General features: G+C 54.5%; 385 protein-coding genes, 2 tRNA genes, 18 pseudogenes and 1 other annotated feature (2 of these 406 only partly in view). Of the genes and pseudogenes, 215 read left to right on the top strand and 190 right to left on the bottom strand.

Annotated elements, in window-relative coordinates; all coding sequences use genetic code 11:
• The 3 genes from AAGR22_RS12335 to AAGR22_RS12325 all read left to right on the top strand — a co-directional run.
• Positions 1-400: the 3' portion of a hypothetical protein gene (locus AAGR22_RS12335; RefSeq protein ID WP_345827763.1), read on the top strand. It extends 41 nt beyond the left edge of the window; only the last 400 of its 441 coding nucleotides appear in the window; the start codon falls outside the window, past its left edge; its stop codon occupies positions 398-400.
• Between the two features lie 404 nt (positions 401-804).
• Positions 805-1,104 carry a hypothetical protein gene (locus AAGR22_RS12330; protein WP_067701214.1) on the top strand — a complete coding sequence of 100 codons (300 nt, stop codon included), beginning with the start codon at positions 805-807 and terminating at the stop codon, positions 1,102-1,104.
• Positions 1,105-1,371: 267 nt separating this feature from the next.
• Entirely contained in the window at positions 1,372-2,019 is a 648-nt protein-coding gene (locus tag AAGR22_RS12325; protein ID WP_345827761.1) for a metallophosphoesterase, read from the top strand.
• A 4-nt stretch (positions 2,020-2,023) separates the two neighbouring features.
• On the opposite strand, the gene rsmF is transcribed toward AAGR22_RS12325, so the two are convergent.
• The 3 genes from rsmF to yebS all read right to left on the bottom strand — a co-directional run bounded on the left by rsmF (position 2,024) and on the right by yebS (position 7,400).
• Positions 2,024-3,415, bottom strand: a complete 1,392-nt coding sequence (gene rsmF, locus AAGR22_RS12320; protein WP_345831590.1) for a 16S rRNA (cytosine(1407)-C(5))-methyltransferase RsmF — start codon at positions 3,413-3,415, stop codon at positions 2,024-2,026.
• Positions 3,416-3,550: 135 nt separating this feature from the next.
• Positions 3,551-6,187 (bottom strand): MlaD family protein, encoded by a 2,637-nt coding sequence (locus tag AAGR22_RS12315; RefSeq protein WP_345827759.1) that lies wholly within the window; start codon positions 6,185-6,187, stop codon positions 3,551-3,553.
• On the bottom strand, positions 6,156-7,400 hold the full coding sequence (gene yebS / locus AAGR22_RS12310) for a membrane integrity lipid transport subunit YebS (RefSeq protein ID WP_067701221.1): 1,245 nt from the start codon (positions 7,398-7,400) through the stop codon (positions 6,156-6,158). Before yebS ends, AAGR22_RS12315 begins: the two co-directional genes overlap by 32 nt.
• A 227-nt stretch (positions 7,401-7,627) precedes the next feature.
• Between yebS and AAGR22_RS12305 the strand changes: the two genes are divergently transcribed.
• From AAGR22_RS12305 to htpX, 4 genes are all read left to right on the top strand, one after another.
• Positions 7,628-8,128 carry a GAF domain-containing protein gene (locus tag AAGR22_RS12305; RefSeq protein WP_067701224.1) on the top strand — a complete coding sequence of 167 codons (501 nt, stop codon included), beginning with the start codon at positions 7,628-7,630 and terminating at the stop codon, positions 8,126-8,128.
• Between the two features lie 96 nt (positions 8,129-8,224).
• Positions 8,225-8,899: an RNA chaperone ProQ gene (gene proQ, locus AAGR22_RS12300; protein WP_067701228.1), complete on the top strand. Its 675-nt coding sequence runs from the start codon at positions 8,225-8,227 to the stop codon at positions 8,897-8,899.
• A 19-nt stretch (positions 8,900-8,918) separates the two neighbouring features.
• Positions 8,919-10,958, top strand: coding sequence for a carboxy terminal-processing peptidase (gene prc / locus AAGR22_RS12295; protein ID WP_067701232.1), 2,040 nt, complete (start codon positions 8,919-8,921; stop codon positions 10,956-10,958).
• Between the two features lie 241 nt (positions 10,959-11,199).
• Positions 11,200-12,081, top strand: coding sequence for a protease HtpX (gene htpX / locus AAGR22_RS12290; RefSeq protein ID WP_067701234.1), 882 nt, complete (start codon positions 11,200-11,202; stop codon positions 12,079-12,081).
• A gap of 98 nt (positions 12,082-12,179) precedes the next feature.
• Here htpX and AAGR22_RS12285 read toward each other — a convergent pair whose 3' ends face one another.
• Positions 12,180-13,553, bottom strand: coding sequence for an MFS transporter (locus AAGR22_RS12285; RefSeq protein WP_345827753.1), 1,374 nt, complete (start codon positions 13,551-13,553; stop codon positions 12,180-12,182).
• A gap of 103 nt (positions 13,554-13,656) precedes the next feature.
• Positions 13,657-13,893, bottom strand: a complete 237-nt coding sequence (locus AAGR22_RS12280; protein WP_067701240.1) for a YobH family protein — start codon at positions 13,891-13,893, stop codon at positions 13,657-13,659.
• Positions 13,894-14,138: 245 nt separating this feature from the next.
• On the opposite strand from AAGR22_RS12280, the gene AAGR22_RS12275 reads away from it, so the two are divergent.
• The 5 genes from AAGR22_RS12275 to rlmA all read left to right on the top strand — a co-directional run bounded on the left by AAGR22_RS12275 (position 14,139) and on the right by rlmA (position 17,356).
• Positions 14,139-14,411 carry a YebO family protein gene (locus tag AAGR22_RS12275; RefSeq protein ID WP_067701243.1) on the top strand — a complete coding sequence of 91 codons (273 nt, stop codon included), beginning with the start codon at positions 14,139-14,141 and terminating at the stop codon, positions 14,409-14,411.
• Positions 14,412-14,429: 18 nt separating this feature from the next.
• Positions 14,430-15,440 carry an MBL fold metallo-hydrolase gene (locus tag AAGR22_RS12270; protein ID WP_345827752.1) on the top strand — a complete coding sequence of 337 codons (1,011 nt, stop codon included), beginning with the start codon at positions 14,430-14,432 and terminating at the stop codon, positions 15,438-15,440.
• A gap of 553 nt (positions 15,441-15,993) precedes the next feature.
• Complete coding sequence (locus tag AAGR22_RS12265; RefSeq protein WP_231877563.1) at positions 15,994-16,062, top strand: DUF2627 domain-containing protein; 69 nt, start codon at positions 15,994-15,996, stop codon at positions 16,060-16,062.
• An 81-nt stretch (positions 16,063-16,143) separates the two neighbouring features.
• A complete protein-coding gene (gene cspE / locus AAGR22_RS12260) occupies positions 16,144-16,353 on the top strand; it encodes a transcription antiterminator/RNA stability regulator CspE (RefSeq protein ID WP_001062678.1) in 210 nt (69 codons plus the stop codon).
• 169 nt (positions 16,354-16,522) lie between these two features.
• Entirely contained in the window at positions 16,523-17,356 is an 834-nt protein-coding gene (gene rlmA, locus AAGR22_RS12255) for a 23S rRNA (guanine(745)-N(1))-methyltransferase (RefSeq protein WP_345827750.1), read from the top strand.
• A gap of 16 nt (positions 17,357-17,372) precedes the next feature.
• Here rlmA and AAGR22_RS12250 read toward each other — a convergent pair whose 3' ends face one another.
• The 4 genes from AAGR22_RS12250 to manX all read right to left on the bottom strand — a co-directional run bounded on the left by AAGR22_RS12250 (position 17,373) and on the right by manX (position 20,650).
• The gene (locus tag AAGR22_RS12250; protein ID WP_067701252.1) at positions 17,373-17,843 is read right to left on the bottom strand and encodes a DUF986 family protein; all 471 of its coding nucleotides are present in this window, start codon (positions 17,841-17,843) and stop codon (positions 17,373-17,375) included.
• 89 nt (positions 17,844-17,932) lie between these two features.
• A complete protein-coding gene (locus AAGR22_RS12245) occupies positions 17,933-18,796 on the bottom strand; it encodes a PTS mannose transporter subunit IID (protein ID WP_067701255.1) in 864 nt (287 codons plus the stop codon).
• 16 nt (positions 18,797-18,812) lie between these two features.
• The gene (locus AAGR22_RS12240; protein ID WP_067701258.1) at positions 18,813-19,613 is read right to left on the bottom strand and encodes a PTS mannose/fructose/sorbose transporter subunit IIC; all 801 of its coding nucleotides are present in this window, start codon (positions 19,611-19,613) and stop codon (positions 18,813-18,815) included.
• A 68-nt stretch (positions 19,614-19,681) separates the two neighbouring features.
• Positions 19,682-20,650: a PTS mannose transporter subunit IIAB gene (gene manX, locus AAGR22_RS12235; RefSeq protein WP_345827747.1), complete on the bottom strand. Its 969-nt coding sequence runs from the start codon at positions 20,648-20,650 to the stop codon at positions 19,682-19,684.
• 537 nt (positions 20,651-21,187) lie between these two features.
• Between manX and AAGR22_RS12230 the strand changes: the two genes are divergently transcribed.
• Positions 21,188-22,750: a TerC family protein gene (locus AAGR22_RS12230; RefSeq protein ID WP_067701263.1), complete on the top strand. Its 1,563-nt coding sequence runs from the start codon at positions 21,188-21,190 to the stop codon at positions 22,748-22,750.
• A 160-nt stretch (positions 22,751-22,910) separates the two neighbouring features.
• Here the strand turns inward: AAGR22_RS12230 and AAGR22_RS12225 are convergent, their stop codons facing one another.
• The 4 genes from AAGR22_RS12225 to pabB form a co-directional block, all read right to left on the bottom strand.
• The gene (locus AAGR22_RS12225; protein ID WP_067701266.1) at positions 22,911-24,473 is read right to left on the bottom strand and encodes an EAL domain-containing protein; all 1,563 of its coding nucleotides are present in this window, start codon (positions 24,471-24,473) and stop codon (positions 22,911-22,913) included.
• Between the two features lie 245 nt (positions 24,474-24,718).
• Positions 24,719-26,083: an L-serine ammonia-lyase gene (gene sdaA, locus AAGR22_RS12220; protein ID WP_345827743.1), complete on the bottom strand. Its 1,365-nt coding sequence runs from the start codon at positions 26,081-26,083 to the stop codon at positions 24,719-24,721.
• Positions 26,084-26,217: 134 nt separating this feature from the next.
• Positions 26,218-26,850 (bottom strand): CoA pyrophosphatase, encoded by a 633-nt coding sequence (locus AAGR22_RS12215; protein WP_345827742.1) that lies wholly within the window; start codon positions 26,848-26,850, stop codon positions 26,218-26,220.
• Entirely contained in the window at positions 26,843-28,204 is a 1,362-nt protein-coding gene (gene pabB / locus AAGR22_RS12210; protein WP_345827740.1) for an aminodeoxychorismate synthase component 1, read from the bottom strand. The genes AAGR22_RS12215 and pabB overlap by 8 nt, the downstream gene beginning before the upstream one ends.
• Positions 28,205-28,315: 111 nt before the next feature.
• On the opposite strand from pabB, the gene AAGR22_RS12205 reads away from it, so the two are divergent.
• Entirely contained in the window at positions 28,316-28,573 is a 258-nt protein-coding gene (locus AAGR22_RS12205) for a YoaH family protein (RefSeq protein ID WP_067701278.1), read from the top strand.
• Between the two features lie 128 nt (positions 28,574-28,701).
• Here AAGR22_RS12205 and AAGR22_RS12200 read toward each other — a convergent pair whose 3' ends face one another.
• Positions 28,702-29,046: a RidA family protein gene (locus tag AAGR22_RS12200; protein ID WP_067701281.1), complete on the bottom strand. Its 345-nt coding sequence runs from the start codon at positions 29,044-29,046 to the stop codon at positions 28,702-28,704.
• A gap of 134 nt (positions 29,047-29,180) precedes the next feature.
• Between AAGR22_RS12200 and AAGR22_RS12195 the strand changes: the two genes are divergently transcribed.
• The 5 genes from AAGR22_RS12195 (at position 29,181) to rnd (ending at position 35,695) form a co-directional block, all read left to right on the top strand.
• Positions 29,181-31,085, top strand: a complete 1,905-nt coding sequence (locus tag AAGR22_RS12195; protein WP_345827736.1) for an ATP-dependent DNA helicase — start codon at positions 29,181-29,183, stop codon at positions 31,083-31,085.
• Positions 31,086-31,216: 131 nt separating this feature from the next.
• On the top strand, positions 31,217-31,918 hold the full coding sequence (tsaB, locus tag AAGR22_RS12190; RefSeq protein ID WP_067701283.1) for a tRNA (adenosine(37)-N6)-threonylcarbamoyltransferase complex dimerization subunit type 1 TsaB: 702 nt from the start codon (positions 31,217-31,219) through the stop codon (positions 31,916-31,918).
• 56 nt (positions 31,919-31,974) lie between these two features.
• Complete coding sequence (locus AAGR22_RS12185; protein ID WP_345827733.1) at positions 31,975-32,571, top strand: Slp family lipoprotein; 597 nt, start codon at positions 31,975-31,977, stop codon at positions 32,569-32,571.
• A 214-nt stretch (positions 32,572-32,785) separates the two neighbouring features.
• The gene (fadD, locus tag AAGR22_RS12180) at positions 32,786-34,468 is read left to right on the top strand and encodes a long-chain-fatty-acid--CoA ligase FadD (protein WP_345827731.1); all 1,683 of its coding nucleotides are present in this window, start codon (positions 32,786-32,788) and stop codon (positions 34,466-34,468) included.
• A gap of 111 nt (positions 34,469-34,579) precedes the next feature.
• Positions 34,580-35,695: a ribonuclease D gene (gene rnd, locus AAGR22_RS12175; RefSeq protein WP_345831589.1), complete on the top strand. Its 1,116-nt coding sequence runs from the start codon at positions 34,580-34,582 to the stop codon at positions 35,693-35,695.
• A gap of 46 nt (positions 35,696-35,741) precedes the next feature.
• Here the strand turns inward: rnd and minE are convergent, their stop codons facing one another.
• From minE to minC, 3 genes are read right to left on the bottom strand one after another with little or no spacing between them, the layout of a single operon-like run.
• Positions 35,742-36,011: a cell division topological specificity factor MinE gene (gene minE, locus AAGR22_RS12170; RefSeq protein ID WP_067701294.1), complete on the bottom strand. Its 270-nt coding sequence runs from the start codon at positions 36,009-36,011 to the stop codon at positions 35,742-35,744.
• Between the two features lie 3 nt (positions 36,012-36,014).
• Complete coding sequence (gene minD / locus AAGR22_RS12165) at positions 36,015-36,827, bottom strand: septum site-determining protein MinD (protein WP_067701297.1); 813 nt, start codon at positions 36,825-36,827, stop codon at positions 36,015-36,017.
• A 42-nt stretch (positions 36,828-36,869) separates the two neighbouring features.
• Positions 36,870-37,571, bottom strand: coding sequence for a septum site-determining protein MinC (gene minC / locus AAGR22_RS12160; RefSeq protein WP_067701299.1), 702 nt, complete (start codon positions 37,569-37,571; stop codon positions 36,870-36,872).
• Between the two features lie 155 nt (positions 37,572-37,726).
• Here minC and AAGR22_RS12155 point away from each other — a divergent pair, with 155 nt between their 5' ends.
• The 5 genes from AAGR22_RS12155 to aroD all read left to right on the top strand — a co-directional run bounded on the left by AAGR22_RS12155 (position 37,727) and on the right by aroD (position 41,376).
• Entirely contained in the window at positions 37,727-38,005 is a 279-nt protein-coding gene (locus tag AAGR22_RS12155; protein WP_067701302.1) for a YcgL domain-containing protein, read from the top strand.
• Positions 38,006-38,088: 83 nt separating this feature from the next.
• The gene (locus AAGR22_RS12150; RefSeq protein ID WP_345827728.1) at positions 38,089-39,189 is read left to right on the top strand and encodes a lytic murein transglycosylase; all 1,101 of its coding nucleotides are present in this window, start codon (positions 38,089-38,091) and stop codon (positions 39,187-39,189) included.
• A 54-nt stretch (positions 39,190-39,243) separates the two neighbouring features.
• The gene (locus AAGR22_RS12145; RefSeq protein ID WP_067701308.1) at positions 39,244-39,903 is read left to right on the top strand and encodes a fumarylacetoacetate hydrolase family protein; all 660 of its coding nucleotides are present in this window, start codon (positions 39,244-39,246) and stop codon (positions 39,901-39,903) included.
• A 63-nt stretch (positions 39,904-39,966) separates the two neighbouring features.
• Complete coding sequence (locus AAGR22_RS12140) at positions 39,967-40,410, top strand: YcgN family cysteine cluster protein (RefSeq protein WP_067701311.1); 444 nt, start codon at positions 39,967-39,969, stop codon at positions 40,408-40,410.
• A 75-nt stretch (positions 40,411-40,485) separates the two neighbouring features.
• Entirely contained in the window at positions 40,486-41,376 is an 891-nt protein-coding gene (gene aroD / locus AAGR22_RS12135; protein WP_345827727.1) for a type I 3-dehydroquinate dehydratase, read from the top strand.
• Between the two features lie 60 nt (positions 41,377-41,436).
• On the opposite strand, the gene AAGR22_RS12130 is transcribed toward aroD, so the two are convergent.
• Together AAGR22_RS12130 and dsbB are read right to left on the bottom strand one after the other, a co-directional pair.
• Positions 41,437-41,607, bottom strand: a complete 171-nt coding sequence (locus AAGR22_RS12130) for a hypothetical protein (RefSeq protein WP_156484920.1) — start codon at positions 41,605-41,607, stop codon at positions 41,437-41,439.
• A 135-nt stretch (positions 41,608-41,742) separates the two neighbouring features.
• Complete coding sequence (dsbB, locus tag AAGR22_RS12125) at positions 41,743-42,273, bottom strand: disulfide bond formation protein DsbB (RefSeq protein ID WP_345827726.1); 531 nt, start codon at positions 42,271-42,273, stop codon at positions 41,743-41,745.
• A 309-nt stretch (positions 42,274-42,582) separates the two neighbouring features.
• Here dsbB and fadR point away from each other — a divergent pair, with 309 nt between their 5' ends.
• Entirely contained in the window at positions 42,583-43,302 is a 720-nt protein-coding gene (fadR, locus tag AAGR22_RS12120) for a fatty acid metabolism transcriptional regulator FadR (protein WP_345827725.1), read from the top strand.
• Positions 43,303-43,400: 98 nt separating this feature from the next.
• Here the strand turns inward: fadR and AAGR22_RS12115 are convergent, their stop codons facing one another.
• Positions 43,401-44,936, bottom strand: coding sequence for a SpoVR family protein (locus tag AAGR22_RS12115; RefSeq protein ID WP_345827724.1), 1,536 nt, complete (start codon positions 44,934-44,936; stop codon positions 43,401-43,403).
• Between the two features lie 524 nt (positions 44,937-45,460).
• Here AAGR22_RS12115 and AAGR22_RS12110 point away from each other — a divergent pair.
• On the top strand, positions 45,461-46,759 hold the full coding sequence (locus tag AAGR22_RS12110) for a D-amino acid dehydrogenase (RefSeq protein ID WP_345827723.1): 1,299 nt from the start codon (positions 45,461-45,463) through the stop codon (positions 46,757-46,759).
• A gap of 29 nt (positions 46,760-46,788) precedes the next feature.
• The gene (gene dadX, locus AAGR22_RS12105) at positions 46,789-47,859 is read left to right on the top strand and encodes a catabolic alanine racemase DadX (protein WP_345827722.1); all 1,071 of its coding nucleotides are present in this window, start codon (positions 46,789-46,791) and stop codon (positions 47,857-47,859) included.
• A 2-nt stretch (positions 47,860-47,861) separates the two neighbouring features.
• On the opposite strand, the gene AAGR22_RS12100 is transcribed toward dadX, so the two are convergent.
• The 6 genes from AAGR22_RS12100 to yeaG form a co-directional block, all read right to left on the bottom strand.
• Positions 47,862-49,052, bottom strand: coding sequence for a multidrug effflux MFS transporter (locus AAGR22_RS12100; RefSeq protein ID WP_067701328.1), 1,191 nt, complete (start codon positions 49,050-49,052; stop codon positions 47,862-47,864).
• A 202-nt stretch (positions 49,053-49,254) separates the two neighbouring features.
• On the bottom strand, positions 49,255-50,721 hold the full coding sequence (wbaP, locus tag AAGR22_RS12095) for an undecaprenyl-phosphate galactose phosphotransferase WbaP (RefSeq protein ID WP_067701331.1): 1,467 nt from the start codon (positions 50,719-50,721) through the stop codon (positions 49,255-49,257).
• 398 nt (positions 50,722-51,119) lie between these two features.
• A complete protein-coding gene (locus tag AAGR22_RS12090) occupies positions 51,120-51,353 on the bottom strand; it encodes a DUF1480 family protein (RefSeq protein ID WP_067701334.1) in 234 nt (77 codons plus the stop codon).
• Positions 51,354-51,426: 73 nt separating this feature from the next.
• Positions 51,427-53,154, bottom strand: a complete 1,728-nt coding sequence (locus tag AAGR22_RS12085) for a potassium/proton antiporter (protein ID WP_067701337.1) — start codon at positions 53,152-53,154, stop codon at positions 51,427-51,429.
• Positions 53,155-53,446: 292 nt separating this feature from the next.
• A complete protein-coding gene (locus AAGR22_RS12080; RefSeq protein ID WP_345827721.1) occupies positions 53,447-54,724 on the bottom strand; it encodes a YeaH/YhbH family protein in 1,278 nt (425 codons plus the stop codon).
• 67 nt (positions 54,725-54,791) lie between these two features.
• Positions 54,792-56,726: a protein kinase YeaG gene (gene yeaG, locus AAGR22_RS12075; protein ID WP_067701343.1), complete on the bottom strand. Its 1,935-nt coding sequence runs from the start codon at positions 56,724-56,726 to the stop codon at positions 54,792-54,794.
• 436 nt (positions 56,727-57,162) lie between these two features.
• Here yeaG and AAGR22_RS12070 point away from each other — a divergent pair, with 436 nt between their 5' ends.
• Both AAGR22_RS12070 and AAGR22_RS12065 read left to right on the top strand, forming a co-directional pair.
• On the top strand, positions 57,163-57,912 hold the full coding sequence (locus AAGR22_RS12070; protein WP_067701347.1) for a MipA/OmpV family protein: 750 nt from the start codon (positions 57,163-57,165) through the stop codon (positions 57,910-57,912).
• An 80-nt stretch (positions 57,913-57,992) separates the two neighbouring features.
• Positions 57,993-58,844, top strand: a complete 852-nt coding sequence (locus AAGR22_RS12065; protein ID WP_345827718.1) for an aldo/keto reductase — start codon at positions 57,993-57,995, stop codon at positions 58,842-58,844.
• A gap of 118 nt (positions 58,845-58,962) precedes the next feature.
• Here the strand turns inward: AAGR22_RS12065 and AAGR22_RS12060 are convergent, their stop codons facing one another.
• Both AAGR22_RS12060 and gapA read right to left on the bottom strand, forming a co-directional pair.
• Entirely contained in the window at positions 58,963-59,841 is an 879-nt protein-coding gene (locus tag AAGR22_RS12060; protein ID WP_067701353.1) for a D-hexose-6-phosphate mutarotase, read from the bottom strand.
• Between the two features lie 67 nt (positions 59,842-59,908).
• The gene (gapA, locus tag AAGR22_RS12055; RefSeq protein WP_345827716.1) at positions 59,909-60,904 is read right to left on the bottom strand and encodes a glyceraldehyde-3-phosphate dehydrogenase; all 996 of its coding nucleotides are present in this window, start codon (positions 60,902-60,904) and stop codon (positions 59,909-59,911) included.
• A gap of 338 nt (positions 60,905-61,242) precedes the next feature.
• On the opposite strand from gapA, the gene msrB reads away from it, so the two are divergent.
• Positions 61,243-61,647 (top strand): peptide-methionine (R)-S-oxide reductase MsrB, encoded by a 405-nt coding sequence (gene msrB / locus AAGR22_RS12050; RefSeq protein WP_067701359.1) that lies wholly within the window; start codon positions 61,243-61,245, stop codon positions 61,645-61,647.
• 5 nt (positions 61,648-61,652) lie between these two features.
• On the top strand, positions 61,653-61,931 hold the full coding sequence (locus tag AAGR22_RS12045) for a DUF1315 family protein (RefSeq protein ID WP_067701362.1): 279 nt from the start codon (positions 61,653-61,655) through the stop codon (positions 61,929-61,931).
• Between the two features lie 68 nt (positions 61,932-61,999).
• On the opposite strand, the gene pncA is transcribed toward AAGR22_RS12045, so the two are convergent.
• The 3 genes from pncA to sppA form a co-directional block, all read right to left on the bottom strand.
• Positions 62,000-62,644 carry a bifunctional nicotinamidase/pyrazinamidase gene (pncA, locus tag AAGR22_RS12040; protein WP_345827712.1) on the bottom strand — a complete coding sequence of 215 codons (645 nt, stop codon included), beginning with the start codon at positions 62,642-62,644 and terminating at the stop codon, positions 62,000-62,002.
• 9 nt (positions 62,645-62,653) lie between these two features.
• The gene (gene ansA, locus AAGR22_RS12035) at positions 62,654-63,673 is read right to left on the bottom strand and encodes an asparaginase (RefSeq protein ID WP_345827710.1); all 1,020 of its coding nucleotides are present in this window, start codon (positions 63,671-63,673) and stop codon (positions 62,654-62,656) included.
• Positions 63,674-63,755: 82 nt separating this feature from the next.
• Complete coding sequence (gene sppA / locus AAGR22_RS12030; protein ID WP_345827708.1) at positions 63,756-65,612, bottom strand: signal peptide peptidase SppA; 1,857 nt, start codon at positions 65,610-65,612, stop codon at positions 63,756-63,758.
• A 192-nt stretch (positions 65,613-65,804) separates the two neighbouring features.
• On the opposite strand from sppA, the gene AAGR22_RS12025 reads away from it, so the two are divergent.
• From AAGR22_RS12025 to AAGR22_RS12015, 3 genes are all read left to right on the top strand, one after another.
• Complete coding sequence (locus AAGR22_RS12025) at positions 65,805-66,356, top strand: NAD(P)H nitroreductase (protein ID WP_067701374.1); 552 nt, start codon at positions 65,805-65,807, stop codon at positions 66,354-66,356.
• A 257-nt stretch (positions 66,357-66,613) separates the two neighbouring features.
• The gene (locus AAGR22_RS12020; protein WP_345827705.1) at positions 66,614-68,533 is read left to right on the top strand and encodes a DNA topoisomerase III; all 1,920 of its coding nucleotides are present in this window, start codon (positions 66,614-66,616) and stop codon (positions 68,531-68,533) included.
• The gene (locus AAGR22_RS12015; RefSeq protein ID WP_345827703.1) at positions 68,533-68,901 is read left to right on the top strand and encodes a DUF1496 domain-containing protein; all 369 of its coding nucleotides are present in this window, start codon (positions 68,533-68,535) and stop codon (positions 68,899-68,901) included. Before AAGR22_RS12020 ends, AAGR22_RS12015 begins: the two co-directional genes overlap by 1 nt.
• Positions 68,902-68,937: 36 nt before the next feature.
• Here the strand turns inward: AAGR22_RS12015 and xthA are convergent, their stop codons facing one another.
• The 5 genes from xthA to AAGR22_RS11990 form a co-directional block, all read right to left on the bottom strand.
• On the bottom strand, positions 68,938-69,747 hold the full coding sequence (gene xthA / locus AAGR22_RS12010; RefSeq protein WP_345827701.1) for an exodeoxyribonuclease III: 810 nt from the start codon (positions 69,745-69,747) through the stop codon (positions 68,938-68,940).
• Positions 69,748-69,991: 244 nt separating this feature from the next.
• Positions 69,992-70,076, bottom strand: a tRNA-Tyr gene (locus AAGR22_RS12005).
• A 98-nt stretch (positions 70,077-70,174) separates the two neighbouring features.
• Positions 70,175-70,259: transfer RNA gene (locus AAGR22_RS12000), tRNA-Tyr, on the bottom strand.
• 162 nt (positions 70,260-70,421) lie between these two features.
• Positions 70,422-71,270 carry a formyltetrahydrofolate deformylase gene (gene purU, locus AAGR22_RS11995; protein WP_067701387.1) on the bottom strand — a complete coding sequence of 283 codons (849 nt, stop codon included), beginning with the start codon at positions 71,268-71,270 and terminating at the stop codon, positions 70,422-70,424.
• 46 nt (positions 71,271-71,316) lie between these two features.
• Positions 71,317-71,775 carry a YchJ family protein gene (locus AAGR22_RS11990; RefSeq protein WP_345827697.1) on the bottom strand — a complete coding sequence of 153 codons (459 nt, stop codon included), beginning with the start codon at positions 71,773-71,775 and terminating at the stop codon, positions 71,317-71,319.
• 107 nt (positions 71,776-71,882) lie between these two features.
• On the opposite strand from AAGR22_RS11990, the gene rssA reads away from it, so the two are divergent.
• From rssA to AAGR22_RS11965, 5 genes are all read left to right on the top strand, one after another.
• Entirely contained in the window at positions 71,883-72,800 is a 918-nt protein-coding gene (gene rssA / locus AAGR22_RS11985; RefSeq protein WP_067701392.1) for a patatin-like phospholipase RssA, read from the top strand.
• A gap of 83 nt (positions 72,801-72,883) precedes the next feature.
• On the top strand, positions 72,884-73,897 hold the full coding sequence (rssB, locus tag AAGR22_RS11980) for a two-component system response regulator RssB (RefSeq protein WP_067701395.1): 1,014 nt from the start codon (positions 72,884-72,886) through the stop codon (positions 73,895-73,897).
• A gap of 195 nt (positions 73,898-74,092) precedes the next feature.
• Positions 74,093-75,001 carry a UTP--glucose-1-phosphate uridylyltransferase GalU gene (gene galU / locus AAGR22_RS11975; RefSeq protein WP_067701398.1) on the top strand — a complete coding sequence of 303 codons (909 nt, stop codon included), beginning with the start codon at positions 74,093-74,095 and terminating at the stop codon, positions 74,999-75,001.
• A gap of 26 nt (positions 75,002-75,027) precedes the next feature.
• Positions 75,028-76,368, top strand: coding sequence for a UDP-glucose/GDP-mannose dehydrogenase family protein (locus AAGR22_RS11970; protein WP_345827694.1), 1,341 nt, complete (start codon positions 75,028-75,030; stop codon positions 76,366-76,368).
• A gap of 14 nt (positions 76,369-76,382) precedes the next feature.
• Positions 76,383-77,387 (top strand): NAD-dependent epimerase, encoded by a 1,005-nt coding sequence (locus AAGR22_RS11965; protein ID WP_345827692.1) that lies wholly within the window; start codon positions 76,383-76,385, stop codon positions 77,385-77,387.
• 138 nt (positions 77,388-77,525) lie between these two features.
• On the opposite strand, the gene hns is transcribed toward AAGR22_RS11965, so the two are convergent.
• Positions 77,526-77,930, bottom strand: a complete 405-nt coding sequence (hns, locus tag AAGR22_RS11960; RefSeq protein ID WP_067701407.1) for a histone-like nucleoid-structuring protein H-NS — start codon at positions 77,928-77,930, stop codon at positions 77,526-77,528.
• Between the two features lie 523 nt (positions 77,931-78,453).
• On the opposite strand from hns, the gene tdk reads away from it, so the two are divergent.
• Positions 78,454-79,080 carry a thymidine kinase gene (tdk, locus tag AAGR22_RS11955; protein WP_067701410.1) on the top strand — a complete coding sequence of 209 codons (627 nt, stop codon included), beginning with the start codon at positions 78,454-78,456 and terminating at the stop codon, positions 79,078-79,080.
• A 123-nt stretch (positions 79,081-79,203) separates the two neighbouring features.
• Here the strand turns inward: tdk and adhE are convergent, their stop codons facing one another.
• Positions 79,204-81,894: a bifunctional acetaldehyde-CoA/alcohol dehydrogenase gene (gene adhE, locus AAGR22_RS11950; RefSeq protein ID WP_067701413.1), complete on the bottom strand. Its 2,691-nt coding sequence runs from the start codon at positions 81,892-81,894 to the stop codon at positions 79,204-79,206.
• A gap of 518 nt (positions 81,895-82,412) precedes the next feature.
• Here adhE and AAGR22_RS11945 point away from each other — a divergent pair.
• The 7 genes from AAGR22_RS11945 (at position 82,413) to oppF (ending at position 91,046) form a co-directional block, all read left to right on the top strand.
• Positions 82,413-83,060, top strand: coding sequence for a YchE family NAAT transporter (locus tag AAGR22_RS11945; protein ID WP_067701416.1), 648 nt, complete (start codon positions 82,413-82,415; stop codon positions 83,058-83,060).
• Between the two features lie 655 nt (positions 83,061-83,715).
• Positions 83,716-85,308 (top strand): ABC transporter substrate-binding protein, encoded by a 1,593-nt coding sequence (locus AAGR22_RS11940; RefSeq protein WP_345831588.1) that lies wholly within the window; start codon positions 83,716-83,718, stop codon positions 85,306-85,308.
• Positions 85,309-85,468: 160 nt separating this feature from the next.
• A complete protein-coding gene (gene oppA / locus AAGR22_RS11935) occupies positions 85,469-87,100 on the top strand; it encodes an oligopeptide ABC transporter substrate-binding protein OppA (protein WP_345827689.1) in 1,632 nt (543 codons plus the stop codon).
• Between the two features lie 82 nt (positions 87,101-87,182).
• Positions 87,183-88,103, top strand: a complete 921-nt coding sequence (oppB, locus tag AAGR22_RS11930) for an oligopeptide ABC transporter permease OppB (protein ID WP_067701429.1) — start codon at positions 87,183-87,185, stop codon at positions 88,101-88,103.
• A gap of 14 nt (positions 88,104-88,117) precedes the next feature.
• The gene (gene oppC, locus AAGR22_RS11925; RefSeq protein ID WP_067701432.1) at positions 88,118-89,026 is read left to right on the top strand and encodes an oligopeptide ABC transporter permease OppC; all 909 of its coding nucleotides are present in this window, start codon (positions 88,118-88,120) and stop codon (positions 89,024-89,026) included.
• Between the two features lie 11 nt (positions 89,027-89,037).
• A complete protein-coding gene (locus AAGR22_RS11920; protein ID WP_345827686.1) occupies positions 89,038-90,048 on the top strand; it encodes an ABC transporter ATP-binding protein in 1,011 nt (336 codons plus the stop codon).
• A complete protein-coding gene (gene oppF, locus AAGR22_RS11915; protein ID WP_067701438.1) occupies positions 90,045-91,046 on the top strand; it encodes a murein tripeptide/oligopeptide ABC transporter ATP binding protein OppF in 1,002 nt (333 codons plus the stop codon). The genes AAGR22_RS11920 and oppF overlap by 4 nt, the downstream gene beginning before the upstream one ends.
• Before the next feature lie 132 nt (positions 91,047-91,178).
• On the opposite strand, the gene AAGR22_RS11910 is transcribed toward oppF, so the two are convergent.
• Complete coding sequence (locus tag AAGR22_RS11910) at positions 91,179-91,502, bottom strand: HI1450 family dsDNA-mimic protein (protein WP_067701441.1); 324 nt, start codon at positions 91,500-91,502, stop codon at positions 91,179-91,181.
• A gap of 46 nt (positions 91,503-91,548) precedes the next feature.
• Positions 91,549-93,009, bottom strand: a complete 1,461-nt coding sequence (gene cls, locus AAGR22_RS11905; RefSeq protein ID WP_067701444.1) for a cardiolipin synthase — start codon at positions 93,007-93,009, stop codon at positions 91,549-91,551.
• A gap of 147 nt (positions 93,010-93,156) precedes the next feature.
• On the opposite strand from cls, the gene AAGR22_RS11900 reads away from it, so the two are divergent.
• Positions 93,157-93,333: a YciY family protein gene (locus AAGR22_RS11900; protein ID WP_156484922.1), complete on the top strand. Its 177-nt coding sequence runs from the start codon at positions 93,157-93,159 to the stop codon at positions 93,331-93,333.
• Positions 93,334-93,370: 37 nt separating this feature from the next.
• Here the strand turns inward: AAGR22_RS11900 and AAGR22_RS11895 are convergent, their stop codons facing one another.
• Positions 93,371-93,667: a YciI family protein gene (locus tag AAGR22_RS11895; protein WP_067701447.1), complete on the bottom strand. Its 297-nt coding sequence runs from the start codon at positions 93,665-93,667 to the stop codon at positions 93,371-93,373.
• Between the two features lie 206 nt (positions 93,668-93,873).
• Between AAGR22_RS11895 and tonB the strand changes: the two genes are divergently transcribed.
• On the top strand, positions 93,874-94,620 hold the full coding sequence (gene tonB / locus AAGR22_RS11890) for a TonB system transport protein TonB (protein WP_345827683.1): 747 nt from the start codon (positions 93,874-93,876) through the stop codon (positions 94,618-94,620).
• A 95-nt stretch (positions 94,621-94,715) separates the two neighbouring features.
• On the opposite strand, the gene yciA is transcribed toward tonB, so the two are convergent.
• From yciA to AAGR22_RS11870, 4 genes are all read right to left on the bottom strand, one after another.
• Positions 94,716-95,147, bottom strand: a complete 432-nt coding sequence (gene yciA, locus AAGR22_RS11885; protein ID WP_345827682.1) for an acyl-CoA thioester hydrolase YciA — start codon at positions 95,145-95,147, stop codon at positions 94,716-94,718.
• Positions 95,148-95,207: 60 nt separating this feature from the next.
• The gene (locus tag AAGR22_RS11880; RefSeq protein ID WP_067701453.1) at positions 95,208-95,744 is read right to left on the bottom strand and encodes a septation protein A; all 537 of its coding nucleotides are present in this window, start codon (positions 95,742-95,744) and stop codon (positions 95,208-95,210) included.
• Positions 95,745-95,820: 76 nt separating this feature from the next.
• Entirely contained in the window at positions 95,821-96,558 is a 738-nt protein-coding gene (locus tag AAGR22_RS11875; protein WP_067701456.1) for a YciC family protein, read from the bottom strand.
• 22 nt (positions 96,559-96,580) lie between these two features.
• Positions 96,581-97,000, bottom strand: a complete 420-nt coding sequence (locus AAGR22_RS11870; protein ID WP_345827681.1) for a YkgJ family cysteine cluster protein — start codon at positions 96,998-97,000, stop codon at positions 96,581-96,583.
• 254 nt (positions 97,001-97,254) lie between these two features.
• On the opposite strand from AAGR22_RS11870, the gene ompW reads away from it, so the two are divergent.
• A complete protein-coding gene (ompW, locus tag AAGR22_RS11865) occupies positions 97,255-97,887 on the top strand; it encodes an outer membrane protein OmpW (RefSeq protein WP_067701461.1) in 633 nt (210 codons plus the stop codon).
• Positions 97,888-97,943: 56 nt separating this feature from the next.
• Here the strand turns inward: ompW and AAGR22_RS11860 are convergent, their stop codons facing one another.
• The 6 genes and pseudogenes from AAGR22_RS11860 to AAGR22_RS11835 all read right to left on the bottom strand — a co-directional run bounded on the left by AAGR22_RS11860 (position 97,944) and on the right by AAGR22_RS11835 (position 104,982).
• Positions 97,944-98,258 (bottom strand): BON domain-containing protein, encoded by a 315-nt coding sequence (locus tag AAGR22_RS11860; RefSeq protein WP_067701463.1) that lies wholly within the window; start codon positions 98,256-98,258, stop codon positions 97,944-97,946.
• 161 nt (positions 98,259-98,419) lie between these two features.
• Positions 98,420-99,223, bottom strand: a complete 804-nt coding sequence (trpA, locus tag AAGR22_RS11855) for a tryptophan synthase subunit alpha (RefSeq protein WP_345827679.1) — start codon at positions 99,221-99,223, stop codon at positions 98,420-98,422.
• On the bottom strand, positions 99,223-100,413 hold the full coding sequence (gene trpB, locus AAGR22_RS11850; RefSeq protein WP_345827677.1) for a tryptophan synthase subunit beta: 1,191 nt from the start codon (positions 100,411-100,413) through the stop codon (positions 99,223-99,225). The genes trpA and trpB overlap by 1 nt, the downstream gene beginning before the upstream one ends.
• A gap of 50 nt (positions 100,414-100,463) precedes the next feature.
• A complete protein-coding gene (trpCF, locus tag AAGR22_RS11845) occupies positions 100,464-101,825 on the bottom strand; it encodes a bifunctional indole-3-glycerol-phosphate synthase TrpC/phosphoribosylanthranilate isomerase TrpF (RefSeq protein ID WP_345827675.1) in 1,362 nt (453 codons plus the stop codon).
• A 2-nt stretch (positions 101,826-101,827) separates the two neighbouring features.
• A pseudogene (gene trpD, locus AAGR22_RS11840) lies at positions 101,828-103,420 on the bottom strand (bifunctional anthranilate synthase glutamate amidotransferase component TrpG/anthranilate phosphoribosyltransferase TrpD).
• A complete protein-coding gene (locus AAGR22_RS11835; RefSeq protein WP_345827674.1) occupies positions 103,420-104,982 on the bottom strand; it encodes an anthranilate synthase component 1 in 1,563 nt (520 codons plus the stop codon). The pseudogene trpD and the gene AAGR22_RS11835 overlap by 1 nt, the downstream one beginning before the upstream one ends.
• 24 nt (positions 104,983-105,006) lie before the next feature.
• Positions 105,007-105,106, bottom strand: a sequence feature (Trp leader region).
• 159 nt (positions 105,107-105,265) lie between these two features.
• On the opposite strand from AAGR22_RS11835, the gene AAGR22_RS11830 reads away from it, so the two are divergent.
• Positions 105,266-106,135 carry a PHP domain-containing protein gene (locus tag AAGR22_RS11830; protein WP_156484923.1) on the top strand — a complete coding sequence of 290 codons (870 nt, stop codon included), beginning with the start codon at positions 105,266-105,268 and terminating at the stop codon, positions 106,133-106,135.
• 41 nt (positions 106,136-106,176) lie between these two features.
• Entirely contained in the window at positions 106,177-106,797 is a 621-nt protein-coding gene (locus AAGR22_RS11825) for an L-threonylcarbamoyladenylate synthase (RefSeq protein WP_067701474.1), read from the top strand.
• A gap of 93 nt (positions 106,798-106,890) precedes the next feature.
• Here the strand turns inward: AAGR22_RS11825 and AAGR22_RS11820 are convergent, their stop codons facing one another.
• Positions 106,891-107,517 carry a serine protease gene (locus AAGR22_RS11820; protein ID WP_345827671.1) on the bottom strand — a complete coding sequence of 209 codons (627 nt, stop codon included), beginning with the start codon at positions 107,515-107,517 and terminating at the stop codon, positions 106,891-106,893.
• 1,026 nt (positions 107,518-108,543) lie between these two features.
• On the opposite strand from AAGR22_RS11820, the gene rluB reads away from it, so the two are divergent.
• Positions 108,544-109,440 carry a 23S rRNA pseudouridine(2605) synthase RluB gene (gene rluB, locus AAGR22_RS11815; protein ID WP_067701480.1) on the top strand — a complete coding sequence of 299 codons (897 nt, stop codon included), beginning with the start codon at positions 108,544-108,546 and terminating at the stop codon, positions 109,438-109,440.
• A gap of 69 nt (positions 109,441-109,509) precedes the next feature.
• Here rluB and AAGR22_RS11810 read toward each other — a convergent pair whose 3' ends face one another.
• The 3 genes from AAGR22_RS11810 to AAGR22_RS11800 all read right to left on the bottom strand — a co-directional run bounded on the left by AAGR22_RS11810 (position 109,510) and on the right by AAGR22_RS11800 (position 111,804).
• Positions 109,510-109,869 carry a hypothetical protein gene (locus AAGR22_RS11810; protein WP_345827668.1) on the bottom strand — a complete coding sequence of 120 codons (360 nt, stop codon included), beginning with the start codon at positions 109,867-109,869 and terminating at the stop codon, positions 109,510-109,512.
• A gap of 583 nt (positions 109,870-110,452) precedes the next feature.
• The gene (cobO, locus tag AAGR22_RS11805; protein WP_345827666.1) at positions 110,453-111,043 is read right to left on the bottom strand and encodes a cob(I)yrinic acid a,c-diamide adenosyltransferase; all 591 of its coding nucleotides are present in this window, start codon (positions 111,041-111,043) and stop codon (positions 110,453-110,455) included.
• On the bottom strand, positions 111,043-111,804 hold the full coding sequence (locus tag AAGR22_RS11800) for a YciK family oxidoreductase (protein WP_067701489.1): 762 nt from the start codon (positions 111,802-111,804) through the stop codon (positions 111,043-111,045). The genes cobO and AAGR22_RS11800 overlap by 1 nt, the downstream gene beginning before the upstream one ends.
• Positions 111,805-112,012: 208 nt before the next feature.
• On the opposite strand from AAGR22_RS11800, the gene sohB reads away from it, so the two are divergent.
• On the top strand, positions 112,013-113,062 hold the full coding sequence (gene sohB, locus AAGR22_RS11795; RefSeq protein ID WP_345827664.1) for a protease SohB: 1,050 nt from the start codon (positions 112,013-112,015) through the stop codon (positions 113,060-113,062).
• Positions 113,063-113,088: 26 nt separating this feature from the next.
• Here the strand turns inward: sohB and AAGR22_RS11790 are convergent, their stop codons facing one another.
• The gene (locus tag AAGR22_RS11790) at positions 113,089-113,337 is read right to left on the bottom strand and encodes a DUF2498 family protein (RefSeq protein WP_067701494.1); all 249 of its coding nucleotides are present in this window, start codon (positions 113,335-113,337) and stop codon (positions 113,089-113,091) included.
• Positions 113,338-113,739: 402 nt separating this feature from the next.
• Here AAGR22_RS11790 and topA point away from each other — a divergent pair.
• The 5 genes and pseudogenes from topA to acnA all read left to right on the top strand — a co-directional run.
• Positions 113,740-116,334, top strand: a pseudogene (gene topA / locus AAGR22_RS11785) (type I DNA topoisomerase); the annotation flags it as partial.
• A 387-nt stretch (positions 116,335-116,721) separates the two neighbouring features.
• On the top strand, positions 116,722-117,696 hold the full coding sequence (cysB, locus tag AAGR22_RS11780; RefSeq protein WP_067701497.1) for an HTH-type transcriptional regulator CysB: 975 nt from the start codon (positions 116,722-116,724) through the stop codon (positions 117,694-117,696).
• A 502-nt stretch (positions 117,697-118,198) separates the two neighbouring features.
• On the top strand, positions 118,199-118,357 hold the full coding sequence (locus AAGR22_RS11775; protein WP_073980938.1) for a YmiA family putative membrane protein: 159 nt from the start codon (positions 118,199-118,201) through the stop codon (positions 118,355-118,357).
• 2 nt (positions 118,358-118,359) lie between these two features.
• Positions 118,360-118,524, top strand: coding sequence for a hypothetical protein (locus AAGR22_RS11770; protein WP_156484925.1), 165 nt, complete (start codon positions 118,360-118,362; stop codon positions 118,522-118,524).
• A 485-nt stretch (positions 118,525-119,009) separates the two neighbouring features.
• Complete coding sequence (gene acnA / locus AAGR22_RS11765; RefSeq protein ID WP_345827659.1) at positions 119,010-121,691, top strand: aconitate hydratase AcnA; 2,682 nt, start codon at positions 119,010-119,012, stop codon at positions 121,689-121,691.
• A gap of 213 nt (positions 121,692-121,904) precedes the next feature.
• Here the strand turns inward: acnA and ribA are convergent, their stop codons facing one another.
• Positions 121,905-122,498, bottom strand: coding sequence for a GTP cyclohydrolase II (gene ribA, locus AAGR22_RS11760; RefSeq protein WP_067701502.1), 594 nt, complete (start codon positions 122,496-122,498; stop codon positions 121,905-121,907).
• A gap of 230 nt (positions 122,499-122,728) precedes the next feature.
• Here ribA and pgpB point away from each other — a divergent pair, with 230 nt between their 5' ends.
• The 5 genes from pgpB (at position 122,729) to yciH (ending at position 126,387) form a co-directional block, all read left to right on the top strand.
• On the top strand, positions 122,729-123,490 hold the full coding sequence (pgpB, locus tag AAGR22_RS11755; protein WP_345827657.1) for a phosphatidylglycerophosphatase B: 762 nt from the start codon (positions 122,729-122,731) through the stop codon (positions 123,488-123,490).
• Positions 123,491-123,642: 152 nt separating this feature from the next.
• A complete protein-coding gene (locus AAGR22_RS11750; RefSeq protein ID WP_345827656.1) occupies positions 123,643-123,951 on the top strand; it encodes a LapA family protein in 309 nt (102 codons plus the stop codon).
• A gap of 6 nt (positions 123,952-123,957) precedes the next feature.
• On the top strand, positions 123,958-125,127 hold the full coding sequence (lapB, locus tag AAGR22_RS11745; protein ID WP_067701512.1) for a lipopolysaccharide assembly protein LapB: 1,170 nt from the start codon (positions 123,958-123,960) through the stop codon (positions 125,125-125,127).
• A 217-nt stretch (positions 125,128-125,344) separates the two neighbouring features.
• Positions 125,345-126,061 carry an orotidine-5'-phosphate decarboxylase gene (pyrF, locus tag AAGR22_RS11740; protein WP_345827655.1) on the top strand — a complete coding sequence of 239 codons (717 nt, stop codon included), beginning with the start codon at positions 125,345-125,347 and terminating at the stop codon, positions 126,059-126,061.
• Positions 126,061-126,387, top strand: a complete 327-nt coding sequence (yciH, locus tag AAGR22_RS11735; RefSeq protein WP_345827653.1) for a stress response translation initiation inhibitor YciH — start codon at positions 126,061-126,063, stop codon at positions 126,385-126,387. The genes pyrF and yciH overlap by 1 nt, the downstream gene beginning before the upstream one ends.
• A gap of 77 nt (positions 126,388-126,464) precedes the next feature.
• On the opposite strand, the gene osmB is transcribed toward yciH, so the two are convergent.
• Complete coding sequence (gene osmB, locus AAGR22_RS11730; RefSeq protein ID WP_067701521.1) at positions 126,465-126,683, bottom strand: osmotically-inducible lipoprotein OsmB; 219 nt, start codon at positions 126,681-126,683, stop codon at positions 126,465-126,467.
• Between the two features lie 435 nt (positions 126,684-127,118).
• Here osmB and araD point away from each other — a divergent pair, with 435 nt between their 5' ends.
• Complete coding sequence (gene araD / locus AAGR22_RS11725; RefSeq protein WP_345827652.1) at positions 127,119-127,820, top strand: L-ribulose-5-phosphate 4-epimerase; 702 nt, start codon at positions 127,119-127,121, stop codon at positions 127,818-127,820.
• A 199-nt stretch (positions 127,821-128,019) separates the two neighbouring features.
• A complete protein-coding gene (locus AAGR22_RS11720) occupies positions 128,020-128,889 on the top strand; it encodes a crotonase/enoyl-CoA hydratase family protein (RefSeq protein WP_067701534.1) in 870 nt (289 codons plus the stop codon).
• Here AAGR22_RS11720 and pdeR read toward each other — a convergent pair.
• From pdeR to AAGR22_RS11695, 5 genes and pseudogenes are all read right to left on the bottom strand, one after another.
• Positions 128,886-130,868 (bottom strand): cyclic di-GMP phosphodiesterase, encoded by a 1,983-nt coding sequence (gene pdeR, locus AAGR22_RS11715; RefSeq protein WP_345827649.1) that lies wholly within the window; start codon positions 130,866-130,868, stop codon positions 128,886-128,888. The genes AAGR22_RS11720 and pdeR overlap by 4 nt on opposite strands.
• A gap of 273 nt (positions 130,869-131,141) precedes the next feature.
• A pseudogene (locus AAGR22_RS11710) lies at positions 131,142-131,318 on the bottom strand (CstA-like transporter-associated (seleno)protein); the annotation flags it as partial.
• A gap of 37 nt (positions 131,319-131,355) precedes the next feature.
• On the bottom strand, positions 131,356-133,422 hold the full coding sequence (locus AAGR22_RS11705; protein WP_345827647.1) for a carbon starvation CstA family protein: 2,067 nt from the start codon (positions 133,420-133,422) through the stop codon (positions 131,356-131,358).
• 161 nt (positions 133,423-133,583) lie between these two features.
• A complete protein-coding gene (locus AAGR22_RS11700) occupies positions 133,584-135,518 on the bottom strand; it encodes an exoribonuclease II (protein WP_345827646.1) in 1,935 nt (644 codons plus the stop codon).
• Positions 135,519-135,633: 115 nt separating this feature from the next.
• On the bottom strand, positions 135,634-137,943 hold the full coding sequence (locus tag AAGR22_RS11695) for an FdhF/YdeP family oxidoreductase (RefSeq protein WP_345827644.1): 2,310 nt from the start codon (positions 137,941-137,943) through the stop codon (positions 135,634-135,636).
• Between the two features lie 241 nt (positions 137,944-138,184).
• Between AAGR22_RS11695 and AAGR22_RS11690 the strand changes: the two genes are divergently transcribed.
• Both AAGR22_RS11690 and AAGR22_RS11685 read left to right on the top strand, forming a co-directional pair.
• Entirely contained in the window at positions 138,185-139,777 is a 1,593-nt protein-coding gene (locus AAGR22_RS11690) for a PTS transporter subunit EIIC (RefSeq protein ID WP_345827642.1), read from the top strand.
• 144 nt (positions 139,778-139,921) lie between these two features.
• Positions 139,922-140,827 (top strand): LysR family transcriptional regulator, encoded by a 906-nt coding sequence (locus tag AAGR22_RS11685; RefSeq protein WP_345827641.1) that lies wholly within the window; start codon positions 139,922-139,924, stop codon positions 140,825-140,827.
• On the opposite strand, the gene AAGR22_RS11680 is transcribed toward AAGR22_RS11685, so the two are convergent.
• The 8 genes from AAGR22_RS11680 to pspF form a co-directional block, all read right to left on the bottom strand.
• Positions 140,807-141,943 carry an oxidoreductase gene (locus AAGR22_RS11680; protein WP_345827640.1) on the bottom strand — a complete coding sequence of 379 codons (1,137 nt, stop codon included), beginning with the start codon at positions 141,941-141,943 and terminating at the stop codon, positions 140,807-140,809. The genes AAGR22_RS11685 and AAGR22_RS11680 overlap by 21 nt on opposite strands.
• 153 nt (positions 141,944-142,096) lie before the next feature.
• Complete coding sequence (sapF, locus tag AAGR22_RS11675; RefSeq protein WP_345827639.1) at positions 142,097-142,903, bottom strand: putrescine export ABC transporter ATP-binding protein SapF; 807 nt, start codon at positions 142,901-142,903, stop codon at positions 142,097-142,099.
• Positions 142,903-143,895 (bottom strand): putrescine export ABC transporter ATP-binding protein SapD, encoded by a 993-nt coding sequence (gene sapD / locus AAGR22_RS11670; protein ID WP_345827638.1) that lies wholly within the window; start codon positions 143,893-143,895, stop codon positions 142,903-142,905. The genes sapF and sapD overlap by 1 nt, the downstream gene beginning before the upstream one ends.
• Complete coding sequence (gene sapC, locus AAGR22_RS11665) at positions 143,896-144,786, bottom strand: putrescine export ABC transporter permease SapC (protein WP_345827637.1); 891 nt, start codon at positions 144,784-144,786, stop codon at positions 143,896-143,898.
• Positions 144,773-145,738, bottom strand: coding sequence for a putrescine export ABC transporter permease SapB (gene sapB, locus AAGR22_RS11660; RefSeq protein ID WP_345827636.1), 966 nt, complete (start codon positions 145,736-145,738; stop codon positions 144,773-144,775). Before sapB ends, sapC begins: the two co-directional genes overlap by 14 nt.
• 1 nt (position 145,739) lies before the next feature.
• Positions 145,740-147,365 carry an ABC transporter substrate-binding protein SapA gene (sapA, locus tag AAGR22_RS11655; RefSeq protein WP_345827635.1) on the bottom strand — a complete coding sequence of 542 codons (1,626 nt, stop codon included), beginning with the start codon at positions 147,363-147,365 and terminating at the stop codon, positions 145,740-145,742.
• 616 nt (positions 147,366-147,981) lie between these two features.
• A complete protein-coding gene (locus AAGR22_RS11650) occupies positions 147,982-148,080 on the bottom strand; it encodes a YoaK family small membrane protein (protein ID WP_156484926.1) in 99 nt (32 codons plus the stop codon).
• 15 nt (positions 148,081-148,095) lie between these two features.
• Complete coding sequence (pspF, locus tag AAGR22_RS11645) at positions 148,096-149,115, bottom strand: phage shock protein operon transcriptional activator (RefSeq protein ID WP_345827634.1); 1,020 nt, start codon at positions 149,113-149,115, stop codon at positions 148,096-148,098.
• Positions 149,116-149,278: 163 nt separating this feature from the next.
• Here pspF and pspA point away from each other — a divergent pair, with 163 nt between their 5' ends.
• The 8 genes from pspA (at position 149,279) to ycjG (ending at position 156,240) form a co-directional block, all read left to right on the top strand.
• Entirely contained in the window at positions 149,279-149,944 is a 666-nt protein-coding gene (gene pspA, locus AAGR22_RS11640; protein ID WP_067701585.1) for a phage shock protein PspA, read from the top strand.
• Positions 149,945-150,009: 65 nt separating this feature from the next.
• Entirely contained in the window at positions 150,010-150,237 is a 228-nt protein-coding gene (pspB, locus tag AAGR22_RS11635; RefSeq protein ID WP_067701587.1) for an envelope stress response membrane protein PspB, read from the top strand.
• Positions 150,234-150,599, top strand: coding sequence for an envelope stress response membrane protein PspC (gene pspC, locus AAGR22_RS11630; protein WP_067701592.1), 366 nt, complete (start codon positions 150,234-150,236; stop codon positions 150,597-150,599). The genes pspB and pspC overlap by 4 nt, the downstream gene beginning before the upstream one ends.
• Positions 150,600-150,720: 121 nt before the next feature.
• Positions 150,721-150,879, top strand: coding sequence for a phage shock protein PspD (gene pspD, locus AAGR22_RS11625; protein ID WP_067702208.1), 159 nt, complete (start codon positions 150,721-150,723; stop codon positions 150,877-150,879).
• 81 nt (positions 150,880-150,960) lie between these two features.
• On the top strand, positions 150,961-152,358 hold the full coding sequence (locus AAGR22_RS11620) for a YcjX family protein (protein WP_345827629.1): 1,398 nt from the start codon (positions 150,961-150,963) through the stop codon (positions 152,356-152,358).
• Positions 152,355-153,449: a TIGR01620 family protein gene (locus AAGR22_RS11615; protein WP_345827627.1), complete on the top strand. Its 1,095-nt coding sequence runs from the start codon at positions 152,355-152,357 to the stop codon at positions 153,447-153,449. The genes AAGR22_RS11620 and AAGR22_RS11615 overlap by 4 nt, the downstream gene beginning before the upstream one ends.
• 110 nt (positions 153,450-153,559) lie before the next feature.
• Positions 153,560-155,170 carry a transcriptional regulator TyrR gene (tyrR, locus tag AAGR22_RS11610; protein WP_345827625.1) on the top strand — a complete coding sequence of 537 codons (1,611 nt, stop codon included), beginning with the start codon at positions 153,560-153,562 and terminating at the stop codon, positions 155,168-155,170.
• An 89-nt stretch (positions 155,171-155,259) separates the two neighbouring features.
• Complete coding sequence (ycjG, locus tag AAGR22_RS11605) at positions 155,260-156,240, top strand: L-Ala-D/L-Glu epimerase (RefSeq protein WP_345827623.1); 981 nt, start codon at positions 155,260-155,262, stop codon at positions 156,238-156,240.
• Here the strand turns inward: ycjG and mpaA are convergent.
• On the bottom strand, positions 156,223-156,930 hold the full coding sequence (gene mpaA / locus AAGR22_RS11600; protein WP_345827622.1) for a murein tripeptide amidase MpaA: 708 nt from the start codon (positions 156,928-156,930) through the stop codon (positions 156,223-156,225). The two genes, ycjG and mpaA, sit on opposite strands and share 18 nt — an antisense overlap.
• A gap of 189 nt (positions 156,931-157,119) precedes the next feature.
• Between mpaA and AAGR22_RS11595 the strand changes: the two genes are divergently transcribed.
• The 5 genes and pseudogenes from AAGR22_RS11595 (at position 157,120) to AAGR22_RS11575 (ending at position 161,587) form a co-directional block, all read left to right on the top strand.
• Positions 157,120-158,736, top strand: coding sequence for a peptide ABC transporter substrate-binding protein (locus AAGR22_RS11595; protein ID WP_067701608.1), 1,617 nt, complete (start codon positions 157,120-157,122; stop codon positions 158,734-158,736).
• A 211-nt stretch (positions 158,737-158,947) separates the two neighbouring features.
• Positions 158,948-159,259, top strand: a complete 312-nt coding sequence (locus AAGR22_RS11590) for a hypothetical protein (RefSeq protein ID WP_345827620.1) — start codon at positions 158,948-158,950, stop codon at positions 159,257-159,259.
• Positions 159,260-159,339: 80 nt separating this feature from the next.
• A pseudogene (locus AAGR22_RS11585) lies at positions 159,340-160,459 on the top strand (IS3 family transposase).
• A gap of 294 nt (positions 160,460-160,753) precedes the next feature.
• A complete protein-coding gene (locus AAGR22_RS11580; RefSeq protein WP_345827619.1) occupies positions 160,754-161,296 on the top strand; it encodes a DUF2778 domain-containing protein in 543 nt (180 codons plus the stop codon).
• The gene (locus AAGR22_RS11575; RefSeq protein WP_345827617.1) at positions 161,297-161,587 is read left to right on the top strand and encodes a hypothetical protein; all 291 of its coding nucleotides are present in this window, start codon (positions 161,297-161,299) and stop codon (positions 161,585-161,587) included.
• A gap of 22 nt (positions 161,588-161,609) precedes the next feature.
• On the opposite strand, the pseudogene tssD (AAGR22_RS11570) reads toward AAGR22_RS11575, so the two are convergent.
• Together tssD (AAGR22_RS11570) and AAGR22_RS11565 are read right to left on the bottom strand one after the other, a co-directional pair.
• Positions 161,610-161,900 (bottom strand): annotated as a pseudogene (gene tssD / locus AAGR22_RS11570) (type VI secretion system tube protein TssD); the annotation flags it as partial.
• Positions 161,901-161,948: 48 nt separating this feature from the next.
• Positions 161,949-163,057, bottom strand: a pseudogene (locus AAGR22_RS11565) (IS3 family transposase).
• Positions 163,058-163,110: 53 nt separating this feature from the next.
• On the opposite strand from AAGR22_RS11565, the gene AAGR22_RS11560 reads away from it, so the two are divergent.
• Positions 163,111-163,515: a hypothetical protein gene (locus AAGR22_RS11560; RefSeq protein ID WP_345827615.1), complete on the top strand. Its 405-nt coding sequence runs from the start codon at positions 163,111-163,113 to the stop codon at positions 163,513-163,515.
• Positions 163,516-163,868: 353 nt separating this feature from the next.
• Here AAGR22_RS11560 and AAGR22_RS11555 read toward each other — a convergent pair whose 3' ends face one another.
• A complete protein-coding gene (locus AAGR22_RS11555; protein ID WP_345827613.1) occupies positions 163,869-164,189 on the bottom strand; it encodes a hypothetical protein in 321 nt (106 codons plus the stop codon).
• Between the two features lie 311 nt (positions 164,190-164,500).
• Positions 164,501-164,848 (bottom strand): annotated as a pseudogene (locus AAGR22_RS11550) (Tn3 family transposase); the annotation flags it as partial.
• Between AAGR22_RS11550 and AAGR22_RS11545 the strand changes: the two are divergent.
• The 3 genes and pseudogenes from AAGR22_RS11545 to AAGR22_RS11535 all read left to right on the top strand — a co-directional run bounded on the left by AAGR22_RS11545 (position 164,818) and on the right by AAGR22_RS11535 (position 173,482).
• Positions 164,818-165,441: pseudogene (locus AAGR22_RS11545) on the top strand (recombinase family protein). The pseudogenes AAGR22_RS11550 and AAGR22_RS11545 overlap by 31 nt on opposite strands.
• 74 nt (positions 165,442-165,515) lie before the next feature.
• Entirely contained in the window at positions 165,516-172,097 is a 6,582-nt protein-coding gene (locus tag AAGR22_RS11540; RefSeq protein ID WP_345827611.1) for an anthrax toxin-like adenylyl cyclase domain-containing protein, read from the top strand.
• Between the two features lie 176 nt (positions 172,098-172,273).
• Positions 172,274-173,482 carry an IS256 family transposase gene (locus AAGR22_RS11535; RefSeq protein ID WP_345827609.1) on the top strand — a complete coding sequence of 403 codons (1,209 nt, stop codon included), beginning with the start codon at positions 172,274-172,276 and terminating at the stop codon, positions 173,480-173,482.
• 47 nt (positions 173,483-173,529) lie between these two features.
• Here AAGR22_RS11535 and AAGR22_RS11530 read toward each other — a convergent pair.
• From AAGR22_RS11530 to AAGR22_RS11520, 3 genes and pseudogenes are all read right to left on the bottom strand, one after another.
• A pseudogene (locus AAGR22_RS11530) lies at positions 173,530-173,847 on the bottom strand (integrase core domain-containing protein); the annotation flags it as partial.
• A 64-nt stretch (positions 173,848-173,911) separates the two neighbouring features.
• On the bottom strand, positions 173,912-174,346 hold the full coding sequence (locus tag AAGR22_RS11525; RefSeq protein WP_345827607.1) for a substrate-binding domain-containing protein: 435 nt from the start codon (positions 174,344-174,346) through the stop codon (positions 173,912-173,914).
• A 17-nt stretch (positions 174,347-174,363) separates the two neighbouring features.
• Positions 174,364-174,729, bottom strand: coding sequence for a LysR family transcriptional regulator (locus AAGR22_RS11520; RefSeq protein ID WP_345827605.1), 366 nt, complete (start codon positions 174,727-174,729; stop codon positions 174,364-174,366).
• A 123-nt stretch (positions 174,730-174,852) separates the two neighbouring features.
• On the opposite strand from AAGR22_RS11520, the gene AAGR22_RS11515 reads away from it, so the two are divergent.
• From AAGR22_RS11515 to zntB, 3 genes are all read left to right on the top strand, one after another.
• The gene (locus AAGR22_RS11515; RefSeq protein WP_345827603.1) at positions 174,853-175,143 is read left to right on the top strand and encodes a putative quinol monooxygenase; all 291 of its coding nucleotides are present in this window, start codon (positions 174,853-174,855) and stop codon (positions 175,141-175,143) included.
• Positions 175,144-175,386: 243 nt separating this feature from the next.
• Positions 175,387-175,827, top strand: a complete 441-nt coding sequence (locus AAGR22_RS11510; protein ID WP_345827601.1) for a heme-binding protein — start codon at positions 175,387-175,389, stop codon at positions 175,825-175,827.
• Positions 175,828-175,951: 124 nt separating this feature from the next.
• Positions 175,952-176,935, top strand: a complete 984-nt coding sequence (zntB, locus tag AAGR22_RS11505; protein ID WP_067701634.1) for a zinc transporter ZntB — start codon at positions 175,952-175,954, stop codon at positions 176,933-176,935.
• Between the two features lie 494 nt (positions 176,936-177,429).
• Here zntB and ttcA read toward each other — a convergent pair whose 3' ends face one another.
• Positions 177,430-178,359, bottom strand: coding sequence for a tRNA 2-thiocytidine(32) synthetase TtcA (gene ttcA / locus AAGR22_RS11500; RefSeq protein ID WP_067701642.1), 930 nt, complete (start codon positions 178,357-178,359; stop codon positions 177,430-177,432).
• 306 nt (positions 178,360-178,665) lie between these two features.
• Between ttcA and dbpA the strand changes: the two genes are divergently transcribed.
• Positions 178,666-180,054 carry an ATP-dependent RNA helicase DbpA gene (gene dbpA / locus AAGR22_RS11495; protein ID WP_067701644.1) on the top strand — a complete coding sequence of 463 codons (1,389 nt, stop codon included), beginning with the start codon at positions 178,666-178,668 and terminating at the stop codon, positions 180,052-180,054.
• Between the two features lie 50 nt (positions 180,055-180,104).
• On the opposite strand, the gene AAGR22_RS11490 is transcribed toward dbpA, so the two are convergent.
• Entirely contained in the window at positions 180,105-180,392 is a 288-nt protein-coding gene (locus tag AAGR22_RS11490) for a putative quinol monooxygenase (RefSeq protein WP_067701646.1), read from the bottom strand.
• Positions 180,393-180,463: 71 nt separating this feature from the next.
• Positions 180,464-181,120 (bottom strand): MgtC/SapB family protein, encoded by a 657-nt coding sequence (locus tag AAGR22_RS11485; protein ID WP_067701648.1) that lies wholly within the window; start codon positions 181,118-181,120, stop codon positions 180,464-180,466.
• Between the two features lie 180 nt (positions 181,121-181,300).
• On the opposite strand from AAGR22_RS11485, the gene AAGR22_RS11480 reads away from it, so the two are divergent.
• The gene (locus AAGR22_RS11480) at positions 181,301-181,573 is read left to right on the top strand and encodes a DUF333 domain-containing protein (protein ID WP_067701651.1); all 273 of its coding nucleotides are present in this window, start codon (positions 181,301-181,303) and stop codon (positions 181,571-181,573) included.
• 64 nt (positions 181,574-181,637) lie between these two features.
• Here AAGR22_RS11480 and AAGR22_RS11475 read toward each other — a convergent pair whose 3' ends face one another.
• Positions 181,638-182,630, bottom strand: coding sequence for a 2-hydroxyacid dehydrogenase (locus AAGR22_RS11475; protein WP_345827594.1), 993 nt, complete (start codon positions 182,628-182,630; stop codon positions 181,638-181,640).
• A 200-nt stretch (positions 182,631-182,830) separates the two neighbouring features.
• Between AAGR22_RS11475 and AAGR22_RS11470 the strand changes: the two genes are divergently transcribed.
• From AAGR22_RS11470 to AAGR22_RS11460, 3 genes are read left to right on the top strand one after another with little or no spacing between them, the layout of a single operon-like run.
• Entirely contained in the window at positions 182,831-185,452 is a 2,622-nt protein-coding gene (locus AAGR22_RS11470; protein WP_345827592.1) for a YdbH family protein, read from the top strand.
• Positions 185,439-185,627: a YnbE family lipoprotein gene (locus AAGR22_RS11465; protein ID WP_067701663.1), complete on the top strand. Its 189-nt coding sequence runs from the start codon at positions 185,439-185,441 to the stop codon at positions 185,625-185,627. The genes AAGR22_RS11470 and AAGR22_RS11465 overlap by 14 nt, the downstream gene beginning before the upstream one ends.
• Before the next feature lie 7 nt (positions 185,628-185,634).
• Positions 185,635-185,964 (top strand): YdbL family protein, encoded by a 330-nt coding sequence (locus AAGR22_RS11460; RefSeq protein ID WP_345827591.1) that lies wholly within the window; start codon positions 185,635-185,637, stop codon positions 185,962-185,964.
• Here the strand turns inward: AAGR22_RS11460 and AAGR22_RS11455 are convergent.
• From AAGR22_RS11455 to AAGR22_RS11445, 3 genes are all read right to left on the bottom strand, one after another.
• Positions 185,961-186,122 (bottom strand): hypothetical protein, encoded by a 162-nt coding sequence (locus AAGR22_RS11455; RefSeq protein WP_345827590.1) that lies wholly within the window; start codon positions 186,120-186,122, stop codon positions 185,961-185,963. The two genes, AAGR22_RS11460 and AAGR22_RS11455, sit on opposite strands and share 4 nt — an antisense overlap.
• A 1,020-nt stretch (positions 186,123-187,142) precedes the next feature.
• A complete protein-coding gene (locus tag AAGR22_RS11450) occupies positions 187,143-187,376 on the bottom strand; it encodes a hypothetical protein (protein ID WP_345827588.1) in 234 nt (77 codons plus the stop codon).
• Between the two features lie 529 nt (positions 187,377-187,905).
• Positions 187,906-188,511: an FMN-dependent NADH-azoreductase gene (locus tag AAGR22_RS11445; protein ID WP_345827586.1), complete on the bottom strand. Its 606-nt coding sequence runs from the start codon at positions 188,509-188,511 to the stop codon at positions 187,906-187,908.
• Positions 188,512-188,745: 234 nt separating this feature from the next.
• On the opposite strand from AAGR22_RS11445, the gene hrpA reads away from it, so the two are divergent.
• Together hrpA and AAGR22_RS11435 are read left to right on the top strand one after the other, a co-directional pair.
• Complete coding sequence (gene hrpA / locus AAGR22_RS11440; RefSeq protein ID WP_345827584.1) at positions 188,746-192,645, top strand: ATP-dependent RNA helicase HrpA; 3,900 nt, start codon at positions 188,746-188,748, stop codon at positions 192,643-192,645.
• A gap of 140 nt (positions 192,646-192,785) precedes the next feature.
• Positions 192,786-193,721 carry a pectate lyase gene (locus AAGR22_RS11435; RefSeq protein ID WP_067701677.1) on the top strand — a complete coding sequence of 312 codons (936 nt, stop codon included), beginning with the start codon at positions 192,786-192,788 and terminating at the stop codon, positions 193,719-193,721.
• Between the two features lie 123 nt (positions 193,722-193,844).
• Here AAGR22_RS11435 and AAGR22_RS11430 read toward each other — a convergent pair whose 3' ends face one another.
• The 3 genes from AAGR22_RS11430 to AAGR22_RS11420 all read right to left on the bottom strand — a co-directional run bounded on the left by AAGR22_RS11430 (position 193,845) and on the right by AAGR22_RS11420 (position 196,642).
• Complete coding sequence (locus AAGR22_RS11430; RefSeq protein ID WP_345827582.1) at positions 193,845-194,654, bottom strand: serine protease; 810 nt, start codon at positions 194,652-194,654, stop codon at positions 193,845-193,847.
• A 282-nt stretch (positions 194,655-194,936) separates the two neighbouring features.
• A complete protein-coding gene (gene asr / locus AAGR22_RS11425) occupies positions 194,937-195,500 on the bottom strand; it encodes an acid resistance repetitive basic protein Asr (protein ID WP_345827580.1) in 564 nt (187 codons plus the stop codon).
• Between the two features lie 242 nt (positions 195,501-195,742).
• Positions 195,743-196,642: an NmrA family NAD(P)-binding protein gene (locus AAGR22_RS11420; RefSeq protein ID WP_345827578.1), complete on the bottom strand. Its 900-nt coding sequence runs from the start codon at positions 196,640-196,642 to the stop codon at positions 195,743-195,745.
• A 145-nt stretch (positions 196,643-196,787) separates the two neighbouring features.
• Between AAGR22_RS11420 and AAGR22_RS11415 the strand changes: the two genes are divergently transcribed.
• On the top strand, positions 196,788-197,369 hold the full coding sequence (locus tag AAGR22_RS11415) for a TetR/AcrR family transcriptional regulator (protein WP_345827577.1): 582 nt from the start codon (positions 196,788-196,790) through the stop codon (positions 197,367-197,369).
• 48 nt (positions 197,370-197,417) lie between these two features.
• On the opposite strand, the gene AAGR22_RS11410 is transcribed toward AAGR22_RS11415, so the two are convergent.
• From AAGR22_RS11410 to rstA, 3 genes are read right to left on the bottom strand one after another with little or no spacing between them, the layout of a single operon-like run.
• Entirely contained in the window at positions 197,418-198,908 is a 1,491-nt protein-coding gene (locus AAGR22_RS11410; RefSeq protein ID WP_345827575.1) for a carboxypeptidase M32, read from the bottom strand.
• A gap of 27 nt (positions 198,909-198,935) precedes the next feature.
• The gene (gene rstB, locus AAGR22_RS11405) at positions 198,936-200,237 is read right to left on the bottom strand and encodes a two-component system sensor histidine kinase RstB (RefSeq protein ID WP_067701703.1); all 1,302 of its coding nucleotides are present in this window, start codon (positions 200,235-200,237) and stop codon (positions 198,936-198,938) included.
• Positions 200,234-200,962, bottom strand: coding sequence for a two-component system response regulator RstA (gene rstA / locus AAGR22_RS11400; protein WP_067701706.1), 729 nt, complete (start codon positions 200,960-200,962; stop codon positions 200,234-200,236). Before rstA ends, rstB begins: the two co-directional genes overlap by 4 nt.
• Before the next feature lie 177 nt (positions 200,963-201,139).
• Here rstA and AAGR22_RS11395 point away from each other — a divergent pair, with 177 nt between their 5' ends.
• The gene (locus AAGR22_RS11395; RefSeq protein ID WP_067701709.1) at positions 201,140-201,553 is read left to right on the top strand and encodes a hypothetical protein; all 414 of its coding nucleotides are present in this window, start codon (positions 201,140-201,142) and stop codon (positions 201,551-201,553) included.
• Here the strand turns inward: AAGR22_RS11395 and AAGR22_RS11390 are convergent.
• The gene (locus tag AAGR22_RS11390) at positions 201,550-202,941 is read right to left on the bottom strand and encodes an amino acid permease (RefSeq protein WP_067702217.1); all 1,392 of its coding nucleotides are present in this window, start codon (positions 202,939-202,941) and stop codon (positions 201,550-201,552) included. The genes AAGR22_RS11395 and AAGR22_RS11390 overlap by 4 nt on opposite strands.
• A 234-nt stretch (positions 202,942-203,175) precedes the next feature.
• Positions 203,176-204,126: a DUF1471 family protein YdgH gene (gene ydgH / locus AAGR22_RS11385; RefSeq protein ID WP_345827571.1), complete on the bottom strand. Its 951-nt coding sequence runs from the start codon at positions 204,124-204,126 to the stop codon at positions 203,176-203,178.
• A gap of 519 nt (positions 204,127-204,645) precedes the next feature.
• Between ydgH and pntA the strand changes: the two genes are divergently transcribed.
• Positions 204,646-206,178: a Re/Si-specific NAD(P)(+) transhydrogenase subunit alpha gene (gene pntA, locus AAGR22_RS11380; RefSeq protein ID WP_345827570.1), complete on the top strand. Its 1,533-nt coding sequence runs from the start codon at positions 204,646-204,648 to the stop codon at positions 206,176-206,178.
• 10 nt (positions 206,179-206,188) lie between these two features.
• Positions 206,189-207,577, top strand: a complete 1,389-nt coding sequence (gene pntB, locus AAGR22_RS11375; RefSeq protein ID WP_067701716.1) for a Re/Si-specific NAD(P)(+) transhydrogenase subunit beta — start codon at positions 206,189-206,191, stop codon at positions 207,575-207,577.
• Positions 207,578-207,780: 203 nt separating this feature from the next.
• Here the strand turns inward: pntB and uspE are convergent, their stop codons facing one another.
• The 5 genes from uspE to dalD all read right to left on the bottom strand — a co-directional run bounded on the left by uspE (position 207,781) and on the right by dalD (position 214,024).
• Positions 207,781-208,731 carry a universal stress protein UspE gene (gene uspE / locus AAGR22_RS11370; RefSeq protein ID WP_345827569.1) on the bottom strand — a complete coding sequence of 317 codons (951 nt, stop codon included), beginning with the start codon at positions 208,729-208,731 and terminating at the stop codon, positions 207,781-207,783.
• Positions 208,732-208,896: 165 nt separating this feature from the next.
• Positions 208,897-209,652, bottom strand: coding sequence for an FNR family transcription factor (locus tag AAGR22_RS11365; protein ID WP_067701719.1), 756 nt, complete (start codon positions 209,650-209,652; stop codon positions 208,897-208,899).
• Positions 209,653-209,805: 153 nt separating this feature from the next.
• Positions 209,806-211,095 (bottom strand): MFS transporter, encoded by a 1,290-nt coding sequence (locus AAGR22_RS11360; RefSeq protein WP_067701721.1) that lies wholly within the window; start codon positions 211,093-211,095, stop codon positions 209,806-209,808.
• A 54-nt stretch (positions 211,096-211,149) separates the two neighbouring features.
• Positions 211,150-212,619: a xylulokinase gene (gene xylB / locus AAGR22_RS11355; RefSeq protein WP_345827568.1), complete on the bottom strand. Its 1,470-nt coding sequence runs from the start codon at positions 212,617-212,619 to the stop codon at positions 211,150-211,152.
• The gene (gene dalD / locus AAGR22_RS11350) at positions 212,603-214,024 is read right to left on the bottom strand and encodes a D-arabinitol 4-dehydrogenase (protein WP_345831587.1); all 1,422 of its coding nucleotides are present in this window, start codon (positions 214,022-214,024) and stop codon (positions 212,603-212,605) included. The genes xylB and dalD overlap by 17 nt, the downstream gene beginning before the upstream one ends.
• Before the next feature lie 172 nt (positions 214,025-214,196).
• Here dalD and AAGR22_RS11345 point away from each other — a divergent pair, with 172 nt between their 5' ends.
• The 6 genes from AAGR22_RS11345 to AAGR22_RS11320 all read left to right on the top strand — a co-directional run bounded on the left by AAGR22_RS11345 (position 214,197) and on the right by AAGR22_RS11320 (position 222,332).
• The gene (locus AAGR22_RS11345) at positions 214,197-215,150 is read left to right on the top strand and encodes a sugar-binding transcriptional regulator (protein ID WP_345827567.1); all 954 of its coding nucleotides are present in this window, start codon (positions 214,197-214,199) and stop codon (positions 215,148-215,150) included.
• Between the two features lie 97 nt (positions 215,151-215,247).
• Positions 215,248-215,814, top strand: coding sequence for a DNA endonuclease SmrA (gene smrA / locus AAGR22_RS11340; RefSeq protein WP_345827565.1), 567 nt, complete (start codon positions 215,248-215,250; stop codon positions 215,812-215,814).
• A 193-nt stretch (positions 215,815-216,007) separates the two neighbouring features.
• Complete coding sequence (locus AAGR22_RS11335) at positions 216,008-217,330, top strand: aromatic acid/H+ symport family MFS transporter (protein ID WP_345827563.1); 1,323 nt, start codon at positions 216,008-216,010, stop codon at positions 217,328-217,330.
• A gap of 91 nt (positions 217,331-217,421) precedes the next feature.
• Positions 217,422-218,795 (top strand): VOC family protein, encoded by a 1,374-nt coding sequence (locus tag AAGR22_RS11330; protein WP_345827561.1) that lies wholly within the window; start codon positions 217,422-217,424, stop codon positions 218,793-218,795.
• A gap of 113 nt (positions 218,796-218,908) precedes the next feature.
• The gene (locus tag AAGR22_RS11325; protein WP_345827559.1) at positions 218,909-220,441 is read left to right on the top strand and encodes a carboxylesterase/lipase family protein; all 1,533 of its coding nucleotides are present in this window, start codon (positions 218,909-218,911) and stop codon (positions 220,439-220,441) included.
• A 229-nt stretch (positions 220,442-220,670) separates the two neighbouring features.
• A complete protein-coding gene (locus tag AAGR22_RS11320) occupies positions 220,671-222,332 on the top strand; it encodes a methyl-accepting chemotaxis protein (RefSeq protein ID WP_345827558.1) in 1,662 nt (553 codons plus the stop codon).
• Here AAGR22_RS11320 and AAGR22_RS11315 read toward each other — a convergent pair.
• Positions 222,329-223,180 carry a LysR substrate-binding domain-containing protein gene (locus AAGR22_RS11315; protein WP_345827556.1) on the bottom strand — a complete coding sequence of 284 codons (852 nt, stop codon included), beginning with the start codon at positions 223,178-223,180 and terminating at the stop codon, positions 222,329-222,331. The two genes, AAGR22_RS11320 and AAGR22_RS11315, sit on opposite strands and share 4 nt — an antisense overlap.
• Positions 223,181-223,297: 117 nt before the next feature.
• Here AAGR22_RS11315 and AAGR22_RS11310 point away from each other — a divergent pair, with 117 nt between their 5' ends.
• The gene (locus AAGR22_RS11310; RefSeq protein ID WP_345827554.1) at positions 223,298-224,467 is read left to right on the top strand and encodes a methionine aminotransferase; all 1,170 of its coding nucleotides are present in this window, start codon (positions 223,298-223,300) and stop codon (positions 224,465-224,467) included.
• Positions 224,468-224,492: 25 nt separating this feature from the next.
• Positions 224,493-225,266: a transporter substrate-binding domain-containing protein gene (locus tag AAGR22_RS11305; RefSeq protein WP_345827552.1), complete on the top strand. Its 774-nt coding sequence runs from the start codon at positions 224,493-224,495 to the stop codon at positions 225,264-225,266.
• A gap of 48 nt (positions 225,267-225,314) precedes the next feature.
• On the opposite strand, the gene pepT is transcribed toward AAGR22_RS11305, so the two are convergent.
• On the bottom strand, positions 225,315-226,553 hold the full coding sequence (gene pepT / locus AAGR22_RS11300; RefSeq protein WP_345827551.1) for a peptidase T: 1,239 nt from the start codon (positions 226,551-226,553) through the stop codon (positions 225,315-225,317).
• 50 nt (positions 226,554-226,603) lie between these two features.
• Positions 226,604-226,783: a DUF2158 domain-containing protein gene (locus AAGR22_RS11295; protein WP_345827549.1), complete on the bottom strand. Its 180-nt coding sequence runs from the start codon at positions 226,781-226,783 to the stop codon at positions 226,604-226,606.
• 144 nt (positions 226,784-226,927) lie between these two features.
• Between AAGR22_RS11295 and AAGR22_RS11290 the strand changes: the two genes are divergently transcribed.
• The 3 genes from AAGR22_RS11290 to AAGR22_RS11280 all read left to right on the top strand — a co-directional run bounded on the left by AAGR22_RS11290 (position 226,928) and on the right by AAGR22_RS11280 (position 230,510).
• The gene (locus AAGR22_RS11290) at positions 226,928-227,356 is read left to right on the top strand and encodes an OsmC family protein (protein WP_345827548.1); all 429 of its coding nucleotides are present in this window, start codon (positions 226,928-226,930) and stop codon (positions 227,354-227,356) included.
• Positions 227,357-227,607: 251 nt separating this feature from the next.
• A complete protein-coding gene (locus AAGR22_RS11285; RefSeq protein ID WP_067701775.1) occupies positions 227,608-228,852 on the top strand; it encodes an aromatic amino acid transporter in 1,245 nt (414 codons plus the stop codon).
• 65 nt (positions 228,853-228,917) lie between these two features.
• Positions 228,918-230,510 carry an ABC transporter substrate-binding protein gene (locus tag AAGR22_RS11280; RefSeq protein ID WP_067701778.1) on the top strand — a complete coding sequence of 531 codons (1,593 nt, stop codon included), beginning with the start codon at positions 228,918-228,920 and terminating at the stop codon, positions 230,508-230,510.
• Between the two features lie 13 nt (positions 230,511-230,523).
• Here AAGR22_RS11280 and AAGR22_RS11275 read toward each other — a convergent pair whose 3' ends face one another.
• Positions 230,524-231,447, bottom strand: coding sequence for a LysR family transcriptional regulator (locus AAGR22_RS11275; protein WP_067701781.1), 924 nt, complete (start codon positions 231,445-231,447; stop codon positions 230,524-230,526).
• Positions 231,448-231,605: 158 nt separating this feature from the next.
• Here AAGR22_RS11275 and AAGR22_RS11270 point away from each other — a divergent pair, with 158 nt between their 5' ends.
• Both AAGR22_RS11270 and AAGR22_RS11265 read left to right on the top strand, forming a co-directional pair.
• The gene (locus AAGR22_RS11270; protein ID WP_345827546.1) at positions 231,606-233,036 is read left to right on the top strand and encodes a M20 family metallopeptidase; all 1,431 of its coding nucleotides are present in this window, start codon (positions 231,606-231,608) and stop codon (positions 233,034-233,036) included.
• Positions 233,033-234,310 (top strand): MFS transporter, encoded by a 1,278-nt coding sequence (locus AAGR22_RS11265; protein WP_345827544.1) that lies wholly within the window; start codon positions 233,033-233,035, stop codon positions 234,308-234,310. Before AAGR22_RS11270 ends, AAGR22_RS11265 begins: the two co-directional genes overlap by 4 nt.
• Positions 234,311-234,406: 96 nt before the next feature.
• Here the strand turns inward: AAGR22_RS11265 and AAGR22_RS11260 are convergent, their stop codons facing one another.
• Together AAGR22_RS11260 and AAGR22_RS11255 are read right to left on the bottom strand one after the other, a co-directional pair.
• Complete coding sequence (locus AAGR22_RS11260; RefSeq protein ID WP_345827543.1) at positions 234,407-235,591, bottom strand: sugar transporter; 1,185 nt, start codon at positions 235,589-235,591, stop codon at positions 234,407-234,409.
• A gap of 389 nt (positions 235,592-235,980) precedes the next feature.
• Positions 235,981-236,916 (bottom strand): VirK/YbjX family protein, encoded by a 936-nt coding sequence (locus tag AAGR22_RS11255; RefSeq protein WP_345827541.1) that lies wholly within the window; start codon positions 236,914-236,916, stop codon positions 235,981-235,983.
• 269 nt (positions 236,917-237,185) lie between these two features.
• Between AAGR22_RS11255 and AAGR22_RS11250 the strand changes: the two genes are divergently transcribed.
• The 3 genes from AAGR22_RS11250 (at position 237,186) to AAGR22_RS11240 (ending at position 239,390) form a co-directional block, all read left to right on the top strand.
• The gene (locus AAGR22_RS11250; RefSeq protein ID WP_345827540.1) at positions 237,186-238,067 is read left to right on the top strand and encodes an NAD(P)-dependent oxidoreductase; all 882 of its coding nucleotides are present in this window, start codon (positions 237,186-237,188) and stop codon (positions 238,065-238,067) included.
• Between the two features lie 178 nt (positions 238,068-238,245).
• A complete protein-coding gene (locus tag AAGR22_RS11245) occupies positions 238,246-238,728 on the top strand; it encodes an Rrf2 family transcriptional regulator (protein ID WP_067701798.1) in 483 nt (160 codons plus the stop codon).
• A 326-nt stretch (positions 238,729-239,054) separates the two neighbouring features.
• Positions 239,055-239,390 (top strand): helix-turn-helix domain-containing protein, encoded by a 336-nt coding sequence (locus tag AAGR22_RS11240; protein ID WP_067701801.1) that lies wholly within the window; start codon positions 239,055-239,057, stop codon positions 239,388-239,390.
• On the opposite strand, the gene AAGR22_RS11235 is transcribed toward AAGR22_RS11240, so the two are convergent.
• Entirely contained in the window at positions 239,375-240,598 is a 1,224-nt protein-coding gene (locus tag AAGR22_RS11235; protein WP_345827539.1) for an FAD-dependent monooxygenase, read from the bottom strand. The two genes, AAGR22_RS11240 and AAGR22_RS11235, sit on opposite strands and share 16 nt — an antisense overlap.
• Positions 240,595-241,104 carry a MarR family transcriptional regulator gene (locus AAGR22_RS11230; RefSeq protein ID WP_345827538.1) on the bottom strand — a complete coding sequence of 170 codons (510 nt, stop codon included), beginning with the start codon at positions 241,102-241,104 and terminating at the stop codon, positions 240,595-240,597. The genes AAGR22_RS11235 and AAGR22_RS11230 overlap by 4 nt, the downstream gene beginning before the upstream one ends.
• Before the next feature lie 250 nt (positions 241,105-241,354).
• Here AAGR22_RS11230 and AAGR22_RS11225 point away from each other — a divergent pair, with 250 nt between their 5' ends.
• The 5 genes from AAGR22_RS11225 to AAGR22_RS11205 all read left to right on the top strand — a co-directional run bounded on the left by AAGR22_RS11225 (position 241,355) and on the right by AAGR22_RS11205 (position 245,807).
• Positions 241,355-242,428: an isopenicillin N synthase family oxygenase gene (locus AAGR22_RS11225; protein ID WP_345827537.1), complete on the top strand. Its 1,074-nt coding sequence runs from the start codon at positions 241,355-241,357 to the stop codon at positions 242,426-242,428.
• Positions 242,425-243,237, top strand: coding sequence for a MetQ/NlpA family ABC transporter substrate-binding protein (locus AAGR22_RS11220; protein ID WP_345827536.1), 813 nt, complete (start codon positions 242,425-242,427; stop codon positions 243,235-243,237). The genes AAGR22_RS11225 and AAGR22_RS11220 overlap by 4 nt, the downstream gene beginning before the upstream one ends.
• Positions 243,234-244,049, top strand: a complete 816-nt coding sequence (locus tag AAGR22_RS11215) for a methionine ABC transporter ATP-binding protein (protein WP_345827535.1) — start codon at positions 243,234-243,236, stop codon at positions 244,047-244,049. Before AAGR22_RS11220 ends, AAGR22_RS11215 begins: the two co-directional genes overlap by 4 nt.
• On the top strand, positions 244,039-244,710 hold the full coding sequence (locus AAGR22_RS11210) for a methionine ABC transporter permease (protein WP_345827534.1): 672 nt from the start codon (positions 244,039-244,041) through the stop codon (positions 244,708-244,710). The genes AAGR22_RS11215 and AAGR22_RS11210 overlap by 11 nt, the downstream gene beginning before the upstream one ends.
• 77 nt (positions 244,711-244,787) lie before the next feature.
• Positions 244,788-245,807 carry an AI-2E family transporter gene (locus tag AAGR22_RS11205; RefSeq protein ID WP_082804071.1) on the top strand — a complete coding sequence of 340 codons (1,020 nt, stop codon included), beginning with the start codon at positions 244,788-244,790 and terminating at the stop codon, positions 245,805-245,807.
• 57 nt (positions 245,808-245,864) lie between these two features.
• Here the strand turns inward: AAGR22_RS11205 and AAGR22_RS11200 are convergent, their stop codons facing one another.
• Complete coding sequence (locus AAGR22_RS11200; RefSeq protein WP_345827531.1) at positions 245,865-246,602, bottom strand: CDP-diacylglycerol diphosphatase; 738 nt, start codon at positions 246,600-246,602, stop codon at positions 245,865-245,867.
• A 550-nt stretch (positions 246,603-247,152) separates the two neighbouring features.
• On the opposite strand from AAGR22_RS11200, the gene AAGR22_RS11195 reads away from it, so the two are divergent.
• The 3 genes from AAGR22_RS11195 to bla all read left to right on the top strand — a co-directional run bounded on the left by AAGR22_RS11195 (position 247,153) and on the right by bla (position 248,897).
• Positions 247,153-247,647 (top strand): ribonuclease domain-containing protein, encoded by a 495-nt coding sequence (locus AAGR22_RS11195; protein ID WP_345827529.1) that lies wholly within the window; start codon positions 247,153-247,155, stop codon positions 247,645-247,647.
• A 1-nt stretch (position 247,648) separates the two neighbouring features.
• Entirely contained in the window at positions 247,649-247,924 is a 276-nt protein-coding gene (locus tag AAGR22_RS11190; protein ID WP_345827527.1) for a barstar family protein, read from the top strand.
• 88 nt (positions 247,925-248,012) lie between these two features.
• Complete coding sequence (bla, locus tag AAGR22_RS11185) at positions 248,013-248,897, top strand: class A beta-lactamase (protein WP_345827525.1); 885 nt, start codon at positions 248,013-248,015, stop codon at positions 248,895-248,897.
• Positions 248,898-249,093: 196 nt separating this feature from the next.
• On the opposite strand, the gene AAGR22_RS11180 is transcribed toward bla, so the two are convergent.
• The 3 genes from AAGR22_RS11180 to AAGR22_RS11170 are packed head-to-tail and all read right to left on the bottom strand — an operon-like array spanning position 249,094 to position 256,024.
• Positions 249,094-251,484 carry a virulence factor SrfC family protein gene (locus AAGR22_RS11180; protein WP_345827523.1) on the bottom strand — a complete coding sequence of 797 codons (2,391 nt, stop codon included), beginning with the start codon at positions 251,482-251,484 and terminating at the stop codon, positions 249,094-249,096.
• Entirely contained in the window at positions 251,481-254,465 is a 2,985-nt protein-coding gene (locus tag AAGR22_RS11175) for a virulence factor SrfB (protein ID WP_345831586.1), read from the bottom strand. Before AAGR22_RS11175 ends, AAGR22_RS11180 begins: the two co-directional genes overlap by 4 nt.
• Before the next feature lie 2 nt (positions 254,466-254,467).
• Entirely contained in the window at positions 254,468-256,024 is a 1,557-nt protein-coding gene (locus tag AAGR22_RS11170; RefSeq protein WP_345827521.1) for an SrfA family protein, read from the bottom strand.
• Positions 256,025-256,317: 293 nt separating this feature from the next.
• Between AAGR22_RS11170 and AAGR22_RS11165 the strand changes: the two genes are divergently transcribed.
• From AAGR22_RS11165 to AAGR22_RS11110, 12 genes and pseudogenes are all read left to right on the top strand, one after another.
• Entirely contained in the window at positions 256,318-257,643 is a 1,326-nt protein-coding gene (locus tag AAGR22_RS11165; protein WP_345827519.1) for a PAS domain-containing methyl-accepting chemotaxis protein, read from the top strand.
• 349 nt (positions 257,644-257,992) lie between these two features.
• Positions 257,993-258,082 (top strand): annotated as a pseudogene (locus AAGR22_RS11160) (recombinase family protein); the annotation flags it as partial.
• Positions 258,083-258,175: 93 nt separating this feature from the next.
• A complete protein-coding gene (locus AAGR22_RS11155; protein ID WP_345827517.1) occupies positions 258,176-260,407 on the top strand; it encodes a hypothetical protein in 2,232 nt (743 codons plus the stop codon).
• Between the two features lie 641 nt (positions 260,408-261,048).
• Positions 261,049-262,695, top strand: coding sequence for a BBE domain-containing protein (locus AAGR22_RS11150; protein WP_345827515.1), 1,647 nt, complete (start codon positions 261,049-261,051; stop codon positions 262,693-262,695).
• Between the two features lie 244 nt (positions 262,696-262,939).
• Positions 262,940-263,956, top strand: coding sequence for an NAD(P)-dependent alcohol dehydrogenase (locus tag AAGR22_RS11145; protein WP_067701846.1), 1,017 nt, complete (start codon positions 262,940-262,942; stop codon positions 263,954-263,956).
• Positions 263,957-264,088: 132 nt separating this feature from the next.
• Complete coding sequence (locus AAGR22_RS11140; RefSeq protein ID WP_345827513.1) at positions 264,089-264,382, top strand: VF530 family protein; 294 nt, start codon at positions 264,089-264,091, stop codon at positions 264,380-264,382.
• Positions 264,372-265,292, top strand: coding sequence for an alpha/beta hydrolase (locus AAGR22_RS11135; RefSeq protein ID WP_345827512.1), 921 nt, complete (start codon positions 264,372-264,374; stop codon positions 265,290-265,292). The genes AAGR22_RS11140 and AAGR22_RS11135 overlap by 11 nt, the downstream gene beginning before the upstream one ends.
• A gap of 342 nt (positions 265,293-265,634) precedes the next feature.
• Positions 265,635-266,768, top strand: a complete 1,134-nt coding sequence (locus AAGR22_RS11130; RefSeq protein ID WP_067701855.1) for a glutathione-independent formaldehyde dehydrogenase — start codon at positions 265,635-265,637, stop codon at positions 266,766-266,768.
• A 182-nt stretch (positions 266,769-266,950) separates the two neighbouring features.
• Positions 266,951-267,424: pseudogene (locus tag AAGR22_RS11125) on the top strand (Rpn family recombination-promoting nuclease/putative transposase); the annotation flags it as partial.
• Positions 267,425-267,723: 299 nt separating this feature from the next.
• Positions 267,724-269,277 carry a methyl-accepting chemotaxis protein gene (locus tag AAGR22_RS11120; RefSeq protein ID WP_345827511.1) on the top strand — a complete coding sequence of 518 codons (1,554 nt, stop codon included), beginning with the start codon at positions 267,724-267,726 and terminating at the stop codon, positions 269,275-269,277.
• A 125-nt stretch (positions 269,278-269,402) separates the two neighbouring features.
• Positions 269,403-271,058 carry a malate dehydrogenase (quinone) gene (mqo, locus tag AAGR22_RS11115; RefSeq protein WP_067701860.1) on the top strand — a complete coding sequence of 552 codons (1,656 nt, stop codon included), beginning with the start codon at positions 269,403-269,405 and terminating at the stop codon, positions 271,056-271,058.
• Positions 271,059-271,184: 126 nt separating this feature from the next.
• Positions 271,185-272,021 carry a hypothetical protein gene (locus AAGR22_RS11110; protein WP_345827509.1) on the top strand — a complete coding sequence of 279 codons (837 nt, stop codon included), beginning with the start codon at positions 271,185-271,187 and terminating at the stop codon, positions 272,019-272,021.
• 151 nt (positions 272,022-272,172) lie between these two features.
• Here AAGR22_RS11110 and AAGR22_RS11105 read toward each other — a convergent pair whose 3' ends face one another.
• Together AAGR22_RS11105 and AAGR22_RS11100 are read right to left on the bottom strand one after the other, a co-directional pair.
• The gene (locus AAGR22_RS11105; RefSeq protein WP_345827507.1) at positions 272,173-273,648 is read right to left on the bottom strand and encodes an aspartate aminotransferase family protein; all 1,476 of its coding nucleotides are present in this window, start codon (positions 273,646-273,648) and stop codon (positions 272,173-272,175) included.
• Between the two features lie 13 nt (positions 273,649-273,661).
• Positions 273,662-275,044 carry a diaminobutyrate--2-oxoglutarate transaminase gene (locus AAGR22_RS11100; RefSeq protein ID WP_067701866.1) on the bottom strand — a complete coding sequence of 461 codons (1,383 nt, stop codon included), beginning with the start codon at positions 275,042-275,044 and terminating at the stop codon, positions 273,662-273,664.
• 391 nt (positions 275,045-275,435) lie between these two features.
• On the opposite strand from AAGR22_RS11100, the gene treZ reads away from it, so the two are divergent.
• The 3 genes from treZ to glgX are packed head-to-tail and all read left to right on the top strand — an operon-like array spanning position 275,436 to position 281,837.
• Positions 275,436-277,223: a malto-oligosyltrehalose trehalohydrolase gene (gene treZ / locus AAGR22_RS11095; RefSeq protein WP_345827505.1), complete on the top strand. Its 1,788-nt coding sequence runs from the start codon at positions 275,436-275,438 to the stop codon at positions 277,221-277,223.
• Positions 277,220-279,769, top strand: coding sequence for a malto-oligosyltrehalose synthase (gene treY, locus AAGR22_RS11090; protein ID WP_345827503.1), 2,550 nt, complete (start codon positions 277,220-277,222; stop codon positions 279,767-279,769). The genes treZ and treY overlap by 4 nt, the downstream gene beginning before the upstream one ends.
• Positions 279,762-281,837 carry a glycogen debranching protein GlgX gene (gene glgX / locus AAGR22_RS11085; RefSeq protein WP_345827501.1) on the top strand — a complete coding sequence of 692 codons (2,076 nt, stop codon included), beginning with the start codon at positions 279,762-279,764 and terminating at the stop codon, positions 281,835-281,837. The genes treY and glgX overlap by 8 nt, the downstream gene beginning before the upstream one ends.
• 340 nt (positions 281,838-282,177) lie before the next feature.
• On the opposite strand, the gene AAGR22_RS11080 is transcribed toward glgX, so the two are convergent.
• The 3 genes from AAGR22_RS11080 to tssD (AAGR22_RS11070) are packed head-to-tail and all read right to left on the bottom strand — an operon-like array spanning position 282,178 to position 283,603.
• Positions 282,178-282,756, bottom strand: coding sequence for a hypothetical protein (locus AAGR22_RS11080; RefSeq protein ID WP_345827499.1), 579 nt, complete (start codon positions 282,754-282,756; stop codon positions 282,178-282,180).
• Positions 282,753-283,115 (bottom strand): tlde1 domain-containing protein, encoded by a 363-nt coding sequence (locus AAGR22_RS11075; RefSeq protein ID WP_073980949.1) that lies wholly within the window; start codon positions 283,113-283,115, stop codon positions 282,753-282,755. Before AAGR22_RS11075 ends, AAGR22_RS11080 begins: the two co-directional genes overlap by 4 nt.
• Positions 283,115-283,603 carry a type VI secretion system tube protein TssD gene (gene tssD, locus AAGR22_RS11070; protein WP_345827496.1) on the bottom strand — a complete coding sequence of 163 codons (489 nt, stop codon included), beginning with the start codon at positions 283,601-283,603 and terminating at the stop codon, positions 283,115-283,117. The genes AAGR22_RS11075 and tssD (AAGR22_RS11070) overlap by 1 nt, the downstream gene beginning before the upstream one ends.
• A gap of 172 nt (positions 283,604-283,775) precedes the next feature.
• Between tssD (AAGR22_RS11070) and AAGR22_RS11065 the strand changes: the two genes are divergently transcribed.
• The 4 genes from AAGR22_RS11065 (at position 283,776) to AAGR22_RS11050 (ending at position 287,096) form a co-directional block, all read left to right on the top strand.
• Positions 283,776-283,973, top strand: a complete 198-nt coding sequence (locus tag AAGR22_RS11065; protein ID WP_345827494.1) for a hypothetical protein — start codon at positions 283,776-283,778, stop codon at positions 283,971-283,973.
• Positions 283,974-284,010: 37 nt separating this feature from the next.
• Entirely contained in the window at positions 284,011-284,796 is a 786-nt protein-coding gene (gene thiM / locus AAGR22_RS11060) for a hydroxyethylthiazole kinase (protein ID WP_345827492.1), read from the top strand.
• Between the two features lie 287 nt (positions 284,797-285,083).
• Positions 285,084-286,292: an aldose 1-epimerase family protein gene (locus AAGR22_RS11055; protein WP_345827490.1), complete on the top strand. Its 1,209-nt coding sequence runs from the start codon at positions 285,084-285,086 to the stop codon at positions 286,290-286,292.
• A gap of 354 nt (positions 286,293-286,646) precedes the next feature.
• Positions 286,647-287,096 (top strand): putative T6SS immunity periplasmic lipoprotein, encoded by a 450-nt coding sequence (locus AAGR22_RS11050; protein WP_345827489.1) that lies wholly within the window; start codon positions 286,647-286,649, stop codon positions 287,094-287,096.
• 274 nt (positions 287,097-287,370) lie between these two features.
• Here the strand turns inward: AAGR22_RS11050 and AAGR22_RS11045 are convergent, their stop codons facing one another.
• A complete protein-coding gene (locus tag AAGR22_RS11045; protein ID WP_345827488.1) occupies positions 287,371-288,963 on the bottom strand; it encodes an alkaline phosphatase in 1,593 nt (530 codons plus the stop codon).
• A gap of 267 nt (positions 288,964-289,230) precedes the next feature.
• On the opposite strand from AAGR22_RS11045, the gene AAGR22_RS11040 reads away from it, so the two are divergent.
• The 5 genes from AAGR22_RS11040 (at position 289,231) to AAGR22_RS11020 (ending at position 298,144) form a co-directional block, all read left to right on the top strand.
• Positions 289,231-290,133 carry an alpha/beta hydrolase gene (locus AAGR22_RS11040; protein WP_345827486.1) on the top strand — a complete coding sequence of 301 codons (903 nt, stop codon included), beginning with the start codon at positions 289,231-289,233 and terminating at the stop codon, positions 290,131-290,133.
• A gap of 9 nt (positions 290,134-290,142) precedes the next feature.
• Positions 290,143-294,801 carry an ATP-dependent helicase gene (locus AAGR22_RS11035; protein ID WP_345827485.1) on the top strand — a complete coding sequence of 1,553 codons (4,659 nt, stop codon included), beginning with the start codon at positions 290,143-290,145 and terminating at the stop codon, positions 294,799-294,801.
• 239 nt (positions 294,802-295,040) lie between these two features.
• Complete coding sequence (locus AAGR22_RS11030; protein WP_345827484.1) at positions 295,041-296,546, top strand: MFS transporter; 1,506 nt, start codon at positions 295,041-295,043, stop codon at positions 296,544-296,546.
• 140 nt (positions 296,547-296,686) lie between these two features.
• Complete coding sequence (locus AAGR22_RS11025) at positions 296,687-297,511, top strand: hypothetical protein (RefSeq protein ID WP_345827482.1); 825 nt, start codon at positions 296,687-296,689, stop codon at positions 297,509-297,511.
• A gap of 60 nt (positions 297,512-297,571) precedes the next feature.
• The gene (locus AAGR22_RS11020) at positions 297,572-298,144 is read left to right on the top strand and encodes a TetR/AcrR family transcriptional regulator (protein ID WP_345827480.1); all 573 of its coding nucleotides are present in this window, start codon (positions 297,572-297,574) and stop codon (positions 298,142-298,144) included.
• A gap of 161 nt (positions 298,145-298,305) precedes the next feature.
• Here AAGR22_RS11020 and AAGR22_RS11015 read toward each other — a convergent pair whose 3' ends face one another.
• Both AAGR22_RS11015 and AAGR22_RS11010 read right to left on the bottom strand, forming a co-directional pair.
• Positions 298,306-298,701 (bottom strand): hypothetical protein, encoded by a 396-nt coding sequence (locus AAGR22_RS11015; protein WP_067701905.1) that lies wholly within the window; start codon positions 298,699-298,701, stop codon positions 298,306-298,308.
• Positions 298,679-298,942: a polymorphic toxin type 44 domain-containing protein gene (locus tag AAGR22_RS11010; RefSeq protein ID WP_345827478.1), complete on the bottom strand. Its 264-nt coding sequence runs from the start codon at positions 298,940-298,942 to the stop codon at positions 298,679-298,681. The genes AAGR22_RS11015 and AAGR22_RS11010 overlap by 23 nt, the downstream gene beginning before the upstream one ends.
• Before the next feature lie 487 nt (positions 298,943-299,429).
• Here AAGR22_RS11010 and AAGR22_RS11005 point away from each other — a divergent pair, with 487 nt between their 5' ends.
• Positions 299,430-300,305, top strand: a complete 876-nt coding sequence (locus tag AAGR22_RS11005) for an OBAP family protein (protein WP_345827477.1) — start codon at positions 299,430-299,432, stop codon at positions 300,303-300,305.
• A gap of 58 nt (positions 300,306-300,363) precedes the next feature.
• On the opposite strand, the gene AAGR22_RS11000 is transcribed toward AAGR22_RS11005, so the two are convergent.
• Entirely contained in the window at positions 300,364-301,389 is a 1,026-nt protein-coding gene (locus tag AAGR22_RS11000; protein ID WP_345827476.1) for an LLM class flavin-dependent oxidoreductase, read from the bottom strand.
• A gap of 113 nt (positions 301,390-301,502) precedes the next feature.
• Between AAGR22_RS11000 and AAGR22_RS10995 the strand changes: the two are divergent.
• The 4 genes and pseudogenes from AAGR22_RS10995 to AAGR22_RS10980 all read left to right on the top strand — a co-directional run.
• Positions 301,503-301,812 (top strand): annotated as a pseudogene (locus AAGR22_RS10995) (recombinase family protein); the annotation flags it as partial.
• 40 nt (positions 301,813-301,852) lie between these two features.
• A complete protein-coding gene (locus AAGR22_RS10990) occupies positions 301,853-302,338 on the top strand; it encodes an Hcp family type VI secretion system effector (protein WP_345827475.1) in 486 nt (161 codons plus the stop codon).
• Positions 302,339-302,340: 2 nt separating this feature from the next.
• A complete protein-coding gene (locus AAGR22_RS10985) occupies positions 302,341-302,757 on the top strand; it encodes a polymorphic toxin type 44 domain-containing protein (RefSeq protein WP_345827473.1) in 417 nt (138 codons plus the stop codon).
• On the top strand, positions 302,735-303,160 hold the full coding sequence (locus tag AAGR22_RS10980) for a hypothetical protein (RefSeq protein ID WP_345827472.1): 426 nt from the start codon (positions 302,735-302,737) through the stop codon (positions 303,158-303,160). The genes AAGR22_RS10985 and AAGR22_RS10980 overlap by 23 nt, the downstream gene beginning before the upstream one ends.
• A gap of 177 nt (positions 303,161-303,337) precedes the next feature.
• Here the strand turns inward: AAGR22_RS10980 and AAGR22_RS10975 are convergent, their stop codons facing one another.
• The gene (locus AAGR22_RS10975; RefSeq protein ID WP_067701920.1) at positions 303,338-304,246 is read right to left on the bottom strand and encodes an SDR family oxidoreductase; all 909 of its coding nucleotides are present in this window, start codon (positions 304,244-304,246) and stop codon (positions 303,338-303,340) included.
• A gap of 246 nt (positions 304,247-304,492) precedes the next feature.
• On the opposite strand from AAGR22_RS10975, the gene AAGR22_RS10970 reads away from it, so the two are divergent.
• A complete protein-coding gene (locus tag AAGR22_RS10970; protein ID WP_345831517.1) occupies positions 304,493-306,334 on the top strand; it encodes a glycoside hydrolase family 15 protein in 1,842 nt (613 codons plus the stop codon).
• A 154-nt stretch (positions 306,335-306,488) separates the two neighbouring features.
• Here AAGR22_RS10970 and AAGR22_RS10965 read toward each other — a convergent pair whose 3' ends face one another.
• The 11 genes from AAGR22_RS10965 to ssuD all read right to left on the bottom strand — a co-directional run bounded on the left by AAGR22_RS10965 (position 306,489) and on the right by ssuD (position 318,089).
• Positions 306,489-306,752 carry a hypothetical protein gene (locus AAGR22_RS10965; protein WP_345831516.1) on the bottom strand — a complete coding sequence of 88 codons (264 nt, stop codon included), beginning with the start codon at positions 306,750-306,752 and terminating at the stop codon, positions 306,489-306,491.
• Between the two features lie 75 nt (positions 306,753-306,827).
• A complete protein-coding gene (locus AAGR22_RS10960; RefSeq protein WP_345831515.1) occupies positions 306,828-307,532 on the bottom strand; it encodes a hypothetical protein in 705 nt (234 codons plus the stop codon).
• A gap of 363 nt (positions 307,533-307,895) precedes the next feature.
• Positions 307,896-308,219, bottom strand: a complete 324-nt coding sequence (locus tag AAGR22_RS10955) for a DUF4158 domain-containing protein (RefSeq protein ID WP_345831514.1) — start codon at positions 308,217-308,219, stop codon at positions 307,896-307,898.
• A gap of 27 nt (positions 308,220-308,246) precedes the next feature.
• A complete protein-coding gene (locus AAGR22_RS10950) occupies positions 308,247-308,873 on the bottom strand; it encodes a recombinase family protein (RefSeq protein WP_345831513.1) in 627 nt (208 codons plus the stop codon).
• A gap of 211 nt (positions 308,874-309,084) precedes the next feature.
• Complete coding sequence (locus AAGR22_RS10945; protein ID WP_345831512.1) at positions 309,085-310,062, bottom strand: hypothetical protein; 978 nt, start codon at positions 310,060-310,062, stop codon at positions 309,085-309,087.
• Between the two features lie 183 nt (positions 310,063-310,245).
• On the bottom strand, positions 310,246-311,457 hold the full coding sequence (locus tag AAGR22_RS10940; protein ID WP_345831511.1) for a monooxygenase: 1,212 nt from the start codon (positions 311,455-311,457) through the stop codon (positions 310,246-310,248).
• Positions 311,450-312,907, bottom strand: coding sequence for an MFS transporter (locus AAGR22_RS10935; RefSeq protein WP_345831510.1), 1,458 nt, complete (start codon positions 312,905-312,907; stop codon positions 311,450-311,452). Before AAGR22_RS10935 ends, AAGR22_RS10940 begins: the two co-directional genes overlap by 8 nt.
• Positions 312,908-312,922: 15 nt before the next feature.
• Positions 312,923-314,347: an LLM class flavin-dependent oxidoreductase gene (locus tag AAGR22_RS10930; protein WP_345831509.1), complete on the bottom strand. Its 1,425-nt coding sequence runs from the start codon at positions 314,345-314,347 to the stop codon at positions 312,923-312,925.
• 69 nt (positions 314,348-314,416) lie between these two features.
• On the bottom strand, positions 314,417-315,829 hold the full coding sequence (locus AAGR22_RS10925) for an FAD-dependent oxidoreductase (protein ID WP_345831508.1): 1,413 nt from the start codon (positions 315,827-315,829) through the stop codon (positions 314,417-314,419).
• On the bottom strand, positions 315,822-316,913 hold the full coding sequence (sfnG, locus tag AAGR22_RS10920; protein ID WP_345831507.1) for a dimethylsulfone monooxygenase SfnG: 1,092 nt from the start codon (positions 316,911-316,913) through the stop codon (positions 315,822-315,824). Before sfnG ends, AAGR22_RS10925 begins: the two co-directional genes overlap by 8 nt.
• Positions 316,914-316,922: 9 nt before the next feature.
• Positions 316,923-318,089 (bottom strand): FMNH2-dependent alkanesulfonate monooxygenase, encoded by a 1,167-nt coding sequence (gene ssuD / locus AAGR22_RS10915; protein ID WP_067701947.1) that lies wholly within the window; start codon positions 318,087-318,089, stop codon positions 316,923-316,925.
• Between the two features lie 273 nt (positions 318,090-318,362).
• On the opposite strand from ssuD, the gene AAGR22_RS10910 reads away from it, so the two are divergent.
• From AAGR22_RS10910 to AAGR22_RS10890, 5 genes are all read left to right on the top strand, one after another.
• A complete protein-coding gene (locus tag AAGR22_RS10910; RefSeq protein WP_345831506.1) occupies positions 318,363-320,252 on the top strand; it encodes an aliphatic sulfonate ABC transporter substrate-binding protein in 1,890 nt (629 codons plus the stop codon).
• 59 nt (positions 320,253-320,311) lie between these two features.
• A complete protein-coding gene (locus AAGR22_RS10905) occupies positions 320,312-320,977 on the top strand; it encodes a TetR/AcrR family transcriptional regulator (protein ID WP_345831505.1) in 666 nt (221 codons plus the stop codon).
• A gap of 161 nt (positions 320,978-321,138) precedes the next feature.
• On the top strand, positions 321,139-322,233 hold the full coding sequence (locus AAGR22_RS10900; RefSeq protein ID WP_345831504.1) for an amidohydrolase family protein: 1,095 nt from the start codon (positions 321,139-321,141) through the stop codon (positions 322,231-322,233).
• 68 nt (positions 322,234-322,301) lie between these two features.
• Entirely contained in the window at positions 322,302-323,426 is a 1,125-nt protein-coding gene (locus tag AAGR22_RS10895) for an MFS transporter (protein WP_067701956.1), read from the top strand.
• Positions 323,427-323,600: 174 nt separating this feature from the next.
• Positions 323,601-324,548, top strand: a complete 948-nt coding sequence (locus AAGR22_RS10890) for a sulfonate ABC transporter substrate-binding protein (RefSeq protein WP_345831503.1) — start codon at positions 323,601-323,603, stop codon at positions 324,546-324,548.
• A gap of 63 nt (positions 324,549-324,611) precedes the next feature.
• On the opposite strand, the gene AAGR22_RS10885 is transcribed toward AAGR22_RS10890, so the two are convergent.
• Positions 324,612-325,955, bottom strand: a complete 1,344-nt coding sequence (locus AAGR22_RS10885) for an LLM class flavin-dependent oxidoreductase (protein ID WP_345831502.1) — start codon at positions 325,953-325,955, stop codon at positions 324,612-324,614.
• A gap of 9 nt (positions 325,956-325,964) precedes the next feature.
• A complete protein-coding gene (locus tag AAGR22_RS10880) occupies positions 325,965-326,948 on the bottom strand; it encodes an MsnO8 family LLM class oxidoreductase (RefSeq protein ID WP_067701965.1) in 984 nt (327 codons plus the stop codon).
• Positions 326,949-327,188: 240 nt separating this feature from the next.
• Between AAGR22_RS10880 and AAGR22_RS10875 the strand changes: the two genes are divergently transcribed.
• From AAGR22_RS10875 to AAGR22_RS10845, 7 genes and pseudogenes are all read left to right on the top strand, one after another.
• Positions 327,189-328,109, top strand: a complete 921-nt coding sequence (locus AAGR22_RS10875; protein ID WP_345831501.1) for an ABC transporter substrate-binding protein — start codon at positions 327,189-327,191, stop codon at positions 328,107-328,109.
• A 14-nt stretch (positions 328,110-328,123) separates the two neighbouring features.
• Positions 328,124-328,642, top strand: coding sequence for a GNAT family N-acetyltransferase (locus AAGR22_RS10870; protein ID WP_067701968.1), 519 nt, complete (start codon positions 328,124-328,126; stop codon positions 328,640-328,642).
• A gap of 9 nt (positions 328,643-328,651) precedes the next feature.
• Positions 328,652-329,575 (top strand): amino acid ABC transporter permease, encoded by a 924-nt coding sequence (locus AAGR22_RS10865; protein WP_345831500.1) that lies wholly within the window; start codon positions 328,652-328,654, stop codon positions 329,573-329,575.
• Between the two features lie 92 nt (positions 329,576-329,667).
• A complete protein-coding gene (locus AAGR22_RS10860) occupies positions 329,668-330,441 on the top strand; it encodes an amino acid ABC transporter ATP-binding protein (protein WP_345831585.1) in 774 nt (257 codons plus the stop codon).
• Positions 330,442-330,768: 327 nt separating this feature from the next.
• A pseudogene (locus tag AAGR22_RS10855) lies at positions 330,769-330,972 on the top strand (hypothetical protein); the annotation flags it as partial.
• Between the two features lie 279 nt (positions 330,973-331,251).
• Positions 331,252-331,410: pseudogene (locus AAGR22_RS10850) on the top strand (arylsulfatase regulator); the annotation flags it as partial.
• A 282-nt stretch (positions 331,411-331,692) separates the two neighbouring features.
• Positions 331,693-332,946: an MAP7 domain-containing protein gene (locus tag AAGR22_RS10845; protein WP_345831499.1), complete on the top strand. Its 1,254-nt coding sequence runs from the start codon at positions 331,693-331,695 to the stop codon at positions 332,944-332,946.
• A gap of 16 nt (positions 332,947-332,962) precedes the next feature.
• Here AAGR22_RS10845 and cui read toward each other — a convergent pair whose 3' ends face one another.
• The 3 genes from cui to AAGR22_RS10830 form a co-directional block, all read right to left on the bottom strand.
• A complete protein-coding gene (gene cui / locus AAGR22_RS10840) occupies positions 332,963-333,493 on the bottom strand; it encodes a colicin immunity protein Cui (protein WP_345831498.1) in 531 nt (176 codons plus the stop codon).
• 95 nt (positions 333,494-333,588) lie between these two features.
• Positions 333,589-334,707, bottom strand: coding sequence for an ABC transporter permease subunit (locus AAGR22_RS10835; RefSeq protein ID WP_345831497.1), 1,119 nt, complete (start codon positions 334,705-334,707; stop codon positions 333,589-333,591).
• A gap of 10 nt (positions 334,708-334,717) precedes the next feature.
• Entirely contained in the window at positions 334,718-335,764 is a 1,047-nt protein-coding gene (locus AAGR22_RS10830; protein WP_345831496.1) for an ABC transporter substrate-binding protein, read from the bottom strand.
• A 214-nt stretch (positions 335,765-335,978) separates the two neighbouring features.
• Here AAGR22_RS10830 and AAGR22_RS10825 point away from each other — a divergent pair, with 214 nt between their 5' ends.
• Together AAGR22_RS10825 and AAGR22_RS10820 are read left to right on the top strand one after the other, a co-directional pair.
• Positions 335,979-336,770, top strand: a complete 792-nt coding sequence (locus AAGR22_RS10825; RefSeq protein WP_067701979.1) for an ABC transporter ATP-binding protein — start codon at positions 335,979-335,981, stop codon at positions 336,768-336,770.
• A 19-nt stretch (positions 336,771-336,789) separates the two neighbouring features.
• Positions 336,790-337,830, top strand: a complete 1,041-nt coding sequence (locus AAGR22_RS10820; RefSeq protein ID WP_345831495.1) for a cysteine synthase family protein — start codon at positions 336,790-336,792, stop codon at positions 337,828-337,830.
• Between the two features lie 732 nt (positions 337,831-338,562).
• On the opposite strand, the gene AAGR22_RS10815 is transcribed toward AAGR22_RS10820, so the two are convergent.
• From AAGR22_RS10815 to AAGR22_RS10795, 5 genes are all read right to left on the bottom strand, one after another.
• Positions 338,563-339,375: a MetQ/NlpA family ABC transporter substrate-binding protein gene (locus tag AAGR22_RS10815; RefSeq protein ID WP_067701985.1), complete on the bottom strand. Its 813-nt coding sequence runs from the start codon at positions 339,373-339,375 to the stop codon at positions 338,563-338,565.
• 16 nt (positions 339,376-339,391) lie between these two features.
• Entirely contained in the window at positions 339,392-340,060 is a 669-nt protein-coding gene (locus tag AAGR22_RS10810) for a methionine ABC transporter permease (protein WP_345831494.1), read from the bottom strand.
• Positions 340,053-341,078 carry a methionine ABC transporter ATP-binding protein gene (locus AAGR22_RS10805; RefSeq protein WP_067701990.1) on the bottom strand — a complete coding sequence of 342 codons (1,026 nt, stop codon included), beginning with the start codon at positions 341,076-341,078 and terminating at the stop codon, positions 340,053-340,055. The genes AAGR22_RS10810 and AAGR22_RS10805 overlap by 8 nt, the downstream gene beginning before the upstream one ends.
• A 710-nt stretch (positions 341,079-341,788) precedes the next feature.
• Positions 341,789-341,932, bottom strand: a complete 144-nt coding sequence (locus AAGR22_RS10800) for a KGG domain-containing protein (protein ID WP_067701999.1) — start codon at positions 341,930-341,932, stop codon at positions 341,789-341,791.
• Positions 341,933-342,349: 417 nt separating this feature from the next.
• Positions 342,350-342,742: a NirD/YgiW/YdeI family stress tolerance protein gene (locus AAGR22_RS10795; RefSeq protein WP_067702002.1), complete on the bottom strand. Its 393-nt coding sequence runs from the start codon at positions 342,740-342,742 to the stop codon at positions 342,350-342,352.
• Between the two features lie 248 nt (positions 342,743-342,990).
• On the opposite strand from AAGR22_RS10795, the gene AAGR22_RS10790 reads away from it, so the two are divergent.
• Entirely contained in the window at positions 342,991-343,803 is an 813-nt protein-coding gene (locus AAGR22_RS10790) for a hypothetical protein (RefSeq protein WP_345831493.1), read from the top strand.
• A 174-nt stretch (positions 343,804-343,977) separates the two neighbouring features.
• Here the strand turns inward: AAGR22_RS10790 and AAGR22_RS10785 are convergent, their stop codons facing one another.
• The 3 genes from AAGR22_RS10785 to AAGR22_RS10775 form a co-directional block, all read right to left on the bottom strand.
• Positions 343,978-344,868 carry an oxidoreductase gene (locus AAGR22_RS10785; RefSeq protein WP_345831492.1) on the bottom strand — a complete coding sequence of 297 codons (891 nt, stop codon included), beginning with the start codon at positions 344,866-344,868 and terminating at the stop codon, positions 343,978-343,980.
• 84 nt (positions 344,869-344,952) lie between these two features.
• Positions 344,953-345,972, bottom strand: a complete 1,020-nt coding sequence (locus AAGR22_RS10780; RefSeq protein WP_067702259.1) for a LacI family DNA-binding transcriptional regulator — start codon at positions 345,970-345,972, stop codon at positions 344,953-344,955.
• A gap of 43 nt (positions 345,973-346,015) precedes the next feature.
• On the bottom strand, positions 346,016-347,056 hold the full coding sequence (locus AAGR22_RS10775; RefSeq protein WP_067702011.1) for a Gfo/Idh/MocA family oxidoreductase: 1,041 nt from the start codon (positions 347,054-347,056) through the stop codon (positions 346,016-346,018).
• A gap of 317 nt (positions 347,057-347,373) precedes the next feature.
• On the opposite strand from AAGR22_RS10775, the gene AAGR22_RS10770 reads away from it, so the two are divergent.
• The 4 genes from AAGR22_RS10770 to AAGR22_RS10755 all read left to right on the top strand — a co-directional run bounded on the left by AAGR22_RS10770 (position 347,374) and on the right by AAGR22_RS10755 (position 352,729).
• Positions 347,374-348,090, top strand: a complete 717-nt coding sequence (locus tag AAGR22_RS10770; protein ID WP_067702014.1) for a gluconate 2-dehydrogenase subunit 3 family protein — start codon at positions 347,374-347,376, stop codon at positions 348,088-348,090.
• A 40-nt stretch (positions 348,091-348,130) separates the two neighbouring features.
• Positions 348,131-349,903: a GMC family oxidoreductase gene (locus tag AAGR22_RS10765; protein WP_067702017.1), complete on the top strand. Its 1,773-nt coding sequence runs from the start codon at positions 348,131-348,133 to the stop codon at positions 349,901-349,903.
• A 1-nt stretch (position 349,904) separates the two neighbouring features.
• On the top strand, positions 349,905-351,230 hold the full coding sequence (locus tag AAGR22_RS10760; protein ID WP_345831491.1) for a cytochrome c: 1,326 nt from the start codon (positions 349,905-349,907) through the stop codon (positions 351,228-351,230).
• Between the two features lie 140 nt (positions 351,231-351,370).
• Positions 351,371-352,729 carry an amidohydrolase family protein gene (locus AAGR22_RS10755; RefSeq protein ID WP_345831490.1) on the top strand — a complete coding sequence of 453 codons (1,359 nt, stop codon included), beginning with the start codon at positions 351,371-351,373 and terminating at the stop codon, positions 352,727-352,729.
• A gap of 97 nt (positions 352,730-352,826) precedes the next feature.
• Here the strand turns inward: AAGR22_RS10755 and AAGR22_RS10750 are convergent.
• The 4 genes and pseudogenes from AAGR22_RS10750 to AAGR22_RS10735 form a co-directional block, all read right to left on the bottom strand.
• Positions 352,827-353,539, bottom strand: a pseudogene (locus tag AAGR22_RS10750) (N-acetylmuramoyl-L-alanine amidase-like domain-containing protein).
• A 491-nt stretch (positions 353,540-354,030) separates the two neighbouring features.
• Positions 354,031-355,041 carry a glycosyltransferase gene (locus AAGR22_RS10745; RefSeq protein WP_345831489.1) on the bottom strand — a complete coding sequence of 337 codons (1,011 nt, stop codon included), beginning with the start codon at positions 355,039-355,041 and terminating at the stop codon, positions 354,031-354,033.
• Positions 355,038-356,567 carry an oligosaccharide flippase family protein gene (locus AAGR22_RS10740; RefSeq protein ID WP_067702032.1) on the bottom strand — a complete coding sequence of 510 codons (1,530 nt, stop codon included), beginning with the start codon at positions 356,565-356,567 and terminating at the stop codon, positions 355,038-355,040. The genes AAGR22_RS10745 and AAGR22_RS10740 overlap by 4 nt, the downstream gene beginning before the upstream one ends.
• Before the next feature lie 249 nt (positions 356,568-356,816).
• Entirely contained in the window at positions 356,817-357,788 is a 972-nt protein-coding gene (locus AAGR22_RS10735; RefSeq protein WP_067702035.1) for a glycosyltransferase family 2 protein, read from the bottom strand.
• Positions 357,789-358,715: 927 nt separating this feature from the next.
• Here AAGR22_RS10735 and idnD point away from each other — a divergent pair.
• Complete coding sequence (gene idnD / locus AAGR22_RS10730) at positions 358,716-359,759, top strand: L-idonate 5-dehydrogenase (RefSeq protein ID WP_345831488.1); 1,044 nt, start codon at positions 358,716-358,718, stop codon at positions 359,757-359,759.
• Between the two features lie 131 nt (positions 359,760-359,890).
• On the opposite strand, the gene AAGR22_RS10725 is transcribed toward idnD, so the two are convergent.
• Positions 359,891-363,679, bottom strand: a complete 3,789-nt coding sequence (locus tag AAGR22_RS10725; RefSeq protein WP_345831487.1) for an NAD(P)-binding protein — start codon at positions 363,677-363,679, stop codon at positions 359,891-359,893.
• Positions 363,680-364,175: 496 nt separating this feature from the next.
• Between AAGR22_RS10725 and AAGR22_RS10720 the strand changes: the two genes are divergently transcribed.
• Entirely contained in the window at positions 364,176-365,720 is a 1,545-nt protein-coding gene (locus tag AAGR22_RS10720; protein ID WP_345831486.1) for a methyl-accepting chemotaxis protein, read from the top strand.
• A gap of 335 nt (positions 365,721-366,055) precedes the next feature.
• Positions 366,056-368,014 (top strand): methyl-accepting chemotaxis protein, encoded by a 1,959-nt coding sequence (locus AAGR22_RS10715; RefSeq protein ID WP_345831485.1) that lies wholly within the window; start codon positions 366,056-366,058, stop codon positions 368,012-368,014.
• Positions 368,015-368,132: 118 nt separating this feature from the next.
• Here the strand turns inward: AAGR22_RS10715 and otnK are convergent, their stop codons facing one another.
• Positions 368,133-369,461, bottom strand: a complete 1,329-nt coding sequence (otnK, locus tag AAGR22_RS10710) for a 3-oxo-tetronate kinase (protein ID WP_345831484.1) — start codon at positions 369,459-369,461, stop codon at positions 368,133-368,135.
• Between the two features lie 3 nt (positions 369,462-369,464).
• Complete coding sequence (locus AAGR22_RS10705; protein WP_345831584.1) at positions 369,465-370,154, bottom strand: aspartate/glutamate racemase family protein; 690 nt, start codon at positions 370,152-370,154, stop codon at positions 369,465-369,467.
• A 269-nt stretch (positions 370,155-370,423) separates the two neighbouring features.
• Between AAGR22_RS10705 and AAGR22_RS10700 the strand changes: the two genes are divergently transcribed.
• The 3 genes from AAGR22_RS10700 to AAGR22_RS10690 all read left to right on the top strand — a co-directional run bounded on the left by AAGR22_RS10700 (position 370,424) and on the right by AAGR22_RS10690 (position 373,976).
• A complete protein-coding gene (locus tag AAGR22_RS10700; protein WP_345831483.1) occupies positions 370,424-371,662 on the top strand; it encodes an alpha-hydroxy acid oxidase in 1,239 nt (412 codons plus the stop codon).
• A gap of 93 nt (positions 371,663-371,755) precedes the next feature.
• Positions 371,756-372,457: a substrate-binding domain-containing protein gene (locus AAGR22_RS10695; RefSeq protein WP_345831482.1), complete on the top strand. Its 702-nt coding sequence runs from the start codon at positions 371,756-371,758 to the stop codon at positions 372,455-372,457.
• Between the two features lie 658 nt (positions 372,458-373,115).
• On the top strand, positions 373,116-373,976 hold the full coding sequence (locus AAGR22_RS10690) for a hypothetical protein (protein WP_345831481.1): 861 nt from the start codon (positions 373,116-373,118) through the stop codon (positions 373,974-373,976).
• A gap of 57 nt (positions 373,977-374,033) precedes the next feature.
• Here AAGR22_RS10690 and AAGR22_RS10685 read toward each other — a convergent pair whose 3' ends face one another.
• Positions 374,034-375,059 carry a LacI family DNA-binding transcriptional regulator gene (locus AAGR22_RS10685; protein WP_345831480.1) on the bottom strand — a complete coding sequence of 342 codons (1,026 nt, stop codon included), beginning with the start codon at positions 375,057-375,059 and terminating at the stop codon, positions 374,034-374,036.
• Between the two features lie 237 nt (positions 375,060-375,296).
• Here AAGR22_RS10685 and AAGR22_RS10680 point away from each other — a divergent pair, with 237 nt between their 5' ends.
• From AAGR22_RS10680 to AAGR22_RS10650, 7 genes are all read left to right on the top strand, one after another.
• Positions 375,297-376,604, top strand: a complete 1,308-nt coding sequence (locus AAGR22_RS10680; protein WP_067702063.1) for an MFS transporter — start codon at positions 375,297-375,299, stop codon at positions 376,602-376,604.
• 65 nt (positions 376,605-376,669) lie between these two features.
• The gene (locus AAGR22_RS10675; RefSeq protein WP_345831479.1) at positions 376,670-377,311 is read left to right on the top strand and encodes an aldolase; all 642 of its coding nucleotides are present in this window, start codon (positions 376,670-376,672) and stop codon (positions 377,309-377,311) included.
• A gap of 25 nt (positions 377,312-377,336) precedes the next feature.
• Positions 377,337-378,488 (top strand): beta-propeller fold lactonase family protein, encoded by a 1,152-nt coding sequence (locus AAGR22_RS10670; RefSeq protein WP_345831478.1) that lies wholly within the window; start codon positions 377,337-377,339, stop codon positions 378,486-378,488.
• A gap of 61 nt (positions 378,489-378,549) precedes the next feature.
• Positions 378,550-379,263 carry a hypothetical protein gene (locus AAGR22_RS10665; protein WP_345831477.1) on the top strand — a complete coding sequence of 238 codons (714 nt, stop codon included), beginning with the start codon at positions 378,550-378,552 and terminating at the stop codon, positions 379,261-379,263.
• 10 nt (positions 379,264-379,273) lie between these two features.
• The gene (locus AAGR22_RS10660; RefSeq protein WP_345831476.1) at positions 379,274-380,689 is read left to right on the top strand and encodes a cytochrome c; all 1,416 of its coding nucleotides are present in this window, start codon (positions 379,274-379,276) and stop codon (positions 380,687-380,689) included.
• Positions 380,682-381,212 (top strand): sugar dehydrogenase complex small subunit, encoded by a 531-nt coding sequence (locus AAGR22_RS10655; protein ID WP_345831475.1) that lies wholly within the window; start codon positions 380,682-380,684, stop codon positions 381,210-381,212. The genes AAGR22_RS10660 and AAGR22_RS10655 overlap by 8 nt, the downstream gene beginning before the upstream one ends.
• Positions 381,212-382,849, top strand: a complete 1,638-nt coding sequence (locus tag AAGR22_RS10650) for a GMC family oxidoreductase (protein ID WP_345831474.1) — start codon at positions 381,212-381,214, stop codon at positions 382,847-382,849. Before AAGR22_RS10655 ends, AAGR22_RS10650 begins: the two co-directional genes overlap by 1 nt.
• A 131-nt stretch (positions 382,850-382,980) precedes the next feature.
• On the opposite strand, the gene AAGR22_RS10645 is transcribed toward AAGR22_RS10650, so the two are convergent.
• Entirely contained in the window at positions 382,981-385,383 is a 2,403-nt protein-coding gene (locus tag AAGR22_RS10645) for a membrane-bound PQQ-dependent dehydrogenase, glucose/quinate/shikimate family (RefSeq protein ID WP_345831473.1), read from the bottom strand.
• 367 nt (positions 385,384-385,750) lie between these two features.
• Here AAGR22_RS10645 and AAGR22_RS10640 point away from each other — a divergent pair, with 367 nt between their 5' ends.
• Complete coding sequence (locus tag AAGR22_RS10640; RefSeq protein WP_345831472.1) at positions 385,751-386,491, top strand: hypothetical protein; 741 nt, start codon at positions 385,751-385,753, stop codon at positions 386,489-386,491.
• 189 nt (positions 386,492-386,680) lie between these two features.
• Here the strand turns inward: AAGR22_RS10640 and AAGR22_RS10635 are convergent, their stop codons facing one another.
• The 5 genes from AAGR22_RS10635 to AAGR22_RS10615 all read right to left on the bottom strand — a co-directional run bounded on the left by AAGR22_RS10635 (position 386,681) and on the right by AAGR22_RS10615 (position 391,871).
• A complete protein-coding gene (locus tag AAGR22_RS10635; protein ID WP_067702081.1) occupies positions 386,681-387,220 on the bottom strand; it encodes a PadR family transcriptional regulator in 540 nt (179 codons plus the stop codon).
• A 72-nt stretch (positions 387,221-387,292) separates the two neighbouring features.
• On the bottom strand, positions 387,293-388,081 hold the full coding sequence (locus tag AAGR22_RS10630; protein WP_345831471.1) for a siderophore-interacting protein: 789 nt from the start codon (positions 388,079-388,081) through the stop codon (positions 387,293-387,295).
• A gap of 161 nt (positions 388,082-388,242) precedes the next feature.
• A complete protein-coding gene (locus tag AAGR22_RS10625; protein WP_067702087.1) occupies positions 388,243-389,565 on the bottom strand; it encodes a sorbosone dehydrogenase family protein in 1,323 nt (440 codons plus the stop codon).
• Between the two features lie 2 nt (positions 389,566-389,567).
• Positions 389,568-390,002 carry a DUF2231 domain-containing protein gene (locus AAGR22_RS10620; RefSeq protein ID WP_345831470.1) on the bottom strand — a complete coding sequence of 145 codons (435 nt, stop codon included), beginning with the start codon at positions 390,000-390,002 and terminating at the stop codon, positions 389,568-389,570.
• A 477-nt stretch (positions 390,003-390,479) separates the two neighbouring features.
• Positions 390,480-391,871, bottom strand: coding sequence for an NAD-dependent succinate-semialdehyde dehydrogenase (locus AAGR22_RS10615; RefSeq protein WP_345831469.1), 1,392 nt, complete (start codon positions 391,869-391,871; stop codon positions 390,480-390,482).
• A gap of 135 nt (positions 391,872-392,006) precedes the next feature.
• Here AAGR22_RS10615 and AAGR22_RS10610 point away from each other — a divergent pair, with 135 nt between their 5' ends.
• Positions 392,007-392,870: a LysR substrate-binding domain-containing protein gene (locus tag AAGR22_RS10610; protein ID WP_345831468.1), complete on the top strand. Its 864-nt coding sequence runs from the start codon at positions 392,007-392,009 to the stop codon at positions 392,868-392,870.
• A gap of 186 nt (positions 392,871-393,056) precedes the next feature.
• On the opposite strand, the gene AAGR22_RS10605 is transcribed toward AAGR22_RS10610, so the two are convergent.
• On the bottom strand, positions 393,057-393,944 hold the full coding sequence (locus AAGR22_RS10605) for a LysR substrate-binding domain-containing protein (protein ID WP_345831467.1): 888 nt from the start codon (positions 393,942-393,944) through the stop codon (positions 393,057-393,059).
• A 113-nt stretch (positions 393,945-394,057) separates the two neighbouring features.
• Here AAGR22_RS10605 and AAGR22_RS10600 point away from each other — a divergent pair, with 113 nt between their 5' ends.
• The 3 genes and pseudogenes from AAGR22_RS10600 to AAGR22_RS10590 form a co-directional block, all read left to right on the top strand.
• Positions 394,058-394,717 (top strand): glutathione S-transferase family protein, encoded by a 660-nt coding sequence (locus AAGR22_RS10600; protein WP_345831466.1) that lies wholly within the window; start codon positions 394,058-394,060, stop codon positions 394,715-394,717.
• 436 nt (positions 394,718-395,153) lie between these two features.
• Positions 395,154-396,053 carry a GGDEF domain-containing protein gene (locus tag AAGR22_RS10595; RefSeq protein WP_345831465.1) on the top strand — a complete coding sequence of 300 codons (900 nt, stop codon included), beginning with the start codon at positions 395,154-395,156 and terminating at the stop codon, positions 396,051-396,053.
• Between the two features lie 218 nt (positions 396,054-396,271).
• Positions 396,272-396,400 (top strand): annotated as a pseudogene (locus AAGR22_RS10590) (peptidase); the annotation flags it as partial.
• Between the two features lie 265 nt (positions 396,401-396,665).
• Here the strand turns inward: AAGR22_RS10590 and AAGR22_RS10585 are convergent.
• Together AAGR22_RS10585 and AAGR22_RS10580 are read right to left on the bottom strand one after the other, a co-directional pair.
• Entirely contained in the window at positions 396,666-397,613 is a 948-nt protein-coding gene (locus AAGR22_RS10585; RefSeq protein WP_345831464.1) for a helix-turn-helix domain-containing GNAT family N-acetyltransferase, read from the bottom strand.
• A 197-nt stretch (positions 397,614-397,810) separates the two neighbouring features.
• A pseudogene (locus AAGR22_RS10580) lies at positions 397,811-399,049 on the bottom strand (IS110 family transposase).
• A gap of 495 nt (positions 399,050-399,544) precedes the next feature.
• Between AAGR22_RS10580 and AAGR22_RS10575 the strand changes: the two are divergent.
• Positions 399,545-400,414 (top strand): hypothetical protein, encoded by an 870-nt coding sequence (locus AAGR22_RS10575; protein WP_345831463.1) that lies wholly within the window; start codon positions 399,545-399,547, stop codon positions 400,412-400,414.
• A gap of 194 nt (positions 400,415-400,608) precedes the next feature.
• Here AAGR22_RS10575 and AAGR22_RS10570 read toward each other — a convergent pair whose 3' ends face one another.
• Genes AAGR22_RS10570 through AAGR22_RS10545 form a run of 6 tightly spaced genes read right to left on the bottom strand, consistent with a single transcriptional unit; the run spans position 400,609 to position 405,821 of the window.
• A complete protein-coding gene (locus AAGR22_RS10570) occupies positions 400,609-401,187 on the bottom strand; it encodes an FMN-binding negative transcriptional regulator (protein ID WP_345831462.1) in 579 nt (192 codons plus the stop codon).
• Positions 401,188-401,197: 10 nt separating this feature from the next.
• The gene (locus tag AAGR22_RS10565) at positions 401,198-402,076 is read right to left on the bottom strand and encodes a diiron oxygenase (RefSeq protein WP_345831461.1); all 879 of its coding nucleotides are present in this window, start codon (positions 402,074-402,076) and stop codon (positions 401,198-401,200) included.
• The gene (locus AAGR22_RS10560) at positions 402,073-402,963 is read right to left on the bottom strand and encodes a hypothetical protein (RefSeq protein ID WP_345831460.1); all 891 of its coding nucleotides are present in this window, start codon (positions 402,961-402,963) and stop codon (positions 402,073-402,075) included. The genes AAGR22_RS10565 and AAGR22_RS10560 overlap by 4 nt, the downstream gene beginning before the upstream one ends.
• A 2-nt stretch (positions 402,964-402,965) precedes the next feature.
• Entirely contained in the window at positions 402,966-403,460 is a 495-nt protein-coding gene (locus AAGR22_RS10555) for an N-acetyltransferase family protein (protein WP_345831459.1), read from the bottom strand.
• Positions 403,454-404,653 carry an ATP-grasp domain-containing protein gene (locus AAGR22_RS10550; RefSeq protein WP_345831458.1) on the bottom strand — a complete coding sequence of 400 codons (1,200 nt, stop codon included), beginning with the start codon at positions 404,651-404,653 and terminating at the stop codon, positions 403,454-403,456. The genes AAGR22_RS10555 and AAGR22_RS10550 overlap by 7 nt, the downstream gene beginning before the upstream one ends.
• On the bottom strand, positions 404,643-405,821 hold the full coding sequence (locus AAGR22_RS10545) for a hypothetical protein (RefSeq protein WP_345831457.1): 1,179 nt from the start codon (positions 405,819-405,821) through the stop codon (positions 404,643-404,645). Before AAGR22_RS10545 ends, AAGR22_RS10550 begins: the two co-directional genes overlap by 11 nt.
• A gap of 698 nt (positions 405,822-406,519) precedes the next feature.
• On the opposite strand from AAGR22_RS10545, the gene AAGR22_RS10540 reads away from it, so the two are divergent.
• The 3 genes from AAGR22_RS10540 to AAGR22_RS10530 are packed head-to-tail and all read left to right on the top strand — an operon-like array spanning position 406,520 to position 407,935.
• The gene (locus AAGR22_RS10540) at positions 406,520-406,843 is read left to right on the top strand and encodes an antibiotic biosynthesis monooxygenase (RefSeq protein ID WP_345831456.1); all 324 of its coding nucleotides are present in this window, start codon (positions 406,520-406,522) and stop codon (positions 406,841-406,843) included.
• On the top strand, positions 406,836-407,228 hold the full coding sequence (locus AAGR22_RS10535) for an amino acid-binding protein (protein ID WP_345831455.1): 393 nt from the start codon (positions 406,836-406,838) through the stop codon (positions 407,226-407,228). The genes AAGR22_RS10540 and AAGR22_RS10535 overlap by 8 nt, the downstream gene beginning before the upstream one ends.
• A complete protein-coding gene (locus tag AAGR22_RS10530) occupies positions 407,225-407,935 on the top strand; it encodes a winged helix-turn-helix domain-containing protein (protein ID WP_345831583.1) in 711 nt (236 codons plus the stop codon). The genes AAGR22_RS10535 and AAGR22_RS10530 overlap by 4 nt, the downstream gene beginning before the upstream one ends.
• A 76-nt stretch (positions 407,936-408,011) precedes the next feature.
• Here AAGR22_RS10530 and AAGR22_RS10525 read toward each other — a convergent pair whose 3' ends face one another.
• Complete coding sequence (locus AAGR22_RS10525; protein ID WP_345831454.1) at positions 408,012-408,464, bottom strand: GNAT family N-acetyltransferase; 453 nt, start codon at positions 408,462-408,464, stop codon at positions 408,012-408,014.
• Positions 408,465-408,655: 191 nt separating this feature from the next.
• Positions 408,656-409,327: a class I SAM-dependent methyltransferase gene (locus tag AAGR22_RS10520; protein WP_345831453.1), complete on the bottom strand. Its 672-nt coding sequence runs from the start codon at positions 409,325-409,327 to the stop codon at positions 408,656-408,658.
• 301 nt (positions 409,328-409,628) lie between these two features.
• Here AAGR22_RS10520 and AAGR22_RS10515 point away from each other — a divergent pair, with 301 nt between their 5' ends.
• Positions 409,629-410,042: a hypothetical protein gene (locus tag AAGR22_RS10515; RefSeq protein WP_345831452.1), complete on the top strand. Its 414-nt coding sequence runs from the start codon at positions 409,629-409,631 to the stop codon at positions 410,040-410,042.
• A gap of 220 nt (positions 410,043-410,262) precedes the next feature.
• Here the strand turns inward: AAGR22_RS10515 and AAGR22_RS10510 are convergent, their stop codons facing one another.
• Positions 410,263-411,267 (bottom strand): hypothetical protein, encoded by a 1,005-nt coding sequence (locus AAGR22_RS10510; RefSeq protein WP_345831451.1) that lies wholly within the window; start codon positions 411,265-411,267, stop codon positions 410,263-410,265.
• Positions 411,268-411,440: 173 nt separating this feature from the next.
• Here AAGR22_RS10510 and AAGR22_RS10505 point away from each other — a divergent pair, with 173 nt between their 5' ends.
• From AAGR22_RS10505 to AAGR22_RS10490, 4 genes are all read left to right on the top strand, one after another.
• On the top strand, positions 411,441-411,638 hold the full coding sequence (locus AAGR22_RS10505; protein ID WP_345831450.1) for a hypothetical protein: 198 nt from the start codon (positions 411,441-411,443) through the stop codon (positions 411,636-411,638).
• 299 nt (positions 411,639-411,937) lie between these two features.
• Positions 411,938-412,165 (top strand): hypothetical protein, encoded by a 228-nt coding sequence (locus AAGR22_RS10500; RefSeq protein ID WP_345831449.1) that lies wholly within the window; start codon positions 411,938-411,940, stop codon positions 412,163-412,165.
• 42 nt (positions 412,166-412,207) lie between these two features.
• A complete protein-coding gene (locus tag AAGR22_RS10495) occupies positions 412,208-414,415 on the top strand; it encodes a DUF4401 domain-containing protein (protein ID WP_345831448.1) in 2,208 nt (735 codons plus the stop codon).
• A complete protein-coding gene (locus tag AAGR22_RS10490; RefSeq protein WP_345831582.1) occupies positions 414,408-414,938 on the top strand; it encodes a GDYXXLXY domain-containing protein in 531 nt (176 codons plus the stop codon). The genes AAGR22_RS10495 and AAGR22_RS10490 overlap by 8 nt, the downstream gene beginning before the upstream one ends.
• Positions 414,939-415,105: 167 nt before the next feature.
• On the opposite strand, the pseudogene AAGR22_RS10485 reads toward AAGR22_RS10490, so the two are convergent.
• Positions 415,106-415,413, bottom strand: a pseudogene (locus AAGR22_RS10485) (Rid family hydrolase).
• A 157-nt stretch (positions 415,414-415,570) separates the two neighbouring features.
• On the opposite strand from AAGR22_RS10485, the gene AAGR22_RS10480 reads away from it, so the two are divergent.
• Entirely contained in the window at positions 415,571-416,047 is a 477-nt protein-coding gene (locus tag AAGR22_RS10480; RefSeq protein WP_345831447.1) for a GNAT family N-acetyltransferase, read from the top strand.
• 55 nt (positions 416,048-416,102) lie between these two features.
• On the opposite strand, the gene AAGR22_RS10475 is transcribed toward AAGR22_RS10480, so the two are convergent.
• The 3 genes from AAGR22_RS10475 to eptB form a co-directional block, all read right to left on the bottom strand.
• Complete coding sequence (locus tag AAGR22_RS10475; protein ID WP_345831446.1) at positions 416,103-417,263, bottom strand: IS30 family transposase; 1,161 nt, start codon at positions 417,261-417,263, stop codon at positions 416,103-416,105.
• A gap of 330 nt (positions 417,264-417,593) precedes the next feature.
• On the bottom strand, positions 417,594-418,790 hold the full coding sequence (fabV, locus tag AAGR22_RS10470; protein WP_345831445.1) for an enoyl-ACP reductase FabV: 1,197 nt from the start codon (positions 418,788-418,790) through the stop codon (positions 417,594-417,596).
• A 74-nt stretch (positions 418,791-418,864) separates the two neighbouring features.
• Entirely contained in the window at positions 418,865-420,535 is a 1,671-nt protein-coding gene (gene eptB, locus AAGR22_RS10465; RefSeq protein ID WP_345831444.1) for a kdo(2)-lipid A phosphoethanolamine 7''-transferase, read from the bottom strand.
• A 466-nt stretch (positions 420,536-421,001) separates the two neighbouring features.
• On the opposite strand from eptB, the gene AAGR22_RS10460 reads away from it, so the two are divergent.
• Positions 421,002-422,276 carry a Glu/Leu/Phe/Val dehydrogenase gene (locus AAGR22_RS10460; RefSeq protein WP_345831443.1) on the top strand — a complete coding sequence of 425 codons (1,275 nt, stop codon included), beginning with the start codon at positions 421,002-421,004 and terminating at the stop codon, positions 422,274-422,276.
• A gap of 37 nt (positions 422,277-422,313) precedes the next feature.
• Here the strand turns inward: AAGR22_RS10460 and AAGR22_RS10455 are convergent, their stop codons facing one another.
• The 3 genes from AAGR22_RS10455 to AAGR22_RS10445 form a co-directional block, all read right to left on the bottom strand.
• Positions 422,314-422,724 carry a hypothetical protein gene (locus AAGR22_RS10455; RefSeq protein WP_345831442.1) on the bottom strand — a complete coding sequence of 137 codons (411 nt, stop codon included), beginning with the start codon at positions 422,722-422,724 and terminating at the stop codon, positions 422,314-422,316.
• A gap of 60 nt (positions 422,725-422,784) precedes the next feature.
• Complete coding sequence (locus AAGR22_RS10450; protein ID WP_345831441.1) at positions 422,785-423,231, bottom strand: DUF441 domain-containing protein; 447 nt, start codon at positions 423,229-423,231, stop codon at positions 422,785-422,787.
• A 96-nt stretch (positions 423,232-423,327) separates the two neighbouring features.
• Complete coding sequence (locus AAGR22_RS10445; RefSeq protein WP_067702136.1) at positions 423,328-423,963, bottom strand: hypothetical protein; 636 nt, start codon at positions 423,961-423,963, stop codon at positions 423,328-423,330.
• 241 nt (positions 423,964-424,204) lie between these two features.
• On the opposite strand from AAGR22_RS10445, the gene hpxO reads away from it, so the two are divergent.
• The gene (gene hpxO, locus AAGR22_RS10440) at positions 424,205-425,362 is read left to right on the top strand and encodes an FAD-dependent urate hydroxylase HpxO (RefSeq protein ID WP_345831440.1); all 1,158 of its coding nucleotides are present in this window, start codon (positions 424,205-424,207) and stop codon (positions 425,360-425,362) included.
• A 98-nt stretch (positions 425,363-425,460) separates the two neighbouring features.
• On the opposite strand, the gene dcp is transcribed toward hpxO, so the two are convergent.
• A complete protein-coding gene (dcp, locus tag AAGR22_RS10435) occupies positions 425,461-427,515 on the bottom strand; it encodes a peptidyl-dipeptidase Dcp (RefSeq protein ID WP_345831439.1) in 2,055 nt (684 codons plus the stop codon).
• A 108-nt stretch (positions 427,516-427,623) separates the two neighbouring features.
• Complete coding sequence (guaD, locus tag AAGR22_RS10430) at positions 427,624-428,970, bottom strand: guanine deaminase (RefSeq protein ID WP_345831438.1); 1,347 nt, start codon at positions 428,968-428,970, stop codon at positions 427,624-427,626.
• A gap of 396 nt (positions 428,971-429,366) precedes the next feature.
• Between guaD and ydfG the strand changes: the two genes are divergently transcribed.
• Entirely contained in the window at positions 429,367-430,113 is a 747-nt protein-coding gene (gene ydfG, locus AAGR22_RS10425; protein ID WP_067702148.1) for a bifunctional NADP-dependent 3-hydroxy acid dehydrogenase/3-hydroxypropionate dehydrogenase YdfG, read from the top strand.
• 5,135 nt (positions 430,114-435,248) lie between these two features.
• Here ydfG and AAGR22_RS10420 read toward each other — a convergent pair.
• Both AAGR22_RS10420 and AAGR22_RS10415 read right to left on the bottom strand, forming a co-directional pair.
• On the bottom strand, positions 435,249-437,288 hold the full coding sequence (locus AAGR22_RS10420; RefSeq protein WP_345831437.1) for a prolyl oligopeptidase family serine peptidase: 2,040 nt from the start codon (positions 437,286-437,288) through the stop codon (positions 435,249-435,251).
• Positions 437,289-440,233: 2,945 nt separating this feature from the next.
• On the bottom strand, positions 440,234-440,563 hold the full coding sequence (locus AAGR22_RS10415; protein WP_197473283.1) for a YnfA family protein: 330 nt from the start codon (positions 440,561-440,563) through the stop codon (positions 440,234-440,236).
• A 135-nt stretch (positions 440,564-440,698) separates the two neighbouring features.
• On the opposite strand from AAGR22_RS10415, the gene AAGR22_RS10410 reads away from it, so the two are divergent.
• Together AAGR22_RS10410 and AAGR22_RS10405 are read left to right on the top strand one after the other, a co-directional pair.
• Complete coding sequence (locus AAGR22_RS10410) at positions 440,699-441,052, top strand: DUF1283 family protein (protein ID WP_231877568.1); 354 nt, start codon at positions 440,699-440,701, stop codon at positions 441,050-441,052.
• 51 nt (positions 441,053-441,103) lie between these two features.
• Positions 441,104-441,400, top strand: a complete 297-nt coding sequence (locus tag AAGR22_RS10405; protein ID WP_067702154.1) for a DUF1161 domain-containing protein — start codon at positions 441,104-441,106, stop codon at positions 441,398-441,400.
• A 30-nt stretch (positions 441,401-441,430) separates the two neighbouring features.
• Here the strand turns inward: AAGR22_RS10405 and AAGR22_RS10400 are convergent, their stop codons facing one another.
• Positions 441,431-442,894: an MDR family MFS transporter gene (locus AAGR22_RS10400; protein WP_345831436.1), complete on the bottom strand. Its 1,464-nt coding sequence runs from the start codon at positions 442,892-442,894 to the stop codon at positions 441,431-441,433.
• Between the two features lie 294 nt (positions 442,895-443,188).
• Here AAGR22_RS10400 and AAGR22_RS10395 point away from each other — a divergent pair, with 294 nt between their 5' ends.
• From AAGR22_RS10395 to osmV, 4 genes are all read left to right on the top strand, one after another.
• Positions 443,189-443,905 carry an ABC transporter permease gene (locus AAGR22_RS10395; protein ID WP_067702160.1) on the top strand — a complete coding sequence of 239 codons (717 nt, stop codon included), beginning with the start codon at positions 443,189-443,191 and terminating at the stop codon, positions 443,903-443,905.
• A gap of 66 nt (positions 443,906-443,971) precedes the next feature.
• On the top strand, positions 443,972-444,853 hold the full coding sequence (locus tag AAGR22_RS10390) for a glycine betaine ABC transporter substrate-binding protein (protein WP_345831581.1): 882 nt from the start codon (positions 443,972-443,974) through the stop codon (positions 444,851-444,853).
• A gap of 9 nt (positions 444,854-444,862) precedes the next feature.
• Positions 444,863-445,510: an osmoprotectant ABC transporter permease OsmW gene (gene osmW / locus AAGR22_RS10385; RefSeq protein WP_067702166.1), complete on the top strand. Its 648-nt coding sequence runs from the start codon at positions 444,863-444,865 to the stop codon at positions 445,508-445,510.
• The gene (gene osmV / locus AAGR22_RS10380) at positions 445,510-446,646 is read left to right on the top strand and encodes an osmoprotectant ABC transporter ATP-binding protein OsmV (RefSeq protein ID WP_067702169.1); all 1,137 of its coding nucleotides are present in this window, start codon (positions 445,510-445,512) and stop codon (positions 446,644-446,646) included. Before osmW ends, osmV begins: the two co-directional genes overlap by 1 nt.
• Before the next feature lie 1,519 nt (positions 446,647-448,165).
• On the opposite strand, the gene bioD is transcribed toward osmV, so the two are convergent.
• The 3 genes from bioD to AAGR22_RS10365 form a co-directional block, all read right to left on the bottom strand.
• A complete protein-coding gene (gene bioD, locus AAGR22_RS10375) occupies positions 448,166-448,831 on the bottom strand; it encodes a dethiobiotin synthase (RefSeq protein WP_067710389.1) in 666 nt (221 codons plus the stop codon).
• Positions 448,832-448,995: 164 nt separating this feature from the next.
• Positions 448,996-450,213: an ROK family transcriptional regulator gene (locus AAGR22_RS10370; protein ID WP_345831435.1), complete on the bottom strand. Its 1,218-nt coding sequence runs from the start codon at positions 450,211-450,213 to the stop codon at positions 448,996-448,998.
• A gap of 134 nt (positions 450,214-450,347) precedes the next feature.
• Entirely contained in the window at positions 450,348-451,241 is an 894-nt protein-coding gene (locus AAGR22_RS10365; protein ID WP_067710386.1) for a LysR family transcriptional regulator, read from the bottom strand.
• Positions 451,242-451,478: 237 nt separating this feature from the next.
• Here AAGR22_RS10365 and AAGR22_RS10360 point away from each other — a divergent pair, with 237 nt between their 5' ends.
• Positions 451,479-452,705: an MFS transporter gene (locus AAGR22_RS10360; protein ID WP_345831580.1), complete on the top strand. Its 1,227-nt coding sequence runs from the start codon at positions 451,479-451,481 to the stop codon at positions 452,703-452,705.
• 49 nt (positions 452,706-452,754) lie between these two features.
• Here AAGR22_RS10360 and msrA read toward each other — a convergent pair whose 3' ends face one another.
• Both msrA and AAGR22_RS10350 read right to left on the bottom strand, forming a co-directional pair.
• Entirely contained in the window at positions 452,755-453,285 is a 531-nt protein-coding gene (gene msrA / locus AAGR22_RS10355; protein WP_067710384.1) for a peptide-methionine (S)-S-oxide reductase MsrA, read from the bottom strand.
• Positions 453,286-453,298: 13 nt separating this feature from the next.
• Positions 453,299-453,958 carry a TetR/AcrR family transcriptional regulator gene (locus tag AAGR22_RS10350; protein ID WP_345831434.1) on the bottom strand — a complete coding sequence of 220 codons (660 nt, stop codon included), beginning with the start codon at positions 453,956-453,958 and terminating at the stop codon, positions 453,299-453,301.
• 306 nt (positions 453,959-454,264) lie between these two features.
• Between AAGR22_RS10350 and AAGR22_RS10345 the strand changes: the two genes are divergently transcribed.
• The 5 genes from AAGR22_RS10345 (at position 454,265) to tus (ending at position 459,639) form a co-directional block, all read left to right on the top strand.
• The gene (locus AAGR22_RS10345) at positions 454,265-454,519 is read left to right on the top strand and encodes a YdgH/BhsA/McbA-like domain containing protein (RefSeq protein ID WP_345831433.1); all 255 of its coding nucleotides are present in this window, start codon (positions 454,265-454,267) and stop codon (positions 454,517-454,519) included.
• A 63-nt stretch (positions 454,520-454,582) separates the two neighbouring features.
• The gene (locus tag AAGR22_RS10340; RefSeq protein ID WP_345831432.1) at positions 454,583-454,756 is read left to right on the top strand and encodes a hypothetical protein; all 174 of its coding nucleotides are present in this window, start codon (positions 454,583-454,585) and stop codon (positions 454,754-454,756) included.
• A gap of 508 nt (positions 454,757-455,264) precedes the next feature.
• Entirely contained in the window at positions 455,265-457,304 is a 2,040-nt protein-coding gene (locus AAGR22_RS10335; protein ID WP_067710375.1) for a choline transporter, read from the top strand.
• An 825-nt stretch (positions 457,305-458,129) separates the two neighbouring features.
• Positions 458,130-458,531: an H-NS family nucleoid-associated regulatory protein gene (locus tag AAGR22_RS10330; RefSeq protein WP_067710373.1), complete on the top strand. Its 402-nt coding sequence runs from the start codon at positions 458,130-458,132 to the stop codon at positions 458,529-458,531.
• Between the two features lie 175 nt (positions 458,532-458,706).
• Entirely contained in the window at positions 458,707-459,639 is a 933-nt protein-coding gene (gene tus / locus AAGR22_RS10325) for a DNA replication terminus site-binding protein (RefSeq protein ID WP_345831431.1), read from the top strand.
• Positions 459,640-459,802: 163 nt separating this feature from the next.
• On the opposite strand, the gene AAGR22_RS10320 is transcribed toward tus, so the two are convergent.
• Positions 459,803-460,462 carry a DUF1345 domain-containing protein gene (locus AAGR22_RS10320; RefSeq protein ID WP_067710369.1) on the bottom strand — a complete coding sequence of 220 codons (660 nt, stop codon included), beginning with the start codon at positions 460,460-460,462 and terminating at the stop codon, positions 459,803-459,805.
• A gap of 151 nt (positions 460,463-460,613) precedes the next feature.
• Positions 460,614-461,373, bottom strand: partial view of a class II fumarate hydratase gene (fumC, locus tag AAGR22_RS10315; RefSeq protein ID WP_345831430.1) — the 3' portion only. 638 nt of this gene lie beyond the right edge of the window; the window shows 760 of its 1,398 coding nt (coding positions 639-1,398); its start codon lies off the right edge, out of view — the gene reads right to left on this strand; the stop codon is at positions 460,614-460,616.

Raw genomic sequence — 461,373 nt, 5'->3', positions numbered from 1 at the left:
TCCCTTTGAACGCATAGTGGATAACGAAGCCGATCCAGTTAACCATCACTGGGACTGGATACAGTCATGGGTCGAATTTTCGGTTAGCGGCCTGAAGGTAGCGTTCAAGACAGAGTTTACCGTCGGTGAACTTAAAATGCTCAAAAAGGAATTCTCAGCTTTTCATCAGGCGATAATCAATCAGCAGAAACTCAAGCCGTTTAACTATCGGAGTGATATCAATCAGCTCGACATGATACTGACCAATGAAAATACTATTGATAGCGTAACTATCAATTTTATTCTTCGCCCAGAGCCCCATGCTGACAGCGTTCAGGTTAAAGGCAGTTTTGGTCTTAATGAGAGCTTTTTCCCTGACATATTGAAAAGGCTGGATGAAATGATTGATTGGGAGAATTAAACATTCCATTTTAATCAATTGATCTTAAGTCCACGCTTCGTCTGCTATGTGTTCTGGTATTTTTGAGGGATGAACTGACGCCGTTGCAGTAAAGGATGAAGAAGGTTAATGAGGGGATGGGAGAATATTCGATCGCGTTCCAGCCATACACGCTGGAAACATCAGCGACAAATTGAACCCATAATGCCTGCTTTTGCAGGCGATGATCATTTACCCAGCCAGCTAACATGTCAGCACAATCGGCCGCGTTTACCTCAGATTTAAGACTATAGTCAACGAATTTCCGATTATTCCGCACGAAATATGCGCTTTCTCTTGTTAATCGTGCGTCAAGGCTCTACCCTCAGGAGGCAAGACCGATACACGACAATTGCGTCCGTACGTAATGGCCTGGAGCCAACCTGATGAAAAGTGACAAAGAAATTTCGATTGACCAGTTTACCGATGCCGAGAAAGAGCTGGTTCAAGCCAAAGTGAAGCATCTGACGCTTAAACTGGCGCATATCGCCAGCAAGAAAGAGGAAAAAGAGATCCTGAAGGAAGCTAAGCGTTTGGTGATGAAAGATCGCGTAGTGAAGGAGACGACTAAAGCGGTTATCGCCAGCAAGCCTCGCAAGCCTGCCTCTGCGAAAGAGAGTGAGATTAAAGAGTATAACTGGTCGGCGTCGCTGCGCAAAAACCCGCGGGCCCTGAAAGCCAGGTAATCCCGTTATCGTTGCGTCAGGCGTGAATCACTCTGATTCACCGCTGACGCTGCCCCTGGCTTTATCCCACAATAATCAGGTGCACCAGTCTCGCCAGCCCCTCAATCACCAGCACGCTCCCCACGGTAATGACCGCCAGCAGGCAATAAAACTGTTTACGGCTGCTCATAAGCTCATACTACCCTCGTCGGTAAACTGCCTACACTGTAGGAGGTTAATCTTAAACATACAGTCAATAATTTCCGGAAATGTTTGGGCGGTCTCATTATGATCTATCAGTCTCTTAACGGTGAAAGCTGGCGACATATCTATATCGTCGGCGACCTGCACGGCTGTCGGCAACTGCTGGATGAAAGGTTGCGTGAGGTGAATTTTGATTATTCTCAGGACCTGCTGGTCGCCGTCGGCGATCTGATCGACCGGGGGCCGGACAGTCTCGGCTGCCTGACGCTGTTGACTGAGCCGTGGTTTCGCAGTGTAAGGGGTAATCATGAAGAAATGGCGATCGCTGCGCTGACCGTTGGACAGCACAGTTCGTGGATTCGAAACGGTGGCGACTGGTTTTATGAGCTGAGCGGGCCGGGCATGATCGAGGCAAAGCATGCGCTGAGCCAGTGCCGCCTGCTGCCGCTGATCCTGCATATCGTGCAGGGCAGCCGCATTGTCGTGGTCGCTCATGCCGATTACCCCGCCGCCGTTTACGCCTGGGGGGCCGCGGTGGATGCCACCGACGTGGTCTGGAGCAGGACCCGTCTTGAACGCCTGCAAAACGGAACGGGTGCGGAGATCCGTGGGGCGGATGCCTTTTATTTTGGTCATACGCCCCTTGATACGCCGCTTCACGCTTTCAATCAGCACTATATAGATACCGGTGCTGTTTTTGGTCACTCGCTGACGCTGGCGCAGATACAGTAAGCCATCAGGATGAGAAAAGTTTTCCGTCGCGCACCAGATCGCGCGGATAATTATTTTTTATCCGGCTTCCCACCTTTTTAGCTATGCCGACAGGCTGATGCTGGCAGGTGACCAAAATTTCACTTCCCGGCAGGTCCCGTTCCGGGTAGATATCCCGTCCTCTGTACCACTCTTCGGCTTCGGCAAGCGTCAGTTCGAAGCGGTTGGTGGCGTGCGGGTTCGCCAGCGCAATCACGGCTTCATGCTGCCAGCGCCAGCCTTTAGGGAAGGTTTCTGCCAGCCTGATGCCGATACGTGAAAACCGCACTTTACCCAGCAGGGATTCTATCGCCTGCGGAAAGAGCCACAGCTCCTTATCGCGCTGCCACAGGCTGTGTGTCGCACTGTTCCATACCAGTCCCGCTTTTGCTGCTGCCGCGCTGATCTCCTGCTGCTCCCGGTTTTTGACCGGGGAGAAGGGGAGTTTGCCGACTTTATAGCCCGGCGCGGGCATCGGCGGAACGCTTTGCAGCTTGCGCAGGCGCGCCACAAAAAAGCCCTCACTGTCGAAAATCTGCGGGAACACGTGCAGAAAACCCTCCGGCGTAGCGGCGCGCTCTGCGCCCGCGAACAGCCCGTTAAGCGGCTCAATCGCCACCGCGTCGGGATATTTGGCCATCAGCCAGGCGATGACCTGCTGGTTTTCACTCTGATTCAATGTGCAGGTGGAATAGACCAGCGTGCCGCCCGGACGCAGCGTATGGAAAGCGCTGTCGATTAAATCGTACTGGGTGGCAGCAATGTCAGCCGTGCTTTCGGGCGACCAGTTGCGCAGTGCATCCGCATCCTTACGGATAACGCCTTCACCCGAGCAGGGCGCGTCCAGCAGTACCGCGTCGAAGCTTTCAGGCAGGGCCGGGCCGTATACGCGACCGTCGAAATGGGCAATCGCGGTATTGCTGACGCCGCAGCGGCTGAGGTTGGCATGCAGCACCTTCACCCGGCTGGCAGAGTACTCGTTGGCCAGCACGGCGCCCCGGTTACCCATGCGGGCGGCAATCTGCGTGGTTTTGGAGCCGGGCGCAGCGGCAACGTCCATCACCCGCTCGGGCTCTGGCATGCCGTCAAACAGCGCGGTGACCGGCAACATTGAGCTGGCTTCCTGAATGTAAAACAGGCCAGCGAGATGTTCCGCCGTGCTGCCCAGCGGCAGGGCATCGGCGTCTTCCCGTGCGATCCAAAAACCTTCTTTACACCAGGGAATGGGCGTCAGTGCCCAGCGGTACGGTTCAACCAGCAGCAGAAATGCCTCGACGGTGATTTTTAACGTATTGACGCGAATGCTGCGACGCAGCGGCTGCTGGCTGATAGCGATAAAGCGCTCATAATCCGCTGCATCGGGCAGCAGGGTGCGCATCTGGTCGAGAAATGACTCGGGGAAATAGACTCGGGAAGATTGGGACACTGAAAAATTCCGCTGGGATAAAGTGCAGGGAGTTTACCACAGGCGGGGGACGTAAAAAAAACGGGCAGCCTGGCTGCCCGTTATGACTTATTTAGCGGGAACCGCGGTCCCCCATTTACGCCAGTCTTTCGGCTCTTCGTCCTCCAGCAGATAGTGCTTGCCAGAGGTGGCCTGCGGCGCCAGCGGGATCGTTGGCGGCGTGGCAAACGCAATGCCGCCCTGAATGAACTGCTGGAAGGTGCCGGTTTTCACCACCCCGCCGATCAGACCGAATTTCAGGTTATAGCCCGAGGCCAGCCAGAAGACCGAGTTATTACGCACCAGATGCTGGTACTTTTTACTGATCCGCAGGGTTATCTGCACCCGGTCAGCCATTGCGCCCAGAGAGGTGCCGGTCACGGTACCCACTTCAATTCCGCGGAACAGCACCGGTGTACCCACGGAAAGCGAGCCGCCCTCAGGCGCATCCATTACCACGTTCAGGCCATCAAGATAGCGCGCGTCGGTGATGGTGGACTCCTGAAGTTCAAAGGTGCGCTGCGCCTGGCCTTTACCCGGATCGACATTGATATAGGGCTGCAGCAGCGTATCAAGATGATTAACCCCGGCCGCGGAGATAACCGGCGAGACCACCGAGAAGCGGCTGCCATAGCGCGCAAAATCATTCACGTATTCAGGGTAAAGCACGGCTTTTGCGATCACCTGGTTTTTATCCTGATTCAGCGCCAGCGATTCAAGCTGCCCAATGGTTATGCCAAGGTAGCGAATCGGCATACCGGGTGAAAGCTTACTGGCATCAAAGGTGTGCAGCATAATCTGGCTGCCTACCGCACGCGCCATCGTCTCAGAGGCGTAGAGCACGCGTTTGTCTTTACTGGTCAGGCCGATGCCCGCGCCGGTCAGGTTATCAAAGCTGATCGCTCCTTTTATCGCACGGTTAAGCGGTGAAGCCTGGACCGTCAGTCCGCCGCCGTTAAGCTGTACGCGCGCGCCGCCCTCAGCCCAGAACACGCTGTTCGCCGTGAGCAGATTGCGATACTCCGGCTTGATATGCACGCGCACGTCAAACTGGCTGGCTTTCGGAATGACATCTACGATCTCGCCCACCTGGAACTTGCGGTAGAGCACCACGGAACCGGCCTGAATATCGGGCAGGCTGTTGGCTGTCAGGGTGAGGGTGGTGGGCAGCTGATTGGTGGTAATACCCTCCGCCGCCTTCTCCGCATTGGCATAGAGCGGGTAGCTGGATTTCACTTCACCCTTGTTACCAGGCTCCAGCCGTATGCCGCCGTTGACCCATTCACTGGCGCTGGCACCCAGCACTTCCATCCCGTCCAGTCCCAGCTTCACGTCCAGCCGGCTGTTGATGATAAACTTACTGTCACCGTGTACCAGATGGCGGTATTTAGCCGCGATGGCCACGCTGAAATTAACCCCTTTGTCGGTAAGATCGCGGCTGACAACCTGGCCAATCTGCATACCGTGCAGCATCAGGGGTTGCCCTGCATCAATGCCGTAGCTTTCGGGGGCGGTCAGCTTCACCGCAATGGCGTCCGGCTGCTGGAGTAGCGCAGCGTTGCTTTGCAAGACGGTAAAGCGATCCTGCGGCTCACCGTCGCCGGGGATCAGCTCCAGCGTATTGCCGGTCAGCAGGCTGCTGAGGCTGCTGTCGGTCAGGCTGATTTTAGGGCTGCGCATTTCAATACGCGTGCCGGTACGCATCAGCCCGGTAACGGACGGATCCAGCGTCAGTTCACCGGTTACCTTGCCGCCCGGCTGCAAATTGAGTGCGGTCAGGGTGCCTACTTCCAACCCCTGATACATCAGCGGCGTACTGTTGGCTCGCAGATTTTTACCGTCAGGCAGATCCAGCGCAATCACCACCCCACGATGGCTGTGCGCCAGGTCGGGATAGAGATCGTAGTTATCATCCGTTTTTGCCTGGGGTGAGGCATCCGGCGAGTCAAAGGCGATGGCACCGTTCACCAGCGCCGCCAGACTCTCCAGCTGCACTTTCGCCCCGCTTAACCCAACATCTGCCTTAAGCCCGGAGACATTCCAGAAGCGGCTGTCCTTTTTCACCAGATTAGTGAAGCGTCGCTCAATCAGCACATCGACAGTAACGCCCCGATTACCCGCATTAATGCTGTAGTCGTAAACGCGGCCAACGGGAATTTTACGGAAATAGACCAGCGAGCCGCTGTTCAGCGATCCCAGATCGGCCGTATGCAGATGAATGAGCATTTCGCCGGTGTTAACGCGGTATTTAGGCTGCGTATCCAGCGCGACGAAATTCTCACGCGGTTTGCCCTTGCCCGGCATCATACCGATGTAGTTGCCGCCCACCAGCGCATCCAGACCCGATACGCCTGCCAGTGATGCTTTGGGCGTCACCAGCCAGAACTGCGTTTCGTCGCGCAGCGCATCGCGCATATCGCTCTTGATACTGGCCTTGATTTTGATGGTGCGCAGATCGTCAGTCATGCTGATGCCCTGCACAAGCCCGACCTCTACGCCCTGATAGCGCACCGGCGTACGGCCTGGGACGATGCCGTCAGCCGTGGCAAAATCAATGGTGACCGTGGTGCCGCGCTCCTGGTAATTCGTCCAGACGAGCCAGCCCGCGATAAGCAGCGCAATAAAAGGCAGCAGCCAGAACGGTGAAATTCTGCGCCGTCTCTTTATACGTGCGTCAGTCGGTGTAGTCGGCGTTTCCTGTTGCATGAGCATCCCAAAGTAAACGGCTATCCAGCCACTCAACGGCAAGGATAGTAAGTATGACCGATGAGCCAAAATAGAAGGCCGCCGGTCCCATAGTAAAAGCCAGAAGCTGATCGCGATTGACCAGCGACATGGTTAACGAGATGACAAACAGGTCCAGCATAGACCAGCGCCCAACCCAGGTAACCACTCGCAGTAGCCGGATACGGGTTTTAAGACCCTGTTCACAGTTAAAATGTATGCTGATCAACAACGTCAGCAGGACAATCACTTTAGTAAAGGGTACTAAAATACTGGCAATAAAAACCACTGCCGCGACGGGCACATTCCCCGATCCCAGCGAGAGTATCCCTGACAGTATGGTGTCCTCTTTACGGGCACCATTCAGATAGATAACAGAAATGGGCAGCAGGTTGGCCGGAATGAGCAGAACTATCGCCGCTATTAGCGCCGCCCAGGATTTTTGCAGGCTAAAGCGGCGACGGTGGCGCAGCGGAGTATGACAGCGGGGACAGCGTCCGCGTTCGTCAGGTAGCCCGGTATGGTGGCAGCTCAGGCATACCCTGAGCTTATCGGGTGAAACCTGCGGCTGCGGCTGTGGATAAAAACGGTGCCACAGCTGCTCAATGTTCATATGAATCAGGGTGACCAGGCTGAGCACTGCCAGCGAGATAAAGGCCACCAGTCCGGGGCCGGGTGTGATGCTGGCGTAGTCCTGCACTTTAATTGAGGCGACGGCAATACCCACCAGGTAGATATCCAGCATGACCCACTCTTTCAGCCGTTCGAGCATTAAGAGTACCGGGCGAAGATTCATCCCCAGCTTTTTGCCGAAATAGAGGTAAGCAATTGACGCCACCAGCGTCGCCGGCGCACCAATGGTGCAGAACGCCACCATAGAGGCGGTGATCACGTTGCCCTGCTGGGCCATCTGATAAATGCCCCCAATCAGGGTTGCGCTGATATTGGTGCCGAGCAGCCGAATAGAAACCAGCGACTCACTAAAGGCGAACGGCATAAGCAAGAGCATGGTGACGGCCATGGCGGTCAGACGGGTCATTGACCAGTCGCGACCGTTCAGGATGCGTGCATTGCAGCGCGGGCAGTGCGCAGACTCGTTTGATTTCACATCCGGCAAGGAAAAAAGGGTATCGCATTGTGGACAACGCTGATAACGTGCCTGAGGCAGAGCATGACTAATGGTGAGTATTTTCATAATCCTGACTATGCTGATTGACCCGGCAGTGCGTATGCAGGGCAGGGTTAGGCCTGGTCGTACACCATGATGTCAGATAACACATCGGGTCATGCTTAAGGTCCAGACGGTACTAAGGGTATATTAACTCTTGAGATGATTCACCTTATCGATCTGAACATATCATGCTTATTTTATCAGGTGCGGTCATCATCCACCGCGCGACAAGTTTCCACAATGGTTAAAAAATGACAAAAACAGAATTTTATTCGGACCTCAACCGCGATTTGCGCGCGCTTATCGCCGGTGAAACCAGCTTCCTGGCCGCAATGGGTAATTGTAGCGCGCTTTTATTCGAGCGTCTTGAAGGCGTCAACTGGGCAGGGTTTTATCTTCTGACCGAGCCAGACACGCTGGTATTAGGGCCGTTTCAGGGCAAAATTGCCTGCGTACGTATTCCTGTGGGTAAAGGGGTGTGCGGTACGGCGGTAGCCGAATGCACGATCCAGCGCGTTGCGGACGTTCACGCCTTCCCGGGCCATATAGCCTGTGATGCGGCCAGCAATGCTGAAATCGTCCTGCCGCTGGTGGTGAATGGCCAGACAATCGGCGTTCTGGATATCGACAGCGTGGAATATAACCGCTTCGACAATGATGATGAAGTCGGACTGAAAACATTGACCGACGGGCTGTGTGAAGTGCTGGCCGGATCGGATGTGGAAAAATTTATTCACATCAAACGCAGCTAAAGCGCTGGATCACGTAGCATTTGCTGACGGTGTCATTATAATGACGCCTGTTCATGCCTGCGCTGATTGGCAAACCCGTTGTAATCAGGAAATTTCATGGAAAATCAACCTAAGTTGAATAGCAGTAAAGAAGTTATCGCCTTTCTGGCAGAGCGTTTTCCCGAATGCTTTAGCGCTGAAGGTGAAGCAAAACCCCTTAAGATCGGCATCTTTCAGGATTTAGTTGATCGTGTTCAGGGCGAAATGAACCTGAGTAAAACTCAGCTTCGTTCTGCTTTGCGTCTTTACACGTCAAGCTGGCGTTATTTGTACGGCATCAAGGCAGGCGCAACGCGCGTTGATCTTGACGGCAATGCGTGTGGCGTCCTTGAAGAGCAGCATGTTGAGCATGCCCGTAAGCAGCTCGAAGAGGCGAAAGCCCGCGTACAGGCCCAGCGCGAACAGCAGCAGGCAAAAAAACGCGAAGCGGGTGAAGAAGGTGCTCCACGCCGTCCCCGTAAGCCGGTGCGTAAACCTGGCGCTGAAGGTGAGCAGCCGCGTAAAGTCCGCAGCAAACCTGCCGCCGAGCGCGCACCTTCCGCAGAGCGTCAACCACCGCGCAGCAAACCCGTTACCGATACCACAGCACTGCAAGTCGGCCAGAACATCAAAGTCACCGCAGGCAAAAGTGCGATGGATGCCACCATTCTTGAAATTACCAAAGATGGCGTCCGTGTACAGTTAGCTTCCGGCATGGCAATGATAGTACGCGCAGAACACTTGCAGTTCTGATACGGAGGCCAATCAGGGCATGAACAACTTTTTTAAAACGACCGCACTTGCGGGACTGCTTCTGGCAGGGCAGGTCTTTGCCGCCGATACCATCGTGCGCGCAGACCAGATCCCTCAGCTTCATCAGGAGCCGCAGCATGCCACAGTGAGTGAGCGCGTAGCTTCTCGCTTTACGCGATCTCATTATCGCCAGTTTGATCTTAATAAAGATTTTTCGGTTAAGATTTTTGAACGCTATCTTAATCTGCTCGACTACAGCCATAACGTGCTGCTGACCTCTGATATCCAGCAGTACGACAGCAAGAAGAGCACCCTGGGTGACGAGCTAAAATCCGGTCAGCTGGACGTGTTTTACGATTTATACAATCTGGCGCAGAAGCGTCGTTTTGAGCGCTATCAATATGCGCTGTCGGTACTCAATAAGCCGATGAATTTTAATGGTCATGACACCGTTGATATCGACCGCAGCAAAGCGCCGTGGCCGAAAACGACGGACGAACTGAACCAGCTGTGGGATGCGAAAGTCAAATATGACGAACTCAGCCTCAAGCTGGCCGGTAAAACGGATAAAGAGATCCGCGATGTCCTGACCAAACGCTACCAGTTTGCCATTCGTCGTCTGGCCCAGAGCAACAGCGAAGATGTGTTCCAGCTGGCGATGACCGCGTTTGCTCACGAGATCGACCCCCATACCAACTACCTTTCTCCACGCAACACCGAGCAGTTCAATACCGAAATGAGCCTGTCGCTTGAAGGGATCGGTGCGGTGCTGCAAATGGATGACGATTACACCGTCATCAACTCTATGGTGGCAGGCGGACCGGCGGCGAAAAGTAAATCAATCACCGTCGGCGACAGAATTGTCGGCGTAGGCCAGCCGGGCAAGCCAATCGTGGATGTGATTGGCTGGCGACTTGATGACGTTGTTGCGCAGATCAAAGGCCCTAAAGGTAGCAAGGTGCGCCTTGAAGTGCTGCCGGCAGGTAAGGGCACCAAAACCCGCCTGGTTACGCTGACGCGTGAAAAGATCCGTCTTGAGGATCGCGCGGTGAAAATGACCGTGCATAACGTGGGCAAGCAGAAAGTCGGCGTACTGGATATTCCCGGCTTTTACGTTGGGTTGACCGACGATGTTAAGGTTCAGTTGCAGAAGCTGCAAAAGCAAAACGTTGACAGTATTGTCATCGATCTGCGCACCAACGGCGGCGGGGCACTGACCGAGGCGGTTTCGCTCTCTGGCCTGTTTATTCCAGGCGGTCCCGTGGTTCAGGTGCGTGACAACATCGGCAAGGTGCGTCAGGACAGCGACAACGACGGGATCGTTTATTATAAAGGTCCGCTGGTGGTACTGGTCGATCGCTTCAGCGCCTCAGCCTCGGAAATCTTTGCCGCTGCCATGCAGGATTATGGCCGGGCACTGATTGTGGGTGAGCCGACCTTCGGGAAAGGGACGGTGCAGCAGTATCGCTCGCTGAACCGCATTTACGATCAGATGCTGCGTCCTGAATGGCCTGCGCTGGGCTCCGTCCAGTACACCATTCAGAAGTTCTACCGCATCAACGGCGGCAGTACGCAGCGTAAAGGCGTGACGCCGGATCTGATGATGCCTACCGGGGTGGAAGCGATTGAAACCGGTGAGAAGTTTGAGGATAACGCGCTGCCATGGGATAGCGTGACGGCCGCGAACTATACCAAAACCGGCGACGTTAAAGCGCTGGTACCGCAGCTGCTGAAGGATCATCAGGAACGTATTGCGAAGGATCAGGAGTTCCAGTACATCCTCAAGGATATCGCGCGGTTCAACGCGATGAAGGAGAAGCGCAACATTATCTCTCTCAATCTGGCCGAGCGCGAGAAAGAGAATCATGAAGATGATGCACTGCGTCTGGAGCGCATTAACGCGCGTCTGAAGCAGGAGGGCAAGAAGCCGCTGGCTAAGCTTGACGATCTGCCTAAGGACTATAAGGAACCCGATCCTTATCTGGATGAGACGGTGAATATTGCCAATGACATGGCGCAGCTTGAGAAAGCTCAACCGTCAGATTCCGCAGCAAAATAACGTCCCAGGGCACAGCACAGTCTGTGCCCTTGTTTTTACTGCCAGCCCCCTCCAGCGTATTCCAACCCTCCTCAGCACCACCAAAGTGCATCTCTTACCGATCCGCTATCGGGTTCATTCACAGTGTAAAGTTATGTTTTTTTAGGTACTTAACGATTAAGAGCGCTTGAAATGTTTTCCGGAACCCATACGATAGCTATCCGCGTTGTGCGAATCCGTTAACTGAGGAAGATGAAATTATATGATGCGTATTGCGCTTTTCCTGCTGACCAACCTGGGTGTAATGTTGGTTTTCGGGCTGATACTCAGCCTGACGGGGATCCAGTCGAGCAGTGTTTATGGCCTGATGATTATGGCGGGTCTGTTTGGCTTCGGCGGTGCGTTCGTTTCACTGCTGATGTCGAAATGGATGGCCCTGAAATCCGTTGGTGGCGAAGTGATAGAGCAGCCGCGTAATGAAACTGAGCGCTGGCTGATGCAGACCATATCGCAACAGGCTCAGCGTGCGGGCATCGCCATGCCGCAGGTGGCCATTTATCACGCACCGGATATTAACGCGTTCGCCACCGGCGCGCGTCGTGACGCGTCACTGGTCGCGGTATCTACCGGGCTGCTCCAGAATATGAGCCGGGATGAAGCTGAAGCGGTGCTGGCACATGAAATCAGCCATATTGCTAACGGTGACATGGTCACCATGACGCTTATCCAGGGTATCGTGAACACCTTTGTTATCTTTATTTCACGCATACTGGCCCAGCTGGCCGCAGGTTTCCTCTCCGGCGATCGGGATGAAGGGGAGAGCAACAACGGCAACCCAATGGTCTACTTTGTCGTTTCGATGGTGCTGGAACTGGTCTTTGGTATTGCTGCCAGCATTATTACCATGTGGTTTTCGCGTCACCGCGAATTTCACGCCGATGCCGGATCGGCTAAGCTGGTGGGGCGTGAGAAGATGATTGCCGCGCTACAGCGTCTGAAGACCAGCTATGAGCCGCAGGAGGCCAGCACCATGCAGGCGTTCTGCATCAACGGTAAGTCGAAATCGCTCAGCGAGCTGTTTATGTCCCACCCACCTCTGGATAAGCGCATCGAGGCGCTGCGCAGCGGTCAATATCTGAAATAGCGGTAGGTTTGAGTCAAAACCGGGCCTGTGCCTGATGCTGAGCACCTTTGAGTGACAGGCATCAGCACAGGCCCGGTTTTTTTATGCCGCAGAAGGCATCAATCGGGGTCGGGCTGGCGGATGCGCATTGCGCTGACCACCGCCGCCGCGACGGCGAAACTGCCTGCCAGCACCAGCGAGGCGTGCGTGCCACGATCGCCAAACAGATTGAACATCAGCGCCACTAGCGCCGCACCGCTGGTCTGGCCCAGCAGGCGCGCGGTTCCCAGCATACCGCTGGCCCCGCCGCTTCGCTGACGCGGAGCCGATGAGATGATCGTATGGTTATTTGGCGACTGAAACAGCCCGAAACCCGCGCCGCACAGCGCCATGCGCCAGATAATATCCATATCACCCGGCGAGGCGGGCAGCAGCGCCAGCGCAAACAGGCCGGAGGCAAACAGGGCAAGCCCAATAGCGCCCAGCAGACCGGCGTGGTAGCGCTCAATCAGTCTGCCTGCGATGGGTGCCACGATCATTGTTGCCAGCGGCCACGGCGTCAGCAGCAGGCCTGTGGCGACCTCATCCCGCATCAGTACCGATTGCAGAAAGAACGGCAGTGAAACCATGGCCAGCATTTGGGCACAGAAAGAGCAGACCGACGTCCCAATGGAGAGGGAAAAGATCGGTATACGGAAGAGATCAACCGGCAGCAGTGGGAAGGGTAAACGCAGCTGGCGACGGATAAAGAAAAAGCCGATAACCACCAGCGCAGCCACTTCAGCCAGAATCAGCCGGGTGTTCTGCCCCTGTGCAAAGCCGCTTAGGGCCGAGATGAGCAGGCCGAAGGTCAGCGCATTCATCATCGCACTGATAACGTCAAAGCGCTGCCCCTGGGCTTTCTGCGCGTTGTCCGGCAAAAAACGCAGGGCCAGAGCCAGCGCCGCAATTCCTATTGGCACATTAATCAGAAACAGCCATTTCCATGAGGCGACCGAAAGCACAGCCGCCGCGACGGTTGGACCGGCGGCGGTGGACACGGCGACGATAAGAGAATTGATGCCCATTCCGCGCCCGAGAAACCGCTGCGGATAGATAATCCTGATCAGCGCCGTATTCACGCTCATCAGCGCCGCGCCGCCGAAGCCCTGTAGCACGCGCGCCAGGGTAAGCATGCCCAGCGTACTGGAGAAGGCGCAAAACAGCGAAGTACAGGTGAAAATGACCAGTCCTGCCTGATAAATGCGCCGGTAGCCGATAATATCGCCGAGGAAGGAGAGGGAGAGTAGCGAGACGATTATCGCCATCTGATAGGCGTTAACAATCCAGATAGATTCAGCCGGACTGGCCAGCAAATCGCGGGCGATGGTCGGCAGGGCGACGTTGGCGATAGCCCCGTCCATCACCGCAACGGTAAGGCCGAGCGCAATGGCCAGGATAGCGCCATAGCGCTGGGGAACGGGCAGTCCGTCCATTGGGGGAGTTTTCGGCATCGACCTTACTGTGCAGGAGGGGTGAATATCACCATGCTAATGATTTTTTGGCGATCAATCCAACTTAACCGCGCGGATCTGCATGGCGCAGACCCGCTTTGTATCAGTTATCAACCACTTCGGCGCTTTTTTTCAGTAGCGGACAGTCGGTTACGCCCACAATACCGCTATCGGTGTGCAGGTACTGAGCCGTTATCATCCCCCTTGCGGTGAGGTACTGACACTGAAGGCCCATGCCCGCAACATTTTTCGTGCTGCCAGCCAGTACGCCATAGCCGGTCACCAGCAGGGCCAGCCAAATGATGATTAACAGCGCAACGAGTCGAACTAAAAATCTCATGTTTTCTCCTTAAGATTGTTTTAACAGCAATCCTGACGTTACCGCCTCGCTGCTGGCACTCATCATAGCAGCATACTGCGGCGCGGCCCGCATTTCGTAATGAAGCATACACAAAGGGTCGTCACACGCCTTCGCGAAGGTTCTTAAATAACAGTGATGACGCTATCATTTCCAGGCGGAGCGGGTAGAATTCGGCTAAGTCTGCATTGGCAGATAATGTATTACATTAGCTTTTAGAGGCCTTTATGAATGAATTAGCAAATGGCGCGGCAGGGCTCGCTTCCACAGGCTTTATGCTCGCGCTGGTTATCCTCGGGCTGATAGTCTGGTTTTTTGTCAATCGGGCCAGCGTGAAGGCCAGTCAGCATATCCGCCTGCTGGAGTCGCTGCTGGAGGAGCAAAAACGGCAAACCCTGCTGCTTCGCCGCCTGAATGACGCATTGGCCGGTAATGAGAAGGGCGATCCCGCCTCCGACAGCCAGAACAAAGAATTTATTCGCCTCATTCCTGAACGTTAATTATTCCAAAGGAAACGCATGGCCTGGAAAAATCCCTGGTACGATCCTGCCAAGGCGCATCATACGCCTGAAGGTTTTCGCAATCCCGAACCTGACCTGCGCCAGAATGGCGATCTCAGGCGCTGGCGAAAAGAGCGCAAAGCCGCCGGACTACCCTTTCCGCCCGCGCAGGGTTACGACGGATTTATCGGGCAGTGGTGGCGCCGGGCCGAGCTGGGCGGCAGTGAAGATGCCGTCTGGTGGCTGGGCCATGCCTGTCTGCTGCTGCGGCTGGAGGGGAAATACATCCTTATCGATCCCGTTCTCTCGCCGCGCGCGTCACCCCTCAGCTTTTATGGGCCGAAACGTAAGACCCCGGCCGCGTTGAGCATCGAGGACCTACCCGCGCTGGACGCTGTGCTGATCTCTCACAGCCACTATGATCATCTTGACCGCAAGACCATCAGACAGATCCTGCGACGCTTCCCCGACGTGGAATTTGTTGTTCCGCTTGGGCTTGAACCCTGGTTCCGCAAGCGCGGGGCGGTGAAGGTAACCCAGCTTGACTGGTGGGAAAGCACCCAGACCATGGGTATCACGGTGCATGCGGTTCCGGCACGCCACTGGAGCATGCGCACGCCCTTTGATCGGAATCGTGCGCTCTGGTGCGGCTGGACCGTTAAATCATCGGCGGTGAATTTCTGGTTTACCGGCGACAGCGGGTACAGCGATAACCTGCTGGAGATTAATCGTCGGCTGGGCCCCTTTAATCTGGCGGCGCTGCCGGTGGGTGCCTATGCACCAACGTGGTTCATGCGCGGGCAGCATATGGATCCCGAACAGGCGGTTTCACTGCATGCTGCGCTGGGAGAGCCGCTAAGCATTCCTATTCACTGGGGCGTATTTGAACTGGCAGATGAATCACTGGACGAGCCGCCAGCCGTGCTGGCAGCGGCTATGCAGGCTGCTGGCCTGGATGCCGCACGCTTTCAGGCGTGGAAAATAGGCGTAAAAAGGTCACTGAATAATATCAGCCAGGAAAATTCTTAAAACGCTGTGTGGGCTAACAGGCAGGGAAAGCCTGATATTCCAAATAAAACAAAATCACTGATGGTACGACCATTATTAATTGTTGTCTCTCACTGCCTGCTAATGGGGCAGTGAGAAATATAGTCTCCTGATTTTGGTGCAATTTAAATTGCTACTTTTAAATGTGACTTTTTTTTGTACCAGACGGGCAGCGGGGTAATCACTTACTCACCCCAATTTAAATGAATTTTTTTGAGTAAGCTTTGCCATAAAAGTGCAATATCAATGATTAGTATTCACTTAATGTTTTAACAGGTAATAGACTTAAGCACGACGGCAGGATAAGCTTGGTTTCAGGATACGGAAATCAGTAACAGGCTGTCTGTACAGGCGTTAATCCCTCATCCGGCGTAAAACCTGTCTGACATGGCGTGCGCACTTCGCAGAAATGTGCATTCGCTCCTTGTTCTGTTTCAATCCTGAGCGATATCTCATATACCGTTTAAAAATGACTTGCCATTAATAAACGAATATGTGATAACGCTTTTAGTTAAAACGAGGTACAGTTCTGTTTATGTATGGCATCTTCAGTAAAGAAGTTTCGAGTAAAGACGTTGAATACCGCTTCCTTGCCGAGCCTTAATCCGTGCCTCATGCAGTAATGTCTCTGGTTTTTCTGTACGTTAAGCCCTCGGGCGAATAAACACTCTAAGGAATTTGCAAAATGGCAAAGATTAAAGGTCAGGTTAAGTGGTTCAACGAGTCTAAAGGTTTTGGTTTCATCACCCCTGCAGACGGCAGCAAAGACGTGTTCGTTCACTTCTCTGCAATCCAGGGCAATGGCTTCAAAACTCTGGCTGAAGGCCAGAACGTTGAGTTCGAAATTCAGGACGGCCAGAAAGGCCCTGCTGCTGTGAACGTCACCGCTATCTAATTTCGATCTTAGCCTCTGACTCGCCGTGCGCGGTGAGTCTTTCAGGCCAAAATCTTAATGCTAAAGCCCTGCCAGCACCGGCAGGGCTTTTTCATGCACGCCAATAAATTCTGCCCTCGCTTCCCGTTTCCGGTAAACTGCCGCCGTCAATACTATCCGGAGAGTCGTTATGTCCTACCAATGCCCACTTTGCCACCAGCTTCTGCTGCCTGATGCGTCTGGCTGGCGCTGCGAGAACAGGCACCAGTTTGATCGGGCAAAAGAGGGCTACGTTAACCTGCTGCCCGTGCAGCATAAGCGCTCGAAGCAGCCCGGGGACAGCGCAGAGATGATGCAGGCAAGACGCGAATTCCTTGATGCCGGACATTATCACCCGCTCCAGCAGAAGGTCTGTGACATGATTGCGCGTGTTCTGCCTGAAGGGCCGGTCAGGGTTCTGGATATCGGCTGCGGAGAGGGGTATTACACCCACGCCGTGGCGCTTCGTCTGGCGGTCCAGGGCGAGGCGGACATACACGGCCTTGATGTTTCCCGGGTGGCGGTAAGGATCGGTGCTAAGCGCTACCGTGACGTCTCATTCTGCGTGGCATCCAGCCATCGTCTGCCCTTTGCCGAAGGTACCTTTGATGCCGTATTACGTATCTATGCGCCCTGTAAAGCCCAGGAGCTGGCCCGGGTGGTGAAAGAGCAGGGATACGTGCTGACGGTCACGCCCGGTCCGCGTCACTTGATTCAGTTTAAGGCGCTGATCTACCAGGATGTGCGGCTGCATGACGACACCCCGGAGCAGATGGAAGGGTTCGAACTGGTGGAGCAACACTCTCTTAACTACCCGATGCGGCTTAACAGCGAAGAGTCCGCCGCCCTGCTGCAAATGACGCCGCTTGCATGGCGCGCGCGTCCGGAAGTGTGGGGCGTACTGGCGACCACGCCTGAGTTTGAGTGTGAAACCGACTTTACGCTGCGCCTGTGGCAGCGTAATAGCCACTCTGCCGTAGTCTGACGGATAGCGGCGTCGTTCAGGTATCAGCCAGGTGCTGCCGGACCATAAAATGGTAAATGCTCTCCAGGTCGTCGAGCTTACTGACGTGGACGTGGAGTGGGCGCTGCTCAAGCTGGATAACCAACACCCCGTCCTCTGAAAGATTCATGCTCTGAATGCGCTGATATTCAATAAATACCGGGCCATAGAAAAAACCTTCTGCCTTAAACAGCAGTTTAGGCTGGCGCAGCCAGAACAGATAGACAGAAAAAAAGGCCAGCACCATCAGTAAAGTGGTGGTGACCTGCGTCCCCTGGCTGGTGATATTCCTGTAGATGAGGATGGCAATCAGCCCGGTAAAAATAGCGCTGTCCAGTCCATTGCGACGCTTGAGGGGAACCCTCAGCCGGGTGTCACCCCGTCTTCGAGCCGTAATCAGCTCATCATAAATCGCATACATCATAAACAGTGCGATAAAAAGCACGATGAAATAATCAGTCAGTGACATCTTTTAATATCCCCACAAAAGGCCGACCGGAATGATAAACCCGCGTTCCGGCCGACCTTTTAAGTTCGCCGGGTTACCCCGGCGACGCGTTACACGCCAAGCAGGCCAATCCAGTAGCCAAAAATACCAATGACAAAGAAGCCCATGATAATCCACAGCGCATTGACTTTACGACGGAGCAGCCACATACAGCCGAAGGTCAGCAGCAGCGGTATCATGCCTGGCATAAGCTGATCCAGGATCGACTGGACGGTGGTTACCGTGGTTTTTCCGGTATGGTCGGTAATACGGGATACCACCAGCGGCACATCCACGTGCGTCCACTTATTGACCAGCGCCCCCATCACAAAGAGGCCAAGAATCGACGCCCCCTCGGTCAGCTTTTGCAGGAAGCCGCCGCCCATATCCCCTACGATATCGACGCCCTTACGGTAACCATAGGCTACGCCGTAGTAGCGCACCAGCAGACGGACAAGGTTAAACAGGACAAAGAACAGAACTGGCCCCAGCAGGCTGCCGGTCATGGCGATGCCCGCACCCAGTGCAGCAAAAACCGGGCGAACGGTGCCCCAGAATATCGGGTCGCCCACGCCAGCCAGCGGACCCATCAGGCCGACTTTGATGCCGTTAATGGCCGCATCGTCGATTGCTGCGCCGTTCGCACGCTGCTCCTCCATGGCCATGGTGACGCCGAGTACCGGTGCCGCGACATAAGGGTGGGTATTAAAAAACTCCAGATGGCGTTTAATGGCCTGCTTGCGGGCGTCATTATTTTCAGGATAGAGCCGACGGATAACCGGCACCATAGAGAAACAGAAGCCCAGGGCCTGCATGCGTTCGAAGTTCCATGACCCCTGAAACAGGTTTGACCGCAGGAACACGCCACGCACGTCACCCGGCGTCAGTTTCTTTTGCACAGTCGTTGCTGTGGTAGTAGAAGTGGTATCAACCATTTTGCTCACCTTTTCCCTAATCTAATTCGTTATCGAGGTCATTAGCGGCTGGCCCTGAAGCCTGCGCACCTGCCACGCGATTATATTTTGGCGCCAGCTGGATATAGAGCACCGCCATCACCACGCCGATGACGCCCAGGGCAACCAGGTTGAAGCTGGTAAAGGCCGCCGTGACGAAACCCAGATAAAAGAAAGGCATCAGATACCCGGCGCGCATCATGTTGATGACCATGGCGTAACCGACAACGACAATCATGCCGCCCGCGATGTTAAGACCGTTGGTCACCACCTCAGGGATGGAATCCAGCAGCCCCTGGACAACGTTGGTTCCCACGGAGACGGCGACGATGGCTGCCGGGATCGCGATACGCATTGCCTGCAAAATCAGTGCGGAAACATGGAGCCACGAAATTGCGGTCAGGTTGCCCTTTTCTGCGGCCTTATCGGCTGCATGCTGGAAGGCGACGGTAATGGTTCGAACAATGATGGTCAGCACCTGACCGGCGGCCGCCAGCGGAATAGCCAGAGCGATACCGGCCCCAACGCTTTGCCCACCGGCGATAACCAGGATAGTTGAAATGATGGAGGCGAGGGCGGCATCAGGTGCCACGGCGGCACCAATGTTCATCCAGCCAAGGGCGATCATTTCCAGCGTACCACCGATAATGACGCCGGTTTTAACATCACCGAGGACAAAACCAATCAGGGTACAGGCCACCAGCGGCCGGTGGAACTGGAATTCATCAAGAATTGATCCCATGCCTGCAATACAGGCAACGATAAATATTAGTACAATTTGAAGAGTGGTAATCTCCATTGCACTTCTCCTCTAAAAGTCATGAACTGAGTTAAGCCTGTGCGTTCAGGCAATAATGCGAACTTTTGCTATTTATTCATTTTGGTGATCAGGTCCATCATTTTTAACCGCTGGTCGGAGGAGACCTTACGCACCTCCAGTTCGATACCGCGCTCGTTAAGCTTTTTGAATGCCGCAATATCTTTGTCATCAACGGACACGGCGTTATTAACCTGAATTTTTCCCTGACGAAATGCCATGCCGCCAATGTTCACGCTGGTTATTTTCACCCCTTCCTGAACCAAACGTTCGACGTCGGTAGGATTGGTAAACAGCAGCATGACGCGGTCCCGGGCATATTTTGGGTTATTCCATACCCGTATCATTTTCGCGACGTCGACGACGTGCGCCGTTACACCCGGCGGGGCCACCTGGGTAAGCAGCGTTTTACGCACGGTATCGGCGGCGACTTCATCGCTGACGACGATAATACGGTTCACATTGGTTTCTTTCGTCCAGCGAGTGGCAACCTGACCATGGATTAACCGGTCATCAATACGCGCCAGCCCGATTTTCATATGATCCTCAGGTCCCAGAGGTTTCTGAGGGGCGGCAGGGGCGTTGACCGCTGCGGGGGCAGGTGCAGGGGCAGGTTCAGGCGCTTTGGCTTTGAGTGCCTTAACCCCTTCACGCCCCGTTTCCACGGCAACGGCCACCAGCTCAGCAAAGCTGGGGTCGTCATCGCGCGCCATCAGCGTTTCCACCAGCATGGGAATATTGACCCCGGCGATGACCTCATGATTTTCTTTATCAACCACAATACGACTGGCGGCATTAAAGGGACTGCCTCCCCAGGTGTCAACCAGAAACAGGACACCCTGGTGGGTATCTAAATTGGTCAGCCGCGCCTGATATTTCTCGATCAGAGTTTCTGCATTTTCACCCGGGACAAAATCTATCCACGCGATATTTTGCTGTTCTCCGAGAAGCATTTCGGCCGTTTTAATGAGCTGCTCAGCAGCCCAACCGTGCGTGCCGATCACAATAGCAATGGTCACTTGCTACCTCCGTTTACTCTATCCAGCGGCCCACAAACACTTTTGAGCCGCGCGTGTAGTCATCAAAGGGTCTTAGCCTTTATGATGCTGTGTATAAAACATGACGTGGCAGGGGACGAATAATTATTTCATCAAGCGGTGTAAACGTTTCCCCTTAAGACGCGATTTATTTTAATGTGCGAAAAAATAAATTATGTGACCGTGCTCAGCTATTTAGACCCTTGTTTCACTCATTAGGGTCTGTTGTAAGAATGATTAGCATTTAAGCCAGGTTCGAGTGTAAGTGTAAGAAAATATTTTTGACGTAATGGTCACGGCTGTTTACAGTAGGGATCCTTTTTTAACACAGGAGTAACGGGCCTCAGCCCACCCTATGGACTGTCATCGACGTCGCTTCACTCAGCCCCTGGTACCTTCGACCAGTTTTATCTTCGTCACCTCTTCAGACGACCCGCTTCAACCCCTTTGCGATTATTCAGCCCGCGCGAGTTTCTCGTCGCCCGCTGCGTTTTCACCTTCACGTATCTGGAGTCTGTAATGGAATTTATTTTAGACCCCTCGATCTGGGCCGGTCTGCTGACGCTTATCGTTCTTGAAATCGTGCTGGGGATTGATAACCTGGTTTTTATTGCCATTCTTGCCGATAAGCTTCCACCAAAGCAGCGCGATAAAGCCAGACTCATTGGCCTTTCTCTGGCGCTGGTGATGCGTCTGGGGCTGCTGTCTTTGATCTCCTGGATGGTGACGCTCACGCGGCCGCTGTTCAGCGTGGGCGAATTCAGCTTTTCCGGCCGCGACCTGATCCTGCTGGTGGGGGGGCTGTTTCTGCTGTTCAAAGCCACCATGGAGCTGCACGAACGGCTGGAAAACCGCGATCACAACGGCGAGGGCAACAAGGGCTATGCCAGCTTCTGGGCGGTCGTTATTCAGATTGTGGTGCTGGATGCGGTATTTTCACTCGATGCCGTGATTACCGCCGTGGGCATGGTGAACAACCTGGCGATAATGATGACTGCCGTGGTCATTGCGATGGGCATTATGCTGCTGGCCTCGAAGCCGCTGACCCGATTCGTCAATGCGCATCCGACCGTTGTCGTACTCTGTCTGAGCTTCCTGCTGATGATTGGCCTGAGTCTGGTTGCCGAAGGTTTTGGCTTCCATATTCCTAAGGGATACCTGTATGCCGCCATCGGCTTCTCAATCCTGATTGAGCTGTTTAATCAGATTGCACGGGTGAACTTTATGCGCCATCAGGCCAGAAGGCCGATGCGCGAGCGAACCGCCGAAGCGATTGTCCGTCTGATGGGGGGCCGCCGTGGCCCGGCGACCGGCAGCAGTGAACAGAGTGAGATGAATGACAGGCCGCGCGAAACCTTCAAGGATGAGGAACGCTATATGATCAATGGCGTGCTGACGCTGGCCTCGCGCTCGGTGCGCAGTATTATGACGCCGCGCGGTGAAATCTCCTGGGTCAATGCAGAGCGTCCGGCTGATGAGGTTCGCCTCCAGCTGCTGGATACGCCTCACAGCCTGTTCCCGGTGTGTCGTGGCGAGCTGGATGAAGTTATTGGGGTGGTGCGGGCGAAAGAGCTGCTGGTTGCGCTGGACCACGGCATCGATGTGGCAACCTTTGCCTCTGCCACTCCGCCGATAATTGTACCCGATACGCTGGAACCGCTTAACCTGCTTGGCGTGCTGCGTCGTGCCAGAGGAAGCTTTGTGGTGGTCACCAATGAGTTTGGCGTAGTGCAGGGGCTGATTACCCCGCTGGACGTGCTGGAAGCGATTGCCGGTGAGTTCCCGGATGAAGATGAAACCCCGGATATCATCGCCGACGGCGAAGGATGGCGGGTTAAGGGCGGCACCGACCTGCACTCGCTACAGCAGTTGCTGGACACGCAGGTGCTGGTCACGGCGGACAGGGACCATGCTTCGCTGGCCGGGCTGCTGATCGCCCAGAAGGGGCAGCTGCCCCAGGTGGGTGAGATCATTGAGCTGCCGCCGCTAACGTTCCAGATCCTCGAAGCGACCGAATACCGTATTGACCTGGTTCGCGTCACGCGCCAGCGCCAGGATAATGAGGAAGAAGAAGAAGGTTAATTCCAGCGCCGAAAAGCCTTTACCGCAGCTGGCGGCGGACAGCGAAAAGTCTGCCGCCATGCGTGGGTGTTGAACTGAGGGCGATTGTCTCTTACTCGTGGGCAAGCGTTTGTCTCTCAGCGGACAGCGGGTAACTTCACTCCCTGCCCGCTGAGACGTCTCAGGCAAACAGCAGGCTTTTATGGCTACTCAGCCAGTCTGGAAAATCCCCCAGCGGCATGGGCCGCGCATAGAAGTAACCCTGTAATACATCCACGCCTTTATCCCGCAGGTAGGTAGCCTGCTCTTCCGTTTCCACGCCTTCCGCCACCAGGCTGATATTCAGACGCTGGGCCAGGGAAATCACCATATCCGTTACCGTAGCATTAATGGCATCTGTCCCGATGGCCGCCGTAAAGACCTTATCAATTTTCAGCACGTCCGGGCTGAGCGTTTTGAGGTACGAGAGGGAACTGTGGCCCGTACCAAAATCATCAATGGCCAGCTTTACCCCTAAAGTGTGCAGATAAGCCACCACGCGCTGATCGACCTCCGGCAGCGAGTCGCGTTCGGTAAGCTCGACAATCAGCTGAGGAACCGGATTTGCCGGCCACCACAGGCGCTGGAGATCGTCGATAATCTGGTGCTGATGGAAATGGCTGGCCGCGACGTTAATCGCAATATGAAACCTTGGGCAGCTGGGCAGCAGAGGCAGATGGCGCACGACTTCGCTTAAAACAAAACGCGTGAGCGGCGCAATCAGATCCTGGCGCTCGGCCAGGGGGATAAAGACATCCGGCGGTATCCAGCCCTGTCGCGGGGTATGCCAGCGCAGCAGCAGTTCGATACCGTCGCAGTCGCCGCTGCGTGAATTAATCAGCGGCTGGCAGTAGACCATAAATTCGCGGGCATTAATGCCATAGCTGATTTGCCAGGAGAGACTCATGCGATTGGCGGTTGCCAGCCAGACGATATAGCCCATCAGCAGGCTCAACAATAGCGCTAACGGCAGCTGCGAGGGCATGGTCATCAGCGCCAGCCGGGTCGGGGCCGGACCAAACAATGTGATAGAGAAAGGATAACGCAGTGAAGCCTCCTGCCAGGTGACTTCATCTTCTGAGGGCAGAGCCTTTTCCACCATCGGATTACCGTATTCCAGGCTTTTATCACCCACGTTGAAAATGGCGCGCTCAACCCATGGCAGGGTCGGTTCCAGCAGATAGTTACTCATCATTTCGATATTAATGACCTGCAAAATACCGGAGTGATTATCGGTATCCTGCGGCGTCCAGAACAGCAGAACAGGCGAGCCCTTAAGGAGCTGCTGGTCCGAACTGAGCATCATGCGCTGGTTATTCACTGCCAGTTCAGGGTAGTTGTTACTGAAACTGAGATCACCGGCACCGGACAGGCTGGAACAGTACAGGGTGTCGTTATTTACCAGAATAATGGTTCGCACGGTCTGCAATGACGCCAGCTTTTCAATCAGCGGAAAACGCACCTGCTCGCAGGAGAGCCCTACCAGCCCCAGCGTATTATTGGCCGCAACGTCAAGGGGGGAAAACAAACGGTCGAAGCGCTGAATGGCGTTATTGGCGAAAATATGGGACTGCTGTTCAATGCGATTTTTCTCTTCCATAAAGCGGAAGGCTAACGTAAGGATGAGCACTAACGCGGCGACAATAATGGCGATAAATAATCGCTTGCGCCGAAACTGTCCGAATACTTCCTGGGACATTTGCATCAGTAACCACCCTAAATCAAGACGCCTATACAGAGACTGAGCACCTGTTATCGGCCTGCCAGTCATTAAGTTTAGCCATGCAGAAGAGAAAAGCATGATTAACTAAAACAGTGGGTTATCTGGCTCTGCCGCGACGTAATTCTCGTTCAGGGTGAGGGCAGGCCAGTGCTGTGTTACCCAAACAGGTATCTGCACTGGCACACCTTAAGCGAGGGGATGAGGAAAGACAATAGTAACCCGCAGGGCTAGTCGCACTGAACCTTAATGGCCAGGCCGCCACGTGAGGTTTCCCGGTACTTGGCGTTCATGTCTTTTCCGGTTTCGTACATGGTTTCAATGACCTTATCGAGAGAAACCCGGGCTGCGCTGGTGCGTCGCATTGCCATTCGGGCAGCATTGATGGCCTTAACCGAGGCGATAGCATTGCGCTCAATGCAGGGCACCTGTACCTGACCGGCGACCGGGTCGCAGGTGAGCCCCAGATTGTGTTCCATGCCGATCTCCGCCGCTACGCATACCTGCTCCGGGCTGGCACCCAGCAGTTCGGCCAGCCCGGCCGCCGCCATGGAGCAGGCAACGCCGACTTCGCCCTGACACCCCACCTCTGCGCCGGAAATTGAGGCATTCATTTTATAGAGAATGCCCACCGCACCGCAGGCCAGAAAATAGCGGATAAAAATGTCCGGGCTGACCGACTCGATAAAGTGGTCGTAATAGGCCAGAACGGCGGGAACGATGCCGCAGGCGCCGTTGGTGGGGGCGGTAACCACCCGTCCACCGGCTGCGTTCTCTTCGTTTACCGCCAGGGCAAACATATTGACCCAGTCGATGACGTTCATCGGATCGCTGGAGAGCTTATCAGAGGAAACCAGCAGGCGGCGAAGCGCGGAGGCGCGACGGGGAACGCGCAGTGGGCCGGGCAGTACGCCCTCGGTATTCAACCCGCGATCGATACAGTCGCGCATACTCTGCCAGATATCAGAGAAGTACTTCTCAATCTCCTGCTTATCATGCAGCGCCAGCTCATTTTTCATGATCATCCCGGAGAGCGACAGGCCCGTCTGATGACAGTGGTCCAGCATCTCCGTTGCCGAGTTGAACGGATAGGGGACCTCGACCTCTTCCAGCGTGGTCTGGCCGAAATGCTCTTCATCGACAATAAATCCGCCGCCGACGGAATAATAGGTCTTGCTGTAAATCACCGTATCGCCCGCGAAGGCGTGAATGCGCATGCCATTCTCATGCAGAGAGAGGGTGTCGCTGCGGAAAACCATCCCACCCTCGCGCGGGAAATCTACCTCATGCGCGCCGTTCGCCAGCAGCAGGCGCTGCCGCTGTTCGACATCGCGAATAAAGCCGGGAATGGCATCAATATCTACGCTATCCGGAGCGGCGCCCGACAGGCCCATTACGATGGCAATATCGGTATGATGGCCTTTGCCGGTCAGGGAGAGCGAGCCGTAAACGTCAACGGCAATACGGGTCACGTCATTCAGCCTGCCGCTGCTCACCAGATCGTCGACAAACTGTTTCCCGGCTTTCATTGGACCGACGGTGTGCGAACTGGAAGGGCCAATGCCGATTTTAAACATATCGAAAACGCTAATCACAAAAACTCCTTGAGGGCCGCAGGCCGTCGGAACGGAATGCTGATGAGGCTGACTACTGCTGTCTGGCGCTGCAATATAAATGATTCAGGGCATTTGTGAAGTGATTTGACCGGAAGAAACGGTAAAAAGTTGGTTTAAAATAGTGGCAGTCGTACGCCAGGCAGGTTTTCTGTCGGTGAAGCCGTGAGTGGCCGCTCTGCCGATACCTGCAGGCTGAGCTGGCGTAAAATCCCTGCGGTCATTCCCCAGATAAAATACTCATCAAACCAGGAGAGCCATACGCGGTGCTGCACACCCCGACGATGGATATCCAGCGGCGTATAGCGCCCTAAACGCAGGGCCTCCTGTAGCGGCATTTCAAATACCGATTCAACCTCATCCTCATTCGGACACCACTTTAGCGTATCGGGCAGGATCCCCACCACCGGCGTGACCTGAAAGCCCGTACTGCTGGTCACGGCGGGGAGAACGCCCACTACCCGCACGGCAGCGGGGGGGATCGCCACTTCTTCGTATGCTTCACGCAGCGCGGTAAAAATAAGGGAGCTATCCGCCTCATCCACCATGCCGCCGGGAAAGGCTACCTGACCCGCATGTTTACGCAATGTCGCGGCCCGCCGCGTCAGGAGTAACGAGGGGCGGGGACGCGCAATAATCGGCACCAGCACCGCCGCCCGGCGCAGTGGCAGCGGGCCCGCATCAGGCTGCGGGGGTTGCAGCACAAAGCGGCTGATAAACTGCTCAAGCGTCAGTGGACCGTCAGACATTGGCGGTGTCCAGGCAGGGCAGGATCCGGCTGACCTTATCAAAGGTTTCCTGATACTCCGCCTGCTCTTCGCTGTCGGCGACGATACCGCCACCGGCGGTACAGTGAATCTGCCCCTGCTCAGCAGTCAGCGTGCGGATGGTTATGCTGGTATCCATTCTGCCGCAGAAGCTGATATAGCCAATAGTGCCGCACCAGGCATTGCGACGGTGCGGTTCCAGCTCATCAATAATCTCCATCGCACGGACTTTTGGCGCGCCGGTGATGGAACCGCCGGGAAAGCAGGCGCGCAGCAGGTCGCAGGGCGTTAGCGGCGCCTTCAGCTCCGCGGTAACCGTACTGACCAGGTGGTGCACCGCCGGGAATGGCTCAACCACAAACAGCTCGGGAACGCGTACGCTACCCGGAACGGCTACGCGGCCGATGTCGTTACGCAGCAAATCGACAATCATCAGGTTTTCCGCCCGGTCTTTTGCCGATGCCGCCAGCTTTTCTGCCTGCAGGCGATCGGCGACGGGATCGCTCAGGCGAGGAAGCGTGCCTTTAATAGGACGGGTTTCGATCTCACGGCCGACGATTTTAAGAAAGCGTTCAGGAGAGAGACTGATAATCGCGCTTTCAGGCAGGCGGATAAATGCGCTGAAGGGCGCGCGATTTTCCCGGGTTAGCTCCCTGAACGCCTGCCACTCGTCACCCGTGTAGCGGGCGCTAAAACGCTGGGCGAGATTAACCTGATAGCAGTCTCCAGCCTGGATCCACTGCTGTACGCGGCGGAACTTTTCACCGTAGGCTTCGCGCGTCATATTTGACTGCCAGCGGTCGGTTAACCGGAACGGATCGATGCCGGGCGGCGTCAGGGCGTTAAGCCACGCCAGGCGCTTATCAGCATCGCCCTGAACCACCAGCGTCAGTGCCTTGAGATGATGATCCGCAATCAGCGCCCAGTCATAGAGGCCTGATGCCATATCGGGCGTGGTTAAGTCCTGCTCTGCCTGCTGGGGGAGCGATTCAAATCTGCGGCCAAGATCGTAGCCAAACAGTCCGAGCGCGCCGCCCTGAAAGGGCAGGTCAGGATGCGAAGGCGCACTCAGGCCGGTTTGCGCCATGACCCGGTCCAGCAGCGTCAAGGGATCGTCTTTACTCTGCTCTGACGCATCATCGCTCTCAATGGTGGTCACTTCGCCACGCGTCGTCAGGGTAATACGCGGATCGGACACCATAATATCAAAGCGATTATCATGGTGATCGGCAAAGCCGGAGTGTAGCAGCATCGACCAGGGCTGCTGGGCTACACAGTTAAACAGATTCAAAAGCGCTTCAGGCGTATACTTCAAAGAATGATAAACAACTGGCATGATAATTTAGCAGGCCTTGACCAGGACAGAGTACAAGCCTGACATATTTTTTTAATGCTGACATCTGTTTGTTACGCGCAGACGGGCTACGCGATTTTTACTGGAGTGGATATGATTACGGGATTACCAGCGCTTTCGTACGACCAGCAGCAGCAGGCGGTAGAGCGCATTCAGCAACTGATGTCAGAGGGTATGAGCAGCGGGCAGGCGATACAGCTGGTAGCGGCTGAGATCCGTGAAAATCATACGGGCGATATGATAACGGCCCGCTTTGATGACGAAGAGGATGACGACGACGAAAACGAGGATCAACGCAATCAGGATAATGACGATTACGGGGATGACGATGAAGAGGAGTATGAGGAGTAATTCTGCTTTCTGAGAGGTGATAACGTTTATTTTGGCGTTACGTCATCGTTGACAGAGGGTGGCGACGTGCTACGCCACCCGGAACGCGCTGGCTGCAACGTCCAACGCCAACGATCGGCTAATAACGATTATTTTGCGGCGATGATTTTTATCTCGACCCGATATTTGGGGTTCATCAGGTTGGCCTGAACGGTGCAGCGAACCGGCGCATTCCCCGGTGAAACCCAGGCATCCCATGCGCGATTCATCGCGGCGAAATCTTCTTTTTCCACCAGAAAAATAGTCGCATCCAGAATGCGGCTCTTATCCGACCCTACGCGGGCCAGTACCCGGTCAATTACCGCCAGCGCGTTGGCCGTTTGCGCGTGCGCATCCTCATCAAGGTTCTCCGGTACGCTGGTGTAGTAGATAGTATCGTTATGGATAACCGCTTCCGACATGCGGTGTTCTGGATCCAGACGTTCAATGCTCATGACTTCCCTCATTTATAGCAGTACAAATTTGCAGCCAGCCTGCCACAGTTTTATTGCTGCTGTCACCTAAAGGGTGGAGTGGCAGGGCGGATACTGACATAATTACAGTGTTTTCTTACAGGTGGTGAGGGTGTGTGGCAGACGATTTTGCAGCAGACGGCGCGCTGGCGCTGGCTATTCCGGGTTTTAAACCGCGTGAACCGCAGCGCCAGATGGCAGAAGCGGTGGCTCAGGCTATCGAAAATAAGCGCGAGCTGGTGGTTGAAGCGGGAACCGGCACGGGTAAAACGTTTGCCTACCTGGCACCGGCGCTCCGCTCCGGCAAAAAGGTGATTATCTCAACCGGCTCAAAGGCGCTGCAGGATCAGCTCTACAGTCGCGATCTTCCCACCGTTGCACGGGCGCTTAAGTATAAAGGCTCCCTCGCGCTGCTTAAGGGGCGCTCAAACTATCTCTGCCTGGAGCGCCTTGAACAGCAGTCGATGGCTGGCGGTGAGCTGGTGGCGCAGGCGATGAGCGACCTGGTCCACCTGCGCGGCTGGTCGTCAGAAACCCTGGACGGTGATATCAGCACCTGCGGCGGCGTGGCCGAGGACAGCACGGTATGGCCGCTGGTGACCAGCACCAATGATAACTGCCTGGGCAGCGACTGCCCGCTGTATCAGGAGTGCTTTGTGGTGAAGGCGCGCCGCAAAGCGATGGATGCGGATATCGTGGTGGTAAACCATCATCTCTTCCTCGCTGACATGGTGGTGAAAGAGAGCGGATTCGCCGAGCTTATTCCCGATGCTGACGTCATGATCTTCGACGAAGCGCATCAGGTGCCGGATATCGCCAGCCAGTATTTTGGGCAGCAGCTCTCAAGCAAGCAGCTGCTCGACCTGGCTAAAGACATCAGCATTGCTTACCGCACCGAGGTCCGTGATGCGCAGCAGCTGCAAAAATCGGCGGACCGTCTGGCGCAGTGTGCACAGGATTTCCGTCTGGCGCTTGGCGATCCGGGCTTTCGCGGCAACCTGCGCGATCTCCTCAGCGATGCCAATATCCAGCGCGCCCTGACGCTGCTCGATGATGCGCTCGAACTCTGCTATGACGTGGCGAAAATGTCGCTTGGCCGTTCGGCGCTGCTGGATGCGGCTTTCGAGCGTGCGGCACTCTATCGCGGCCGTCTTAAGCGGCTGAAAGATGTCTCACAGCCCGGCTTTAGCTACTGGTATGAGTGTAACTCCCGTCACTTTGTGCTGGCGCTGACGCCGCTTTCCGTCTCCGATCGCTTTCGCGAAGTGATGGACGAGCGCCCGGCGACCTGGATATTTACCTCGGCGACGCTGGCGGTAAATGAGCAGATGACCCACTTCGTGGAGAGGCTGGGCGTCAGCCAGGCCGAGACGTTGATCCTCACCAGCCCGTTTGATTTCGCCAGTCAGGCACTGCTCTGCGTGCCGAGAAATCTGCCGTCACCTAACCAGCCTGACAGCGCCAGCCGAATGGCGCGTATGCTGCTGCCGCTGATTGAAGCCAATAACGGACGCTGCTTTTTTCTCTGTACTTCCCATAAAATGATGCGCGATTTGGCGGCGCAGTTCCGATCGCTGCTGACCCTGCCGGTTCTGTTACAGGGGGAAACCAGCAAAGGGCAACTGCTGAAACAGTTTATCGCGGCGGGGAACGCGCTGCTGGTGGCCACCAGTAGCTTCTGGGAGGGCGTCGACGTGCGCGGGGATGTGCTGTCGCTGGTGATCATTGATAAACTGCCGTTTACCTCGCCCGACGATCCGCTACTTAAGGCGAGAATGGAAGATTGTAAACTGCGGGGCGGCGAACCCTTTGATGACGTCCAGCTGCCGGACGCAGTGATCACTCTCAAGCAGGGCGTGGGCCGCCTGATCCGTGACGTTGACGATCGCGGAGTACTGGTTATCTGTGATAACCGGCTGGTTATGCGCCCCTATGGTGCGGTGTTCCTTAACAGCCTGCCGCCGACGCCGCGCACGCGTGATATTCAGCAGGCAGTGGCCTTTCTTAAGCCGGACGCTTAGCCGCAGCGTCCTTAAGCTGGACGCATAGCCATATCGTCGGCAAAGACCTGATTTAAGCCGGAAGTCCGGCAGTAAATTATTGCGCAGTATGCTATGCTGCGCGCCGAAAATTTTCCCCGCCAGAGGTGAGTATGTCCACGCGAATTTTAGCCATTGATACGGCCACGGAGGCCTGCTCCGTGGCGCTGCTTCACGACCAGAAGGTCACCGCCCAGTTTGAGCTTTGCGCCCGCGAACACACCCAGCGCATACTGCCGATGGTGCAGGCGATCCTCCAGCAGGGCAATACGGCGCTGACCGAACTGGATGCACTGGCATTTGGTCAGGGGCCGGGCAGCTTCACCGGCGTGCGCATCGGCATCGGCATCGCCCAGGGGCTGGCACTGGGCGCGGAACTGCCGATGATTGGCGTGTCGACGCTGAAAACCATGGCGGAAGGCGCATGGCGCCGCCAGGGTGCCACCCGCGTTCTGGCAGCGATTGATGCCAGAATGGGCGAGGTCTACTGGGCAGAATATCAGCGGGACGAGCAGGGTATCTGGCAGGGAGACGACAGCGAAGCGGTGCTAAACCCCGAGGCGGCGCAGGAGAGAATGTCCCGGCTCACCGGGTGCTGGGCGCTGGTGGGGACAGGCTGGAAGGCCTGGCCGCAGCTGGCAGAAAGTGCTCACCTTGATTTACAGATGACCGGGGTCGAGCTTCCGCAGGCGGAGGATATGCTGCCCCTGGCCGCGCTGGCGCTTAAGCAGGGCAGGACCGTGGCGGTTGAGCTGGCGGAACCCACCTACCTGCGTAATGAAGTCGCATGGAAAAAGTTGCCGGGGCGTGAGTGAGTTGGCAACTAATTAACGCGCCCGGAGTCAAAAGGAACGGTATCTCGGAGAACACTATGCGTAAACGATTTTTGGTACAGACGGGCAGTATATTACTTGTCAGTATGCTGCTTTTCGGCTGCGTAAGCATACCGGACTCAGTAAAAGGCACGTCGGCTACGCCCCAGCAGGATTTAACGCGCGTGATGAGTGCGCCTCAGCTGTTTGTCGGTCAGGAGTCACGCTTTGGCGGCCGGGTGGTGAAGGTGATAAACCAAAACGGCAGCACCCGGCTGGAAATTGCCGCTATGCGGCTGGATGATACCGCCCGGCCGATATTAGGCAGTGCCTCTGTTGGGCGTATTTATGCGGACATCAGCGGCTTTGTCGATCCGGTTGATTTTAATAATCAAATGGTCACCGTTGTCGGTCCGATTAAGGGCACCGAAAAGGGTGTGATTGGGCAGGCTGCCTATAACTTCGTGGTGGTGAGCGTGACCGGCTACCAGCGCTGGCACCTGACGCAGCAGGTGGTCTCGCCGCCGCAGCCGCTTGATCCGTGGATCTGGTATGGCCCGCCACGTGGACGTCACTCCGGTGGCTACTGGGGACCGCCGCCGTTCGGCTACTTTAATCAGGGCCCGGCGCAGGTACAGACCATCCTGACTGAGTAGCCCGGTAGAAAATAATCAACGTGACCCGCTGGCTGTCTTTCCGCTGGCGGGTCATTTTTTTATATTTTTTCTGAATGAAAATGTTTTTAGTGATGGGCTTCGCAACCTCATAACGGAGAAGTAATCAAACTGGTACGCTGAGTTAAAATAATGTTAACAAACGCGACGAGCTGAGGGTGCGATGGAAAATATCACGTGTTCAGGAGGAACTTATTTGAACAAGATTTGGTTAAAACGCTATCCCGCCGATGTGCCTGCGGAGATCAGTGCCGATCGCTATACATCCCTTATTGACCTCTTTGAAGAGGCGGTAAAACGCTACGCCGATCAGCCCGCCTTTATCAATATGGGGCAGGTGATGACCTTTCGTAAGCTCGAGGAGCGCAGCCGGGCTTTTGCCGCCTGGCTACAGGAAGGGCTGGGGCTGAAACAGGGCGACAGGGTGGCGCTGATGATGCCGAACCTGCTGCAATATCCGATTGCCCTGTTTGGCATCCTGCGCGCAGGGATGGTGGTGGTTAACGTCAATCCCCTCTACACGCCGCGCGAGCTTGAGCACCAGCTTAACGACAGCGGTGCCAGCGCTATTGTGATTGTGTCGAACTTTGCCCATACGCTGGAAAAAGTGGTTGAGAAAACCCAGGTTAAACATGTGATCCTTACCCGCCTGGGCGATCAGCTTTCGCCCGCCAAAGGGACGCTGGTTAATTTTGTGGTCAAATACATCAAGCGTCTGGTGCCTAAATATCATCTTCCGGACGCTATCTCATTTCGCAGTGCGCTGCATAAAGGTTACCGGATGCAGTATGTGCGACCGGACATCGTTAACGACGATCTGGCCTTTCTGCAATATACCGGCGGCACCACCGGCGTTGCCAAAGGGGCGATGCTGAGCCACCGTAATATGCAGGCGAATCTGGAGCAAACCCGGGCAACCTATGGTTCTCTGCTGAAAGACGGGAAGGAAACGGTCGTCACCGCGCTGCCGCTTTACCATATATTTGCGCTTACGGTGAACTGCCTGTTGTTTATCGAGCTGGGCGGTGCAAACCTGTTAATCACCAATCCCCGGGATATTCCCGGACTGGTGCGGGAGCTGGCTAAAACGCGCTTCACCGCCATTACCGGGGTGAATACCCTGTTTAATGCGTTATTGAACGACAGTGATTTCCAAAAGCTGGATTTCTCCAGCCTGAGCTTGTCGGCAGGTGGGGGAATGTCAGTGCAGAAGGCGGTCGCCGAGCGCTGGGAGAAACTGACCGGACACTATTTGCTTGAGGGATACGGCCTGACCGAATGCGCGCCGCTGGTCTCTGTCAATCCCTACGATATTCGCTACCACAGCGGCAGTATCGGGCTGCCGGTGCCGTCAACGGACATCCGCCTGGTGGATGAGCAGGGTAATGAAGTCGCCGCAGGTGAAGCAGGTGAACTGTGCATCAAAGGCCCCCAGGTGATGCAGGGATACTGGCAGAAGCCGGAGGCCACCGATGAGGTGCTCAAAAATGGATGGCTTCACAGCGGAGATATTGTTACCGTTGACGCCGAAGGTTTTATCCGCATCGTCGATCGCAAGAAAGATATGATTCTGGTTTCAGGGTTTAACGTTTATCCTAATGAAATCGAAGATGTGCTGATGCTGCACCCAAAGGTCAGGGAAGCCGCCGCCGTCGGCGTGCCCAATGAGGCCGCGGGTGAAACGGTAAAAATCTGTGTGGTAAAAAAAGATCCCTCTCTTACCCAGGAGGAGCTGATTATCCACTGCAAAAAACATCTTACCGGGTATAAAATTCCCAAAATCGTCGAATTTCGCACTGAGCTGCCCAAGAGTAACGTGGGGAAAATCCTGCGGCGCGAACTCCGCGATGAGGCAATCAGGATAGCGAAAGCATCCTGACGAGGTGACAACACCGCCGATAAACGCTATCACGCCGGGTTTCCCGGCGTTTTTTTGTGATGACACTGAGGCGCAGAACGCCGCAGCGAGAGGATCGTTTTGAATTACACCATGATAACCACCAACGAGGCGCTGGCTGAACTTTGTCAGACTGCCCGTCAGTTCCCCGCGCTGGCGCTGGATACCGAATTCGTCCGGACCCGTACCTATTATCCCCGGCTGGGGCTGATTCAACTGTATGACGGGGAGCACATCGCGCTTATTGACCCTCTCCCTATTACCGAGTGGGCACCGTTTCGCGACCTGCTGCTTGACGAGGGTGTCATCAAGTTCCTGCATGCTGGCAGCGAAGACCTGGAAGTCTTTTTGCACGAGTATGGCGTTCTGCCCACGCCGATGATTGATACCCAAATACTTGCTGCCTTTACCGGACGCCCGATGTCCTGCGGCTTCGCCACGCTTGTTGAATCCTTTACCGGCATCGCACTGGATAAAAGTGAATCCCGCACCGACTGGATTGCGCGACCGCTGACGGAAAAGCAGTGCCAGTATGCCGCCGCCGATGTGTTCTATCTGCTGCCCATCGCCCACAAGCTGATGGCCGAAGCCGGGGCCGCCGGTAAGCTGGACGCTGCGCTTGATGAGTGTGGGCTGCTGTGCCGACGTCGACAGGTGGTGGTTGCGCCTGAAGAGGCTTACCGTGACATCACCAATGCCTGGCAGCTGCGTCCACGCCAGCTGGCGGCGCTGCGTTTGATGGCGGCCTGGCGGCTTGACATGGCTCGCGAAAAGGATATGGCGGTTAACTTTGTTGTGCGCGAGGAGAACCTGTGGAAGGTGGCGCGCTTTATGCCGGGGTCGCTGGGCGAACTCGATCACCTCGGTCTGGCCGGTCAGGAGATCCGTTTTCACGGCAGGGCATTGGTGGGCATGGTGGCGCAGGCAAATGCCTTTGATGACAGCGAGCTACCCGAGCCGATCGTTAACCTGATTGACAATCCTGCCTACAAAGCGGCATTCAAGGCGCTAAAATCGCTCGTGGTGGCGGCCGCTGAGCAACACGGCGTCAGCCAGGAACTGCTGGCTTCACGTCGTCAGATTAATCAGCTGTTAAGCTGGTACTGGAAAATAAAGCCGCAGGAAATAAGGCCAGAGCTGATTGATGGCTGGCGGGGACAGCTGTTAGGCAACGACATCATGGCGCTGCTGCAGGCTGAATACGCCTGATGGTTTCCCCTGCAACCCGCAGGGGAAAGCCATACGCTGATGCGGCTCATTTCGGGGCGTCTTCTGCCTCCGGGAGCGTCACGTTTAGCTCCAGAATCGAAATGTCGTCGTCTTTCTGATCCAGCTTCACGCTAAGCATCTCTGGATCGATCTTCACATACCTGCAGATGACTTCCAAAATATCCCTCTTCAGCTGTGGCAGATAGTGGGGCTCGCTATCGCCCCTCCTGCGTTCTGCCACGATAATCTGCAGCCGCTCCTTGGCTATATTGGCTGTGCTCTTTTTACGGGATAAAAAGAAATCGAGTAAGGCCATGGTTTATCCCCCAAACAGGCGTTTCAGGAAACCCTTCTTCTCTTCTTCAATGAAGCGGAAGGGGCGTTCTTCACCGAGAATACGGTCAACGGTATCGGCATAGGCTTTGCCCGCATCGGATTCAGCGTCAAGAATGACCGGCTCGCCCTGGTTGGAGGCACGCAGCACGGACTGATCTTCCGGGATAACGCCCGCCAGTGGAATACGCAGGATCTCCAGCACGTCTTCCATGCTCAGCATATCACCACGGTTAACGCGGCCCGGATTGTAACGGGTTAACAGCAGATGTTCTTTAATCGGATCCTGGCCGTTTTCTGCCCGACGGGATTTCGACGAGAGGATGCCCAGGATGCGGTCGGAGTCACGCACGGAGGAGACTTCAGGGTTGGTAGTAATAATGGCTTCATCGGCGAAGTAAAGCGCCATCAGCGCACCGGTTTCGATCCCGGCCGGGGAGTCACAGACGATAAAGTCGAAGTCCATTTTCCCGAGGTCATCCAGCACCTTCTCAACGCCTTCACGCGTTAGCGCGTCTTTATCACGGGTCTGCGAAGCAGGCAGAATAAAGAGTTTTTCGGTACGCTTATCCTTAATCAGAGCCTGATTCAGCGTAGCGTCACCCTGTATTACGTTCACAAAGTCGTACACTACGCGGCGCTCACAGCCCATAATCAGATCGAGATTACGCAGGCCGATATCAAAATCGATCACCACGGTTTTTTTACCTTTCTGGGCTAAACCGGTAGCGATGGCCGCGCTGGACGTGGTTTTTCCCACGCCTCCTTTACCCGAAGTAACTACAATAATGCGTGCCATATAATAATTTCCTTAAGAAAAGAAAGGGCTCGTGAGCCTGGCTCAGTTCAGTGTCTGTATAGTCAGCTCGCCATCTTTTAAACAAAGACGCGAGGCTTTTGCAAAAAATTCAGCAGGGATCTGGTCCATAATCCAGTATTCACCGGCGATGGAAACCAGCTCGGCTGATAAGCTGGTACAAAAAATCTGGCATTCACGATCGCCACTCGCACCGGCAAGGGCGCGACCACGCATCATGCCATAAATATGGATATTGCCATCAGCAATCAATTCCGCCCCGGCGCTAACGCTGCTGGTCACAATCAGATCGCTGTTTTTAGCGTAAATTTGCTGACCCGATCGGACCGGCGTATTAATTAATCGGGTTCTGACGGCGGCAGGTTCAGCGGCAGGCTGCGGGGCGGGAGGCTCAATAATCTCAGCGCTTCTTTGCTGCTCCTTGCCTTCCGACAGCAGCGGCAGACCTGCCCGGCTGATAACACGTTTTAACGACTCGTCTTTACAGCCGCTAACGCCAACGATATGCAATCCGGCGGAGGTAATCGCTTCCTGCATCTGTCGCCAGTTGACGTCGCGGGTTAATGAAGCCACGTTTAACACGACCGGCGCATTTTTCAAAAAGGCTGGCGCCTGATTGACTTTATCCTGAATCGCCTGACGAACCACGTCCGGATCGGCATGGTGCAGGTGAACAACTGACAGAGTAAAACTGCTGCCTTTTAACTCAATTGGCGTTTGTGACATCTGGCCCGGCTCAGTCCTGTTATTCAAATTCCCCAATCAGGCCAGCTGAACCGGCATTTAATCGTAATGGGGAAATATTCCGAAGTTCTGCAAGCATGTTATAGTTACTACTATATTCAGGCAAGGTGCCAGCCAGGTTAATTCGAGTAAAAAATATGTTTTGTGTGATCTACAGAAGTCCAAAGCGTGACCAGACTTATCTTTATGTTGAAAAAAAGGACGATTTCTCCCGCGTGCCGGAAGAACTGCTCAGGGGTTTTGGCAAGCCGCAAATGGCGATGATGCTGCCGCTTGATGGCAGTAAGCGTCTGGTCAATGCCAGCCTGGATAAGGTAAAAGCCAGTCTGCAAGAGCAGGGTTATTATTTACAAGTTCCCCCGCCGCTGGAAAGTTTGCTTAAGAGTCATCTGGAAACGGCGAAGAAGCCTAATTAAGAATCGTCTGCAATTATTCACCGCTACCGGTTTCGTCGTTCAGATTTAATTTGTGGCGGTGTCTGAATCCAAAAGGATGCCGCATGAAGACTCCCTCGCTCAGCACAATTATTCTCGCGCTTGCGCTGGCGGGATGCGCCAGTAAAAACAGCGCGGCCCCCACGCAGGCATCAGCGGCTCCTGCGCTGCCATCATCAGTTTCAGCCGGATCTGCTGTCACCCACGGCCACTTTCTTTCGTCCACGAGCAAAAGCACGCTGGCCACGGAAGGGCGCGATCCTGCCGAATTCCCGGCCTATGTGGCGCAGTTAAAAGATAAGGCAAGGCAGCAGGGTATCGACGATGCCACCCTCAATACCGCCTTTAACGGGGTACACTTTGTCGATCGCGCCATTTCAGCCGATCGCAATCAGCCTGAGAATAAAGTCACCCTCAGCGAGTACCTGGGGCGCGTATTAACGACGGCGAAGATTCAGCAGGCGCGCGACAGCTTGCAGCAATACCGGGCGCAGTTGGCCCCCGTAAGCCAGCGCTCGGGCGTGCAGCCAGAGTACATTGTCGCTCTGTGGGCGATGGAGAGTCATTTTGGCAACATTCAGGGTCGGGAAGAGGTGATCTCCGCGCTCTCCACGCTGGCGTTTGAAGGACGGCGCGAGGCCTTTTTCACCCGGGAGCTGATTGCGGCACTGCACATTATTCAGCAGCAGCATATTGCCCCCGGCGATCTGCAGGGCTCCTGGGCCGGTGCCATGGGGCAGAATCAGTTTATGCCCAGCTCATTTTTACGCTATGGCGCAGATGGCGATGGGGACGGCAGAATCGATATCTGGCACAACACGGCTGACGTCTTCGCGTCCACGGCTAATTATCTGGCCAAAGAGGGCTGGAAGGCGGGCGGAAGCTGGGGCCGGGAGGCCATCCTCCCGGTTGATTTCGTGCCGGAGATGGCGGGTCTGAAAGCAAACCAGGCGAAAACCGTCGGCGAGTGGCAGAAGCTGGGTGTACGGTTGACCCGCGAGGCTAATCTGCCTGATACGCAACAAAAAGCATGGATCATCATTCCCGAGGATTCACCCGTCAGGGCATTTATGGTGTATGACAACTTCCGTACCCTGCTGCGCTGGAATCGCTCCTGGTATTTTGCTATCAGCATTGGCATGATGGCCGATGCGATGTCTCAGTAACTGAACGGATGCCCGCTATGGGCTTTACCTCATTCAATCAGACAGGGGAAGGATATGTATCAGCATCATAACTGGCAGGGCGCGTTATTAGACTTTCCGGTAAGCAAAGTCGTTTGCGTAGGGAGCAACTACGCTAAGCACATTAAAGAGATGGGCAGTGCCACACCGACCGAACCCGTGCTGTTCATTAAGCCGGAAACGGCGATCTGCGACATCCGTCAGCCGCTGTCTATCCCGAAAGATTCAGGTGCCGTACATCATGAAGTGGAGCTGGCCGTGTTGATTGGCTCTACCCTGAAGCAGGCTTCGGAAGAGCACGTTGCAAAAGCCATTGCCGGCTACGGCGTGGCGCTTGACCTGACCCTGCGCGATATCCAGGCGGGCTGTAAAAAGGCCGGTCAGCCCTGGGAAAAAGCCAAGGGGTTCGATAATTCCTGCCCGCTGTCCGGCTTTATTCCGGTAAACGAATTTGATGCCGACCCGCAAAACGTCGATCTGCGGCTGGTGGTCAATGGCGAGGTGCGCCAGCAGGGGAATACCTCTGATATGATCCACCCCATTCTGCCGCTCATCGCCTTTATGAGCCGCTATTTCACGCTGCGCGCCGGGGATGTGATCCTTACCGGCACGCCTGAGGGCGTGGGCCCGATGGTTTCAGGCGACCGACTTGAAGTCTCACTCGGCGGCCACGGCATCGCGACGCGGGTGCTGTAAGGCTTGCAACTGAAGCCCGAACTGTTTATAAGGTGCGGGCTTTTTACTTAAACGGATACCACGATGACTGACACCCCTTTCTGGCAGCGTAAAACGCTGGAACAAATGAGCGATGAAGAGTGGGAATCCCTCTGTGATGGATGCGGTCAGTGCTGTCTGAATAAGCTGCAGGACGCCGACACCGATGAGATTTACTTCACTAACGTTGCCTGCAACCAGTTGAACATCAAAACCTGCCAGTGTCGCAATTACGAGCGCCGCTTCGAATATGAAGAGGATTGCATCAAACTGACGCGGGATAATCTGCCCACTTTTTCGTGGCTGCCGCCCAGCTGTGCCTATCGTGTACTGGCAGAAGGGAAAAATCTTCCTGTCTGGCATCCCCTGCGTACGGGGTCCAAAGCGGCGATGCACGCCGGGCGCATCTCCGTGCGGCATATCGCGGTCAGGGAGAGCGAAGTGACAGACTGGGAAGATCATATCATCAATAAACCGGGCAGGGGCTGAAGCCGCCCGCCGTCAGCCGCTCCGAATCTTTGCTATGCTTATCCTTATGTTTTACAGGTAAAAAGGATAAGTTACGTGATTCAACGCAGAGAATTCCTCGGCGCCAGCGGTGCCATGCTCGCCCTATCCCTGATAACGCCCTCTGCGGCCCGGAGTCAGCCCACCGGGCAGCCATTGCCTGCTGCGAAAGATAAGCCGCCACAGCTCACGCTCCGTGACATCACCATCGGACAGGGCAGTCCGAAAGTTATCGTGCCGACCACTGCCAGCCACCCGGCGGATGTTCTGACCTTTGTCGATAAAGTCGCATCCAGCCAGGATTTTCACGTGCTGGAACTCCGTCTGGATATGCTGGAGAACGCACTGGATGCGAACGCCATGGCCGCGCTAACGCACCAGGTACGCGACCGGCTCGGGAATAAGCTGCTGCTGCTGACGTTTCGTACCCAGGACGAAGGCGGCAAAAAAGCGGTCAGCGACGAGCAGTACGTACAGCTGTATCAACAGCTGCTGGCCGAAGGCACTGCTGACCTGATTGACGTTGAAATGTATCGCGATCGGACAAAAACCGATCCGCTAATCGCCCTGGCTCACGAGCGGGGGGTTAAGGTGATATTGTCTAACCATGAGCTAAAGTCCACTCCGGCGAAAGAGGAGATCGTCTCACGGCTGCGCGAACAGCAGGCGCGCGGGGCGGATATCCTCAAGCTGGCTGCGATGCCTGCCGACCCGGGAGATGTCCTGACGCTGCTAACGGCAACCTGGGAGATGCATCAGCATTACGCCCAGCGTCCGGTTCTGACGATGTCTATGGGCGACCTGGGTGTACTGACGCGGATGAGCGGAGAGCTGACCGGATCGGCGCTGACGTTCGCCATGGTCGGTGAAGCCTCTGCATCCGGTCAGGTTGCTCTGGAGGATTTAAGCAGCGTGCTGGGGATCGTGCATAAAAGCATGGGTTCCTGATACCTGCAGGGATAACGCCAGCGGAATCACCCGCTGGCGTTGGCAAGGGTACCGTTTCTGTCAGGACTGAGGCTGACCGACCGGGCCGCTGCCGCCTGGCGCGCCGGGTGGCTGCTGGCCGCTGGGTGGAGCCGGTGGGGCACTGTGGGTATTTTCTCCTCCCCACCACGCACAGCCGGAAAGCGCGGCGGCAGAGAAGGACAGAACCAGCATTAACGCGATGTTTTTCATAATATTCCTCTTCGATCAGACGTGTCATCTAAGCGTAGTCGCCGTAAGACAGTCCTTCAACCCTGGTCTCTGCCAGGGCGGGAGGTCAACAGGTGATAAAAAAACCCACCGGCGGTGGGTTGAGTAGCGGCAGAGCTAGCGAGAAAACAGATCCCGTCTTTTCGGTTTTAACGGCTGACCCACCAGCACGAGAATACCGACCAGCAGAAAGGCCGCAAAAATCCCAATCAGCCACTGCGGCATCCCAAGCGTAAGCAGGGCCCACTGATTCTGCGAACAGTCACCGCTGGCCACAAAAACGGAGGGCAGGATTTTGTCCAGCGGCAGCCACTGTGGAAAGCGGGCGGCAAAATCACAGGTCACAAACGGATTGGGATGAAGCTGAATCATCGTATGTTCCCAGGCCAGACGGACGCCCTCCCAGGCGCTGTAAATCCAGATAGCGATCGCTGCCAGACGCAGCGGCGTTGCTGGCGCGATGGCGCCGACAAGTCCTGCCGCCATTATCCCGAAAAGGGCGCAGCGTTCATAAATGCACATAACGCACGGTTTCAGCATCATGACGTGCTGAAAATAGAGTGCGACCATTTCCAGAGCAAAAGCAATAAAGGCCATCAAAAGCCAGGCGCCGCGCCCGCGGGAGCAGCTATTCAAATATCTCAACATAGTCAATCCATGTAATAGGTGTTGAACCGGCAGTGTAAACCAAAAGCGCCGGTTCACCAGCATGTTAGCGTAGAATTTCACCGAGAAATTGACCTGAGTGGGACTAATTCTTTCCGGAGAGTGCTATCTCAGAGCTTTCAGAGCCTGCTGATTACAGAGGTGCGAAAGTGGGAGTGACCTGCCCGCAACTTTTTTTATGTTTTGTTAGCGCCTCAGCGTTTTCGCAGCCTGCCCGTCTATGTGATGCCGGGAGCATCTGGTATGATGAGCACAATTTTGCAGTCATGAACGCAATGGAAACAAAACGCTATGGTCATTAAGGCGCAGAGCCCTGCCGGTTTCGCTGAAGAATATATTATTGAAAGCATCTGGAATAGTCGCTTTCCGCCTGGCTCAATTCTGCCGGCGGAAAGAGAGCTTTCGGAACTGATTGGCGTCACCCGTACGACATTACGGGAAGTGTTACAGCGACTTGCCCGCGATGGTTGGCTGACCATTCAGCATGGCAAACCGACCCGGGTGAACAATTTCTGGGAAACGTCCGGCTTAAGCATTCTTGAAACGCTGGCACGTCTGGATCACGACAGCGTTCCACAGCTGATAGATAACCTGCTGGCGGTGCGTACCAATATCTCCTCGATATTTATTCTTCGCGCGATTCGTACCTATCCGGATAAAGCTCTGGAGGTGCTGGAAACGGCCAGGGGCGTGGATGATAGAGCCGAAGCCTATACCGATCTTGATTACAGCATCTTCCGTGGTCTGGCCTTCGCCTCTGGCAATCCTATCTATGGGTTGATCCTGAACGGTCTGAAAGGGCTGTATACCCGCGTCGGGCGTCACTATTTTTCTAATCCTGAAGCGCGTAAGCTGGCCCAGGATTTCTACCAGAAGCTGAACGTTATCTGCCAGCAGCAGCAGTACGATATTATTGTGGATACCGTGCGCGACTATGGCCGCCGCAGCGGTGAGATTTGGCATAACATGCAGACCAGCATGCCGACGGATCTCCCCCCACAGCGTCGGTAATCAGAGGCAGATAAGCCTCTTTACGCAATCGTTCACCCTCAGGGCGATCCGCAGCGGAGTCAGATGACTGACTCCGCTTTTTTTATGTTTTAACGAGGTTAAAGCGGGGAAGTGCGCGGCGGGCAGCGATCGAGAATTTCAGTGCTGCCGTCGTCGTTCTGCTGCTCGAGATGAATATCAAAGCCCCAAAGACGGTGCACGTGCTTAAGCACCTCGCGACGGCTTTTATCCAGCGGCGCGCGGCTGTGCGGCACATAGCGCAGCGTCAGGGAGCGGTCGCCGCGCAGGTTAACGTCATACACCTGAATATTCGGCTCCAGATTACTCAGATTATACTGTGCTGACAGCTGCTGACGAATGGCCCGATAACCCGCTTCATCATGAATGGCGGCGATCTCCAGGAAATTGTTACGATCGTCATCCATTACCGTGAACAAACGGAAGTCGCGCATCACCTTCGGTGACAGGAACTGGCTGATAAAACTCTCGTCTTTAAATTCACGCATGGCAAAATGCAGGGTTTCCAGCCAGTCGCTGCCGGCAATATCCGGGAACCAGTAGCGATCTTCCTCCGTTGGCTCCTGACAGATACGCTTAATATCCTGGAACATTGCGAACCCCAGCGCGTAGGGGTTAATGCCGTTATACCACTGGCTGTTGTAGGGGGGCTGGTAAATGACGTTGGTATGGCTATGCAAAAACTCCAGCATGAAGCGTTCTGATACCTTACCTTCATCGTAAAGATGGTTAAGGATGGTGTAGTGCCAAAACGTTGCCCAGCCCTCATTCATCACCTGAGTCTGCTTCTGCGGGTAGAAATACTGGCTGACTTTACGCACGATACGCAGCACCTCGCGCTGCCATGACTCCAGCAGGGGGGCATTTTTCTCCATAAAGTAGAGCAGATTTTCCTGCGGCTCGGAGGGGTAGCGAGTTGCCGCCTGCTGGGATTCTTCCCGCTCGCGACGCGGCAGGGTGCGCCACAGCATATTAACCTGACTTTGCAGATACTCCTCGCGGCTTTGCTGTCTTGCCGTCTCCTCCTGCAGGGAGATTTTTTGCGGGCGCTTGTAGCGGTCAACGCCGTAGTTCATCAGGGCATGACAGGAATCAAGGAGCTTCTCGACTTCTTCCACGCCGTGGCGCTCTTCACACTGGCTGATATAGTTTCGGGCAAAAATCAGGTAGTCAACAATGGAGCTGGCGTCGGTCCAGCTGCGGAAAAGGTAGTTATTTTTGAAGAAGGAGTTGTGTCCGTAGCAGGCATGGGCAATGACCAGCGCCTGCATGGTGATGGTATTCTCCTCCATCAGATAGGCAATACAGGGATTCGAATTGATAACAATTTCATACGCCAGGCCCTGCTGGCCGTGTTTATAGCGCTGTTCGGTTTCAATAAACTTTTTACCGAATGACCAGTGAGCATAATTTATGGGCATGCCGACGCTGGAATAGGCATCCATCATCTGCTCAGAGGTGATCACTTCAATTTGATGTGGATAGGTTTCGAGCCGATAGAGTTTGGCTACGCGGTCAATCTCTGCCAGATAGTCATCCAGCAGGTCAAAAGTCCAGTCGGGTCCATCACTGAGTCGTTTGCTGTCCTTAATCGGATCGTCAAAGATAGTCGTCATAGCGTACCCCTTTTAAAAAACCGGTTTTCGACGTTACAACCTGTAGCGACAAAAGATCCGTTTTCCACCCGGCTACCAGAGCATAGATATACTCCTGCAAAACCGGAACGCAAGCCAATAACTCAATGATAGTTCACTCCCGGCGATCCTTCTGACGAATCCAAATGAATTATTTAGGACAAAATAGAGCGGATTATGAAATATCATTTTTAGGCAGCAGTAAATAAAGGTTCAGATGAAATAGCTGAAATTATATGCTGTTTATAAGGGAATGTTATGGGCAAATCATATTCTGCTGGGAAAGCGCAAAAAACGCCAATCCTCGATAATTTGCTGCTGATAATAGCTAACCTGCGGAATTAAACTCCGTATTTCATCGCGCTAACTCTTTTTATTACCGCTTAGAGTAAAAAAGATGTGAAATGTGTCAGCGTAATGTTAGATAAAGTGACGTAGCGTAATCGTTCGCAGCAGTCGCGTGAAGGCAGTTTAATCCTCTTTTTTTTAAACGGCGGTGGAGAGTTATGCGAGTTGTCATTCTGGGAGGCGGTGTGGTTGGCGTGGCCAGCGCCTGGTATCTGGCACAGGCCGGGCATGAGGTTACGATTATCGATCGGCAGGCCGGCGTGGCACAGGAAACCAGCGCGGCAAATGCCGGACAGATTTCACCCGGCTATGCGGCACCCTGGGCCGCGCCGGGCGTGCCGTTAAAGGCGATCAAATGGATGTTCCAGCGCCACGCGCCGCTGGCAATTCGTCCTGACGGCAGCCGCTTCCAGCTGGCCTGGATGTGGCAGATGCTTAAAAATTGTAATCTTGATCACTACCAGCAGAACAAAAGCCGCATGGTACGCATCGCTGAGTACAGCCGCGACTGCCTGAAAACGCTGCGCCAGCAGACGGGCATTGCCTATGAGGGCAGGCAGGGCGGTACGCTGCAACTGTTTCGCACCGCGCAGCAGTTCGAAAGCGCCACCAAAGATATTGCGGTACTGCGGGAAGCGGGCGTGCCTTATCAACTGCTTGAGGCGGCTCAACTGACCGACGCCGAGCCTGCACTCGCGGCCAGCCAGCACAAACTGACCGGCGGTCTGCGTCTGCCCAACGATGAAACCGGTGACTGCCAGCTCTTCACCCAGCGGCTGGCTGATATGGCCGCTGCTGCCGGCGTGACCTTTCGTTTCAACACCCCGATCGATGCTCTGCTACAGGAGGGGAACCGGATTACGGGCGTGAAGTGCGGCGCGGAAACGGTCGAGGCCGATGCGTACGTTGTGGCACTGGGGGCCTGGTCCAGAGGACTGCTGGAACAGACGGTCAGCGTGCCGGTTTATCCCCTTAAAGGGTACTCACTGACCCTTCCGGTCAGGGACCCGCAGGCCGCACCCATCTCTACCGTACTGGATGAAAGCTATAAGGTGGCCGTCACCCGCTTCGACAACCGCATTCGCGTTGGGGGGATGGCTGAAATTGTCGGTTATGACCTGTCCCTTCGTCCGGCGCGACGTGAAACGCTGGAAATGGTGGTCGGCGACCTTTTTCCTGGCGGAGGGGAAATCGCCCAGGCGTCATTCTGGAGCGGGCTGCGACCCATGACGCCTGACGGGACGCCAATTGTGGGGCGAACCCCGCTAAGCAATCTTTATCTCAATACTGGTCATGGAACGCTCGGTTGGACAATGGCATGCGGTTCGGGGCAGCTGCTTTCTGATATCATTTCGCGAAGGATACCCGCCATTGCCGCTGATGACCTGTCGGTAATGCGTTATCTGCCAGGATTCTACCCGACCGTTGGCCAGACGTTGCATGGTGCCAGCCGCTGATCGTTATCGTATCTGATTCAGGAGAAGTTATGTCTCGTCCGATTGTCGCCGCTATCGACACCAGCGCGCTGCGACATAACCTGGCGGTTGCCCGCCAGGCTGCCCCTCATTCCCGTCTCTGGTCGGTGGTGAAAGCCAACGCTTACGGACACGGTATCGATCGCGTTAGGGAAAGTCTTAACGAAACAGATGGATTTGCCCTGTTGGATCTTAATGAGGCGATTCTGCTGCGCGAGCGCGGCTGGAAAAAACCTATCCTGCTGCTGGAAGGGTTCTTTCATGCCAGCGAGCTTGAGATCCTCGATCGTTACCGGTTAACCACCAGTATTCACAGCAACTGGCAGATTCAGGCGCTGGCGAAGGCTAGGCTGTCAGCGCCGCTGGATATCTACCTCAAGATGAATAGCGGCATGAACCGGCTCGGCTTTCAGCCCGGCCAGGTCAACCAGACGTGGCAGTCGCTGCGGGCGCTGCAAAATGTCGGTGAGCTGACGCTGATGGCGCATTTTGCCGAAGCGGAAAGTCGCGAGGGGATAGTCGAACCGATGCGGCGTATCAATGCGGCAGCGGAAGGGCTGGACTGCCCCCGCTCGCTGGCGAACTCCGCCGCCACGCTCTGGCATCCCGAAACGCACTTTAACTGGGTGCGACCGGGTATTGTGCTTTACGGCGCCTCTCCCAGTGGTCGGTGGCATGACGTAGCCAGCAGCGGCCTGCGGCCTGCGATGACCCTGAGCAGTAAGATCATAGGCATTCAGACGTTAAAAAGTGGCGACGGCGTGGGCTATGGCGCCCGCTATCGTGCGGCTGGAGAACAGCGTATCGGCGTGGTGGCCTGCGGCTATGCGGACGGCTATCCGCGTCATGCACCGAGCGGGACACCGGTATGGGTTGACGGCGTGATGACCCACACGGTGGGGGCCATTTCAATGGATATGCTGACCCTTGACCTGACGCCCTGCCCGCAGGCGGGGATAGGCAGTCAGGTGGAACTGTGGGGTAACAACGTTAAAATTGATGAGGTGGCCTACGCTGCCGGCACGGTGGGCTATGAGCTAATGTGCGCACTGGCGCCGCGCGTGCCGGTCACGGTTATCTGAAGTTACAGCGCGGTCAGCGTACCGCGCACTTTTTTACTGTAGATCCACGCCAGTGCGATTAGCACCGCCCCTGCCAGCATCATCACGCCGAGGGCGGATTTCTCAGCAATCGGTAGCGCCATCACCAACAGGCCACCGCTCGCGCCGCCCGCCATTTGAATAAACCCCGCCAGCGCAGAGGCAACGCCAGCCTGCTGCCGATAAGGCTCCAGCGCGTAGCTGGTGGCCGGTCCGACGGTGAAAGCCAGGCCGGCTACCGCAACGGCCACCGGCAGCATATACAGCGCCCAGTGACTTTGCCAACCCGCGGGGAAAAGGGCGACCCCGGCAAACAGCAGAAGTGCACCGAGTGCCATCGCCATGCTGCCGATCATCAGGCAGACCGGGCGGCCCACTTTGCGGATCATCTTATTGACCAGTACGCTGACCAGCATAATCCAGAAGCCATTAGCGCCAAAGGCCACCGAGAACTGTAGCGCGGAAAGTTTTCCCTCGTTCATCAGCACCTGAGGGGCGAGAGAAACATAGGTAAGCACCATTCCCAGCGCACCGGCATTAGCGAAGGCAAAGGCCAGGAAGCGCGGCTGACGCAGGATCTGAGCGTATTGCTTAAGCGGCAGTCCCTTGACCGGCAGCGTGCCGGCGGGGCGGGTCTCCGGCAGGAAGAACAGCACCAGCACACCCACCGCCAGCGCATAGCAGGCTAAAAACCAGAAGGGCGCGCGCCAGCCAAAAGATTCAGCCAGAAAGCCGCCAAGCATCGGTGCCAGGGCCGGAACAATATTCAGCGCCCCATTAAGAAAGCCATAGGCTTTGGCGGCATCATCGCCATCCAGGCGATCGCGCACGCCGCTGAACGCGACCACGGCCGTACAGCAAACTGCGCAGCCCTGCACGACACGGGCGGTGAGAAACTGCGGCCAGCCGGCGGCGGTGGCAGCCAGAATGCTGCCAAGCAGGTAAAGCAGCAGGCCGATCAGGGCAATCGGCTTTCGGCCAAAGTTGTCGACCAGCGGCCCGGCGACAATCTGCCCGAGGCCCATGACCAGTAAAAAGAGGGGAATGGTGGTCTGCAGGGTACTCACCGGCGTGTTCAGGCCCTGAGCAATATCAGGCAGGGTGGGTAAATAGAGATCGATACCCAGCGGGGCCAGCAGGACCAGGCTAAGAAGAATCAGGGTGAATTTTTGCATCGTACGAGGCGACATCCGTTTGAAAGCCAGCCGCACAGGGTAGAGATTACGACAGGAAAAGGAAAGGGGGAGGCTGATAAAAATTAATCCTCTGGCAGAGGCCCATTAAACCCTTTGGCTCATGCCGACCTGAGCTAAATGACAAAGGTCGGCATAAACAGTTTGGCGCAGGCCGGGCTAAAACCTGTGTGGCCGGTGCCGCTTAGTAGGCACCATCCCGCCGTAAAACAACGCCTGCCGTTTTGAACATGATGGCCACATCCGTCCACAGCGCCCAGTTTTTTACGTACCAGGAATCGAAGTAAACCCGGGTGTCATAATCAACGTCATTACGGCCGCTTACCTGCCAGATGCCGGTCATCCCCGGTTTAGCCATCAGGTAATAGTCCACATCCCCCGCATAACGCGCCAGTTCTGCTTCGATCACCGGGCGTGGTCCCACCAGGCTCATTTCACCGCGAATGACATTCCACAGCTGCGGCAGCTCATCCAGACTGGTTTTACGCAGAAAGGCACCGATTTTGGTGATTCGTGGATCATTTTTAAGCTTGAAGTCTTTGTCCCACTCCGCGCGGGCTTCTTCACTGCTCGCTAACAGGGCATCAAGCACGTCTTTCGAGTTGGTGACCATTGAGCGGAACTTAAGGCATTTGAATTTCTTACCATGCTGACCGACGCGTTCATGGCCGTAAATGCGGGCGCCGCCATCACGGCCAACCATCCAGCAAATAAGCGCAAAAGCGGGCGCAAGAAACAGCAGTAGCAGCGAGGCGACCAGGATATCAAAGGTACGCTTAAGGAAGCGTGACGAGCGTTTAGCCAGATTATTACTGACCCGGAGAATAATCACCTCATGGCTGAAGATGTAGGACATGTCGGTGCCATAGAGCGGCACACCGCGCAGGGTAGGGATAACTGAGACTGACCGGCAGCGTTTTTTCGACAGTAGTTTCAGCCAGTCATCGCGCATCACCTGCTGTTCGTACTCCATTGCCACCACAAACTGGGTATTTTCCAAATCAACCCGATCCCAGACAATGTCTTTAGCGGTGATCACCGGCACGCCATTGAGCTTCTCAGCACCTTTGTGTCCCTGGCTGGCTACAAAGGCGATAACGTCATAGCCCAGCAGCTCCTCACTTTGCAGGGCGGCATAGGCTTCCCGCGCATTTTTCCCGGAGCCGATGATAATGGTCTGTTTTTGCCACTGACCCGCGTGGATGAGCACTCTCTTGGCGCACGCGCGCAGCAGGGGGAGCAGTATCAGTGCGTAAATCCAGGTGAAGCTCCACAGGGTGCGGGAAAAGTCCCATCTTGAAAACGCGATCAGCGCCAGATCGAGCAGAGAGAATACCACCAGCATTTTAATGATTTCATTCAGCTCAAACCAGAAGGGTTTGCGGTAGGTATAATGGCGCAGACGCATCCAGAACCCCGCGATACACACTACCGACATAACCAGCTGGGTAATAAAACGAATTTCAAGCTGCTGAGGGGGAATAAAAATATCTAAATTACCCCAAATGCCCTGCACGGTAGCAGCGGCTAAAAACAAGGCCAGATTAATGGAAATTAAATCTGAAAGGCTGAGCGCCACCTTGGCAATAATATTTTTTTGAGTACCGCTAAAAACCCGACGACCGTTATTAAGCACAAGAGTACTAGCCATAATAGCTGCTCTCTATTCATCATGAGGAATCAGTAACCTGACGAGGAACAAGCACGCGTTCAGGGGCGATGATACGGGTATTAACACCTTGAAATTAACTATTTTATCCTTGCGAAGGGCTGCTGCCAAAATCAGTTGTAATAAGGCAGCAGACATCTTCACGCTGTTTCAACCTGAAGCAGTAGTGAGAGTATGCAGCAGATATTTGCGTTAGTTAATACGGGAAATTCCTAAAAAAATGCTATTGGTGGCGCGGGAAATCAGGGGTGAAATTATTTAAACGAAGCGGGGGCAGAGTATTATCGCTTTTTCTTATGACAATAAAATAACAATTAACGATCGATTTTAAAAAAAATCCACCGCAGCGAAGAGTCGCTACGGTGAAGGGGCGGGTAGAATCAGGCAGGCTTTTTTAAAACCCATCGATCGTTTTCTTTGTCATAGTGACAAATGGCAAGATCAACCGGCTCGCCATCAATCCAGGCCGGTACACTGGTTTCTGTGTCCCAACCATCCAGCTGGTAGCTCAGACCGGGGTTGGTGTTGCAGGGAATGCTGACGGTATCAATATTTTCCGTATCCATATCGGCATCAACAATCTCATAGCGACCAATTTTAACGACGTGACCCATGGTAATCCTCCCTTTTGACAGAAACGAACTTTAAGCGTAGACGCTATCCGTCTCAAAAGGGATCGGATCAGGACTATTCTTTGTCTTCCGCCACCCTGACGCCCACGCGGCTTATCTCATTGGCTTCTTTTTCAGCCACGGTCCAGATCATGTTTTTCCACTCAACCTGATCGCCGACCACCGGTGCGCCACCAATCATACCGGCTATCAGATGCCCCAGTGACTGCTGGAGATTGATTTCATCCGTTAGCTCAATCCCGTAGATTTCAGCGATGTCCTGAAGGCGGGCGTCAGCCTGCAAAATAAAGTCGCCGAAGAAGCGCTGGTCCAGGGCTACCGGTGGCGACTGACTGAAAAGTTTACCCAGGGCAGGCAGATCGCGCTCGCGACCTATCACGCAGAGCACATCGCCCTCTTTCAGCCGGGTACTGCTGGTGGGGTGCAGCAGTAAATTGTCGCGAAACAGGGCGGCAATGCGCGTTTCGCGCGGCAGTTTCAGATCGCGCAGCGCAGCGCCCACGCACCATTTATCCGCCCCCAGCTGGTAAACGAATTGTTCCCAGGGGTTCTCAGGGTGAATATCCAGACCGACGCGAGAAATGGGGGAGGCGGTAGGTGGTACCACCACGCGGGCTTTCCGGGCCGCATAGCCCAGCGACGTGCCCTGAACCATCAGGGAGACCAGCACCACAAAGAAGGCGATATTAAAGAACAGGGAGGCGTGAGGCAGCCCCGCCATCATCGGGAAGACAGCGAGAATAATAGGCACGGCTCCGCGCAGCCCGACCCAGCTGATAAAGAAGCGTTCACGGGTCGTGAAGCCCCGAAACGGCAGCAGCCCGACAAAGATGGAAAGCGGTCTGGCAAACAGGATAAGCCACAGCGAAAGCAGCATAGCCGGTAGCGCAATATTCCACAGATCCTTAGGGTTAACCAGCAGGCCGAGCACCAGGAACATACCAATCTGGCTCAGCCAGGCCATACCATCAAACGTCTGCAAAATGCCGTGACGGTTGCGGATAGGGCGATTGCCCAGTAAAAAGCCGCACAGATAGACCGCAAGGATACCGCTTCCTTCCAGCATCGTCGTCAGGGCGAAGACCAGGATGCCGCCGCTGACCGCTAACAGCGGATAGAGGCCGCTGGCCAGCGACACGCGGTTGATCAGCTGTTGCAGCGCCCAGCCGCCGCCCAGTCCCAGTACGATACCCAGCCCGAACTGCTGGATCAGATGGACCACAAACATCCAGCTCAGCCCGGTTTGCCCCTGCTGTATCATCTCGATAAGCGTGATAGTCAGAAACACGGCCATGGGGTCATTGCTGCCGGACTCGATTTCCAGCGTGGCGCTGACGCGCTCGTTCAGCCCTTTTCCACCCAGCAGGGAGAATACGGCGGCGGCATCCGTCGAACCGATAATGGCACCGACCAGAAAGCCCTCAATCATATTCAGATTAAACAGCCAGGCGGCAGCCATACCGGTCAGGCCGGCGGTGATCAGCACGCCGACCGTTGCCAGCGAGAGCGCGGGGCCAAGTGCAACTTTAAATGAGCTGGCCTGGGTGCGCATGCCGCCATCCAGCAGGATGACCGCCAGCGCCAGATTACTGATCAGATAAGCTGCGGGGTAATTGTCAAAGGCAATGCCGCCGATTCCATCAACGCCCGCCAGCATGCCGAGCGCCAGGAAAATGACCAGAATGGGAATGCCAAGCTTTGACGAGAACGAACTCAGCAAAATGCTTGCGGCGACCAGCACGGAACCAATAATAAACAGACTGTAAATAGCGCTGGCTTCCAAAAGGCAATTCTCCTGTGTGGGTAAAGATGTGTTTTAACAGTGTGTTGTAAAACGACTCCAGCTGTCAAAATTTCTGAGGGTCCGCAGGGCGAAATAAGCGGAAATTACAGAGAAGGATAAAATAGCATACATTTTGCCATTACAAATGCCGCTGAGTGCCTATGATTAGTGTTGTATTTGCGGAATTGGACAAAAAAAAGCGCCAGGAGGACGATTTTTGCTGCCGATACTGTCATGTGGGGAGAGTGAACAGCCAGTAAACCTGTACTGGCTGGAAAGATCAGGCCTGAATTTAGTAGTTTTCTTCCGCCTGTTTGTGGAAAAGCTCACGAAATACCGGGTAAATATCCTCAGGTTCACGAATATGCTGAATGGCGAAGTTATCAAATCGGGCCTGGAGCTGCTCGTATTCGCGCCACAGGGTCTGATGCGCACGTCGGGTTATCTCGATATAACTGTAGTAGCGCACGACCGGCAGAATGTTTTTGGCCAGGATTTCATGGCACAGGGGTGAATCGTCTGCCCAGTTGTCACCATCCGATGCCTGGGCGGCATAAATATTCCACTGCGCCGGATCGTAACGCTCTTTCACCACCTCATCCATCAGCTTTAGCGCGCTGGAGACGATGGTGCCCCCGGTTTCCTGTGAGTAGAAGAACTCCTGTTCATCGACCTCTTTAGCCTGGGTATGATGACGTATATAGACCACGTCCACGTTTTTATAGGTACGGCTCAGGAACAGATAGAGCAGTATATAAAAGCGCTTGGCCATATCCTTCGTCGCCTGATCCATTGAACCGGAGACATCCATCAGGCAGAACATCACCGCCTGGCTGGAGGGTTCCGGACGTTTCTCGAAATTTTTAAAGCGGAGATCAAAGGTGTCAATAAAAGGCACCCGCTTAATACGCGCGCGCAGTTCGGCAATTTCATTGCGCAGGCGCTCCTCTTCCAGCAGCTGAGCAGGTTCAGAATTCTCTATCAGCTCCAGACTGGCTTCAAGCTCGCCGAGCATGCGACGCTTACCGGCGGTCATGGCAGTACGGCGCGCCAGCGAGTTTTGCAGCGAGCGCACGACGCTGATATTGGCGGGCACACCGTTGGACGTATAGCCCGCACGATGGACCTTGTATTCGTTAAGCTGGCGATGCTGATTTTTCTTCAGATTCGGCAGGGCCAAATCTTCAAACAGCAGGTCGAGGTACTCATCCTTTGAAATATTGAAAACAAAGTCGTCCTCGCCCTCACCATCCTGACCCGCCTGGCCCTGACCGCTGCCACCGCTCCCGCCCCCCTGCGGGCGCTCAACGCGGTCATTCTGCACAAAGTGATCGTTACCAGGGTGCACGCGATGACGCTGGCCGCCCCGGCCCTGATGGAAAATAGGTTCGTTGATATCACCCACGGGAATGGAAACGGATTCGCCGCTATCAACGTCGGTTACCGAACGCTTATTGATGGCCTCGGAGATCGACTGTTTGATTTGCGACTTGTAGCGGCGTAAAAAGCGCTGGCGATTCACCGCGCTCTTATTTTTGCCGTTAAGACGCCGATCGATAAAATAGGCCATAGCTCCCCCAAACAATGTTGCAAGCTGGGCCGGATGATTCCGGCCCGATTAATGCACTCTGCTGCTATCAGGACGATTTTCTGACCCGCAAATACCATTCGCACAGCAGGCGAACCTGCTTGCGGGTATAGCCTTTTTCCATCATTCGGTCGACAAAGTCGTCATGTTTTTTCTGCTCATCCGTGGACGTTTTGGCATTAAAGGAGATGACCGGCAGCAGCTCCTCGGTATTTGAGAACATTTTTTTCTCAATAACCGTGCGGAGTTTTTCATAGCTGGTCCAGTTTGGATTCCGGCCACTATTGTGCGCGCGGGCGCGCAGGACAAAGTTAACAATCTCGTTGCGGAAATCTTTTGGATTACTGATCCCGGCGGGTTTCTCGATTTTCTCCAGCTCAGCGTTTAATGACTCGCGGTCAAATAGCTGGCCGGTATCCGGATCGCGGTATTCCTGGTCCTGAATCCAGAAGTCTGCATAGGTCACGTAACGATCAAAAATGTTTTGACCATATTCAGAATAGGATTCCAGATAAGCTGTCTGGATCTCCTTACCAATAAACTCAGCGTATTTCGGGATCAGATAGCCTTTCAGGTGCTCAAGGTATTTCTCGGCAACATCCTGCGGGAACTGTTCACGTTCAATTTGCTGTTCCAGCACGTAGAAAAGATGTACCGGGTTCGCCGCCACTTCTGCGTGGTCAAAGTTAAACACGCGGGAGAGGATCTTAAAGGCGAAACGAGTCGAGAGACCGTTCATGCCTTCGTCGACGCCCGCGTAGTCACGGTACTCCTGATAGGATTTAGCTTTAGGATCGGTATCCTTCAGGCTTTCCCCATCATAAACCCGCATTTTAGAGTGCGTGCTGGAGTTCTCCGGCTCTTTCAGGCGCGAGAGGATACTGAATCTGGCCAGCGTCTCCAGCGTGCCGGGTGCGCAGGGAGCATGGCTCAGCTCACTGTGGTTCAGCAGCTTGTCATAAATTTTGATCTCTTCAGAGACGCGCAGGCAGTACGGCACTTTGACGATGTAAACGCGGTCAAGGAAGGCTTCATTATTCTTGTTATTACGGAAGGTCACCCACTCTGACTCATTCGAGTGCGCAAGAATAATGCCGTTGAACGGCAGGGCAGAGATACCCTCGGTGCCGTTATAGTTGCCCTCCTGGGTTGCCGTCAGCAGGGGATGCAGCACCTTGATCGGCGCTTTAAACATCTCGACGAACTCCATAATCCCCTGGTTTGCCCGACAGAGCGCACCGGAATAACCATACGCATCAGGGTCGTTCTGCGCGTGGTTCTCCAGCTTACGGATATCCACTTTACCGACCAGCGCGGAGATATCCTGATTGTTCTCGTCACCCGGCTCGGTTTTGGCAATGGCCAGCTGCTCAAGGATAGAAGGCCAAACCTTAACGACTCTGAAGCGGGAGATGTCGCCGCCGAATTCATGCAGGCGTTTTGCCGCCCACGGAGACATAATAGTGCCGAGATAGCGGCGCGGGACACCGTACTCTTTCTCAAGAATATGGGCATCCTCCTGCGGATTGAACAGGCAGAGTGGATGATCGTTAACCGGGCTTCGTTCGCCATCGGCGCTTAGCACATAGATAGGCACGCGCTGCATCAGCGACTTAAGTCGCTCGGCCAGTGAGGATTTACCGCCGCCTACCGGACCCAGCAGGTAGAGGATCTGTTTCTTCTCTTCCAGCCCCTGCGCGGCATGTTTCAGGTAAGAGACGATCTGTTCAATCGCTTCTTCCATGCCATAAAATTCTTCAAAAGCGGGGTAGCGCGCAACGACACGGTTAGAAAACAGTCGGGAAAGGCGTGGCTCCAGGGCAGTATCCACCATTACCGGCTCACCAATAGCCATTAACAGTCGTTCTGCCGCGTTGGCGTATGCACTGCGATCCTGCCGACAAACGGTCAGGAACTCCTGCAGAGTGAACTCTTCGTCCTTGGCAGCTTCATAACGCTGACGATAGTGATCGAATATATTCATAGCGATGCCCGTCCTTTCATTTTTAGCACAGGAACCAGGAGCCTAAGTGTGGTTAGCCCCTGAAGGAACTGATGAATGAGTACAGCAACCCTTATGCCAACCAGACATTTTTTTATCGGGATACACAAATCCTGGGGTCACTCTGCTCATTAAAACTAAGCGTCATCTATTAAAGCGTAGTTGGCATTCGTAAAATGTCCTGATGCCGCAAAGCTTTTCAATGATATTTCAATAACAAAGTTATAATCCAACTTAGCGACAACCTGAACTGGTGCGGTCTGTCGGGAATTTGTAAATTAGCCGCAGCAATTGATTCATGCTGATTCATGGCAAAAATTGATTCTGAGTGCTACAGGTTGTATTAGGATTTTAACTTACGCGGCAGAGATTGTTAAACTACCGTACTCGATTGTTATATTTATGGAACGAATTAATTGTGAACTATTTCAAAGTTAGCGCTGTGGCAGTCATTTTATCCTCATCTCTGGCAGCATCCCTTGCTCAGGCCAACCCCTTAACTCTCGGTGCCTCTGTCATCTACAGTCAGAGCCCGTATAAAGGGGGGCAGAACCGCTATTACCCTTTACCAATTATCAATTATGAAGGTGACAGCTTCTACGTTCGCAGCTTTCAGGCCGGGTATTATCTTTGGAATGACAAACAGGACCAGCTATCGCTGACCGTGCTGGGATCACCGGAAAATTTCAAAACCAGCGACACCGATAATAAACAGCTGAAAAAACTGGATAACCGCCATATGACCGCGATGGGCGGGCTTGCGTATCGTCACACCAGTGACTGGGGCATCGTACGCACCGTGGTCGCGGGCGATCTGCTGGATAACAGTAATGGCATTATCTGGGATCTGGCCTATCTTTATCGCTTCCAGATTGGCGATCTGAGCCTGACGCCGGGTATTGGTGCGCTGTACAGCAGTGAAAATCAAAATGACTACTACTATGGCGTCTCCAAACGCGAGTCGCGCCGTAGCGGACTTAGCAGCTATGACGCAGACGATAGCTGGAGCCCCTATCTGGAGCTGACCGCCGCATATGCGATTAATCAGAGCTGGAACGCATCGCTTTCAGGCCGCTATACCCGTCTGAGCAGCGAAGTGAAAGACAGCCCAATGGTCGACAATAACGCTCAGGTCATGCTGTGGACGGGCGTTAGCTACACGTTCTGATCGCCTGTTATCGCATCAAAAAAGGGCGCTCTGCGCCCTTTTGCATGATAGTCACCCCCAAAAGAGTGCAGGAGGTATGCATGAGCTCATCCGTAAACTTTTCAAAAGAGATAACCTTGCCTTCCATCGGCCAGGGAAGCTGGTATATGGGGGAAAATAGCGGCCAGCGTAAATCAGAGGTCGCTGCCCTGCAGCACGGACTCGAACTGGGTCTTAGCGTAATCGACACGGCTGAAATGTACGCAGACGGCGGAGCAGAGGAAGTGGTCGGCGAAGCATTGCAGGGAAGAAGGGACAAGGCCTGGCTGGTCTCAAAAGTTTATCCCTGGAATGCCGGGGCCGGGAGTGCCATTGAAGCCTGCGATCGCAGCCTGCGTCGGCTGAAAACGGATTATCTCGACCTCTATCTTCTTCACTGGCCTGGCAGCATCCCGCTGGAGGAAACCATCACCGCCATGCAGCAACTCCAGCAGGCGGGTAAAATCCGGCACTGGGGCGTATCCAATTTCGATAAGAGTGATCTACAGGACCTGCTGACAGAAGAAGGGGGCTTGGGCTGCGCGGCTAACCAGGTGCTTTACCACCTGGCCTCGCGCGGAATTGAGTACGATCTTCTGCCTGCGTGCCAGCAGCGCGGCATTCCGGTGATGGCCTACTGCCCGCTGGCGCAGGCGGGGCGTCTGCGTCACGATTTGATGAATAACGGCGTGCTTGCGGAGATTGCACAGCAAAAGCGCATCAGTGTAGCCCAGCTGCTGCTGGCCTGGGTTATTCGCCAGCAGGGCGTCATGGCTATTCCCAAAGCAGGATCGGTGCAACACGTTGACGAGAATGCGGCTGCGTTGAAGGTGGTGCTGAACAGGGAGGAGCTGGCGCTGATGGACCAGGCCTTTCCACCGCCCACCGGGAAGGTCGCGCTCGACGTCGTCTAAGCCGAGCCAGCGCAGGGTCGCGCCTGGCGGCATTCAAACCCGATCGGGTGCAAGGTAAGGCAGTAAGGGATTAAAGCCTGGTCAGGCGGTAACTTTTTTACCGCCTCACTGCGTATCGTCAGGCGTTTTTACGCACTTTAATGGTGGTAGCCAGCCGGGATGGGCTTTCGCCCGAACTCTTCATTGCGGATGAGATACGCGCTGTTTCCACGCACACCATCGTTTTATAACCCTCATTGGCCATGTCTCCCATACTGCATGACAGTGCAGGGCCAGGGTTCCACGTGACAACGTCACTATGGTGGTGGTGGTAGACTTCGATGGTACGCTGACCGACAGTATCGGTGATAACGCTACAGTCTTCAGGTTGGGTATACACGCGATCGACCCGATCGGGGTAGGTTTGCCTGCCGGATGCAGAGTTTCCCTCAGCCCCGTCACTGACCTTATCAATATAGGGGTGGCCAAGCCCACTCACTTCAACACCGGCGATGTCGGCAACGTTAAAGTAGCTGTGCAGCGCGGCCGTTGCCTCAAAGTCTCCGTGCGCCTCCAGTTCAATTTCAAGGCGATCGCTGAAGCGGAAGCGCGCAATCAGGGTGAAATCATGCGGCCAGAGCTTTTTCGTGCGCTCGTCACTTTCCAGCACGAAGGTCAGCATCACGCTCTCTTCATTCTCATCGTGTGCTGACAGCGTCCAGGGCAGACTACGCGCAAAGCCATGAGCGGGTTCACCTGCCGGACCAAACCACGGCCAGCAGACAGGCACGCCGCCCCGGATGGCTTTCCCTGCGGTAAAGGCTGTCTTCTCGCTCAGCCAGATAACGGGCTTTTCACTACCAGGCTGCCAGGCAATCAGATGCGCGCCCTGTAAGGTGATGGCCGCCCTGACTTTTGGATGAACAATGGTTAAAAGGGGCAGGTCGCCTATTTTTCTCTGCGAAATATAGGGGGTGATCTGGTCAGTAACCGCCAGGGAAAAGAGTTTTTCGCTCATGAGGAAACCTTTTTCAAGCCGATAAAAAAAGGGCGACCGGAGTCGCCCTGATTAGTCTTTCAGCTGCTTATTTAGCAATGTGAGAGATCAGATCCAGAACTTTGTTTGAATAGCCCGTTTCGTTGTCATACCAGGCAACCAGTTTGACGAAGGTGTCGCTCAGGGCGATACCTGCTTTGGCATCAAATACAGAAGTCAGAACTTCGCCGTTGAAATCGGTAGAAACCACGTCATCTTCGGTGTAGCCCAGAACGCCTTTCAGTTCGCCTTCAGAAGCCGCTTTGATTGCATCACAAATTTCTTTGTAAGAGGCAGGCTTAGCCAGACGAGCAGTCAGGTCAACCACGGAGACGTTTGGCGTAGGGACGCGGAAAGACATACCGGTCAGTTTGCCGTTCAGCTCAGGGATCACTTTACCTACGGCTTTTGCTGCGCCGGTAGAAGAAGGGATGATGTTCTGAGATGCGCCACGACCGCCACGCCAGTCTTTGTGAGACGGGCCATCAACGGTTTTCTGGGTTGCAGTGGTTGCATGCACGGTGGTCATCAGCGCTTCAACGATGCCGAACTTGTCGTTGATCACTTTTGCCAGCGGTGCCAGGCAGTTAGTGGTGCAGGATGCGTTAGAAACGATGTCCTGGCCGTCGTAAGACTTGTGGTTCACGCCCATAACGAACATTGGGGTGTTGTCTTTAGAAGGACCGGTCAGTACGACTTTCTTCGCGCCAGCCTGAATGTGCTTACGTGCGGTTTCGTCGGTCAGGAAGATACCGGTTGCTTCAGCAACAACGTCAACGCCGATTTCGCCCCATTTCAGGTTAGCTGGATCTCTTTCAGCGGTAACACGAATGGTTTTGCCGTTAACAACCAGGTGGCCGTCTTTGACTTCTACAGTACCGTCGAAACGGCCATGGGTAGAGTCGTACTTCAGCATGTAAGCCATGTACTCGGCGTCCAGCAGATCGTTGATTGCAACGATTTCTACATCAGAACGCTGCTGAGCAGCACGGAAAACGATGCGACCGATACGGCCAAAACCATTGATACCTACTTTGATAGTCATATATTCCACCAGCTATTGGTTAGTGAATAAAAGGTTGGCTGTAAAATTACAAAAACCTTACCAGGCGTCAAGCGGAATCGCTTCAATTGTTGCGACAAATCAAACCAGCGAGCAGGAATAATTTATCTGAAAGCATGATTCGCGGCACCCGTTAGAACCTAATCTTGGGCCTTCCTGCACGAATATAAAGGGGCAGGGGTATCAAAGAGTGATCTGAATCACATAATCGTCTGCTTTTACTTTCAGATATCTCTGTAAGCGAAAAAATCCCCTGACGTTGTTATGTATTTGTTAGAATGATAGACATTATCCAGAACACACCGCCAGAGAGTATCGATATGGCTAACAAACATCTGAACCCAGAAACCGATTTGAACGAAGTACAGCGTTATGTGACCCAGGAGCGCGGTACCGAGAGACCCTTTACCGGCAAGCTGCTGCATAACAAAGGCGAAGGGCTGTATCACTGCCTGGTGTGCAATTCGCCGCTGTTCCTGTCGGAAACCAAGTACGACTCCGGCTGCGGCTGGCCCAGTTTTTACCAGCCCGTCAGCGATGATGCTATTCGTTATATTGAAGATGACACTCACGGTATGCAGCGTATCGAAATTCGCTGCGGCAGCTGTGATGCCCACCTGGGGCACGTATTTCCGGATGGTCCTCAGCCTACGGGCGAGCGCTACTGCGTCAATTCCGCTTCGTTAAGCTTTTCTGACGAAGAAGGCAACAACATTAAAGGATAGCGGCAATGGTGTTGGATGAGATGATTAATGCCATGACGCCGGATGTTTACCAGCGTCTGCTGACTGCCGTTGAAACGGGTAAATGGGCCGACGGCGTCGCGCTGACGGATGCGCAGAAAGAGAACAGCCTGCAGCTGGTGATGATGTGGCAGGCGAAATATAATGAGCAGCCGCAGCATATGAGCATTGGCAAGGGTGGCGAGATGGTGACAAAAAGCAAAAGAGAGCTTAAGGAAGCGTTTGGCATTGTGGATGACAACGTCACCCGCATTAAGCTGCAATAAATTATTCCTGGAGGAATAATTGTCGCTGGTTTACGCCACGATCCCCGGTTAAATCCCGGCAGCAGGTTTTACCGGAGCGTTCCTTCCGCCCCATCAGCATTGATAAGCAGCGCGCCGCTGGCCGCCATTTCCGCCAGCGCCCGCTCACCGTCACCCGCTTCCAGATTCACACCCCGACACCCTGCGACAACCACGCTGACGCGATAGCCCAGCCTTAGCGCGTCCAGCACGCTATATTTCACGCAGTAATCGGTCGCCAGGCCCATCACCGTTAGCGCCGTCACCCCCTGCGATTTTAACCAGCTGTCCAGGCCGGTCTGGCTGCGCTGGCCATTGTCAAAAAAGGCGCTGTAGCTATCTGTGCGGGGATCCGTTCCCTTATAGATCTGCTTGACGAGCACGCTGCGATTAAGCTCAGGGTGCAGCTCTGCCCCCTTACTCCCCTGAACGCAGTGATCGGGCCACCAGACCTGGGGCAGCCCATCCAACTCCCCCATGGTCCAGGGCACTTCTCCGGCATTTGAGGCGAAGCTGCCGTGGTGATGCGGGTGCCAGTCGAGCGTGGCGACCACCGGCTGACCACGCTGGTGAAAACGCATCGCAACCTGATTTGCTACGGCGATAACCGCATCACCTTCCTCCACGGCCAGCGCGCCGCCGGGACAAAAGTCATTCTGTAAATCAATGAGTAACAGTGCCTGCTGCGTTTTCATTATGGTTCCTTATTTCTCGTCTGGCGTCAGTTCGCCGCGCAGATTAACCTGCATCAGCTGACGTACCCTGTCGCTCGAAAGGCCCTGTGACAGTAAAAAATGGAGCTTGGTCAGCGTCGCCTCGACGGTCAGATCGTAACCGCTGATCACCCCTGCAAGCGCCAGCGCGTTGCCGGTGGCATAACCGCCCATATTGACCTTACCGGACATACACTGAGTCAGGTTGATAACCACTATCCCGCGCGAGGAAGCCTCTTTAAGCTCCTTCAGGAAGGCAGGGTTTTGGGGGGCATTACCTACACCGTACGAGCGCAGAATCAGCGCCTTTACCGGCTGCAGGAGAAAATTACTGACCACATCGGCTGAGATACCGGGATATATCGTCACCACGCCAACCGGCTGCGGGGTAATCGGATGCACGATCAGCTCACCCTCGCCGTGGGGAGCTGGCGGGGTGTTCAGACGGCGGATATGAATACCGGCTTCAAGCAGCGGGGCCAGATTGGGTGAGGCGAACGCATTGAAACCGTCGGCATGTGCCTTGGTCGTGCGGTTACCGCGATAAAGCGTATTGTTAAAAAACAGAGATACTTCATTTATCGGGAAGTTCGCCGCCACAAAGAGTGCATTCAACAGATTCTGTTGTCCGTCGGAGCGGAGTTCCTCAAGCGGAATCTGTGACCCTGTCACAATTACCGGCTTGGCGAGATTTTCCAACATAAAAGAGAGCGCAGACGCGGTGAAGGCCATGGTATCGGTGCCGTGCAGGATCACAAAGCCGTCATAGCGATGGTAGTTCTGACGAATATCATCGGCGATGATTTGCCAGTCCTGCGGGGTCATATCCGATGAGTCAATCAGTGGCTGATACTCATGGATGGTAAAGTCAGGCATTTCGGCGCGATGAAACTCGGGCATATTTGCCAGTTGGGTCTGCAGATGCCCAGACACCGGAATATAGCCCTGGGAAGAACGCTGCATGCCTATGGTTCCACCCGTATAGGCCACGTAGATAGATTTCTTTTGCATGTATAAGCTCTGGCCTGTCGTACAGGCGCATGACAGGAATAGGGGTAAAGGCAGCCCGACGTGATGCCGGGCTGCCACCGGGTTATTTCACCTGACCACAGGTCAGGCAGATGGCATAGCGATTTTGCGGATCGTTAAGGTTATCAAACAGGCCGGGCTGATCCCTCATTGCCGCCATGGTGTCCATAACCGGCGCGGGCAGCCACACCTTCAGGACATCAGGCAGCGCGGCGCGAATTGAGACATCCATCTGACTGAACAGCATATCAAGCATGCCCGGATCGTCCTGATACCAGTTTAGCTGGGGCTGTTTCAGCTTAGCCAGCTCGGCCGCTTTGGCAACGGCATCGTCAAAGTCGCCCAGCGCGTCAACCAGTCCGTTTGCTTTGGCATCGCTGCCCGTCCAGACGTGACCCTGAGCGATCTGGTCGATCTGCTCCGGGGTTTTATTACGGGCCTGCGCCACCAGATTAAGGAAGTTTTTATAGCCGTTCTCAATGCTCAACTGCATCATCTGCTGAACTTCAGGCGGGAGCGCCTTAGTGGTGGCCACATCGGCCAGCGGCGAGGTAGACACGCCATCCGTATGAACGCCAATCGCATCGAGTGAGTTTTCGACGGTATTAATCACGCCGAAAATCCCAATCGAGCCGGTCAGGGTGTTCGGGCTGGCAATGATGTAGTTGGCCGGGGTGGAGACCCAGTAGCCGCCCGATGCCGCCAGGCCGCCCATGGAGACGACCACCGGTTTACCTGCGGCCTTCGCCGCCGCCAGCTCTTCGCGAATGGTTTCGGAGGCTGTTACGCTGCCGCCGGGACTGTTAACGCGGAAAACAATGGCTTTTATCTTCGGATCCAGACGTGCCTGACGAATTTCCATCGCGGTGGTATCACCCCCCACGGTGCCCGCCGTCTCGTCGCCATCCATGATCGCACCGTTAGCCATAATTACCGCGATATTGCCGTCGGCTGACTGCTGATCTTTGACCTGATAGTCGTAGATGCTGGTACCGTTGAAATCTTTTGCTTCTTTATCCCAGCCGAAAACTTTCGTCAGCTGCTGATCAACCGCTGAGCGCGAGGCTAACTCATCCACCAGCCGGGCATTTTTGGCGTATTCAGCCGTGTCGCCGCCGGTTTTCTGTAGTGCATCGAGCAGGCCCTGCGCACCCGGGAAAACCTGATCCGGGGTGATCTGACGGTTGGCCGCCAGGGTATTGAGATAGTTTTGCCACAGTTCGCCCATCCAGCGGCTGTCCGCCTCGCGCGCTGCCGGAGACATATCATCCCGCAGGAACGGCTCAACGGCCGACTTGTAGGTCCCCACGCGGAAGACGTGTGATGAGACCTTCAGGTTATCCAGCAGTGACTTATAGTAGAGTCCGTTAGTGGCAAAACCGTGGATATCCACCGTACCCTGTGGGGAGAGATAAATTTTATTGGCGAAGCTGGCAAGGTAGTACTGTGCCTGACTGTAGCTGTCACCGGTGGCGTAAATCTGTTTACCGCTGTCGCGAAACTCGCGCAGGGCCTTACCCATATACTGGAGCGAGGGCTGATCGGCACCGGCGAAATCGCGCAGATCGAGCACCATGCCAGTAATATTGGCATCGCCTTTCGCCTGGCGGATGGCATCCACTACGTCAAACAGCGAATTCTCCTTCAGGCGGTTGCTGTTGGTACCCAGCAGCTGGCGACCAAGTTTGCTGAGCTTATTGCTGACGGAGGGCTTATCGACCACCGTGCCGCTCAGATCAACAATCAGTGCGCCTTTAGGGGATTGTTCCGGCGTGGCAGGGCGGCTGAACTGAACGTAAACTCCAATACAGATCAGAATCAATACCACCAGAAACAGATTGAGAATGAACTCACGGACGAAATTCAGCAGTCGCCAGGTCCATTTAAAAAAACCAGCGATTGCTCGCCACAAAGTGCGCATATTATCTCCATAATCGCGGTAAAAAAGCCCGTTTCACCGGGTGCAAGAGCGCACGAACGGCGAAACCGGAGCAGGTTGGTGACATCCTAATTAGCCAGGGCGCTATTGTCAGCAGGAAAAAGCGCCATGCTGTAACAAATCATCATCCTGTGCTAGTTTCTGCTAAATCAGAATCATTATCAGGAGAAATTTATGGATGCGCTGGATTTAGTGGTTAACCGTCGTTCTGCCTCGCGGCTCAGTGAACCGGCGCCTGCGGGTGAAGCCCTGGAGAATATCCTTCGTGCCGGTATGCGCGCGCCCGACCACGGCACGCTCCAGCCGTGGCGCTTTAGCATTATCGAAGGCGCAGGACGCGAGCGCTTCAGCCAGCTGCTGGAAACGACGGCCCGTCAGGATGATATGGATTTAAAGGCCATTGAAAAGGCAAAACAGTCCCCGTTTCGCGCGCCGATGATCATCACCGTTGTAGCGCGCTGCGAAGACCATCCGAAGGTCCCGCGCTGGGAGCAGGTGGTTTCCGCAGGCTGTGCGGTGATGGCAATGCAGATGGCCGCGCTGGCGCAGGGGTTTAACGGCGTCTGGCGTACCGGTGCCTGGACTGAGCATCAGGCGGTGCGCGAGGCGTTTGGCTGCCGCGAGCAGGATAGCCTGGTGGGTTTTCTGTACCTTGGTACGCCCCAGCTCAAATCTTCCACTACCGTTCTTCCGCCCGACACCGCTCCATTTGTCAGTTATTTCTGAGTGACAGCGGGTCACAATCCCTGCAGGCTTGTGACCCGCTCTGCAATTTGTCGCGATAATAAGCAAACGGAGCGGCAATTATGCGCCCGGACTTACCACGCTTAGCCTGACAGGTTACCATTGCGGGCCATGATACCCGCGCCCGCGTCGCGGGTCAGTTGAGGTGCACGCCACAGGGCGACACCGGGTGAACTGATGCCGCGGTACGCCGTGCGTTCAGTAACAGAAATTGTAAGTTAAGCAGGATGTCATTTCGCATGCGTTTGTTTATTGCCGAAAAACCCAGCCTTGCCCGCGCGATAGCGGATGTATTACCTAAGCCGCACCGCCGGGGCGAGGGCTACATTGCCTGCGGACCGGATAATATGGTGACGTGGTGCGTCGGGCACCTGCTGGAACAGGCGCAGCCGGACAGCTATAACAGCCGCTATGCGCGCTGGTCGCTGGCCGATCTGCCGATTGTCCCGGAAAAATGGCAGCTACAGCCGCGGCCTTCGGTAGCAAAACAGCTCAATGTGATCAAGACGCTGCTGGAACAGGCGACTGAAGTGATCCACGCCGGGGACCCGGACAGGGAAGGGCAGCTGCTGGTGGATGAGGTGCTGGATTATCTGGCGCTGCCGGCAGGCAAGCGCGAAAAGGTGCAGCGCTGCCTGATTAACGATCTCAACCCCCAGGCGGTTGAACGGGCGGTGGGGCGGCTGCGTGAAAATCGCGAATTTATCCCGCTGTGCGTCTCTGCGCTGGCGCGGGCGCGGGCCGACTGGCTTTACGGCATTAATATGACCCGTGCCTACACGCTGCTGGGGCGCAATGCAGGCTACGACGGCCTGCTGTCCGTAGGTCGGGTACAAACGCCGGTTCTGGGGCTGGTGGTACGGCGGGATGAAGATATCGAAGGCTTCGTTCCAAAAGATTTTTACGAAGTTAAGGCGCATATCGTCACGCCCGCTGATGAGCGATTTGTCGCGCTATGGCAGCCCAGCGATGCCTGCGAATCCTGGCAGGATGAGGAGGGGCGTTTGCTGCATCGCCCGCTGGCAGACCATGTGGTGGCGCGTATTGGCGGTCAGCCTGCCCACGTCACCAGCTATAACGACAGGCGGGAAAACGACACGGCGCCGCTGCCTTTTTCTCTTTCCGCGCTGCAAATCGAGGCGGCGAAGCGCTTCGGCCTTAGCGCGCAGACCGTGCTTGATACCTGCCAGAAGCTTTACGAAACCCATAAGCTGATCACCTACCCTCGTTCGGACAGCCGTTACCTGCCGGATGAGCACTTTGCCGGGCGTCATGCCGTTCTCAACGCGATAGGTGTACACCAGCCCGATCTGCAAACGCCTGCCGATTTTGACAGCGACCGCAAGAACCGCTGCTGGGACGATAAAAAAGTGGATGCGCACCATGCAATTATCCCGACGGCACGCGGCGGCACCCTGCGCCTTAGTGAAAATGAAAGCAGTATCTACCGGCTGATCGCCACCCAGTATCTGATGCAGTTTTGTCCTGATGCCGTCTACCGCAAATGCGTGATTGAACTTGATATCAACGGCGGGAAATTTATGGCTAAGGCCCGATTTCTGGCCGAAGCGGGCTGGCGTGCGCTGCTCGGCAGTAAAGAACGGGATGAGGAAAATGACGGCACGCCGCTACCGGTGGTGGCAAAAGGGGATGAGCTCCTCTGCGAGCGCGGAGAAGTGGTGGCGAAGCAGACACAGCCGCCCAGACCCTTTACCGATGCCACGCTGCTCTCAGCGATGACCGGTATTGCGCGCTTCGTCCAGGATAAAGATCTAAAGAAAGTGCTGCGTGCGACCGATGGTTTAGGGACAGAGGCTACGCGCGCCGGGATTATTGAGTTGCTCTTCAAACGGGCTTTTTTGTTTAAAAAAGGGCGCTATATTCATGCCAGTCCCGCCGGGCGGGCGCTGATCCACTCGCTGCCAGAGATGGCAGCCAGACCGGATATGACTGCCCAGTGGGAGTCCACGCTGACTAAAATCAGTGAAAAGCAGTGCCGCTATCAGGATTTTATGATGCCGCTGGTAGAGACGCTGCATAATCTGATTTCGCAGGCCCGGCAGCAGCCCGCCGCGCATGCATTCCGTGGCCTTCCTGCGGCAGAAAATCGTAAAAAACCGGCGCGTCGCAGGGCGTCCAAAGCGAAGGAAACTGAGTAATGAGAAGAAATGCCGTAGTGATGCTGTTTGCTGCGCTGCTGTTAAGCGGTCAGGCAGCGGCAACCAGTCAGAGCCTGCACGTTGGCGGCGGGCAGGGCAGTGACGTCAGCAGTGGATACGGGTCAGGCGGCGGCTATGTGCCCGCAGGCAGAAACAATACCGGCGTGGTGGTAGATATGCCGCCAGAGGCGTGGACGCAGGGGCAAAACAGCAATCAGCCGCCGTGTCTGCGCTGCTGTACCTGGGAGAATCGCAGCTATACCGAAGGATCGGTGGTGAAAATGGAAGGGGTACTTTTGCAGTGCCGCCGCGACGAACGCTCGGTCGGCACTAACAACCTGACCTGGCAAACGCTACATCAGAACTAACGATTAACCGGGCATTCGCCCGGTCAGATTAACGGACTAATCAAAATTAAACTGCGCCCAGACCGGCGCATGGTCGGAGGGTTTTTCCATTCCGCGAATGTCATAGTCAATACCGGTTGCGACGCAGCGTTCGGCCAGTGGCCTGCTGGCCAGCAGCAAATCGATACGCAGACCGCGATTATCGTCAAAGCCTTTTGAGCGGTAATCGAACCACGAGAAGCGATCGCTGACCTCAGCGTTCTGCGCCCGCCAGGTATCCACCAGGCCCCAGCCCATCAGCCTGTCCATCCACTCCCGCTCTTCAGGCAGAAAAGAACACTTGCCGGTGCGCAGCCAGCGCTTACGGCTGTCTTCCCCGATGCCGATATCGGTATCGGCGGAACTGATATTCATATCACCCATAATCAGTACCTGATTCACGGGCTTTTGCTCCGTCTCAAGGAAATTCTGCAGGTCGCGATAGAATTTTTCCTTCGCCGGGAATTTGGTGGGGTGGTCACGACTCTCCCCCTGCGGGAAATAGCCGTTGATCACCAAAATATTTCCTGCCGGACTGGGGATCTCGGCCATGATCAGGCGGCGCTGGGCGTCTTCTTCATCTCCCGGGAAACCACGTCTGACGGTGAGAGGCTCGGCTTTCGTCAGCAGGGCGACGCCGTAGTGACCTTTTTGCCCATGATAAAAGACGTGGTAGCCGTGGCTGGCGACCTCATCAAGCGGAAACATATCGTCGTGAACCTTGGTTTCCTGCAGGCCGATGACGTCAGGCTGATGCTGCTCAATAATGGCGGCCAGCTGGTGAGGACGGGCGCGCAGCCCATTGATATTAAAAGAAACAAATTTCATGGCGGAGGCCGTCTTTACGAAGGAATAAGCCCGGATGGTAGCAGAGTCTGGCGGTATATGTCATCCGTCATGCTCAGCCGGCGCCCGGTCATCTGCTTATCTACATGGCTCCACCTGCATCGCTATCAGCAATCGCTATTATCGCTATCAGCAATCGCTATTAAGGTGTAGGTGAAACTGCGGCTAAAGTGCGGCATGTAGGTGGGTAAAGGTGTAGATCTGGATTAAGCGGGGGAGGTCGTAATGGTGGTGGGGGAAGGATTCGAACCTTCGAAGTCGATGACGGCAGATTTACAGTCTGCTCCCTTTGGCCGCTCGGGAACCCCACCAGGGGAAGCGTATTACAGTATCAAATCTGAAACTTCTCATCCTTTACCTTGCGGTGCTGGGATGGCCTGAAAAGCGCTAACAATACGGCTGGTGCGAATGGTGGTGGGGGAAGGATTCGAACCTTCGAAGTCGATGACGGCAGATTTACAGTCTGCTCCCTTTGGCCGCTCGGGAACCCCACCACTGGCCTTGCTCGCTCTGTTCACTCAAGCGGGGCGCATCATATCAGATGAAATACGGGTGTAAACCCCGCGCGCCCCGAATATCAATCGTTTGCCGCTTTTTTGCCCTGACTGCTGCATTGTCAGTCAAAAAAGCCTTTTATGCCATGACAGACCAGGGCATTACAGGATAATCGTGCGGTTGCCATAAACGAAAACGCGCTGGGCAAGCACCTGATAAAGCGCGCGACTCAACGCATTTTTTTCAACGTCGCGGCCGGCACGCATCATATCCTCGGCCGTATAATTATGATCTACGTGGATCACTTCCTGGATAATGATAGGACCTTCATCAAGATTGTCATTCACGTAGTGCGCTGTGGCGCCAATAATTTTGACGCCACGTTCATAAGCCTGGTGATAAGGGCGGGCTCCGATAAAAGCAGGCAGAAACGAGTGGTGGATATTGATGATTCGATTGGGGTAGCGCTGAACAAATGCTGGCGTCAGTACGCGCATATATTTTGCCAGCACCACGTAATCGGGCTGAAAGCGATCAATTTCCGCAGCCATATTGTTATCGTGCTGGTCGCGGGTCAGACCTTCGTGGCTCTGGAAAATAAACGGAATATCAAAGCGCTCGACCAGCGTGCGCAGGGTTTCATGGTTGCCAATGACTGCTGCGATCTCAACATCCAGTCCGCCGTAGGCGCTTTTCATCAGCAGATCGCCCAGGCAGTGCGCTTCCCTGGTCACCAGGATAACGATGCGGCGACGTCCGGCCGAATTCAGCTCACGTATCGAACCCTCTGGCAGCGCGCTGTCTAAATCGGCCAGCAGCGTTGCGTCATTGAAAATGCCTTCCAGCTCGGTACGCATAAAGAAACGCCCGGTACGGTGATCGACGAACTCATTGTTCTGCACAATGTTCAGCTCGTGCTTGTAGCAAATGTTGGTGATTTTTGCGATCAGCCCTTTGGCATCCGGGCAGATTGTTCTTAAAACTTTTCGTTGCAGTGTTTGCGGGTGCATTGCGATGGGGGTCCTGTCGAAGCAATTCTTGTGTTAATGGCGAACGCTACTGGCCGCAGCATTTCTTAAATTTTTTACCTGAGCCGCAGGGGCAGCGGTCATTTCGTCCCGTTTCAGGGAATGTTCCGTCGATATAGTACCAGCGTTGTTCCTCACGAAGAAAGCGTGAACGTTCACTTATAAAGCTATGACGCTGATTTTCAGAGAATCTGGCAAAAAATGTAACAAACCCTTCAGAAGAATCCCGTGGTTTTTTTGCTTCAATAATATGTAAACTTAACCACCGGGTAGTGGCAAAGCTTGCTTCAAGCGCCGGGCGAAAGCTCTCTGCGCCGCAGGAAGGGTGCCAGGTCGCGATCAAATAATTCGCGTTTTGCATCGCATAAGCGGTATAGCGCGAACGCATCAGCGTTTCAGGCGTTGGGGCTATTGCCATATCGTTTAGATAGGGGTGGCAACATAGGCTATACTCCAATCCGCTACAGCAGGGGCAAGGGTCTGACACATTGACTCCGATAGAAAAATTAAGATGCTGATTTAAAACCAGGGCACCATGGTAACCGAGCAGCAGGGATGATGCTATTTGTAACTCAAGTCAACGCCAGAGGTGGGATGAGAAAGGTTAAAATCGGACTGGCGCTAGGTTCAGGCGCTGCCAAAGGATGGGCTCATATAGGCGTTATACATGCGCTGGAAAGGGCAGGTATAAAAATCGATGTCGTTGCGGGCTGTTCCGTCGGCGCGCTGGTGGGCGCGGCTTATGCCAGCCATCGGCTGCCGCTGATGGAGACCTGGGTGCGGTCGTTCAGCTACTGGGATGTTATCCGTCTGATGGATTTCTCATGGCGTCGGGGTGGGTTGCTCAGAGGCGAACGCGTCTTCAATCACGTCAGGCGGCTGGTGCATCACGACAAAATCGAACAGTGCGCCCTGCCTTTTGGCGCGGTCGCAACGAATCTTAGCACCGGCCGTGAGCTATGGCTTACTGAAGGCGATCTGCACCAGGCCGTTCGAGCCTCCTGCAGCATGCCGGGTCTGCTTGCGCCCGTTAGCTGGAATGGTTACTGGCTGGTGGATGGCGCGGTCGTCAACCCGGTGCCCATCTCTCTGACCCGTGCGCTGGGGGCGGATATCGTCATCGCCGTTGACCTGCAGCATGACGCGCATCTGATGCAGCAGGATCTGCTGTCCGTTACGCCCAGAAATGAAGAGGAGGCCAGCCAGTCGGTCCATAGCTGGGGAGGAAGGCTGCGACAAAGTCTGGCGAAAAAAGTGCAGCGCAAGGTTAACCAAAGCCCAGGCGCGATGGAAATAATGACCACATCTATCCAGGTGCTGGAAAATCGCCTTAAGCGAAACCGCATGGCTGGCGATCCACCGGATATACTGATACAACCCTTTTGCCCGCAAATCTCCACGCTGGACTTCCACCGCGCGGAAGAGGCAATTGAAGCCGGCAGGCTGGCCGTTGAGAAAAAAATGGATGAATTACTTCCCCTGGCCCACCAGAATGCGCTGCCGGATGTTTGAATGAGAATACGAAAGGTAATTCTGACGGGCACGGATGTTGATTATGAGCCACTATTGAGTTATCTGCTGTGTGAGGGGGGATAATGGACAAACCATTAACGGGAAAACAGATTCTGATTGTTGAAGACGAGGTCGTTTTCCGCTCTCTGTTGGACAATTTTCTTACTGCGCTTGGCGCAACAAACATACTGGCAGATGATGGCCTGCAGGCGCTGGAAAAAATGAACCAGCTAACCCCCGACCTGGTTATCTGCGATCTTGCCATGCCCAGAATGAACGGGCTTAAACTGGTAGAACATCTGCGCAGTAAGGGCAGTGCAGTGCCTATTCTGGTTATCTCCGCCACCGAAAACATGGCGGATATCGCGCGCGTACTCCGTCTTGGCGTGCAGGACGTGCTGCTGAAGCCGCTTAAAGACCTGGACCGCCTGCGGGAGGCGGTTTACGAATGTCTCTATCCCTCTATGTTTACTTCGAAAGTTGAAGAGGACGAACAGCTGTTTCAGGACTGGGATGCGCTGGTGCGCGACCCACAGGCCGCTGCCAAACTGCTCAAGCAGCTACAGCCGCCGGTGCAGCAGGTTATCGCCAACTGCCGTATTAATTACCGCCAGCTGACGATGGCCGAGCAGCCGGGTCTGGTCCTGGATGTGGCAGCCCTGTCGGAAAAAGATTTGGCTTTCTACTGTCTTGACGTCACGCGCGCCGGGGATAACGGCGTGTTAGCGGCGCTTCTGCTGCGGGCGTTATTCAATGGGCTACTCCAGGATCAATTATCGGGCCAGGCTCCGCGTCTGCCTGAATTAAACGGCCTGCTAAAACAGGTTAATCTGCTGCTTCGGCAGGCCAATCTAAAGGGACAATTTCCTTTACTGGTTGGTTACTATCATCAGGGTTTAAAAAATCTGATTTTAGTCTCCGCAGGTTTAAACGCCACGCTCAACGTTAATACCCATCAAATTCAGCTGAGTAATGGTATTCCCCTTGGCACGCTGGGTAGTACGCATCTTAACCAAATAAGTCAGCGGTGTGACACATGGCAGTGCCAGGTATGGGGTGCGGGCGGCAGACTGCGTCTGATGTTGACGACGGAATAACCGTTTAAGGGATTATTTTGCGCCGTGCGGGATTAGCAGGGCCAAAAATTGGCTTTACACTTGGGTAATAATCTTAATTTACGCTGAAATGGTTTAACCAGGATAAATCCACCCGTATACAACTGGTATACTCATCTCGTTTTTAAACTCGACATATCAAGTAATAACTTGAACGGCCTAAAGAGAGGTACTTTGATGTCTGCCTATAAGTCTAAAGTAAAAAAAGCGGTAATCCCTGTAGCAGGTTTGGGTACGCGTATGCTGCCAGCAACCAAAGCAATTCCGAAAGAGATGTTGCCGCTGGTTGATAAGCCGTTAATTCAGTATGTCGTTAATGAGTGTATCGCAGCTGGAATCACAGAGATTGTGCTGGTGACGCACTCCTCTAAAAACTCGATTGAAAACCATTTCGATACCAGCTTTGAGCTGGAAGCTATGCTGGAAAAACGCGTTAAGCGCCAGCTGCTGGAAGAGATCCAGTCTATCTGCCCTCCACACGTCACCATTATGCAGGTGCGTCAGGGTCTGGCGAAGGGTCTGGGCCATGCGGTCATGTGTGCCTATCCGGTTGTCGGTAATGAGCCTGTGGCCGTTATTCTGCCGGACGTGATCATTGACGAATACGAATCAGATTTGGCGAAGGATAACCTGGCCGATATGATGCGTCGCTTTGATGAAACGGGCCACAGCCAGATCATGGTTGAGCCAGTGGCAGACGTAACCGCCTACGGCGTTGTTGACTGCCAGGGTGCAGAGCTTAGCGCGGGTGAAAGTGCGCCTATGGTTGGTGTCGTAGAGAAACCAAAAGCGGATAAAGCACCGTCTAATCTGGCCGTTGTGGGTCGTTATGTGCTGTCTGCGGATATCTGGCCTCTGCTGGCTAAAACCCCTCCGGGTGCGGGCGACGAAATTCAGCTTACCGACTCCATTGCCATGCTGATGGATAAAGAGACGGTTGAAGCCTATCACCTGAAAGGCATTAGCCATGACTGTGGTAACAAACTGGGCTATATGCAGGCTTTCGTAGAATACGGCGTACGTCATAATACGCTGGGCAGCGACTTTAAAGAGTGGCTTGAAAGCACTGTTGGCAATAAAAAATAAGTTTAATTTCTAACCGGGACAATTCAATGAAAGTCACCGTATTTGGTATCGGCTATGTTGGTCTGGTTCAGGCTGCGGTTCTGGCCGAAGTCGGACATGACGTTCTTTGCATCGATGTCGACGAAAATAAAGTCGAAAATCTGAAGAAAGGGATCATTCCAATATTTGAGCCAGGCCTGACGCCGCTGGTTATGCAGAACTATGAGGCAGGTCGCCTTAAGTTCACCACTAACGCGGAAGAGGGCGTTAACCACGGCGTTATGCAGTTTATTGCCGTAGGTACACCACCGGATGAAGACGGCTCTGCCGATCTGAAATACGTTACTGCCGTGGCGCGCACCATCGCGCAGCATATGAATGGCCACAAAGTGGTGATTGATAAGTCAACAGTGCCCGTGGGTACCGCTGACAGAGTGCGTGCAGTAATGGAAGAAACGCTGAAAAACCGTGGTGCTGAGTTCGCGTTTGACGTGGTATCTAACCCGGAATTTCTGAAGGAAGGTGCTGCGGTAAACGACTGCATGCGTCCTGAGCGTATCGTGGTGGGTACGGATAATGATGAGGTGGTGGAACTGCTGCGCGAGCTTTATGAGCCGTTCAACCGTAACCATGATCGCATGATCCTGATGGATATCCGTAGCGCTGAGCTGACCAAGTATGCGGCTAACTGCATGCTGGCCACCAAAATCAGCTTTATGAACGAAATTTCCAACCTGGCAGAGCGTTTGGGTGCAGACGTAGAGAAAGTTCGTCAGGGCATTGGTTCAGATTCCCGCATTGGCTACTCGTTTATTTACCCAGGCTGCGGTTATGGCGGTTCGTGCTTCCCGAAAGACGTTCAGGCCCTGATCAGAACCGCAGAGCAGATTGGTTATAAGCCGCGCCTGCTACAGGCGGTAGAAGACGTGAATGACTCGCAGAAAACCAAGCTGCCAGCCTTTATCAAGCGTCATTTCGGTGAGAATCTGGAGGGTAAAACCTTCGCGCTTTGGGGCCTGTCCTTTAAGCCTAACACCGACGATATGCGTGAGGCTTCCAGCCGCGTGCTGATGGAATCTCTCTGGCAGGCGGGTGCATCCGTGCAGGCGTTTGACCCGGAAGCGATGGACGAAGCGCAGCGTATTTATGGCCACCGCAGCGACCTTAAGCTGATGGGAACCAAAGAAGCGGCCCTGCAGGGTGCTGACGGTCTGGTTATCTGTACCGAATGGCAGAGCTTCCGCGCGCCAGATTTCGATGTTATCAAAAATGCTCTTAAAGAAGCGGTGATTTTTGATGGTCGTAACCTGTATGATCCTGAAAGAGTCAGCAAGCGCGGGTTTGTTTATTATGCAATCGGCCGCGGTGCTTCAATACAAATTGCATAATTAACGAGGGCAGTATGAAATATCTGGTTACCGGCGCAGCAGGCTTTATAGGGTATCACGTCGCACAACGCCTGCTCGCTGCCGGTCACCAGGTTGTCGGTATCGACAACCTGAATGACTATTATGATGTAAACCTCAAGCTGGCCCGCCTGGCGTTAATTCAATCCTCTAACTTTACCTTTATCAAATGCGATCTTGCCGACCGCGAGGGCATTGCCCAGCTGTTCCGTAATGAAGGATTTGACCGCGTTATCCATCTGGGAGCACAGGCTGGTGTACGTTATTCGTTGGAGAATCCTCTGGCTTATGCTGACGCTAATCTGATAGGGCATCTGAATATTCTTGAGGGATGTCGTCATCATCAGGTGGGGCATCTGCTGTACGCCTCTTCAAGCTCGGTATATGGTCTTAATCGCAAGCTGCCATTCTCGACGGATGACAGCGTGGACCATCCCGTTTCGCTGTATGCGGCGACGAAGAAAGCCAATGAGCTGATGTCCCACTCCTACTCCCACCTGTATGGCATCCCAACCACCGGCCTGAGATTTTTTACCGTCTATGGGCCATGGGGGCGTCCGGATATGGCACTGTTTAAATTTACGCGTGCCATGCTCGCCGGTGAGAAAATTGACGTCTATAACAACGGTCAGATGCGACGTGATTTCACCTATATCGATGATATTGCTGAAGCCATATTTCGCCTGCAGGACGTTATCCCGCAGCCCGATCTAGACTGGACGGTAGAAGAGGGCAATCCTGCGAGTAGCTCAGCGCCTTACCGTGTTTATAACATTGGTAACAGCCAGCCGGTTACGCTAATGGCCTATATTGAGGCGTTAGAAAAAGCACTGGATATCAAAGCTGACAAAAATATGATGCCTATGCAGCCCGGCGACGTATTAGAAACCAGTGCGGATACCGCAGCACTCTTCGACGCGATTGATTTCAAGCCTCAGACGGGCGTGGAGACCGGCGTCGCGCGGTTTGTTAGCTGGTATCGTGAGTTTTATAAGGTTTAACAGCAGACGGTAAATAAAAAAGGAAGCTTATGGCTTCCTTTTTTTGTGGCTATCAGAAACACCACGGAGGGTAGAACGTTGACACCATTAAAATGTGGCCTGTAACGTAGACACGTTTAAATGCCGTCAGACTTCAATTTACAGCAGGAAATCATCAAGAGATTTGCCGTCATCAAGGGCTTTCTTGATTACAGCGGGCGTACGGCCCTGGCCGGTCCAGGTTTTGGATTCGCCATTCTCATCAATATATTTATATTTAGCCGGGCGCGCAGCACGCTTCGTTTTACCCGGTGCTTTAACAGCAGCCAGCGTTGACAGTAATTCGTTAGGATCAATACCGTCTGCAATCAGCATTTCACGATATTGCTGCAGTTTGCGGCTACGTTCTTCATTCTCTGCCTGAGCATGGCTCTCTTCTTCGCGGCGCTCGTTAACAACAACTTCTAACTTTTCCAGCATCTCTTCCAGAGTTTCCAGCGTACATTCTCTGGCTTGCGCACGCAGGCTACGAATGTTGTTCAGAATTTTAAGTGCTTCGCTCATTGTCTAAATCTCAAAATTATAAAAAAGTGGGGGGCTGTTTTGCCTGATAATAATAGAGGGCGTTAATCCTAACTGCAATAGATAATTTTGTAAGGAATTCAGAATAACAAGTCACTCCTGCATTTACGGCTCTTAATAATGCAGTGAGAAAGTAAATTGAAAGGCAATATCACTCTGTAACCCCCCCTCGCTGACAGCTGCCATTTAGTAGATAAACAGCCTGTAAATTGCCTATTTGTGACAGCATATGAGATCACCTTTTCAGTGGGTATACCGGCTAACTTTTAGAAAAGTCAGTGGATAATCACAGCATACATCCCATTTATTACTAAGCTATTGCAGGGAAATTGTTAAGGAGGACATCTTTAGCGCGGCTTAAAAAATCAGCCTGACCGCCTGTAGCAGAGACATAAACATCTTATGGGGATTATTAACCTCGGCTACTGTGTAGCGGTACGCCGCCCGGAGGGCTTGTGATACACTTTACGGCCTAACACGAATCCTGTTTCTGGAGTCGAGCACAATGGCTCAGCTGTATTTTTACTATTCTGCTATGAATGCAGGTAAATCAACTGCCCTGTTGCAGTCATCCTACAACTACCAGGAGCGCGGTATGCGCACGCTGGTCTATACCGCTGAAATAGATAACCGTTTCGGGGTGGGTAAGGTCAGTTCCAGAATTGGACTTTCATCTCCTGCAAAATTGTATAATAACGAGACTGCATTGTTTGATGAAATTAACGCTGAGCAGAGTATTGAACCCGTTAACTGCGTGCTGGTAGATGAATGTCAGTTCCTGACCCGCGATCAGGTTAAGGCGCTTTCCAGGGTAGTGGATAATCTTGATATACCTGTACTGTGCTATGGCCTACGTACAGATTTTCGGGGAGAGTTATTTACCGGCAGCCACTACTTACTTGCCTGGTCAGATAAGCTGGTTGAATTAAAAACCGTTTGCCACTGCGGGCGTAAAGCTGGAATGGTATTAAGGCTGGATCAAAATGGGGCACCCTTTAAAGAGGGGGAGCAGGTCGTCATTGGTGGAAATGAGCGCTATGTTTCCGTCTGTCGTAAGCATTATAACGCGGCAATTGAACAGGGTTGTCTACAGGCTATTCACGGTAAAACCGGCAATAAGGGCAGTAGCTGATCCGGGCTATTCTGGTAGGCAGGTATATGAATAGCCTGCTTCTTATTTCCGTCGTCTATTAGTTTTATTAAACATTACTGGAAAAAACCCGCCACTGGCGGGTTTTTTTTTACACAAATTTTACTATTTTACCTTTTTGCTTTTTCTCACAGGCGTATTTATTTCAACCGACTGTGAAACAATGGCCTCTGCCATGTTGCTAAAGGGTTCGGTAAATTCGCGGCCGTAGAAACTATCCAACATGATCTGTTTCAGTTCGGCAATCAGCGGATAACGTGGGTTGGCACCGGTACACTGGTCGTCGAAGGCATCATCCGCCAGCTGGTCAACTTTCGCCAGGAAGTCCGCTTCCTGTACGCCAGCTTCACGAATAGATTTCGGAATGCCAAGCTGACTTTTCATCTCTTCCAGCCAGCTAAGCAGCTTCTCAATCTTCTGTGCGGTGCGATCGCCAGGCGCGGTCAGTCGCAGGTGGTCAGCAACCTCAGCATAGCGGCGGCGGGCCTGCGGGCGGTCATACTGACTGAATGCAGCCTGTTTGGTTGGGTTATCGTTGGCGTTATAGCGAATAACGTTAGCGATAAGCAGGGCGTTGGCCAGACCGTGTGGAATATGAAACTCTGAACCCAGCTTATGCGCCATAGAGTGGCAGACGCCGAGGAAGGCGTTAGCGAAAGCGATACCCGCGATGGTCGCCGCATTATGCACGCGCTCACGGGCTACTGGATTCCTGGCCCCTTCACTGTAACTGGCAGGCAGGTTCTCCTGAAGCAGTTTTAATGCCTGTAGCGCCTGGCCGTCAGAGTATTCATTTGCCAGCACGGAAACGTAGGCTTCCAGTGAATGTACCACCGCATCCAGGCCACCAAAGGCGCACAGGGATTTCGGCATATTCATCACCAGGTTGGCGTCTACGATGGCCATATCCGGCGTCAGCGCATAATCTGCCAGCGGATATTTCTGACCGGTCGCATCATCAGTCACCACGGCGAAAGGTGTGACTTCAGAACCGGTACCAGAGGTGGTGGTAATGGCAATCATTTTTGCCTTCACGCCCATCTTAGGGAACTTGTAGATGCGTTTACGAATATCCATAAAGCGCAGGGCCAGCTCTTCAAAGTGCGTTTCAGGATGTTCGTACATCACCCACATGATTTTGGCCGCATCCATTGGCGATCCGCCGCCAAGCGCAATAATCACGTCGGGCTTAAAGGAGTGCATCTGTTCAGCGCCTTTACGTACCACGCTTAGCGTCGGATCCGCTTCGACCTCAAAGAACACTTCCGTTTCAATACCGTGTGATTTCAGTACGGTAATGATCTGATCGGCATAGCCGTTGTTGAACAGATAACGGTCGGTCACGATAAAGGCGCGTTTGGCTCCATCCGTCGCCACTTCTTCCATGGCGATAGGCAGGGAACCGCGGCGGAAATAGATAGATTTGGGAAGTTTATGCCACAACATATTTTCTGCTCGCTTGGCCACGGTTTTCTTGTTGATCAGATGTTTAGGTCCGACGTTTTCAGAAATGGAGTTACCCCCCCATGAACCACAGCCCAGCGTCAGCGAAGGGGCCAGCTTAAAGTTATACAGGTCGCCAATGCCCCCCTGTGACGCCGGAGTATTAATCAGGATACGTGCCGTTTTCATCTTATCACCGAAGAAATTGACGCGTTCACGCTCGTTATCCTGATCGGTATAGAGGCATGAGGTGTGCCCGATGCCGCCCATCGCTACCAGTTTTTCAGCCTTAACCACGGCATCTTCAAAATCTTTTGCCCGGTACATCGCGAGGGTAGGGGAGAGCTTTTCATGTGCGAAAGGTTCTGACTCATCAACCCTTTCCACTTCGCCAATAAGAATTTTGGTGTTACCCGGTACGCTAATCCCGGCCATCTCGGCAATTTTGACCGCAGGCTGACCGACGATAGCGGCATTCAGGCCGCCATTTTTCAAAATGATGTCCTGAACGGCCTTCAGCTCCTGGCCCTGAAGCATGTAGCCACCGTGGCTGGAGAAGCGTTCACGGACCGCATCATAAATAGCATCAACCACGATAACGGACTGCTCTGACGCACAGATGACGCCGTTATCAAAGGTTTTTGACATCAGGATTGACGCCACGGCACGTTTGACGTCCGCCGTTTCATCAATAACAACCGGGGTATTACCTGCGCCAACGCCGATGGCCGGTTTCCCTGAGCTGTAAGCTGCCTTAACCATGCCGGGGCCGCCGGTGGCGAGGATCAGATTAATATCCGGATGGTGCATTAGCTGATTGGAAAGCTCCACGGAGGGGACATCAATCCAGCCGATAATATCTTTAGGTGCGCCGGCGGCAATGGCAGCCTGGAGCACAATATCCGCTGCTTTATTGGTAGCATCTTTAGCACGTGGATGGGGAGAGAAAATAATACCGTTTCGGGTTTTAAGGCTAATCAGTGCCTTAAAGATAGCGGTAGAGGTAGGGTTGGTGGTTGGCACGATCCCGCAGATCAGCCCGGTAGGTTCAGCAATGGTGATGGTGCCGAAGGTCTCATCGGTCTCGAGAATGCCGCAGGTTTTTTCATCTTTGTAAGCGTTGTAGATATATTCAGAAGCGAAGTGGTTTTTGATCACCTTGTCTTCGACAATCCCCATACCCGACTCAGCAACGGCCATCTTAGCCAGGGGGATGCGCGCGTCTGCTGCGGCCAGCGCGGCTGCGCGGAAAATTTTATCCACCTGCTCCTGGGTGAAATTAGCATACTCACGCTGTGCTTTTTTAACACGCTCAACCAGTGCGTTAAGTTCAGCAACATTAGTAACGGCCATAATGCTCTCCTGATGAAAGTTAAACTCTATTAGTAAACGAATCAGAACCTTTAATTGTAGTAACCAGGCTTTAACTTATTGTTTTATTAATGTGACAGGCCCAAAGGTTTTACAAAATAAAGCGTCTGTGTTTACTGAAAGAGTCTCCCTCCTGATGTCATCATTGAACTGAATCGCCTGCTTTACCTGGCGGATCAGGTTTCTCATTCAGAGGGAGGTCCGTTAAGACCTGCTCTGACAAAACAAAGCTTACTCATAATGAGGTACTCCAGAGTTGATCTGGATCACCGATAATCTCTGCTGATACCTTTCAGCTCACATAATTTGAACCAGGCGGTAGATGTCGAGCGGCAAACGCCGCCTGACAGACAGTAATAGGGGGTATTAACCTGTATTGAGGTTTTTATACTGGTTTTTGGTGGAAAATACAGGCGGAAATTCTACCCCGGCGGGATGGTATGCGCATTGCTTTTGCATTAAATTACCGCACGTTGAACAGGCCCTTTCAGGAGTACAGTGTGAACCCGGTAATTTTAGATTTCTCAGGCTATATTAAATTTTTTGTGGGTTTATTCGCCCTGGTTAATCCGGTTGGGATCATTCCTGTCTTCATCAGTATGACTCGCTATCAGGTTCCCGCTGCGCGCAACAAAACCAATATGACAGCTAACCTCTCGGTGGCGATCATTCTCCTGACCTCGTTATTTCTGGGCGATGCCATCCTGCAACTGTTCGGCATCTCAATCGACTCCTTTCGTATCGCGGGCGGCATCCTCGTGGTGACCATAGCGATGTCGATGATCAGCGGTAAGCTGGGGGAAGATAAGCAGAATAAACAGGAAAAATCAGAGACGGAAATCAGGGAGAGTATCGGCGTAGTGCCGCTGGCGCTGCCGTTAATGGCCGGCCCGGGCGCGATCAGTTCCACCATCGTCTGGAGCACGCGGTATCACAGCTGGCAAAATCTGCTGGGCTTTAGCCTCGCCATTGCGCTGTTTGCGTTTTGCTGCTGGCTGCTGTTTCGTGCGGCACCGCTCATGGTCAGGGTATTGGGACAGACCGGCATCAACGTCATCACCCGCATAATGGGGCTGCTGCTCATGGCGCTGGGGATCGAATTTATTGTTACCGGTATCAAAGTGCTCTTTCCCGGTCTGACGCACTAAACGACTCCTGCCTGAAGAGCCCAATATAAAGCGCATAATCTGCGCTTATTTTCCATCGCAGGTCTCCTTGCGCACCAAAGTGATGCACTGTACGCGTTTATCGCCCCTTTATGGTGCATTTATTCCTTCTGCTTAATATCCGCGCTCAATTATTAATGTAATTACTGAAAATTGCATTCTTATCAGAAGCTAACCTGAAAATGTTATTAAAATTTCACGACTAAAATCCGATAGAATGGCTTGATGCTGGAATAAAATGCTAATCATTCCCTGCATTCTGGGCAAAGACGCCGGTAAAGTGTGGATTCTCACTCCTCTCCCTACGGCAAACGTCAAAAAAAGGCGCGATCGGCACATTCCAGGCCTGAATCGAGTTAACCTGTTGATAAATAGCCCTCTGTTACTTAATTTGCTTTGTTAAATAACACTTCTTCTTGTGATCGTTTCGTGATAAAAGAGAATAAGTTAACATTTTTGTTATTTAGGTTTGGCGTCGAAATCAGCGTTCTGATAGTTTTCGGAAATCGTCTTCATAATTGGCATTGGATGTGCAAATAAGATCGGCTTTAACCGATCTGAAAACAGATCCAAAAACACAGGTTAACTACGCTTAATGAAATATCTTTCGTACCGCCGCCCGTGTTTTAGCCAGGCGATGATAGTTGTTTTGGGTCTTTACTCCGGCGTATCGTCAGCTGCTACGGTACCCGCAGGCGTAACGCTCGCCGCCAGTCAGGCCATCACGATTAATAATGGCAGCGAAGTCTCTTCATTGGATCCGCAAAAAATTGAAGGGGTGCCTGAAAGTAACGTTGTCGGCAATCTGCTTGAAGGGTTAGTCACCACGGATAATAACGGCCACATTGTGCCTGGCGTGGCAGAGAGCTGGAGTCATCAGCAGAGCAGAATCTGGACGTTCACGCTGCGTAAGGATGCCCGCTGGAGCAATGGTCAACCGGTAACCGCAGCCGATTTTGTTTATAGCTGGCAGCGACTGGTGGATCCGAAAACGGCTTCACCCTACGCCAGCTATCTGCAATTTGCCCATATCGACAACATTGATGATGTTCTGGCGGGTAAAAAGCCCCCATCGGCGCTGGGCATCAAAGCGCTTGATGACGCGCATGTACAGATCATCCTCAGCGAACCCGTGCCCTATTTTGTGGCGCTGGCCGCCAATACCGCGCTCCGACCCGTTAACCGCCAGGCGGTGGAAAAATGGGGTGACCAGTGGACGCAGCCCGCCCACTTTATCGGCAACGGTGCGTATACGCTGAGTGAGTGGGTGATCAATGAAAAAATCGTAGTGAAGCGTAATCCACTTTACTGGAATAATGCCCGCACGGTTATTGAAACGGCCACTTTCCTGCCCGTTACCGCAGAGGGCAGCGACGTGAACCGCTATCGCAGCGGTGAAATTGATATGACTAACAGCGCACTGCCGCCCGATCTTTTTCCTACGTTGAAGAAAACCCTGGGCAGTCAGGTGCGTATCAGTCCGCTGCTCTGCACCTTTTACTACGAGCTGAACAACAAACGACCGCCCTTTAACGATCCCCGGGTAAGAGCTGCGGTTAAGCTCACCCTCGACCGCGATATCATCGCCAACAAAATTATGGGGCAGGGGCAGATACCGGCCGGGGGCTTCACGCCAACTTTTATTGATGGCGCGCACCTGATGCAGCCTGCATGGATGACGCTGACGCAGGCAGAACGCAATGCAAAAGCCAAAGCGCTGCTGGCAGAGGCAGGATACAGCGCTGAGAAACCCCTCCGCTTCACGCTGCTCTATAACACCTCCGACGTGAATAAAAAACAGGCCATCGCCGCGGCTTCAATGTGGACAAAGAATCTGGGCGCCGGGGTGAAGCTGGATAACCAGGAGTGGAAAACCATGCTGGATACCCGGCATCAGGGTAATTTCGATGTCGCGCGGGCCACCTGGTGTGCCGACTATAACGAACCCTCTACCTTTCTGAATGCCATGCTGAGTGATTCATCCACTAATACGGCGTTCTATAAAAGTCAGGCCTTTGACGACCTGATGGCTAAAACATTGACGGTATCGGATGAGCAGCGCGCGGACATCTATCAGCAGGCGGAAGCTCAGCTCGATAAAGACTCGGCCATTGTGCCGGTTTACTACCGGGTCAGTGCAAGGCTGGTGAAACCCTGGGTCGGTGGATTTACCGGTAAAGACCCACAGGATCTGACCGATATTAAATATTTCTACATCGTAAAGCATTAAGAACTACGGGTTATTCGTGACGGGCGAAAACCGTAATAAATCAGGGTAACGCATTAACGGCTCGGGATGCCGTCGTTCCGGAAGCCTGAGCCGATAGCCCGTTTAACGGGGGAAGCTGGTGTTAAGACCACATCAGCAATAATAAAAACTGGAGTAGATAATGACCAATATCACGAAAAAAAGTCTGATTGCGCTTGGGGTGTTTACTGCGCTGGCGGGAAATATGGCAATCGCGGCTACCGTACCGGCAGGCGTTGAGCTGGCGGCGAAGCAGGAGCTGGTAAAGGGTAATGGCGACGAGGTGCAGTCTCTCGATCCGCATAAAATTGAGGGCGTGCCTGAAGCGAACGTCAGTTACGATCTGCTGGAAGGGCTGGTCATCAACGATCTTTCCGGTCACCCGATCCCTGGCGTGGCTGAAAGCTGGGAAAACAAAGACGGTAAAATCTGGACCTTTCATCTGCGCAAAGACGCGAAATGGTCAAACGGTGAGCCGGTTACCGCTCAGGATTTCGTCTACAGCTGGCAGCGCCTGGCTGACCCTAAAACCGCTTCCCCGTACGCCAGCTATCTCCAGTACGGACATCTTGAAAATGTTGACGACATTATTGCCGGTAAGAAAAGCCCCGATCAGCTTGGCGTAAAGGCCATAGATGCGCATACGCTCCAGGTAACCCTTACCGAGTCCGTTCCCTATTTCTACAAGCTGCTTATTCACCCCTCCATGTCCCCGGTTTACAAGCCTGCTATCGACAAGTTTGGCGAAAAGTGGACTCAACCGGAGAACTGGGTGGGTAACGGTGCCTACAAGCTTGAATCGCACATCATCAATGAGCGCATTGTCGTGGTGCGCAATCCCCAGTACTGGGATAATGCCCATACCAAACTGGAGAAAGTCACCTTCCTGCCGATCCCTTCTGAGGTCAGCGACGTTAACCGCTATTTCAGCAGTAACGGCAGTGACATGACCTATACCAACCTGCCGATTGAACTGTTTAAAAAGCTACAGCGTGATAATCCAAAAGAGCTGCACGTTGATCCCTATCTTTGTACTTACTACTACGAAATCAATAACCAGAAAGCACCTTTCACTGACTCCCGCGTCCGTGAAGCACTGAAGCTGGGCCTGGATCGTGACATCATGGTGAATAAAGTCCTGGCGCAGGGGCAGCAGCCCGCCTACAGCTACACGCCGCCTGCGATTGACGGTGCCAATGTGACGAAACCCGCGTGGTTTAGCGAAACGCAGGATCAGCGTAATGCTGAAGCGAAAAAGCTGCTTGCCGAGGCGGGCTATACCGCCGACAAACCGCTGACTTTCGAACTGCTTTACAACACCTCCGATTTGCATAAAAAGCTGGCTATCGCGGCGGCATCCATCTGGAAGAAAAATTTAGGTGTGAATGTAAAACTGACCAATCAGGAGTGGAAAACCTTCCTTGATACGCGTCACCAGGGAACATTTGATGTTGCCCGTGCCGCCTGGTGCGCGGATTACAACGAGCCGACGTCATTCCTGAATACCATGACTTCCGGCAGCAGCAATAACACTTCTCATTATAAATCAGCAGATTTTGACAAGGCGATTGCTGCCGCGTCCACGTCCAGTAACGAAAAAGAGCGCAGCGCAGCCTACACCCAGGCGGAAGAGACTCTAGATAAGGATTCGACCATTGTGCCGGTCTTTTACTATGCCAATACCCGCCTGGTTAAGCCTTACGTCGGCGGCTATACCGGTAAAGATCCGCTGAACTACGTGTACGACAAAGATCTCTACATCATCAAACATTAATGGCAACAACAGGGGGAGGGTCACCTCCTCCTGCGTGTCTCATTTTAAGCAGTGCTAAGGCACAAGCCAGCAGGTACGGGCAATGTTAAAGTTTATATTTCGTCGTGTTCTGGAAGCGATCCCGACGTTACTCATTCTGATTACCATCTCCTTTTTTATGATGCGCCTTGCACCAGGCAGCCCCTTTACCGGCGAGCGCACGCTGTCGCCGGAAGTTATGGCAAACATTGAAGCCAAATACCATCTGAACGATCCCATCTGGAAGCAGTACGGCAACTACCTGATCCAGCTGGCACATGGGGATTTTGGTCCGTCGTTTAAATATAAAGACTATTCGGTTAACTACCTGGTAGGCCACGCGTTCCCGGTCTCCGCTAAGCTGGGCCTGGCGGCCTTTTTGCTGGCCATTATCCTCGGGGTGACCGCCGGGGTCATTGCCGCGCTGAAGCAAAACAGCAAATGGGACTTTATGGTGATGGGGGTGGCAATGACCGGCGTGGTAATACCGAGCTTTGTGGTGGCACCGCTGCTGGTGCTGATCTTCGCCATTGCACTGAAGTGGCTGCCGGGTGGCGGCTGGAACGGCGGTGAGGCGAAATTTATGATCCTGCCGATGGTGGCCCTGTCGCTGGCTTATATCGCCAGCATCGCGCGTATTATGCGCGGCTCAATGATTGAGGTGCTGCACTCCAACTTTATCCGCACCGCTCGCGCCAAGGGGCTGCCAATGCACCGCATCGTGCTGCGGCATGCGCTGAAACCCGCGATGCTGCCGGTACTCTCCTATCTCGGTCCGGCTTTTGTCGGCATCATTACCGGCTCAATGGTGATTGAAACCATCTACGGCCTGCCGGGCATTGGTCAGCTGTTTGTTAACGGCGCGCTTAACCGCGACTATTCGCTGGTGCTGAGCCTGACTATTCTGGTGGGGGTGCTGACCATCCTGTTTAATGCGATCGTTGACGTGCTCTATGCGGTTATCGATCCCAAAATTCGTTACTAAATCCGGAGCTCGCGATGATGTTAAGTAAGAAAAATAGCGCCGCTCTTGATGCCTTCAGTGAAAAACTGGAGGTCGAAGGACGCAGCCTGTGGCAGGACGCACGCCGTCGTTTTATTCATAACCGTGCCGCGCTGGGCAGCCTGATTGTGCTGGTACTGATTGCGCTGTTTGTCATTTTCGCCCCCATGCTGTCGTCGTTTACCTATGACGATACCGACTGGGGCATGATGTCCGCCGCGCCGGATCTGGTGTCGAAACACTATTTCGGCACCGACTCCTCCGGGCGCGATCTGCTGGTGCGCGTCGCGATTGGCGGCCGAATTTCGCTGATGGTCGGCGTGGCGTCGGCGCTGGTGGCGGTGCTGGTAGGGACGCTTTATGGTTCGCTGGCGGGCTATCTCGGGGGTAAAACCGACTCGGTCATGATGCGCCTGCTGGAGATCCTCAACTCCTTTCCCTTTATGTTCTTTGTCATTCTGCTGGTGACCTTCTTTGGCCGTAATATTCTGCTGATCTTCGTGGCGATTGGGCTGGTTTCCTGGCTTGATATGGCGCGTATCGTACGCGGTCAGACCCTGAGCCTGAAGCGCAAGGAGTTTATTGAAGCGGCCCACGTCGGCGGGGTTTCCACGCCGCATATCGTGGTTCGCCATATCGTGCCGAACGTGCTGGGCGTGGTGGTGGTTTATGCCTCGCTGCTGGTGCCGAGCATGATCCTGTTTGAATCCTTTCTCAGTTTCCTCGGTCTGGGCACGCAGGAGCCTCTGAGCAGCTGGGGGGCACTGCTGAGCGATGGCGCTAACTCAATGGAAGTGTCGCCGTGGCTGCTGCTGTTTCCGGCGGGCTTCCTGGTGGTCACCCTGTTTTGTTTCAACTTTATCGGCGATGGCCTGCGTGATGCCCTCGACCCGAAAGATCGTTAAGGAGTTTCCCGATGAGCATAATTGAACAACAGCCAGCGATGGCCAGTCTGACGGGAAGCAAGCTGCTTGACGTAAAGGATCTGCGCGTGACCTTTGGAACGCCGGACGGGGATGTTACCGCCGTAAACGACCTCAATTTTAGCCTGCGCGCCGGTGAAACGCTGGGCATTGTGGGCGAATCCGGTTCAGGTAAGTCGCAGACCGCCTTTGCCCTGATGGGGCTGCTGGCCAGCAATGGCCGAATTGGCGGCTCGGCGCTGTTTAACGGTAAAGAGATCCTCAACCTGCCGGAAAAGCAGCTTAACAGGCTGCGGGCCGAGCAGATTGCGATGATCTTCCAGGACCCGATGACCTCCCTTAACCCCTATATGAAGGTGGGCGAGCAGCTGATGGAAGTGCTCAGGCTGCACAAGGGGATGAGCAGCGCGCAGGCGTTTGAAGAGTCGGTACGCATGCTGGATGCCGTCAAAATGCCTGAGGCGCGCAAGCGCATGAAAATGTATCCCCATGAGTTTTCGGGCGGCATGCGTCAGCGGGTCATGATTGCGATGGCGTTGATGTGTCGGCCTAAACTGCTTATTGCCGATGAGCCCACCACTGCGCTGGATGTGACGGTACAGGCGCAGATTATGACGCTGCTGAATGACCTGAAAAGGGAATTCAATACGGCGATTATTATGATCACCCACGACCTCGGCGTGGTGGCGGGCATCTGTGACCAGGTGCTGGTGATGTACGCAGGCCGCACCATGGAGTATGGCCGCGCGCGCGACGTGTTCTATCAGCCTACGCATCCTTATTCTATTGGGCTGCTTAATGCCGTGCCGCGTCTGGATGCGGAGGGCGAATCGCTTACCACTATTCCGGGCAATCCGCCTAATCTGCTGCGTCTGCCGAAAGGCTGCCCGTTCCAGCCTCGTTGCCCCCACGCGATGGAAATTTGCTCTACCGCACCGCCGCTGACGCCATTCGGCGAAGGGCGTTTACGTGCCTGCTTTAAACCCGCGGAGGAACTGGTATGAGTGCGGTCGCTGAAAAGAAAGTTTTGCTGGAGATCGCCGATCTCAAAGTGCATTTCGACATCAAGGACGGTAAGCAGTGGTTCTGGCAGCCTTCCAAAACCCTGAAGGCGGTTGACGGCGTCAGCCTGCGGCTTTACGAAGGGGAGACCCTGGGCGTGGTCGGCGAGTCGGGCTGTGGAAAATCCACGCTGGCTCGCGCCATTATTGGCCTGGTGAAAGCGACCGATGGCCGCGTGGCTTGGCTGGGACGCGACCTGCTGGGGCAGAGTGAAGAGGAGTGGCGCAGGGCACGCAGCGATATTCAGATGATCTTCCAGGATCCGCTCGCCTCGCTGAACCCGCGCATGACCATTGGCGATATTATTGCCGAGCCGCTGCGTACCTATCATCCCAAAATGGCAAAGGCTGAGGTGAAAGAGCGGGTTAAAACGATGATGATGAAGGTCGGGCTGCTGCCTAACCTGATTAACCGCTACCCGCATGAGTTCTCAGGCGGCCAGTGCCAGCGCATCGGTATTGCCCGTGCGCTGATCCTGGAGCCGAAGCTGATCATCTGCGACGAACCGGTTTCCGCGCTGGACGTGTCGATTCAGGCACAGGTGGTTAACCTGCTGCAAAAGCTGCAAAGGGAGATGGGGCTGTCGCTAATCTTTATCGCTCATGACCTGGCGGTGGTGAAGCACATTTCCGATCGCGTGCTGGTGATGTATCTGGGCCATGCCGTAGAGCTGGGGACCTATGATGAGGTCTATCAGAATCCGCAGCATCCTTACACCCGGGCGCTGATGTCAGCGGTGCCTATCCCCGATCCGGATCGCGAGAAAAACAAGGTGATTCAGCTGCTGGAAGGGGAACTGCCGTCGCCGATCAACCCGCCGTCCGGCTGCGTTTTCCGTACACGCTGCCCGATTGCCGGTCCCGAATGTGCGAAAACCCGCCCGCTGCTGGAGGGGAGCTTCCGCCACGCGGTTTCCTGCCTGAAGGTTGATCCGCTGTAAATAAAAACGGCACCCCGCTTATGCGCCGTCGCACATAAACGGGGTGCCGCATCAGGCTCGAACTGAGCCGCGGACGTTACTGATGCCGTAACCGGTGGCCGTATCAGGCCTCAGCTCTGTTGACCGTCTTGCTTACTCACGCCATAAAATATGACACAGCTTGTGGTCTTTCTCACGGCACAGCAGCACGCGGGCGAAAACGTCGTTGATCGGTTCGCCATCGGCATCACCCAGACCAATGACCACCTCGGCGAAAAAGTCCGGGTTGAGATCGAAGTCCACATGTTCCGCCCAGTCGTCAGACGGGTCAAACAGCTCGGCGCCGCCGCGCTCTTCAAACTGCAGATTGAACAGGATGACATCGGCCGGATCGAGATTATCGACTGCCAGCTCAAGAAAAATGTCGTAGGCCTGTTCCAGCGTTTCATCTTCGGTAAGACGATTATTCAAATCCATATCATTTCCCATCATGCCCATTGGGCGCTGTGCAATTTCGCTCGTTTTACAGCAACGGGCTGAAGAAGTAAAACAGTCGTTCAACAATACGCTGCCAGTAGGCGCGACGCGCCCAGCGCTTGCCGTCGACCAGCCGTGAGCGGGCGATGTAATCGTCCTGGACGGTCGCCAGATCGCTGCCGAATCCGTCATCATCAATCACCAGCGTAATTTCAAAATTCAGCCACAGGCTGCGCATATCAAGGTTCACCGTCCCGACCAGGCTTAGCTGACCATCGACCAGCACGCTTTTGGTGTGCAGCAGGCCATCTTCAAACTGATAGATCTTCACGCCCGCTTCCAGCAGCTCGGCGAAGAAAGCCCGGCTGGCCCAGCCAACCAGCAAGGAATCGTTATGGCGCGGCACAATGATGCTGACATCCACACCACGGTGCGCCGCGGTACAGATGGCATGCAGCAGATCGTCACTGGGCACAAAGTAGGGGGTGGTCATAATCAGCTGCTCACGTGCGGAGTAAACCGCCGTCAGTAGCGCCTGATGGATCAGGTCTTCCGGGAAACCGGGGCCGGACGCAATTACCTGAATAGTATGACCACTCTCCTGTTCAAAGGGCATGATATTGGTGTCGGGCGGCGGCGGTAAAATGCGCTTGCCCGTTTCGATCTCCCAGTCACAGGAGTAGATTATCCCCATGGTGGTGGAGACCGGACCTTCCATCCTCGCCATCAGATCAATCCACTGCCCGACGCCGGCATCCTGTTTGAAATAGCGCGGATCAACGAGGTTCATGCTGCCGGTATAGGCGATATAGTTATCAATCAGCACCACTTTACGATGCTGACGCAGATCCATCCGGCGCAGAAAAACGCGCAGCAGGCTCACTTTTAGCGACTCCACCACATCCACGCCCGCATTGCGCATCATTGCAGGCCAGGGGCTGCGGAAAAACTGCACGCTGCCTGCGGAGTCCAACATCAGCCGGCAGTGTACGCCGCGCCGCGCCGCCGCCATAAGTGATTCGGCCACCTCATCGGCCATCCCGCCGGGCTGCCAGATGTAAAACACCATCTCGATATTATGCCGCGCCAGCTGAATATCCCGGATAAGCGCGGTCATGGTCTCTTCTGTGGAGGTGAGCAGCTGGAGCTGGTTGCCCTTGACCCCGGCAATCCCCTGTCGGTTTTCACACAGCTGGAACAGTGAGCGCGCGACGTCGCTGTTGTCCTGGGCAAAAATCTGGTGACAGGACTTCAAATCGTTAAGCCATCTGGCCGTTGAGGGCCACATGGTGCGCGCGCGCTCGGCGCGGCGCTTGCCCAGATGCAGTTCGCCGAAAGACAAATAGGCGATAATACCCACCAGCGGCAGAATATAGATAATCAGCAGCCAGGCCATAGCTGAAGGCACGGCACGGCGCTTCATCAGAATGCGTAGCGTCACACCTGCTATCAGCAACCAGTAGCCAAAAATGAGAAGCCAGCTGAGTAAAGTATAAAAAGTCGTCATGTCAGTGGAAATTCCGTTCACGCTAAGTAAGAGGAGTTTACGTGCAGATGCGAGCGGGCGAAACCTTTAATGTTTTTAAGTCATCGGACCTGGGCGAAGGCGATAAAGGTCTATAATGCGCCGCGTGTTTTTTAGCCGGGAGTCGAAATGAGACGGAGTAAGAATGAAGTTGCGCGCTGGCGCATGTCGCGTCAGGTTAAACGCCGCCGGGCGCGCTGGCTGGAAGGGCAGTCGAGACGCTATGGCCGTATGCATGCCATCCGCCACCAGTTGAGTCAGCAGCAGCGCCGTTCGATACTGTTTGTTAACCCACTACTCTCGTAGTGAGGACTGCCTGCGCCATCGCAGGCAGTCCTCCGGGTTAAAATACCCGCCTGAAGGGCTTTACGGCGACCTGTTTATAGACGCCCGCGGCAATGTACGGGTCATCCTGCGCCCAGGCCTGCGCCACCTCAAGCGACGGGAATTCGGCAATGATGGTTGAACCGCTAAAACCTGCCACGCCCGGTTCGTTACTGTCCACGGCTGGCATCGGTCCGGCCACAATCAACCGTCCTTCATCCTGTAACAGCTGCAAACGTGCCAGATGGGCAGGGCGCACGGCCGAGCGCTTTTCCAGTGAATCGGCATTATCTTCTGCATAAATTACGTAGAGCACGTTACAACTCCTGTGGAATCGACAAGATTTTGGTCATCACGTTATGTCATCGTTCACTATTGTGCAAATGAAAAGCCTGCTCGCGCTTGATTAAGGTCAGCCAAAAGTCAATTTCTGACAAATCGCACGCATGGCCGCCTGATGTTATTGAAACTGATTGCTATTTGCATTTACACTTAGTGCTTCACATTTACAGCAGAAAGATTATGACGACGCTGACCGAAACATCATTACCCCGCCGTTTTTCCCTGCCCATGCTGCTCTCCATTGCGCTGCATGCGGCAGCGATTGGCGGGATCCTCTATGCTTCATTTCACCGGAGTGTTGAACTACCTAAAGCGTCTCAGCCAATCAGCGTGTCACTGGTCGCACCGGCAGTACAGCCCGTGCCACAGCCGGCTTCCCAGCCAGCGCCGCCGCAGGAAACCGTGCCGGAACCTGAGCCAGAACCGGTTCCCGAACCCGAACCGCCAAAACCTGTGCCCGTTGCCATTCCTAAACCGGCGCCTAAGCCTAAACCTAAGCCCAAACCGGTCAGGAAAGAGGTGGTAAAGCCGAAGAAGCAGGTGAAACCGGAGGAAGAACCCCGGCACGCTTCGCCATTTAATGAACATCCGGCGCCATCGACCGCGCCCTCAACGGCGCCGAAGAGCTCGCCGACGCCTTCCACATCATCCGTTGCCAGCGGGCCGAAGGCACTCAGCATCGGTAAACCCGGCTACCCGGCACGCGCTTTTGCGCTGAGAATAGAAGGGCGGGTTCGCGTACAGTTCGACGTTGACAGCTCCGGCCAGGTGGGGAATATTCGCATTCTCTCCGCCGAGCCGCGCAATATGTTCGAGCGTGATGTGAGGCAGGCAATGAAGAAGTGGCGTTATGAGCCGAATAAGCCGGGTAAGGACATCAAGATGAATGTTGTGTTTCGCATCAATGGCGGCTCAAGTATTGAATAGGCTCTGCCGGAGGGGCGCACCGCACCAGCGAGGCGCCCATGCAGGGCAATGATAGTGGAGCATCTGTTACGGGCTGCTTCTCAGTAAGGGGGGAGTCAGTCCCGATCCTTCAGGTCAAAATGACCTTTTCCCGCCGGCAGCGGTCGGGATTTCCCCTGGCCGTCCACGGCGACATAGATGAATACCGCTTCGGTAGTGCAGTATCGCTGACCGATAGGTTCAGATGACACTTTCTTTATCCACACTTCAATGTTAATCGTGATTGAGCTGGTACCGGTGCGAATGCACCGGGCATGGCAGCTCACCACGTCTCCCACCGCTACCGGCTTCAGGAACGTCATGCCATCGGCGCGTACGGTGACGACACGCCCACCGGCAATCTCCTTTGCCAGAATCGCGCCGCCCATATCCATTTGTGACATCAGCCAGCCGCCAAAAATATCGCCGTTGGCATTCGTATCAGCAGGCATAGCCAGCGTTCGCAGAACCATTTCGCCCTGCGGAACGCGATTAGTGTCATCGCTCATTAATAGGCTTCTCAATAAAAAGTGCTGAAATGCCCGGAATGATTTCCGGGCGTTAAAAAATTATTTTTCTTCCTGGGGCATGATGCGGTAGATATAAAGCCCACTGATAACGGTGAAAACCAGGGTGAGGCCGGTCAGACCGAATACTTTAAAGTTAACCCAAAGTTCCTGCGGCAGCCAAAATGCGACGTAAATATTTGCCAGACCGCAGGCAAGGAAAAAGAGCGCCCAGGCAATATTTAGCCTGCGCCAGGCAGCGGCCGGCAGCGTCAGCTCTTTGCCGAGCATGCTCTGGATCAGGGGCTGTTTCATCCAGAACTGACTGAACACCAGCGCAACGGCAAACAGGGTGTAAATCACCGTCACTTTCCATTTGATGAACTCATCATTGTGAAAAACCAGCGTCAGGGTGCCAAAAACGGCGACCAGCACAAAGGTGATGATGGTCATTTTTTCAAGCTTGCGATAGAGCACCCAGCTGGCGACCAGCGCCAGCGCCGTTGCTGCAATCAGCGCACCTGAGGCGACGAAGATGTCATACAGCTTATAGAAAATGAAAAAGACAACGAGAGGGAGGAAATCAAGTAGCTGCTTCATAAGGGTTTCCGGATAACAGACTCAGGCGAACAATCATAATCTCGCGGGTGCCCTGTGGCAGAGCACCCGGTTATGACTAACGTAACAGCATATAGAGACGATAGAGATAGATAATCATTATCGCCGAAATCAGATTACTCAGGGCATTGAGCACGACCGAGGCGACGTTGGCGGGCAGAACGGTCAGCGAGGATGCCAGCAGCAGCACAACGATTTTGGCCAGCAGCCAGAGTGCCACCGCCGGTGCAACCAGCTTAAGATGTCCCCATACCAGGCGCACGCTGAGTCGCATCGAGGCAAAAATACCCACTTTCTCCGTGCTCAGTACGATGGGAGCCAGCGCAAGAACCACGGCCAGCAATACACCCGGCACGACCAGCACCATAAAGCCGAGCTGCACCACCAGGGTCATAATAAACACCAGCAGCAGCAGGCGCGGCAGCGAGGGTGCCGAGGTACCGATAGCACGTAGTGCGCTGACGCGCTGACCGGCTGACACCATCGGGATCAGGCTGAGCATGCCGCCGAGCAGCAGGGTATTTCCCACCAGCGAAGCAAAAGTACCGGCTGCTGAAGCGCGAAGCAGAATACGCTGCTGATCGGGCGACATATTCTGAACCATTTCCAGCAGGCTCATGCCCGAGCCACGGCTGCCGTCGGTCAGCATGGAGAGTTGGTCGGCCCCGGGCGTCAGCGCGTGGCCGATCAGAACGGTGATAAATGAGGTTAGCAGCGACATCAGCACGATGGTAACCAGCTGATGACGTAAAAAATTCCCCGTGTCACGGTATAACGAGCCAGCCGTGATTGACATGTACTCTCCTTTCAAGCCTGCATTAACGATCCGGGGATTGTACATGGTCTGGGGCGAACCTGGCACCCTGACTTACATAACTTTCATTTAAAGAAGGTGTTACCGGATAAAACAGCGGCGGCAATCCATAGCGTGCCCTTGCCCGGTCACAGGCCTCATTCGCCACGCCATCCTCGCCGGAACGGGCAAACTCGCGGCAGGGGGTGGGTCGCTGCTGATAAATTCCGCAGGAGACACAGCCGCCAGGTTCGCCCTCCAGCGCCACGCAGCGAGGGGTCGCCGCGTTGGTGCCGCGCATATTGCGCAGGAACAGATTCAACGGCTCGGTCAGGTCAGCAGGGACGGTGCCGCCGCCGTCGTCGGCTTCTGCCCAGTAAAAAGAGACGCGAAAATGGGCGCAGCAGGCGCCACAGTTAATGCAGGGGTTAATGTTATCGCTCATTCGATTACCCCGCCCTCAGGCGTCGAACCAAAATCACATGGAAGGAGATAAGCAACATAAGCCGCCGGATATGTTCCCGCAAGGGCTATTTATTGCACTTGTGAGGGGTGTAAATTGATCTAAATCAAATCGTTGTTTTTTAAGGAGTTTAAAAGAATTGATTAGGATGATCTTTCCCGTTAATCAATGTAAATATGTCGCCAATAAAAATGACGGCGTGTATTGCGCGCTTTTGAAATTGCAAAGGAGTGATGATGAAACTGAAAGCACTGGCCCTGGCTCTGGTAACGCTGCTGCCCGCGGTGGCGTCCGCACATCAGGCAGGCGATTTCTTTATACGGGCAGGCTCTGCGACCGTGCGCCCCACGGGCGGATCGGACAACGTGCTGGGGTTGGGCGAGTTTGACGTCAGCAACAACACCCAGCTTGGCCTGACGTTTACCTATATGGCCACCGACAATATCGGTATCGAGCTGCTGGGGGCCACGCCATTCCGCCACAAGGTGGGTCTGGCAGCCACCGGCACGCTGGCTACCGTACACCAGCTGCCGCCAACCCTGATGGCGCAGTGGTATTTTATGGGTAATACCAGCAAATGGCAGCCTTACGCCGGCATCGGTATTAACTACACCATGTTCTACGACACTGATTTCAACCAGACCGGTCGCGATGCAGGACTGAGTAATCTGAGCGTGAAAAACACCTGGGGCATCGCCGGACAGGTGGGGCTGGATTACCAGCTGACGCCGAACTGGATGCTGAACGCCTCGCTCTGGTATATGGATATTGATACCAAAGTCCGGTTTGATGCGGGCAGCGACCGTCAGAGCATTGACACCCATATCAATCCATTCGTCTTCTTCTTCGGCGCAGGTTATCGCTTCTGATTTCAGGCGAAAAAAAAGGCGCACTCAGTGCGCCTCTGTAATCGTGCAAAGCCGATTTATTTAATCTGCATATTGTTGGTTACCGCAGTTACGCCTTTCACGGTACGGGTGATTTGCACCGCACGGTTAGCCATCTGCGGGGTGGAGACAAAGCCGCTCAGCTGAACGCGACCTTTAAAGGTTTCAACGTTAATTTCCGTAGACTTCAGTGAGTCATCCTTCAGCAGTTCGGTTTTAACTTTGGTCGTTACTACCGTGTCATCAAGATAACCACCGGTGCCTTCTTTAGTCGGGGTTGGCGCGCATGCGCTGACTGTAATAGCCACTACTGCTGCAACAACCATACCCGTCAGCATTTTAAACAACTTCATTATCGATCTCCCTGTCATCTTTGATTGGCATAAGCCGTATTTACAGAAACGCTCTGTAGCCTATCTAGTGTTAGCCACGAAATGGAAATTATCAAATATGGGCGCTTAAAATAGTGTTGAAATAACGCCTTACCGGGTCAGGCAGGGCGTTAATCGCAATATTAGCGCGTTGCGGCTTTCAGGCTACTGACAAACGACGTCAGCTCGGCCAGCATCACCGGGGGATTGGCGTGATTTTTTTCAATAATTTTTACAATAGCGGAACCCGAAATGGCACCGGCTGCGCCTGCCGCCAGCGCCTCTTTCACCTGAGAGGGTTCAGAGATGCCAAAGCCCTGTAGCGGCGGCGCGGCATGATACTCACGAAGCTTATCCACCAGGTGGCCCAGCGGCAGCGCGGCGCGCGTCTCGGCACCGGTGACGCCCGGACGCGACAGCAAATAGGTATAGCCCCGGCCCCACGAGGCGATCTCCCGCAGCAAATCGTCGCTGGCATTTGGCGGGCAGATAAATATCGGCGCTACGTTGTGCCGCATGGCGGACTGACGGAAGGGGGCCGATTCCTCAACGGGGACATCCGCCACCAGCACCGAATCCACGCCGACCTGCTGGCAGCGGGCAAAGAAATTATCAATACCGTTTGAAAACACCAGGTTAGCATACATCAGCAACCCAATGGGAAGAGTGGGGTATTTCTGGCGAATGGTTGCCAGCATCTCGAAGCAGACGCCAGGCGTGACGCCGGCCGCGAACGCGCGCAGCGTGGCGTTCTGAATAGTCGGACCGTCAGCCAGCGGATCGGAGAAGGGAATACCCAGCTCCAGCGCATCGGCACCGCCTTCAACCAGCGCGTCGATTATGCGTAGCGACAGCTCGGGCGTGGGATCGCCCAGCGTCACGAAGGGGACAAAGGCACCTTCTTTCCGCGCCTTCAACTGTTTAAATAGCTCGTCGTAACGTTCCATCAGATCTCTCCCTTCGCGGTCAGAATATCGTGCACGGTAAATATATCTTTATCGCCCCGTCCCGACAGGTTAACCACCAGGAGCTGCTCTTCCTCAGGCGCGTCGCGCATCATCCGCAGGGCGTGAGCCAGTGCGTGTGAGGACTCCAGCGCCGGAATGATCCCTTCGCTTCGGCATAGCAGCTTAAACGCATCCAGCGCCTCATCGTCGGTAACAGAGACATAATCAGCACGACCTGAGCTGTTGAGGTGGGCATGCTGTGGGCCGACTGACGGAAAATCCAGACCGGCGGAGATAGAGTAGGACTCCTCTATCTGCCCGTCTTCGGTCTGCATCATGGGGGCTTTCATACCAAAATAGATCCCCACGCGTCCGTGCTTCAGCGGTGCACCGTGCTCGCCGCTTTCGATGCCGTGGCCGGCAGGCTCAACGCCAATCAGGTTGACGGAGGGCTCATCAATAAAGTCCGCAAACATGCCGATGGCGTTAGAGCCGCCGCCGACGCAGGCGATAAGCGCATCCGGCAGGCGGCCTTCTCTTTCGAGGATTTGCGCTTTCGTCTCTTCGCCAATCATGCGCTGGAACTCGCGGACAATCGTCGGGAAGGGATGCGGGCCTGCCGCAGTGCCGAGCATATAGTGGGCTGTCTCATAGCTGCCGGACCAGTCGCGCAGCGCCTCGTTGCAGGCATCTTTCAGCGTCGCCGAGCCGCTGTGTACCGGGATCACTTCAGCACCCATCAGACGCATTCTGAACACGTTTGGTGACTGGCGCTCGATATCCTTGGCACCCATGTAGATACGGCACTTGAGGCCCAGCAGGGCACAGGCGAGGGCAGAGGCGACGCCGTGCTGACCCGCGCCGGTTTCAGCAATAATTTCAGATTTGCCCATCCGCTTAGCCAGCAGCGCCTGGCCCAGAACCTGGTTCGTCTTATGCGCGCCGCCGTGCAGCAGATCTTCGCGCTTCAGATAAAGACGGGTCCGGGTGCCTTTGGTCAGGTTTTTACACAGGGTGAGCGCGGTTGGGCGACCGGCATAGTTTTTCAGCAAATCGTTAAATTCAGCCTGGAATTCCGGATCGCGCTGCGCGCTGACAAAGGCTTCTTCCAGCTGATTCAGTGCGGGCATCAGAATCTGCGGCACGTACATACCGCCAAATTCACCAAAGTAGGGATTCAATAAAGTCATATTGCTTCTCTTTTCGTTTGTCGGGCTGGACGGGGCCAGCCCAAACGGCATCAGTAAGCCTTCAGGGTTTGAAACACCGAGGCAATTTTGGCGGCGTCTTTAACGCCGGGCTGGCTTTCAACGCCGGAGTTAAAATCCAAGCCCGCGCAGCCCAGCTGTGCAGCCTGTACGCAGTTATCTGCCCCCAGACCGCCTGCCAGCAGGACGTTATCCAGCGTCTGGCCTTCCAGCAGGGACCAGTCGAAATTCTTACCGCTGCCGCCGTTACCATTATCGAAGACGTAGCGATCAACGCCCGTCCAGTCGCGAACGGGGAGGGTGTTCACAATGCTGAACGCCTTCCAAATCTGCACGTCAGCCGGCAGCTGTACCCGCAGCGCATTGACGAAATCACGATCCTCATCGCCATGCAGCTGTACCGCATGCAGGCTAAGTGCTGCGGCGGTGGTGACAATGTCACTGACAGGGCTGTTGCGAAACACGCCGACGTACTTAAGTTTAGCGGCATGCGTTAAGGTCCGCGCGGTGTCAATGTTCACACAGCGCGGGGATCCCTCAACAAAGATCAGCCCGCCGTAGATAGCGCCAGCATCCAGCGCGCTTCGGGCATCTTCAGGACGGGTCAGTCCGCAAATTTTGTTATCACCCATGATAACCCGACGCACGGCGGCGGACAGATCCTCTTCGGACATCAGCGCGGAGCCTATCAGGAAACCGTTGGCAAAATGGCTAAGCGCACGCACCTGGGCGTAGCTGTTGATACCCGACTCGCTGATCACCGTCACGCCGTGGGCCACCTTTGGCGCAAGGCGACGCGTGCGATCCAGGTCAATCGACAGATCGCGCAGATCGCGGTTATTGATGCCGACCACCCTGGCGCCCAGCGCCGTGGCGCGCGCCAGTTCTTCATCACTGATGGCTTCGGTCAGCACGCCCATATTCAGGCTGTGTGCGACGGCCGCCAGCTGACGATACTGTTCATCATTTACCACCGACAGCATCAGCAAAATGGCATCGGCCTGATAGTAACGTGCCAGATAGATCTGATAAGGGTCGATGATAAAGTCTTTGCACAACACTGGCTGAGTAATGGCCGCGCTGACAATGGATAAAAACTCGAACTGCCCCTGGAAATATTTCTCATCGGTTAGCACCGATACGGCCGAGGCGTAATCCTTGTAAACACCGGCGATAGCGGCCGGGTCAAAATCCTCGCGGATCAGCCCTTTTGATGGAGAGGCTTTCTTACACTCCAGAATAAACACCGTCCTGGCCCCTTTTAGCGCATCATAAAAGCTGCGGGTGGCGGGTACGATGTCGTTCTGGAAGGAGGCCAGCGGCTGCTGCTGCTGACGCGCGGTCAGCCACAGCGCTTTGTCCTGCACAATTTTAGCGAGTACGGTATCCTGCATGATTATCCTCTTGCTGCCAGTGCCACAACGCGCTCGTAAGCTTTGCCACTGCGAATGACGTTCAGTGCCTGCTGCGCGTTCTCACGCAGATCTTCATGTCCGAAAACCTTTAACAGCAGAGCGACGTTGATTGCCACGGCTTCTTCGTGCGCGCGCTCGCCTTTACCCTGGAGCAATCGCGTTAAAATGTCACGATTTTCTTCTGGCAGGCCACCTGCCAGTGCCTCCTGCGGGTGGAAGCTCAGGCCGAAGTCCTCCGGCGTCAGCTGATAATGGGTGATTTCGCCGTCGCGCAGTTCTGCAATATGGGTCGCGCTGTGCACCGCCACTTCATCCATACCGCCGCCGTGGACCACGGCAGCACGCTGGTAGCCGAGCATTTTCAGGGTCTGCGCCACCGGCAGCACCAGCTCCGGGCTGTAGACGCCGATCACCGCCAGCGGCGGGCGAGCCGGGTTAATCAGCGGGCCGAGCACGTTAAACAGGGTGCGCGTTTTCAACTGCTGACGTACCGGCATCGCATGACGGAAACCGGTGTGATACTGAGGGGCAAATAAAAAGCAGACGTTAAGCTCATCCAGCGCTTTGCGCGCCTCATCCGCAGGCAGATCGAGGCTGATACCAAAGGCGGCGAGCAGATCGGACGATCCCGACTTACTGGAAACGCTGCGGTTGCCGTGCTTGGCGACTTTCAGTCCGCAGGCCGAGGCGACGAAGGCGCTGGCGGTGGAAATATTGATGCTGTTGCTGCCGTCGCCACCGGTGCCGACAATATCTGCAAACGGGTAATCCGGGCGCGGGAAGGGCTTTGCATCTTCCAGCAGCGCGGTTGCCGCTCCGGCAATCTCTTCCGGACGCTCACCGCGTACTTTCATCGCAATCAGCGCAGCCGCCAGCTGTGTCGGTTCCAGCTGCCCGGTAATAATGGCGGTAAACAGCTGGTGGCTCTCGGCCTGCGTCAGGGAATTCGCCTGGTATAGTTTTTCCAGAATAGCGTTCATCATTCTCTCCTTATCTTACGCCAGCGCCCAGGCGAGGGTTTGTTCCAGCAGACGTGCGCCCTGCGTGGTCAGAATGGATTCCGGATGGAACTGGAAGCCGCAAACGCGATCGTTATCGTGACGAACGGCCATCACCATGCCGTTGAAGGTGGCATTAACCGTCAGTTCATCCGGAATATTGCTCCCAACCAGCGAGTGGTAACGCGCCACCGGCAGTGGGTTGCTGAGTCCGGCAAACATTCCCTCGCCGTCATGGGCGATCCCCGAAGCCTTGCCATGCAGGATCTCACCGGCCTGGCCGACGTGGCCGCCCCAGGCTTCCACAATGGCCTGATGGCCAAGACAGATACCAATAATCGGCAGATGACCCCGCAGGCGTCGCAGCAGTTCAGGCATACAGCCCGCGTCTGCCGGCGCGCCGGGACCGGGGGAGAGCATCAGCACCGGTTTTTCCATCGCCTGGAGGCGCTCTATCAGCGTCTGCGCAGGGACGCTGTTGCGATAAACCACGACGTTATGCCCAAAGGCCCGCAGCTGGTCGACAAGGTTATAGGTGAAGGAGTCAAAGTTATCGAGCAGTAGAATATCGGCCATCAGAATATCTCCTTGCAGTGATGAGCGGTGGCAATGGCGCGAAGAACCGCGCGGGCTTTGTTACGGCACTCATCCGCTTCGGCCTGCGGTATGGAATCCAGTACGACGCCCGCGCCCGCCTGTACGGTTGCGATGCCATCCTCAACGTATGCCGATCGAATCACGATACAGGTATCCAGAGAGCCGTTAGCGGTAAAGTAGCCCACCGCGCCGCCGTAGCTGCCGCGCCGGGTGGCTTCAGCTTTAGCAATCAGCTGCATGGCGCGCACCTTAGGCGCGCCGCTCAGCGTACCCATATTCATGCAGGCGCTGTAGGCGTGCAGCACGTCCAGATCGCCACGCAGCTGGCCCACCACGCGCGACACCAGGTGCATGACAAAAGAGTAGCGATCGACTTTGGTCAGGTCGGCAACATAGCGGCTGCCCGGCTCGCAGATGCGGGCCAGATCGTTGCGCGCCAGATCAACCAGCATCAGGTGCTCCGCCAGCTCTTTATGGTCGGTGCGCATTTCCAGCTCGATGCGGCTGTCCAAATCCCGGTCCAGCGTGCCGTCGGCGTGTCTGCCGCGCGGGCGGGTCCCGGCGATGGGATAAATTTCAATCTGCCGGCTGGCGGCGTCATATTTCAGCGAGCTTTCCGGAGAGGCACCGAACAGGCTGAAGTCGCGATCCTGCATAAAAAACATATAGGGGCTGGGGTTGCTGTTTTTGAGCGTCTCATACGCCGCCAGCGGAGAGGGACAGGGCAGAGAGAAGCGCCGTGAAGGTACCACCTGGAAAATTTCACCCGCCCGAATTGCCTTCTGCATCTCACGCACCACGCTGCAGTACTCTTCGTCGCTCTGGTTGCCGCTCAGCACCATCGATTCGACCGGCTGCACCGGAAGCGGGGCTGCTGGCTGGAGCATCTGTGCATGCAGCTGTTCGATACGGCTTTGCAGGCGCAGGAATTCGGCGGGTGCCGGGCTAAACAGGCTGGCCTGCAGTCGGGCGGTCTGGCTCTGATGGTCGATAACCAGCAGGGTTTCTGCCAGATAGAAGCAATAGTCAGGACAGCGCTGATCGTTGCTCAGGGGAGGCAGGTCCTCAAACCCGGCGACCAGGTCATAGGCAAACAGGCCGCCAAGCAGCACCGCCTCGCGCTCCTCCTGCGGGCTGTTAACCAGCTGAGGGATCAGACGCAGCGCGTCAAAAACGGAGGTTGCCTTAAGACGGGAATCTTCGTCCTGAACGTCATTATTCTTTGGGAACCTGAGTTCACGACCGTCGGGACGCAGGCTATTGCTTACGTCCTCGGGCAGGGCGGCATCAAGCAGCGGCAATATGGCCCGGCCATTCTCCGAAAGCGCCTGAATGCTGACCACGCCGTTTAGCGCACTGATGCGCAGCGCGCTGTCGACAATCAGCAGGCTTTTCAGGTTGCGCTTACTGTCGATATCAGCCGACTCAAGCAGCAGCGTGGAGGGACGGGCACCGCAGAGCTGATGAAATACGGATGCCGGATCTTCGCGGTAGGGCGCATTGCCGGTTATCAACTTCACTGTAGGTCTGGCGTTTTGCATGAGGTCAGTTCTCTGAATTTGCTAAAAAAAAAGCCCGCTGTAGGCGGGCTCGGGTATCTGCACAGCGTCTGATGACGTGTATGACTCCTCCGCCCGTTCAGGGAGAAGTACGCCACCAGCCGGTCATAACTAACGTGAATGTTTTCATTTTTCAGATACCCTTGCATGTGAACTTGTGTACTAGTTAACTGGTTCGCGGCAAAAAAGTCAATACTCTTTTTCTCTCCGCTGATAATTCTGGTTATCATGTTGCTCCATTTATTCCGCCGATGCCGGAGCCGTTTTGAGCGAACCCACCCTTCTTAGTTCTTTTCCCATATACGATCTTCACAGCCATACGCGCGCTTCCGACGGGTTTCTGACCCCGGAGGCGTTGGTGCTGAGAGCCGTGGAACATCGCGTGGGCGTGCTGGCCATCACCGACCACGACACCACTGAAGGCGTGCAGCCGGCGCGTGAGGCGATTGCTAAGCATCAGCTACCGCTAAGACTGATAGCGGGCGTGGAAGTCTCCACGCTGTGGGAGAACCATGAGATCCATATTGTTGGGCTTGGCATCGACTGCACTCATCCGGTGCTGGTCGAGTTTCTGAACGCGCAGACCGCGCGTCGCCACGCCCGGGCTGAAATTATTGCCGAGCGACTGGAGAAAGCACGTATCCCTGGCGCGCTGGCAGGCGCAATGGCGCTGGCGGAGGGAGGCGCGATTACCCGTGGCCATTTTGCCCGCTTCCTGATTGCCCAGGGAAAGGCGGATAATATGGCGCAGGTATTTAAAAACTACCTCGCCCGGGGGAAAACCGGCTACGCGCCGCCACAGTGGTGTACAATTAAACAAGCCATTGATGCTATTCATCATTCTGGCGGTCGAACCGTACTGGCACATCCGGGCCGCTACGGGCTGTCGGCCAAGTGGCTTAAGCGCCTGATCTCACACTTCAGTGAAGAGGGCGGTGACGCGATGGAAGTGGCGCAGTGTCAGCAGGCGCCACATGAACGGACTCAGCTGGCGCGCTACGCGCAGGACTATCGGCTGGCCGCTTCGCAGGGCTCTGATTTTCATCAGCCCTGCCCGTGGATTGAGCTTGGTAAAAAATTATGGCTTCCGGGGGGCGTCGAGGCCGTGTGGCAGCGCTTTCCTGAAATAGAGTAGGTTTGTTCCGCCAGCCGTGCGGCAAACGAGAGGTTTTTTTAATGAGTCAATTTTTCTATATTCACCCGGAAAACCCGCAGCCGCGCCTGATTAAACAGGCCGTTGAGCTACTGAATAAAGGCAGCGTGATCGTATATCCTACAGATTCGGGCTACGCGCTGGGCTGCAAGCTGGAAGATAAAACCGCCATGGAGCGTATCTGCCGCATTCGCAAGCTGGACGGTAACCATAACTTCACGCTGATGTGCCGCGATCTTTCAGAATTGTCGACCTATGCTTATGTCGACAATACGGCGTTCAGGCTAATTAAAAATAATACGCCCGGCAACTACACGTTTATCCTTAAGGCGACGAAGGAAGTACCGCGTCGATTGATGAGCGATAAACGAAAAACCATTGGCCTGCGGGTGCCGTCTAATCCGATTGCGCTGGCGCTGCTGGAAGCGCTGAACGAGCCAATGATGTCAACGTCGCTAATGCTGCCCGGCAATGATTTTACGGAGTCCGATCCGGAAGCCATTCAGGATGAAATAGGCAAGCTAGTGGATTTAATTATTCATGGCGGCTATCTGGGACAGCAGCCGACTACGGTTATTGATCTTACGGAGAATACGCCGGAGGTTGTCAGGGAAGGGGTTGGAGACGTACAGCCATTCCTGTAGTCATGCTGGCTGCCCGGCGGGATATCCTATCCGCTGGGCAGCTATTGATCGTTGCGCATGTCTGTCCATTTCTGAGAGGGCAATTAACCTGGTTCAGGTTGTGGACTTCGCCAGCCACTCTTTGAAATCCTGATAAGGAATATAGAGTGAAACGTTTTTCAGCGGTGTTGCCGCATTCCTGTGATTTTTGACTTCACTGGTGAAGCCCACAATCACCCCGCCGATCGTGTCATCACTGTTATAAGCCGCTCCACCTGACATGCCTTTTACCACGCCGGCATTTGAAGCCATGGCTACGCATGGACGTTTATTCCATTCATTTCTTATCCCGGTCAGCGCCAGGTTCACGCCCGAAGATTCAACCGGCATGGCAGAGATAAAGCTGTAGCCATACATTTTAACGGGGGCGCCAATTTCAGCGCTGCGGAATTTTGCGAGCGTAGCGGCATCATTTTTATGGTAAATGATCGCCAGGTCGCAATACGGGTGGTAAGCCTTAACGCGCTGTACGGAGAACTTAGCGACGTGTGCTGCGGTGAGGCTGTATTCAGGCGTCAGCGGGATACTGGTGCCCAGCGCACCGATACCGAGGACGGTAGGAATGCCGGTGAAATTCATATCAACACGCTTCATTGCTTCGCTGCTGTACTGATATTTCCCCACGGAACATCCGGTCAGCGTTAGCGAAGCTAACGCCGCAATTATCATTATCTTTTTCATCGTTCACTTACCGAGTCGGACACGTCAGAATATCCCTGGTGAAGATAATTGACGTGAAAGCCGATGCTGACGTCAGGTCAGCAGGAGGTGAGAAGCCAAAGCTTCCCGTATATTTAAATCAAAAGTTTATAAAGTTTTATATATTTATGTTTACGACTTAGAACTAAATTATAATATTCTTTTAACATTTCAATCCGGCGACACTCTGTCCGCCTGAATGAATTCTACACACTCTTATTCATCAGGCAAACTAATTAATAGCAGCTCGAAACGAAAAAAGAATTAAACAGGGATTAAGCTAATCTACCGTGTTGTTAAGCTGGCTGCTTTCCTTTGTGCAGCAGTAAATGCTAATAAAAAGCCATTTTTGCAGATAAAAATGCCGCATATGATTGGTGTGGTGGTTATTACAACTGGAAACACCTTTTACATCCTCTGCGGGTATTATAAGCCAAACTGAGGCTAAATAGCCCCTTTTTGGGGGCGAAATAAAGAAGGTGCTTATCACAGCAATAGGCCGCGAATTATCATACGCAGAGCTTAATTATTAATTTATCCTCAACGGACAGGTTATTTTAAGCCAAATCAAAGGTGTGGTTTAAAAAAGCGTTTCGAAAGCTGTATTAAGCCAAATTACTCTTCGAAAGGCTAAGCCTATTACAGCATTTGGTCAGATACTGGTTATTTAGAAATATCTTACTTGTGCCCGGCCTGGTAATGAAATCAACTCACGACGTCAGGCGATGCCCGGAATTGAATGGCGGCGTAACAGCGGCTACTGGGTAGGCGCTGCGCCAGATAATGGCCGGAATGCCTGTCGTCCTCTACTGCCACGTGATTAATTAACAGAATCCTTTATCGGTAAAATCATGTAGTATGTGCGGCCACGAATCCTTGTGGGTGGCCTTGCGCGCAAGCCATGCCATCTATAAAGTACATATAATACAACAGATTAAGTAGCTTACACCGTGCCTGTTGTTTAGCGATATATCATGACGCCTGGGAAGGCGACAAAGAGGGTGCTCCATGAGCGAAAAGTTACAAAAAGTTTTAGCGCGAGCCGGCCACGGTTCCCGTCGCGAAATCGAATCAATGATCTCAGCCGGACGCGTCAGCGTGGACGGCAAAATGGCTACGCTGGGTGACCGCGTTGAGCCGTCTCAGGCCCTTAAGGTGCGTATTGACGGGCACCTGCTGTCATTAGCCGAGTCTGCTACCGAAGTGTGCCGCGTGCTGGCTTACTACAAGCCAGAAGGCGAACTCTGTACGCGTAACGATCCCGAAGGACGTCCCACCGTTTTCGACCGTTTACCCAAGCTGCGCGGCGCACGCTGGATAGCCGTAGGACGTCTGGATGTGAATACCTGTGGGCTGCTGCTGTTCACAACAGATGGTGAGCTGGCTAACCGCCTGATGCATCCAAGTCGTGAAGTGGAAAGGGAATATGCGGTACGGGTATTTGGTCAGATCGATGATGACAAGATCAAGCAGCTCAGTCGTGGTATTCAGCTGGAGGATGGTCCTGCCGCCTTTAAGACCCTTAAGTTTTCCGGTGGGGAAGGTATCAACCAGTGGTATAACGTGACGCTGACCGAAGGCCGCAACCGTGAGGTTCGTCGTCTGTGGGAGTCCGTCGGCGTTCAGGTGAGTCGATTAATTCGTACCCGCTACGGTGATATCAATTTACCTAAAGGGCTGCCCCGCGGTGGATGGACGGAGCTGGATTTGGCCCCCACTAACTATCTGCGTGAGCTGGTCGGTCTGCCTCCGGAAATTAACAGCAAGGTAGCGGTAGAAAAGGATCGTCGTCGTACTAAGGCTAATCAGATTCGCCGTGCGGTTAAGCGTCATACCCAGGTCAGCGGTAGCCGTCGTCCTGCTGGTAAGCCGGCGAAGAGTAGCACCAGAAATAACAGCCGCTAAGTCGATACGATATCTGCTGTTGCGGTGCGCCGCGCGCACTCACGCGCTGCGTGCTGACTTCGACTCCCTTTAAGAGCGGATACGCTGGTCGGTTGTGCAGGCTGCGATATTTGCTATGCCGGTGGGCAATCCCAGCGGTTGTCTGGCGGCGATATCTGCTGTTGCGGTGGACAATCCCTGCGGCTGTCTGGCGGCGATATCTGCTGTTGCGGTGGGCAATTCCAGCGGTTGTCTGGCGGCGATATCTGCTGTTGCGGTGGACAATCCCAGCGATTGTCTGGCGGCGATATCTGCTGTTGCGGCGGACAATCCCAGCGGGTGCCGGGCGTCCTCACGCCAGGCTTTGCCTGGTGCCTTTGGCTCCGACTCCAGGCCGGACGGCCCGGTCGCGAGCGGGCATCCTTGCCCGCCGCTCCCTGAGTGCAGCATCCCTGCTGCCCTCGCCTGGCCCTTCGTCCTCGCCGCAGCGCTGCGGATTGCCCGTCACCCGCTGGGATTGTCCACGTGTCAGGCTTTACAGTCGCTTTTATGAATAAAACCATTTTCCGTATAGGGCCCTGGCTTACTTTTAGTTAAAACGGTCGCCACTTCCTTCTCTCCATTTACTCTCAATGTGAAGATAATTCTTACAATCGCAGGGCTTGCCTGCCTTCAAGGTTTTCTGTAACCCCTGAACCTCGTTTATCTACAGCCAACACAGTATAAAAGGAGCAGGCGGGTGGGGCCCGGTGACAGGCAATCCGCAGCGCTGAGCGCAGGGAGGAAGACCCGGATGGGCCAGCAGGGATGCTGGCACAAGGGCATGCCGGGACAGGGATGTCCCGTCATGCCCGGTCCGAAAGGTCGACGAGCGGAGCGAAGGGACCGCGCCAGGCGCGGCGCGAGGACCGCCAGGCACCGGGCCCCACCCGTAGGCGACTCCCCGGACTGTTTCAACACCAGGCCCCCACCCGTAGGCGACTCTCCGGACTGTTGCAACACCACGCAAAATGGCTCCCGCGCAAGGTGCTGTTTACCAGTCAATACCCTGCTGAGCCTGAACACCTGCATCGAAGGCGTGTTTGACCGGTCGCATTTCGGACACCGTATCCGCGATATCAAGGATTTCACGGTGACAGCCTCTGCCGGTAACAATGACATTCTGCTGGGAAGGCCGCCCCTGCAGCGCAGCCACCACCTCCTCTGCGGAGAGATAGCTCAGACTCACCATATAGGTCAGCTCATCCAGAACCACCAGATCCAGCGTCTCATCCTGAAGCATCCGTTTTGCATGCTGCCAAACCTGCTGGCAGGCGAGGGTATCTGTGGTTCGGTTCTGTGTATCCCAGGTAAATCCGGTTGCCATCACCTTAAACTCCACGCCGTGTGGCTCCAGCAGGTTACGTTCGCCGTTTGGCCATTCACCTTTAATAAACTGGATAACCCCTACGCGCAGGCCGTGACCGACTGCCCGACAGGCTGTGCCAAAAGCCGCCGTGGTTTTGCCTTTACCGTTACCGGTGAAAACCATCAGAATACCGTGCGCCTTCGTAGCCGCCGCTATCCGGGCATCTACCTTCTCCTTTAGCTTTTGCTGACGCTGCTGATGGCGATCCTCAGCCATCACTCAGCCGCGCCGGGTTTGCGGCCCGGCTGAGCATCGAAGCTAATGCCGGTTTCGCCTTTACTGTCGTCACCCATCAGATAAAGATAGAGCGGCATAATATCTGCCGGTGTTTTCAGCTTACCGGCATTCTCCTGAGGGAAGGCGCTGGCACGCATTGCGGTACGCGTCCCACCCGGATTAATACAGTTAATTCGCAGCTGCTCAGGCGGGTACTCCTCGGCCATCACCTGCATCATGCCCTCGGTGGCAAACTTTGATACGGCGTAGGCCCCCCATCCTGCACGGCCCTGACGACCCACGCTGGAGGAGGTAAACACCAGGGAAGCACCGGGGGAGACTAACAACAGTGGCAGCAGCGCCTGGGTCAGAAAAAAGGTGGCGTCAACGTTCACCCGCATCACCTGCTGCCAGACCTGCGGATCCTGTTTATCCATCGGGACGATATCACCCAGCAGGCCAGCATTGTGCAGTACACCATCCAGTCGGGAGTAGTGCTGGCTGATTTCGCTGGCAATCCGCTGGCAGGATCCCGGTGTAGCCTTGTCTAAATCGAGGACATACAGGCTGGCGGGGGCCTGACCGAGCGCGGCAATCTCCCCGGCAACGGCCTCAAGCTTTTGTGGATTACGTCCCAGTAGTAGAACCTGTGCACCATGTCGGGCGTAGGTGATTGCCGCTTCGCGGCCAATACCGTCGCTGGCGCCGGTAACAAGAATGATACGATCGGTTAGCAACCTGGCGCTGGGGTGGTAGTCCATGAAAATTCCTCTGGCGAAAATAAGGCGGCGGAAAGTAAAAAGTGAATTTCCCACCCGGATATGAATGTGCTTTATGCCTTAAAATCCCCCCCGGTTCAACGATAGCAGCAGCGAATGCGTGCGTTGAAACGAGGATTTTGGCGACGACGGAGAGTGTCTCAGCTACACTAGCGATTGATTAAATATGATGTTAAACAAGGCGGAATGAGTGGAATTACTCTCTTACTATGGGCTTTTTCTGGCCAAAACGGTCACCGTGGTGGTGGCGATTGCCGCTATCGCCATTATTATCACTAACCTGATGATGCGCAAGCGCGCGCAAAGCGGCCAGTTAAAGATAGTACACCTGGATGAAAACTATCGGGAAATGAAGGATGAAATGATGCTGGCGGGGATGGAGCCCCATGAGCAAAAGCTATGGCACAAGGCGCAAAAAAAGAAGGATAAGCAGGAGGCGAAAGCGGCTAAACAGCGGGCAGGCGCGGGCCAGGCAGTGACAGAGGCCAAACCCACCCTGTATGTGGTTGACTTTAAAGGCAGTATGGATGCACATGAGGTTAGCTCCCTGCGTGAAGAGCTTTCGGCAGTAATGGCGGTCGCCAAAGAGCAGGACGAAGTGTTGCTTCGGCTGGAAAGCCCGGGCGGCGTCGTGCATGGCTACGGTCTTGCTGCCTCACAGCTGCAACGCCTGCGCGCAAAGGGCATTCGCCTGACGGTCGCGGTTGACAAGGTCGCCGCCAGCGGCGGCTATATGATGGCCTGCGTGGCGGATCGCATTGTGGCCGCACCCTTTTCCATCATTGGATCAATTGGCGTCGTCGCGCAGATCCCCAATTTCAACCGTTTGCTAAAGCGTAACGAGATTGACGTGGAGCTGCATACGGCGGGCGAGTATAAGCGTACGCTGACCCTTTTCGGTGAGAATACCGAGCAGGGTCGCGAGAAGTTTCAGGAGGATCTCAATGAAACGCATCTGCTGTTTAAACAGTTTGTTCATCAGATGCGTCCTTCACTGGATATCGACAGGGTTGCGACGGGCGAACACTGGTTCGGCACCCAGGCGCTGGAGAATGGGTTAGTTGACGCCATCGGCACCAGCGATGATTTGATCATCGATCGCCTGGAGAGCCACAAGGTAATTAATGTACGCTTCACGCGGCGCAAAAAAATGATGGACCGCTTCACGCAAAGCGCGGCCAGCAGCACCGAGCGTCTTTTGCTGCGTCTGTGGCAGCGTGGCAACAGGCCGCTGCTGTAAGAACTGAGACGCCCGCGCTGCGGGCGTCAGGTACTCAGGTGATAGCGTGGAGAAAGCGTTACCGCCAGCAATTTGAAGACGTTAAACACTGCCGTACTCTTTTGAGAAGGCAATCCCTGTTCATCCAGGAAGTAGTCCCCGCGAAAAATAAGCAAATCACCATTTTGTTCAACGTCCGTTGCTTCCATTCCCGGAAAATAATTCTCATGGTCGGCAATCATCTGGTTTGCCAACTGTAGCAGTGGGACACGATCGATTGATTCAGTCTGTTTCATCGAGTTCTCTCCTTTATAGTCACGCTCACAGAGATGAGTTTACGTCCGGTATGACCTCTACCGCAAGATCAGGACAGAGTCTGCGCAATGTTGTGCTTTTTTCCCTGGTTCCTGGCGTAAATGGCGGGCAGATGCTAATTAAGTTGCGTATCAAATTTTATCAGGTACAGTGTGGGCGTTTCAGGTTCCGGGCGTAAATGAGACTTTACGCTTTGTTAGGAATGCGCTTAACAGGTTGTAAAAGGTGTCGTTAATCAGCAGGTTGGAAGCCTGAACAGGAAGAGGTGAAGGAACAAATACTCACGGGGTAGCCTTGATTCTACCCGACCTTAACGCAATGCTATTGCCTATGGGCACACGGCACCGTCTACACTCGGATGTTTTAAACAGGTAAAGGTAAATATGGGCAAAGCTCTCGTAATAGTTGAGTCCCCGGCAAAAGCCAAAACGATCAATAAATATCTCGGCAATGACTACGTGGTGAAATCCAGCGTTGGTCACATCCGCGATTTGCCGACCAGTGGCTCAACGGTTAAAAAGAGCGCTGACTCTACAACCAGTAAACCGGCTAAGAAGGTCAAAAAGGACGAAAAAACGGCACTGGTAAGCCGTATGGGCGTCGATCCTTACCACGGCTGGGAAGCGAATTATCAAATCCTACCGGGTAAAGAGAAGGTGGTTTCTGAACTGAAATCCCTTGCGGAAAACGCTGACCATATCTACCTCGCAACTGACCTTGACCGCGAAGGGGAGGCCATAGCATGGCACCTGCGGGAAGTGATTGGTGGCGATGATTCACGCTTCAGCCGCGTGGTGTTTAACGAAATTACAAAAAATGCGATTCGTCAGGCATTTGAAAAGCCGGGCGAACTGAATATCAGCCGCGTAAACGCCCAGCAGGCCCGCCGGTTTATGGACCGCGTCGTGGGCTATATGGTGTCCCCACTGCTGTGGAAAAAAGTGGCTCGCGGTCTGTCAGCCGGACGCGTACAGTCCGTGGCGGTCCGTCTGGTGGTGGAGCGCGAGCGCGAGATTAAAGCCTTCGTCCCGGAAGAGTACTGGGAGCTGCATGCCGATCTCAGCACCCCAAAAGGCACAGATCTGTTGATGGAAGTTACCCATCAGCACGATAAACCGTTCCGACCCGTTAACGGCGAGCAGACGCAGGCGGCAGTGAGCCTGCTGGAAAAAGCGCGCTATGTTGTCGCCGATCGCGAGGATAAACCGACCAGCAGCAAACCCGGTGCGCCCTTTATTACCTCTACGCTGCAGCAGGCTGCGAGTACCCGCCTGAGCTTCGGCGTGAAAAAGACCATGATGATGGCGCAGCGTCTGTATGAAGCGGGTCACATTACCTACATGCGTACGGACTCCACCAACCTGAGCCAGGATGCGATAAGCATGGTGCGCGGCTACGTTGAAAGTGAGTTTGGCGACCGTTATCTGCCGAAAGCGGCGAATACCTATACCAGCAAAGATAACTCACAGGAAGCGCACGAAGCGATTCGCCCCTCAGACGTTAGCATTCAGTCCGAACAGCTGAAAGATATGGAGCCTGATGCACAGCGTCTTTACCAGCTCATCTGGCGCCAGTTTGTTGCCTGTCAGATGATGCCTGCGCAATACGATTCCACCACACTGACCGTTACTGCTGGCGATTTTAAGCTTAAAGCGCGTGGCCGCACCCTGCGTTTCGATGGCTGGACTCGCGTCATGCCCGCCCTGCGTAAAGGTGACGAAGAGCGGACGCTACCGCCGGTTGAACCTGGTGAAGCGCTGAACCTGAAAGCACTGAAGCCTGCTCAGCACTTTACCAAGCCACCGGCACGTTTCAGCGAAGCATCCCTGGTACGCGAGCTGGAGAAGCGCGGTATTGGCCGTCCTTCAACCTACGCCTCCATCATCTCCACCATCCAGGATCGTGGCTATGTTCGCGCTGAAAGCCGCCGGTTTTATGCGGAAAAAATGGGCGAAATCGTTACCGACCGACTGGAGGAGAACTTCCGCGAGCTGATGAACTATGACTTCACCGCGCATATGGAAGACAGCCTGGACCAGGTCGCGAATAATGAAGCGCAGTGGAAGGGCGTGCTCGATACGTTCTTTGCCGACTTCACTCAACAGTTGGAAAAGGCCGATAAGGATCCGGAAGAGGGCGGCATGCAGCCGAATCAGATGGTCCTGACTTCCATCGACTGCCCGACCTGCGGACGTAAAATGGGGATCCGCACGGCCAGCACCGGCGTATTCCTGGGCTGCTCGGGCTATGCCCTGCCGCCAAAAGAGCGCTGCAAGCAGACCATTAACCTGATCCCTGAGAATGAAGTCCTGAATATTCTCGAGGGTGATGATGCTGAAACCAATGCGCTGCGCGCCCGTCGTCGCTGTGAGAAGTGCGGAACGGCAATGGACAGCTATCTGATTGATAATCATCGGAAGCTGCACGTCTGCGGAAATAACCCAGGCTGCGACGGATATGAAATCGAGCAGGGCGAATTCCGCATCAAGGGCTATGATGGTCCGGTGGTTGAGTGCGAGAAATGTGGTTCTGAAATGCACCTTAAAATGGGGCGTTTCGGTAAGTACATGGGCTGCACGAATGACGAATGTAAAAACACCCGTAAAATCATGCGAAATGGTGATGTGGCGCCACCGAAAGAGGATCCCGTTCCTCTGCCGGAGCTGGAGTGCGAGAAGTCGGATGCCTATTTCGTGCTGCGCGACGGAGCGGCTGGCGTATTCCTTGCGGCGAACACCTTCCCTAAATCACGGGAAACGCGCGCGCCGCAGGTTGAAGAGCTTCAGCGGTTTCGTGACCGCCTGCCGGAGAAATTACGTTATCTGGCCGATGCGCCCGTCGCGGACGACGATGGCAATAAGTCCGTGGTGCGCTTTAGCCGCAAAACGAAGCAGCAGTATGTCAGCACGGACGTAGACGGCAAAGCCACGGGCTGGTCTGCATTCTATGTAGATGGCAAATGGCAAGTGGCAGAGAAGGCTGCGGCAAAAACCGCAGCGAAAACGTCCAAAGCCCCCGCTAAGGCAGCCACAAAAGCCGCAGCGAAAGCGACGGCCAAACCGGCTATCAAAGCCCCGGCGAAAGCTGCAGTTAAAACAACTGCGAAAACGTCGGCCAAAACTGATGTAAAATCAGCGAAGACGACCGCCAGTAAAAAGTAATCCGATCTGGGCCAGCACGCTGCTGGCCCATCTAATACCCCTCTCCTGCGCTATACATCCTGACCATATTTGATATAGTTGTTATAGATAACGCCTTTCTTATTATTATAAAGCATTAGACCGGCATCAGCTGGCTGTAGCCCATTGCGCTACAACCTCTACCTGTGTCCGGCGCGCGGGCTTCAACCCTGGATGGAATAACAAATGAAATTGCAGCAGCTGCGTTATATCGTTGAAGTGGTTAATCATAACCTCAATGTCTCTTCAACGGCTGAGGGGCTATACACCTCCCAGCCCGGTATCAGTAAGCAGGTTCGCATGTTAGAGGACGAACTTGGCATCCAGATTTTCGCCCGCAGCGGCAAGCATCTGACTCAGGTCACCCCGGCAGGACAGGAAATTATTCGTATTGCCCGGGAAGTCCTGTCAAAAGTGGATGCGATTAAGGCCGTGGCGGGTGAGCACACCTGGCCAGATAAGGGGTCACTCTATGTCGCGACCACCCACACACAGGCTCGTTACGCGCTGCCCAATGTGATCAAAGGGTTTATCGAACGCTACCCACGCGTCTCATTACATATGCATCAGGGATCGCCCACACAGATTGCAGAGGCCGTGTCGAAAGGCAATGCGGATTTCGCCATCGCCACCGAAGCCCTACACCTGTATGACGATTTAATCATGCTGCCTTGCTATCACTGGAATCGCGCAATCGTTGTTACCCCCGATCACCCTCTGGCGGGTAAAACGAAAATCTCCATTGAGGAACTGGCCGAATACCCGCTGGTTACTTATACCTTCGGATTTACGGGCCGATCAGAACTGGATACCGCATTCAATCGGGCAGGGCTGGTGCCGCGTATCGTCTTTACTGCGACCGATGCTGACGTAATAAAAACTTATGTCAGACTGGGACTGGGCGTAGGGGTCATCGCCAGCATGGCGGTAGATCCCGTATCAGACCCTGACCTCATTCGCATTGAGGCAACCGATGTCTTTACATACAGTACAACCAAGATAGGCTTTCGAAGAAGCACCTTCCTGAGAAGCTATATGTATGATTTTATTCAGCGTTTTGCCCCTCACCTGACGCGAGATGTGGTCGATACTGCCGTCGGTTTGCGCTCGAATGAAGACATTGAAGCCATGTTCAAAGACATTAAACTTCCCGCCAGGTGATCTCCATCTCCATAATTTGTGTTATGTCAAGGCCCGCGTAACGGGCCTCATCCCTTCGAAAACCTTCAACTATTGTTAACATCGCTGAAACCTTTTAATTATTTTTCATAAACAGAACATGGTTCACATGTTTTTTTATTGTTATTCATTAAATGAGAAACAGAACACATTTTCTGTTAACTGACTTTGCGGAAGGCCATGATGCTTATCATACTTTTTGTTAAAAGAGCCGCCAGATGGCGCCTGGAAAGCCAGAAATAGAAATTTTATAGAAATAAACGGATCTAAAATGTAACTTAAGTCGATTTATTTGGCTTAAGCGTTAATAAATTTACTTTAGTTTCATTAAAGGCAACTATTAAAGTATGCGCCTTTTGATAAATCCCATTAATCGTTTTGTTCAATAAAAATTACTGGATTTCATCCCGTAAAATGTTTAGGATTCATCCTAATTTCTGATTGGTCCAAACAATCGTTTCAATGAGAGTGATTATCAAAAACTATGGCTACGAGATTATCTGTACAACCCGAATTCGGGCATAAGACCCTCAAGGTTCAGCGTAACAGCAATCTGAAGCGCAAGGCCTGGTTGGCGATTTTTGCGGGATCAGCGGTATTTTGGATCGCTGTAATATTCATGATTTGGCGTATTTGGGGATAACCATGCAGCTACGGTCAGCGAACCACCATCCGCAGCAGAGCAGAAAGATAAACGAAACGTATTGCAAAGCCCCTTCACAGGATCAGGTTATTATTCCCGAATCATGGCAGATGACCGATACGCAGCGTCAGTTTATTGAAATGATGATGGACAACGAAAACAAATAATAAACCGTCTCATTTTTTATTTTTTACTCATTTTTTTTAATACTGAGAGTTAGCCTCAACGTTAGCGGTAAGCATCTATTATGACTGAGTGATGCCGCGCTGCCGGGATGCGTAAGCAAATCATCTAAATGACATTTTGTCGGCAACTTTTTTTAAGCTCAACCTGACTGGCATTTTCCGACCTGAGTGAGGCAAATATGAATTTAACGCAAATGACCTGGTTTACGACCTGGACCTTTTCCGCCTTATTCTGGACGAGCCTCGTCTGGATGGGAATGATAATGCGCTAGTACGCGCTAATTGCTCCGCCCTCTTTAATAGAAACGCCTCGCTGACTTTGTCCGCGGGGCGTTTTTGTTTCTTCAGATTGTTTCAGTGCTTGTCATTTGGTGTTGTTATCAGAACGTTACCTGATGTATGTACTATGTTTAAATCTGACCCTGTAAAAACTCGGGTTATAGTCAGAGTGAAACAAAGGAGGAGTGATGTCGTCTACCCTACACCAAATAAGTAAGGATCAGCTGGATGTAAAAGGCCAGCGTTACCATTACTACAGCCTCAGCCGGGCGGCTGAAGAGCTTGGCGACCTTGCGCGTCTGCCCAAATCCCTCAAGGTTTTGTTAGAGAATCTGCTGCGCTGGCAGGACGGCCAGTCCGTGACCGCTGACGATATCGCCGCGCTGGCTGGCTGGCTTAAAAATGCACATGCTGACCGTGAGATTGCCTATCGTCCCGCCCGCGTGTTAATGCAGGATTTTACCGGCGTTCCCGCCGTTGTCGACCTTGCCGCCATGCGTGAGGCTGTTAACCGCCTGGGCGGTGATGTGGCGAAGGTGAATCCGCTAACGCCGGTGGATCTGGTCATCGATCACTCGGTCACGGTCGATCGCTTTGGTGATGATGATGCCTTTGAGGAAAACGTCCGGCTGGAAATGGAACGTAATCACGAGCGCTATGTGTTTTTACGCTGGGGGCAAAAGGCGTTCAATAAGTTTAGCGTGGTTCCACCCGGAACGGGTATCTGCCATCAGGTAAACCTGGAGTATTTAGGGCAGGCCGTCTGGCATGAAACGCAGGACGGGGAAGAGTTTGCCTGGCCGGATACGCTGGTGGGTACGGATTCTCATACCACCATGATTAATGCGCTGGGTGTGCTGGGGTGGGGCGTGGGCGGTATTGAAGCAGAAGCCGCCATGCTCGGACAGCCGGTTTCGATGCTTATTCCCGACGTCGTCGGTTTTAAATTGTCCGGTAAGCTCAGGCCCGGCATTACCGCTACCGATCTGGTGCTCACCGTCACCCAGCTGCTGCGCAAGCACGGCGTGGTCGGCAAATTTGTTGAATTTTATGGCGACGGGCTGGACGACCTGCCGCTGGCGGATCGTGCCACCATTGCCAATATGGCCCCGGAATATGGTGCAACCTGCGGATTTTTTCCGGTAGATGATGTCACTCTCGCCTATATGACCCTGACCGGCCGCAGCGCCGAACAGGTGGATCTGGTTGAAGCCTATGCTAAAGCTCAGGGCCTGTGGCGTAACAGGGGCGATGAGCCGGTATTTACCAGTTCGCTGGCGCTGGATATGAACGACGTTGAGGCCAGCGTGGCCGGGCCTAAACGCCCTCAGGACCGGGTGTCGCTGGGTGATGTACCCGAGGCGTTTAATGCCAGCAATGAGCTGGAAGTCAATCAGGCGGTGAAAAAACACCAGCCCGTGACCTATACCGACAGCCAGACCGGCAGAGAGCATCAGCTCGATGATGGGGCGGTGGTAATCTCTGCTATTACATCCTGTACCAATACCTCTAATCCCAGCGTACTGATGGCCGCAGGCCTGCTGGCTAAAAAGGCGGTTACCCTCGGACTGAAGCGAAAGCCGTGGGTGAAGGCCTCCCTCGCGCCCGGATCGAAAGTGGTATCAGATTATCTGGCTGCTGCCCGACTGACGCCTTATCTCGATAAGCTTGGTTTTAACCTTGTCGGCTACGGCTGCACGACCTGCATTGGCAACTCCGGCCCGCTACCTGATGCGGTTGAAAATGCCATCAGGGCAGGGGATCTGACCGTCGGGGCGGTATTGTCCGGAAACCGTAATTTTGAAGGTCGCATTCATCCCTATGTGAAAACCAACTGGCTGGCATCCCCACCGCTGGTCGTCGCTTACGCGCTGGCGGGGAATATGAAAATCAATCTGCAAACGGATCCCATCGGGGAGGATACGACGGGTAAGCCAGTGTTCCTGAAGGATATATGGCCATCCCCCGAGGAGATTGCCGAGGCGGTCGGACAGGTATCCACCGCCATGTTCCATAAAGAATACGCCGAAGTATTTGAGGGTACGCCCGAGTGGCAGGAGATTAAGGTCAGCGAGGCGGCAACCTATGACTGGGATGAAGGTTCAACCTATATTCGACTGTCGCCATTTTTCGATGAGATGGGCAGGGAGCCAGAGCCGGTCAAAGACATTCGGGGAGCCAGAATCCTTGCCATGCTGGGTGATTCGGTGACGACTGACCATATCTCACCGGCCGGTAGCATCAAAGCGGAGAGCCCGGCAGGGCGCTATTTGCAGCAGCACGGCGTAGAACGCACCGATTTCAACTCCTACGGATCCCGTCGTGGTAATCATGAAGTGATGATGCGCGGCACCTTCGCCAATATCCGCATCCGTAATGAGATGGTTCCGGGAGTCGAAGGCGGCGTGACGCGTCTGGCGCCGGGTGACGAGCAGCTGTCAATTTACGATGCGGCGATGAAGTATCAGCAACAGGGAACGCCGCTGGCCGTCATTGCCGGTAAAGAGTACGGCTCGGGTTCAAGTCGGGACTGGGCAGCTAAAGGACCGCGTCTGCTGGGCGTTAGAGTGGTTATCGCTGAGTCATTTGAACGTATTCACCGCTCTAACCTTATCGGCATGGGAATTTTACCGCTGGAGTTCCCGCAGGGGGTGACGCGCAAAACGCTGGGTCTGACCGGAGACGAACAGATAGATGTGGCAAATCTTAACGCCCTTAAACCGGGCGGGCAGGTGAGTGTGACGCTAACCCGCGCTGACGGTACTCAAGAGACGCTTGACGCGCGCTGTCGCATCGATACGGGTAACGAACTGACCTACTATCAGAATGACGGTATCCTGCACTACGTGATTCGCAATATGCTCAACTGACGGGGATGGTCCGCTCCAGGGTACTGAGTCGGGTAAGCAGGCCGGCAAATACTGACAGAGAGGGGGCCTTGCAGAGAGAGCTGGGACCCGGAAGGGAGCGGGTGTAAACCCGCTCCTGACGCTGTGCAGTGGTGCTGTGCAGTGGTAATACCAGGCAGTATGGAAACCCGTACCTGGCCTGCGCCTTTATAAGGGCATTTCAATATGCAGTAATTACTCTTTTGACAGCAGATGCCCCATTTTAGCGGCTTTGGTATCAAGGTAGTGGGCGTTCTCGGGGTTACGTCCCACGATTAAGGGGACACGCTCGACGATATTAATCCCGGCTTCACTCAGGATCTCAACCTTACGGGGGTTATTGGTCAGCAAACGCACTTCCCGCACGCCAAGCAGTTTGAACATATCTGCACACAGCGTGAAATCGCGCTCGTCGGCGGCAAACCCCAGCTGGTGGTTTGCTTCAACCGTATCGTAACCCTTGTCCTGTAAGGCGTAGGCGCGGATTTTATTCAGCAAACCGATATTACGCCCTTCCTGACGGTGATACAGCAGCACGCCGCGCCCCTCTTCCGCGATGTGATTCAGCGCGGCTTCCAGCTGAAAACCACAGTCACAGCGCAGGCTGAACAGCGCATCGCCGGTCAGACACTCAGAGTGAACGCGGGCCAGTACCGCTTCGCCATCGGTAATGTCGCCATAAACCAGAGCAACGTGGTCATGGCCCGTTGCCAGTTCTTCAAAACCTACCATAAGGAAATCCCCCCATGGCGTGGGCAGTTTGGCCTCTGCCACCCTTTTAAGCTGCATGTGATTCTCCAGAATCTTCAGGTGTTGCGCTATCATCATGGTAGCGTGCTGTCAGCAGTCTGACACTCATCAATGTTGCTATTTTGCCACAATCAGTGCCGGTAAAGTGAATGAGTTAATGCGATCGCTGTTATACCGCACAATTATCACGTTCCGGCCCAGTATGTTATTATTTTTCATCATATTCTCAGCAGAAAGTAGTGTAAGCCCCGCAACGATTAAGGGATTCTATGTTTAGTATCGCCAAACGCACCACCCTGGGTGCGCTGTTATTACTGATTATGCCGGTTGGTGTGTGGCTCTCGGGCTGGCGGTGGCAGCCGGTAGAAATGGGCTCAGGCTACAAGCTGCTATTCGGGCTCACGGAAACCGTCACCAGCCCCTGGGGAACGCTGACCAGCCTCCTGCTCTGTGGGTGGTTTCTCTGGTGCTTACGGTTTCGCCTTAAACCGGCAGTGGTGCTGTTACTGATCGTTGCTGCCTCGCTTCTGGTAGGGCAGTACGCCAAGACCTTTATTAAGCGGGAGGTTCAGGAGCCTCGTCCCTACGTGCTGTGGCTGGAGAAGAGTCAGGGCCTGAATGAAAAAACCTTCTATGAGCAAACGCGCAGGCAGCGCAGCGCGGTAGTGACCGAGGCAATGCGCCAGGATACACAGCTCCCGAAGTGGCTCAAGCGGCACTGGGCGTTTGAAACGGGCTATGCTTTTCCGTCAGGGCATACGATGTTTGCTGCTACATGGGCCTTACTGGCGGTAGGGCTCCTGTGGCCCAGGCGGCACAGGGTAACCGTCGCGGTGATTATCCTCTGGGCGGTGGGCGTAATGGGCAGCAGGCTGGCGCTGGGAATGCACTGGCCGCGCGACCTGATCACCTCAACGGTAATCAGCTGGCTGCTGGTGATGCTGGCTACGTGGCTGGTGCAGCGCTTTTGTGGCCCGCTAACCGTGCCGGTGCATGAGCAAAAAGAGATCGCGAAGCGCGAGCGACAGTAGACGGTAATTGAGTTTACCCCGGCAGGCCCCATATCTACAGCATGCTGAGGGCCTGTTTTCCCGGTCAATGCGGTTCCCGACGCATCAGACAAGCAACAGGGCATTTTTTTTGGCATAATTCAGCTGGATAACACCAGCTTAAAGGACGGACTGTGAAATATTTGCTGATTTTTTTACTGGTACTGGTGATTTTTATCATCTCCATTACCCTGGGGGCTCACAACGATCAGACGGTGACCTTTAACTATTTGTTAGCGCAGGGTCAATATCGGGTATCCACGCTGTTAGCGACGTTGTTTGCCGCCGGTTTTATTCTGGGCTGGGCAATATGCGGACTTTTCTGGCTGCGGGTACGCGTGTCACTGGCCCACTCTCAGCGTAAAGTTAAACGTCTCCAGCAGCAGCTGGGTCAGACAGAAGAAATCGTGACAGTGTCACCCGTCCCCGCTGTTAAGGAATAATTTTTTATGTTGGAACTGCTGTTTCTGTTATTACCCGTTGCCGCCGCTTATGGCTGGTATATGGGGCGCAGGAGTGCGCAGCAGGATAAACAACAGGAAGCCAGCCGCCTGTCGCGAGATTACGTTACGGGCGTAAACTTTCTGTTATCAAATCAGCAGGATAAAGCCGTCGATCTCTTTCTGGACATGCTCAAAGAGGACAGCGGAGCGGTTGAAGCCCACCTTACGCTGGGCAATTTGTTTCGCTCTCGCGGCGAGGTGGATAAGGCCATACGCATTCACCAGTCGCTAATGGAAAGCGCTTCCCTGACTTACGACCAGCGTCTGCTGGCCATCCAGCAGCTTGGACGTGATTATATGGCGGCCGGCTTCTACGATCGTGCCGAAGAGATGTTCAGTCATCTGGTGGATGAAACCGATTTTCGCATTGGGGCACTGCAGCAGCTGCTGCTTATCCACCAGGCGACCAGCGACTGGAGCAAAGCCATTGAAGTGGCAGAGCGGCTGGTTAAGCTGGGGAAAGAGAAGCAACGTCTGGAGATCGCCCACTTTTACTGCGAGCTTGCGCTGCAGGCAATGGGCAGTGACGATCTCGACCGGGCGATGACGCTGTTGCGTAAAGGAGAGTCGGCCGATCGCGAGTGCGCGCGCGTGTCGATAATGATGGGCCGCATTCATATGGCCAGGGGCGAATATGCGAAAGCGGTAGGCCATTTGCAGCGTGTGATCGAGCAGGATAAAGAGCTGGTCAGCGAAACGCTGGAGATGCTGCAAACCTGCTACCAGCATCTCGATAAGCAGAATGACTGGGTTGACTACCTTAAGCGCTGCGTAGAAGAGAATACCGGGGCCGCTGCCGAACTCTACCTTTCCGATGTTATTGAGAAAGATGAAGGGGGAGAGGTCGCTCAGCTTTATATCAATCGGCAGCTACAACGGCATCCGACCATGCGGGGCTTCCACCGCCTGATGGATTATCACCTGCACGAAGCGGAAGACGGCAGGGCGAAAGAGAGCCTGATGGTACTGCGCGATATGGTCGGAGAGCAAATCCGCACCAAGCCACGCTACCGCTGTCATAAATGCGGTTTTACCGCCCATGCACTTTACTGGCACTGCCCATCCTGCCGTGCCTGGTCTTCGGTTAAGCCTATTCGCGGTCTTGACGGCCAGTAACGCAGCCCGCGTTGCCGGTCCGGGTCCGCATCGCGCTTTAGTTACAACATACTTAAGATTTGCCATCAGCGGGTTTCAGAACCCCCAGCGTTTGCCCAGTCTGGCAGGGGAGAAAAGGGAAAACTGAGCAGGGAACTGTGAATTTTCCGGCGCCACAGGTAGAATGCATGCCGTTTCTCGCCTGCACCGCTGGTGCTTTACTTAAAAGGGTATATCCATGCATTCACCTCAGATAGCGGGTTCTCCGATTCTGCTGGCATTAGACTACGCGTGTCTTGACAGCGCGATGGCTTTCGTTGACCAGATTGACCCCAAAAGCTGTCGCCTGAAGGTAGGCAAAGAGATGTTTACCCTGTTTGGCCCACAACTGGTGCGGGACCTTCAGCAGCGGGGCTTTGAGATCTTCCTCGATCTCAAGTTTCATGATATCCCCAACACCACGGCGCACGCGGTGGCCGCCGCCGCCGAGCTTGGCGTTTGGATGGTAAACGTACACGCCAGCGGTGGGGCACGTATGATGACGGCAGCCCGCGAAGCATTGGTTCCTTTTGGCAAAGATGCCCCCATGCTGATTGCCGTTACCGTGCTCACCAGCATGGACGCGGAAGATCTCAGGGAGCTGGGTATCACGCTGTCACCCGCTGAACACGCCGAACGGCTGGCGCGTCTGACGCAACAGTGTGGTCTTGATGGCGTGGTCTGTTCTGCGCACGAAGCGGTTAGCCTTAAGCAGGCGCTGGGAAGCGCCTTTAAGCTGGTGACGCCAGGTATCAGACCGGCGGGCAGCGCAGCGGGCGACCAGCGCCGTATTATGACGCCCCAGCAGGCACAGCAGGCGGGGGTGGATTATATGGTGATCGGCCGCCCCATCACGCAATCCCCGGATCCGGCGGCCACGCTCTCCGCGATTCTGGCTTCATTACAGGAGGCATAATGGCTGATAACGAAAACAGGCTGGTTTATTCGACCGACACGGGCCGCATTGATGCGCCGAAAGCGGCTCCCCAGCGCCCTAAGGGCGACGGTATTGTCCGCATTCAGCGGCAGACCAGCGGCAGAAAGGGGAAGGGCGTCTGCCTGATAAACGGGCTGGATTTAACGGATAGCGATTTGGAGAAGCTGGCCGCGGAGCTAAAGAAAAAATGTGGCTGCGGTGGTGCGGTTAAGGACGGCATTATTGAAATCCAGGGCGATAAGCGTGACCTGATTAAAACGCTGCTGGAAGCCAAGGGACTGAAGGTAAAGCTGGCGGGTGGCTGATGTCAAAAGTCAGGGCCGCGAGTGTTCGCGGCCCTGGCAGGGACGTGCTGCTATAGTCTTATTTATTAGTATCGAAATTAACGGCTAATCTGATGGCCGATAACCCCACCTACTGCGGCCCCGCCAAGGGTACCTAAACCGCTACCATTGGAAAGAACAGAACCACCAATTGCGCCGGCACCCGCCCCAAGTGCTGTATTTCGATCGCGTTTTGACCAGTGTGAGCAGGCGCTCAGTGACAGGACTAACGTGGCGGCCAGCACGGCGGCGGAAATGCGTTTTGCGGTCATAGACATAATTACTTCTCCAAAATTGCTACTACAGGGAACTCTGCTTAAGTATAGCGTTCAACCTGCGTTTCTGGCCCGCTCTCAGCATAATTATTAGCGATTTATCTTCCTAAAAAGAAACAAACCGCATAATCAACTTCTCACTCTCTTACGAGCAGTACGTGAGGGGCAGTGCCTGTGTCTAAAAGGTTAGATAGCTAACTATCACTCCTGGTTCTATTGCTGACATTAATTATAACCCGGCGGGGGCAGGGCGAAAGGTAAAAAATCTTATTTAGCGCCACGTGATTCTGGCAGCAGCCTCTTCAGCGCTACATTTTTTAATTGAATCATCACAATTAGAGATCGACAGCCAGTTTCTGCCGCACATCCAGCCGTTACCTCCATACCCGTCTTCGCCGCGAACAATGAAAATAAAAAGAAACGCGATGGGAGCAGAAAGTGTTAGAACAACTCAAGCAGCAGGTGCTGGAGGCGAATCTCGACCTTCCGCGTCATAACCTGGTGGTATTCACCTGGGGGAATGTAAGCGCCGCAGACCGTGAATCCGGGCTGATGGTGATTAAGCCCTCGGGCGTTAGCTATGGTGCAATGACGCAGGACGATATGGTGGTGGTTAACATACTGACGGGCGAAGTTATCGAGGGGAGCAAACGGCCCTCTTCCGATACGGACACGCATCGGGCGCTCTATCAGGCCTGGCCGCAAATTGGGGGAATTGTCCATACGCATTCACGTCATGCCACCATCTGGGCCCAGTCAGGCCGGGATATTCCCGCATGGGGTACCACGCATGCCGACGACTTCTACGGGGCGGTTCCCTGTACCCGGCAGATGCACACCAGCGAAATTCAGGGGCGCTATGAGTGGGAAACCGGGCAGGTGATCGTCGAAACATTCAGGGAGAGGCAGCTCGATCCGCTGGCCATCCCTGCCGTGTTGATTAACTCGCACGGGCCGTTCTGTTGGGGTAAAACGGCGGAGGAGGCGGTTCACTCTGCGGTGGTCCTGGAAGAGGTCGCTTACATGGGTATTTACAGCCAGCAGCTTTCGCCTGAACTCCCGGCAATGCAGCAGCCTCTTCTGGATCGCCACTATCTTCGCAAGCACGGCAGTAATGCCACCTATGGTCAGAAAAAGTAATTCTTTCAACGATGCTTAAGTTACTTTCGCATTATTCCCACCCCTAAAACTGCTGTCACCGCTGGTCACGCACGCGGCTGACAGCCTGCGTCGGGCCCCCCTCTGTTTTATCTTAAAAATCAGATACCCGTTTAGAGAACAGTCCCTCTGGATTACGCTTGAACCGCATTTGAGCACACCCATAAACAGAGGAAATACCATGACCGTTATTAATCAAACTACCTGCAGGCTGTTTAGTGAAGTTGGACAAACCACCCAGCTTTCCGCGTACTACGAAGAAGGCCGCCGTACGATGTGGATGATGCTACGGGCGCAGCCGCGTCCAAGTTTTAACCATGAGCTTATTGAAGAGATAATGAATCTCAGCTATGCCGCCCAGCGTTCAGGTTTGCCGATCGATTTTTGGGTTACCGGCTCGCTGGTGCCGACCATGTTCAATGCAGGCGGCGATCTCAACTTCTTCGCCCAGTGCATTAAAAACGGACGCCGTGAAGCCCTGCGCGCCTATGCCCGGGCCTGCGTAGACTGTATCCATGCCGCCGCGAGGGGGTTCGATACCGGCGCAGTCAGTATCGCAATGATTGAGGGTAGCGCGCTGGGCGGCGGTTTTGAAGCCGCGCTGGCGCACCACTTCATCCTCGCACAGGACACCGCCCGGATGGGCTTTCCTGAAATCGCCTTCAACCTCTTCCCGGGGATGGGGGGATACTCACTGGTGGCGCGCCGCTCCGGCATGAAGCTGGCGGAGGAGTTAATCTGCGAGGGGGAGTCTCACAGCGCCGAGTGGTTTGCAGAGCGCGGGCTGGTCGATAAGGTTTTTCAACCCGGGGAAGGCTACCAGGCTACCCGCACCTTTATTGACGTCCTGCGGCCAAAACTTAACGGGGTGAGGGCGATGCTGAAAGCCCGCCAGCGCGTACTGCAATTATCGCGTGCTGAGCTGATGGACATCACCGAAGACTGGGTCGATTTTGCCTTCACCATGGAGCCCAAAGACCTTGCCTATATGGAGCGTCTGGTCCTGATACAAAATCGCCACAGCGCCCAGGCATTGAGAAAGGTAAGCTAATTATTTAGATGCGCTTTAAGCCAGTGCTCGAGCTCGTTAGCGGGCATTGGCTTAGCGTAAAGAAAGCCCTGACGCCCATCCACTCCACTGGCAATGACAAACTCCTCTTCCTCTTTAGTTTCGATCCCCTCGGCAATCACGCTGAGATCCAGCGCCCTGGCAACGGCGACGATGGCTTTAACCAGCGACTGCGACACCGGCTGGTGGTTCACATCGCGAATAAAGCTCTGATCGAGTTTAATGGCGTTAATCGGCACGCGCGCCAGCTGTGAAAGCGACGAATAGCCGGTGCCAAAATCATCAAGATGTACCTCTGCGCCCAGCGCTTTAAACTGTGCCATCAGCGACAGCGCTTTCTCTTCATTTTCAATCAGGCAGCTTTCGGTCAGTTCAATATCGATTGGGCTTTGACTCAACCCCGCCTGTTCCAGCGCCTGTTTGAAATCGACCAGGATGCTTTGATCGGCCAGCTGACGAGGCGAAACGTTCACCGCAACACGCAGATGAATGCCCTGTTCCCGCCAGCGGAGCGTCTGTGCCAGCGCACTCAGCATCACCCAGCGGCCTAAGGGGACAATCAGCCCTGACTCCTCGGCATAGGAGATGAAACTGCCGGGCGGCACCAGGCCGCGCTCTGGCGACTGCCAGCGCACCAGCGCCTCCACGCTGGAGACCTGACCATTCGCGTCGAGCTTTGGCTGATAGTGAAGGATAAGCTGATCCTGCTCGAGGGCTTTTCGCAAATTGGTATCCAGCCAGAGATATTCAAACACCCGCTGGTTCATCTCCGTGGAGAAGATGCAGAACTTGCCGCGCCCGCTCTCTTTGGCGGTATACATGGCGGTATCGGCATTGCGTATCAGACTCTCGCGGTCGTCGCCGTGCTGCGGACTGACCGCCACCCCGATTGAACAGCCGGAATAGACTTCAATCAGCCCAATACGAAACGGCAGCTTGAGGCGCTCAAGAATGCGCTCTGACATCGCCTCCAGCGCGCACTGGCTTGAGTTAAGCGCCAGCACAATAAATTCATCGCCACCCAGACGGGCCAGCGTCTGATCGGTCTCAAGACAGCCGAGGATGGCAAGGGAGACGGCCTGTAACAGCCGATCGCCAAACATATGCCCGTAGGCATCATTGACCTTCTTGAAGTTGTCCAGGTCCAGATAAACAATGCCCACCTGAGTGTCGCCACGCTGCTCCACCGCGTCACCGATAGCAAGATGGATCGCATTGCGATTGGGCAGGCCGGTAATGGTATCCGTATTGGCCAGCACCTGCAGACGCTCCTGTGCACGGCGCTCTTCGGTAATATCCGTACCGGAACAGATAAGATAGATTTCGTTCTTACCGCTGCCGCTATGGACAAACTTATTGCGGAACAGAAACAGTCGCTGGCCCTTTTTGGTCTTAACCCAGCGCTCTACCTCATAGGAGCTGCCATCCCGGAAAAATCCGCTGATGTTACGTCTTGAAGCCGCGGCTTCCTGGCGGGTCATAAACAGCTGGAAGACATTGCAGCCAATCACTTCCTGCTCTTTCAGGCCGGTATACTCCTCACTCATGCGGTTAAAGCGCTGAATATTGCCACGCTGATCGAGGATAACAATCACCGAATTTGCTTCGGAGACGACCTGCTCGGCGAAGGACAACCCTAACGACAGGTCGCGCGCCACGGCAGAGGTATCACCCCATGCCGATGCGCTCCCCGCCCATTCCGAGCGGTTAACCTTGCGGCCAACCAGATGCATGGGGATCTCTTCACCATAGAGAGAAAGAGTCAGATTCACGCTGGAGGTGATCACGGTCATACCTCGCAGCAGCCTGGCCTGAACCGGGGTGAGCGCCACAGCGATGTGAGTGGAAGAGGTTTCGTCTTCGGCGAAATTGAGCGCATCGCTGTCGGAAGTTAAACGCCAATGAGGGCTTGTAGTACCAAACCGGGTATAGAATAACGACTGCCCGTAATCATCGGTCATTTAATCATCTCCTTAAAACATGCGATGCAGCTGTATCTTATTATTTTAGCAACAGTATTCGTCAACCTGCACAATCACAAGCTGAATAATGAATATATTTCTTAAGTGAAGATGAACGGCGAAACTAATATGCCCCGCTGGATTGCGCACAAGGACATCTAAAAAATTCGAGGTCACGATGGTACTGCCGGATAGGGAAATCATAAGGTTAACCCCCGAGCCGACGCTCGGGGGGACGCACCTGTATGCACCGGGTGAACTGCCGGGGCAACGTTAGCAGGGACACCTGCCGGAACCGCCGCCTTTACCCGGATAGCGAGCATCAATGCAGTAGCGGTGAAACGCTTTCTCGGTCATGGGCGTTAATTCAGGGTGCTGCTGCTGCATATGACGCAGATAGCCCGCATAGTCCCGTACCCCGACCATCAATCTGAAGCTCTGTGTCAGCCGGGATATAAACAGCCCGGCAGTAAGACGCGTAGTATTGTCAGACATGGCTGGCCTCATTTCGTCGTGTTGTATCGCTCTCGTGAACGGTCGGGTGGGCACTGTTGAGTGCACGGCGGATCACAAAAAAGGCGGCAATCAGCATCGTCACCGCGACCAGCATAAAGAAGGCGCAAAGCGCCGCGTTAATCTGGTTACTTAATACAATCGTCTGCATATCCGCTAACGTCTTCGCCGGAGCGATAACCGTGCCATTCTCAATGCCAGCTGAGAATTTACGCGCCTGCGCCAGAAAACCAATATTCGGCAGGGGATGGAAAATTTTCTGCCAGCCCGCGGTCATTGAGGTGATCAGCAGCCAGGCCGTTGGCAGAAGGGTTACCCACGCATAGCGCTGTTTCTTCATTTTAAACAGCACCACGGTGCCGAGGATCAGCGCCATGGAGGCCAGCATCTGATTACCAATGCCAAACAGCGGCCAGAGCGTGTTGATCCCGCCCAGGGGGTCCTTGACGCCCTGATAAACAAAGAAGCCCCATCCGGCGACGGCAACGCTGGTGCCCGCAATGTTACCGAGCCATGAGCGATTATTACCGAGGGCGGGGACTACCGTACCAATCAGGTCCTGCACCATAAAACGACAGGCCCGTGTACCGGCATCGACGGCGGTGAGAATAAACAGTGCTTCAAAGAGAATAGCGAAGTGATACCAGAACGCCATCATTGCCCGGCTGTTAAATACTTCGGTGATAATATGCGCCATGCCGACGGCAAAGGTCGGTGCGCCACCTGCCCGTGAAAGTATTGAGCCTTCACCCACATCGCGGGCGATGCCATTCAGCACTTCTGGCGTGACCACAAAGCCCCAGCCGTTGATCGCCTGCGAGGCCGTTTCCACCGTAGTGCCAATCAGCGCTGCCGGCGAGTTCATGGCGAAATAGACGCCGGGTTCGATCACGGAGGCACAAATCAGCGCCATAATCGCCACAAATGACTCCATCAACATTGCACCATAGCCAATGAAGCGGATATGACTTTCACGCTCGATCAGTTTCGGTGTGGTGCCGCTGGAAACCAGCGCGTGGAACCCAGAAATGGCACCACAGGCGATGGTAATAAACAGGAAGGGAAACAGGCTGCCTGAAAATACCGGGCCGCTGCCGTCGGTAAACTGCGTCAGGGCGGGCATTTTCATTTCGGGCATGGCGAAAACAATCCCCACCGCCAGCCCGACAATCACCCCAATTTTGAGGAAGGTTGACAGATAGTCACGCGGCGCCAGCAGCAGCCAGACGGGGAGAACGGACGCGATAAAGCCATAGATTACCAGCACCCAGGTCAGGGTGGTCCCTTCGAGGGTAAAGAAGGGGCCAAGGGTAGGGTGCCGCGCGACATCGCCGCCATAAATAATCGCGGCCATCATCAGCACAAAGCCAATCAGCGACACCTCTGCGATTTTACCCGGGCGGATATAGCGCATATAGATGCCCATCAGCAGGGCGATCGGCAGCGTGGCGGCAATGGTAAACAGCCCCCAGGGACTGTTCGCCAGCGCCTTCACCACTACCAGCGCCAGCGCGGAAAGAATAATAATCATCACGCCCAGCGCGCCCAGCATGGTCACCACGCCCGCAAAGGCCCCCAGCTCCTGCTTAGCCATTTCACCCAGCGAGCGGCCATCGCGCCGGGTTGAGATAAACAGGATCAGAAAGTCCTGCACCGCACCAGCCAGCATCACGCCGACCAGGATCCAAATGGTCCCGGGGAGAAAGCCCATTTGTGCTGCCAGAATCGGGCCAACCAGCGGCCCGGCCCCGGCAATCGCGGCGAAGTGATGACCGAACAGTACCCATTTATTGGTGGGCACATAGTCCAGACCGTCGTTATGGCGCTCGGCAGGCGTCCGTCTGCGGTCATCCAGTTCAAAAATATCCCTGGCGATAAACAGGCTGTAAAATCGCCAGGCAATGCTATAGCAGGCTACCGAGGCCACAACCAGCCACAGTGCGTTCACATGTTCACCACGGCTTAATGCCAGCATGGCAAACGCGCCAGCGCCGATCACCGCCACCGTACTCCATATCACGCCGGTTTTGACGTTTCTCATTACATAACTCCTTGCAGCAACCATAAGAAGGGGCACAGAAGCTTAAGGTAATGTAATCGTTTGTTAATGAAAGTGAATCAGCGGAGAAGTGTGAGGAGGGGAGGTTTTTTTCGTTATCGGATGAGGCAGGTGGGATAAGGGGCTATCCCACCTGAAGGAGGTTATGCGACGGGGCGGGCCACGACGCTGCGCGTTTCCATACGCACTTCAGCGATCGTCACTTCAATCACGTCCGTGACGCGGTAAGCAACTTCACCTTTGATCTGAACGGTGCCGTTCTCCTGGCTGCATACCATCTCATCACGCACCGCGTGAATAAAGGGGGCAGGGATAAAGGCGACCGCGCCGTTATCGGTCAGCCGCACGCGCATTCCGCCGCGTGACACATCAATAATCTCCGCACTGAAGCGTTGATCGGTTCCGGCAGCGCTTTGCAGGAAGCGCGAGTATAACCAGTCTCCGACATCGCGCTCAGCCATGCGGTTCTGACGCCGACGCTCGGCCATTCTCACCGTAATCGCATCCTGAGGGCGTGGGGCGCTTTCGCCTTTGATAATCGCCTTCAGCAGGCGATGGTTGATCATATCGCCATATTTACGGATAGGTGAGGTCCAGGTGGCATAGGCCTCAAGGCCCAGACCGAAATGGGGACCGGGTTCGATACTGACCTCAGCAAAGGACTGAAAACGGCGGATACGGCTGTCGAGGAACTGCGTCGGCTGCGCATCCAGATCGCGGCGCAGGGCGCGGAAACCTTCCAGCGTAGCGATGGCCAGTGGGTCAACCTTCACGCCGTGGTTATCGAGCACGTTGGCCGCCAGCTCAGCACCGGCTGCATCAAAGCCCTGGTGGACGTTATAAACGCCGAAGCCCAGCTTATCGCGCAGTACGGTCGCCGCGCAGATATTGGCGGTGATCATCGCTTCTTCGACAATACGGTTAGCAATACGGCGGTGTTCAGCGATGATATCCAGCACTTCGCCTTTCTCACCCAGCAGGAAGCGGAAATCAGGGCGATCTTTAAACACCAGCGCATGGGTCTGGCGCCATTCGGCGCGTGCCAGGCAGAGGCGGTGCAGCAGACGAATTTGGTTCGCGATCGCATCCGCTTCTGGCTGCCAGTCACCGATATTCTCCAGCCAGTCAGAGACATTGTCATAGGCCAGTTTGGCTTTGGACTCAATCCAGGCGGCGAAGAAGTGAATATCCGCGCCCAGCGAGCCATCTGCGGCAACGCGAACGCGGCAGGCCAGTACCGGACGACGTTCATGCGGGCGCAGCGAGCAGATATCGTCAGAGAGCTGACGCGGCAGCATCGGAATATTAAAGCCCGGCAGGTAGTTGGTGAATGCGCGCTGTGCGGCAATAGTATCCAGCTCACTGTCGGCAGCCACATAAGCGGTCGGATCGGCAATAGCGATGGTCAGCAGCAGCTCACCTTCCGGCGTTTCCTGCACGTAGAGCGCATCATCCATGTCCTGGGTGCTGGCGCTGTCGATGGTGACAAACTCCAGCGCGGTCAGATCTTCGCGCTCAGGCTGCTCATCCAGCATTTCGCCAGCGGTCGCCTCGGGCGCTTCACGTTCCAGATTGTGGCGTGAGAGGGTAACCCACCAGGGGGCGAGATGATCGTCGGCGGTGGTGATAAAGCCCGTCAGCTCGGCGTAAAAGGTACGGTCGCCCTTCAGCGGGTGGCGGCGCATTTCGGCCACGGCCCAGTCGCCCTGCTGAAAATCATGCTGGACGCTGCGATCCGCGCGGCACTGAATGGCGTCTTTTAACAGTGGATGGTCGGGTATGATGGAAAGACGATCGTCTTTCTTTTGTACGCGGCCAACAAAACGGGTCAGGAAGGGCTCTATCAGCGTTTCGGGATCGGCAACTTCACGATCCTTATCGGTCTGGATCACCGCGCTGATGCGGTCGCCATGCATCACCTTTTTCATAAAAGGGGGCGGAATAAAGTAACTCTTCTGAGCGTCTACTTCGAGAAAGCCGAAGCCTTTTTCCGTGCCTTTTACCACCCCTTCAACACGCGGCGTCTGGGAGTGGAGTTTCTCTTTGAGCTGCGCGAGCAGCGGGTTATCCTGGAACATAATCTCAACAGTTTTCGTGGCCTAAGAGCGGCAGACAGTTTTACGCGATTAACCGGCTCGCGGCAAGTAAAAAGCCGGGAGACCCGGCTTAGATTGATGAGGGAGGGGGCAGGGATCAGGCGATACGCAGCGCGTCTTTCACCACGGAAAGGCTGATTTTCACCGGCACTGATTTCGAGGTCGGCGTGCCGCTGTCGTCACCAAAGCTGGAGAGAGGGACCAGCGGATTGGTTTCCGGATAGTAGGCCGCCAGATTGCCGCGCGGAATGTTGTAAGGCACCAGCTTAAAGCCGCTGACGCGACGGGTAATGCCGTCATTCCACAGCGTTTCGATATCGACGTTGTCGCCGGCCGACAGTCCCTGCGCCGCCAAATCATCCGGATGGATAAACAGCACCTCACGCTGACCGTAAACGCCGCGATAGCGGTCATCCAGCCCGTAGATAGTGGTGTTGTACTGATCGTGCGACCGCAGCGTTTGCAGGGTAAAAGGCACCTCAACGCCGTCCAGCTGGGGGAACAGTGAGTCCGGCAGCCTGGCGGGGCTGAACTGCGCTTTGTTGTGCAGCGTATTAAAGCGGAACTCAGCAGCGGCATTGCCCAGATAGAATCCGCCTTTGATGTCGCACTTCGCATTAAAATCATCGAAACCCGGAATGGTGGCGGCGATATGGTCGCGGATCAGATTGTAATCGCCCGCCAGCGCCTGCCAGTCAACTTTCTCACTGCCCAGTACCGCCTGCGCAATACTGGCGACAATCCAAGTTTCAGAACGCTGGGTGTCGGCAAGGGGTTTACCCACGCCTTCGGAAGCGTGAACCATGCTGAATGAATCTTCCACGGTAATAAACTGAGGACCGGTGGCCTGAATATCCTGTTCGGTACGACCCAGCGTTGGCAGGATCAGCGCGTCTTCGGCGCCGGGGCAGAGGTGGCTGCGATTGAGCTTGGTGCTAATCTGTACGGTCAGGCCGCAGCGGCGAATCGCCTCCTGGGTACGTGGGCTGTCCGGCGCGGCGGCCGCAAGGTTTCCGCCGAGGGCGATAAGCACTTTCACTTCACCGCGCAGCATGGCTTCCAGCGCTTCAACCGTATTGTGGCCGGCGTCGCGAGGGGGCTCGAAATCAAAGTGTTTCGCCATACTGTCCAGGAAAGCCTGAGAAGGTTTCTCATCGATCCCCATCGTGCGGTTGCCCTGCACGTTACTGTGTCCGCGAACCGGGCAGAGGCCTGCGCCTTTTTTACCCAGCTGACCAAACAACAACTGCAGGTTAACGATTTCGCGAACGGTATCAACCGAGTGTTTATGCTGGGTGATCCCCATCGCCCAGGTACAAATAACCCGATCGGCACTCTGATAAATGGCTGCCGCTTCGCGCAGCTGCTGCTCAGTCAGCCCGGACTGCTTCTCTATCTGTGTCCATTCGGTCGACTCAACCACCGCCAGATACTCTTCCATACCTTCGGTTTTGGCGTTGATAAACACATCGTCAAACAGCCCTTTTGCGCCAGTGGCAATCAGTGCCTTATGGGTTTCGTTCAGCGCTTTAACCATGCCGCGAATGGCCGCCATATCGCCGCCGAGATTCGGCTGGTAATAGGTGGAGCTAATGGATCCGGCTTTGCTGGTCACCACTTCCAGCGGTTTCTGCGGGTCGGCAAAACGCTCAAGGCCGCGCTCGCGCAGGGTATTGAAGGTGACGATTTTTGCCCCGTGATCGGCCGCGTGACGCAGGCTGTGCAGCATACGCGGATGGTTGGTGCCGGGGTTCTGACCAAAGACGAAAATAGCGTCGGCATGGTCAAAATCATCAAGCCGGATGGTGCCTTTGCCCACGCCAATGCTGCGCTTCAGGCCCGTACCGCTGGCCTCATGGCACATATTGGAGCAGTCAGGGAAGTTGTTGCTGCCGTGCAGGCGCCCAAAGAGCTGATACAGCCATGAGGCTTCATTGCTGGCGCGACCAGAGGTGTAAAGCTCCATCTGATCGGGGTTATCCATCGCATGGATATGTTTGGCAATCAGCGCAAAGGCATCATCCCAGCTGATGGGTTCGTAATGGTCGGTTTCGCGATTATAGCGCAGCGGTTCGGTCAGGCGACCCTGGTACTCCAGGAAGTAGTCGCTCTGCTGATAGAGGGCGGAAACGCTGTACTGGGCGAAGAAACGGGCATCGATGAAGCGACGGGTGGCTTCCCAGGTTACCGCTTTGGCACCGTTTTCACAGAAGCTGAAGGTACTTTTGTTATCGTCGCCCCAGGCACAGCCCGGGCAGTCAAAGCCTTTCGCTTTGTTCATGCGCATCAGGTTACGCATGTTTTTCAGAACTTGTTTGCTGTCGAAGACGAAACGGGTAGTGGCTTCAAGAGATCCCCAACCGCCGGCAGCTGCCTCATAGGGCTTGATTGCAGTTTTAAATTTCATATGGCTTCGCAGGTTTAATTTATGTTTTTGGGATGTTAATAAACTATTGCTTCTTTTATGGGATAAGTCTGCATTCAGGTAAAAAAATTGTCTAATTGATTGGTTTAATGGTGCGATAGCTAATGTTTATCGCGAAAGCGTGATGGGACTCAAACATTGCGCCACAAAACTATGAGCAAACCGTTCCCCCGCGGCGAATTGGCTAATAATTAGGCTTTCTCACCGACGCGTTGAGGGACCTATGAAAGAATTTGCCAGTAAAATCCACGCCTTCGGGAAGGCGCTGATGATGCCCATCTCCGTGATTGCGGCCGCCGGTATTTTCCTCGGCCTGGCGGCTGCCCTGCAAAATCCGGCCGTAACCGGCGAAACCTTTGCCAGCTGGCCCCTCCCTCAACTGCTGATCGGCTTTATTCGTAAGGTGGCGGGCGCACTATTTGCTAACCTGCCGCTCTTTTTTGCCGTGGCCAGCGCAATTGGTCTGGCGAAAGCCGAAAAGCCCACCGCAGCGTTCGCCGCGGTGATCGGTTTTATTGCTATGCACGTTGGCATCAGTGCCACACTGGCGGCGCAGGGGCTGACCGCCGCGACCACCACGGCCGCAGCCCTTCAGGCAAAGGGGATGACGCAAACCGCAGCGCTGATGACCTCGGCGGAGTACACCGAAACGCTGGGCATCTTTACCTTTAATATGAGCGTGCTCGGCGGGGTGATCGCCGGTTTGCTGACGGCGGCGCTCCATAACCGCTTCTATACCACGCAGCTTCCAATGGCCATCGGTTTCTTTGGCGGCAGGCGGCTGGTGCCCATCGTGACCGTGCTGGTTCTGCCACTGGCAGGGGTGCTGCTGGCGGGGATCTGGCCGACAATAGGTTCCGGGATAGCCTGGATTGGCGCACTGATTGGCCGAAGCGGTCAGTACGGCGCATTTCTGTATGGCAGCAGCGAGCGGCTGCTGATCCCCACCGGGCTTCACCACATTCTCAATGAAACCGTGCGTTTCACGCCTATAGGCGGCATCGCTCAGGTGGATAATCAGACGCTGGTAGGGGCTTTGAATATCTTTAATTACTCCCTTACGCATCCGCAAAGCCTCAGCGATGACGCGGTACGCAGCGCCACCCGCTTTCTGGCGCAGGGCAAAATTCCGGTCATGATGTTCGGACTGCCTGCGGCCGCGCTGGCGATGTATCACTGCGCCCGCCCTGAACACAAACAGCGGGTAAAAGCCCTGATGCTGGCGGGCGCACTGACCTCGTTTACCACCGGCATTACCGAACCGCTGGAGTTCTGTTTTATCTTCGTCTCCCCGGTGCTGTACCTGCTACACGCGCTGCTCAGCGGCCTCTCTTTTATGCTGATGTCAGTGCTGCACCTGATGATTGGCAATGTGCAGGGCGGCGCCATCGATCTGATGGTCTTTGGGGTGCTGGGCGGCAGCAAAACGCAGTGGTGGTGGACGCTGGTGCTGGGCGCACTCTATATACCAGTATATTACTACGGTTTCCGCTTTATTATTCTGCGCATGCGGGTCGAAACCCCCGGCAGAGAGTCGGAAGAGGAGGATAAACAATCCGCTATCTCCGATGCCGGAGAGCGCACGCGGATCATTATCAGCGGGTTGGGCGGCGAGGCCAATATAGAGGATATTGATTGCTGCTTTACCCGACTGCGGGTGAGGGTCAGGGCGATGCAGGAGGTGGATGACAAAACCCTGCTAACGACCGGAGCAAACGGCGTAAAGCGCGTCAGCGATCATGACGTACAGGTTGTTTACGGTCCGCAGGTTGAGAACATCGCCAACGAGGTCAAAACAGCCCTCGGCGTTACCTGAATGGATCTGAAACCAGGAAAAGAGTGCGGTTGTTTACACCATTGAAACATGGGACGCTGTGTCAGTATAGGTCTTCCCGCATCCGGCTCAGCGTCAACATGATCACCCCGCTGACTGTACCTAATGACGTGATATTAAGAAATAATGGATATAAAACAGCTTATTTACCTGGTCAACCTTGAGCGCGAGAGGCACTTTGGCCGCGCCGCAGAGGCCAGTTTTGTCAGTCAGCCCACGCTATCGATGCGCCTGAAAAACCTTGAGCGGGAGCTGGAACTGTCGCTGATTAACCGCAGCAACAACTTTGATGGCTTTACCGCCGAAGGCGAGCGGGTGCTGGTCTGGGCACGGGAGATCGTGTCGGTTTACCAGGGGCTTAAGCTGGAGGTGGAATCCCTCAAGCACGGGGTAAACGGTACACTGCGTATTGGCGTGGTACCGCAGTGCAGCCTCTCGCTGCCGCTGATGCTGAAAGTCATTGGCGACCGCTATCCCGATCTCGATTACCGGGTGGCGGTGCTTAGTGCCGATCAGCTGCTGGATGCGCTTAACAGCCACACCGTTGATGTCGGCATTGGCTTTTTTGAGCCTGCGACCCTGCGTGAGCTGCATTTTCAGGCCATCTCATTACAGGATGAAGGCGTGGAAGTGGTCTTCCACCCGCAACACTTCCCGCAGCTGGTGGGCGACGAGGCGCTGATGCCTGGCGAACTGGCCGGGATACCCCTGTGCCTTGCCGAGCAGACGCGCTATTTCCGGCGCTATCTGGACAGCCACTTTCGCGAAGCCGACGTCCGCCTGCGGGTGATACTGGAAACCACCTCGATTTTTCAGCTGGTACAGGCCACCCAGGTTGGCCTGGGGGCGCTGATTTCACCCTGCGGACACCTGCTTGCGGAAATGACCCCCGAGCTGCAACGACGCAGGCTGGTTATCGAGCCGATGGCCCGTCAGGCCGCAGTGGTGATTGCGGAGCCGGGCAGGGCGACACCGCTGTCACAGCACTTTTTTGATGAGGTACGCGGCTGGTCAGGTGGTCGTGCCCAGTGACTGCATCAGGCGGTTGTTCCAGCTGGCCAGCGCCGTGCTCATGAAAATGTTCAGCATCAGGCTAAGCGTGAATCCCTGCGCCTGAAGCGGTTGGATCTGAGCGGCGTTAAAGCGCTCGGGCGAGCGGGTGAGCTGAGCAGCCGCCTGAATGATGGCCCGATCGGTGTCGCCAGCCACTGCCATGGCCCGTTCGATGTTCTGCTGCAAGGCATCCCGTAACATGCCCGATGGATAACGGTAAAAGCAGGCCGCACTGCCGTTAATCCTCGCCGCCACGGCCGCCCCCAGCGCGCCTTCAGGCGTTTCAAGCGACGCTTCCAGCGCGCCAAACAACCTGCCCCAGCCATAAAGTGCCGACGCGTCATGCGCTAAAAGCCATGCGCTCTCCTTCAGCACGGCCTGTGGCTGGCAAAAGGTCAGCGCTTCCAGCTGGCGCGCGGAAGCATAGCGCAGCTCGACGGGCGGCAGCTGCGGCTGCCAGCGGTCGCCGGGTAAAAAGGGGTCAGCATCCGCTGGTACGTTAACGCCGGGGATCCAGCAAACTGGCAGCGCCAGCATGGCGTGAATACCGGCCACCACGCGAGCCTGGTAGCTGACGAAGCCGATTATCTGGCTGAAGGTGATTATATCCGGTGCCGTCAGGCCAACCTCATCCAGGCGCATAAGCGTAGCGGGGGTGATCAGCGTGGGCTGGCTTGCCAGCTGGCGGGCATATTCCGTTATTTGCGTCAGGCGATGATTACTTTCGCGCGAGGAGTCCGGGCCAGGCAGCGGATTAAGCCGCGCAGCGTAGTGATTACACAGACGCTGAATACCGGTAACCTGCGCGACGGTCAGCGCGGTGCTCAGCCGGTCATACAGCGTCAGGGTGTGCGTCAGGCTGGTGGTGACCTGGCGGGGAAGCAGCACATCATACATTTCACGGGAAGCGAGCAGAGCAGGCTGCGCCAGGAACAGCGTCTCCTGCAATTCACCCGTGCAGGCTGATGCCAGGCCTAGCAAAAATCGATCTTCGATATCGGCCGCTTCAGGAACCAGCGGGGCAGCCTGCGACGTGAGCGTGGACTGTGTTTCATGATACCAGTGACTGTTGCCGGAAAAACGGCGCTGTTCCATGGTCATTCCTTTTCAAGTTAGCCGGCCCGGCGAAAGGGTAAAAGGCGGCAAAACGCGTTGACCGGGCCTGAAGAACAGAATCATCCTGGCGCAACGGGAGAAGTGAACCAAAGACCAATCGGTGCTAATTAATAGCGTAAAGGTATAATGAGGTTAGCGATCCTTGCGCCAGGCGTCGGCGGTCAGGGCTTCGCCAAAGTGACTGCTAATCAGGCGTCGGGTCAGGTCGTGCAGCGGGCTGGCCATCACATCCGCGGTGCTGCCGCGCTCCACCACTTCTCCCTGATGCATGACCAGCACCTTGTCGCTGATATGTTTCATCATCCCCAAATGCTGGGTCACATAGATATAGGCGATGCCATGCTTATCCTGTAGCTCCAGCATCAGATTAACCAGCTGTGAACGCATCGACATATCCAGCGAGGCCAGCGCCTCATCGGCGACAATGACCTTCGGCTGGAGGATAAGCGCGCGCGCCAGGCCCACGCGCTGCCGCTGCCCGGGCGCCAGCATATGGGGGTAGTAGGCAGCATGATCTCTGAGCAGGCCCACCTGGCGCAGCGTAGCGATAATGCGCCCTTCGCGCGCTTCGGCTGAGAGATCGGTATTGAGCCTGAGGGGAAAGTCCAGAATCTGACTGATGCGCTGACGCGGGTTCAGGGATGTTGAGGGATCCTGAAATATCATGCGAATACGCTGGCTGCGATAGCCATAGTCGCCGTATTCCAGCGGCCGGTCATCGATAATAATATCGCCGGCGGTCGGCGCAATCATGCCGCTGAGCATTTTCGCCAGGGTTGACTTCCCCGAGCCGTTCTCACCGATAATCGCCAGCGTCTGACCCTCAGACAGGGTAAAACTGACGGATTTTACCGCCTCCACGTGCTGACGACGGAACAGGCCCGTACGATAGCGGTAAGTTTTGCTCAGCGCGCGCACTTCAAGCAGCGTATCCACCATTACTGACTCTCCATATTGAGCGGGAAGTGGCAGGCGTACAGGTGGCTTTTCGTCCCGGTCAGCCTCGGCGTCTGAATACAGGTCTTCTGGGCATAGGGGCAGCGTGGACCCAGCCGACAGCCAATCGGCAGATGCTCAAGCGAAGGGATCGCGCCGGGTAGCGTATTCAGCCGACTTTTATGCGGCAGCGCGCGGCCAAAGTCCGGCATGGCGCGGATCAGCGCCTGGGTATAAGGGTGGTGCGGCGTATCGAGCAGATCGGGACTCAGCGCAGTTTCCACCGTCTGGCCGCAGTACATCACATTGATGCGGTTAGCCCAGTGGCTCAGCATCTGAAGATCGTGGCTGATCAGCAGTATCGTGGTGTTATTGTTCTGATTAAGCCGCGACAGCAGCCGAAAAATTTGCGCCTGGGTGGTCGGTTCCATAGCATTGGTTGGCTCATCCGCAATCAGCAGCCGCGGCTGGTTCGCCAGGGCGATGGCAATCATCACCTTCTGACACTCCCCCTCAGTCAGCTCATAGGGGAAACTGCTCATAATCTCGCTATGGTCTTTAATCCCCACGCGGTGAAGCAGCTCAATGGCCCGGCGGTGCCGCCAGCGAAAGCGCTGATACCAGCGGCCTTTCCACGTCCAGCCGGGGATCGCCTGCACCAGCTGGCGTCCAATGCTGGCAGAGGGATCCAGGCAGGACTGCGGCTCCTGAAAAATCATCGAAATATTGTGGCCGATGATTTTGCGACGCTCGCGCGGAGAAAGATGCAGGAGATCGATATCATCAAAGCGCATACGATCGGCGGTCACGCGCCAGTTATCGCGGGTTACGCCGCAAATCGCCTTCGCGATCAGGCTTTTACCAGAACCGGATTCGCCCACCAGCCCGCGAACCTCGCCCGCGCTTAGCGTCATACTGACGCGATCCACGGCCTTCACCGGTCCGTCAGCGGTGATAAATTCAATGGTCAGATTGCGAATATCGAGCAGCGGCATCTATTCAACTCCCGATACAATGGCGCGGCGGATGCCGTCACCCAGCAAATTGACGATCAGCACGCTCAGCATAATGGCGCCGCCGGGCAGCATCACTGTCCAGGGGGCCACGTAAATCAGCTCCAGCGCATCACCCAGCATCGCGCCCCATTCAGGTGAGGGCAACTGCGCACCTAAATCGAGAAAACCCAGTGCGGCAATGTCCAGGATCGCCATCGACAGCGCACGGGTCAATTCGCTCACCAGCAGCCCAAGGATATTGGGGAAAATCGCATGACGAAGAATATCCATGCTGGTGGCCCCGTCCAGCCTGGCCGCGACCACATAGTCCTTCTCAAGCTCGTCATGCACCGCCGTATAGATGGCGCGAACCAGCCGGGGCAGTATCGCCAGAAATACCGCCAGCAGCGCATGTTCAAGCCGTGGCCCCATAAAGGCCACCACGATAATTGCCAGCAGCAGGGAGGGCAGCGAGAGCAGCGTATCCAGCACGTGATTAAGCAGGGCGGACCGCAGCCCGCGGGTCAGACCGGCCATCACCCCCAGCACCATGGCGCAGACGGCGGCAAGCAGGGTCACCAAAATCGCCGACCCCACGGTGGGGGCGGCACCGCTCAGCAGACGGCTCAGCACGTCACGACCCAAATCGTCGGTGCCGAGAAAGAATGAGACATCGCCATAGCGCGACCATGAGGGCGGCATCAGCTGATAGCCCAGAAACTGCTGGTCGAGACCGTAGGGGGCCAGCAGGCGGCCAAAGATGCACACCAGCAGCAGCGCAATAAAGGTATAAAAGCCAATCATTGCGGTGGTATCCCGGTAAAACAGGCCCCAGGTGTGGCGAAGCGGACTGGGTAACCGCTTCTCGTCGTAAATGTTATCTGAGGGCATACCACTCCTTATGCTTAAGTGGCGTGGTGAGGGCACCGAGAATATCCGCCAGAACGTTAACGGTGATCACCAGTCCACCCACCGTCATCACGCCCGCTGAGATAGCCGCATAATCCTGCTGGCGAATGGCATCCACCAGCCAGCGACCCAGACCCGGCCAGCTAAACACCACTTCGGTGATCATCGCCAGCGTCAGCATGGTTGAAAATTGCAGTCCCAGGCGGGGTATAACCGGTGGCAGCGCATTATGCAGCACGTGACGCCGGATAATGGTCATCAGCGACAGACCCCGGGTAGCGGCGGCCTTAATATAGTTTTTCTCCATCACCTCACGCGTACTGATGCGCAGCAGTCGGATCACCTCGGTAGTGGGCGCGACGGCCAGTGCCGTCACCGGCAGAATGGCGTGCATCAGCGCGCTGATCATCATTTCATGCCGCCAGGGGGAGTGGCTAAGCCAGGCGTCAATCAGCGCAAAGCCGGTGATATTTTTGACCGGGTAAAGCAGGTCAAACCGCCCGGAAACGGGCAGCCAGCCGAGATTCAGCGAGAAATAGAGCGTCAGCAGCAGCGCCAGCCAGAACACCGGCAGGGAGAATCCGAGCAGCGCAATCGCGCTGATAAGCTTATCCTGCCATTTATTGCGCATGACACCTGCGGCGATGCCCAGTGGAATACCAATCAGCATGGCCAGTGAAAAAGCCAGCAGGCAGAGCTCAAGCGTGGCCGGAAACACTTCGCGTATCTGCGGGCCTATTGGTTCGCCGTTGATACTCGACACGCCGAAATCGAGCTGGAGAAGTCCTTTATACCAGAACACAAAAGCATCGCTAAATGAGGCGCCCTGTAGCGGGGCATGCGGCGTAAAATAACTCAGGCTAAAGCCCACCAGCGTCAGCATAAATAGCGTCACCAGCCACAGTACCAGCCTTCGCAGAGTGTAAATCACCATATTATTTCCCCCCAGCCTTATCGCGATGAACGCCGGCAAACGACGCATTACCAAAGGGACTCAGTACCAGACCGTGGATGTCGGCCCGGTAGGCCTGCAGACGGAGAGAATAAGCCAGCGGCAGCACCGGTAAAGATTTTGCCAGCATGCTTTGCGCCTGAGCGTAGTAGTCGACGCGCGATGAAAGATGTTGGGAGAGCAGGGCCTTATGCAGCACGTCATCCAGCGCGGCATCGCACCAGTGCGCATAGTTCGTCTGCGATCCTATAGCCGCACAGCTCAGCAGCGGGCGAAAAAAACTGTCCGGATCGTTGCTGTCGGTTGCCCAGCCCGCCAGCGTCAAATCGTGGTTCATCTCCATCAGGCGGGCTTCCTGAAAACGGCCTTCAACGGGGACGATAGTCACCGTCACGCCAACCTGCGCCAGGTCGGCCTGAATCAGCTCGGCGGTCTTTAACGGACTGGGATTCCACGCCTGAGAAGCCGAGGGCACCCACAGCGTGAGATGCAGGTCTTCCACGCCCTGTGCCTTCAGCAACTCGCGCGCCTTACCGGGATTGTATTCCGTCACCCGCGAATCATTATTATAGGCCCAGGAGGCGCGCGGCAGGATCGAGGCGGCGGTTTCCGCCGTACCGTAATAGATCGATTCCATCAGGCGTTCATTATTTATCGCCAGCGCCAGCGCCTGACGTACGTCCGGGCGGTCCAGCGGCGCTTTGCGGGTGTTAAAGGCCAGATAGGCGATATTCATCCCCGGCCGCAGCGTAAGCCGCAGGCGGGGATCGTCGCGCAGCACGGAAATCTGACTGGCCGCCGGGTAAGCCAGCACGTCGCACTCACCGGTAAGCAGCTTCGACAGCCGTCCTGTACCGCCTGCGCCCATATCAATCACCACCTGCGCCATACGCGGCAGACCCTTCCAGTAGTCAGGATTGCGCGCCAGGCGAATATATTGTCCGGTACGATAATCGCTAAGCATAAAAGGCCCGGTGCCCACCGGCTGACGGTCCATCTGCTCCTGATGGTCTGCGCGCGTCAGTTGTTCCGCATACTCTGCCGACAGCACTGGGGCGTAGTGGGTGGCCATATGCCAGAGAAAAGAGGCGTCAGGATTTTTTAGCTGGATTTCAACGGTGTTCCGATCGAGCTTTTTCACGCTTTTAACCGCATCGGCAAATTGCAGGCTGTCAAAATAGGGATAGCTGCCCCCGTTAACGTTATGCCAGGGCGAACCGCGATCGAAAATACGCTGAAAGCTGAAAACCACGTCGTCAGCGTTCATCGCGCGCGTGGGCGTGAACCAGGCGGTTTTCTGAAACGGGACGTTATGGCGCAGATGAAAACGGTAGGTGGCACCGTCGTCCCGTATCTCCCAGCTTTCCGCCAGCTCGGGGATCAGCCGGTAAGTATAGGGGTCGACATCCAGCAGGCGGTCATACATCTGGGCGGCCAGCGTATCCACGACCAGTCCGCCGCTGGCCAGCTGCGGGTTGAACGTGGTTACCGCGCCGTTAACGCAGTAGACAAATCCGCTCTGGCGAATATCGCCCGGCGGGGCGGAGCAGGCAGAGGCGGAGGCCAGCAGAGCCAGTCCGGTCAGTAGGGTGGGGATAAGTGTGCGCATAGGTCATCTGAAACTCAGGCAATAATCAGAGTGTATCGCACTCTCCCGTATCGCCCAAAGTTTGCAGTGGTAACTGGCGCTTTTTAAACCACCCTGCGCCTGAACGCCTAACCCACCGCCCGGCGGATTGCTGCCAATACGCCCAGGGTTGCTATGGTAATGAGAAAAATTCTCAACAAAATGCTTTACAGACAGTAGTGAGAATGATTACTATTCAAATGCGCTTCGACGGTGGCTCTACTGAAGAAGAGCACGACATTGCTCACATTGCTTCCAGTAATACTTTAGCCCGCCTTGAGCGGGCTTTTTTTTGCTGTCACTGGATGCCGAAAGACGAAAAAAAACCCGCACGAGGCGGGCTTATTTCCACTTGCAGGATAGTAGGAGTATCCCGCTTATTCGATTCGTTTGTAATGTAAAAAGGCCCGCGTTACCGGGCAGCAAGCACTACAAAAGGGGTTATCCAAAATGCACTCAGTACCAATCCCTCGCTTACTGATGACCTCAGCCTACAGAGTTAAAACAAAATAGATATTATTGTCTTAAAAAGGCGTAAAAATAAGCACGTTATGCATTTTAGAAATGACCTCATCGCCGCGCGCGGGGTTATGGAACTTTAGCTTCCAGGTGCAAACGCGCCGCTGGCTAAAAACCACGACATAAAGGCGACGGCCGCAACGAGGATAATAACGGGTGGAATTAATTTCAGGTTCATCGGTGTTTCTCTGGGTTAAGGTTGAACAACTGCCTGTTTCTCGCCATTTATATCGTGCTTTTTTATCATCGCGCGCAGTTGATGATAGGTTACCCCCAGCAGCACAGCCGCCCGACGCTGGTTAAAGCGGGACTCCACCAGGGCTTTTTCCAGCAGCGCTTTTTCCTGTTCATTCTGCCAGCGGCGTAAATCCACGGGCAGGGCGGGTAGCTGTGGCGCAGCCGTCGGTGCCGGTGCTGATTGTGCCGTGAGCGCGGAGGAACGCCGCTGAAAAGGATCGAGGATAATATCATCCAGCGGCTGGTCGGGTTCTGCATGGCGGTATACTGAGCGTTCAACCACGTTTTTTAGCTCACGAATATTACCGGGCCAGTGATACGCCAGCAACGTCTGCTGTGCGTTCTGAGTGAATCCGGCAAAAAGCATCAGTTCCAGTTCCCGACACATCTGTATGGCGAAATGGTTAGCCATGACCAGAATATCGCTGCGGCGTTCGCGCAGCGGGGGCAGTTGTACCACATCGAAGGCGAGACGATCGAGCAAATCCGCGCGGAATTTTCCCTGCTGTGCCAGCAGGGGCAGGTCGTCATTAGTGGCACAGACCAGCCTGACGCTTACCTGTAGCGGCTGACTTCCACCGACCCGCTCCAGCTGTCCGTATTCAATTACCCGCAGCAGCTTCTCCTGAACCAGCATCGGGGCCGTTGCCAGCTCATCCAGAAACAGCGTTCCTCCGTCTGCGCGCTCAAAGCGGCCCAGATGGCGCTTTTGCGCACCGGTAAAGGCGCCCGCCTCATGCCCAAACAGTTCGGAGTCGAGCAGGTTTTCGTTCAGCGCCGCGCAGTTTAGCGAAATAAACGGCCCCTGCCAGCGGTCAGAGAGGTAGTGCAGGCGGCTGGCGATCAGCTCCTTGCCGGTTCCGCGTTCGCCGGTCACCAGCACTGGCTTGTTCAGCGGGGCAAGGCGGGAAACCTGTTCCAGCACCTCAAGAAAGTTGTTCGACTCGCCCAGCAGGGTATCGTTAAATTCGCTCATGAAATTCACCATCTGTTAGTGATTTACACCACCTTAAACTTACCTTGCCAGGGTGTAAAGTAATCTTTTTGAGGTAAATCAGTAAGATAAAAGTTGGCACGGGAATTGAATTAGATAACAGAGCGCACCGCGCCTGATAAACAGATTAATGAGGAGTGTAATTATGGGTATTTTTTCTCGCTTTGCTGACATCGTGAATGCCAACATTAACTCTCTGCTGGAAAAAGCGGAAGATCCGCAGAAGCTGGTTCGCCTGATGATTCAGGAAATGGAAGACACGCTGATTGAAGTTCGTTCCACTTCTGCCCGTGCGCTGGCAGAAAAGAAACAGCTCTCGCGTCGTATCGAGCAGGCGGAAACACAGCAGGCCGACTGGCAGGACAAAGCCGAGCTGGCTCTGCGCAAAGAGAAAGACGATCTGGCCCGCGCGGCGCTGATCGAAAAGCAGAAGCTGACCGAGCTGGTCACGACGCTGAGCCGGGAAGCGGAGCAGGTCGATGAGACGCTGGTACGTCTGAAAGGCGAAATCGGCGAGCTGGAGAAGAAGCTGAGCGAAACGCGCGCGCGTCAAAAAGCGCTGACCCTGCGTCACCAGGCGGCTTCGTCCTCTCGGGATGTGCGTCGCCAGCTGGACAGCGGTAAAATCGATCAGGCGATGGCGCGGTTTGAGTCGTTTGAACGCCGCATCGACCATATGGAAGCGGAAGCCGAAAGCCAGAGTTTTGGCAAACAGCAGACGCTCGACCAGCGGTTTGCCGACCTGCACGCCGATGACGAAATCAGCGAGCAGCTGGCCGCGCTGAAAGCGAAAATGAACCGCGGCGAATAAGTCTTTGAATGGCACCCCTGTGGGTGCCCACGTCAGCTATCGGATAACTGTTTCAAGGAGAGTGAATGAGCGCGTTATTTCTGGCCATACCTTTAACCATTTTTATGCTGTTTGTGGCACCGGTCTGGTTATGGCTGCACTACAGTAACCGTCAGAATGGCGGTGCTGAACTGTCCCAGAGCGAGGTCCAGCGGCTACAGCAGCTCACGGCTGATGCAAAAAGGATGCGCGAGCGCATTCAGACGCTGGAAGAGATCCTTAACGCGGAGCACCCTAACTGGAGGCAGCCATGATTGACCTGACATTTAAGGGCCGCAGGCTGTACCGCATTCCGGCCAGAGGTAAGATCAAGGGCGTCTGCGCGGGCCTGGCTGAATTTCTGGATATACCGGTGCAGCTGGTGCGGGTGATGGTGGTGCTGTCGCTTTTCTTCGGTGTTTTTATCTTCACCGCTATCGCTTATTTTGCGCTGGCCTTCCTGCTTGATGAAAAGCCGGACAGCGCGGCGACTGGCGCGCAACCCCGGCCTTGCGCGCGCGAACTGCTCGATGATTTGCAGAACGAACTGCGCGGCGTCGAGCTACCGCTACGCGAAATGGAACGCTATGTGACCTCAGAAACCTTTAGCGTTCGCAGTCGGTTTCGTCAGCTTTAATCCCGTTGTTCACGCGGGCTCGCATCCGGGCCCGGTATAATTCTGGAGACACCCCTTGCGTAATGTTCATCAGACTTTTAACCGTCACGCCAGACCCGTTTTAAAGCAGGCTGGTAAATTTATGCTGCTCGGTGCGATGAGCTACGGCCCTGCGGGCCTGGCCGGCTGGGCGGTCAAATCTGTTGCGCGCCGCCCGCTAAAAATCGTGCTGGCCTGGGCACTGGAACCTCTCCTGCGCCGGATGATGCGTCACGCCACGGCGCGCTGGAATAAACCCTGAGGGCATGAACCCGCCATAAATTGCTACACTGGGTGACGCAATCACGCCAATACACCCGTTAAAAGAGGTCCTTACACCTGGATGAAACGACTGCAAAGTGAATTACTTTCGCTGGTGAGTCGGGGAACGGATCGCCACCTGCGCCTTGCGGTTACCGGCCTGAGCCGCAGCGGAAAAACGGCTTTTATTACGTCTCTGATTAATCAGTTGCTTAACGTTAACGCCGGTGCGCGACTGCCATTCTTTACCGCCGTGCGGGAAGGGCGCCTACAGGGAGTCAAACGCATCACGCAGCGGGATATGGGCATCCCGCGTTTTACCTATGATGAAGGCCTGGCGCAGCTTTATGGCACGCCGCCCAACTGGCCAACGCCAACGCGAGGCGTCAGCGAAGTGCGTCTGGCGCTGCGCTACCGTTCCCGCGCGTCACTCCTGCGCCATTTTGCCGACACTGCAACGCTCACTCTGGAAATCGTCGACTATCCCGGCGAATGGTTGCTGGATCTGCCCATGCTGGCGCAGGATTATCTCAGCTGGTCGCGGCAGATGAACGGCATGCTTACCGGGTCGCGGGCGGCGTGGTCAGCACGATGGCGGGCGCTGTGTGCCGATCTTGATCCGCTGGCCCCCGCTGACGAAAACCGCCTGGCAGAAATCGCCGCCGCCTGGACAGATTATCTGCTGCGATGCAAGCAGGAAGGATTGCACTTTATCCAGCCGGGCAGATTTGTGCTGCCGGGAGAGATGGCGGGTGCGCCCGCGCTACAGTTCTTCCCCTGGCCGCAGGCGGATGCCGCGGATGACTCCATCCTGACACAGGCCGGGGCGGGCAGTAACTACGCCATGCTGAAAGCCCGCTTTCACTACTACTGTCAGCATGTGGTGAAGGGATTCTACAAAAATCATTTTCTGCGCTTTGACCGGCAGATCGTGCTGGTGGATTGCCTGCAGCCGCTGAACAGCGGTCCCGAAGCCTTTAACGATATGCGGCTGGCAATGACCCAGCTGATGCAAAGCTTCTCGTATGGTCAGCGTACGCTGTTTCGCCGCCTGTTCTCCCCGGTTATTGATAAACTGCTGTTTGCCGCGACCAAATCTGACCATGTCACCACCAGCCAGCATGCCAATCTGGTTTCGCTGCTGGAGCAGCTGGTGCAGGATGCACGGCAAAATGCAGCCTTTGAAGGCATTGACATCGACTGTGTGGCGCTGGCCGCCGTGCAGGCAACCGAAAGTGGCCTGGTTGATCATCAGGGAGAGAGCTTTCCGGCGCTGCGGGGTCACCGGCTAAACGATAACGCGCCGCTCACGGTTTTTCCGGGCGAGGTGCCGCCGCGCCTGCCGGGCGAGGCTTTTTGGCAGCAGCAGGGCTTTCATTTCGAACAGTTCCGGCCTCAGTCGATCGACAGGGACCGCCCGCTGCCGCATATCCGTATGGACTCTGCTTTGGAATTTCTACTGGGAGATAAGCTGCGATGACCACCCCGCTCAAACCGCGTATTGATTTTACACCCACGACAGGGGCGGAAAAGGATCCCGCAGCAGGGTTCCAGCCGGATGCCTCAGCCGCTGACAGGGCCTCTGTGCTGCAACCCGCCCGGGCATTTGAGCCGGGGATTTCCACCTTCACCGTGCAGGAGCCCCTTTCCGAACCCGAAGAGGAGAGCGCGGGTGAGCAGGTGGTGGAGGCCGCACTCCGTCCGCGACGCAGCCTGTGGCGAAAAATGGTGCGGGTTGGGCTGGGAATATTCGCCGTCAGCCTGGTGGCTCAGGGGGCGCAGTGGGCTCATACCGCATGGCTCCAGCAGGACTGGGTGGCGATGGGCGGCTGCGTGGCGGGGGGAATGATTGTGCTGGCGGGCATTGGATCGCTGGTGACCGAATGGCGTCGGCTTTACCGGCTGCGTGAACGCGCGGAGGAAAGGGATGTCGCGCGCGACCTGCTGGCCAGCCACGGCATCGGCAAAGGGCGTGATTTCTGCGAGAGACTGGCGCGCCAGGCGGGCCTGACCCGTCAGCATCCCGCGCTGCAACGCTGGCGGGGTGCCCTGCATGAAACCAATAACGACCGCGAAATCGTCGGGCTTTATGCCCGTATGGTCCAGCCCGAGCTGGATCGCCAGGCCCGCAGGGAAATTGGCCGCAGCGCGGCCGAATCGACGCTGATGATTGCCGTCAGCCCGCTGGCGTTAGTCGATATGACCTTTATTGCCTGGCGCAACCTGCGGCTGGTTAATCGCATTGCCACGCTGTATGGCATTGAACTGGGCTACTTCAGCCGCCTGCGTCTGTTCCGGCTGGTATTGCTCAACATTGCTTTTGCCGGGGCGTCAGAGCTGGTGAGAGAAGTCGGGATGGACTGGATGTCACAGGATCTTGCCGCCCGCTTTTCTGCCCGGGCCGCGCAGGGGATTGGCGCGGGTCTGTTGACCGCCAGGCTGGGCATTAAAACCATGGAGCTCTGCCGGCCATTGCCCTGGATGGCGGGGGACAAGCCACGGCTCGGTGACTTCCGACGCGATCTGATTACCGAGCTGAAAGAGACGCTGCGGAGAAATCCGGAAAAATAACCTGCAACCTGTCAACTTTTCCTTCCAGACACTTCTGACGTTAAGGATCATAAGGTATTATCGGCACTACGCCACCTGGAATGCCCCATCATAAATAAAGGTTATCACGCATGCGTCTGGAAGTTTTTTGTCAGGACCGGCTGGGTCTGACCCGCGAGCTGCTCGATCTGCTTGTGGATCGCAACATCGATCTTCGCGGTATCGAAATAGCCTCTATCGGGCGCATATACCTTAATTTCTCCCCGGTCGATTTTGAGTCCTTCAGCCAGTTAATGGCTGAAATCCGTCGCATTCCGAGCGTAACCGACGTGAAGACGGTGGCGTTCCTGCCGTCTGAACGCGAGCACCGTGCGCTTAGCGCACTGCTGATTGCGATGCCGGAACCGGTTTTTTCTATCGACCTGAAAAGCAAAATCGAACGGGTTAACCCGGCGGCTGAGAGGCTGTTCGCCCTTAACGAAGCGAAAATGCGCAGTTTAGGCGCGGGTGCGCTGATCCCGGGTTTTAACTTCCAGCGCTGGCTGGAAAATGAAAGCGACAAGCCGCAGGCGCTGCATGTGGTGATCCAGGGACGAGACTTCCTGATGGAGATCACGCCCATTTATGCCGCTGAAGATAATAGCCACGCGGGCCAGCCTGCTGGCGCTGTGGTGATGCTCAAGTCTACGGCGAGAATGGGCCAGCAGCTGCAGAACCTGAAGGTCAATGATGATACCGATTTTCAGCATATTGTGGCGGTAAACCCGAAAATGCGGCAGGTCATCGATCAGGCCCGCAAGCTGGCGATGCTGGATGCGCCCCTGCTGATCGTTGGCGATACCGGCACCGGTAAGGACATGCTGGCCCGGGCCTGCCATCTGCGCAGTGCACGGGGTAAAAAGCCTTTCCTGGCCCTCAACTGTGCCTCCCTGCCGGATGATGTGGCTGAAAGCGAACTGTTTGGTCATGCCGCCGGGGCCTATCTGAATGCGCTTGAAGGGAAGAAGGGCTTCTTTGAACAGGCCAGCGGCGGTTCAGTGCTGCTGGATGAAATCGGCGAAATGACGCCCCGGATGCAGACCAAACTGCTGCGTTTTCTGAACGATGGCACCTTCCGCCGCGTCGGTGAAGAGCACGAAGTTCACGTTGACGTCAGGGTAATCTGCGCCACGCAGAAGAACCTGACGGAAATGGTACAGCGCGGCGAATTCCGGGAAGATCTCTACTACCGCCTGAACGTGCTGACGCTCAATTTGCCGCCGCTGCGCGAGCGCGCGCAGGATATTCTGCCGTTAACCGATCTGTTTGTCGCCCGCTTTGCGGACGAACAGGGCGTAGCCAGACCGACGCTTTCCCCGCAGCTAAGCGCCTTTCTCAGCCGCTATACCTGGCCTGGCAACGTTCGTCAGCTGAAAAATGTGCTTTATCGTGCTCTGACGCAGTTGGAAGGGGATGAGCTGCGGCCACAGGATATCATGCTGCCTGAATTTGCCCTGGATATGCCGCTGGGGGATGAGGCCATTGAGGGTTCGCTGGATGAGATCACCAGCCGGTTTGAGCGTTCAGTGCTGACCCGCCTTTATCTCAATTATCCCAGCACGCGTAAACTGGCGAAACGGCTCGGCGTGTCCCACACTGCGATAGCGAATAAACTTCGTGAGTATGGTCTGAGCCAGAAAAAAGCGGGTGGCGAGGAGGATGCAACATCCAAAAAAGATGCGGGTAGCGCGCCCCCGCAGTAAAAGCGTGGCCGGTGCATAACCGGCCTGTAAGCTGTGTTTTGCCACACACTGGCATAACAGGGAATTTCACTCCCTTCAAGGATCCGTCTATGAGAACAGTCAGGGTATATCCAGAAAGCTGGCCATTACATACGCCGTTCGTGATTGCCCGTGGCGCGCGCAGTGAGGCAGGGGTGGTGGTGGTTGAGCTGGAGGAGGGGGGCGTCAGGGGGATCGGTGAATGTACGCCCTATCCACGCTACGGCGAAACCGAAGCCTCCGTGCTGGCGCAGATCGTCGGGTTGACGGACGCACTGGCCCAGGGGATGACGCGTGAAGCGCTCCAGCTGGTATTGCCGCCGGGCGCGGCGCGCAATGCCATTGACTCGGCGCTGTGGGATTTGCAGGTAAACCAGCAGCAGCGGTCACTCTGGCAGCTTACCGGTACTGAGATGCCGCAGCAGGTCGCCATGGCGCAGACCGTCAGCATTGATACGCCGGAGATGATGGCCAGCGGTGCGCTGGCGCTGTGGCAGAACGGGGCAAAACTGCTAAAAATCAAAATGGATAACCAGCTGATCACCGAAAGGCTGGTAGCGGTGCGCACGGCCGTGCCGGATGCGATGCTTATCGTCGATGCCAATGAATCCTGGCATGCAGAGGGCCTGGCGGCGCGCTGTCAGCTGCTGGCCGACCTCGGCGTGATGATGCTGGAGCAGCCGCTCCCCGCTGGTGAAGATGCGTTACTGGAAAACTTTATCCATCCGCTACCCATCTGCGCCGATGAAAGCTGTCACTCGCGTGAGAGCCTGCCCGTGCTCAGGGGGCGCTATGAAATGGTTAATATCAAGCTGGATAAAAGCGGTGGCCTGACCGAGGCGCTGGCGCTGACAGAGGCCGCAAAGGCGGAAGGATTTGAGATTATGCTCGGCTGTATGCTCTGCACCTCACGGGCAATCAACGCCGCGCTACCGCTGGTCCTGTCCGCCCGCTACGTTGATTTCGATGGCCCTACCTGGCTGGCCGCGGATGCGGAGCCAGCCCTGCAATTCAGCTGCGGGCGCATTACGTTGTCAGGAACGCCAGCTTAGCAGATCCACCATCGCGTCGAGGTATTTTTCCGTGGCTTCATCAACGGATATTGCCGGGAGTTCGGCGGTTATCACCGGCAGATTCAGGTCGGCGCACCAGCTGCCGAACGAACCGGGGGTGGCGTAGCCAACGGTGGTAACCAGCGGCAGCGCCATTCGTTCTGACAGCCAGTGTCCGAGCAGGCTGGTGTGAGGATCCTCAATGCAGGCCAGCGGCTCGTGCAGCGTGACAATCCATGCCGGGTTAAGTGCGTGAATCAGGTCGCACAGGGCCTGCGTTTCAGGTTCTGAAGCCGGGTGGCTGCCGGTTGACAGCAGGACATCGCGCTCTTCTGCCACGCTGTTCCAGCGATAAACCGTCTCGCCCGGCTGCCAGTTAGCGGCGGGGAAATTACGATTCAGATCCACCCCGCGTGAATTCGCACGCAGCCCCAGCTGGCAGCCGTCCGGGTTTACCGCCAGCACCACATGGTGTCGGCGATGCGTCTCTTGCAGCGTCCGCATCGCGCAGGACAGCGTGGCCACTGCGGCGTTTTCATCGCCATGAGTGCCGGCCAGAATCAGCCCGCTGGCGCTATCCGCTGCGGGAGCGGGAAACCAGAGCAGCGGGGCACCCAGCACTGAGGTGCCATAAATCTTATACTCAGCATCCAGCTTGCCGCGCCGGGGTCGTGGATGTTTCAAAGACATAGTATTGGCTCCGGAATAATTTCCCTCAAACTAGCGCAAAAACCGGGCGAACAAAAGCGCTGTACGCGGCGACGCCCTCTGCCCCGATCGGGGGTGCGAAAAATGCTGTTTTTCAATCAGCTATTTGCGTTAAAGTGCTGTCATACGCCCGTCCTGTCGAATCGACCCCGATCGTTTAAAGGTGCTCTGATGAGGAAACTTTCCCGCTTCACCCTCGCTGCCGCTGCGCTGGCCGTTAATCTCTCTCTCTGTGCGGCGGTCGTGCCGCCAGGATCGGTGCTGGCAGAACGACAGGAGATTGTGCGTCATATCAAAGATGAACCGGCCTCGCTGGATCCGGCGAAAGCCGTCGGCCTGCCTGAAATACAGGTTATCCGCGATCTTTTCGAAGGCCTCACCAATCAGGATGCGTCGGGGAAGATTGTTCCCGGCGTCGCAGAACAGTGGCATACCACCGACAATAAAAGCTGGATATTCACGCTCAGGAATGACGCGCGCTGGTCTAACGGTGACCCTGTCACGGCAGAGGATTTTGTTTACAGCTGGCGGCGGCTGGTTGACCCTGCTGTTGCCTCCGACTCTGCCTGGTTTGCCGGACTGGCGGGTATTGAAAATGCCGGGGCAATTGCTAAAGGCCAGCTTTCACCGGATAAGCTTGGCGTAACCGCGCTGGACAACCATCGTCTGAAAGTGACGCTGGACAGGCCGGTTCCCTGGTTCCCCAGCCTGGCCGCCAGCGTCAGCCTCTTCCCGGTGCCGCAGAAGGTGATTGAAAAGGCCGGGGCAAACTGGACGCGGCCAGAAAATCTGGTCGGCAACGGTGCCTACAAGCTTCAGCAGCGGGTAGTGAATGAAAAGCTGGTGCTGGTACGTAATGACAGCTACTGGGATAACGCGCACTCGCTGCTGACGAAAGTGACGTTCCTGCCGATTAATGAAGAGTCCAGCGCCACCAAGCGCTACCGGGCGAATGATATTGATATCACCGAATCCTTTCCTAAAAATATGTATGGCCTGCTGAAAAAAGAGATCCCCAATGAGGTCTATACGCCCGATCAGCTGGGAACTTACTACTACGCGTTTAACACTACCAAAGGACCGACCGCAGATCCGCGCGTGCGCAAGGCGCTGTCATGGACTATCGACCGCACCATTATTGCTGAAAAGGTATTAGGCACCGGCGAGAAACCCGCCTGGCATTTTACGCCGGACGTGACCGCCGGGTTTAAACCCGTGCCGGGCTTTTTGCAGCAGCATACTCAGGCTGAACTGAATATGCAGGCGAGGGCGCTTCTGGCAGCCGCGGGCTATGGCCCCACTCATCCACTGAATCTGACACTGCTCTATAACACCTCCGAAAACCACCAGAAAATTGCCATCGCCGTGGCGTCAATGTGGAAGAAAAACCTGGGCGTCAGCGTGAAGCTGCAAAATCAGGAGTGGAAAACCTATATTGACAGCCGTAACAGCGGCAATTTTGATGTTATCCGGGCCTCATGGGTGGGGGACTATAATGAACCTTCGAGCTTCCTCAGCCTGCTGACCTCCAGCCACAGTGGAAATATTGCCAAGTTTTCCGATAAGCAGTACGACGCGGTGCTGGATAAGGCCAGCCAGGAGACGCGCGCCGAGGCCCGCAGCAGCGACTATAACCGGGCAGAGCAAATTATTGCGGACCAGGCCCCCATTGCGCCGATCTATCAGTACACCAATGGCCGTCTGATTAAGCCCTGGGTGAAAGGTTATCCTGTAAATAATCCTGAAGATGTGGCCTATAGCCGCGAGCTCTATATTCTTAAGCACTAAGCACTAAGCACTAAGCACTAAGCACTAAGCACGGTGAACATTTCGTCGTATGGCCGCTGACCGCAGGGTGGTCTTTGACTCAGGAAGCCATACGCAAACCTATGGTGACAATTAGCGGTGAATTGATGAACTATTCACCGCATCATGCTGCCGGAACCAGCAGATAATAAAGCCGTTGCTATCACATCCTCCCGCTCCCTTCAGGTGATCTATGGCCCGTAATACCGCTCTGCTATGTGCTTTGTTATTGCTTTCCGGCTGTGCCCTTAAGCAGTATCCGTCGTCACCGCCGGTCAGCAATGTTCAGGCAACCACCCTTGATTGTCAGGGCATAAAGGATCAGCTTGCCAAACAGGAGCAGGTTCAGGCGGAAATTAATAAAACGGGCGAGTTTAACGGATTGACGGTGCTGGGCTTTATTGGGGATTTTGGCATTGGCAATGGCGTCGCAAAAAGCCTTGCGCAAAAACATGCCAGCCAGCGTCTGGCACAGCTTAAAGGGTTGCAGCAGCAGAAATGCTGATGGGATGTTGACCTGCTCCCCTCTGGTTAATCCATCGCCAGGCTAGTAATGTTTATCATTGAACGATGAGGACATTACCCATGAAAAAGCGTTTCTCTGAAGAACAGATCATTGGCATCCTGCGCGAAGCTGAGGCCGGCATGACAGCTAAGGAGTTGTGCCGTAAGCATAATATTTCCGATGCGACATTTTATACGTGGTGAAAAAAATTTGGCGGTCTGGAAGTCTCCGAAGTCAAGCGTCTCAAAGCGCTTGAAGATGAAAACGCACGTTTGAAAAAATTGTTGGCTGAAACCATGCTGGACAAGGAGGCCCTGCAGGCAGCGCTTGGGGTAAAGTATTAACACTGTCTCACAAGCGCAATGCGGTTGCTCAGATGTGCCAGCAATCAGGTATTACAGAACGTCGTGCCTGCCATCTTGCCGGGCTTCCCAGAGCAACTTGTCGTTATCGCTCTCTTCGGACACAACGAGATGAAGCGCTGTCGGAACAGATAAAAGCGCTGGCGCATGAGCGCCGACGCTTTGGTTACCGTCGTATCTGGCAACTGCTGCGACGCGATGGCGTCGACGTAAACCATAAAAAGTCTACCGTATTTGTCATGAAAATGGATTGGCTGTTCACCGGAGAAAGCGTCGTAAAGGGCTGTCCGTGGAGCGTCAACCTCTTGTTCGGCCCAGTGCTCCAAACATGGCCTGGTCGATGGATTTTGTCATGGACGCTCTCGCCGGTGGCAGAAGGATAAAATGCCTGACGTGCGTGGATGATTTCACCAAAGAGAGCCTCGATATCGCTGTTGCGCACGGGATCTCTGACGAACAGGTGACGCGGATACTCGATAATGTGGCGTTATTCAGGGGTTATCCCAAAGCGATACGCACCGATCAGGGGCCAGAATTTACCGGCCATGCGCTGGACCAATGGGCTCATTATCATGGCATTGAGTTAAAACTTATCCAGCCGGGAAAACCGACACAAAATGGTTTTATCGAAAGTTTTAACGGGCGGTTTAGGGATGAATGCCTGAATGAACACTGGTTCAAGGATCTTGATCAGGCACGCGAGATCATCAGCGACTGGCGACAGGACTATAACGAGCGAAGACCACATTCTGCGCTTAATTACCTGACGCCGTTGGAATTCGCTGCAAACTATCGCAGTGGCAAAAATGATACCGCTCAAAACGATGTTACTAGTTAAGTGTCGGCTTAATTATTGGAGGCAGGTCAGTACCAGCGTACCGCCCACAGAATGATGTCACGCTGAAAATGCCGGCCTTTGAATGGGTTCATGCGCTGCTCCCTCAGCAAAAGGTGGCCATAATTTTATCACCTTCAGATTTTTGCAACAGTGCCAGAAAAACGGGTATTTCACGAGCCACCTATTTTCGGCTGAAAAAACGGTCTGAACTCCAGCCGTAAAGCTTTGCTGTGCAAAAGCGGGAAATGAAAAATTCCTTGCTGTAGCTCAAACTACTGAATTGTTAATAACGCTATGATGGATGGATATAAAAAATATCAAGGAATTTCAGTGGCTTTATACGGAAAGTTTATACTTAATGGGGCGGACATAGCACCTCTGACAGTTCCAGGCGTCGGTGTATTTATGGCCTTCTCCGGGAATGGTGGCTGTGTAAATCAGTCCAGCTGTTCAAAACTACCGTCTCAGGGTCCTGTACCACTAGGAAGATACTGGATTGTGGACAGACCACAGGGAAGGCTTCTCTCTTATTCAAGAGCTAATGAAGTCAGCCGGGATATCATAAACCACTATGTATATGGGGCAAGCTTCAAGCATAGCGAGTGGTTTGCTTTGTTTCCTGATTCGTGGGGTAACGTGAATGACGGAAGGTGGCTTGATGACGTCTGGAGAGGTAACTTCAGGTTACACCCCGGCAGAATATCTAAAGGTTGTATAACCCTGTGTCATGATAGTGATTATGCGACTCTTAGAAATGCGCTGTTGAGAACCAGCAAGATCCCCGTAACCTGCATGAAAAATATGCAGGCTTACGGGCAAATTGAAGTGGTTATATAAATGGCAGCTATGCTCCGCAGGATAATCAAAATTGTGACCTTTATGATTATCCTCTTCATCGTTGGCAGACTATCTGCCCCTTATTTTTATGATATAGTAAGCATTGATACTGCTGACAAAATTTCGAATTTTATCAATGACAGCGCCTCTGCTGAAGATATTGATAACGTTTACTTTTACCTTAATTTTTCAACAACACTGGTATTAACTGTATTGCTGTATTTGTTTCTATCAAAAGTATTTTTTCTCATCAGGAAACAACTTCGTTTTGATAAGAAAATGCGCCCCTGAAAGCGACGCATTGCGCATTTTACTATGCGGTAGGCCTTTCATTCCATGCATCAGAAAACTGCACATTACCATCGACATACCGCCAGGTGATTTTCTCATACTGAAGGCTGACATTTTCGATGTGATTGAGCTGTGAGCTGGATGTTTTTACATTTGGTACGGAGGTATTAACCCCCGTCACCTTCACATTTTCCAGTGCGATGATGTAATAACAGACTTCCTGACCGGCATGATTGATCTGATAGAAGCGAATTTCGGCGCTTTTTAGTGTCTGTCCTGTTGCTACGGCGCGTTGCAGATAAGGCGATGAACTTGACCCGCTCCCCGTATGTGATCCATTCATAATCAGGAATAACCGGCTTCATGTTGGTTGCGTATTCTGGCAACCGGCAGATTTTTCGGCAAATTCAGAGGGAGTCATCCAGCCCAGTGCAGAATGGGGACGACTCTGGTTATAGTGTATGCGCCAGGCCTCGATTTTGCACCGTGCATCCTCCAGAGACATGAACCAGTTCTCGTTCAGGCATTCCTGCCGCAACCTGCCGTTGAAGGACTCGACCGTGGCGTTGTCCGTCGGTGTTCCCGGCCGTGAGAAGTCGATCCTAATACCTCTTTCATACACCCACCTATCCAGCATTTTTCCTGCAAATTCAGATCCATTATCGGTTTTCAGCAACTGCGGTAAGGGACGCCTGAGCGCTATGCTGTTCAGCATTTCTGCCACTTCTGTTGAACGCAGATTCTGCCCTACGCAGATCCCCAGGCATTCGCGGGTGTAAAGGTCGATAACCGTCAGCAGGCGCAGTCGTCGCCCGTTAAACAGCGCGTCCGAGACAAAATCCATGCCCCAGACGTGATTCGGATACAGACCCTGAGGCTGCGGTTGTCGGCGCTGGGCCGATTTATTGCGGCGTGGCCGTTTGAGGCGCAGCGACAGACCCTGCTCACAGTAGAGGCGGTAGATTCTTTTGTGATTATCGCGCCAGCCTTCCCGCCTGAGCATCACGTGTACCCGGCGGTACCCGTAATGAACCCGGGTTTCGGTTATCTCACGGATGCGTAGCCGCAGTGCGCTGTCGTCGGCGGCCACAGAACGATATCGAAACGAGCTGCGGCTGACCCGCAGCGCAAAACAGACCTGTCTCTCACTGGCACCGTAGCGGGCTTGCAAATCCCTGACCCATTCGCGCAGGCGTGCCAGCGTCAGCTCTTTTTTGCCAGCACGTCCTGCAGCATCGCCTTGTCGAGGCTCAGATCGGCAACCAGCCTCTTCAGCCGCAGATTTTCCTCTTCCAGTTGCCGCATATGCTTCAGCTCCGAAGGAGAAATGCCGCCGTATTTTTTACGCCACGTATAGAAAGTGGCATCCGAAATGCCCAGCTTGCGACAGACGTCCGGCACTGACGTACCCAGTTCAGCCTGCTTGAGGGCAAAAACAATCTGCTCTTCGGTGAATCGTGACTTTTTCATCGGCACATCCTCCGTTCAGGGGAGTGTTTATCATGCCGGAATTCTGTTTCTGAATGGAGCAGGATTTTGGGTCAGGGTCAAACAGTAATGAGCCTTGTGAGGTTCGTGTATTTGGTAAAAATACCGTATTTGCTTCAACCTCAAAAGAAAAAGTTAAAGACTTTATCCATATGATAGAGCATCAAGGCCAGAGCAAAAAATATCACCTTTATAAAATAGAAACCAACAAACAACAAGTTTTCTCATTTCGAGAAAATATGGATAAAAATCCAACATCGTTGATTAATGGTATTGCGAATCTAGCTATTCGAGAATTGGGTATTCCACAGGATGAAGCTCTGGCGTTAGCTAAAGATGCGATACATTCCAACTATCTCGCTGTAGATGAGGTGCAAGTTGAAGGTCCAATTTCCCCTTTGAGTATCAAACACATCAACACGATTAGTATTGATGGTTGATTATCCGAACGATCGCCTGTCAGCCAGCCGCCGCCCGTTCATGCATAAAAGGAGCGGCGGCTTCCCCATCTTAAGAGTGTAAACTGCGATTCCTGCGTATTCTGGTGAATATGATCGGCTGGTACGCAGCATCTATAAAAGATGTGTAGCAGGCAATCCAGGTATCATCCCAAACAGGGACGATACCGATGAGAAACCAGGGAAAGACAAGAGATCGCGAAGTTAAGCAGTATAAGTTAAATCAGCGATTTTGATGATATGTGCTCTGTAATAAGCACATACGCCAGAGCATGCAGATGAATACGTTACTACATCAGCATCAGTGCATTCTGATGCTCAGGGGTAATTATTGATTAGAAAATGAAATGTCTGCGAGAAGGTAACTCTCTTTTAATCAATTCTTTAATCTCTTCCGTTGTAGCATTTGGAGGAAATTTATCTAATTCCTGCTGGATTGCACCTCTTCTAATCCCTTCATGACGATTGTCAACGTGTTGGCCTTCAGTTTTACTAATAAAGGAGATATCAGATCTCTGAACGACCGATATACAACGGGAGGAAAAATCTGCTGTTTTGTGGTTTTTATTACCATTTAATGCATTGCTTTCTGATGGGGATCCATACCTATTAATATAGAAAGCATGCGGAAAAGATCTGTTAGGTGATAAGCCCATAACTCAACTCCCTTAAATTCTAAATTGTTTGATGATTTTAAATATAATCATATCCGTATATAATTTTCTTGCAAAAAACGACTAAAAAAATTTTTGTGATTCTGAATCAAATCGGACCTTTCTCTATCCGCTAAGCAGGCGATAACGAGCGTCACCAGGATGTCTTTTCTAAGGCCTCAGCACTGACCATCCGCGTGGCGCAGGTTAAATTAGTGGGCTTTATCACAAAGTGTTCAATATTCCACCTGTAAATAATCGAGCATGCTGGCCACGGATTTGTGCTTTATAGGAGGCAGTTTCGATATAGAAAATTATTGTACGTTAAGGCTGTTTTTTGACCTTTCGACTTTAGCTGGTCTCAGCCGACGAAACTTACCGGAAGCCGGTATCCGGTTGCTTTTCCATATATAATCGCCTGTCAGATTGATGTGTTACCAGCCTAACGGGGACAAATGTGATAGTAGTTGCTCGTTGATCTTTACCCCTTTGCGCTTCAGGGCATCGACCGCTCTTTCCATATAGACGGTATTCCACAGGGGTATGGCAGTCGTCAGCAGCGTCAGTCCACTGGCGCGATAGCTCTGATTTTCCGGTTTTCTGTCCCTGATTTCTCCCAGTCGGTGCATAAATACCGCACGCGCCAGCGCGTTACGGGTTTGCCGATCGGGCAAAAGAGATGCTGGAGCAGTTCGTTCAGGAGTGAGGGCATAAAATAGCCAGTTACTACCGGGAAAATATCATCGGTACAAAACTTGACCACCCAGAGCTGGGCCGCTTACTGATGGACAGTCATCGCAATGATATTTTGCTGGTAGAGCAGATAGACCGGCTGACCCGTCTCAGCAACAGCGACTGGATGATGCTGAAAAAGCAGATAGAACAGCATGAGCTGCGGATTGTCAGCCTGGATGTTCCCACTTCATGGCAGGCGCTGTCAGATAAAGACCCTTCGCTGGATGATTTAATCACCCGCGCCGTGATAACCGCCATCAATAACATGCTTATCGACCTGATGGCTGCGATGTCGCATAAGGACTGGTTGAGCCGTCGCCTGCGGCAAAAACAGGGGATTGAACGGGCCCACTCGCTGGGTAAATATCGGGGAAAACAGGCCGTTCAGGAACGGCATCAGAAAGTCCTGTACTACCGACAGGTCAAGAAACTGAGCATCCGCGAAACCGCAGAGGCCACAGGGTACAGCTGTTCTCAGATATGCCGTATTCAGGCCCTCTACATAAATAAAGTGTTTTAATGAAATCAAATTTTTTTTAATGATGATAAATAAGGGGGGTTTAACAGCCCGTTACGGATCAAGGATGGAACTATATGCCACATGTAAACCCACCAACCCCCACATCATCAAACAATATATCCTGGGTATCCCGGGATCGTTCAAATCCGGAAGACCAGGATATCTGGTTTGACACCATCGACCACGTTGAAATGGAAGAGACCTGGTTTGACGCCAGTGAAGAGCATCATGCTGATCCGTCATCTTCTGCCGGAGAAGCCGCAGAGTCCCGGGTACCGTTCACGGAAGACTGTCGCCGCGGCGTTCAGCAGTTTGTCCGTACTCTGGGAGAATACGGGGAGAATAAAATGCTTTCTGCCTGCCTTTCTAAAATACTTCCCGGCACCCCGGCCAGTCTAGTCCTCGCGGCAATCAGTCTGTTTACCGCAGTTACTGAGCGACGGAATATTGATACCGCAGCACTGCATGCCCTCGGACTGGCATCAGGGTACCTTCCTGAGAATATTAATGTTGTATCCCGGCTGGCAAGCTTTATCCGGGATACCGTTACCGGCTGGACGGATGAGACTTTTCTGCAGCAGTTTCTGGGCAACGAAGACAATCACACTTCCATCTACCTGTTTACAGCCCTGGCGGTTACGGCTATTGTGGCGGGGCGCTGGATGAAAGACGTAGGGGCCCCGCAGCGCGGTGTTCTGAAGGTCCCGGCCTTTATGGCTAATATTCTTATCCGCGCCAGTCATTACTGGACTGCGCTGGGAAATATGGCGAGCAGTCCCCCGTCCGGCGCGGAAATCCCGGAAATCACCGACATATCACAACACGCTCCCGCTTTTGAGGTCAATACACAGGTGGAAATGACCGGAGATGTATGTGATGCCACAGCTTCCGGCACCTCAGCACCACGGCTCACCGCATTCTCGTCAATTTCAACTGCCCATCCTGAGGCTTACACCCGGGCGACGTTACAGAACAGGCCTGCCCCTGCGCCCGGGGAAATTACCCGTCTCCCTGTGCCTGAACAGGTGCATTATCTGGCTGTGGATAAACTCCGGCATGAAAGCGGTCTTTCAGACCTGCTGTACTGTACTAACCTGAAGACTGAGACCTGTCAGAAAACAAACGAAAAGATTATTATCAACACGTATTTCAATACAAAATGTGATGCCATCGCTTATCCTGAACCGTTGACGAAAGGGGCTGATAGCATACCTGTACTCACAGACATATCAGAAACACAGGTATCCTCGGCAGCAACAAGCCAGCGTGGCGGGGATGCTTTGCTTCCCCTGGCAGCTGCGGCGGTTACCGTGCAGGTGGCCAATACATATATCCAGGCGCTGAAAAGTAAAATGATGATTGGTGCAGTCTCTGCTGCCGGTCTGACCGGAGTTATCGTGGGCGGGAAATTGCTGCGTGATTATTTCGTATCAGGGAATACTGGGAAAGGCAGCGAGGTAAATATAAAAAAAGATGAAAAAGCAAGACAGGATGAGATAATTCAACCTGATGGGTTAAATACACTGGAGGAAGTTCGAAAAGAACAAACCAAATGCCTTTCTGTTTTGTTTGAAAATAAAAAAAATATGGATACTGGCAATGCACATGATGTAATAAATAATCTTGTCACTCACCTTTCCAAAGGGAAAAAAAATTCAAGAATGAATAAGGTGATCAACTGCTTGTTAGAACTATTCAATATATATGTTCCACGAAATAAAAATATTGCTACGGATAATTTAAAGCGTTTGGTTTTAATAGATTACCTGAGTGCTTATATACTTGATTCTGATTTAGAAGAGTGGTTAGTGAATCAAATAGCAGACATTAAATCAAATAAAAAATTATCGCCCAGCAGCAAAAAATTATCAGATAAGTTTAAAGGTGTGATTAAAAAGCATCTGTCAGAACGTTTACTGACTAAAAAAACAATAGATTTTTATAAAAAAATAGTATCATATGAAATCCCAGCTTTACTTCCTGAATACATGGGAGGGGCAGGTGAGGATATAGCACATATTGATATAACTGAAGCACAATGGGGACTTGTGCATGCTGGTGCTCTTTTGCTCCGTGATAACAACATCAATATCAGCAATCTCAGCCTGGAAGAAATTGAAGAAGTAGGGATTTCCTTGAGTGTGATATTGAAAGAAGGTGCTATACCTGAAGAGTATAATCGATACTTAAACACCCCAGTAGCTGCCTATTCATCATGGAATAAAGATGGTGCTTCCGTATCATCAAACGCAACTGAGAACGATATAAGCAAAGCTCGCAAGGATTATCATTCATACATTGATGGCTGGGTGGTAGAGAACAACCCATATTTAAAATTTAATAATTTGATTGAGAAATGGAAAACAAGAACAGAAATCGCCACTAATATTTTGCGTGAGAATAATATCAATATTGAAAAATATTTAACGTATTATTTGGATGCGCATGATAAATGGATATTCAGACAAGGTGAAATATTAGATATAATGGAAGGTGGCGAACAATTAGTGGCAGCTAATGATATTACCCTTCCAGACATTGATGAAATGTTTCAAAAACAAAATCAAGCGATAGCTGATATTATATACGATTTAGATAAATTATTGCTTCCGGTTTTATTTGATTCATCATTGAATGATGATGAGAAAAAATTCATACAAAATTCAAGAGTGGATTTAATAAAAGCTAACGTAGGCAATTTGTCATCTGGAGGAAAATCATCTGCTTCAGGAGATACAAAACTTAGTATTCCTGAAGAGGTTGATTTTATTCTCTGTACCTCGGGAGAAAATGTTCGTTTCTACTCTATCTTTATGAATGAAAACAGCAAAAATTACACAATAAATCGAACGGACCCGGACAGAACAGCAGAAGATGATGAGAAAATGAAGGTTTTAGGGAAAGCTCTCATTGAGGCACAAAAGGATGGAAAACGGTATTATATAGAATCTTATAAAACGATAAAAAAAGAAGGTGAGAGCATTTCTTTATTAATAGAAAATCTGTCTCAGGAACATAGATCCAGGATGAAGGATCGGCTTTATGAAACAGGTTATGACAAAACCACAGCAGAAAAAGTGAAAGAAACTTTTCTTAGCTTTATTCCTTTCTATAGTTGTATTTCTGAATCCATAAAAGGAAAAACAGGACATGCATTAGCGAGCTGCTCAGTGGATATACTTTCAATGTTACCAGTCGCATTCAGTGCTGCAAAAATAGCGGGAAGATTTGGTCAGGCTCTGACATCCACGGGAATTACAGCGATAAAGTATGGTGCCAGACAGGCTATGATTTCTCAAATGATAAAACAGGCAGGGATAAAATTTATCGAGTTATCGCCAAATATTGCGAAAGAAATATCGCCCGCGACGCTTAAAGGTCTGGGTATCTCATTGTTACGCGCTTTGGATCCAGGGGGAGAGTTAATCGTCCTGGGTAGCTATAAGGGGGTCGGTGCTTTGAACCGGATTATCCAGAAAATTTCTGGTGAAGGTGCTGGAATTAAGAAACTTTCCGCAGCTATGCGTACTCGTGCTTTCATGCATACTGATGCTTCAAAAATAAAAACCAAGTATTATCCTGGAGATGGTCCCGGACTGGGCAGGGAAATTAATGTCGTCAGGGTTGATAGTTATCAGGGTAGTGATATATGGGCTGAGCTCAATTCAGAGTTAGGTGTCCCTTTTGGAAAAAAATATATAACTGATAACGATTATATTATAATGGACGCTCCCAAAGCACATCGAAGCAAAATGCCAAAAAAACAAGGTCCAGGTACAGTAAATAATGGGGGGGAGAGATTTCCTTTGTTAGCCGCACTTCCTGGTGCGTCTGATGTTATACTATATAACAAAGCGATACAACGTACTGCCAAAAAATATGGTGTTATAATTAGTGTCAGATTTCCAAACCCACGGGGTGCGACTTTATTAAAAGAAGGCTATCCCTCTAAAAACTTTCATTTAAAAGCAAAATCCAGTGGAACAGGACCCACTTCAGGATTTATTGCTGAAAACCCCCATTACTCAAAGGTTTCCCCTGATAATTATGAGAAGCAGATTAAAGCGATAGAGGAGGCCATGGGAAAAGGGGCTGAAAGTGTTCAGTTAATATTGAGTAAGGCCAGAATACAGGAATTGATCGCCACTGGGGAAATATCTCATCTGCAGTTGGATACTTACTCAGCAACCTATCCGGGAGGAAAAAAAATATTTCATATCGGTGACGATGGGGCGGTTTTTGACGATAATCATCTGCCTGTTAAAGTATTGACAAACCCACCGGAAGCAGGAGCGAGTTCAGGAACGAGCAATATAAACTCCAGGCCTGTCACGGCAGATTATGATTTATTCTGCATTATCCCCAGACAACATCAAGACTATAATATCAACCCGATTGAATTAAGACCTGTTCTTATAAAAGGAAAGTTTGAAATTGTATCTTTAAAAAATAAAAAAATAGGAGATAAGGGGGAGGATAAAAATAAAGGAAATGTTAATTTTTTCACGGAAACAATAATCAATGATTTGAATAAAGAAGTTAATATTGAAGGTTATCAGGGTGGTAAACTATTCTGGCATGGTGATGAATCGATGAATCCTTTTAGCCCTGGCCTGGATATGAGTGATAAGCCGATTTTCTTTCTTCCGTCAGGACAGATGACTCAAGCCCATACAACTGAACAGTTAAGATATCTATACTCAACATTTAAAGGAAATGGTTTCCATGCAGAATTCAGTCCCAGATTCAATGTTTATTCGCCTGCCATAAGTAAAGTCTCGATGGAGGAGGCAATTATCAATAAACTATCCGTACCAACAAAAAGTTTCACTGTTGATTCTCTGGAAAGCAAAGTAGTTATTGTTGATGGAAAAAATAAGGAAAAAATAAAGTGCATTGAAATGAAAGGCAAGTATCTTCCTTGCAAAATTAATCGTAATGTAAAAGGAGGGGCAATTTCGGTTTACGACCTTAACGATAAGGATAAGTGGGGGTATCCAGTTTATATGAATGCTAATAATGAATGGACCTTTGGTGTCTTTGGGAGTGGGCTTAGTTTTGCTTTCTCTGAGGAAAATATAATTGGGAGTGCGCTGTATAATAAAATTACGAATAATTTACCAGGCATCCCTTTTGTGCAAAAAAACTTCTCTCCGGTAAACTCAAAAAATATTGTTGAGAATGCCAAAGGAGAAAGTTTTATTAAAATAAATAACAAGTTGTTCAGGATGGTTTCGAATCCATATTATAAAGGACATTATATTTTAGGGGAGCCTGGAGGGGATCATTTATATTGTAAGTATGACAGTGTAACTGACAAATATGTGAATGTAGAAAACTATTTAAGAAAAAGTGGTATTGATGAACGTAAATATCAAAACCCTGATTCTCCCGGGTCAGATGAATTTGATTCAGATTTATCTATTAATTCAGGTATAGAGGAAGAGTCATATTCAGACATTCTGGAACCAGAGCAACAATTGCCAGTACAACAATCGCCACATCCGGATTTCAGTTTAGTATGGCGCTCCTCTCTGAGGAATGCCTTTCCTGAAATTCCGGACGGGGCTTATGCAGATTTGATTGGTAGAGATGGGGCTATCTATCATTTCCCTAACTGCCCCCTGAAGGCTTTTGATGCTACATTCCCACCTAAAATAATGACAGAACAGGCATATCAATTTAGTTTACAGCAATACCTTAGCCAGACGTTTGGCGAAGACAATGTTATTATTTCAACATGTCAGAACATCATTAACTCTGAAAGCGAAAACATGAGGGTGCTTGGAGGGAAAATAATAAATTCTGCCAGAACAGCGCTGGACCAATCTGAGCGGCTCGTAGCGTTATTTGGTGAGTCATTATCACGTCATAGAGTGGCTGAGCATTTAAAAAATTTGTTAGGTATTGATGATGGTGCTGTGATTAATGAGGCTGTTAACTTTATTGAAATGGCAGTAAATAAAAATGTTGAAATTCTGCAAAAAACTACTTCAAATAACTTTAAAAACATTTACATTTATAAGTTCAATCAACGTGAAAGTATATTGGAAAAAGGTGAGGCAACGAGCACGAATGCTTTTACCTATTCTCAAGACCCTGAGAACAGAATGCATTTTAATGCAGGAACCATGATTGATAATACAGCTAAAATAAGGGGAAGGAGAGTTTATTTGGCAAAAAAAGACATTACGAGCATAAGCCAGGAGTATCAAAATATGATATTTTTGCATGAGCTAACTCATTTGTCCTCTAATACTGAGGATTACCTGTATGCATATAGTGAGGGAGGAACATGGGATTATGCTTCAGCACAGGAATCTATAAATCAGTTCAGGGAGCGCGCGGTTGGCGGTAAAATGAATGATAACTTTTATTATGATGTAATTGGAAGGAAAACAATGCGTGAAGCCCTAATTACAGATATAGAGAAAAAAATGGCCATTGATATTCTTAATATAGATTATATGCTGAAAGCTAAGCTTATTCTTAATAATGCGGATAACCTTGCAACCATTATTAATGATATCGATAAGGAATTTCTTCCTGCCTCAAGGAGAAAAAGATACGCGGCTTATATAACATCATCAGAACATCTCAATTTCATGAGGGTTTTGTATGCCATGGCGGGGTATCCTGTATTAAGTGGGAACTGAACTAGAAAAGTAGAGCATAAAAAAATGTAGAACAATTTTATGTTTCAGGCGGCAATGACTGATATGTATTAGCTCAGACCTGAGCTGACAGTTACCGTTTATTTAGAGTCTGTAATTTAAATTGTGTATCTGCCTGTTTTTGATATCTTCACTCCAACAACGGAGACAGGCAAATTATGGACGAAAAGAAACTCAGGGCCCTTGCGACTGAACTGGCTAAAGGCCTTAAAACCGAAGCCGATCTCAATCAGTTTTCCCGTATGCTGACAAAGCTTACCGTTGAAACAGCGCTTAATGCTGAGCTGACTGATCACATCGGCCACGAGAAGAACGCCCCCAAAACAGGCTCCAATACCCGTAATGGCTACTCGTCAAAAACCTTGCTTTGTGATGATGGTGAGATTGAAATCAGTACGCCACGCGATCGTGAAAGCACCTTCGAACCGCAACTGATAAAGAAAAATCAGACACGTATCACCCAGATGGACAGCCAGATTTTGTCCCTGTACGCCAAAGGCATGACCACGCGAGAAATCGTCGCCACCTTCAAAGAGATGTACGACGCGGATGTTTCACCCACGCTGATTTCTAAAGTCACCGATGCGGTTAAAGAGCAGGTCACAGAGTGGCAGAATCGCCCCCTGGATGCACTTTATCCCATTGTTTATCTTGACTGTATTGTTGTAAAAGTTCGCCACGGTGGTAGCGTGATTAATAAAGCCGTCTTCCTCGCACTGGGCATTAATACCGAAGGCCAGAAAGAGCTCCTGGGCATGTGGCTGGCAGAAAACGAAGGCGCAAAGTTCTGGCTCAGCGTGCTGACGGAGCTTAAAAACCGGGGCCTTCAGGATATCCTGATTGCCTGCGTGGACGGTCTGAAGGGCTTCCCGGATGCGATAAACAGCGTTTATCCCCAAACGCATATCCAGCTGTGCATTATTCACATGGTGCGTAACAGCCTGAAATACGTGTCGTGGAAGGACTACAAAGCCGTGACTGGCGGGCTGAAAGCGGTATATCAGGCTCCAACAGAAGAGGCGGCGTTAATGGCTCTGGAGCAGTTCGCAGGGGGCTGGGACGATAAATACCCGCAAATCAGTAAAAGCTGGTATGCACACTGGGAAAATCTCAATACGTTTTACAATTATCCACCGGATATCCGTAAAGCTATTTACACTACGAACGCCATCGAATCGCTGAACAGCGTGATCCGTCAGGCAATAAAGAAACGCAAGGTGTTCCCGACGGATGACTCGGTGCGGAAAGTCATTTATCTGGCGATCAGGGATGCTTCAAAAAAATGGAATATGCCGATCCGAAACTGGCGGCTGGCGATGAGTCGCTTTATTATCGAGTTCGGTGACCGCCTGAGCGATCACCTCTAATTCGTTGGCAGTTACACAGAATTATTTACAGGCTCATTATTTATAAGCTAACTGTCAGATGACATCCGGCTTAAATCTTTCCCAGTCCAGATGCGCTTTCTATCAAGTAATGCTTCCATTGGCTTCCGGCCACAACACATTTTTCCCTGATGGGTTCGTTCGTCATTATAGTGATCCAGCCATTCATCAAGATCCGACTGTAATGCGTCAGGATCGCAGTACAGCTTTTTACGGAACGTCATCTGATAAAATTCGTTCAATATCGTTTTATGGAACCGTTCGCAAATACTGTTGGTCTGCGGCGACATTGCTTTGGTTTTCGTGTGGTCGGTGTCATCTATCGCCAAATAAAGCTGATAATTGTAACGGCTCGCAATCGAAATCCCTCCGACTCGCAATCAGCGCAAATTCAGGCTCACATTATTAGCCTTAACGTACAATAATTTTCGATATCCAAACTGACCCCTTTATAAACCGGTGCCACGCGACATAGACATTACAGGAAATACACGCCTGCTGATTTTGCTCATTCTCCGCTGCACGCTCCCCCAATACGCGCTCGGGAATAAAGCCGATACCAAAATTGTTTTCCGCCAGTAAAAGCATCGTCTGATAGCTTTCCATCTGCGTCATCTGGTATTTGCCCGCTCGCTGTTCGGCATGCCAGCGTTCGACCATATCGCTGTAAAGGCACTCTTTGCCGAAACTGTATAGCGGGATGGGGGAAGCATTGACCCTTTTTGGGTGTCCAACCAGTACCAGTCGCTCTTCAAATGCCAGCGCGCTGGTGACTTCAGGACTGAGAATCGGTCCGTCAGAGAAGATCATATCCAGCTGACGATTGATCAGCTTCTCTTCCAGCACTCGCGAGTAGGCGTTGATCAGGTTGACCGAATATGGCTGTTTTCCTGCATAAAACCCACAACCCGCCTGGGTAACCAGAAGTCGATAGCCACATCTATTGCCCCAATGGTCAGCGTAGACACGTCAGCGCCTTTTTGATGCTTTTTGTGGATTTTATCAGAGAGTTCAAGCAGCTGACTGACATCCTGATAGTACTGCTTGCCAAAAGGGGTGACGCTGAGTCTGCCTTTATAACGATCAAACAGCGGCTCCCGGAGCTCGCTTTCAAGTTCTTTTATCATTTTGGTGATATTTGAGGGGACGCAGAACATTGCCTCGGCCGCAGGCACTATCCCTCCCAGCTCGACCACGCGACAAAAGGCCTCAGCCGAACGAAGTTTCATAGGTTTTCCATTTAGTGAAACGATCTGTTGAAAAAAAGTAACTTTAAGGAATTCACTGGGTCAAGTAACCTTCTCTGCGTCAAAAGAAATCAGCCATATTCACTTGCACAAGGGAAAATTACTATGATTACACTTAATGTATTCTTTAAAGTTAAGCCGGAAAATAAGCAGGAATTGCTTGCCGTACTGAATAATATGGTCGTCGAGTCCAACAAAGAAGAGGGCTGCCATTTTTATCAGCTGTGGAACAATGAAGATGATAAAAACCACTATGCATTAATTGAACTCTGGTCAGGTAAAGATGTACTGAGTGAGCATCAGAAAACACCACACTGGATTGCCTTTAACGATGTGGTTAATACGTTTCTTACCGAACCCTATGATGAACACCACTTTAGTGAAATTGCTCGCTAATAACGGCAGCGCTGGCATAATGTGCCAGCGTCTTTTACGGCGTTGTAAATATCATCCTTTCTGAATATGCTCGTCACCGCAATAACTCTTGCTGCATCCCTATTCCACTTATTAATTTATCTACGCTTAGTTAGAGAGATAAATATCCCAGCCATCTGCTTGAATTAGCACGCGGTTTCTACCAGGCTAAAAGCTGTTTCATACTGTGCAGTATGATTTTTCACGACCACCAGGGGGAATGACATGATTGTAAAAAATAACATTGATTTAAACGAGGCCCGGCGCCTGATGGATATCGCGATAGATAAGGCGAAAGACATTGCGTCACCGAGCAATATTGCCATCGTGGACGCCTCGGGTTTTTTAATCTCCCATATACGAATGGATGGCGCGCAGCTACCCAGTATTGAACATGCCATTAACAAGGCCTACACCAGCGCACTGTTTGGTAAAGCGACCCAGGAGCTGAAGAAAGATGCTGAGCCGGGCGGCGAGCTGTACGGTGTGAATAATACCCTGAATGGCAGAGTCATCGTCTTTGCAGGCGGGAATCCGTTAATCGTCAACGAACAGGTGGTGGGGGCGATTGGTATCAGCGGCGGGACCAGTGAGCAGGATCGGGCGATCGCTGACTATGCCGTCGCGCAATTCAGGCTGAACGATGCAGCCAGTCAACAGGGTTAACCTGGCGCAGGGCGGGTTTGCAGAATGACACGGTTTCTAACGGCTGAGTAACCTTAACCATTTTGCAACGACCCGGCGGCAAGCTAGACTGTACCGCACTGATTGTCCTTAAAATGGAGCCGCCGTGGACGTTATTGCAGGTAAGTCATTACAGGTTACGGACGCAATTATTGCGTGTCAGCTGGACGGCAAAGGTGGGCTGATCCCCATCGATAATAAAGACGTATTAGCAAGCGATCGCCCCTGCTGGTTACACCTGAATTACACCCACCGGGAAAGTGCCGACTGGCTGTTGTCCACGCCGCTGCTGCCGGATTCCGTCCGCGATGCGCTGGGTGGCGACAGCATGCGCCCTCGCGTCAGCCGGCTTGGCGATGGCACGATGATTACCCTGCGCAGTGTTAATCTGAACAGCGAGTCTCGCCCCGATCAGCTGGTGGTGATCCGGGTATTTATCAATGAGAGACTTATTGTCTCAACCCGGCAGCGTAAGGTCTATGCCATCGACGAGGTGCTGACCGATCTCCAGAACGGTAACGGACCGGTGAATGGCGGAAGCTGGCTGGTTGAGGTCTGCGACGCGCTTAACGATCATACCAGCGAGTTTATTGAACAGCTGCACGATAAGATTATCGATCTTGAAGATGCAGTAGTGGATCAGCAGGTACCGCCGCGCGGCGAACTGGCGCTCATCCGCAAACAGTTAATTATCATGCGTCGCTACATGGCTCCGCAGCGTGATGTGTTCTCGCGTATTGCCAGTGAGCGGCTGCCGTGGATGAGCGACGACGATCGCCGCAGGATGCAGGATATCGCAGACAGGCTGGGTAGGGGGCTGGATGATTTGGACGCCAGCCTGGCGCGTACGGCGGTACTCTCTGATGAAATCAGTACGGTGATGGCTGAGTCGATGAACCGCCGCACCTATACCATGTCGCTGCTGGCGATGGTGTTCCTGCCTACCACGTTCCTGACCGGGCTGTTCGGGGTCAATCTAGGCGGTATTCCCGGCGGCGGCTGGCATTACGGTTTTGGCGCGTTTTGCCTGTTGTTAGTGTTGCTGGTGTTGGGTGTTGCTGTGTGGTTACGCCAGCGTAAATGGCTGTAGGGAAGGGGGCGTAAAGGTCGCTAAAGCGAAAATAAACCTGATCCATATCAATACAAAATCGGTTCAGCGGAGGCAAACTCTGTTTCGCAGGTGAATGCAGCGTCAAGCGATGGGCGCTGCGCTCCATATTGTACTACTTCCAAATTTGAATTACTGCATAGCACATTTGATTCATAACAGCCGACGCATAGTCGGCTTTTTTTTGGCCGTTTGCTACTGTGTCAGATGGTGCCTATGCTTAGTATTCAAGCAAAGACTGAGGAGGAAGACATGTTAACTGCAAACGTTATGGACACTCCGCACGCATCTGACCCTATCCCTACCGACCCTGTGCCCATCCCTGAGCCGTTCCCGACGCCTCAGCCGATGCCTGATCCACCCCCGGGCGATCCCGATCCAATTCTGGACCCACCCCCGCATATGTAACCGGGGACTGGCCGTTGAGCAGCATCAGGCTGCTCAACGGCCGTTAGCATAACCAGCGCCTGACTGCCTTATCCGATCTGCATGACATCGAGACGAACCGGGGCGTCCTCTTCATCCTCCGGCTGCCAGCCGGCAGGCCTGAGTGGCACAGGCTCGCGGTCGAATGCCAGATCGCCGCCGTCCACCACTTCTGAACCGTGCTGAATCCCTTTGAAATCGAATAGCGACGTATCGGCCATATGCGAAGGCACAATGTCCTGCATCGCGCTGAACATGGTTTCGATGCGTCCGGGATAGCGTTTATCCCAGTCGCGCAGCATATCGCCAATCACCTGACGCTGGAGGTTAGGCTGGGAGCCGCACAGATTACAGGGGATAATCGGGTATTCGCGGGCAATGGCGAAACGCTCAATGTCTTTTTCACGGCAGTAAGCCAGCGGGCGTATAACGATATGCTTCCCATCATCGCTCATCAGCTTAGGCGGCATACCCTTCATTTTTCCGCCGTAAAACATATTCAAAAACAGCGTTTGTAAAATATCGTCGCGATGATGGCCCAGGGCGATTTTGGTACAGCCCAGCTCGGTGGCGGTGCGGTAGAGAATGCCGCGTCTCAGGCGCGAGCAGAGTGAGCAGGTGGTTTTGCCTTCGGGAATTTTATCCTTCACGATGGCGTAAGTGTTCTCTTCGACGATCTTATACTCCACGCCGAGCTTGTCGAGATACTCAGGCAGGATATGTTCCGGGAAACCTGGCTGCTTCTGATCGAGGTTAACGGCTACCAGGGAAAAAGAGACCGGCGCGCTTTGCTGGAGATTACGCAGTATTTCCAGCATCGTATAGCTGTCTTTACCCCCCGACAGGCACACCATAATGCGGTCGCCTTCTTCAATCATATTGTAATCGGCAATCGCTTCCCCAACGTTGCGGCGCAGACGCTTTTGCAACTTATTAAGGTTGTATTGCTCTTTCTTAGTATTGTCTTGATGTTGGTGCATAATTTAGCGGCTCAGATTCAAAATGGGGGGCATTACGCTTATTTTGCCAGTTTCTCTCAGCAATGAAATCTTTTCGTTAGAGTTCATCGGTTCCGGCATGCGTCGTTGTGGCGAGTATGGTACGGATTACAGCGGCGAAAGCCAGCGCCAATTATTTACTTTTACCGTCCCTGCATCGTTAATTCACGGCGCATCCTGTCGCTTATCGCCTGCTGCGCGTTAGTGCATCCGCCAGTAACCGCCATCGTCTGTTCTCTGGTACACTCTGCGGCAATACGCCCGTCGGTTTCTATCAGAGAGTAACTTGTGACTGCTTTTTCAACCCTGACTTCCCTGCCAGCCAGCCAGATCGATAATCTGACCGAGCTTGGCTATCACAGCATGACACCTATCCAGGCCGCGTCGCTGCCGGCGATCCTGGCGGGGCGCGACGTGCGCGCCCAGGCGAGGACCGGCAGTGGTAAGACCGCTGCGTTTGGCCTGGGTGTGATGCACCGTATAGACGTGACGCAATTTACTACCCAGTCACTGGTGCTATGTCCTACGCGCGAACTGGCCGATCAGGTCGCTAAAGAGCTGCGCCGTCTGGCGCGTTTTACCGCAAATATTAAAATCCTCACGCTCTGCGGGGGGCAGCCGATGGGTGCCCAGCGCGATTCGCTGGTGCACGCGCCACACATCGTGGTGGGAACGCCCGGACGTATCCTCGATCATCTTAAGCGTGAAACGCTCAAGCTGGGGCAGGTCACCACGCTGGTGCTGGATGAGGGGGACAGGATGCTGGAGATGGGGTTTCGCGAGGATATCGATACGATAATCCGCTATTGCCCAACGGAGCGCCAGACGCTGTTATTTTCAGCCACCTGGCCGCAGGACATGGCGAAAATCAGCCAGAGTATCCAGCGCGATCCGCTGGCCGTCGAAACCGATGTGGTCTCCGATCTACCGGCTATCGAACAGGTATTTTACGAGGCAGGCCCGCGCGAGAAACTGCCCGCGCTCATTGGCCTGTTAAGCGATAAAAAGCCGCGTTCCTGCGTCGTGTTCTGCAATACCAAACGCGAGTGCGATGACATTGCTCACGCGCTGGAGAGCAAAGAGATTAGCGCTCTGGCCCTGCATGGCGATCTTGAACAGCGCGACCGCGACCGGGTGCTGATCCGCTTTGCTAATGCCAGCTGTCGCGTGCTGGTCGCAACCGATGTGGCCGCGCGCGGTCTGGATATCAAATCACTGGAAATGGTGGTCAACTATCAACTCTCCTTTGACCCGGAAGTTCATGTTCACCGTATTGGTCGTACCGCCCGTGCGGGCGAGCAGGGCAGCGCCATTAGCTTTGTGGCTGCGGATGAGATGATCCGCGCCCATGCGCTCGAGGATTTTTTACAGCAGAAGCTGAGCTGGAAGGGCGTTGCTGAACTGAAATCGGTCGCTTCACAGCCGCTGCCAGCCGAAATGGCTACCCTGTGCCTGGACGGCGGGCGTAAAGCCAAAATACGTCCAGGAGATATCCTGGGCGCGCTGACGGGTGATGCGGGCCTGAAGAGTGAAGTGATAGGAAAAATTGATATCGCCGCTACCCACGCCTATGTGGCTATTCGTCATGACAGTGCACGGCAGGCGATGAAGCAGCTCCAGCAGGTGAAGATTAAAGGTAAATCCTGTCGTGCCGTGCTGCTGAAGTCCGCCTTCTGATTTTTATTGCGGCCAGCCGGATGAACGACTGGCCGCGTTCAGAATGCCTTTTACACGCGGTGTACGGCAGGTGGCGTTGACAGCAGCGGTTCAGCATCGGCCATCAGGGTTTTGAAATGCGGCTGTTCACCGTGGGTTTTGACGGCCTCTTCGTTCTTCCAGGTTTCGTGGAAAAGGAAGACGTTACCGTCCTCAACGCTGCGGTAAAGATCGTAATGAACGCATCCCGCTTCTGCCCGGGCAGGTTTCACTCCGTGCGTCAGGACTTTCTTCAGCTCATCAGCCTTGCCCGGTTTGGCAGTGAATTTTGCTACAACAAGAATATTTTTATCGCTCATTCTGTTCTCCATACGTTTGCTTGCAAATTTGGCCGGACTAAACGGCCATGATAATCCCTTTTACGTCACGGCTAATGCATTTCAACCGAATGCACGCCTTTAATTTCCAGTAGTGAATCATAAATCTGGTGTGGGGCAATTTTTCGTGACAGGGTCACGTCAATCGTCATCTCACAAAGTCCGGTCTCGACATCCCGATTCACAATGGACACCTGACCGGTCCTGACGCGCTCTTTCTCAAGTACAATCAGCACCATTGGAACGCTTTTCGGTTTAAGATGAAACACCAGCGTGTGATGGCGGCCGATAAGCCAGTGGCTAATTCTGCGGAACGTTTCCAGCACCACCAGTGCCAGCAGCGTGCCATAGATACCGATTTCGTAAAGACCACTCCCAATGACCAGTCCAATCGCGGCGGTGACCCACAGACCGGCGGCAGTCGTCAGCCCCTTAACGATCTGCTTCTGAATAATAATAGTCCCGGCGCCCAAAAAACCCATTCCGCTGACGACCTGAGCGGCAATACGGCTGGGATCCAGACCAATATGCGCCTGCATAATGATGTCATCAAAGCCATATTTAGAAACGATCATAAACATGGCGCTACCGATACCCACTAAAATATGCGTTCGCAGACCCGCTTCTTTAGCCCGCAGCTGGCGCTCCAGCCCAATTAATCCACCCAGTGCACCGGCCAGCGCGATACGTAATAACAGATCCATTAACACAGGCTATCCTTCTGATTTATTGTCATCTTTCATTGTTACACGCCCTTTTTTATAAAATAAGAACGCAGGCTATTGCTATTATTGAGATTATTAAATGGTAAATATTCGTGACAGCTATCGACCCACATCCGATCCTGGCTTATGCTGACAAACCGCATAAATACCAACCCGGAGTGGATAATGAAAGCAGCGACTTTACTGCTGCTGGGGGCATCTCTCGTGCTCTCAGGCTGTAGCAGCGACAGCAATGATGAACCGCCACAGCAGGCAACCAGTGCCCACGTTCCCACTAAAGTCGTGATGTCCGATCTGGCTGCCAGCGCCTGCTCCAATGCCGGTGGCACGCTGGCCCTTTCGCGTCAGCTTGATGGCTCTGCCGTCGGCATGTGCCAGCTGGCAAATGGACGACGCTGTAATGAAAGCGCGCTGGCTGGCGGAACCTGCGCGCGTTAAGCGGGGCGGTGAGCCGGGATGGAGCAGGCGGAGCGAATAACCCATTAACCGCTGGCCGAATGATTTATGCCGTTACCGCGTTCGGGCAGGACTCCCCTGCGGCCAGCTGACTGATATTTTGCAGCGTCGTTTGCGAGATGCCGGTCAGGGCCTCCGCCGTCAGGAATGCCTGATGGCCTGTGAACAGCACGTTATGGCAGGCTGACAGACGGCGGAAAATATCGTCCTGAATAACGTCGTTGGATTTATCCTCAAAAAACAGGTCACGTTCGTTTTCGTACACATCCATGCCTAATGCGCCTATCTTCTGCAATTTCAATGCATCAATCGCCGCCTGGGAGTCAATCAGCCCGCCCCGGCTGGTATTAATGATCATCACGCCATCTTTCATTTTTTCAAATGCCGACATATTCAGTAAATGGTGGTTTTCTGGGGTTAGCGGACAGTGGAGCGAAATAACATCTGCTTCCCGGAACAGGGTGGCGTTATCCACGTACTCCACGCCCATCTCCAGCGCCAGCGGATTTGGCCAGGGATCGGACGCCAGCAGGCGCATGCCGAAGCCTTTAAGAATACGCAGCGTGGCAAGGCCAATCTTACCCGTGCCGATAACGCCGGCGGTACGGCCATGCATATTAAAGCCAATCAGCCCTTCGAGTGAGAAATTAGCGTCGCGGGTTCGCTGATAAGCACGATGAATACGGCGGTTAAGCGTCATCATCATTCCTACCGCGTGTTCAGCAACGGCTTCCGGGGAATAAGCGGGAACGCGAACCACGTGCAGGCCCAGCGCGTTGGCGGCGTCGAGATCGACATTATTGTAGCCCGCACAGCGCAGCGCGACGAATTTCACGCCCAGCCCGGCCAGTTCCTCAAGCACGGCGCGGCTCCCATCGTCATTGACAAAGATGCAAACGCCATCGCAGCCCGTGGCATTTTTAGCAGTACGTTCGGTGAGCAGGAAGTCAAAAAACTCCAGTTCATAGCCATAGCTTTTATTAACCTGCTCCAGATACTTCCTGTCGTACTGTTTGGTACTGTACACCGCTATTTTCACGATTGCTCTCCTGCTATGCCGAAGGGATTTCATCAACCGACATCTTAACAAGATTTGATATCAGGCTGCGACCCTTACCAGAGCTGCGGTAAATATCACGGCTGCCTGGCCTGTTTTCGGGGAAAAACTTCTCCATCCGGGCTTAACGTGCCATCATTTACCTCACTTAACCTGTCGAAATAAACGGACTTTATATTGCCATGACCCGGGGCTGGAAAATTTTAACCGCAGCAGTAATGAGTGTCGTTTTGCTGCTGGCAGGACTGATGCTGACCATTACGCACTGGCTGCCGCGGCTTGCGGGAGTCTGGCTTCCGGCGGGAACGTCCGTGGCGCTGGACGGACGGCCAGGGTGGCATAAGGGCGCGCTTTCCCTGCCGGGTATCCGCTATCTGGCCGGGCAGTGCGTGCTGGCTAACGTGCGTGATGTTTCGTTGAGCAAGCGAAAGGGTCGCTGGCTGCTCGATGCCGCAGACGTCAATATCGACAGCGCATGTTTCGATCGGTTACCCAACGGAAAATCCGACGCCGCGCCGCGAACGCTGGCGGCCTGGCAGGCGATGCTGCCTTCTGCGCAGGTTTCTGTTGATCATTTCTCGATCGCCCCGTGGCAAAATCTGGCTGGCGCGTTGCGCCTTAGCCTGGATAGCGATCGCCAGCAAATCACTTACAGCGGTGACGCGCTGTCCCTTAAGGCGAGGCTGGAAGGCAACCGCCTGAATGTCGATGCGCTGACCTTTCAGGCCCCCGGCATTCCTGAACCGGTACAGCTTTCAGGCACTCTGCATCTTCCTGTCATCCCCAATACGTTGCCAGAGGAGGGGCAGCTTGGCGCTAACCTGACGCTACAGGGCGTGCCGGATCCTCTGACAGTCAGGCTGAACTGGCAGCAGCAGCAGGGTGAATTGCTGGTCACGGCGAAGGATAACCAGACGCCGCTGGTCAGCTTACCCTGGCAGGTTTCAGCCGACAGCGTGCAGATAACTCACGGACAGTGGCGCTGGCCCTGGGCTTCCCAGCCGCTTTCCGGCGGCGTGGCCCTGAGCCTGAATCACTGGCAACAGGGGCTGGCGGCAACGGAAATTACCGGACGTCTGAACGTCCTGACTCAGGGACGCGGAGGGAAGGGCAACGTGGTACTGACGCTCGGGCCGGGCCACCTCGACCTCGTTAACAGCGCGTTACCCTTCAGGATAACTGGCGAAAGCAAGCTGGCCCAGCTGCAATTTTATGCAGGTCTTCCGGGTGAAGTGCGTGGCCCGCTGCTGGATCCCGCACTCTGGCTCAGCCCGGGTGCGCTGCTGCGCATGCGAGGGCGGCTACTCCCGACGCTGGAGGTTGACGAGGCACGCTGGCCGCTGGCCGGGGTCACCCTATCTTCAGCGGGAGTGGATGGGCGTTTACAGGCGATCCTTAGCGCCCACGATCCGCAAATGGGGCGGTTCAGACTGCATCTGGATGGCCGCGCGACGGACTTCTGGCCGGATAAAGGCCTGTGGCAGTGGCGCTACTGGGGCAACGGCAAAATGGTACCGCTGTCGGCCAGTTGGGATGTGAACGGAAATGGGCGCTGGCAGGAGACGCTGATTGAACTGACGTCACTCTCCACCGGCTTCGATCGGATCCGTTATGGCGGCGTCAACGTTCACGCGCCCAGACTAACCTTAACCTCGCCGCTGCGCTGGGATCGGGCTAAACCCTCTTTTGATGGTGCGCTCAGCCTGACCGCCCGGCAGACGCTGTTTGGCGACGGCGGTTACCTGCCGCCCGCCACGCTGGCGCTTAACGTCAGCGGGCGCGATCCGGCCTTTTTTCTCTATCGCGGCACGCTTCAGGCGCAGGCAATTGGCCCGGTGCGCTTGCAGGGCCGCTGGGATGGTGCGCATCTGCGCGGTCAGGCCTGGTGGCCAACGCAGCCTCTTACGGTTTTCCAGCCGCTGCTGAGTAACGACCTGAAAATGAAGATCCGCTCCGGCACCCTCAGGGCGCAGGTGGCCTTTTCCGCTGCCAGCGACAGCGGCCTGGAGGCGGGCGGTCACTGGGTGGTGAGCAACGGGAGCGTTTCACTGCCGGATAACGACATCAGCGGCGTCGATTTCTCCCTGCCGTTCAGACTGAAGGTCGATCGCTGGTATTTCGGCGCAAAAGGACCGGTCTCTCTTCGTATCAAAGCGATTAAAAATCAGTTTACCCTGCAAAATATCACTGCCGATCTCCAGGGCGGCTACCCCTGGAGTGAAGAGCAGCCGCTGCGCCTGAGTAACGTCGGTATGGATATTCTGGGGGGGACGCTGCGTATGGAGAGTTTGCAGATGCCGCAGCATGAAGCCGCGACGCTGCGCATTAAAAATATCAGCGTCAGCGAGCTGGTCACGGCGATAAAGCCGAAACAGATTGCGATGTCCGGGCATATCAATGGCGCGCTGCCGCTGTGGCTGAGTCATCCCCGCTGGCTGATTAAGGACGGCTGGATTGCCAATAGCGGTCCGCTGACGGTCCGGATGGATAAGGACTTTGCGGATACAATTTCCAACAACAATATAGCGGCAGGTGCGGCGATGAACTGGTTACGTTATATGGAAATTTCACGCAGCTGGGCCACGCTGGATCTGGATAACCTCGGGATGATGACCTTCAGGGCGCAGGTTAACGGTACCAGTCGTTTTAGCGATAAAAATCAGCGCGTGTCGCTTAACTATACGCAGCAGGAAAACCTGTTTCAGCTCTGGCGCAGTTTGCGCTTTGGCGATAACGTGCAGTCATGGCTGGAAGATAACGCCACACTGCCGAAGCACAAGGAAAAATCTGATGAAACGCATTAGCCTGCTGATGCCCGCCGCTGCGCTACTGCTTAGCGGCTGTACGCCCCGTATTGAGATCGCTGCACCAAAAGAGCCGATTACCATCAATATGAACGTCAAAATTGAGCATGAGATCCATATCAAGGTAGATAAAGACGTTGAGGCACTGTTAAAAAATCAGAGTGATTTATTTTGAGGGGGGCATGATGGGCAGGTTAAGAACTATGCTGATTTGCCTGCTATTGCTGCCGACGGCGGTTATGGCACTGACGTTGAGCGAGGGGCGTCAGCAGGGTCGGGTAGGTGAGACGCTGTCCGGCTATATCGCACCTCGAGCTCAGGATGCGGATACGCTGGCACTGGTTGAGCGTATCAATCAGGGGCGCAGTCAGCAATATCTGATGCTGGCCCGGCAAAATGGTCTGACGACGGAAGAGGTTGCCCGTATTGCCGGGATGAAGCTGGTCGACAGGGCCGCTGCGGGCGAATATGTTCGTGGGATTAACGGGCAGTGGCTACAGAAAACACCTTAATCGTGTGCCATTCCGGTGGTGACTGGAGCATATCGTCGATGGGTGTTGTCCGGCTGGCTAAAGGTTTGGTGCCGTCGCCAGCGGATTGTGCCCGGCTGGCTAAAGTCTGGTGCCGTCGCCAGCGGATGGTGCCTTGCCCGGTAAAGGCTCAGAGCCATCGCCAATGGGGCCTGGTTAACTAAAGGCCTGTTGCATTCGCCAACGGATGGGGCCCGGTGCCTGGCGGTCCTCGCGCCGCGCTTCGCACGGTTCCTTCGCTCCGCTCGTCGACCTTTCGGACCGGGCATGACGTGACATCCCTGTCCCGACATGCCCTTGTGCCAGCATCCCTGCTGGCCCATCCGGGTCTTCCTCTCTGCGCTCAGCGCTGCGGGATGCCTGTCACCGGGCCCCACCCGCCGGCTCCATTTACATTGTGTTGGCTGCGGGTAACGGCGGTTTCGGGGGTTACAGGCGATTCTTTGGCAGGTTTAAAGCAAAGAGAACTCTGCAAATAAGACAACCTCATTGCCAAAGCCTCAGGGCCATAGCCTGGGGGTTGTGCACAGTGCGTTAAAGGCTCAGTGTTGTTGCCAGCGGATTGTGCCTGGCTGGCTAAAGGCCTGGTGCTGTCGCCTACGGATTGTGCCTGGCTGGCTTAAGTCTGGTGCCGTCGCCAACGGATGGGGCCCGGTGCCTGGCGGTCCTCGCGCCGCGCGTTGCGCGTTGCCTTCGCTCCCCTCGTCGACCTTTCGGACCGGGCATGACGGGACATCCCTGTCCCGGCATGCCCTTGTGCCAGCATCCCTGCTGGCCCATCCGGGTCTTCCTCTCTGCGCTCAGCGCTGCGGGATGCCTGTCACCGGGCCCCACCCGCCGGCTCCATTTACATTGTGTTGGCTGCGGGTAACGGCGGTTTCGGGGGTTACACAAGATCTTTCGGCAAGTTTTAAAAGAAAGAACTCTGCAAATAAGAAAATGGATGAGCATTGCTACAGCTCAAAAGCCTGAATGTTATTAGGGCTTAACTGGACGTCGTGCTGATGATAACTGCGGATAGACAAGCGGTTTTACTGAAAGCACCTCAAATGCCAGCGGATAGACAAGCGGTTTTATTGAAAGCACTCACGTACAGGCGGAGAGCTAAAAGTTTTTACTGGAAGCAGCTCAGAAGCCTTCGGACAGATAAACGGTTTTACTTAAAGCAGCTCAGCAGCCTGAGAGGTGGATAATCCCTGCGGGTGACGGGCAATCCGCAGCGCTGCGGCGCAGACGGAGGGCCAGGCGAGGGCAGCAGGGATGCTGCACTCAGGGAGCGGCGGGCAGGGATGCCCGCTCGCGACCAGGCCGTCCGGCCCGGAGTCGGAGCCAAAGGCACCACGCGGAGCGTGGCGCGAGGACGCCCGGCAACCGCAGGGATTATCCACCGGCACAGCAGGAATTCCAGCCGCCACAACCCAACGTTAACCACAGGGATTATCCACCGACACAGCAGAAATTCCAGCCGCCACAACCCAACGTTAACCGCAGGGATTATCCACCGGCACAGCAGGAATTCCAGCCGCCACAACCCAACGTTAACCGCAGGGATTATCCACCGGCACAGCAGGAATTCCAGCCGCCACAACCCAACGTTAACCGCAGGGATTATCCACCGACACAGCAGAAATTCCAGCCTGCACAACCCAACGTTAACCGCAGGGATTATCCACCGGCACAGCAGGAATTCCAGCCGCCACAACCCAACGTTAACCGCAGGGATTATCCACCGACACAGCAGGAATTCCAGCCGCCACAACCCAACGTTAACCGCAGGGATTATCCACCGACACAGCAGAAATTCCAGCCTGCACAACTGACATACCCCCAGCCGAACAGAAGACTACCCCTAAAGAAAAAGCCCGGTGGACACGGGAATTGTCCACCGGGCTATATCGGTCACCGCAACAGCATAAACAAAAATTATGCGGTCACCAGCTCTTCCAGCACGGCTTTCGCGTCAGTCGTGGCTTTAGTTGCCACTTCCGGACCATATGCAATCCCCTCGGCGAAAACAAACTTCACGTCGGACATGCCCAGGAAACCAAGGAACAGCTTCAGATAAGGCGTAAGCAAATCGCTAGGGGTATCCTTGTGGATGCCGCCACGGCTGGAAATAACCACCACCTTCTTACCTGTCACCAGGCCTTCAGGACCATTCTCGCTATAGCGGAACGTCACGCCCGCGCGGGCAACCAGGTCGAAATAGTTTTTTAACTGAGTAGGAATATTGAAATTATACATCGGTGCTGCAATAACAATGGTGTCATGCGCTTTCAGCTCGGCAATCAACTCGTCAGACAAAGACAGCGCTTCCTGCTGGCGCGGGGTCAGTGCAGCATCGGAAGGACGCAGCGCACCGACCAGCTCGCCATCCAGCACCGGGATTGGATTCGCAGCGAGGTCGCGAATGGTAATAGTGTCGCTACCGTGCGCGGCTTTCCACTCTTCAACGAAATGATCGGCCAACTGGTTAGACTGAGAATAACCGGCGAGAATACTGGATTTCAGTACTAATACATTGCTCATGATAATTTCCTGTGTGATACGCGGAACACCTTCCGCTCAATGACATACACTCTATGGACAAACCTCCCTCAGGGATAGTGCAATATTCTGAGGTCAACGTTCGAAATTACTGAACAAGCAAACCACGCACGGACAATGGCTAAGTGTCTGTCTGTGCTACACTACGCAAAATTTTTATCCTGATTAGTCCGCTGTTGACCGGTTCAACGGCAACAGAATGAGCGTGTAAATCCTATGTCAGAAAATCCTCAGTCAGCGCTGGCACTTCTGCTGCCGCGACTCGATTCGCTAATGCTGCGCGATCGCCAGCGTCTGCAAAAGCGCTTCAACGGCGCAAAAAAAATGAAAGAGGCCAGCGCTCAGCAGGCCTTAGCCGACGCGCTGGATGCTGAAATCACCCAGGCTGAACAGAAAATCGCCCAGCGACGCGCGGCGACGCCTGCTATTCGTTACCCGGAAGATCTGCCGGTCAGTCAGAAAAAGGACGAAATTGCAGAAGCCATCCGTCATCATCAGGTAGTGATTGTCGCGGGTGAAACGGGATCGGGTAAAACCACCCAGCTCCCCAAAATCTGTATGGAACTGGGCAGGGGCATCACCGGCCTGATTGGTCATACTCAGCCGCGTCGCCTGGCGGCACGTACCGTCGCCGACCGTATTGCCGACGAGCTGGAAACCACGCTGGGCGGCTGTATTGGGTATAAGGTTCGTTTTAACGACAAGGTCAGCGACACGACTCAGGTCAAGCTGATGACCGACGGGATCCTGCTGGCGGAAGTACAGCAGGACCGGCTGCTGATGCAGTATGACACCATCATTATTGATGAGGCGCACGAGCGCAGCCTGAATATTGACTTCCTGCTGGGCTACCTGCGCGAATTACTGCCTAAGCGTCCGGATCTGAAAGTCATCATCACCTCGGCCACCATCGATCCTCAGCGCTTCTCGCGACACTTCCATAATGCACCGGTAATCGAGGTTACGGGCCGCACCTGGCCGGTTGAGGTGCGCTACCGGCCCATCGTTGAGGACGCAGAAGACACCGAGCGGGACCAGCTACAGGCGATTTTTGATGCCGTCGATGAACTGGGCCAGCTGAGCCGCGGAGATATTCTGATCTTTATGAGCGGCGAGCGTGAAATTCGCGACACGGCGGATGCGCTGAACCGGCGCGATCTGCCGCATACGGAAATCCTGCCGCTTTTTGCCCGCTTATCTAACGCCGAGCAGAACCGGGTCTTTCAGTCGCACACCGGACGGCGGATCGTACTGGCGACCAACGTCGCTGAAACCTCGCTGACCGTGCCGGGGATCAAATACGTTATCGATCCCGGTACCGCCCGCATCAGTCGCTACAGCTTTCGCACGAAAGTACAGCGGCTGCCGATTGAGCCGGTTTCGCAGGCCTCGGCAAACCAGCGTATGGGCCGCTGCGGTCGCGTGTCGGAAGGGGTCTGCATCCGACTCTATTCGGAAGATGATTTCCTCAGCCGTCCGGCTTTTACCGACCCGGAAATTTTGCGCACCAACCTGGCATCCGTTATTTTGCAAATGACCGCGCTCGGGCTTGGCGATATCGGCGCCTTCCCGTTTGTGGAAGCGCCCGACAAACGCAATATTCAGGATGGCGTCAAACTGCTTGAAGAGCTGGGGGCAATTACCCAGAACGAAAATCAGCACTATAAGCTGACCTCATCAGGCCGCTCACTGGCGCAGCTACCGGTCGATCCCCGGCTGGCAAAAATGGTGCTGGAAGCGCAGCGCTACGGCTGTACCCGCGAAGTGATGATCATCGCCTCGGCGTTATCCATTCAGGATCCGCGCGAAAGGCCGGTTGATAAGCAGCAGGCCTCCGATGAAAAACATCGTCGCTTTGCCGACAAGGATTCTGACTTCCTCTCCTTTGTAAACCTGTGGGACTACCTTCAGGAGCAGCAAAAGGCGCTGGGTTCCAGCCAGTTCCGACGCCTGTGCAGGACCGACTATCTCAACTACCTGCGCGTACGTGAATGGCAGGATATCTATACCCAGCTGCGTCAGGTTGTGCGCGAGCAGGGGATCCCGCTCAACACCGAGCCGGGTGATTTTCGCAGCGTTCACACCGCGCTACTCACCGGGCTGCTCTCGCATCTGGGGCAGAAGGATGCGGACAAACAGGAGTATACCGGCGCGCGTAATGCCCGCTTTGCCATCTTTCCGGGGTCGGGATTATTTAAAAAACCGCCGAAGTGGACCATGGTGGCAGAACTGGTTGAGACCAGCCGCCTGTGGGGACGCATTGCGGCGCGCATTGAGCCGGAGTGGATTGAGCCGGTCGCCGGGCATCTGATCAAACGCAGCTACAGCGAGCCGCACTGGGAGAAGGCCCAGGGCGCGGTGATGGCCAGCGAAAAGGTTACCCTTTACGGACTGCCGATTGTTGCCGCGCGCAAGGTCAACTATGGCCCGATCGATCCCGTGCTGTCGCGTGAGCTGTTTATTCGCCATGCGCTGGTCGAGGGCGACTGGCAGACGCGCCATACTTTCTTCCGGGCTAATCTGCGGCTGCGCGAGGAGGTGGAAGAGCTGGAACACAAATCGCGTCGCCGCGATATTCTGGTAGATGATGAAACGCTCTATGCGTTTTACGACGGCCGTATCCCCCATGATATTGTCTCTGCGCGCCACTTCGACAGCTGGTGGAAGCAGGCCAGCCGGGAAGAACCCGAGCGGCTAAATTTCGTCAGGGAGATGCTGGTGAAGGAGGGCGCCGACGGCGTCAGCCAGCTGGACTATCCCGATATCTGGCAGCAGGGTGATCTTCGCCTGCGGCTGACCTATCAGTTTGAGCCAGGCCAGGAGGCCGACGGCGTGACGGTGCATATTCCGCTGCCGCTGCTTAATCAGGTCACAGAGGCGGGCTTCGAGTGGCAGATCCCCGGTCTGCGACGCGAGCTGGTGGTGGCGCTGATCAAGTCGCTCCCGAAACCGGTGCGGCGAAATTTTGTTCCTGCCCCTAACTACGCCGATGCGTTTATGGGACGTGCCACCCCGCAGGCGTTACCGCTGCTGGAATCGCTGGAGCGCGAATTTCGCCGCATGAGCGGTATAACCATCGATCGTGAGGCCTGGCAGTGGGACCAGGTACCCGATCATCTGAAAATCACCTTTCGGGTGGTCGATGAAAAAAATCGTAAGCTGGGTGAAGGGCGAAGCCTGACGCAGCTTAAGGATGCGCTGAAGGGCAAGGTCCAGGAAACGCTGGCGGACGTGGCGGATGACGGACTGGAGCAGAGCGGTTTGCAAAGCTGGAGCTTCGGCAACCTGCCGGACCACTTCGAGCAGAAACGCGGCAGCTACAGCGTGAAAGCCTGGCCAGCGCTGGTGGATGAAAAGGAGAGCGTCGGCATTCGTCTTTTTGACAGCCAGCATGCCCAGCAGAAGGCGATGTGGCGAGGTCAGCGCAGGCTGCTGCTGCTCAATATCCCTTCGCCGGTGAAATACCTGCATGAGAAACTGCCCAACAAAGCCAAGCTGGGACTCTACTTCAACCCCTACGGTAAAGTGCTGGAGCTGATTGACGACTGCATTTCCTGCGGCGTTGACCGGCTGATTGCGGAGTTCGGCGGTCCGACCTGGCAGGAAGAGGCCTTCAGCCAGCTTCATGAGCGGGTACGCGCCGGGCTGAATGATACGGTGGTGGATATCGCCAGCAAGGTTGAACAGATCCTGACCTCCGTCTTTACCATTAACAAAAAGCTTAAGGGAAGGGTGGATATGACCATGGCCCTGGCGCTCTCGGATATCAAGGCGCAGATGGGTGGCCTGGTCTACCGCGGTTTCGTGACGCAAAATGGCTGGAAAAGGCTCTCTGATACGCTGAGATATCTGCACGCCATCGAGCGACGTCTCGAAAAGCTGCCGGTGGATCCCCACAGCGATCGCGCCAGAATGCTGAAGGTTGAAAAAATTCAGCAGGCCTGGAGCAGCTGGTACAACAAATTACCTGAAGTCCGGCGCGATGATGAGGAAGTGAAAGACGTCCGCTGGATGATTGAAGAGCTGCGCGTAAGCTACTTTGCTCAGCAGCTGGGAACGCCGTATCCGGTCTCGGAGAAGCGTATCCAGCAGGCGATGGATGACATTTCATCCTGATCGGCGACCCTGCGGGGTCGCGTTTAATTAGTTAAGTCAAATTAATCAATTAAGCGGGAAATAACTGGCCTGCTCTCTACCGTTAGGGCTATAACTTAAGGGAGATCCCCCTTAGGGGCCATTAATGAAAGGAGAGTAATATGAGTTATCCGGATAGCAAATTAGCGGGCATTAGCGGTTTTGCTAAAGCACAAGGTGTGACCGGTGGATGGGCAGGTTCAGTAGTCTATGTTGAAACGTTGGATCAGTTGCAGAAGGCGCTGGAGGATACAACGCCGCGCGTGGTGGTGTTAAACCGTAATATTCGGGCAGACAGCCTGACAAAAGTTTATTTGGGGGCAAATAAAACCCTCGTTGGCTCGTATGAAAACCGCACGCTTAATAATATTCATTTCCGCAGCACGGAAGCCTCCGGGAATATTATTTTTCAGAATCTGGTATTGCAGCACAGCCGTGAGATTAACCAAAACGATGATATTCAGCTCTATCTCAGCCATGGTAATAAATACTGGATCGACCACGTTACCTGGGAAGGTCATGAGTGGGCCGACAGTGACCACAGCACGGATAAGCTGCTGTATATTGGCGCGAAAGCCGACTGGGCGACCGTCAGTAACTGCCTGTTTAAGAATCATCGCTATGGCTTGATTTTTGGCTGGCCGGCTGATGACCAGACGGGTTATGACGGCTTTCCGCATTTGACCGTCTGCCACTGCCATTTTGAAAATGTTTATACCCGTGCGCCCGGCCTGGCCAGGTACGGTTACTTTCATTTCTACAACAACTATATTAATAACTTCGCGCTGGGGTTCACTATTGCCACCGGGGCAAAAATTGTTTCCGAAGCGAATTACTTTGGTGCCGGAAGCGAAAAAAATGGCATGCTTGATGATAAAGGCACCGGAACCTTTACCGACAGCGGAAGTTATCCGGCGCTGCCGAATAAAACGTCGCCGCCGAGCAAGTGGACGCCTTCCTCTAATTACGCTTATGTGGTGAAAACCGCGCAGGAGGCGAAACAGTTTACGACAGAATATGCCGGTGCGCAGAGCGCCAGACTGGTATTTGGCGGCTAACTAACGCATCAGGCACCCGCCGTAAACGTAAGCTTATCTTCAGCAAAAGACGGCGAAATGCCGTTAAAGAGAGCCGCAGGTAAAAAAAACCTCTCATGTGAGAGGTTTTTTTATTGATGCACACTACTGGGCCAGTGCTTCAAGGCTGTCGCGGAAAGCGGTGACGGCAATTGCGCGGTTGTCGGCAAGATAGCGGTCTTTTGCCGCGGGTGCAGAGCTCTGCACGGCAATCAGCTGCCAGGCATTATTCACCTTCAGCAACAGCGGGGAGCCACTATCCCCCGGCAGAGTATCGCACTGATGCGACAGAACGCTTTTCTGCGCCCAGCCGGTGACTGCGCAGTCGGTATGGGCATAAAGCGCGTCGAGATGATCCTCGGGATAGCCTGCCTGCGTCACCTTACGCTCATCCAGCTTCAGGGCGGCAGTCAGGTCGCTACGGCTGCCGTCAAAGAGGGGAATCGGCGTGATCCCGGACGGTGGATTATGCAGGATAATCAGCCCGAAGTCGTAGGGGGCGGCAGAAGAGGGAACAATCCACCCGTCGCCATCTGCTTTCAGTTTCTTACCCAGGGCGGGATCGACACGCGCCTCGATATCGTGGATCTCATAACGCCAGCCGCCTTTGCCATTGGCAATAAAGCGCAGGGCGACGGCTTTGTCGATTTTACCGGGCGGGGCCAGCAGACAGTGGCCGGCCGTCAGGGCCAGGTGGGCAGAAATAAGGGTGGCGCTACAGAGGTTACCGCTGGCGGTTTCGAGCTGGCCGATGGCTTCCCACGGCTGGCTTGCAGCGTTATCAACGGGTTTACGATCGTCTTTACCGAAGAAGAGGGTTTTGACGTCAGCTTCATTAAGCCCGTCATCATCGTCTGCGTGGGCATAGAGCGAAAAGGCGAAACATCCGATTAAAAAGGCAGCAGTTAGGCGCATGTCTCTCTCTGAATGGAGAATTATTGTGAGGTTAGTACCACGTAACAGTAGTAACTATAGACGGATAGTGGCTTAAAAGGGAAATTAATTTGGAATATCAGCACGCTACAGGAGTCAGAGATAGAAGCTGGCGGCAACAACACCGCAGGCAATCATCGTCAGCAGGATAATTTCGAATAAGTAGCGACGAATCATCATCCGATACTCCAGAAAGAAACACCCGGAGGATCCGGGTGTTTTAGTGAGTCAGTATTGAGTGGGAGCGGGCTCCCGCACGACAAATTACGCTTTTTTAGCGACTTTTTTGTGGTGCACTTTTTTAGCAGCCTGAGCTTTCTGTGCTACAGCTTTGTGAGCCACTTTTTTGTGGTGCACTTTTTTAGCAGCCTGAGCTTTCTGCGCTACAGCTTTGTGAGCCGCTTTTTTGTGGTGAACTTTTTTAGCAGCCTGAGCTTTCTGCGCTACAGCTTTGTGAGCCGCTTTTTTGTGGTGCACTTTTTTAGCGGCCTGAGCTTTCTGCGCCACAGATTTTTTAGCCACTTTTTTGTGGTGCACTTTTTTAGCAGCCTGAGCTTTCTGCGCTACAGCTTTCTTAGCGACTTTCTTGTGGTGAACTTTTTTGGCAGCCTGAGCTTTCTGCGCTACAGCTTTCTTAGCCGCTTTTTTGTGTTTTTTATGATGCTTAGTCGTGGTAGTCGTTTTAGCCGGTGCAGCGGTAGTTGCAGCAGGCGTTGAAGCAGCAGTAGTAGTGGTGCTGGCTGGTGCAGCAGTTGTGGTTTCAGCAGCGAAAGCAACTGAAGACATACCCATTGCAGCGGCTACAACCAGAGCAAATAATTTTTTCATTGCAAAACCCTCAAATGTTAGTTCACATGTCAGCCCACTGCGGGGCCGGTAGGAGAACTATATGAGAAGGGACGAAGGCTTTCAGTGAGTGATTGGTATCGGCGTGTAACGGATTGTACAACGGGCTTGTACGCATTGTACCAGGGCAGCGTAGGGGTTAGCGGCGGCAGGCGAAAGCAGAAGGGTAGTATACCCTGTTCTGTGCCGCCACAGAACACCGGCTTACATCCTCACTGGGTGTCTCAGATAAAGAGATGGCGATGGTGCCTGATATAGTCCTGCACGGTCACCTGTGGGCGCCCCAGAAGATCCACAACGGTTTCATGATGGGTAACCTCACCGTAGGCCTGGGTTTCATGACGAAAATAGGTCATCAGCGTGTCGAATTTGTCCCCCATCATTTCACGCAGCGGGCCTTCCTCATCCACAAAGGTTACCTGTTCTCCCAGTTCCTCAGTGAGGATACCGGCGATTTGCTGGTAATTATAACGTTGGGCCGCGGTAAGGACGTACTCGCGACCGATGTGATCTTCAGCTGAACCGCGCAGAAGCCTGGCGGCGACCTCGCTGATATCACCCTCAGAAACCCACATTCTGGAGGCATCGGTAACCGCAGGCATGGCAAGCTGACGATGTTTTTTCACCTCCGGCGCGAGAAACCAGGGGAGGTTGAACATGATCCAGGCGGGGACGTTCAGAAAGGTGACGGGAAGCCCGCTTGCTACCAGTAGCGGCTTAGCAATAACGTGCAGATTTGCCCCACAGCGCGTCGCGAGGAATTCAGGCGACAGCCGATCGGCGGTCAACCCATCCGGGATAGCGATCAGACGGACAATCTGCTCAATATCGCCAACTGACTGCGCCGCACTAATTATGTTAGGCGTGACGAGGTGCTCATCGGTGTAAAAGTCAGGTGTGGCGACGAAAACCCGGTTAACGCCCTGCATAGCCTTAACAAGGCTCTCGCGATCGTACCAGTCAGCGATGACCACTTCAGCATGGGGAAAACGCGCTTTAAGACGGTCATAACCACTTCTGCGGCTGCTGGCGACGCGTAACGTTACCTGGGGATCCGAGGCCAGCGCATCTGCTGCAAGCTGTCCAAGATTTCCTGTCGCGCCCAGGATTAATATCCTGCTCATTTTTCGTCTCCTTAGTAAGGTTTGTCAGACGGTGGATGGTTTTAACTTAGCCAGTCGTTGCTATATACTAAGAGTACATAAACAGGCGAACATTATCTACCTTTGGTACATAACTATGTCAGACAGCACCCCGAAAGGATCGGAAATGCCCCTGGAGACCCGCCAGCGATGGAGCCGCGAAGAGCGTTATAATCAGCTAATCTCCAGAGCCTGGCAGATTATTAAGTGCGAAGGGACGGACGCATTAACGCTTGGGCATCTTGCAGAATCAGCAGCAGTATCAAAACCTGTGGTTTACAGCCACTTTAAAACCCGGCAGGCGCTGCTTGGCGCGCTCTATCTGGCATTTGTGGAAAAGCAGAATGACATGATCGACCGGGCGCTGTTTACCAGCGATGACACACTGGATGATAAAGCTCAGATTATCGCCAGCGCACATATTGACTGTGTTCTGGCGCAGGGGCGTGAAATACCCGGGCTGGAAGCGGCGCTGCTTGGCTCACCGGAGCTGGAATCGCTGCGGCTGAATGCGGAAGAGGCCTATATTGAGAAGTGCCGTCTGGCGCTGGCACCTTTTCACCGCGCGGGGGGCCTTAAAAAAGTGACGCTGTGTGCGATATTCGGCGCGGCCAACGGCCTGGCTTACTACGTCTCATCCGGTAAACTCGCCCGCGATGAGGCGCAGCAGGAACTCTGTCTGACAATAGTGGCAATGGTTCGGCGATAAGGGCGAACAAAGCGGCACCGCGACTGCGGTGGCCGCTTAACTCAAGGCTCAGAGGCCGTTCAGGTAGCGATTTTCCAGATGCTCACGGAACCACCGTGGGTTAAGGTCTTCTCCGGTGGCATTTTCAATCAGCTGCCGGGTACTGAAACGGCTGCCGTGCTGCCAGATATTTTGTGAAAGCCAGTCAAATACCGGCTGAAGGTTGCCCTCGCGGATCAGCTCGCTCACCTGCGGCAGGGCTTTTTTAACGCCCTGGAACAATTGTGCCGCGTACATTGCGCCGAGCGTATAGGTGGGGAAGTAGCCAAAGGCGCCATCGGTCCAGTGAATATCCTGCATACAGCCGTCACGGTAGTTCCCTGTGGTATCCAGCCCCAGCAGTGCCTGCATTTTTTCCTGCCACAGGGTCGGGATATCCCCGACCTCAACCTCACCCGCAATCAGCGCACGCTCAATCTCATAGCGCAGGATGACGTGGGCGGGATAGCTCACCTCGTCGGCATCGACGCGAATCAACCCCGGCTTCACCCGCTGATTCAGGGCGATAAAGTTTGCGGATTCCAGCGCAGGCCCGTCACCCAGCAGCTGCTTAACGTGTGGCAGCAGCAGGCTGAGAAACTCGGCACTGCGTCCCAGCTGTTTCTCAAAAAACAGGCTCTGCGACTCGTGGATAGCGGTTGAGCGGGCGAGGGCGACCGGCTGACCTGCCCACTGCTTCGGCAGATTTTGCTCGTAGCGTGCGTGACCGGTTTCGTGGATCACGCCCATCATCGCGCTGATAAACTCGTTTTCGTTGTAGCGGGTGGTAATGCGAACGTCTTCGGGAACGCCGCCACAGAAGGGATGACTGCTTACATCCAGGCGGCCAGCGTTGAAATCGAAGCCCAGCTGTTTCATTACTGCCAGAGCAAGGTGCTTCTGCGACTCGACGGCGAACGGGCCTGGCGGCACCGCGACCTGCTCCCGCGACTGTTTTTCAACGATGCGCTGGAGCAGTTCCGGCAGCCAGCTCTTGATGTCGCCGAAGGTTTTATCCAGTTTGGCGCTGGTCATACCTGGTTCAAAGACATCCAGCAGCGCATCATAGCGGGAACAGCCGTTGGCCTGGGCGCGAATTTCAGCTTCCTCGCGGCTTAGCCTGACCACCTCCTGTAAATTTTCAGCAAAACCCTGCCAGTCATTGGCAGGACGCTGTTGACGCCAGGCATGTTCACAGCGCGAACCGGCGATGGATTTAGCCTCTACCAGTGAGGCGGGAAGCAGCGCGGCCTGCTGATATGCACGGCGCATCTCAAACAGATTGGCCTGTTCGACATCGTTGAGCGGGGTCTGTTCGGCCTCATCCAGCCACTGCCCCACCTGCTTTGCGGTCAGGATTTCATGCTGAAGGACGCTTAGCTCAGCCAGTGCGGCACCGCGTGGGGCACTGCCGCCCGGCGGCATCATGGTCATCATATCCCATCCGGCGATGGCAGAAAGATGGCCAAAGCGGGAGAGGCGGGTAAAGGTTTTTGTCAGATTCTCATAGGCACTGGACATGGGATTCCTTGCTATCAACAGGCGCCGTCAGGCAGCGCGGGGAGGCGATAAGGGTAGATCAACGGGCCAGCAAAAGCGAACGCTGGCGCCGCCAAGTGGGCTGGCATCAATCACCACGTAGCCGCCAAATGCCTGTGCGACCGAGTGCACGATAGCCAGCCCAAGGCCACAGCCGCCCGTCGCGCGGTCGCGGCTGGGATCAAGGCGGACAAAGGGTTCAAATACCCGCTCCCGTTCGTCAGGAGGAATACCGGGACCGTCATCCTCTACCTGCAGACAGGCGGTATTGCCGTCAAACCACAGCCCGACGCGCAGACGCTGACCGGCATAGCGCAGCGCGTTATTCACCAGGTTATCCAGAACGCGCTCCATCAGGCGGGCATCAGCCACGCCGTGGTTTTGCCGCTGTGGCGTATCCAGCTCAATCTCCACCTCAGGATGAACGGATCGAATATCATCAAGACGTTCAGCCAGCCACTCAGCGAGATCCAGCGACTGCAAATTTAAATCCACCTTTGGACGATCGAGCCGCGCGTAGGTCAGCAGCTCCTCGATCAGCGCTTCCAGCTGGCCAATATCGCGATTTAGCGCCGACGCCTCGGCATCGGTCAGATTATCGCTCATCTCCAGCCGGTAGCGCAGCCGCACCAGCGGCGTGCGCAGCTCATGGGCAATCCCGTCAATCAGCTGCTTCTTACTGGCAACCAGCGTGTTGATGTTATCCGCCATCTGGTTAAAGGCCACGCCGAGCCTCAACAGGCTGGAGGCGCTGTCGAAATGGATGCGTTCATCCAGATGCCCCTGACCAAAGCGCTGTGCGGCCGACTCCAGCCGCAGCATGTCTTTCCAGTGTGGCCGCATCCAGATAAACACCGGCAGCGCCAGCGAAATGCCGATGAAGGCCAGCAGCACAATGTCCAGAATGCGCATCTCATGCAGGAAAAAGAGATAGGGGATAGGGCCGACGGCCAGCACGTAATGGCTGCGTGGAATATGCTGCAAAAAGGTGTATTCATCATCCAGCGCCACGATTTCACCGGCGCGCAGGCGGCGCAGGGTAGTCGGATCGAGCTGATATTTGCTCATCGGCTCAATATGCAGCTTAAACGACAGGTTCAGCTCCAGATTATCAATGGTCTTGTTCCAGTCGCGCGGCGGGATCTCCCGCAGCTCACTGCGCATCAGATAGAGCGAGCTTTTCATCAAATCATCCATCGACTCGCGACCGGCCCGCTCGGCGGTAAATTTGTAGACCAGGCCAACCAGCATCGCCATCACCAGAAAGCAGACGAACAGCAGCAGATAGAACTGGATAAAAAGCTTTTTCATTCTGCATCCCAGGCGTGTGGTGCAAACAGATATCCTTTATTACGAATCGTTTTGATTCGGTAGGGTTCCGTCGCGCTGTCCAGCAGCTTTTTGCGCAGGCGGGAAATGGCGACGTCAATGCTGCGATCCATACCGTCATAACTGACGCCGCGCAGCGTTTTCAGCAGGGCGTCTCGGTTCAGCGTACTACCTGCATGCGTAGCCAGCTCCCAGAGTAAATCAAAGTCGGCGGTAGAGAGGGCGACAATCTCGCCGCCGAGCATCACCTGTCGGTTTAGCGGATCAATAGAGAGCGTGCCGAAGCGCAGCGCCTTTTGACCGGTTTGCGCCGGCGCAATATCGTCGCTCTGGGTGGACACACCCGCCTGACGCAGATGCAGCCGCAGGCGCGCCAGCAGAACGGCGGGCGGGGTGGTCTTCAGAATGTAGTCATTGGCGCCCATTTCGAGCGACAAAATATGGTTCATATCACTGTCCAGCGACGTCAGCAGCACAATGGGGCCTGACCAAATCTTGCTGGTACGCAGATCGCGGCACAGCGTCATCCCATCCTTGCCCGGCAGCATGATGTCCAGCATCACCAGGTCAGGGTTGGCCTCGGCGATAGTGGCTTCGGCGCGGTCGCCCCGACTTTCCACAATCACCTCAATGTCATGACGGTTAAGATAAGCGGCAATCAGCTCGCCAACGTCCTGATCGTCTTCAACAAATACTATTCTGTTCATAGGTTTTTTTATCTGAAGAGGGAAAGTAAGATTACCCAATGTTTACCGTGACTACTATTACCCGCTGCTAAATAATGCTGGATATATAGTATATCCCCCTTAAAATATGCCATTATATTAGCAGGGTTGTTCTGACAACTTATCGGATAACACGTACCAGAGAAAGGAGCATAAAGGGTGTCGGATAAAGAGCAGGTTTCTGCGCTGCACAGTAACCATATCTGCCTGAATTATACGGATTTTCTCTCCGCATCCTGTAAAAAACGCTGGAGCTTCGTCGACGCCATTTATGGGGTGATGCCTATCTTCGGCATGGTGACGAAAAACTCGCCCGATCTGCCCACCGCGCCTTCTGAAAGACTGAAGGCCCTGGCGTTACAGATCATTTCTACCCAGGTCAGTGACGAAATTAACATCGCCCGATTGATAACCCTTGCTGAACAACAGCATATCAATGCCTTCGATATTTTGCTGCCCTATACGCTATCCGATCAGCAGCTTGACGCGATCCGTATGGAGTACGTCAAACCGCTTAACCTTAACCAGCAGAATGACTGCTTAACGGTAAGGGTACCCGCCTTATCCCATTAATGCATCAGCGTCCACAGGGCAGGGGCTGAACCTGCCATCAGCAGCACGATGGCCACCCTTTCCATGCCGTTGAGATTTTTCTCCGCGCGACCGCCACGCCGGGCGAACATAAACAGCAATACGCCCGGAGCGTACAGCACGACCGACAGCAGCAGATGCAGCGGGCCAGAGGCATACAGCAGCCAGATGCCATAGGCCGTAGCCCCCACGGCAATGGCGGTCACCATCGGCCTGTTTAGCGATCGAGAGACCTTTATCAGATACATTCCCACCAGCAGATAGGGCACCAGAATCATTTCAGACGCGATATTCAGCAGGGTGTTGTAATCCGAATGGGTGAGCCAGATCAGGATCAGGCAAATCTGTACGCTGCTATTGGTGAGCCAGAGTGAGGCAGAGGGCGCACCACGCGCATTTTGCTTCGCCAGCGAGCGCGGAAAGGCACCCTGTCCGGCAGCCAGCATAGGCACTTCGGCCGCCATGATCGTCCAGCTCAGGTAGGCGCCGCAGACGGACACCACCAGCCCGACGGCAATGACCACGTCTCCCCAGGAACCGATCAGCCGCGTCATCAGACCCGCCATCGAAGGGTTACGCATTTGTGCCAGCTCGGCACGGGGCACAATACCCAGAGAGAGCAGTGTCACCAGCAGGTAGACCAGCAGGGCGGTTGTCACCGCCAGCAGCGTTGCCCGGCCCACGTCTTTTTTGTTGCGCGCGCGCGCAGAAACCACCACCGCCCCTTCAACGCCGATAAAGACCCACAGGGTAATCAGCATGGTGTCCTTCACCTGCTGCCAGACCGGCTTGCCGAGCTGAATGCCGCTAAAATCCAGCCTGAAACAGTCAAGCTTAAACGCCACTACCGCCAGCACGATAAACAGCCCCAGCGGGATAAGTTTGCCCAGGGTTGCCACCAGATTGATGCTGGCCGCCGTCTGCACGCCGCGCAATACCAGCCAGTGAACCAGCCACAGCAGCAGGGACGCGCCCAACACCGCCTGCCAGGTATTGCCATCGCCAAAGACGACGTGTCCCGGCGAATCGGTAAAAAAGCTCAGCGCTGAAAAGACGATGACCAGATAGGAGACATTGGCGATAACCGCGCACAGCCAGTATCCCCAGGCGGAGCAGAAGCCCACCAGCTCCCCAAAGCCCTCCCGGGCATAGGTATAGATACCGCCGTCCAGTTCCGGTTTGATGCGGGTAAGCAGCAGTAGCGTCAGGGAAAGCAGAATAATTCCCACGCCGGTTATCGCCCAGCCAATCAGCAGCGCGGCCGGGCTGGCTACGGCCGCCATATTTTGTGGCAGGCTGAATACGCCAGCGCCGAGCATTGAACTGAGTACCAGCGCCGTAAGGGCGGTAAGACCTAATTTTTTGTCCAAAAAATCGTCCCAATAGCAGAATAAAAAACCATGTTCAGCCTGATGTTGCGATTTTGAGCGACCTGGGCGCAGCAAAAACGGCGTTTTCATCTGAAACTGGCTGGCGATTTTACGGAGTGAGGGGGGGAGATGCAATGAGACCGGGGGTGAAAGGTGCGTTTTTATGCATAATACATGCGAAAATTATGCAATAAAAAGTAAAGACGGCGGAGCCGCCGTCTTTACCTGATGAAATTATTTAAACAGATCGGCCGAAACGGTCAGGTTACCACCGCTCTGATTCGACCACTGGCGGGTGATGTGATAATACTTCGCCCCTTTAGCGATCGCGGCACGGCCTACCGCTTCTGAAATTTCAGTCGGGGTACCGAAGTGGCCGGTGAAGGTAACGCTGTCATAGGGCTGCATCTGTGCGGCGGTAATGGCGCTCACTTCCTGTACGCTTTTACCTTCCGGCGTTCTGACGGTATAGCGTTCGCCGGTAGATGACTGAGTTTCATAGAAACGGCCAACCTTATTACTTGGCGTTTCAGAAGAGGCAACGCCTGGGATCTGTACGGTTTTAGCGGCCGCGCCACCTGCTGCCAGGGCGGCTTTACCTGCCTGAGAATCCGCTGGCACCGCATCCGGAGACTGTACCCGACGGGCTGGCGCATCTTTCTTGTAGATATAGGCCGTTATGTACTGATTGCCACCGCTGTTCGCATCGACCTGACGGACGATAAAGAACGAGGCCGCGCCTTTTTTAGTGGCTGCTTTGGTAATGGCATCATTTACATCGGGCTGGCTGCGATAGAAGCCGCTGATGGAAACGGTATCATAGGGCTCAAGCCGGTAGGCTTCAGATTTGGTCAGCTCACGGACGCCGTTAATAATGCGGTCTCTGTTTTTAACCGCAACCGGTGCGTTGGCATGGTAGAGATCCGCCACGACGCGCCAGTTACCGCCATTGCCGTTGGTATCGTTAATTCCCTGAATAAAATAGGAAGCAGCGCCCAGTTCATCAGCACGTTTTGAGACGGCTGCACTGGCTTCATTGATCGCATTAAAACGACCCGACAGGGCAATACGGTCAAATGGTTTCAGCGAGGCTGCCTTTTCTGGGGTCAGCTCCTGTGCCGCATGCGCGGTTAATGATATGAGCGACAGCAGGGCTGATGCCAGAATGGTGTTCTTCAGCTTCATAGAAATAATCCTTCGCCTTACGCAAAAAATGAGTACAAAAACGTGCTGGACTCTTGATGTGTAACAGATTAGCAGCCGATTATTGCATGTAATAATACGTTCTGTCTCAGCCATTTTGAGCGAAAGCGCATCGCGGGCTTCTCCCTCTAAAATAATAATTAGAGCGCGAGGTAAAATCTCCCTTCTCAAACGGGCTTTACCGCAAATAGTGGTAATTGTTACCGGTAATCAGGTTAATTCATTGTTAAATCTTATTTTTTAGACGTTAAATTTACGATCTAATCGTGGGCAAGCCAGCACAGTCTGCCTTATAAACGCGTAAATTCAGTCGGTAAATAGCGTTTTTCGTACTTGCCTCTGAATTTTTATATGAAATCATCAGAAACCCTCGGGTACTGGCTGGATCGCGGGACATAATTTCAGTAGTTTATAAACAGTTTGATACAGTTCCTTTTATGGCCTGCGGGCCATGACTGACCGAACTCACCATCATCCCCATTGTTGATGAAAGGGAATATTATGTTAATCGGAATACCCAGAGAACGATTGCCCAACGAAGCGCGAGTCGCTGCCACGCCGAAGACGGTTGAGCAGCTGCTGGCGCTGGGTTTCAGCGTTGTGGTAGAGAACGGGGCCGGCAAACTGGCCAGCTTTGATGATGCTGCCTTTGTTGCCGCCGGTGCCACCCTTGGTGATACGCACGCAGCCTGGCAGGCTGACATCGTGCTTAAGGTGAATGCGCCAAACGACGAAGAGATATTGCTAACGCGTGAGGGCAGTACGCTGGTCAGTTTTATCTGGCCTGCGCAGAACCCGGCCCTGCTGGAGAAGCTGGCGGCCCGTCATGTCACCGTGATGGCAATGGACGCCGTGCCGCGCATCTCGCGTGCGCAGTCGCTGGACGCGCTCAGCTCAATGGCGAATATTGCTGGTTATCGTGCGATTGTCGAGGCGGCTCATGAGTTTGGTCGCTTCTTTACCGGGCAGATCACCGCCGCCGGTAAGGTGCCGCCCGCCAAAGTCATGATTATTGGCGCAGGCGTGGCCGGTCTGGCCGCCATTGGCGCCGCAGGGAGCCTGGGCGCCATCGTCCGTGCCTTCGATACCCGCCCGGAAGTGAAAGAACAGGTACAGAGCATGGGTGCCGAATTCCTCGAGCTCGATTTTGAGGAAGAGGCCGGCAGCGGCGATGGCTATGCCAAAGTGATGTCCGAAGCCTTTATTAAAGCTGAGATGGCGCTCTTCGCCGCTCAGGCAAAAGAGGTGGATATTATTGTCACCACGGCGCTGATCCCGGGCCGGCCGGCACCGAAGCTGATCACCGCTGAGACGGTCGCCCTGATGAAGCCCGGCAGCGTTATCGTCGACCTTGCCGCCCAGACCGGCGGTAACTGTGAGCTGACCGTTGCCGATCGGGTTACCACCACGGATAACGGCGTGAAGATTATCGGCTATACCGATCTGCCCAGCCGACTGCCCACACAGTCCTCCCAGCTGTATGGCACTAACCTGGTGAATCTGCTCAAGCTGCTCTGTAAAGAGAAAAACGGCGAAATTAACGTCGATTTTGACGACGTGGTTATTCGCGGTGTTACGGTGATCCGCGCGGGGGAAGTGACCTGGCCTGCACCGCCGATTCAGGTCTCTGCGGCACCGAAAGCCGCCCCTGCTGCTTCCCGCGCGCCGGAAAAGGAGGAAGCACAGCCCGCTTCTCCGCTGCGTAAATATGCGCTTTTTGCCCTGGCCATTATCCTGTTTGGCTGGTTTGCCAACGTGGCGCCTCCCGCATTCCTCTCGCACTTTACCGTCTTTGCGCTCTCCTGCGTGGTCGGTTACTACGTGGTCTGGAACGTCAGCCACGCGCTGCACACTCCGCTGATGTCCGTCACCAATGCCATATCGGGCATTATTGTGGTGGGCGCGGTGCTGCAAATTGGACACGGCGGCTGGGTCAGCTTCCTCTCCTTTATCGCCGTGCTGATTGCCAGCATAAATATCTTCGGTGGTTTCACCGTCACTCAGCGCATGCTGAAAATGTTTCGTAAGAACTAAGGGATAATCAATGTCTGGCGGATTAGTTACTGCAGCATACATTGTTGCCGCAATTCTTTTTATATGCAGCCTTGCCGGGCTGTCGAAACATGAAACGTCCAAACAGGGGAACCTGTTCGGCATCAGCGGAATGGCCATTGCGCTGCTGGCAACCATACTGGGGCCGGACAGCGGTAGCGTGGGCTGGATCATCGTCGCGATGATTATTGGCGGCACCCTCGGGATCCGTCTGGCGAAGAAGGTTGAAATGACCGAGATGCCGGAGCTGGTGGCGATCTTGCACAGCTTTGTGGGCCTCGCCGCGGTGCTGGTCGGCTTTAACAGCTACCTCGATCATGCCCCCGGTATGGATACCGTGCTGGAAAATATTCATCTTACCGAAGTCTTTATTGGCATCTTTATCGGTGCGGTAACCTTCACCGGTTCAATCGTGGCGTTTGGCAAACTACGGGGCAAAATCTCTTCACGTCCCCTGATGCTGCCTCACCGTCACAAGCTTAATCTGCTGGCGCTGGTAGTATCGCTGTGCCTGCTGATTATCTTTGTGCGCACTGACAGCACGGCGACGCAGGGCTTTGCGCTGGTGGTAATGACCCTGATTGCGCTGGCCTTCGGCTGGCATCTGGTGGCCTCCATCGGTGGCGCAGATATGCCGGTAGTGGTGTCAATGCTAAACTCCTACTCGGGCTGGGCGGCAGCGGCGGCAGGCTTTATGCTGAGCAACGACCTGCTGATTGTCACCGGGGCGCTGGTAGGCTCCAGTGGAGCGATCCTCTCTTACATTATGTGTAAAGCGATGAACCGTTCGTTTATCAGCGTGATTGCGGGTGGCTTTGGTACTGACAGCAGCTCAACCGGTGAAAGCGACGAACAAGGCGAATACCGTGAAATCGACGTGCAGGGCACCGCTGAGCTGTTGAAAAACTCCAGCACGGTCATTATTACCCCCGGCTACGGGATGGCCGTGGCGCAGGCCCAGTACCCGGTAGCTGAAATCACCGCTAAGCTGCGCGCCCTCGGCGTGAAAGTGCGGTTTGGTATTCACCCCGTAGCGGGCCGCCTTCCGGGTCATATGAACGTTCTGCTGGCTGAAGCGCGCGTCCCCTACGACATCGTGCTGGAGATGGATGAGATCAACGACGATTTCAGCGATACCGACACGGTGCTGGTCATTGGCGCTAACGACACGGTAAACCCGGCTGCGCAGGACGATCCTCGCAGCCCCATTGCAGGGATGCCGGTGCTGGAGGTGTGGAAGGCGCATAACGTGGTGGTGTTTAAACGCTCGATGAATACCGGCTATGCCGGTGTGCAGAACCCGCTATTCTTTAAAGAGAATACGCAGATGCTGTTCGGCGATGCTAAAGCCACGGTAGAAGCCATTCTGAAAGCGCTGTAGCGGGCAGGGTGCGGGATGCATTCACCTGGCGTGGATGCATTTAACCACTTTACCTGCGTATTAACGCGTCACAGCAGCTTAACAAGGTTGTTGAGCCGGAAATAAAAGGGAAATGCTTAAGCATTTCCCTTTTTATTGAAGCCTCTGAGATCTGAAGCGTCAGATCTATCCCACACCGATCTTATCCTGCCTCTTTGGGTGCCTTAATCGTCCGAATCGTCGTCCAGTTCAATAGGGGACACAAAGCCATCGGGTTTAATTGCCAGCAGATCGCAGCGAAGGTGATCGATAACCTGTTCAGCGGTATTGCCGAGGAAGGCGGCTGACAGCCCGGTACGGCCAATGGTGCCCAGTACCACTACGCCTGCGTCAAGCTGCTCTGCCAGTCCGGGGATCACATCTTCCGGCAGACCTTTTTCAACGTGGGTAAACTTTTCATCAATGCCAAACTGCTGGCGCAGCGCCTTCATTGCCAGCAGGTGCTGGCCGCGAATGGCATCGTTATAGACGCTGGGGTCAAAGTCGGGCAGCTCAATAGCAATATTGATCGGCGTAACCGGGTAGGCGCCAATAAGATGGACATCGGTATGATTAACCATCTCTGCCAGCTCCAGCGTCTCCTTCACCAGCCGGGTATTCAGCGGGTCGTGATGCGGCTCCTCACTGGCGAGGTTCACGGCAACCACGGCTTTACCGCCCTCCGGCCAGGGCTGGTCTTTCACCATCCACACCGGGCACGGGCACTTACGCAGCAGATGCCAGTCGGTTGGGGTGAAGACCACCGACTGGAGCCTGTCGTGCTGATGTGTCATTTTCAGGACCAGATCGTAATGGTCGTTGAGCACTTCCTGAATAATCGCCTCAAAGGGACGGTTATGCCAGACGACCTTGATATCAATCGTGACCCCGGCATCCAGATAGGCCCGGGCCTGTTCACGTATCCATTCGGTTCGCTGGCTTACCACGCCCTGGCGCATCGTGGATCGTTCATCAGGAGAGAGCAGCGTGGTCATCTCGTAGGAGAAGTCATAAATTGGCAGGAAGGCAGTGATACGGCCTCCCAGGCGCTGATTAAGATAGACAGCACGTCGGAGCGCGGGCTGATCGTCCTGCTGAGGATCGATCGCCACGAGAATGTTTTGATACTTAGCCATAACGGTTTCTCCATACACTGAGCGTGTCAGCTTAAAGATAGCCTAATCAGGTCAGGGGAAGAAGTTAAAAGTTATAGCGGGATCAATATTATAACAAATAATCATAAGCCTGAGGCGTCGCCAGGCTAAGAGGGCGTCGGGCTGGCAGGCCAGCCCGACGAAGGTTCAGGCGATAGCGCGACTCTGACCGGCAAGCTCGGCCAGCAGGTCGTGGTTTTCAATCGTAATGTACTTACCCTTTACCGCCAGCATACCGCTCTTCTGGAAGCGGCCCAGCAGGCGGCTGATCGTTTCTACCGTTAGTCCCAGGTAGTTACCGATATCACCGCGGGTCATGGTCAGACGGAACTCACGCTGCGAAAAACCACGCTGTCCAAAGCGGCGCGACAGGCCGTAAATAAACGCAGCGAGGCGCTCTTCGGCATTTTTCTTCGACAACAGCAGGATCATCTCCTGATCGCCCTTAATCTCGCCGCTCATCAGACGCATCATTTGCTGACGCAGGCTGGGCATCTTACCGGAGAGGTCATCGAGCGTTTCAAAGGGGATCTCACACACCATGGCGGTTTCCAGCGCCTGAGAGAAGCTGGGGTGTTCGCCCATGCTGATGGCATCAAAACCCACCAGGTCACCCGCCAGATGAAAGCCGGTGATCTGCTCGTCACCCTGTTCGGTGATGGTATAGCTCTTAATTGTCCCTGAACGAATAGCATAAAGCGATTTCAGCTCATCGCCTGCCTTAAACAGGGTCTGGCCTTTCTGGATCGGCTTTTTGCGTTCAATGATGTTATCCAGCTGATCGAGCTCGTGTTCGTTCAGCGTGAAGGGGATACAGAGCTGGCTGATGCTGCAATCCTGACAGTGAATTGCACACCCGCCAGACTGAATACGCCTGCTGATAATACGCTTTTCAGGGATCATAGTGATACGCTCGACTGATTATTGACTAAGGTCAATTTTAACATTTTTTAGTTACAAAAAGGAACTCATCAGAGCAGTTTTAGCCACATAAAGCAAAAGGGATAGCCCATATTCAGGCTATCCCTTTACGTAACTTACTGATTCAATGCAGGACTACTTGTTTTGTAGCGGAACGGCTTCGCCATAGCCTTTTGACTCCTGACTTGCCGATATGCGTGCGGGCTGCTCGACGCGGATAATCAGCGTCAAAATCCCTGCAAACAGGTAGAGACCGGTATAGGTCCAGACCACGCCGACGATATCAAAGAAAGGCAGCACCAGCGAAGCGATTGCTGGCGCAAGGAAATTACTGAGACCTGCCGAAAGATTATAAATCGAGATGGCCGCGCCTTTATGCTTTGGTTCCAGCACCGGGAAAACGGCCGTCATCGGCACAAATGCCGCCACGGTAATGCCCAGCATTACGGCGGGTATCATCGCCACCCAATAGTTGTGGCCGAAGGTGACGGGCAGATAATAGAAGGCGAGGCTTGATATCGCACAGCCAAGGCAGCCAAACCAGCGTACCTGGCGGATCCAGCCGATGTATTCGCCCAGCACGCCCCACATAATATTGGTGAAAATGGTGATGAAGAAGAACACCGCCCAGATTTGCAACCACTCCGACATGGTAAAGCCCAGCCTGCCAACAAACAGCAGCGGCATAACCACCGCAAAGCCGAACAGCGAAAGCGTGTTAATGATGCGGATCAGACAGGCAAGGAAAATATTGCGATTGGTGAACAGGATGGTCACTGCCCGCGACAGCTCGGTGAGTTTTTCCCGCGTGGAGAGGTTAGCTTTCTCACTTTCCCCCCCGACGTTACGCAGCAAAAACATCGCCATCAGGCCGCCGACGACCACCCAGGCAATGGCAAACCATAGCGTACCCGTTTCGCCCATCCAGGGAATGGTAAAGCTGGGAAGATAGCTACCGACGCAGCCAATACCAATAGAATACATCGCCCAGAACCACCCCATCGCGGAGGAGAGCCGGTGCTTCGGTACATTCTGCACGACCAGCATGACAAATGAGTAAATAAAAAGCGGATAGGCCAGTCCGCGAATGCCGTAAAACAGCAGCATCAGCGGATAGTTGCGCATTCCCAGTCCCAGGGTCATAAACAGAATATGCATGATCACCCACAGGAAAAAGCCGATACGCATGGCCCGCTGCGGAGTGATAATTTCTGCCACCACCCCGGAGCTCCACGCCGCCAGTGCGGCTGCGGCACCATAAAGGGTAAAGACCAGCGCCGACTGAGACGGGGTAAAGCCCATATCGGTAATATGTTTGGAGAGAAAGGCCATCTCAAAGCCGTCGCCGCTCATAAACACGGCTATAGCGATATAGCCCCAGAACAGAGAGAGCGGCAGTCCGAACCAGTGTTTTTCTGATTTCATAATAATTCCTCTGATGCATGCAGGGCCCGGACGGACATGGCGGCCGGGTAGAGTTTAGAAACCGAGTGCGCGGGCCTCGCGCTGTTGTTGGTAGAGCAGGCGAAAGTGAGCAAGGCGCTTGCGCAGCATCACCTGGCGTCCCGCATCGGGCAGATACCGTTTCAGCTCCGGCGGCTTGCGGCAGACGGTGGTCTGTTCCCCACCATCCGCCAGCCAGCCCAGCCGCGCGGCACCGAGCGCGCCGCCCGCTTCACCGCCCTGGTGGGTTATAATGGGAAGATCCAACACGTCGGCCATCAGCTGTGCCCACCAGGGACTGCGGGCACCGCCGCCCGTCAGGGAACAGCATTCCAGCGAGGTGCCCGCTTCGCTCAGCACTTTCATGCCGTCGGCCATGCCAAAGGTCACGCCCTCCAGCACGGCATAGGCCAGCGCGGCGCGCTGCGTACTGTGCGTCAGGCCATGAAACGAACCCGTGGCATCGGGATCGTTATGCGGCGTGCGTTCGCCCGAAAGATAAGGCAGAAATAGCGGGGCGATCTGCTGCTCGGACAGGCTTAAGGTCGCTACTTCAGAGAGCAGCGTCGTTTCAGATGCACCCAGTAAATCACACAGCCAGCGCAGGGCGCTGGCGGCGGTCAGCATCACGCTCATCTGATGCCAGCGGTCCGGGATGGCATGGCAAAAGGCATGGACCGCAGAGGCGGGATTCGGGCGAAAGCGATCGTTGACGGCAAACAGCACGCCGGAGGTTCCCAGCGAGATAAAAGCATCTCCGGGTTCCACTGCGCCAATGCCTACCGCGCTGGCGGCGTTATCCCCGCCGCCTCCGGCTATAATCACCTCTTCGCTCAGTCCCCAGTTTCGTGCCAGTTCAGCCTTAAGCTTCCCGGCCGGCTGCGATCCCTCGACGAGGCGGGGCATATGGTCACGCGTCAGACCGCAGGCTGCCAGCAGGCTGTCTGACCAGTCACGTCTGGCCACATCCAGCCACAGCGTACCTGCGGCGTCGGACATATCGCTGATTTTTTCACCGCTCATTTTCCAGCGCAGATAGTCTTTTGGCAGCAGCACGCTTGCGGTCTGCGCGAAGATCTGCGGTTCATGCCGTGCCACCCAGAGCAGCTTAGGCGCGGTAAACCCTGGCATGGCGAGGTTGCCCGCGACAGCCGCAAGGTCAGGGGCCATCGCCGTCAGCTCCGTGCACTCCGCCGCGCTGCGGGTGTCGTTCCATAATATACAGGGGCGAAGCACGCGGTTATCTCTGTCCAGCAGCACGGCACCGTGCATCTGGCCCGACAGGCCGATAGCACGTATCTGCGACCACTTGTCACCCACTTTCTGCCGCAGTTCACCTATCGCCTGCTGAGTCGCCTGCCACCACTGTGCCGGATCCTGTTCTGACCAGCGCGGATGAGGGCGCTGGACACTCAGCCTGGCCCCGGCGGTGGCAACCACGTCGCCCCGATCGTTAATCACCAGCGTCTTGATTTCCGAGGTTCCGGCATCAATTCCCAGATACATAATCGACTCCCTCGTCGCTTACCGGCTGGGGCTGTTTTGCCCAGTCGGTCAGGCTGGTTACGGTGTCCTGTAGCAGGGTGGCAAATTCCGCTTTATGGGCGAGGGGACCAAACAGCGTCTCATCGCTGGCAAAACGCTGTAGCGCATCCTCCCGGCCCAGCAGGGCATGCAGTTCGGGCGCATTGAGCGCACCATCCTGATAGGCATACGGGAGTGCCTCAGCGTACCAGCGCTGGAGGAAAAGAAAGAACAGGGCGGGAAGAACCGCGGTTGCACGCGGCGTCTCGCCGCTGGCATAGCGTTCCATTAGCGTGGGGGTGATGAAGCCCGGTATTTTAGAGAGGCCGTCTGCCGCCACGCGCTGGTTGGTGTCACGTATCCAGGGATTCGCAAAGCGGGCCAGCACGACATCACGATACTCTTCAAGGTCAAGCGGGCTGGGCAGAAGCGAGGGGATAACATCCTGCGTGACATACTCCCACGCCATCTCCTTGATCTCCGGAGTTTGCGTACTCTGATGGATGCAGAGCTGCCCCACCAGCGTGCCTGCCCAGGCAATGCAGCTGTGGCTGGCGTTCAATATACGGATTTTCGCCTCTTCCCAGGGCAGAACCGAGTCCACCAGTTCGACGCCGACATTTTCCAGCGCCGGGCGGCCCGCAGCGAAATCATCTTCGATTACCCACTGAATAAACGACTCGGCCATCACCGGTGCGCTGTCGCGAAAGCCGGTGGCCTTCAGCACGCGCGGGGCGATATCGTCGGTCGGGCGAGGAGTGATGCGATCGACCATAGTATTGGGCGACGTGGTCTGGTCACGCACCCAGGCGTACAGCGCCTCCTCTTTGCGCAGCGAAAGGAAGGTCAAAAAGCCCTGGCGGAAGCGCTCACCGTTATGGCGAAGATTGTCACAGTTCAGCAGGGTGACCGGATCCCCGTGCGCGGCCATACGCGCCAGCAGCACGCGGGTCAGCGCACCATACAGGGTACGCGCTTCGCCCTGCAGGTCAGCCTGAATATCGGGATGCTGAGCATCAAGCTGATGATCGTTATCCAGATAGTAGCCGCTCTCCGTCACGGTAAAGGCAATTACGCGCGTTGCCGCATCGGCCCCCTGAGCAATCATCCCTTTCAGCTCAGCGTCCCAGGGGACAATGGTTCTGATCGAACTGATTTTTTCGTAGGCGCGATCCCCTTCCGGCGTCACGGTCTCCAGCACATACTCCCCTTGCTGCGCGGTCAGTGCCGTCAGCAGCGGGACGGCGTCGTCACGAATATTACTCAGTGCAATATGCCACGCTTTGTCTCCCTGTTCGCGCAGGCGGTGGAGATACCAGGCCTGGTGGGCGCGATGGAAAGAGCCAGCACCGATGTGCATCCAGACGGAATGGGTTGAAGCAGTCATCATACTCTCCTGTTAATTGGGCATTTGCTCTCACCATGAGCTTTTGCCTGATGTGCTATAGCCTGCTGTCAAACTGAGCTGTTGTCTGCGGAACCGATCACACAATTTGCTTTTGCCCGAAAGCTGGGCAATTATTCAGAGTAAGCTTAGAAAAAAATTGCAGAGCACACTCATGAGCAAGCACGACAGGAAGCTGGACCAGGCTGCCCGGGCCGCCTGGCTGTACTACGTTGCGGGGGAAACCCAGCATCAGATTGCCGACAAGCTGGGCGTTTCCCGCCAGGTGGCGCAGCGTCTGGTCGCCATGGCCAGCGAGCAGGGACTGGTTAGCGTCACCATTGCGCATCCGGTCGCAGACTGTATGACGCTGGCCGGGCGCCTTAAAACGCGCTTCAAACTCGATTTTTGCCAGGTGGTGCCCTCGTCAGGTGCGGGGCCAGAGGGGCTTCAGCAGATGATTGCCGTGGCAGGGGCGGAGGTGATGGGGCAGACATTAAAGCTCGAAACGCCACAGACCATCGCCGTGGGATCGGGCAGAACGCTGCGTGCCACGATAGATGAATTGCCGCTATTCGATCGTCCGCAACACAGCTGCGTCTCGCTGATTGGCGCGATTGCCAGCGATGGCTCCTGTACCCGCTACGACGTGCCGCTGTGGATGGCGGAGAAAACGCAGGGACGCTATTTTATTCTGCCCGCGCCACTCTACGCCGACAGCGAACAGGATCGCGCGCTGTGGTGCAACCACCGGATCTACCGTACGGTCACCGAGAAAGCCGCGCAGGCGGATGTGCTCTATGTCGGGATCGGGCAGGTTGCGCCTGGCTGTCCGCTCAATGTCGACGGTTTTATCAGCGACGAGCAGGTCGCCATGCTGGAAAAACAGCAGGTAGCCGCCGAAATGCTCGGGCATTTCATCGGTGAGGACGGACAGCGGGTCAGCAGCGATCTGGATGCGCGGCTCACCAGCGTCAGGCTGACCTCCGCCACCTCGCGCAGCGTCATCGCTTTTGCCGGAGGGCAGGAGAAGCATCGGGCAATCTGCGCCGTGCTGAAAGGGGGATGGATATCAGGCCTGGTGACGGACGAAGAGAGCGCCAGATTTGCCCTGGCGGCAGAGGATTAGGGAAAGACGCTCGCCCGGAAGATTTGCTAAACTTGTCCGGCAGTCATTTCCGCGTGAGTCGCCCTCCGCCTCACGCTGACCCCATCGGAGGCATGCCATGACAAATCCTGATGATAACGCGCTGTTCAGAGAGGCAATGGGCGACGTTACGCCGCTGAGTGATGGTGAGAATGTTCTCTGGTTAAGACCTCCCACGCTCACTCCTCCACGATCGCCCGACGACGACACGCCAGATAATCCGCTGATCGACAGCCTGGACGATCTGCTGCCGCTTATCACCCCGCTGGAATATAAAGCCGAAGGGATCCAGCAGGGCGTGCTGGACAAGCTGCGCCAGGGAAAGTATCGCCCCGAGGCCAGCCTGAATCTCATCCGCCAGCCGGTTGAAACCTGTCGTCAGTCGCTCTATCAATTTATGTGCCAGTCGGAAAAGGACAATATTCGCAATCTGTTAATTATTCATGGTAAAGGCCGGAATACGACCTCTCATGCCAATATTGTGCGCAGTTTTCTCTCACGCTGGCTGCAGCAGTTTGAAAACGTCCAGAGTTTCTGTAGTGCACAGGTTCAGCACGGCGGAAGCGGGGCCTGCTACGTGGCGCTGCGTAAAAGTGAACGTGCGCGACTGGATAATCGTGAGCGTCATGCTAAACGCAGCCGCTGATTGATCGGCGTTGTTACAGTAACCCGCGTGACAACGTCACTCTTAGGCATCTTTCCTGGTATGACAAGTATTACTGCACACAAAATGGCCCTATTTATTCAGGAGAAATCGCGCGCAATCCGTTATCATAGCCGGCACTTTTTTGGGGTCACCGCCAGCCGATTGTGACCCGCCGGAACCAGGGAGCGATAACGTGGAGAGCACCGCCGCGATTGATGTACGAACCTTGATTAATGAGGGCAGCTTAAGCCGCTATCAGCAGCGCATTATCCTGCTCAGTTTTGCCGTCGTGGCGATGGACGGCATGGATATCGCCCTGATGGGGTTTATTGCCCCCGCGCTGAAAACGGCATGGGGCGTCAGTACCCAACAGCTGGGGGCGGTGATTGGTGCCGCGCTGGTGGGGCTGGCGTTGGGCGCGATGACGGCAGGCCCGCTGGCGGATCGCTTTGGCCGCCGGGTGATTATCATTAGCAGCGTGCTCTTTTTTGGCCTGCTAACGCTGGCGACGGCGTTTGCGAACACTCCTGAGCAGATGATGTTGTTCCGCTTTCTTACCGGGCTTGGCCTGGGCGCGGCCATGCCAAATGTGGGCACCCTGGTTGCAGAATACTCTCCGGCGCGCAGGCGCGCATTTCTGATCACCGTCGTATTTTGTGGCTTCACCTTCGGTGCGGCAGCAGGCGGCTTTGCCGCATCCTGGCTTATCCCCACGGCTGGCTGGCACGCGGTACTGATTTTGGGTGGCGTGCTGCCGTTAGTCATCGTTCCTTTTTTGCTGAAGTGGCTGCCGGAATCGGTGCAGTTCCTGCTTTCACGCGAGGCGCCTGCGCCGCTGATCCGCCAGATTGTCGAGCAGATGGCGCCGGGAACAACGGGGCCGGACAGCCACTTTGCCTGCGGTGAAAAAAAGCCTGACCGGGGCGCGGTCGGTCTGGTACTGACGCGACCTTACCTGTTTGGCAGCACTATGCTGTGGTGCGGCTACTTTATGGGGCTGTTTCTGGTTTATCTGATCGGCAGCTGGCTGCCGACGCTGATAAAAGACATGGGAATGACGGTGACGCAGGCGGCGCTGGTGACCGCCGTATACCAGGCTGGGGGGACGCTTGGCTCGCTGTTTGCGGGCTGGTTGATGGACCGTTTCAATGCCAATCTGGCGCTGGCGGCGATCTACTTCGTCGGTGCTATCGCCACGGTAGCGATTGGCTATGTGCCCGCGCATACGCTTACGCTGAGCCTGGTCGCCTTCGGCAGCGGTTTTTGCCTGAACGGTGCCAATACCGGAATGAATGCGCTCTCTGCCAGCTACTATCCTACCCATGCCCGGGCAACCGGGTCCAGCTGGATGCATGGAGTGGGGCGCATGGGGGCCATTCTCAGCGCCTTTGTTGGGGCGCAGATGCTGGCGATCGGCTGGCATATCACCGAGGTATTTACCAGTCTGGCCCTCCCGGCGCTGCTGACCACGCTGATGCTGCTGGCAAAATACCGCTATGGCTATCGTCGCGATTAGCCTTGCCGGATCACAGTTTGCTCATTTTTTTCTCTGTGCCGCTGAGTTTCCAGTAATCTGAGCGCATTCCCGCAGCAGAAAAGGTCAGACGATGGCAGACTCATGGGTTTCAGCAGACAGTATCCGCGCCGGGTTCGCCAGCGCGATGTCGGACATGTATCAGCGTGAGGTGCCACAGTACGGCACGCTGCTGAAGCTGGTCGCGCAGGTGAATAGTGAGGTGCTGGAGCAGGATCCGGCGCTGAAAACTCAGCTCGCCGCAGCCGGGGAGCTTTCCCGTCTCAGCGTAGAGCGCCACGGCGCAATACGCGTCGGCACGGCGGCGGAGCTTTCCACGCTGCGTGAACTGTTCGCCATTATGGGTATGTTCCCGGTCGGCTATTACGATCTCTCCCAGGCCGGCGTGCCGGTGCATTCAACGGCCTTCCGGCCCATCGACGATCGCGCGCTCAGTATCAATCCCTTCCGGTTATTTACCTCGCTGCTGCGTCTGGATCTGATTGACGATCCGCATCTGCGGGCAAAAGCCACAGAGGTGCTCGCCGCCCGGGATATTTTCACCGCTGACTGTCGTGAGCTGATTGCCCTGCACCAGCGGCAGGGTGGTTTCAGTCAGGCGCAGGCCAGGGCCTTTATTCACGAATCGCTGGAGACGTTCCGCTGGCATCAGCAAACAACCGTTGATAGCGACACCTATGAGGCGCTGAGCCAGCAGCATCGGTTAATTGCCGATGTTGTCTGTTTCCCCGGCTGCCACATTAACCACCTTACGCCGCGCACGCTGGATATCGATCGCGTGCAGGCACGGATGCCGGAAGTGGGGATCAGCCCCAAAGCGATTATTGAAGGCCCGCCGACACGCCGTGTGGGATTGCTGCTTCGGCAGACCAGCTTTAAAGCGCTGGATGAACCGGTTAACTTTACCGATCGCATCGCGGGCACGCATACCGCGCGTTTTGGCGAGATCGAACAGCGCGGTGTGGCGCTAACCGCTAAAGGACGGGCGCTCTACGACAGATTACTGCAGGAAGCGGGCACTTCCAGTGACAACGTCACGCATCAACAGCGCCTGACGGCAGCATTCACTGCTTTTCCAGATGATGCACGTAAGCTCCGCCAGCAGGGGCTGGCATGGTTTAACTGGGCACTGACCGAGAAAGGCCAGGCCAGTCCCGCAGCGATAGCCGCTGACGCAGACCCTGAAGAACTGATCGATCGCGGCCTGCTTGTTGCCACTCCGATGGTCTATGAAGACTTTCTGCCGGTCAGTGCGGCCGGAATTTTCCAGTCGAATCTCGGTGAACAGGCCCGCGTGCAGGCTCGGGGACGATCTGAACGCGAGGTGTTTGAAGCCGCTCTGGGGGCCGAAGTGGCTGATGAACTCACCCTTTACCAGCAGCGCGAGCAGCAGAGCCTGGGGCGCTGCGGTCTTACCCGTCCGGTCAGTCAGGATGCAGAAGGGTAATGCCAGCCTGCGCCCGTACCGGCGTTTAAGCATAATCTGCAAATAACGCGCTTGAGTGGACTTTGGTCCTGGGTCTGCAAATACTAGTCAGCAGACTTGTTACAGGTGAGATAATGAAAAACGCGCGTTTTATAAGGACAGAGACGGCGGAAGGCCGGCTGAAAGGGGAGCAGGAGAACGATGTTATTGTGTTTCGCGGCATACCCTATGCTGCTCCTCCTGTGGGCGCCCGGCGATGGCAACCCCCTAAGCCGGTCCAGCCCTGGCAGGACGAGCGCGATGCGACGCAGTGGGGCAACGCCAGCTGGCAGAATCGTGATTATTGCTCGGCCATCGGTGGCGGGGACCCGGGTGCACTCAGCGAGGATTGTCTCTATTTAAACGTCTGGACACCCGACCTGACGCCTCCATCTGCGCTGCCGGTAATGGTGTGGATCCACGGTGGGGGATTCGCTATCGGCTCCGGCGGGCTGCCGCCCTACAGTGGCCAGCCGCTGGCCGCGCGCGGCGTGGTGGTGGTGACCCTCAATTACCGACTCGGCCATCTGGGTTTTTTTGCCCATCCGGCGCTGGATAAGGAGTATCAGGCGGGCGAAAACGTTAACAACTTCGGTCTGCTCGATCAAATCGCCGCCCTCCAGTGGGTGCAGCGCAATATCTCGGCCTTTGGCGGTAACCGTGACAACGTCACAGTTTTTGGCGAATCTGCCGGTGCGCGGAGTGTGCTTACCCTGTTTGCCTCTCCGCTGACAACTGGGTTATTCCATAAGGGAATTGCGCAAAGTGCCTATACGCTTGCCGATATGCCTCGCGAAAAGGCGCTGAAGAACGGCGTGGCGGTGGCCGCCCATTTCACATTAAAGGATGCCACGGCGGAGCAGCTGCGCGCGCTCCCGGCGGAAGCGTTTTATCAGCTGGACGGCGCAATGGGAAGCGGGCCGGTGGCGATAGCGGGCGATCGGGTGCTGCCCGTGCCGATGCTGGACGTGTTCAGTGCCGCCCGCCAGCACAGGCTGCCGTTAATGATCGGCAGCAACAGCGATGAAGCCAGCGTACTGAGCTATTTTGGGCTCGATCCGGCAAAGGTGATTGCCGATATCCGCAAAACGCAGCGCATTGGGCTGCGGTTAAAAATGATCCGCCTGCTTTACAGCGGCATCAGTGACGACAGCGAACTGGGCCGCCAGGTTGCGCGTGATATGACCTTCACCACTATGGGACACATCGCCGCGCTGGCACAGCATCGACGGGGGGCACCCGTATGGCGCTACTACTTTGACTACGTCTCAGAAAACGCCCGGGAGATCTATCCGTACGGCACCGCGCATGGCAATGAAATCCCCTACACCATGGATACGCTCACGCCGCTTTCAGCGCAGAGCGAGGAACCGCCTTTTAGCGACGCCGACCGCACATTCGCGCAAAAGGTCAGCGAATACTGGCTGCGCTTCGCCCGCGATGCATCCGCTTCCACTCAGACGCTTTCCGGTGAGGTGACCTGGCCCGCCTGGCAGCCCGGGCAGGATGAGATCATGCGCTTTGGTGAGCAGGGACGCAGCGTCATCAGGCTGGAGAAGCGATTTATGCGGCGGCGCACTCAGCTCTTTCGCCTGCTGGTCAGCAGGATGGTACGCCTGGATGTATAATCAATTAACAAAACAGCCACTTTTTTAAAACAGGTTTTCATTAGCTGAGTGTAACCTTCCATGAATAAACAACTTTAACTACAGTCATTTAACAAATTATCAGGGCAGCTAACGTTCTGACCCATATAGAAAATTAACTCATACTTTGCTCTGACGTGCCGATAAAAGGAGATATGCGTCCCTCAGACTGGGACGAAGGATTCAGTATTCCTTTAGCGTTGGAGAAGTTATGAGATTGTTAAAAGATTTTACCGTCCGAAGCGTTATGCTGTGGGTGCTCGGCCTGTTCTGCCTGTTATGGCTGGGGGTCGGATTGTACAGCGTCTATTCCCTCAGCTCGGTAGGCAAAGGGAATGAGGTCGATCGCCTGCTGGTAAACCAGATGACCACCCTCAGTAAGGGTAACGACCAGTATTTCCGCTTTATCACCCGCCTTACCCGCGCCATTGAATCACGCCAGGCTGGCAGTGCCTCTGCCGCAGCGGATATGGCTTCCGCGCAGAAGGCGCTCGACAGCATGGCGGCGCAGCTTGCCAGTTTCAAAGCCGAAGCGCCCGGCCCCCTCAGCCCGGCCTACGCCAGCACAGTGATCGCCAGCTGGCAGAAACTGCTGGATGAGGGCGTTCTGCCGCAGATGCACCTCGCCCAGCAGCCGTCTCTGGACGAATTTCGTCATCATGCTGCCAGCGTCACGCCGGCACTGAGCCGCGGGTTTGGCGTAACCGTGGATAAATTTAACGTCGCAGCCGGGGAAAAGCTGGATATCACCCGCGTCACGGTCGATCATCTGACCAGGGTAACCAAAACGGTCATTGTTCTGGCCGTCATAATTGGTCTGCTAATTTTGCTGTTTACTGACCGTTACCTCGTCAATATTCTGGTGCGTCCGCTGGAGGGCATTCGCCAGCACTTTCGGCAGATTGCCGAAGGCGATTTGAGCCAGCCCATTGACGATATTGGCCGTAACTGCGTCGGTAAACTGGTGCCCCTGCTGCGAGAGATGCAGGAGAGCCTGCGTAACGCGGTTAGCGCAATTCGCCAGGGTACCGACAGTATTTATCGCGGCGCGACGGAAATTTCATCCGGTAATAACGATCTCTCCTCACGTACCGAACAGCAGGCGGCGGCGCTGGAAGAGACGGCGGCAAGCATGGAACAGCTGACGGCCACGGTGAAGCTCAACGCCGATAATGCCCACCAGGCCAGCGAACTGGCGCAGAACGCGTCGGTTACCGCCGGGAAAGGTGGCAGGCTGGTCGCGGATGTGGTCACCACCATGAAAGGCATCACCGACAGTTCGAATAAAATCGCAGAAATCACCAGCGTGATTAACAGTATTGCCTTCCAGACCAATATCCTCGCGCTGAACGCCGCCGTCGAAGCCGCGCGGGCCGGTGAGCAGGGGCGTGGTTTTGCCGTTGTGGCCAGCGAAGTACGTAATCTGGCGCAGCGCAGCGCAGGTGCGGCGAAGGAGATTGAAACGCTGATCGCAGACTCCGTGAGCCGCATCGACAGCGGATCACGTCTGGTCGGCGAGGCCGGAAGTACCATGGATGAGATGCTGAAATCAGTCGCCGAAGTCACGGAGATCATGAAACAGATCGCCTCGGCCTCGGAAGAGCAGAGCAAAGGGATCTCACAGGTCGGCACCGCCATTACTGAAATGGATAGCGTCACCCAGCAGAATGCCTCGCTGGTTGAACAGGTCTCTGCCGCCGCCAGCTCGCTGGAACGCCAGACCGAGGAGCTGACGCTCTCCGTCTCCCGATTCCGGCTTTCTGCCGGAACGGATGACGATCGTCGCGCGCCGCCGGCGGTCAGAGTCACGCCGGTGAAGCCCGTCTCTGCCGCCAGGTCAGTTGCCGCCGCCGATGAGTGGGTCTCTTTCTAAGGCTGTTGACACAGCCACGCCACCACTTCCGCAAGCTGGGGTGGCGCCTCTTCCTCCGGGCGCTGGATCAGACTGTAGACCGCGCCCGTCTTCACCGTTTCGCGAAAGGGTGCCACCAGCCGGCCCATCGCCAGATCGGACTGGATCAGCGTGATATCGGCTATCGTCACGCCAAACCCCTGGATCGCCGCACCGATCGCCAGATCCATGGTGTCGAAATGCTGGTTGCGCTTCATCATCAGCGCCTGACGCCGCCCGGCCAGCCACAGCGCCCAGTCCCGGCCATCGGCGGTAGGATGCAGAAAGGTAAAACGGGTTAAATCTTCGAACGACAGGCCGCCTGCGGGCAGTAAACTGGGGGCCATCACCGGCGTCAGCACCTCGTCAAACAGACGGTAGCCCGCCACCGACGGTGCGCCGTAAAGGATCGCAGCATCAAAATGTCCCAGGCCTGAGCCGTGGTCAACCGTGGTGGTCAGCGCCACATGGAGTTCGGGACGGGCCTGCTCCAGCGCCACCAGCCGTGGTACCAGCCAGCGCATGGCACAGGTGGGTGCCTTAAGGCGCAGGGTCGTATGCCGGGTGCTGGCCTGCTCAGCGGCCTGTGCGATCTGTTCAAATCCACTTTTGAAAGAGGGAAGCAGGCTGCTGCCCTGCACGGTCAGCCTTAACCCACGGGCGTGCCGCTCGAAGAGAGGGAACCCCAGCCAGTTCTCCAGCGCGGCTATTTTACGGCTCACCGCCCCCTGGGTAATACAGAGCTCCCGTGCCGCGTGGGTTAAATTAAGGTGGCGTGCAGTCACAATAAAGGCATGAATGGCGTTTAACGGCAGCGGACGACGGGGCATAGGGCGTCTCTGAGCAATGTCGAAAAGTCATAGCTATTATGACAACAATTCGCTTGTCGGCTCAAGAGTCCTCACGTTGAATAAAGCATCGCGTTTTTCTCAGTGACCGGAGCGTTAATGACTATCCTCTCAGCCGTACCTCAGCGATCGAAACTGCCGGACGTCGGTACGACCATCTTCTCGGTGATAGGCCAGCTTTCGGCGCAGCATAAGGCGATAAATCTCTCGCAGGGCGCGCCGGATTTTCCCTGCGATCGCGCACTGATTGAGAGTGTTACCCGCGCGATGGAGCAGGGACATAATCAGTACGCGCCGATGACCGGGCTGCTGTCGCTAAAGGAGGCGCTGGCCGACAAGGTTAAGACCCTCTATGGGCAGCAGTACGATACCGACAGCGAAGTGCTGATTACCGCCAGCGCCAGTCAGGGGCTTTACGCCGCGATCGGCGGACTTGTCCACGCCGGAGACGAAGTGATTTTTTTCGAGCCGGCCTTCGACAGCTACGCCCCGGTGGTGCGGCTGCAGGGGGCTACGCCGATTGGGCTGAAGCTGCATCTGCCTGATTTTACGATCAACTGGGATGAGGTGCAGGCAGCTATCACGCCGCGGACCCGAATGATTATTATCAATACGCCGCACAATCCCAGCGCCCAGGTGCTCAGCCCTGAGGATCTCGACCAGCTGGCGCGGCTTCTGCGCCATACCGACATCGTGGTGCTTTCCGACGAGGTATATGAACATATCCTCTTCGACGGGCGTCAGCATCAGGGCATGGCAACCCATGCCGAACTGGCGCAGCGCAGCGTTATCGTCTCATCGTTTGGGAAAACCTTTCACGTCACCGGCTGGCGCGTGGGCTACTGCCTGGCACCCGCCGAACTGATGACCGAGCTGGTCAGGGTGCATCAGTTTATGATGTACGCCGCGGACACACCCATGCAGGTGGCTTTTTCAGAATACCTTCGTCATCCTGATAACTATCTGGGGCTGGGGGCGTTTTACCAGCATAAGCGCGATCTGCTGGCTTCGCTGCTGAAGGCGTCACCTTTCCGCCTGCTGCCGTCGGCGGGATCCTTTTTTATGCTGGCAAGCTATGCAGAATTCAGTGACCTGCCGGACAGTGAAATGGTCAAAAAGCTGATTGTCGAATACGGCGTGGCGACCATCCCACTCTCGGCCTTTTATACCGACGGCACCGACAATAAATTAATCCGTCTCTCGTTCGCTAAAGATGAAGCCACACTGCGCGCGGGCGCCCAGGCGCTGTGCCAGGTAAAGCCGCGCTAATAATTATCAGGGGAAGTTGAAGTTGATGAAGAAGCTGAATGCACTGTTTGTGGTTGCGGGCCTGATCACCTCGATGTCTGCCGCAGCGGATACGCTGCGGTTTGGGCTGGAGTCGGAATATCCCCCGTTCGAGAGTCGCAACGCGGCGGGCGAATTACAGGGATTTGATATTGAACTGGGAAAAGCGGTCTGCCAGGCGGGGAATTTTTCCTGTAGCTGGGTGGAAAGCAGCTTTGATGCGCTGATCCCGGCGCTGGCGGCCAGGAAGTTTGATGCGATCAACTCGGCGATGAATATCACCGAGGCGCGGTTAAAAAGCATTGGTTTTACCCGCCCAATCTATCGTATTCCCAGTCAGCTGATCAGCCGCAAAGGGGCAGGGCTTGCGCCTGACGTTGCGGCGTTAAAGGGCAAAACGATCGGCGTATTGCAGGGTTCCGTACAGGAAACCTTTGCCAGGAAACACTGGGAATCGCAGGGGGTAACCATAACCGCTTATCAGGATCAGAATCAGGTCTATAACGACCTGCTCGCGGGCCGCCTGGACGGCACGCTGGTGATGTCAGCCGCGGGTCAGTCCGGCTTTCTTGATAAGCCTCAGGGCCAGGCCTATGGCTTTGCGGGTAAACCGGTGGAAGACTCGCAGATACTGGGTGTCGGCATAGGATTTGGCCTGCGCAAAGACGACGTCAGGCTGAAACAGCAGCTGGATGCGGCCATCGCCAAGGTGCAGGCTGAGGGTACCGTTACCCGTCTGGCGGCGAAGTTCTTCCCCGGCATTGATGTTGCGGTGAAATAACCCGGTTTGACGGGGTTAAGCCGGGGTTTCCACAGGGATGGCCGAGCATCAACGGCTATCCTGAGCAGCCAGCAGGCAGAGCTTCTCCGCGACCAGGTATGATTTGACGAAGGAGGGCACCGGCAAAAACTCAAACTTTGAGTGGAAGTTATGCGCGCCGGTGAAGAAATTAGGGGTCAGCAGGCCTTTGGCGGATAACGCGGCCCCATCGGTGCCGCCGCGCATCGGGGTGATTTTAGGGACAATATCCAGCTGTTCCAGCGCCGTCAGCAGCAGATCGATCGCCCGTCGATCTTCCCCGATCGCGTTGCTGATATTGCTGTAGGTATCGCTGATGTGCAGGCTGACCTCGCCCGTGGGATACTGTGCGGCAATCTGTGCTGCGATGTCGGCCATCGTCTGCTTGCGCTGCTCAAAGGCACAAAGGTCGAAGTCACGAATCGACGCTTTCACCCGTGCCTCACTGGCGTTGGCGGTCATCTCGTTGAACCACACGTAACCCTCGCGCCCCTCGGTATGCTCTGGTGTTTCGTGGCGATCAAAATGACCGATATAGTCCAGGGCCATCAGCAGAGGGTTAACCAGCACCCCTTTACCGGACATGGGATGTGCCGTCACCCCGGTAAACAGGAGTTCAGCCGATGCGGCGTTGAAGTTCTCATAGACCACTTCGCCCAGCTCGCAGCAGTCAATGGTCCAGGCGAAGTCAACCTTAAAGCGGCGCTCCAGATCCAGCGCCTTAGCGCCGCGCAGGCCAATCTCTTCATCCGGCACGAAGGCGACGACGATATCACCGTGCGGCGCATCCTGCAGATTTTCCATCAGCGTCATCACCACGGTGACCGCCGCTTTATTGTCCGCGCCCAGCACGCTGGTGCCGTCGCTGAAAATAATCTCCTGTCCCTGATAAGCCTCGATCTCCGGGTGTTCCTCCCGGCGCAGCCAGATATCCTGCCCGGCGTTCAGGCAGAGATCCTTACCCTCATAGCGCAGCGTCTGCGGATGAATATGAGGCGAGAGGCCGACGTCAACCGTATCAATATGGGTGATAAAGCCGATGCGCGGCGCAGACGGGCAGTTGCCGGGCTTGACGGCGGTGACCGTGGCGAATTCGTCGATAACAACGTCCCGCAGGCCCATCGTTCGCAGCTCGCTGGCCAGCAGCTGGGCCATATCATGCTGCCCGGGCGTGCTCGGCAGCGTCGTCGCCGCGGCATTGCTCTGGCTGGTGACGGCAAGGTAGCGATAAAAACGGGTGGTAAGCTGTTCAGCCAGGCGCTGCGGCATTTGGCACTCCCTTATGGATTAATGGAAAGTGAAAACGGGGGAAGGTGAATTCAGCACACGCCGAAGTCGCCCTCTTCGTGATACGGATTAACCGAATCGGCGGCCACCTCAATGGCTTTTCTGTCGGCATCATCAACGCGTGCGCAGGTCAGGGTGATATCCCCTGCCTGCAAAACAACCATCTTAGGGCCGCCGGTTTTAGACTGAACGATATCGCCTTGCGTAAACATACTTTGATTCCTTACAGAAGAGTGGGATTGAGTAGCAACCCTCTAATTAATGGTCAAAGAACGGCCATTTGCAAGCCCGGCCCGAGCGAAGTGCTGAGAAGCTACTATACTGAATCCCATTGATAAACACACAGGAGGATAATCATGACCATTCATAAGAAAGGGCAGGCACACTGGGAAGGCGATATTAAAAAAGGCAAAGGCACCATCACCACCGAAAGCGGTGCGCTGAAAGAGCAGCCTTATGGTTTCAATACTCGCTTTGAAGGCAAACCCGGTACTAACCCTGAAGAACTGATTGGTGCCGCTCATTCGGCCTGTTTTTCCATGGCGCTTTCACTGATGCTGGGCAACGAAGGTTATGTGCCTGAAAGCATTGATACCGTGGCGAATGTCTCACTGGATAAAGTCGGTGACGGCTTCAAAATTACCAAAATTGCGCTGGAAAGCCAGGTTAAACTGCCGGGTATCGACAGCGAAACGTTTGATAAAATCATCAATCAGGCCAAGCAGGGCTGTCCGGTGTCTCAGCTGATTAGCGCTGAAATCACGCTGGATTATAAGCTGAACTAACTGCCCGTTAGGTTCATTTCCCCGCCCGTCCCGGCGGGGTTAACTCCCTTCACATTATTCACCACTTGATCTTGTCTACACGCCTTTCATCCCTTGTGCTTGCGCACTCACAATCTGTCATTCCCTGCCAAACGCGATACGTCATCAGTCATACCCTGGAGAATCAAACCTTATCCCCAAAGCCTTTTTGTGGCAGGATACGCCTGCCTGCGTCCCAGGTGACAAAGAGTTAATTTCACTAAGGTTTCTATATGACAGATTCGGCCATTTCCTCGCATCGCCCCTCAGTATGGTGGGGTGCCATGATTATCTGCGGCACGGTAGTGGGGGCGGGCATGTTTACCCTGCCGGTAGTGATGGCCGGGGCATGGTTTGGCTGGTCGGTTTTAGTCCTGCTGGGCAGCTGGGCAAGCATGCTCTTTTCAGGTCTGCTGTTTCTGAAGGCTGCCCGCTATTACAAGCCCGGTGAAGGCTACAACACGCTTACCCACGACCTGTTGGGCCGACGATGGGCAGCGATTAACGCGATCAGCATTCTGTTTGTGCTCGGTATCCTCACCTATGCCTATATATCAGCCAGCGGTCCGGTCTATCAGCACTCGTTAAACCTGGCGGGCCTGTCGGTCACCCAGGGCGAGGCGAAGATACTGCTGACCTGCTGCGTGGGGGCGGTGGTCTGTCTGGGAACGAAAGAGGTCAGCCGCCTGATGACCTTCTGTCTGTTAGCCAAAATCGTACTGCTGGTGATCCTCTTCGGCGGCTTACTGATGCAGGTGAAACTGCCGGTACTCCTTAACAGCGAAGGGGCCTCTGCCGCTTACTGGCCCTACGTTTTAGCCGTGGTGCCGTTCTGCCTCGCGTCGTTTGGCTACCACGGCAATATTGCGGGACTTAATCAGTACTACGCAGGCGATCGCAGGCAGGTAGGGAAAGCCCTTATTTTTGGCACATCGCTGGCGCTGGTTATCTACCTGTTCTGGCTGACCGCGACGATGGGAAATTTGCCCCGCGCTGAATTTCCGGCGATTATCGCCCAGGGGGGAGATATTGAGGCCCTGCTGGAGGCGCTGCACAACCACCTTCCGGCGGGTGGGCTTCAGCTGCTGATGAATGTTTTTTCTCACTTTGCCGTTCTCTGCTCTTTCCTCGGCGTCACCTCCGGGCTGTTTGATTTCATCGCCGACCGGTTAAAACTGGGGCGCTCGTTTCTGCAACGGCTGAAGGTCTGCGCGCTAACCTTTTTACCCCCGCTGCTGGCTTCGCTGTGGTTCCCCGACGGTTTCCTTGCCGCCATTGGCTATGCGGGCCTGCTGGCGACCGTCTGGGCTGTTTTTATCCCCGCATTCCTGGCGATCAAGGCCCGGCAGAAATTCGCGCCGGGCGTGGCGCACAGCCGGTGGGAAAAAATAATCATCGTTACCGTCATCGCTTTTGGTACAGTAAATCTCGCGGCCTGGCTTTTGAACAAAGCCAGCCTGCTGCCGCTTTATCAGTAATTAACTCAGTCAGTCAGTGGATTGTTGTTGCGTCAGGGACAAAAAATCATAACGAGAGGGTATAAATGAAAAAGTCGGTATTGAGAGCGGCCGTTGCTGCGCTGGCACTGGCCGCTGCCTCAGGCGCTGCGGCGAAAACGCTGGTCTATTGTTCAGAAGGGTCACCCGAAAACTTCAACCCCCAGCTCTACACCTCCGGCACCAGCGTGGATGCCAGCGCGGTGCCCATTTACAACCGACTGGTCGATTTTAAGCCGGGCACTACCGAGCTTATCCCCAGCCTGGCGGAGCGCTGGGACATCAGCCCGGATGGCAGGATCTACACCTTTCACCTGCGCAAAGGGGTGAAGTTTCAGAGCAACAAAGCGTTCAGGCCCTCACGCGACTTTAACGCCGACGATGTGATCTTCTCGTTTATGCGACAGAAAGATCCGCAAAACCCCTACCATAACGTCTCAAACGGCGTCTATTCCAACTTTGAAAGCCTGGAATTGGGTTCGCTGATCCAAAGTATTGAGAAAGTAGACGATAACACCGTGCGCTTTACGCTGGCACATGCTGAATCCCCCTTTCTTGCCGATCTGGCGTGGTACTTTGCCTCGATGCTCTCGGCAGAATACGCCGATGCGATGTTAAAGGCCGGCACGCCGGAGAAGGTGGATAGCGATCCGATCGGCACCGGACCTTTTGAGCTGGTGCAGTATCAGAAGGACTCACGCATTCTTTTCCGGGCGTTTCCTGACTACTGGCAGGGCAGAGCAAAACTGGATCGGCTGATCTTCTCCATTACGCCGGATGCGTCGGTACGCTTCGCACGACTGGAAAAAAATGAATGCCAGGTGATGCCGTTTCCTAATCCGGCAGATCTGAAACGCATCGGCGAAAACAAAGATATTACCCTGATGCAGAAGGCCGGGCTGAACACCGGGTTCCTGGCCTTTAACACCCGTAAACCGCCGCTGGACAATGTGAAGGTGCGTCAGGCGTTAACGATGGCGATAGATAAAACGGCGATTATTCACGCGGTGTTTCAGGGAAGCGGCACCGTAGCGAAAAACCTGCTGCCACCCGGCGTCTGGAGTGCTGACCAGGACCTTAAGGATTATGATTACGATCCCGAAAAGGCCAAAGCGCTGCTGAAAGAGGCTGGCATCGCGCCCGGCACGGCGATTGATCTGTGGGCGATGCCCGTTCAGCGACCTTATAATCCTAATGCCCGCCGGATGGCGGAGATGATTCAGGCAGACTGGGCGAAAATTGGCATCAAAGCCAATATCGTCAGCTTTGAATGGGGTGAGTACCTTAAACGGGTGAAGGATGGCGAGCATCAGGCCGCGCTGATGGGCTGGACGACGGCGACGGGCGATCCCGATAACTTCTTTGGCCCGCTGTTCAGCTGTACGTCGGCCAACGGCGGCTCTAACTCTTCAAAGTGGTGCTATAAGCCTTTCGATACGCTCATTAGCGAAGCCCGCGTGGAGCCCGATCATAACAAACGCATCGCGCTGTACCGTCAGGCCCAGCAGATTATGCACGATCAGGCCCCTGCGGTAATGATTGCTCATTCGACAATCTTTGAGCCGGTGCGCAAAGAGGTCAGCGGCTATCAGATTGACCCTTTCGGTAAGCATATCTTCTATGGTGTCGATATCAAATAACGCTAAGGGGGAGTCAGTAACCGTACTCGCGACGCAGACTCTGGCTCTCCTCCAGTAGCTGCTGGCTGACGAAAGCCAGAAACAGCTGAAGCGCCGCCGACCGCTGGCGGCCCACCACCGTCTGAACCTGTAGGGTACGCTGGGTAAGCTGATCGATACCCAGCGAGCGCAGGATCAGGCCCTGTTTACGCGCCTGAAAGAGCACGGTGAAGGGGCTGCAAATGGTCACCGCCAGCGGGTTTTGCTGCATAAAGCTGTACAGCGTACCAAAGTTACCGCACACCATGACCGGTTCAATAAAGGTTCCGCTCATCTGGCAGCTGAGGTCGAACAGCTGCCGCACCGTTGAACCCCGATCCGGCAGGGCGACGGGAAAGGCAGAGAGGTCCGTCAGTCGGAAAGGACGCCCGGCGAGAGGGTGAGATGCCTGCATCACCATCAGCACCGGCGCAGGATAAGAGGCCACCACATCCACCCCTTTTTCGGGATGCAGGCTGAACTGAAAAGCGATGTCACATTCCCCCTGACGGAGCGTCTCAGCCACCTGACCAGCCGATCCAACCGTGAGGGTAAAGCTGACCGCCGGATTCTGCTGGCGAAAGCGTGAGCAGAGCGTCGGCAGCAGATCCCATGCCATCCCCTCGGTACAGGCCAGCCGCAGCGCGGTGCGGCGTACCGCTTTTAACCCCTTTATTTCCGCCAGTGCATGTTCCATATCCAGCAGGCTTCGCCGGACGTGGTTTTCAAAGATTTTCCCCGCATCGTTCAACACCATGCCTCTGGCATGCCTGTCAAAAAGCGGCGTGCCGATATCGGCTTCCAGCCGCTGGATCTGTCGGCTGATAGCCGAAACCGCAACAAACAGCTGCTGGCTGGCGGCACTGAGCGAACCACAGCTGGCGACCGCCAGAAAATAACGAATTTCAGTGCTCTGCATGGTCGTGCCTCATTCAGGTGCATGCCTGTTCACTGTGCAATTAACCTTTGCTTTTAGAGCAAGGCTTATTTGATATTTTGATAATTGTGGCAAAGCGGGATTTTAGCTTAGATGGAACGCATAACAAAATAACTGATAAACACACAACGGACGATCGAATGACAGGTGAACAGGCGGTAGCGCTGGCAACAGCATATTTTGACAGCGGGGAGTTTAAGCGGGTTCTGGCCCGTCGGGTGGCTATCCGTTCGGAGAGCCAGCAGAAGGGAAGCCGCGAGGCATTAGCGCGCTATCTGGATGAGGAGATCGCACCGGCGATGCGTGCAATGGGCTTTACTCTGCGCGCCCTGGATAATCCGCAGGCGGATGCGCCTCCCTTTCTGCTGGCGACGCGGATTGAGGATCCCGCGCTGCCAACGGTGCTTTGTTATGGTCACGGCGACGTGGTTTTTGGCGATGACGAAAACTGGCGTGAAGGACTTTCTCCCTGGCAGCTGACGGAAGAGGGCGATCGCTGGTACGGGCGCGGCAGCGCCGACAACAAAGGACAACACTCGGTCAATATCGCGGCGCTGGAGCAGATTTTCATCGCGCGTGGTAACCGGTTCAACTTCAACTGCAAGTTCCTGTTTGAGATGGGTGAGGAGATCTCCTCCCCGGGGCTGGCCCAGCTCTGTCGCGAACAGCGGGCGCTGCTTAGCGCCGATATCTTTCTTGCCTCTGACGGCCCGCGCGCAGATGCGCATCAGCCAACGCTGTTTCTCGGCTCGCGTGGAGCGGTTAACGTACGGCTAAGCATTGATGCGCGCGAACGTGATTATCACTCCGGCAACTGGGGCGGGCTGTTAAGCAATCCCGGTGTCCAGCTGGCTAACGCGCTGGCCTCACTGGTCAGCCCGCACGGACAACTGCTGGTCAGCGCACTGAAGCCGCCGGCCATTAGCGCGGACGTGCGGGCCATACTGAGCGAAATCGATCTGTACGAGAGCGAGTACGGACCGCACATTGATGTGCAGTGGGGCGAACCCGGCCTGACGCCGGTTGAGCGCCTCTATGGCTGGAATACGTTTGAGGTGCTCTCGCTGATTGCCGGCAATCCGGCGCAGCCCATGAACGCCATACCGGGGAGTGCGACAGCGGTCTGCCAGCTGCGTTTTGTGGTCGGCACCGACTGGGAAAATATTGCTCATCATCTGCGTACGCATCTGGATGCACAGGGGTTCCAGCAGGTTGACGTCGGGGTGCTCAGAGGGTCGCCCGCCACGCGCCTTAATCCGAAGGATCCGCTGGTAAGCTGGGCGCTGAACGTCATGCGCAACGCCAGCGGCAAAAAGCCCGTCCTGCTGCCAAATCTTGGTGGGTCACTGCCTAACGATGTGTTTGCCCATATCCTGGATCTGCCCACGCTATGGGTGCCGCACTCCTATCCAGCCTGCGGCCAGCATGCGGTCGATGAGCATATGCTGAAATCTATCGCCCGCGAAGGGTTGCAGATTATGACCCGGCTATTCTGGGAACTGGGCGAGCAGGGCGATGCGCTTATCGAACAGCACCGGCGCTTTCGTCAGCAGACGGGCGGTGCAGCATGAGCACGCTAACGCAATCGCAGGAAGCCATTACTGCGCCTCCCAGCCTGTACAAAACGCTGTTCGCGACCTGCGTCGGCAATGCGCTGGAATGGTTTGATATTGCCGTTTACGGATTTTTCGCCAGCTATATCGCTCAGGCTTTCTTCCCGACGGAGGATCCCTCGGTCTCCCTGCTGCTCACCTTCGGCAGCTTTGGCGTCTCCTTTCTGATCCGCCCGTTGGGGGCCATTGTACTGGGAACATGGGCTGACCGGGTGGGGCGCAAAAAGGCGCTGATGATGTCGATTTCGCTGATGATGCTCGGCGGAATAATCATCGTAGTGATGCCGTCGTACGCCACAATCGGGCTGACGGCGCCGATCCTGATCCTGATTGCGCGGCTGATTCAGGGGTTTTCCGCCGGAGGCGAGTTTGGCAGCTCAACGGCTTTTCTGGTGGAGCATTTCCCACACCGGCGGGCATTTATTGCCAGCTGGCAGTTTGCTACCCAGGGTGCCAGTACGCTGCTGGCCTCCGCGTTCGGGCTGGGACTTACGCACTGGCTGAGCGAACCGCAGATTCAGGCCTGGGGATGGCGTATCCCGTTTGCCTTTGGCCTGCTTATCGGCCCGGTGGGGCTCTATATCCGTCGACATTTGCATGAGCCTGACAGCTTTATCAAACAGGATAAAGCCGCCTCGCCGCTGCGCACGCTCGCGGGTCAGCAGAAAAGCCTGCTGCTGCTGGCCATAGGGTTGATGGTCATCTCCACCGCCATTAACTATATGCTTAACTATGTGCCTACCTATGCGACAAAAACGCTGCATCTTCCCGGTTCAGCGGCGTTCAGCGCGACCCTGATGGCGGGCGTGATCCTGACGGTGGTCACCCCCCTGATGGGGCTGTGGGCTGAGAAAGTCGGGCGCAGACGGCTAATGTGGAGCGCGCTGCTGCTGCTCATTCTGACAATCTATCCGGGATTTTTGCTGGTCGTTAGCCATACTACGCCCGCGACGCTGCTGTTGCTGGTGGGTTGGATGGCGCTGCTGAAATCGGTCTATTTCTCTACCGTGCCCTCAATGATGGCCGACCTGTTCCCGGTCGGTACTCGCGCAAGCGGTATGGCCATCAGCTATAACGTGGCGGTCACCGTTTTTGGTGGATTTGCCCCGCTGATTTGCACGCTGTTGATTACCGCCACCGGCACGCGGCTGGCCCCGAGCTATTACCTGATGCTGCTGGCGTTAATCAGCGGCTGGGCGCTGTATAAAAGTCAGAGCCGCCTGAAAAACTAAGAGAAGAAGCGGGAGGAGAATCATGCCCGCAGAGGCGGTGAGTTGTCCGGCACAGGGTGGTGCGTAACACCCTGTGCCGGACAAAGGAGGAAAGGGTTAGCCGTTAATGCGTAGCTGCGGGTAGCGCTTCATGCTCCACGCGCACCACAGCAGGGACAGCAGGCCAATGCCGCCGCCCACATAGCCGATATTGACCATATCCAGATGCAGGCTGACCTGATTACCCAGCAGGGCACCGCCGCCAATGCCGAGGTTATAAATCCCGGACATTAATGACATGGCCACATCGGTTGCATCCGGTGCCAGCGCCAGAACCCTGACCTGCACCGCCAGGCCGATAATCATCATCGACATACCCCAGATGATACACAGAATGGAGATTGCCAAGCTGTGGGTCACGGCCAGATAAAGGCTCAGCATACAGGCCGACACCAGGAAGATGGCGCCCAGCAGGAACGTGGCCGGATATTTATTGCCCAGCGAGCTGAACAATATGCTGCCCAGGATACCCGCCGCACCGAATATCAGCAGCAGGAAGGTGGTGAAATTATCCCCCATTGAGGCGACGCCCTGAATAAACGGCTCAATATAGCTGTAGGCCGTATAATGCGCGGTCACCACTACGGCGATCAGCAAATAGAGTGCCACCAGCGCCGGACGCTTAAATAGCATCGGCACGCTCTTAAGCGATCCGGTATGTTCGCTTGGCAGCTTCGGCAGCAGCTTAATCAGGCACAGCAGGGTGATCAGCGCAACAATGCCGATGATCCCAAAGGTGATACGCCAGCCAAGATACTGACCAATCAGACGACCAATCGGCAGTCCGAGTACCATAGCCAGCGCTGTCCCTGTTGCCAGCATGCTTAACGCCTGCGTCTTTTTCCCCGCCGGTGCCACGCGAATCGCCAGAGAGGCAGTAATTGACCAGAATATCGCGTGTGAGAAGGCGATTCCGATACGCGATACCACCAGAATATTGAAGCTCCACGCAAAGGTAGAGAGAATATGGCTGGCAATGAACAGCGTGAAAATGCAGGTTAGCAGCAGGCGTCGTTCAATTTGCCGGGTCAACAGCATCATTGGCAGCGACATCAGCGCCACCACCCAGGCGTAGATAGTCAGCATCAGCCCCACCTGCGCCGTCTTCATTGAGAAGCTGGTGGCGATATCGGACAGCAGGCCAACCGGAGCAAATTCGGTAGTATTAAAAATGAATGCAGCAATGGCTAACATAATGACGCGTAGCCATGCCGTTTTACGTGAAACGGTAATTGATTGCATTGAGGTAAACGACTTGTTGGTAGAAAGTTAATTTCGTTGTGACGAAATCAAGAAAAAGAGCGCATATTGTGTTTTATTTATCTGTCAGATGACATCAAAATATTACCTTTTTTGTAAATCAGAATAACAACCCGGTGCCGGACAAGCTGACGCCCTCCGGAATTGTATTCCCTCCGTAATGCCTTTAAATAGCGAATAAAACGCTGAGAACAACAGGATAAAGAGTATAGACAGGTTCTGGAATTCTACCAGCAGGATATTGGCGGAAGGGTGGCGATAAGAAAGTGAGTATATTGCGGGGACGTCGGGCATAAAGAGACGTCGGTTATCGCCCCCGCTGTCCGTTATTTAACGGGGCGATAACCGCGTTTATTGTGGCGTGGAGAGCCTTAGCAGAGCAGTCCGGCCTGGAGCCGATCGAGCAGGTCATAGCGGCGGCGATATTCGGCGCGCTTTTTACTGGCGATCTCGCTCTCTGGCTTGCGTTCCAGCCGTAACGGCAGGGCAAAGAGCAGGGGCGTCTCCGGCTCTGCGCCAATTGACTGCCAGAACTCGCTGTAGCTGGCCAGAAAAACGCCTCGCTTCTTACGCTGGTAGCGGGCGCTCTGATGGATATGCCCCTTATCGCTGACGGCCAGGATGCGTGTAATGCCGTTAGCAGTAAAAATCAGCTGCAGCGCCTCCAGCAGCAGACGTTTGGGAAACAGGCCGTAGCAGGATTTCGTCGCCTGCCTGATCAGCTCGTGGGGAATGTGGCTGTCTGCCCCCTGAAGGCCACCGATAAACAGGGTTTTCTGCTGCGCGTAGTCAACCACCGAGAAGGTGATGCGGGCCAGCGCAGTCCCCTCACGCAGCAGTGACAGCGTGGCTTCTCCTTCCTTGTCAAACTTCACGCCGCCGCCGAGAGTAATGCTGTAAGCGTCACCCTCTTTACCGCTAAAGCTGCACATGAGGGTGCTGTCGCGCGTACTCAGCGCCTGGCGCAAGTCGGCATTTTGCAGCTGTTCAACCCAGGTGTAGTGCGCATTGATCGCCCTGAAGCGCTCAGCCGCTGAAAACTGTACGGCAAGATAGGGACGATGAATTTTACCCGGCAGGCGATCCTGCACCTTCAGCAGCCCGGCAATCAGCGGATCGCTGGCGATACGATCGAGCCACTTCAGCGTCAGTACCGGGTGGAAGCAGGATCGCCATAAAAACTTCGCACGGAAAATGCCTTTATCCCAGGACTTGCCGGGCCGAAAACCGCCGGAAACAAGGGAAAAAAACAGGTCGCTGCCACGGTCAGGCCGTGCGGTTAACACAGTTAGCGGTTGATCGGTCATGATTTATTCGGGCTCACGAGTTGCTCTGTCTGACGAATGCTCGCATTCAACCACGCGCGGCATTAACCGAACTTCAACAATAAAAAAACACTCGCTACCACGCGGGGTTTGTTGAGCGTAAGTTTACCCTGCTGTTTTTTACACCCGCTTACCAAATCTCCGGGGAGGTTTTTTGGCGCAAACCGGGTATTTCATGGCGCATTACGCTACCCTGGAAACTGGGGTCGCCGCGTGGGTTACCCTCTTTTCAAACATAAGGATGTCATCTGATGAATCAACGTCCCTCTGTTGCGGTATTGGGATTGGGCGCGATGGGCCATGCCTTCGCCGCTAATTTACTGAAAAATGGCTTTACCACCTCGGGCTGGAATCGCACCCGATCGCGTGGGGAGGATCTGCAAAGCGCCGGACTGCGGCTGGCAGACAGTCCACAGGAAGCCGTCAGGCAGGCCGACGTGGTCATCGTGATGCTGGCCGACGCCGATGCTACGGAAAGTGCGCTGGAACAGGCACAGCCAGCGCTCAGGCAGGGTGCAATAGTGGTGCAGATGGGCACTGTCGGCGTTGCGTGCACTGACAGGCTGATCGCAACCTTCGCTGAGCAGCGGCGGGATATCGTGTTTCTTGACGCGCCGGTATCCGGGACTAAAACGCCGGCCGAAAATGCACAGATTGTGGTGCTGGCCAGCGGCGATCGTCAGCGCGCCGCCGCCATTGAACCCGTCTTCTCCGCCATCGCGAAAGGCACCAAATGGCTGGGCGAGGCCGGCGCGGCATCCCGAATGAAGCTGGTGGTGAATGCCTGGCTTATCTCCATGGTGCAGGGGCTTTCTGAAAGTACCCAGATGGCGAAAGAGTTTGGTTTTAGCCCGGATGACTTCTGGTCGGTGCTGGACGGAGGGCCGCTGGCCGTACCTTACGTTAAGAGCAAACTGGAGATGATCAGGGAAGGCCGTTACGAACCCCAAATGCATCTCACCTGGGCGCTGAAGGATGTCAGGCTTGCACTTGCGGCTGCCGAAAAAAGCGCGCTGCCGGGGCTAAATATGATCTCTGACGTCTGGCAGGAGGCGGTTGACGCAGGCTACGGTGAAAAAGATCTCTCGGTGGTTTATCGGTATCTCAGTGAGAAATCATCGCAAGGTTTATAACCGCTTGTTTTTCAGGGTGATAACGGGGAAAGCAGTAATCGCTAAGCGTGTGTCTTCTAAAATGCAACAATATTTGTTATATTAACAGCAGGTAGTTAATTATAGTCGACTGATTTTTAATGCTTTTTATGACGAGCTGTCGATTTACCCAAAGGCAGCTGAAAGCAAGGATCTGAACATGCTTGATATTCGTTTTCCTACGGCCTTACAAATGGTGCTCTGCGTGGCCCAGTCAGAGCGGGAAGGTAAACGCAGCACCAGCAAAATTCTGGCCATGGGGCTTGAGGCTAACCCGAGTTTCGTGCGCAAGATGATGGTGCCTCTGACCCGCGATGGCATTATCGTGTCGACGCTGGGTCGTTCAGGGACTATTCGCCTTGGTCGACCCGCAGAAGCGATTTCGCTCTGCGATATTTATACCTCGGTGCTGGAAGACAAACCCCTGCTGGCAGGACGACCTGAGGTATCGGCCCGCTGTCTGGTGAGTGCCAACGCCTGCTGGTTCTTCAAAGAACTGGCACGCGAGGCTGAACAGGCCTCGCTTGACGTACTCGCCAAATGGACGGTTGCGGATGCATTAAAAGAGATCCATGCCCGCGACAGCCGTCATCCTGAAGGCAGCTGCGAGTTGCAGAAAAACCCCGAAGATGTCGCTATCTGAGGCCCGCTCCGCAACCATTCCATCTCCATCTCCATCTCCATCTCCATTGCCAGGCCGCACTGCTTACGTTGTGCGGGCTTTGAGGTATTAGCTGTCTGGCTGGTTAAACACAGTCAGTCTGTTCCCAACAGGTTTAGCTAACGCCCCTGAACATCAGATCCTCATGCGCTACCGATCGCATTTAATGCAACAATTAAACTTGCATTAAGGCGACCTCTCCTTTACCGTAACTAAGTGCATTCGTTAAAGTTACCTTTTACTCGCGTCCCTGAGGAAGTTCAGCTCTGACGCATGAGTGAAAACAAAAAAACCAGAAGGGGAAAGCAATGAGTCACGATGATTTTATTAACGATCTCGTTAAGTGGATCGATACCCATATCGAAGGGAAAATGGATCTTGATACCGTTGCTGAACGTGCAGGGTACTCCAAATGGCACCTGCAACGGATGTTTAAACAGCACACCGGCTACGCGCTGGGCGAATACATTCGCGCTCGCCGCCTGAAAAAATCAGCCGAGCGGCTTGCGCGGGGCGCGGAACCTATCCTCGACGTGGCGATTTCATTTGGTTTTGACTCTCAGCAGTCCTTTAACCGCAGTTTTAAACGCCAGTTTGGCCAGTCTCCCGGTGCCTGGCGTCGTCAGGTTCAGGTTTGTGCCTGACCGCTCCCTGTAGGGTTAATGTCATAGTCGGGCAGCACAATGGCATCGGCTTTGGGCGTCAGAAACTTTGCCAGCAGCGGCCTGAATAAGGGGGCGTTTGCCATACGCAGTACGGCATAGCCGAAGGCAATCCCGGCGCGCGAATGGGGAGAGGCCAGGCGCGGTGCAAACCCCGGCACGCTCTGTGCCTGATTAACATAGGGGCGCATAATTTTTTCCCAGGCAGCGAAGGCCTCTTTATGATCGTCATGACGTCCCAGCTCCCCGGCCAGCACGTAAGCGCCGCACATCCCCAGGCTGGTTCCCATCCCGCTGATGGGGGAGGCGCAATATGCGGCATCACCGACCAGGGCTACTCTTCCCTTTGACCAGCTATCCATTTTAACCTGTGAAATCTGGTCAAAATAGAGATCGTCTGCGTCATCAAGCGCGGCCAGTACGCGCGGTGTCTCCCAGCCTAAATGGCCAAACTTTTCCCGCAGCACACTTTTCTGCTCGTGCGCTGAAAGTTTTTCATAACCACCCGGTGGTTCCTGAAATGACAGCAGTGCACGGGTGGTGCCCAGGTTGTCAGGACGCAGGCAGACGCATAATCCGCCGGGCGCATTAAACCACCTCATATCTGGCGCGTCGCCCGGCGCGCGGGGCAGGGTGAACCAGGCGGTATAGAGATTAAAGGATCTGCGCTTGACCTCGTTACCGAACACCAGCTTACGCGTAGAGGATCCGACCCCTTCTGCGGCGATCACCAAATCGAAAACCGCCTCTTCCCCGTGTTCAAAGCCCACTTTCACTCCATCAGAGAGCTCTTCAAGTGAGGCGATGCTATCGCCAAATTTATAGGTCACCCCTTCACCGCAGTGTTCAATTAGCAGCTTTGCCAGCTCACCGCGCAGAATTTCAAGCTCCGCAACCGGTCCGTTGCCGTCATACGCGCCTGCGCCAAATTGCGCGCGAGTGCGATTTTGCTCATCCACGAATTTTATGCTCTCTTCATGAGTTGAATTAGCCCGAATGGCCTCTTCAATCCCCATACGCTGCGCCACTACCCGGCCCGCGCCGCGAATATCAATCGTCTGACCGCCGTCACGGAATTCTGGCGCCCGCTCGACCACGGTAACCTCCATACCCTGGCGCGACAGCCAGTAGGCCAGCGTGGGGCCCGCAACGCTGGCACCGGTGATCAGGATCCTGCGCGTAGCGTTCATCGTTTTTCCTTTTTTGTCAGGGCTGGCAGGCTGTTTTGATAAACGGCGATAACCTGCGCGAGAAAGCGATCTATCGTTGTGCGATCGTCAGGTGAAAGTGCGCTCAATAGCGCCTCCAGCCCGGTGAGCATTGGCGCGAGATGGCGGTAAGTTTGTGCCACGGAAGCCTGCATGGGACGCACCAGCACGCGGCGCTTATCGCTTAGCTGCCGCTCGCGCGCCACGTGCCCGGCACGCTCCAGCCGGTCAATGACCAGCGTAATGCCCGCGGTAGTAAGGGAAAGCCGGCGGGCAAGCTCATTGGGAGAGAGCGGCCCCGACGCGATCAGCTGCTCCATTAGCGCCAGGTCGGTCTGATTGATCCCCATTGCGTTGCCCAGCTCTGCGGCGGCATCACGCGTGAGAATAGCGATCCTCTGCAACTGCTGGGCAATCGTATCGCCTGCTACGGGCATCGCACGCGGATCTTCATTTGGCAAGGACTCGTGATTAACCTCGTGGTGCATGGTTTTCCTCAGTTTCGATGCGGCCTGATTAGATCGCTAAGTTAGTTAGTTAATAATCCGCAAGCTTAGGCCAGCCCTCAATCGCTGTCAAGCGGGGGAAATCTCACCTGACTGGGCTTATTCAGCTATCAGTTAATCATTGCTGTATTTCATATTTCATCCCGACGTTAAAAACCGCAATAGTGCCTGTCAGTCAGCGGCTGAATGGCGATGGTCGCCATCTCAGGCAGGTTTATCTCCTGGAGGTTAAGTGGAACACGTCACGTCATTACCTATTCTGGATCTCTCCCATCTTGACGGTTCGGCGGAGCAGCAGCAGGCGTTCCTCGATCGGCTGAGTCAGAGCGCACGGGAAGTGGGGTTTTTCTACCTGATCAACCATGGCGTCGATCCCGCGCTCTCCGCCGGGGTCCAGCAGCTCTCACGGCGCTTTTTTGCGCTGCCGGATGAGGAGAAAGAGCGGGTCGCGATGATCCACTCCCCGCACTTTCGCGGCTACAACCGTGCGGGATCGGAAATCACCCGCAGCCAGCCCGACTGGCGCGAGCAGTTTGATATTGGCGCCGAGCGGGAAGCGCTGCCGCTGGCCCCAGGCGAAGCGGGCTGGAAGCGACTTCAGGGGCCCAATCTCTGGCCGGAAGCGCTGCCCGAGCTGCAAAGGGAGCTACAGGCCTGGCAGCAGCAGATGACCCGCATGTCGCTGCGGCTACTGCGCGCCTTTGCCGAAGCCCTTTCGCTGCCCGGTGACGCCTTCGACGGGCTGTATGGTGAAAAGCCCAATGAACACGTTAAGCTGATCCGTTATCCCGGCAGGACGGGTGATGAGAGCGGGCAGGGCGTTGGGGCACATAAAGACTCCGGGTTCCTCAGCTTCCTCCTGCAGGATAACCAGCGCGGGCTTCAGGTGGAGGTTGAGCCGGATCGCTGGGTGGATGCGCTGCCGCTGCCCGGCGCGTTTGTGGTTAACATCGGTGAACTGCTGGAGCTGGCGACTAACGGCTACCTGCGCGCTACCGTCCATCGCGTTATTTCCCCGGCAACGGGTAGCGACAGACTGTCGATCGCGTTTTTCCTCGGTGCCCAGCTGGACGGCGCCGTACCGGTTTATCAGCTGAACGAACAGCTCAGTCAGCTGGCGCATGGTCCGGCCAGCGATCCGCTCAATCCGCTGCTGCGGGAGGTGGGCTGGAATTATCTGAAGGGCCGCCTGCGTTCGCACCCTGACGTCGCAGCCCGCTGGTATGGCGACCTGCTGACGCAAAAAATTGATCAACCCATTGAGCAACCTTCGTCAAACCGATCGCATAAGGAGCCTTCTCTATGACTCGCCACGCCGCCGTTAGCCTCAGCGGGCTCGCCCTGTTAATTTCTCTCTCCTTTACCGCTCAGGCGGAGGAGGCGCTGCGGGTCGCAGCCGATCCGGTTCCCCATGCGGAGATCCTGAACTATGTGAAAAAAATCGACCCCTCCCTCAACCTGAAAGTGATTGAGCTGACCAGCGGGGTCAACGCCAATGAACTGTTGGCACACGGCGACGTGGATGCTAACTATTTCCAGCATGTTCCCTATCTGCACGAGCAGGAGAAGGCGCTGGGACAGACCTTCCGCGTTGCGGCGACCGTACATATTGAGCCGCTGGGGATCTACTCCCACAAGATTAAAACCCTTAGCGCACTGCGCGATAATGCCAGCGTTGCGGTGCCAAATAACGTCACCAATCTCAGCCGTTCGCTCTACCTGCTGCAAAAAGAGGGCTTGATCAAACTGAAGCCAGGCTATGACGACCCGGCAAAAAATCAGGCAACGCCGCAGGATATCGCCAGCAACCCGAAACATCTGAAGATCCTGGAAGTGGAGTCACCGCAGATCCCCCGGGCGCTGGACGATGTTGACCTGGCGGTGATCAACGGTAATTACGCCCTGGAGGCCGGCCTGGTGCCAGCCAGAGATGCGCTCGGTCTGGAAAGTTCGCAGCATAATCCCTATGCCAACATTTTGGTCACCACGCCTGCCCTGGCAGGGGATGCGCGTATCAAGCGCCTGGCAAAGGATTTGCAGTCAGAGCAGGTGGCCGAATTTATCCGCCAAAACTATAAGGGATCGGTGATCCCGGTTACGGGACAGCCGCAATGATCAGACTCGACAGGGTGTCAAAACAGTATCCGGGCGCGTTAACTCCGGCGCTGCAAAACGTATCACTGACGCTGCGGCAGGGGGAAATTACCGGCATTGTGGGGCGCAGCGGCGCCGGAAAAAGTACGCTGATCCGCTGTCTAAACCTGCTGGAACGACCTGATTCAGGACGGATCCTGTTCGACGAACAGGATATTACTCTGCTCACGCCCGGGGACCTTCGGCGACAGCGGCAGCGCAGCAGCATGATCTTCCAGCACTTCAACCTGCTTCATTCCCGTAACGTCGCTGACAATGTGGCGGTACCGCTGGAAATTGCGGGCATGTCGCGCAGACAGCGCCTGACGCGCGTCGCGGAGCTGTTGGACCTGGTGGGGCTGAATGAAAAAGCCCGTGCGTTTCCCTCCCAGCTTTCCGGCGGGCAGCAGCAGCGGGTCGGCATTGCCCGGGCGCTGGCAGCAAGGCCCGACTATTTGTTATGCGACGAGGCGACCAGTGCGCTCGATGCGGAAACCACCCAAAGCGTGCTGGCCCTGCTGAAGCAGATCAATCAGCAGTTTGGCCTGACCATCGTGATGATCACCCACCAGCTGGAAGTGGTCAAAGCCGTCTGCGATCGCGCGGCCCTGCTTGAAAAGGGGCGTCTGGTGGAAGAGGGCGCGCTGCGCGACCTGCTGATGGATCCCCGGTCAGCGCTGCGTGATTCCCTGCTACAGGGTGGCCATGATGAGCAGGCTTTTCTGCGCCGCCACGGGCTGACGTTTGGTCAGGAGCAGGTATGGACGACGAGGGAAGCACGCTATGCGTATTAGCCTGGAATGGGACAGCTTTTTTGCTCTGCTCGGGCAGGCAACGCTTGAAACTCTGTATATGGTGGGCCTGGCGGGCGGCCTGACCCTGCTTATCGGCCTGCCGCTGGGCGTGTTGCTATTTGTCAGCCGTCGCAACGGTCTTTACCCGCTGCCCTGGATCCATGCCGTACTGGGCACGCTGGTTAATATTGGGCGCTCTTTGCCTTTCGTCGTGCTGCTTATTGCGCTGATCCCCTTTACCCGCCTGGTGGTCGGTACTACCCTGGGCAGTACGGCGGCGGTGGTGCCCATTGCACTGGGCGCCTTTCCCTTTTTTGCCCGTATCGTGGAGAACGCGCTGGATGAGGTTGAAAAGGGAAGGACGGAGGCGGTTATCGCCATGGGAGGGACCCACTGGCATGTGATCGCTAAGGTGCTGCTGCCGGAGGCACTGCCCGCCATAGTGGCCGGTATTACGCTGACGCTGGTGATGCTGATTGGCTTCTCATCAATGGCGGGCGTGATCGGGGGAGGCGGTCTGGGCGACCTGGCGATCCGCTACGGATACCAGCGCTTTAACCAGCAGGTGATGGTCGGCACGATAGTGGTGCTGATCGTGCTGGTGCAGGGCGTGCAGATGCTTGGCGACCGCGTGGTTCGTTCGCTGGCGCATCGTCGTTAAATCGGCCGCAAAATGCAGCGGACCTTGTATACTGTCTGAATTACATCGGATTTTTAATATTTCAGACAGGAAGCGTCATGGAGATGTCTCAACTGAATAAACGGGGGCTGTGTCAGGCCGCCAGCTATATCCTGGTATTTATCGCGCTGTTTATGATTTTTCCGCTGCGGCTGCTGCCATGTTTTCTCGCCGGATTTATCGTTTATGAAACGGTGCTGGCGCTCACCCCCTGGGTGGAGAGGTTGGTGAAAGGTCCGCTGGCGCGGTGGATCATTATTTTTTCCCTCACGCTGGTGGTGGTGCTTGGTCTGGCGCTAGGGATCACCAAGCTGATTGGTTATCTGCTGCATGACTTCCAGAATCCCGCTGCTTTCCACGCAGCGGCCAGCAAGCTGCTGGAGGACGCACAGCGCACGCTGTCGCCAGTGGTTACCCGCTATCTTCCCGCCGATATTGATGAGCTCCAGCATCAGGTGGTGACCTGGCTGCGGGAACATCTGGTGGTGGTGCAAACCTTTGGTCGTACCGCCGCTCATACCTTCGCCACCATGCTGATCGGCATGCTGCTGGGGGCGATCGTTTCCCTGCGGGTCAGCAGCGATGATGCGCATCAGGCTCCGCTCAAGCAGGCGCTCCTTCAGCGTCTGACGCTGCTGGCGGCGTCGTTTCATAACGTGGTCTTTGCCCAAATCAAGGTATCGCTGGTCAATACGCTGCTGACCTGTGGCTTCCTTTTCGGCCTGCTGCCGATGTTTGGCCTGCATTTTCCCTTCGCGAAAACGGTCGTGGTGTTAACCTTTGTGGCCGGGCTGCTGCCAATAATTGGCAACCTGATCTCGAATACGGTGATTATCCTGATTGGCCTGTCAATTTCGCTGGAGGCTGCGCTAATCGCGCTTATTTTCCTGATCGTGGTGCATAAGCTGGAGTATTTTATTAATGCGCGCATTTTTGGCACCCGCATCAATGCAAAAACCTGGGAGATCCTGCTGGCGATGCTGGTTTTTGAATCTGCCTTTGGGCTGGCTGGGGTAGTGGCCGCCCCGGTCTATTATGCCTACCTGAAAAGTGAACTACGGCAGGCACGGCTGATATAGAAGCGGCGGTTAGTTTTATCTGCCTCAGTATCGCAAGACGCTGAGGCAGATAAGACGTTATTGCGCCAGTGCGCAGGTATGATCCTGCAATTTTTCTGCGCCAATGCGTTTTTCTAATGTACCCGATGCTTCGAGGATCATAAAGTTATCACTATCAAGATTGACAACTGCGAAGGTAGAATATTGTAGTTCACCGCCATCCGCTGCAACCTTGTCACTGACATCTTTAAAAATATTTCTATTTTTTAGCTCAGAAAATGATAGTTTTTTATAATTAAAGGTATAGGTTTTGAGCGGTTCAGGAAAGACGTGCCAGTCATTGTCGATATTTTTAACATCCATGCGGTCCAGCGCTTCGCGTACAGGCTGAGCCAGGCATGAAATATGGACATGAAGCTGATCCTGTGAGCGCGTATTAAGCGAGTTAACGGTAAGTGAAATATCCTGCTCCCTGACTTTTCTGTCAGTTTTTTCCGCGACAAGATCGCGAGCTTCCCATGAAAGATAAATATAGTTAGGCTGATTGTCTGCAAGCAGCTGTTCATCCTCAATGCCGGTTATTTGCTTCGTCGGCAGCAGCAGATACTGGTATTTATCGCTGTCGCCTTTATAAATAACGTAGCCATCATGCTCATCCACCAGGCTACAGGGAGTATATTTTCCGTCTGCCTTATACTGAGGCTCACACTGATTGTGCACTTTATCCCATAAGATATTTCTGTCAACAGCATGGGCTACAGAGAGAAATGAACCGGATAGCAGCAATACGGAGAGGGCCTTTGAGGTATTATTCATAATATGTTACCCAGCTTAATTGTGTTACTGAATTATAGTTAGTCATCTTTTTTATTCCATTGATGAGGCGTTATAATAGGATGCCAAAATAACAGTAATTAACATCAGCTGCTTTAAATAATAAACGTCCCCTGGTGCATTAGGTTGCCGATAATTACAGCTGCCTTATGGTTAGTAGTGATCAACCATTAACCATTAACCATTAACCATTAATGAGTGATTAGTGATTAGTGAGTAATGATTGATCATCAGTAAGTAATGATAGTTAATCCCTGATGTCTGGTTAGCGTAAAATAATGTGGTGCTTTTTTATGATAAACCAAACATAAGTATGTGAAGCTTACCGGCTTTTATGACGGCATCCTTCTTTATTATTAAATACACTGTGGTCGCTACGACTTATTCACCGAAAGGATAAAATAGGCCATCTTTTTGGAGTGAGGGGCGGGGTAAGTAGCCAGTTTTAGCCCTGCTAACGGAGTACCGGAAGAAACCCGACGCAGAATAAAAGATATAGACGACAATTATTTGCTCAGGTTAAGATTTCACAATGAATAAAAAACTGATTATTGCGGCTATTTTAGCCATAGCAGCGACCGCCGTCGGGCTTCACCGGCCTGCTACAACCCCGGTCGCCAACCAACATGGCTCACACCCCTCTCAGGAGAGGCGCCCTGCGGGCAGTAAAGCCAGTACGTCACTCCGTGATGACATCAGCGTACTGACGCAGCAGCAGCGGGTGGCGGACTACCTGCATCAGCACCAGCAGCTGCCGCCCTTGTACCTGAAAAAAAGTGATGCAAGGCGTCAGGGATGGGATCCTGCACGAGGTAACCTCTGTGAAGCACTGCCGGGGCGGGCCATCGGCGGCGATCGCTTTTCTAACCGCGAAGGGCGCCTGCCAGACGGGCAGGGACGGCGCTGGTTTGAAGCCGACGTTAACTACCAGTGTGGCCGTCGCGGTAGCGATCGTATGCTCTATTCCAGCGACGGGCTGATCTACGTCACCCGCGATCATTATCGCCATTTTGAGCAGGTAAAGTGAGATGAAAAGCGTCAGCTTTGATTTTCGTACCATTGCGGATATGAATGACTTCTACCGTCAGTTCGCCGCTAAATTTGCCCTGGAAGAGGGCTTTGGCGCTAACCTGGATGCGCTATGGGACGCGCTGACCGGCAGCATCGCACTGCCCGTACGCATCACGCTTCACCATCTGGCTGCACATCCGCATGCCGCCCGGTTTGATGCCGCCGTTGCGGTCATGCGTGAGGCGCAGGTGGCGCTGGAAGGGGAACTGGAGCTGAGAACAGGTAAGCCCTGATCCCAGGTCAGGCGCACGCACAGTTTCAGTTTCAGGCTCAGTTTCAGTTTCAGTTTGGGATAAAAATATGACCATGAAGGAACGCACAATGATAAATTCCTTACGTTGCACGGTGCTGAGAGCGGTGGCGCTGCTCCCCTTACTTCTCGCCAGTCCGCTCCTGTGGGCGTATACGCCACAGGAGGCAGCGGTTATTCAGCAGAAGCTCGCCGTTCTGGAGAAAAATGCCGGAGGACGTCTGGGTGTTGCGCTGATCGATACCGCAGACAATTCGCAGGTTGCCTATCGCGGCGACGAGCGCTTCCCCCTCTGTAGTACCAGTAAGGTGATGGCAGTTGCGGCCGTGCTGAAAAAGAGTGAGGCGGACGACAACCTGCTGCAGAAGCGGCTGGCGATCAAAACGTCCGAGCTGGTTAACTATAATCCCATCACCGAAAAGCACCTTAACAGCGGCATGACCCTGGGCGAATTAAGCGCAGCGGCGCTGCAATACAGCGATAATACGGCGATGAACAAGCTTGTTGGGTATCTGGGTGGACCGGCGAAGGTCACCGACTATGCGCGTTCACTGGGGGATGCTCTCTTTCGACTCGATCGCACGGAGCCGACGCTGAATACCGCAATCCCTGGCGATGCCCGCGATACGACAACGCCGGTGGCCATGGCTGACAGCCTGCGTAAACTGACGCTGGGTCACGCATTGAAGGCTGCGCAGCGTACCCAACTGATCGAATGGATGAAGGGAAATACCACTGGCTCGGAAAGTATCCGCGCCGGTCTGCCGGCCAGCTGGTCGGTGGGGGATAAAACCGGCAGTGGCGACTACGGCAGCACCAATGATATTGCCGTTATCTGGCCTGAAAACCGCGCCCCAATAATCCTGGTGACCTACTTTACCCAGCCGCGCCAGGATGCGTCCAGCCGAAAGGACGTGCTGGCTGCGGCCGCCAGAATTGCCGTCGGGGGGCGGTGAGCCGTATCGGTGAGATAAGCGGCCCGCGGCGGGCCGCTGTTGCTGACAACAGTCGTTAACAACCTGCCTATTGCAGAGACAATAGATACCCTTAGCAGCTTATCCATCGAGAGCTATCAGATACCCTTAGCAGCTTATCCATCGAGAGCTATCAGATACCCTTAGCAGCTTATCCATCGAAAGCTATCGGATACCCTTAACCCCCTATCTTTTGCAAAATAGCCGCCAGCTCGTCACGGTGCGCGCTGCTTATTTCGCGCGCGGCAGACCAGCCAGCATTTTGCATAATGGTTTCATTCAGCCCAACCAGCCAGTCATAGATATAGTAGGCCGCGTGATTATTGGGCTTGAGCGCCAGTCGGGTCAGACGCTGGCCGGGGCCAAGGCTGGCGGTCTGGGTTTCCGGCCTGGCGAAAATTTTCTGCCCGCGATTGATCCGGCTCGCCGGACGATCTGCTTCAGCGACGTGCTGAAAGCCCAGCCAGGCAACAAAATCACCCAGCACGCTCAGCGCACGGGATACCTGACGATCGGCTATCATCTCGGCTGGCGTGCCTGATGCGTCCTGATCGGTGAGCTGGGTAGCCAGCGAGGCTTCAATATCGAGCCTGATACTGGCGGTGATCAGCTCGCCGGTCAGCATTTCCAGCGTGGATTTACTGACCCCCAGCAGCGCCAGCAACTGGCTGCTGTCGGGTAGCTGGCGGAGCAGATTGATCCAGTGGAGGTAAACCCGGCGGGCAAACTCCGTTTCCGGCTCCTCAGCGGGCGGCACGTCTGCGGGGTTAAGCAGGCCGGGCAGAGGATCATCGCTGAGCAGGTCGATGCTCATGCCAATGCCAAAGGGATCGTCAGCGCTGGGGATAAGCGCTTCGGACTGCGCGCGACGGGCCGGACGCTGCTGCAGGAAAAGGTGGCGCAGCGTTTCGCGGTCGGGCAGCAGACGCTCCAGCAGTTCGCCATGTACGCCAGTGCGCGACTGCAATGCCTTAAGCAGCGTTTCCGCCACGCGCAGACGCGCTTCCGGCTCCTCTTTATCAGAAGCCTGGAACCAGCGGCCGAGCAGATTGTCAGTCAGCTCACGGCGAACTTCCTCGCGCTGCGCCTGTAGTCGTGCCAGCTTGCTGTCGCGGCGGACTTCGGTCACCAGCCAGCCTGCCATACGCCCAATGCCTTTCTCATCCATTGCCAGCATCGCCCCCCAGGCATCGCCGGGGTTGCCGACATAACGCTGGACGGCGGCGTCATAGTTCTGACCGTGGGTAATACGCTGATCGAAGGGCGTTAGCGCCCAGATCAGTCCAGGTTTCCGCCCGCTGCGCGCCTGGGCATTTTCTCCCTGAGTCTGCTTAACCCAGTTATCCAGTATGCGGCCCACCCTGGGCGTATCCGCGCGCTGCCCGACCGCGCTGCAAACCATCAGCAGGCAGATATCCTGGTGCTCAGCGGCACGGGTCAGCAGGTAAGGGCGCTTGGCGGTCAGGAAGCGCAGCGCCAGCTCATGGTGCCGGTCGTCTGGCAGAACAGCTGGCTCTTCGAATCCGGGGTAATCCAGCAGATCCACCTGCTCGAAAAGCGTTTCACGCGGTGCGCTGTAGAACGGCAGGCGCACCTCACGCCCCAGCAGGGTCAGCTCTGACAGCGCCACGTTGACCGGCTTCAGCGCGCGACCCTTTTTCTGCGGTACGACCTGAATCACCGGATCGCTGGCGGTATTAAAGTAGCGCAGCCCTTGACCGTTAAGAAGAGTGACCGAAGGATCGTCCAGCACGGCGAGCGGCGCCAGGACATCCGGCGCGCAGGAGAGGTGATGCAGCACATGCGCCAGCTGACGGTAAAGGGCGGTCAGCTCGCTGTCTTCGCCCCACAGCAGCGAAAAAAGACGCGCACGATCGTCGACGCTCAGCATCGGAGCCAGATCAATCGCCAGCGGCCAGAAATGCGTTTCCAGCGCCTTATTGACGCAGAGCGGGTTGGCCGACAGCCGATCCCACAGGGCAACAACATCATTGCGGCTCATGCCGTCAGTCTCTGCGGGCTGTCGTGACATCGACAGCGTTTGCAGACGTTCACCGATCTGTGCTTCATCCATGCGGATCGGCTGCTCACCTGCGCGCCGGGACCAGGCATCGGCCAGAATGCTAACCAGCGCCTCCTCGTTGAGTAACGCCAGCTTCACCGGCCAGCCGTTATCCACCTCCACCTGCTGCCCGGTATAGCGGGTCACCAGCGTACCGGTCTGCTGCTGAGGATTGAGAAGCGTTTCGTCAAGCGTGGCGGCCCCTAAGGCAATTTCCAGCCGACCTTTTTCGCTGGCCGCCAGGGCGTTAATCAGCCAGGACTTGCCTGCCTGTGACAGGCCAAAAAAACCTATCGCACACTCTTTCTCAGCCGCTGCGGCAAGGGCGGAGGCCCGGTTATGCTGACGTCGCAGGCTGACATTTAGCCGGTCAGCCTCCATATCCAGACGCGGAGACGTTTCGCGCGCGCGCGTCAGCCACTCAGTTGAAAGGTCAATTCCATGGGTAATGGCATCCAGTTTTTTTCCAAACTGCGCCGCCAGCTGTTTAGGCGTTAACGGTTTCATTTCTTGTATACGCTCCCGCTGTCAATCCAGTAATGGGTCAGGCCCGTACCGCTGTTTGCCAGGGTATTTAACTTCAGCCGCAGATGTTCGGGCGGCACCAGCGTACCGTCATCCAGCGTGGCTTCAGCGATTTCAAATCGTTCAGGGGCGGCGTTATCCGGCCCCTTTATTGCTGCCAGCCTGATTTTCAATACTTTATCACCGGCCACGCTGCGCGCCAGCAGCGGATCGGCGATGGTCAGGGAATAGAGCGGCGACGCAGGCCAGCGGTCATTATCCAGCTGGCGGAAGCCCAGCGTCAGGGTGCCGCGCACCTGGAAGCGCTGACGGGGATCGAGGGTAAAGGCTTCATCGTCCAGGTCAATATCGGCGTACCAGACGTTGTCGCTGCTCAGTGCGCCGCTGCCGTCCAGCATGCCCAGATAGCGGATGGTAGAGTAAGGCTGAAAATCACCGGCTTTGAACCAGAAGTTAGCCAGGCGCAGATCCAGCGACAGCAGGCAGAGCATCGCGCCAACCGCCGCGGTTGATTTTGGATTCTCTATCCGCCCCTGTTTATTAAAGGGGTACCAGTCGTTGGTGTGATAACCGTCCAGTGAGAGAATGCGGCTGACCGGCAGCGGCTGGAGATGGCGAAACAGTGCCTGTACCCCAGGGAAGCGCGATGGGCGGCCGGTTAATAGCAGCACGTCACAGTCATAGACCGCCACCACTTCGGACATCGAGCGCAGGCTGTGGGTGATATTCATCCCCTGGGAGAGAAATTCCGCATGCAGCGCGCTGAGTTTCACTACCAGCGGCACCCGCAGGATATCAAATTCCTCCGCTTCGCCCGGCAGCTCACGCTGGATCTCGCGATTGATATAGTCCAGCAGTTTCGCCGTCGGCGGCTGGGCCAGCAGCTCGCCAATGCGCGCATCAACCTCTGCGTTAAGCTCCAGCGGGTCGAAGCGCTCATAGGCTTCCAGAATCGCCTGGCCCGCCGGCATAAAGATTTGCAGGGTGGCCTGCTGGCGAAGCGTTGACTGACCGTCCAGACGACCTTCATGACCAAACAGACGGGTCATTACGCCCTCCGGATTAGCCATGCCCGCCTGTTTAAACGCGGTTTGCAGCGCCGGCAGCACATACAGCTGAATCACGTCCAGCAGGATATCGTCCCCGGCCAGCTTAAAGCCCTCACGGAACAGCAGGCGCGGCATAATTTTTACGTTATTACCCACGCCATCATCCAGACGGTACTGGGTGATCGCCAGATCGGTGGTACCGCCGCCGATATCAATAGAGGCGATACGCAGCGTTTTACCTGGGGCTTCGTCGGCTGCCCGCGCGCGGTCAGGGCGTGCCATGCTGATGAAGAAAGCCTCGGCGCGCCCGCCAAAATTCACCTGAGTTTCATTATACAGATAGACCATCTGCCCGCAGGTGGCTTCATCCCACTCCATCTGCACCTCCGGCACCGGCACCTTGCTTTTCGCCTTATCGGCGGCGCTGCTGAAATCATCGTCAGCCGGGTGCCAGCCCAGGGATTTCCACACCAGCGCAATGGCTTCGTGCATGCGGCGGCGGAAAATTTCACGCTCGGGCTTCGGCATCGCGGAGGGCAGGGTGAGTATAATATTGCGCAGCTGGCGTGGGGCACTGCTGTGCAGCATCTTCTGCCGCTGTGCCGGGCTGTTCATTTGCATCAGCGCCTGAGCCAGCAGCTCAGAGAGCATAAAGCTCATTACCGAACTGCGGCTGTACTGTGGTGAGAAGACCGGCAGACGATCTTCCAGCGGCTGGTTATAGAGCGGCTGGCCCTCGTCATTGACCAGACTGGTCAGCGGGATGGCGGTGGCCGGTGGCTCCTGGGCCGCGCTGCCCGGCGTACGGCTAAAGCGCCAGCCCGGCGTGTAGATCTCTTCGTCCCACAGATAACGACGTGGGCTGGAGATGCCGGTAGCGCCCTCAGTCCCCAGCCGCTGAAGCGCCAGATGGCTGGCTTCGCGCCCGACACGGGTGATCGACGGCCAGATAAAGGCGTCATCGCGCCCGCTCTCCACCGAAAAATTTTGTTTGCCAAAGCTGGCCTGAGCGAACTCCACGCGACTCTCGAACAGTTCGTTATAGACCTGATGCGGGGCGCTGAGGCAGCGAAGATGCAGTTCGTAGGTATGCTTCAGTCCCTGAGGATCGTCAGGGTGATCTTCCACCATAATCCCACAGGTGTGAGAGTTACCCACGTCCAGAATCAGATCGACCGAAATCGCCGGTTCCTGTAGCGTGGCGGCGCTGATTTTCAGTTCGGGCAGCACCAGCTGATGACCCAGCATATGGAGGATATTCAGGTAGTGCGCCTGATACTCAAACTCGCGCAGGGCGGTGCGGACATTCACCTGTGGGCGCTGTTCGATTTTCGCCACCTGCTGGCTGAACACTTCGCGCAGCCAGCCATCGACCCAGGTGTGATCGAGGAATTCGCCCAGCTCTTCGCTGCGGTGAGCCAGCGCAAAACTGACGCCGGACTGGGCATCACTCTCATTTAACGCCAGTGATTCATCTTCGCCTTCGGGCCAGGTGCGCGTTTCAAATGCCAGGCAGACGCGGTGCGTTTTACCGTTCTGATCGGGCTTATCCAGCGCGACGATCTGCATACGCGCCCAGTTATCCGGGCCGCTGCTGAAGCTGCGCGGCGGATTGAAACGGAAAAAGGGCAGCGGCAGCCATATCCCTTCCAGCAGTGACAGAGACTGCTCAAGGGGGAAACTGAACTCAGGCTTCACCACTTCCGGCATGCCACCGGCTACCACCGGCAGCAGGTATCGGCCATTCTGCGCGTTAAAGTTCAAACGCAGCAGCGGGCCGTTGGCCGTCTGGCGCACAAACTTGCCCGGCATTTCAGCATCCAGCACCGGCGTCAGGGAAAAGTCGAGGAACTGAATGCCACTGTTCTGAATCAGCGTCATATTCGGTTTAAAATCAGCGATCGTCGCCAGCATCATCATTTACTCTCGCGCTTCATCGTCATCGGTAATATCGTATTGGTATCGTACTGGCCGCTACATTCGGCCGGGCCACTGGCTCCCTGCTTACACACCAGTTCAGGCATCTGATAGCGCGAGCCGTCGCTGCATTTCGCTTTGGTTCGGCTGTTGATCACCAGGTTGCCTGACTTCATCAGACCGGCATAGACATCCACGCGGCAGCTGATGCCATCGCCCTGAATTATCCGCGCCGTTCCTTTGCCATTTTTCATCTGGTAGCGCAGGCTGGGTGGCCTGCCGGTAATGGGATTTTTACCGCCGACGATAACCCGCCAGCCGCCGTTAATAAACCGCGTCGATCCCAGCTTCACCGCATCGGCAGGCATGACTAAATCATCTTTTGCGACCGGGATCGCCGCCGCCGCTTCACTGGTCACTGCGGGTTGTTCAACCGGCGCGGGTACGGTATTTGCCGCCGCGACGGGCAGGGTCGGATTCGCGGAGTTTCCGCTAACCGGTGCGCTAACGGCAGATACCACAGGGGCGGATTTCCCTGCGTCGGCCCCCGACGCACTGGCCGGTTGTTCAGGTCGGGCACTGGCCGCCGCTTCCGCCGCGTTCCCGATCGGCTGCGTCTCAATGGTTTCGCCTGACCGGCGTGTCGTCTCATTAGCCGCAGACTGCTCAGCGGCGCGGGTCGGGCTGACGTCCGGCGGAGTGGTTTTCGTGTCATGCCCATCGGCAGGCCGTGGGGCGCTGGCCTGAGAAGCGGGTGGGGTCGTGGACTCGCAGCCTTTCAGCTGTACGCCCAGCGCGACCAGCAGTGCGGCGGCGGGCAGGGTCCAGCCGTAGCGAAGCAGACTGTTTTTTAACGCAGGTTTCTTTGCGTTTAGTTCGGATAAAGGAGAGGTCGGCGATACGGAAACCGCGGGGGCCGCAGGAAGATCGGCAGCGGGGCTTGCCTGCGTCGCTTCAGGCTCAGCGAGCACCGCCGGGGTAGCGTGACTGGCCGTCAGTACCGGCGCTGGCGCGGCCACCTCAGTGAGTTTTGAAGCGGTCAGTTTTGATAAGACTCGCGGTGGCTGCTCCTCTTCCGTCGCGCGCAGGCACTCCAGCGCGTCCTGACGGGCTTTTTTCTCCGGGCTGACGAATCCCCAGAAGGTGATCACCGGCTTACCGCCCACCAGATACACATAGTTCGGATCGGGAAACTGCATCGCCCGGGATAACAGCGCGCCAAACAGTTTCTGGCTGGGTTTGTCAGACTGCTGAGCCCGCTGACACATCACGTCCACTGCCTGCTGGCAGGCAATAAGCTGATTGAGTGCATGGGCGCGCGCGGATTCACTGGCGGCCGCCCAGGAGGTAACCTTTCCGGAGACGGGCGAGTACCAGTCGAGACGATCGCCAGCCTCATTGGGCTGGGGTACTGCCAGGCAGTCTGCAATCTGCTGCTGCTTTCTCAGGCGCAGCGTCTCGCGCAGCTGTAGGGCTGACAGGTAAACAGGCTGGCCGTTCTCTCCGAGCGGCAGAACCGCATCCAGACTTCCGCTGCGTAAAAATGATTTTGCCACGCAAAAAGGACCTTTTTAGTCAGATATCCGGTATCAGTGAGTCAGACACGCTCCGGGTTGCTGACCACTTTAGGGGATTTGACTTAAATCGAATGCGGAAATAAGAGGGTAAACAGGCGATTACTTTCCCAATGAGATTGCACAATGCCGCCGGGCGCGGCTGGCGGATCCTGAACCCTGCTAATAAATAGGGTGCTATTATATTTCACGCAATTTAATTATGGAGTTTTTCTGACCTTTGCCGATAGTGTCTTTGTGACGAATATAATAATTATGGCTAATAAGGTTACACCATGAGCGGGACATTAATACCAGGGTTCTTTTCACGCTTCGTCCGCAGCGGGCGTCGACATTCTCAGGCTACGCTGAGCGCGCTTAACGATGCCGTTGCGACGATCGAATTCACGCCCGACGGGCAAATTGTTTCGGCTAATGGGCTGTTTCTGGCCAAAATGGGCTACGGACTGGCCGAGATCGTCGGTCAGCATCATCGAATGTTCTGCCCCCCGGAGTTGATTCGGTCGCCGGAGTATGCACAGTTCTGGCAACGGCTTCGTCGTGGTGAAAGCTTCAGTGATACCTTCCAGCGGCGGGCAAAAGACGGCACCGCGCTCTGGCTGGAGGCGCACTATGTTCCGGTAGCGGATCGTCGTGGACAAATCATCAAAATTGTTAAGCTGGCGACCGATGTCACCCGCCGGATTCTGGCCGCGCAGGAGCAGCGGGCAATGACCAATGCCATCAACCGTTCGATGGCGGTGATTGCTTTTACCCCTGAGGGAGAAGTGCTGCGCGCCAATACTAACTTTCTGAAGGCCACGGGATACCAGAGTGCGGAGATAGTCGGTCGGCATCACCGTATGTTCTGCTCACCCGCGCTGTATAACAGCGCTGAATATAAGGAATTCTGGGACAAGCTGGGACGGGGTGACTTCATTTCCGGGCAGTTCCTGCGGGTGGATAAGAAAGGTCAGGCTCTGTGGCTGCGCGCGACCTACAACCCGGTTTTTGATGAAAACAACCGGCTGTATGAGGTGGTTAAATTTGCCACCGACGTCACCGAACAGGTGATTAAAAATCAGCAGGAACGGGACGCCGCCGAGCATGCTTACCAGGCGGCGCTGGAAACGCGCGATAATACCCGACAGGGCGTCAGCGTGATTGAAAACAGCGTCACGAAGATGAATGAAATCGCCCATGAGCTGCGGAAGGTTTCCGAAGATGTGAATGGCCTGAGTACCCAGTCGGCGCAGATTGGGGTTATTGTGGAAACGATAAGAACCATCGCCAATCAGACCAACCTGCTGGCGCTGAATGCGGCCGTCGAGGCTGCGCGGGCCGGAACCCACGGTCGCAGCTTTGCCGTGGTTGCCAGCGAGGTGCGCAGCCTGGCGGCGAACATTAACAGCGCCACGCTGCAAATCGCCAGCGTGGTGGAAAGCAATCAGTCCCTGGCCAGCCTGGCACAGAAAAATATCTCGGCTAACCTGATCCGCGCTGACCAGGGCGTGATGATGGTGCGGGAAGCGGGGAGCGTGATTATTGATATACAAAACAACTCCACCCAGGTGGTTGACGCGATAGGCCAGGTTACACAGCAGCTGAAGAGCGAAATGTAAGGCTAATACGTTTTTTCAGCCCGAAGCATGGCTATCTGGCAGTGGGTTTTTCAGCCATCCCTGCGTATAGCCGCTCGCATTCGAAATCCCTCCGACTCGCAATCGGCGCAAATTTTGCATCACATTAACGACAAGTGAAAAACGCCATCGGTTCACATTAGGCGGTTCTACGTCGGAACCGCCGATATCTCCATCACCCCGGCAACCCGCGCATCCAGGGTCAATAATTTCATTGCTGCTCTGGAAGGTGCAATGCCCGTTCAGCAAAGTGTATTGCCAGGCCACCTTTTGCCTGTTGCTTTATTCGGGTTGTCATCCTGACCTCGATTAATCGTGTCCGTAAGAGGACCTGACTGTCCAGCAGGAAGCCCTGGCGAAAATCGGTGTCCCTCCGGACCGGATTGATATCGACAGGAGGTTAACGGGATCAAACCGGCAGGGAGTAACTAAATGAGCGAAATGATTGTTTATTGAAAGTAATACATGCACAGGTATGCGATTAAGGTATGTTTAAAAGTAAGAGAGCTTAATCATGCCAGTATCATTGTTACAGCACAGAAAATTAGCCGGAATTCACCAGAATAAGCTTCAAGATAACTTAAGGAGGTATTCCACAACACAGGCTCAGAGCAAAGGCCCAGACCGCTCTGCCATCCCGGATGGAAAAATTCACTTCGGAAGTAGTATTCACACTGTCGTCAATTCTAATGATGAACCAAACCGAGTATCGCACCAGACTACAAATCCGAGACAGGGTATAGCAGCCCCGCTGCTAATGCTGCTAAGCCAGGTTCGGTTAGCTGATGGTATTAATTTAATCAGCACTCTCAGGGATTCTATCCCGCAAACCCCATCCAGGGGGGGGGTTATACTTCAAAATGATCCTCTACGTTTTTCTGGGGAAAATGCATTACCTGTCAGAGATAAAGATACAAATCGATTACCAAGATATGCCGTATTTGAAAAGAAAACAACGACTCCTCCTCTCGTATCTGATGATGTTAAAATTGAAAAACGGGATTTTTCCTGCATTGAAGATCGACAGCATTTAACCTATTCTGATGTATTTAGAAAGGTTGGTAAAACTTTCAGTAATCCGGTAGGTGAACTTGCAAAGGAAGCTCAGGTCATTCATTATTATAACAATTATAAACGATGCCCAACCCCGAAAGAAATAAAAAATATTCAATCAATAACCTCAGTGGTAGACAAACTAATATCGATGGTTACAGCATTACTTCCTGGTAGCATGCCGCTTGTGGTTACACAGAGATTGGGTGGGGCACTATTCAGAATGATGGCTGATGGCATAGATAATAAAAAGCTGAATGTAGATGATTTATCTGAAGCAAACGATCAACTTCTTGCTTTGGGGAAAAGTATTGTAGATTTTTCCCCGAGAAATTCAAAAGGACAAACAATTGAAGGTCAGTTAAAAGTGCCTGAGGGCTTATCTTTTAAAAATAATAAAATATTAGTTAATATTAAAGGGGAAGCCAGGGGGTTGATATCTGAAAATGGTAGATATTTTACTCATATTCATGGTAAGCGTCGAAGAATATCTTACTCTCCGCAAACTAAAAGATGGGAGCAAAAAATAACAAATAAAAACAGAATAATTAAATCCCTAAGTGATAATGTTTACTTTGACCATCACATTACAAATAAGTTAAATGGGGCTATAGACAAAAATACTCTTAGTCGAATTAGTCCAGTTCAGCATGGTATATATAGTGTAACAAGTAAACAGTCTGGAGAATCCTTTCATACGATAAAAGTTGGTGATAAGTTCTATCGTTACATTCCATCAAATGAGAAGGATGTGAGCATAAGCGGTGTCATCAAAGGTGGTAATGAAAATATCAAGGTGTCCCGGTTTGATAAAAGATATTTTATTGTCAATGAAAAAAAGAAGTTATTAGTAAACTATTCACCTTGTCGACTGGCTAGATCTCCTGGGACGTCGTGCTTACATCTTTCTGAAGGCCTGGTTAACAAGCTTAATGCGAATAAAAAAAATGGAATACCAGCAAGTAAGATAAAGGGACTACAGCCATCTGAAACTCATCCGGGTTTATATGATTCGGAGAAGGGGAAACTTTACTTAAAATACGATGATGTTTATTTTAAATTGAGTGGGAAATTTGATAAGAGTGCTGAATCGAAATTTGAGGTCATAGGTAAAAAAAGATTTGGCAGTAAAAAAATAACTTCTATTTCTTTTAGCAGAGAGAATGGAAATAACTATATAAATACTCCTGAAGAAAACATGATGGAAAGTACTGGGGTTTCCAGGGGGGTGGCTATGTCACATATAGAAATGCACACTGACTTTACTCCTGTTGATCTTAAACGAACATGGGCCGAGAGCATGCATGGTCCGTTTGATGTGGATAAAAGATTTTCAGCCAAAAGATGGGTTACAAACAAAGAACCCATCATGGTTTATCGGCAGGATAATCGTTCTCTGGATGAAGTAATAGCAGCAGGCGGCTTTTATCCCCAAAAAGAAAAATTAGGTACAATTGAAGACCATATGACTGGTTCACGTGATCAATATTCATATGTTTCCACATCAATTAAAAGGCTAAAAAGTGGATCTTATGGAAAATATGAATATGCTATTTACCTGCAACCACACCAGGGGGTCGATACAGCTGCAACCCTTGAGGTAAGTCACAGCATCCATTCTAAAAGTGTTGAATTTGCCGTTCCGGGAATTATAACTCCAGGGCAAATAAAGGGATGGCGTAAGTGTAACTAAATAGCTGCGCCGAATAGTAGATCACTTAAAGGAAATTCAGCCCGGATTGTGCGATCTGATCAATCGCCAAATATCCCAAACCACCAGCCGGACTGAGCGATGCCGATCATAGCACCAATACCCCGCGACGGACGACGCCTGATGCAGAAAGCGATCCATAATTTACCACCGGAGTGGGTACAGGACATGCGCACCTGGGAACCGTACTGTCGCTTTGCCCGGGAGCCAGAATCTCGCAAGGTGGCTATCGATGCCCGCATAAAGACAGGTTACGAAGTCGAACCAGACATGGCTGGGGCTGCTGTGATGCCTTTTTGATGACGAAATGTTTGTGGAATTTGACAGCAAAAAGTGGGGACCTATTTTCCCACTTTTTGTTCATCTCTCTACAACCCAACCTTCAGGTGGTAATCAAGACCTTAATCATGATGTGTTTTCGCTTTCCATTTAATATACCCTTAAAAAACAAAAAAGGTTATTTTTATAGCATTGATTAATAAATAAAATAAACTCATACTCCATTTGAACTTAAATGCGAAGGGTGTGAGAAACAATGCTCTTTATAACTTACCAGTTAATATTTTTTATAAACCTGTCTGTATAAAGACTTACATCGAATTATTAGATATAAGGATGCCGGAATGTCGAATCATATCATTATAGACAAGCAAGACGATCGTTATGAAACGCTTAAAAAAGGATTTAATTTAAGATGGCCTGCGCAAGGAAAAGAAGGCGATTATATTTATATTTGTGATAGTGCTGAATCAGTTCACCGTTCCGCAAATGATGCGCTTGAAAAAGGTTACCGCATTACGATACGAAGTGGTGGACACTGCTACGAAGGCCTTGTATCTAATAAGCTGGAAGGTGAAGAACACCAGCCACTTGCTATCATCGATCTTAGCCTGATGACCGGTATGGAATTTAGTGAGGCGGGCGATGTTAACTCCCCTTACAATACCTGTGAGAAATATAAATTTCGCGCGGCGACGGGCAATCAGAACTGGGACGGTTACAACGCACTGTATAAAACAGCTAACCGAACAATTCCTGGCGGTTCATGTTACTCCGTGGGATCGGGTGGCCATATATGTGGCGGGGGCTACGGTCTGCTTTCAAGACTGCATGGACTTACCGTAGACTGGTTAAGTGGTGTGGATATTCTTGTGCCTGACCTGAATGGCAAGGGACTGGTTTCAAAACATGTTAGCCTGAACAGCACGGGCACTGAACGTGACCTTTTTATCGCCTGCCGCGGTGGCGGCGGCGGCAACTATGGCATTATTCTCAATTATTATTACAAAGATCTACCTCACGCTCCCCGTCAGGCCTATCTGCTCACACTTTCATGGCCATGGGCAAGTTTTACCAAAGAAAAGCTAAAACATTTTCTTAAGGAATACTGGCGCTGGTTTAAAGAGAACGATCGGCACTGGAACAGTAGCGATCCTGCGCTGGCTAATGGTGGGCTTTTTACGCTACTCAAGTTACAGCATCGCTCTACCGGTGATATTAGTTTGTTGATCCAGTATACAGGAACTAACGGGCGGGTTGATGCGCTTAATCAGACCGCGCCACTGATAGATTTTGTTCACCACATGAATAGCGCCGCGGGGACCAATGCTTATGTCGCTTCCATGGAAAACTCGTGGGGGCCGGTGACCAGGCTTCAGGGGAAAGAGACCAGATTAAGCAACCCACTCAAAGATGCGCGTTTAATGGATTGGTTGTATTTAACTCAAACTATAAACGGTTCAGGTAGCAACCAGTTCGGAAAATATAAATCTTTTTATCAAATAGAGAATTTTACCGACGTTGAAGTTGATGCAATATGGACTCACTTTAATCAGACCGGTCAGACACATCTTAACCAGGCTCTATTACAAATTGACTCATATGGTGGTTGCGTTAATACAAATGATGAGGTCAGTAATCCCACGGCGGTACATCAGCGACATTCACTGTTGAAATCACAGCTGCAGGCTTACTGGACAGACCCGATTAATGAAGATAAGTGTATACGCTGGTGTCAGGATTTTTTTAATGACTTTTTTTCGCAGCAGAATGGTAAGCCCTTTAGCGATAATCAGCGCTATGAAGGTTGTTTTATTAATTATCCTGACGTGGATATGCGGTATATCAGTAATCAACCCGGCACTACAGATACGCGCTGGCTGGAGCTTTACTATGGAGACAAAGTAAATATGCTGATCAATACTAAACGTGCCGTTGATCCTGAAAATATTTTCCGAAGCGAAATGTCAATACCGGTTTCACATCCTTAGCATTTAAAGTAGTCATTCAGGGCACTGTAGATTTAACGTTAATCGTCAGGTCCGGCAGAGATAGCGGGCCTGACGTTGAAGAAGCAGCTTATCAGAAGACATAATTAAGCGAATAGCTGCATAAAAACCCCGCAAAATTTACATCCTGATACACACCACAGGACCAATCACACGTCTGGCTTTATAGCACACCCTCAGGCTTTGCTACACTCACTGCCGATGTTAATGGAATCTGAGGTAACGAATGAAAATCAAAAGCTACGCAGCAATGGAAGCCGGAAAGGCGCTGGAACTGTATGAATACGAACCCGGCGAGCTTAGCGCAGAAGAAGTTGAGGTAGCGGTTGAATACTGCGGCGTGTGCCATTCCGATTTATCGATGATCGATAACGAGTGGGGCATTTCACGCTACCCGACCATTGCCGGTCATGAGGTGGTGGGTCGCGTAACCGCGCTGGGCGAAGCGGCTAAAGAGAAGGGCCTTTCGCTTGGCCAGCGCGTGGGTATTGGCTGGACGGCGAAAAGCTGCCAGCACTGTGACGCCTGTATTAATGGTCACCAGGTCAACTGTGAGAACGGCACGACACCGACCATCCTTAATCATGGTGGTTTTGCTGAGAAGCTGCGCGCCGACTGGCAGTGGGTCATCCCGCTGCCGGAAAAACTGGATGTCGAAAGTGCCGGCCCGCTGCTGTGCGGGGGGATCACCGTCTTTAAACCGCTGCTGATGAGCAATATCACCGCTACCAGCCGCGTGGGTGTTATCGGTATCGGTGGCCTGGGCCACATCGCGATCAAAATTCTGCGCGCGATGGGAGCCGAAGTGGTCGCATTCAGCTCCACGCCGGGCAAAAAGCAGTCAATTCTGGATATGGGTGCCGATGAGGTGATTAATAGCCGCGATCCGGAAGCGCTGAAAAATCAGGCAGGCCGTTTCGATCTGATCCTCAGCACCGTGGCGGTCGATCTGGACTGGAAACCTTACTTTGATGCACTGGCTCCGCAGGGTAAATTCCATACCGTTGGTGCCGTCATGAAGCCGTTCCAGGTCAGCGCCTTCGATCTGATTACCGGAGATAAAGCCCTGACCGGCTCATCAACCGGCTCGCCGGGCCAGCTTCGCTCATTGCTGAAACTGGCATCGCGTGCGGATATCGCGCCGCAGGTAGAGTTCTTCCCTATGTCGAAAATTAACGACGCGCTGGAGCACGTCCGCGCCGGAAAAGCGAATTACCGCGTGGTACTTAAAGCGGATTTCTGACGATTGGCCTGACAATGCGTTAAGATAAACTGAAGCCAGCGCGATTATGCGCTGGCTTTTTTATCGCCAGCTGTCAGCAGAGTTTTTTTTCGCACCCCTGGTGAATCCATTTTTCACTTATTCAGGACGTTTATGAACACGCACGCTTCCAAAGATCCTTTACACGGCGTTACGCTGGAAATGCAGATTAACGCGCTGGTAGCAAAATATGGCTGGGGAGAGCTGGGTCGCCGCATCAATATTAACTGCTTCAAAAGCGATCCCAGTGTTAAATCCAGCCTGAAGTTTCTGCGCCGTACCCCCTGGGCGCGTAAGGAAGTGGAAGATCTGTATCTTATGATGCTTAACGCGGGCAGTAAAAAAGCTGCCGTAACGCCCGTCGACAGTCCCTGGGGCCAGCGCAGAGATAACGGGTATGAACGATAACACCTGGATCGACCGGGGACCGTCGCCCTTTATCCCCGGCTTCAGGCTGGGCGATGTGACCCTTGCCAGCGGAGTGAGATTACGGGTTGCGATGGGGGGTAACGGGCCACCTCTGATCCTTCTCCACGGGCATCCACAAAATCATCTTACCTGGCATAAAGTGGCTCCCACGCTGGCGCAGGAATTCAGTGTCATTTTGCCCGATCTTCGTGGTTACGGCGACAGTGATAAACCGCCGGGCGGCGAGGGACACCGCAATTATTCTAAACGCGTCATGGCGCAGGATATAATTCAGCTGATGGACCGGTTAAATTATGACACCTTCATTTTTGTCGGTCACGATCGGGGAGGGCGCGTAGGGCATCGGCTGGCGCTGGATTATCCTGACCGGGTCAGCCGCTGCATATTTATTGATATTGCGCCGACGGCGACAATGTACGCACTGACGGATAAAACGTTCGCCACGCGTTATTTCTGGTGGTTTTTTCTTATTCAGCCTGCACCGCTGCCTGAGAAAATGATTGGTCAGGATCCGGCATTTTTTCTACGCCAGCATATTGATGCGCAGAATAAAACGCCAGACGCCACCGAACCTGCTATTTTCGCCGATTATCTGCGCTGTTATCAGCACCCGGATATGCTGCATGCGGTATGTGAAGACTATCGCGCCGCAGCCACGACAGATCTGGAAGACGATGCATCAGACGGCGAAAAACGCATTCAGTGCCCGTTATTCCTGTTATGGGGGGAGCAGGGTACGGTCGGCCAGCTCTATGACGTCATCAGCACCTGGCAGGAGAAGGCCAGAGAGGTAACGGGCGTGGGGTTGCCCTGTGGTCATTCTCCGCAGGAAGAGGTCCCCGGGGAAATACTGGGGCATCTGCTGCCGTTCCTCAGAAGGAATAACTAGCAAAGAGAAGTGTGAAGAAATATGGCCAGACTTTCTGCGTTTTCTCAGCACAGCGATTAAATATTGCAATCTGGTGGGTGCTCTACACCGTTATAAATGATGAAAATCAGCAGGCTGACTAAATTAAACGGGCTTGCTTCCCAATATTATCTTTTTAAGATTAATCTGCGAAATAGCGGCGGTATCGCTTAGGAATAATCTGCGTAATTATATCTCTGCTAAAATCGCTGAGAGGCTTTTTGTAAGCTTTTCTTAATGCAATGGCGAAATCATTCAGGAGGAACTACGTTTTATCAGGTATCAGTAACGTCATGATGCGATGGCAATATATAGGAGAGAATTATGAAAGCGGTTATTTATAATGGCCCGTACGATGTTTCCGTGAAGGATGTGCCGGATGCAAAAATTGTCAAACCCACTGATGCCCTGATTCGTGTTACCACCACCAATATTTGCGGTTCCGATCTGCATATGTATGAGGGACGAACCAGTTTTGAGCAGGGCCGTATTCTTGGCCATGAAAATATGGGCCAGGTTATTGAGGTCGGCAGCGGCGTTGAGCGCGTAAAAGTAGGCGATTATGTCTGTCTGCCGTTCAATATTGGCTGTGGCTTTTGTGAAAACTGTGAAAAAGGCCTGACCGGCTACTGCCTGACCGCTAATCCTGGCACAGCAGGCGCGGCCTATGGTTTTGCAGAGATGGGCCCCTGGGAAGGCGGGCAGGCCGAGCTGCTGCGCGTGCCTTTTGCAGACTTTAATTGCCTGACGCTGCCGAAAGATGCGGTCGAAAAAGAGGACGATTATGTCATGCTGTCCGATATCTTTCCCACCGGCTGGCATGCAACAGAGCTGGCAGGCCTGCGGGCAGGTGAAAGCGTGGCGATTTACGGTGCCGGACCGGTTGGCCTGATGGCCGCTCACTCAGCCCTGATCAAAGGCGCGGCCAGTGTTTACGTTGTGGATACCCATCCCGATCGCCTGGCGCTGGCCGAGAAAATGGGCGCGACCGCAATCAATGCGGTAGGTGACGAGGCGGTGCAAAAGATCCTGGACCTGACCGATGGCAAAGGAACGGATCGCGGCTGTGAATGCGTAGGCTATCAGTGCTGCAATAAGCACGGTAAAGAGGATAATAGCGCAACCATGAACAGCCTGGTCGCTTCGACCAAAGCCACAGGCGGTATCGGCGCCGTGGGCGTATTTGTGCCACAGGATCCGGGTGGCAGCACCGATCTGGCGAAGGAAGGGAAGATGCCATTCGATTTCGGCAGCTTCTGGTTCAAAGGCCAGACACTGCGCACCGGTCAGGCGAACGTAAAAGCCTATAATCGTCAGCTTGCCAACCTTATCCATAAAGGAAAAGCCAATCCGGCACAGATTATTTCCCAGCGTCTGAAGCTGGCCGATGCGGCAGAGGGCTACAAGCATTTTGATTCCCGCGATAAAGACTGGACCAAGGTAATCCTTAAACCTTAAGGGGCCTCAGGGTTGAGGTTTCCTGTCCACAGAAGCTGATATCCGCGTTCAGACGTTCAAACCCTCTGAGTAGTCACTCCTCAGAGGGCTATCCCATACCCATGATGGCTGCCATTGCAACAGTCGCTCTCTTCACTGCGCATCGCATTGTAAGGTGACAAGCTACGCTCCCTCTCTTTTTAAAACTTTATGGCAAGGCATTTCAACTGGTAGACGTGACGGTTATTCCTGATGATGACATCATGAATCATCGCAGCATGGCGGCGCTCACGCTGCTGCAAAAACATATTCATCGCCGTGACCTGAGCGATTTATTGGATCGGCTATCAACAGCGTTGCTGGGCAGCAACCTGACGGGACAACAGCTGGTTTCGCTGATAAACTATCTTGTACAGGCGGGTGAAACGGATGACGCCGAAGCTTTTGTACGTAACCTGGCGCAAAAAGTGCCGCAGCATGGGAACGAATTGATGACGATTGCGAACCAGCTTGAACAGAAGGGTATTGAGAAGGGCATTGAGAAGGGTATGCAGCTCGGTGAACAAAAAGGAAAGCAGGATGTTGCACGTAACCTTCTTAAAGCGGGCATGTCGCTGCATTCGGTTAAAGATCTGACTGGCCTCTCTGATGATGAACTGGAACAAATTTGCCACTGAGTAAGCTATTCCTGAGCAGCATACAGCATGACTGATTCACGCATTCACGGACGGCTAAGGGCCTCGGAACCGTTACGGCATAGCGCCTGAGCCCAAAACACATCCTGTGTTCTGCCTCGGATCTGTCTGTGATAAGTCTCACATCCTGTGATCCCAACCACTTTATGCCGGGCAACTGATGTTCCCACTGCATAAATACTACGATGCATATCACATTTAGCCTCGATAAGTTTACATTCTGCTAACAAACTCATTCGATTTTGCCGATAACCCGATAACCTCCCAAAGAGATTATCGCTATGCTGAAAAATATCCGTCTCACCACTCTACTGCTGGTTTCAGGTTTGTGCCTGTTGGGGGTTTTTCTCGCCTCTGCACTGCTCAGCGCACATTATTTGCAGCGTAGCGCCAATTCTCTCAAAAACCTGAACCGTGAGGTATCGGCCACTCTGGGCGTGGCCGATACCACTAACTGGATGCGGGCAGCCCGAACCACGCTGCTTGCTGCGGTGCCACACGTGACGGACAGCGATCCTCAGGCGCTCAACAGCGCGCTGAAGCAGGCGCGCTTCTATTATGATGGTGGCATGAAATTTATGGTGGCCTATCAGGCGGCGCCGAAAATGCCCGGGGAGCAGCTGCTGGCAAATGAGCTGGCCGCACGCTATACGGACTATACCGGGCAGGGCGTCAGTGCGCTTTTCACTGCATTGGAGAAAAAGGATGTCCCCCTTTTCCTGCAACTGGCGGGTACCCGGGTGGTAGCGCTGGACGAAGCCTACCGCGTACCGCTTGATAAGGTTATCGCTCTGCATAAACAGGCTTCAGTCGAAATCACGCAGCAGGCGGATCGCGACAGCTGGACAGCCCGCCTTGCCGCGATACTCTCATTCGGTCTGTTTATTCTTACCGGCCTGGTGATTGCGATGCTGCTGCGGCGCGTACTGATAGCACCACTGCATCGGGCAGGAGAAGTGGCGACGGCAATAGGTGAAGGCGATCTGACCTCCCGCTTCCCGCCCGCCCGCAATGATGAAGTGGGCAGGTTGTTACAGGGGCTGGAAGGGATGCAGCGGAGCCTGAATACGCTGATGGGCGAAATAGTGCAGGGCGTCGGAGAAGTCGCGCGCGTCACCGCGCAAATCAGCGACGGTAATCACAGCCTTTCCAGCCGCACCGAGCAGCAGGCCGCTGCGCTGGAGGAGACCGCAGCCAGTATGGAACAGCTCTCTTCTACCGTTACCCTGAACGCGGCGAATGCGGATGTGGCAAGCGGCGCGGCGGCATCGGCATCGGCCACCGCCCGTCAATGCGGAGAAGCCATGCAGGATGTGGTTCGCAGCATGAGCGATATTCGTACCAGCGCCACGGCCATTAGCGAAATCACCTCGGTGATTAATGGCATTGCTTTCCAGACCAATATTCTGGCGCTGAACGCCGCCGTTGAAGCTGCGCGGGCGGGCGAGCAGGGACGGGGTTTTGCGGTTGTCGCTAATGAGGTTCGCACGCTGGCGCAGCGCAGTACGCACTCAGCGCGTGAGATTGAAAAGCTCATTGCCGATTCAAATCTGAACGTCAAACAGGGAGAAGAGAAGGTTGCGCTGGTCACACGCACGACCGAAGAGATTATCACCTCTGTGACCGGCGTGACCTCGCTGATGAGTGAAATTGCGTCTGCCTCCTCTGAGCAGAGCAAGGGCATCAGTCAGATTGGCGTGGCGGTCACCGAAATGGACAGCGTCACCCAGCAAAATGCCACCCTGGTGCAGGCCTCGGCGACGGCAACCACCATCCTGGAGGAGCAGGTGCAGTCACTGACCGGCATTATCAGTCGTTTCCACCTGCAGGTTTAGTAACTAAATAAAACGATTTCCAACATTAATAATTAATTAACTAAAAAACCACCAACCATTAAGTAACAATATTTTAATATTCCGGGGATATTTTTAACCCTTTTAGACAAAAGTGTAGAACCCTGATGACTAAAGCAACAAAACTCGCCACCACGCTTTCGCTGGCAGCGCTACTGGTCTGTACTGCCACCCGCGCAGAAACTGCGCCAGAAAAAACGGATGTACTGCTTATCGGTGGCGGTATTATGAGCGCGTCCTTAGGGACCCTGCTCGAGACGTTACAGCCGGGCTGGAAACAGCTGATGGTGGAAAAACTCGACGGTGTGGCCCTTGAGTCTTCTAACGGCTGGAACAACGCGGGCACGGGTCACTCTGCTAACATGGAGCTGAACTATACGCCGGAGCGTCCGGATGGCACGATTGATTTCAGTAAAGCCCTGGAAATCAACGAAGCCTTTATGATTTCCCGGCAGTTCTGGACCACTCAGGTGCGTAACGGCGTGCTGAGCAATCCACACTCCTTTATCAACTCGACGCCGCATATGAGTTTTGTCTGGGGTGACAAAAACGTTGAGTTCCTGACTAAGCGTTACGCGGCCCTGCAAACCACCACGCTGTTCCAGGGGATGAAGTTCTCTACCGACCATAAGCAGATTGAGCAGTGGGCGCCATTAATTATGGAAGGACGCGATCCGCAGCAGAAAGTCGCGGCGACGTGGACGCCGGTAGGCACTGATGTTAACTACGGTGAGATAACCCGGCAGCTGGTAGGCAGCCTGAAAAAGAATGATAACTTTACGCTGAAAACCTCGGCGGAAGTGACAGAATTTAAGCGTAACGACGACAACTCCTGGCACGTGACCTACAAAGATGTGAAAAGCGGCGAGCAACACGTTGTCGATGCAAAATATGTCTTTATCGGCGCGGGTGGGGGTGCACTGAAGCTGCTGCAAAAAACCGGCATTCCGGAAGGCGAAAACTATGCCGGCTTCCCGGTAGGCGGCTCATTCCTGGTTACCGAAAATCCGGCTATCACCAGCCGTCATCAGGAGAAAGTGTACGGTCAGGCTTCGGTAGGCGCACCGCCGATGTCCGTGCCACATCTTGATGCCCGTTATCTCGATGGCAAGCGCGTGGTGCTGTTTGGGCCGTTTGCGACCTTTTCAACTAAATTTCTCAAAAATGGCTCGCTGTTTGATCTGCTGAGCACCACCACCAGCCATAATGTTATCCCCATGACCCACGTGGGTATGGATAACTTCGACCTGGTGAAATATCTGGTCGGGCAGGTGATGTTGACCGACGAGGACCGCTTCGAATCGCTGAAGGAGTACTATCCCGATGCGAAGAAAGAGGACTGGAAACTGATTCAGGCCGGGCAGCGCGTGCAGATCATTAAAAAGGACGCGGATAAGGGCGGCGTGCTCAAGCTGGGTACTGAAATTGTCACCGATAAACAGAAAACCGTGGCGGCACTGCTTGGCGCATCGCCGGGCGCCTCTACCGCCGCGCCAATTGCGATTAACGTGATTGAGAAACTGTTCCCCGAGCAGTTTAAGTCGCCTGAGTGGCAGAGCAAAATACGCTCAATTGTGCCGAGCTATGGTCAGAAGCTGAATGGCAACGTTGCCCTGACGCAGAAGGTCTGGGACGATACCGCCTCCACGCTACAGCTGACTAAGCCGCCGGTGATTCAGATGGGTGATAAAGCCAGCGACGCACCAGCTGACGCCGGTCAGCAGAAAAAAGCGGCTGCGGCCGGGCATGATATGGCGCTGTAAACCTAACGACCTTCCGGGGTGCCGTCGCTAAAAAACGCCCGCAGGATTATTCCCTGCGGGCGTTTTTTTATATCAGTATTTTTGTCTGAGGTGTATCTTTGTTGATTTATTATCATGGAAATACAGATGTTTATAAACAAAAGCAATCAGATTAATATATATAAGGATTCTATCTACACCGCATTATTAAAAAAAATAAACAATAGATCATTTTCAGATAAAACTCTTGAGAAACTGGTGAAGATTTCAAACACCTCTTTGGGTCTGACAAAATTGGAAGCAAAAAAGGTATTTTTTAAAAATGACCTGGTCGGTAAAGGTTGCCCTTCGGCAAAGCTGGCTTTTGAGCTAAAAAAGGCGCTTCCACAGGTTTCCAACGATGAGCTGCGTGATAAAATAAATAAATTTATCTTCAACTGTAATGCTAGCGCTCCTGTCGTTCATCTTAAAAACAGAACTTCGACCACCGGCGTAATAAGAGTTATGAGTGCAGGTGAGTTTGTTAAGGAGTATTCGCATAAGATTGGTGAAACCATCGGTAAAGGAGGTGAAGCTATCGTAGTTAATGACAGTCAGGATAATAATAAAGTAATAAAAATCTTCTTCGATGATACCAGTCCGGAAGAAATAAACAATCAGGTCAGGGCGTTCGAAAAATTTTATGGAGAAAAATCAGCGGAGGCTTTATTTGGAAGAGCTATCCACATGGATAAAATTAAGGGCGTTCCCTTATCTCAAATAAAAGAGTTCCCCGCCAATGCTGCTGACAAGTTCCTGACTCTGCTCATTGAAATGAATTCAAAAGGATGCCCACCCTCGGACCTGTCAGAAAACAACTTTCTCTATGATAAAGCAGAGAATAAGTTCTCTCCGGTTGATATTTCCCTGAGCGATAGCAATGAGATTGACAGGTCTGGTGTCGCGTACCTTCTCGATTATATAAAGGGAAAATCCACCTATTAATGATTTTAACCCTCAGCGCAGCACCCGCGGTCCTGAAGCAAAAAAAAAGCCTGAGTCCGGCTACATGCCGAATCCAGGCCCTCAAGCCCCTTAACTTATCGGGGGCCATTCAGTCCCCGTTAAGAGTGGGTGCTTCATAAAGCGGCTGCTGCTACGCGCCAGGCAGCTGTCCGGCGGTGCGTTCAACCAGCGTCAGCAGGACTTTGATATCCTCCAGCGTGACGGTCGGGTTTAGCAGCGTCAGTTTCAGGCAGGTGACACCGTTAAATTCGGTGACGCCAACGTTGGCGCGGCCCGACTCCAGCAGGGCATCGCCAATCCGCTGATTAAGCAGCGCGACGGCGGCATCATTATGACTGCCTGCCTGCTCCGGCGAGCGATAGCGGAACAGCACGCTGGCCAGCTGTGTTGGCATCACTAATTCGAGCGAGCTCTGCTCGCTGACGTAACCGGCAACCTGCTGCGCCAGCGTCACGCCGTGATCGATAATGGCCGCGTACTGCTGCTGTCCCAGCGCTTCCAGACCCATCCACAGTTTTAACGCATCAAAACGGCGGGTAGTTTGCAGCGATTTGGAAACCAGATTCGGTACGCCCTGGGCTTCATCGAACTCGGAGTTCAGATAGGCAGCCTGATAGCGCATCAGCTCGTAGTGGCGCTCATCTTTCAGCAGGAAAGCGCCACAGCTAATGGTCTGGAAGAACTGCTTGTGGAAGTCCAGGGTAATGGAATCCACCAGGTCAATGCCGTCCAGATAATCACGATACTTTTCGGACAGCAACAGCGCGCCACCCCAGGCCGCATCGACGTGAACCCAGATCTGGTGTTCTGCCGCCAGCGTGGCAATGCTGCGCAGCGGATCGATAGCACCGGCATCGGTGGTACCTGCCGTGGCGACAATGGCCAGGATCTGCTCACCCCGGGCCTTCGCCTGCGTGATTTTCTCTGCCAGATCGTTCACGTCCATCCGCGCCAGCGCGTCGGTTTTCACCAGCGTGACCGACTGGTAGCCCAGGCCCAACAGCGCCATGTTCTTCTGCACCGAGAAGTGTGCGTTTTCAGAACATAACACCCTGATTTTGCGCAGGTCGCCGACCAGGCCATCCTGCTGAATAGCATGGCCCTGACGCGCAAAGAAGGCATCGCGTGCCAGCATCAGCCCCATCAGGTTGCTCTGCGTACCGCCGCTGGTAAAGACGCCCGCCTCACCGTGCGGGAACCCGACCAGTCCGCGCAGCCATTCAATCAGCTTCATCTCAATGATGGTGGCGGAAGGGCTCTGATCCCAGGAGTCCATGCTCTGGTTGCTGGCGTTGATCAACACTTCCGCCGCCTGGCTGACCACCAGGCTAGGGCAGTGCAGATGCGCCACGCACTGCGGATGATGCACCGACAGGCTGTCTTTCAGAAAGTATTCAATCGCGCGCTCAATGGCGACCTGGTTGCCCAGGCCCTGAGGATTAAAATCCAGCGCGATGCGCTCACGCAGTTCAGCGACGGTTTTGCCCTGATACATCTCAGGCTGCTTAAGCCACTCGACCACCGCCTGACTGCTCTGCGCAATCGCCTGCTGGTAGGCTTCGATACTCTGCGCAGAGCCTGCCAGAATTGGGTTTGACCCGGACATTACATTACTCCACTCAGACTGGTTGAACGCCAGCCGCTAACAGGGCCTGTTCAAATTTTTCCAGGAAAATACCCAGCTCATCATTGCTGATCAGCAGGGAAGGCAGCAGACGCAATACGCTACCGTGACGGCCACCGCGCTCCAGAATTAAGCCGGCTTCAAAGCATTTCTTCTGTAACAGAGCAGACAGCTCGCCGTCGGCAGGGTAGCTACCCATATGGTCCGGCGCTTCGCCCGGCTTCACGATCTCGATACCGATCATCAGGCCCAGCCCGCGAATATTGCCCATTACCGGATAACGCGCCTGCAGTTCCGCCAGGCGTGCTTTCAGCCACTCGCCCTGCGCCGCGACTTTGTCAGCAATCTGATTATCTTTTAGCAGCTGAAGCGTCTTAAGGCCGGTGGCCATCGCCAGCTGGTTGCCGCGGAAGGTACCGGTATGGTGACCGGGTTCCCAGGCATCGAACTGCTTTTTGATGCCGAGCACGGCCAGAGGCAAGCCGCCACCGACGGCCTTGGACATGACGATGATGTCCGGCTCGATACCGGCGTGCTCGAAGGCAAAAAACTTCCCGGTACGCGCAAATCCGGCCTGAACCTCGTCCAGAATCAGCAGAATGCCGTGCTCCTGGGTCACCTTACGAATGCGCTGGAGCCACTCGATCGGTGCCGGGTTAACGCCGCCTTCACCCTGAACCGCTTCGAGGATCACCGCTGCAGGTTTGCGCACGCCGCTTTCAACATCGTTAATCAGATTCTCGAAGTAGTAGGTTAACGCGTTAACCCCGGCTTCACCGCCGATGCCCAGCGGGCAGCGATAAAGATGCGGGTAAGGCATAAACTGCACTTCCGGCATCATGCCGTTGATCGCTTCTTTCGGCCCCAGGTTACCCGTTACCGCCAGCGCGCCATGCGTCATACCGTGGTAGCCGCCGGAAAAGCTGATTACGCCGGTGCGGCCGGTGTGCTTTTTCGCCAGCTTCAGCGCCGCTTCCACTGCATCGGCACCTGAAGGACCACAGAACTGCAGGCAGTACTCTTTACCCTGGCCGGGCAAGAGAGAGAGCAGATAAGCCGAGAACTGATCTTTTAACGGCGTAGTCAGATCGAGAGTATGTAACGGCAAGCCGCTGGTAATGACATTTTGGATGCTTTGCAGAATATCAGGATGATTATGGCCCAGCGCCAGCGTACCTGCGCCAGCCAGGCAATCAAGATATTGATTATTCTCAACATCGGTGATCCACACGCCCTGTGCTTTCGCAATGGCTAACGGCAGCTTACGGGGGTAGCTCCTGACATTCGATTCAAATTCAGCTTGTCTGGCTAAAAAGGTTTCATTGTTTCCGTTTAATGAATTCGCACCTAAAGTATCAATACGGACTTTATCCGTCATCATATCACTCCTACAACCGGGGGGTCTGAGAACGCCCGGGTTGAATAATTGAATTAAGTTAGTCGTTGCCATAAATAAAGCGCGGCCAATATAGGGCTTTTCAGGTTATGACTCAATGATTTATTTTGATTAAATTTTGCCCCTCTTTCCCCTTTCTAATCAGAGGGTTGTTCCGTAATTAAAACGCCCGTCTCAGGTAAGCGCACGACCTGAAACAGACGGTTACCTTAAAGTACGGGTTGTAAGGAATAGTCTATGATTGTTCTTCGGGCGGCCGTCCGATGACAGCTGCCCAACAGCCACAAATTTTAACGGTTTATACTGGCATCACCTGAACAACAAACGGGCGATGGCGCCCATTGCTCACTTACGGGTTAAACGAGGCAATCGAATGGCGTCAGGGAAATTTACGAAAAGTTGGGGCGCGGAATACGTCGGCGCGGGTGAAGTCCGTTTTCGTCTCTGGGCGACCGGACAGAAGAGGGTGACGTTAAGACTCTCAGGTAAAGACACAGAGATGGACCCGGCCGGCGACGGCTGGTTTGAAGCAACATTACAGGGCGTTGCGCCGGGTGCGGAGTATAATTTTGTGCTTGCCGACGGCACGCAGGTGCCGGATCCCGCTGCCCGGGCACAAAAAGCAGATGTTAATGGCCCCTCGATAGTGATCGATCCACTGAGTTACCGCTGGCAAAACACCGCCTGGGCGGGGCGCCCATGGGAAGAGACGGTGGTCTACGAGCTGCATATTGGCACCTTCACGTCGGAAGGCACCTTTAACGCCGCCATTGAAAAGCTACCTTACCTCGCCGCAACCGGCATCACGATGATCGAACTCCTGCCGGTGTCCCAGTTCGGCGGCGATCGCGGCTGGGGCTATGATGGTGTCCTGCTCTACGCACCACATTCCGCCTATGGCACACCGGATGATTTCAAAGCCTTCGTCGATGCTGCGCATGGCCATGGCCTTTCCGTGGTGCTGGATATTGTCCTGAATCATTTCGGGCCTGAGGGTAACTATCTGCCGCTGCTGGCACCGGACTTCTTCCATAAAGAGCGGATGACGCCGTGGGGCGCGGGCATTGCCTACGATGTCGATGCCGTCCGACGTTATATCGCCGAGGCACCGCTTTACTGGCTACAGGAGTATAACCTTGACGGCCTGCGCTTCGATGCCATCGACCAGATCGACGATCCCTCCGGGAAGCACATTCTCATTGAGATTGCTGAGCGCGTCCGCGCTGAAATTACCGACCGTCCCGTGCATCTGACCACCGAGGACAACCGCAACGTTATCTTCCTGCATCCGCGCGGGGAGGATGGCACCGTGCCGCTGTATAGCGGCGAATGGAACGACGACTTCCATAATGCCATTCACGTCTTTGCGACCGGCGAAACCCACGGCTACTATCGCGATTTTGCCCATCAGCCGGAAAAGCTGATTGCCCGCATCCTGACGGAAGGTTTCGCCTGGCAGGGTGAGGTTTCAGCGCAAACCGGCAAAAAGCACGGGGTTAAAAGCAGCGGTCAGCCGCCGCTGGCCTTTGTCGACTTTATTCAGAATCACGATCAGACAGGCAATCGCGCCAGGGGTGAAAGGCTAATTGAGCTTGCCGGAGCCGATCGCACCCGGATCCTGCTGGCCACGCTGCTTCTCTCACCGCATATCCCGCTGCTGTTTATGGGTGAGGAGTATGGGGAAACGAATCCCTTCCTGTTCTTTACTGACTTTCATGGCGAACTTGCCAGGGCCGTGCGCGAGGGTCGCGCGAAGGAGTTTGAAGGGCATGCGGGTCATGACGATGGCAGCGTTCCCGATCCTAACGCAGAGCAGACGTTTGCCCTGTCCAAACTTGACTGGCGCAAACCAGAGAGCGACGAGGGAAAAAACTGGCTGGCGCTGACCCGCGAACTGCTGGCGCTAAGGCAAAAGTCTGTTGTGCCGCTGCTTGCCACCGCTGGCGGCAACGCGGGCAGGGTGGTGAGAACCGCGGAGGGCTTTGTCGCCGTAAGCTGGGCCTTCCCACAGGGGACGCTCTCCCTGGCGCTGAATATTGGCGCGGCAGCCCAGCCGCTTCCTGACCAGCCAGGCGAGACAATCTTCGCCTGGCCTGAAGCCGGTGAAACGCTGCCGCAAAACAGCATTCTTGTACGATTAGCCCCGGGAGAGAGTAAATGACTATCCCAACGGCAACCTGGCGTATTCAGTTTCGCAACGGCATGACCTTTGACCGGGCCGCTGGCCTTGTACCCTATCTTAAGCGTCTCGGCATCAGCCACCTCTATGCCTCGCCGGTTTTTACGGCGACCTCTGGATCTGGCCACGGCTACGATGTGACCGATGCTAACGCCATTGACCCGGCGATTGGCGGGCGTGCAGGCTTTGACCGGCTGGTTAGGGTACTGAAGGAAGCAGGGCTTGGCCTGATTCTGGATATTGTACCGAACCATATGGCCGCCTCGCTGGAGAATGCATGGTGGTATGACGTGATTGAGCACGGCGAAAAAAGCCGCTACGCCCGACATTTTGATATCGACTGGTCGCGCCCTCTGACCTTGCCCTTTCTTGGCGACTCGTTTGAGCAGGTACTGGAGAACGGGGATATCGCAGTCAAAGCCGATCCGCATACCGGCAAACCCGCGCTGGCCTGCTACGAGAGTTTTTATCCACTGGCACCCGAAACCTGGCAAAGGCAGGAAGCTGAGGTACTCGCGCTGACCGATAAAGCCGGGATCGCTGCGCTCCATCAGCGTCAGCCCTGGCGACTGACGTCATGGCGGGATGCGGCGAGCGATCTCTCCTACCGCCGCTTTTTTGAGATAACCGGGCTGGCTGGCGTACGGGTGGAGGATCGCGCCGTGTTTGACGATACGCACCGGCTGATCCTGGAGCTGGTGCACTCCGGTGCGGTTGACGGGCTGCGCGTGGATCACGTCGATGGCCTGGCCGATCCGAAAGGGTATCTTGAGCGTCTTCGCCAGGAAGCCGGACCCGCCTGTTATATTACGGTCGAAAAAATTCTCGGCGAGGGCGAGCAGCTTCCCGCCGACTGGCCGGTTTCCGGCACCACGGGCTATGAATTTATCTCTTCGCTTTCCGACGTACTGGTGGATAACAGTGGGATTGGCAACCTGCGCAGGGACTACGAACAGCAGGTCGGCAGGCCCGTGGCGATGGAGAGCGAACTGCGCGCGGCAAAGGTGCTGATGGCCGACAGGAATTTTGCCGGGGAGTTTAACCGACTACTGCATCTCGCCCAGGCCATTGCCACGCAGGAGGGGGTGACGCAAAGCGAAAGTGCCCTCCGCGCGGCACTGCGCGAACTGCTGGTTGCCTTTCCGGTGTATCGCACCTATGGCACCGCACAGGGACTACCGGAGGCCGACAGTGCGCTGCTGGACCGGGTGGTTGAAGCGGTCAGGGGCGGCGTTAATGCGCCGGACTCTCAGGCGCTCAATTTCATTGTCGGGATCCTGAAAGGTCACCTCTCCGATCCTGCATTAAGTGACGCCGTCACATTTCGCCTTCGCTTCCAGCAGCTTACTGGCCCGCTGATGGCAAAATCGGTAGAGGATACGCTGTTCTTCCGCCACGGCGTGAACCTCGGGCTCAACGAAGTGGGCGCGGATCCGCTGCCGCGCGACTTTTCGCCCGCCCGGTTTCATGCAGATATGCAGAGACGACTGGAACGGCAGCCGGACGCGATTTCATCCACCTCGACCCATGACACCAAACGTGGGGAAGATGCCCGCGCCCGCCTCTATGCGCTGACCGAAGCGCCGGGGTTTTGGGCCGGGTGCGTGGCACGCTGGAGCCAGATTAACCAGCATCATATCATCACGCTCGACGACGGTCCGGCACCTGAACCCGCAGTCAGATGGATGCTGTATCAGGCGCTGGCAGGCGCGTGGCCGGTTCGCCTGCGTCCGGAAGATAACGCGGGACTGGAGGCGCTTGAGGGGCGGTTTATCGCTTTTGTCGAAAAGGCGCTGTGCGAAGCCAAGCTGCGCACCGACTGGGGCAACAGCAATGCGCCCTACGAAGAGGCGGTGCTCAACTATGCCCGCCAGCTGCTTGCACCAGCCAGTCACGCCTTCCTGCACGATTTTACTGCCTCTCTGCAGCCCGTTATCCGTACCGGGCTGGTCAACGGCCTGACCCAGACCACGCTCAAACTTACCGCGCCCGGCGTGCCGGATATTTATCAGGGCAGCGAAACGCTGGACTTCAGCCTTGTCGATCCCGATAACCGCCGCGAGCCGGATTTCACCGCGCTTGAGCGGCTGGGGGAGGAAAACCTGTCGCTGACGCCGGACAGGGACTTCGATGGCCAGCTCAAGCAGCAGGTTATCGCCCGGCTGCTGCATCTGCGTCAGCAAATGCCGACCCTGTTTAGTCGCGGGGAGTATCTGCCGCTTAGCGCATCGGGTAACCGGGCAGAGAAAGTTATCGCTTTTGCCCGGGTGGGGCATGAGGCCGCGCTACTGGTTATCGCGCCGCGTCTGGTGTTTGATGCCGTTAACGGATCCGACCCGGGGCACCCTGCGGGCTGGACGCAGACGGAAATCATCCTGCCCGAGCGTCTCGCAAACCGACGCTACCGAAATGTTCTCAGCGGTGAAACCATTTCGCTGGTGGACCGATTGACTTTAACGGCGCTGGGTAACCTGTCGCCGCTGGTGCTGTTAAGTGATGAATTATCAGGAGTAGGGATAAATGTCTGACGGTAAACCTTTTGAAATTACGGCAGGATCCAGCCATCTTCTTGGTGCCACCGTCGATGAGGACGGCGTCAATTTCGCCATCTTCTCGGCACACGCGGAGCGCGTTGAGCTGTGCCTGTTTGACGAAAGTGGCAAAACGGAAATCGCCCGGCTTACGCTACCGGAATATACCCACGAAGTATGGCACGGCTATGTGCCGGGTCTGAAAGCGGGCGCGCTCTATGGCTATCGCGTTCACGGCCCGTACGATCCGGAGAACGGTCACCGTTTCAACGCCAACAAGCTGCTTATTGACCCCTATGCGCGCGAACTGGTCGGTGACGTTGAGTGGAATGATGCGCACTACGCCTATGATCTGCTGCATGAGGAGAAGGACCTCACGTTTGACGAGCGCGACAGCGCGCCCTTTATGCCTAAGTGCCGGGTTATCGATTCGAATGCCATTGACTGGCAGGACAATAACCGGCCCTCGGTGCCCTGGCCGAAATCCGTTATCTACGAAACCCATGTCAAAGGCTTCACCCAGCTTAACTCTGCGCTGCCCGTGGAGCTGCGCGGCACCTTTGAAGGGATGGGGCATCAGGCCTCGGTTGACTATATCAAGAGCCTGGGCATCACCTCGGTCGAACTTCTGCCGGTTCACTGGTTCCCCGATGACCAGCACCTGCTCGACAACGGACTGAAGAATTTCTGGGGCTACAATACCCTGGGCTTCTTTGCGCCCGCCTCACGCTATTTTGGTCCGAAGGGCATTCAAGGCTTCCGCGATATGGTACGTGCCTTCCACAACGCCGGTATAGAGGTGATTCTGGACGTGGTCTACAACCACACCGCAGAGGGGAACGAGCTGGGGCCAACGCTCTCTTTCAAGGGCATCGACAACTTCTCCTACTATCGCACGCTGCCAGACCAGCACCGCTATTACATCAATGACACCGGCACGGGTAATACCGTTAACACCTCGCACCCGCGCGTACTGCAACTGATCACCGACTCGCTGCGCTACTGGGCGGAAACCATGCATATCGACGGCTTTCGCTTTGACCTCGGGACCATTCTTGGCCGCGAGCCGGAGGGCTTCGATCAGCGCAGCGGCTTTTTCGATGCCGTGATGCAGGATCCGGTGCTCTCCAGGCTCAAGCTGATTGGAGAACCCTGGGATATTGGCCCGGGAGGCTATCAGGTTGGCGGTTTTCCACCGGGCTGGGCCGAATGGAACGACAAATATCGCGATACGGTACGAGAATACTGGAAGGGCAATAACGTCTCGACGGACTTTGCCGCCCGCCTGCTGGGTTCCGGCGACCTTTACGATCAGCGTGGACGCCGGCCCTGGGCGAGCGTCAACTTCATTACCGCCCACGACGGGTTTACGCTAAACGATCTGGTTTCCTACAGCGAAAAGCACAATGAGGCGAACGGCGAAGATAACAACGATGGCCATAATGATAATCGATCCGACAATTACGGGGCCGAAGGGCCAACCGACGACGAAGGCATTAATGCGGTACGTGAGCGGCAGAAGCGCAACTTCCTGACCACCATCTTTTTCTCACACGGTACGCCGATGCTGCTGGCGGGCGATGAGTTTGGCCGCAGCCAGATGGGCAACAATAACGGTTACTGTCAGGACAGCGAGGTTTCCTGGATCCACTGGGACAATCTGCCCGGGAGCAGTGATGCGCTGCGCGAATTTACCCGCCAGCTGATTACCCTGCGGGCCGCGCAGCCGCTGCTTCGCCGCGAGAACTGGCGCGACGGCATGGATATCAAATGGTTTAACGCCGGGGGCGGTTTTCAGCAGCCGGAGCAGTGGGATGAAGGATCAACGCTGGGCGTCTATCTCGGCCGCGAGGATTTACAGCAGGAGGAGGGTATCTGGCACGACGTGCTGATGCTGTTTAATCCCTTCGAAGGCAACGTCCCGTTCCTGATCCCGCAGTTTGGCGAAGGGGGCTGGGTGCTTGAGCTGACCACTTTTGACAGCGCAAAGCGTGGTCTGGTCATCACGCGTGAGAAAGAGTTCGAGCTGGAGGGGCGCAGCATCGCCATCTTCCGAAGGCCGTAGCTGGGCGCGGATAGCCTCCGTCCTCTGTAAGGCCGTCACAGGGTAAGCCTCACCGTCATTATCCCAGTTACCCCATCAGCCCGGCATCGTCCGGGCTTTATCAACGCAGCATAGCGGGACACCTCGCCGATGACGATTGAACATAGCTGCTTATCGCGAGCCTGAGCAGGATACTGTGGTACCGCGTGAGGGTGAACCCGGAAGCAGGGAGATTCGGCGAGGATTCGCACTGGATGATACTGGCGAGGAAATAGAGTATGACGGAACTGGAAAAACAGTTCCGGATCGGGCGGTGCCGATAAAAAACAGATGTTATGTTCAATCGAGTGGCCAGCGGATATTAACTGGCTGTGATTTGGCTAATAAACAAACCACTCACATTTTTGTTTTCAACATAATATTTGATGCAGTTAATCTGGGTGAAATCACCATAGTTGATTTCACTGCAATACTGGATTACATTGCCAGCAGGCTTGCTTGAGAATATCGATGAAAGTTTCTCTAATGGGGCTTTCAGCAAAGGAACTCCTTTAATCGAAACGCTTAAATCACCACTGTAAGAAGAACAACCTTTTTGCTGCCCAGACTTAGTCAGTGCAATGGATGTTAAATCGCCTTGCCCCATCTCATTATCAGAGATAAACCAGTAGTCCACATCTTTAGATTTAAGGCAAAGCCACGAGGCTTGATCGCCTTGGTTAACTGTTACGCCAGTAGCTTTTGCAATGTCTGCAATATTGCTAAACTCCATAACAAAGATGTTGTCGCCAACAATCACATGAGGAGATAAATTCATGTTGGTATCGTAGTTTGGAATGGATGAATCATCCTGGTAGTAGTTAGCACCAAAACCTGTCATCTGCATAGACATAGCAACAGGAGAAGCCATAGCTGCAAGGGCAAGGATTATATATTTCATTTCACTTTTAACTCCCTGTCACCACTAGCCCAAATGCTCTTTCTGACACTAATCGGGGCGATAATACAACCTTCCGATGAGTCCAGAGGGTGCTTCTTGCTTGCGCCGTGAATACGGAAAGCAGAGCGTCCACACATGGCATTGCTTTGGTTCGGTGTGAGGTTAAGGGTGTATTTGCCTGTATGAGCTGAGTTGTGAGGAGAGCCGATTGTATAAGTGCCTCTGGGGAGCGGACCTTTACCGCTTACGCACTCTTGTGAACTGTCATTTTTAAACCCTGTTGCACCTGCATAATCTGCAGTGTACGTTTCACCATTACGGGTGAATTTGTGTGTAGCTACATCGTATTCCCATGTCATTATGCTGCCCGCCCTTTCCATGAGTCAGTATGAATAATGTTACCGTCCAGATAGTGCCATGTGATTTTTTCGTAAGCTAAATCAACGTATTCCAGATGGTCGTGCCTTTCCCATTGCGGTTTTTTTATATTCATCATGAAAGGCTCTATCTCGGTTACTTTTACATTCTCAATGGTCGTTCGAAAGTATTCCTCTTCCTGTCCGCTATAGTTGATTCGGTAGAACTTAAATACCGCCTTTTTCAAGGTCTGACCGGATGAAAGAGCTTTGTAAAGGTAAGAGGATGAGCTATCAATGCTTTTCATAAACGCATAGGAGCTATGCAAGCGTTTCGCCGTAGCCTTTCCTGTCAAATGATCTGTAGGTTGCTCAACAGAATGCATTAGTTCTAATACTTCGATGCTTCCATCTCTGCCGTTCACATCAACGCAACCATTTATCGGTGTACCACAATCATCTTCAAGCCATAAGTAAACAGATATAGTCATCGCTCAACTCCGTAATTCCATGTCAAGAGCATGGATTTTTATCCTTGCATAGAGATAAATCAAGGATTAAGTGTAGCGGCTCGCAACCGAAAACGGCCGGACTCGCAATCAGCGCTAATTTTGGCTCACAATACTGCAACTGAAATCGGGCGCGGACTCACAATAACTGCAAATGGACTCGCATTTATCGCCGCTGGCTCACAATCAAAATTTCCGGACTCACAACGCGGCCGGGCTGGCGCTGGCGTTTACCGTCGCAGGCGAAGATCCGCAGTCTCTGCGACTGTATGATGATTCGCTAAACGGCTGGCTGAGCGATCCCGGCCTGCCGCTTGAAAAGGGGCAGGGAAGAGGCATCTTTATCCGCTGACTGACGATTTTTTTCTACCAGGGTGATGAGGTTTATTATGCAACAGCTTTCATGGCGCGACAGCGCAGTACGAGAGGCGCTCAGCCATATCAAACAGCACAAGCCTTTTTGCTACGGGCTGACCAACTATATTGCCGCTAACCTTTCTGCCAACGTGCTGTTGGCGGTGGGCGCGGGACCCGCAATTGGCGCAGCGCTCGACTGGCAAAAGGTGTTCGGCAGTCATGCCAGTGCGGTTTGGATCAACGCCGCCAGCCTGATGAGCAATACGGCCGGGGAGGTTCGCCAGGCCGCGCAGGCTGCACATCATGCGGGTGTCCCCTGGGTGCTGGATCCGGTGGCGGTCGGCGCAGGTGCGGTCGAATACGATCGTGTCGTACAGGGGCTGCTTGAATTCAGGCCTGCCGCGATTCGCGGCAACGCCTCGGAGCTGATTGCGCTGGCAGGCGGCGAGGGCGGAGGGAAGGGGGTTGAAACCACGCTGACCTCGCAGGCGGCGCTACCGGCAATTCAGGCTTTCTCGCGCAGGCTTGGCTGTATCACGGCGGTAAGCGGCCCGACGGATTACATTACCGATGGCGATCGCACCATTTTTGTCGAAGGGGGAGACGCCCGGCTGACGCAGGTCACGGGAGCGGGTTGCAGTCTGGGTGGCTTAATTGCTGCCTTCCTCTCAACCCCGGCCGATCCGCTGACGGCGGTGGCGGCCGCCCATGCGGTTTATGCCCAGGCCAGCGAGCGGGCATCATCCGCACGCGGCACCGGCAGCTTTGCGGTGAGCTTTCTGGATCACCTGTCGCTGCTTGATCCTCACGAAGCGTAATATCCACGGTGGGTCGAGCCTGATTCCCGCTAAAAGGGACAGGGCCAGGCCCTCCAGTGCTCGCTTTTTATACGTTTAAGCTGAATCGTTTAAAGCCTTGTCATCTCAAGATCACCATAATCCAGTGTAACAGTTTCGTTATTGCCGACAGATTGTGATTCACATCCCATTTCCGAAGCCCCTCACCGGCCTTTTCCTGCTGGGTGAGGAAAGTCACGTTTCTATTTGTTACTTATCAGTAAATTCCTTTAACTAATCTAAAAACGATTCAGCTAAAGAGGATACAAATGAACAAAAGAGCGGCGTTGACGGTGCTGGCAGTAATGATTTCTGCTCCGGCTGTGGCTAAAACCTGGGTGCTGACAAGTGCTGAACAGGCAGTAGATCAAGGGAACTGGAAGATTTCCAGCGACGAGCTGAAGATTAAGGACAGCGCGTTCAGCATCGAACAAAAGGTGCTCCACGGCGGTAAACAGGAAGGCAGTAAAATCATTGTCATTCACAGTCAGTCGGGACTGACAATTACCCTCAGTCCGACCCGGGGCATGAACCTGCTGCGCGTGGAGGGCTTCGGCTCAAGAATGGGCTGGGATTCGCCGGTAAAAGAGGTCGTGAACCCGGCATTTATCAATCTGGAAAGCCGCAACGGCGTGGGCTGGCTGGAAGGTTTTAACGAAATGATGGTCCGCTGCGGCTACGAATGGACTGGCCATCCAGTCACCGCTGACGGTCAGATTTATACCCTACACGGCAAAGCGGGTAATACGCCGGTATCCCAGCTCGAAGTGGAAGTGGCGGATGCCGCTCCGCATGAAATTCGAATTCGCGGCCTGATAAAGGAAAGCACCTTCAAAAAAGCGGATTTGCAGACCCTTACCGAGCTGCGCTACGTGCCCGGCAGCAACAGCTTCAGCCTGCATGATGTTTTAACCAACCATGCAGACTATCCGCACGATTATCAGATTATCTATCACAGCAACTTCAGTACGCCCATTCTGGAAGAAGGCGCGCGATTCCTGGCACCGATATCAGGCATCAGCCCCTTTAACGATTATGCCAAAGCGGGTTTAAAAACATGGCAGACCTATGCGGGTCCGACCAAAGGTTTCGATGAAATGGTTTTCAACATCAGTCCGCTGTCTGATGCAAACCATCAGACCCTTGCGGCGGTGATCAATAAAGCCGGGGATAAGGGCGCTGCCATCCAGTTCGATACCAGGCAGCTGCCCGTCCTGACGCTATGGAAAAACACCGATACCCTGAAGCAGGGCTACGTGACCGGTATTGAGCCTGGCACAAGCTATGCCTATCCGGTGACCATTGAGCGTGAGCAGAAGCGCGTGAAACAGCTACAGCCCGGCGCAAGTACCGCATTTGACCTGACTTACACCCTGCTGCATAACCGCGATCAGGTAACCGGGGTTCGTAACAGAATCGAAAAAATCCAGGGCGAAACGAAAGTTGATGAGATTGCGACGCCAATAGCCAAAGAGTAGGTTGGCGGGATAATCAGTCCGGATCTGACAGGGGGTTGGATTCGGCAGGATTTAGTGACAGACCCCAGAGTACCCTATGTGGTGTAACTGCGTTACGCCATGCAGAGGGATGAATGTTATCGCGCGAGGATTAGTCAGCTTTGCAGTCAGCTACCGATACAAACTCGATGGTCGACCTTTGAGGCGTTATCCTATGGAACAACAGGCCCAAATCATTGCAGACCATTTTATTTTGAGTCACTACGGCTATGCAGTGTGGCTGACACTTAAGAAAAGAGGGGATATCACATTGGATGGTGATAAGAGCGAGGCTGTAATTCGACAAAAGTATAAGGAAACAATGAGTCACTTCCCATGGAGATAATGATGATTTATAAGAGTAAACGTTGCTCCATCTTACTGATTGCATCGATTTTTTTTCTGACTGGTTGCCCAGGATCAGGTGACAGGTTAACAGCAGACGAAACCACCACGGTGAGTCAGACTCGAGAAGATGTCTGTTTTGTAGTTAGTAACGCAGCAAACTACCAACCTTCTCTGATCTCGATTAATCCCAGGGGAACACCCCCACAAAAGTTGTCCGTTACGGATTCGCCTGATCTAAGGGTTAAAAACGGCAGGTTATGCATTCAACCCAACTTTTACCGATTCACAGATAAGGCGCAGTACGTCGTACAATACATACTTGAAGCGCCAGGTGGATTGCCACAAAGAAGCGTGGTGACGGGAATTGAGTTTTCTCAGGGGCAGGTGAAAAGTATACCGCTTAAGGATAGTGAGATAACGAGAGGATCAACGCACTAACGTGATGAATAGAGAAAGGCCAAACGTTGAGAAAACTCAAACAGGTTGCCACCTCTATAAAATCCACCGGCGCTGATAGAAGGGAACATCGAGTTGGGTAAGTGAGAGCATGAGCTAAGGAGTCTGCGGAATCAGCACATTCAATTTAACATAATATACATTATGCGCACCAAGGTAACGCTACGTGAAATCCTGAGATTTGTCGCCTCTACTAATGGTGATGATATTGATATTGTCGCCCCTGATAATTCTACAGGAGCGACTTTTACACATCTTACGGGATGTTTTTATCCACCACATTGCCTTCCAGCGCGGCTTTCACAACCCGGTAAACGTCCGTATTATCAATAAACTTGCCATCATTCAGTCCAACATATCTTGCATAACCTGCATCCGTACCTCGTACTCTGGCATTAAACGCCTCGGCCCCGACGCCTTTCGCCCATAAAGGAACCAGCGAGTTTGAATGATTTCCCGTAGGACGGAATGAGATACCAGGCATATGGCCTTTGCCCTTATTGATGACGGCCTGAAAGGCCGATTTTTGCGCATCAGGTCCCATAGGCATCCCGTTATCGTGGTCTGTCGTTACAACCAGCAGTGTTTCCTCCCAGCTGCTGTTTTTTTCCACCCAGTCAATGACCGCCGACACAGCATTGTTGAAATCTGCGGTCTCTTCAATCAGACGACCGTACTCCACGCCACTGCAGTTAGGATTGTAAGAATTGCCCCAGTCCCCCTTACCCGTACAGGCATTACTGGTGTGTGCTGCCCAGTCGGTTGCTCCTCCCTCAATCATCACAAAAAAGCCCTTATCGTTCTGGCTGAGATGTTTAATTGCGCCTTCGCTCATGGTTTTCAATGTCGGGACCGTGCGGATAAAGGCATCTCCTGACGGCGTTGCGGTATCTTTGCCGGTAATTGCGCCCTGACGCCCCTGCTGGAGCGTTCCGCTCGGGGCTACATTAGGTGAGCCAAGCAGCGGTCCGGTATAACTCAGGGAACCCTCTGCCAGAGAGGCAAACTCATCTTTAGTCCGCACTATCTTCCACGGTTGATGGGCATTGAAAGGAATAATTTTATTCGTTTGCAAAGCCCGCCACTCATCTTCAGCCAGAAAAGTGTGGGCATCTTTGCCGCAGCCCACTGCTGATTCACCCTCGGCCAGATGCTGACAGTCCGTTCCATTGACGTTAAACCCGGGCAGGCCCGTTCCCATAATTAGATCAATCTTGCCGGAGGTAAGCATTTGATGGGCGATCGCATGATAATCATTACGCGATGCACTCTGTGCAGCAAAGGCCGCAGGTGTCGCATGTGAAAAAGGAACGCTGGTGACAACACCTGTAGATTTGCCCTGCTCTTTAGCAATAAGCGTAACGAATTCTATGGGCTTGCCGTTATTATCATAGTTAATGGCATTATTATAGGTTTTAACCCCGGAGGCGAGAGCGGTACCTGCGGCAGCACTATCCGTGGGGTTGGTGGCTAAATATTTGTACCCTTTAAAGGGCAGGTCCTTATCTTCATCCGGAGTGATTTCCCATGCTTTGAGTGGATCATAATTGACTAAGGAATCCGCGGTAAAAGTCGCCTGCTTCGAGGGATTCAGCGGATAGGTGGTCATCGCATACTTGATCGGAAATCCGGCATAAGGCGTTTTTTCCCGACTGCCATATTGCCAGTATGCAGTTGCATCCCATGTGCCCCATCCTGCACCATCATTAATCATTATGATGACATTTTTGGCTTTCGTCATCGGTATTTCTGCTGCAGTCACAGATGATGTGGCCGCCAGCGCTAACGCTGAGAAGAGTAATGGGGTTAAGGTGCGTTTATAAAGCGAGGAACAGCACTGATAATTCATAAAAGCTCCAGAGGTCTGTATTTCAGGTTAACAATGTCATTAAAAAACAAGGTGTTTCTAAAGGTTTCTATTAGTATTATATTAATTCATGACATATTAATGACATTTAATGCAATATCAGCCATTACATTGCTCATTCCGCTCTTCCAGTGCGAATTCCGCCCCCCGCAACGCCCGCTTGCACGATGTAACATACCGCACCATTTACTTCACATTATGTCCTGATTACTGTAGTGAAATAGCATTCCCTAAGACCAGGAGTGAACTATGAATCGTCGTCATTTTCTCACCGGTGTTGCTGCTACATTCGTCGCCGTCCGGGCGGGCATTTTACAGGCCAGCCCGTCAGGACAAAACAGTGAAATTCCTTTGTGGGACGGTAATCCGCCCGGGGGTGGCGGCCCAGCCGGCAGCGCCGATCTGTCAGGCAAAGGCGCCCTGACCCACGTGAGCCATCCCCTGCTCACCCGCTTCACGCCTGCCGTTCCGAACGGTAAGGCCGTGCTGATTGCGGCCGGCGGCGGATATAAAAGAATCGAAATGGGCCCTGAAGCCTGGCCCGCCGCAAAGTGGCTTACCGCCCGTGGCTATACGGCCTGGGTGCTGACCTACAGGCTGCCTGCCGAAGGCTGGAAAGACGGAAGCGTGGTGGCCTTTCAGGATGCCCAGCGGGCGCTGAGGATTGTCCGGCAGCATGAAAAGCACGTTAGCGTTTTAGGCTTCTCCGCCGGGGGGCATTTGCTTGGGATGGCGGCGACGCGCACTGATTTTGCGTCCTACCCCGCGCGTGATGCGCTGGACAACACGCCTATCCATGCCGATCGTATTGCGCTGATTTACCCGGTTATCACCCTGGAAAAGCCCTATACTCATACCTCAACGCATAAAATTATGGTTGGGCCAGATGCTTCGGCCTCTGCAGAAGCGGCCTGGTCGGTGCAGAATTATGTTACCAGGCAAACCCCGCCGGCCTTTCTGGTTCAGGCCGAGGACGATCCCATTTCAGATCCGCATAATACGCTGATTATGGCGGCGGCCTGCGAGCATGCGCATGTGCCGGTCGAGATGCACCGTTATTCCAGCGGGGGTCACGGTTTCGGCATGGGTAAACCCGGTACGCCGACGGTAGCCTGGCCGGAAAAATATGAAAAATGGCTGCATCAGGGCTAGAGGAGTGTCATGCCTGAGCTGGATACGCAATCTGAAACAGATCCGCTGAATCGGTTTTCCGCTCCCGTTCAGGCCTGGTTTCGTTCCGCCTTCCCTGCCCCGACGCCCGTTCAGCGGGCCGCCTGGCAGGCTATTGCCTTGGGTAGTAGCTGCCTGGTCATCGCCCCTACCGGGTCGGGCAAAACGCTGGCCGCCTTTCTCTATGCCATAGATGCCCTTTTTGCAGAGCGTCAGATAGCCACAGAAGCTGGTAAAAAGGCGGGCAGGACGACCACGCGTATCCTTTATCTCTCCCCGGTTAAAGCCCTGGCTGCCGACGTCGAGCGTAATCTGCGTCTTCCGCTCGAGGGCGTCACCGGGCAGCGCAGTAGAATGGGCGCCCCTGAAATCAGCATTAGCGTAGGATTGCGATCCGGTGATACCTCCACTGCGGAGCGAGGCAAACTGCTGCGGCGTCCTCCGGATATCCTGATCACCACGCCGGAATCCCTTTTTTTAATGCTGACGTCGAAAGCGCGAGAGACGCTGCGCGGCGTCACCACCGTCATCCTTGATGAGGTCCACGCCGTGGCGGGCAGTAAACGGGGGTCACAGCTTGCCCTGAGTCTGGAAAGACTCGACGCGCTGCTCCCGGCGCCCGCTCAGCGGATCGGCCTCTCCGCCACGGTGCGCCCGGTTGGCCCCGTCGCCGCCTTCCTCGGCGGTTCGCAGCAGACCACCATCGTGAATCCCGCCTCTGACCGCCAGCTGAATATGAAAATTATCGTGCCGGTGGAAGATATGACGGATATCTCCAGCCGTCCGACGCGCCCGGACAGCGCGCAGGAGAGCGGTGCGGCGGGTTCGATATGGCCCCATGTGGAAGCCAGCATTCTCGACCGGGTGCTGGCATGCCGCGCGACGCTGGTTTTTACCAACTCCCGGGGGCTGGCTGAAAAACTCACCGCCCGCCTTAATGAGCGCTACGCCATGCGGCTCAGCCAGGCACCTGAAGCCTCAACGCAGGCCTTTCAGTATGGCTCGCGCAGCGGCGGCGCCACACAGAGCGAAGAGGAAACCGCGCCGGTCATCGCCCGTTCGCACCACGGTTCAGTTTCAAAAGAGCAGCGCAGGGTGATTGAATCGGCCCTGAAAGCGGGAGAACTCCGCTGCGTGGTAGCCACCTCCAGCCTGGAACTGGGCATTGACATGGGGCTGGTTGACCTGGTGATTCAGGTAGGGTCACCGCCCTCCGTCGCCAGCGCACTCCAGCGCGTGGGTCGGGCTGGCCACCAGGTGGGCGGCATCTCATCCGGGGTGATTTTCCCGCGTACCCGGCGCGATCTGGTGGATGCGACGGTAACAGTTAACTGCATGCTTTCCGGTCAGCTGGAGGCAATCGCGCCACCGCGTAATCCGCTGGATATTCTGGCCCAGCAGACTATTGCTGCCGTGGCCATGGATCCCCTGCACGTTGATGACTGGTACAGCACCGTACGCCGTGCGGATCCCTTTAAGACGCTGCCGCGCGGCGCATTTGATGCCACGCTGGATATGCTGTCCGGGAAATACCCTTCTGATGCGTTCGCCCAGTTTCGCCCGCGGATTGTCTGGGACCGCGACAGCGGTATGCTGACTCCCCGGCCGGGTGCGCAGCATCTGGCCGTCACCAGCGGTGGCACCATCCCGGATCGCGGCATGTTTAGCGTAGTCTTACCCGAAGGTGAGGAGCAGGCGGGTTCACGCCGCGTCGGTGAGCTGGATGAGGAGATGGTGTATGAATCCCGTCTTAATGACATCATCACGCTGGGGGCAAGCTCCTGGCGCATCCAGCAGATCACTCACGATCAGGTGGTAGTGGTCCCCGCCCCGGGCCGTTCTGCCCGCTTGCCCTTCTGGCGTGGTGAAGGCCCGGGGCGATCCGCCGAGCTGGGTGAATCGACCGGGGCTTTCCTGCGGTATATTGAAGAACAGATGGCCGCTAAGCATGGTCTGCGCGCGGTCGAAAAGGTGCTGTCCCGTAGCGGGCTGGATCGCTATGCGGTGCAAAATATTCTTGCGCTGGTCGATGAACAGCATCAGGCCACCGGGGTGATTCCCACTGACCGGACGCTACTGATTGAACGCTGCCGCGATGAGAGCGGCGACTGGCGGGTAATTCTCCACTCCCCCTGGGGAAAGCGGGTTAACAGTCCGTGGGGGCTGGCCGTGGCCGAGCGCATCCGCACGGATCTGAGACTGGAAGGCTCGGTGGTCGCCAGCGATGATGGCATCATTGCCCGCTTTCCTGATACGGCCGGCCGGGTTCCAGGCGCTGAGCTTTTCCTGTTTGAACCGGAGCAGCTTCAGCGCACCGTTGCCGATGCAGTCGGCAGCTCCGCTCTGTTTGCCGCCCGTTTTCGCGAGTGCGCCTCCCGCGCGCTGCTGCTGCCACGGCGCAACCCCGGCAAACGTTCGCCGCTCTGGCAGCAGCGTCTTCGCGCGGGTCAGCTGCTCGAGGTGGCGCGTGAATATGCTGATTTTCCGGTACTGATTGAGACCGCGCGTGAATGTCTGCAGGATGTCTACGACCTTCCGGCGCTGCACGGGGTGATGGGGAGGATCCAGCAGAACGAGATCCAGTTTGCCGAAGTGACCACGGAGGTGCCCTCGCCCTTTGCTGCGCCACTGCTGTTCGGCTACGTCGCCGAATTTATGTACGCCACCGATGCCCCCTCGGCAGAGCGGCGCGCCTCCCTCCTTGCCCTCGATAGCGGCCTGCTCGGTGAACTGCTGGGACAGGTGGATATGGCCGGGCTGCTTGATGCCGGTGTTGTCTCTGTCATTGAACAGCAGCTACAGCGACTGACGCCAGAGTACCGGGTCGCCAGCAGTGAAGGCCTGGCGGATCTGCTGCGCGAGCTGGGTCCGCTCTCGTCCGGGGAGATGAATCGGCGCTTTGAGGCAGAAGATCAGACGGCAGCGGAGTGCCTGCGGGTACTGGCAGATGCCCGGCGTATCATTCAGGTCACGATAGCCGGTAAGCCGTGCTGGGCATCCGTTGAGGATGCTGCCCGACTGCGTGATGCACTGGGCACCCTGCTGCCTGCGTCTGTCCCTGCGGCCTTTCTGGAACCGGTTTCGCATCCGCTGCGGGACCTGATTGGCCGCTACGCGCGCACCCATACGCTGTTCAGCAGCCAGGACGTTGCCTCAGGGTTCGGCCTGGGCGTCGCGGTAGCGGAGGCAGAGCTGGAACGCCTGCGGGAACAGGGAAAGGTGCTAAAGGGTAACTTTAACCTGTCGGAAGATGCATCCACCGCTGAACAGTGGGTGGCTCAGGAGGTGTTTCGACGAATGCGTGTGCGCTCCCTGCAGGCTGCCCGCGAGGCAACGCGCCCGGTTTCGCAGGAGGCCTGGGTCACGTCGCTGCTAATGCGGCAGGGGCTGATCGGCGAGGGGATCCCACACCAGGATGGCGTCGCGGAGGGCGTCTATACCGGGACCAACGGCGTTGCGCGCGTCATTGAGCAGCTGGCAGGCGTTGCACTTCCTGCTTCTCAGTGGGAGACGCAGATTTTACCCGCGCGCGTGCGGGACTATCAGCCTTCCATGCTGGATGAGCTGCTGGCCACCGGCGAGGTGGTCTGGACCGGAGAACAGGCTGTGGCCGCTCATGATGGTCTGGTTTCCCTGCATATCAGCGAATTTGCAGCCGAAACGCTACCCCTGTCCGTGGAAGCGGCAGAAGGAACCGGGATTCAGACGCCGCTTCAGCAGGCCATTATGAAGATACTGGCTAACGGCGGGGCGTATTTTATGCGTCAGATCCTGGTGCAGCTGGAAGAGAGCGACCCGGAAGAGGTTGCCGGGGCGATGTGGCAGCTGGTGTGGTCTGGCTACATTACCACCGATACCTGGGCTGCGCTGCGTGCGCTAACGAGCCCCTTGCCGACCCAGCGTGGACGCGCCCATCGGGTGCTACGCAGCCGTCGTGGACATACCCATCTGGCGGCAAAAGCGCCCTCACCGCGCGCAGGGCCGGGTATTAACAGTCTGACCGGACGCTGGTCTGCGGTGATTCGTGACACCGTAACGCCAACGCGGCGCGTACTGGCGTGGGTTGAGAACATGCAGGATCGATATGGCGTTATCGCCCGGGGCGCGGCGATATCCGAGCAGGTGCCGGGCGGTTTCCCTGCCCTACAACCGGTTCTGCGCGGCATTGAAGATGCCGGACGCATGCTGCGGGGTCGCTTTGTTCAGGGGCTGGGCGGCGCCCAGTTTGCCGATAATGCGACGATCGAAAAACTCCGCGCCGTGGCGGACAGGCGACCGGACCGGCTTCTCGCCGTGGCGTTATCGGCCATCGATCCCGCTAATCCTTTTGGGGCTACGCTCCCATGGCCAACATCGCTACAGGGGGTCCGCCCCACGCGCCGCAGTGGTTCGCTGATCGTTATCTGCCATGGACGGCTTCTGCTCTGTCTGGTTCAGGGCGGAAAAGAGCTACTGACCTTTACCCCCGAAAAGGACAGCGATGAGCGCGCGGCCATTGCTGCGCTGGCCGTGGCGCTTAAGCGCGACAGGCAGCTCAGATTTACCCTGGAACGGGTGGATGGCAAACCGGTCGGCGGCTCCCCGCTGGTTCCGGCGCTGCGAGCGGTGGGCTTCTCTCGCGTACCAAAGGGTTACAGCTGGTTCCCTTAAATCACGCCTTCCTGCCGCCTGACAGACGCGCCTTACCCCTGTTGCAAACTCAATCCAACCTAAACAACCGGTTCATCCACCTTGCCTTTGAGCAATCGCTCAAGTAACTTTCCGGCTTGAGCGGTTGCTCAAACGTTATTTCGCCGCCCTTCTGCGCGGTGCAAGAAGCGATCGAACCTGGAAACCCGCCTGCATTACCCTGATCCGGGACCAGGATACTTTCAATCTGAGGCAAAATCATGTACGTCAAAAATCGCTGGTTGATACTGGCGATCATCACCAGCACCCTTTTCCTTATTGTCATTGATATGTCTGTTCTTTATACCGCACTGCCGCGGCTTACCCAGGCACTGGACGCCACGGCTTCGCAAAAACTGTGGATTGTGAATGCCTATCCGCTGGTCGTGGCCTGCCTGCTGCCGGGCGCAGGAATGCTCAGCGATCGCATTGGCCATAAAACACTCTTTATGAGCGGCCTGCCCGTCTTTGCCACTGCATCACTCTGTGCGGCTTATTCACCCAGCGCAGAGATCCTGATTGCCTCCCGCGTATTTCTGGCGGTGGGCGCAGCAATGATGATGCCTGCGACACTCTCCATCGTACGCCATGTTTTTACCAATCCGCGCGAACGGGCGCTTGCCATCGGCATCTGGTCCGCTGTGGCTTCAGGCGCCGCCGCCCTTGGCCCGGTAATCGGAGGCGTATTGCTGGCGCATTTCTGGTGGGGATCGGTGTTTCTGATTAACGTACCGGTGGTGCTGGTGGCCATCGTATTCGCCGCGCTCTATATCCCCCGCATCGAGGGTGATGTAAAACGCCCCTGTGATGTGATCGGATCGCTGATGATCATGATCGGGCTGGTCGGCGTCATTTATGCGCTGAAAGAGCTGAGCAAAATGGATGCCTCGATGGCGGCCGTGGCGGTAAGCGGGCTGACCGGTATCCTGTTTATGGGGCTGTTTGTCAGACGCCAGAGGCGGTCAGCCCATCCTATGATCGACTTCTCCCTGTTCAAAAATGCGGGATTCAGCGCCGGGGTCGCCGTCGCCATTATCTCGATGATCGTGCTGATCGGTATCGAGCTGGTACTCACCCAGCGGCTACAGCTGGTTCAGGATCTGTCACCGCTGAGGGCCGCGCTGACCATTCTCCCTATTCCGATCGCTTCTGCGCTCTCCTCCACGCTGGCTGGCATGCTGCTACCGCGCCTCGGTGAACGGCGGATCATTATGGGTGGCCTGTGTCTGACCGCGCTGGGGATTATTTGCCTTGCGCTAAGTTTTGAAAACGGCCTGTTATATCAGATGATTGCACTGTTTATCCTCGGATTTGGCCTTGGCGGCCCGGTGACTGCGGCCTCAACGGCGATCATGCTCAATACGCCGGAGGAAAAAGCCGGAATGGTCGCCGCCATAGAGGATGTCTCGTGGGAACTGGGTGGCGTACTGGGGGTCACCCTGCTGGGCGGCCTGATGACGGCGGCCTACAGCACTATCCTTGTCCTGCCGGAAGGGTTAGTTAACGGCGTGAAGGCCTATGACAGCCTGGATGAAGCGCTGCTGATCGCCAGGGAAATGAGTCAGCCCTACGCCACTATACTAACCGAGCTGGCAAGAGAAGCTTTCGATCGCGCATTCAGACTGGTGCTGGTCGGCGCGACAGTTCTGGTTGCCTGTAGTCTGGTTGCGTTGAGATACATGTTAAGACAGCCTCAAATCCGGCAGCAGGTCGGGGCGAAAAGCTAAAACCAGTGATTCACTGCTGTTCAGCCGATCAAGATGTTGCAAAAGATATTGAATTAATAATGGAAATCCCGGAAAATGCCCCGGCGAGATGAAATATCAATATTTATAATGGAAATTTTTGTTATATCCAGGGAGGTATTATGAACAATAATCAAGTAGGTTTAAAATCTGGTCATCGGTTATATAATAATGATTCAAATAACATAAATCACAAAAGTAACATCAATAACATCAATAACATCAACAATAACTTATTGAAGATAGAAAGTGAGTTAAACGGCACAAATGAACCAGACAATAAAAGAAAACTTGAGCTGAACGATTTGATATTCGGTTTTATTAACCAAATAGAGGGTAGTCTGGAAGCAGATTATGGGTTGACAAATAGGATAAAGAAAGATTTGCAGGCATTGAAGATAAAATTCGGCATGGCTGCAATGAAATGCGGAGACACTAATTGGGAGAGCTTTAATTTATCAGGAGAGGTTCATGGTAATAATGAGTTGTTTATAAATCAAAATTCTTTTGCGCTGTCCCTTGACGAATTACAAACACAAGGGATAACAGAAGAGATAAGAACGTTTGCATGGAACTGTTGTCGATATAATTTTGCACATACCCTTATTTATACCGAGATGCCTGCCCCTGCGGATAAAGTTCAGGAAGAATTTTCAACTTTTTTTGAACAGTACAAAAAACAGGGTATTTCGGAAAATATTACAGTAGCCGCAGCAAATGCCAAAATTGCAGAAAAATTGTGCAAAAAAAGTTTTGACACAGAAGATGAAGCGCTAACATCTCCATTATTTATTGCCAGTAGAAAACTTAATAAATTTTATGATGATTTTATAAAGTGCGAAAAACCTGAAACGGACGCTAACCTCAGATTAGAGGGGGAAATTTTGTCTAAACATATGTCAGTGTTCATCCCTACGGAAGTTAAAGAAAGATTAAAAATAGGCTAAAACACGTAACTACTACCATAATTTTCAATATCCAAACTGACTCCTTATACAGGAAGAAAGATGAAAGAGATGGCTGACACGCTCAGAGGCAAAATCCTTGATGGGGCAATCGAACTGTTCATTGTCAGGGGCGTTGAGAAAGTAACAACGCGCGAGTTGACGGAACATCTGGGTATCTCGCGCAGTCATATCTATCACTACTTCCGCGACTGGCAGGCGCTCTGTATTGAGGCGCTGACGCATTTTATGCTGTCCGAGCTGGAGGAGGTCAAAGCCCGCATTGCGCACCTGCCGCCGGGAGAGAAGCTCAAAGCGCTGGTGGATAACTATCTTCCCGAGGGACAGGATGCAGTCTGGCAGCTCTATGTTTCCCTGTGGCAGCTGGCGGCGCATAACGCGGCATGGGCCGCGTTGGCCGACCGGCTGATGCATCAGTGGAAGCAGTTTCTGACCGAAATTATCATCACCGGCGAAGCGAGCGGCGCGTTCAGGGTGACTGACAGCCAGCGCATCACGCGCCAGCTGGCGGCACTGCTTAACGGCTACTCCGATAAGCTGGTGGTGGCACCTTCTGCCGCTGCACGTCAGCAGGCAATAGATGATATTGACGCCTTTATTGCGATGGTACTGTGACAGCGATATTCAGTTAATAGGGGTCTGAAGCCCAACCGTACGAAAACGTACAATTCTTTGTGTCTATTATATTGCGATATATCAGACAGTACTTCATTAACGTATGTTTTCGTTCCATTGGCTTCAGACCCCAAAATCCAGCTTTCATGCTGGATTTACTCTTAGAATGGTGATGCATTCAGATATATCGTAGTTAAGTAAGTCGCCCCGTTATTGAAGCTGTATACATCCCCTTTAACGGTTAGGTGAATAGCCAGGTCACTTATATCAATCTTCGCACTTCCGTCAGACGTTGATAAAAAGGCCCAGTATTTATCGCCTAAACCTTTTAGGAAATTGTTTCTGGTGACTGCTGAAGGGACCAAATAATATTGGTACACAAAACCTGTCGTAGCACCGGCGCTTCCCTCTGTGACGTATAGCGTGATCTGTGAGTTAACTTTCTCAACTTTGTAAATGGTCTGGTCTATAGGGGAATTAAGTACTTTCCACGCACTGTATAAAGCAACGATGGCAAAAATCACCACGGCCCACTTAAAAACCCGAACGTTTCGCATAATCTATCCCTGCCCTTATCCATGTCTGATCTTCTGGATCATCACCATAAGAGTTAGGGCCCTGATAATCAGCAAACTCAGGGCGGCTTGTACCTGCAAGAGTTTGCGCAGCACCTGCACCACGAAGCAGAATCTGATCAGGGATACCCGCTGCTGCCCCAACAGCGCCGTAGTTGAAGTTTCCAAAGGCTGCGTACTTCCTATCATCGTCTTTAAGCCATAGGTAAGCTGGGATAGCCATTTTTTCTTTATCCTTATGTTGTTATAAAGTCCACAACGAAAGTATAGGTAATCAGGAGTGGCGAGTAAACAATGATGAGGGATGGTTTGGGCGATAGTATACCTAATGCTCCCGATGTGGGTATAACCACAACCAGGAGCGTAGCGACCAGCGTCAGACCGTTGGTTTTTTTATTCTGATTTTGTGGGAGAATGTGCCAGACCATCAATCACACATCTCCGCAGCCACTGCCTTGAAACTCACTTTATCAGGTGCGTGATGCGTTCACGTGAGACGGGGCAGAGCCAGCATCTTTTCCGTGCTGGTTGGATACCACATGTGCCTGTTTATCGGGGTTTGAGGCCCAACCGTACGAAAACGTACGGTTGGGCCTCAAACCCCTAATATGACCGGACGCGCATAAATCCCCTACTGCGGGTGCACAATTCCTCACCGCCGTTACACTTACAGCAAATTTAGCGGCGGTACGCCTGTAAGAGGAATTACGATGCCCGATCTTAATAACATTATCCCCCTTTCCGCACCAACACGCGTAACAATTGCTCCCCCCCTCAGAAAACCTGCCACGTTATCCTGCGCTGCCCTGTTCAGTTCGCTGCTGATACTGACCGGCTGCGGCGGGGGCAATACGCCGCCTAAGGTTCACGCGCCAGGAAACCCAGAATCCACTAAGCTGGAGGTGCTGGATAAAGGCGCAGCGTTGATGCAGTCCCGCCCGCCCGTTGACGCGATCAATGCTTACCTTGACGGCTTTCATTTTTATAACGGCGACAAAAATGGTCAGATGGAAGCGCATCATTACGTCACCGTGCTCAATGACGATGTAATGCAGGCGGTTATCTACGACGGGAATACGCGTGATGCCCATTTGATGGGCGTGGAATACATTATCAGCGAAAAACTCTTTGCGGGCCTGCCGCCCGAGGAGAAAAAGCTGTGGCACAGTCATCGCTACGAGGTCAAATCCGGCAGTCTGATTGCACCCGGCCTGCCCGAGGCGGCTGAAAATTCACTGATGAAAAAGCTGGTAAATACCTACGGCAAAACCTGGCACACCTGGCATACCGATCGGGACAAAACGCTGCCGCTTGGCATTCCGTCCCTGATGATGGGCTTTACCGCCGACGGGCAGCTGGATCCTAAACTGCTTGCCGACAGGGATCGTCGCTTCGATACGGATACCCGGAAGATCCGCCAGCAGCGCAGTGATATTCAGGCTCATCCCATCGTCACTGGAGCCGATGCATGGGAAAAAGGGCAAACGATCCAGTTACAAAGGGTGTCCGGAGCCGGTGAGCATGCTCAGGGCACCACTGGCTTCTCCACCTCGGAACAGACCGAACACGGCAAGGTGGGAAACTGACCGGCGCCCTGCTCCTTGCGAAGCTGGCTGGGTGAGAAACAGATGGCGCCCTGCTCTTTTACTCGCGCCAGCCCAGCGCGGGTGCGACGTGCGTCAGAATGGCTTCCATCACGTGAGCACAGTAGTCAACGCCGAGCTGATTAGGGATAGTCAACAGCAGAGTATCCGACTCGGCAATCGCTTCATCCTTTGCCAGCTGGGCGATCAGTGCTTCCGGCTCGGCTGCATAGCTACGGCCAAAAATAGCCCGCGTATTCTCATCCAGATAGCCTATCTGATCGCCGCCCTCCCGGCTGGATCCAAAATAGGCGCGATCGGTGCTGTTTATCAGCGCAAAAATACTGCGGCTGACCGACACCCGCGGCTCGCGTTGATGACCCGCCTCTTTCCACGCTGCCCGGTAAGCGCGGATCTGCCTGGCCTGCTGAATATGGAACGGCTCACCGGTTTCATCGTCTTTCAGCGTGGAGCTTTGCAGATTCATCCCCAGCTTTGCGGCCCATACGGCGGTAGCATCGGAGCCGGATCCCCACCAGATACGTTCGCGCAGCCCGTCGGACCAGGGTTCCGGGCGCAGTAATCCGGGCGGATTAGGAAACATCGGCTGCGGATTGGGTTTGGCAAAGCCCTCTCCACGCAGCACCTCCAGCAGCTCCTCGGTGTGCCTGCGGCCCATCTGCGCGTCGTTTTCACCCTGCTGCGGCTCAAAACCGAAATAACGCCAGCCGTCGACAACCTGTTCCGGCGAACCGCGGCTCAGCCCCAGCTGCAACCGGCCTCCGCTGATCAGGTCAGCCACGCCCGCATCTTCCGCCATATAGAGCGGGTTTTCGTAGCGCATATCAATAACGCCGGTGCCAATCTCGATACGCTTCGTCCTGGCCGCCACCGCCGCAAGTAGCGGGAATGGCGCGCTAAGCTGGCGGGCAAAGTGATGCACGCGGAAATAAGCCCCGTCCGCGCCCAGCTCTTCGGCGGCCACGGCAAGGTCGATGGACTGGAGCAGCGCATCCGCTGCTGAACGCGTTGCCGACTGCGCCGAGGGCGTCCAGTGGCCGAATGACAAAAAGCCTATCTTTTTCATGGTCGGGCTACCTTTATCTCAGGTCAGATTCAGTACAGACTAGCATACATGCTGCATTCTCAGGCTGACAGCCCGCTTCGATAAGGGCGCACATAACGATCCATTTTAACCCTATGTGGGTGAAATCATTTCAGGCTATATTACAATTTACCCGTCCCGGAGATACCAGGTTATCTGGCGAGTGAATCGTCTGATTCGTTCGCAAAATGACCTGATTGAAATGGTCAAGTTGCTGGAGTCGAATAATATCGGCTTAAAAGCCTTCGGGGATCCATTGATATCACCTCCAGATCCGGTATGCTGACATTTCATCTTTTTGGGGCACTGGCTGAATTTGAGCGTAATTTGACACGGGAAAGAACCCAGGCCGGACTTCAGGCTGCGCGGGCCAGAGTGAAAAACGGCGGAAGACCAAAAGCGCTTATGGAATAAATTACACTTTTATTAAAAGGAAATTAATAGAATGGCAATACCAGCATATATGTGGTTGAAAGATGACGGCGGAGCTGATATCAGAGGTTCCGTTGACGTGAAGGACAGAGAAGGTAGCATCGAAATAAACGGATTTTCGCATAATCTCAGTTTACCAACAGATGCTATGACAGGGAAAGTGACCGGAACCAGAAAACATTCTTCAGTAATCCTTCAAAAAGAATTTGATTCATCTTCCCCTTATTTGTACAAAGCCGTTGCAACCGGTCAGACACTCATGTCAGCTGAAATTAGATGGTATAATATCAATGATGCCGGCCAGGAGGTTGAATATTTTAACATGCTGTTGGAAGGTGTTAAAATTGTTGGAATGTCACCCATAATGCACGACACCAAAGATCCAGCAAAAGAAAAACATAATCACCTGGAGTGTGTCGAGTTGCGTTATGAGAGAATTACCTGGAAACATTGTGATGGCAACTTGTTGTTCTCAGATTGCTGGAATGAGAGAGCGTAACTATGCGCTATCCAACCTTAGCAGTAACATCTCATCCACCTTATGATGTCTCGTCTTTCGCACCACCAGGTGTGTCTGTACTCAACAACATGATGATTGCCAGATTCCACAAAGGGCCATCTGCTTTGACCTATGCCTGGTTTTACTCTCAGGTGCGTAATAACGGTCCATGGGATTATAAAAAACGGTCTGGAAAACACTACGCTAATTTCGGAAACTTCAATTACGGAGCTGTAGGAACGGCTGCTGGGATCGGAAAAGAAGTATTATTCAGAGCTGCGGGATGGGCGCAAGGCAGGGCTGGGACGAGTGAGAAGGAATATGGCATTTGGTATGGCGATAGCCCTTTTGGTGATGATCCTGATGACCAGGGGTGGATTAGAGCGGGGATAGATTATGCGATACGCTCAGGTTTTTAAAAAAAGCTATTTTCTGATTGCTTTAATCGCACTGATCGTGACTGGAACATATCAGATAATAAAATTTTCACCACTTGAACAGTCCATAATAAAGAAGGTAAGGGTTAATAATTTAGCTAATCTTTATATCACGGAAGCGAGCGCTGGAGCCACTACCAATTTCTCTTATCGGTATTATGTTTTTGATGCGAGTAAAAGTGATGCGGATTTTCAGGAAAGCGTAAAAGGAGATAATAAGAAGCCTTTTCTTATAACTGACGATAAAAACGCTTCAGTTGAAGTAAAAGAAAACTGTATTTATCTTAAAATACGAGGGCGGATATACTCATACATTAGTCCCGCGTCATACCGAAACAAAACAGGTATTTTCTCTGTTCCGATCTGTATGGAATCCTCTCCCTGATAAACTCCGGGGCATGGTTGCTGACATGAATACCCTGCCTCACCCCGCCTGGCAGCACGCGACCGGTTGACTTAAGCAGGCCAGGGTTTCGCACCCTGCATAAAGGCCAGAGAGAACGCATTCTCTCTGGCCTTTTTTTACTGCATCAGGAGGCCGCTAAGACGGCGTCCTGGTCTGTTACAGCGTACCGGTACCGCCGTCAGAACACCAAACCTGACCAGAGGTGTAGGTGCTCTCCTGGGAGGCGAGCGTGACGTACAGCGGCGCGATTTCAGCCGGCTGGCCTGGGCGGCCCAGCGGCGCGGTGGCACCAAACTGCTCAACTTTCTCCTGCGGCTGTCCGCCACAGCACTGTAGCGCGGTCCAGTAGGGTCCGGGGGCGACCGCGTTAACGCGAATTCCCTGTGGCCCCAGCTGTTTTGCCAGTGATTTGGTAAAGGCAACGATGGCGGCTTTCGTCTGCGAGTAATCCAGCAGAATATCGCTTGGCTGGTAAGCCTGTACCGAGGTGGTATTAACGATAGTTGCGCCGCGTGGCAGATGATCCAGCGCAGCTTTTGTTATCCAGAACATGGCATAAACGTTGGTTTTAAACGTGGCGTCAAAGTCCTCAGTCGAGAGGTCTTTAATGGATTCATGGTACTGCTGACGGCCAGCGTTGTTGACCAGAATATCCAGTCCACCCAGCTGTTCAGCGGCTTGCTTTACCAGATTCTGACAAAAGCTTTCTTCACGAATGTCGCCAGGGATAGCAACCGCTTTGCGGCCTGCTTCCTTAATTAACTTGATCACTTCCTGCGCATCTTCCTCTTCTTCAGGCAGGTAGTTGATCACTACGTCGGCGCCTTCGCGAGCATAAGCAATGGCGACGGCGCGGCCAATACCAGAATCACCCCCGGTAATGAGCGCTTTGCGACCGGCCAGGCGTCCACTACCTTTGTAGGAGGTTTCGCCGTGATCGGGACGGGGATTCATTTTGCTCGCCAGACCAGGAAACGGCTGCTTCTGTCGCTCGAAAGGCGGGACTGGATAAGCATCGCTGTTGGTTTGGTTCAGTGATGCCGGGAGGCCATTCTTGCTCGTCATAGTTTGCTCCTGTTAATTTCGGGCGGTGTTGCCACTAAGCATAGAACAGGATTTCACGATCGCCAGGTATTGTTCCCGGTAACCTTTTTTTCTGAGCCACGTGAACTTCGGCAAAAATTATCTATACTTTTCAATCAGGATGAAAAAAGACCGGGCCGGAATGATTCACTTATTCTGTCCAATGCCGTTGCGCAAAAGCCGTTTCCTGGCCGCGTATAACCCCTCCCTGACAAGGATGAGTGCCGAGTGAAAAACAAAACGTATCAGAGCCCGACGCGCAAGCAGGGCTATGCCGATCTGGGTGATTATGCCGCCATTGGCGAAGGTCGTTCCGTTGCGCTGATCGCACCCGACGGCGCCATTGACTGGTGGTGCGCCCCCAATCTCGACTCCCCGCCGCTGTTTGACCGTATTCTTGATGATGAGATCGGCGGATATTTCCAGCTTGAGCCCGTGCAGCCCTACTCCGTTCAGCGCCAGTATCGTGAAAACAGCAACGTGCTGGAAACCCGCTTTGAAACTGAAACGGGCGTGGCGCGGGTGACTGAATCGATCAATAGCACCCTGGCCGGACGGCTGCCGTGGAGTGAACTGGCCAGACGCATTGAGGGCGTTGAAGGCGAAGTGGCGTTTACGCTTTGCATGCGGCCAGGCACCGTGGCAGAAACCCGCTCTCCCTGGCGTGCGGAAACGCAGCAGGGAACCGTTTTTCACATTGCGGATCTGATGCTTATGCTGCGCACCAGTGATGACGTGACCCTCGAAGAGAGCAGCGACGAGCAGATAACCGGTCAGTTCACTACCTCCCCTGGCTCACGTTCGCTGGTTGCGCTTCTGGCGACGGAAAAAGAGCCGCTGGCGGTACCCGAACTGACTGCTATCGATGGACGAATCGAAACCAGCCATACGGCCTGGTGCGACTGGGTCAACAGCCTGAGCTACGAGGGGCTGTTCCCCGGTCACGTTAAGCGCTCTGCGCTGGCGCTAAAATTTCTGTGGTACTCACCGACTGGCGCACTGGCCGCTGCCGCCACCACCTCACTGCCGGAAGGCATTGGCGGCGAGAAAAACTATGATTACCGCTATGCCTGGGTACGTGATGCCTGCCTGATTATCAAATCTTTCGTCTACCTTGGTGCACTGGAAGACTGTAAGGCGGCATTCTCCTGGTTAACCCGCACCATCATTCGTCACGGCGTGCAGCTACGCGCCTGTTATACCCTCGAGGGCGGAATTGTCCCGGAAGAGCGCTACCTGCCGCTGAAGGGATATCAGGGATCCCAGCCGGTGCGGGTGGGAAATAACGCGCGCGATCAGGTCCAGCTGAGTATGTATGGCGATATGCTGGCGACCGCGCAGCTGTTTATCGAAGCGGGTCACGTGCTGGATCTGGCGACCTCACGTATGCTGGGAGAACTGGCTAACTGCTGCGCCGACAGCTGGCGGCAGAAGGATTCCGGCATCTGGGAACTGCCTGAAGAGCAGCACTATACCCACTCTAAAATGGCCTGCTGGCTGGCGCTGGATTCAGCGGTAGCCATGGCGGAAGGCAAGCATATTGAGCCGACCTGGGTTGAGCGCTGGCAGCGTGAGCGCGATCGCATCCGCGACTGGATTGAAACGCACTGCTGGTCCGAATCAAAACAGGCGTATCTGTTCTATCCCGAGAGCGAAGCCGGATTGGATGCCTCGATGGCGCTGGTTTACCACTATGGCAATACGGTAAATCCGCAGCGGATGCTGTCAACCTATCAGGCGATTCAGAAGGAACTGGGGCATGATACGGCGATGCTTTATCGCTACAGCGGCGTTGAACAGGAGGAGAGCACCTTTGTCGCCTGCTCTTTCTGGCTGGCTGAGGCCTGGGCGGCCATGGGCGAACGCGAGCGGGCAGAAAATGCCATGAATGAGATCCTCGACAGCCTGTGCGATCGCGGTAACGTTGAGACCTTCAATGAGATGTTTGACGTCAGAACGGGCAGCTGGCGCGGCAACTTGCCTCAGGGTCTTAGCCATCTCGCGCTCATCTGTGCCGCCCAGAGGATTTCGACGGCTGGCGAAACGCATTCTGGTGGCAACACTGAATGATATATCAATTGCGGACGCATTCATGCCGCGTAAGCTAACTCTGCTCCCCTGCCCGGTGTCATCGCCGGGCTAAAATACAGCGAAGAACCCCTATAGCTACATTTTACCTCTCCTCTCCTGCTGTGCTTAACAGAGTAAATATCTACGCTAATGGTCAGGTGGAGTGAATAAGAACCTTATGTATGTTGTAACTAATTATCTGACTGAGGCTCAGGATAAAACCTGCACAGTCCTGAGCGGTGACCGAAATACCATACAGCTGAGCGGTAGCGGCAATGCCTTCCATCTGGCGCTCCAGGCGAAGGTTTGTTTCAAACGGGCCCGGCGCCACAGCCATCTCGGCGGCGTCAGTCCAGAAAACAACCCAAATGAGACAGAAAAACTGTCTCACAGGGTTGCCTGTTTTGGGTATACTCATTTGAGACACAAATTCAGTAATAAACTTTGGTGACTTAGGTCAAACCTATCAAACACAATAATCACTATTAAACGATTATCTTTTTAATATATTCAGGCCTTTTTTGATACTTTCAGCAAGCATACCAGGATCTCCGATTGCTCTAATGTTTTTTATAAATGGAAGTCCCATTTTATCAGCCAATTCATCGATGTTAATATCATTCTCGATGGACTGTTCATATGATAAGCTCATTATGTCATTCCATAAATTCCCTGCAAACCAGGAGCAATTCGTTATTGGTGTGTATACTCCATTTGGCAAGTCAGCATCCGTAAGTTTCATCAGCTTTGACAATATATTACTTTCGTCAATGAATTTTGGAATTAGTTTTTCCTCTATTAGACTTGGTGTTATTAAATTGTTATTCAACTTGATACAACGTTGAAGGTGGAATTTTCGTTCAGCTGAATCATTTATATTGCTGTGCTCGGAGTTTTTCACAAACCCATAACCTTCATGAAAAGCATATGAGATGTAATCCCCTGGAGCAGGACTATTAAAGTGAATAATCCATGCATGACCAAATCCTCCACTGCCGAAGTCGCTTCCAAGAGACTTGAAAACTTCCTTAATTATTGTGTACTTTTCACTCCAGGGGTATTGCTTGCCAATTGACACGGCCTTATCTATTATTGGCTTCATATTCGTACGTTTAGCTGTTCGATTTGTCCGTATGCATATTTGCGGGTATCCTACACTTTCATCTCCAGTCGGCTGGTATTTATCTGCATCAATCATAATTTCCACCTTTAAAAAATGAGTGCCTGTTGATAATGAATAGCCATATAAGAGTAGTATAGGATTCGTATGCTAATCTATGCATACAACATGCTGTTATAGGCGATTTTTGATATTAAAAGAATTTATTTAAATTATACTAAAGTGTATCTATTTGCGTTAGGTGACCACAATGAATGTAACATCTGCATCTGCTCACCAAATAAACCTGAGCCGTTGCCTCCATACAGCACGCGAATGCGACCAACGTCGCCAGTTTTCTTTTTTCTGGCAGGCGCTGAAGTGCACTGGTTTTGGCCGTCGTTGCATACCGGGCCAGTGCTGCGCTCCGGGTATCCGAAACCGGCGTTATAGTGGGTAATGTTATACCGAGGCTGCGTATGGCCTGCAGACGTGACTATAGATACTTATGACATTTTTTATATTATCGATATGTAACTGCTTGGCCAAAAACTCCGTCACTGCCTTGGGTAATTTGTTGAACAGATCAGGAAATCGTCCCAAATAACGAACGGTACATAGCTGAACAGCAAATCCCAGGCGGTTGTGGTCGCCTCTTTTTGACGATATATGCTGCCGGTCAACATCATCCAGATGAAAATAACGTGCCAACATATTCTTTGTCGGTTCACCCTGATAATTACCATAACTATCACGCTGATCTGCTGAAAGAAAATTAACAGGCATGGGATACCCTCCTTAGCAAAAATGCAATTAGTCAGATTGAGTTCGGGACTGGTGAATAGCCCAGATGCGTTTAACCTGGCTTACGCTGCACCCGGCCAGGGTGGCTGTACGCTCAATAGTCAGACCTGACTGACGAAACGTGATGATGCGCTCGTGGGTCGTGAGGTCAGCTTTTCGACCAGAATATTTGCCAGCGGCTTTAGCGAGCTGAACCCCCTGGCGTTGCCTTGAACGCCGTAATTCATAATCATCACGGGCTGTTTGCAGGGCAAGCTTCAACAACAGTTCCTGAACGGATTCAAGCACAATACGGGATACACCGTCGCTTTCAGCAGCCAGTTCTGATAAATCTACGATACCGGGAATGGCCAACCTGGCCCCCTTTCGCCTAATGGAAGCAATAAGCTTTTCAGCGTCAGGGAGTGGCAAACGGCTGATGCGGTCAATCTTTTCGGCAATCACTACATCACCAGGCTGAAGGTCAGCGATCATTCTCAGTAACTCGGGGCGATCTGCCCGGGCTCCTGATGCCTTTTCACGATAAACGCCGGCAATGTAATAATTGTTATCTATCGCCATCTTCTCGATGGCAGCCTGGCGAGTCAGATCCTGTTCAGAGGTACTGACCCGTTCGTAGATGCGAGCAATTTTCATTTAAGATAGCCAAATTGAGTATAGTTAATTTGGCTATCTTAAAAGAGATGGCTAAAAATAGCCATTTGCGATGTAAATTGACTGGTTGATTTTTGGCTATTTAAAATGACTAGTTAGCGGGATTTTTTGATTCATTATTCCTCAAATTCTAAAAAACGCATTGATACCAACTTAGGTGTTAAGGCCTTTGTTCAGTTCGGCAGCTGATGTCTTAATTTTTTTCGTGCATAACCTCCCACGTATTTGAAATTTGTTTCTGAAGTTCAGTATAAATCAATGATGTATTTCCGCTCCAAGTACTACCACGGAAATTATCATTCAAAAATGATGCCTGTTCGAAATTTTTTATCCAATTTTGATTCAACTTACTATCTTTAGACATCACAACTCTATTATTTTCTGGCATCCTATTGGGACTTCCTTCAACTTTGGGATGAAAACCCATCTTAAGATAAAAACCCTCACTTCCATCAAGTGGTGTCAATAAAGTTGATTTAACATTATTTTCATTACCAAATTTCATCATTTCATACATAAGAATTCGCCCTGCTCCAACATGCTCATTAGGCTTGGCTATTGTTGGGAAATTACCATTACCTTCGACATATAATGCTGAGATAAATAAAAATTCACCCTCACCTGGATTTTCTTGAATAGAGCAGCGGCCAGAGGCAATCTCTTCATTTTTCGAATTTTCTAATGAAATGTTCATGCTGTATGGTTCACCATTTGGTTTTAGTTCTATTTCTTTTTTTACAAAACAAGCCTCTGAGATTGCATTTTGTGAATTATTTTTTATAAGAAAGGTTGTATTTTTCGGTGCTACATATTGTTCTGCAGGTTTTAGAAGTGACAATTCTTTTGTTGAGGCATTAGTAATATTTAATTTGCCACAGTTGTTAATTAGTGTATTTATTGTATTCTTAACGCTGTCATTAAGTACATAGGGTATAACATTATTTAATTCTTTGAGTAAATTTTCCGAGGACTCACTCTTTGCAATCGATTTGCCATATATAAATAAATCTTTAGCGTCTGACTTCGAGAGCCCGATAGAAGTATTACTTATCTTTACTAATTTCTCTAAAGTTTTTGATGAGAGTGAGGTGTTATTTGTTTTTTTTAATAATGCATTGCTGATTGAATCAGTTATTACATTAATATGTTGTCGTGACCTTATACAAAACATTTCGCATACTCATGGTGATTAAGTTTATTAAAAATACCATAAATTCAAGTGGTAATATTTCAAAAAAGGAGCAACTGCGTTTTTGGTTCCGTTACTCCCCCCAAACGCCTTATCCAGCTTACCGGATACACAAACCGGCTACCCCAGGTATTACTCCCGGCGTAGCCGTGCCCGACTCTTCCCCTATTCGCCGTTGCCTATCTGCCAGACATAGGTGGGTTCGCTACCGTTAACCTCCCAGTCTCCGACGTTACGCATTTTATAAATCACCGGATTATGCGATGCCAGCGTCCGGGCGTTGCGCCAGTGCCTGTCCAGCGCTTTGCTGAGCCGGGTATCCGATGCGCCCAGCGCGTTAAATAACTCCCCTGCCGCGCGGGTAATCAGTTCGCTGGCGATGACCTGCGCTTTTGCAGATTCCACCTCGGCAAGGATATTGGCGTGCCCGATTGCACTCTCGCCCTCAGCGTTATTATGGGTTTCAAAGGCCTGCTGGAGCGAATGCGTGGCGCGCTGGACGGTCGATTCAACCGCCCACGCCCAGCTGGCAACCTGCCCCACCACCTGAAGTACCTGGGCATCCTGCTTCACCTGTCTGGCGTTGCCGTGACTGTAGATACGTTTACGACCCGCCACGCCCTGTGCGGCATCCCGACTGATGGCCCGGCCAATGCCCGCCAGCGTCGATAGCAGCACATGCTGATAAAAAGCGGTCTGATAGCGGAAGCGTTCACTAAAGTCATAAACGTGCGGCGGCTCTACCCTCGCCTGCTTAAAGCGCGTGGTACCGCTGCCGGTCAGGCGCTGTCCGAAACCGTCCCAGTCATCATCGCACTCGACCTCCGGCTGGTGCGTGCTGACCACGGCGATGACATCGCGGCCGTTATCAGTCCGCTGTGCGTAAACATCGATCCAGTCAGCATAAAGCGTTCCGGTACTGTAAAATTTCTCGCCAGACAGGTGCCAGCCGTTTTCAATGGGCGACACTTTAGTCAATACCTCACCCAGCTTCAGGTTGCCAATCTCACTCCAGCCGCTGCCAACCAGCTCCCCATCGCGAAAGCGATTAAACCAGCGGCGGCGATCTTCACTGTCCGGCTGATTTAAGCGGTCTTCAACAAAGGCAAAGTGTGCTCTGAGCGCCTGAGGAAGATTGGAGTCCGCTTCGGCCAGTTCGGTCAGCAGTTGAAAAAGCTGCGGGAGCGTAGCGCCCAGTCCCCCCTCCGCCACGGGAATGCGCAGGGTGCCAAAGCCCGCTTCTTTTAACCAGCGGATCGGCTCATAGAGCAGCTCTCTCTGTCGTTCCCGTTCTGTCGCACCCGCTGCGATACGGGTAAATATCGGACGAAAGCGAGCAGCCAGCGCGTCATACTCGGGTTGATATGATTCAGACATGGTGTTCTCCTGTGTCGTTCAGGTCATCGATATCCTGACGGGTCGGTTCGTAACGAATGATGAGTAGGAAGAAGATCGGGATAATGGCGGCCAGCGAAACAATCCAGAACATATTAGTGCCGTAAGCGGCCTGCAGTATGGGCAGGATAAACAGCGCCAGCGCGCTGCCGATGCCGGAGAGCGAACGCCCGAATCCCACGCCGGTGGCGCGAATATGGGTTGGGTAAGCGAGCGCCGGATAGATCATCATCTGGGCGCCAGGGCCAAAGCCTTCGGCAAACAGCCACAGCCCCAGCATCAGAATGGCAAAGACTACCCCGGCCGCCGCCTGCGGATGCCCGACCAGCGCCAGTGAAATCAGTGCGATAAATTGCAGGGCAAAACCGGATATGGCCACATGACGTGATTGAAACTTCCATGCCAGACGCATCCCCAACAGGCCGCCGGTAAAAGCAAACAGCGCGTTGAGCCCCAGTGAGGCCGAGATCGTCTCAAACACCCCTGCACCCAGAAAGCGGGCCAGGATAGAGGGCAGAAAGAAAGCGATGGCGGTGTATTCAAATGAAATACAGATATTCATTACCGCCGTCACCAGGGTTCGCTCACGCCAGGGTTTTTGAAACAGCAGTCGGAAGCTGCCTGCCTGGCGCGCGCGCTCCTCGTCCACCCGCTGGCCCGTTTCCTGCGCATGGGCATTGATGCCGTAAGCCTGACGCAGAATGCGTGCAGCCCCGGTTAAATCGCCCTGCTTCGCCGCCCACAGCGGTGACTCATTCATAAATTTGCTGCGTACGGCAATGATCAGCAGCGCGGGGACTGCGCCAAACAGCAGCGAGGCGCGCCACAGCCAGTTAGCGTGCCCGGCAGGCAACAGGAACCAGAGCGCGAAAACGATCAGAAAGCAGACCGAGGAGGCGGCGTACCACATCGGGCACCAGGCCGCCAGCCGACTCGCCTTGTTACTTTTCCCCGTAAACTTAGAGAATTCGGCCAGGTAGGCCATCGCTACCGGGAGATCGATGCCGACTCCGATGCCCATCAGAAAACGCGCCCCAATCAGTACCCAGACATTGGGCGCCAGTCCGGCGGCAATGGCGGAAACCACAAAAAACAGCATATCGGCCATAAACACCGTATAGCGGCCATATTTGTCCGTCAGCCAGCCGCCGATCAGGTTACCTGCGATGGTGCCGATCATGATCGATGAGGTCACCAGCCCGGTTAGCGCTGGCGTCAGGCCGAACTCTTTCACCACGTCGTCAATGCCGTAAGAGAGCGTGGTGAGATCGTAGGCATCCAGGAAAACGCCACCCAGCGCCAGAAAGACGATCCAGCGGGCATAGCTGTTCTTATGCGCGCTGTTGTTGATCAACCGCGCCACATCGCTAACCGAACTGACCGGTGTCGAAGAGGGTGGCGCGAGGGTATCGTCAATATTGAGCGTGCTCATTCAGACCTCCCTGAGTTATTCATGCAGGTTGCCGGTAGCCGTCGCGAACTCCGCCTGCGCGGGTTCGCGGGAAGGATGACGGTAGCCGGCGCCGGGATGCGGTGCCACCAGCCGGGGGCCCTGCCCGAACAGCTTTTCCCGCAGCGTGCCTGGCCGGTAATCCTGCTTATACACGCCGCGCTTTTGCAGCTCGGGCACCAGCAGCTCCACCACGTCGGTAAAGGTTTCATGTGTCACCGCATAGGCCAGGTTAAAACCATCGACGTCGGTCTCCTCTACCCACGCCTGCAGTTCATCCGCCACCGTTTCCGCACTGCCCACCAGCAGCGGACCGAAACCGCCGATCCCAACCCAGTCGGCCAGCGCCTGTACCGTCCACTGTCGGTTGGGATCGGCGGTGGAGAAGGTTTCCACCGCCGACTGAATGGCGTTGGTATGCAGATTTTTCAGCACCTGATCCGGCGCGTACTGGCCAAAATCAATACCGGTCCAGCCTGAAATCAGCGCCAGCGCCCCTTCATAACTGACGTAGCCCTTGTACTCCTGCCATTTAGCCTGCGCGGCGCGATCCGTGTCGGCCACAATCACCGTTTGCAAATTAAAAATCAGCACGCTGCGCGGGTCACGTCCCGCTTCGGCTGCACGACGACGAATGTCAGCAACGGTCTTTTTCAGCAGCACTTTTGACGGCGCGGCGACAAAGACGCATTCGGCATGTTCAGCGGCAAACTGTTTACCCCGACTGGATGCCCCGGCCTGATAAAGCACCGGCGTACGCTGCGGTGAGGGTTCACACAGATGGATGCCGGGCACCTGGAAAAAGGTCCCCTGATGATTAATGGGATGGATCCGGGCGGGATCGCTGAAAATACCCCGCTGGCGGTCACGTATCACCGCCCCCTCTTCCCAGCTGCCTTCCAGCAGTTTATAGACCACCGCCAGATACTCATCGGCATAATCGTAGCGGGCATCGTGATCGGTCTGCGCCTGATAGCCGATATTCTTCGCACCGCTCTCCAGATAGGAGGTCACAATATTCCAGCCGATACGGCCCTTAGTCAGATGATCGAGCGTGGAGAGACGGCGGGCAAAGGGATAGGGATGCTCAAACGACAGGGAAGCCGTCAGACCAAACCCCAGATTTTCCGTCACCATCGCCATCGGGGTGATCAGTGCGAGCGGATCGTTAACCGGCACCTGCGTGGCATGACGCAGGGCGGCATCGTTATTACCGTTGAGCACGTCATAGACGCCCAGCACGTCGGCGATAAACAGTCCGTCAAACCTGCCACGCTCAAGCAGGCGCGCCAGATCGGTCCAGTAGTCCAGATCCTTGTATTGCCAGGAACGGTCGCGCGGATGCATCCACAGGCCAGGCGACTGATGACCGACACAGTTCATATCAAAAGCATTCAGGCGTATTTCGCGTTGCAAAGACATAGCACACTCCACGGTCAGACATGGCCAGCGGCAGGCCGTCCGTATTAACAAGGTGTAAAGGGGAATAAATCAGTTTGTTAGCGAGGCGGGACATCGCTCCTGCTGAGGGCTGGAGGTGATACCGAGCAGCTGATGCGCGATAAACACGGCATGTTCGGCAACCTGGGGCAGCCCCATCAGCTCGCCAAAATGCCCTCGCGCGGCGGGACCCGCCACCCACAGATGGGCATTGCTCTGCCCCTGTGCATTGACCGTTCGGGAAGCGTCATCGACCCGGATCCCAAGCGCCAGCGGATCGGCCTGAATCACGCCTTCTGCCGCCAGCTGGCTCAGCAGCGCATCGCTATTGAGCAGTGCACCCTGTGCCGGGCCGGTAGTAATAATCAGCCGGTCGGCCAGCAGCGTCTGCTGAGTGCCGTCGCGGCGGGCAAGCGTCAGCGCTAATGTCGATCCTTTACGCTCAACCCGTTCCAGCCGCGCCGCCAGGACAGTCAGCTGCCCACTGATTTGCAGCAGCTCAAGCACCGCGCTAACCTGGGGGGCGAGGCGGTAGCGATGAACATCCCACCACGGGCGCAGATGGCGCAGGAAACGCTGCTGCTCCTTCAGCGGTAGCTGCTGCCAGATGCGCTGTCCGTTGAGGCGGATATCATCCAGCACCCGCTGCCACGGCAGATTCTCCTTTGCCCCCAGGGCCACCTCCCGGCGGATCCGCCGCAGCCAGCCGCGCACGGTAGTCGGCGACTGCTGATAATCGAGCGGTCTGGCATCCCAGGTGCCGCTGAGGTTGTCGCGCGGCAGCTGTCCCCGCCGTGAGAAGACGGTAATCTTCCCCCGATGCCCCTGACGATGCAGCGAGGCGACCACATCCGACATGGTCAGCCCGCTCCCCATAATGGCTACCTGCTCCTCTTTGCCAACCCGCGCCAGCGCGTCCTGCTGCCAGGGATTAGCGATAACCCCACGATGGCCGCTCAGCGACCTGGTCAGAACTTTCGGCAATGCCGGCGGGGGATGGCTGATCGCCAGTACCAGCTCATCCGCCCGATAGCGCTCCCCGGAGGCGGTCACCACCACGCCGTTATCCAGCGCAACGGCACGATCGCGAACGTGAACCAGCCTGACCGGAGCGTGTTCTGCCTGGTGGTCAAACTGTGCAGCAATGTAGCGGCCAAACTGACTCCGCTGCGGATAGACGCTGCCGTCGGACCACTGCGCATCCGGATCGGCAATAAAGGCGTCCGAGGCGCGATACCAGCGGTCAAATGCCCCTTCTTCCTCCGCCGACAGCTGCATGCGCGATGCGGGCACGTTAATGCGGTGCGTCGGATCGTCCGTGCTGTAGGCCACCCCCTGCCCCAGACGTTCGCGAGGCTCGATTACCGTCACCCTCAGCCCGGCGTGACCGAGCCGGGCCAGATGAATAGCCAGCGCGGTCCCGGTAAAGCCGCCGCCGACGATAACAATCTCTCTTTCAGCCATGACTGAGCTCCGGTTGCAGCTGCCGCTCCAGTTCGCGTACCAGCGGGATCACCTCACGGCCAAAATATTCCACCTCTTCCTGACAGTGCAGAAAGCCCAGCAGCAGCAGATCCACCCCGGCCTGATGCAGTTCGATGATACGTTCGGCAATCTGACGCGGCGTGCCAATCAGATTGGTTTTGAATCCGTCGTTATACTGCACCAGATCCTCCAGCGTCGAGTTGGCCCAGTTGCCCTCACCTTCCGGCGATGCGCTACCGGCATTTTTCACCTCGTGCTGAAAGCCCTTTACCGCGTCGGGGTTGGCCTGCTCCACGATCTGACGCAGCACCTGATGCGCCTCCTGCTCGCTGTCGCGGGCAATCACAAAGCCATTAACGCCAATCCTGACGCTATGCTGGTTTTCAGCCGCTTTCTGCTGAATATCCACCACCTGCTGACGAACGCCTTCCAGCGTATTGCCGTTAGTAAAGTACCAGTCAGACACCCGGGCGGCCATATCGCGGGCGGCGCGTGAGCTTCCCCCCTGGAAGATTTCCGGCAGAGGCTGCAGCGGCTTCGGTTTAAGCGAGTAATCGCGGTAGCGGTAGAAATCACCGGCAAAGGTAAAGCTCTCCTCCTGCCAGATCCCTTGCAGGCAGCGAATAAACTCTTCCGACCGCAGATAGCGCTCTTCGTGATCCAGCCACGGCTCGCCAATGGCTTTGAATTCTCCCCGGAACCAGCCGCTGACGATATTCACCGCAATGCGCGCCGAAGAGAGGTGGCTGATGGTGGCGATTTGCTTCGCCGCCAGCGTGGGATTCCACGGGCCGGGAAGCAGCGCGGCAATCACCTTAAGCCGTTCAGTCGCCCCGAGCAGCGCCTGAGAAAAGGTCACCGACTCATGCTGATTGTCCGCCCCATAGCCCGCCGTAAAGCGGATCTGCGTCAGGGCGTATTCAAAGCCGACGCGCTCGGCAGTCTGGGCGAGTTTCCGGTTGTAGTCGAAATCCCAGCTGGTACGCTGCGGGATCTGGCTGATCACCAGGCCGCCCGAGACGTTAGGCACCCAGTAGGCAAATTTAATCGGTTGACGGGTCATGCTTAAACCTCACTGTTGTGGTTTTTGCGGACGGCGATCGCCGCCGATGGTTTCACCAAAGGGTCCGGTGTTCAGGGTCTGCTGTGGCCGATCGCTCTTCCCGCTGAGCGGCAGTAGCGGCATCACCAGTTCGGCAAAACGATGCGCCTCCTCCAGGTGGGGATAGCCGGAAAAGATAAAGTTCTCAATACCCAGCGCCTGATACTCGCGGATGCGCTCGGCGACCTGCTGCGGATTGCCGACCAGCGCCGTACCTGCTCCCCCCCGAACCAGACCGACGCCGGCCCACAGATTGGGTGCGATGCGCAGCCCCTCGCGCGAGCCCTGATGTAACGCGCTCATTCTTGCCTGACCGGTGGAGTCCATCCGTGAGAAAATCTTCTGCGCCGCGGCGATGGTGTCATCGTCAAGATGCGCAATAAGCCGATCGGCTGCCGCCCACGCCTCCTCTTCCGTTTCGCGGACGATCACGTGCAGACGAATGCCATAGGAGAGCGTCCGTCCGCGCGCCTCTGCACGCTGACGCACCACCGCCAGCTTCGCAGCAACCTGATCGGGCGGCTCCCCCCAGGTCAGGTAGGTATCGACCTGGCTGGCCGCCACCTCAATGGCTTCATCAGAGGAGCCGCCAAAGTAGAGCGGCGGCCCGTCCTGCTGCACCGGTGGAAACAGCACCTCAGCGCCCTCCACGCGAATATGGTCGCCAGCAAAATCGACTTTCTCCCCCTTCAGCAGGCGGGAGTAGACCGTCAGGAATTCGCGCGTGACCTGATAGCGTTCAGCATGCGTCAGAAAGATGCCGTCGCCCTTGTTCTCAACCGGATCGCCGCCCGTTACCACATTGATCAGCAGCCGCCCCTCCGAGAGACGATCCAGGGTCGCCGCCATACGGGCGGCCAGGCTCGGCGGCTGGAGGCCAGGACGAACCGCAACCAGATAGCGCAGGCGTTTGGTTATTGGTGCCAGCGCCGAGGCCACCAGCCAGGAATCCTCGCAGCTTTTCCCGGTCGGGATCAGTACGCCGTAATAGCCCAGGTTGTCTGCTGCCAGCGCAACCTGTTGCAAATAAGGCAGATCCACCGCCCGCCCCCCTTCTGTGGTGCCCAGATAGCGTCCATCGCCGTGGGTCGGCAGAAACCAGAATACGTTGATCTTTTCCTGCGTTGCGTCGCTCATTATCACTTTCCTATATAACGATATCTGAATTTATTTCATAGATTATGCTCATTAGGTTATAAAGAACTTAGCAGGATGCATGCCAGATTTTAAATCAATAAAAATTGATTATTTTCAATTGTTTATCTTTTTATCGCTACGGGACAGGCTGCTGCAAATGCAGCAGCGGCCGGGCATAAATTGCTGCATTGGCAGCAAAACGGACGCCTTTCCCCTCGTCTCATTTTCCAACAGCAGGTATCGTGGCTTTTCGTTAAACCGCAGGAGAATCGCATGCATAACCCCGGCCCGGACCTGATCGATCCCGCCTCGATTGCGTTTCAGAGCGTACTGGACCGTCTGGCCCCCACCGACGCCACGGTGCTTATCGTCGGCGAAACCGGCACGGGAAAAGAGGTGGTGGCACGCTATCTGCACCACCACAGCCCCCGTCGCCAGCAGCCCTTTCTGGCGGTTAACTGCGGCGCGCTGACCGAGAGTCTGGCGGAGTCGGAGCTGTTCGGTCATGAGAAAGGCGCGTTTACCGGTGCGGCTGAGCGCCATCAGGGCTGGTTTGAGGCCGCCGAGGGCGGTACGCTGCTGCTGGATGAGATTGGCGAGCTGAGCCTGCCGCTCCAGGTGAAACTGCTGCGGGTGCTCCAGGAACGTGAGGTGACCCGCGTCGGGTCGCGTCGCCCGGTCAGGGTTAACGTGCGGGTGGTGGCGGCCACCCATGTCGATCTGGCCAGCGCTATTCGCGAACGCCGCTTTCGCGAAGACCTTTACTACCGACTTAACGTCGCCGCCGTCACCCTGCCACCGCTGCGCCAGCGACGCGAGGATATTCCGGTGCTGGCCAGCCATTTTCTGGCCCTCTACGCGCGGCGTCTTGGTCGTCCACTGCTGCGTCTGAGCGACGAATCGCTGGCTACGCTGATGTCCTGGTCCTGGCCGGGGAATATCCGCGAGCTGGAAAATACCCTGCACAATGCGGTCCTGCTCAGCCGGGAGCCGCTTATTACACCGCGTCAGCTGCGCCTCGGCCCGGTGAGCGGCGCGGCGTTGCCGGATGAGGAAGAAGATCTCGACCGCTTCCTGCGCCAGCAGCTGCGCGAGAATAACGGCCCTCTCTATCCACGGGTAATCGAATCCCTGGTGCGCAACGCCTTTGAACTCAGCCAGGGCAACCAGATGCAAACCGCCGCCCTGCTGGGGATCAGTCGCAATACGCTACGCACCCACCTCGGGCACCTCGGCCTGATCAAACCCCGGCGCAGCCTGGCCACAGGTGGCGTGCGAACATCCGCCCCGACGGAAGATAGCGAACGCGAGCTGCGTATTGGCTATCAGAAGTTTGGCAACCTCGGCATTCTCAAAGCCCGCCAGTCGCTGGAGGCGCAGTTTGCCGACCAGGGCGTCAGCGTGCTGTGGAGTGAGTTTCCCGCCGGGCCGCAGCTGCTGTATGCCCTGGAAAATCATGAAATTGATTTCGGCACCACCGGTGACGTTCCGCCAATCTTTGCCCAGTCCACCAGCAGCGCGCTGCGCTACGTGGCCTGGGAGCCGGCCGCGCCGCAGAGCGTTGCCCTGCTGGTCACCGGGGACAGCCCCATTCGCACCCTCGCCGACCTGAAGGGAAAACGGGTGGCGGTTAACAAAGGCTCGAACGTCCACTATCTGCTGCTGCACATTCTTGATGAAGCGGGCCTGACGTCAGAGGATGTCCGCATCGTCTATGCCCCGCCGAAATACCCGCTGACGCCCAGCGATCGCCATGCGGTGGATGCCTGGATGATGTGGGACCCGCTACTCAGCGATGCGGAGCAAAGCGGCCAGATGCGGGTTTTGGCAAACGGCGAAGGCCGGGTCAGCAACCATCAGTTCTATCTTGCCGACCAGCAGTTTATTCGCCACTCCGCCGACCTGCTTCACGCACTGATTGACGCGCTTGAGCAGACGGGCCGCTATATCGATGCACACCGCGCAGACGCCGCCGACCTGCTCGCGGCTGAGCTGGGCCTGGCTCCCGAGGCGGTAGGCCGTGCGCTGGGTCGGCGCAGCCATCAGACGCGCCGGATGGATCTCACCATTATTCGCCAGCAGCAGGCCATTGCCGATCGGTTCTATGCGCTGGGCCTGCTGCCCCGGGCGATCAAAGTACGGGATGCGGTGTGGCAGGAGTGACGGCGCCCCTGTCGGCCTTAGCCAGTGGATTAATTACCGGGAAGCATTAGAATACCCTCATGAAAAATCATCCACTCAGTACAGCCACAGAAACCGATCTCCCCCGTCGGGGTCGCCCGCCCGTCCCCGAAGCGACGTTGATTAACAAAATCCAGCAAAGCACCTTTCACCTGCTGCAAACCAAAGGCGTTGAGGGGGTCAGCGTGGATGAGATCTGCCGGAACGCCAGAGTGGCGAAAAAAACCTTTTACCGGTTTTACGCCGATAAAGAGAGCCTCATCGAGAGGATTATCGTGGACTGGTCCTCCACGCGGGTTATCCCCGACCTGGCCATCCCGCAAAGCCGCGAACAGACCGTGCACATTTTGACCCTGTTTTTTACCGAGCTGGCGCAGCGGGCGCTATCTGCCGAATCTGTCGCCCTCTTCAGGCTGCTGCAAAACGAAAGGGGCAAGCAGCAGCAGTTCCTGAGAATGTATCAGGAGATGGGCATTGAAAACGCAAGCCTGCTGCTGAACAGGTGGTTTGAGCACATTCAGCATCTGCCTTTTATCAACCCTGACTGGCCGCAGAATGCTGCTAAGCAGCTCCAGGCCCTGATTATCTCCCCCGTTCTGCGGGAGATCCTGCTGGGACTGACGCCCCCTGTTCCGGCGTATGATATCCGCCCCCGAATCAACGACGCCCTGACGTTTATCTCCCCGCTGCTCTTTCATCGGACGTAACCGCCTCGCCGCCAGCCGTCCAGCCGTTATGCCTGCTTACCCTTTATCACCGTTGCTTACAGCCGCTGGCTTATGCTGCTGCGTCATCGCCCGTATAGTCGATTAAGGAAACGATAGGCGTTTCCTTAATATTCCACTTTGACAACAAATGGACCGGGCTGATGAGTAACAGAAGACACTTTTTACGCAGCGCAGCGGCAGGCGCAGCGACGCTTGCCGTGGGCAGCAGCATACTGACGGCAGGCCAGTTATCGGCCAGGGCGGATGATAGCGTGCCGCACAGCAAGCCTGAATCGGCCCCGAAAAAGATTATTGCCCTGGAAGAACACTTTATGCTGCCGGAGTTTGTGACCTACCTGGCTGAAACAAAACAGAATATCAAACCGGCGCTGTTCAACAACGTCGTGCCCGTTCTATCCGACTTCGGTGCGGGCCGTCTGGAGGTGATGGATAAAAACGGCATTGATTTCGCCGTGCTGTCGCTCTCCGGCCCCGGCGTCCAGATTGAGCCAGACAGAGAGCAGGCGGTGAAGCTCGCCCGCTACGCTAACGATCGCCTTGCGAAAGAGATGCACAACAATCCACATCGCTATGGTGGCTTTGCGCATCTTGCGATGCAGGATCCCCGGGAGGCAGCCCGGGAGCTGGAGCGCTGCGTCCGGCAGCTGAAAATGCAGGGGGCAATGATCAATGGCGAAACTAACGGCCTCTATCTCGACGACCGCCGCTACGATATTTTCTGGGAAAAGGTGCAGGAACTGGATGTGCCTGTCTATCTCCATCCGGGTAATCCACCGGATCATCCCCATATGTTTACCGATCACCCTGAGATGTGGGGGCCAGTATGGAGCTGGGCGGTTGAAACCTGTAGCCATGCGATGCGCCTGATCTTCAGCGGGACCTTTGACCGTTTCCCCGGCGCTAAAATCATTCTCGGCCATATGGGGGAAACCCTGCCCATCCAGCTCTGGCGGCTGGACAGCCGGATCCAGACCGCCAATCTGAAATACGCCCTGAAAGCGATGCCCTCGTACTACGTGCGCAAGAATATCTTTATCACCACCTCCGGCGTCTGTTGCGATGCCGCGCTGCGCTGTGCGTTAGACAGCATAGGCCCGGAAAATGTGATGTTCTCGGTCGACTATCCGTTTGAGAAGACGGATATCGCCAGCCGCTGGATCCGCAGTGCGAGCGTCAGTGAAGCCGAACGTAATGCCGTTGCCTGGCAGAATGCCTCCCGGCTGATGAAGCTCTGATTTGTCCTGACCCTGTGCCCCAGGGTGACGTGACATTGTCACCACTCCTCACTGATTAAAGGTCATTTATGAAAACACTCCCGCAAACGGGTGGCTTTACGCTGATGGCCGTGGCCTGCCTGACCATCATGGTTGGCTGCGTTATCGTACCGGGCCTGCCCTCCATTTCCCGCCATCTGGGCGTGGAGGATGCCGCCGGCTGGCTTGTGACGCTTCCGGCACTTGGCGTGGTCCTTTTTGGTCCGCTGGCCGGACGGATTGTTGACCGGGCGGGGCTGACGCGTTCACTCCATATCGGACTGTTTTTATATGGCCTGTTCGGTGCGGGTGGCGCTTTTCTGCACGGGCACTGGGCGGTATTTACCGACAGGCTGCTACTCGGTATGCCCACCGCGCTGGTGATGTCCAGCGGCACCGCGCTGATCTCATCGTTTTATCACGGCGAGGCCAGGATGCGAATGATTGCCCGTCAGGGAATGTCGATTGAACTGGGCGGCGTCATCTTTTTGTTTCTCGCCGGTCTACTTGCCACCGCAGGCTGGCGCTGGCCATTTACGCTCTATCTGCTTGCCTGGGTATTACTGGCGATGGTGCTGGCCTTTATACCGGGCGACCCACACACCGCACCGGAAGAGACGGCCGCGTCCCCGCGGGCGAAAACCGGTGCGCTAAGGCTGACCTATACCGCCGCACTGTTTTCGATGATCTGCTTTTTTACCGCCATTATCCTGCTACCGCTGCACTTTAACGCCATAGGGGTGAGTGAAGCGCAGACCGGTTATTTTCTCTCATTCGTCTCGCTGATAGCGGTTTTTGCCGCGTGGCTGATGCCAGAGCTGGTCAGGCGCCTGTCCGGGCGGGTAACGCTTGCCCTGGCTTTTACGCTGTATGCCGTGGGGCATCTGCTGTTTGCCTTTGCTCCCTCTATGCCCTTTTTTGTGCCTGGCGGCATCGTCATGGGCTGTGCATTTGGCTTCTCGGTCCCGCTGGTTAATCATCTGATGGTGCAGCTTTCCAGCCCGGCTCAGCGCGGACGAAATCTTGCCCGCCTTTCCATGGCCCTGTTTCTTGGGCAATTTCTGGCTGGCTTTATGGGGTATCTTCCTGGGAACAGTACGGCGGTGTTTACTGCGGCAGCGCTCATTGCGGCCGCTATGGCCGCGCTGACGTTCGCTTATAAGCCTTTTCAATAATCGCCCGCGGATCCAGGCTTCGTTTATAAGCCTTACCGATAATCCGCTGCGGCTGCGGGTCCGGGCCATGCCCGCATTTCCGCCGCCGGGCTAAGGTTAGCTATTTTCGTCATTAAGCGGTTGCCACGCCTTTTGCTATGTTGCCCGTAGTGTAATGACATAAAGGGAAACAGGATGAAAAAGGTCTGGCTGAGCAGCCTGGTGGCGGCCGCATTAATTAGCATTACCTCTCACGCACTGGCGGAAGAGACCCCTGCGGCGGTAAATATCGGCTTTCAGAAAGCCAATATCTTCGCCCTGCTTAAATATCGCGGCACGCTGGACAGCGAATTCAAAAAACAGGGTATTACGGTGCGCTGGGTTGAATTTCCGGCAGGGCCGCAGATGCTGGAAGGGTTGAACGTCGGCAGCATCGATCTGGCCGCCACCGGTGATGCCCCGCCGACCTTTGCTCAGGCGGCGAAGGCCGATCTGGTCTACCTTGCCCACTCTCCCGCCAACCCCAAAACCGAGGCGATCGTCGTACCGCAAAACTCGGCGATTAAAACCGTGGCCGATCTCAAAGGGAAACGCGTGGCGCTGAATAAAGGCTCCGACGTCAACTACCTGCTGGTTAGCGCGCTGGAAGATGCCGGGTCAGGCTACCGGGACATCATCCCGGTCTATCTGCCCCCTGCCGACGCGCGTGCGGCGTTCCAGCGCGGGGCGGTGGATGCCTGGGTGATCTGGGACCCCTACTACGCCGAGGTGGAAAGCAGCACGGGCGCAAGACGGGTGAAGGACGCGACGGGCCTGGTGCCACACTATACCTTCTACCTGGCGAGCCGTAAGTTTGCCGACCGCTATCCGCAAACGGCGCTGAAGGTGGTGGATCAGCTGGGGGATCTGAGCGACTGGGCCAATCAGCACCCGCAGGATGCGGCGAAAATCCTCTCCGCCTCTACCGGCCTGGCGCAGCCCATCTGGCAGCGTGCGCTGGCCAGAATGCCCTTCGGCGCAGAGCGCATGACCCCGGCCGTGTTTCAGGAGCAGCAGAAGCTGGCCGATAAGTTCACCCAAATCGGCCTGCTGCCGGTGAAAGTGGACGTCAGCAGCGCAACCTGGTCGCTCGACAGAAAATAACGCCTGTGCAGGTGGGCGGCCGCGGCTGCCCACCTGCACTTGTGTCACAGCAGTGAATATACCTTAATTTTCCACCCGCGCAGGCTGTCTGGCCTGCTCCGCCGTCGTCGCATAGCGGCTGGTTTTAAAGGGGAGCGACAGTCGCCCGCGCAGGGTAGCCTGGTCTGATGGCTGCCAGTAGCCGCGCGCGGCAAGGATCGGCAGGACAAGCTGGGTGATATCCTCCAGCGCCTCCACCAGCACCGGCCCGCTGATAATAAAGCCGCTGGCTCCCCCTTCCTCCACCCAGCGAATAAAGGTCTCAGCCACCTGCTCTGGCGTACCGAAAAACTCCCCCCGGGGCAGCGTGGTTTCAAAGGCAACCTGCCGCAGGGTGAGCCCTTCCGCCTTCGCCCGCTGTTTAATACTGTCGGTGGTCGAACGGAAAGTATTCTGTCCCAGATCGCCTAAATCCGGGAACGGCCCGTCCAGCGGATACTGACTGAAATCATGGTGGTCAAAGAAGCGTCCCAGATAAGCCAGCACGTCCTCTGCCGAGAGCAGCGAAAGCAAATGCTGATATTTCGCCTCGGCCTCTTCTGCCGTTTTCCCGACGATCGGGCTGATGCCGGGAAAAATACCCACCGGCTCCCGCCCATTTTTCGCCACTTCTGCCTGGAGCCTGTCGGCATAGATCCGCGCCTCCTCCAGCGTACGGGCATTGGTAAACACCGCATCCGCTGATTTGCCGGCCAGCGCAATGCCGGTTTCCGACGCGCCCGCCTGGAAAATAACCGGCTGCCCCTGGGGGGAACGCTGGATATTGAGCGGCCCTTCTACCGAGAAATACTCCCCCTGGTGATTCAGCTTATGCAGCTTTGCCGCATCAAAAAACCTGCCGCTCTGCCTGTCGCGAATGAAGGCATCATCCTCCCAGGAGTCCCACAGCCCCTGCACCACGCTGATATACTCCCCGGCAATTTTATAACGCAGCGCGTGATCCGGGTGCGCCTTGCCAAAGTTGCGCGCCGACCCTTCCAGGGGCGAGGTCACTACGTTCCAGCCTGCCCGGCCGCCGCTGATATTATCGAGCGTGGCCAGCTGGCGGGCGACGGTAAAGGGATCGCTGTAGGAGGTGGAAACCGTCCCCGCCAGGCCGATGTTATGCGTCACCGACGCCAGCGCGGAGAGCAGCGTAATGGGCTCAAATCGGTTCAGAAAATGCGGCAGTGATTTCTCATTAATGTGCAGGCCGTCGGCGACGAAGAGAAAATCGAAGCCCGCCGCCTCTGCACGCTGCGCCAGCCCGGTGAAGTAGCGGAAGTTAACGCTGGCATCCACCGGGGCCTTTGGGTGACGCCAGGCGTTCATATGCCCGCCCGCGCCGTGCAGCATCAGTCCGAGTTTAATCGTGGTCGTGTTGCTCATCAGATTTCCTTACTGCTGGCCCGCCAGCAGGGCGATGGAACGCAGACGCTGGCTGGCATCGGCCAGCGGCGTGTGCAGGATAAATTCGGAGATGTTTAGCCGCTGCTGCAGGGCAGCCAGCTTTTCGTGAATGCGCGCTGCGGTGCCGTGCAGGATGGTCAGCGGCTGCTTATCAATGCGGTAATCGCTGGCCCCCGCCTGACGCACAAACGCCTCTGCCTGGTCGCGCGTACCGACGGTGACGTGTTTGTCCCCCAACGTGACGCGGAAGTTATGCTGATCGGCCACGTGTGCCCGCGCCTCTTCTTCGGTATCGGCAGCCAGCGCCGCCAGGCTCACCAAAGCCTGACCCCGCCCACCGGCATACTCATGGTAAGCCAGCACGGCCTCAGTCATCGCGACCTCGTCGGGGTTGATAAAACCGGCAAAGACAAAGTTCCAGCCCAGGGACGCGGCCAGACGTGCGCTCTCTTTACTGGCCCCCAGCAGAAACCGCTGCGGCGAGGTGGCCGGGGCGGGTAGCGCGCGGGCTTCGTCCCCGGAAGCATTTGCCCCATCCTGATTCAGGTACTGGTCCAGCCGGGTGAGCTGCGTGGTGAAATCGTCACGGCTTTCCCCTCGTGCGCCCTGAAGCGCCCGGGTAGAAAGCGGTAGCCCGCCCGGTGCCTTGCCGATGCCCAGATCCACCCGATCGGGAGCCAGCGACGCGAGCAGATGGAAATTCTCCGCCACCTTGTAGGGGCTGTAGTGCTGAAGCATCACCCCGCCGGAGCCGATGCGTAGCCGGGCGGTTTTTGCCAGCAGCCAGGCGATCAGCACCTCCGGCGAACTGCCTGCCACCCGATCGCTGTCGTGGTGTTCAGATACCCAGAGGCGATGATAGCCCAGCCGCTCGGCCTCGAGCGCAAACGTCAGGGTGGTGCTGAGCGCCTGTTCAGCACGCTCTCCCTCAGCAATGGGGCTTTGATCTAATAAACTCAGTCGGTAATTCACGGCAGCCTTCCTCGCGGTTTTGCATCAGAATTTCATATAAGCCGCCGGGTATTAAATATTAATTCCGACTTAGGTTTTCCGTTATTGTCACAAACCTCCCGGTAATGGAGCGCCGTGGTTTTTAATTAGCCCTTATTGTTATTTCGCCCTTAGTTTATTTAGTTTTGTTGTTTTACTTCATCCGCCCCCTGGAGAATAGTGCAGGGAAAGTGGAAAATGAAAATACGGATAAACAATAAAATGATGAATCGAACGCGCCTGGCCGCACTGGCCCTGGCCCTCAGCTTTACTACCCTAAGCCACGCCGCTGGCGCCGACCTGGTGGCGAATGAAACCCCCATTCATACCGTTAAAAATAACGCCGCCGCGGCATTAATTCCCCCCGGGTTTAAATTTGTTAAGCCGGGTAGCCTGACCGTGGCGCTGGCGGTGTTAGGCAGCGCCCCGCCGTTTGGCTTATATGCCAGAGACAACAAAACGGTGATTGGCAGCGAGGCGGATATTGCCCGCCTGGTTGCCGACGGGCTGGGGCTGAAGCTGAATATCGTTCCCGCCTCGTGGGAGGACTGGCCGCTGGGCGTCGCGTCCGGTAAGTATGACGCGGCAATATTCAATATCACCGTTACCCAGGCGCGGAAAGAGCGCTTCGACTTTGCCACCTACCGTCTGGATACGCTGGGCTTTTATGTTAAGAGCACCAGCAAGATCGTTAAGATCGACGCCGCGCCGGATATTGCCGGTAAACGCATTATTGTCAGTTCCGGTACCAATCAGGAAGCCATCCTGCTGAGCTGGGATAAACAGAATCAGGCGAAGGGGCTGGCTCCCTTCCAGCCGCTCTATGTGACGGATGATGCTGCCTCCACGCTCGCTCTGCAATCCGGGCGGGCCGATGCCAGCTTTGGCCCTAACGTGACCGGAGCGTGGCGGGCCAGACAGACCGGCACCACCCGGCTGGTGGGCACCGTTCCCGGCGGCTGGCCTAACACTGCCAATATTGCCGTCACCCTGAAAAAGGGTAATGGGCTGGTGAACGCCGTCCAGGCCTCGCTAAACAGCGCAATCGCCAATGGCAGTTATCTCCAGGTGCTGGATCGCTGGGAGGAGAGCGTGGAGAAAATAGACCACTCTGAGATTAATCCGCCGGGCCTCGGCGACTGAGCAGGGAGAACCCGATGATCGACGATCGCTTTATTCATACCAGTCCGGACGATCCGCTGATTGAACCGGTGCTTGATGGGCTGTTTGCGGAGTACCGTCAGCGCTACGGTGATTATTTCGCGGCTCAGGCCGAAGAGGTTGAGCCCCTGGGGCTGTACGCCCCACCCGAGGGTGCCTTTATCGTCCTGCTGCGCCATGAGACGCCGATCGCCATGGGGGCGTTTAAACGCTATGACGCCCGCACGGCCGAGCTTAAGCGCATCTGGACGCATCGCTCTATGCGGCGCCAGGGGCTGGCGCAAAAGGTGCTTGCCGAGCTGGAACGTCTGGCACGACTCCAGGGCTATCAGCAGGCGTTTCTCACCACCGGCTTTCGCCAGCCGGAGGCGGTCAGGCTCTACCTGTCCCACGGCTACCAGCCGCAGTTTGATACCTCCGTCGATCCGGAACGTTACTCCCTGCCGCCCTATGACGGGCGTCTGCCCTTTACTAAAGCGCTGTATCATCCGTCCGCGCTGAAGCAGAGTGCATAAGGAGCTGAGATGTCGTCCGATAATCCCGTTCGTTCCGCGCTGACCACGCATACCGCCCATTCCGCGCTGAAGGTCGTACCCGCGCGCTATCCACTGCGGCTGCTGGGCGCCCTCTTTTCGCTGTTTATCCTGCTGGGCATTGTGCAGTCGGTGGCGACGAATCCACGCTGGGAATGGGCGGTGTTTGCCCGCTGGTTTTTTGATCCCATAATCCTGAGCGGTCTGGGGAAAACGCTGATGCTCACGCTGCTCGGAACGCTGTTTGGCACCCTGCTGGGCACGGCGCTGGCCCTGGCGCGCCTGTCGCCGTCCTGGCTGCTGAGTACGCTGGCGTGGGGGTATATCTGGCTGTTCCGATCGCTGCCGCTGCTGCTGGTACTGATTGTTTTGTATAACTTTTCCTATCTCTATGACCAGCTGTCCCTGGGGATCCCCTTTACCTCAGTCACCTTCTTTCACCACGCCACCACCGATGTACTGGATCAATTCTCCGTGGCGGTGCTCGGCCTGTCGCTGGTACAGGGTGCCTATACCGCAGAAATTATTCGCGGCGGCATTCTTGGGGTGGATCGGGGCCAGCATGAAGCGGCTGCCGCCCTGGGCCTGCCGCCCTTGCGCCGCACCTTTCGCATCATTTTGCCTCAGGCGCTGCGGGCCATTTTGCCCACGGTTTTTAACGAAGTGATCGGACTGGCTAAGGGTACCGCCATTGTGTATGTCCTCTCCATGCCCGAGCTGTTTTACACCGTACAGATACTTTATAACCGCACCCAGCAGGTGATCCCGCTGCTTATGGTCGCCAGCGTCTGGTATCTGCTGATCACCACCGTGCTGTCTGTCCTGCAGTACTACGTGGAGCGCTTTTTCGCGCGTGGCGTGCTGTATGAATCTGGCCGGCCGCGCATCACCTTTTTTCGCCGTGCTCAGCCTTAAACAGCGGTGCCAGCACGCAGGAGTTTACCGTGTCCGAAGCTTATCAACTTTACCCGCCGCAGGGAGCGCAATCTGACGTTGCGCACGCCCCCCTGCCGCGCTCGCGCCAGGGGCGCATTGAAATCAGTAATATCAGCAAACGCTATGGCACCTTTACCGCGCTGGATAACGTCAGCCTGACCATTGAGCCAGGCACGGTGACGGTGATCCTTGGGCCGTCAGGATCGGGTAAATCCACCCTGCTGCGTACCATTAACCATCTGGAGCGCGTCGATGAAGGCTTTATACAGATTGATGGCGAATATGTCGGCTACCGTCGCAAAGGGGACCGGCTGTATGAGCTTAAGGAGCGGGCAATTCTGAAGCAGCGCACCCAGGTTGGCTATGTGTTCCAGAATTTTAATCTTTTTCCACATATGACGGTGCTGGATAATATTACCGAAGCGCCGGTCGTGCAGGGGTTACTGACCCGCAGGCAGGCCGTTGAACGGGCTTACCGGCTGCTGGAAACGGTCGGCCTGCATGAGAAAGCTGAAGCATGGCCGCGCCAGCTCTCCGGAGGTCAGCAGCAGCGGGTCGCTATCGCCCGCGCGCTGGCGCTGGAACCTAAGGTGATGCTGTTTGACGAGCCGACGTCGGCGCTGGATCCGGAACGGGTTGGCGAAGTGCTGGAAACCATCAGAACGCTGGCGCTAGCGGGAGTGACGATGGTGGTGGTCACGCATGAAATTGGCTTCGCCCGGCAGGTGGCCGATCGCGTGGTCTTTATGGCTGAGGGTAAAATAATTGAATCCGGTAGCGCAGAGCGGGTACTTAACCGCCCCGCCCATCCGCGCACGCAGCGCTTTTTGCAGCGGGTGCTGTAAACGACTTATACCGGTTTTTATGGAAAAACATCGCATCCACCAGGTTGTTACTGAACTGGCGATATCACGGTGGATAATGTGGGGAGCCTGTTGCTCAAGCTGTGAAGACAGTGAAGGTGCCCATGGCCGTTAACCTTAGGGTGTGCAGATTTTTTCCCGCTGCGCATAGCGTTCATGCCTGGTAGGAGACGGGCCTGGGAGTGACTTACCGTGAAAATAACGTACACTTTATGACTGCAATACAGCCTGGTTATGCCCGCTGCTATTCGGACAAGCGGAATTTGACTGTCCCGCAGCAAGCCCACCAACGTTGTCTGATAAACAGCAAAATTAGAACATATTAAAAAAGCGCTTATGACAGTGAATGTCCATATCGCTGCCAGCACCCTTACAGGACGTGCAGCGGGTACGATAGCTGGAGTTGTGGCTACATATGGCCTTGTCCAGAAAGCGGCGGATAGTGCCCATCGTCTACAGGTTCAAAACCCAGCCTGGCACTTCGCACTTTACATGCAACAACTGGAAATGATGTAATTCCTGATTGAACCGATATTCGAGCGTGGTAACTTAGATTTTTATCATCTCTGTACGGACCAGTGATTCTCACGATTATTTTCGCACTGCTTCAGGGATATTTTTTCCCTGACAGCCCTGTCTGACCTACAGGCGTATTCGCCACACTTATGATTTTTATTTTTACGCGTTACTGTAAATGGTGACAGCGTGAATATCGCTTTTTTTTAAATCATCAATGATAAGGAAATTATATGTCTACTCCCGCTCACCTATGGCCTGAAGATGAAATAAGGCTATATGGATGCCTTTTAACGGGTGATGGACAGCGCGTCAAGAGTACAGATGGACTACATTCTCCTGCGATAGCCTGAATATTTTCGCTTTGCAAAATTGATGGGAAGGCTGGCACAAGGCAATGCAGATGGAGTCATTAACGTGCCTAAAGATCACTGAAAACCTCGCGCCGGAAATTTCGACGGTTCCGGCGTAGAACCTCCTTATAGTTGAAAGTATATATTGCAGCATCATTTAAGCAGGCGAGTTAAAAACAACAACACGCGAACTAAAATGGACAAAAATTAATTATTCAAATAATAGGAGTCAGATCCCAAATCACAGTGGAATGTGCGGTTATGATATGTTGAAAATCACTCTATGGGGATAGCATCAGAACTTTCGAGGCGCAGCCCCACAGATTTACAAGCTCTTATAAACCCTAAGGATGAGGAAAATAATATGAGCAAAAGCCATGATCAGGGTACTATAACGGTCGATGCCCCATCATCTAATCCAGGCTCAGAAAGTCCACGTGGTAACAGCGGAGGTAGCGGAGGTAACAAGGGAAATAATGGGTCGCACAATAATAACAAGGGAAATAGCAGTGTAGTCTCCCGAGCCGCAGATGATACCCTTGCCCGTTCTTTTGGTATCAATCCAGAAGAGTTCACAGGCTATTATATCGATGGAAACGGCGATATTATAGCCGAAGTATCTCTTTCATCACCAGCAGTTCCCACCGTGGATGGATACAGGGTGGGAGTGAACCTCGGTCCTCTACCACCCGGTTTAATTCCCAACAATAATGGGACGACAAATAATGGAAAGAAAGCAGGCTCAAATCCAGGTGGTCTCGTTACTATTTCCTTTAGAGGTGATACTTCCGATGCACGTATTGCCGCGCTGAATAAAATCATAAGCGCTAATGCACCGCTGGTAAACAGTGGCCATTCTGGTCAGAGGATTGTGCGTGCGAAACAGGCAACGTGGCTGGCACAGGCTGAACTGGTGGTGATTAATAATGCACGAAAGCAAAAGGATGCAGAGGACAGGGCAAGAAAAGAGCAGGAAGAACTGGCACGTCAGCGTGAGAAGGAAGCGGCGGAGAAAGCCAGTGCTGAAAGAGAGACGCTGAGCAAAACCAGTGGGCTTATCGCTGATGTCGGTGACCGAATGGGTGAGTATCTTGGAGATAAGTATAAATCGCTGGCTAACGAAATTGCGAATGATATAAAGAACTTCCAGGGGAAAAATATTCGCAGTTACGATCAAGCGATGGCATCGCTGAGCAAAGTCACGTCTAATCCTGCGATGAAAATCAATAAAGCAGATAAAGATGCGATTGTTAATGCGTGGAAGCATGTAGATGCTCAGGATATGGCGAGTAAACTCAGTAATCTCGGAAAAGCGTTTAAAATTGCTGATAGAGTGATGAAAGTCGAGAAGGTGAGGCAAAAAAGTATCGAAGGATATGAAACTGGAAACTGGGGGCCGCTAATACTGGAAGTAGAGTCCTGGGTGCTGGGCGGGATAGCTGCCAGTCTGGCCTTGGGTTTTTTCTCAGCGACAATTGGGTTTGCTCTGTTATATGCTGGCGTTCCTGCGATAGCTGTGGGAATATCAGGAATTATGTTCGCTGCCATCGTCGGAGCATTGATTGATGACAACGTGGCTGACAAACTAAATCAGCAAATAATCCGCCCCGCAAATTAACTGGAAAGAAAGGCGGTCATTGCCGCCTTTCTTTTAAAAGCCTGCGAACAATAACAGGAATAAAAAGCACGCCATAGCTCAACATAAATATCACAAAATAGAATGCAATATACGCCAACAGCAAGAGTGAATTATGTCCTGACATCAGCCTGAGAGGTCTCCCTGCGGTGGTCAGTTCATGATCGCAGCACAATAATAGATAAAAACAAAATGCATAGAAGAATGGACTGAGCAGACAAGAGCGTATAAGCGCCGCTCTGTCAACATTCTTAATAACTTTGCGAATCTTTATCGTACACGCAAAGCATAAAAAAGCCAAAATGGGTGCGGTTTTGCAATAAACATCCATGACCTTAGTCATCAGCGGATTTTTTGCAGATATTAGTCCCGGAAGATCGGCGGTTCTGGCTGCGATATCCTTCAGAATGGCAGAGTCAGCGTTATGCAAATCCATCGCCCAAATCACTACCAGCGGAATAACACCCGCAAACAAAAACAGATAGGACAGCCTGTTTGCTAATTTATTGTCCTCTTCAATACTCCGCATTGCGATTCCTTCGCCTCTGTGCTGGTCACCTTTTCTTCATCATATACCCATCCCGGCGGTAATTACACCGCTCAAACAACCCTGCTGATATCCCCTCACCACTTCATCGCACCCTGCTGCCATGACAGCAGCCGGTCACGCAGGGTAAACAGCAGCGTGATTAGCGAGGAGAATAGCAGCGCCATCACGATCAGCGCACCGTACATATTGGCATAGGCGGCCCAGCCCTGCGCCCACTGTAGATACCACCCCAGCCCCGACTTCACCCCCATCATTTCCGCGGCGACCAACACCGAAAATGACGCCCCCAGTCCCATAAACAGCCCGACAAACACGTGCGGCAGCGATGCCGGTACCGCCACGCGCAGGATCAGGAACAGCGGACGCGCCCCCAGTGTTCTTGCCACGTCATAATAGCGATCGTCAACGCTGCTGACACCTGACCAGGTCAGCACCGTCACCGGAAACCAGGTTGCCAGGGCAATCAGAAAAATTGCCGCGGAAAAGCTGGAGGGAAAGAAATAGAGCGACAGAGGCAGCAGCGCCGTTGAGGGAACCGGACCCAGCAGGCGCAGTACCGGATGAACCCAGTACCCCAGCCCACGCGACCAGCCGATGGCAACGCCGGTGATAAAGCCACTCAGGCTGCCCAGTACAAAACCTGCCGCCAGCAGCCGCAGCGAATTCAGCACGCTGTCCCCCAGCCGTCGCCAGTCGGTGGCATAGGCCTCAACCAGCGCGCGCGGCGGCGCGAAAAAAGGCGCGGGCAGCAGCGCCAGATTGGCGGTAACCGTTTCCCACAGGGCAATCAGCACGGCCAGCACCACCAGCCAGCGTGCCGCCCTGCGCAGCGGGTCGAACAGCCGCCCGTTAAGCACTCTCCCCAGCAGCGTTGCGAGGGTGAGGATGACCGCCAGCACCACGAACAGCCGGTGAGTTTCACCGACAAAGCGCGGCGGCGCAAAACCCACCTGCCGGTCCGGCCAGAAGATCATCAGCGCCGCCAGCAGCCACCAGGCGAGTACCGCCAGCGCTAAGGCGGGCGAAATGGCTGCCGGGGGCGCAGGCGTTTGTACGAACGTGCGCGGAATAGCAGCTGATGGTGCAGACGTTTGTGCTAATGCGGATGGGATTGCAGGCGATGAGACCGGCGGCAGTGCAGTATGCCCGCTGCTTTTCTTCGGGCTGGCATCGGTAAAGGCGTCGCTGGACATGGTGCCTCCGTTAGCTCATATGCGCGTGCTGAACCGCAGGCAGCAGCTCGGGAACATAGTGTTCCGCAAAGCGCTGCGCATCGGTATCAGGACGTATCACGTTGATGAGTTTCAGCTCATTGACATACACCGCGACCTCTTTACGCAGCTGGTCGCCGGTCGAGTGATGATGGTGCGTATGTTCGCGCAGCATCGCGGTGATGTCGTCAATCGGTACCTGGCCCGGCACATAGGGGGCAAAGATTTTTGCCGTCTCTGCCGGATGATCGGCGGTCCACTGCTGGGCATCCACGATCGCCTGGGTAATTGACCGCGCCACGGCGGGATTATTACGTACCAGCGATCCGCGCAGGCCTAATACACAGCAGGTCAGATTGCGGTACTCGCCGTTAAGGTTATTGTCCACCTCGACCAGCCCCTCACGATGTTTGATTAACCATCCCTGGGGGTCGTCGGTGGCCAGCGCCTGGACTTCCCCCTTGCGCAGTGCCTCACCAAACAGGTCTTCCGGGTACTGTACCCAGTTGACCTGTTTGTCGGCATCAATGCCCTGCTTAGCCAGCTGGATAGCAAAGAAATTGCGGATTGGGCTGGCCTGATCGGACACCGCGACGCTTTTTCCCACCAGGTCGCGTACGCTGTGGATCCCGGCGCTGGCCGGGGCCAGCAGCCGCATACAGCCGCCGTGCGTACCGACGGTCAAATCGACGTCAAACCCCTGTTCGAGCGGTTTAAGCCAGCGCAGCGCCATACCAATGCCGCCATCCGCCTGCCCGGTAGCGATGGCCTGGAGCAGGGCATCCGTCGGGCCGCTAAAGTTGACCGGCTCAACGTCCAGGCCATATTTTTTAAAAAAGCCCTGCTGTAGCGCCACGGAGATCGGTGCCTGACAGACCGCCGTCTGTCCCCAGGCCAGCTTAACGGGGGTCAGTTTTCCCCCGGCGGCTGTCGGAGGTTCAGCCCAGGCAGGCAGCGCTGAAGCCAGCCCTATTCCTGCTCCCATCGCGCCAAGCGTCTGAATAAAGGAACGTCGCGAAAAATTCCGGTGACCGGCCATAATTAACTCCCTGAAGTATGATGTTCTCACTACTTTTACAGGCCTGGAAATATCCACCAAATAACATTAGTGCATTAATAATTCTGCCAGCGGCAATATGTCTCAAAGCCTCACTATATTCACTTTGTACGTTAGCTTAGCGGTTATTGTTTATTTACCTTTTATTCTCAGCGCGGAATATAACCGCCAGCAGCAGAAGATATAAGGACCATAAATGACGTTAGCCGAAGACATTAGCCCGGTCACCGGGCTGGCATTAACTATTGCGGGCATCAGCCACGCGTTCTATCTGGGCGGTGAGGCGCTCCCGGTGCTGGACGACGTCTCGCTACGGGTGAAGCCGGGGGAATTTGTTGCCCTGCTTGGCCCCTCCGGCTGTGGGAAATCCACCCTTTTGCGTCTGGTGGCCGGGCTTGACAGGCCTGCCGTCGGGCAGATTGAGGAAGATGGCAGGCCGCTTAGCGGCCCCGATCCCAGCCGGGTGGTGGTGTTTCAGGATCCCACCCTCTACCCCTGGCGCAGCGTGTGGCGTAACGTCGCGCTGGGGCTGGAAACCCGCAGCAGGCTGACCGCAGAGGACAAAATTCGCGTCGACGCCATGCTTGAGAAGGTGGGTTTAAGCCAGTTTGCCCATGCCTGGCCGCATCAGCTTTCCGGCGGCATGGCGCAGCGCGCCTCGCTGGCACGCGCGCTGGTTAACCGGCCCCGGCTGCTGCTGCTGGATGAACCTCTCGGCAAGCTCGACTCCCTGACGCGCATCCGTATGCAGCAGGAGCTGGTCGCACTGTGGCGGGAGCAGCAGTTCAGCGCGCTGATGGTCACTCATGATGTGGAAGAAGCCCTGCTGATGGCCAATCGGGTAGTGGTCTTTAGCCCGCGTCCCGCCCGTATTATCGACACCCTTGACGTGGCCCTGCCCTGGCCGCGTCGGCGCGACGACCCGCGCCTGATCCAGCTTCGTACCCGCGTGCTCGATTTACTTGGCGCGGATATCCCCGCGGCCTGAATTATCCCCGGAGCCTTTAATGACAATCTATAACGGCATTACCGAACTGGTCGGCCAGACCCCACTGCTGCGGCTTAACGGCTTCAGCCAGCAGTTTACCCTGCAGGCCGAGCTGGTGGCGAAGCTGGAGTATTTTAATCCTAATCACAGCAGTAAAGACCGCATCGCGCTGGCGATGATAGAAGCGGCGGAGCGTGACGGCAGGCTGCGGCCCGGCATGACGCTGGTCGACACCACCAGCGGCAATACCGGTATTGCGCTGGCCGCCATTGCGGCAGCAAAGGGCTATAAATTTCGCGTCTATCTTCACGACAAACTGAGCGCCGAGCGCTTTGCTATTCTCACTGCCTTTGGTGCGGAGATCGTGCCGTTTAGCCAGGTCGAGGGCTTTGACAACGTTATTGAAGAGAGCGACGGTGACTTTGTTGCCGCCGCCCGCTGGCTGGCGGCTAACGTTATCCTGAAGCAGCCGAATATCTGCTTTACCTGCCAGCTGGAGAATCCGGTAAATCCTGATGCCCATTACCGGCATACCGGACCGGAGATCTGGCAGCAGACCGGCGGCCATATTGATCTGCTTATCGCCTCGGTCGGCACCGGCGGTACCCTTTCCGGCGCGGGACGCTATCTGAAGCAGCACTCGCCATCCATTCAGCTGATTGGCGTTGAACCAGGCAGCCACTCGATCCCAGGCCCGGATAACCCGGACAGGCGTGAGATAACCGGGGTGCACGCCTTCCACGACGTGGCACCTGAACGGGTGCCGCCCACGCTCGATCGTACCCTGGTAGATGATGTCTTTGCCGTGGAGAGCTGGCAGGCGATACAGACCGCGCGCGAAGTCGCGGCTTCGGACGGTATTCTGGTTGGGGAGTCTTCCGGCGCGGTGCTCTTTGCGGCGCGTGAAATTGCCCGCAGGCCGGAGAACGCCGGCAAACGTATTGTGGTGATTCTGGCTGACAGCGGCCTGACCTATCTCTCGACCGGGCTGTTTGATCCCCGGCTGACCATTGCGCAAATCGAAGCGGCACAAAAACCAATTTATTTGAATGCATTATAACTACAGCGGATGATTATTAATCTGCAAGATAATACAAGGTAAGGTTTCATTGCCACAATGACAGAAAGCCGCCTTAACTGGCGGCCTGTTTTAAAAAATAGATTTATGGCCTGTGGTCTGTATCAAAATCAAAATACCCACAATATGGACAGGCTACTAAATCACCAGGATCGTCTATTTTATCTACAATAGTATTATAAGTTACTGTTTCACGGCAATTACTGCACGTCACGATCTCGTTTTGTTCAGCGCAAATCCTGAATGTATATAAAGTAAAATTGATACCTCTAAATTTTTCCACGGATATCCTTGATTTGAGTATTTAAGGCAACACCGGCGACTTATATTTTTCACACTAAATTGACTTAGTTGCCTGCACGACAACCCCTGCACCAGCTCTGATTCGTTGCACCGGTAGGTACAGTTCTCAACCCAAACAAAATCTGAAGCTCGCCAGCTGTATATGCAGTAATTTTTTTACACTTTGGACAGGTGTGCGGGAGGTTAACCAGACCTACCATATGACTTCTCCTTATGCGCTACTGCGCTTTAATGGACCTGCAAGGATTATCGGTTGAAGTAAGGTTATCTTTAGAGAAATTTATGAGATATTTAAATCTAACACAGGCGATTTAACTTAAGTTTTCATGCGCCTGAGGTTGAATTAGCGGACATGTAGTGGTTGCAGTGGCACGTATAAGATAAAACAGGCCGGTTTCCCGGCCTGTGGCATCAGTTATTAACGGGAATAACCGCGCCTTTATATTTGGTGCGGATCCAGTCCTGAATTGATTTAGAGTGCAGAACGGTAACCAGTGCTTTAATGTCTGGCTTATTCTCATCACCGCGATGCACGGTGATGATATTGGCATACGGGTTATTCTCGCCGCTCTCAACCGCAATCGGATCTTTAACCGGATCCAGACCCGCATCAATCGCGTAGTTCGCGTTAATCACTACCGCGTCACCTTCATCGTTGTTATACATCTGCGGCAGCAGTGCGCCCTCAACGTTTGCGAGGAATTGCAGATGCTTCGGGTTGTCCACAATGTCACTGATGCGCGCATCCACTTTGCTGACGCCTGGCTTAAGCTTAATCACGCCGGCCTTTTCGAAAATCGAGAGGATACGCCCCTCTTCGGCTACGGCGTCACGCATGATCACTTTGCCATTCTGCGGCAGATCCTTCAGCGACTTATACTTTTTGGAGTAGATGCCAATCGGTTCGATATGAATGGCGCCCGCGCTGACAAAGTCATAGCTTTTATCGCCCGCATGATCTTTCAGCACGCTGTTCAGGTAGGGAACGTGCTGAAAGTAGTTCGCATCAATGTCGTGGCTGGCCAGCGCCGTGTTCGGCAGGATGTAATCCTGGAAAGGCTTGATCTCAAGGTCGATACCCTGCTTAGCCAGAATCGGTTTTGCCTGCTCCAGGATTTCCGCGTGCGGGACATTGGAAGCGCCCACGGTCAGGGTATCTGCCCACGCGCTCAGACTCAGCGCGCCCAGGGTGGCCGCAGCCAGCAGCGTCAGTGTTTTTTTCATTATTCCATCCTTAACGTTAACGTTTGTCGAGCCGTGTAGTAATGACATCACCTAAAAACTGGATGATAAAAACAATCACCAGAATCATCACCGTTGCCACCAGCGTGACGTCACTGTGGTTACGCTGGAAACCTTCAAGGTAGGCCAGATTACCCAGGCCACCCGCGCCAATCACCCCCGCCATCGCGCTGTAGCTGACCAGCGCTATCAGGGTGACCGTAATACCGGAAACCAGCGCCGGAGAGGATTCAGGCAGCAGAACGCGGAACACCAGCGTACTCAGTCGCGCGCCCATTGAACGCGTGGCTTCAATCACGCCACGGTCTACCTCACGCAGGGCGATCTCCACCAGCCGGGCATAGAAAGGCGCCGCGCCGACGATCAGCGCCGGAAGCGCCGCATTCGCGCCCAGAATGGTGCCGATTAGCGTTTTGGTGAAGGGGATCAGCAGTACAATCAGAATGATAAAGGGAATAGAACGGAACACGTTGACCAGAATCGAAATGACCGAATAGAGCACGCGATTCTGATACAGCCCGCCGCGCGCAGTCAGAAACAGCACCAGCCCCAGCAGCAGCCCCAGCACAAAGGTCGCAACGCCTGAGAGTGCAGTCATATAAAGCGTTTCGCAGGTTGCTGACCAGAGCTGATCCAGCTTCAAATGCGGAAAAAGTGTCTCAATCATGATTGACTACCTCGGTCGTGACGGCGCGGGCATGCAGATCGGCCAGTATATTCTCCAGCTGAGCACCGCTGGCCGGGACCTGTAGCCACAGCTCACCGAAGGTGCCGTGGGCGGTTTGGGTCATTTTTCCATGCAGGATATTGAACGGCAGCGCGTATTTCAGCGTCAGCTCGCCCACGATGGGCTGGCTGGTATTCTGCCCGACAAAGGTCAGCTTCAATACGCTGCCCGCGTCGCCATCAACCAGTGCGGCGTTAAAGGGCGTGTCGGCGCTGCTGTATTCCGTGGTTTGCTTCACAAACTGGCGGGTAATAGACTTTTGCGGATGCGTAAACACCGACAGCACCTCGCCCTCCTCCACAATTCTGCCTTCTTCCATCACCGCAACCCGATGACAGATTTTGCGAACCACATGCATTTCGTGGGTGATCAGCACGATGGTGAGCTGAAGCTTGCGATTAATATCCAGGAGCAATTCAAGAATGGCATCGGTGGTCTGCGGGTCAAGGGCTGATGTTGCCTCATCGCAGAGCAGAACTTCCGGGTTATTCGCCAGGGCGCGGGCGATGCCCACACGCTGCTTCTGGCCGCCGCTGAGCTTTGACGGGTAGGTATTCTCTTTGCCAGCCAGTCCCACCAGCTCAATCAGCTCTTTTACCCGCGCCTGTATCTGGGCCTTTGGGGCCCCGGCAATTTGCAGGGAAAACGCAATATTCTCACTAACGGTACGCGACCACAGCAGGTTAAAATGTTGGAACACCATGCTGATTTTTAGCCTTGCCGCGCGCAGGGCTTCGCCGTTTGCCGTCGCAATATTCTGCCCGGCAATCGTCACGCTGCCGGCGGTGGGCTTTTCCAGCCCGTTAAGCAGGCGAATGAGCGTGCTTTTGCCTGCGCCGCTGTAGCCGATAATGCCATATATTTGTCCCTGTCCTACCTCAAGGCTGACATCGTCAACCGCGGTGACCGGACCGGCGCTGGTGTTAAAAATCCTGGAAACGTTGCGCAAAACTATCATCGGGTGGAGCCTGCTGTTGTTATGTACAAAAATCGACGACCAATTAAGTAAACTGATTAAAATGAATACATTATTGTCTGGGCTAATGTCCTCGCGATAGTAGAGGTGAGTACTGAGGGTGAAAAGGACCATTAGGAAATGAGTTATAACGAAATTGAATAAGTAAAGTATTTATCCACGAAACCATTTCTCAATCGGTCGCGTTCCACTTTTTAAACCCGGTAGGTGACGCGGCATCAACAACAACTTTATTTTCCAGGGAATTCTGTGCCTGATTCAGGTCGAAAGGGGTCAACATGCCTGATACCCCCCCCGCTCAATCAGCGTTGCAGGTAATATAGCTGACCAGAATCCTTCGCCGTAGATAATCCCTTCCAGTGCCATGGACCTGGTTAGCTAAATGGTTGCTACATGGGGAAGTCAAAATCAAATTAATCGCCAGAGCATTAAAAATGTTGTGCGTGGGAAAAAGGTTCAGCTCATTAATATTACGATTAAATAGCCATGACTTTCTCGCCTGTAGGAATATATCCCGAAAGCTAACCATCAGAGATGGCTGATAGTGGAAAATTAAAAGAGAAGGGGAAATCCGTAGCGGAGGGGGTAATTCTGTATGGACAGAAATAATTACCGCCGCCATAGCGAATACTATGACGGCGGCAGGCGTAACGCGATGAATTAATTTTACCTACCTTAAGTCGGTAAGAAAATTATTTCTTTGATCCGCCTTTTTTTCCAGCTTCAGAAGCTTTTTCTCGATCATTCTTGAAGTTGCCAGCGCCGCTGCCCTGGCCGCCCTTTTTACCTGCGTCTGATGCTTTTTCACGATCTTCGTTTTCACGATGCTGAGTCATACAAAATTCCTCTTCGTGTTAAAAGATATCCTGCTGGAATACAGTCCTGTTAAAAATGGAAGCCACCCCAGCAGGCCTCTTGCCTTTATAAGGCTAGCAGGCTGTCGGGCCTTTGCAAGAATGGGGTGCGACATCAATCACAAAATAATAAATATTCTTATCTTCATGATTAACTTATAAATTACATCATACAGGTGAATATCTGAATGTAAGAAAAAAAACCTTATCTGAATTAATTCAGGAAATCCTTTTATTTATCAGTCGCTATATGTAACCGTCCGCAATAAATAAAATGATGATAAGGATAGCGGAAAATAACATTTATCATGGGTGGCTTTCGATACGCCCCGCAGCAGCAATCCGATATCACTGCCGGGGCGCGTCCGGTCGGCGATAACGACCGTAATCGGGCATGAGTTACGGCTCAGAAACCTGTTTCGCTTCTACGCGCGTATGCTGGCCACGCCCTTTAACGTAGCCGCTGATGCGAACCTGGTCATCAGCACCATATTTTCGCCCCTTCCATGCAGCATGAGGAACGGTGACATCAATGGTGCCGGACTTATCGCGAAAAAGAAACGTATCGCGCCCGGTTTGCTTGATCAAATTCCCCTCCAGCGTTACCCACGCCCCATCTCTGAGATCGCGAATGCCACTGATCTGACTTTCGGTTGTGTCCTCGGTGCCTTTATACCCGGCATCCTTCTTCTGCGGCGGTGGTGGTGCCTCGCCCCCTTTAAATCCCCCGTCATCGGCCATTACATTCAAGCTAAAAGCCAGCAGGGCTGCCAGCGTCAGGATTTTTTTCATCTTATCTCCTTAATGTTACAGGCTATCTCAAGCAACGTTGTGTTATTCATCCTGGCACACCGTTGGGAGTTTGAGTAATATCCCCCCGCAACTGCTGCATAATTACGCATGATATTGATGAATCTGCGATCGTCGCTTTTACCAAATGCTAACAATTTTAAGATGAACCCTAACGGTAAGTGACTGTTTATGCCGATGCCGTAGCAGTATTATAGGAGGTCCTAAGCCGTAGTGGATAACGAGGTACTATGATTTATCGTTTCACCCTGGCCGCCGCTGTGGCCGCCATAACGCTCACCGGATGTGCTAAAAATCAGGCCGGTGGGCCTCCACCCGATTTCTTCTCCGGTCCTTCCCAGATAGATGTTTCACACTTAACCACCAAAGCCGATGATGGTTCCTCGGTATTTGTGACCATTGACGGCAATGAGGGAGGCATGTTGACCCGCGGTGAGAGTAAAGCGCTACATATTCCCGACGGGAAGCATAAAGTGGGCGGCTATGTTCGTACGCTGTTCGGCTATGGTCGCGTGACTATCGATCCTATCACCGTCGTTTCGAAGAAGGGCGAGGTCAGGCATGTTGCCTATTCGGTCACCCGGAATAAGCCCTCCTTTACCGATCGGGGCGAAACGCCGCTGCCTCCAGCGCCAGTAAAACCGGCTGCGCCAGCGGTAGCGCAGCAGACCACCACGACCACGCAGCCCGCGGTAACCGCAGCGCAGCAGACCACCACGACCGCTCAGCCTGCGGCAACCGCGGCGCAGCAGACCACCACGGCCGCTCAGCCCGCGGCAACCGCGGCGCAGCAGACCACCGCAACCGCTCAGCCCGCGGCAACCGCGACGCAGCAGACCACCACGACCGCTCAGCCTGCGGCAACCGCGGCGCAGCAGACCACCGCAACCGCTCAGCCTGCGGCAACCGCGGCGCAGCAGACCACCGCTGCGGCGCAGCAAAGTTCTCCCTCTGCAGCTGAGAAGAGTACGACCTCAGCGGCTGAAGCCGCCTCCACGCAGCAGATTATTGATGCTTATGGGGAGACATCCTCCCAGGAGTAAGCGCTTAAGTCTGACCCGGCGGGTAAATCCCTTTCCCGGCGTCAGGCTGCTCAACGTTGCGTGGAAGGGACTCCGCGCACCGGATTGTCATCTTTACCCCCTCTCAACACCTGTTCCTCACTGAGAAAATCGATAAACACGCTTACCTTTGACAGCATATAAGGAGTATGGCGCTCAACCCGGACCGTCGCTCGCCCCCGCAAGAAGTGGCACCAGGATGTCACTAATCGGCGTCGGGACGCCATGAACCCGGCCGCGCCGCGAGATAACACCGTTGCGGATATCCCATTCGAGTGGTCGGCCAGCTTCTCGATCCGTGAGGATTGAGGTGCCCATGTCCGCAGGCGCTGCCTGGAACTTATCGAGGATTTCCTGCGGCACTTCGTCACCAAGCTCAACGCCTTCTGCGCGGGCCACGGCCAGACATTCCTGCAAATAGGCGAGGGTTAGCTTAGCGATGTCAGAGCGGCCGAACATACCGGAACGGCGATGCGTAAGCGCCATAAGTCCAGCCACCGCGTTCTGCAACAGCTTACGCCAGGCCAGTGAACTGAAATTTTCGGCCAGCTCCACGTAGCATCGGGTGCCTTCCAGCGCTTCGGCCACCACGCGGGAAGCCGATAAGTCCGGCAGGCTGAGGCGCATGTCGCCGCGCAGGCGCACTGAGCCATCTGATTGTGCCTGCGCAGGAAACCATACAACGGCAGGAACGATTTGTCCGTAATGTGGAGCGACCTTATCCAACTGTTCCACTCCGTTTTGCAAAACGCACACAACGGTTTCTGGACCGGCCAACACCGAGAGCCATTCTTCTGCCGCCTCGACCTGTGTCGCCTTGACTGCCAGAAAAACAAGATCGGCAGTGCGAGCAATCTGTTTGGGATTCGTCTGAACTGGACCGGGTATGGTGATAAAGCGGTCGCCTTCTTGCAGCGTGAGGCGATCGCGGGCAGTGCGTCCACACAGCAAGGGTGTACGGCCGACTTCGTGCAGCGCCGCCGCGACCGTGGTGCCGATGGCACCTGGACCCACGACGGCGACAACAGTATGGATTTCAGTATTCATGAAAGCGGACTCCTTTAAGGGGGACCAGATAACCCCCATCCTTAAGCGCTACGCTTTGTGGAGATGTCGGGAATTTTTCTCGGATCAGTCACAGTTTTCAGCGGTAATAATATTGAAATCCACCTTCCCGCTCTGATAGATGTCAGCATCCTGATTGGTGCTGAGTTTTTTCAGCAGAATATCCATCGCCAGCTGGGCATGCTGCCGGGCGTTCTGATCCAGTACATAAGAGAGGCAATCGCTGTGCAGCAGACGCCGGGTCAGGCTGTAGAGTTCATGGGTAATATAGACGCACTGGCCCAGCAGATGGTGATTATCCAGCTCGGCGCTGATCTCAGTATTGCCGGATCCGGTATTGTACAGCCCGACAATATTGCCATTTTTTTTCAGCGTCTCGCCCAGCAAACGCCGTATGGTCTGTCGTTCATCCTGCCCTGCCAGCACCTCCTTCAGGCTAATCTGTGGGAAACGCCGCAGAAGCACCTGACGGAAGCCCTCTATACGCTCGCGGTGCGCGCTGTAGTCGCAGCGACCGCTAACCACCACCACCTCACCCGCTGTTTTCAGGGTCTGCCCCATCAGCAAACCGGCCGTGCGCCCCGCCTGGAGCTGGTTGATGCCGACATGGCACAGGCGGGCAGCATCCGGGAGATCGGTTACGATGGTGATCACCGGAATACCACGCTCGCGACAGCTCGCCAGCGCGGCATAAACCGCAGGGTGATCCTGTGCATAAACAATGATGCCGTCGCGCGTGTGGGCGCACTCAGCAATGTGTGCGGCCAGTCTTTCAGGGTGGGATTCGGCGATAAACGTGCGATGCAGCGTCACCCGGCGATAGCCGAGTGCGCTGGCAATTTCCCTGAAATTGTCATCCAGGCCTTTGAAAAAATAGGAACCGTTGGCGCTGAGGATGACCTCAATCCGCCAGGGATGCTGATACGCCTCAGGCAAAATACGGTTGAGGCCGTTCAGCTTCGCGGCCAGCAATACCTTGCGCGCCGTCTCCGGCGAGACGCCGCCGCGCTCATTGAGTACCCGATCCACCGTAGCTACGCCAACGCCGGCCAGCCTGGCCAGCGTCTCCAGGGTCATTTTCTTCATTTCTGCTCCGAAAAAAATGACCCACAACTGCAACGCTTACTCTTCAATCCTGCCTTTCCTCATTAAATACGATGCCCAACTGACGCCGCACGTTATCCATGGTGCTCAGCGTCATCAGCGACGTTCCCAGCGGCCGGATGGGCGACTCAATCAGCCCCTGACCGATACACCAGGCGGTGTGCTCAATTTCATACGAGAGCTGTTCATAATGTCCACCCTTATCTTTCCAGTGCAGGAGCTGATTACCTTCGCTGGACGCCAGGGTAAAATCACCGGGCGCGTAGAAATGCCCGTTAAGGCTCAGGGTCGCATCCCGTCCGGCAATCACCGCACCCGAAGGCGTACGGCTGAATAACGTGGTATTCAACACTGAATGCATGCCGTTGTCGTGGGTGAACAGCATGGAAGCCTGTCCGTTAACGCCGCCAGGTGCCGGTTGCCCCTGCGCCAGCACCTGAGCCGGCACGCTGCCGGCCACGGTGATGCTTAGCGAGATAAGATAGCTCCCCAGGTCCAGCATCGGCCCGCCCGCAAGGTCCGGGTTAAAGATACGGTGATCGGGCGTAAAATACTCGCCGTGATCGGCAATCAGCGTATGCAGATCGCCCAAATCGCCGTTTGCCAGCAGCTGGCGCAGCACATCATACTTCGGTGTGAAGTCACACCACATCCCCTCAAGGCAGAATAATTTTCTGGCGCGGGCTTCCTGCTGGAGCTTTGCCCCTTCCTGCGCATTCAGGGCCAGCGGTTTTTCAATCAAAACGTGCTTTCCGGCCTGGAGCACCTTCATTGCATCAGGGAAGTGATGATTATGCGGCGTGGCGACATAGACGACATCCAGATCTTTTAGCGCCAGCATTTCACTGGCATCGGTAAAGACCTGCGGAATATCCCAGCGTCCAGCAAACGCAGCGGTTTTTTCCTGATTGCGGCCCGCCACGGCCACCAGCTGCTGACGGGTATGGTGACGAAACGCCGCCGCAAAGCGATCGGCTATCCAGCCCGGACCGATAATCCCCCAGCGCAGCGTGGGCAGGGTATCGGTAGAAATTACTTCAGGTTGCGGTAGCGTACGAGGAAACATAGTCACTCCAGTTTTTTTTGTAAGAAAGCCGCAGCGTATGGCGGCCTGCAGGGTCAGGTGAGTTCACTATAGAAAGGCATTAGCGGGAATAACACCAGGCCGATGATGGAAAACCCTCAACAAATGATGGAAAACCCTCAACATAAAACTTCCCTGGCCTGGGGGAAAAAATTATTCTGGTCCTGTTGTTAAATTGTTAATAATTCGCTTGTTATTTTATAAAGAAAAACTCTGGTCAGGTGCTTTTTTCATCAAGTCACCGCCTTAAAAAAACTAAAAATAGTTCCACGCATTGTGATCAGTTAACCAGGAAAAATATGAAACGCAGAGAATTTCTCACTTCAGTGGTTGCACTGGGGGTCGCCTCCTCACTGCCTGCTGCGCAGGCCGAGGTTGTGAATGGTGGACAGCCATGGGAACCCGGTAAGATTAACACCCCACCTCCTCCACCCCGTAAAGGGGGTCTTCAGTATCTGACTCAGCACGAATTCGATACGGTCGCAATCATTGCCGAGCGCTTTATTCCGGCTGATGAAATGAGCCTCAGCGGCAAAGATGCTGGCTGTGCCGTGTTTATTGACCGTCAGCTGGCGGGTGATTACGGCAATGCCGTGGCCGAATACCGCCTTGGCCGCTTCGTTAAGGGCACCCCTGAGCAGGGTCCTCAGTCTCCCCTCACGCCCGCACAGCGTTACCGTCAGGGTCTGGCCGCACTGGATCGTGCCACCCGCGCGCGGTTTGGTCAGGACTTTATTGGGTTAAGCAGCGAACAGCAGGAGAGCATCCTGCACGCCATGGAAGCCGATAAGTTCGATTTAGGCGCCGACGTCGAAACGAAGGTCTTTTTTGAACTGCTGCTGCAAAACGTGCGCGAAGGATTCTTATCTGACCCCATCTATGGCGGTAATAAAGATATGACCAGCTGGAAAATGATTGGTTTTCCCGGCGCGCGCTACGATTTCCGCGACATGCTCAGTAAAAAAGGGCAAAAGCTGAATATCATCCCGACCAGTCTGATTGATAACACCCTGTAAATTTGGGCGTTGTGTTTCTGAGCAAATGTGAGTTCTGAAGATGAATAATGTACGTCCAAAAGCTGATGTCGCTATCGTCGGCCTGGGGTGGTGTGGTTCGCTGATCGCCGAAGAGTTAACCCGCGCCGGATTAAATGTCGTCGCGATTGAGCGCGGTCCCTGGTTTGAAACCGCCACGGATTTTCCCCCGTCGGTAGATACCGACGAGCTGCGCTGGGACACCCGCCGCAGCATGCTGCTCCCCCCTGCGGTAGAAACCACCACCTTTCGCAATAATATTACCCAGAAAGCGCTGCCAAGCCGCGACTGGAACCTGAATGAGCTGGGCTATAACGTTGGCGGATCCGGCACACACTGGGCCGGTATGGCCTGGCGCTTTACCCCGTTTGATTTACAACCCTATACGCAAACCATTGAGCGCTACGGTAAAAAGCAGATTGCCGACGGCCTGATCCTCCAGGACTGGGGCGTGACCTATGATGAGCTGGAGCCGTTTTACGATCGCTTTGAAAAAATCGCCGGCGTCTCCGGTAAAGCGGGCAGGCTCAACGGCAAAACCATTCCTGACGGTAACCCGTTTGAGGGCAATCGCAGCAGTGAATATCCGCTGCCGCCGCTGGAAGGCATGCGCCTGACCGACCTGTTCCGCGATGCGGCCAAATCCCTCGGTCAGCACCCCTTTATGGTGCCGGCAGGCCAGGCGTCTCGTGCCTACGTTAACCCGCTGGGCGTGCGCATGGGTCCCTGCACCTACTGCGGCTACTGCCTCTATTACGGCTGCGGCAATTTTTCTAAATCCAGCCCGAACGCCTGTGTGATCCCGGCGCTGATGCAGCGTGAAAATTTCACCGTGCTGACCGACTCGGCGGTGGTGCGGGTGAATAAAGCGGAAGATGGCAAAACCGTTACCGGCGTCACCTACGTTGACCGTAACAAAAAAGAGTGGGAGCAACCGGCAGGCATCGTGATCCTGTCTGCTTTCCAGATGCAAAACGTCCGCCTGCTGCTGCTGTCCAAAATCGGCAAGCCTTACGATCCGGTCAGTAAAACCGGTGTGGTGGGACGTGCCTACAGCTTCCAGACGGTGGCGGGCGCCAGCCTGTTTTTTGAAGATGAAAACCTCAACCAGTTTATCGGCGCGGGCGCACTCTCCCAGCAGGTTGATGACTTTAACGGCGACAACTTTGACCACAGTAACCTCGGCTTTATCGGCGGTGCCGGTATTCTGGTCGTGGCCCGTGGCGCAAGGCCAATCGGTAACGCCGATGCCCTGCCGCCCGGTACGCCACGCTGGGGAAAAGAGTGGAAAAAAGCCTATACCCATGCGTTCCAGAACGGCACCTTTATCTTTGGCCAGGGCACCAGCTATTCCCACGAAGATTACTATCTGGATCTGGATCCGGAGTACAAAGACAGCAATGGAAACCCGCTGCTGCGCGTCACCTTCGACTACAACGAAAATGACCGCCGCGCGGCCAAATTCATTGAAGAGAAAAGCGTTGAGATCGGCAAAGCCATGGGCGCCAAAATCGTTCTGGGGACCAACTCCGCATCAGGTCACTACTCCCCTTATAACTTCGCCAGCGATCACACCATCGGCGGCGCGGTGATGGGCACCGATCCAAAGACCAGCGTGCTGAACCGCTATCAGCAGAGCTGGGACGCACACAATCTGTTTGTGCTGGGGGCCTCATCCTTCCCGAACAATGCCGGTTATAACCCAACGGGCACAATTGGCGCACTGAGCCTGTGGACGGCAAAAGCTATCCTGGAGCAGTACATGAAAAACCCTGGTCCGCTGGTGAAGGTGTGAGATGAAAAAAATCAAAATTGCAGGCGGTATCGTTGTGGTTGCCGCCGCCGTTGCCGTGGCTCTGCTGTGGCAAAACGGCAACACCCGCGCGGATGACGTTGCCGGAACCAGCGTGCTGACAGGACAGCCGCCAGCGGCGTCGGATGCTGAAGCCGTGATGCGGGGTAAATATATTGCGATTGCCGGTGACTGTGTGGCCTGCCACACCGCACCCGGCAGCAAAGCGCCCTTCTCCGGCGGCTATGCCATAAGCACGCCGTTTGGCGGGATCTTTGCCAGCAATATCACCCCGGACAACGAGTACGGCATCGGCAGCTGGACCGAGCGTGACTTCTACCGCGCCGTTCGCCACGGTAAGGGGAAACACGGAGAAAATCTCTATCCGGCGATGCCTTACAACGCCTACGTGAAGGTCAGCGATGCCGACATGCACGATCTGTGGATGTATATGCGTTCGGTTAAGCCGGTGCATTATAAGGCACCCGAAACTAACCTTCCCTTCCCGTATAACATTCGTCTGGCGATGATGGGCTGGAACCTGCTGTTTTTTGAAAACAAAGGGTTTACTCCTGACGCCTCTAAATCTGCCGAGTGGAACCGCGGTGCCTATCTGGTTCAGGGACTTGAACACTGTGCCGCCTGCCATACGCCGAAAAACATTATCGGGGGTGATACCAGCGCGTATCTCCAGGGCAGCAACCTCAGCGAGTGGTACGCGCCTGAGATCACCAGCAATACTTATACCGGTATTGGCAACTGGTCCGAAGATCAGGTGGTGGACTACCTCAAGCTGGGCAGTAACCATGTGGCGGTGGCATCTGGCCCCATGGCCGAGGCGGTAACCAATTCGACCCAGCATCTGAGTGATAAGGATCTGCACGCGATCGCGACCTATATTAAATCGCAGCCGGGTTCGGATCGTAAGAAACCTGCCCCGCTGGCGGCAGATTCAGCGCAGATGAAAATGGGGGCAGACGTTTACTCAGTGAACTGTACCGCCTGTCATAACAGTAACGGCAAAGGTATTCCAAACCTTGCCGCCAGCCTGGCAAACAACCCGGCAATTATGGGCCCGGATGGATCCTCGCTGATCACCACCGTGCTTCAGGGCGGACGCGGCGCGGTCACGGCGGGTAACCCCACCAGCGGGGCAATGCCGAGCTTTGCCTGGAAGCTTTCCGATGAGCAGGTGGCTGCGGTGACCACCTACATCCGTAACGCCTGGGGTAATGCCGCACCGGCCATTGACGCAAAGGAAGTAGCAGATAAACGCAGCCTGTTAAAACTGCCTGCTCAGATGCCGGAAAACAGCCCGAAAGGTCAGTAACGCTGGCGCGACGTCGTCCTGCTGTGCCTGTTGACAGCAGGGCCGATGTTTATCAGGGCCATCCCTAACGGGGTGGCCTTTTACTTTTCTCCCCCACCATTTTGTGCCAGGGTTGACTCTCCCCCCTCAGGAGAAACGCTATGCCTCTGCTACCCCGTCTGTTGTTGTCTGCGCCACTACTGACCAGCACCCTTGCACCCGTTCAGGCTGTTGAACCTCCCTCCTCCTTACTCATAAAAAATGGCTACGTGATGTCGATGCGCGCGGGCGAAGCGGATCGGGAAAGTACCGACGTATTGATCCGGGGCGATACCATCGCCGCCATTGGCAAAAACCTGCACGCGGCGGATGCCAGAGTGATTGATGCCACCGGAAAGTTTGTGCTTCCCGGCTTTGTTGATGCGCATTCACACCTGTGGATCACCACTCTGCGGGGCCAGTTTCGTAATAAAGACGGCAAATTTTTTCCAGTGAGCAACCGGCTTGGAGCCGTGATGAAGCCGGATGATATCTACACGGCAATGTATACCGGGGCCATTGAACTGCTCGCCTCGGGTATTACCACCAGCAGCGACTTTTTCGACAACGTTCATGGACCGGCTTCGGGCGATGCGGGATACCGGGCGCTAAGCGATGCGGGGATCAGAGCGATTATGTTTTATGGCGGGCCGGATAAAACCTCGGCCACGCCGATTGATTTGGCGCATCTGAAGCAACTGATGGCGAAACCGCATGACCGCGTCTCACTCGGCCTGGCCTGGCGGCTGCCGCGCGACCTCCATGACGAGGCCGTCTGGACGATCCGCGATCGGGAATATGCCTTTGCCCGTGATAATCACCTGCCGCTCCAGGTGCACGTGAGCGGCGAGGCTGATGCGATGTTTAACGCGCTTATCCAGCGGCACTATCTTGCCCCCTTCGTCACCGTTGTTCATGCCACCCAGGCCACGCCCGCCCAGCTGAGCGCGCTGGAAAAGGCCGGAGGCAGTCTGGCCCTCACCCCGATAAGCGAAGAACGGGTCGGTTACGGCCTGACCCGCTATGACCAGTTTAAAGGCGTGACCCGCCAGGGGCTGGGCCTGGATGGCAACGCGCTGGCAGGCAGCGCAGATATGTTTGCCACGCTGCGGCTGGCCGCGCTGACGCAAAGCGGCGCAACCCAGGATGAAACCGGGCCGGATCCCCGTCGGCTGCTGGAGCTGGCCACCCGCCGCTCGGCCGACGCCGCCGGACTCGGCAGGGTGACCGGGTCTGTTGAGGTGGGTAAACGCGCCGATATACAGATCATTAATCCTGCGGCGCTTAATATGAGCGGGTTTGGCGGCGGCGACCCCGCCTCGCTGATCGTCTATTCGGCAGGGCCGGAAAATGTCGAGACGGTCGTGGTGGATGGAAGGATCCTGAAACTGTCAGGCCAGATGCAGCACATCAATATCACTGCGCTGGTGGCAAGGGCAAACGCATCTGCGCGACACCTGCGGGAAGAAGCCGCCAAATAATGCGTTAGATAACCTGTTCGCTCTTTTGCCAGCCAGGCGCAGCGGCAGTACCGGTCGTCAATCCATCAAGATGGGTCACCATTCCATACAGCTAACATCACTCCTCCCCAGGGTTTTGATGCGTCCGTAAAACAATTATTCCTGGCTTATTGGCCATATATTCAATAAACGGGGAATCCACCACCTGCCTGTTTATGCTCAGGGATGAGGCATTTCTGAACCACACCTTGCCGGCAGACTTGATGACGATCCCCACGTGCGTCACGTCCAGACCCCAACGTAATCGCCCGTTTGCAGTTTACTGAGTACAGCTGAATCAATCGCATGGCCGGGGATATAGCTGATCTCCCTTGATATAACGGCCAACCCCGGTATATATGCACTGCCGTCTGCCTTACGGTTGAGCTGTTTGACGACGGTGACCGCCACCGTACTGATTTGCCGGGTCACATCCGTCGCATTCTGCGGCAGCGTCGCAAACCAGTCAGTGAAAAAGTGCTTTCTGCTCAGGTAACTGACTCTGCCGCCAGCGTATCGCGTGCTGGTAAGATTGTTGAGAAACGCCTTCTGGTCATGCGCGCCCGCCAGCGCCTGGACATAATCAATCAGGGTGAAACAGTCCACACCGTGGAAATCCGCTACCAGCACTTCATTGACCTCAGTCGGTCCAGTCAGGGTATTTTCCTGATAGGGCGTCGTCAGAAAAGCGGAGGATACGGCGGCAATAATGTTTCCTGGTTTCTCACCGGCGGCGGGAATAATGTGGGTGCGGATAATTTTCCGAACGTTGTGTGCTGTGAAATCATCCATTTGGATCTGATAGTCGTTCCCACGCGATCCCGCACAGGAAGCCAGAAAGAGGATCATAATAACTGCCCGCTTCATCTTAATATTCCCTTTAGGTGAAGTTTACTGAGTGGCAGTAGTACCCTCTCCTGATGAGCTTTACAATTGCCAACAGAACACTGTTTCAAATCTGTTTACTTCAGGTGAGAACAGAAAAAATATAATTCAATTATATTCCCTTGCTTAATTAAACATCTGTTGCCACGGGCACCTCCTCTTCGTCAGGGTGAATTCGACGGCCAGCTCCACGAGGCGTGTCAGGAACGACAACCCTGTTACGAGTGAGGTGAATGGCATGACGACAGGCATTGATGATGATTTTACTAAAATATCAGAATGCGCAGCTAAAGATTTGTGTTAAAGATGCAACAGGATCGGCGATAACGCGTAGCATGGGTAAAGAACGGAATAGTGAGCAGGCAGGTAAACCCGCCTGCTTTTACCCAGCGCGTTAATCAGCCTGCGTGACGCTGTCCCCGCAGCAGGCGTTTGCAGTATAGCAGCCCGCTGTAGAGGGGATAATAGCGCCACAGGAGCCTTAGCTTAAGGTTGTTACGGGTCATCTGCCGGGCCAGGCGATCAATTTTTTCATCATACTCGCGCGGCACATCCATCCTGTTTTTGCGGATTTCAATCAGACAGCCGCCCATCAGCGCGGCGTAATAGCCGTCCACCAGGTCGCGGTCAACGTTGGCCACCGGATGCTGGCGCAGTGCATTGTCGGTGTTTTCCCGGGCGATAAAATAGTTTTTTACCCACGAGAAATCACGCGTGCTGATCGATAACGACGTGTCCACCACCCGCTTAAGGTAATAAGCAGTACTGGTGAAAAACGCCCGCTTAGCCTGGGTATAGACCCCAAACATAAAGGGGGCGTCCTCGTGGTTCTGGATCGGTAAAAACGGGCTGTTAATCCGGTCGATCAGCGCCTTAGAAATAATGCTGGTCCACAGCACCCGATGCGCCGAGCCGCGCGCGATCAGTTTGCTGAGCAGTTCCGCCCCACCGTTCACCTCACCGCTAAGATGACGGGGATGCGTCCCCTCATACTGGCGCTCCGCCAGCGGGGCATTGTTGAACTTGCGGGCCGAAAAGCCAAACAGCTCCAGGTCAGGACGATCGCGCCAGACGCGGGCAAAATCGGCAAACAGCTCGGGTGCCACGACATCATCGGCATCCATAAAGTACACGTAGTCACTGCTGACCAGGCTCAACCCTTTATTACGGGCCGCGCTCACGCCACCGTGCGCGGCACGAACCGGCTGTACCTGCGGGTGCTTACTGGCGTACTCCTCAAGCAGCGCCAGCGTGCCGTCCGTCGACCCGTCGTCAATAACGATCACCTGGGTGGGCAGTACCGTCTGATTCAGCAGCGAATCTATTGCCTCACCGATATACTCCCGTCCGTTCCACACCGGCATAATAACGGCGATGGAGGGGAAATCCGCAGCATTAATCAGGCTCATGGCTCACTCCTCAGGCTGGTACGCTTGAACGTATTTCTGCCGATTTTTTCCAGCACCTTGGTATGCAGCAGGCAGCACACGCTCAGGTTGACCAGTCCAATCAGTCCAAGATAGAGCAGGTTAAGCCAGCGGTTCTGATTCCACTCGAAGGGGATCAGGTGCGTCAGCAGCGCTACGCCAGCCGACACCAGCCAGATCATCGCCACATCCCGCGTCAGCCAGCGCGCATGGATGGTCGGCGCAAATTTGCGGTGGACAATCCACGCCCAGACCAGCAGATAGAAAATATTTTGCCCCAGCCAGACGATACCGGTTCCCAGCGCACCGTAGTGGATGGCGGCATAGATATTCATCGGGATAAGCACGATGGCGAACAGGCTGAAGCCCTTAACGTGCATCGACAGGCGACCATTAACATATTGCAGGTGGTATAGCAGACCGCAAATCGCCTGTAACCCGCTCCCCAGCGCATACAGCGTCATTACAAATGACATCTGCTGTACAATTTGCGGATTCTGCGTCCAGGCCCAGATCAGCTGACCGGAATAGAGCGCGATAGTAATGCTCAGCGGCGCCATAAAGATGCTGACGGCCTGGGTCGTGTAACGGTAAAGGGTCAGCGTTTCGGCTTCGCCCTGCTCTTTGTTGCCGCGCATCCCGGTCATACGCGGCACGATGGCCTGCATAATCGGGCTGCTGAGCATCACAATGCCCGTCGCAGCGGTAGCCACCACGGTAAAGGCACCGTAGGTAGAGAGCGGCAGCGTTTTGGAGAGCACCAGACGGTCAATCTGGGAAATAAAGGTCCAGATAGCGCTCGAGAATGCCGCACCCACCGCAAAGCGTAAAAAGGGCTTTAGTACTCCTTTAAGCTCAGCGGAGTGATTCTGCCGCTTAGCACGCGGTACCAGCTGGTAAGATTTGTAGACGCAGCAGGCCGCTTCCGCAATGGAGATACAGAGCTGGAAGGCAAAGAAAAATATTACCGGATTGGGCGCGAAGCTGATAACAAATACCGCACCAAAGGTTCGCAGGGTAATGGAGATAACGTTCAGGACGTTCAGCCACACCTGATGTTCATAGCCCACAATCACGCTGCGGAATGGCCCGGTGCGCCAGCGGATCGCGGCGGTAACCACCATAACGGCCACGGCAATCACCAGATCGCGGTACGGCAGCGTTTTGGCGTTAAGCCAGTGCTCGGCAATATAGGGGGTGAAAATCCAGCCCAGCACCACCAGCACTACGGAGGTGAGCAGGAAGAATTTGCCCAGGCTGGCAAACAGCGAGGGGAAGTAGGGATTATCTTCACTGTTGGCACGATAGCGCGCCGCCTCTCGCAGCAGCGTGGTCGATACGCCGACGTCCAGCAGCTGAAGCCAGGTTAACAGGATGGAAAAAAAGCCAATCAGACCATAGGCTTCCATGCCCAGCTGATGGATATACATTGGCACCACGAGTATTCCGGCCAGCGTTGAGTAAATCTGTCCAACATAATTCGCCAGTGCATTACGCTTAATCGACATAGTCTCTTCTTTTATCTTAGCGGAGCGCCATTCACCATAAAGTGATTCACCCTAACAATCGGGGTGAAACTGGGATAGGGGCACTTTTCCTAAAAGAGTGACCTTAAAGATGTTATCGCGTAACAAATCATGACCACTCTCCCGCCCGGAAAGACCCATCGGCGTAAAAACCGACAGGAAATAGTTACCTAACAACACAGGAATAGAGGTTAAATAGTTACCTTACACTGCTGCAGGTGGTGAAAGGGTTCAGGCCTTACGCACTCTCTTTTTTAAACCGAGTAAAGTAGTGTACGTATCGGGGTGGCGAAGCATCAGCCAGTTAATAAATGAACCCGGCTCTAAATCGCGGCCTAAATAACCGATCGCCTGTTTAACATACTCCGGCAGCGGCGTTCCATTTGACAGCGATAAATGGATCATCAATTTAAAAGAGTGAATCAAATAGAGACGACGGAGTTCATTACGGGAAGGATCGTTCCCCGGCAGGCTGGTTAATTTTTCGTACGAGCAGAGGAAAGCATCATAGCGATGACGGAAATAGGCCTCTTCTTTCGTACTGTTGGTTAATGATCCCTGACGGATACGCTGGCGATAATAAAGATTTTTACTTACCCACGCGATACCCGTACGCATAAAGGCCTGTAGCGTATAGCGGTGGTCTTCATGCAGACGATCGCGATATTGCAGGTTGTAGCGCGTAATAATCTCGCGTTTCAGAACATAGTTCCAGGGCGCAGACGTATAGGATCCGTTACGCAACAGGCCGGCCATCACGTGCTGCGAGGGCACCAGACCAAAGGTGTCATGCTTTACCTTACCGCCGGTCTGCGTTGGATTACCGTCGACGAAGGTTTGTGAATTAAAACAAAACAGCTCGACCTCGGGATGTCGGGTAATGACCTCGCTGAACTCCTGATAAAACCCCGCGCAAACGATATCGTCGGGATCGCAGCAGAAGACAAATTCACCGGATGCGAGGCTTATGCCCTTATCGCGGGCATTTCCGGCACCGCCATTCGGGATGGTGACAATAGTCACTACGGGTGAGTCGCCATATTTTTTCTCGATCAGTTCCAGCGTATTATCCGTTGAACTGTCGTTGACGATAATAATTTCATTTGGCAGTGCAATTTGGCTCAGCAATGAATCAACGCACTCAACAATGTATGCCCCCACATTATATGCCGGGATCACGACTGACAGATTCTTTTTCATCATAGTTTTATCTCAACCTTTAAGCTGCCTCTTAATAAACAACAGCGCCCCTGTAAAATCAATGCGAACATCTTAATCAGCAAACTAATAAGAATAAGCTCAGGGCTTGTTCTTCGTTAAATTAAGAATTTTCCCGCGTCATTCTATTTATGGCTGGCCTGCGATGCTCAATCTATTCTTGAGTGAGTTTTCCTTAAAAGCCCTTATGCGCATTTCCTCCTCCCTCCTCTGTTAAAATTTATTTAATCGAAGTTTACTTCTCCCCTGGCACATTTCAATCCGCCAAATGTGAATAAAATAGCGGTAAACAGGACACAAACAAGTAACGTTATGGGATAATTCTTAGGTGAAACCGGTTTCTAAATATTTCCATAAGATAAGAAGCTCAAGCCAGCTAACCTGCGACATTCTTTTGCCGTGGAAGGCGGACCTAATGAATTATATAGAGAAATTGCGAGGCGAGTCGCAAAAAAACCTGCCCGGCATGGCGTTGTTGTGGTAATACCAATATTTTTTATTTACAACTACGAAGGGATTCAGGGGAGAGCGGGAATTGTTGCAATGGGAAACTTTGATACAATTCTAAGTCAGAAATAGCAGATCCTCTCGTGTCTGCAACCACGGCTATACCACATAAGTATCAACGCCCTGCCCTGAAACATTAGCCACGCTGCTGTGATTATAAAGAAAAATTTAACTGTGTTCTGAGACAATTCCGCTATAAAAAACCAGTCGTTATTATTGAACTGTCCGGTGACCCTGTGGTGGCTGATTTTTATACAATTAAGCAGTGAAATAGATTTCATATTCGTTCTATAGTTAAGCATGCCGTTATAGCTATCGGCCAAACATTAAGCTGGCCTGTCGAACGGGCGTCAGCGGATTAAAAATGCGTTAAGCGCTTACCTCCACTTCAAACAGGGAATCCCTATGCCTGACAGCAGAGAAATCACCGCCAGCGTGGTCAGCGCGGCACATGATGTCCGCAATGAGCGCCGTACCCTGACGTACGGTGCAGACCAGGTGTTAATCAGAGTGGAGCGCGGCGGTATTTGCGGCTCTGATATTCACTATTTTTTACATGGCCGGGCGGGGATGTCCGTGCTGAAGCAGCCAATGATTCTCGGACACGAATTCGTTGGGCGCGTGGCTGAAACACCCCCGGAGAGTACGCTTAAGATCGGCCAGCGCGTGGCGATCAATCCTTCTCTGCCCTGCAACCGCTGTGCGCGCTGTCTTGAGGGAAAGCAAAATCTCTGCGGGCAGATGCGCTTTATGGGCAGCGCTCAGTTTCTTCCGCACGTAAACGGAGGGTTTGCTGACTACGTGGCGGTGAGTGAGCAACAGTGTATTCCCTATGCGGATAACTCAGATGCGAAAGTGATTGCCTTTGCCGAACCGCTGGCCGTGGCGATCCATGCCGTTAACCGGGCAGGTAGCCTGGTCGGGAAAAAAGTGCTGGTCACCGGATCGGGACCGATTGGCTGCCTGGTGATCGCGGCTGCGCTGGCCTCCGGCGCGGCGGAAATCGTGGCAACGGATATGAGCGAACGCTGCCGCACGCTGGCGCTGGAGATGGGGGCCTCCCGTGCGGCAGACCCGGGCAATAGCGACGTGACCGATGTCTGGCAGGAAAATGGTGGCTATTTTGACGTCTGCTTTGAGGCGTCAGGCGCTGCGGCCGCTATCGCTTCCACCCCTGGCTTCACCCGCCCGGGAGGACGCATTGTGCAGCTGGGCATGGGCGCAGCAAGCCCGGCTTTCCCGCTGGGCTTGCTGCTGGTAAAAGAGATCGCGCTGGTCGGCTCATTTCGTTTTATCAACGAGTTTGAAACCGCCGTGCGTTGGCTGGAGAGCGGCCGCATTAACCCGCTGCCGCTGTTATCCGCCGAGTTCCCCCAGTCGGACGTGGTTAAGGCGCTGGAAACCGCCTGCGACAAAAACCTCGCCGCCAAGGTGCAGGTGGTATTTTAAGCCCTCCTCTGTCGGCCGCTACGCCAGCCCTGAGGATGTCAGGCACCCCATAGCGCCGGGTGCCTGATACGTGATACCTGACGCCGGTTGTCTGATACCGAACTCCCGGTGCCTGACGCCTGAGCAGGCGATTATATCGCCGCGCCGCGCGTAGCCGGCTGCGCGATAATTTTTTCTGCGGCCTTCTTACCGGCAATAAATGCATGGTCGGAATTATAATATTCCCACTCGCTGTAGCGTCCGGCGAGGGTGATATCGTATTGCAGCAGCCATTCACGGATCAGGCTGACGTTAGTTTCCCGCGCATGATCGTAGATAACATAGGCATAGGGAATGTCAGCCTCGGTGGCGGTAAGCACCTTATCTTCGGCGGTAAACAGCCCGACGCCGATACATTCCCGGATACAGCGCTGGATCAGGGCTTCCCCCTCCTCGGCCAGGGGTATCTCATCCGTATAGGTGATTTCACAGGTCAGGCCAAAACCATTTTCCGGATTGCAGTGCGGACTGGCGTTACCCTGGAGGAAAACCCGGTGAAATACCGTCTCGCCGGGATAGTAGATCCAGTGTTTTTCGGACAGGTTAGCTCGTCCAATCCCCAGATTCACGCAGCGCACCGAGGTGTGACGTAGCCCGGCGGCCGCGGCATGTATTTCCGCCGGTGCCTGGACACCCAGCATGGCAATCAAGGCCGGAAGCGGCACGGTACTGATCAGGTGGTCATAATGATAGCGTCGGCCATCCTGCAAAACGGCAATATGCTGTGCCGGAAAGAGCTGGACAATTTCTGCGCCGGTCTCAAGCGTGCCTTGCAGCAGCGGGAGAAAACCGGACATTAGCGCCTGGAATCCTCCATGCAGCGGGTAACCAAAGCGAGCGTTGGGACCCAGCGGTTTACCCACCGGCTCCAGCGCCCCCTCAATAATTGCGGCAAGATCCGGCAGCGGCACGCGCCCGCCCAGCCACGACGTTTCCATCTCGCTTAGCGGCACCTTCCACAGCTTGCAGTTGTAGGGAATAGCGAAATGCCTGGCGATGCCGCTGCCCCAGGTGTGATAGATAAACTGCTCAAAATTTTCCTCCGCCTGGTCACGCTGCGCTAGCGAACATCCCTCCGCTTCCGCGATGCTTCCGTCGGCGCAGCAGTCTTTAATGACAACCGGGGTGGCCTTCTCTGCCTGGGGCTGACCGTAGCGCGCCTCTATCGCGCCCAGCACACACTCCTTAATAACCGCTGGCGGCAGGCCGTAAAGCGCCCCCTGGAAAGGATAACGGGTGTAGGTCCCCCCGGTATAAATCCAGGCCTCACGCATCTGCCAGTGCAGGTTATCCCCCAGCAGCAGCTGGTACATCTCCAGCACCCAGGGATCGTTGGAAAACATAATATGCCCGGCATAGTCGAAGACAAATCCCGACTGCTCCTCCGATCGGCACCAGCCACCCACGCGGCTGTTACGCTCAAGCAGCACCGACTCACTGCCCAGCTGCAGCGCGGCGCTCAGCCCGGTGGGTCCCGCACCGAGGATCAGATAGCGGGCATGGTGAGTGGTCTCGGGCTGAACAGATCCTGCCTGAGCCGCTCGCTGCGACGCGGTAGTCAGCGCAGCCTGATAGGTTTTTTGCCGCTCCGGGGAGGCCGCCTGGCGGCTGGCCAGCGCATGCTGGATCAGTCCGGCCATCTCATCTGCCGTCTTCTCCCATGAGGTGTTGCTCACCACGGCCTTCATCCCGGCGGTCATCGCGGTCCGCTGGATAGTGGAGAGGGCGATGGCACGCTCACAGTGGCGCGCAAAATCGGCTCCGTCGCGGGCGATCATCACCAGTTCGCCATAGGGCGCAGCCACATCTTTGATAGCGGTGCTTACTACCGGCAGCGCCGCGGCCATATACTCCAGCACCTTCGTCGGGCTGATAAACTGCGTGGAGGCATTGAGCGCAAACGGCATCAGACAGACATCCCAGCCAGCCAGAAACTGCGGCAGCGCCTGATAGGGCTGCATACCAAAATAGTGAATATTGTCGCGCACCGGCAGCGCCGCCTGGCTGATTTTCACGACCGGGCCGACGTAAATAAAGTGCCATTTAGGATGGGCATCGGCCAGCTGAGCCATCAGGGCGGTGTCGATCCTTTCATCGATCACGCCATAGTAGCCGAGCCGGGGATGAGGTATCGCCGCCTGCAAAGGATGCTCGTTGCTTCTGTCCAGCGCCTGCTCAAAGTGAATGGCATCGACGCTGCTGGGAAAGCAGTACACATCGGAATGCCGCGCGCGTTTGGCGTCATACAGGCTGGGACCACCGGTAAATACCAGGTCGGCCCGCTTAAGCAGTGCAGATTCACGCTGTAACAGCTGGCGCGGCGCCTGATCGAAGGCGGCCAGCTCATCCATACAGTCATAAATAACCAGAGCAGGATCGAGCGGGGTAAGCAGCGGCAGTGCCATCGGCGTATAGAACCAGACGATGGGTCGCCCCTCGGGGCTGAGCGCCGCCATCAGCGGCTGGAGACGCGCAATCTGATCGTCATGAAAGCCAGGCTGGCGAACGTCGGTATGCGGTCGCGCCACGGTAACATTGGGGGCCGGATGAGAGAGATGCAGTCCGGCCTCACCCGCCTCGTAAACCGGCTCTTCGATAAATACCACCCGATAATGCCTGGCCAGCCGTGAGAGTAAATGCTGCGGACGCTGGAACACAAAATCCCAGCGTAAGTGGCTAAAAACAATTAGCGTAGGGGTTGTCATTGCACTCTCCTCATTATGATCCTGTTGAATCCATTTGTTCTGAAAATGTGCTGTCGTCGCCTGCGCCTGATAAAGCGCGTCGGCATAGGGCTGGTCAAGTTCGCGGACAAAGGGATCCGCGGCGCCAGGGATAACATCCCACAGGCCGCTGCGATGCCAGATATCGGCATTATCCCATTCGGGTCGATCGGTCACCGGATAGAGACAGATGCCGGTAAGTTCCGTGCCCATCAGCATGGCCTGAACGGCCTCAGCGGCAATATGATTAATCCAGGCGCCCCGCCCGCTGCCCACGTGGCTGGTTTCCGCGATCAGTATGGGGCGCTGGTAGCGCAGTGAAAGAAAGTGAAGCATCGTATGCAGCGGCGCGCGGCGCGGATCGCCGAGGTGCCACCACAGCCGGTGATTACTGACGTATTCCCACTGATTGTCGTGATAATAATTGGCCCCGATCAGATCGAGATAGCGCGGCGCCCCGCCCAGCTCAGGCTCCAGTTTGCCGCAAAGCATGTCCCATGCCTGGTACTGGGCGTGACATTCACCTGCGACCTGCTCCCCCCATGTCGCCTCCTCGCCCAGGGGCGGAACAATATGGATAAGCGGATCGCAGTGCATGATCCTCGCCCGGGGATCGACCTGCCAGATTGCATCACAGGCGGCAATGGCGGCGCGAACCAGCTGCCGTTTGGACTCAATCCCGGTTAAGTGACCCGGCCCGGCCGACGAGGGAAAATACCCCACGGAGAGCGCCCAGCTGGTAAAGGAAATTTCATTTACCGGCGAATAGACCGGCGGAGTTGCGTAGTAAGGGGCCAGATGGGCTGCCAGGGCGGCACAAAACCGGGCAAAGCGCGGCACAAAATCGACCTGAAAGGGATCGGTCCCTTCCGGCCAGCCATAGTGGCAAATCGTCCAGCATATCTGTACGTTTGCCCGCTTTGCCGCCCGCATACGTTTGTCGACGCTGCTAAAATCGTATCCTGGTCCCCTGTCGCACAGCCGCCAGCCTACACTTTCACGTACGGTCCTGATGCCAAATTCACCGAGCGCCAGGTAATCTTCCCCTGCCTTCGCACCGTGTCCGTTAGCGTCGATCATCGACAGACGCACGCCCTGTCGGTTTAGGTGATCGGCACCCTCAAATCCTGCCTGCCAGAATGAAGCATACGGGGCCATTCCTCTCCTCCGTTCCAGATCCAGTTTAAAAACTATTTCTCCCCGCGAGGGGCATGAAATAAATGTTAAATACGATGATATTCAGGGAAGATTATTATTCGACTACATTATTCTTCAGGTTTAATTGGTAGTATAATTATGTTAACAACAGATCGGGACAACTAAAAATAGCGAGCCTTTTCATCCAAGTATAGTCAAATAAAGAAATTAGCTCTTAATCACTCAGCCATTATTTAATTTTTAACAAATCATTTCTTCACCCACTGGCAAATAACCTTGCAAATCATTAACAAAGCCTGTGAGCAAAAAATAATTATTCCGCTGCGGTTGCAAAATTGCGACGGGTCGCACGGTTTTTTCTCGCTAACATCGTAACTCGTTAAAATTATTATGGAAAATTAAAGCAACCCAGAGCTTACTCATTTTTAAAAAAGGGTAATTTTTCCCGCAGTGCTGCCGATATTACTTTTAACTTTTCTTAGATAAGGATGCTACGATGTCACTGAAAAAGTCCTCCCTGCTTGTTCTGCTTGTGTTATTTACCCTCTTTATAACCAGTATGCTCTCTAACGTCTGGCTTCTGACGCGCAGTAACACCTCGCTGGATAAGGTCAACAAAGAAATACGCGTGGTGCTTTCAATTATTGATCCTATTAACCACAGTCGTACCCTGCGCGTTCGCCTGATGGAATATATGAAAGCCATGGAAAATAGCGCCACGCTTTCCTCGAAACCGACGCTTGACGGTGTTAATGAAGTCGTATCAAAAGCGGATGCGGCATTCCAGGCGTATCTCGCAGCGCCTAAGCTGTCCGATGAACAGGCGCTGGCTGATGAGTATCGCACGGCTTATCTCGCCTACCGTCAGCAGGGCCTGCAACCGCTTATCCTGGCGGCTACGGCCAGCGACCGGGCAGGATTCGATCGTCAGATCCCAAACGTAGTCCGGCTCGACAGGCAGTATGAGATCGTGCTTGATAAAGTGCTGGCCCTGCATGAGCAATATGCTAAACACCTTAATGCCACGGCCCAGGGGAACTTCACGTTCGGCCTGGGTCTGATCGCCACCTTTAGCCTGCTGTTTCTGATCGTCATTACAGCCGTGCTGATCCTGCTGCGCCGCTTCGTATTGGCTCCACTCACGCTTGCCCGCGACCACTGCCGTCAGATAGCGGCCGGTGTGCTGGATAAGCCGCTACCTGTGACACCGTCACGCAGTGAAATCCAGGCATTAATGAGCGCGATGGAGCAGATGCGCGGCTCGCTCACCGATATTATTCGTCAGGTGCGGCACTCGGCACAGACCGTCTCCAGCGCCTCGCAGGAAATTGCCGCCGGAAATACTGACCTGGCCTCGCGAACCGAGCAGCAGGCTGCCGCCCTGACGCAAACGGCAGCGAGCATGGAGGAGCTGGGGGCCACGGTAAAACAGAATAATGAGAACGTACATGAAGCCAGTCGCCTTACCCAGCAGGCCGTACAAAATGCCCGTTCAGGCGATCGCGTCTCCCGCGACGTTATTCAGACAATGGAGCAAATCAACAGCAGTTCCAAAAAAATTGAGGATATCATTGGGGTAATCAATGGCATTGCGTTTCAGACCAATATTCTGGCGCTTAATGCGGCGGTAGAGGCGGCCAGAGCGGGTGAACAGGGGCGCGGATTTGCCGTAGTGGCCGGAGAAGTCCGCTCGCTGGCACAGCGAAGTGCCGTCGCGGCAAAAGAGATCGAGGGTCTGATTGTCGCCTCAGTAGCCAGCATTCAGTCGGGTTCACAGCTGGTATCAGAGACGGGCGAAGTCATCAACGCCATTATCACATCGGTTACTCAGGTGGACGCACTGATGAACCAGATTTCCATTGCGTCTGAAGAGCAGAGCCGCGGCATCAGCCAGATTGAACAGGCAGTGACCGAGATGGATAGCGTGACCCAGCAAAACGCGGCGCTGGTTCATCAGTCCGCTGCCTCTTCCGCCTCGCTCGAAGAACAGGTCAGTCATCTCACCCAGGCCGTCTCCGCCTTTCACCTGACAACGGGCTAAACGGATACCCCTACGCCGCCGCAGGTTCGTTCAACAACAAGGGGCTGCGGCGTCGCCAGGAAATGCTCTGTCCTGCCCTCAATGTGGGTAAAAAGTTCTCAGGAGATTTATTAACGTATTAATAACTCGATTGTGTTTGAGTTATTGTCGCGTTCCTGGGTGAATGATAAAGAAAAATAAAAACAGGCATTATTTGCGGCCTTTAATTTTCTTTGCTATATAACAGCCAAATTCTCCACGTTTTCATCCTAATTAAAAATAAACATTTAAATTGGGGTTAGATAAGTCATATCCATAAATAAAGACTTAAGCTAAATTATCCCCTGGAGCACAGCATGTCCATCGCATCATATCTGTGGAATACCCTTATTCCACGTAAAATACATTCACTGGCGGCCCGGCCGGCCAGCAATACGTTTGACTGTCGGGCGGTGCCAACGCGGTTTCCAGTTGGCAGCGGCGATGGCCGGGGCCTGATGATGGTCTTCGTGCCGCCCGAAGCCGATTTCGGCCGGGTCAACAGCGCCTGGCAGAAACTGAGCACCCCGCATCGCCGGATTATCGTGCTCTCGTCGACCGGCGCGCTCTGTGCAAAAAAGGGGCAGTCTACCTACTGCGACACCAGCGGGCCGATGGGCAGCTGGCTCTGGCTGCCGCAACAAACCATCGCCGAACATGAAGTGCATCAGCTGGACCTGGCTATCCCGCCCGAGGCCACGGCCGGGCAGCGCATAGCCGCGCTCCGACGCCAGTTAGACAAAATGCCGGTCAGTATGGCGCTCTCCTCTGAAGATACCTTTGCGATGATCTACTGCGACGGCCTCTCTTCGGCAGAAGGATTTCTGATGCAGGCCTGGTATGACAGCGGACGTTTCCCCTGCCTGGCAATAGGCGGATCAGCGGGCGGACGTACGGACTTCCTGAACACCTGGATTGGAACGCATGAGGGGCTGTTACAGAATAAAGCGGTGATTGTATTTTGTAAGATGGCGAAAGGTAAATCATTTGCACCCTTTAAGAGCCAGAACTTTACCCCGACCTCGCAAAGCTGGCTAATTGCAGAAGCGAACCCGGTCACCCGCACCGTTTCCTCGCTGTTTGATACCGACGGACAGCAGAAACCGATCGTTGAGGCACTTGCTGACTATTTTAAATGCCCGCCTTCCCAGCTTGAAAAACATTTACAGGGGACGACATTTGGCGTGAAAGTCGGAGAGGAATACTTTATTCGTTCCGTCGCTAAAGTTAATACCGACAGTCTCAGTTTTTTTTGCGACCTGGAATTTGGCGATCGCCTTTATCTCCTGGAGGCGCAGGATTTTGTTAATGCCACACAGCAGGAGTGGTTGAAATTTTCAGCCGGTAAAGGCAAACCCAGCGCAATGCTGCTTAATGACTGCCTGCTGCGTCGTCTGAATAACCCGGACAGCCTGCCTTCGGCCCAGCTCTTTAGTGGCGTAACCGCCGCGGGCTTCTCAAGCTTTGGCGAAATTTTCGGTGTACCAATTAACCAAACGCTGTCAGCGCTGGTATTTTACGACCGGGATGTGAAGGCCATGACGCGCTTTGCGGTCGAGTATGCGGCCTATGCCGGACACTACGCACAGCGTTCGCTGCGGCGTTGGGAAGCCCTGCACACGCTACAGACCGGCGTGATTGATAAGGTCATTGCCTATCAGCAGGCCATCGCGCCGGTGATCAATACTTTCCCGCTGCTTGAGCAAGCCACCAACCGCCAGAGCGACGCACTGGACATCGCAGGGGTGAATATTGGCGCGATTAACGATGCCGCCGCCATCACCCTGACCGCGCAGGAAGAACTCACCGCACAGCTTGCCGAACTGGAGAAAATTTCCCGCGGCATCACCCAGATCACCGCTGGCATCGGCGCCATTGCCGACCAGACCAACCTCCTCGCGCTTAACGCGGCGGTAGAGGCTGCGCGCGCTGGCGCAGCGGGACGCGGATTTGCGGTAGTTGCGGAGGAGGTACGCCGTCTGGCGCGCTCGTCAAAAGAACAGGCGGATGCTACCCGTCAAAACATCAACGAAACGGTCACTACGCTGGCCACGCTGAAAAAACTGGCGGGTCGCAGCGCCAGCACGACAACGGATATGGCACAAAAGAGCCTCTCGGCTCAGGGACAGATCGCGACCATCAGCGAAGAGAATGCGCTTGGACGGCAGAGCATGGTGGAAAATATCAGCCGACTCAAAGATGCCGCAGCGGGGATGGATGCGATGAATCAGGCGGTCAGCCAGCTCACCGTTCTGCAAAAGCTGGTGAACCTCTAGCCCCGGCCAGCTCACCGTTCTGCAAACGCTGGTGAATCTCTAGCCCCCGGCCGGCTCGCGCTTCCCTGCCCTCGACGCGGCGCAGGAAAGCGCGGAGAGACACGCGGCTGAGAGGGTGTTAGCCGCGCAGTGAGGCGACCGCGCGGGCGAAAAACGTTTTCCCCCCGAAGTTACCCGATTTTAGCGCCAGCGCGATGGGTTCCTCCCCCTGAGAAAACATCGCGGGTACGCCCACATCGATCTCTTCACCGATAGTCAGCGCACCCAGATCCAGCGCGCTGACCACCGCCCCCGACGTTTCCCCTCCCCCGACCACGATACGTCGGGTGCCCGCGGCCACCAGCCGCTGTGCGGTGGTGCCAAACAGCGCATCCAGCGCAGCGGCAACCTTCTCACGGCCGTATTGCTGCTGGATCTGCCTGACCGACGCCGGATCACCGGAGGAGTAAACCAGCGGGGACTGCCCCTGATGCGCCTGAATAAAGTCGACCAGCCGATCGGGACCGGTTATGCCGCTCATCACGTCGCCAACGTCGATCATCATCACCGGGTGATGTTTCTGGTGTTCGGCAATCTGCTCGCGGGTGGCCCCCGAACAGCTGCCGACCAGAATCGCTTCCGCACCGGGAACCTGCGGGGTACGCGCAGGTTGGCCGCTTACCCGCCCCTGCGCAATAAAGTTGTGCGGCAGACCAAGGGCGACGCCGGAGCCGCCGGTGACCAGTGGCGCATAGCGGCAGGCTTCACCGATAGCCGCCAGATCGGCCTCGCTGATAGCATCCACCACCACCAGCGTGGTCGCGTTCGCCTGCGGGCCAGCATTTGACGCTGCGCCCGACGCACGTTCGCGTGAGGTTTCCGCCTGCTGTTCTACTTTCGCCAATGCCCGGCTCAGCGCGTCGCTACCCTGGCTCACCGTTTGCCAGCCAATATGCACAACCGGATTATGCGACTGGCGTTGCAGTACCCGGCGCAGATCGGCATCGGTCATTGGCGTGAGCGGATGATGCTGCATTCCCGATTCGTTAAGCAGACGATCGCCCACGAACAGATGCCCCTGATAAACCGAGCGGCCCATGGCGGGGAAAGCGGGACAGACCACCACGCTTTTGGCCCCAAGATGCGTCGCGAGCGCATCAATGACCGGCCCGATATTGCCGCTGTCGGTTGAATCAAAGGTCGAGCAGTATTTGAAAAGGATCTGCTCGCAGCCCTGCGCCTGTAACCAGCGGCAGGCGGCCAGCGACTGGGCCACGGCCCGATCCGCCGGAACAGAGCGGCTTTTGAGGGCGACCACCCCCGCTTCAACTTCTGCCTCAGCAGGCCGCGAGGGCACCCCCAGGTACTGGGTTGTTTTCAGGCCGCCCTCACCCTGTATCCCTTTCGCGAGCGTCACCGCGATATCGCTGGCCCCGGTAAAATCATCCGCTATTACGCCAATTAACATTATCTACTCCTTTTCGCCTGCGGGGCTGTGCCGATCCGCTGCCGCCACGCTGGCCTTCATCCGCTTCACGGCGGCATGGGGCGCGGTCAGTACCGGGATTGCAACCTGCTGACGAACGCTGTCGGCAGCGCGCGAGGTGGAAAAGTGGGCAAGCATAATGACATCACAGTGCGCCAGCTCTTTTGCCCGCGCGGCCACCCGCTGATTGTGCCCCTCGACGTCACCTTTCTTCAGCAGATCGATGGCTTCCTCCACCAGCACGGTGGTCAGCGTGGCCGCAGAGTGATGCTCCGCGACGTACTGGTTAAATTCATCGGTCATGGTCTGTATCGAAGGACCAAAGGTGGCGAGCATGCCGATGGTATTTCCCTGCTGCACCGCCTCGTGAAACATTGCTTCATTAGGCTTCAGTACCGGTACAGGAAGCGTCTCCGCCAGCCTGTCGATGGCCGGGCCAAAGGCCGAGCAGGTTACCAGAATGCCCCCGGCCTGCATCTTATAGCCATATTCGCCCAGGTGAACAAAGCGATCGATTAATGCCGGGGAGAGCGTCTCCTCGCGCGCACGGTCCACCGACAGGCCATCGTCCAGCAGGTTTATGGTTTCGGCCTCGGGCCAGATATCCCGAAAGGCCGCATCAATCGGCGCCATGGCGACCGGCGTGGCGTGCAGTAAAACAATACGGGTCATGATTCGCTCCAGAGAGTTAGCTCGGCGGGCGTGCTCTGCCCGGTATAGTCGTACCGCGTCGGGCACGGGTTCCAATGTAAGGGCTTACAAATGTTTCTGTAAAGTGAGCCCGATCACAGATTACGCGGTTCACATTGTTAATGTTATGTTGAAATATTAACGATGATTAACCACAATTGAAAGCGCTTACAAAATAAATGCATTTTGCGTCATGCCCCGTCATGCCCTGATGCCTCACTGCTAACCCTGTTCACCGACTGTGAGAACGCATTATGACTTCATCTGCTACGCCCTCCACGCTGCGCGGGGTTGACCCGGATACCGCTACCGTCGTGACCGCACCGGCGACGGCAAAGCTGCCGCGTCGGTTTCGCGATCTGCTGGCCCTGGACGATTTTGAACGCCATGCCCGTCGACGCCTGCCCAATATGATCTATCAGTATGTGGCGGGCGGGGTTGAAACCGGGCGCGGTATTGCCGGTAACCTTGAAGCCTACCAGCGCTATACGTTTATCCCTCGTATGTTCAGAGACGTTTCGGGTCGCAGCCAGCGCACCACCCTGTTTGGCCACAGCTATCATCATCCTTTCGGCGTTGCGCCGTTGGGCGGTGCCTCCTTTGTCGCCTATCAGGCCGATATCGCGCTTGCCCGGGCCGCCCGTGAAATGAACGTGCCGATGATCCTCAGCGCCTCTTCACTGGTTAAGCTGGAGGACGTACATGCCGCTAACCCGGATGCGTGGTTCCAGGCCTATCTGGCGGGCGATCAGCCGCGTATCGACCGGCTGCTGGATCGCGTGGCGGCGGCGGGCTTCAGCACGCTGGTGGTCACCGGCGATACGCCGATGCTGGGTAACCGCGAGCACAATATCCGCAGCGGCTTCAGTATGCCGATTAAGATCACCCCGAAGGTGGCGCTTGAAAGCGCGCTCAGCCCGCGCTGGCTGCTGGGCACCGTCGCGCAGACCTTCCTGCGTCACGGCGCGCCGCATTTTGAAAATACCGACGCCGAGCGCGGCCCGCCGATGATGTCGGGCAAAGTGCGAAACACCCAGGCGCGCGACAAGCTCTGCTGGAAAAACGTCGAGGCCATTCGTAAAAAGTGGCGGGGAAATCTGGTAATCAAAGGGCTGATGTCGCCGCAGGATGCCTTTATTGCTCGCGATCTTGGCGCGGATGCGGTGATCCTCTCCAATCACGGCGGCCGCCAGCTGGATCACACCCTGCCGCCCCTCTATTCGCTGGCCGAGGTGGCTGCGCAAAAGGGCAGCATGAAGGTGATTATCGACAGCGGCATTCGCCGCGGCACCGATGTGATGAAAGCCATGGCGCTGGGCGCCGATCTGGTTCTGCTTGGCAGGCCTTTTCTGTATGGGGCCGTCATCGGGGGGCAGGCAGGCGTGGAGCATGCCATGCATATTCTGCGTGATGAAATCGACCGCGACCTGGCGCTACTCGGCGTGCGCACCCCGTCTGAACTGGATGAGAGCTACCTGTGTAAAACGCGCTGATACAATTATTAGCGCTAAATGTGCATTACGCGCTGATTCGAAATGAGCGCTACCTGCGCATTACGCGCTGAACCCATTATTAAGGAGTACGGTATGTCCGGAAATACAACCCTGCGCGTATTTAGCGCACTGGCGGTTCGCGCGCCCTTTGACGCACTGGAGCAGGCTTTTTTGCAGCAGCATCCCCACTGCGAACTGACGCTGGAGTGGAATCCCACTTCCGTGATTGAGAGAAAAATAGCCGCCGGTGCCCCGGCCGATGCGGCAATCCTCACCGTACCGGTGATCGAGCGGCTGATTGAGGAAGGCGTAATAATTGCCGACAGCCGCGTGGATCTGGTGGATTCGCGCATTGGTCTGGCCATACTACCCGATGCGGTCGCGCCGGATATCAGCAGCCTGTCGGCGCTTAAGCAGACGCTGCTGGCAGCACGCTCGGTGGCCTGGTCGCTCGGGGGGGCCAGCGGCATCTATTTTCAAACGCTGATCGAGCGGCTGGGCATTGAAGCGGAGATGACGTCGCGCGGTACCACCATCCCCGAAGGATTTACCGCCAGCCAGCTGCTGACGGGCAAGGCGGATCTCGCCCTACAGCAAATCAGCGAGCTGCTGATGGTGCCGGGTGTGAAAGTGATCGGCCCCCTGCCCGATGAGGCGCAGAAGGTGACCGCCTTTGCCGGGGGTATTTTCCGCGCGGCAGCCAATCCGCAGGATGCGGCGGCACTGCTTGCCTCGCTGCGCACGCCGCAGGCGCGGGCGACCTTCGAATCCTTTGGGCTGACCTGTCGCGAGTAGACTGTCTGATTTATCTTCCAGCCTCCAGGCAGTAAAAAAGAATGGCACTGCAGGCGCCAGAGGGTGGTGCTTGCCCTTCAGCTGACGGGATTTAGAAAAAATATCCTTGCTGCCCGGTTTTTGCAGTTTGCTCCACCATAATATTACTGGATCCTTTACCCTTTAAACTGGAGAGGCCTTATTATTCTCTCGAACAGGGACTATCCGAAATAATTAAGAGGATAAAGACTGTAATATTCTGAAACCGTAATGAAGTGTTGATGCTGATGCAGACAGACGTTTGAGTATCAATATCTGACAATGTTCTTATTACTATAAGCTGCATTATTTCTTATTACTCTAAGCTGCATTATAAAGTCTGGTATTCCCTGAGCGATTCATATTACCAACCGTATTAGCGTTATTGTTGTAAGTGAGCAGTCAGGTGGATAATTTACACGAGCATCTGCGTCAGTGGTTGAGGAGCACTAAGCCACTAAGTAGCCGCAGCCAGGGGTTTTTAACTTACAAAAACCGCTCAACTTTAATTTCTTACAGCACCAGGGGAGTTATGACGGACCCGGTTAGTGGTATTCTTTGAAGCTTATGCTCAGGCGGGCCTGAGCAGGAGTTCCACGTCGGAATCCTATAATTTTAGAAGATAGTGAGAAATGTGAATATGTCTATTATCTCGGGTCCTGGTTTTGTTACAGGCTTTAAGGCCTTGTACTCGATGGCCAGGATCCAGCCTAAAAATACTTTATCTTTATTGTCGCGTTTATCAACAGTTATTAACAGTAATGTTAATTTGAAGAAGTCACAGGCTTCTTGTAATAAAAATCAAATCCAGTCAGGGGGTCGGATGAGCAATCTGCGTCCAGCTCCCCCGCCACCGACCTCAATCCTAAAGGCGACTAATCTGGCTATCAAGCTTGAGCAGGTGAACGATAAGCAAAAGCTGGCTAAGCTTATGATGGGACAGGCCACGCAGGATCACCAAAAAAAACCTGAAGCGGCGAGGGAAAAGTGGGATCTACCCAGTCCGGGCCTCAGCAGAAAGACAGTACGTGCTCCGCAGCCGCCGGGGATGTCAAGTCCCAGGATTACCGATCTGGCTCCGCAGCCTTCGGGAACCTCAGGTCCGACGGTGAACGATCTGGTTATGCGACTTAAGCAGGTGAACGATAAACCGAAGCTGGCCAGGTTTTTGGAACAGGCCATGCAGGATTTTCAAAAAAGCCCTGAAGCGGCGAGGAAGAAGTGGGGTCTAACCAGTCCGGGCCTCAGCCGAAAGACCGTGCGGGCTCCCCAGCCGCCGGAAATCTCAAGCCCCAGGGCTTCAGATCTGGCTCCGCAGCCACCGCGAACCTCAAGTCCGACAGTGAACGATCTGGCTATTCAGCTTAAGCAGGTGAACGATAAGCAGAATCTGGCCAGGCGTTTGGAACAGGCCATGCAGGATTATCAAAAAAGCCCTGAAGCGGCGAGACAGAAGTGGAATCTATCCAGGTCTGGCTCTGATGGTCAGTTACCACGGTAGGAAATCCAGGGATCTTACCAGGATCCTGTAAGCTAACCGAATCACCCCGCGCTCAGGCTAGCGCGGGGCTGTCCCGGTGCTGCTGCGCACAATCAGCCGTGGGGTGAGCAGCGTCTGCCTCGTCGCGGGCTGGCCATTTAGCGTTGCCAACAGATAATCTGCCGCACAGCGGCCGATTTCATCCAGCTCCACGCGCATCGTGGTCAGCGGATGCTCGAGATGCTCCGCGTATTCATAATCGTTGAAACCGGTAATGGATATATCGTTGGGTACCCGCAGATAACGTTCCCCCGCGCCGCGCAGCGCACCAAATGCCAGCAGATCGTTGCCGCAGATCACCGCCGTGGGCGGCTCCGGGCCGTCCAGCAGGCGAAACATCGCCTGACGCGCATCGTTCATGGTAAAGGCATTATCAATCAGGTTCACTTCCGCCAGGGCTATCCCCGCAGCCGCCAGCGCCTCACGCGTGCCGGTAATACGATCGAACACGCGATCGTTGGAGGGGGGCGTGCCGACAATCACCCCAAACCGCTGATGCCCCAGCGCCAGCAGATGCCGGGTAAGCTCGCCTGCCGCCTGCTCGTTATCGTAGCCGACGCTCGGGTGCTGCCGATCAACGGAAAAAGTCTGCACGCAGGGAATATCAAGCTGGTTGATACGCTCCCGCAGCCGGGGATGGTGTGAATTACCCACCAGCATCAGTGCATCAATGCCGTATTCCACCAGCTTGTTAACCTCCTGGAGTTCGGTTTGCGGATCGAAGTCGGAGTTCGCCAGCAGCAGGGTATACCCGGACTGATGGATCTGCTGCTGAAAGGCGGCCAGCGGCCTGGAGAAGGTTTCGGTGGCAAGCGTCGGCACTACCGCCCCAATCGTCATGCTTCTGCGTGATGCCAGCGTCCGCGCCGCGCGATTAATCACATAGCCCAGTTCCTCACACGCCCGCTCTACCGCTTCACGCCGCGACTGGCGCACCGAAGCACTGCCGTTCAGCACGCGTGACACGGTCGCCGTCGACACGCCAGCGCGTTTAGCAACATCTTCCAGGGAGACTCTGCCAGGCAGAGCGGGCTTATCGGACATGATGGAACTCCATGCTGAAATGAGTGACGTCGCCCACAAATTTTGCAGACAACGAAAACTTAGATTTGAAAGCGCTTACTTTTCGCTTGACTGATTTTTGTAATCGCTTACTTTTAACATCACGTTATCAATTTACCTTCAAATTTTACCGAATGATAACAGGGATTGCGGCAGTCAGGGGCATCCTCCTTCTGATAACCCTCCTGTAAAAGCATCAGGATAATAAAGGAATTCACCATGCGTAGATACCCTCGGATCCGCTGGCTAATGATCGCGTTTTGTTTCTTCGCCATCGCCATTAACTATATCGATCGCATTAATCTGGCGATTGCGGCACCCCATATTAAACGGGATCTCGGCCTGGATGACACCAGCATGGGGCTTATCCTCGGGGCCTTCTTCTGGACCTATGCGCTGATGCAGATCCCAGCCGGTCGAATGATTGACCGGCTGGGTGCGCGTATGGGGCTGGCCATTGCCGTGGGCTGGTGGTCGCTGTTTACCGTCTTCACCGCTTTCGGACGCGGTTTTACCTCGATTTTTGCCTTCCGCCTGATGCTGGGACTGGGTGAGTCGGGGGGCTATCCCGGCTGTGCCAAAGTGGTTTACTCCTGGTTTGCAAAAAAAGAGCGCGCGACCGCCAGCGGTATTTTCGATGCCGGCCCGCGCGCCGGGAGCGCCATCGCCCTGCCCCTGGTGGCATGGCTGATCGGCACCTGGGGATGGGAAACCTCTTTTGTGGTTACCGGCGGCCTGGGGCTGGTATGGGTGGCTATCTGGATGCTGTTCTATCGCGAACCTGAGGAGATTAAGGGGCTGGACCCGGTTCAGCGCGAAAATTTACTGGCCGATCGCAGCGTGCAGGTGGTGGATAAAAGCGAGAAGGTCAATATTCCCGGCCTGTTCCGCTACCGGACGGTCTGGGGAATGATGATCGGCTTCTTCTGCATGAACTTTGCCACCTACTTTTTTGTGACGTGGTTCCCAACCTATCTGACCATGGCGCACGGCTTCTCTCTCAAGGAGCTGGGTACGCTGGGCGCTATCCCCGCGCTGATGGGTATCCCCGGCAGCCTGCTCGGCGGCCTGTGCTCCGACTGGATGTATCGCAAGGGATTTTCGCTGACCACCGCGCGTAAAACCTGTCTGATTGCCGGGATGCTGCTCTCATCGGTGATCGCCTTTGCCGCCTTTACCAACAGCATGCCGGTGATCCTGACGCTGTTTTCTCTGACCTATGCGGGCCTGGCCTTTACCGCCGCCAATATCTGGACCCTGCCTGCCGACGTCGCCCCCGGCCCGGGCTACGTGGGGACGCTGAGCGGTATTCAGAACTTTGCGGGCAACCTGGCGGGGATCGTCACGGCCTCCTTTACCGGTCTGATGCTCAGCCTGAGCCACGGATCCTTTGTGGTGCCGCTGCTGGTGGCGGGCGGCATCTGCCTGCTCGGCGCATTTAACTTCATGTTTATTATGGGGAAAGTGGAACCACTGGTGCTGAAAAAAAACGGTGGCGCGGCCCAGGTCGCGGCGGCTAATCGCTAACCGATGGCCTCAGGCCGCCCTGTTGCCCGACACTGCTACCCCACTGATGCGAATGAAAGAGTGTAATGATGAAAAATGAAAATCAGCTTCGTGAAGAGATCTGCCAGGTGGGTTTCAGCCTCTGGTCACGTGGCTATACCGTCGGCACCGCAGGCAATATCAGTGCCCGACTGGACGATGGCTGGCTTATCACCCCGACCGATGCCTGCCTGGGCCGACTGACGCCGGCGCAGATTGCGAAAGTCTCTCTTAGCGGCGACTGGCTATCGGGCGATAAACCCTCAAAAACCCTGCTGCTGCATCGCCAGGTTTACGATCGTAACCCGGAGGTTCAGGGCGTGGTCCATACCCACTCCACCCATCTGGTGGGGCTGACGCTGGCGGGCGTCTGGCACGCCGCAAGCATTCTGCCGCCGATCACGCCTTATCAGGTGATGAAAGTAGGACGCATCCCGCTGATCCCCTACCGCCGCCCTGGCGCGCCTGAGGTAGCGGAGCAGGTGGCAAAACTTGCCTGCGAGGTCAGAGGGGTGATGCTCGAACGCCTGGGGCCGGTTATCTGGGGCCGATCCGTGTCCGCCGCCTGCTATGCGCTGGAGGAGCTGGAGGAGACCGCCCGCTTATGGATGCAGGCCACGAATAAGCCAGAGCCGCTGAACGAAGCCCAGGTCAGCGAACTCTGTGAAGCCTTCTCCACAAGCTGGTAACGCCAGATAACAACAGGAAAAAAATATGCGAAATAAACGTGTTTATGCCGCTGCGCTGCTGTCAGTGCTGGCAACCCTCAGCGGCGCACAGGCCCGCACCCTGGTTTATGTCTCTAACGCCGACAGCGGCACGGTTACCGGTTATCAGCTGGATAAAGAGAAGCCCGGCCTGATCCCCACCGGCACCTTCCCGACTGGCGAGAAAGCCATGTCGTCGGTGGTCTCTGCCGATAAGAAAACCCTCTATGTTTCGGTACGCAGCCAGCCCTGGCGGGTGGCGGCCTGGCATATTCAGCCCGACGGCACGCTGGTGAAAGCCAGTGAGACGCCGCTGCCGGAAAGCATGGCCTATCTGTCACTGGATAAACAGGGGCGCTATCTGCTTAGCGCATCCTACGGCGGCGATCTGTTCAGCATCAACCGCATCGACGCTCAGGGCCGGGTGGAGACGCCGCCGGTGCAGGTTGTTCATACCGGCAAACGTGCGCATGCGATTCAGGTTGACCCGACCAACCACTTCCTTTACGTCACGCTGCTGGGCGCTGACCAGCTGCTGCAGTATCACTTTGATGCGACCAGTGGCAGGGTAACCCCGGCTAACCCACCCTTTGTAAATATTCAGCATGAAGCGGCGACCGGCCCGCGCCATTTCGTTATCGCACCGGGGCTGGACAGGCAGGGCAAGCGCAATATGTATATTCTCACCGAGATGGCGGGCAATATTACCCGCCTGACCCTCAATTCTGACGGTACCGCCACCCCCCAGGAGGAGGTGAATTCCGTCTCGCCCAAAGAGGATATGCAGCGTGGTGAAGCCCGGCCGCTGACCGGCGACGATAAGCTGCCGCCTTCGGCTAAACCGCGGATTTGGCAGGCCGATATCCATCTCAGCCCGGACGGACGTTTTCTCTACTCCACCGAGCGCACCCGGAGTCAGCTCTCATCGTTCTCTGTCGATCCTGCTAACGGTCATCTGACCTGGCTCTCCAGCATCAAAACCGAAGAGCAGCCGCGGGGCTTCGCCATTGATAACAGCGGCCGCTTCCTGATCGAATCCGGGCAAAAATCCACCCAACTCTCTTTGTATACCCGTGACAACGTCACCGGCGCCCTGACCCTGGTGGGCCGTTACCCCACGGGTAAAGGTGCCAACTGGGTCACGCTGGTAGAAGAGTAACCTTAGCCACCGCCCGGTGGGCCGTGTCCACCGGGCTGAGTCCCCCACTCATGGAGCCATTATGCCCCTTAAAACACGTCCCCTGATTGCTGCCCTGCTTACCGCAGGCCTGTTTACGCTGACCTCCCTGACCGCGGCCAGCGCGGTGGAAAAAGGCGTCGCCACTGACCTTGAGCCGCTGCATCACGTTATCCTGGAGAATCAGTATGTCACGGTGATGCGGGTGATTATCCGTCCCGGCCAGTCAACCCAGTATCATGAGCAGCACCTTGATTACGTCAATACCCACGTTAACGGCAGCCGGGTGAGCATCAGCTGGCCTGACAAACCCGCCAAAGAGAGCGAGATGAAGAGCGGCAACGTCAAGTTTGGCGCGCATCAGGGCAAGTCAACGGTCGATCGGGTCACCAATATCGATACCACGATCAATCACCAGGTGGCATTTGAAATCAAACAGCATGGCCCACTGGGCTTTGGTGACGCAACCCGACCGGACAGCCCGCTCTTCCAGCAGGTGCTCAGTCAGAAAACCGTGAAGGGCTGGAAGGTCACGCTGCAGCCCGGTGAAGGAACCGGCGCTTACGCCCAGCATGGTCCCGGCGTACGGGTATTCTTCACCGAAGGCCGCCTGCTGGTGGCTGTTCCCGGCCAGCCGAACCGTAATAAAGAGATCTGGATCCACCGTGGCGATGCGATGCTCACCGATCCCGGCAAGGTGGAGTTAACCAACGGTGGCGAAACGCCGCTGATCTTTAACGATTACGAACTGCTGTAGAGGCTGCCCGGTGAGATATCTCTGTCTGCCGCTGGCGATAAGCCTGCTGCTGCTCAGCGGCGCAGGTTATGCTGCTGGCAGCACCAAAATTAACCGGCTGCCGGGCAGCGCAGTCCATGGCGCGGGCGGCAACGAAAATAGCGATCTGCTGGCCAGGGGGAAGTATCTGGCTACTGCCGCCGACTGCGGCGCCTGCCACACCTCACCCCGCCAGGGCGCGCCGATGGCCGGAGGTTATGCCATTCAGTCCCCGATGGGCAGCATTTACGCCAGCAACATCACGCCGTCAAAGACAGCGGGCATTGGCCTGTGGAGCGAAGCGGAATTTGTTCGGGCAGTACGCAAGGGCATCAATCGCCAGGGTGAGCATCTCTACCCGGCGATGCCCTACACCGCCTACGCCCGCATCACCGATGACGATATGCATGCGCTCTATTTTTACTTTATGCAGGGCGTGACGCCATCCAATACGCCCACGCCCCGGACGCGGCTCCCCTTCCCGTTCAGCTTCCGCAGCGCTATGGCACTGTGGAACGCCCTTTTCGCCCGTGAGCCACAGGCCAGTTCGACTCCCGCTACGCGCGGAGAGTACCTGGTCAATGCGCTGGCGCACTGCGATACCTGCCATACCCCGCGCAATATGCTGATGGGCCAGCAGAACGATCGGGCGCTGGCAGGCGGCAGCCTGGGCAGCTGGTATGCGCCCAATATCACGCCCGATCCCCAGTCGGGGATCGGTAGCTGGACGGCGGCAGAGCTAACCCGCTACCTGAAAACCGGACGCGTACCGGGCAAGGCGCAGGCGGCCGGTCCGATGGCCGAGGTGGTGGAGCACAGCCTGCAATACCTCTCCGATGCGGATATTGCGGCGATGGTGGCCTGGCTGCGTCAGCTACCGGCCGTGGATAACGGCGAGGTAACGGCCAGAGAGAGTCTGGGCGGACCCTCCGCCAGTGAGGCGCGGCTGCGCGGGCAGCAGGAGGCCGACTCCGGCTGGCAGGTATTCAGCGCCAGCTGCGCCAGCTGCCACCAGCCCGACGGCAGCGGTAACGCTCGCTACCCTTCCCTGTTCCATAACAGCGCTACCGGCGCCAGCCGCCCGGATAATCTGATCGCCACCATCCTGTTTGGCGTCCAGCGCAATGTTCAGGGTGAGTCGGTCGCCATGCCCGCGTTCGGGCCGGATGCCGATTTCGCGATGCGGCTGAGTGACCAGCAGATTGCCGACGTCAGCCGCTACGTAATGAAGAATTTTGGTAACCCGCAGGTAAACGTCACGGCTGAACAGGTCGCCGGGCTGCGCCGGGGCGGGGCCACGCCGCTGCTGGTCCGGCTCACCCAGCCTGGCGTACTGGCGGGGGCCGCCCTCGCCGTTGTCCTGCTCGCGGCGGCCCTGATCATCCGCAGAAGGAGGCGAGATGTCTGAACCCACCTCATCACCCTTGACCCTGTCCCGGCGCAGGCTGTTACAGGGCATGGCGGTACTGTCGCTTAGCGCGCTCACCGCCTCGCTCTTTCCGCAGCAGGCCGCCGCACGCACCCAGGAAACCCAGGCCTTTCAACAGATCGCGGCCTTCCTGGTCAGTCGTCCGGTCAGCCCGGTGCTCAGCGCCCGCTACTTTGCCGCGCTGAACCGTCGCGTAGCGGACTTCTCTACACGCTTTAGCACGCTGGCCCGGTATCTGGAAACGCAGCGCTTTACCCACGTTGACGATCTTGCCCGCACGCTTGCCGTGCAGGATCCCCGGCGTCAGACCGCGTCACTGATTGTCGCCGCCTGGTACACCGGCGTGGTGGGTGAAGGCGCAGACCGCGAGCTGATTGCCTATGCTGACGCCATGATGTACCTGCCGACCCGCGGCGTGCTGGTCATACCCACCTACGGCGGCGGCCCTGATTCCTGGGGCAGCAAGCCTGACGATCCGCAGATAACCAAAGGAGAGGAGTAATGGACAAACCCGTCGATGCCGAGGTGATTATCATTGGCTCCGGCGTGATGGGCGGCCTTATCGCGACCCGACTGGCAAAGGCCGGAAAGTCGGTGATTATCGTCGAGGCTGGCCCACGCGTTAAGCGCCAGGAGATCGTCGAACGTTTTCGCAATTCGCCGTTTAAAATGTCGCTGACCAATATGAAGCTCCAGGGCGTAGGTTCCCCCTACCCCGATCTGCCACACGTTCCCTCCACCTATGGCGACTACATCCAGCACGTCGGCCCGGTAAAGTACGCCACCCGCTACCTTCGCGTGGTCGGCGGTACCACATGGCACTTTGGCTCCGCGCTGTGGCGCATGGTGCCAAACGACTTCAGGCTGCACAGCCTTTATGGGCGCGGTCGCGACTGGCCCTTTGGCTACGAAGAACTGGAGCCCTGGTACGGCGAGGCCGAAGCCGAGCTGGGGGTGTCCGGCGTCAACGGGCAGGATGAGAGCGGCCACGGCGGCGGGGCATGGCCACCGCGCTCCCGGCCTTTCCCGATGCCGGGCCTGCCGCCCAGCTACCTGTTTACCCGCCTCTCCGCCATGCTGGGTAAAGGCGGTTATCATCCGGTGCTGGAGCCGAATGGCCGCGCCACGCGTCCGTGGAAAAAACGCCCGGCCTGCGCGGGCAACAATAACTGTAATCCGGTCTGCCCCATTGCTGCCAAGTATGACGGTTCCATGCATATCGACGAAGCGCTGGAACAGGGTGCCAGGCTGCTGGATAACTCGGTGGTGGTCAGCATTGAGGCCGACGATCGGGGTAAAATCACCGGCATCCGCTACAAAAAACCGGACGGTTCGGAGCATCAGCTGACCGCCCACCATTTCGTGCTGGCCGCCTACGGCATCGAATCGCCCAAGCTACTGCTGAACTCCACCTCGCCCCGCTACCCAGGCGGTATCGCGAATGGCTCGGACCAGGTGGGCCGCAATCTGATGGGCCATACCGGCATCAGCATGAACCTGATGATGAAAGAGGATGTGTGGCCGGGCCAGGGGCCGACCGAGCTGCTGGTCTATCTTAATAACCGCGACGGTGACTTTCGCCGGGACTTCCCAAGCTACAAGATTAAGGTGCGCAATACGGTACCGACTGCCGATTATGCCGCGTCGCTGATCCAGCAGGGGGTGCTCGGGTCCGCGCTGGATAAGGCGCTGCATCGCCTGTCGGCACGGTCGCTGAACTTCGCTATTGATTTTGAAACGCTCCCGCTGGCGGAAAACCGGGTGCTTCCCAGCAGGACAAAAACGGACGCGCTCGGCATTCCACTGCCGGAGATCTACTACAGCGTAACCGACTACTGGCATGCCGGAAAAACCCAGGGACTGAAGGACTTCGAACGCTTTGCGCAGTTGCTTAACGCCGACGTACTGAAAATTGATACGCAGTATCAGGACCGCCAGCACATTATGGGCACGACGATAATGGGTGACGACCCGGCGAACTCGGTGGTTAACCGCCACTGCCAGAGCCACGATCACCCCAACCTGTTTATTGCCGGGACCAGCGTCATGCCGTCCGCCTCCTGTATGAACCCCACCCTGACCGGCGCAGCACTGAGTCTGCGGCTGGCCGATTATCTGCTGAATACGGTCCGGGTATAAAACCCCTTAACCACCGGGAGGTGCCCCCGGCAGAGTGATAACTCTCCATCGCCACGCTATCACCCTCCGGGCGATAAAAAAGGGGCTGCTTTATTCAGGCAGCCCCTTTCTCCGTTTAACATACCGTTAAGCTATTTCAGGCGGAACGCCACCACGGCATCGCCCTCTTTGGTGCCCATCGAGCCGTGGCCACCCGCCGCAATAATCACGTACTGTCGGTTATCCGCGCCCATATAGGTCGCGGGCGTCGCCTGGCCGCCGGCGGGCAGTTCGGTCTGCCACAGCAGCTTGCCGCTATTGATATCGTAGGCGCGGAAGAAGTTATCTGCCGTTGCCCCGTGGAAAACCAGATCGCCTGCGGTGGTCAGCGGCCCGCCGTGCGCCACCATCCCCATCGGGAAGCCGATGGGAAAGCGTCCCGGCAGGAAGGTCGTTTTCAGGTTTTTGGTGGTGCCAACGCGACGCAGCCACGCCGTTTTACCGGTGGTCAGATCCACGCCCACCATCCGGCCCCAGGGTGGTGCAATACAGGGAATGCCCAGGCTGGAAGCGAACTGCTGAATATGGATGGCGTAGTCGCCGTCAAAGTTTTCATTCCAGTACGGCGTGCCGTCTTTGGTAAACAAACGCTTCTCCGCATTTTCCGGCGAACGTTTGATCAGATTGTACTTGTAGGCCAGGCGAACCGGTGCGGCGACAAGGATCTGCCGCTGAGGATCAACGGAGACCGACCCCCAGTTAAATACGCCGATATTGCCCGGAAAAACAATTGACCCGGCGACGGTCGACGGCGTCCAGGGGTTGCCGTCATAGCGCATCGACTTAAATTCGATGCGGCAGGCCATTTGATCAAAGGGCGTCAGGCCCCACATGGATTTTTCGCTCAGGGGAGCCGGAATAAAGTTCAGGGCAGACACCGGCTGCGTAGGCGAGAAGTCCTCGCCCGCGACGCCTCCCTTTGTCGACACCGCGACCTGATTTATGGGGTAGACGGCCTGACCGGTCAGCCGGTTGAGCACAAACAGGTTGCCGGTTTTAGTCGGCAGGATCACCACCGGCTGCCGTTTACCCTGGTAATCAATATCCAGCAGCGAAGGCTGTGAAGGATTATCGCGATCCCACAGGTCGTGCTTCGAGGACTGGAAGCGCCACTTAAACGCCCCGGTTTTCAGATCCAGCGCCACCAGCGTGTCGCGAAACTTCTCGGTATTGCTGTTGGCATCGCGATGGGTGCCCAGCTCATCCGGTGAAGCGTTGCCAAAGGGCACATACACCAGGCCGTTTTTGGTGTCGGCGCTGAGCGTTGCCCAGGCCACCGGGGTATCCTGCGGATAGCTCTGTCCGGCTGGCAGAGGCTGGGTCATATCAGGCCGGGCCGGATCGAAGTTCCACACCAGACGACCGGTGATGGCATCATAGGCACGGATCACACCAGAAGGGTTTCCGGCGTTATAACCGTTATCCATGACCGAACCACCGAGGATAACCAGATTTCCGGCCACCAGCGGCGCTGCGGTTTGCATCAGAGCATGATCGCGAAGCGGCCCCATATTTTCCCGCAGATCGACCGTGCCGCGGTCGCCAAAATCGGCGCACAGCTTGCCGGTATCCGCGTCCAGCGCCAGCAGTTTATTGTCATTGGTTGCGTTAAAAATGCGCTTGCGGCATACCGCCTGGCTGCGGGCCGGGGTGGTAACGGCAGCGGCCTGAGCGGTGGACACCGCTGGCGTCGCGGCAGCATCGTAATAGCTTACGCCACGGCAGGTCTGGTGCTGCTGCATATAAGAACGCTCGCGCGTTGGGGTAGTCTTCCATTTCAGCGCCCCGGTTTCCGGGTTGAGCGCATGGACTTCATTATGCGGCGTACAGAAATAGACGGTGTTATTCACCTTAAGTGGCGTAGCTTCAAAGGTGTATTCGCTGGCGTCCTGTGTGCTGCGCAGATCCCCGGTATGGTAGGTCCAGGCCGTTTCCAGATTACTGGCATTGTCAGTGGTTATCTGTTTCAGGTTAGAGAAGCGCAGCCCGTCAGCGGTGCCGCCGTAGGCCGCCCAGTCATTCTGCGCGCCTTCGCCACTCTCCGGATTGCGGGCGGTAGTGATATTGCCCTCCTCAGGCAGCGGATCGTAAAACATCATGCCGACAACCAGGGCGATCATCACCAGTACGGTGGTGCCGAGGTAGGGATGAAATGCGCGACCCGTTACCCGGTCTTGCGTACGCGTCAGCGGTCGCACCACCCAGGGCAGCGCCAGCCAGACGCCGATCAGGCCGATAATGTCACCGCGTGGGATCCACTGCCACTTATCGAAGCCCACCTCAAAGATAATCCAGGCCGCCACCAGCCACATCAGCGTGGCGTAGATTGAAAGCGCGATCCTTTTATTTTTAAACAGCAAAACGGCGGTGACCAGCAGCCCGAGGGCCATAATGACGTAAAAGGGCGAACCGCCCAGCAGTAGGAGCCTGCCGCCCATATACAGCATAGCGATACCAATTATCGCTAGCACACTACCCGTGAGTTTAGTGACCATGTTTTTCTCTCAGTGTTGACGCAAAGATAAAAAATATTCTTACTTGAGGTTACATTTTTGTAACGCTAATTTAACGAAATCAGAGGAGAAAGACACGCTTTTTACTGCTGTTTTCAGCGCGATATCGCAAAATTTCCAGGATTGGAAAAGTTTCAAAGAGGGGATTTTTCAGTAAGGGAACAGGAGATTGTCTGGCTAAACGGTGACATCACTGTTATTTAAATATTCTGTCAAGCTTAAAACATTTTCATTGAACGTGTTTCATCTATCACATTGAATACCCATAAGAGTTTAAGCGTTTTATTAAATAATGCGCCCGTTTTTTTTGGTATGATCGGCCTCTTAATATTGAAAAAAGAGTCTACAAATGAATAAAATTAACAGAATAACAACCCCTGCTAATATCTTGACCGTAGCATCTAAAGCTAATCAGAAAAAAGATAATTTCCCGAACCAGATTTCCACAGTGACACAGTCTTCTATTTCAATGAACCGACACGGTAACACGTTTCAGGGATTTGATTCCAGAACGAACTTTACCAGGCCGGGATCGATAAAAAATGTCAACGCGTCTTCTGTGGAAAAAGACCGTTCTGAAAAGAAGCTGCATAACCCTCTGAACCGACACGGTAACACGTTTCAGGGATTTGATTCCAGAGCGAACTTTACCCGGCCGGGATCGATAAAAAATGTCAACGCGTCTTCTGTGGAAAAAGACCGTTCTGAAAATAAGCTCTATAACCCTCTGAACCAACACGGTAATACGTTTCAGGGATTAGATTCCAGAGCGAACTTTACCCGGCCGGGATCAATAAAAAATATCAACGCGCCTTCTGTTGAACAAGGCCGTTCTGAAAAGAAGCTGTATAACCCTCTGAACCACCACGGTAATACGTTTCAGGGACTTAATGCTCTGAAAAAGGCCCAGGAATCCGATAACGCTAACTTTATTCTTATCAAAGATGAAAATGGCTTTGAGGGGAATGAAATTGACGCCCATCTATTTGAGGATTACCCCTTATTCGATAAGGCTGACGAAGTCTCATATCCGAAAGCGGCGGAAGAATTAGAAGAGACAAAGACGGCCCCCCCCCTCAAAAGGATTTAATCCTGTTTTTTATACTTTCACCTATATCGATAAATGATATTTTCAGTGGTGACATCTGAGTAGTTAACCACGATAAATTGATGGAGCACCCTTAATTTCACAGACAGTTCCCTCCCTCACGGCGAGGTTTCTTGAAAGGTCTGGGGACTGACGCTACGGAGATGACTCCTTTGCATGAGAAGCGCAGCGTTAGCTTCGCTCAATCTTTTTTGCAGCGTCGTCGAGGATGTCAATAATGTTATACAGGCTTTCCCGGGAGAGGTGCGGCTGGGAAAGCCGACCGTTTAGCGCCATTTTGAAATTGTGAATAGCCCGCTCCATCTCGGGAATGCTGCGATTATTCACCAGCACCGCCAGTGAGCCAAGACGGGTGATGATACGCTCAAGCGGCTGCTGATTCGCAGACAGATAACGCTCACCCGCTGCGGTCAGCCGCCAGCATTTACGCGTGGCCAGCGGATCCCCCACCTGAATAAGCTCACTCTCTTCCAGTAGCGACAGGTTCGGGTAGATGATGCCGGGGCTGGGCGTATATTCTCCTCGCGACAGATCTTCGATAGATTTGATCAGCTCATAGCCCCAGGTGGCCCCCTGCGATAAAAAATGCAGCATCAGTAGCCGAACCTCGCCGGCATCCAGCATTTTTTCGCGGCGCTTTCTGCGCGCGCTGTCAACGCAGGCACCTTTACCCTCTGTGGGGCGGGCGGGGGAACGGGGAGACTCTTTCATGGCGGACCCGATGGTGAATAAAGGGGGGTGATAGTAATCGGCCCCCTGTTGAATTTCAACGGGGGCACAGGGCTATTTCTGATGCCAGTAGGCCATAGCGCGAACCCGTTCGGCTTCACATCCGCGGGTTTGCAGAAAATAGTCGCTGAGTCTCTTTACCGCCTCACCCTCTCCGGTCAGCCAGATAAAGTAGTCATCGGCGGGAAGTGCAATCTGATCCAGCCGGGCGATCAGCATTTCTGCCGCAGCCAGCGTCATTTTTCCGCTCTGCAGCCAGCTGATATCGACCCCCGCCGGGTTACCCAGGTAGTCATTACCGGTGGAGGCTTCCGCAAAGGCAAACAGTTTAATGCTGCTGCCCGACATCGTCTGCTGTCGACGTCGGAAAGCCGGTAGCCCGGTTTCATCACACACGTAAAGCTGGAAGTGATAATCCTCCGGCACCACCAGCGAGCTGCGTGGTCCGCCGATTGCCAGCCTGTCGCCGGGCTGAGCGTTTGCTGCCCAGTCGCTGGCCAGGCCGGACTGATGCAGGTAAAAGTCCAGCGTCAGCCTGCCCGCCTGGCTGTCAAACGCCATCGGCGTGTAGTCCCGCGCGGCGGGACGAACGCCCTCTTTCCACTCCACGCCATCGGCAGTAATCACCGGCAGCTGCAGTTCCCCGGTGGCGGGGTCTGGGAAAAATACCTTAATGTGATCGTCAAAGCCCGCGGAGTTGAAGCCCACCAGCGCTTCTCCGCCAAATTCGATACGGTAAAAACAGTTCGCGACCCACTGCTTGCTAAGCACCTCAACGGGGCGAAAGCGCAGCTCATTTCTGACGCGTCGCGGCAGGCGACGCTGTGGTTGATTATCCGGCACGTTATCTCTCCTGATGTTCAGACTCTGGCATGATTGTTTCCGACGGGCGTCGGGAGGGTGATGAGCGAGGACTAAAATATATCTATGATATATCTTAAAGGCAAGTGCGGAGATAAAGCGAGGTCAAGCCCACCCTGTTAATCAACAGGGTGGGCCTCTGTTTACTGGCCTGTCGCGGCGCTTACGCGCCAGACCACGTTGCCTGCATCATCGGCGATCAGCAGTCCGCCCTGCTTATCCTGCGTCAGACCCACCGGCAGCCCGCGCACCTTTTCCCGATCGTCGGAGAGGAAGCCGGTGACAACCGGTTTTGGTAGCCCCTGCGGCTTCCCGTCTTTGAACGCCACCCACACCACCTGGTAGCCATTCAGCGGCTTGCGGTTCCAGCTGCCGTGCTCGCTAATAAAGGCCCCGCCGCGCCAGGCGGCAGGCAGATTATCGCCGGTATAGAACCACAGACCCAGCGGCGCGACATGGGAGCTGAGCGCGTAATCCGGCCGCAACGCCGCCTTAACCTTGTCAGGGCGCTGGGGTTTAACCCGGGTATCCACATGCTGACCGTAATAGCTCCACGGCCAGCCGTAAAAGCCATTTTCCTGCACCGACGTCATGTAATCCGGCACCAGATCGGCACCGATTTCATCACGCTCGTTAACCACGGCCCAGAGTTTCCCGGTCTGAGGTTCCCACTGAAGCCCGGTCGGGTTACGCAGCCCGCTGGCATAGATACGGCTGGCCCCGGTGGCGACATCTACTTCGAGAATGTCTGCACGGCGATATTCGGCCCCGATGCCGTTCTCAGTAATATTACTGTTTGAACCGACGCCAACGTACAGCTTGCTGCCGTCGGGGCTGGCCAGCAGTGACTTCGTCCAGTGGTGGTTTATCGGCCCGCCCGGCAGGTCAGCCAGTTCGCTGCCCGGATCGGTGATCTGCGTGGCACCGCTGTCATAGTGATATTTCATCAGCCCGTCGGCGTTCGCCACATAAAGCGTGTCACCGATCAGCTGTACGCCAAACGGCGAATGCAGATTTTGCAGGAATATATGCTTCTCCCACGTTTTGCCATCGCCGCTGCTGTTGCGCAGTAGCGTGATACGGTTACCGCCCTGCCCACCCTTACCGGCGGCCTTCTGTACCAGCCCGGTGATTAACTCCTTAGGCTGGCTGACCTGTCCGGGTGGCGCGCTGCCCTCCACGACCAGCACGTCCCCATTAGGCAGCGTATAGAGCTGGCGCGGATGCAGCAGGTCGGCGGCGATTTTCTCAATCTTCAGCCCCTGCGCCACTTTGGGTGCTTCCCCCTTTTTCCACGGCTCGCCGTCAGGTACTTTCATCGGCGGCACCAGAAAACTTTTTGCCGCGGGCAGTTCGGGGTTAGCCCCGGTCTGGCGGGCAGGATCGATTTTCGCCCCTTCGTCGCATCCGGAAATCACCAGCGCAACAGAGAGGGCTAACAGAGATAGCACAGCGTTATTTTTCATTATCATAGCTCCCTGACCGCGCGATCGCGCAGTGCAAGCTGCACGTTGGCGAACAGCATTAAAATGACCACCAGGGTCGACAGAATGACCCCGGTGGGCACCACGCCCCAGGCATCCCGGGTGTGGATAAATGCGTTGAATATGGCTAGCACAATCGCCACCAGCCATGCCCAGAAGTGGATTTTTATCGGCGATCCCTGCGGATAAGAGACGCCCGTCCAGACGTGTATCAGGTTAATTATGCGCGGGATAATGGCAATAATCAGGCCGATAACAATCAGCCAGCTGGCCGCGCGCGTCCAGGTCACTTCGGTGCTGAACAGATAGATAATATCGAAGATCCATGCCGCGACGAAAAAGCCCACCGGTAAGGGGTTTAACAGGGCGTAAACGGCCACGGCAAGGCTGGAGCGCCGGGGGATCACTTGAGATGTCATTGCATGACTCCTTAATGCAGTAAAGGGCGACGGGTAGCCGTCGGTACGCAGTCATGTAAAATATTAGTAAACTTAGTGATTTTATGTTGTTAAATGTGAAGATAATTAATTGCATATTTACATTGTCGCCTGGGAACGGACGATGCGTTGCGGTGGGATGGAACAGGGATCGGATTAATCAGGCAGCGCAGGTGAGTGTTAAGGGCAGCAAAAGCTGGAGGGTTGGGAATCTGAGGCGTCAGACTGAGGCATCAGGAATTCAGGAGTTCAGGAGTTCAGGAAGTCAGGAAGTCAGGAACTCAGAAAGTCACTGGCAGGATAAGCCCCTGCACTGACGCCAGCAGGGACTGCGCAGCGAATCAGCCGCTACACAGCCCCTCGTTTGTCACGCAGCCCACGCCTGGCTTAACTTCTCCTGAGATGGGTCGCGCCGTACGACGTTACTGGTGCAGAAGCCCTTTCAGGGCTGTATGTCACTCAGGAAGCCTGCCACACGGTCTGTACGTTGGTGAACTCGCGTACGCCAAAATGCGACAGCTCACGACCAAAACCGCTCTGTTTAACGCCGCCAATTGGGACGCGCGGATCGGAAAAGCTCGGTGAGTTGATAAACACGCCGCCGGTTTCAATCTGCGCGGCCAGCCGGGTAGCACGCTCAGTATCGCGGCTCCACAGGCTGCCCCCGAGGCCAAAGGCGGAATCATTCGCCAGCTCAATGGCATGGTCAGCGTCCTTCGCCACAATCAGCGAGGCCACCGGGCCAAACAGTTCCTGGGTAAAGCTGGTCATGCCGGGCCTGACGTTGCTGAGCACGGTAGGCGCATAGAAGTTAGCCTCGCCCGGCAGCGCATGGCCGCCCAGCAGGCACTCTGCCCCTTCTGCGAGAGTCGCTTCAACCTGTGCATGCAGCTCATCACGCAGATCGTAGCGCGCCATCGGGCCGACAAAGGTTGATTCGTCGCGCGGATCGCCCACCTTGATCGCCCTGACGGCCTCAACAAACTTATCGCGGAATTCAGCAAACACGCTCTCTTCGACGATAATACGCTTGGCAGCGATACAGATCTGCCCGCTATTGCTAAAGCGTCCAATAACCGCTCCCTTCACCGCCGCGTCGATATCCGCGTCGGCCAGCACGATAAAGGCGTCTGCCCCACCCAGCTCCAGCACGCTCTTTTTGATCGCCGCACCGGCCAGCCCGGCCACCGCCGCCCCGGCGCGCACGCTACCGGTCAGCGTCACGGCAGCGATTCGCGGATCGTTGATGATTTTCGCCACGCTATCGTTGTCTGCATTCACCACGTGGAACAGCCCATCGGGTACGCCGGCCTTAAGCAGAACGGATTGCAGCAGCAGAGAGCTGCCCATCACGTTAGGCGCGGGCTTGAGCAGATAGCTGTTGCCTGCCAGGATAATCGGTATCGCGCCGCGCAGCACCTGCCAGACCGGGAAGTTCCAGGGCATCACTGCCAGAACAGGGCCGAGGGGAAGATACTGAACAAAGGCTTTATTCTCCCCTGCCTGCACCGGCTCATCCGCCAGGAAGGCCGGACCGTTCCCGGCATACCATTCACACAGGCTGGCGCTCTTTTCCACTTCGGCCAGCCCCTGAGAAACCGGCTTGCCCATTTCGTCCGCCATGCTTTCTGCCAGCGCGCGTGCCTGCTGTCGCAGACCACCCGCAATGTTTAGCAGCAGTCGGGTACGCTTTTCCAGATCGCTGACGCGCCACCCCTTAAATGCACCTGCGGTTTTTTCCAGCGCGGTTTCCACCTCTGCGGCCGTTGCGAAAGGCATCTGCTGCGTCACTTCCCCGGTAAAGGGATTGCGCGTGACGGCACTGGCTGGCGTATTGGTTGCTGTATTCATTAAATCTCCCGTTAGCCGGGCAATCAGGCCCTGGCTGTAGTCAGTTGAGATGCGATTCCTGACATTCTAGCCTTGTGCATGGTTCCTGAAAAATGAATAATAATGAAAATATCCTGCTCAATATGAGAATGAATAATGGATCTGACCCAGCTGGAAGTGTTCCGCGCCGTGGCGGAAGAAGGTAGCGTCACCGCGGCCGCCGAAAGGCTGCACCGCGTGCCCTCCAATATCTCGACCCGCCTGCGACAGCTGGAGGAGGATCTGGGTACGCCGCTGTTCAGCCGGGAAAAGCTGCGGCTGCATATTACCGATGCAGGGAGAACCCTGCTGGATTACGCCATCCGCATTCTGGCGCTGACCGAGGAGGCCAGGCAGCGGGTCACCTACCAGCAGCCCGCCGGAATATTTACCCTCGGCGCCATTGAGAGCACCGCGGCCGTCAGGCTGCCGCAGCTGATTGCGCGCTACCATCAGCAGTGGCCGGACGTGGAGCTGGATCTCTCCACCGGCCCCTCTGGCGATATGACCGACGGTCTGTTTTCAGGGCGCTTCAGCGCGGTGTTTATCGACGGGCCGCCGAAGCATCCTCAGCTGGATGGCGTGGCGGCTTTTGCCGAGGAGATGGTGCTGATCTCCTCGCTTAATCATCCGCCGGTGCCCAGTGCCGCCTCGGTTTCCGGCTCGACCATTTACGCCTTTCGCGCCAACTGTTCATACCGGCGCCGCTTTGAAAACTGGTTTGCCGCGGAGCATGCCGCACCGGGCAAGATTTTCGAAATGGAGTCCTACCACGGTATTCTCGCCTGCGTCAGCGCGGGCGCAGGTCTGGCAATGGTGCCGCGCAGCATGCTGGAGAGCATGCCCGGCCGGGAGAGCGTGGCAGCCTGGCCGCTGGCTGAGGATGCCGGGCTACTGGATATCTGGCTGGTATGGCGTAAAGGCTACGCATCCGGCAACCTGCGGGCGATGGTCGCGATGCTTGAGGACGCTTCGCAGTAGCCAATCGCGCATCGTGAGCCTGACCGTGGGTAGCAGCACAACCGCCTTATCTGTTGAGCAAGCCTTATTAAACTGGCAATGTGATGCTGCTGCACGACCGCCCTGCTGGGTTTAAAAGCCCGAGAGTGAGCTAAACAGCGCAGCATTTTTTCAGCACCAGCCTATGGCTGGTCAGAATTCAGGTCGTTATTTTCCTAATGCGGCGATGAAGTGAGCGGTCAATGCCCGTACCTTAGCCGAAGGTTTGGGACCCGAAGGAAATACGGCAAACGCCTTCAAAGGCTCGAGAGCATAATCAGGTAATAACTGAACAAGGCTACCGTCATGTCGCTCCTGGGCTGACATGACGGTAGTGACGTTAGCAATGCCAAGTCCTGCAGTTGCCGCTGCCAGAATGCCCGGTGCTGAGTCGATCCTGACCCGGCCACGTAATGTCACAACTTCCGTGGTGCCTGCCTTAAACAGCTTCAGTGTGCTTTTTTCTGAAAAGCTCTGTTCGTGCAGAAGTGTGTCATGAAACGCCAGATCTTCTGGCGTTTCTGGCACTCCCCTTTTGACAAGATATGCCGGCGATGCCACTAACATTCGCGGCACAGAAGCAATTTGCCGCGCACCGAACGTGGAGTCCTCAAGCGTGCCCATGCGGATTGCCATGTCAACACCCGCCGCAACCAGGTTCTGCCGATCATCCCGCATGCTAATTTCGACACGCAATTCAGGGTAAAGCTCAAGAAAATCGGCAAGGGCAGGAATAACCGCCCGCGTACCATACATAACAGGCATCGCAAGGCGAATAGTGCCACGGAGAGAATCAATTCCCCGGACAGCATCTTCAGCGTCTTCAAGATCTGCAGCCGCCTGACGTGCCCTTTCCAGAAAGGCAGCGCCAGCTTCGGTTAAGGCTATATTCCGGGTTGTGCGTAGTAAAAGCTTAACCCCCAGACGCGTTTCCAGCCCCGTGACGATACGGGAAGCTGATGGCTGTGAAAGCCCCAGCTCCTGAGCGGCACGGGAGAAGCTTCCCGATTCGGCCACACGCGTAAAAACGTTGATTTCAAGCCAGCGATCATTCATTCATGTTCCAAATAAGTGTTCTGCAAAATGACAGTATAATTTTATTTGGTGAAAGAGTTTATTCTGAACTGGTCAACCTTTTGGGCAACCCATAGCGATATATGAGGAAAACTATGACCATCAAAATCTACGGTGATCCAGGTTCAGGCAGCCTGCGTCGCGTCACAACTGCCGCCGCAATCATGGGCGTCGTGATCGAACGTATCAATATCGATTTATTCAAGGGTGAAAGTCATACCCCTGACTTCCTGAAGTTGAACCCGCACGGGCTTACCCCCGTTCTACAGGACGGCGATACCATCATCTGGGAAGCGTCAGCCATAAATCTTTATCTCGCCGGGAAAGTGCATTCCAGCCTGCTCGGCCAGACGGCTTCAGAAAAGCGGGAGGTCGTGCAATGGATGTTCTGGTCTGGTGAACAGTGGCGGATATTTTCTACCCTGCTGTTTAACGAGTGGGCAGGCGCGACATTCACGGGCAAGCCTAAAACTAACGATATTGTCCAGCTTGCGATGACCTATATCAGCAACGCTGCAAAGGTACTGGATCATCACCTTTCGACCCGAAAATTCATCGTCGGAGATGCATTGACCCTCGCCGATATCGATATTGCTGCGCTCTTTTCGCAGTACAAACGGACTGGCGCGCCTTTTGAAGAGTTTCCGAATCTGGTCGCCTGGCACCAGCGTCTGCTTGAAACCGTACCCGCATGGGCGGCTACACGTGATGAGGTGGAAAACCGTATAGCTGGCGTCCTTAATACCGCCAGCTGACCGCACAGTACATTAAACCTTTTGCCGTCAGCCTTACCCAGAGTGAGATCTGGCGGCTCAAAAGCGAGACAAAGAGGCCCATCCTGAGGCACAGGAATGAACTGACCCCACCGAGATGGCTGTGACGCACTGCCTGAATCGCTCTGCGGGTGACTCAGCAAGTTATTGCTTCACCGAACAGACTATTGTGGCATGATCCCACCATTTGTTACCCATTCTGATAACTTAAGAGGTTGTCCGGGTGTGACAATATTTCGGTATTCATGGGTTTACGCCTTTATCTGACAGAGGTACTTTTGAGTTACCTGTTTTACCTGATAACCTTACCGATCGCAGCGAGCCTGTGCGGTGCGGTGCGGTGCGTCAAACTGACACACAAAACACCATCTCTATGGGTCCTGGTTTTAAACATCATCCACCATTACGGAAATTCAATATGCTGCAGTCTTCATCCGTTCGCTTCAGGGTGGCGGTTTTCCTCCGGGCCTGCATGGCACTCACCACTGCTGCCATTGTGGCCATCAGCGCAGGTTCCCCACTGGGCACCTTCCGTGAAATCATGTCCAGTCCGGGGTTATATATTGATATCTTCTTCCTGCTGCTCCTGATTTTTACCTTGTGGAATGTTGCCTGTGTTTTCGTTGACGGAGGTCCCCTGAGCGGAGCGATTAACGGCCTCATACTCTGGATCGCTGCAGGCGCATTTGATGTGATGGATGAAATAGTCAGTCAACCGCGATGGGTGGGCTACTTCTGCGAAGATTTGTTTAAGCTGTCTGGAATGCTTCTCACCGTTATTAGCGTCTACTGCATCATCATGCGGATGAATTCACGTTTTTCCGTGGCGCAGACCAGCGCCATGCATGATGAACTCACCCGGCTTCCGAACCGGCGTTATTTTGTGGAAACCCTCAGCAGCACGACCAGTGCACAGCTGTCCATGATGATCATCGATATTGATTTTTTCAAGCATATCAATGACCGGTGGGGGCATGATGTCGGTGATGGTGTTTTGTCCAAATTCGGCGGACAGCTGGCGGGTATCAGTGGGCCTGCACTGAAAGTTTTCCGTATCGGTGGAGAGGAATTTGCGGTAATCGGCGAGGGGCTTTCCCGGTATGAGGTGATCCGCTATGCAGAATCCATCTGCAGGAATGCCCGGAACATCATACTGGATGATGGTCAGGGTATCTCCGTCAGTATCGGGGTTGCTTTCCAGAAAGTTGGGGAAAGCCAGCAGTCGTTAATGAAAAAAACCGACATAGCGCTCTACCGGGCAAAGGAAAACGGACGAAACAGAATTGAGTTGGCCGGCAATGAAAGGTCTGTATCTTAACCCTGTTGAGATATCCTCCTGACAATAAGGTAATTTCCGCCCTTTCGCACCCTGTCAGGGTCAGTCGTAAAATACACAGGGATAGAGTAATCGAAGAGTTTTGCATTAGATAAAAATGACATTTACATCACAAGTGAACTCTCTATAATCGCCGAAAAATTAAGCTCTCCGATTCGACGGCAGGGATGAGATGTCACCCTGCCGGTTTTTTTATGTGACACAGCGATTTATCGCTGGTGTGCAGCGCCAGGCCACAGCACGGAGATATCGTTGTGGCCAGCGTACAGGGGGAATTTATGATCAAATGGCTTCTGCGGACGCCGAGACTGGCGCTGAAGCCCATGAACCCTCATGGTCGCCGATTCATGTCTAATGAGATGTATAATCGCGACTCTCTCAATACGTTTAACGCCGAGCCGGCAAGGTCAAAAGACTCCGCAGCGCTGCTCGGCGCGATGAAAAAGCATCACCCTGAGAGGCAATGCCCGCGTCAATTGAGCTCGGGGCGAAGTTCGCTTTATGCTCAGATTGGACCTTCTGCCCAGTGAGTCAGTCAGCTCCGTGCCAGGAGCGGACATCTTTAGTATCATTATGTGCGGTCAGAAATCAATATTACGCTTTACGTGTGAACTGTTGTTCTGTAAGGGTGCTCCCCCACTGATCACCTTGCCACTCTTTATATAATTCAAAACCGAATGACTCATAAAGACGTCGCGCAGCAGTCAGTTTGTTGAAGGTCCAGAGCTGAACTGCTGAAAACTCTCTCTCATCGCAAAACTTCATAGCTTTGGAAATTAATTTTCTCCCCAGTCCGCTGCCACGACAACCGTCATCAAGTATGAACCACCGCAAATGCGCCTCATTGTTTCCAAGATCTTCCCCGTCGATTGCCACAGATCCAACTATGCGTTCGTTTTGTATAGCCAGCCAGATCTCATTACTCGGCTTTTCCAGGCGCCCGGAAAATTCAGCCAAGCCCGCAGCTACCTTGCTTTCAAAAAAACTGCCAAAATCATGTTCTCTGGCATAATAACTGCCATGCATTTCAGTGATACGGCCAATCAGTCCGGCTCGGTAACCAGGGACGATTTCAAAGCCGATTGGAGCATCCACTTCGCTTTTTTCACGACAGGCTTTAAGGGCATCTGCATAGGAAATGAGACCCAACGAAACGGCTTGCTGCCGCACGGGATCTAGTTTTTTTAGCGCGCCCATGACGCGTTCATTACTGTAATCATTTATTTTCCACACGGTTTGTCTACCCATCGCGGTCAGACCAAGCACTTTGGTTCTCCCATCCCCGGTAGAAGGCCTTTCTTCCAATTCACCGATACTTACAAGTTTCGCTAACATGCGGCTTACACTGGACTTCTCGAGCCCCAGAATCTGAACAAGTTGAGCCGCAGTCATCAATCCACGGGCTTCAATTTCAAGCAAAGCATGTACAACGGAGGGTGAATATTGAGTTGACGCTATAGTTTGGTTCATGAAACCCAACTCTCTTACCATCCGCCGCGAAGCTACGCGTATATTTTCAACCATCAGCGATTCAGTCATCATTCGCATTACCCTTCAAATTAGTTGTAACATACAACCATGTATCTAAGGTTTTTGTCAATCATGCTTCCAGCAAAAAGAGATTTAGGACTACGGGGTTTAGATGTGCTCCCTACAGTTTTTTATCTAATATCGGCATTTGTTCTTTGCGAACGTTGTTTTAATGTCCGCTTCACGCCCTGAGACATTCGACAAGCTTTTTATGGCTTCAGTAAGGGCGAATGTCGCGCTTCGAGAGCCAGCAAATATTTCGCTTCGTCGTAATGGGTTTTGGTCTTCCAGCAGCGGTAAATGATCCTTATCCATTTAAACGCCAGAGCCCGGATGGCTGATTGATGCGATTTCCCTTTTTCTCTATGGCCCTGGTAATAAAGTCTGGCCCAGTATGATGAGTTAACCGTTTTGGCAGCCCATTCAACAAAGGTCTGCCTGACGAACTTCGCACATTGCCATCGCCAGTGAACCCAGGATTTCTGGCCACTTCGTTCTGTCACCGGTGCAATACCTGCATAGTTTTGAATTTCTTCAGCGCTGTTAAACCGGTCACGGTTATCACCCAGTGCTGCAAGCATTCGCGGGCCCATACACAGCCCCATGCCTGGAAGTGATTTGAACAGCCCCGCATCTGGCAATGTGTCAAACAGCGTTTCGATTCGTTCGTCATAGGTTTTGATGATTTCACTCACGACTTTAATTTGTGTCGCCAGTGCTGTTGCCATCAACGCATTAGCCTCTATAACACTCTGGTCTGTAGTCAATGGGATCGCGTTATCAATACTCACAACACGCTGCTCGGTAAGGGCCATTGCGCGGCCACCTTGGGCATTCAGAAAGTTGCGGATCGTGTCGCGCCTGGCACGTTTCAGTTGTTGCAGACTGGGCCACCGTATAATCAGTTCACACAACAGCAAGCTACCCCGATGTGAGAACCATTCCAGGGGCTGAGGATAATACTGCTTAAGCGTGTTGATTATCCGATTCACAAAGCGGCGTTTATCTTCAACCAGCTGACGACGCTGCTCAACCAGTTGCTGGAGTAACCGGATATCTGCGTTGTCGGGTTCAATGGCTTTTATCTTTTGGGGATAGCGTAGCATTAACTCTAATGCCAGCTCGGCATCCTGCGGGTCATCTTTAGAGCCGCTGGGCGAGAATGCTTGCCGGTAACGGGCCAGTGACAAAGCGTGGACAGGTAAAACAGTGATAAACGGATATTTCTGAAGAGCATACACCACGGGACCTTTCTTCAGCTCGAGAGCTATAGCGATCCTGCCTTTTACCTTCTGGTGTAACTAAGTAAGCCAGACGTCAAGCGCCTCAGGCGTATGTTCAATCACATGGAATACGCGTTCACCGTTTTTAAATTGAACGCAGATATCGTGCTTTTTATCCGCCCAGTCCAGACCTACATGAGCAGCAAACTGATTAATCGCAGTCATCACCAACTCCTTTTCATCGGGGATTGGTATGCATTCCACGCTCTTCGAAAGAAATATAGCCAGCAGTTTATCTGCATGCCCTGAGTATTCGTTAGCGAACGTGGAGCACCTACTGGCTCGAAAGAAAAGCGGCGATCATCACATGATTCTCGCTCAATATTCGTAACCAGTAAGCGCATACCCTGAATCACTTCAAAGTGTAATTCTCAGGGTGCGAATGACTATATATCGCTCATAGCGGACATTCCGCCAGGACGGGGGGCAGTTGCATACATGCCATTAACCCGTCACCGGCCTCCAGAATGGACAGCAGAGGGTTATCCCTCCTGCTCTGTCAAATCCACCTCTCGCTTTCATCTGTTAGACCCACAGATCCGTTTTCTGTAAGAATCGGAAGGAAGTAACGCAGGAACATGAAAATTTTTTCTCCTGCGTTACATGCATAAAGTGTAAGTAAGGAGAAAATAGCGGTACAAACTTTTCCAGGGAAAGCATATGAATTATTACCGCACCGGCTCGGCCACAGATGTTCTTAACACGTTGAAGGCGTATGGTGACACATTGCAGGATCCTCCAACTCGTAAGCAGCACTGGGTACTGCTGGAGAGACTGATATCCCGTGAAACGGAAATGAAATCGGTATGGGACAATATTGCCCGGCAGAAGCTCAGCTGGCAGCAGTGCTTCACGCTGCTAGAACAGATTTTCTTTGCGGGTGCCTACGGCACAGAAAAGCGGCATGAATGCCTGAGGGCTGATTACAGAATGCTGACTGATCTGAACGGGAAAATAACGGCTGAGGCAGCAAAACTCGCCGAGATGCTGACGTTGCGGGAGGAGATCCTTGAGCGTAACTCTTTTTCAATGGACCTCACCATGCACATTGTTGATATGATTGACGAGGCTTCAGTAACAAACGGGCACTATCGCTCATTCCTGCGCGAGCCGCTCGGCGACCTCCGCAGCAGGTATGACAGCAAATACTGGCCTTCACTGCAGCAGCTACTTCAGGTGGCCGCTCGTGAAATGCCGGAGGCGGAGTTCATGTATCAGAGTGAGCAGGCCATCGTTGATGGCAGAGGGGGCACCGTACCAGACTACCTGCGCGAGCTGTTTGACTGCATTGAAGTTGCCCGGCATGACCACTGGGGACTTCCGGCTGGCTTCACCCTGACGGACGCCAGCCTGGCAACACTGGCTACCGTTTCACTCGATCTCAAGGACGTTGTTACTGCAGACAGGGTCAAGACCTTGCGGCACCGGCTGAATAAAGAGGGTTTCCCTGGGGCATGGGCGACACCACGCAGGGCATCCCCGCAGCTATCAGCAGTCGGCGGGAAGAAAAGTAACCGCGACATCAGGTAACTAAAAGGTCTGCAGTAGCTCATTAATCAGCGGCTGTGGCACCTGTCTTAAAAAACCGGCGTCAGCAAACAGTTAATGAAGACGGTTCTGGCTGGACGCTTACTTACGATGTTTAGGAGAGATGAGAGTAAGATGGGCTGACTCAGGTCAGCCTTTAGCACTCCAGCAGCAGATGATGGTCAGGGAGTTGGGTTTTAACCAAGAATGGACGGACGGAAACGACTCAGCCACTCTTGGGCAAAGTGAACATAAACCGGCTGGTCATTTTGTTCCAGTTTCCTGAATACACTGAGCTGATCGGCCTGAGAACGGTGTTGCCCCAGTTTTAATTTACCCTTTATTTCAGTGATTTCAATGCCTATGCCGGTTATTCCGGAAATGAGTTTCTGCCGGAAGTCATCCGGGAGCGATTGTTTATTATGAAGCAGCTCTGGCTGAAAATGCGCAAGCATTCTGTCCAGTGACAGTTCTAACTCACCGGTCGTCAGGTAACGGCTTTTACCTCTGATGCTGACGGAGGCATAGTTCCAGGTAGGTACAGCGGGACTGGCCTGGTAATACTCAGTTGAAATAAATGCATGGGGGCCCAGCACTGTCAGCAGGCATGTCTGTTCATCCAGAGATTTAAGCTGTGGATTTCCAGAAGCCAGGTGAGTTTGTATCAGATTATCACCTGAAAAAATAAAAGGAATATGACTGAGTTGCAGGTCATGCGAAATCAGAGAACCAAAGGAGTATTGGCTGAGAAAAAAGCGGCATTCTTCAGGGCTCATAGCCGTACCGTTAACATCTGACATCATGTTCCCCCGTGTATTTTGTGATCATCCGGAAATTATACAGATGTGAGTATGAAGGGTTCTCAACTTCAGGGCACGCTACCCCTGCCAGTTGATAAAGGATTTTCCATGTTTTACGGTCGGATGATACCAGGGCTCTGATAGCTTGCTTAAGATGGGTAATGAGCTTAATGCGCATTTCCATATCGAGTTCATCAAAGGCCACGGCCATCAGGTCAAGGAATAATGAAGAGTGTGAAGCTTCATCCTGGCGGTGCATTTCCGTAATAAAACGAAAGGCAGGTTGTACACTGACCTCTCCGGGTAAAACCGAAAGATATTTACTTATTGTTGCTTCGCAGACTGTCGTCAGCGCCAGCCAGGCCAGCTCCTTCTCGGCTGCAGGAAGTGACTCCATGGAGTGGATATACACGGCCAGATCCGTATCGGGGAAAATACTGAGGTTATGTTCAGAAAGTCGCTTGCATAAACTGATCCCTTTATAAGACATCAGCGTGTGGTAGGTTTCATCTACCTGAACCTGAGCTAAACGGGTAATAAAATTCCGGGTGAAAGAAAAGGACGAATTACCGGATAAAACCAGCTTGCAGTATTCGGTCAGCGCCTCCTGCTCAATGATGATGGTTTTCTGATTGTACATAAACCACCCGAAGGAAAGAAGTAGCTTCCTGCTTTCGGATTCAATGCTTTCCCAAGTGTGCTCAGAATAAAAAGGGAGGTATTCTTTAACAAAATCGTCATATTCAGTCTGATACTGCATGCCATCAATTTGCAGAAGAGTATCTCTGTGTTCTGTGACCGCGGCATTGTCCGGCCACAGTTCTTCATGGCGGAACTGCCTTTTAAATATATTTTCTATTTTCATTTTTTTGCAATGCCCACGCCTTCTGTTGATTCGAAGTGCAAAAAAGACTGGAATTTATCATGCAGAAAAGGAATGAATTTAGAGAACATCTTCCTGTTCCACCTGATTTTTTCGGCAATGTAATCTGAGTCAGTGGTGTTCTCAAGGAGAATGTTATGGGCGATCATTAACCCTCCTTCACGCAGTGAGTCGTAACCTGCACGAATCATGGGGTAATATATGGCCTTATCGATAAGATCTTCATCATCAACGCCGGACTTGGGCCCTTCGGCGTCCAATACAATCCAGTCAATATCCGTTAAAGCCTTAATGGACTGAATGGCATCTTCGCTGATCTGAATAATTTCCACATCCTGAGCCACGGTCAGATTACTGAGGTTCTTCTTTGCGAGAGCCTGGCAATTCTTGTCAATGTCCATGAGCCAGACGGTAGAATTTTCAGGCAGGGCTGCCAGCACCCATACAACCCAGAAAGCATAATAAGATCCCATGAAAGCAATCTTCTTAGGCTTGGTAATATCTGCAAGTGCAAAAAGAAGGCGTGACTCTTCCGGGAAAATGAAGGTTTTGTTATTTCCATGGATGAACTTTTCAGAAATTTCTTTTTGCGTCGCGTTATAGAGCTGTTTGTTATAGATCGTTGTTGGAATAAGGTCATGCTCAAAAAGCAACTCCAGCAAATTGTCTACATATTTCTCAGGTTCTGCTGGCATTCTGGCTGAAAGATTGAGCATGTCTTCATTGAACTCACGGTTCAGCAGACTTTCTTTTTTTTGGCAGATCTTCCCGAAATATTCTTTTGCGTGAATTTTTCCATCTAAAAAAGAGCGAAAATCTATATCTTCTTTTAAATTATCCAGGATAATATTATACGCGGTTCCGGGCATGACTAATTGCTCCTCATAAATTTCTGATAAATGGATAACGACTGATACTGTCCAAGCTTGAACGCGACTTCACTCATTTCGCCTTTAGGTATATACCCCAGGTTTACACATATATTCCGCATGGCTGCGTTTTTAGTGTTGAAGAGCGCCAGAATTGTGTGAAGACCGGCTGTGCCGGCATATTCACTGACATGCTGACAGAGCGCCGTTCCGACAGATTTCCGGTGCTCCGCCGGGTGAACGTAGCAGGTCAACTCTGAAAGACCTGCATAAGCTTTTCTGCGTGAAAACGGATATAATCCTGAAAAACCGATTATGCGGCTCTCCTCTACTGCCACTGCAAGATAGAAAAAATATTCCGTGCTGCCGAGAAATTCCCTGAAATACTCTGGGGTTTTTATCTCGGTATCAAAGGTGGCATCTGTATGTAACACAGCATGATTGTAAATTTCACATATGGCGTTGAGGTCATCTGATATGGCCGGCCTGATCAGCATGCTCCCTCCTTTATAAAACTGATGGCTGCTTCATAGTCTTCGCTTTGAAATATTATGAATCCGGTTCTGTTCACCACATTTCTTGGGCTGCGTTCAGATTTGCTGACATACTTCTGCGCTGAATCCTTCTGTACGACATCGAATTTTTCCGGAACTGTCACATCCTCGCCAAACAGGAATCGAATACCGACAAAACAGTTTGCAGGCTGGCCCACTCTCTTTTCCTTATGTAACCGTACTTCATTACCAGAACGGGACAGAAGGTAGAACTCTTCGAGGGAACAGCCATGTTTGATATCCACTAAACGGGAAATAAGGTCCCCGGCTATCCGGGATGCAACTTCAATCAGATAAAGCCTACCATTTTTATCCTGACGAAATTCTATATGAAGCACGGCACTGGTCACCTGCATGGTACTGATAACTTCATCAACCAGCTTCTTACATTTATCGGGATAATATTCCGGTGAAAGAGAGATATGTCCAATTTCATCGAAATAAGGTTCATCTGAAAGAATCTTTCGCGTGACATAAAATCCCGCGCAGGCGCCGTCATGAACCATCACCTCGGCACTGTATTCCGTTCCCTCTATATACTCCTCAAGAAGTGCAACGCCCTCAAATTTGATGCCAGTTGCCAGTGAGATCTTATGTGAAATAATTGAGTCAACTGCATCTGATAACTGTTCTTCATGCTCTATCTTTTTCACGAAGAAACTTGCCGCACCATCAACCGGCTTGATGATCAGAGGGAACTTCAGCTTCCCGGTGAGGGATGGAATATCTTCCTGTTTAGAGACAGTCCCGTATTGTGCCGGCTGGAGTATATTTCCTTCTGATAGCCAGTCACGCATGATTTTTTTGTTGCGAAAGCGATTTATGTTCCCATGATTAAAAGGTAAATCTAAGGCGGCGCAGATCTTTTCTGTGACAGGGACTGCCAGTTCGCCTCCGGGAACCACAGAGAATATATGACTGGTATGAGAGCTGAGGATTTCCATAATCTGATCAATCCATTCGATACCAAGTCCGTCGGCGATAATATAATTCCCATCTTCCAGTAAAGAAGAGTCTGGTATGTGCCCTTTATGGAAAAGAAATATGGGTTTCTTTTCCAGTTGTATGGCAGCGTCATAAAAATGTTTTACGCTATAACTGCTGATCGCACCGACGACAATTACTTTATTTTTCATTTAAACACCCTTCCAGTTTCAGTATGCATAATACAAGTAATATCGCTCCCGAAATGATAAAAAAGAGAAGACCTTCGCTCCCTGCATGATAGAGAACTCCGGCGACTGGTGCCGACAGGGCTCCACTCACACTTACGCTCAGGAGCGTAACGTCTTTCAGCACGGTTTCTTTTATTTCAGATTTCAAAGATGAAACAAGGGATACAACATAAGGCAAAAAAATTATTTCTGACAGGGCCATTAGGACCGAGGATGATATAATTCTGTACGCCTCACCTTGATAGCTGATAAAGGGCGCTACAGAAGCCAGCGCGGACACAGTGGCAAACAGTATAACTTGCTTATCTTTCAGTCCGGACTTTTCAATAAGTAATAAAACGGGAAATGAAAATATGACTATCGAAAGCGAGTTAACCGTGAAATACAAAGCTATATACTTCTGTGCTTCCGCAATCTTATCAGGCGTGACCTGAATAATTTTTAGTGGTACATAAGAAAAGATGAATGCATAAACAACCGTATTCATCAGCACGATAACATACAGGGGGCAATATCTGCGGAACCGCGTCACGGTTTTCCCCGGCGAGGGTTTACTCTGTACGACAACGGAATTCATTGATGGATTGCGGGCGAAAAGAGCCGGGGAAAGTAACGCAGATAATAGGGCAATAAATACGGCCGTGCCGACCAGGCCAGTTGTTCCCCCCTTTTGCAGTATCGCAGCCGCTGCAAGCGGAACGGAGCAAGAAATAACGTTGGATAACACATTGGCCGTTGAAAGCGCACGTTTAATACCCCGTTCCGTGTTGGTCTGCATGTGAATCTGACGATTAAAGTCGCTGAAATTAACCAGTGAAATTCGCATCAGAGCCACGCCCGCTATAAGCACCCAGGGTAACCTGTAGCCCATTCCTGCTAATACGGACCCGGCTCCTGTTACGATCAACACCATGATTAATGTCAGCATCTGTGCCGGATGAGAAAACACTGGCCGCAGATATAACGTCAATGCGGCAAAGGCATTGCAGATCCCTAATCCGAGGGTCATCTCGTTGACGTTCAGGCCCGCTGAGGGCGCAATTTCTGACAGCAGATAGGGCATGATGAGGAAACTGGATGTAAGAAAAAACGTAAGCAAGATGATACAGTTAACGCTAATTCTGCTCATTTACTGACTTCCCTTTTTCTCTGATTTACTAAATTATGCGTATAAAGTAGGTTTTTAATCAAAATACACCCATTAAACTGAATTTCCATTCACTTATTTGTAAGGAAAAGTAAAGGCAGCTAATGCTTTCTAACGTTTCGTTATTACTATTACTAATGCAATTTGCGGAGGAGAAGAAGTTCAGATTCTTCTCTGAACGGAGAGAGCCTGTAATCAGACTTCGCATATGCCGGCAAGCGCCTCAGCGCGGTCCCTTCAGATAACAGCTCTTGTGTAAGCTGCTCTGGCTGAACAGGTGAAAGGTAAGCGCCAGTGAATGCGGTTCATCGGGTGCCATAATTAAAATTTATGGCAAATTTTGTCGGTATTATCAGCTGCGCGTCCGGATATAAATGATTCAAGTACAGTTTTTCGGTGCTTTTAAGCATTCAGTATCCGGCTGGCATAGTCCAGGCTGGCAATGTCAGCGGTGGGCTTTACAGACGTCCTGCAGGAGTTGACGGGCTGATTTGTCCCAGGAGCGGAAGTTGCGTGTGAATCCACACTTCTGTGTTGTTCTGCCCTTTGCGCATGAGTTAAATGCTCATCGCCCATTCGTTTCGAGGAATTCATTAACGCACAGGCATACTTCGGCACCTGCCGAAGCAACATGCCTTCGTCATCATTAAACTGTCCGAAATTTGACGACGGAGCGAACCATGATTGCAGTACTTTTTGAGGCAGATGCCCAGCCTGAGGCTCAGGAAAGATATTTTCAGCTGGCTTCAGAGCTGAAGCCTCTGTTATCCAACACGCCCGGATTTATTTCTATTGAGCGCTTCCAGAGCCTGACTATCCCTGGAAAAATTCTCTCTTTGTCCTGGTGGGAAGATGAGGAGTCTGTAGCCGGATGGAAGCGAAACGTGGTGCATCAGGCCGCGCAGAAAGAAGGTAAGCAATCGATTTTTTCATTCTACAGAATACGGGTAGCCAGCGTATTTCGCGATTACTCTTCTGATAAGGGAACAAATCAGCATGTATGACATTCATATTATTCTCCAAAATAGCCCGGGATCGCTTGCTTCACTGGGTAGTTTACTGGGTGAAAATGGAGTGGGACTTGAAGGCGGTGGCGTATTTACAACCCCTGAGGGCGGACATGCACACTTTCTGGTTGAAGAGGTTGAAAAAGCTCGTCGGGTACTAACTGAAGCCGGTGTTGCAGTCTGTCATGTGTGTAGTCCTCTGGTAAGAAAATTAACTCAGGAACGGCCGGGTGAGCTGGGAGAAATAGCTGATACACTTGCCCGGAATGGGATCAATATTCTGGTACAGTACAGCGACCATAGCAACCGGCTCATTCTCATTACCGATGATGATAACCGGGCAGCTGAAGTCACCCAAAAATGGGCAATACCTTCTGCATGAAACGCCTCAAAGCACAGTTCAACAGGGAGCCGGAAGATGTTCTTGAAACATCAATGGCAATGGTTGCATCTGCCCTGTCTGAACCTTCAAGGGTCAGTATTCTGTGTGCCCTGATGGACGGGCGCGCGTGGACAGCCACCGAACTTAGCGCAGTGGCTGGCATAGCACCCTCAACGGCCAGTGGGCATCTGAACCGGCTTCTCAGCAACGGTCTGGTCATTTGCCTGACGCAGGGGCGTCATCGGTATTACAGCCTTGCGGGACATCATATTTCCGGACTACTGGAAAACCTGATGGGGGTTTCAATGCGCACCCATAAAACTCCTCTCTCCAGCACGCCGGTACATCTTCGCTACGCTCGCACCTGTTATGACCATCTGGCAGGCGAGCTTGCCGTGAACATTTATGAATTTATGCTGAGGGAGATATGGCTTGAAGCTGATGGCTCGGCATTGACTGCTGCCGGTAAACTGCATTTTGAAAAACTGGGAGTAGAATTTAACGCACGAACACGCCGCAAGCACTGTTGCCCATGTCTGGACTGGAGTGAAAGACGTTTCCACCTCGGCGGTGAGGCAGGTTCGGCACTATTAACGTTTCTACTGCAAAAAGAATGGATAACGCGTATACCGGGATACCGTGAAATAAACGTGACCAATACAGGAAGGGATGCAATCTATCGGCTGTTTAAGCTGAAAATTACCTGATCTTACGCTCTGGTCCTGCTGCTTCGACCGGATGCCATTTAGTCTTTCGATATTTTCACCCGATTTCGTGACTGCACTACTGTGCCGGGTTTCGCAGGCATAATTGGTGTGTGACTTTATCCATACCAGATAAAGCAACAAAGCCCGCTCGTTCATAGAAAGTGAATGCCGATGAGGGTGCATTCGTGTTTGTAACATCAAACCAGTGGGCAGCATCCTTAATTATTTCACTTAGTAGACCGCTGCCAACCCGCCTATTTCTCCATCCAGTGTCTACATAGAAATGTCGCAGACGTCCGGCGCCAGCTTCTGGCGTAAAAGGGTCGATATTCAGTCCACACACGCCAACAATTAAACTATCAGCATAAGCCCCAATCAGTTTTTCTCCGGGACTGTCAAAGCGGTTTTGTCTGCTAAGCCAATTTTCTTCCAGCCGACGTAGCATGTTAAATCCTTCAGCCACGCTCTGCGATCTAAGTTCAACAAATCCTGGGCTGTTCGGGGTGAGATTTGCGAATTGGATATTCATGAGCCGTTCCAATGATTTCATTCTGCATAGTCTGGACAGGATTACCCTGGTGTCCAGTATGATAGTGATACTGCTCGCAACCGTAGACAAATTCTGTCCTCACGACGAGGCCTGTTCAAAGGCCTCCGGGCTGACGCCACCGAGAGGGCTGTGACGCACTGCCTGAATCGCTCTGCGGGTGACTCAGCAAGTTATTGCTTCACCGAACAGACTATTGTGGCATGATCCCACCATTTATTTTTATTAACCCTGATCGCCTCCAAATTAAAACGCGCTTTTTGTACTTCATTAGTTAAATCTGTAAGCGGCCTCAGGGTCCGCCAGGGTTGGCCTTCTTTCAGTAAATGATGCCTGAGTGGATCATACGCATCAATATCTTCTGTATGACGGGGAGCTCCGCACATAGAACCGATCACAAATCGTCCCCCGGGTCTGAGCAGTCTCCTTACCTCTGCAAAAAAGAGTTTTCGCGCGTCATCTATCAGGCAATGTAAACAGCTACCATCAATAATCAGCTCAAACGTTGAGTCCGGGCATTGATAAATATTGCAGACATCGCCGACAAGAAATTTTGCGGTGAGTCCGGCTTGCTGAAAACGATCTTCTGCCCACCTGATAGCCGTTTCTGACCAGTCCACCCCCCAGACAGAATATCCCAGCTCAGCAAGAGACTGCGCCGCCATTGCTCCATTCCCACACCCCATCTCAAGTACCGGCGTACCAGGCTGGGGTAAATACTGGTGTGTGTAAAGCCACTGGAATATTTTCACCTGCTGTTTTTTGGCTCTGAGATAACCTTCTCCAGCCCAGGCCGCAGCGCCATTTGCCATGAGTTGCCTGTAATGTCTTTCATAGGGGTTCATGCCAGAGATACCTTTTCATAATACCCACTCTACTTTATACGTCAGAGCCGCCTCTGAGGAATAGCGTCCGCATCGCTCACAGTGAACATTTTCCTGTTAATGCAGCAGTGCATCTATCCCCCGTTCCGATTGACATGAAACACAACTGCTTATAAGAATTGATTTTGCTATAATGTTCTTCGGCTCTCGCGACGATGGAGAGGATCTCGTGCTGGAAGCCTGTTTTGCGATCAAACCCCACGCAAAAAAAATTCAAGCGGGTAAGCCGCATGAACTATAGCTACTCAGACGTAGAGAAATTATGAAGAACATTATTGACGACAGGTTGATTATGGAATCTACGATATCAGCTATTTTTAGTAGTATCGTTGGTTCATTGCTAGTTTTAATGTATCTTTCCTGGGGAAAAAGCAGTATATCCGCACCGGGTCTCATTTTTACTTATGTGTTAATCGTCATGACAAGTATTATTGGGACCATGATGGGTTCTTTAATAATCGGCGTACCATTGGTGATGATTTCAGAGCGATTTTATCCTGATGCATCCTTAAAGGGTAGCTTTTTTATCATGTGCTCTACAATCTTCATGTGGCTGGTTGTACTGGCGTGGCCTGTCACCAGGATATTTGAAATTCCTTATTCGGATGTTTTGCTTTTAAGCCCCTATGCTTTCTGTTCAGCTGCCGCACTTACTTATCTGGCTTACTGGAATTAATGCGTATGGCAGAAATCAGGCTCGAGGTACAAGGACCGTTAATGAAATATGCCAGTGGTATCATTTTTCGACCAGATAAAAAGAAAGATGTAAGTCCAGAGTGTCGGAATTGTGATGTTTTCCGCCCCCTCCGCGAGCAGTTATGATTACAGACTCATCTGAATGTGAATTAGATAATATTTAGGTGACAGCATAGCCTTACAGGCCACCTTCCGGATTATCAAGGATTCTTCTCGAAATACTGTATATCCATATCGACCAGTTTCTTTTGTGAACCTTTCTCATCTTCAACCACTTCGTAAAATTTACTTTGAGTATAAAGATAAATACGCCGGGATGACGCGAACATGAACATTTCTGGTGAAGCCATATTTGAGAAACGGCTTATCACTTTGGGCTGTAAAAAGATGACATCATCCCCAATCTGACCAAGTACTCCTTCCCCCCAGTTTCCTGCCCGGAAAAAGTCATCTGAATCGCTAATTCCTGTGCATCTTGGGAGACCATGCTCCGGGCAGGAAACAACAGGAAGAAGATGAAATTTACTGAGATCTGTATCACCAACATCAAAGCCACCAACATATGTTGAGCCATTACTTCTGAATATATTGAAAATACGCCATTTTTCTTCTTTACCAAATGGGAAAATCACCTCAAATTGTGCCGGGTTTATCCCTTTTATCTTCTCTCTCTGGAAATATACCGATGAGTCATCTTTAGCGTAGCTCGCTAACTGTTCCGACTGCCAGTAAGGCCTGGCCGTCTTAACGTGATCAACCTGGCGAAAAGTGGAGGTGTATTTTGCCACTAAATAAAGATCGCGCATCTCTATTTTATTCACTTGCATCGGCTTTGCTGTTAAACAATCCCAGGAAGTAATATTATAAATCAAGCCTGTAGAATCTCCCGTTCCAGTGATGCAAGGAGATTCCTCATAATTAACTTTACTCATCCAGTAAATATTGTTTTTTAAGAAGACATAATTATTGAAAACAGGGCGCATATCATTTGAACATTGTTGACTTACCTGGGATAAATTATCCCTCTCACCCTTTTGGTTGAATTTCCCATGAATGACCTCGCTACAGATAGTAAGCACGGGCCTGCCAAGGCTATCTCTTTGCAATGGGCGATTCAAATCGAAAAAATACTTTATAAAAACCAAAAGCAAAAATATTCCAGCAAACAATCCTATCCAAACATATATTCTATTTTTTGACTTCATATACTTTTCGCTTTATCTACTTTCCTGGTATCATATCAGGGTAGTGCCGCCGAAGAGAAGATAAAGGGCGGGCGAGGCGCCTGGCATGAACTCTATTCAATAAAAACAATGTTGACCCAGGCTCATGCAGGCCGGAGCAAAACCCTGCTCCATGGCAAATTTAAGCATTTTTTGTGAAAATTGTGAAGCTCTTTAGACTTTGGGGCGTTCGTCGCTTTGCCGTCAGCCGGGATGTGGAACAAAAAAGGAAGCTTTATTCTTTATTCCCGCATATTACCGTTTTTCTGGTGTCCGGAGTGGAGATTGCCAGTGTCGTCATTTACTTGCTAATGGAGCCGGATTTCAGACAGGAAATTGACGATGAATTTTAGCGGACACTTTACATCTTCTCCTTAGAGTGATCTCTGGCAAGCGGTTGCTTACCAGCTTATCCTGTCGCACTTACTGAGCAAGGTGACGGCGGGGTCACGATAATTTTCATCAATCCTTACGCGGATTGCGCGTAACTTTGCTTCTTGCTACGCGCGTGACTGCGCCATTTCTTTCAGCTTCGCAGGAAGTAACACCTCCAGCGCGTTCTGCCTGAAGGGGTCAACAAAAACTGGCCATGTGTGGCGGTGAAAAGGCACAGCTGGCAGGTTTATCACAGTAAGTGGATTCGTGACAGGTCTTGAGCGTTATTTATCGCCGTTCTGAAGCATTGATCAGACAAGCTGACAGCACGGAGAAAACCATGACCATAAGAATGCTTATGATTGCGCAGAATGAGTTAATCGCCTTTGATTTTCGCTGTTATTTCTGCGAAATGATGATTAAATTTATTCAGCAAGATCATTCGCAGAGTCTGCCGATCATCAAAGCGTCACGCGGAGTGATCGCAGGGAAGAAAAATCGTTAACTTCATCATTAAAGTAATACCACAAACAGAGGCAGGGGAAGTATGAGGGAGATTGCACCCGATGGCATAACCGGGATGCCGTCACAGACGGCAGAGTATCTTTGCCGCCAGATCGCACGCCTGCTGAAAGGAGGAAGCCTGACCCCGGAGACCTGCCAGCGTATCTATGCTTTTTGTGGAATCAGACCGTCAGATGCTCAGTGGCGTCAGTTTCTTGTCCCGGTTCTTTCCTGTCTGGGATTACTGTCACTGGTTGCAGGAGCGGTATTCTTTGTTGCCTGGAACTGGGTCTGGCTGCCGAAAATGGCGAAATTTGCCCTGGCCGAGCTGCTAATCGTCGCGCTGGCGGCGGTTGTCTGGTGGCGCTGGTACAGCACGCTGGCACGCAGCGCATTGCTGGCGACAGGGTTAAGCTTCGGCGCCCTGTTTGCGCTGTATGGGCAGATTTATCAGACGGGTGCTGACAGCTGGGAGCTATTCCGGGCCTGGTTATGCGTTCTTCTGCCGCTGGCGCTGATTGCCCGGCAAAACAGCCTGTGGTTTTGCAGCTGGCTGGTCGCTAATCTGACGTTGCAGCTCTATTACAACACGCTGCCGACGTCACTGCTGGATCTCGCCGTGTCTGACAGTTTCACCAGGCTCCCGACGGCTGTGCTACACGGGTATCTGGCGTTGCTGGCAGCCTGCCTGATTATCAGGGAAGCGCTGGCCTGGCGGGCGATAACGCATCACCCCGAGAGCTGGCTGGCAAGCCGCTGGTTCTCGCGAGTCATGGCGGGATTTTTACTGTTTCAGCTGACCGCCATCGTGGCCGGAAACCTCTCTGACTGGGGCGGTGGTATCCAGCTTACTTATATCACGGGCGGCTGGGTGATCACCCAGCTGGCAGGTTATTACCTGTACCGTTACCGCTATCAGGATCTCTGCATGCTGACGCTGGGCATCGCCAGCCTGACCGTTGTTGGCTGTGCGCTAATTATGCAGTTATTTCTTTTAAACTACGATACGGGGGATCTGTTTTTGACCGGCGCCCTGATGGCATTCTGGGTGGCGGTAAATGGTTCGATCCTGCTGAAGTGGCAACGCAAACTGGTTGAAAAAGGGCCGATCGATCTGGTTCCGGCCAGGCTGACCTTACTGACAGACACTTTGCGTCAAAAGAGTTTGCTGAGCGCCTCGCAGATTGAGGAAATTCAGCAACGCGGTCACGCGTCTGACCTGCCCTGGTATTTGAGGCTGGCGCTAAGCGTCGGAGGCTGGGTCGCAGCGATCATCATTCTGTTACTGATGTTACTGGTGCTCTATGCTACTGATCTGCTCGAAAACCCGAATGCTGCCACCTTTATTATTCCTTCGCTGCTGCTCGCCGCCATTGCGCGCGGCCTGTTACGCAGTCAGCGTGACGGTAAACATCACCTCGGGCTGGCATGGGCGATTGCGGCGACGTGCGGGCTGATATTCGGCGTTTTGCCGCCAATCCAGAGCAATGACGTCAGCTTTATTATGCTGAGTTCACTGTCTGCATTGCCGATTCTGGCCGCGATGGCGGTGGCGATGCCCGATCGCACTTACCGGTTTATGGCAATCACTGCCCTGACCTTTTTTCTGGTTCTGGCGGGCCATTCTCTGGCCCAGCTCTACCTGTCGCCGACGGAGGGGCGCCTTGCTGTTTCCGTACTGGTCGCGGTGGTGATGTTTTTGTGGATGTGGACTGTCAGTCATCAGTTGAGGTTACAGGCAGGGCCGTATGCTGACGCGGTACATCCCCTGCTGTATGGCATCCCGGGAGGTCTGATGTTGCTGAGTTTCGTCGGGATAAACGCGGTATTTCTCGCGGATTTCTTCTGGTCAACATCGCAGTTTTCTACATTTCAGTCATCGACAGGCACAGGGATCGCGGCAGGCTTAGCGCTGAGTGCACTCAGTCAGAAAAGGAACGGCCAGCGCCTGTTTTCGATTATCACGCTTGTCGCCGCGCTTATTTGTGGGGCTGCCGCCCTCTATGCACCGGGTATTGGGCTAGGATTGTGGTTAATTCTGATGGCGCGTTATCAGGGAAGTCTGGGGTTGCTGGTGGTCAGTGGCGGTTTCACGGTGCTATATGTCATTGGCTGGTATTACTTCCTGGAGGTCATTCTGCTGCAGAAATCCCTGCTGCTGCTGGTTAGCGGTCTGGTTTTACTGGGGCTGGCATGGGGAGTCAAAAAAGTGTTACCCGCACAGATCGGAGGTACCAGTGAGAATCCGTAAACAGAGCCGATGGCTGGCAGGCGCTTTAATAGCGCTGGCGCTGGTGGCCGTCAATGTCAGCATCTGGCAAAAAGAGCAGTTGCTGAAGCAAGGCGCGGTCATGATTTTATCCCTTGCCCCGGTTGACCCGCGATCCCTGATGCAGGGTGATTACATGGCGCTGAATTATGCCCTCACCCGCCCTCTGGAACTGACGTTGTATCAACAGGCTGAGTCCTGCGGCGAGACCCTGTCAGCGCCATGCCTGCCAACCAGCGGAACCCTGATTGTTGACCTTGATGCGCAGCGTCATGCGACTCAGGCCCGTTTTGATCAGGGTGAACCTCTGCAGCCAAATCAGCTGCGGGTGAAATACCATCAACATTATGACTCGCTGACCGTCGGCACTAATGCCTGGTTCTTTCAGGAAGGCCATGGCGAGCGTTTCGCGCAGGCACGGTACGGGGCATTCCGGGTGGGGAGCGATGGCACGGCACTCCTGACGGATCTGCTTGATGAGCAGGGTAAGGCGATTCAGCCTTAACTCTGCGAGACGCTCTCTGGCCTGCCCTGCCCCAAAAATACCCTGACAGGCGGCCTTAATGTCCTTACCGTCAGGATGACCGTTATAGCAGGATGCCCGTCATAGATCGTCACGATGCCCTTGCTGGTATTTGTGCATCTTTCAGGCCTGCGTAACCGCTAAATCGGTCATCGCCTCAGCGCTGTCCAGTTATGATAAGGCGGCTGTGGGAAAACCGACTGCTTCACCTGCATAATGGTGTCAAACTGATTCTGCGGATTGGTGTGAAACGTGGTGACATCATCAGATCGTCAAACGTGCAACCTGCCGCCGCAAGCGTGGCTACCAGATATTCAAAGGCCAGTTTTGCCTGTGCAGCAAAATCGGGTTCAGGGATGCCATCGGCTCGGCTGCCTGGCAGACCCGAGACAAACAGCAGACCGCCTGAACGGATGGCAGCTGAATAACCATGCTGCTGATAGACGGCGAATTGAATGTCCGCTGTGTGTCAGAAGCGGACATTGAGTATCACTTTCATGTAATCGATCGGAAGTGTTGTTATTCCATAAACGCCTAATTTGACGTAACATTGCTATTGGCGCTATTAGTATGGTCCTTTCTGTCTGTATGACTTCCTCAATAAGGATTAAAAGATGGTCTCGTTTCGCTCAATGACAGAAGAAGAGTACTCTGCTTATCTTGAATATTTTATTCCTGATTATGCAATTGAGATAGCGTCAAATTATAGAATGTCTAAAAGTGATTCTCTAACGATGGCCAGGCAGGAAATATCAAAATTGCTTGCGGAAGGAGTGAATACGCACGGGCAAATTTTACTGTCCATTTTCGCGAAATTAGATGTATTTGAGAGGCACGTAGGCTATCTCTGGTACAAACCAGATGCGGCAATGCGCACAGTATTTATCTATGATTTTCATATTTTTAATTCACTTCAGGGAGAGGGGTTGGGTAAACAGGCTCTTCGCGCTTTTGAAGAGGATCTTCAGGGTAAGGGTTTTAAAGAGATTAGACTACGCGTAGCTGGAGATAATGCCCGTGCTTTCCATGTATACGAGAGCAGCGGTTTTAGAGTAACGGGTATCAATATGAGCAAGGCAATCGTGCGTTAGGATATTAAATAACAGAATCAGTAATTGAAAACTACGCCTGCTTTTCGCTGTGAGTTCAACCAATGGACGCAACACACTTATTGAACCGCTCTGCGGGTGATTCATAGTCTGGCGTTTTTCTCGGTCTTTCGTTGAGCTGTCTGGCAACGCTGTTTAGTCTTTGCTGGCTGTGAACCGATAAGTCAGTTCCCTTTGGAAAATATTGTCTGAGCAACCTGTTCGTATTTTCATTTGAGCCACGTTGCCAGGGAGATTGAGGATCACAGAAGTAAATCTGGATGTCTGTTGCTACAGTAAACCGGGTGTGGCTGGTCATTTCAGCGCCACGATCCCATGTTAATGTTTTATAAAGCTCAACAGGCAATTCCCGTGCTTGTTTGATGAGCGCTGATATAACCGTTATGGTCTTGTTGTCCCTGATTTTGGCGAGCATAACAAAGCGGGAATGGCGCTCTACCAGGGTGACGATATAGGAGTTTTTCGAACCCTGGATCAGGTCTCCTTCCCAGTGACCCGGTATGGCTCTGTCTGCGGCGTCAGATGGTCTTTCGCTGATAGGTATCGCATCCGGGATTGACCCTAATCCTTTCCGTTTAAGCGATGATGTTCTGGATCTACGCACTGCTCTTCCGCTTCTGAGGCATTGCTGCAGCTCTTTTTTTAATGCTCCCCGGGTTTGTATAAAAAGCGTTTTATAAATTGTTTCGTGTGACACATGCATTTCCTGATTATCGGGATAACAGCGTTTTAGCCAACCGGCGATTTGTTCCGGCGACCAGTCCTGATGCATCTTCTCTGCAATGATTTTACACAATGCGGGGCTTTCAATTAGCTTGCAAGGTTTTGGTCTCAGGGCACTTTCCCATGCAGTAGCATCCGCTTTTGCTGCACGATATTGTTTTGCACCTCCGTGCCTCTTGATCTCGCGGCTAACCGTTGAGGGAGCTCTTGATAATTTGGCAGCGATGTCCCTGATGCTGCGTTTTGCTACCAGCCCTCTGGATATCTCCTCTCTTTCATCAAGCGAAAGCGCTAACCGGTGCCGCTTTCGGACAGGGGGACGGTATCCACCACTCTGGTGGATAGTGGGCATGATAGAAGAATGATATCTGTCGAACATTCTGGCGATATCATGCAGGGAATCACCTTGCTTATATCTGTCCCAGATAATCGCTTTCTGTTCTGGCGTGTAGTAAATGCGCGTTCTTCGTTTCATGGCAACGTCCCCCTCGTTTAAGGATAGCGTTGCATCGACCTGTTGAACTCACAGCTCATAGCAGACATCCATCGTCTATAACCACTGCGCATTTAGCAAACACCTATCCTGGTTGCCTTCAAACACAACTGCCTTAGCCGACATCATGGCCGCTCCAGAACATACGGCATAGGTATGAAAACGGTACGGCAGGTGAAAGGCTTTTTTACGAAGGACTGACCCAGGGGAGGTTCCCGGCAGACGCAGGACGCGTCCACCGGGCAGGGTAATACCGCGCTATACAGCCGGCCTCCCAACGCGGTCAGGGGGCCATTTTGCGCGGGCAGACGGTTACATCTGTACCAGGTTTTTAATCTTCACGTCGGGGTTCACGTCAGCGTCGTAGTCCACGCCGTCAAGGCCAAAGCCAAACAGGTGCATAAACTCGCGCTTGTAGCTGACGAAATCGGTGATGTCATTCAGGTTTTCATCAGTCACCGTTGGCCACAGCTTATCAACGGCGTCCTGCACTTCCGGTGCCAGCTCTTTGTAGTCGGCGCGCAGGCGGCCTTCGTCATCAACGATTGGTGATGCGTTAAACAGGCTATCTTTAAACAGGCCATAGACCTGCTCGATGCAGCCTTCGTGGGTGCCCTTCTCTTTCATCACCCTGAACAGCAGTGCCAGATAGAGTGGCATAACCGGAATAGCGGAGCTGGCCTGCGTCACCACGGCTTTGAGTACGGACACGCGTGCGTCGCCGCCCTTCGCTGCCAGCTGGTCACGGATGCTCAGCACGCGCTTATCGAGATCCTTTTTCGCTTCGCCGATCGACCCGTTCCAGTAGATATCCTGGGTGCTCTTCGCGCCCAGATAGGTAAAGGCGGTCGTTTTCGCGCCTTCGGCCAGCACGCCAGCCGCGTCCAGCGCATCGATCCACATCTGCCAGTCTTCGCCGCCCATTATCGCCACGGTGCCGTCGATCTCTTCCTGCGAAGCAGGCAGCAGCGTGGTTTCATTGACGGTTTCTTTGTCGGTGTTCAGGCCACGGACCGTGACTTCTTTGCCAATAGGTTTCAGCGTGGAGTTAAAGACTTCACCGGTTTTCGGGTGCGTACGACGAGGAGACGCCAGGCTGTACACCACCAGGTCAACCTGACCCAGGTCCTGTTTAATCAGCTCGATGGTTTTCTGCTTCACTTCATCGGAGTAAGCGTCGCCGTTGATGCTTTTGGCATACAGGCCTTTTGCTTCGGCAAACTCTTCGAAAGCGGCGGAGTTATACCAGCCGGCGGTAGCCGGTTTGCTCTCTTCACCGGGACGCTCAAAAAAGACGCCCAGGGTGGCGGCATCGCTGCCGAAGGCGGCGGAAATACGCGCGGCCAAACCGTAGCCGGTGGATGCACCAATTACCAGGACCTTTTTTGGCCCGTTGGCAACGGTGCCCTGACGGGTCACGTAATCGATTTGGTTCTTAACGTTAGCTTTGCAACCCGCCGGATGGGCAGTAACACAGATGAAGCCACGGATGCGTGGTTTAATAATCATGTCGACCTCAGTTGAAACTGTCTCAGTAAATGCGGGCAACAGGATACCCGCTTGTGCCGGTTCAGGCAAAGGTGTCAGTGGGTTATCGCTTTATTTACCTGACACCAGTTACGCTGCGGGTTGATGCCGCCGTCTGGTGAAGTGTAGCCAATACAGCCTAAAACGCTGTCAAACAGCTTTTCATGAAACACCGGCGTTTTGTCGCGCGCCAGCGTTTTTAGCTGCGCAAAGGCCGCGCTGTTGTCGGGCTGCTGCAGGAATTTATCGGAAGCCCAGACCATGATCGGCACGGTACGCTGCTCCATCGGTGCCCTGTCGCGCGGCGTACCGTGAAAATGCATATTCTGTGAAATCGATTCACCGTGATCGGACGCGTAGAAGACAATGGCGTTGCGGTTACGCAGCTGATTGAAGACCTGTTCCAGTACGTGATCGGTATAGAGCAGGCTGTTGTCGTACGAATTCACCATCTCTTCAGTCGAACACTGGTCATCAATGCCCTGACACTCCGGCTTGTAGCGCGCAAAGGATCGCGGATAGCGTTCGGTATAGAGGAAATGTGAGCCTTTGGTATGCAGAATAACCAGGTGCTTACCCTTAGGATGACGATCCAGCGAATCCCGCAGTTCGTTAACCAGCGCCATATCATCTATCGGCTTGCCCACATTGCGCTTTTCAGACTGGATAGTTTCCCGCAGGGCATAGTCATCCGCCTGGGCCTTATTGTAAAACCAGGCTTCGCTTTGCATGGAGAACAGCTCCGATGAGAACCCCTGCTTTTTCAGCACCGAGAAGACGTTCATCTCTTTTAGCGTGCGCTCCGGCGCGTCGGACGCGCCTCCCTCACGCACAAACATACAGCGCAGCGAAAGCTTGGTAGAGGTATCGCAGGAGTAGCCCTCCAGCGCCGCGAGGTTTTTCTCTTTATCGAGATTTGGCGTGTTATCGCGGCTGTAGCCGTACAGGCCCATATGGTCGCGACGGGCGCTTTCACCGATAATAAATACCACATACAGGTCGTTAACGTCCTTTGGCGGCGTATAGGTAAAGTGCTGAGCGGGATCGAACAGATTGCGGTTGTCCTCTGCCTGGCTCCAGCTGCTGTACGCCAGCAGCCCCACGCCCGACAGCCAGTTTGACGGCGAGTAACTCCCCGCCACCACGCCGCCGTAGCTGGCCATCATGCTGTTATTCTGGCGGTCGAGGGAATCCTGACGATCGCCCATCACCTTTAACGGCAGCCAGCAGCAGAGGGCAGCCGCGATCATCACGCCGCCACGGCCCATAAACGCCTTATGGTTATGGCGGCGCAGCGCCGCTTCCGGCAGTGGCGACAGCCAGAGCATCAGGATCGGCAGCAGGCTGACCAGTACCACCCACAGGTAAAAGTGCCAGCCGACCGACTCTTTTGAAAGGTCGAGGCTGTCGGTCGCCATTACCGAGGCAATAATGCCGTAGCCGATATCGACGTTGAAAAAAATCATGTAGTAGCTGGCGGCAACGGAAAACACCACCAGCAGCGTCAGCAGGATCCTGAACAGCAGGCGTCCAGCCAGCGAGGCGAGCAGCGTGACAAACAGGACCAGCGCAAAGGCAGCCAGCATCTCTGTGGCGGTAGAAAGCGCGGCGTCCTGAGTGAGCTGATGGAAGCGACGGAAAAATATGGGCAGGTTAAGCAGGATGCCAACATATAAAGCAACAAAGCAGCAGACCCGATGCTGGGTCAAAAAAAGCAGTTTTTTCATCTGATTCATCGTGATTGTTAGTAAATAGTCATGCCAGTACAGAGAAAGCGAGAGAGGCTCTGAAAACTGCCATTTAGGGCGTGCGGAAGGTCAGACAAAGTAAACTAACGTGAGTTTAACTCAGGTTGATGAAATGTATTGTTATAGTGTTACAAATCATGTTCCCGCCGCAAGCGGACCAGGAATGTTGATCCTATTCAAAGTTTTGAGAAATAGTGTTTATCCCGGACTATGCAGTTTAAATGCATAAATATGACTTGCCTTTCGCTTTCACCTGACATCAGATGTTCCTGGGATGTTATTTATTCGCGCTATGCCTTTTCGTCGCCAAAAACAGTTAAATTTTACATAAACTTAAAGATTTCAAAACATGCTTTTAATGATAAATTTAGTCGCGCATAAGTGATATTCACCAAATACGCCCGGATTTGGCAGCACAATTAACTCATTAAAATTAAGGTTTGTTATGGAAAAGCTATCTTACGTTTCTGACAGCAGCACAACGGCCTGGTCAACATACCTGCAACAAATTGACCGCGTTGCACCCTATCTGGGGGATTTGTCCCGCTGGATCGATACGCTGCGACATCCGAAGCGCGCGCTGATTGTTGATATCCCGCTGCAAATGGATGACGGCTCTATTCGCCATTTCGAAGGCTTTCGCGTACAGCACAATCTCTCCCGGGGACCGGGTAAAGGCGGCATTCGCTATCATCCCAATGTCGATCTGAATGAGGTGATGGCGCTGTCGGCGTGGATGACCATTAAATGTGCTGCGGTGAATCTGCCTTACGGCGGAGCGAAAGGCGGGATCCGCGTCGATCCCTTTGCGCTGTCAGAAGGTGAGCTTGAGCGCCTGACCCGCCGCTATACCAGCGAGATCGGCCTGATTATCGGTCCACAGAAGGACATCCCCGCGCCCGACGTGGGAACCAACGCCCGGGTAATGGCCTGGATGATGGACACCTACTCCATGAACCACGGGACTACCATCACCGGCGTGGTTACGGGCAAGCCTATCCATCTTGGCGGCTCGCTGGGTCGCGAAAAGGCTACCGGCCGCGGCGTCTTTATCACCGGGCGCGAAGTGGCCCGCCGTTCCGGCATCGAAATTGAAGGGGCGAGAATCGCGGTTCAGGGGTTTGGTAACGTCGGCAGCGAGGCCGCACGGCTGTTTGTGGCAGCCGGTGGCCGGGTCGTGGCGATTCAGGACCATACCGCCACCCTCTTTAACGCCGGCGGAATCGATCTGGATGCCCTCAGCAGCTGGCAGACCACGCATAAGAACATTGCGGGGTTCCCCGGGGCTGAAGAGATCGCCAGCGAAACCTTCTGGAGCGTGAAAATGGATATTCTTATCCCCGCCGCGCTCGAAGGCCAGATTACCCGCGAGCGGGCGGAAAAACTCAGCTGTAAGCTGGTACTGGAAGGTGCGAACGGCCCAACCTACCCGGATGCGGACGATATGCTTACCTCACGCGGCATCACCGTGGTGCCGGACGTAATCTGTAACGCCGGTGGCGTGACGGTCAGCTATTTTGAGTGGGTACAGGATATGGCGAGCTTTTTCTGGAGCGAGGATGAGATCAATCAGCGGATGGACAGGATCATGACCGAGGCGATGGTTCACGTCTGGGACAAAGCCGCAGAGAAAGCCTGTAGCCTGCGCACCGCCGCCTATATTGTCGCCTGTGAACGCATTCTGATGGCCCGCAAAGATCGCGGGATTTACCCCGGCTAAAACCCTCGGGCGGTGCTGCACCGCCCGCTGCCTTCCCCTACGCTTCGGTAGCCGCGGCCACCTGATACTGCGTTTTAAACGCTTCGTTTTCATCCGTCAGCCGGATGGCGGCTTCGATCATCTCGTTCTGTATCATCAATGTGCCACCGCTGGTGCGCCAGTGAATATAGAGCACGCAGAGCGCGGCGACCTGTAGTCTGTCATTCTCATCGCTGCTGCCGTCAAAACCATATTCTGCTTCTGACCAGCGATAGACGTCGGCAATAAAGGGCATGTCTCCGCTTTCATCCAGCGGCGGCAGGGTCTCAAACAGCGCCAGCATTTCGGGCGTTGCGGTATAGCGCTGGCGTCCGATGGCGTCCATCTGACGCCCGTGGGCGCGGGTCTGATTGGCCTGTTTCGCCTTCAATTTTGCCCGCTTGCTACGTTTATCCTGCTTACTGCTCATCGTATGACTCTCCTGATGTTAGGCGGCGATAATAGCAAAATGCACAGGTGAAAGCTGAGCCTACATTTTGCCGATAAACAGTGAGACCAGGCCGGCGGCAATCAGCGGCCCGACCGGTACGCCGCGAAACAGCGAGACGCCGATGAGCGTGCCGATCAGCAACCCCCCTACTATGGTGGGCTGGCTACTCATCAGGGAGACGCCGCGTCCCCCTACCCAGGACACGAATATGCCAATCGCGATAGCCAGCAGGGATTTCCAGTGGAGGAATGAGCCCAGCAGCGTGCTGCCAGGCAGGGTGCCGCTGGCGATGGGCGCAATGACGCCAATAGTGAGGATGATAATCCCGACGGTGACGCCCTGCTTTTCAATCCATGGGAAAAGTGCGTTTAGCGGCGTCATGCGCACCACGATCAGTACCAGCAGCGCGATGGTGACCGTCATGTTATGACTGAAATAGCTCATGCCGGTTAACACCAGCAGTATAAACAGCGTCATATCGAACATTATATTCCCTGAGAGCAGTAAGCGTAACGTCTTGTCTCTCCAGCTTAAAACGCTTTACCGTTCCGTTCTAGCTTTTTAAGTCTCAGCCCTTTTTTCTCAGAGGAGGGTCTCAATCGCTGCCTGCAAGCTGACCGCAGGCCCGGTCAGAACCGATAGGGTGCTGTTGATGTATTTCTCCGCCCCGGCCATGGAGCTTTGTGCCAGCACGATGCAGCCCAGCGCAGAGTCCGGGCGCTGCTGTAGATAGTGAGCAATTTCCTGATGGTAGCCGCTAATATCCCCCGCATTGTAGTAAGCCCAGGCCCGGGGAACGAGCTCGACCATCAGACGATCGCCAGGAATAAATGCCTCAAACAGATGCGTCGTCGAAGCCAGCGTTGAGTGCGCCGTGCACAGCACCAGAATTGAGCCGTGATAATGCGAGGCGGCTTTCGCCAGGGTGGCATCGACCCGCAATACCGGCTTAGTGAACCGTTCTGCCTGCCAGGCAACGACGCCCAGCGTGGTGCAGGTGACAATGACCACGTCCGCCTGCTGGCAAAGCTCATCTATCGCCTGTAACGTGGCTGCCTCTATCTCAGGGGTCATCTCACGGGCCTCGATGGCCTTTTCCAGTAGCTCACTTTCTACCCGATGAAGCAGCTGAAACTCGTCAAAATCCAGCGCGTGCAGTGCCGCTTCATAGAGTTCGATATTACTCCGGGCTGCGTGCAGGCAGGCAATAATGGTCATGGCGTCTTCCTTATCAGGGGGATAGGTTAACTGTGGCAAATCTTTCGGGCTTTGCCAGTTTACTGTATCAACCTTTAACTCACCACTTCCCCCTTTTGGTGCAATACCGCGCGCTTATGCCCCCTCTTGATGAAACGAATGTTGCAGGACCGATTCATTCGTCACATCCCTCCCCGTCTGCCGCGGGACGGGCATCTGGTATGAAAATTGCACGAATGGGTAACAGGTAAAGGAGAGACGCATGAAAGTAATAGTGATTGGTGGCGGTATCGGTGGACTGTGTAGCGCGATAGCCATGAAGCGGTACGGTATTGAAACGGAAGTGTATGAAGCGGTGAAAGAGATTAAACCGGTCGGCGCGGCGATCTCCATCTGGCCCAATGGCGTTAAGTGCCTCAATTTCCTGGGAATGAAAGAGCCTCTGCGGGCACTTGGCGGTAACATGCGCACGATGGCCTATCAGGATTTTCGACGGGGGGAGGTTCTGACCCGATTCAGCCTCGATCCGCTGGTGGCTCAGTCGGGCGAACGTCCTTATCCAGTGGCGCGCGCCGAACTCCAGATGATGCTGCTAAATCATTACGGCCGCGAAAAGGTACAGTTTGGCAAGCGCGTAACCCAGGTCGAACAGGATAGTCAGGGCGTCATCGCCCGGTTTGAAGATGGCAGCGAGGTCCGGGGTGACCTGCTGATCGCCTGCGACGGTACCCATTCGGTAGTGCGTAACAGCGTGCTGGAGAGACCGGTTGAGCGGCGCTATGCAGGCTATGTGAACTGGAACGGCCTGGTTGAGTGTGATGAAGCCATCGCGCCCGCCGATCAGTGGACCACTTTCGTCGGCGAGGGTAAGCGCGTCTCGCTGATGCCGGTGGCGGGTAACCGCTTCTATTTCTTTTTTGATGTTCCCCTGCCCGCAGGTTTAGCGGAAGATCGCACTTCCCTGCGTGACGATCTTACGCGCTACTTCAGCGGCTGGGCGCAGCCGGTGCAAACGCTGATCGAACGTATTGATCCGCAGACCACTAACCGCATCGAAATCCACGATATCGACCCCTTTTCGCCGCTGGTTAAAGGACGCGTGGCGCTACTGGGTGATGCAGCGCACAGCACCACGCCGGATATCGGCCAGGGCGGCTGTGCGGCGATGGAGGATGCGGTGGTACTGGCAGACGCGCTGCAATCGCATCCGCTCGATGCTGAGGCGGCGCTGCGTCACTATCAGCAGCAGCGCGTCGATCGGGTAAAAGATTTGGTGCTGAAAGCGCGTAAGCGCTGCGATGTTACTCACGGTAAAGAGATGGCGGTGACCCAGCAGTGGTATGAAGAGCTGAAAACCGAGACCGGCGAGCGCATCATGAATGGCATGTGCGAGACCATTCAGGGCGGGCCACTGGCGTAGTGGTTGTGCACCGCGCAGGCCCACCCTGATGTTTGAACGGCTGTTTAGCGCGGGGACTACCGCTTCTGGTAGCGGATACTCCCCAACTTATCACACCCTTAGCTGTCCTTAAGCCCGCGATTAATCAGCATCGGTTCAATTTCAGGATCCCTTCCCCGCCACTCGCGATACAGCTGATTAAGATCTTCACTGTTACCGCGTGACAGGATCTTATCCCGGTAGACCTGGCCATTTTCCCGCGTCAGGCCACCCTGCTCGTTAAACCATTCAAAACCGTCATCGGCCAGCATCTGCGTCCAGAGATAGGCATAATATCCCGCGGCATAGCCGCCTCCCCAGATATGCTGGAAGTAGCTGGAGCGGTAGCGTGGCGGCACGGCGGCAAGATCAATTTTATCCTGCTGAAGGGCACTTTTCTCGAAGCTGTCCACGTCCTGCACCGGCGTATCCGACGCAAGGCTGTGCCAGTGCTGATCCAGCAGCGCGGCGGCCAGCAGCTCCGTCATGTCGTAGCCCTTGTTGAATTTACTCGATTTAACGATTTTATCACGCAGCGCCTGCGGCATCGGCTCGCCGCTCTGATAGTGATGGGCGAAATTGTTGAATACCTGGTCATTGCTGGCCCAGTGCTCGTTGCACTGCGAGGGGAATTCCACAAAATCTCGCGGTGTTTCCGTCCCGGAGAGGCTGGGGTAGCGCTGACTGGCAAACAGCCCATGCAGCGTATGGCCAAACTCATGGAACATAGTGATAACATCATCCCAGCTAATCAGAGCGGGTTCGCCGTCGGCCGGTTTAGCAAAGTTACAGACGTTATAAATGACCGGCCGGGTATCCAGCAGCGTTGACTGCCCGACAAAATTGCTCATCCATGCCCCGCCACCTTTATTATCGCGTTTGAAATAGTCGACATAGAACAGGGCCAGCGCGTCTCCGGTGTTGTCGAAAATCTCGAAAACCCGCACGTCGGGCTGATAAACCGGAATATCGCTGCGGGGGGCGAAGGTAATTCCAAACAGCTGCGTGGCCGCCCAGAAAACGCCCTTATCGAGGACGTTCCACATCTCGAAATAGGGTTTGGTTTCGCTCTCATCAAGATCGTATTTTTCCTTTCGCACCTGCGCGGAATAATAGAGCCAGTCCCAGGGCGCCACGGTAAAATCTCCCTGCTGCCGGGTAATCACCGCCTGAATGTCAGCCGTTTCACGCTGCGCCCGGTCGGTAGCGGCCGGAACAATCGCCCGCATAAAATCGATCGCTGCCTCAGGCGTTTTCGCCATCTGGTCCTGTAGCTGCCATGCGGCAAAGCTGCTAAAGCCCATCAGGGCCGCCTGCTGAGCCCGCACCTGCGCCAGCTGGATAATCAGCTGCCGCGTATCGCTGGCGTCCCCTTTTTCAGCGCGATTCCATGAGGCGTCATAGAGTGCCTGCCGCGTGTCGCGATTGCTCAGACTTTGTAGCGCCGGCTGCTGGGTAGTGTTTTGCAGCATAATCAGCCAGCTATTCTCCAGGCCCTTAGCCTGTGCTGCCCCGGCAGCCGCGTTCAGTTCGGCCTCGCTCAGGCCTGCCAGCAGGGTCTTATCCTTTACCACCAGCCCTCCGTCCCGCGCGGCGATCAGCAACTGGTTGGTAAACTTTGTACTGAGCGACGCAGCCTGCTGATTCAGCGCTTTGAGCTGCTCTTTGTGCGAGGCATCCAGGCTGGCACCGGCCAGCTGGAAACGCTGCCAGATAACCTCGACCAGCCGCAGGGATTCCCCCGACAGGCTGAGCGAATGACGCTGCTGATAAATCGTGTCGAGACGCGCAAACAGGCGGCTATCAAGTTTGATATCATCCTCCAGCGCGGTCAGCTTCGGCGACATCTCTTCGTCCAGCGCCTGTAACGCATCACTGGTATTGGCTGAGGTCATGGCACCAAAGACGTTTTCAACGCGCTTAAGCATCTGCCCGGCTTTTTCGAGCGCTTCGTAGCTGTTTTCAAAGGTGGGGGCGTCGGGATTAGCAATAATTTTCTGGATCTCTTCGCGCTTGACCCGCATGCCCTCTTCCAGGGCGGGGCGGTAGTCGTCCTCCGAGATGAGATCGAACGGCGGTGCCTGAAACGGCAGTGTGCTCGGCTGGCTGAAAGGGTTGGCTGACGAGAGGGGCATGGGCGTGTCTCCGGGTCGCTAAAGCTTTCAGCATAGGACGAGAAGGCCGTGAAGCCAACCCCGTCACTAACGTAATGCGAGATATCTCCAGCCGCTCTCCCGGGGATATCAACGGCCCCCGGTAATTTCGCCCTTCTCCACGCTATTTTGCTGCCATACGCACTGGCCGTTAACCCAGGTACTGGCGATATTACGATCGTCACCCAGCGTCATCAGCACAAACATCTTTTCCCCGATATCGCGGCTGTTGGCCTGGCGCATTTTTTGTAGCTCTGAGACGGCCGGATCGATCACCACAAAATCGGCTTCCTTACCCGGCAGAAAGTTACCGATATGGCTATCCAGATCCAGCGCCTTCGCGCCGCCGAGCGTGGCGTGGTAGAACGCCTCACAGGCTGACAGGGAATAGCGCTGTAGCTGGCCCACTTTGTATCCTTCGGCCAGGGTTTTCAGCATATTGAACGTCGTGCCCGCGCCGACATCGGTGCCGATGCCCATCTTCACCTGCCTGTCCCAGCAGCGTTTCAGATTGAACAGGCCGCTGCCGAGAAACAGATTGGACGTGGGACAAAAGGCGACCGCCGAATCGGTGTCATGCAGGCAGTCCCACTCGCTATCTTCTAAATGCACGCAGTGAGCAAAGACGCTGCGACGCCCGGTAAGCTGATAGTGATCGTACACGTCGAGGTAGCCGCTGCGATCGGGAAAGAGCGATTTTACCCACTCAATTTCCTGGGGGTTTTCGCTAAGGTGGGTATGCAGCCAGGTATCGGGAAATTCGGTTTTAAGCTGACGTACCTTGCCCAGCAGAGCCGGGGATGAGGTGGGCGCAAAGCGCGGCGTCAGCGCGTAGCTGAGACGGCCGCGATTGTGCCAGCGGTCAATCAGCTCGCGGGTTTGCTGATAGCTCTGCTCTGGCGTTTCGGTAAGATAGTCAGGGGCGTTGCAGTCCATCATCACCTTACCGGCAATCAGCCGCATATTGAGGCGATGCGCCGCTTCAAACAGGGCATCCACGGACTGGGGATGCACGGTGCCGAACACCAGCGCGGTAGTGGTGCCGTTGCTGAGCAGCTGCTGCAAAAAAAACGCCGACATGTTCGCGGCATGCGTCGGGCAGTGATACTGGCTTTCGACCGGGAAGGTATAGTGCTGTAGCCACTCCAGCAGCTGTTCGCCGAAGGCACCAATCATCTCGGTCTGCGGATAGTGAATATGGGTGTCAACAAAGCCCGGAACGATAAGCTTTCCGCGATAGTCAATAACGGCCTGCGGATCGCTTAACAGCGACTGACCCTCTTCCCAGCTTTGCAGCGAAACAATTTTACCGCCGTTAAGTAGAAGCAACCCATCCTCAATATAGCGGGCGAGACCGGCAAGCTGCCCGGGATTTTCCACCGCAGCGGTATAATCAAAAAAACTTCCCCTAATGGCCTGAGTATAGGTCGATAACATAGCGATTCCTTTTTGAAAGAGCCTTGTGCTTTTTCGGTTATGGCAACAGAGGGGTGAAGTGAAATTTGCAATTGTCATGCCAGAGTAAGGTGAAATTAATATAGCTAATTTTCAGATAGTTAGCATAAATTGATGACCTTTTTTAACTGTGCAAATATAAATGGCCAGGCAATCGTTTGCCTGCGTAAGCAAACGATTGCCATGTCACTATCTGTATTGGGTGAATGCTTTTTCTGCGGGCCACCTCCCCGGTCGCGCACCAATAAAAGGCATATCCAGGGTCTCATGCGCCAGTAGTGTGCAGCCCCGGAATTAACATATAGATATTGCGTCTTATCAGCATGTGGGCAACGTGATAGGGTGAAGAAAAGTTAAAATATGATGAGGAACAGTATGATGATTGTGTTTGTTACCGGTGCCACCGCGGGATTTGGCGAGAGTATCACCCGCCGCTTTATCGCTCAGGGTCATAAAGTCATAGCGACCGGACGCCGCAATGAACGTCTGCAAGCGCTGAAGGATGAGCTGGGTGACAATTTATACACGCTGCAGCTGGACGTACGTAATCGCGCCGGAATTGAAGAAGCGCTTGGCAGCCTGCCCGCTGAGTGGCGCAATATTGACGTGCTGGTCAATAATGCCGGGCTGGCTCTGGGTATTGAACCGGCTCATAAAGCCAATGTCGATGACTGGGACGCGATGATCGACACTAATAATAAGGGACTGGTTTATATGACCCGTGCCGTGCTGCCTGCCATGGTGGAGCGCGATGTGGGTCATATTATTAATATTGGTTCGATAGCGGGCAGCTGGCCTTATGCGGGCGGTAACGTTTACGGGGCGACCAAGGCTTTTGTGCGGCAGTTTAGCCTTAACCTGCGCACGGATTTGCACGGTACGGCGCTGCGCGTGACGGATATCGAGCCGGGCCTGGTGGGCGGCACCGAGTTTTCGAACGTCCGTTTTAAGGGCGACGATGCCAAAGCCGGGAGCGTTTACGACGGTACAGAGCCGTTGACGGCGGAGGATATCACCGAGGCGGTTTACTGGGTGGCGACGCTGCCTAAGCACGTGAATATTAATACGCTGGAGATGATGCCGGTTGGCCAGACCGTAGCGGGCCTGAAGGTCCATAAGAGCTGAGGTCAGGGCCTGCGCGGGTTAGTGTTGTTAGCAGGAAGGTCAAAACCTGGTCTGGTGACGGGGCTATGTAGTTTGCAACAAGGTCAAAACCGGCTCCGGTGACGGGGCTATGTTGCTTGTAGGAAGGTCAAAACCGGCTCCGGTGACAGGGCTATGTTGCGGGTCAGAACGCCGGGACGCCGTAAACCCATCCCTGGGGGCTTCACTGCCGCATCCCTGCGGCAGAGACCCGGCTTATCTGCTCCGCAACACCGCCTTCTGGCTGCGGAGTGGGCTGCGGGTGCTCTGGCAGTGGCTAACATCAAAACCTGATCCGATCACGACGACTTTATCTGCCGAAAGTTTAGTAAGCCGGGGCTGGACGTGAAGGGGTTTTTAGCAGCGACAACGTGGTCTGAGGCCAGGCGGGGACCGTTGGCTGAGCGGACCGTCGAGCGCAGGGATGCGCGAGTCGAGCCCACACGGACGTGCTTGCGGCGGGTCCGCGTGACAACGGCCCCCGCAGGGCTTTGCACCAGGTACCCGCAACAACAGTAAACGTCACAGGTGCCAGTTCCTCACACACTGTCATCCGTAAGGTCAAAACCGGCTCCGGTGACAGGGCTATGTTGCGGGTCAGAACGCCGGGGCGCCGTAAACCCATCCCTGGGGGCTTCACTGCCGCATCCCTGCGGCAGAGACCCGGCTTATCTGCTCCGCAACACCGCCTTCTGGCTGCGGAGTGGGCTGCGGGTGCTCTGGCAGTGGCTAACATCAAAACCTGATCCGATCACGACGACTTTATCTGCCGAAAGTTTAGTAAGCCGGGGCTGGACGTGAAGGGGTTTTTAGCAGCGACAACGTAGTCTGAGGCCAGGCGGGGACCGTTGGCTGAGCGGACCGTCGAGCGCAGGGATGCGCGAGTCGAGCCCACACGGATGTGCTTGCGGCGGGTCTGCGTGACAACGGTCCCCGCAGGGCTTTGCACCCATTTACCGCAAGGACAGCAAACGTTACAGATGCCTGCCAGGTCAAAACCTGCTCCGGTGACAGGGCTATGTTGCGGGTCAGAACGCCGGGACGCCGTAAACCCATCCCTGGGGGCTTCACTGCCGCATCCCTGCGGCAGAGACCCGGCTTATCTGCTCCGCAACACCGCCTTCTGGCTGCGGAGTGGGCTGCGGGTGCTCTGGCAGTGGCTAACATCAAAACCTGATCCGATCACGACGACTTTATCTGCCGAAAGTTTAGTAAGCCGGGGCTGGACGTGAAGGGGTTTTTAGCAGCGACAACGTAGTCTGAAGCCAGGCGGGGACCGTTGGCTGAGCGGACCGTCGAGCGCAGGGATGCGCGAGTCGAGCCCACACGGACGTGCTTGCGGCGGGTCCGCGTGACAACGGTCCCCGCAGGGCTTTGCACCCATTTACCGCAAGGACAGCAAACGTTACAGATGCCTGCCAGGTCAAAACCTGCTCCGGTGACGCGGCTATGTTGCGGGTCAGAACGCCGGGACGCCGTAAACCCATCCCTGGGGGCTTCACTGCCGCATCCCTGCGGCAGAGACCCGGCTTATCTGCTCCGCAACACCGCCTTCTGGCTGCGGAGTGGGCTGCGGGTGCTCTGGCAGTGGCTAACATCAAAACCTGATCCGATCACGACGACCTTATCTGCCGAACGTTTAGTAAGCCGGGGCTGGACGTGAAGGGGTTTTTAGCAGCGACAACGTGGTCTGAGGCCAGGCGGGGACCGTTGGCTGAGCGGACCGTCGAGCGCAGGGATGCGCGAGTCGAGCCCACACGGACGTGCTTGCGGCGGGTCCGCGTGACAACGGTCCCCGCAGGGCTTTGCACCGGGTACCCGCAACAACAGTAAACGTCACAGGTGCCAGTTCCCCACACACTGTCATCCGTAAGGTCAAAACCGGCTCCGGTGACAGGGCTATGTTGCGGGTCAGAACGCCGGGGCGCCGTAAACCCATCCCTGGGGGCTTCACTGCCGCATCCCTGCGGCAGAGACCCGGCTTATCTGCTCCGCAACACCGCCTTCTGGCTGCGGAGTGGGCTGCGGGTGCTCTGGCAGTGGCTAACATCAAAACCTGATCCGATCACGACGACTTTATCTGCCGAAAGTTTAGTAAGCCGGGGCTGGACGTGAAGGGGTTTTTAGCAGCGACAACGTAGTCTGAGGCCAGGCGGGGACCGTTGGCTGAGCGGACCGTCGAGCGCAGGGATGCGCGAGTCGAGCCCACACGGATGTGCTTGCGGCGGGTCTGCGTGACAACGGTCCCCGCAGGGCTTTGCACCCATTTACCGCAAGGACAGCAAACGTTACAGATGCCTGCCAGGTCAAAACCTGCTCCGGTGACGCGGCTATGTTGCGGGTCAGAACGCCGGGACGCCGTAAACCCATCCCTGGGGGCTTCACTGCCGCATCCCTGCGGCAGAGACCCGGCTTATCTGCTCCGCAACACCGCCTTCTGGCTGCGGAGTGGGCTGCGGGTGCTCTGGCAGTGGCTAACATCAAAACCTGATCCGATCACGACGACTTTATCTGCCGAAAGTTTAGTAAGCCGGGGCTGGACGTGAAGGGGTTTTTAGCAGCGACAACGTAGTCTGAAGCCAGGCGGGGACCGTTGGCTGAGCGGACCGTCGAGCGCAGGGATGCGCGAGTCGAGCCCACACGGACGTGCTTGCGGCGGGTCCGCGTGACAACGGTCCCCGCAGGGCTTTGCACCCATTTACCGCAAGGACAGCAAACGTTACAGATGCCTGCCAGGTCAAAACCTGCTCCGGTGACGCGGCTATGTTGCGGGTCAGAACGCCGGGACGCCGTAAACCCATCCCTGGGGGCTTCACTGCCGCATCCCTGCGGCAGAGACCCGGCTTATCTGCTCCGCAACACCGCCTTCTGGCTGCGGAGTGGGCTGCGGGTGCTCTGGCAGTGGCTAACATCAAAACCTGATCCGATCACGACGACCTTATCTGCCGAACGTTTAGTAAGCCGGGGCTGGACGTGAAGGGGTTTTTAGCAGCGACAACGTGGTCTGAGGCCAGGCGGGGACCGTTGGCTGAGCGGACCGTCGAGCGCAGGGATGCGCGAGTCGAGCCCACACGGACGTGCTTGCGGCGGGTCCGCGTGACAACGGTCCCCGCAGGGCTTTGCACCAGGTACCCGCAACAACAGTAAACGTCACAGGTGCCAGTTCCCCACACACTGTCATCCGTAAGGTCAAAACCTGCTCCGATGACGGGGCTATGTTGTTTGCAACAAGGTCAAAACCGGCTCCGGTGACAGGGCTATGTTGCGGGTCAGAACGCCGGGGCGCCGTAAACCCATCCCTGGGGGCTTCACTGCCGCATCCCTGCGGCAGAGACCCGGCTTATCTGCTCCGCAACACCGCCTTCTGGCTAAGGAGTGGGCTGCGGATTCTCTGGCAGTGGCTAACATCAAAACCTGATCCGATCACGACGACTTTATCTGCCGAAAGTTTAGTAAGCCGGGGCTGGACGTGAAGGGGTTTTTAGCAGCGACAACGTGGTCTGAGGCCAGGCGGGGACCGTTGGCAGAGCGGACCGTCGAGCGCAGGGATACGCGAGTCGAGCCCACACGGACGTGCTTGCGGCGGGTCCGCGTGACAACGGTCCCCGCAGGGCTTTGCACCCATTTACCGCAAGGACAGCAAACGTTACAGATGCCTGCCAGGTCAAAACCTGCTCCGGTGACACGGCTATGTTGCGGGTCAAAACGCCGGGACGCCGTAAATCCTTCCCTGGAGGCTTCACTGCCGCATCCCTGCGGCAGAGACCCGGCTTTTCTGCTCCGCAACACCGCCCTCTGGCTGCGGAATGGGCTGTTAATGTTCTGGCGTAGATCAGAATTTGATTCAGTGGCATGCCTCTGTTATCACGGACCTGAAGGTCGAAATCACTTATGTCAGGCAAGAAATTATCTGTCAAAAGTTAGATAAGCAGAGTCGGAACGTAAGAACGTCTTTAACAGCGACCACGTAGCCAGTGGCCAGGCGGGGATCGTTGGCTTAGCGGACCGTCGAGCGCAGGGATGCGCGAGCCGAGCCCACACGGACGTGCTTGTGGCGTGTCCGCGTGACAAGGGTCCCCGCAGGGCTTTGCACCGTATCGCCGCAAGGGCAGCAAACGTTACAGATGCCAGCCAGATCAAAATCCGCCCGGTGACAGGGCTATGTTGCGGGTCAGAGCGCCGGGGCGCCGTAAACCCCTCCCTGGGGGCTTCACTGCCGCATCCATGCGGCAGAGACCCGGCTTATCTGCTCCGCAACACCGCCTTCTGGCTAAGGAGTGGGCTGCGGATTCTCTGGCAGTGGCTAAGATCAAAACCTGATCCGATCACGACGACCTTATCTGCCGAACGTTTTGTAAGCCGGGGCTTGACGTGAAGGGGTTTTCAGCAGCGACAACGTGGTCTGAGGCCAGGCGGGGACCGTTGGCTGAGCGGACCGTCGAGCGCAGGGATGCGCGAGTCGAGCCCACACGGACGTGCTTGCGGCGGGTCCGCGTGACAACGGTCCCCGCAGGGCTTTGCACCGGGTACCCGCAACAACAGTAAACGTCACAGGTGCCAGTTCCCCACACACTGTCATCCGTAAGGTCAAAACCGGCTCCGGTGACAGGGCTATGTTGCGGGTCAGAACGCCGGGGGGCCGTAAACCCCTCCCTGGGGGCTTCACTGCCGCATCCCTGCGGCAGAGACCCGGCTTATCTGTTCCGCAACACCGCCTTCTGGCTAATGAGTGGGCTGTTAATGTTCTGGCGTAGATCAGAATTTGATTCAGTGGCATGCCTCTGTTATCACGGACCTGAAGGTCGAAATCACTTATGTCAGGCAAGAAATTACCTGTCGAAAGTTTTGTTACCCGCGGCAGGACCTGAAGAGGTTTTTAGCAGCGACAGCGACAAAGCGGCCTGAGGCCAGGCGGGAACCCTAAGCGGACAATCAAGCGCAAGGATGCGCAAGCCGACCCCACACGGACGTGCCTGCGGCGTGTCCGCGTGACAAAGGTCCCCGCAGGGCTTTGCCTCCCATCCCCACAACGACAGCAAACATCACAAATGCCAGTCAGGTAAGTTCCCACTGGAAATAATCCATAGGGCCGCCCCACTAACTGAACATCGCCTGGTTTATCGATCCGTCAACATTTTCCACATAAACTCTTCAACCAGGGAATGATAAAATGCCGTCTGAGTATTCTCCGGTGCACTACCGTGCCCCGCTTCTGTTTCCTCATACAACCAGACGTTATCATGGCCCTGTTGCTGCATACGCGCGACCATTTTGCGTGCATGCGCCGGACTTACGCGGTCGTCCCGGGTCCCGGTAGTAAATAGCGTTGGCGGATAGCGTTTATCAGCAGAAACGTTGTCGAACGGTGAATAGTTTTGCAGCCACGCCCTCTCTTCGGCGATTTCCGGATCGCCATATTCGGCAATCCACGAGGACCCGGCCAGCCAGCGATGATAATTTGTCATATCCAGCAGGGGAACTTCACACACCAGCGCACCAAACAGTTCGGGATAGTCCGTCAGCATATTGCCAATCAGAAGCCCGCCGTTGCTTCCCCCCTGCGCTGCGAGCCGGGTCGCACACGTCACCTTACGTGCAATCAAATCGCTCGCCACCGCCGCGAAATCTTCATAGGCGCGGTGACGATGCTGTTTCAGAGCAGCCTGGTGCCAGGCAGGACCGTACTCCCCGCCCCCGCGGATATTCGCCATCACGTAAACGCCGCCTTTATGCAGCCATGTGTTTCCCTTAGCGCCCAAATAATTGGGCGTCAAAGAGACCTCGAACCCCCCATATCCGTATAGTAGCGTTGGGTGATCGCCGGTAAGTGCCAGCCCTTTGGCAGCGACCTGAAAATAGGGAATATGAGTGCCGTCCGTTGACACGGCAAAATGCTGAGTGACTTCAAAATCTGCCGCATCAAAGCATGTCGGATCCTGCTTCACTACACTGAGTGTTTCCGCATCCAGATCGCCATAGCTCAGGCAACAGGATTGCAGAAACCCATAACTCACTACCTGGTAGCGGTTACTCTCTATATCTATGCCTGAGGCAGAGATATTGGTGAAGTTTGGAAGAACCAACGTTTTCACACCACGCCACTGACCGTTCTCAGTTTTTAATATTTTAACTTTCTCAACCACATCCTGAGTCATATTGAGGATCAGGTTATCCCGGGTTGAACTGTATCCCTGCAACGTCGTATGTGCATCCGGCGTGAACAGTATGATGAAGTTGCGCAGCCCCTGTTGGAAAGCCGCGAAATCTGTCGCCAGCAGAGCGCCTGCGGGGTAGATTGTCTCCGCAACCTGCCAGGCAGTATTGAGCGTAACCAGTAGCCAGGCGTTGAAAAAGCCACAAGAAGCGTCTTCTGGGATGTCTATAAATTCCAGTTCGTCCTGCGCGGTCAGCAGATAAGTGCGGCTGTGATAGAAGTCCTGGCTGCAATGCACCAGACTTTTTTCGAAGCCGGGTGTGGGATCGTGCGAGGCTGAAACCGCCATGTCGGTCGTTTCGCCAGCGTAAATTAAGGCCGCTTCATGCGGGGCGGTGCCTCGCTGCCAACGGCTAACGCAGCGCGGATATCCCGATGTAGTAAGGGTATCTCCGCCCCCATCAAGCGCCAGCAGCAGGTTATTTTCATCAATCCAGCTGACTAAGCTTTTGCTTTCTTTCAGATAAAAACCATCGCTTATAAAAGACTTACTGACCAGGTCAAACTCACGAATCTCACAGGCATCACCACCGCCCGATAAATAAATCAACGCGCGCGTGTAATCAGGATAGAGTAGATCGGCACTACGGTAGCTCCAGTTTGCTTCTTCCTGTTCATTCAGACGGTCGATATCCAGCACCGTTTCCCATTCGGGCTCTGCCATCAGATATGACGCTTCGGCAGTACGGCGCCAGATACCGCGCGGATGCCTGTCGTCCTGCCAGAAGTTATAAACCGTTTCGCGGTAATGGTTAACCCAGGGGATATTCGATTGATCGTTTAACGACTGCAATATTGTTTGCTGCGTCTGATGAAAACGTCCGCCATGGGCAAATTTGTTTGTCGTGCGCAGGTTTTGTGAGGTCACCCAACGAAGCGCTTCCTCATCCTGTGGTAACTCGAGTTTGCTAAGCAAATGCTGGATATTGCCCTCTGTCATCATGCGTCCTTATGTCGACTGTTTAGCTCTGTTGTGAAGCGGGTTCTCGTGTAGGTACGTTTCAGTAAATAAACACGATCGCTACATCTTCTCTATTTGAACATACCATTATGTCTTTTTTACAACACCCTAAACTCATTTCTGGTATGACGTGTTTTTTGGCTTTTGTATTGTTTGCAGGGAGGTCAAAACCGGCTGCGGTGTTAGGGCTGTGGAATGGGGAGCTGTACTCTGGCAGTGTTAAGGTCAAAACCGGCTCCGGTAACAGGGCTATGTTGCGGAATGGGCTGCTGGTTCTCTGGCAGTGTTAAGGTCAAAACCCGCTCCGGTGTCAGGGCTATGTTGCGGGTCAGAACGCCGGGACGCCGTAAACCCCTCCCTGGGGGCTTCACTGCCGCATCCCTGCGGCAGAGACCCGGCTTATCTGCTCCGCAACACCGCCTTCTGGCTGCGGCGTGGGCTGTGGGTTCTCTGGCAGTGGCTAAGGTCAAAACCTGATCCGATCATGACAGCATTATCTGTCGAAAGTGTTGTAAGCCGGGGCCGGACATGAAGAGGTTTTTAGCAGCGACTACGTAGCCCGAGGCCAGGCGGGGACCGTTGGCTTAGCGGACCGTCGAGCGCAGGGATGCGCGAGCCGAGCCCACACGGACGTGCCTGCGGCGTGTCCGCGTGACAACGGTCCCCGCAGGGCTTTCCACCGTATCATCGCAATGACAGCAAACGTTACAAATGCCAGCCAGGTCAAAACCCGCTCCGGTGACAGGGCTATGTTGCGGGTCAGAACGCCGGGGCGCCGTAAACCCTTCCCTGGGGGCTTCACTGCCGCATCCCTGCGGCAGAGACCCGGCTTATCTGCTCTGCAACACCGCCCTCTGGCTGCGGCGTGGGCTGTGGGTTCTCTGGCAGTGGCTAAGGTCAAAACCTGATCCGATCATGACAGCATTATCTGTCGAAAATGTTGTAAGCCGGGGCCGGACATGAAGAGGTTTTTAGCAGCGACTACGGAGCCAGAGGCCAGGCGGGGACCGTTGGCTTAGCGGACCGTCGAGCGCAGGGATGCGCGAGCCGAGCCCACACGGATGTGCCTGCGGCGTGTCCGCGTGACAACGGTCCCCGCAGGGCTTAGCACCCGGCCCCGCAACAACAGTAAACATCACAAATGCCAGTCACAGTTCCCAGTCTGGGGTGGATCTTAAGGTCAAAACCTGCTCCGGTGATCAGGCTATGTTGCGGGTCAGAACGCCGGGGCGCCGTAAACCCATCCCTGGGGGCTTCACTGCCGCATCCCTGCGGCAGAGACCCGGCTTATCTGCTCCGCAACACCGCCTTCTGGCTGCGGCGTGGGCTGTAAGTATCCTCACTTAGTAATCTCAGAATTTGCTTCATTGGCATGCCTTTATTGCTAAGGTTCTGAAGCTCGAAACCACTTATGCCAGGCAAGAAATTACCTGTCGACAGCTATGTAGCCTGGAGCTGGCCATGAAGAGGTTTTTAACAGCGACGACGTAGCCTGAGGCCAGGCGGGGACCGTTGGCTTAGCGGACCGTCGAGCGCAGGGATGCGCGAGCCGAGCCCACACGGATGTGCTTGCGGCGTGTCCGCGTGACAACGGCCCCCGCAGGGCTTTGCACCGCATCACCGCAATGACAGCAAACGTTACAAATGCCAGCCAGGTCAAAACCCGCTCCGGTGATGGGGCTATGTTGCTTGCAGGCAGGTCAAAACCCGTCCGGTGACACGGCTATGTTGCGGGTCAGAACGCCGGGACGCCGTAAACCCATCCCTGGGGGCTTCACTGCCGCATCCCTGCGGCAGAGACCCGGCTTATCTGCTCCGCAACACCGCCCTCTGGCTGCGGCGTGGGCTGTGGGTTCTCTGGCAGTGGCTAAGGTTAAAACCTGATCCGATCATGACAGCATTATCTGTCGAAAATGTTGTAAGCCGGGGCCGGACATGAAGAGGTTTTTAGCAGCGACTACGTAGCCAGCGGCCAGGCGGGGACCGTTGGCTGAGCGGACCGTCGAGCGCAGGGATGCACGAGCCGAGCCCACACGGACGTGCCTGCGGCGTGTCCGCGTGACAACGGTCCCCGCAGGGCTTTGCACTGTATCACCGCAACGACAGCAAACATCACAAATGCCAGGCGCAATAGGGAGAGGTTTTTAGCAGCGACTACAGAGCCAGAGGCCAGGCGGGGACCGTTGGCTGAGCGGACCGTCGAGCGCAGGGATGCGCGAGCCGAGCCCACACGGACGTGCCTGCGGCGTGTCCGCGTGACAAGGGTCCCCGCAGGGCTTTCTACTGTATCACCGCAACGACAGCAAACATCACAAATGCCAGGCGCAATAGGGAGAGGTTTTTAGCAGCGACGACGTAGCCCGAGGCCAGGCGGGGACCGTTGGCTTAGCGGACCGTCGAGCGCAGGGATGCGCGAGCCGAGCCCACACGGACGTGCCTGCGGCGTGTCCGCGTGACAAGGGTCCCCGCAGGGCTTTCCACCGTATCATCGCAATGACAGCAAACGTTACAAATGCCAGCCAGGTCAAAACCCGCTCCGGTGACAGGGCTATGTTGCGGGTCAGAACGCCAGGGCGCCGTAAACCCATCCCTGGGGGCTTCACTGCCGCATCCATGCGGCAGAGACCCGGCTTATCTGCTCCGCAACACCGCCCTCTGGCTGCGGCGTGGGCTGTGGGTTCTCTGGCAGTGGCTAAGGTTAAAACCTGATCCGATCATGACAGCATTATCTGTCGAAAATGTTGTAAGCCGGGGCCGGACATGAAGAGGTTTTTAGCAGCGACTACGGAGCCAGAGGCCAGGCGGGGATCGTTGGCTTAGCGGACCGTCGAGCGCAGGGATGCGCGAGCCGAGCCCACACGGACGTGCCTGCGGCGTGTCCGCGTGACAAGGGTCCCCGCAGGGCTTTGCACCCCGTCACCGCAACACTAAGCCCTTCCCCATCCCGCGACGATAATCATCATGCCGCAAAACGCCACGGTCGCGCCCAGCCAGTCATAGGGACTTAATTTCACACCGTCGACAAAACGGAGCCACAGCAGTGCTGTCACGACGTAAACGCCGCCGTAGGCGGCATAAACCCGCCCGCTGGCGGCGGGGTGCAGCGTAAGCAGCCAGACGAACAGCGCAAGACTTAGTGCGGCGGGCAGCAGCAGCCAGGCTGAACCGCCTTTACGCAGCCACAGCCAGGGGAGAAAACAGCCGGTTATCTCTGCCAGCGCAGTAATGAAAAACAAAATCGTAGTCTTAAACAGCATGCTGAATCTCTCTGAATACTAAACGACAGACGTACCCGCTGGTGAGCGTTTGTATGCGGATGATATACTATATAAAGCGCTACTCGCAGCCCCTCTACCGGCTACGTGCTTTACTAAAAGGAACCTGAGATGAAAATGAAAATGACACGCTGGCATACACAACTGGGCAAATTAGCCCTGCCACTGGTGCTATTAGGTAGTCTGTTCAGCGTTCAGCACGCCGCGCAGGCAGACACTAACCGCCTGATCATTCAGGATGGCAACAACGCACTGAGCAACGAGCAGGCGCGCCAGGATAAGGAGCAGTGGGACAACACGCGTCGGTTGCGTAATAAAGTTGATACGCGCGTCGAAAAAGAGTTCGACAAAACTGACCGTGCCTTTGATACCCGCGACGCCTGTAATGAAAGCCTTAACGTAAATGCCTACTGGGAAAACAGTACGCTGCGCTGCCTTGACCGCCGTACCGGACGTCCGGTTACGCCCTGATCGGCAACAGCTGCTATAGTCATTACTGTTTCATAACATAAGGATGAGAAGATGAAAGGTTTTAAGTGGATATTAACCGCTCTGGTGGTTGCTGCCCCACTGGCAGCCCAGGCATCATGTGAAACGGTAAAAGCAGATATTAACCAGAAGATTATCAGTAACGGTGTTCCTGCTTCCGGATTCAGCCTGGAGATCGTCCCTAACGATCAGGCGGACCAGGCCGGTGGCCAGGTGGTGGGCCATTGCGAAAATGACAGCCAGAAAATAGTTTATAAGCGTAATGGTACCGAGAGCGATACCGCTGAACCTGCCAGCACCGGCACGTCTCAGGATGCACCTTCCTCATAAATGATTGGGCCGCCCTGAGCGGCCCTTTTATTACCGCGCCTTCCGGGGCTTCTGTGCCGGTATTTTCCGCGCAACCAGCAGACTGCAAAAAGCAATCAGCACCGATACGGCAAAAACCCAGTGTAATGAAGCTGAAATTTCTGCGATCATCTGACTCAGACTCCCCTTACTCATCCCCTGTCGCTGTGAGTAAGACATTATCTGCTGTACCGGATCGCTGTGTGCAGGCAGTCTGACCATCAGGTTGTAGTTCAATACGGCTCCCATCACCGCCGTACCCAGCGCCGAACCCAGCATGCGGCTGAACATAATAGATGCCGTGCAGATGCCGCGAATGTGGAATTCTGCGCTGTTCTGCACCGCAATCAGAAAGGTCGTGCTACACATTCCCATCCCTGTTCCAATCACAAAAGCCGCCACGCCAGCAGAGATCACCGAGCTGCTACTGTCCAGCGTCAGCAGGAGACCTGTCCCCACAATCAGCAGTAGTGAACCCAGCTGGGCAGTGAAACGGTAGGAAGTGCGGAGCATCAACCATCCACTCAGGGTACTGGAAAGCGGCCAGCCAATTGACATCATTGCCAGCGCACTGCCCGCCTGTAGCGCAGTGCCTCCGTTAACACCCTGAATCCAGGTAGGCAGGAAGGCGCTGATGCCCATCATCGCCGCGCCGATAATCAGGTTTCCTGCATTCCCGGCCAGTATGGTTCGATTCTGCCAGACTGCCAGTGGAAAAAGCGGTTCCGATGAACGGCGTTCGTGGCTCACCAACGCCCAACCGGCTAACAAGGCAACGGCAAAGAACAGGCTAACCCAGTAGCCAAGGTTTTCTGCCTGTAGCAGTCCGGCGAGCAACGCGGTCACCGTGAGCATCAGCCATGCGCTACCGACAAGGTTAAGCTTTTGACCACCTTCGCTGCGCGATTCAGGAAACCAGCGGGCCAGCATCAGCATTGAAACGATGCCTATCGGTACGTTTACCCAAAAAATCAGCGCCCAGCTAAAGTGCTGAACGATCCACGCCCCGGTGAGCGGACCGACGATCGCGGCTACGCCCCAAACGCTGGAGAGCCAGCCCTGTATGGATGCGCGCTCCTCAGGCTCATACACATCAGCAATGATGGTTGCGGTTAGCGGCATAATGGCCCCCGCACCCAGCCCCTGAACGGCACGAAAAAGTATCAGCCAGCCCATCTGGGGCGCAAAGCCGCAAAGTATCGAGCCGCAGAGAAACAGGCCGGTGCCGATAAAAAATACGCGTTTTCGCCCCCACAGGTCGGCCAGCCTGCCATAAAGGGGGACGCTAACGGCCTGAGTGAGCAGGTAAATCGAGAAAACCCAGCTGAACTGCGAGAATCCTCCCAGCTCCGCCACGATGGTCGGCATCGCTGTTGCCACAATGGTGACTTCAATGGCTGCCATAAACATGGCAAGCATCGCGGCGATCAGGATCCAGTGGCGATGAGTCACCGGATGTTTTGCTAATTCTGTCATAGACCCTTCCTTATTTTCTTATAGTCTGGCCTGAATTGGGTCACGTATGGTGTTAATTGTGCTTAAGGTGCTATGTGACACTGTAACCTTTAGTCGATGAAAATTTTTTATTGACGCTAACACACTACCCTATAAGGATTAACGCTCAATCTGCTTAAAAACCAACCTTATGATTTTATGCATAAAATTTGCCATTTGCGTACATGCTGCTATAGGTTTAACGCGCTATGGGCGCTCGGTGAAGGTTTTACCACCGCGGTAACCCACTAATTATAATCAGGGAGAGTGGAATTTATGCAAAATGCAACGCTGGCCCGGCGTGCCTTACTTGCCGTGCTCTTTATTGCCGTGATCGTCGGCCTGCTGGTTTACGGGCTGGGTCTGGATACTATTCGGTCAAGACGGGTCGATCTGATTTATCTTGGCCAACAGCATATGCTGCTGGTTTTCTGGTCGATGCTGTTAGCATTACTGGTCGGTATTCCCAGCGGAGTTTTACTCAGCCGCCCCTTTGCCCGTGGCTGGGCAGAGTATGTGATGCAGATTTTTAACGTGGGTAATACCCTGCCGCCCCTTGCCGTACTGGCACTGGCGATGATTGTGGTGGGGATTGGCGATCGGCCTGCGGTAGTGGCGCTGTTTCTGGCCTCTCTGCTGCCCATTGTTCGCAACACCTATTCCGGCCTGACCTCCGTTCCTCCGGCGCTGACCGAAGCGGCAAAAGGAATTGGCATGACTAAATGGCAGCGGTTGTACCAGGTTGAGCTGCCAAACGCGCTACCGGTTATGCTTTCAGGTATCCGCGTGGCGACGGCAATCAACGTCGGCACCGCCCCGCTGGCATTTCTTATCGGTGCCAGCAGCTATGGTGAGCTGATTTTCCCCGGTATTTACCTGAATGACTTCCCGTCGCTTATCCTCGGCGCTGCCGCAACGGCACTGTTTGCGCTGATCCTCGATATGCTGCTGGCCGGGCTAGGCCGCCTGCTGAGCCCGCACGCCGCGGTTTAAGAATAAAAGGAAAACCAAATGGCTAAGGCCTGTTTGACCCGCTGGGTCCGCAACACCGCGCTGGCAATGAGTGCTACGCTGGCATTAACCGCCTCCGTCTCCTGCTGGGCTGCAAAGCCGATTGTGATGGCGACCAAAAGCTTTACCGAGATGCATATTCTTTCCGCACTCACCACGATCTACCTGCGTAAAAAAGGGTTTCAGGTCGAGCCTAAAACCAATATCGCGACCGCAATTAGTCGTAATGCGATGATCAATAAACAGATTGATATGATGTGGGAATATACCGGCACCTCGCTGATTATTTTTAATCATATTACTCAACCGATGTCGGCGCATGAGGCATGGGAAACGGTCAGGCGGCTGGATGCGAAACTGGATCTGATCTGGCTCAATCCTTCTCCGATGAATGACACCTACGCCTTCGCCATGGACCGCAAGCGTGCCGATCGTGACCATATCGATACTATGTCGCAGCTGGCGGCAAAAATTGAAGATGTCCGTCAGCACGATCCCGATAACAACTGGCTTCTGGGGCTGGATCTTGAGTTTGCCGGCCGTTCAGACGGGCTGAAACCCTTGCAAAAAGCCTATTCGATGCCGCTGGACCGTCCACAGATCCGCCAGATGGATCCGGGCCTGATTTACAACGCTATCCGCGACGGATTTGTCAATGTGGGCCTGGTGTATACCACCGACGGGCGCGTAAAGGCGTTCGATCTTAAGATCCTCAAGGATGATAAGGGCTTCTTCCCGAGCTATGCCATTACGCCGGTCGTCACGCGACAGGCGCTGGAGGCTCATCCGGGCCTGGCTGATGCGCTGAATACGCTGTCGGCGCAGATTACCGACGAGACGATTACCGAAATGAATAAGCGTGTAGATATCGATCACCAGTCTCCCCAACAGGTGGCTAATGATTTCCTGAAATCTAAAGGCCTGATCTAAGGATCCCGAATGGACACGATTCATTATATTATTGATAACTGGTCATATATTGCCGGACTGACGCTACAACATTTGTGGCTGGTGGTGCTGGCGGTTGGACTGGCTATCATCATTGGCGTGCCGCTGGGCGTGCTGATTGTGCGCTACAAATGGCTGGCCACGCCGGTGCTGGGCATTGCTACCCTGGTGCTGACCATTCCCTCGATTGCCCTGTTCGGCCTGATGATCCCGCTGTTCTCCATGATTGGTCAGGGCATCGGTGTCGTACCTGCCATCACGGCGGTTTTTCTCTATTCGCTGCTGCCCATTGTTCGCAATACCCATACGGCGCTGGAAAACCTTCCCGGCGGCCTGCGCGAGGCGGGCATCGGCATCGGCATGACCTTCTGGCAGCGTCTGCGTTGGGTGGAAATCCCAATGGCCCTGCCGGTGATCTTCGGCGGCATCCGCACTGCCGTAGTAATGAACGTTGGCGTTATGGCGATTGCTGCGGTAATCGGCGCGGGTGGACTGGGCCTGTTGCTGCTTAACGGCATCAGCGGCAGCGATCTCCGTATGCTGATTACCGGTGCGCTGATGATCTGCCTGCTGGCCATTATTCTCGACTGGCTGCTGCACCGTCTGCAGCTGGCCCTGACACCCAGAGGGATACGATAATGATAAAACTGGAAAATCTGACCAAAACCTTTACCCAGAAAGGCACCACCTTTAACGCGGTTGATAATGTCAGCCTCAACGTGCCGGAAGGTGAGATGTGCGTTTTGCTCGGTCCTTCCGGCTGTGGCAAAAGCACCACGCTGAAGATGATTAATCGCCTGATTTCCTCCACCAGCGGAAAAATTTTAATTAACGGAGAGGACACCAGCGGGCTGGATACCGTCACGCTGCGTCGTAATATTGGCTACGTTATTCAGCAGATTGGCCTGTTCCCGAATATGACCATCGAAGAAAATATTACCGTGGTGCCGCGTATGCTGGGCTGGGATAAGAAGCGCTGTCGTGAACGTGCCTGCGAACTGATGAGCATGGTCGCGCTGGATCCGAAAACCTTCCTGCATCGCTACCCTCGTGAGTTATCCGGCGGGCAGCAGCAGCGTATCGGGGTGATCCGTGCGCTGGCAGCCGATCCACCGGTGTTGCTGATGGATGAGCCTTTCGGAGCCGTTGACCCGATTAACCGAGAGTCTATTCAGAACGAGTTTTTGGATATGCAGCGTCAGCTTCGCAAGACGGTGATGCTGGTCAGCCATGATATTGATGAAGCGCTAAAGCTGGGCGATCGCATTGCGGTGTTTGGCCAGGGCAAAATTGTGCAGTGCGCCAGCCCCGACGAGCTGCTGGCGAAACCGGCGAACGAATTTGTCGGCTCCTTTGTCGGTCAGGACCGTACCCTCAAGCGGTTGTTACTGGTGCAGGCGGGAGACGTTACCGATCAGCAGCCAACGATAACAGCGAAGAAAACCACGCCGCTGGCGGAAGCCTTCGGCATGATGGATGATAACGATCTGCGTTCAATTACCGTGGTTGATGATGACGGCAAACCGTTGGGCTTTGTTAAGCGTCGTGAAGCGCGCGGTGCCAGCGGTGAGTGCATTGAAAAGCTGAACAAATTCACCGTCACCGGCCGCGCCGAGGAGAATCTGCGCGTGGTGCTTTCCAAACTTTACGAGCATAACCTGGTGTGGATGCCGATCGTTGATGAAGAGGGACGCTATAGCGGTGAGATTTCCCAGGATTATATCGCCGACTATCTCAGTTCAGGCCGCACCCGCCGCGCGTTGAACCAGGCGTAACCGCGCCGGGTGCTGCCCCGGCGTACGTTCTGTGGTGCCAGCAGGGATGCTGGCCCAGGGAAGAATCACCTACCCCAGCGGTCCCCGCCTGTCCTCAGGCTACGTTGTCCCAGCTTCTCCATGTCCAGACTGGCATCGGTGACGTTTGCTGTCATTGCGTTGACGCGGTGCAAAGCCTCCACGGACGGGTTTACGGCGCCCCGGCGTTCTGACCCGCAACATAGCCCTGTCACCGGAGCCGGTTTTGACCTGCCTGCAAGCAACATAGCCCTGTCACCGGAGCGGGTTTTGACCTGGCTGGCATTTGTAACGTTTGCTGTCATTGCGGTGATAAGGTGCAAAGCCCTGCGGGGACCCTTGTCACGCGGACACGCCGCAAGCACGTCCGTGTGGGCTCGGCTCGCGCATCCCTGCGCTCGACGGTCCGCTCAGCCAACGGTCCCCGCCTGGCCTCAGGCTACGTTGTCGCTGCTAAAAACCTCTTCACGTCCAGTCCCAGACTACATAATAGCTGTCGACAGATAACATTACCCCGGTCGGGAGTGGTTTTGACCTTCAGGCCCATATCAAAGGCATGCCACTGAATCAGATTCTGACCCCGGTCTGCGCCAGAATATTAACAGACCACGCCGCAGCCAGAAGGCGGTGTTGCGGAGCAGATAAGCCGGGTCTCTGCCGCAGGGATGCGGCAGTGAAGCCCCCAGGGAGGGGTTTACGGCGTCCCGGCGTTCTGACCCGCAATATAGCCCTGTCACCGGGGGGGGTTGATCTGCCTGCAAGCAACATAGCCCCATCACCAGAGCGGGTTTGACCTGGCTGGCATTTGTAACGTTTGCTGTCATTGCGTTGATACGGTGCAAAGCCCTGCGGGGGCCGTTGTCACGCGGACACGCCTGGCCTCGGGCTACGTCGTCGCTGTTAAAAACCTCTTCATGTCCGGCCCCGGCTTACAACATTTTCGACAGATAAGGCTGTCATGATCGGATCAGGTTTTGACCTTAGCCACTGCCAGAGAACCCGCAGCCCACTCCGCAGCCAGAAGGCGGTGTTGCGGAGCAGATTAGCCGGGTCTCTGCCGCAGGGATGCGGCAGTGAAGCCCCCAGGGAGGGGTTTACGGCGCCCCGGCGTTCTGACCCGCAACATAGCCCTGTCACCGGGCGGGTTTTGATCAGGCTGGCATCTGTGACGTTCGCTGTCATTGCGGTGATGCGGTGCAAAGCCTTGCGGGGACCGTTGTCGCTGTTAAAAACCTCTTCATGTCCGGCCCCGGCCTACAAAATTTTCGGCAGGTAAGGCTGTCGTAATCGGATCAGGTTTTGACCTTAGCCACTGCCAGAGAACCCGCAGCCCACTCCGCAGCCAGAAGGCGGTGTTACGGAGCAGATTAGCCGGGTCTCTGCCGCAGGGATGCGGCAGTGAAGCCCCCAGGGAGGGGTTTACGGCGCCCCGGCGTTCTGACCCGCAACATAGCCCTGTCACCGGGCGGGTTTTGACCTTCCTGCAAACATCACAACCCTGTCACCGCAGCGGGCTTAAATCGATATATTTCGCCAGATCTCTTCCCTCCGCCCGGGGGAGATAGGGAAGCTCGCCCAGCAGCGGAGCGGGGATTTTCTCCTCCAGCACCGCAATAATCTCCGCGTAATGCGCCAGCCCAGGGTTAATGCGGTTTGCCACCCAACCCAGCAGCGGCAGCCCGTCGTTAGCGATCGCCTGCGCCGTCAGCAATGCGTGACTGATGCAGCCCAGCTTGATGCCCACCACCATAACCACCGGCAGCTTCTCCGTTACCGCCCACGCAGAAAGCGGTCGCAGATCGTTCATCAGGCTGAGCCAGCCGCCGGTTCCCTCTACCACAACGTGATCCACCTGCCCGGCCAGCGCCGACAGCCCCTGACTCAGCTTAGGATAATCAATTGATGCATCGCGGCTGGTACTGATCTCGTCCTCCAGCAGCGTTATAGGGTTAATCACCGCGTAGGGTAGTTGAACGGAGGAAGAGACCTGCAGGATCAGCGCATCTTTATTACGTACACCCTCTGCCGTTTGCTGGCTTCCCTTCGCCACGGGCTTATAGCCGACGGTACGTTTATTCCCTTCCGCCAGTTTTTGCAGAAGAGCACGGCTGACCACTGTTTTACCGACTTCTGTATCCGTACCCGTAACAAATAAACGCTTCAACATGTTCAGCTCCGCAGGTCGTTACCGACCAAATGACAAATAATTATTAACATTTCGTGCGGGCATATTAAGGCAGGGTAAAACAGCAAGGCTTGCGTTAGCGCAATATTTTGTCATTACGCGTAATCAATACGTTAAATCCGGTCTTAAACGGCGGGGGGTAATCATTAGCCCTGCAACAGTTTTACCAGCAGCGTACCGTTATAGAGAGCATCCTTGACCAGCGCGGCGCCGGGCATCGTACCGGTATTGTGAAAATGCGTGGGCTCCACGCTGATCCTGTCGCTGTAATCGGGTAAAGACTGGCGCCGAATGCAGTCTGCGATCGCCGGATGGAGAATTTCCATGGCGCGATTAAGCGGTGAGCCAATCAGGATTTTTTGCGGATTGAACAGATTAACCATGATGGCCAGAATGCGCCCCACGCTGTGACCCACATCAATAATAACGTCCCGGGCGAGCGCATCACCGGCCAGCGCCGCATCGCACAGGGAATCGAGGGTCAGAGGCTGCTGATGCAAAGTGGAGTGCGGTGTGGTGCGCATCCGCTGGGCGGCCAGCTCGAGCATGGCCGTGGTGCTGGCCACCGTTTCCAGACAGCCATGGTTGCCGCAGTAGCACTGTTGCCCATAAGGATCGACCTGAGTATGCCCTATCTCAACCAGCGTGCTGCTGCCTCCATGCAGCATCTGCCCGCCGGTAATCACCCCGGCTCCGACATTGTGATCGATAACCACCTGAATAACGTCCTTCGTATGACGAGACGCACCAAACAACGCCTCCGCCAGCGTCCAGGCACAGATATCATGCTGAATATAGACCGGCAGGCCGGTGCGTTGCTCTAAGGCCGGGCCAAGCGGCATATCGTTAATCGAATAAAAAGGCATTCGATGCACAATGCCCTGCTTCACATTCAGAATCCCCGGCAGGGTTATCGCGATGGCGGTCAGCCTTTCAAGCCGATGCTGATGGCGGATAAAAAAGGCGTCTATTTCGGCAATAATTCGAGTCAGTAGCGGTTTATCCGCCTCGGCGGGCAGTGGACGCTGCTCTTCCACCACCAGCCTGCTGCTGAGATCGCGCAGGGCCAGCGTCATCTCCCCCTTGCCAATCCGGACTGCGAGGTGATGCCAGGCAACGGTGTCAAGGATCAGACCGATTGCGGGCCGCCCCCGGCTGCCGGCCTCTTCAAACTCGGTTTCCTGCACCAGATGGGCTTCAAGCATTTCGCGCACAATTTTTGTGATACTGGCAGGCGCAAGGCGGGCCTCGCGGGAGAGATCGATACGCGATATAGGGCCAAAACGGTCAATAAGGCGGTACACCGCCCCGGCGTTAATCTGTTTAATCCGATCGATATGACCAGGCTGACCCTCCATTATCATGCTCCCGCTCACACTTATTTTCGCGCCTCAAAATAAACCTTAGGGGCATGGTGAAACACTTAAATGTTGGCGTCAAATATTTGGCTGGAATTGTGACTGGCTGCACATAAAGGTGCCGTACAGCAGGCCAAATATCAGTTTTCATGCTGTAAAAGCAGTGCTTTCATCTGTTCAATCGGCGCGCTCAGCTCCCGTTTAGCCGACCATACCAGCCACATTTCGGTCCAGGCATCCTCTTCATGGAGCGGTATCCAACAAATATCCTCCAGCTGTACACGTCGAAACGAGGCAGGAAGAAGCGATACGCCCAGACCGGTAGCCACCAGGCCGAGGATCGTCATGGCCTCCCCCACTTCCTGGGCAATATCAGGCACGATGCCATATTGCGCCAGCAGCCTGAGAATTTCGGAATACAATCCGGTGCCGACCTGCGGGTCAAAAAAAACAAAGGGTTCCTTCGCCAGCTGGGTTATCGATATACGCGGCTGGTTCGCCAGCCGGTGGGCACGATGCACGACTGCACAGAGGGGTTCGCGCAGCATAAGCTGATGTTGCAATCTGTCGGGCAGCGGCGTATTGCGCATTACGCCCAGATCAAGACGCCCCTTTAGCAGCGGGTCGATCTGCTGGCGCGTATTGATCTCCTGCATCTGAATATGTACCTGCGGGAAGCGCTGACGAAAGGCGAATAGCGCCTCGGAAACCGCGGTAACAAAAGGCGCTGAAGAGGTAAAGCCAATACGCAGTATTCCTTCATGTCCGTTATGCAGCCGCTGGGCTTTATCTGCCGCCTGCGTAACACTCTCTATAATCTGGCGGGCATCAATCAGAAACTGAGCGCCTGCCGCCGTCAGCTGCACGCTGCGATTAGTGCGCGCAAGCAGACGGGCACCCATCTGCTGTTCCAGAATCTGGATCTGCTGGCTCAGAGGCGGTTGAGAAATGTTTAGCCGCTGCGCGGCACGGCCAAAATGCAGCTCTTCAGCGACGGCAATAAAATAGCGCAGGTGTCGCAGCTCAATATTCATAGGTTATATGTATCATTTAAGATTATTAATATATTAGACATCATATTAATAGCTCAATAAAGTAAAAGCCGTGAACCTTCATTCAAAAATCAGGGAATAGCAGTGAATCATTTATCTCACACCGCCGGTCTGGGCAGCGACGATTGCCCTGCTGCGGTTAATACCCGGCCCGATAACGACGCATCCGAGGCCCCCCAACCGGTTGACAGCACCGGTTACCCTCCTCATGCCGCAAAAATAAAGGCAGGTGGTGATGATGCACCGGCTGCGACCCGGGGCGTTAATCTCTATATTAAACGCGGCACGCCACAGTTTATGCGCGTTACGCTGGCGCTTTTCTCTGCCGGTCTGGCGACGTTCGCCCTGCTTTACTGCGTACAGCCAATACTGCCGGTGCTTTCGCAGGAGTTTGCCATTTCTCCCGCCGCCAGCAGTATCTCGCTCTCCATTTCCACTGCCCTTCTGGCACTTGGATTGCTGATCACCGGTCCGCTCTCTGACGCCATTGGCCGTAAGTCGGTGATGGTCACCGCCCTGCTGCTGGCGGCGATCTTTACCCTGATTTCGGCCACCATGAGTAGCTGGCACGGCATTCTAATTATGCGGGCGCTGACCGGTTTGGCGCTGAGTGGCGTCGCTGCCGTAGGAATGACCTATCTGAGTGAGGAGATCCACCCCAGCGTCGTGGCGTTCTCAATGGGCCTGTATATCAGCGGTAACTCGATTGGTGGGATGAGTGGTCGTCTGCTGAGTGGGGTGATCACCGATTTCAGCTCATGGCGGGTCGCGCTGGCGGTGATTGGCTGTTTCGCGCTCGGTTCGGCGCTGATGTTCTGGAAAATTCTGCCGCCTTCGCGCCATTTCCGACCCGCCTCCCTCAGGCCACGCAGTCTGTTTATTAACTTTCGGCTCCACTGGCGCGACAGCGGCTTACCGCTGCTTTTCGCCGAGGGTTTCCTGCTGATGGGGGCTTTTGTCACCCTGTTTAACTATATTGGCTACCGTCTGCTGGCACCGCCCTATTCGCTCAGTCAGGCCATTGTCGGTCTGCTGTCGGTGGTCTATCTGACCGGGACGTGGAGCTCGCCTAAGGCGGGCGCAATGACCGCCAAATATGGCCGCGCCAGCGTGCTGCTTTTTTCAACCTCAATGATGGTATCTGGTGCGGCGATCACCCTGTTCAGCAACGTGTGGCTGATTTGCCTCGGTATGATGATCTTTGCCGCAGGCTTTTTTGCTGCCCATTCGGTGGCCAGCGGCTGGATCGGCCCACGAGCAAGGCGGGCTAAAGGCCAGGCATCTTCGCTTTATCTCTTTAGCTACTATCTGGGTTCGAGTCTGGCAGGCACGCTGGGAGGGGTTTTCTGGCATAACTTCGGCTGGAATGGCATTGCAGGGTTTATTATTCTGTTACTCACCGTCGCGCTGGCGGTAGGTATGCGTTTAAGAAGTCAGGCTGTTTAGAAATAAAAGCAGGCAGCAGGCCACGTGCCTGCTGCCCGGTTACAACGAATTACAGGGTACGATCGGCGAAGCGCTTCTTCAGCTTCTGCAGTTTTGGAGGGATCACTGCCATGCAGTAGCGATTCTCCTGACCTTCGCCAGCCCAGTAGTTCTGGTGATAATCTTCAGCCGGATACCACTCCGTCGCCGCTTCAATCGTCGTCACAATCGGGTCGCTGTTATCCAGCTGCGCACGCGCAATTGCGGCTTTAGCTTCGATGGCCTGCGCCTCATTCAACGGGAAAATAGCCGAACGATACTGCGGGCCGATATCGTTACCCTGGCGATTAAGCTGGGTTGGATCGTGCGTGGCAAAGCTGATGTCCAGCAGATCGCCATAGCTGATTTTTTCCGGATCGAACCCAAGGCGGATGGCTTCTGCATGACCGGTATCACCGTTGCACACCTGGCGATAGGTCGGATTAGCAACGTGGCCGCCAATATAGCCGCTTTCGACTGAAACAACGCCGTTAATCTGCTTAAACACGGCCTCGGTGCACCAGAAACAGCCTCCGGCGATGATTGCATATTCAGTTGTCATCAAAACTCCTTATTTAGTTTTCGACAATGGCTTTATCACAGCCTGTTCGGCTCAGTACGGGCCATTGCAGCATAAGCGTAGCAATAATACTATCCAGTTGGTGGCGAGTGGCCCCTTCACGCGCCTGAACCGACATGCCCTGTAAGATGCATCCCAGAAAGGTTGTCAGCGCGGAAATATCGGTCTGCGCGTCCAGTTCACCGCTGGCCTGGCGCGAGAGCAGAAAGGCTTTTAGCTGATTTTCCAGATTTTTATGCCGTGAGCGCAGCATATCCGCTACGGCAGCGGAGTCAGCGGAGAGCGCCGTTGAGGTGCAAATAAAAAAACAGCCGGCGGGATTTTTACCGTCGGTAAAGCAGGCGGCCGTTGAGCGGAAATAGCGCTCAATCCCCTGCGCGACGCTGCTTTCCGGGCAGGAAAGCGCGTCCTGACGCTGAACACCATAGATTTCAATATAGCGATCGACCACGGCGCGGAATAAACCCTCTTTATTGGTAAATTCCGCATAAAGCGTGGGGGCCTTGGCGCCCGTTGCTTCGACCAGGTCAGACAGAGAGGTCGCTTCATACCCATGACGCCAGAACAGATCCAGGGCTTTATCCAGTGCTGCCTGACGATCAAAGGTCTTGGGTCTTCCCCGACTTTTCGGCACGCAGGTTTCCCGTTCGGTCATAGCTCCTCTCTTAGCGTTAGCGGCAGCATGAAATAAATTACCGATCATTATAAAAACATTCCCCCTCGCTGTCGAGTGCCGCGTTCTGTCGCCGCCTGACGACCTCCTCCCTCAAGAACACGGCGCTGAGAAATAAAAAAATGGTCAGTTTAAAAACAATCTAATCAAACGCTTATCGAATTTATTAACGAACGATAATAAAATAGCATTGACGGAGGCCTTTAACGAGCCTAGCATTTAGTTATTGATCGTTAACTAATAGCGTTCAACACCCTCAATAACATTAAACATACGCGAGAACAAACCATGAAAAACCGCATAATTACCCTGGCCGCCCTGCTACTGGCAACTGTTTCCTTCGGCAGTTTTGCCGCTGACATTGTGGGGTCACAGCCCAGCAATCAGCAGGCCATTGGGGTGGTATCCGCCTCGGGGAGTAATCTCTCAACGCTGGAATCACGGCTGTCGGCTAAAGCGGACGCCGCAGGTGCATCGGCATTCCGCATCACGTCAACCACCGGCAATAACCGTATGCATGCCACGGCCGTTATTTACCAGTAACTATCACGTCGTTGCCTGTGATTCACCACACAGAACCGATGAGGCTTGATGATGAAAAAGATTATGACAGCAGCTGCGCTTGTGCTGGGCTTAGCCTCCTTTAACGGAGTCGCGGCTCATCTGGTTGAAAGCACTCCCACCGGTCAGCAGGATACGGGCGTCGTCTCGACCGGTAGCACCAGCCTGACGCCATTAGGGGTGCAGCTCTCGGAGAAGCCGGTACTGGCGGGCACATGATCTTTATGCATCATTTTGATCTCTGGCCACAGCAGCCTGTGTGGCACCGCCATCCTTAAATCGTGATTGTTTTTCTGCCAGCCGCCATACGGAGACGTTATGGCGGCATTATTTTAGCCGTTGTCCGTCGCATACGAATAAAATACCGCCAGCGCCCAGATAATAATTACCCTTCCCATTATAAATTTCACTGGTCTTCTATTTGTCTTCTATACTGTTCTGTCCGCTAATAAAACCCCAACACTCATGATGGTATTTAGCGGTAAACGAGTGTGAAATTATTTTTAATTGAATGCTCAATCAATAAAACCTATGATAGTGGATTATAAATGAAACTTCACTCGCCAGGGAAAGTAGAAATATGAATTAACTTACTCATTATCATCAAGAAAATTACACCTGATACCTTCCCCAGTGTAATTAGCGGATATACGGCCTTTTTCCCAGTATGCGCTAAGGGACGCTTTGCGAAGATCGGGATACTCCTTGTGCAATTTTCGGAGACGATATGCCGACGACAGAATTACCTAAAAAGCCACAGCAGGACCGCATTAACCCGGTGGTTTTTTATACTTCCGCCGCCCTGATCCTGCTTTTCTCAGTGACCACCATTCTTTTTACCGATTTTGCCGACCGCTGGATTAATAAAACGCTGGCGTGGGTTTCCGCCACTTTCGGCTGGTATTACCTGCTGGCCGCAACGGTATATATCGTATTTGTGGTAGCGATCGCCGCCTCACGATTCGGCTCAATCAAGCTGGGGCCGGAACAGTCAAAACCAGAATTTAGCCTGATGAGCTGGGCCGCGATGCTGTTCGCTGCGGGGATCGGTATCGACCTGATGTTTTTCTCCGTCGCCGAACCCGTCACGCAATATATGATGCCGCCGGAAGGCCAGGGCCAGACGATGGAAGCCGCGCGACAGGCGATGGTCTGGACGCTGTTCCACTACGGCCTGACCGGCTGGGCAATGTACGCCCTGATGGGCATCGCGCTGGGCTACTTCAGCTACCGCTATGGGCTGCCGCTGACCATTCGCTCTGCGCTCTACCCTATCTTTGGTAAACGCATTAACGGGCCGATCGGCCACTCCGTGGATATCGCCGCCGTGGTGGGCACCATTTTTGGTATCGCCACGACGCTGGGGATTGGGGTGGTGCAGCTTAACTACGGCCTGAAGGTGCTGTTTGACGTCCCTGAAGGCTTAACGGCGCAGGCCGGGCTGATTGCGCTATCGGTGATTATGGCAACCATCTCAGTGACCTCCGGCGTGAACAAGGGTATACGTATCCTGTCAGAGATAAACGTGCTGCTGGCGCTGGGGCTGATTCTGTTTGTGCTGTTTATGGGCGATACCAGCTTCCTGCTTAATGCACTGGTGCTGAACGTGGGCGACTATATTAGCCGCTTTATGAGCATGACGCTGAACAGCTTCGCCTTCGATCGCCCAACCGAATGGATGAACAACTGGACGCTGTTCTTCTGGGCCTGGTGGGTTGCCTGGTCGCCGTTTGTGGGTCTGTTCCTCGCCCGTATTTCACGCGGAAGAACCATTCGTCAGTTTGTGGTCGGTACGCTTACCATACCCTTTATTTTCACCCTGCTGTGGCTGTCTGTCTTTGGCAACAGCGCGCTGAATGAAATTATTCACGGTAATCTGGCGCTGGCCCAGGAAACGCTGGCGCACCCGGAGCGCGGTTTTTACAGCCTGCTGGCGCAGTATCCGGCGTTTACCTTTAGTGCTTCGGTCGCCACGATCACCGGCCTGCTGTTCTATGTCACCTCGGCGGACTCAGGTTCGCTGGTGCTGGGTAACTTTACGTCACAGCTGAGCGATATCAATAACGATGCCCCCAACTGGATACGTATCTTCTGGTCAATTGCTATTGGACTGTTGACGCTCAGCATGCTGATGGTAAACGGCGTGAGCGCCCTGCAGAAGACCACGGTGATTATGGGCCTGCCCTTTAGCTTTGTGATCTTCTTTGTGATGGCCGGGCTGTATAAGTCTCTGAAGGTGGAAGATCACCGTCGGGCCAGCAGCGCGGTCAGCACGCCACCGGTGCCGGTTTCACGTGAGGATCGCCTCAACTGGAAACAGCGCATTTCACGCGTGATGAACTATCCGGGCAGCACGCACACGAAAAAGATGCTGGATAACGTCTGTCGCCCGGCGATGGAAGAGGTGGCGGTTGAGCTGGAGCGCCGCGGCGCCCAGGTACAGGTAAGTGAGTTGCCTCCGCTGGAAGACGAGCGTCTGAACCATATTGAGATGCTGGTCAATCTCGGCGAGGAGCAGAGCTTCCTTTACCAGATCTGGCCGCAACGTTATTCGGTGCCGGCCTTTACCTACCGCGCCCGCAGCGGTAAGTCAGATTATTTCCGGCTTGAGACCTTCCTGCTGGAAGGTACGCAGGGTAACGATCTGATGGACTACACCAAAGAGCAGGTGATTAATGACATTCTCGATCAGTACGAGCGTCACCTGACCTTCCTGCATATTCACCGCGAAGCACCCGGTAACTCAATGCCCTTCCCCGAGGCATAATTAACCGGTGTTAAATCATAAGGGTCAGACTTCAGGTCTGGCCCTTTTTTTGTGGTGATGCCCGAAAGGTATTTTCAGCAACTACCGAGCACAGATGGGCTGTATATTAAAGCAACGCGAAGTGCTCCTTCGCTTAAAGTATGTTGTAACTAATGAAATCTGTTAAAAATGATGACTTTTTTTTACAGCTGTCTTTATTAAAAATTTAGCATTGTCGGTCGTAACCCATCAGCAGAGTGAGCGGTTGCGCTGATTTAAAAATCTCTGGGCCGGTTGTCTGCAAGCCTCATCCGATAATAATGCGTCATGTTGACCCCGGGAGTGAATAAACGTCCTGCTAAAGCACTTTTCCAGAGGGGGCACCGGGTAAGCCAGGGCGATTAACAGACCACCGGGCGCAGGAATGCCTGCACCTGTGCCGCATAAGACATAAGGATGTCCGCACGGGATGTCCATACAGGTATTCATACCGTGCCTGTATTGCGCAGGGTGTAGGCGGGCTACGCAACAGGGTGTACGTATTACCCACCGCTATTTAGGACAGCAATAATCTAATTCGGCATTGGATAGGTGTAATGAGGAAATCCTTCGCCGGATTTATGCTTTCATCACCTTCTTTTACCCATGCCCCCCAGGAATGTTCTTAACAATGATGTTCTAATTAGCCTCCCCGTTTGGCTGTAGAATGGCAAAAAAGCAGAATAAATAAAATAAAATCGCTATTTTTTATATTTAGGTGTTTTTAACCGCCGAATTTGTCTGTACACTGGTTTTCGAAACGTACACTGATTAATTTTAAACCACTCTAACACTACGGATCCCTTTATGAGCGAAACTCTGAAAGTACTAAATAACATTCGAACCCTTCGTGCACAGGCTCGTGAAGTTTCATTATCTGAACTGGAAGAGATGCTGGAAAAGCTAGAAGCGGTCGTTAACGAACGCCGTGATGCAGAAGCCGCCATCGCTTCTGAAATCAAAGAAAAAGAAGAGAAGCTGGCAAAATATCGCCAGATGCTGTTAGACGACGGCATTGATTTAAGCGAACTGACGTCAGCCGAGAATACCTCCGGTAAATCACGTTCTAAGCGTGCACCTCGTCCCGCTAAATACCAGTACAAAGATGAGAATGGCGAAACTAAATCATGGACCGGTCAGGGCCGTACGCCAGCAATAATTAAGCAGGCGCTGGACCAGGGTAAAAAACTGGAAGATTTCCTGATTTAATCTTCTGCCACCGCGCTGGCCCGGCTGGCGCGGTGAGTTTCTGCTGTATACTCTGCCTGCGTTGTCCCACTATTTCCCTGCCCTGTTATATTTTCCAGCTTTCATTACGCCATCCCTGTTGATAATATTCCCTATCCTGACGGGTTATTAGTATGTTGTAACTAAGGTAATTCAGATGAGCCAGTATTATGATGCCGTAGATAATCTTCATCGCTGTGTCGGCCAGCTGGAGGCTGAGCTAAGCAGTCTTGCCGCCCTGCTGCCCGAACAGCGCCTGCTGGCGGCCCGCGTGTTTGAGCTTCCCCTCGTACAAAAGGGTGAAGAGCATGAACCCTTGAGCGAGATCGCCGTGCAGCAGCACCTGGCCCGGCCTGCACTTGCTCGTACCCTGGCGCATTACAGCCATCTGTTTATGCAACATCAGTCCGAAACCACCAGCACAAAAGCGGCCGTCCGGCTGCCTGGCGTAATATGTCTGGAGGCTTCTGAGGGAATAGCATCATTAATCACTGAACAGGTGTCAGCTGTTAATAAACTTAAGCAGAGACTAGAGCAAATTATTACCGTCGAATCCGGCGTGCCCAGCGAGGAGCGTTTTGAATTTGTCCATACACATCTTCGGGGGCTTATTACGTTAAACGCTTACCGCACTATCACCCTGCTGCATGCGCCCGACTCCGTTCGGTTTGGCTGGGCGAATAAGCATATTATAAAAACGGTGAGCCGTGATGAGATCCTGGCGAAGCTAAAAAAGAGCCTCACCTCTGGCAGGAGCCAGGCTCCATGGAGCCGGGAGCAATGGGCCGAAAAAATTGAGCAGGAAATGGCGACAATTAATTCCCTGCCGACTTCAGCAGTACTGAAGATTAAACGGCCCGTTAAGGTCCAGCCAATTGCCAGAGTCTGGAATAAGCAGCAGCAAAAACAAACTCAGCTTGCCTGCCCCTCCCCGCTGCTGGTGCTTTGCCCGGATAGTGCAAGCGTACCTAAAATAGGTGATCTGCTGAATTACAATGTCGGTAACATCACGCATCGATTTAAGCCAGAGGCTAAACCCCTGTTCCCGGTCATTTCCCGTCTGCATCTTTACAGCGACAGAATAAATTGAACAAAAATCATTCTTGCGGACCGTCTCAGAGCAGGTTAAATAAAGCCGCAACCCCTGACCACTGCCTGCTGGCCTGCATAAGTTAAGCATCGCGATAAAATTCAGGCTTAAGACGGTGTTCAGGTTTTGTTCCTGCAAAGCTCCAGGGCGCCGTCCGCGTTTATTAGCTTAATAAGCCTGCGCCAACGTTAATCGACAATCCCAAAATGGCCAGATTAAACACAAATGATATAACCGATTGGAGGAGAGCTATTTGCCGCATATCGGTTGTGCCCGTCGCCACATCGGCCGTTTGGGACGCAACGGCAATGGTAAATGAAAAATAGAGAAAATCCCAATAGCCTGGCTCAGCGGGCTTTTCAGGAAATATCATTGGCGTGACATCGTCACTGCGGTGCAGATAATGGTGATGGGCGTAATGAATGGCGAAAGAGGTCGGCAATAACGCCCAGGAGACAATCAGCGTCGCCGCCGTCAGCAGCAGATGCAGTGCACGCGGTGTTCCTTCGAGATGCTTAAGCGACGCCAGCTCCATCAGGATGGCCATAATACTGACCAGACAGGTGATCGTAACCATGCTGAGTACCAGGGTGGCCCCCTCATCCTGCGTTTTGGCAATATGCGGAATATCCTTTGCCTCCGTACGCAACATGCGAAACCACAGGAAGAAGAGATACAGCCAGGCCAGCACGTTCCAGCCGATGAGCAGGCGCTGTAATATGCCCAGATGGGTTGGAAGATTAAAGAAACAGATCAGTCCGGCGGCAATGGAAATTAACAGCCGAAGACGGCCGTGTAGCCAAAGTGGCGAAGAAAAAGTCATGATTTCAGGTAGCTTAAAGAGAACAGGTAGGTTAACTGTAGCGGAAAATTGACCCGCACGTGATGCGCGCGGCGACTTACCCTTTTAAAACGCCTGATGGCTGCATCAGGCGTTTTTCATGACATGAACATCATGGCCCGTTCGGGGGCGATCAGGCCTTCATGCTGCCGACCATCTCTTCCGGACGGACCCACTCATCAAACTGTTCCTCGTTCAGATAGCCCAGCTTCAGGGCCGACGCCTTGAGGGTTAACCCCTCTTTGTGCGCCTTCTTGGCGATTTCCGCTGCCTTGTCGTAACCGATATGCGTATTCAGCGCGGTCACCAGCATCAGCGATTCATTTAACAGCTGGCTGATGCGATCGTGGTTAGGTTCGATTCCTGACGCGCAGTGATGATTAAAGCTGTCCATACCATCAGCGAGCAGGCGTGCCGATTGCAGGAAGTTATGAATAATCATCGGGCGGTAAACATTCAGCTCGAAGTTACCGGAAGCGCCGCCGATGTTGACGGCAACGTCATTGCCCAGAACCTGGCTACAGAGCATAGTCATGGATTCACACTGGGTCGGGTTAACTTTACCGGGCATAATCGAGCTGCCTGGCTCATTTTCAGGGATCGCTATCTCACCGATACCACAGCGAGGCCCGGAGGATAACCAGCGCACATCGTTAGCAATTTTCATCAGCGAGGCCGCCAGCCCTTTCAGCGAACCGTGTGCGTGCACCAGTGCGTCACAGGTCGCCAGCGCCTCAAACTTGTTTGGTGAGGTGACGAAGGGCAAGCCGGTCCGATCGGCCAGCTCTTTCGCGACCCGCACGGCATATTCAGGATGGGTATTCAGTCCGGTGCCTACCGCTGTTCCGCCCAGCGCCAGCTCCGCCACGTGAGGCAGGCTCTGTTCGATATGC

Origin of the sequence: Erwinia sp. HDF1-3R (genome assembly GCF_039621855.1) — a bacterium.
In the GTDB taxonomy this organism is placed as follows: domain Bacteria; phylum Pseudomonadota; class Gammaproteobacteria; order Enterobacterales; family Enterobacteriaceae; genus Erwinia.
The sequence above is the reverse complement of the archived record's forward strand: the minus strand, read 5'-3'. Positions and strand labels throughout refer to the sequence as shown.

Coding starts and splice junctions, on each gene's coding strand:
- AAGR22_RS10495 (WP_345831448.1), top strand. CDS start 412,208: ATGAGGGAGATTGCACCCGATGGCATAACCGGGATGCCGTCACAGACG.
- ydgH (WP_345827571.1), bottom strand. CDS start 204,126: ATGAAGCTGAAGAACACCATTCTGGCATCAGCCCTGCTGTCGCTCATA.
- AAGR22_RS10945 (WP_345831512.1), bottom strand. CDS start 310,062: ATGTTTTGTATAAGGTCACGACAACATATTAATGTAATAACTGATTCA.
- AAGR22_RS10870 (WP_067701968.1), top strand. CDS start 328,124: ATGATCGACGATCGCTTTATTCATACCAGTCCGGACGATCCGCTGATT.
- glgX (WP_345827501.1), top strand. CDS start 279,762: ATGTCTGACGGTAAACCTTTTGAAATTACGGCAGGATCCAGCCATCTT.
- AAGR22_RS12065 (WP_345827718.1), top strand. CDS start 57,993: ATGAGCTCATCCGTAAACTTTTCAAAAGAGATAACCTTGCCTTCCATC.
- mpaA (WP_345827622.1), bottom strand. CDS start 156,930: ATGTCTTTGAAACATCCACGACCCCGGCGCGGCAAGCTGGATGCTGAG.
- AAGR22_RS11970 (WP_345827694.1), top strand. CDS start 75,028: ATGAAAGTCACCGTATTTGGTATCGGCTATGTTGGTCTGGTTCAGGCT.
- AAGR22_RS12015 (WP_345827703.1), top strand. CDS start 68,533: ATGAGAAGAAATGCCGTAGTGATGCTGTTTGCTGCGCTGCTGTTAAGC.
- AAGR22_RS11320 (WP_345827558.1), top strand. CDS start 220,671: ATGAGATTGTTAAAAGATTTTACCGTCCGAAGCGTTATGCTGTGGGTG.
- AAGR22_RS11690 (WP_345827642.1), top strand. CDS start 138,185: ATGAAAGAATTTGCCAGTAAAATCCACGCCTTCGGGAAGGCGCTGATG.
- pncA (WP_345827712.1), bottom strand. CDS start 62,644: ATGAAAACGCAGCAGGCACTGTTACTCATTGATTTACAGAATGACTTT.
- AAGR22_RS12185 (WP_345827733.1), top strand. CDS start 31,975: ATGCGTAAACGATTTTTGGTACAGACGGGCAGTATATTACTTGTCAGT.
- AAGR22_RS11035 (WP_345827485.1), top strand. CDS start 290,143: ATGCCTGAGCTGGATACGCAATCTGAAACAGATCCGCTGAATCGGTTT.
- AAGR22_RS10665 (WP_345831477.1), top strand. CDS start 378,550: ATGCCCCTTAAAACACGTCCCCTGATTGCTGCCCTGCTTACCGCAGGC.
- AAGR22_RS11575 (WP_345827617.1), top strand. CDS start 161,297: ATGGCAGCTATGCTCCGCAGGATAATCAAAATTGTGACCTTTATGATT.
- AAGR22_RS10610 (WP_345831468.1), top strand. CDS start 392,007: ATGGATCTGACCCAGCTGGAAGTGTTCCGCGCCGTGGCGGAAGAAGGT.
- AAGR22_RS11580 (WP_345827619.1), top strand. CDS start 160,754: ATGATGGATGGATATAAAAAATATCAAGGAATTTCAGTGGCTTTATAC.
- AAGR22_RS11155 (WP_345827517.1), top strand. CDS start 258,176: ATGCCAGTATCATTGTTACAGCACAGAAAATTAGCCGGAATTCACCAG.
- AAGR22_RS11020 (WP_345827480.1), top strand. CDS start 297,572: ATGAAAGAGATGGCTGACACGCTCAGAGGCAAAATCCTTGATGGGGCA.
- AAGR22_RS11000 (WP_345827476.1), bottom strand. CDS start 301,389: ATGAAAAAGATAGGCTTTTTGTCATTCGGCCACTGGACGCCCTCGGCG.
- AAGR22_RS12215 (WP_345827742.1), bottom strand. CDS start 26,850: ATGTCTGACGGTCCACTGACGCTTGAGCAGTTTATCAGCCGCTTTGTG.
- AAGR22_RS12100 (WP_067701328.1), bottom strand. CDS start 49,052: ATGCAAAAATTCACCCTGATTCTTCTTAGCCTGGTCCTGCTGGCCCCG.
- AAGR22_RS11220 (WP_345827536.1), top strand. CDS start 242,425: ATGACTCGCCACGCCGCCGTTAGCCTCAGCGGGCTCGCCCTGTTAATT.
- AAGR22_RS11510 (WP_345827601.1), top strand. CDS start 175,387: ATGATTGTAAAAAATAACATTGATTTAAACGAGGCCCGGCGCCTGATG.
- AAGR22_RS11180 (WP_345827523.1), bottom strand. CDS start 251,484: ATGAAACCGTTAACGCCTAAACAGCTGGCGGCGCAGTTTGGAAAAAAA.
- smrA (WP_345827565.1), top strand. CDS start 215,248: ATGACAAATCCTGATGATAACGCGCTGTTCAGAGAGGCAATGGGCGAC.
- AAGR22_RS12250 (WP_067701252.1), bottom strand. CDS start 17,843: ATGTCACTGACTGATTATTTCATCGTGCTTTTTATCGCACTGTTTATG.
- fabV (WP_345831445.1), bottom strand. CDS start 418,790: ATGATTATTAAACCACGCATCCGTGGCTTCATCTGTGTTACTGCCCAT.
- AAGR22_RS10940 (WP_345831511.1), bottom strand. CDS start 311,457: ATGTCTGAATCATATCAACCCGAGTATGACGCGCTGGCTGCTCGCTTT.
- AAGR22_RS10320 (WP_067710369.1), bottom strand. CDS start 460,462: ATGACTTTTTCTTCGCCACTTTGGCTACACGGCCGTCTTCGGCTGTTA.
- AAGR22_RS10790 (WP_345831493.1), top strand. CDS start 342,991: ATGATTTATCGTTTCACCCTGGCCGCCGCTGTGGCCGCCATAACGCTC.
- pyrF (WP_345827655.1), top strand. CDS start 125,345: ATGCATTCACCTCAGATAGCGGGTTCTCCGATTCTGCTGGCATTAGAC.
- AAGR22_RS11190 (WP_345827527.1), top strand. CDS start 247,649: ATGAAAAGCGTCAGCTTTGATTTTCGTACCATTGCGGATATGAATGAC.
- ansA (WP_345827710.1), bottom strand. CDS start 63,673: ATGCAAAAGAAATCTATCTACGTGGCCTATACGGGTGGAACCATAGGC.
- AAGR22_RS11235 (WP_345827539.1), bottom strand. CDS start 240,598: ATGAACGCTACGCGCAGGATCCTGATCACCGGTGCCAGCGTTGCGGGC.
- ribA (WP_067701502.1), bottom strand. CDS start 122,498: ATGCAGCTTAAAAGGGTGGCAGAGGCCAAACTGCCCACGCCATGGGGG.
- AAGR22_RS10350 (WP_345831434.1), bottom strand. CDS start 453,958: ATGACCGAACGGGAAACCTGCGTGCCGAAAAGTCGGGGAAGACCCAAG.
- AAGR22_RS12330 (WP_067701214.1), top strand. CDS start 805: ATGAAAAGTGACAAAGAAATTTCGATTGACCAGTTTACCGATGCCGAG.
- AAGR22_RS10805 (WP_067701990.1), bottom strand. CDS start 341,078: ATGATAGTTTTGCGCAACGTTTCCAGGATTTTTAACACCAGCGCCGGT.
- eptB (WP_345831444.1), bottom strand. CDS start 420,535: ATGAAAAAACTGCTTTTTTTGACCCAGCATCGGGTCTGCTGCTTTGTT.
- AAGR22_RS11275 (WP_067701781.1), bottom strand. CDS start 231,447: ATGCAGAGCACTGAAATTCGTTATTTTCTGGCGGTCGCCAGCTGTGGT.
- rssB (WP_067701395.1), top strand. CDS start 72,884: ATGGACAAACCATTAACGGGAAAACAGATTCTGATTGTTGAAGACGAG.
- AAGR22_RS12115 (WP_345827724.1), bottom strand. CDS start 44,936: ATGACGACTATCTTTGACGATCCGATTAAGGACAGCAAACGACTCAGT.
- rsmF (WP_345831590.1), bottom strand. CDS start 3,415: ATGCGCACCCTGCTGCCCGATGCAGCGGATTATGAGCGCTTTATCGCT.
- AAGR22_RS11145 (WP_067701846.1), top strand. CDS start 262,940: ATGAAAATCAAAAGCTACGCAGCAATGGAAGCCGGAAAGGCGCTGGAA.
- AAGR22_RS11775 (WP_073980938.1), top strand. CDS start 118,199: ATGGCTACGAGATTATCTGTACAACCCGAATTCGGGCATAAGACCCTC.
- AAGR22_RS11445 (WP_345827586.1), bottom strand. CDS start 188,511: ATGAGCAATGTATTAGTACTGAAATCCAGTATTCTCGCCGGTTATTCT.
- AAGR22_RS11940 (WP_345831588.1), top strand. CDS start 83,716: ATGATAGTTGTTTTGGGTCTTTACTCCGGCGTATCGTCAGCTGCTACG.
- AAGR22_RS10895 (WP_067701956.1), top strand. CDS start 322,302: ATGAAAACACTCCCGCAAACGGGTGGCTTTACGCTGATGGCCGTGGCC.
- AAGR22_RS11200 (WP_345827531.1), bottom strand. CDS start 246,602: ATGAATAATACCTCAAAGGCCCTCTCCGTATTGCTGCTATCCGGTTCA.
- AAGR22_RS11315 (WP_345827556.1), bottom strand. CDS start 223,180: ATGCCCCGTCGTCCGCTGCCGTTAAACGCCATTCATGCCTTTATTGTG.
- oppA (WP_345827689.1), top strand. CDS start 85,469: ATGACCAATATCACGAAAAAAAGTCTGATTGCGCTTGGGGTGTTTACT.
- AAGR22_RS10415 (WP_197473283.1), bottom strand. CDS start 440,563: ATGCTGTTTAAGACTACGATTTTGTTTTTCATTACTGCGCTGGCAGAG.
- AAGR22_RS11345 (WP_345827567.1), top strand. CDS start 214,197: ATGAGCAAGCACGACAGGAAGCTGGACCAGGCTGCCCGGGCCGCCTGG.
- AAGR22_RS12155 (WP_067701302.1), top strand. CDS start 37,727: ATGTTTTGTGTGATCTACAGAAGTCCAAAGCGTGACCAGACTTATCTT.
- AAGR22_RS11430 (WP_345827582.1), bottom strand. CDS start 194,654: ATGCGCCTAACTGCTGCCTTTTTAATCGGATGTTTCGCCTTTTCGCTC.
- AAGR22_RS10680 (WP_067702063.1), top strand. CDS start 375,297: ATGCGTAGATACCCTCGGATCCGCTGGCTAATGATCGCGTTTTGTTTC.
- AAGR22_RS11030 (WP_345827484.1), top strand. CDS start 295,041: ATGTACGTCAAAAATCGCTGGTTGATACTGGCGATCATCACCAGCACC.
- osmW (WP_067702166.1), top strand. CDS start 444,863: ATGGACACGATTCATTATATTATTGATAACTGGTCATATATTGCCGGA.
- bioD (WP_067710389.1), bottom strand. CDS start 448,831: ATGTTGAAGCGTTTATTTGTTACGGGTACGGATACAGAAGTCGGTAAA.
- AAGR22_RS12275 (WP_067701243.1), top strand. CDS start 14,139: ATGAATGAATTAGCAAATGGCGCGGCAGGGCTCGCTTCCACAGGCTTT.
- sppA (WP_345827708.1), bottom strand. CDS start 65,612: ATGCGCACTTTGTGGCGAGCAATCGCTGGTTTTTTTAAATGGACCTGG.
- AAGR22_RS10905 (WP_345831505.1), top strand. CDS start 320,312: ATGAAAAATCATCCACTCAGTACAGCCACAGAAACCGATCTCCCCCGT.
- sapD (WP_345827638.1), bottom strand. CDS start 143,895: ATGCCGCTGCTCGATATTCGCAATCTGACCATTGAATTTATCACCGCT.
- AAGR22_RS10725 (WP_345831487.1), bottom strand. CDS start 363,679: ATGGCCCCGTATGCTTCATTCTGGCAGGCAGGATTTGAGGGTGCCGAT.
- AAGR22_RS11285 (WP_067701775.1), top strand. CDS start 227,608: ATGACAGATTCGGCCATTTCCTCGCATCGCCCCTCAGTATGGTGGGGT.
- AAGR22_RS10515 (WP_345831452.1), top strand. CDS start 409,629: ATGAAGAACATTATTGACGACAGGTTGATTATGGAATCTACGATATCA.
- AAGR22_RS11680 (WP_345827640.1), bottom strand. CDS start 141,943: ATGGAACAGCGCCGTTTTTCCGGCAACAGTCACTGGTATCATGAAACA.
- thiM (WP_345827492.1), top strand. CDS start 284,011: ATGCAACAGCTTTCATGGCGCGACAGCGCAGTACGAGAGGCGCTCAGC.
- acnA (WP_345827659.1), top strand. CDS start 119,010: ATGTCGTCTACCCTACACCAAATAAGTAAGGATCAGCTGGATGTAAAA.
- AAGR22_RS11140 (WP_345827513.1), top strand. CDS start 264,089: ATGAACACGCACGCTTCCAAAGATCCTTTACACGGCGTTACGCTGGAA.
- msrA (WP_067710384.1), bottom strand. CDS start 453,285: ATGACAACTGAATATGCAATCATCGCCGGAGGCTGTTTCTGGTGCACC.
- AAGR22_RS10420 (WP_345831437.1), bottom strand. CDS start 437,288: ATGATGACAGAGGGCAATATCCAGCATTTGCTTAGCAAACTCGAGTTA.
- AAGR22_RS11480 (WP_067701651.1), top strand. CDS start 181,301: ATGAAAGCAGCGACTTTACTGCTGCTGGGGGCATCTCTCGTGCTCTCA.
- AAGR22_RS11130 (WP_067701855.1), top strand. CDS start 265,635: ATGAAAGCGGTTATTTATAATGGCCCGTACGATGTTTCCGTGAAGGAT.
- AAGR22_RS10540 (WP_345831456.1), top strand. CDS start 406,520: ATGATTGCAGTACTTTTTGAGGCAGATGCCCAGCCTGAGGCTCAGGAA.
- AAGR22_RS10845 (WP_345831499.1), top strand. CDS start 331,693: ATGAGCAAAAGCCATGATCAGGGTACTATAACGGTCGATGCCCCATCA.
- AAGR22_RS10635 (WP_067702081.1), bottom strand. CDS start 387,220: ATGAAAGAGTCTCCCCGTTCCCCCGCCCGCCCCACAGAGGGTAAAGGT.
- AAGR22_RS11595 (WP_067701608.1), top strand. CDS start 157,120: ATGAGGAAACTTTCCCGCTTCACCCTCGCTGCCGCTGCGCTGGCCGTT.
- msrB (WP_067701359.1), top strand. CDS start 61,243: ATGGCTAACAAACATCTGAACCCAGAAACCGATTTGAACGAAGTACAG.
- ttcA (WP_067701642.1), bottom strand. CDS start 178,359: ATGCACCAACATCAAGACAATACTAAGAAAGAGCAATACAACCTTAAT.
- rnd (WP_345831589.1), top strand. CDS start 34,580: ATGATAACCACCAACGAGGCGCTGGCTGAACTTTGTCAGACTGCCCGT.
- cobO (WP_345827666.1), bottom strand. CDS start 111,043: ATGGCTGAGGATCGCCATCAGCAGCGTCAGCAAAAGCTAAAGGAGAAG.
- dsbB (WP_345827726.1), bottom strand. CDS start 42,273: ATGTTGAGATATTTGAATAGCTGCTCCCGCGGGCGCGGCGCCTGGCTT.
- AAGR22_RS11105 (WP_345827507.1), bottom strand. CDS start 273,648: ATGTCCGGGTCAAACCCAATTCTGGCAGGCTCTGCGCAGAGTATCGAA.
- AAGR22_RS10370 (WP_345831435.1), bottom strand. CDS start 450,213: ATGATAATGGAGGGTCAGCCTGGTCATATCGATCGGATTAAACAGATT.
- AAGR22_RS11920 (WP_345827686.1), top strand. CDS start 89,038: ATGAGCATAATTGAACAACAGCCAGCGATGGCCAGTCTGACGGGAAGC.
- AAGR22_RS11135 (WP_345827512.1), top strand. CDS start 264,372: ATGAACGATAACACCTGGATCGACCGGGGACCGTCGCCCTTTATCCCC.
- adhE (WP_067701413.1), bottom strand. CDS start 81,894: ATGGCCGTTACTAATGTTGCTGAACTTAACGCACTGGTTGAGCGTGTT.
- AAGR22_RS11415 (WP_345827577.1), top strand. CDS start 196,788: ATGCCCCTGGAGACCCGCCAGCGATGGAGCCGCGAAGAGCGTTATAAT.
- AAGR22_RS11540 (WP_345827611.1), top strand. CDS start 165,516: ATGCCACATGTAAACCCACCAACCCCCACATCATCAAACAATATATCC.
- rluB (WP_067701480.1), top strand. CDS start 108,544: ATGAGCGAAAAGTTACAAAAAGTTTTAGCGCGAGCCGGCCACGGTTCC.
- AAGR22_RS11825 (WP_067701474.1), top strand. CDS start 106,177: ATGAGTCAATTTTTCTATATTCACCCGGAAAACCCGCAGCCGCGCCTG.
- AAGR22_RS11460 (WP_345827591.1), top strand. CDS start 185,635: ATGATGGGCAGGTTAAGAACTATGCTGATTTGCCTGCTATTGCTGCCG.
- pspA (WP_067701585.1), top strand. CDS start 149,279: ATGGGTATTTTTTCTCGCTTTGCTGACATCGTGAATGCCAACATTAAC.
- sapC (WP_345827637.1), bottom strand. CDS start 144,786: ATGCCCTCAGATAACATTTACGACGAGAAGCGGTTACCCAGTCCGCTT.
- AAGR22_RS10565 (WP_345831461.1), bottom strand. CDS start 402,076: ATGAAAATAGAAAATATATTTAAAAGGCAGTTCCGCCATGAAGAACTG.
- bla (WP_345827525.1), top strand. CDS start 248,013: ATGATAAATTCCTTACGTTGCACGGTGCTGAGAGCGGTGGCGCTGCTC.
- AAGR22_RS11880 (WP_067701453.1), bottom strand. CDS start 95,744: ATGAAGCAGCTACTTGATTTCCTCCCTCTCGTTGTCTTTTTCATTTTC.
- pntA (WP_345827570.1), top strand. CDS start 204,646: ATGTTAATCGGAATACCCAGAGAACGATTGCCCAACGAAGCGCGAGTC.
- AAGR22_RS11860 (WP_067701463.1), bottom strand. CDS start 98,258: ATGAAGTTGTTTAAAATGCTGACGGGTATGGTTGTTGCAGCAGTAGTG.
- AAGR22_RS11700 (WP_345827646.1), bottom strand. CDS start 135,518: ATGTTCCAGGATAACCCGCTGCTCGCGCAGCTCAAAGAGAAACTCCAC.
- AAGR22_RS10955 (WP_345831514.1), bottom strand. CDS start 308,219: ATGCCTGTTAATTTTCTTTCAGCAGATCAGCGTGATAGTTATGGTAAT.
- tonB (WP_345827683.1), top strand. CDS start 93,874: ATGACGACGCTGACCGAAACATCATTACCCCGCCGTTTTTCCCTGCCC.
- AAGR22_RS11520 (WP_345827605.1), bottom strand. CDS start 174,729: ATGAAACTTCGTTCGGCTGAGGCCTTTTGTCGCGTGGTCGAGCTGGGA.
- minC (WP_067701299.1), bottom strand. CDS start 37,571: ATGTCACAAACGCCAATTGAGTTAAAAGGCAGCAGTTTTACTCTGTCA.
- AAGR22_RS12060 (WP_067701353.1), bottom strand. CDS start 59,841: ATGAGCGAAAAACTCTTTTCCCTGGCGGTTACTGACCAGATCACCCCC.
- AAGR22_RS10765 (WP_067702017.1), top strand. CDS start 348,131: ATGAATAATGTACGTCCAAAAGCTGATGTCGCTATCGTCGGCCTGGGG.
- AAGR22_RS11050 (WP_345827489.1), top strand. CDS start 286,647: ATGGAGATAATGATGATTTATAAGAGTAAACGTTGCTCCATCTTACTG.
- AAGR22_RS11205 (WP_082804071.1), top strand. CDS start 244,788: ATGGAGATGTCTCAACTGAATAAACGGGGGCTGTGTCAGGCCGCCAGC.
- AAGR22_RS10455 (WP_345831442.1), bottom strand. CDS start 422,724: ATGAGCAGTAAGCAGGATAAACGTAGCAAGCGGGCAAAATTGAAGGCG.
- AAGR22_RS11365 (WP_067701719.1), bottom strand. CDS start 209,652: ATGATCCCTGAAAAGCGTATTATCAGCAGGCGTATTCAGTCTGGCGGG.
- AAGR22_RS12280 (WP_067701240.1), bottom strand. CDS start 13,893: ATGAGATTTTTAGTTCGACTCGTTGCGCTGTTAATCATCATTTGGCTG.
- AAGR22_RS12045 (WP_067701362.1), top strand. CDS start 61,653: ATGGTGTTGGATGAGATGATTAATGCCATGACGCCGGATGTTTACCAG.
- AAGR22_RS10825 (WP_067701979.1), top strand. CDS start 335,979: ATGACGTTAGCCGAAGACATTAGCCCGGTCACCGGGCTGGCATTAACT.
- AAGR22_RS10645 (WP_345831473.1), bottom strand. CDS start 385,383: ATGGTCACTAAACTCACGGGTAGTGTGCTAGCGATAATTGGTATCGCT.
- AAGR22_RS11455 (WP_345827590.1), bottom strand. CDS start 186,122: ATGGCTCTGAGCCTTTACCGGGCAAGGCACCATCCGCTGGCGACGGCA.
- AAGR22_RS11100 (WP_067701866.1), bottom strand. CDS start 275,044: ATGACGGATAAAGTCCGTATTGATACTTTAGGTGCGAATTCATTAAAC.
- AAGR22_RS10480 (WP_345831447.1), top strand. CDS start 415,571: ATGGTCTCGTTTCGCTCAATGACAGAAGAAGAGTACTCTGCTTATCTT.
- AAGR22_RS11650 (WP_156484926.1), bottom strand. CDS start 148,080: ATGAACCTGAAATTAATTCCACCCGTTATTATCCTCGTTGCGGCCGTC.
- cysB (WP_067701497.1), top strand. CDS start 116,722: ATGAAATTGCAGCAGCTGCGTTATATCGTTGAAGTGGTTAATCATAAC.
- AAGR22_RS11210 (WP_345827534.1), top strand. CDS start 244,039: ATGCGTATTAGCCTGGAATGGGACAGCTTTTTTGCTCTGCTCGGGCAG.
- AAGR22_RS11420 (WP_345827578.1), bottom strand. CDS start 196,642: ATGAGCAGGATATTAATCCTGGGCGCGACAGGAAATCTTGGACAGCTT.
- AAGR22_RS11705 (WP_345827647.1), bottom strand. CDS start 133,422: ATGAGAAACGTCAAAACCGGCGTGATATGGAGTACGGTGGCGGTGATC.
- AAGR22_RS11120 (WP_345827511.1), top strand. CDS start 267,724: ATGCTGAAAAATATCCGTCTCACCACTCTACTGCTGGTTTCAGGTTTG.
- AAGR22_RS10785 (WP_345831492.1), bottom strand. CDS start 344,868: ATGAATACTGAAATCCATACTGTTGTCGCCGTCGTGGGTCCAGGTGCC.
- trpCF (WP_345827675.1), bottom strand. CDS start 101,825: ATGCAGGATACCGTACTCGCTAAAATTGTGCAGGACAAAGCGCTGTGG.
- AAGR22_RS10910 (WP_345831506.1), top strand. CDS start 318,363: ATGCATAACCCCGGCCCGGACCTGATCGATCCCGCCTCGATTGCGTTT.
- AAGR22_RS12110 (WP_345827723.1), top strand. CDS start 45,461: ATGCGAGTTGTCATTCTGGGAGGCGGTGTGGTTGGCGTGGCCAGCGCC.
- AAGR22_RS11010 (WP_345827478.1), bottom strand. CDS start 298,942: ATGGCTATCCCAGCTTACCTATGGCTTAAAGACGATGATAGGAAGTAC.
- trpA (WP_345827679.1), bottom strand. CDS start 99,223: ATGGAACGTTACGACGAGCTATTTAAACAGTTGAAGGCGCGGAAAGAA.
- AAGR22_RS10865 (WP_345831500.1), top strand. CDS start 328,652: ATGTCGTCCGATAATCCCGTTCGTTCCGCGCTGACCACGCATACCGCC.
- AAGR22_RS11410 (WP_345827575.1), bottom strand. CDS start 198,908: ATGTCCAGTGCCTATGAGAATCTGACAAAAACCTTTACCCGCCTCTCC.
- tus (WP_345831431.1), top strand. CDS start 458,707: ATGAGCCAGTATTATGATGCCGTAGATAATCTTCATCGCTGTGTCGGC.
- guaD (WP_345831438.1), bottom strand. CDS start 428,970: ATGTTATCGACCTATACTCAGGCCATTAGGGGAAGTTTTTTTGATTAT.
- AAGR22_RS11560 (WP_345827615.1), top strand. CDS start 163,111: ATGGAGCAGGATTTTGGGTCAGGGTCAAACAGTAATGAGCCTTGTGAG.
- AAGR22_RS10745 (WP_345831489.1), bottom strand. CDS start 355,041: ATGAGCCTGATTAATGCTGCGGATTTCCCCTCCATCGCCGTTATTATG.
- AAGR22_RS11055 (WP_345827490.1), top strand. CDS start 285,084: ATGAACAAAAGAGCGGCGTTGACGGTGCTGGCAGTAATGATTTCTGCT.
- AAGR22_RS12090 (WP_067701334.1), bottom strand. CDS start 51,353: ATGGGTCACGTCGTTAAAATTGGTCGCTATGAGATTGTTGATGCCGAT.
- AAGR22_RS10365 (WP_067710386.1), bottom strand. CDS start 451,241: ATGAATATTGAGCTGCGACACCTGCGCTATTTTATTGCCGTCGCTGAA.
- AAGR22_RS11295 (WP_345827549.1), bottom strand. CDS start 226,783: ATGTTTACGCAAGGCGATATCGTTCAGTCTAAAACCGGCGGCCCTAAG.
- AAGR22_RS10935 (WP_345831510.1), bottom strand. CDS start 312,907: ATGAGCACGCTCAATATTGACGATACCCTCGCGCCACCCTCTTCGACA.
- AAGR22_RS11360 (WP_067701721.1), bottom strand. CDS start 211,095: ATGAAATCAGAAAAACACTGGTTCGGACTGCCGCTCTCTCTGTTCTGG.
- AAGR22_RS10740 (WP_067702032.1), bottom strand. CDS start 356,567: ATGTCGATTAAGCGTAATGCACTGGCGAATTATGTTGGACAGATTTAC.
- tdk (WP_067701410.1), top strand. CDS start 78,454: ATGGCTCAGCTGTATTTTTACTATTCTGCTATGAATGCAGGTAAATCA.
- sapF (WP_345827639.1), bottom strand. CDS start 142,903: ATGGTGGATACGCTGCTTGAAGTGCGCGCGCTGAGCAAAACTTACCGC.
- AAGR22_RS12230 (WP_067701263.1), top strand. CDS start 21,188: ATGGAATTTATTTTAGACCCCTCGATCTGGGCCGGTCTGCTGACGCTT.
- AAGR22_RS10670 (WP_345831478.1), top strand. CDS start 377,337: ATGCGAAATAAACGTGTTTATGCCGCTGCGCTGCTGTCAGTGCTGGCA.
- AAGR22_RS10460 (WP_345831443.1), top strand. CDS start 421,002: ATGGAAAAGCTATCTTACGTTTCTGACAGCAGCACAACGGCCTGGTCA.
- rstB (WP_067701703.1), bottom strand. CDS start 200,237: ATGAAAAAGCTTTTTATCCAGTTCTATCTGCTGCTGTTCGTCTGCTTT.
- AAGR22_RS11435 (WP_067701677.1), top strand. CDS start 192,786: ATGAGTTATCCGGATAGCAAATTAGCGGGCATTAGCGGTTTTGCTAAA.
- AAGR22_RS10720 (WP_345831486.1), top strand. CDS start 364,176: ATGTCACTGAAAAAGTCCTCCCTGCTTGTTCTGCTTGTGTTATTTACC.
- minD (WP_067701297.1), bottom strand. CDS start 36,827: ATGGCACGCATTATTGTAGTTACTTCGGGTAAAGGAGGCGTGGGAAAA.
- AAGR22_RS11075 (WP_073980949.1), bottom strand. CDS start 283,115: ATGACATGGGAATACGATGTAGCTACACACAAATTCACCCGTAATGGT.
- AAGR22_RS12205 (WP_067701278.1), top strand. CDS start 28,316: ATGATTACGGGATTACCAGCGCTTTCGTACGACCAGCAGCAGCAGGCG.
- AAGR22_RS10980 (WP_345827472.1), top strand. CDS start 302,735: ATGCGATACGCTCAGGTTTTTAAAAAAAGCTATTTTCTGATTGCTTTA.
- AAGR22_RS11280 (WP_067701778.1), top strand. CDS start 228,918: ATGAAAAAGTCGGTATTGAGAGCGGCCGTTGCTGCGCTGGCACTGGCC.
- AAGR22_RS10820 (WP_345831495.1), top strand. CDS start 336,790: ATGACAATCTATAACGGCATTACCGAACTGGTCGGCCAGACCCCACTG.
- proQ (WP_067701228.1), top strand. CDS start 8,225: ATGGAAAATCAACCTAAGTTGAATAGCAGTAAAGAAGTTATCGCCTTT.
- sfnG (WP_345831507.1), bottom strand. CDS start 316,913: ATGACCCGTCAACCGATTAAATTTGCCTACTGGGTGCCTAACGTCTCG.
- AAGR22_RS10555 (WP_345831459.1), bottom strand. CDS start 403,460: ATGCTGATCAGGCCGGCCATATCAGATGACCTCAACGCCATATGTGAA.
- gapA (WP_345827716.1), bottom strand. CDS start 60,904: ATGACTATCAAAGTAGGTATCAATGGTTTTGGCCGTATCGGTCGCATC.
- AAGR22_RS11615 (WP_345827627.1), top strand. CDS start 152,355: ATGACCACCCCGCTCAAACCGCGTATTGATTTTACACCCACGACAGGG.
- AAGR22_RS10345 (WP_345831433.1), top strand. CDS start 454,265: ATGAAAAACCGCATAATTACCCTGGCCGCCCTGCTACTGGCAACTGTT.
- pgpB (WP_345827657.1), top strand. CDS start 122,729: ATGTTTAGTATCGCCAAACGCACCACCCTGGGTGCGCTGTTATTACTG.
- AAGR22_RS10755 (WP_345831490.1), top strand. CDS start 351,371: ATGCCTCTGCTACCCCGTCTGTTGTTGTCTGCGCCACTACTGACCAGC.
- AAGR22_RS11555 (WP_345827613.1), bottom strand. CDS start 164,189: ATGGGCTTATCACCTAACAGATCTTTTCCGCATGCTTTCTATATTAAT.
- AAGR22_RS10675 (WP_345831479.1), top strand. CDS start 376,670: ATGATGAAAAATGAAAATCAGCTTCGTGAAGAGATCTGCCAGGTGGGT.
- cspE (WP_001062678.1), top strand. CDS start 16,144: ATGGCAAAGATTAAAGGTCAGGTTAAGTGGTTCAACGAGTCTAAAGGT.
- rlmA (WP_345827750.1), top strand. CDS start 16,523: ATGTCCTACCAATGCCCACTTTGCCACCAGCTTCTGCTGCCTGATGCG.
- mqo (WP_067701860.1), top strand. CDS start 269,403: ATGACTAAAGCAACAAAACTCGCCACCACGCTTTCGCTGGCAGCGCTA.
- AAGR22_RS10535 (WP_345831455.1), top strand. CDS start 406,836: ATGTATGACATTCATATTATTCTCCAAAATAGCCCGGGATCGCTTGCT.
- wbaP (WP_067701331.1), bottom strand. CDS start 50,721: ATGGCTAGTACTCTTGTGCTTAATAACGGTCGTCGGGTTTTTAGCGGT.
- AAGR22_RS10700 (WP_345831483.1), top strand. CDS start 370,424: ATGACTTCATCTGCTACGCCCTCCACGCTGCGCGGGGTTGACCCGGAT.
- AAGR22_RS10815 (WP_067701985.1), bottom strand. CDS start 339,375: ATGAAAAAAACACTGACGCTGCTGGCTGCGGCCACCCTGGGCGCGCTG.
- pspF (WP_345827634.1), bottom strand. CDS start 149,115: ATGAGCGAATTTAACGATACCCTGCTGGGCGAGTCGAACAACTTTCTT.
- AAGR22_RS12245 (WP_067701255.1), bottom strand. CDS start 18,796: ATGGTTGATACCACTTCTACTACCACAGCAACGACTGTGCAAAAGAAA.
- oppB (WP_067701429.1), top strand. CDS start 87,183: ATGTTAAAGTTTATATTTCGTCGTGTTCTGGAAGCGATCCCGACGTTA.
- AAGR22_RS11255 (WP_345827541.1), bottom strand. CDS start 236,916: ATGACCGATCAACCGCTAACTGTGTTAACCGCACGGCCTGACCGTGGC.
- AAGR22_RS11900 (WP_156484922.1), top strand. CDS start 93,157: ATGAGACGGAGTAAGAATGAAGTTGCGCGCTGGCGCATGTCGCGTCAG.
- AAGR22_RS10655 (WP_345831475.1), top strand. CDS start 380,682: ATGTCTGAACCCACCTCATCACCCTTGACCCTGTCCCGGCGCAGGCTG.
- AAGR22_RS11025 (WP_345827482.1), top strand. CDS start 296,687: ATGAACAATAATCAAGTAGGTTTAAAATCTGGTCATCGGTTATATAAT.
- AAGR22_RS11305 (WP_345827552.1), top strand. CDS start 224,493: ATGAAGAAGCTGAATGCACTGTTTGTGGTTGCGGGCCTGATCACCTCG.
- AAGR22_RS10395 (WP_067702160.1), top strand. CDS start 443,189: ATGCAAAATGCAACGCTGGCCCGGCGTGCCTTACTTGCCGTGCTCTTT.
- dadX (WP_345827722.1), top strand. CDS start 46,789: ATGTCTCGTCCGATTGTCGCCGCTATCGACACCAGCGCGCTGCGACAT.
- cui (WP_345831498.1), bottom strand. CDS start 333,493: ATGCGGAGTATTGAAGAGGACAATAAATTAGCAAACAGGCTGTCCTAT.
- AAGR22_RS10830 (WP_345831496.1), bottom strand. CDS start 335,764: ATGGCCGGTCACCGGAATTTTTCGCGACGTTCCTTTATTCAGACGCTT.
- ydfG (WP_067702148.1), top strand. CDS start 429,367: ATGATTGTGTTTGTTACCGGTGCCACCGCGGGATTTGGCGAGAGTATC.
- purU (WP_067701387.1), bottom strand. CDS start 71,270: ATGCACCCGCAAACACTGCAACGAAAAGTTTTAAGAACAATCTGCCCG.
- AAGR22_RS11310 (WP_345827554.1), top strand. CDS start 223,298: ATGACTATCCTCTCAGCCGTACCTCAGCGATCGAAACTGCCGGACGTC.
- AAGR22_RS11270 (WP_345827546.1), top strand. CDS start 231,606: ATGACAGGTGAACAGGCGGTAGCGCTGGCAACAGCATATTTTGACAGC.
- trpB (WP_345827677.1), bottom strand. CDS start 100,413: ATGACTTTATTGAATCCCTACTTTGGTGAATTTGGCGGTATGTACGTG.
- oppC (WP_067701432.1), top strand. CDS start 88,118: ATGATGTTAAGTAAGAAAAATAGCGCCGCTCTTGATGCCTTCAGTGAA.
- dalD (WP_345831587.1), bottom strand. CDS start 214,024: ATGACTGCTTCAACCCATTCCGTCTGGATGCACATCGGTGCTGGCTCT.
- cls (WP_067701444.1), bottom strand. CDS start 93,009: ATGACGACTTTTTATACTTTACTCAGCTGGCTTCTCATTTTTGGCTAC.
- AAGR22_RS11770 (WP_156484925.1), top strand. CDS start 118,360: ATGCAGCTACGGTCAGCGAACCACCATCCGCAGCAGAGCAGAAAGATA.
- AAGR22_RS10775 (WP_067702011.1), bottom strand. CDS start 347,056: ATGTTTCCTCGTACGCTACCGCAACCTGAAGTAATTTCTACCGATACC.
- pabB (WP_345827740.1), bottom strand. CDS start 28,204: ATGCCAGTTGTTTATCATTCTTTGAAGTATACGCCTGAAGCGCTTTTG.
- AAGR22_RS11290 (WP_345827548.1), top strand. CDS start 226,928: ATGACCATTCATAAGAAAGGGCAGGCACACTGGGAAGGCGATATTAAA.
- fadR (WP_345827725.1), top strand. CDS start 42,583: ATGGTCATTAAGGCGCAGAGCCCTGCCGGTTTCGCTGAAGAATATATT.
- AAGR22_RS10715 (WP_345831485.1), top strand. CDS start 366,056: ATGTCCATCGCATCATATCTGTGGAATACCCTTATTCCACGTAAAATA.
- AAGR22_RS11695 (WP_345827644.1), bottom strand. CDS start 137,943: ATGAAATTTAAAACTGCAATCAAGCCCTATGAGGCAGCTGCCGGCGGT.
- AAGR22_RS10795 (WP_067702002.1), bottom strand. CDS start 342,742: ATGAAAAAAATCCTGACGCTGGCAGCCCTGCTGGCTTTTAGCTTGAAT.
- AAGR22_RS10950 (WP_345831513.1), bottom strand. CDS start 308,873: ATGAAAATTGCTCGCATCTACGAACGGGTCAGTACCTCTGAACAGGAT.
- AAGR22_RS11250 (WP_345827540.1), top strand. CDS start 237,186: ATGAATCAACGTCCCTCTGTTGCGGTATTGGGATTGGGCGCGATGGGC.
- hrpA (WP_345827584.1), top strand. CDS start 188,746: ATGTCAGAAAATCCTCAGTCAGCGCTGGCACTTCTGCTGCCGCGACTC.
- AAGR22_RS12145 (WP_067701308.1), top strand. CDS start 39,244: ATGTATCAGCATCATAACTGGCAGGGCGCGTTATTAGACTTTCCGGTA.
- AAGR22_RS11620 (WP_345827629.1), top strand. CDS start 150,961: ATGAAACGACTGCAAAGTGAATTACTTTCGCTGGTGAGTCGGGGAACG.
- AAGR22_RS10445 (WP_067702136.1), bottom strand. CDS start 423,963: ATGACCATTATTGCCTGCCTGCACGCAGCCCGGAGTAATATCGAACTC.
- otnK (WP_345831484.1), bottom strand. CDS start 369,461: ATGTTAATTGGCGTAATAGCGGATGATTTTACCGGGGCCAGCGATATC.
- AAGR22_RS11045 (WP_345827488.1), bottom strand. CDS start 288,963: ATGAATTATCAGTGCTGTTCCTCGCTTTATAAACGCACCTTAACCCCA.
- AAGR22_RS10810 (WP_345831494.1), bottom strand. CDS start 340,060: ATGATTGAGACACTTTTTCCGCATTTGAAGCTGGATCAGCTCTGGTCA.
- pspD (WP_067702208.1), top strand. CDS start 150,721: ATGCTGCTCGGTGCGATGAGCTACGGCCCTGCGGGCCTGGCCGGCTGG.
- AAGR22_RS11590 (WP_345827620.1), top strand. CDS start 158,948: ATGGCCCGTAATACCGCTCTGCTATGTGCTTTGTTATTGCTTTCCGGC.
- hns (WP_067701407.1), bottom strand. CDS start 77,930: ATGAGCGAAGCACTTAAAATTCTGAACAACATTCGTAGCCTGCGTGCG.
- AAGR22_RS10985 (WP_345827473.1), top strand. CDS start 302,341: ATGCGCTATCCAACCTTAGCAGTAACATCTCATCCACCTTATGATGTC.
- osmV (WP_067702169.1), top strand. CDS start 445,510: ATGATAAAACTGGAAAATCTGACCAAAACCTTTACCCAGAAAGGCACC.
- AAGR22_RS11875 (WP_067701456.1), bottom strand. CDS start 96,558: ATGTCAATCACGGCTGGCTCGTTATACCGTGACACGGGGAATTTTTTA.
- AAGR22_RS11040 (WP_345827486.1), top strand. CDS start 289,231: ATGAATCGTCGTCATTTTCTCACCGGTGTTGCTGCTACATTCGTCGCC.
- AAGR22_RS11240 (WP_067701801.1), top strand. CDS start 239,055: ATGAGTCACGATGATTTTATTAACGATCTCGTTAAGTGGATCGATACC.
- AAGR22_RS10405 (WP_067702154.1), top strand. CDS start 441,104: ATGAAAGGTTTTAAGTGGATATTAACCGCTCTGGTGGTTGCTGCCCCA.
- AAGR22_RS10685 (WP_345831480.1), bottom strand. CDS start 375,059: ATGTCCGATAAGCCCGCTCTGCCTGGCAGAGTCTCCCTGGAAGATGTT.
- AAGR22_RS10545 (WP_345831457.1), bottom strand. CDS start 405,821: ATGAGCAGAATTAGCGTTAACTGTATCATCTTGCTTACGTTTTTTCTT.
- AAGR22_RS12285 (WP_345827753.1), bottom strand. CDS start 13,553: ATGCCGAAAACTCCCCCAATGGACGGACTGCCCGTTCCCCAGCGCTAT.
- galU (WP_067701398.1), top strand. CDS start 74,093: ATGTCTGCCTATAAGTCTAAAGTAAAAAAAGCGGTAATCCCTGTAGCA.
- AAGR22_RS11165 (WP_345827519.1), top strand. CDS start 256,318: ATGAGCGGGACATTAATACCAGGGTTCTTTTCACGCTTCGTCCGCAGC.
- AAGR22_RS12020 (WP_345827705.1), top strand. CDS start 66,614: ATGCGTTTGTTTATTGCCGAAAAACCCAGCCTTGCCCGCGCGATAGCG.
- AAGR22_RS11515 (WP_345827603.1), top strand. CDS start 174,853: ATGATTACACTTAATGTATTCTTTAAAGTTAAGCCGGAAAATAAGCAG.
- AAGR22_RS12315 (WP_345827759.1), bottom strand. CDS start 6,187: ATGCAACAGGAAACGCCGACTACACCGACTGACGCACGTATAAAGAGA.
- AAGR22_RS10625 (WP_067702087.1), bottom strand. CDS start 389,565: ATGAAAAATAACGCTGTGCTATCTCTGTTAGCCCTCTCTGTTGCGCTG.
- AAGR22_RS10600 (WP_345831466.1), top strand. CDS start 394,058: ATGACCATCAAAATCTACGGTGATCCAGGTTCAGGCAGCCTGCGTCGC.
- AAGR22_RS10520 (WP_345831453.1), bottom strand. CDS start 409,327: ATGAACCCCTATGAAAGACATTACAGGCAACTCATGGCAAATGGCGCT.
- tssD (WP_345827496.1), bottom strand. CDS start 283,603: ATGACTATATCTGTTTACTTATGGCTTGAAGATGATTGTGGTACACCG.
- AAGR22_RS11965 (WP_345827692.1), top strand. CDS start 76,383: ATGAAATATCTGGTTACCGGCGCAGCAGGCTTTATAGGGTATCACGTC.
- ompW (WP_067701461.1), top strand. CDS start 97,255: ATGAAACTGAAAGCACTGGCCCTGGCTCTGGTAACGCTGCTGCCCGCG.
- oppF (WP_067701438.1), top strand. CDS start 90,045: ATGAGTGCGGTCGCTGAAAAGAAAGTTTTGCTGGAGATCGCCGATCTC.
- AAGR22_RS10575 (WP_345831463.1), top strand. CDS start 399,545: ATGAATTATTACCGCACCGGCTCGGCCACAGATGTTCTTAACACGTTG.
- AAGR22_RS11465 (WP_067701663.1), top strand. CDS start 185,439: ATGAAACGCATTAGCCTGCTGATGCCCGCCGCTGCGCTACTGCTTAGC.
- AAGR22_RS10570 (WP_345831462.1), bottom strand. CDS start 401,187: ATGAGCCCTGAAGAATGCCGCTTTTTTCTCAGCCAATACTCCTTTGGT.
- AAGR22_RS10410 (WP_231877568.1), top strand. CDS start 440,699: ATGAAAATGACACGCTGGCATACACAACTGGGCAAATTAGCCCTGCCA.
- AAGR22_RS11820 (WP_345827671.1), bottom strand. CDS start 107,517: ATGAAAAAGATAATGATAATTGCGGCGTTAGCTTCGCTAACGCTGACC.
- rstA (WP_067701706.1), bottom strand. CDS start 200,962: ATGAACAGAATAGTATTTGTTGAAGACGATCAGGACGTTGGCGAGCTG.
- AAGR22_RS11325 (WP_345827559.1), top strand. CDS start 218,909: ATGAAAAACGCGCGTTTTATAAGGACAGAGACGGCGGAAGGCCGGCTG.
- AAGR22_RS10835 (WP_345831497.1), bottom strand. CDS start 334,707: ATGTCCAGCGACGCCTTTACCGATGCCAGCCCGAAGAAAAGCAGCGGG.
- AAGR22_RS10930 (WP_345831509.1), bottom strand. CDS start 314,347: ATGTCTTTGCAACGCGAAATACGCCTGAATGCTTTTGATATGAACTGT.
- AAGR22_RS10335 (WP_067710375.1), top strand. CDS start 455,265: ATGCCGACGACAGAATTACCTAAAAAGCCACAGCAGGACCGCATTAAC.
- tyrR (WP_345827625.1), top strand. CDS start 153,560: ATGCGTCTGGAAGTTTTTTGTCAGGACCGGCTGGGTCTGACCCGCGAG.
- AAGR22_RS10620 (WP_345831470.1), bottom strand. CDS start 390,002: ATGACATCTCAAGTGATCCCCCGGCGCTCCAGCCTTGCCGTGGCCGTT.
- AAGR22_RS10595 (WP_345831465.1), top strand. CDS start 395,154: ATGCTGCAGTCTTCATCCGTTCGCTTCAGGGTGGCGGTTTTCCTCCGG.
- AAGR22_RS10800 (WP_067701999.1), bottom strand. CDS start 341,932: ATGACTCAGCATCGTGAAAACGAAGATCGTGAAAAAGCATCAGACGCA.
- AAGR22_RS10640 (WP_345831472.1), top strand. CDS start 385,751: ATGAATAAAATTAACAGAATAACAACCCCTGCTAATATCTTGACCGTA.
- minE (WP_067701294.1), bottom strand. CDS start 36,011: ATGGCCTTACTCGATTTCTTTTTATCCCGTAAAAAGAGCACAGCCAAT.
- AAGR22_RS10525 (WP_345831454.1), bottom strand. CDS start 408,464: ATGAATATCCAATTCGCAAATCTCACCCCGAACAGCCCAGGATTTGTT.
- AAGR22_RS10990 (WP_345827475.1), top strand. CDS start 301,853: ATGGCAATACCAGCATATATGTGGTTGAAAGATGACGGCGGAGCTGAT.
- AAGR22_RS10690 (WP_345831481.1), top strand. CDS start 373,116: ATGTCTATTATCTCGGGTCCTGGTTTTGTTACAGGCTTTAAGGCCTTG.
- AAGR22_RS10780 (WP_067702259.1), bottom strand. CDS start 345,972: ATGAAGAAAATGACCCTGGAGACGCTGGCCAGGCTGGCCGGCGTTGGC.
- AAGR22_RS11215 (WP_345827535.1), top strand. CDS start 243,234: ATGATCAGACTCGACAGGGTGTCAAAACAGTATCCGGGCGCGTTAACT.
- AAGR22_RS11330 (WP_345827561.1), top strand. CDS start 217,422: ATGGCAGACTCATGGGTTTCAGCAGACAGTATCCGCGCCGGGTTCGCC.
- hpxO (WP_345831440.1), top strand. CDS start 424,205: ATGAAAGTAATAGTGATTGGTGGCGGTATCGGTGGACTGTGTAGCGCG.
- AAGR22_RS11005 (WP_345827477.1), top strand. CDS start 299,430: ATGCCCGATCTTAATAACATTATCCCCCTTTCCGCACCAACACGCGTA.
- yebS (WP_067701221.1), bottom strand. CDS start 7,400: ATGAAAATACTCACCATTAGTCATGCTCTGCCTCAGGCACGTTATCAG.
- AAGR22_RS12240 (WP_067701258.1), bottom strand. CDS start 19,613: ATGGAGATTACCACTCTTCAAATTGTACTAATATTTATCGTTGCCTGT.
- pspC (WP_067701592.1), top strand. CDS start 150,234: ATGATTGACCTGACATTTAAGGGCCGCAGGCTGTACCGCATTCCGGCC.
- pepT (WP_345827551.1), bottom strand. CDS start 226,553: ATGCCGCAGCGCCTGGCTGAACAGCTTACCACCCGTTTTTATCGCTAC.
- AAGR22_RS10965 (WP_345831516.1), bottom strand. CDS start 306,752: ATGAGTATACCCAAAACAGGCAACCCTGTGAGACAGTTTTTCTGTCTC.
- AAGR22_RS10530 (WP_345831583.1), top strand. CDS start 407,225: ATGAAACGCCTCAAAGCACAGTTCAACAGGGAGCCGGAAGATGTTCTT.
- pdeR (WP_345827649.1), bottom strand. CDS start 130,868: ATGACCGATGATTACGGGCAGTCGTTATTCTATACCCGGTTTGGTACT.
- AAGR22_RS11080 (WP_345827499.1), bottom strand. CDS start 282,756: ATGAAATATATAATCCTTGCCCTTGCAGCTATGGCTTCTCCTGTTGCT.
- AAGR22_RS11110 (WP_345827509.1), top strand. CDS start 271,185: ATGTTTATAAACAAAAGCAATCAGATTAATATATATAAGGATTCTATC.
- dcp (WP_345831439.1), bottom strand. CDS start 427,515: ATGCCCCTCTCGTCAGCCAACCCTTTCAGCCAGCCGAGCACACTGCCG.
- AAGR22_RS11260 (WP_345827543.1), bottom strand. CDS start 235,591: ATGCAATCAATTACCGTTTCACGTAAAACGGCATGGCTACGCGTCATT.
- yeaG (WP_067701343.1), bottom strand. CDS start 56,726: ATGAATATATTCGATCACTATCGTCAGCGTTATGAAGCTGCCAAGGAC.
- AAGR22_RS12025 (WP_067701374.1), top strand. CDS start 65,805: ATGGATGCGCTGGATTTAGTGGTTAACCGTCGTTCTGCCTCGCGGCTC.
- AAGR22_RS10510 (WP_345831451.1), bottom strand. CDS start 411,267: ATGAAGTCAAAAAATAGAATATATGTTTGGATAGGATTGTTTGCTGGA.
- AAGR22_RS10975 (WP_067701920.1), bottom strand. CDS start 304,246: ATGACGAGCAAGAATGGCCTCCCGGCATCACTGAACCAAACCAACAGC.
- AAGR22_RS11790 (WP_067701494.1), bottom strand. CDS start 113,337: ATGAAACAGACTGAATCAATCGATCGTGTCCCACTGCTACAGTTGGCA.
- AAGR22_RS11195 (WP_345827529.1), top strand. CDS start 247,153: ATGAATAAAAAACTGATTATTGCGGCTATTTTAGCCATAGCAGCGACC.
- yciH (WP_345827653.1), top strand. CDS start 126,061: ATGGCTGATAACGAAAACAGGCTGGTTTATTCGACCGACACGGGCCGC.
- ycjG (WP_345827623.1), top strand. CDS start 155,260: ATGAGAACAGTCAGGGTATATCCAGAAAGCTGGCCATTACATACGCCG.
- AAGR22_RS11150 (WP_345827515.1), top strand. CDS start 261,049: ATGTCGAATCATATCATTATAGACAAGCAAGACGATCGTTATGAAACG.
- AAGR22_RS11470 (WP_345827592.1), top strand. CDS start 182,831: ATGACCCGGGGCTGGAAAATTTTAACCGCAGCAGTAATGAGTGTCGTT.
- sapB (WP_345827636.1), bottom strand. CDS start 145,738: ATGGTGATTTACACTCTGCGAAGGCTGGTACTGTGGCTGGTGACGCTA.
- AAGR22_RS10760 (WP_345831491.1), top strand. CDS start 349,905: ATGAAAAAAATCAAAATTGCAGGCGGTATCGTTGTGGTTGCCGCCGCC.
- rssA (WP_067701392.1), top strand. CDS start 71,883: ATGAGAAAGGTTAAAATCGGACTGGCGCTAGGTTCAGGCGCTGCCAAA.
- AAGR22_RS11800 (WP_067701489.1), bottom strand. CDS start 111,804: ATGGACTACCACCCCAGCGCCAGGTTGCTAACCGATCGTATCATTCTT.
- AAGR22_RS10875 (WP_345831501.1), top strand. CDS start 327,189: ATGATGAATCGAACGCGCCTGGCCGCACTGGCCCTGGCCCTCAGCTTT.
- AAGR22_RS11810 (WP_345827668.1), bottom strand. CDS start 109,869: ATGCTGCACTCAGGGAGCGGCGGGCAAGGATGCCCGCTCGCGACCGGG.
- AAGR22_RS11685 (WP_345827641.1), top strand. CDS start 139,922: ATGGATATAAAACAGCTTATTTACCTGGTCAACCTTGAGCGCGAGAGG.
- lapB (WP_067701512.1), top strand. CDS start 123,958: ATGTTGGAACTGCTGTTTCTGTTATTACCCGTTGCCGCCGCTTATGGC.
- AAGR22_RS11535 (WP_345827609.1), top strand. CDS start 172,274: ATGGACGAAAAGAAACTCAGGGCCCTTGCGACTGAACTGGCTAAAGGC.
- asr (WP_345827580.1), bottom strand. CDS start 195,500: ATGAAAAAATTATTTGCTCTGGTTGTAGCCGCTGCAATGGGTATGTCT.
- AAGR22_RS10885 (WP_345831502.1), bottom strand. CDS start 325,955: ATGAGCAACACGACCACGATTAAACTCGGACTGATGCTGCACGGCGCG.
- AAGR22_RS10585 (WP_345831464.1), bottom strand. CDS start 397,613: ATGATGACTGAATCGCTGATGGTTGAAAATATACGCGTAGCTTCGCGG.
- AAGR22_RS11835 (WP_345827674.1), bottom strand. CDS start 104,982: ATGCAAAACGCCAGACCTACAGTGAAGTTGATAACCGGCAATGCGCCC.
- AAGR22_RS10900 (WP_345831504.1), top strand. CDS start 321,139: ATGAGTAACAGAAGACACTTTTTACGCAGCGCAGCGGCAGGCGCAGCG.
- AAGR22_RS10735 (WP_067702035.1), bottom strand. CDS start 357,788: ATGATGAAAAAGAATCTGTCAGTCGTGATCCCGGCATATAATGTGGGG.
- htpX (WP_067701234.1), top strand. CDS start 11,200: ATGATGCGTATTGCGCTTTTCCTGCTGACCAACCTGGGTGTAATGTTG.
- AAGR22_RS12130 (WP_156484920.1), bottom strand. CDS start 41,607: ATGAAAAACATCGCGTTAATGCTGGTTCTGTCCTTCTCTGCCGCCGCG.
- sapA (WP_345827635.1), bottom strand. CDS start 147,365: ATGCGCACACTTATCCCCACCCTACTGACCGGACTGGCTCTGCTGGCC.
- AAGR22_RS11245 (WP_067701798.1), top strand. CDS start 238,246: ATGCTTGATATTCGTTTTCCTACGGCCTTACAAATGGTGCTCTGCGTG.
- AAGR22_RS10925 (WP_345831508.1), bottom strand. CDS start 315,829: ATGGCTGAAAGAGAGATTGTTATCGTCGGCGGCGGCTTTACCGGGACC.
- AAGR22_RS11015 (WP_067701905.1), bottom strand. CDS start 298,701: ATGCGAAACGTTCGGGTTTTTAAGTGGGCCGTGGTGATTTTTGCCATC.
- AAGR22_RS12140 (WP_067701311.1), top strand. CDS start 39,967: ATGACTGACACCCCTTTCTGGCAGCGTAAAACGCTGGAACAAATGAGC.
- AAGR22_RS10605 (WP_345831467.1), bottom strand. CDS start 393,944: ATGAATGATCGCTGGCTTGAAATCAACGTTTTTACGCGTGTGGCCGAA.
- AAGR22_RS11490 (WP_067701646.1), bottom strand. CDS start 180,392: ATGAGCGATAAAAATATTCTTGTTGTAGCAAAATTCACTGCCAAACCG.
- AAGR22_RS10890 (WP_345831503.1), top strand. CDS start 323,601: ATGAAAAAGGTCTGGCTGAGCAGCCTGGTGGCGGCCGCATTAATTAGC.
- AAGR22_RS10475 (WP_345831446.1), bottom strand. CDS start 417,263: ATGAAACGAAGAACGCGCATTTACTACACGCCAGAACAGAAAGCGATT.
- AAGR22_RS12305 (WP_067701224.1), top strand. CDS start 7,628: ATGACAAAAACAGAATTTTATTCGGACCTCAACCGCGATTTGCGCGCG.
- xthA (WP_345827701.1), bottom strand. CDS start 69,747: ATGAAATTTGTTTCTTTTAATATCAATGGGCTGCGCGCCCGTCCTCAC.
- AAGR22_RS10450 (WP_345831441.1), bottom strand. CDS start 423,231: ATGTTCGATATGACGCTGTTTATACTGCTGGTGTTAACCGGCATGAGC.
- AAGR22_RS10390 (WP_345831581.1), top strand. CDS start 443,972: ATGAGTGCTACGCTGGCATTAACCGCCTCCGTCTCCTGCTGGGCTGCA.
- prc (WP_067701232.1), top strand. CDS start 8,919: ATGAACAACTTTTTTAAAACGACCGCACTTGCGGGACTGCTTCTGGCA.
- AAGR22_RS12080 (WP_345827721.1), bottom strand. CDS start 54,724: ATGGCCTATTTTATCGATCGGCGTCTTAACGGCAAAAATAAGAGCGCG.
- AAGR22_RS12225 (WP_067701266.1), bottom strand. CDS start 24,473: ATGCAAATGTCCCAGGAAGTATTCGGACAGTTTCGGCGCAAGCGATTA.
- AAGR22_RS10960 (WP_345831515.1), bottom strand. CDS start 307,532: ATGATTGATGCAGATAAATACCAGCCGACTGGAGATGAAAGTGTAGGA.
- AAGR22_RS11910 (WP_067701441.1), bottom strand. CDS start 91,502: ATGGATTTGAATAATCGTCTTACCGAAGATGAAACGCTGGAACAGGCC.
- AAGR22_RS10550 (WP_345831458.1), bottom strand. CDS start 404,653: ATGAAAAATAAAGTAATTGTCGTCGGTGCGATCAGCAGTTATAGCGTA.
- pntB (WP_067701716.1), top strand. CDS start 206,189: ATGTCTGGCGGATTAGTTACTGCAGCATACATTGTTGCCGCAATTCTT.
- AAGR22_RS10695 (WP_345831482.1), top strand. CDS start 371,756: ATGTCCGGAAATACAACCCTGCGCGTATTTAGCGCACTGGCGGTTCGC.
- AAGR22_RS11175 (WP_345831586.1), bottom strand. CDS start 254,465: ATGCTGGCGACGATCGCTGATTTTAAACCGAATATGACGCTGATTCAG.
- AAGR22_RS10770 (WP_067702014.1), top strand. CDS start 347,374: ATGAAACGCAGAGAATTTCTCACTTCAGTGGTTGCACTGGGGGTCGCC.
- AAGR22_RS11720 (WP_067701534.1), top strand. CDS start 128,020: ATGACCGTTATTAATCAAACTACCTGCAGGCTGTTTAGTGAAGTTGGA.
- treZ (WP_345827505.1), top strand. CDS start 275,436: ATGGCGTCAGGGAAATTTACGAAAAGTTGGGGCGCGGAATACGTCGGC.
- xylB (WP_345827568.1), bottom strand. CDS start 212,619: ATGTATCTGGGAATTGATGCCGGAACCTCGGAAATCAAGACGCTGGTG.
- osmB (WP_067701521.1), bottom strand. CDS start 126,683: ATGTCTATGACCGCAAAACGCATTTCCGCCGCCGTGCTGGCCGCCACG.
- AAGR22_RS11265 (WP_345827544.1), top strand. CDS start 233,033: ATGAGCACGCTAACGCAATCGCAGGAAGCCATTACTGCGCCTCCCAGC.
- tsaB (WP_067701283.1), top strand. CDS start 31,217: ATGTCCACGCGAATTTTAGCCATTGATACGGCCACGGAGGCCTGCTCC.
- AAGR22_RS10650 (WP_345831474.1), top strand. CDS start 381,212: ATGGACAAACCCGTCGATGCCGAGGTGATTATCATTGGCTCCGGCGTG.
- AAGR22_RS10400 (WP_345831436.1), bottom strand. CDS start 442,894: ATGACAGAATTAGCAAAACATCCGGTGACTCATCGCCACTGGATCCTG.
- AAGR22_RS10560 (WP_345831460.1), bottom strand. CDS start 402,963: ATGCCCGGAACCGCGTATAATATTATCCTGGATAATTTAAAAGAAGAT.
- AAGR22_RS11065 (WP_345827494.1), top strand. CDS start 283,776: ATGGACTCGCATTTATCGCCGCTGGCTCACAATCAAAATTTCCGGACT.
- AAGR22_RS12325 (WP_345827761.1), top strand. CDS start 1,372: ATGATCTATCAGTCTCTTAACGGTGAAAGCTGGCGACATATCTATATC.
- idnD (WP_345831488.1), top strand. CDS start 358,716: ATGCCTGACAGCAGAGAAATCACCGCCAGCGTGGTCAGCGCGGCACAT.
- AAGR22_RS10615 (WP_345831469.1), bottom strand. CDS start 391,871: ATGAATACAGCAACCAATACGCCAGCCAGTGCCGTCACGCGCAATCCC.
- AAGR22_RS12150 (WP_345827728.1), top strand. CDS start 38,089: ATGAAGACTCCCTCGCTCAGCACAATTATTCTCGCGCTTGCGCTGGCG.
- ssuD (WP_067701947.1), bottom strand. CDS start 318,089: ATGAGCGACGCAACGCAGGAAAAGATCAACGTATTCTGGTTTCTGCCG.
- uspE (WP_345827569.1), bottom strand. CDS start 208,731: ATGGCTAAGTATCAAAACATTCTCGTGGCGATCGATCCTCAGCAGGAC.
- AAGR22_RS11870 (WP_345827681.1), bottom strand. CDS start 97,000: ATGAGCGATAACATTAACCCCTGCATTAACTGTGGCGCCTGCTGCGCC.
- pspB (WP_067701587.1), top strand. CDS start 150,010: ATGAGCGCGTTATTTCTGGCCATACCTTTAACCATTTTTATGCTGTTT.
- yciA (WP_345827682.1), bottom strand. CDS start 95,147: ATGAGCGATGACACTAATCGCGTTCCGCAGGGCGAAATGGTTCTGCGA.
- AAGR22_RS12200 (WP_067701281.1), bottom strand. CDS start 29,046: ATGAGCATTGAACGTCTGGATCCAGAACACCGCATGTCGGAAGCGGTT.
- AAGR22_RS10330 (WP_067710373.1), top strand. CDS start 458,130: ATGAGCGAAACTCTGAAAGTACTAAATAACATTCGAACCCTTCGTGCA.
- treY (WP_345827503.1), top strand. CDS start 277,220: ATGACTATCCCAACGGCAACCTGGCGTATTCAGTTTCGCAACGGCATG.
- AAGR22_RS12270 (WP_345827752.1), top strand. CDS start 14,430: ATGGCCTGGAAAAATCCCTGGTACGATCCTGCCAAGGCGCATCATACG.
- AAGR22_RS10340 (WP_345831432.1), top strand. CDS start 454,583: ATGACAGCAGCTGCGCTTGTGCTGGGCTTAGCCTCCTTTAACGGAGTC.
- AAGR22_RS11230 (WP_345827538.1), bottom strand. CDS start 241,104: ATGCACCACGAGGTTAATCACGAGTCCTTGCCAAATGAAGATCCGCGT.